Annotated in this window: 455 protein-coding genes, 5 pseudogenes, 3 riboswitches and 1 other annotated feature (1 of these 464 cut by a window edge); of the genes and pseudogenes, 112 read left to right on the top strand and 348 right to left on the bottom strand. The window is 36.6% G+C overall.

Going from position 1 to position 461373, the window contains the following annotated elements; all coding sequences use genetic code 11:
- Positions 1–224 precede the first annotated feature (224 nt).
- Positions 225–491, bottom strand: a complete 267-nt coding sequence (locus tag LG296_RS04985) for an IDEAL domain-containing protein (protein WP_404427587.1) — start codon at positions 489–491, stop codon at positions 225–227.
- Positions 492–778: 287 nt separating this feature from the next.
- Here LG296_RS04985 and LG296_RS04980 point away from each other — a divergent pair, with 287 nt between their 5' ends.
- Entirely contained in the window at positions 779–1354 is a 576-nt protein-coding gene (locus LG296_RS04980) for a competence protein ComK (RefSeq protein WP_251401385.1), read from the top strand.
- Here the strand turns inward: LG296_RS04980 and LG296_RS04975 are convergent.
- From LG296_RS04975 to secA, 3 genes are all read right to left on the bottom strand, one after another.
- Positions 1308–1712, bottom strand: coding sequence for a hypothetical protein (locus LG296_RS04975; protein ID WP_251401386.1), 405 nt, complete (start codon positions 1710–1712; stop codon positions 1308–1310). The genes LG296_RS04980 and LG296_RS04975 overlap by 47 nt on opposite strands.
- Before the next feature lie 257 nt (positions 1713–1969).
- Positions 1970–3074 (bottom strand): peptide chain release factor 2 gene (gene prfB, locus LG296_RS04970; protein WP_404427966.1). Its coding sequence is split into 2 segments (ribosomal slippage): positions 1970–3001 and positions 3003–3074, totalling 1104 coding nucleotides; the frame shifts between segments, so codons are not numbered across the junction.
- A gap of 132 nt (positions 3075–3206) precedes the next feature.
- Entirely contained in the window at positions 3207–5711 is a 2505-nt protein-coding gene (gene secA / locus LG296_RS04965) for a preprotein translocase subunit SecA (protein WP_404427965.1), read from the bottom strand.
- A 241-nt stretch (positions 5712–5952) separates the two neighbouring features.
- On the opposite strand from secA, the gene LG296_RS04960 reads away from it, so the two are divergent.
- Positions 5953–6834 carry a DMT family transporter gene (locus LG296_RS04960; RefSeq protein ID WP_404427586.1) on the top strand — a complete coding sequence of 294 codons (882 nt, stop codon included), beginning with the start codon at positions 5953–5955 and terminating at the stop codon, positions 6832–6834.
- Between the two features lie 944 nt (positions 6835–7778).
- Here the strand turns inward: LG296_RS04960 and LG296_RS04955 are convergent.
- From LG296_RS04955 to LG296_RS04840, 24 genes and pseudogenes are all read right to left on the bottom strand, one after another.
- A complete protein-coding gene (locus tag LG296_RS04955; RefSeq protein WP_404427585.1) occupies positions 7779–8417 on the bottom strand; it encodes a Tad domain-containing protein in 639 nt (212 codons plus the stop codon).
- On the bottom strand, positions 8414–8806 hold the full coding sequence (locus LG296_RS04950; protein ID WP_404427964.1) for a pilus assembly protein: 393 nt from the start codon (positions 8804–8806) through the stop codon (positions 8414–8416). Before LG296_RS04950 ends, LG296_RS04955 begins: the two co-directional genes overlap by 4 nt.
- Positions 8807–8882: 76 nt before the next feature.
- A complete protein-coding gene (locus tag LG296_RS04945; RefSeq protein WP_404427584.1) occupies positions 8883–9473 on the bottom strand; it encodes a hypothetical protein in 591 nt (196 codons plus the stop codon).
- A 4-nt stretch (positions 9474–9477) separates the two neighbouring features.
- Positions 9478–9921: a hypothetical protein gene (locus LG296_RS04940; RefSeq protein WP_404427583.1), complete on the bottom strand. Its 444-nt coding sequence runs from the start codon at positions 9919–9921 to the stop codon at positions 9478–9480.
- Between the two features lie 8 nt (positions 9922–9929).
- Positions 9930–10598 carry a hypothetical protein gene (locus LG296_RS04935; RefSeq protein WP_404427582.1) on the bottom strand — a complete coding sequence of 223 codons (669 nt, stop codon included), beginning with the start codon at positions 10596–10598 and terminating at the stop codon, positions 9930–9932.
- Positions 10595–10969 carry a hypothetical protein gene (locus tag LG296_RS04930; protein ID WP_107932685.1) on the bottom strand — a complete coding sequence of 125 codons (375 nt, stop codon included), beginning with the start codon at positions 10967–10969 and terminating at the stop codon, positions 10595–10597. Before LG296_RS04930 ends, LG296_RS04935 begins: the two co-directional genes overlap by 4 nt.
- A gap of 123 nt (positions 10970–11092) precedes the next feature.
- Positions 11093–12631: a hypothetical protein gene (locus LG296_RS04925; RefSeq protein ID WP_404427581.1), complete on the bottom strand. Its 1539-nt coding sequence runs from the start codon at positions 12629–12631 to the stop codon at positions 11093–11095.
- Positions 12632–12653: 22 nt separating this feature from the next.
- Positions 12654–14066: a VWA domain-containing protein gene (locus LG296_RS04920; RefSeq protein ID WP_404427580.1), complete on the bottom strand. Its 1413-nt coding sequence runs from the start codon at positions 14064–14066 to the stop codon at positions 12654–12656.
- Between the two features lie 99 nt (positions 14067–14165).
- Entirely contained in the window at positions 14166–14372 is a 207-nt protein-coding gene (locus LG296_RS04915; RefSeq protein ID WP_404427579.1) for a hypothetical protein, read from the bottom strand.
- Between the two features lie 15 nt (positions 14373–14387).
- Positions 14388–15320, bottom strand: a complete 933-nt coding sequence (locus LG296_RS04910) for a type II secretion system F family protein (RefSeq protein WP_251401414.1) — start codon at positions 15318–15320, stop codon at positions 14388–14390.
- Positions 15321–15324: 4 nt separating this feature from the next.
- Positions 15325–16251, bottom strand: coding sequence for a type II secretion system F family protein (locus LG296_RS04905; RefSeq protein WP_251401417.1), 927 nt, complete (start codon positions 16249–16251; stop codon positions 15325–15327).
- Complete coding sequence (locus tag LG296_RS04900) at positions 16248–17597, bottom strand: CpaF family protein (protein WP_251401420.1); 1350 nt, start codon at positions 17595–17597, stop codon at positions 16248–16250. The genes LG296_RS04905 and LG296_RS04900 overlap by 4 nt, the downstream gene beginning before the upstream one ends.
- A gap of 12 nt (positions 17598–17609) precedes the next feature.
- A complete protein-coding gene (locus LG296_RS04895) occupies positions 17610–18770 on the bottom strand; it encodes an AAA family ATPase (RefSeq protein ID WP_404427578.1) in 1161 nt (386 codons plus the stop codon).
- A gap of 18 nt (positions 18771–18788) precedes the next feature.
- A complete protein-coding gene (locus LG296_RS04890) occupies positions 18789–19601 on the bottom strand; it encodes an SAF domain-containing protein (protein ID WP_404427577.1) in 813 nt (270 codons plus the stop codon).
- A 457-nt stretch (positions 19602–20058) separates the two neighbouring features.
- Complete coding sequence (locus LG296_RS04885) at positions 20059–20376, bottom strand: hypothetical protein (RefSeq protein WP_404427576.1); 318 nt, start codon at positions 20374–20376, stop codon at positions 20059–20061.
- A gap of 569 nt (positions 20377–20945) precedes the next feature.
- Positions 20946–21611 (bottom strand): DNA-binding response regulator, encoded by a 666-nt coding sequence (locus tag LG296_RS04880; protein WP_404427575.1) that lies wholly within the window; start codon positions 21609–21611, stop codon positions 20946–20948.
- Positions 21612–21876: 265 nt separating this feature from the next.
- Positions 21877–22431, bottom strand: coding sequence for a ribosome hibernation-promoting factor, HPF/YfiA family (gene hpf, locus LG296_RS04875; RefSeq protein WP_404427574.1), 555 nt, complete (start codon positions 22429–22431; stop codon positions 21877–21879).
- A gap of 354 nt (positions 22432–22785) precedes the next feature.
- The gene (locus LG296_RS04870) at positions 22786–23175 is read right to left on the bottom strand and encodes a PilZ domain-containing protein (RefSeq protein ID WP_404427573.1); all 390 of its coding nucleotides are present in this window, start codon (positions 23173–23175) and stop codon (positions 22786–22788) included.
- Positions 23176–23451: 276 nt separating this feature from the next.
- The gene (gene fliS, locus LG296_RS04865) at positions 23452–23856 is read right to left on the bottom strand and encodes a flagellar export chaperone FliS (RefSeq protein WP_404427572.1); all 405 of its coding nucleotides are present in this window, start codon (positions 23854–23856) and stop codon (positions 23452–23454) included.
- Between the two features lie 41 nt (positions 23857–23897).
- Positions 23898–24257: a flagellar protein FliT gene (locus LG296_RS04860; RefSeq protein WP_404427571.1), complete on the bottom strand. Its 360-nt coding sequence runs from the start codon at positions 24255–24257 to the stop codon at positions 23898–23900.
- A gap of 23 nt (positions 24258–24280) precedes the next feature.
- Positions 24281–26680: a flagellar filament capping protein FliD gene (gene fliD / locus LG296_RS04855; protein ID WP_404427570.1), complete on the bottom strand. Its 2400-nt coding sequence runs from the start codon at positions 26678–26680 to the stop codon at positions 24281–24283.
- A 17-nt stretch (positions 26681–26697) separates the two neighbouring features.
- Entirely contained in the window at positions 26698–27039 is a 342-nt protein-coding gene (locus LG296_RS04850) for a flagellar protein FlaG (RefSeq protein ID WP_404427569.1), read from the bottom strand.
- 243 nt (positions 27040–27282) lie between these two features.
- Positions 27283–28009, bottom strand: a pseudogene (gene istB, locus LG296_RS04845) (IS21-like element helper ATPase IstB).
- Positions 27993–29015, bottom strand: a complete 1023-nt coding sequence (locus LG296_RS04840) for an IS21 family transposase (protein WP_404427568.1) — start codon at positions 29013–29015, stop codon at positions 27993–27995. Before LG296_RS04840 ends, istB (LG296_RS04845) begins: the two are co-directional and overlap by 17 nt.
- A 167-nt stretch (positions 29016–29182) precedes the next feature.
- Here LG296_RS04840 and istA (LG296_RS04835) point away from each other — a divergent pair, with 167 nt between their 5' ends.
- A complete protein-coding gene (istA, locus tag LG296_RS04835) occupies positions 29183–30733 on the top strand; it encodes an IS21 family transposase (RefSeq protein WP_181418126.1) in 1551 nt (516 codons plus the stop codon).
- Positions 30730–31476: an IS21-like element helper ATPase IstB gene (gene istB / locus LG296_RS04830; RefSeq protein WP_107937907.1), complete on the top strand. Its 747-nt coding sequence runs from the start codon at positions 30730–30732 to the stop codon at positions 31474–31476. The genes istA (LG296_RS04835) and istB (LG296_RS04830) overlap by 4 nt, the downstream gene beginning before the upstream one ends.
- 80 nt (positions 31477–31556) lie before the next feature.
- Here istB (LG296_RS04830) and istB (LG296_RS04825) read toward each other — a convergent pair whose 3' ends face one another.
- Together istB (LG296_RS04825) and istA (LG296_RS04820) are read right to left on the bottom strand one after the other, a co-directional pair.
- The gene (gene istB / locus LG296_RS04825; protein WP_107937914.1) at positions 31557–32309 is read right to left on the bottom strand and encodes an IS21-like element helper ATPase IstB; all 753 of its coding nucleotides are present in this window, start codon (positions 32307–32309) and stop codon (positions 31557–31559) included.
- Positions 32309–33853: an IS21 family transposase gene (istA, locus tag LG296_RS04820; RefSeq protein WP_146223234.1), complete on the bottom strand. Its 1545-nt coding sequence runs from the start codon at positions 33851–33853 to the stop codon at positions 32309–32311. Before istA (LG296_RS04820) ends, istB (LG296_RS04825) begins: the two co-directional genes overlap by 1 nt.
- Before the next feature lie 120 nt (positions 33854–33973).
- On the opposite strand from istA (LG296_RS04820), the gene LG296_RS04815 reads away from it, so the two are divergent.
- Positions 33974–34297 carry a hypothetical protein gene (locus LG296_RS04815; protein ID WP_070338978.1) on the top strand — a complete coding sequence of 108 codons (324 nt, stop codon included), beginning with the start codon at positions 33974–33976 and terminating at the stop codon, positions 34295–34297.
- A 63-nt stretch (positions 34298–34360) separates the two neighbouring features.
- Here the strand turns inward: LG296_RS04815 and LG296_RS04810 are convergent, their stop codons facing one another.
- The 25 genes from LG296_RS04810 to LG296_RS04690 all read right to left on the bottom strand — a co-directional run bounded on the left by LG296_RS04810 (position 34361) and on the right by LG296_RS04690 (position 55737).
- Complete coding sequence (locus LG296_RS04810) at positions 34361–34528, bottom strand: hypothetical protein (protein ID WP_404427567.1); 168 nt, start codon at positions 34526–34528, stop codon at positions 34361–34363.
- 106 nt (positions 34529–34634) lie between these two features.
- Positions 34635–35354: an IS21-like element helper ATPase IstB gene (gene istB, locus LG296_RS04805; protein WP_404427566.1), complete on the bottom strand. Its 720-nt coding sequence runs from the start codon at positions 35352–35354 to the stop codon at positions 34635–34637.
- Entirely contained in the window at positions 35351–36856 is a 1506-nt protein-coding gene (istA, locus tag LG296_RS04800; protein ID WP_404427565.1) for an IS21 family transposase, read from the bottom strand. Before istA (LG296_RS04800) ends, istB (LG296_RS04805) begins: the two co-directional genes overlap by 4 nt.
- Before the next feature lie 196 nt (positions 36857–37052).
- A complete protein-coding gene (locus LG296_RS04795; RefSeq protein ID WP_404427564.1) occupies positions 37053–37226 on the bottom strand; it encodes a hypothetical protein in 174 nt (57 codons plus the stop codon).
- A gap of 585 nt (positions 37227–37811) precedes the next feature.
- Positions 37812–38174, bottom strand: a complete 363-nt coding sequence (locus tag LG296_RS04790; RefSeq protein ID WP_404427563.1) for a hypothetical protein — start codon at positions 38172–38174, stop codon at positions 37812–37814.
- Between the two features lie 116 nt (positions 38175–38290).
- Positions 38291–38998, bottom strand: coding sequence for a class I SAM-dependent methyltransferase (locus LG296_RS04785; protein ID WP_404427562.1), 708 nt, complete (start codon positions 38996–38998; stop codon positions 38291–38293).
- A gap of 15 nt (positions 38999–39013) precedes the next feature.
- A complete protein-coding gene (locus LG296_RS04780) occupies positions 39014–39748 on the bottom strand; it encodes a sugar phosphate nucleotidyltransferase (protein WP_404427561.1) in 735 nt (244 codons plus the stop codon).
- 8 nt (positions 39749–39756) lie between these two features.
- Positions 39757–40152: a capsular biosynthesis protein gene (locus LG296_RS04775; RefSeq protein WP_404427560.1), complete on the bottom strand. Its 396-nt coding sequence runs from the start codon at positions 40150–40152 to the stop codon at positions 39757–39759.
- Complete coding sequence (locus tag LG296_RS04770) at positions 40149–41798, bottom strand: hypothetical protein (RefSeq protein WP_404427559.1); 1650 nt, start codon at positions 41796–41798, stop codon at positions 40149–40151. The genes LG296_RS04775 and LG296_RS04770 overlap by 4 nt, the downstream gene beginning before the upstream one ends.
- 58 nt (positions 41799–41856) lie before the next feature.
- Positions 41857–43113, bottom strand: a complete 1257-nt coding sequence (locus tag LG296_RS04765) for a WavE lipopolysaccharide synthesis family protein (RefSeq protein ID WP_404427558.1) — start codon at positions 43111–43113, stop codon at positions 41857–41859.
- A gap of 51 nt (positions 43114–43164) precedes the next feature.
- Entirely contained in the window at positions 43165–44001 is an 837-nt protein-coding gene (gene hag / locus LG296_RS04760) for a flagellin Hag (RefSeq protein WP_404427557.1), read from the bottom strand.
- Positions 44002–44336: 335 nt separating this feature from the next.
- Positions 44337–44549, bottom strand: coding sequence for a carbon storage regulator CsrA (gene csrA / locus LG296_RS04755; RefSeq protein WP_404427556.1), 213 nt, complete (start codon positions 44547–44549; stop codon positions 44337–44339).
- A gap of 4 nt (positions 44550–44553) precedes the next feature.
- Positions 44554–44991, bottom strand: a complete 438-nt coding sequence (gene fliW / locus LG296_RS04750; RefSeq protein ID WP_404427555.1) for a flagellar assembly protein FliW — start codon at positions 44989–44991, stop codon at positions 44554–44556.
- Positions 44992–45003: 12 nt separating this feature from the next.
- Entirely contained in the window at positions 45004–45558 is a 555-nt protein-coding gene (locus tag LG296_RS04745) for a DUF6470 family protein (RefSeq protein ID WP_404427554.1), read from the bottom strand.
- Between the two features lie 54 nt (positions 45559–45612).
- Positions 45613–46515 carry a flagellar hook-associated protein FlgL gene (flgL, locus tag LG296_RS04740; protein WP_404427553.1) on the bottom strand — a complete coding sequence of 301 codons (903 nt, stop codon included), beginning with the start codon at positions 46513–46515 and terminating at the stop codon, positions 45613–45615.
- Positions 46516–46531: 16 nt separating this feature from the next.
- Complete coding sequence (gene flgK / locus LG296_RS04735) at positions 46532–48115, bottom strand: flagellar hook-associated protein FlgK (protein WP_404427552.1); 1584 nt, start codon at positions 48113–48115, stop codon at positions 46532–46534.
- Positions 48116–48180: 65 nt separating this feature from the next.
- A complete protein-coding gene (locus LG296_RS04730; RefSeq protein WP_404427551.1) occupies positions 48181–48681 on the bottom strand; it encodes a flagellar protein FlgN in 501 nt (166 codons plus the stop codon).
- Positions 48682–48710: 29 nt separating this feature from the next.
- Entirely contained in the window at positions 48711–48974 is a 264-nt protein-coding gene (gene flgM / locus LG296_RS04725) for a flagellar biosynthesis anti-sigma factor FlgM (protein ID WP_404427550.1), read from the bottom strand.
- Positions 48975–49140: 166 nt separating this feature from the next.
- Positions 49141–49551, bottom strand: coding sequence for a TIGR03826 family flagellar region protein (locus tag LG296_RS04720; protein ID WP_404427549.1), 411 nt, complete (start codon positions 49549–49551; stop codon positions 49141–49143).
- A 114-nt stretch (positions 49552–49665) separates the two neighbouring features.
- On the bottom strand, positions 49666–50271 hold the full coding sequence (locus tag LG296_RS04715; RefSeq protein WP_404427548.1) for a ComF family protein: 606 nt from the start codon (positions 50269–50271) through the stop codon (positions 49666–49668).
- The gene (locus tag LG296_RS04710) at positions 50268–51701 is read right to left on the bottom strand and encodes a DEAD/DEAH box helicase (protein WP_404427547.1); all 1434 of its coding nucleotides are present in this window, start codon (positions 51699–51701) and stop codon (positions 50268–50270) included. The genes LG296_RS04715 and LG296_RS04710 overlap by 4 nt, the downstream gene beginning before the upstream one ends.
- Before the next feature lie 241 nt (positions 51702–51942).
- A complete protein-coding gene (locus tag LG296_RS04705; RefSeq protein WP_404427546.1) occupies positions 51943–52788 on the bottom strand; it encodes a DegV family protein in 846 nt (281 codons plus the stop codon).
- A gap of 233 nt (positions 52789–53021) precedes the next feature.
- On the bottom strand, positions 53022–53561 hold the full coding sequence (locus LG296_RS04700) for a nuclear transport factor 2 family protein (protein WP_404427545.1): 540 nt from the start codon (positions 53559–53561) through the stop codon (positions 53022–53024).
- Positions 53562–53866: 305 nt separating this feature from the next.
- Positions 53867–54541: a response regulator transcription factor gene (locus LG296_RS04695; RefSeq protein WP_107932620.1), complete on the bottom strand. Its 675-nt coding sequence runs from the start codon at positions 54539–54541 to the stop codon at positions 53867–53869.
- Positions 54542–54567: 26 nt separating this feature from the next.
- The gene (locus LG296_RS04690; RefSeq protein WP_404427544.1) at positions 54568–55737 is read right to left on the bottom strand and encodes a sensor histidine kinase; all 1170 of its coding nucleotides are present in this window, start codon (positions 55735–55737) and stop codon (positions 54568–54570) included.
- 362 nt (positions 55738–56099) lie between these two features.
- Between LG296_RS04690 and LG296_RS04685 the strand changes: the two genes are divergently transcribed.
- The gene (locus LG296_RS04685) at positions 56100–56732 is read left to right on the top strand and encodes a YigZ family protein (RefSeq protein WP_404427543.1); all 633 of its coding nucleotides are present in this window, start codon (positions 56100–56102) and stop codon (positions 56730–56732) included.
- A gap of 328 nt (positions 56733–57060) precedes the next feature.
- Positions 57061–58122: an LCP family protein gene (locus tag LG296_RS04680; RefSeq protein ID WP_404427542.1), complete on the top strand. Its 1062-nt coding sequence runs from the start codon at positions 57061–57063 to the stop codon at positions 58120–58122.
- Positions 58123–58333: 211 nt separating this feature from the next.
- Here the strand turns inward: LG296_RS04680 and LG296_RS04675 are convergent, their stop codons facing one another.
- On the bottom strand, positions 58334–59413 hold the full coding sequence (locus tag LG296_RS04675; protein ID WP_107932612.1) for a glycosyltransferase family 4 protein: 1080 nt from the start codon (positions 59411–59413) through the stop codon (positions 58334–58336).
- Between the two features lie 292 nt (positions 59414–59705).
- Here LG296_RS04675 and secA2 point away from each other — a divergent pair, with 292 nt between their 5' ends.
- Together secA2 and LG296_RS04665 are read left to right on the top strand one after the other, a co-directional pair.
- Positions 59706–62066 carry an accessory Sec system translocase SecA2 gene (secA2, locus tag LG296_RS04670; protein WP_107932610.1) on the top strand — a complete coding sequence of 787 codons (2361 nt, stop codon included), beginning with the start codon at positions 59706–59708 and terminating at the stop codon, positions 62064–62066.
- Between the two features lie 2 nt (positions 62067–62068).
- Positions 62069–62971: an accessory Sec system S-layer assembly protein gene (locus LG296_RS04665; RefSeq protein ID WP_404427541.1), complete on the top strand. Its 903-nt coding sequence runs from the start codon at positions 62069–62071 to the stop codon at positions 62969–62971.
- Between the two features lie 236 nt (positions 62972–63207).
- On the opposite strand, the gene LG296_RS04660 is transcribed toward LG296_RS04665, so the two are convergent.
- The 3 genes from LG296_RS04660 to LG296_RS04650 all read right to left on the bottom strand — a co-directional run bounded on the left by LG296_RS04660 (position 63208) and on the right by LG296_RS04650 (position 65036).
- Positions 63208–64464 carry a LysM peptidoglycan-binding domain-containing protein gene (locus LG296_RS04660; protein ID WP_404427540.1) on the bottom strand — a complete coding sequence of 419 codons (1257 nt, stop codon included), beginning with the start codon at positions 64462–64464 and terminating at the stop codon, positions 63208–63210.
- A gap of 261 nt (positions 64465–64725) precedes the next feature.
- A complete protein-coding gene (locus LG296_RS04655) occupies positions 64726–64881 on the bottom strand; it encodes a hypothetical protein (protein ID WP_404427539.1) in 156 nt (51 codons plus the stop codon).
- Positions 64875–65036 (bottom strand): hypothetical protein, encoded by a 162-nt coding sequence (locus LG296_RS04650; protein ID WP_404427538.1) that lies wholly within the window; start codon positions 65034–65036, stop codon positions 64875–64877. The genes LG296_RS04655 and LG296_RS04650 overlap by 7 nt, the downstream gene beginning before the upstream one ends.
- Positions 65037–65340: 304 nt before the next feature.
- On the opposite strand from LG296_RS04650, the gene brnQ reads away from it, so the two are divergent.
- On the top strand, positions 65341–66639 hold the full coding sequence (brnQ, locus tag LG296_RS04645) for a branched-chain amino acid transport system II carrier protein (protein WP_404427537.1): 1299 nt from the start codon (positions 65341–65343) through the stop codon (positions 66637–66639).
- Between the two features lie 135 nt (positions 66640–66774).
- Positions 66775–68142, top strand: a complete 1368-nt coding sequence (locus tag LG296_RS04640; RefSeq protein WP_404427536.1) for a S41 family peptidase — start codon at positions 66775–66777, stop codon at positions 68140–68142.
- Between the two features lie 367 nt (positions 68143–68509).
- On the opposite strand, the gene LG296_RS04635 is transcribed toward LG296_RS04640, so the two are convergent.
- The 5 genes from LG296_RS04635 to LG296_RS04615 all read right to left on the bottom strand — a co-directional run bounded on the left by LG296_RS04635 (position 68510) and on the right by LG296_RS04615 (position 75499).
- Entirely contained in the window at positions 68510–69088 is a 579-nt protein-coding gene (locus LG296_RS04635) for a TetR/AcrR family transcriptional regulator (protein WP_251400703.1), read from the bottom strand.
- 227 nt (positions 69089–69315) lie between these two features.
- The gene (gene murJ / locus LG296_RS04630) at positions 69316–70851 is read right to left on the bottom strand and encodes a murein biosynthesis integral membrane protein MurJ (protein WP_404427535.1); all 1536 of its coding nucleotides are present in this window, start codon (positions 70849–70851) and stop codon (positions 69316–69318) included.
- Positions 70848–71948 carry a glycosyltransferase gene (locus tag LG296_RS04625; protein WP_404427534.1) on the bottom strand — a complete coding sequence of 367 codons (1101 nt, stop codon included), beginning with the start codon at positions 71946–71948 and terminating at the stop codon, positions 70848–70850. The genes murJ and LG296_RS04625 overlap by 4 nt, the downstream gene beginning before the upstream one ends.
- Entirely contained in the window at positions 71945–73090 is a 1146-nt protein-coding gene (locus LG296_RS04620) for a polysaccharide pyruvyl transferase family protein (RefSeq protein ID WP_107932594.1), read from the bottom strand. The genes LG296_RS04625 and LG296_RS04620 overlap by 4 nt, the downstream gene beginning before the upstream one ends.
- 162 nt (positions 73091–73252) lie before the next feature.
- Positions 73253–75499 (bottom strand): S-layer homology domain-containing protein, encoded by a 2247-nt coding sequence (locus tag LG296_RS04615; RefSeq protein ID WP_404427533.1) that lies wholly within the window; start codon positions 75497–75499, stop codon positions 73253–73255.
- Between the two features lie 231 nt (positions 75500–75730).
- Between LG296_RS04615 and LG296_RS04610 the strand changes: the two genes are divergently transcribed.
- Positions 75731–77629: an S-layer homology domain-containing protein gene (locus LG296_RS04610; protein WP_404427532.1), complete on the top strand. Its 1899-nt coding sequence runs from the start codon at positions 75731–75733 to the stop codon at positions 77627–77629.
- An 85-nt stretch (positions 77630–77714) separates the two neighbouring features.
- Here the strand turns inward: LG296_RS04610 and LG296_RS04605 are convergent, their stop codons facing one another.
- From LG296_RS04605 to LG296_RS04590, 4 genes are all read right to left on the bottom strand, one after another.
- Positions 77715–79001, bottom strand: a complete 1287-nt coding sequence (locus LG296_RS04605) for an oligosaccharide repeat unit polymerase (protein WP_404427531.1) — start codon at positions 78999–79001, stop codon at positions 77715–77717.
- Positions 79002–79354: 353 nt separating this feature from the next.
- Positions 79355–80422: an S-layer homology domain-containing protein gene (locus LG296_RS04600; RefSeq protein WP_404427530.1), complete on the bottom strand. Its 1068-nt coding sequence runs from the start codon at positions 80420–80422 to the stop codon at positions 79355–79357.
- A 195-nt stretch (positions 80423–80617) separates the two neighbouring features.
- Positions 80618–82288 (bottom strand): N-acetylmuramoyl-L-alanine amidase, encoded by a 1671-nt coding sequence (locus LG296_RS04595; RefSeq protein WP_404427963.1) that lies wholly within the window; start codon positions 82286–82288, stop codon positions 80618–80620.
- Between the two features lie 364 nt (positions 82289–82652).
- Positions 82653–83105: a hypothetical protein gene (locus tag LG296_RS04590; RefSeq protein ID WP_404427529.1), complete on the bottom strand. Its 453-nt coding sequence runs from the start codon at positions 83103–83105 to the stop codon at positions 82653–82655.
- Between the two features lie 336 nt (positions 83106–83441).
- Between LG296_RS04590 and istA (LG296_RS04585) the strand changes: the two genes are divergently transcribed.
- Together istA (LG296_RS04585) and istB (LG296_RS04580) are read left to right on the top strand one after the other, a co-directional pair.
- Complete coding sequence (istA, locus tag LG296_RS04585; RefSeq protein WP_404427519.1) at positions 83442–84947, top strand: IS21 family transposase; 1506 nt, start codon at positions 83442–83444, stop codon at positions 84945–84947.
- Positions 84944–85663, top strand: a complete 720-nt coding sequence (gene istB / locus LG296_RS04580; RefSeq protein WP_036179323.1) for an IS21-like element helper ATPase IstB — start codon at positions 84944–84946, stop codon at positions 85661–85663. The genes istA (LG296_RS04585) and istB (LG296_RS04580) overlap by 4 nt, the downstream gene beginning before the upstream one ends.
- Positions 85664–85680: 17 nt before the next feature.
- On the opposite strand, the gene LG296_RS04575 is transcribed toward istB (LG296_RS04580), so the two are convergent.
- From LG296_RS04575 to LG296_RS04555, 5 genes are all read right to left on the bottom strand, one after another.
- Positions 85681–86274 (bottom strand): hypothetical protein, encoded by a 594-nt coding sequence (locus tag LG296_RS04575; protein ID WP_404427528.1) that lies wholly within the window; start codon positions 86272–86274, stop codon positions 85681–85683.
- Between the two features lie 272 nt (positions 86275–86546).
- On the bottom strand, positions 86547–87482 hold the full coding sequence (locus LG296_RS04570) for an NlpC/P60 family protein (RefSeq protein ID WP_404427527.1): 936 nt from the start codon (positions 87480–87482) through the stop codon (positions 86547–86549).
- Between the two features lie 300 nt (positions 87483–87782).
- Positions 87783–88448 (bottom strand): S-layer homology domain-containing protein, encoded by a 666-nt coding sequence (locus LG296_RS04565; protein ID WP_404427526.1) that lies wholly within the window; start codon positions 88446–88448, stop codon positions 87783–87785.
- Between the two features lie 171 nt (positions 88449–88619).
- A complete protein-coding gene (locus LG296_RS04560; protein WP_404427525.1) occupies positions 88620–89546 on the bottom strand; it encodes a hypothetical protein in 927 nt (308 codons plus the stop codon).
- 74 nt (positions 89547–89620) lie between these two features.
- A complete protein-coding gene (locus LG296_RS04555) occupies positions 89621–92365 on the bottom strand; it encodes an S-layer homology domain-containing protein (RefSeq protein ID WP_404427524.1) in 2745 nt (914 codons plus the stop codon).
- 498 nt (positions 92366–92863) lie between these two features.
- On the opposite strand from LG296_RS04555, the gene LG296_RS04550 reads away from it, so the two are divergent.
- Together LG296_RS04550 and LG296_RS04545 are read left to right on the top strand one after the other, a co-directional pair.
- Positions 92864–93349 (top strand): hypothetical protein, encoded by a 486-nt coding sequence (locus LG296_RS04550; protein WP_404427523.1) that lies wholly within the window; start codon positions 92864–92866, stop codon positions 93347–93349.
- Between the two features lie 587 nt (positions 93350–93936).
- Entirely contained in the window at positions 93937–95391 is a 1455-nt protein-coding gene (locus LG296_RS04545; RefSeq protein ID WP_404427522.1) for a carbon starvation protein A, read from the top strand.
- A gap of 266 nt (positions 95392–95657) precedes the next feature.
- Here LG296_RS04545 and LG296_RS04540 read toward each other — a convergent pair whose 3' ends face one another.
- Positions 95658–99104 (bottom strand): chitobiase/beta-hexosaminidase C-terminal domain-containing protein, encoded by a 3447-nt coding sequence (locus LG296_RS04540; protein WP_404427521.1) that lies wholly within the window; start codon positions 99102–99104, stop codon positions 95658–95660.
- 373 nt (positions 99105–99477) lie between these two features.
- Entirely contained in the window at positions 99478–101601 is a 2124-nt protein-coding gene (locus LG296_RS04535; protein ID WP_404427520.1) for a choice-of-anchor I family protein, read from the bottom strand.
- Positions 101602–102016: 415 nt separating this feature from the next.
- Here LG296_RS04535 and istA (LG296_RS04530) point away from each other — a divergent pair, with 415 nt between their 5' ends.
- From istA (LG296_RS04530) to istB (LG296_RS04510), 5 genes and pseudogenes are all read left to right on the top strand, one after another.
- Complete coding sequence (istA, locus tag LG296_RS04530; RefSeq protein WP_404427519.1) at positions 102017–103522, top strand: IS21 family transposase; 1506 nt, start codon at positions 102017–102019, stop codon at positions 103520–103522.
- Positions 103519–103642: pseudogene (locus LG296_RS04525) on the top strand (ATP-binding protein); the annotation flags it as partial. The gene istA (LG296_RS04530) and the pseudogene LG296_RS04525, both read left to right, overlap by 4 nt.
- A gap of 148 nt (positions 103643–103790) precedes the next feature.
- A complete protein-coding gene (gene istA / locus LG296_RS04520) occupies positions 103791–105224 on the top strand; it encodes an IS21 family transposase (protein WP_404427518.1) in 1434 nt (477 codons plus the stop codon).
- On the top strand, positions 105208–105933 hold the full coding sequence (gene istB / locus LG296_RS04515; RefSeq protein WP_404427517.1) for an IS21-like element helper ATPase IstB: 726 nt from the start codon (positions 105208–105210) through the stop codon (positions 105931–105933). Before istA (LG296_RS04520) ends, istB (LG296_RS04515) begins: the two co-directional genes overlap by 17 nt.
- A 20-nt stretch (positions 105934–105953) precedes the next feature.
- Positions 105954–106598 (top strand): IS21-like element helper ATPase IstB, encoded by a 645-nt coding sequence (istB, locus tag LG296_RS04510; RefSeq protein ID WP_404427962.1) that lies wholly within the window; start codon positions 105954–105956, stop codon positions 106596–106598.
- Positions 106599–106886: 288 nt separating this feature from the next.
- On the opposite strand, the gene LG296_RS04505 is transcribed toward istB (LG296_RS04510), so the two are convergent.
- The 5 genes from LG296_RS04505 to LG296_RS04485 all read right to left on the bottom strand — a co-directional run bounded on the left by LG296_RS04505 (position 106887) and on the right by LG296_RS04485 (position 114588).
- Positions 106887–107882, bottom strand: a complete 996-nt coding sequence (locus tag LG296_RS04505) for an acyltransferase family protein (protein WP_404427516.1) — start codon at positions 107880–107882, stop codon at positions 106887–106889.
- Positions 107883–108094: 212 nt separating this feature from the next.
- Positions 108095–110818: an S-layer homology domain-containing protein gene (locus LG296_RS04500; RefSeq protein ID WP_404427515.1), complete on the bottom strand. Its 2724-nt coding sequence runs from the start codon at positions 110816–110818 to the stop codon at positions 108095–108097.
- A 784-nt stretch (positions 110819–111602) separates the two neighbouring features.
- Positions 111603–112319 carry a WecB/TagA/CpsF family glycosyltransferase gene (locus tag LG296_RS04495; RefSeq protein WP_404427514.1) on the bottom strand — a complete coding sequence of 239 codons (717 nt, stop codon included), beginning with the start codon at positions 112317–112319 and terminating at the stop codon, positions 111603–111605.
- Between the two features lie 112 nt (positions 112320–112431).
- A complete protein-coding gene (locus tag LG296_RS04490; protein WP_404427513.1) occupies positions 112432–113703 on the bottom strand; it encodes a nucleotide sugar dehydrogenase in 1272 nt (423 codons plus the stop codon).
- Positions 113704–114111: 408 nt separating this feature from the next.
- Complete coding sequence (locus tag LG296_RS04485) at positions 114112–114588, bottom strand: IDEAL domain-containing protein (protein ID WP_107932543.1); 477 nt, start codon at positions 114586–114588, stop codon at positions 114112–114114.
- Between the two features lie 511 nt (positions 114589–115099).
- On the opposite strand from LG296_RS04485, the gene LG296_RS04480 reads away from it, so the two are divergent.
- Together LG296_RS04480 and LG296_RS04475 are read left to right on the top strand one after the other, a co-directional pair.
- A complete protein-coding gene (locus tag LG296_RS04480; protein WP_404427512.1) occupies positions 115100–116686 on the top strand; it encodes a hypothetical protein in 1587 nt (528 codons plus the stop codon).
- Positions 116683–119520 (top strand): DEAD/DEAH box helicase, encoded by a 2838-nt coding sequence (locus LG296_RS04475; protein ID WP_404427511.1) that lies wholly within the window; start codon positions 116683–116685, stop codon positions 119518–119520. Before LG296_RS04480 ends, LG296_RS04475 begins: the two co-directional genes overlap by 4 nt.
- Before the next feature lie 499 nt (positions 119521–120019).
- Here the strand turns inward: LG296_RS04475 and LG296_RS04470 are convergent, their stop codons facing one another.
- Positions 120020–120430, bottom strand: coding sequence for a single-stranded DNA-binding protein (locus LG296_RS04470; RefSeq protein WP_107932538.1), 411 nt, complete (start codon positions 120428–120430; stop codon positions 120020–120022).
- A 259-nt stretch (positions 120431–120689) separates the two neighbouring features.
- Between LG296_RS04470 and LG296_RS04465 the strand changes: the two genes are divergently transcribed.
- The gene (locus LG296_RS04465; RefSeq protein ID WP_107932536.1) at positions 120690–121115 is read left to right on the top strand and encodes a YwpF family protein; all 426 of its coding nucleotides are present in this window, start codon (positions 120690–120692) and stop codon (positions 121113–121115) included.
- A gap of 600 nt (positions 121116–121715) precedes the next feature.
- Here the strand turns inward: LG296_RS04465 and LG296_RS04460 are convergent.
- The 42 genes from LG296_RS04460 to LG296_RS04255 form a co-directional block, all read right to left on the bottom strand.
- A complete protein-coding gene (locus tag LG296_RS04460; RefSeq protein ID WP_251402486.1) occupies positions 121716–122102 on the bottom strand; it encodes a hypothetical protein in 387 nt (128 codons plus the stop codon).
- 143 nt (positions 122103–122245) lie between these two features.
- Positions 122246–122638 (bottom strand): hypothetical protein, encoded by a 393-nt coding sequence (locus LG296_RS04455; RefSeq protein WP_404427510.1) that lies wholly within the window; start codon positions 122636–122638, stop codon positions 122246–122248.
- Between the two features lie 180 nt (positions 122639–122818).
- On the bottom strand, positions 122819–123256 hold the full coding sequence (gene fabZ / locus LG296_RS04450; RefSeq protein ID WP_107932531.1) for a 3-hydroxyacyl-ACP dehydratase FabZ: 438 nt from the start codon (positions 123254–123256) through the stop codon (positions 122819–122821).
- Between the two features lie 130 nt (positions 123257–123386).
- On the bottom strand, positions 123387–123668 hold the full coding sequence (locus tag LG296_RS04445) for a DNA-directed RNA polymerase subunit beta (protein ID WP_404427509.1): 282 nt from the start codon (positions 123666–123668) through the stop codon (positions 123387–123389).
- Positions 123669–123707: 39 nt separating this feature from the next.
- Positions 123708–124547 (bottom strand): flagellar hook-basal body protein, encoded by an 840-nt coding sequence (locus tag LG296_RS04440; RefSeq protein WP_404427508.1) that lies wholly within the window; start codon positions 124545–124547, stop codon positions 123708–123710.
- A gap of 17 nt (positions 124548–124564) precedes the next feature.
- A complete protein-coding gene (locus tag LG296_RS04435; RefSeq protein WP_404427507.1) occupies positions 124565–125401 on the bottom strand; it encodes a flagellar hook-basal body protein in 837 nt (278 codons plus the stop codon).
- 99 nt (positions 125402–125500) lie between these two features.
- The gene (locus tag LG296_RS04430; protein ID WP_251402472.1) at positions 125501–126499 is read right to left on the bottom strand and encodes a rod shape-determining protein; all 999 of its coding nucleotides are present in this window, start codon (positions 126497–126499) and stop codon (positions 125501–125503) included.
- Positions 126500–126737: 238 nt separating this feature from the next.
- The gene (locus LG296_RS04425; protein ID WP_107932522.1) at positions 126738–126992 is read right to left on the bottom strand and encodes a sporulation transcriptional regulator SpoIIID; all 255 of its coding nucleotides are present in this window, start codon (positions 126990–126992) and stop codon (positions 126738–126740) included.
- A gap of 453 nt (positions 126993–127445) precedes the next feature.
- Entirely contained in the window at positions 127446–128108 is a 663-nt protein-coding gene (locus LG296_RS04420) for a peptidoglycan DD-metalloendopeptidase family protein (protein ID WP_404427506.1), read from the bottom strand.
- Positions 128109–128175: 67 nt separating this feature from the next.
- The gene (gene spoIID, locus LG296_RS04415) at positions 128176–129102 is read right to left on the bottom strand and encodes a stage II sporulation protein D (protein ID WP_404427505.1); all 927 of its coding nucleotides are present in this window, start codon (positions 129100–129102) and stop codon (positions 128176–128178) included.
- 1071 nt (positions 129103–130173) lie between these two features.
- Positions 130174–131436, bottom strand: coding sequence for a group II intron reverse transcriptase/maturase (gene ltrA, locus LG296_RS04410; protein ID WP_107937924.1), 1263 nt, complete (start codon positions 131434–131436; stop codon positions 130174–130176).
- A 678-nt stretch (positions 131437–132114) separates the two neighbouring features.
- Positions 132115–133434, bottom strand: a complete 1320-nt coding sequence (gene murA, locus LG296_RS04405) for a UDP-N-acetylglucosamine 1-carboxyvinyltransferase (RefSeq protein WP_404427504.1) — start codon at positions 133432–133434, stop codon at positions 132115–132117.
- Positions 133435–134135: 701 nt separating this feature from the next.
- On the bottom strand, positions 134136–134378 hold the full coding sequence (locus LG296_RS04400) for a DUF1146 family protein (protein ID WP_251402390.1): 243 nt from the start codon (positions 134376–134378) through the stop codon (positions 134136–134138).
- A gap of 121 nt (positions 134379–134499) precedes the next feature.
- Entirely contained in the window at positions 134500–134907 is a 408-nt protein-coding gene (locus tag LG296_RS04395) for a F0F1 ATP synthase subunit epsilon (protein ID WP_251402393.1), read from the bottom strand.
- A gap of 24 nt (positions 134908–134931) precedes the next feature.
- A complete protein-coding gene (atpD, locus tag LG296_RS04390) occupies positions 134932–136347 on the bottom strand; it encodes a F0F1 ATP synthase subunit beta (protein ID WP_251402402.1) in 1416 nt (471 codons plus the stop codon).
- A 115-nt stretch (positions 136348–136462) separates the two neighbouring features.
- Entirely contained in the window at positions 136463–137326 is an 864-nt protein-coding gene (atpG, locus tag LG296_RS04385; RefSeq protein WP_251402404.1) for an ATP synthase F1 subunit gamma, read from the bottom strand.
- 56 nt (positions 137327–137382) lie between these two features.
- Positions 137383–138891, bottom strand: a complete 1509-nt coding sequence (gene atpA / locus LG296_RS04380) for a F0F1 ATP synthase subunit alpha (protein ID WP_107932506.1) — start codon at positions 138889–138891, stop codon at positions 137383–137385.
- A 28-nt stretch (positions 138892–138919) separates the two neighbouring features.
- Positions 138920–139453: a F0F1 ATP synthase subunit delta gene (locus tag LG296_RS04375; protein WP_404427503.1), complete on the bottom strand. Its 534-nt coding sequence runs from the start codon at positions 139451–139453 to the stop codon at positions 138920–138922.
- On the bottom strand, positions 139450–139971 hold the full coding sequence (atpF, locus tag LG296_RS04370; protein WP_251402408.1) for a F0F1 ATP synthase subunit B: 522 nt from the start codon (positions 139969–139971) through the stop codon (positions 139450–139452). The genes LG296_RS04375 and atpF overlap by 4 nt, the downstream gene beginning before the upstream one ends.
- 205 nt (positions 139972–140176) lie before the next feature.
- Positions 140177–140389: a F0F1 ATP synthase subunit C gene (atpE, locus tag LG296_RS04365; protein ID WP_036200106.1), complete on the bottom strand. Its 213-nt coding sequence runs from the start codon at positions 140387–140389 to the stop codon at positions 140177–140179.
- A gap of 76 nt (positions 140390–140465) precedes the next feature.
- Positions 140466–141179 carry a F0F1 ATP synthase subunit A gene (gene atpB, locus LG296_RS04360; protein ID WP_107932500.1) on the bottom strand — a complete coding sequence of 238 codons (714 nt, stop codon included), beginning with the start codon at positions 141177–141179 and terminating at the stop codon, positions 140466–140468.
- Positions 141180–141209: 30 nt separating this feature from the next.
- Positions 141210–141581 carry an ATP synthase subunit I gene (locus tag LG296_RS04355; RefSeq protein WP_251402461.1) on the bottom strand — a complete coding sequence of 124 codons (372 nt, stop codon included), beginning with the start codon at positions 141579–141581 and terminating at the stop codon, positions 141210–141212.
- Positions 141582–142106: 525 nt separating this feature from the next.
- Positions 142107–143228, bottom strand: a complete 1122-nt coding sequence (gene wecB / locus LG296_RS04350; protein WP_285842608.1) for a non-hydrolyzing UDP-N-acetylglucosamine 2-epimerase — start codon at positions 143226–143228, stop codon at positions 142107–142109.
- A 207-nt stretch (positions 143229–143435) separates the two neighbouring features.
- Complete coding sequence (gene upp / locus LG296_RS04345; RefSeq protein WP_107932743.1) at positions 143436–144065, bottom strand: uracil phosphoribosyltransferase; 630 nt, start codon at positions 144063–144065, stop codon at positions 143436–143438.
- Between the two features lie 371 nt (positions 144066–144436).
- Positions 144437–145696 (bottom strand): serine hydroxymethyltransferase, encoded by a 1260-nt coding sequence (gene glyA / locus LG296_RS04340; RefSeq protein WP_107932494.1) that lies wholly within the window; start codon positions 145694–145696, stop codon positions 144437–144439.
- Positions 145697–145801: 105 nt separating this feature from the next.
- On the bottom strand, positions 145802–146350 hold the full coding sequence (locus LG296_RS04335) for a TIGR01440 family protein (RefSeq protein WP_107932493.1): 549 nt from the start codon (positions 146348–146350) through the stop codon (positions 145802–145804).
- 10 nt (positions 146351–146360) lie between these two features.
- Entirely contained in the window at positions 146361–146798 is a 438-nt protein-coding gene (gene rpiB, locus LG296_RS04330) for a ribose 5-phosphate isomerase B (protein WP_107932491.1), read from the bottom strand.
- 374 nt (positions 146799–147172) lie between these two features.
- Positions 147173–148465 carry a methyl-accepting chemotaxis protein gene (locus tag LG296_RS04325; RefSeq protein ID WP_107932489.1) on the bottom strand — a complete coding sequence of 431 codons (1293 nt, stop codon included), beginning with the start codon at positions 148463–148465 and terminating at the stop codon, positions 147173–147175.
- Positions 148465–148914 (bottom strand): low molecular weight protein arginine phosphatase, encoded by a 450-nt coding sequence (locus tag LG296_RS04320; RefSeq protein ID WP_107932487.1) that lies wholly within the window; start codon positions 148912–148914, stop codon positions 148465–148467. Before LG296_RS04320 ends, LG296_RS04325 begins: the two co-directional genes overlap by 1 nt.
- A gap of 22 nt (positions 148915–148936) precedes the next feature.
- Positions 148937–149443, bottom strand: a complete 507-nt coding sequence (locus LG296_RS04315) for a manganese efflux pump (RefSeq protein ID WP_107932486.1) — start codon at positions 149441–149443, stop codon at positions 148937–148939.
- A gap of 285 nt (positions 149444–149728) precedes the next feature.
- Positions 149729–150760 (bottom strand): L-threonylcarbamoyladenylate synthase, encoded by a 1032-nt coding sequence (locus LG296_RS04310; RefSeq protein ID WP_107932485.1) that lies wholly within the window; start codon positions 150758–150760, stop codon positions 149729–149731.
- Between the two features lie 90 nt (positions 150761–150850).
- Positions 150851–151468, bottom strand: a complete 618-nt coding sequence (locus LG296_RS04305; protein ID WP_107932484.1) for a stage II sporulation protein R — start codon at positions 151466–151468, stop codon at positions 150851–150853.
- Between the two features lie 44 nt (positions 151469–151512).
- Positions 151513–152376, bottom strand: coding sequence for a peptide chain release factor N(5)-glutamine methyltransferase (gene prmC, locus LG296_RS04300; protein ID WP_107932482.1), 864 nt, complete (start codon positions 152374–152376; stop codon positions 151513–151515).
- Positions 152363–153439 carry a peptide chain release factor 1 gene (gene prfA / locus LG296_RS04295; protein WP_107932480.1) on the bottom strand — a complete coding sequence of 359 codons (1077 nt, stop codon included), beginning with the start codon at positions 153437–153439 and terminating at the stop codon, positions 152363–152365. Before prfA ends, prmC begins: the two co-directional genes overlap by 14 nt.
- A 169-nt stretch (positions 153440–153608) precedes the next feature.
- Positions 153609–154181, bottom strand: coding sequence for a thymidine kinase (locus LG296_RS04290; protein WP_107932478.1), 573 nt, complete (start codon positions 154179–154181; stop codon positions 153609–153611).
- 585 nt (positions 154182–154766) lie between these two features.
- Positions 154767–154967 (bottom strand): 50S ribosomal protein L31, encoded by a 201-nt coding sequence (rpmE, locus tag LG296_RS04285; protein WP_036200092.1) that lies wholly within the window; start codon positions 154965–154967, stop codon positions 154767–154769.
- 207 nt (positions 154968–155174) lie between these two features.
- The gene (gene rho / locus LG296_RS04280; protein WP_107932476.1) at positions 155175–156458 is read right to left on the bottom strand and encodes a transcription termination factor Rho; all 1284 of its coding nucleotides are present in this window, start codon (positions 156456–156458) and stop codon (positions 155175–155177) included.
- Positions 156459–156740: 282 nt separating this feature from the next.
- Positions 156741–157703, bottom strand: coding sequence for a class II fructose-bisphosphatase (glpX, locus tag LG296_RS04275; RefSeq protein ID WP_107932474.1), 963 nt, complete (start codon positions 157701–157703; stop codon positions 156741–156743).
- 105 nt (positions 157704–157808) lie between these two features.
- A complete protein-coding gene (locus LG296_RS04270) occupies positions 157809–159089 on the bottom strand; it encodes a UDP-N-acetylglucosamine 1-carboxyvinyltransferase (protein ID WP_107932472.1) in 1281 nt (426 codons plus the stop codon).
- Positions 159090–159435: 346 nt separating this feature from the next.
- A complete protein-coding gene (fsa, locus tag LG296_RS04265; RefSeq protein ID WP_107932470.1) occupies positions 159436–160086 on the bottom strand; it encodes a fructose-6-phosphate aldolase in 651 nt (216 codons plus the stop codon).
- Positions 160087–160495: 409 nt separating this feature from the next.
- Positions 160496–161350, bottom strand: coding sequence for a class II fructose-1,6-bisphosphate aldolase (gene fba, locus LG296_RS04260; protein ID WP_107932468.1), 855 nt, complete (start codon positions 161348–161350; stop codon positions 160496–160498).
- 805 nt (positions 161351–162155) lie between these two features.
- Positions 162156–162515, bottom strand: a complete 360-nt coding sequence (locus tag LG296_RS04255) for a response regulator (RefSeq protein ID WP_107932466.1) — start codon at positions 162513–162515, stop codon at positions 162156–162158.
- A 185-nt stretch (positions 162516–162700) separates the two neighbouring features.
- Between LG296_RS04255 and LG296_RS04250 the strand changes: the two genes are divergently transcribed.
- Positions 162701–163234 carry a DUF2529 family protein gene (locus tag LG296_RS04250; RefSeq protein WP_107932464.1) on the top strand — a complete coding sequence of 178 codons (534 nt, stop codon included), beginning with the start codon at positions 162701–162703 and terminating at the stop codon, positions 163232–163234.
- A 163-nt stretch (positions 163235–163397) separates the two neighbouring features.
- Here the strand turns inward: LG296_RS04250 and LG296_RS04245 are convergent, their stop codons facing one another.
- The 19 genes from LG296_RS04245 to speB form a co-directional block, all read right to left on the bottom strand.
- Positions 163398–164996, bottom strand: a complete 1599-nt coding sequence (locus LG296_RS04245) for a CTP synthase (protein ID WP_107932462.1) — start codon at positions 164994–164996, stop codon at positions 163398–163400.
- Between the two features lie 582 nt (positions 164997–165578).
- Entirely contained in the window at positions 165579–166163 is a 585-nt protein-coding gene (rpoE, locus tag LG296_RS04240; RefSeq protein ID WP_181417964.1) for a DNA-directed RNA polymerase subunit delta, read from the bottom strand.
- 772 nt (positions 166164–166935) lie between these two features.
- Positions 166936–170211: a fused isobutyryl-CoA mutase/GTPase IcmF gene (gene icmF / locus LG296_RS04235; protein ID WP_107932458.1), complete on the bottom strand. Its 3276-nt coding sequence runs from the start codon at positions 170209–170211 to the stop codon at positions 166936–166938.
- Between the two features lie 151 nt (positions 170212–170362).
- Entirely contained in the window at positions 170363–171004 is a 642-nt protein-coding gene (locus LG296_RS04230) for a TetR/AcrR family transcriptional regulator (RefSeq protein WP_107932456.1), read from the bottom strand.
- 3 nt (positions 171005–171007) lie between these two features.
- The gene (locus LG296_RS04225; protein ID WP_107932454.1) at positions 171008–172147 is read right to left on the bottom strand and encodes an acyl-CoA dehydrogenase; all 1140 of its coding nucleotides are present in this window, start codon (positions 172145–172147) and stop codon (positions 171008–171010) included.
- A gap of 162 nt (positions 172148–172309) precedes the next feature.
- A complete protein-coding gene (locus LG296_RS04220) occupies positions 172310–173437 on the bottom strand; it encodes an acyl-CoA dehydrogenase (protein WP_107932452.1) in 1128 nt (375 codons plus the stop codon).
- Between the two features lie 12 nt (positions 173438–173449).
- The gene (locus LG296_RS04215; RefSeq protein WP_107932450.1) at positions 173450–174304 is read right to left on the bottom strand and encodes a 3-hydroxybutyryl-CoA dehydrogenase; all 855 of its coding nucleotides are present in this window, start codon (positions 174302–174304) and stop codon (positions 173450–173452) included.
- A 61-nt stretch (positions 174305–174365) separates the two neighbouring features.
- The gene (locus LG296_RS04210) at positions 174366–175559 is read right to left on the bottom strand and encodes an acetyl-CoA C-acetyltransferase (protein ID WP_107932448.1); all 1194 of its coding nucleotides are present in this window, start codon (positions 175557–175559) and stop codon (positions 174366–174368) included.
- A 312-nt stretch (positions 175560–175871) separates the two neighbouring features.
- The gene (locus LG296_RS04205; RefSeq protein WP_107932742.1) at positions 175872–178016 is read right to left on the bottom strand and encodes a (Fe-S)-binding protein; all 2145 of its coding nucleotides are present in this window, start codon (positions 178014–178016) and stop codon (positions 175872–175874) included.
- A 303-nt stretch (positions 178017–178319) separates the two neighbouring features.
- Positions 178320–178880 carry a cob(I)yrinic acid a,c-diamide adenosyltransferase gene (locus LG296_RS04200; RefSeq protein WP_107932446.1) on the bottom strand — a complete coding sequence of 187 codons (561 nt, stop codon included), beginning with the start codon at positions 178878–178880 and terminating at the stop codon, positions 178320–178322.
- A 2-nt stretch (positions 178881–178882) separates the two neighbouring features.
- Positions 178883–180343 carry an adenosylcobinamide amidohydrolase gene (locus tag LG296_RS04195; RefSeq protein ID WP_107932444.1) on the bottom strand — a complete coding sequence of 487 codons (1461 nt, stop codon included), beginning with the start codon at positions 180341–180343 and terminating at the stop codon, positions 178883–178885.
- A 4-nt stretch (positions 180344–180347) separates the two neighbouring features.
- On the bottom strand, positions 180348–181331 hold the full coding sequence (locus LG296_RS04190) for an iron ABC transporter permease (RefSeq protein ID WP_107932740.1): 984 nt from the start codon (positions 181329–181331) through the stop codon (positions 180348–180350).
- Between the two features lie 188 nt (positions 181332–181519).
- Positions 181520–181715, bottom strand: a riboswitch (cobalamin riboswitch).
- An 80-nt stretch (positions 181716–181795) separates the two neighbouring features.
- Positions 181796–182986 carry an acyl-CoA dehydrogenase family protein gene (locus LG296_RS04185; protein WP_181417963.1) on the bottom strand — a complete coding sequence of 397 codons (1191 nt, stop codon included), beginning with the start codon at positions 182984–182986 and terminating at the stop codon, positions 181796–181798.
- 461 nt (positions 182987–183447) lie between these two features.
- A complete protein-coding gene (locus tag LG296_RS04180; protein WP_107932440.1) occupies positions 183448–185115 on the bottom strand; it encodes an acyl-CoA dehydrogenase family protein in 1668 nt (555 codons plus the stop codon).
- Positions 185116–186618, bottom strand: coding sequence for a class I adenylate-forming enzyme family protein (locus tag LG296_RS04175; RefSeq protein ID WP_107932438.1), 1503 nt, complete (start codon positions 186616–186618; stop codon positions 185116–185118).
- On the bottom strand, positions 186611–187000 hold the full coding sequence (locus LG296_RS04170) for a MerR family transcriptional regulator (RefSeq protein ID WP_107932436.1): 390 nt from the start codon (positions 186998–187000) through the stop codon (positions 186611–186613). Before LG296_RS04170 ends, LG296_RS04175 begins: the two co-directional genes overlap by 8 nt.
- 811 nt (positions 187001–187811) lie before the next feature.
- Positions 187812–189479, bottom strand: a complete 1668-nt coding sequence (argS, locus tag LG296_RS04165) for an arginine--tRNA ligase (protein ID WP_107932434.1) — start codon at positions 189477–189479, stop codon at positions 187812–187814.
- Positions 189476–189916 carry a DUF1934 domain-containing protein gene (locus LG296_RS04160; RefSeq protein WP_107932432.1) on the bottom strand — a complete coding sequence of 147 codons (441 nt, stop codon included), beginning with the start codon at positions 189914–189916 and terminating at the stop codon, positions 189476–189478. The genes argS and LG296_RS04160 overlap by 4 nt, the downstream gene beginning before the upstream one ends.
- 200 nt (positions 189917–190116) lie before the next feature.
- Positions 190117–190989 (bottom strand): agmatinase, encoded by an 873-nt coding sequence (speB, locus tag LG296_RS04155; RefSeq protein WP_107932431.1) that lies wholly within the window; start codon positions 190987–190989, stop codon positions 190117–190119.
- A gap of 452 nt (positions 190990–191441) precedes the next feature.
- Between speB and LG296_RS04150 the strand changes: the two genes are divergently transcribed.
- Positions 191442–193505: a transglycosylase domain-containing protein gene (locus LG296_RS04150; protein ID WP_107932429.1), complete on the top strand. Its 2064-nt coding sequence runs from the start codon at positions 191442–191444 to the stop codon at positions 193503–193505.
- 396 nt (positions 193506–193901) lie between these two features.
- On the opposite strand, the gene LG296_RS04145 is transcribed toward LG296_RS04150, so the two are convergent.
- The gene (locus LG296_RS04145) at positions 193902–194423 is read right to left on the bottom strand and encodes a YwhD family protein (RefSeq protein ID WP_107932427.1); all 522 of its coding nucleotides are present in this window, start codon (positions 194421–194423) and stop codon (positions 193902–193904) included.
- 71 nt (positions 194424–194494) lie between these two features.
- Between LG296_RS04145 and LG296_RS04140 the strand changes: the two genes are divergently transcribed.
- A complete protein-coding gene (locus LG296_RS04140) occupies positions 194495–194680 on the top strand; it encodes a 2-hydroxymuconate tautomerase (protein ID WP_107932425.1) in 186 nt (61 codons plus the stop codon).
- Between the two features lie 95 nt (positions 194681–194775).
- Here LG296_RS04140 and LG296_RS04135 read toward each other — a convergent pair whose 3' ends face one another.
- Positions 194776–196020, bottom strand: a complete 1245-nt coding sequence (locus LG296_RS04135) for an HD domain-containing protein (RefSeq protein ID WP_107932423.1) — start codon at positions 196018–196020, stop codon at positions 194776–194778.
- Positions 196021–196530: 510 nt separating this feature from the next.
- Here LG296_RS04135 and LG296_RS04130 point away from each other — a divergent pair.
- Positions 196531–197697, top strand: coding sequence for an IS256 family transposase (locus LG296_RS04130; RefSeq protein WP_107937934.1), 1167 nt, complete (start codon positions 196531–196533; stop codon positions 197695–197697).
- A 678-nt stretch (positions 197698–198375) separates the two neighbouring features.
- Here the strand turns inward: LG296_RS04130 and LG296_RS04125 are convergent.
- Entirely contained in the window at positions 198376–198600 is a 225-nt protein-coding gene (locus LG296_RS04125; RefSeq protein ID WP_107936796.1) for a DUF1450 domain-containing protein, read from the bottom strand.
- 332 nt (positions 198601–198932) lie between these two features.
- On the opposite strand from LG296_RS04125, the gene LG296_RS04120 reads away from it, so the two are divergent.
- Positions 198933–199601 carry an RsfA family transcriptional regulator gene (locus LG296_RS04120; protein WP_107936794.1) on the top strand — a complete coding sequence of 223 codons (669 nt, stop codon included), beginning with the start codon at positions 198933–198935 and terminating at the stop codon, positions 199599–199601.
- A gap of 34 nt (positions 199602–199635) precedes the next feature.
- On the opposite strand, the gene LG296_RS04115 is transcribed toward LG296_RS04120, so the two are convergent.
- A complete protein-coding gene (locus tag LG296_RS04115) occupies positions 199636–200469 on the bottom strand; it encodes a lipoate--protein ligase family protein (protein ID WP_107936792.1) in 834 nt (277 codons plus the stop codon).
- A 273-nt stretch (positions 200470–200742) separates the two neighbouring features.
- Here LG296_RS04115 and hemQ point away from each other — a divergent pair, with 273 nt between their 5' ends.
- The gene (gene hemQ / locus LG296_RS04110) at positions 200743–201495 is read left to right on the top strand and encodes a hydrogen peroxide-dependent heme synthase (protein WP_107936790.1); all 753 of its coding nucleotides are present in this window, start codon (positions 200743–200745) and stop codon (positions 201493–201495) included.
- A gap of 186 nt (positions 201496–201681) precedes the next feature.
- On the opposite strand, the gene LG296_RS04105 is transcribed toward hemQ, so the two are convergent.
- Entirely contained in the window at positions 201682–201864 is a 183-nt protein-coding gene (locus tag LG296_RS04105; RefSeq protein ID WP_107936788.1) for a hypothetical protein, read from the bottom strand.
- 553 nt (positions 201865–202417) lie between these two features.
- On the opposite strand from LG296_RS04105, the gene LG296_RS04100 reads away from it, so the two are divergent.
- Positions 202418–202885, top strand: coding sequence for a spore coat protein GerQ (locus LG296_RS04100; protein WP_235867679.1), 468 nt, complete (start codon positions 202418–202420; stop codon positions 202883–202885).
- A gap of 51 nt (positions 202886–202936) precedes the next feature.
- Here the strand turns inward: LG296_RS04100 and LG296_RS04095 are convergent, their stop codons facing one another.
- From LG296_RS04095 to LG296_RS04075, 5 genes are all read right to left on the bottom strand, one after another.
- On the bottom strand, positions 202937–204133 hold the full coding sequence (locus tag LG296_RS04095) for a M20 family metallopeptidase (protein ID WP_107936786.1): 1197 nt from the start codon (positions 204131–204133) through the stop codon (positions 202937–202939).
- Positions 204134–204334: 201 nt separating this feature from the next.
- Complete coding sequence (locus tag LG296_RS04090) at positions 204335–204712, bottom strand: DUF423 domain-containing protein (RefSeq protein ID WP_107936784.1); 378 nt, start codon at positions 204710–204712, stop codon at positions 204335–204337.
- 71 nt (positions 204713–204783) lie between these two features.
- Positions 204784–205092, bottom strand: a complete 309-nt coding sequence (locus LG296_RS04085) for a DUF5327 family protein (protein WP_107936782.1) — start codon at positions 205090–205092, stop codon at positions 204784–204786.
- Between the two features lie 2 nt (positions 205093–205094).
- Positions 205095–205271 (bottom strand): uracil-DNA glycosylase, encoded by a 177-nt coding sequence (locus LG296_RS04080; RefSeq protein WP_107936780.1) that lies wholly within the window; start codon positions 205269–205271, stop codon positions 205095–205097.
- A 205-nt stretch (positions 205272–205476) separates the two neighbouring features.
- Positions 205477–206157: a uracil-DNA glycosylase gene (locus tag LG296_RS04075; RefSeq protein WP_107936778.1), complete on the bottom strand. Its 681-nt coding sequence runs from the start codon at positions 206155–206157 to the stop codon at positions 205477–205479.
- Positions 206158–206410: 253 nt separating this feature from the next.
- Here LG296_RS04075 and thiD point away from each other — a divergent pair, with 253 nt between their 5' ends.
- The 5 genes from thiD (at position 206411) to ilvA (ending at position 211691) form a co-directional block, all read left to right on the top strand.
- Positions 206411–207244 (top strand): bifunctional hydroxymethylpyrimidine kinase/phosphomethylpyrimidine kinase, encoded by an 834-nt coding sequence (thiD, locus tag LG296_RS04070; protein WP_107936776.1) that lies wholly within the window; start codon positions 206411–206413, stop codon positions 207242–207244.
- A 380-nt stretch (positions 207245–207624) separates the two neighbouring features.
- Positions 207625–207975 carry a YojF family protein gene (locus tag LG296_RS04065; RefSeq protein ID WP_107936774.1) on the top strand — a complete coding sequence of 117 codons (351 nt, stop codon included), beginning with the start codon at positions 207625–207627 and terminating at the stop codon, positions 207973–207975.
- Between the two features lie 14 nt (positions 207976–207989).
- A complete protein-coding gene (gene bshB2 / locus LG296_RS04060; RefSeq protein WP_107936772.1) occupies positions 207990–208670 on the top strand; it encodes a bacillithiol biosynthesis deacetylase BshB2 in 681 nt (226 codons plus the stop codon).
- Positions 208671–208913: 243 nt separating this feature from the next.
- Positions 208914–210266 (top strand): YjiH family protein, encoded by a 1353-nt coding sequence (locus tag LG296_RS04055; protein ID WP_107936770.1) that lies wholly within the window; start codon positions 208914–208916, stop codon positions 210264–210266.
- Between the two features lie 162 nt (positions 210267–210428).
- Complete coding sequence (gene ilvA, locus LG296_RS04050; RefSeq protein ID WP_107936768.1) at positions 210429–211691, top strand: threonine ammonia-lyase IlvA; 1263 nt, start codon at positions 210429–210431, stop codon at positions 211689–211691.
- A 117-nt stretch (positions 211692–211808) separates the two neighbouring features.
- Here the strand turns inward: ilvA and LG296_RS04045 are convergent, their stop codons facing one another.
- From LG296_RS04045 to LG296_RS04025, 5 genes are all read right to left on the bottom strand, one after another.
- Positions 211809–211970 (bottom strand): hypothetical protein, encoded by a 162-nt coding sequence (locus LG296_RS04045; protein WP_181418087.1) that lies wholly within the window; start codon positions 211968–211970, stop codon positions 211809–211811.
- 230 nt (positions 211971–212200) lie between these two features.
- A complete protein-coding gene (locus LG296_RS04040) occupies positions 212201–213160 on the bottom strand; it encodes a nuclease-related domain-containing protein (RefSeq protein ID WP_107936766.1) in 960 nt (319 codons plus the stop codon).
- Between the two features lie 150 nt (positions 213161–213310).
- Positions 213311–214108, bottom strand: coding sequence for an ABC transporter ATP-binding protein (locus tag LG296_RS04035; protein ID WP_107936764.1), 798 nt, complete (start codon positions 214106–214108; stop codon positions 213311–213313).
- Positions 214101–215141, bottom strand: a complete 1041-nt coding sequence (locus LG296_RS04030; RefSeq protein ID WP_107936762.1) for an ABC transporter permease — start codon at positions 215139–215141, stop codon at positions 214101–214103. Before LG296_RS04030 ends, LG296_RS04035 begins: the two co-directional genes overlap by 8 nt.
- A 29-nt stretch (positions 215142–215170) precedes the next feature.
- Positions 215171–216178: an ABC transporter substrate-binding protein gene (locus tag LG296_RS04025; RefSeq protein ID WP_107936760.1), complete on the bottom strand. Its 1008-nt coding sequence runs from the start codon at positions 216176–216178 to the stop codon at positions 215171–215173.
- A 359-nt stretch (positions 216179–216537) separates the two neighbouring features.
- A riboswitch (PreQ1 riboswitch) is annotated at positions 216538–216582 on the top strand.
- A gap of 9 nt (positions 216583–216591) precedes the next feature.
- Between LG296_RS04025 and LG296_RS04020 the strand changes: the two genes are divergently transcribed.
- The 6 genes from LG296_RS04020 to trpA all read left to right on the top strand — a co-directional run bounded on the left by LG296_RS04020 (position 216592) and on the right by trpA (position 222109).
- Entirely contained in the window at positions 216592–217074 is a 483-nt protein-coding gene (locus LG296_RS04020) for a QueT transporter family protein (RefSeq protein WP_107936758.1), read from the top strand.
- Between the two features lie 225 nt (positions 217075–217299).
- Positions 217300–217549 (top strand) — a binding site (T-box leader).
- Positions 217550–217632: 83 nt separating this feature from the next.
- Positions 217633–218670, top strand: coding sequence for an anthranilate phosphoribosyltransferase (trpD, locus tag LG296_RS04015; RefSeq protein ID WP_107936756.1), 1038 nt, complete (start codon positions 217633–217635; stop codon positions 218668–218670).
- Positions 218667–219464 carry an indole-3-glycerol phosphate synthase TrpC gene (trpC, locus tag LG296_RS04010; protein WP_404427502.1) on the top strand — a complete coding sequence of 266 codons (798 nt, stop codon included), beginning with the start codon at positions 218667–218669 and terminating at the stop codon, positions 219462–219464. The genes trpD and trpC overlap by 4 nt, the downstream gene beginning before the upstream one ends.
- A 1-nt stretch (position 219465) precedes the next feature.
- Entirely contained in the window at positions 219466–220086 is a 621-nt protein-coding gene (locus LG296_RS04005; protein ID WP_404427501.1) for a phosphoribosylanthranilate isomerase, read from the top strand.
- 44 nt (positions 220087–220130) lie between these two features.
- Positions 220131–221321 (top strand): tryptophan synthase subunit beta, encoded by a 1191-nt coding sequence (gene trpB / locus LG296_RS04000; protein WP_107936750.1) that lies wholly within the window; start codon positions 220131–220133, stop codon positions 221319–221321.
- Complete coding sequence (gene trpA / locus LG296_RS03995; protein WP_107936748.1) at positions 221318–222109, top strand: tryptophan synthase subunit alpha; 792 nt, start codon at positions 221318–221320, stop codon at positions 222107–222109. Before trpB ends, trpA begins: the two co-directional genes overlap by 4 nt.
- 200 nt (positions 222110–222309) lie before the next feature.
- Here the strand turns inward: trpA and LG296_RS03990 are convergent, their stop codons facing one another.
- From LG296_RS03990 to LG296_RS03950, 9 genes are all read right to left on the bottom strand, one after another.
- Entirely contained in the window at positions 222310–223263 is a 954-nt protein-coding gene (locus LG296_RS03990; protein ID WP_107936746.1) for an L-threonine 3-dehydrogenase, read from the bottom strand.
- A 433-nt stretch (positions 223264–223696) separates the two neighbouring features.
- Positions 223697–224263, bottom strand: a complete 567-nt coding sequence (locus LG296_RS03985; RefSeq protein WP_235867678.1) for an integrase — start codon at positions 224261–224263, stop codon at positions 223697–223699.
- Between the two features lie 268 nt (positions 224264–224531).
- Positions 224532–225008 carry a KGG domain-containing protein gene (locus LG296_RS03980; protein ID WP_107936742.1) on the bottom strand — a complete coding sequence of 159 codons (477 nt, stop codon included), beginning with the start codon at positions 225006–225008 and terminating at the stop codon, positions 224532–224534.
- 194 nt (positions 225009–225202) lie between these two features.
- Positions 225203–225523 carry a YolD-like family protein gene (locus LG296_RS03975; protein ID WP_107936740.1) on the bottom strand — a complete coding sequence of 107 codons (321 nt, stop codon included), beginning with the start codon at positions 225521–225523 and terminating at the stop codon, positions 225203–225205.
- A 26-nt stretch (positions 225524–225549) separates the two neighbouring features.
- Complete coding sequence (locus tag LG296_RS03970; RefSeq protein ID WP_181418086.1) at positions 225550–226842, bottom strand: DNA polymerase thumb domain-containing protein; 1293 nt, start codon at positions 226840–226842, stop codon at positions 225550–225552.
- Between the two features lie 209 nt (positions 226843–227051).
- Complete coding sequence (locus tag LG296_RS03965) at positions 227052–227594, bottom strand: isochorismatase family cysteine hydrolase (protein ID WP_107936738.1); 543 nt, start codon at positions 227592–227594, stop codon at positions 227052–227054.
- Between the two features lie 234 nt (positions 227595–227828).
- Positions 227829–228284 (bottom strand): DUF421 domain-containing protein, encoded by a 456-nt coding sequence (locus LG296_RS03960; protein WP_107936736.1) that lies wholly within the window; start codon positions 228282–228284, stop codon positions 227829–227831.
- A 210-nt stretch (positions 228285–228494) separates the two neighbouring features.
- Entirely contained in the window at positions 228495–229286 is a 792-nt protein-coding gene (locus tag LG296_RS03955) for a carbon-nitrogen family hydrolase (RefSeq protein WP_107936734.1), read from the bottom strand.
- A gap of 192 nt (positions 229287–229478) precedes the next feature.
- The gene (locus LG296_RS03950) at positions 229479–229814 is read right to left on the bottom strand and encodes a hypothetical protein (protein ID WP_107936732.1); all 336 of its coding nucleotides are present in this window, start codon (positions 229812–229814) and stop codon (positions 229479–229481) included.
- Between the two features lie 329 nt (positions 229815–230143).
- Here LG296_RS03950 and LG296_RS03945 point away from each other — a divergent pair, with 329 nt between their 5' ends.
- Entirely contained in the window at positions 230144–231334 is a 1191-nt protein-coding gene (locus LG296_RS03945; RefSeq protein ID WP_107936730.1) for a pyridoxal phosphate-dependent aminotransferase, read from the top strand.
- 115 nt (positions 231335–231449) lie between these two features.
- Here the strand turns inward: LG296_RS03945 and LG296_RS03940 are convergent, their stop codons facing one another.
- The 5 genes from LG296_RS03940 to LG296_RS03920 all read right to left on the bottom strand — a co-directional run bounded on the left by LG296_RS03940 (position 231450) and on the right by LG296_RS03920 (position 236623).
- Positions 231450–232286 carry a MetQ/NlpA family ABC transporter substrate-binding protein gene (locus LG296_RS03940; protein ID WP_107936728.1) on the bottom strand — a complete coding sequence of 279 codons (837 nt, stop codon included), beginning with the start codon at positions 232284–232286 and terminating at the stop codon, positions 231450–231452.
- A gap of 12 nt (positions 232287–232298) precedes the next feature.
- The gene (locus LG296_RS03935) at positions 232299–232967 is read right to left on the bottom strand and encodes a methionine ABC transporter permease (RefSeq protein ID WP_107936726.1); all 669 of its coding nucleotides are present in this window, start codon (positions 232965–232967) and stop codon (positions 232299–232301) included.
- On the bottom strand, positions 232960–233970 hold the full coding sequence (locus LG296_RS03930) for a methionine ABC transporter ATP-binding protein (RefSeq protein ID WP_107936724.1): 1011 nt from the start codon (positions 233968–233970) through the stop codon (positions 232960–232962). Before LG296_RS03930 ends, LG296_RS03935 begins: the two co-directional genes overlap by 8 nt.
- 200 nt (positions 233971–234170) lie before the next feature.
- Entirely contained in the window at positions 234171–235229 is a 1059-nt protein-coding gene (locus LG296_RS03925) for a nucleotide kinase (protein ID WP_404427500.1), read from the bottom strand.
- A gap of 203 nt (positions 235230–235432) precedes the next feature.
- Complete coding sequence (locus tag LG296_RS03920) at positions 235433–236623, bottom strand: glycine C-acetyltransferase (protein WP_404427499.1); 1191 nt, start codon at positions 236621–236623, stop codon at positions 235433–235435.
- Between the two features lie 201 nt (positions 236624–236824).
- On the opposite strand from LG296_RS03920, the gene LG296_RS03915 reads away from it, so the two are divergent.
- The gene (locus LG296_RS03915; protein ID WP_404427498.1) at positions 236825–237031 is read left to right on the top strand and encodes a helix-turn-helix transcriptional regulator; all 207 of its coding nucleotides are present in this window, start codon (positions 236825–236827) and stop codon (positions 237029–237031) included.
- Positions 237028–237489, top strand: coding sequence for a hypothetical protein (locus LG296_RS03910; protein ID WP_404427497.1), 462 nt, complete (start codon positions 237028–237030; stop codon positions 237487–237489). Before LG296_RS03915 ends, LG296_RS03910 begins: the two co-directional genes overlap by 4 nt.
- 35 nt (positions 237490–237524) lie before the next feature.
- Here LG296_RS03910 and LG296_RS03905 read toward each other — a convergent pair whose 3' ends face one another.
- The 5 genes from LG296_RS03905 to topB form a co-directional block, all read right to left on the bottom strand.
- Complete coding sequence (locus LG296_RS03905; RefSeq protein WP_107936716.1) at positions 237525–238193, bottom strand: YitT family protein; 669 nt, start codon at positions 238191–238193, stop codon at positions 237525–237527.
- Between the two features lie 92 nt (positions 238194–238285).
- Entirely contained in the window at positions 238286–238768 is a 483-nt protein-coding gene (gene ybaK / locus LG296_RS03900) for a Cys-tRNA(Pro) deacylase (RefSeq protein ID WP_404427496.1), read from the bottom strand.
- A 211-nt stretch (positions 238769–238979) separates the two neighbouring features.
- Positions 238980–239540, bottom strand: a complete 561-nt coding sequence (locus LG296_RS03895; RefSeq protein ID WP_404427495.1) for a hypothetical protein — start codon at positions 239538–239540, stop codon at positions 238980–238982.
- 171 nt (positions 239541–239711) lie between these two features.
- Positions 239712–241346 carry a Na/Pi cotransporter family protein gene (locus tag LG296_RS03890; protein ID WP_107936710.1) on the bottom strand — a complete coding sequence of 545 codons (1635 nt, stop codon included), beginning with the start codon at positions 241344–241346 and terminating at the stop codon, positions 239712–239714.
- Between the two features lie 325 nt (positions 241347–241671).
- Positions 241672–243333 (bottom strand): DNA topoisomerase III, encoded by a 1662-nt coding sequence (topB, locus tag LG296_RS03885; protein WP_235867680.1) that lies wholly within the window; start codon positions 243331–243333, stop codon positions 241672–241674.
- 70 nt (positions 243334–243403) lie between these two features.
- On the opposite strand from topB, the gene LG296_RS03880 reads away from it, so the two are divergent.
- The 6 genes from LG296_RS03880 to LG296_RS03855 all read left to right on the top strand — a co-directional run bounded on the left by LG296_RS03880 (position 243404) and on the right by LG296_RS03855 (position 249773).
- Entirely contained in the window at positions 243404–244612 is a 1209-nt protein-coding gene (locus LG296_RS03880; protein ID WP_107936708.1) for a site-specific integrase, read from the top strand.
- A gap of 6 nt (positions 244613–244618) precedes the next feature.
- Positions 244619–246046 (top strand): hypothetical protein, encoded by a 1428-nt coding sequence (locus tag LG296_RS03875; RefSeq protein WP_404427494.1) that lies wholly within the window; start codon positions 244619–244621, stop codon positions 246044–246046.
- A gap of 124 nt (positions 246047–246170) precedes the next feature.
- The gene (istA, locus tag LG296_RS03870; RefSeq protein ID WP_181418126.1) at positions 246171–247721 is read left to right on the top strand and encodes an IS21 family transposase; all 1551 of its coding nucleotides are present in this window, start codon (positions 246171–246173) and stop codon (positions 247719–247721) included.
- Positions 247718–248464 carry an IS21-like element helper ATPase IstB gene (gene istB / locus LG296_RS03865; RefSeq protein ID WP_107937907.1) on the top strand — a complete coding sequence of 249 codons (747 nt, stop codon included), beginning with the start codon at positions 247718–247720 and terminating at the stop codon, positions 248462–248464. Before istA (LG296_RS03870) ends, istB (LG296_RS03865) begins: the two co-directional genes overlap by 4 nt.
- Before the next feature lie 206 nt (positions 248465–248670).
- Positions 248671–248823, top strand: coding sequence for a hypothetical protein (locus LG296_RS03860; RefSeq protein WP_181418125.1), 153 nt, complete (start codon positions 248671–248673; stop codon positions 248821–248823).
- A 71-nt stretch (positions 248824–248894) separates the two neighbouring features.
- The gene (locus LG296_RS03855) at positions 248895–249773 is read left to right on the top strand and encodes a hypothetical protein (RefSeq protein ID WP_404427493.1); all 879 of its coding nucleotides are present in this window, start codon (positions 248895–248897) and stop codon (positions 249771–249773) included.
- Here the strand turns inward: LG296_RS03855 and LG296_RS03850 are convergent.
- A protein-coding gene (locus LG296_RS03850; protein WP_404426987.1) for an IS3 family transposase occupies positions 249754–250877 on the bottom strand; the annotation gives its coding sequence in 2 pieces (ribosomal slippage) (positions 249754–250631 and positions 250631–250877; 1125 coding nt in all). The two genes, LG296_RS03855 and LG296_RS03850, sit on opposite strands and share 20 nt — an antisense overlap.
- 166 nt (positions 250878–251043) lie before the next feature.
- On the opposite strand from LG296_RS03850, the gene LG296_RS03845 reads away from it, so the two are divergent.
- The 6 genes from LG296_RS03845 to LG296_RS03820 all read left to right on the top strand — a co-directional run bounded on the left by LG296_RS03845 (position 251044) and on the right by LG296_RS03820 (position 257328).
- The gene (locus LG296_RS03845; protein ID WP_404427492.1) at positions 251044–252504 is read left to right on the top strand and encodes a hypothetical protein; all 1461 of its coding nucleotides are present in this window, start codon (positions 251044–251046) and stop codon (positions 252502–252504) included.
- Between the two features lie 2 nt (positions 252505–252506).
- Positions 252507–254126, top strand: coding sequence for a hypothetical protein (locus LG296_RS03840; protein WP_107937886.1), 1620 nt, complete (start codon positions 252507–252509; stop codon positions 254124–254126).
- Positions 254119–254319: a hypothetical protein gene (locus LG296_RS03835; protein WP_107937887.1), complete on the top strand. Its 201-nt coding sequence runs from the start codon at positions 254119–254121 to the stop codon at positions 254317–254319. Before LG296_RS03840 ends, LG296_RS03835 begins: the two co-directional genes overlap by 8 nt.
- A 69-nt stretch (positions 254320–254388) precedes the next feature.
- Positions 254389–255933 (top strand): IS21 family transposase, encoded by a 1545-nt coding sequence (gene istA / locus LG296_RS03830; RefSeq protein WP_146223234.1) that lies wholly within the window; start codon positions 254389–254391, stop codon positions 255931–255933.
- On the top strand, positions 255933–256685 hold the full coding sequence (gene istB, locus LG296_RS03825; RefSeq protein WP_107937914.1) for an IS21-like element helper ATPase IstB: 753 nt from the start codon (positions 255933–255935) through the stop codon (positions 256683–256685). The genes istA (LG296_RS03830) and istB (LG296_RS03825) overlap by 1 nt, the downstream gene beginning before the upstream one ends.
- Positions 256686–257070: 385 nt before the next feature.
- A complete protein-coding gene (locus tag LG296_RS03820; protein ID WP_107937925.1) occupies positions 257071–257328 on the top strand; it encodes a hypothetical protein in 258 nt (85 codons plus the stop codon).
- A gap of 395 nt (positions 257329–257723) precedes the next feature.
- Here LG296_RS03820 and LG296_RS03815 read toward each other — a convergent pair whose 3' ends face one another.
- The 7 genes and pseudogenes from LG296_RS03815 to LG296_RS03785 form a co-directional block, all read right to left on the bottom strand.
- Complete coding sequence (locus tag LG296_RS03815; protein WP_107937926.1) at positions 257724–258233, bottom strand: hypothetical protein; 510 nt, start codon at positions 258231–258233, stop codon at positions 257724–257726.
- A gap of 210 nt (positions 258234–258443) precedes the next feature.
- On the bottom strand, positions 258444–259163 hold the full coding sequence (istB, locus tag LG296_RS03810; RefSeq protein WP_107937917.1) for an IS21-like element helper ATPase IstB: 720 nt from the start codon (positions 259161–259163) through the stop codon (positions 258444–258446).
- Positions 259163–260641, bottom strand: coding sequence for an IS21 family transposase (gene istA / locus LG296_RS03805; RefSeq protein WP_306460167.1), 1479 nt, complete (start codon positions 260639–260641; stop codon positions 259163–259165). The genes istB (LG296_RS03810) and istA (LG296_RS03805) overlap by 1 nt, the downstream gene beginning before the upstream one ends.
- 179 nt (positions 260642–260820) lie before the next feature.
- On the bottom strand, positions 260821–261300 hold the full coding sequence (locus tag LG296_RS03800) for a hypothetical protein (RefSeq protein WP_107937932.1): 480 nt from the start codon (positions 261298–261300) through the stop codon (positions 260821–260823).
- Positions 261301–261523: 223 nt separating this feature from the next.
- On the bottom strand, positions 261524–261916 hold the full coding sequence (locus tag LG296_RS03795) for a hypothetical protein (protein WP_107937933.1): 393 nt from the start codon (positions 261914–261916) through the stop codon (positions 261524–261526).
- Positions 261917–262067: 151 nt separating this feature from the next.
- Positions 262068–262397 (bottom strand): hypothetical protein, encoded by a 330-nt coding sequence (locus LG296_RS03790; protein WP_107937878.1) that lies wholly within the window; start codon positions 262395–262397, stop codon positions 262068–262070.
- 286 nt (positions 262398–262683) lie between these two features.
- A pseudogene (locus tag LG296_RS03785) lies at positions 262684–263163 on the bottom strand (GyrI-like domain-containing protein); the annotation flags it as partial.
- 352 nt (positions 263164–263515) lie between these two features.
- Between LG296_RS03785 and LG296_RS03780 the strand changes: the two are divergent.
- The 3 genes from LG296_RS03780 to LG296_RS03770 all read left to right on the top strand — a co-directional run bounded on the left by LG296_RS03780 (position 263516) and on the right by LG296_RS03770 (position 265941).
- Complete coding sequence (locus LG296_RS03780) at positions 263516–263716, top strand: helix-turn-helix transcriptional regulator (RefSeq protein ID WP_107937880.1); 201 nt, start codon at positions 263516–263518, stop codon at positions 263714–263716.
- A 3-nt stretch (positions 263717–263719) separates the two neighbouring features.
- Entirely contained in the window at positions 263720–264145 is a 426-nt protein-coding gene (locus LG296_RS03775) for a hypothetical protein (protein ID WP_107937881.1), read from the top strand.
- 299 nt (positions 264146–264444) lie between these two features.
- A complete protein-coding gene (locus tag LG296_RS03770) occupies positions 264445–265941 on the top strand; it encodes a CPBP family intramembrane glutamic endopeptidase (protein WP_404427491.1) in 1497 nt (498 codons plus the stop codon).
- Between the two features lie 791 nt (positions 265942–266732).
- Here LG296_RS03770 and LG296_RS03765 read toward each other — a convergent pair.
- A complete protein-coding gene (locus LG296_RS03765) occupies positions 266733–267860 on the bottom strand; it encodes a hypothetical protein (RefSeq protein ID WP_107935940.1) in 1128 nt (375 codons plus the stop codon).
- Positions 267861–267979: 119 nt separating this feature from the next.
- Between LG296_RS03765 and LG296_RS03760 the strand changes: the two genes are divergently transcribed.
- Positions 267980–268201, top strand: coding sequence for a helix-turn-helix domain-containing protein (locus LG296_RS03760; RefSeq protein ID WP_107935943.1), 222 nt, complete (start codon positions 267980–267982; stop codon positions 268199–268201).
- A 71-nt stretch (positions 268202–268272) separates the two neighbouring features.
- Positions 268273–270462, top strand: coding sequence for a DNA topoisomerase III (locus tag LG296_RS03755; protein WP_107935945.1), 2190 nt, complete (start codon positions 268273–268275; stop codon positions 270460–270462).
- A gap of 121 nt (positions 270463–270583) precedes the next feature.
- Here LG296_RS03755 and LG296_RS03750 read toward each other — a convergent pair whose 3' ends face one another.
- The 10 genes and pseudogenes from LG296_RS03750 to LG296_RS03705 all read right to left on the bottom strand — a co-directional run bounded on the left by LG296_RS03750 (position 270584) and on the right by LG296_RS03705 (position 286054).
- The gene (locus LG296_RS03750; RefSeq protein WP_107935948.1) at positions 270584–275515 is read right to left on the bottom strand and encodes an ATP-binding protein; all 4932 of its coding nucleotides are present in this window, start codon (positions 275513–275515) and stop codon (positions 270584–270586) included.
- Between the two features lie 175 nt (positions 275516–275690).
- A pseudogene (locus LG296_RS03745) lies at positions 275691–276263 on the bottom strand (toprim domain-containing protein); the annotation flags it as partial.
- A 483-nt stretch (positions 276264–276746) separates the two neighbouring features.
- The gene (locus LG296_RS03740) at positions 276747–277628 is read right to left on the bottom strand and encodes an RsiV family protein (RefSeq protein WP_107935950.1); all 882 of its coding nucleotides are present in this window, start codon (positions 277626–277628) and stop codon (positions 276747–276749) included.
- Positions 277621–278184, bottom strand: a complete 564-nt coding sequence (locus LG296_RS03735; RefSeq protein ID WP_202973777.1) for an RNA polymerase sigma factor — start codon at positions 278182–278184, stop codon at positions 277621–277623. The genes LG296_RS03740 and LG296_RS03735 overlap by 8 nt, the downstream gene beginning before the upstream one ends.
- A 107-nt stretch (positions 278185–278291) precedes the next feature.
- A complete protein-coding gene (locus LG296_RS03730) occupies positions 278292–280289 on the bottom strand; it encodes a penicillin-binding transpeptidase domain-containing protein (RefSeq protein ID WP_107935952.1) in 1998 nt (665 codons plus the stop codon).
- Positions 280290–280479: 190 nt separating this feature from the next.
- The gene (locus LG296_RS03725; protein WP_107935954.1) at positions 280480–281685 is read right to left on the bottom strand and encodes a PLP-dependent aminotransferase family protein; all 1206 of its coding nucleotides are present in this window, start codon (positions 281683–281685) and stop codon (positions 280480–280482) included.
- Positions 281686–282054: 369 nt separating this feature from the next.
- Entirely contained in the window at positions 282055–282711 is a 657-nt protein-coding gene (locus LG296_RS03720; protein WP_107935956.1) for a YdhK family protein, read from the bottom strand.
- Positions 282712–282914: 203 nt separating this feature from the next.
- On the bottom strand, positions 282915–285359 hold the full coding sequence (locus LG296_RS03715; RefSeq protein ID WP_107935958.1) for a heavy metal translocating P-type ATPase: 2445 nt from the start codon (positions 285357–285359) through the stop codon (positions 282915–282917).
- 99 nt (positions 285360–285458) lie between these two features.
- Positions 285459–285665 (bottom strand): copper chaperone CopZ, encoded by a 207-nt coding sequence (copZ, locus tag LG296_RS03710; RefSeq protein ID WP_107935960.1) that lies wholly within the window; start codon positions 285663–285665, stop codon positions 285459–285461.
- Between the two features lie 62 nt (positions 285666–285727).
- Positions 285728–286054 carry a metal-sensitive transcriptional regulator gene (locus LG296_RS03705; protein ID WP_107935962.1) on the bottom strand — a complete coding sequence of 109 codons (327 nt, stop codon included), beginning with the start codon at positions 286052–286054 and terminating at the stop codon, positions 285728–285730.
- A gap of 196 nt (positions 286055–286250) precedes the next feature.
- Between LG296_RS03705 and LG296_RS03700 the strand changes: the two genes are divergently transcribed.
- Positions 286251–286721, top strand: coding sequence for a staygreen family protein (locus tag LG296_RS03700; RefSeq protein ID WP_181417928.1), 471 nt, complete (start codon positions 286251–286253; stop codon positions 286719–286721).
- Between the two features lie 118 nt (positions 286722–286839).
- Positions 286840–287655 carry a ZIP family metal transporter gene (locus LG296_RS03695; protein ID WP_107935965.1) on the top strand — a complete coding sequence of 272 codons (816 nt, stop codon included), beginning with the start codon at positions 286840–286842 and terminating at the stop codon, positions 287653–287655.
- 67 nt (positions 287656–287722) lie between these two features.
- Here the strand turns inward: LG296_RS03695 and LG296_RS03690 are convergent, their stop codons facing one another.
- The 5 genes from LG296_RS03690 to LG296_RS03670 form a co-directional block, all read right to left on the bottom strand.
- Positions 287723–288217 carry a DUF2975 domain-containing protein gene (locus tag LG296_RS03690; protein ID WP_107935967.1) on the bottom strand — a complete coding sequence of 165 codons (495 nt, stop codon included), beginning with the start codon at positions 288215–288217 and terminating at the stop codon, positions 287723–287725.
- 152 nt (positions 288218–288369) lie between these two features.
- Positions 288370–288729, bottom strand: a complete 360-nt coding sequence (locus LG296_RS03685) for a hypothetical protein (RefSeq protein WP_107935969.1) — start codon at positions 288727–288729, stop codon at positions 288370–288372.
- Between the two features lie 319 nt (positions 288730–289048).
- Positions 289049–289324 carry a DUF1292 domain-containing protein gene (locus tag LG296_RS03680; protein WP_107935971.1) on the bottom strand — a complete coding sequence of 92 codons (276 nt, stop codon included), beginning with the start codon at positions 289322–289324 and terminating at the stop codon, positions 289049–289051.
- 99 nt (positions 289325–289423) lie between these two features.
- Positions 289424–290899: a YdiU family protein gene (locus LG296_RS03675; RefSeq protein ID WP_404427961.1), complete on the bottom strand. Its 1476-nt coding sequence runs from the start codon at positions 290897–290899 to the stop codon at positions 289424–289426.
- On the bottom strand, positions 290896–291399 hold the full coding sequence (locus tag LG296_RS03670) for a hypothetical protein (RefSeq protein ID WP_146223187.1): 504 nt from the start codon (positions 291397–291399) through the stop codon (positions 290896–290898). The genes LG296_RS03675 and LG296_RS03670 overlap by 4 nt, the downstream gene beginning before the upstream one ends.
- Before the next feature lie 332 nt (positions 291400–291731).
- On the opposite strand from LG296_RS03670, the gene LG296_RS03665 reads away from it, so the two are divergent.
- A complete protein-coding gene (locus LG296_RS03665; RefSeq protein ID WP_107935977.1) occupies positions 291732–293141 on the top strand; it encodes an MATE family efflux transporter in 1410 nt (469 codons plus the stop codon).
- Between the two features lie 47 nt (positions 293142–293188).
- Here the strand turns inward: LG296_RS03665 and LG296_RS03660 are convergent, their stop codons facing one another.
- The 3 genes from LG296_RS03660 to LG296_RS03650 all read right to left on the bottom strand — a co-directional run bounded on the left by LG296_RS03660 (position 293189) and on the right by LG296_RS03650 (position 296672).
- A complete protein-coding gene (locus tag LG296_RS03660; RefSeq protein WP_107935979.1) occupies positions 293189–293731 on the bottom strand; it encodes an NADPH-dependent FMN reductase in 543 nt (180 codons plus the stop codon).
- Positions 293732–293822: 91 nt separating this feature from the next.
- Positions 293823–295661, bottom strand: a complete 1839-nt coding sequence (locus LG296_RS03655) for a sodium:proton antiporter (RefSeq protein ID WP_107935981.1) — start codon at positions 295659–295661, stop codon at positions 293823–293825.
- Between the two features lie 189 nt (positions 295662–295850).
- Positions 295851–296672: an NAD-dependent epimerase/dehydratase family protein gene (locus LG296_RS03650; RefSeq protein WP_235867546.1), complete on the bottom strand. Its 822-nt coding sequence runs from the start codon at positions 296670–296672 to the stop codon at positions 295851–295853.
- 142 nt (positions 296673–296814) lie between these two features.
- Here LG296_RS03650 and LG296_RS03645 point away from each other — a divergent pair, with 142 nt between their 5' ends.
- The 3 genes from LG296_RS03645 to LG296_RS03635 all read left to right on the top strand — a co-directional run bounded on the left by LG296_RS03645 (position 296815) and on the right by LG296_RS03635 (position 299876).
- On the top strand, positions 296815–297864 hold the full coding sequence (locus tag LG296_RS03645) for a PseG/SpsG family protein (protein WP_107935985.1): 1050 nt from the start codon (positions 296815–296817) through the stop codon (positions 297862–297864).
- A 179-nt stretch (positions 297865–298043) separates the two neighbouring features.
- Complete coding sequence (locus LG296_RS03640) at positions 298044–298232, top strand: SE1832 family protein (protein WP_107935987.1); 189 nt, start codon at positions 298044–298046, stop codon at positions 298230–298232.
- A 75-nt stretch (positions 298233–298307) separates the two neighbouring features.
- On the top strand, positions 298308–299876 hold the full coding sequence (locus LG296_RS03635; protein WP_107935990.1) for an ABC-F family ATP-binding cassette domain-containing protein: 1569 nt from the start codon (positions 298308–298310) through the stop codon (positions 299874–299876).
- Between the two features lie 302 nt (positions 299877–300178).
- On the opposite strand, the gene LG296_RS03630 is transcribed toward LG296_RS03635, so the two are convergent.
- Both LG296_RS03630 and LG296_RS03625 read right to left on the bottom strand, forming a co-directional pair.
- Complete coding sequence (locus LG296_RS03630) at positions 300179–300901, bottom strand: nuclease-related domain-containing protein (RefSeq protein WP_107935992.1); 723 nt, start codon at positions 300899–300901, stop codon at positions 300179–300181.
- A gap of 17 nt (positions 300902–300918) precedes the next feature.
- Positions 300919–301182 (bottom strand): hypothetical protein, encoded by a 264-nt coding sequence (locus tag LG296_RS03625; protein WP_107935994.1) that lies wholly within the window; start codon positions 301180–301182, stop codon positions 300919–300921.
- A 340-nt stretch (positions 301183–301522) separates the two neighbouring features.
- On the opposite strand from LG296_RS03625, the gene spx reads away from it, so the two are divergent.
- The gene (gene spx, locus LG296_RS03620) at positions 301523–301927 is read left to right on the top strand and encodes a transcriptional regulator Spx (protein WP_107935996.1); all 405 of its coding nucleotides are present in this window, start codon (positions 301523–301525) and stop codon (positions 301925–301927) included.
- A 77-nt stretch (positions 301928–302004) separates the two neighbouring features.
- The gene (locus LG296_RS03615) at positions 302005–302448 is read left to right on the top strand and encodes a MarR family winged helix-turn-helix transcriptional regulator (RefSeq protein ID WP_107935998.1); all 444 of its coding nucleotides are present in this window, start codon (positions 302005–302007) and stop codon (positions 302446–302448) included.
- 125 nt (positions 302449–302573) lie between these two features.
- On the opposite strand, the gene LG296_RS03610 is transcribed toward LG296_RS03615, so the two are convergent.
- Positions 302574–303119 carry an RNA polymerase sigma factor gene (locus LG296_RS03610; RefSeq protein WP_107936000.1) on the bottom strand — a complete coding sequence of 182 codons (546 nt, stop codon included), beginning with the start codon at positions 303117–303119 and terminating at the stop codon, positions 302574–302576.
- 308 nt (positions 303120–303427) lie between these two features.
- Here LG296_RS03610 and LG296_RS03605 point away from each other — a divergent pair, with 308 nt between their 5' ends.
- Positions 303428–304810 (top strand): dipeptidase, encoded by a 1383-nt coding sequence (locus tag LG296_RS03605; protein WP_107936002.1) that lies wholly within the window; start codon positions 303428–303430, stop codon positions 304808–304810.
- A 196-nt stretch (positions 304811–305006) separates the two neighbouring features.
- Positions 305007–305261, top strand: a complete 255-nt coding sequence (locus LG296_RS03600) for a hypothetical protein (protein WP_404427490.1) — start codon at positions 305007–305009, stop codon at positions 305259–305261.
- 689 nt (positions 305262–305950) lie between these two features.
- Here LG296_RS03600 and cyoE read toward each other — a convergent pair.
- The 5 genes from cyoE to LG296_RS03575 form a co-directional block, all read right to left on the bottom strand.
- Positions 305951–306835: a heme o synthase gene (cyoE, locus tag LG296_RS03595; protein WP_251400358.1), complete on the bottom strand. Its 885-nt coding sequence runs from the start codon at positions 306833–306835 to the stop codon at positions 305951–305953.
- A 197-nt stretch (positions 306836–307032) separates the two neighbouring features.
- Positions 307033–308103: an AbrB family transcriptional regulator gene (locus LG296_RS03590; protein ID WP_404427489.1), complete on the bottom strand. Its 1071-nt coding sequence runs from the start codon at positions 308101–308103 to the stop codon at positions 307033–307035.
- 71 nt (positions 308104–308174) lie between these two features.
- Positions 308175–308612 (bottom strand): aminoglycoside 6'-N-acetyltransferase, encoded by a 438-nt coding sequence (gene aac(6') / locus LG296_RS03585; RefSeq protein ID WP_404427960.1) that lies wholly within the window; start codon positions 308610–308612, stop codon positions 308175–308177.
- 174 nt (positions 308613–308786) lie between these two features.
- Positions 308787–309152, bottom strand: a complete 366-nt coding sequence (locus LG296_RS03580) for a glyoxalase/bleomycin resistance/extradiol dioxygenase family protein (protein WP_251400353.1) — start codon at positions 309150–309152, stop codon at positions 308787–308789.
- Between the two features lie 78 nt (positions 309153–309230).
- Positions 309231–309875 carry an HAD hydrolase-like protein gene (locus LG296_RS03575; RefSeq protein WP_404427488.1) on the bottom strand — a complete coding sequence of 215 codons (645 nt, stop codon included), beginning with the start codon at positions 309873–309875 and terminating at the stop codon, positions 309231–309233.
- Positions 309876–310109: 234 nt separating this feature from the next.
- Between LG296_RS03575 and LG296_RS03570 the strand changes: the two genes are divergently transcribed.
- Complete coding sequence (locus tag LG296_RS03570; protein ID WP_404427487.1) at positions 310110–312101, top strand: methyl-accepting chemotaxis protein; 1992 nt, start codon at positions 310110–310112, stop codon at positions 312099–312101.
- 61 nt (positions 312102–312162) lie between these two features.
- Here LG296_RS03570 and LG296_RS03565 read toward each other — a convergent pair whose 3' ends face one another.
- Positions 312163–312639: a GNAT family N-acetyltransferase gene (locus LG296_RS03565; RefSeq protein ID WP_404427486.1), complete on the bottom strand. Its 477-nt coding sequence runs from the start codon at positions 312637–312639 to the stop codon at positions 312163–312165.
- Between the two features lie 172 nt (positions 312640–312811).
- On the opposite strand from LG296_RS03565, the gene LG296_RS03560 reads away from it, so the two are divergent.
- Positions 312812–313366: a GNAT family N-acetyltransferase gene (locus LG296_RS03560; RefSeq protein WP_404427485.1), complete on the top strand. Its 555-nt coding sequence runs from the start codon at positions 312812–312814 to the stop codon at positions 313364–313366.
- Between the two features lie 62 nt (positions 313367–313428).
- Here LG296_RS03560 and LG296_RS03555 read toward each other — a convergent pair whose 3' ends face one another.
- Positions 313429–313620 (bottom strand): hypothetical protein, encoded by a 192-nt coding sequence (locus LG296_RS03555; protein ID WP_404427484.1) that lies wholly within the window; start codon positions 313618–313620, stop codon positions 313429–313431.
- Between the two features lie 296 nt (positions 313621–313916).
- On the opposite strand from LG296_RS03555, the gene LG296_RS03550 reads away from it, so the two are divergent.
- The 3 genes from LG296_RS03550 to LG296_RS03540 all read left to right on the top strand — a co-directional run bounded on the left by LG296_RS03550 (position 313917) and on the right by LG296_RS03540 (position 314659).
- Positions 313917–314096, top strand: a complete 180-nt coding sequence (locus LG296_RS03550) for a small acid-soluble spore protein H (protein WP_251400341.1) — start codon at positions 313917–313919, stop codon at positions 314094–314096.
- Positions 314097–314260: 164 nt separating this feature from the next.
- Entirely contained in the window at positions 314261–314467 is a 207-nt protein-coding gene (locus LG296_RS03545) for a hypothetical protein (RefSeq protein WP_251400339.1), read from the top strand.
- Between the two features lie 33 nt (positions 314468–314500).
- Positions 314501–314659: a hypothetical protein gene (locus tag LG296_RS03540; RefSeq protein ID WP_404427483.1), complete on the top strand. Its 159-nt coding sequence runs from the start codon at positions 314501–314503 to the stop codon at positions 314657–314659.
- A 60-nt stretch (positions 314660–314719) separates the two neighbouring features.
- Here the strand turns inward: LG296_RS03540 and LG296_RS03535 are convergent, their stop codons facing one another.
- The 11 genes from LG296_RS03535 to LG296_RS03485 form a co-directional block, all read right to left on the bottom strand.
- On the bottom strand, positions 314720–315430 hold the full coding sequence (locus LG296_RS03535) for an AAA family ATPase (protein ID WP_404427482.1): 711 nt from the start codon (positions 315428–315430) through the stop codon (positions 314720–314722).
- A 15-nt stretch (positions 315431–315445) separates the two neighbouring features.
- Positions 315446–315913, bottom strand: coding sequence for a GNAT family N-acetyltransferase (locus LG296_RS03530; protein ID WP_251400333.1), 468 nt, complete (start codon positions 315911–315913; stop codon positions 315446–315448).
- An 81-nt stretch (positions 315914–315994) separates the two neighbouring features.
- Positions 315995–316879, bottom strand: coding sequence for a GNAT family N-acetyltransferase (locus LG296_RS03525; protein WP_404427481.1), 885 nt, complete (start codon positions 316877–316879; stop codon positions 315995–315997).
- 114 nt (positions 316880–316993) lie between these two features.
- On the bottom strand, positions 316994–317866 hold the full coding sequence (locus LG296_RS03520; RefSeq protein ID WP_251400328.1) for a YitT family protein: 873 nt from the start codon (positions 317864–317866) through the stop codon (positions 316994–316996).
- 141 nt (positions 317867–318007) lie between these two features.
- Entirely contained in the window at positions 318008–318664 is a 657-nt protein-coding gene (locus tag LG296_RS03515; RefSeq protein ID WP_251400327.1) for an HAD family hydrolase, read from the bottom strand.
- On the bottom strand, positions 318651–319247 hold the full coding sequence (locus tag LG296_RS03510; RefSeq protein WP_404427480.1) for a nucleotidyltransferase family protein: 597 nt from the start codon (positions 319245–319247) through the stop codon (positions 318651–318653). The genes LG296_RS03515 and LG296_RS03510 overlap by 14 nt, the downstream gene beginning before the upstream one ends.
- Positions 319248–319298: 51 nt before the next feature.
- Entirely contained in the window at positions 319299–320039 is a 741-nt protein-coding gene (locus LG296_RS03505; protein ID WP_404427479.1) for a class I SAM-dependent methyltransferase, read from the bottom strand.
- 18 nt (positions 320040–320057) lie between these two features.
- Positions 320058–320615, bottom strand: a complete 558-nt coding sequence (locus LG296_RS03500) for a cysteine hydrolase family protein (protein WP_404427959.1) — start codon at positions 320613–320615, stop codon at positions 320058–320060.
- Between the two features lie 77 nt (positions 320616–320692).
- Positions 320693–321136 carry a hypothetical protein gene (locus tag LG296_RS03495; RefSeq protein WP_404427478.1) on the bottom strand — a complete coding sequence of 148 codons (444 nt, stop codon included), beginning with the start codon at positions 321134–321136 and terminating at the stop codon, positions 320693–320695.
- A gap of 92 nt (positions 321137–321228) precedes the next feature.
- The gene (locus LG296_RS03490) at positions 321229–321975 is read right to left on the bottom strand and encodes a YqjF family protein (RefSeq protein ID WP_404427477.1); all 747 of its coding nucleotides are present in this window, start codon (positions 321973–321975) and stop codon (positions 321229–321231) included.
- A gap of 49 nt (positions 321976–322024) precedes the next feature.
- Positions 322025–323155 (bottom strand): NADH-dependent flavin oxidoreductase, encoded by a 1131-nt coding sequence (locus LG296_RS03485; protein ID WP_404427476.1) that lies wholly within the window; start codon positions 323153–323155, stop codon positions 322025–322027.
- Positions 323156–323632: 477 nt separating this feature from the next.
- Here LG296_RS03485 and LG296_RS03480 point away from each other — a divergent pair, with 477 nt between their 5' ends.
- The 4 genes from LG296_RS03480 (at position 323633) to LG296_RS03465 (ending at position 329720) form a co-directional block, all read left to right on the top strand.
- Positions 323633–324811 (top strand): beta-ketoacyl synthase N-terminal-like domain-containing protein, encoded by a 1179-nt coding sequence (locus LG296_RS03480; RefSeq protein WP_404427475.1) that lies wholly within the window; start codon positions 323633–323635, stop codon positions 324809–324811.
- A gap of 15 nt (positions 324812–324826) precedes the next feature.
- Complete coding sequence (locus tag LG296_RS03475; RefSeq protein ID WP_404427474.1) at positions 324827–327223, top strand: EAL domain-containing protein; 2397 nt, start codon at positions 324827–324829, stop codon at positions 327221–327223.
- A 235-nt stretch (positions 327224–327458) separates the two neighbouring features.
- Positions 327459–327788: a hypothetical protein gene (locus tag LG296_RS03470; RefSeq protein ID WP_251400309.1), complete on the top strand. Its 330-nt coding sequence runs from the start codon at positions 327459–327461 to the stop codon at positions 327786–327788.
- A gap of 123 nt (positions 327789–327911) precedes the next feature.
- Positions 327912–329720: a S9 family peptidase gene (locus LG296_RS03465; protein ID WP_404427473.1), complete on the top strand. Its 1809-nt coding sequence runs from the start codon at positions 327912–327914 to the stop codon at positions 329718–329720.
- A 51-nt stretch (positions 329721–329771) separates the two neighbouring features.
- Here LG296_RS03465 and LG296_RS03460 read toward each other — a convergent pair whose 3' ends face one another.
- Complete coding sequence (locus LG296_RS03460; RefSeq protein ID WP_404427472.1) at positions 329772–330539, bottom strand: DUF817 domain-containing protein; 768 nt, start codon at positions 330537–330539, stop codon at positions 329772–329774.
- Between the two features lie 225 nt (positions 330540–330764).
- Between LG296_RS03460 and LG296_RS03455 the strand changes: the two genes are divergently transcribed.
- Positions 330765–331295, top strand: coding sequence for a metal-dependent hydrolase (locus LG296_RS03455; RefSeq protein ID WP_404427471.1), 531 nt, complete (start codon positions 330765–330767; stop codon positions 331293–331295).
- Between the two features lie 102 nt (positions 331296–331397).
- On the opposite strand, the gene LG296_RS03450 is transcribed toward LG296_RS03455, so the two are convergent.
- The 10 genes from LG296_RS03450 to LG296_RS03405 all read right to left on the bottom strand — a co-directional run bounded on the left by LG296_RS03450 (position 331398) and on the right by LG296_RS03405 (position 339238).
- On the bottom strand, positions 331398–331850 hold the full coding sequence (locus LG296_RS03450) for an N-acetyltransferase (RefSeq protein ID WP_404427470.1): 453 nt from the start codon (positions 331848–331850) through the stop codon (positions 331398–331400).
- A 155-nt stretch (positions 331851–332005) separates the two neighbouring features.
- Positions 332006–332539, bottom strand: a complete 534-nt coding sequence (locus tag LG296_RS03445) for a hypothetical protein (RefSeq protein WP_404427469.1) — start codon at positions 332537–332539, stop codon at positions 332006–332008.
- Positions 332540–332567: 28 nt separating this feature from the next.
- Positions 332568–333134, bottom strand: coding sequence for a DNA-3-methyladenine glycosylase I (locus LG296_RS03440; RefSeq protein ID WP_404427468.1), 567 nt, complete (start codon positions 333132–333134; stop codon positions 332568–332570).
- Between the two features lie 143 nt (positions 333135–333277).
- Positions 333278–333694, bottom strand: coding sequence for an RDD family protein (locus tag LG296_RS03435; RefSeq protein ID WP_404427467.1), 417 nt, complete (start codon positions 333692–333694; stop codon positions 333278–333280).
- Between the two features lie 289 nt (positions 333695–333983).
- Positions 333984–334481 carry a CarD family transcriptional regulator gene (locus LG296_RS03430; RefSeq protein ID WP_251400294.1) on the bottom strand — a complete coding sequence of 166 codons (498 nt, stop codon included), beginning with the start codon at positions 334479–334481 and terminating at the stop codon, positions 333984–333986.
- A 255-nt stretch (positions 334482–334736) separates the two neighbouring features.
- A complete protein-coding gene (locus LG296_RS03425) occupies positions 334737–335741 on the bottom strand; it encodes an acyltransferase family protein (protein WP_404427466.1) in 1005 nt (334 codons plus the stop codon).
- A 206-nt stretch (positions 335742–335947) separates the two neighbouring features.
- Positions 335948–336499 carry a GNAT family N-acetyltransferase gene (locus LG296_RS03420; RefSeq protein ID WP_251400423.1) on the bottom strand — a complete coding sequence of 184 codons (552 nt, stop codon included), beginning with the start codon at positions 336497–336499 and terminating at the stop codon, positions 335948–335950.
- A gap of 65 nt (positions 336500–336564) precedes the next feature.
- On the bottom strand, positions 336565–337344 hold the full coding sequence (locus LG296_RS03415) for a sulfite exporter TauE/SafE family protein (protein ID WP_404427465.1): 780 nt from the start codon (positions 337342–337344) through the stop codon (positions 336565–336567).
- A 436-nt stretch (positions 337345–337780) separates the two neighbouring features.
- Positions 337781–338170 (bottom strand): hotdog fold thioesterase, encoded by a 390-nt coding sequence (locus LG296_RS03410; RefSeq protein ID WP_251400420.1) that lies wholly within the window; start codon positions 338168–338170, stop codon positions 337781–337783.
- A gap of 78 nt (positions 338171–338248) precedes the next feature.
- Complete coding sequence (locus LG296_RS03405; RefSeq protein ID WP_404427464.1) at positions 338249–339238, bottom strand: acryloyl-CoA reductase; 990 nt, start codon at positions 339236–339238, stop codon at positions 338249–338251.
- Positions 339239–339484: 246 nt separating this feature from the next.
- On the opposite strand from LG296_RS03405, the gene LG296_RS03400 reads away from it, so the two are divergent.
- The gene (locus LG296_RS03400; protein ID WP_404427463.1) at positions 339485–340552 is read left to right on the top strand and encodes a GH25 family lysozyme; all 1068 of its coding nucleotides are present in this window, start codon (positions 339485–339487) and stop codon (positions 340550–340552) included.
- Between the two features lie 66 nt (positions 340553–340618).
- Here LG296_RS03400 and LG296_RS03395 read toward each other — a convergent pair whose 3' ends face one another.
- Together LG296_RS03395 and LG296_RS03390 are read right to left on the bottom strand one after the other, a co-directional pair.
- Positions 340619–340987 (bottom strand): DUF1801 domain-containing protein, encoded by a 369-nt coding sequence (locus LG296_RS03395; RefSeq protein ID WP_404427462.1) that lies wholly within the window; start codon positions 340985–340987, stop codon positions 340619–340621.
- A gap of 108 nt (positions 340988–341095) precedes the next feature.
- The gene (locus LG296_RS03390) at positions 341096–341260 is read right to left on the bottom strand and encodes a hypothetical protein (protein WP_404427461.1); all 165 of its coding nucleotides are present in this window, start codon (positions 341258–341260) and stop codon (positions 341096–341098) included.
- Between the two features lie 172 nt (positions 341261–341432).
- Here LG296_RS03390 and LG296_RS03385 point away from each other — a divergent pair, with 172 nt between their 5' ends.
- The 4 genes from LG296_RS03385 to LG296_RS03370 all read left to right on the top strand — a co-directional run bounded on the left by LG296_RS03385 (position 341433) and on the right by LG296_RS03370 (position 344199).
- A complete protein-coding gene (locus LG296_RS03385) occupies positions 341433–342314 on the top strand; it encodes an SDR family oxidoreductase (RefSeq protein ID WP_404427958.1) in 882 nt (293 codons plus the stop codon).
- Between the two features lie 141 nt (positions 342315–342455).
- Positions 342456–342665, top strand: a complete 210-nt coding sequence (locus LG296_RS03380) for a spore coat protein (RefSeq protein ID WP_107931971.1) — start codon at positions 342456–342458, stop codon at positions 342663–342665.
- A gap of 13 nt (positions 342666–342678) precedes the next feature.
- Positions 342679–343041 carry a spore coat protein gene (locus LG296_RS03375; protein ID WP_107931969.1) on the top strand — a complete coding sequence of 121 codons (363 nt, stop codon included), beginning with the start codon at positions 342679–342681 and terminating at the stop codon, positions 343039–343041.
- A gap of 21 nt (positions 343042–343062) precedes the next feature.
- Positions 343063–344199: a zinc-dependent alcohol dehydrogenase gene (locus LG296_RS03370; RefSeq protein ID WP_251400279.1), complete on the top strand. Its 1137-nt coding sequence runs from the start codon at positions 343063–343065 to the stop codon at positions 344197–344199.
- Between the two features lie 250 nt (positions 344200–344449).
- Here the strand turns inward: LG296_RS03370 and LG296_RS03365 are convergent, their stop codons facing one another.
- Positions 344450–345121, bottom strand: coding sequence for an HAD-IA family hydrolase (locus tag LG296_RS03365; protein WP_404427460.1), 672 nt, complete (start codon positions 345119–345121; stop codon positions 344450–344452).
- A 213-nt stretch (positions 345122–345334) separates the two neighbouring features.
- Between LG296_RS03365 and LG296_RS03360 the strand changes: the two genes are divergently transcribed.
- The gene (locus tag LG296_RS03360) at positions 345335–346336 is read left to right on the top strand and encodes an NAD(P)/FAD-dependent oxidoreductase (RefSeq protein WP_404427459.1); all 1002 of its coding nucleotides are present in this window, start codon (positions 345335–345337) and stop codon (positions 346334–346336) included.
- Between the two features lie 400 nt (positions 346337–346736).
- On the opposite strand, the gene LG296_RS03355 is transcribed toward LG296_RS03360, so the two are convergent.
- The 3 genes from LG296_RS03355 to LG296_RS03345 all read right to left on the bottom strand — a co-directional run bounded on the left by LG296_RS03355 (position 346737) and on the right by LG296_RS03345 (position 348296).
- Complete coding sequence (locus tag LG296_RS03355; protein ID WP_251400274.1) at positions 346737–347228, bottom strand: YndM family protein; 492 nt, start codon at positions 347226–347228, stop codon at positions 346737–346739.
- Between the two features lie 115 nt (positions 347229–347343).
- Positions 347344–347508, bottom strand: coding sequence for a hypothetical protein (locus LG296_RS03350; RefSeq protein WP_251400272.1), 165 nt, complete (start codon positions 347506–347508; stop codon positions 347344–347346).
- 92 nt (positions 347509–347600) lie between these two features.
- Positions 347601–348296, bottom strand: coding sequence for an AIM24 family protein (locus LG296_RS03345; RefSeq protein ID WP_251400416.1), 696 nt, complete (start codon positions 348294–348296; stop codon positions 347601–347603).
- A gap of 291 nt (positions 348297–348587) precedes the next feature.
- Between LG296_RS03345 and LG296_RS03340 the strand changes: the two genes are divergently transcribed.
- From LG296_RS03340 to LG296_RS03330, 3 genes are all read left to right on the top strand, one after another.
- Positions 348588–349151, top strand: coding sequence for a sigma-70 family RNA polymerase sigma factor (locus LG296_RS03340; RefSeq protein WP_251400270.1), 564 nt, complete (start codon positions 348588–348590; stop codon positions 349149–349151).
- On the top strand, positions 349148–350170 hold the full coding sequence (locus tag LG296_RS03335; protein ID WP_404427458.1) for a DUF4179 domain-containing protein: 1023 nt from the start codon (positions 349148–349150) through the stop codon (positions 350168–350170). The genes LG296_RS03340 and LG296_RS03335 overlap by 4 nt, the downstream gene beginning before the upstream one ends.
- A gap of 110 nt (positions 350171–350280) precedes the next feature.
- Positions 350281–350817, top strand: coding sequence for a GNAT family N-acetyltransferase (locus LG296_RS03330; protein ID WP_404427457.1), 537 nt, complete (start codon positions 350281–350283; stop codon positions 350815–350817).
- A 47-nt stretch (positions 350818–350864) separates the two neighbouring features.
- Here the strand turns inward: LG296_RS03330 and LG296_RS03325 are convergent, their stop codons facing one another.
- The 11 genes from LG296_RS03325 to LG296_RS03275 form a co-directional block, all read right to left on the bottom strand.
- Positions 350865–351674, bottom strand: coding sequence for a GNAT family N-acetyltransferase (locus tag LG296_RS03325; RefSeq protein ID WP_404427456.1), 810 nt, complete (start codon positions 351672–351674; stop codon positions 350865–350867).
- A 4-nt stretch (positions 351675–351678) separates the two neighbouring features.
- Complete coding sequence (locus LG296_RS03320) at positions 351679–352215, bottom strand: GNAT family N-acetyltransferase (protein WP_404427455.1); 537 nt, start codon at positions 352213–352215, stop codon at positions 351679–351681.
- A 67-nt stretch (positions 352216–352282) separates the two neighbouring features.
- Positions 352283–352732, bottom strand: a complete 450-nt coding sequence (locus LG296_RS03315) for a hypothetical protein (protein ID WP_404427454.1) — start codon at positions 352730–352732, stop codon at positions 352283–352285.
- A gap of 49 nt (positions 352733–352781) precedes the next feature.
- Positions 352782–354218, bottom strand: coding sequence for a YcdB/YcdC domain-containing protein (locus LG296_RS03310; protein ID WP_404427453.1), 1437 nt, complete (start codon positions 354216–354218; stop codon positions 352782–352784).
- Between the two features lie 111 nt (positions 354219–354329).
- Entirely contained in the window at positions 354330–355208 is an 879-nt protein-coding gene (locus tag LG296_RS03305) for a GyrI-like domain-containing protein (RefSeq protein WP_404427452.1), read from the bottom strand.
- A gap of 106 nt (positions 355209–355314) precedes the next feature.
- Entirely contained in the window at positions 355315–355872 is a 558-nt protein-coding gene (locus LG296_RS03300; protein ID WP_404427451.1) for a GNAT family N-acetyltransferase, read from the bottom strand.
- A 13-nt stretch (positions 355873–355885) separates the two neighbouring features.
- On the bottom strand, positions 355886–356359 hold the full coding sequence (locus tag LG296_RS03295) for a GNAT family N-acetyltransferase (RefSeq protein ID WP_404427450.1): 474 nt from the start codon (positions 356357–356359) through the stop codon (positions 355886–355888).
- Between the two features lie 78 nt (positions 356360–356437).
- On the bottom strand, positions 356438–356818 hold the full coding sequence (locus tag LG296_RS03290; RefSeq protein ID WP_251400257.1) for a hypothetical protein: 381 nt from the start codon (positions 356816–356818) through the stop codon (positions 356438–356440).
- 78 nt (positions 356819–356896) lie between these two features.
- The gene (locus LG296_RS03285; RefSeq protein WP_404427449.1) at positions 356897–357190 is read right to left on the bottom strand and encodes a hypothetical protein; all 294 of its coding nucleotides are present in this window, start codon (positions 357188–357190) and stop codon (positions 356897–356899) included.
- 184 nt (positions 357191–357374) lie between these two features.
- Positions 357375–357926, bottom strand: a complete 552-nt coding sequence (locus LG296_RS03280; protein WP_251400254.1) for a hypothetical protein — start codon at positions 357924–357926, stop codon at positions 357375–357377.
- A gap of 112 nt (positions 357927–358038) precedes the next feature.
- A complete protein-coding gene (locus LG296_RS03275) occupies positions 358039–358248 on the bottom strand; it encodes a hypothetical protein (protein ID WP_251400253.1) in 210 nt (69 codons plus the stop codon).
- A 518-nt stretch (positions 358249–358766) separates the two neighbouring features.
- On the opposite strand from LG296_RS03275, the gene LG296_RS03270 reads away from it, so the two are divergent.
- Positions 358767–360590, top strand: coding sequence for a dihydroorotate dehydrogenase (locus LG296_RS03270; RefSeq protein ID WP_404427448.1), 1824 nt, complete (start codon positions 358767–358769; stop codon positions 360588–360590).
- Between the two features lie 246 nt (positions 360591–360836).
- Here the strand turns inward: LG296_RS03270 and LG296_RS03265 are convergent, their stop codons facing one another.
- A complete protein-coding gene (locus LG296_RS03265; protein WP_404427447.1) occupies positions 360837–361676 on the bottom strand; it encodes an aldo/keto reductase in 840 nt (279 codons plus the stop codon).
- A 21-nt stretch (positions 361677–361697) separates the two neighbouring features.
- A complete protein-coding gene (locus tag LG296_RS03260) occupies positions 361698–362891 on the bottom strand; it encodes an MFS transporter (RefSeq protein WP_404427446.1) in 1194 nt (397 codons plus the stop codon).
- A gap of 192 nt (positions 362892–363083) precedes the next feature.
- On the opposite strand from LG296_RS03260, the gene LG296_RS03255 reads away from it, so the two are divergent.
- From LG296_RS03255 to LG296_RS03245, 3 genes are all read left to right on the top strand, one after another.
- Entirely contained in the window at positions 363084–363446 is a 363-nt protein-coding gene (locus LG296_RS03255; protein ID WP_251400248.1) for a helix-turn-helix domain-containing protein, read from the top strand.
- 211 nt (positions 363447–363657) lie between these two features.
- Complete coding sequence (locus LG296_RS03250; protein ID WP_404427445.1) at positions 363658–364278, top strand: phosphatase PAP2 family protein; 621 nt, start codon at positions 363658–363660, stop codon at positions 364276–364278.
- Positions 364279–364619: 341 nt separating this feature from the next.
- On the top strand, positions 364620–364865 hold the full coding sequence (locus LG296_RS03245) for a YkuS family protein (RefSeq protein ID WP_404427444.1): 246 nt from the start codon (positions 364620–364622) through the stop codon (positions 364863–364865).
- A 58-nt stretch (positions 364866–364923) separates the two neighbouring features.
- Here LG296_RS03245 and LG296_RS03240 read toward each other — a convergent pair whose 3' ends face one another.
- The 9 genes from LG296_RS03240 to LG296_RS03200 all read right to left on the bottom strand — a co-directional run bounded on the left by LG296_RS03240 (position 364924) and on the right by LG296_RS03200 (position 373509).
- On the bottom strand, positions 364924–365826 hold the full coding sequence (locus LG296_RS03240; protein ID WP_404427443.1) for an ABC transporter ATP-binding protein: 903 nt from the start codon (positions 365824–365826) through the stop codon (positions 364924–364926).
- Positions 365827–365844: 18 nt separating this feature from the next.
- Positions 365845–367038 (bottom strand): ABC transporter permease, encoded by a 1194-nt coding sequence (locus tag LG296_RS03235; RefSeq protein WP_404427442.1) that lies wholly within the window; start codon positions 367036–367038, stop codon positions 365845–365847.
- Positions 367039–367048: 10 nt separating this feature from the next.
- On the bottom strand, positions 367049–368167 hold the full coding sequence (locus tag LG296_RS03230; RefSeq protein WP_404427441.1) for an ABC transporter: 1119 nt from the start codon (positions 368165–368167) through the stop codon (positions 367049–367051).
- Positions 368168–368451: 284 nt separating this feature from the next.
- A complete protein-coding gene (ltrA, locus tag LG296_RS03225; RefSeq protein ID WP_107937924.1) occupies positions 368452–369714 on the bottom strand; it encodes a group II intron reverse transcriptase/maturase in 1263 nt (420 codons plus the stop codon).
- Positions 369715–370317: 603 nt separating this feature from the next.
- A complete protein-coding gene (locus tag LG296_RS03220) occupies positions 370318–370824 on the bottom strand; it encodes a GNAT family N-acetyltransferase (RefSeq protein WP_404427440.1) in 507 nt (168 codons plus the stop codon).
- Positions 370825–370933: 109 nt separating this feature from the next.
- Complete coding sequence (locus LG296_RS03215) at positions 370934–371281, bottom strand: hypothetical protein (protein ID WP_404427439.1); 348 nt, start codon at positions 371279–371281, stop codon at positions 370934–370936.
- 98 nt (positions 371282–371379) lie between these two features.
- Positions 371380–371568 (bottom strand): aspartyl-phosphate phosphatase Spo0E family protein, encoded by a 189-nt coding sequence (locus LG296_RS03210; RefSeq protein WP_251399886.1) that lies wholly within the window; start codon positions 371566–371568, stop codon positions 371380–371382.
- A gap of 299 nt (positions 371569–371867) precedes the next feature.
- The gene (locus LG296_RS03205; protein WP_404427438.1) at positions 371868–372245 is read right to left on the bottom strand and encodes an SET domain-containing protein; all 378 of its coding nucleotides are present in this window, start codon (positions 372243–372245) and stop codon (positions 371868–371870) included.
- A gap of 76 nt (positions 372246–372321) precedes the next feature.
- Positions 372322–373509: a diguanylate cyclase domain-containing protein gene (locus tag LG296_RS03200; RefSeq protein WP_404427437.1), complete on the bottom strand. Its 1188-nt coding sequence runs from the start codon at positions 373507–373509 to the stop codon at positions 372322–372324.
- A gap of 252 nt (positions 373510–373761) precedes the next feature.
- Between LG296_RS03200 and LG296_RS03195 the strand changes: the two genes are divergently transcribed.
- On the top strand, positions 373762–374268 hold the full coding sequence (locus LG296_RS03195) for a hypothetical protein (RefSeq protein ID WP_251399880.1): 507 nt from the start codon (positions 373762–373764) through the stop codon (positions 374266–374268).
- 146 nt (positions 374269–374414) lie between these two features.
- Here LG296_RS03195 and LG296_RS03190 read toward each other — a convergent pair whose 3' ends face one another.
- Positions 374415–375182, bottom strand: coding sequence for an SDR family oxidoreductase (locus LG296_RS03190; RefSeq protein WP_404427436.1), 768 nt, complete (start codon positions 375180–375182; stop codon positions 374415–374417).
- A gap of 189 nt (positions 375183–375371) precedes the next feature.
- Between LG296_RS03190 and LG296_RS03185 the strand changes: the two genes are divergently transcribed.
- Complete coding sequence (locus tag LG296_RS03185) at positions 375372–376061, top strand: DUF421 domain-containing protein (protein ID WP_404427435.1); 690 nt, start codon at positions 375372–375374, stop codon at positions 376059–376061.
- Between the two features lie 70 nt (positions 376062–376131).
- Here LG296_RS03185 and LG296_RS03180 read toward each other — a convergent pair whose 3' ends face one another.
- The 9 genes from LG296_RS03180 to LG296_RS03140 form a co-directional block, all read right to left on the bottom strand.
- The gene (locus tag LG296_RS03180; protein WP_404427434.1) at positions 376132–376314 is read right to left on the bottom strand and encodes a hypothetical protein; all 183 of its coding nucleotides are present in this window, start codon (positions 376312–376314) and stop codon (positions 376132–376134) included.
- 182 nt (positions 376315–376496) lie between these two features.
- Entirely contained in the window at positions 376497–377513 is a 1017-nt protein-coding gene (locus LG296_RS03175) for an AI-2E family transporter (protein WP_107931900.1), read from the bottom strand.
- Between the two features lie 421 nt (positions 377514–377934).
- On the bottom strand, positions 377935–378894 hold the full coding sequence (locus LG296_RS03170) for a rhodanese-related sulfurtransferase (protein ID WP_107931898.1): 960 nt from the start codon (positions 378892–378894) through the stop codon (positions 377935–377937).
- A 283-nt stretch (positions 378895–379177) separates the two neighbouring features.
- On the bottom strand, positions 379178–379558 hold the full coding sequence (locus tag LG296_RS03165) for a VOC family protein (protein ID WP_107931896.1): 381 nt from the start codon (positions 379556–379558) through the stop codon (positions 379178–379180).
- A gap of 136 nt (positions 379559–379694) precedes the next feature.
- Positions 379695–380195, bottom strand: coding sequence for a hypothetical protein (locus LG296_RS03160; protein ID WP_107931894.1), 501 nt, complete (start codon positions 380193–380195; stop codon positions 379695–379697).
- A gap of 137 nt (positions 380196–380332) precedes the next feature.
- Positions 380333–380554 carry a hypothetical protein gene (locus LG296_RS03155; protein WP_107931892.1) on the bottom strand — a complete coding sequence of 74 codons (222 nt, stop codon included), beginning with the start codon at positions 380552–380554 and terminating at the stop codon, positions 380333–380335.
- Between the two features lie 43 nt (positions 380555–380597).
- On the bottom strand, positions 380598–381038 hold the full coding sequence (locus LG296_RS03150; RefSeq protein ID WP_107931891.1) for a GyrI-like domain-containing protein: 441 nt from the start codon (positions 381036–381038) through the stop codon (positions 380598–380600).
- Positions 381039–381143: 105 nt separating this feature from the next.
- A complete protein-coding gene (locus LG296_RS03145) occupies positions 381144–383255 on the bottom strand; it encodes an EAL domain-containing protein (RefSeq protein ID WP_146223189.1) in 2112 nt (703 codons plus the stop codon).
- Positions 383256–383308: 53 nt separating this feature from the next.
- On the bottom strand, positions 383309–383713 hold the full coding sequence (locus LG296_RS03140; RefSeq protein WP_107931887.1) for an SLAP domain-containing protein: 405 nt from the start codon (positions 383711–383713) through the stop codon (positions 383309–383311).
- A gap of 192 nt (positions 383714–383905) precedes the next feature.
- Between LG296_RS03140 and LG296_RS03135 the strand changes: the two genes are divergently transcribed.
- On the top strand, positions 383906–384109 hold the full coding sequence (locus tag LG296_RS03135) for a hypothetical protein (RefSeq protein WP_107931885.1): 204 nt from the start codon (positions 383906–383908) through the stop codon (positions 384107–384109).
- A 166-nt stretch (positions 384110–384275) separates the two neighbouring features.
- On the opposite strand, the gene LG296_RS03130 is transcribed toward LG296_RS03135, so the two are convergent.
- The 5 genes from LG296_RS03130 to LG296_RS03110 form a co-directional block, all read right to left on the bottom strand.
- Positions 384276–384746, bottom strand: coding sequence for an NUDIX domain-containing protein (locus LG296_RS03130; RefSeq protein ID WP_107931883.1), 471 nt, complete (start codon positions 384744–384746; stop codon positions 384276–384278).
- Between the two features lie 115 nt (positions 384747–384861).
- Positions 384862–385545: a DUF4956 domain-containing protein gene (locus LG296_RS03125; protein ID WP_107931882.1), complete on the bottom strand. Its 684-nt coding sequence runs from the start codon at positions 385543–385545 to the stop codon at positions 384862–384864.
- Between the two features lie 24 nt (positions 385546–385569).
- On the bottom strand, positions 385570–386268 hold the full coding sequence (locus LG296_RS03120; protein WP_107931880.1) for a polyphosphate polymerase domain-containing protein: 699 nt from the start codon (positions 386266–386268) through the stop codon (positions 385570–385572).
- Between the two features lie 241 nt (positions 386269–386509).
- The gene (locus LG296_RS03115) at positions 386510–387808 is read right to left on the bottom strand and encodes a cell wall metabolism sensor histidine kinase WalK (RefSeq protein WP_107931878.1); all 1299 of its coding nucleotides are present in this window, start codon (positions 387806–387808) and stop codon (positions 386510–386512) included.
- On the bottom strand, positions 387801–388487 hold the full coding sequence (locus tag LG296_RS03110) for a response regulator transcription factor (protein ID WP_107931876.1): 687 nt from the start codon (positions 388485–388487) through the stop codon (positions 387801–387803). Before LG296_RS03110 ends, LG296_RS03115 begins: the two co-directional genes overlap by 8 nt.
- Before the next feature lie 166 nt (positions 388488–388653).
- Here LG296_RS03110 and LG296_RS03105 point away from each other — a divergent pair, with 166 nt between their 5' ends.
- Both LG296_RS03105 and LG296_RS03100 read left to right on the top strand, forming a co-directional pair.
- The gene (locus LG296_RS03105) at positions 388654–390759 is read left to right on the top strand and encodes a carbohydrate-binding domain-containing protein (protein WP_107931874.1); all 2106 of its coding nucleotides are present in this window, start codon (positions 388654–388656) and stop codon (positions 390757–390759) included.
- 112 nt (positions 390760–390871) lie between these two features.
- Entirely contained in the window at positions 390872–391276 is a 405-nt protein-coding gene (locus LG296_RS03100; protein WP_404427433.1) for a hypothetical protein, read from the top strand.
- Positions 391277–391340: 64 nt separating this feature from the next.
- Here the strand turns inward: LG296_RS03100 and LG296_RS03095 are convergent, their stop codons facing one another.
- From LG296_RS03095 to LG296_RS03065, 7 genes and pseudogenes are all read right to left on the bottom strand, one after another.
- Positions 391341–391877, bottom strand: coding sequence for a hypothetical protein (locus LG296_RS03095; RefSeq protein ID WP_107931872.1), 537 nt, complete (start codon positions 391875–391877; stop codon positions 391341–391343).
- Between the two features lie 13 nt (positions 391878–391890).
- Complete coding sequence (locus LG296_RS03090; protein WP_107931870.1) at positions 391891–392421, bottom strand: AAA family ATPase; 531 nt, start codon at positions 392419–392421, stop codon at positions 391891–391893.
- A gap of 12 nt (positions 392422–392433) precedes the next feature.
- Positions 392434–392775 (bottom strand): DUF952 domain-containing protein, encoded by a 342-nt coding sequence (locus tag LG296_RS03085; RefSeq protein ID WP_107931868.1) that lies wholly within the window; start codon positions 392773–392775, stop codon positions 392434–392436.
- A gap of 33 nt (positions 392776–392808) precedes the next feature.
- Positions 392809–393129, bottom strand: a complete 321-nt coding sequence (locus LG296_RS03080; protein ID WP_107931866.1) for a nucleoside triphosphate pyrophosphohydrolase — start codon at positions 393127–393129, stop codon at positions 392809–392811.
- Positions 393130–393145: 16 nt separating this feature from the next.
- On the bottom strand, positions 393146–393787 hold the full coding sequence (locus tag LG296_RS03075; RefSeq protein WP_146223190.1) for a hypothetical protein: 642 nt from the start codon (positions 393785–393787) through the stop codon (positions 393146–393148).
- Between the two features lie 127 nt (positions 393788–393914).
- Complete coding sequence (locus LG296_RS03070; RefSeq protein ID WP_107931862.1) at positions 393915–394574, bottom strand: zf-HC2 domain-containing protein; 660 nt, start codon at positions 394572–394574, stop codon at positions 393915–393917.
- Positions 394561–395054, bottom strand: a pseudogene (locus LG296_RS03065) (RNA polymerase sigma factor). Before LG296_RS03065 ends, LG296_RS03070 begins: the two are co-directional and overlap by 14 nt.
- Before the next feature lie 167 nt (positions 395055–395221).
- Between LG296_RS03065 and LG296_RS03060 the strand changes: the two are divergent.
- Positions 395222–395542, top strand: a complete 321-nt coding sequence (locus tag LG296_RS03060; protein ID WP_107931860.1) for a hypothetical protein — start codon at positions 395222–395224, stop codon at positions 395540–395542.
- Positions 395543–395574: 32 nt separating this feature from the next.
- On the opposite strand, the gene LG296_RS03055 is transcribed toward LG296_RS03060, so the two are convergent.
- From LG296_RS03055 to LG296_RS02970, 18 genes are all read right to left on the bottom strand, one after another.
- The gene (locus LG296_RS03055; protein WP_181417935.1) at positions 395575–395724 is read right to left on the bottom strand and encodes a hypothetical protein; all 150 of its coding nucleotides are present in this window, start codon (positions 395722–395724) and stop codon (positions 395575–395577) included.
- A 950-nt stretch (positions 395725–396674) separates the two neighbouring features.
- The gene (locus LG296_RS03050; protein ID WP_107931859.1) at positions 396675–396983 is read right to left on the bottom strand and encodes a putative quinol monooxygenase; all 309 of its coding nucleotides are present in this window, start codon (positions 396981–396983) and stop codon (positions 396675–396677) included.
- A gap of 117 nt (positions 396984–397100) precedes the next feature.
- Positions 397101–397760, bottom strand: coding sequence for a TrkA family potassium uptake protein (locus LG296_RS03045; protein ID WP_107931857.1), 660 nt, complete (start codon positions 397758–397760; stop codon positions 397101–397103).
- Between the two features lie 24 nt (positions 397761–397784).
- Entirely contained in the window at positions 397785–399125 is a 1341-nt protein-coding gene (locus tag LG296_RS03040) for a TrkH family potassium uptake protein (RefSeq protein WP_107931855.1), read from the bottom strand.
- A gap of 158 nt (positions 399126–399283) precedes the next feature.
- Positions 399284–399424, bottom strand: a riboswitch (cyclic di-AMP (ydaO/yuaA leader).
- Positions 399425–399556: 132 nt separating this feature from the next.
- Entirely contained in the window at positions 399557–399913 is a 357-nt protein-coding gene (locus LG296_RS03035; RefSeq protein ID WP_107931853.1) for a cupin domain-containing protein, read from the bottom strand.
- Positions 399914–399929: 16 nt separating this feature from the next.
- Entirely contained in the window at positions 399930–400499 is a 570-nt protein-coding gene (locus tag LG296_RS03030; protein ID WP_107931851.1) for a histidine phosphatase family protein, read from the bottom strand.
- Positions 400500–400502: 3 nt separating this feature from the next.
- The gene (locus LG296_RS03025) at positions 400503–401414 is read right to left on the bottom strand and encodes a hypothetical protein (protein ID WP_107931849.1); all 912 of its coding nucleotides are present in this window, start codon (positions 401412–401414) and stop codon (positions 400503–400505) included.
- A gap of 98 nt (positions 401415–401512) precedes the next feature.
- Positions 401513–401743 (bottom strand): hypothetical protein, encoded by a 231-nt coding sequence (locus LG296_RS03020; RefSeq protein ID WP_107931847.1) that lies wholly within the window; start codon positions 401741–401743, stop codon positions 401513–401515.
- 97 nt (positions 401744–401840) lie between these two features.
- Positions 401841–402254 carry an NUDIX hydrolase gene (locus LG296_RS03015; RefSeq protein WP_107931846.1) on the bottom strand — a complete coding sequence of 138 codons (414 nt, stop codon included), beginning with the start codon at positions 402252–402254 and terminating at the stop codon, positions 401841–401843.
- Between the two features lie 164 nt (positions 402255–402418).
- A complete protein-coding gene (locus LG296_RS03010; protein ID WP_107931844.1) occupies positions 402419–402799 on the bottom strand; it encodes a hypothetical protein in 381 nt (126 codons plus the stop codon).
- A gap of 17 nt (positions 402800–402816) precedes the next feature.
- Positions 402817–403221 carry a DUF6188 family protein gene (locus LG296_RS03005; RefSeq protein WP_235867551.1) on the bottom strand — a complete coding sequence of 135 codons (405 nt, stop codon included), beginning with the start codon at positions 403219–403221 and terminating at the stop codon, positions 402817–402819.
- A gap of 466 nt (positions 403222–403687) precedes the next feature.
- Positions 403688–404257, bottom strand: coding sequence for a DUF2812 domain-containing protein (locus LG296_RS03000; protein WP_107931842.1), 570 nt, complete (start codon positions 404255–404257; stop codon positions 403688–403690).
- Positions 404244–404561 (bottom strand): PadR family transcriptional regulator, encoded by a 318-nt coding sequence (locus LG296_RS02995; protein WP_107931840.1) that lies wholly within the window; start codon positions 404559–404561, stop codon positions 404244–404246. The genes LG296_RS03000 and LG296_RS02995 overlap by 14 nt, the downstream gene beginning before the upstream one ends.
- Before the next feature lie 230 nt (positions 404562–404791).
- The gene (locus tag LG296_RS02990) at positions 404792–405247 is read right to left on the bottom strand and encodes a hypothetical protein (protein WP_146223191.1); all 456 of its coding nucleotides are present in this window, start codon (positions 405245–405247) and stop codon (positions 404792–404794) included.
- A gap of 401 nt (positions 405248–405648) precedes the next feature.
- Positions 405649–406560: a lipopolysaccharide assembly protein LapB gene (locus tag LG296_RS02985; RefSeq protein WP_107931836.1), complete on the bottom strand. Its 912-nt coding sequence runs from the start codon at positions 406558–406560 to the stop codon at positions 405649–405651.
- Positions 406561–406935: 375 nt separating this feature from the next.
- On the bottom strand, positions 406936–407157 hold the full coding sequence (locus tag LG296_RS02980; RefSeq protein WP_107931834.1) for a hypothetical protein: 222 nt from the start codon (positions 407155–407157) through the stop codon (positions 406936–406938).
- An 812-nt stretch (positions 407158–407969) separates the two neighbouring features.
- Positions 407970–408686, bottom strand: a complete 717-nt coding sequence (locus LG296_RS02975) for a class I SAM-dependent methyltransferase (RefSeq protein WP_107931830.1) — start codon at positions 408684–408686, stop codon at positions 407970–407972.
- A gap of 201 nt (positions 408687–408887) precedes the next feature.
- Complete coding sequence (locus tag LG296_RS02970) at positions 408888–409856, bottom strand: arsenic resistance protein (RefSeq protein WP_107931828.1); 969 nt, start codon at positions 409854–409856, stop codon at positions 408888–408890.
- Positions 409857–410175: 319 nt separating this feature from the next.
- Here LG296_RS02970 and LG296_RS02965 point away from each other — a divergent pair, with 319 nt between their 5' ends.
- Positions 410176–410502, top strand: a complete 327-nt coding sequence (locus LG296_RS02965) for a metalloregulator ArsR/SmtB family transcription factor (RefSeq protein WP_107931826.1) — start codon at positions 410176–410178, stop codon at positions 410500–410502.
- Between the two features lie 55 nt (positions 410503–410557).
- Complete coding sequence (locus LG296_RS02960; protein ID WP_107932001.1) at positions 410558–413086, top strand: heavy metal translocating P-type ATPase; 2529 nt, start codon at positions 410558–410560, stop codon at positions 413084–413086.
- Positions 413087–413180: 94 nt separating this feature from the next.
- Here the strand turns inward: LG296_RS02960 and LG296_RS02955 are convergent, their stop codons facing one another.
- Complete coding sequence (locus LG296_RS02955; RefSeq protein ID WP_107931824.1) at positions 413181–413870, bottom strand: DNA alkylation repair protein; 690 nt, start codon at positions 413868–413870, stop codon at positions 413181–413183.
- 137 nt (positions 413871–414007) lie between these two features.
- Here LG296_RS02955 and LG296_RS02950 point away from each other — a divergent pair, with 137 nt between their 5' ends.
- Positions 414008–414307 carry a DUF2642 domain-containing protein gene (locus LG296_RS02950; protein ID WP_107931822.1) on the top strand — a complete coding sequence of 100 codons (300 nt, stop codon included), beginning with the start codon at positions 414008–414010 and terminating at the stop codon, positions 414305–414307.
- A 71-nt stretch (positions 414308–414378) separates the two neighbouring features.
- Here LG296_RS02950 and LG296_RS02945 read toward each other — a convergent pair whose 3' ends face one another.
- From LG296_RS02945 to LG296_RS02935, 3 genes are all read right to left on the bottom strand, one after another.
- Positions 414379–416145 (bottom strand): methyl-accepting chemotaxis protein, encoded by a 1767-nt coding sequence (locus LG296_RS02945; RefSeq protein WP_107931820.1) that lies wholly within the window; start codon positions 416143–416145, stop codon positions 414379–414381.
- Between the two features lie 212 nt (positions 416146–416357).
- Positions 416358–417191, bottom strand: coding sequence for a DUF2785 domain-containing protein (locus tag LG296_RS02940; RefSeq protein WP_181417936.1), 834 nt, complete (start codon positions 417189–417191; stop codon positions 416358–416360).
- Entirely contained in the window at positions 417188–418048 is an 861-nt protein-coding gene (locus tag LG296_RS02935; protein WP_107931816.1) for a phosphotransferase family protein, read from the bottom strand. Before LG296_RS02935 ends, LG296_RS02940 begins: the two co-directional genes overlap by 4 nt.
- Before the next feature lie 182 nt (positions 418049–418230).
- Here LG296_RS02935 and LG296_RS02930 point away from each other — a divergent pair, with 182 nt between their 5' ends.
- Both LG296_RS02930 and LG296_RS02925 read left to right on the top strand, forming a co-directional pair.
- A complete protein-coding gene (locus LG296_RS02930) occupies positions 418231–418977 on the top strand; it encodes an ABC transporter ATP-binding protein (RefSeq protein WP_107931814.1) in 747 nt (248 codons plus the stop codon).
- Positions 418974–420926, top strand: coding sequence for an ABC transporter permease (locus LG296_RS02925; RefSeq protein ID WP_202973766.1), 1953 nt, complete (start codon positions 418974–418976; stop codon positions 420924–420926). Before LG296_RS02930 ends, LG296_RS02925 begins: the two co-directional genes overlap by 4 nt.
- Here LG296_RS02925 and LG296_RS02920 read toward each other — a convergent pair whose 3' ends face one another.
- From LG296_RS02920 to LG296_RS02895, 6 genes are all read right to left on the bottom strand, one after another.
- Complete coding sequence (locus LG296_RS02920) at positions 420927–421922, bottom strand: HAMP domain-containing sensor histidine kinase (RefSeq protein WP_107931812.1); 996 nt, start codon at positions 421920–421922, stop codon at positions 420927–420929.
- On the bottom strand, positions 421919–422593 hold the full coding sequence (locus tag LG296_RS02915; RefSeq protein ID WP_107931810.1) for a response regulator transcription factor: 675 nt from the start codon (positions 422591–422593) through the stop codon (positions 421919–421921). Before LG296_RS02915 ends, LG296_RS02920 begins: the two co-directional genes overlap by 4 nt.
- 506 nt (positions 422594–423099) lie before the next feature.
- Positions 423100–423546: a GNAT family N-acetyltransferase gene (locus LG296_RS02910; protein WP_107931808.1), complete on the bottom strand. Its 447-nt coding sequence runs from the start codon at positions 423544–423546 to the stop codon at positions 423100–423102.
- A 24-nt stretch (positions 423547–423570) separates the two neighbouring features.
- Positions 423571–424425, bottom strand: coding sequence for a hypothetical protein (locus LG296_RS02905; protein ID WP_107931806.1), 855 nt, complete (start codon positions 424423–424425; stop codon positions 423571–423573).
- A gap of 67 nt (positions 424426–424492) precedes the next feature.
- Positions 424493–424933: a hypothetical protein gene (locus LG296_RS02900; RefSeq protein ID WP_107931804.1), complete on the bottom strand. Its 441-nt coding sequence runs from the start codon at positions 424931–424933 to the stop codon at positions 424493–424495.
- Between the two features lie 268 nt (positions 424934–425201).
- A complete protein-coding gene (locus LG296_RS02895; RefSeq protein WP_107931802.1) occupies positions 425202–425663 on the bottom strand; it encodes an NUDIX hydrolase in 462 nt (153 codons plus the stop codon).
- Positions 425664–425808: 145 nt separating this feature from the next.
- On the opposite strand from LG296_RS02895, the gene LG296_RS02890 reads away from it, so the two are divergent.
- The gene (locus LG296_RS02890) at positions 425809–426468 is read left to right on the top strand and encodes a hypothetical protein (protein ID WP_107931800.1); all 660 of its coding nucleotides are present in this window, start codon (positions 425809–425811) and stop codon (positions 426466–426468) included.
- 56 nt (positions 426469–426524) lie between these two features.
- On the opposite strand, the gene uvsE is transcribed toward LG296_RS02890, so the two are convergent.
- Complete coding sequence (uvsE, locus tag LG296_RS02885; RefSeq protein ID WP_107931798.1) at positions 426525–427490, bottom strand: UV DNA damage repair endonuclease UvsE; 966 nt, start codon at positions 427488–427490, stop codon at positions 426525–426527.
- Positions 427491–427620: 130 nt separating this feature from the next.
- Positions 427621–428064 (bottom strand): SRPBCC domain-containing protein, encoded by a 444-nt coding sequence (locus LG296_RS02880; protein ID WP_107931796.1) that lies wholly within the window; start codon positions 428062–428064, stop codon positions 427621–427623.
- Between the two features lie 158 nt (positions 428065–428222).
- Between LG296_RS02880 and LG296_RS02875 the strand changes: the two genes are divergently transcribed.
- Positions 428223–429470: an erythromycin esterase family protein gene (locus LG296_RS02875; protein ID WP_107931794.1), complete on the top strand. Its 1248-nt coding sequence runs from the start codon at positions 428223–428225 to the stop codon at positions 429468–429470.
- A gap of 41 nt (positions 429471–429511) precedes the next feature.
- On the opposite strand, the gene LG296_RS02870 is transcribed toward LG296_RS02875, so the two are convergent.
- Positions 429512–429829 (bottom strand): MazG-like protein, encoded by a 318-nt coding sequence (locus LG296_RS02870; RefSeq protein WP_107931792.1) that lies wholly within the window; start codon positions 429827–429829, stop codon positions 429512–429514.
- Positions 429830–430069: 240 nt separating this feature from the next.
- On the opposite strand from LG296_RS02870, the gene LG296_RS02865 reads away from it, so the two are divergent.
- On the top strand, positions 430070–430333 hold the full coding sequence (locus LG296_RS02865) for a hypothetical protein (protein WP_107931790.1): 264 nt from the start codon (positions 430070–430072) through the stop codon (positions 430331–430333).
- Positions 430334–430358: 25 nt separating this feature from the next.
- On the opposite strand, the gene LG296_RS02860 is transcribed toward LG296_RS02865, so the two are convergent.
- The 24 genes from LG296_RS02860 to LG296_RS02745 all read right to left on the bottom strand — a co-directional run bounded on the left by LG296_RS02860 (position 430359) and on the right by LG296_RS02745 (position 451194).
- Positions 430359–430754, bottom strand: a complete 396-nt coding sequence (locus LG296_RS02860; protein ID WP_107931788.1) for a hypothetical protein — start codon at positions 430752–430754, stop codon at positions 430359–430361.
- Positions 430755–430780: 26 nt separating this feature from the next.
- On the bottom strand, positions 430781–431257 hold the full coding sequence (locus tag LG296_RS02855) for a GNAT family N-acetyltransferase (RefSeq protein ID WP_107931786.1): 477 nt from the start codon (positions 431255–431257) through the stop codon (positions 430781–430783).
- Positions 431258–431881: 624 nt separating this feature from the next.
- Complete coding sequence (locus tag LG296_RS02850) at positions 431882–432193, bottom strand: hypothetical protein (RefSeq protein ID WP_107931782.1); 312 nt, start codon at positions 432191–432193, stop codon at positions 431882–431884.
- Between the two features lie 87 nt (positions 432194–432280).
- Positions 432281–433045, bottom strand: a complete 765-nt coding sequence (locus LG296_RS02845; protein WP_404427432.1) for a hypothetical protein — start codon at positions 433043–433045, stop codon at positions 432281–432283.
- A 1159-nt stretch (positions 433046–434204) separates the two neighbouring features.
- Complete coding sequence (locus tag LG296_RS02840) at positions 434205–435032, bottom strand: metallophosphoesterase family protein (protein ID WP_404427431.1); 828 nt, start codon at positions 435030–435032, stop codon at positions 434205–434207.
- Positions 434986–435447 (bottom strand): GNAT family N-acetyltransferase, encoded by a 462-nt coding sequence (locus tag LG296_RS02835; RefSeq protein ID WP_404427430.1) that lies wholly within the window; start codon positions 435445–435447, stop codon positions 434986–434988. The genes LG296_RS02840 and LG296_RS02835 overlap by 47 nt, the downstream gene beginning before the upstream one ends.
- Before the next feature lie 153 nt (positions 435448–435600).
- Positions 435601–437052 carry an Msr family ABC-F type ribosomal protection protein gene (locus tag LG296_RS02830; protein ID WP_404427429.1) on the bottom strand — a complete coding sequence of 484 codons (1452 nt, stop codon included), beginning with the start codon at positions 437050–437052 and terminating at the stop codon, positions 435601–435603.
- Between the two features lie 538 nt (positions 437053–437590).
- Entirely contained in the window at positions 437591–437635 is a 45-nt protein-coding gene (locus tag LG296_RS02825; RefSeq protein ID WP_107931997.1) for an erythromycin resistance leader peptide, read from the bottom strand.
- A gap of 97 nt (positions 437636–437732) precedes the next feature.
- Complete coding sequence (locus tag LG296_RS02820) at positions 437733–438281, bottom strand: hypothetical protein (protein ID WP_404427428.1); 549 nt, start codon at positions 438279–438281, stop codon at positions 437733–437735.
- Between the two features lie 728 nt (positions 438282–439009).
- Positions 439010–439606 carry a class I SAM-dependent methyltransferase gene (locus LG296_RS02815; RefSeq protein ID WP_404427427.1) on the bottom strand — a complete coding sequence of 199 codons (597 nt, stop codon included), beginning with the start codon at positions 439604–439606 and terminating at the stop codon, positions 439010–439012.
- Between the two features lie 132 nt (positions 439607–439738).
- On the bottom strand, positions 439739–440068 hold the full coding sequence (locus LG296_RS02810; RefSeq protein WP_404427426.1) for a CHY zinc finger protein: 330 nt from the start codon (positions 440066–440068) through the stop codon (positions 439739–439741).
- Positions 440069–440093: 25 nt separating this feature from the next.
- A complete protein-coding gene (locus LG296_RS02805; protein WP_404427425.1) occupies positions 440094–440678 on the bottom strand; it encodes a biotin transporter BioY in 585 nt (194 codons plus the stop codon).
- A 119-nt stretch (positions 440679–440797) separates the two neighbouring features.
- Entirely contained in the window at positions 440798–441328 is a 531-nt protein-coding gene (locus LG296_RS02800; RefSeq protein ID WP_404427424.1) for an AAA family ATPase, read from the bottom strand.
- Between the two features lie 34 nt (positions 441329–441362).
- Positions 441363–443192 carry a hypothetical protein gene (locus LG296_RS02795; RefSeq protein ID WP_404427423.1) on the bottom strand — a complete coding sequence of 610 codons (1830 nt, stop codon included), beginning with the start codon at positions 443190–443192 and terminating at the stop codon, positions 441363–441365.
- Positions 443193–443241: 49 nt separating this feature from the next.
- Positions 443242–443499, bottom strand: a complete 258-nt coding sequence (locus LG296_RS02790) for a hypothetical protein (protein ID WP_404427422.1) — start codon at positions 443497–443499, stop codon at positions 443242–443244.
- Positions 443500–443540: 41 nt separating this feature from the next.
- On the bottom strand, positions 443541–443978 hold the full coding sequence (locus tag LG296_RS02785) for a DUF4829 domain-containing protein (RefSeq protein ID WP_107931760.1): 438 nt from the start codon (positions 443976–443978) through the stop codon (positions 443541–443543).
- Positions 443979–443998: 20 nt separating this feature from the next.
- On the bottom strand, positions 443999–444337 hold the full coding sequence (locus tag LG296_RS02780; RefSeq protein ID WP_235867552.1) for a hypothetical protein: 339 nt from the start codon (positions 444335–444337) through the stop codon (positions 443999–444001).
- A 140-nt stretch (positions 444338–444477) separates the two neighbouring features.
- Positions 444478–445782 carry a sensor histidine kinase gene (locus tag LG296_RS02775; protein WP_404427421.1) on the bottom strand — a complete coding sequence of 435 codons (1305 nt, stop codon included), beginning with the start codon at positions 445780–445782 and terminating at the stop codon, positions 444478–444480.
- 439 nt (positions 445783–446221) lie between these two features.
- Positions 446222–446845, bottom strand: coding sequence for a nitrite reductase (locus LG296_RS02770; RefSeq protein ID WP_404427420.1), 624 nt, complete (start codon positions 446843–446845; stop codon positions 446222–446224).
- Between the two features lie 79 nt (positions 446846–446924).
- Positions 446925–449363, bottom strand: coding sequence for a heavy metal translocating P-type ATPase (locus LG296_RS02765; RefSeq protein WP_404427419.1), 2439 nt, complete (start codon positions 449361–449363; stop codon positions 446925–446927).
- An 82-nt stretch (positions 449364–449445) separates the two neighbouring features.
- Positions 449446–449652, bottom strand: coding sequence for a copper chaperone CopZ (gene copZ, locus LG296_RS02760; protein ID WP_404427418.1), 207 nt, complete (start codon positions 449650–449652; stop codon positions 449446–449448).
- A gap of 12 nt (positions 449653–449664) precedes the next feature.
- A complete protein-coding gene (locus LG296_RS02755; RefSeq protein ID WP_404427417.1) occupies positions 449665–450009 on the bottom strand; it encodes a metal-sensitive transcriptional regulator in 345 nt (114 codons plus the stop codon).
- A 197-nt stretch (positions 450010–450206) separates the two neighbouring features.
- Entirely contained in the window at positions 450207–450722 is a 516-nt protein-coding gene (locus LG296_RS02750; RefSeq protein WP_404427416.1) for a GNAT family N-acetyltransferase, read from the bottom strand.
- Positions 450723–450741: 19 nt separating this feature from the next.
- The gene (locus LG296_RS02745; RefSeq protein WP_107931745.1) at positions 450742–451194 is read right to left on the bottom strand and encodes a MarR family winged helix-turn-helix transcriptional regulator; all 453 of its coding nucleotides are present in this window, start codon (positions 451192–451194) and stop codon (positions 450742–450744) included.
- 110 nt (positions 451195–451304) lie between these two features.
- Between LG296_RS02745 and LG296_RS02740 the strand changes: the two genes are divergently transcribed.
- The gene (locus LG296_RS02740) at positions 451305–451919 is read left to right on the top strand and encodes a YitT family protein (RefSeq protein ID WP_404427415.1); all 615 of its coding nucleotides are present in this window, start codon (positions 451305–451307) and stop codon (positions 451917–451919) included.
- Between the two features lie 24 nt (positions 451920–451943).
- Here LG296_RS02740 and LG296_RS02735 read toward each other — a convergent pair whose 3' ends face one another.
- The 4 genes from LG296_RS02735 to LG296_RS02720 are packed head-to-tail and all read right to left on the bottom strand — an operon-like array spanning position 451944 to position 455347.
- Positions 451944–453587 (bottom strand): hypothetical protein, encoded by a 1644-nt coding sequence (locus tag LG296_RS02735; protein WP_404427414.1) that lies wholly within the window; start codon positions 453585–453587, stop codon positions 451944–451946.
- Between the two features lie 2 nt (positions 453588–453589).
- Positions 453590–454369, bottom strand: a complete 780-nt coding sequence (locus LG296_RS02730) for an ABC transporter ATP-binding protein (protein WP_404427413.1) — start codon at positions 454367–454369, stop codon at positions 453590–453592.
- Between the two features lie 27 nt (positions 454370–454396).
- Complete coding sequence (locus tag LG296_RS02725) at positions 454397–454882, bottom strand: tetratricopeptide repeat protein (RefSeq protein ID WP_404427412.1); 486 nt, start codon at positions 454880–454882, stop codon at positions 454397–454399.
- Positions 454883–454909: 27 nt separating this feature from the next.
- Positions 454910–455347: a hypothetical protein gene (locus LG296_RS02720; protein WP_404427411.1), complete on the bottom strand. Its 438-nt coding sequence runs from the start codon at positions 455345–455347 to the stop codon at positions 454910–454912.
- Positions 455348–455530: 183 nt separating this feature from the next.
- On the opposite strand from LG296_RS02720, the gene LG296_RS02715 reads away from it, so the two are divergent.
- Positions 455531–455683: a hypothetical protein gene (locus LG296_RS02715; RefSeq protein WP_181417938.1), complete on the top strand. Its 153-nt coding sequence runs from the start codon at positions 455531–455533 to the stop codon at positions 455681–455683.
- Positions 455684–455789: 106 nt separating this feature from the next.
- On the opposite strand, the gene LG296_RS02710 is transcribed toward LG296_RS02715, so the two are convergent.
- Positions 455790–457133 carry a methyl-accepting chemotaxis protein gene (locus LG296_RS02710; RefSeq protein ID WP_404427410.1) on the bottom strand — a complete coding sequence of 448 codons (1344 nt, stop codon included), beginning with the start codon at positions 457131–457133 and terminating at the stop codon, positions 455790–455792.
- Positions 457134–457365: 232 nt separating this feature from the next.
- Positions 457366–458571 carry a multidrug efflux MFS transporter NorA gene (gene norA, locus LG296_RS02705; RefSeq protein WP_404427409.1) on the bottom strand — a complete coding sequence of 402 codons (1206 nt, stop codon included), beginning with the start codon at positions 458569–458571 and terminating at the stop codon, positions 457366–457368.
- A 100-nt stretch (positions 458572–458671) separates the two neighbouring features.
- On the opposite strand from norA, the gene LG296_RS02700 reads away from it, so the two are divergent.
- Positions 458672–459499, top strand: a complete 828-nt coding sequence (locus LG296_RS02700) for a MerR family transcriptional regulator (protein ID WP_404427408.1) — start codon at positions 458672–458674, stop codon at positions 459497–459499.
- A gap of 235 nt (positions 459500–459734) precedes the next feature.
- On the opposite strand, the gene LG296_RS02695 is transcribed toward LG296_RS02700, so the two are convergent.
- Both LG296_RS02695 and LG296_RS02690 read right to left on the bottom strand, forming a co-directional pair.
- Positions 459735–460565, bottom strand: a complete 831-nt coding sequence (locus tag LG296_RS02695; protein ID WP_404427407.1) for a sensor histidine kinase — start codon at positions 460563–460565, stop codon at positions 459735–459737.
- Positions 460566–460836: 271 nt separating this feature from the next.
- Positions 460837–461373, bottom strand: the 3' portion of a protein-coding gene (locus tag LG296_RS02690) for a response regulator transcription factor (protein WP_404427406.1). It continues 150 nt past the right edge of the window; only the last 537 of its 687 coding nucleotides appear in the window; the start codon falls outside the window, past its right edge; it ends in the stop codon at positions 460837–460839.

The following is a 461373-nucleotide window of genomic DNA, read 5'->3' as shown; positions in this document are numbered from 1 at the left end:
TATCCCTTTTTAAATTACGAGAAATATGCGAACGTACGTTTTTAATTTTATTTCTTACTTCTACTATTTTCTAATTTTAATCTTTTAAAACATCTGATGTGGAATTTGTCTATGATTTTATTCTTTTCCATCATTTTCACTACTCTAAACACAAAAAGTCGCCTTCAGTTTCATATCCCTAAGAGGGACTACTGCCAAGGCGACTTTTTAAACATTATTTTCATTTACATTACCGACTCTTGTGTCTCTTCCATTTCTTGAGTTTCTTGTAATTCACTTAGCTCTTTTGTGTACTCATAAAAAGCTTCTTCGTTTCTTTCGTCTAATGCACTATCGATGAGATCTTTCAGCTGTTCAATTCTTTGCAATCTTTGCATTCGGTTCAAAAACAAGTCCAAATAAATGTCATTCAATAACTTTTCAGATTCGTTTGCATGTTGATAGTGTCCAACTGCCTTAAGAAAATCTGTGTATGAATAATATTTATCCATCGATATCACCCCGATTCCCTTTTTTCTATTATAAAAAAACAGATATCAATTTGCAATATTTTCTGAAAAATAGATCTATTTTTTCATGAGCTTAGGGAAAAATTCCTACACTTTGGGATGAATCCTTTATTTTCCACTATATTCCTAGTTAATACAATGAAATTATTATTTAAATATAATTTCACAAAGTTGTCAAAATCTTCTGTTGAATCAGTAAAAAGTTCATATTATGATTTATTTAAATTAGTTATTTAGCATTAAAAAATTATCTAAGGAGGAATTTTTCAATGACAAAGGATATACCTGTTTTAGATTCATACCGGATTAATTTAGATACTTATTTGGTTGCGCCATACAAAGAGGGAGAAAAAATTTATTCTTACATTTTTGATAAAAATGGCGAGTATATTGTAAAGCGTAAGCCGTTTTACATAATTCGTAAGTCTTGCGATTTATTTGGATATAATTATAACGCAGCAATTCGGTTCTCAAAGAATTTCTTTGGTAAAGATAAGCATAAGGTGCCAATCAATCTTCCTCATCTGGAAGCACCAAATATAATGATTCCAATTTATTCTCCTTCGTCACCTAATAATATTTGGATTGGACTTCATGGCATTTCAATCATCAGCGACCCTAAACTTCCTACCGAAATTACTCTGCCTGATGGAAAAGAGCATCCATTACCAGTTAGCTTTACTTCTTTTCAAACACAATATTTACGTGCAATTGAGTTATATAAACATGTCTTTAATCTAAAACAAGAGATTAAACCTGAAAATAAACCTAAGCCAAAACCCCTTAAACCAATTAATCCTATTTATCCGCTAAATCAAGATCAAGATCTAGATCAAGATGATTAGTATGTGAAGCTTTATTTAAGAATTCTTTAAGTAAATCTTCAACATGATTTCTCAATCTAATATTCGAGTATCTTCGAACATCCATGACCTTCTTATAATGAAATTGATATTCTGTAAACATTTCATCTCGTCTACCTTGTACTACTCTTAATTGATGATTTTTCAAATACACCTTAGTGCTTCTTAACTCACTTTCAGCATATTTTCTTGCTTCATCAATTAAATAAATATATGGACGCTTTAATTTAAACTGCCCAGTCTCTATTTGTGCTTGATCATTTTCTAGTACAATCAGGAGCATAGGTAAATATATTGCTGCTTCTAGATATGGGACAGCTTCAATGGGAATATGTGCCATTAAAAACCCTCCTAATAATAGAACATTTGTTCTTATTATTATAATACAACAAATCAGAAATAATGCAATTATGATTTGGAGGTAAATAATGGGGAATTTCATCAACCCTAAAGAGAGTCGAAGAAGAGATAATTTAAGATTGCAATCATTTTTGTTAAAGAACTAAATTTGCTAAATAACTAATTTAAATTACACCTTAGATAAGCATAAAATAAAACCTTTTTAGCATGGAAAAGCTAAAAAGGTTTTTATAATTGTTATTGACCGATACGAGAACGGAGATATGCATTGATAAAATCATCTAAATCGCCATCCATAACACCTTGAACATTACCAGTTTCAAAGTTTGTACGGTGATCTTTTACCATTGAATACGGATGGAAAACATATGAACGAATTTGAGAGCCCCAGCCAATTTCTTTTTGCTCTCCACGAATTGCATCAAGCTCAGCCTGTTGTTTTTCAATTTCAAGCTGATACAACTTCGCTTTTAACATGTTCATTGCTTTTTCACGGTTTTTGATTTGTGAACGTTCTGCCTGGCAGGATACCACAACACCAGTTGGGATATGTGTAATACGAACAGCTGAATCCGTCGTATTAATATGCTGCCCACCAGCACCTGTTGCACGATACGTATCTATTTTTAAATCTTCTGTGCGAATATCAATCTCGATTTCGTTATTGAACTCTGGCATGATATCACAAGAAACAAAGGATGTATGGCGTCTCCCAGCAGAGTCAAACGGTGAAATACGCACTAAACGGTGTACCCCTTTTTCTGCTTTTAGATAGCCATAGGCGTTATGTCCTTGAATTAACAGGGTAACAGATTTAATCCCTGCTTCGTCCCCTGGTAAGTAATCCATTGTCTCAACCTTAAAGCCATGTTTTTCAGCCCAACGCGTATACATACGTAAAAGCATTGAACCCCAGTCCTGTGATTCTGTCCCACCTGCACCTGGGTGAAGCTCTAAGATGGCATTATTTTTATCATATGGCTCACTTAAAAGCATTTGTAGCTCAAAGCCGTCCATTTTACGACCAAAATCTTCAATTTCAGTGCCTAATTCTTCTTGAAGCTCTTCGTCTGGCTCTTCCTTTAAAAGCTCCAATGTCATTTCTAGATTTTCCTGTGTTTCCACAAGGTCGTTAAATTCATTGACAATTGCTTTTAGCCCATTCGCTTCATTGATTACTGTTTGTGCCCCATTTTGGTCATTCCAAAAATCAGGCATAAGCATTAATTCATCTAGCTCCTGAATACGTGCCTCTTTGTTTTCTAAGTCAAAGAGACCCCCTAAAGTCCGCCAATTTTGAGGCTGTAGTTTCTAGCACATTTCTTACTTCTGATAATTCAATCATTTAAAATCCTCCATACTCGTATTTAAAACTGTTAGAACCGTGTCATCGATTCCATAAGAAAAAGATGACTACGGTTCAAGTGTTCGTTCTTAGAATTTATTTGTAGTAAAAGGCTTTTAGTAAACTAAATTACTCAGCACCATGACAGTTTTTATATTTCTTACCACTACCACATGGACATGGATTATTACGACCGACGTTTTCTACTTTACGTACTGGCTGCTTTTTCTTTGGCGCTGTTTCTTCTTTTGGATTCACAGCTTGTCCTTTTGCCACTTCTTCACGCTCTAGATTGTTGCGAATTTGCGCCTTCAATGCATATTTTGTTACATCCTCACGAATAGATGTCAGCATGTCCTCAAACATTGCAAATCCTTCTTGTTCATATTCACGTAATGGATCTGTTTGACCGTAAGCACGTAGGTGAATCCCTTGACGTAATTGATCCATCGCATCGATATGGTCAATCCATTTTGTATCAATCGAACGAAGTAAGATAACCTTTTCAAACTCACGCATACGTTCTGGTGTTAACATTTCTTCTTTTTCGTCGTAGCGTTTTTGTACCTCAGCGTAAATAAAGGAAATAATTTCTTCTGAAGTTTTTCCTTCAAGATCGGTTGCTTTAATGGCACCTTCTTCTAATAAATTCGCTTGGATATAATCTTCTAGCGATTTTAGGTTCCAATCTTTTGACTCGCCCTGTGTATGAACACCAACAATATTTTCAATTGACTGCTGGATCATTGTTTCAACAAGAACACGCATGTTTTCAGTTTCTAATACATCGCGACGTTCTTTATAGATAACCTCACGCTGCTGACGTAGAACATCATCGTATTGTAATAAACGTTTACGAGCATCAAAGTTATTTCCTTCCACACGTTTTTGTGCTGATTCCACCGCTTTTGATACCATACCCGATTGGATTGGTTGATTATCATCCATTCCAAGTCTAGTCATCATCGTTTTCATCTTATCAGAACCAAAGCGACGCATTAGCTCATCTTCAAGAGAAAGGTAGAATTGCGTTAACCCTGGATCCCCTTGACGACCTGAACGACCGCGCAGCTGATTATCAATACGACGTGATTCATGGCGTTCAGTACCAATAACGGCTAAACCACCAAGATCAAGCACACCATCACCAAGCTTAATGTCAGTACCACGACCGGCCATGTTTGTGGCAATTGTTACGGCACCTCGGTTACCCGCATTGGCAATAATTTCTGCTTCCCGTTCATGGTTCTTCGCGTTTAATACATTATGTGGAATTTTATGTTTATTTAATAAATCAGAGATAATTTCTGACGTTTCAATAGCAACCGTACCGACTAAAACAGGCTGACCTTTTTTGTGACGCTCAGCAATTTCAGATGCAACCGCATTAAACTTCCCATTCATCGTAGCGAAGATTAAATCTGGTCTGTCATCCCGAGCAATTGGCTTGTTCGTTGGAATCGCAACGACCTGCATATTATAAATATTACGGAACTCTTCTTCCTCTGTTTTTGCAGTACCTGTCATACCAGATAGCTTTTCGTACATACGGAAGTAGTTTTGGAACGTAATTGTAGCCATTGTCATCGATTCATTTTGAATATCTACGCCTTCTTTTGCTTCAATAGCTTGGTGAAGCCCATCAGAATAGCGGCGGCCCTTCATAAGACGACCAGTGAATCCATCAACGATAATAATTTCGCCCTCTTGCACAACGTAATCAACATCACGATGCATGGAAACATGCGCTTTTAATGATTGGTTTATGGCATGCAATAATCGAACATGTGATAAATCAAATAAATTCTCAATACCAAATGCTTTTTCTGCTTTCCCAATACCGTTATCAGTTAACGTAACACCTTTTGTTGATTCATCATAAGTGTAATCTTCTTCGATTTTTAATCGGCTTACGAACATATTGGCTTGCAGGTAAAGCTGTGCCGTTTTACCAGCTTGTCCCGAAATAATCAGTGGCGTACGTGCTTCATCGACTAAGATCGAGTCAACTTCGTCAATTACTGCATAGTGAAGAGGGCGTTGCACACGCTCTTCCTTATAAACAACCATGTTATCGCGTAGATAGTCGAATCCAAGCTCGTTATTCGTACTATATGTAATATCTGCTGCATAAGCTTCGCGCTTTTCATCCTTAGTCAGGCTGTTTAAATTTAAACCTACTGTTAAGCCAAGGAAATTATAAAGCTCGCCCATCTCTGTAGCATCACGTGTCGCAAGGTATTCATTGACAGTAACAACGTGAACGCCCTTTCCAGTTAATGCATTTAAATACACAGACATCGTAGCAGTTAAAGTTTTACCTTCCCCTGTTTTCATCTCCGCAATATTACCCTCATTTAAAGTTGCTGCACCCATAATTTGCACGCGGAAAGGATACATCCCCAATACACGGCGTGCTGCTTCACGACAAACAGCAAATGCTTCTGGAAGCAGTTGCTCTAAAGTCTCGCCTTTTTGGTAGCGATCTTTAAATTCTGTTGTTTTTTCTTTTAAATCCTCATCGTTCAGTTGTTCCATTTGAGAAGCATACGCCTCTACCTGATCTGCAATTTTCGTTAATTTTTTAACTTCTCTTTTGTTCGGATCAAAAATTTTATTTAAAATGTTTGCCATGGATTTTTTCACTTCCCATATAGTCTCAATTTTCATTTTATCATTTCCTATAGAGTAGGTGCAAATGTCCGTACCATCCACTAAAACAAATTAAAGCATTCCCACATATATTAAGGAGAATTGTTTGGGAATTGTTTGGGTGCCTGGTACACGGAGTATTCTGAATTGTGCTTGAATTGTGTGTGTACCAGGCACACCTTAGAAAGTAGGTTTGCTTGTGGGAAACGAGAGTTCCAAGTTGATGTCGTATACGCTGCTTGTGCTGTTGATTTTGATTTGGGGTGTGAGTTGGCCGATTTATAAGAATGGGGTTAATTTTATGCCTCCGCTTTTATTTGCCGGGGTTCGTGCATTTGTTGGGGGTGCGATTTTAGTAGTAATCGCTTGGAAAAACAGGCACCGTTTACGGTTTAAGAGTAATTGGCGGTACTATTTAATTTCGGCGACTTTAAATATCGTGCTCTATTTAGGTATTCAAACGGTTGGTCTCATTTATTTGCCTGGTGGATTATTCTCAGTTCTTGTTTATTTTCAACCAGTTTTGTTAGGAATCCTCGCTTGGTGGTTTTTAGGTGAAGGGATGACAATCACCAAAATTATTGGCTTAGTCCTTGGTTTTATCGGCATCTTCTTGGTGAGCATGGACGGTCTGACAATCCATGTGTCCGCAATTGGCGTGACGCTTGCTCTTGCGACTGCCTTAGTATGGGCGAGTGGTGTCGTATATGTGAAGAAAAATAAAACACGGGTAGACCCTTATTGGATGGTGGTTATGCAGCTAGTAATCGGTGGAGCCGTTCTATTGTTTGGCGGCTTTGTAACAGAGGATGCAAGCACCATCATTTGGAATATGGGACTCATTTCTAGTTTAATCTGGGGCTCCACAGCTGGTATGGCAATTGCTCAAATTCTTTATTACAAGCTGATAAATGAAGGGGAAGCAAGCAAAGTAGGGGCGTTTACTTTTCTCGTGCCAATACTCTCGGTCATCATTAGTGCAATCTTTTTAGATGAAGCAATCACAGTAAATCTATTCTATGGAATGATTTTCGTTGGACTTAGTATTTATTTAGTAAACTATCAGCGCAAGCGGAAGGGTTTGCCTCAGGAAACTAAAATATAAGTGATAAGAGATGCGCGAGCTGGTAGAGGAGAGCTCGCGTTTTTTAGTGCTGTAGTTTATATATTATTGAAATCTTAGAATTCTTAATGGACTTTCTTTATCGCACTGCCCTTCATCTTCTGTATGAAAGACACTTTTGTTGTTGTTCTTGGCTAAACTGTCTTTCACACTCCTTATCAAAGACGCTTTTGTTGCTGTCCTTCGCTCTACTGTCTTTCATCCCCTTAATGAAAGACACTTTCAACGCTAGACTTCGCTCTACCGTCTTTCATTCCCCTTATGAAAGACACTTTTGTTGCTGTTCTTCACTCTACTGTCTTTCACACCACTTATGAAAGACACTTTCAACGCTAAACTTCGCTCTACCGTCTTTCATTCCCCTTATGAAAGACACTTTTGCTGCTGTCCTTCGCTCTACTGTCTTTCATCCCCCTTATGAAAGACACTTTCAATGCTGTCCTTCGCTCTACTGTCTTTCAATCCCCTTATGAAAGACACTTTTGCTGCTGTCCTTCGCTCTACTGTCTTTCATTCCTCTTATGAAAGACACTTTCAATGCTAGACTTCGCTTTACCGTCTTTCATTCCTCTTATGAAAGACACTTTCAATGCTGACCTTCGCTCTACTGTCTTTCATCCCCTTAATGAAAGACACTTTTGCTGCTGTCCTTCGCTCTACTGTCTTTCATTCCTCTTATGAAAGACACTTTCAATGCTAGACTTCGCTTTACCGTCCTTCATCCCCTTTATGAAAGACACTTTTACTGCTGTCCTTCACTCTACTGTCTTTCATCCCCTTAATGAAAGACACTTTCAACTCTAGACTTCTCTCTACTGTCCTTCATCACAAAAAGCTGATGCCGCCTTGTCCGCAGTCGACTCGTTTTCCCAACCCCAACAAAAAAAAATCACCCCAAAAGAATTCCACCTTCTTCTGGAGCGATCTTAGTTCAGTATATATTGTAAATAGGTTAGTTCGGGGCCGTAGCCGACTTGTGGGATATCTTTGGAGAAGCTGTTGATGTATTCTCCGCTCGCGATGGTCTTATAGGTGGCGTCTGTTTTGACTTCGACTCGGTACTTTTCTTTAGAGATGATGATTTCGAGATGCTCGTCATTGCCTTCGTTTTCTCGGACGACTCTTTGGACGGTAGTATAAATTTTTGTACTGAGGGCTGCATCGGCGCGAAACTTGGCATTGAAAAAGCCTTTAAGAATCTGGTCTCCTAATCTCCCAGGCAGCATTTCATTTAAAGCCTTGATATAAGCCCTTTGCTCCCCGCCCCCATTTGCTAGATAGCTTTTTTTGCGTTCTTCGATTTCATCCCATAAAGCCTCGTATTCTTCGCCTTCTCCAAGTGTCTCTAGCATGGCCTTATCAAAATCCTTGATGGCTTCCTCGGTGGCGAACAAAATCTCACTCGTTGCTGCAAAGGCTCCTAGTTGCGCGGCTGTTGATGCCTGTTGCTTGACGGCATAGACCTTGGCGATATTGACGATGAGAAGTGACAGAACGATAATGACTGTCATGATCCACAGCAGGAATATTGCTGCACTGCCCTTTTCATTTTTTAAATGCTTCATGGGACAAGCACCTTTCCTGTTGCCTTTGAATCGATAGAGATGGAAGCTCGATTGGCAATGCTATCTGGCAGAAATACTAATGGATGGCTGGCTGTAATTTTGATTTCAAATAAATCAGCACTTCCAGAGACATTTTGGATGACAAAATTATGATTTCGCAATAGCGAAGAACCACCGATTGATTGATCAATCACTTCTTTTATTTCATAGTAATCCTCTGATACCGCGTAAACTTGGGCTGCATCAGATGCCACCGCTTTTAAGCTTATTACCGCATAGCCGGAAGCTACCACCTGCCAAAGTAAGAGAAAGAGGAAGAAATATAATGGAAGAATCCCTAAAAACTCAATCGAAAGCGACCCTCTTTCCTCTTTTAGCAACTTTCTCACCTTCAAACAAATCGCCTCCTTCGCTTATCCTCTTATGTACTTCTATCACAAAAAGCAGAATAGCCACGCCCCAATATCACAGCTGTTCTAGCTCCCTTACACGTTTTGGTGTCGATAGCATGGCTGGTGAAACCATCATTAAAAAGATACCTATAAAAAAGAGCATAATGGCAACCGGCATGAATGGGCCAGTTTGTGTCGCAAGCATGTAAGCCCATAACGTACTGCCCGTAATAAATATAACGCCGCAATAGCCAAAGACGATTTTCTTAAACCACGCATCTTGAGGGTTAACAAGCGCTCTCGTAATATCATCACGCTTAAGTAAAAGAAACACTAAAAATCCAATCGTCACGACTAATAAAATCCAGAAAAACATGGATGGGTAAAGACTTCTAAAGGCTGGCGCCATCATATAAAAAGCAACCCCCAGCATCATCACAAAGGAATGTAATGAAAAATACCGCTTACTATCATTCTTATGGTTAATCCATAGAATGTAATTTGTCAGCCCCAGAATAAGTGCCAATAGAATATTGATTTTCATCCACGTGCCTACATTCTCTTCTGGTGCAAAGCTGCTCATTGCTCCTATTACGACATGTAGAAATAATGTGATAAAAACCCGATTTTTCGAAAATGATACAGTTGGTAGTTGCTGCTTCATAACATCATCCCTTTACTAACTGTGATTGGTTCAGTTTAAACTGAATATAGAAAATATGAAAAAATACTAGTAAATAAAAATTCAAAGAAATGCCGTATTCATCCTCTAAGCCTTCTTTTAAACGGAAAATAGAATAATAGAGCAGCCCTATAAAGAAGAAGTTAAAAATCGTTTCATAGGATTGAATATTGTCTATTCCGTATTCACTTAAAATAATCCCGCCAAAAATCTTGATAAATAAAAATACAAAGGAAGCAATCGTAAAGAATCGCCAAAGCCCAAAGTGAATGCCAAGCTTAGTGGGAAACTGCTGAATGGTATCTCTTTGTTTTAAAAACCATACCCCAATATAGGCACCCAATGTTACAAAAGACCATAAAATCATAAGCATCAGATTTGTTTTCCGAAAATCTAATTGGATGTGCTCGTTACTTATTAATTTTTCCATCCGCTTCATCACCATCTTTCGTTCGCTAGTTGGCCGCTTGGCGTTGCTTGATATCTCAGCGTTAAGTAAATATAGAAAAACGGGAATATGAGCATATTTAGCACACTGCGAATGATTAAATAAGCCAATAAATTATTGTCATACTGCTCAAAAAAGAGCATGAGAATCGCCCAAATTCCTAGATTAATACTTAAAATCACAATGAGATCACCAATCAGTGCAAAATTTTCTCTCACAATAGCTCTTACAGATTGGTACAGTACTTCCTTTACACTTCGCTGCTCTGAAAAGAATGGGAAAACTAATAAAAAAATCATCGCCAGCACAGTTGGAATAAACAATAGAAACATGCCCAAATAGGCAATAAAGTAAATAATACTGGTAAAGACGAGGATGATTCCGAATTGCTTGCAGAAAAATCGTATCCCGTCGATCGGCTTAATCGTATCATCTTGTTTATCAATATGAACCATTTTCTTAAATGGTGGTATACAAATCAAAAAATTCAGCAAAAGCGCAAGCCCCGCAAAGTAATGAGGAGCAATTGAATCTTCTGAGCTAATGACATAAACCATACCTAAAAAACTTAGTGTCGTCACAGGAAGAATGATTAAAAAAGACCAAATTAATATTTGACTCCAATTCCGGTTATAAATATCGAAAATATCACGAATCATTGGAGAACACCTTCTCTTCTTGTTCTAATTACTGTATAGATATAGGCAACTAGTAAACTCGTCAGAACAGCAAACGTCAGGCTTCGTGCAATTCCCTCCGGATCTGTAAAAACTAAAATATTAAATACATAATGTGAAAGAAGGAAGCTCGTAACAGCAATGACTAACGCTCCCAAATAAGCTGTTGTGTAGGGAGTTTGTGGATTCCATTTTGCTGCAAAATACCCCATAGCTCCATACGTGAGAAGCAATTGAATAAAAACGAATAAGTTCATGCTGTGTATTGGAATAAAGCCAATGATAAACGAGACGATAATCGTCACTAACAAACTTGCCCCAAGAGCTTGTAAAAATTTGATGGTATTAAACATATAGTTAAAGCCCCCTTTCTTCTGTTGCGGATGCATTGATGCTAGAAATTTTATGTATTCTATTTGCTACTAACCTTTTGGGGATAAAGAGCTGTCCCCTTATAGGAACAACTCTTCTTCCAATCAGCCAAAACCAAATAATTTTTTTGCCCCATTAAATAATCCCTTTGCTCCATCAGCTACCTTACTATAGCCTTGACTTAGCTTTTCACTAACCCATTTCTTCGCACGGCGGCCTGGTTCGGTACCGTTAATAAGGTAGGTAGACAATAATCCAGCACCTAAACCAACGACTGCTCCAACAGCTGTTCCTAAGCCCGGTACAACTGAGCCTGCAACCGCACCAGCAGCTGCACTAGAGAGAGCTGCAGATAAAGCAGTTGTCCCTGCACCAACTGCAACGTCAACTGTTAAATCGGCTGCAAAGTTAGAGGATAACAAGCCTTGATTGGATTTGTTCCCCCAGCCATAATCGTAAACACTCGTAAATGCTGAGGAAATGAGATTTACTGGTCCATTTAGCTTCATGGTGTTTGATAGAGACCAGAATTTTTTCGAAAAGACATTAAAGCCATCATTTAGACTAGACTTCACACTACTCCACGAACTGCTTAATGCACTCGAGACTGAGCTAAAATTCGTGAACTTTTTGCTGTCCAGGAAAGTCGTTACTCGATATGGCTTTGGATTCGACTTCCCAGCAGGCATATAAGCATCTCGGCCGTCTAAGCTATATTTCTTATAGTTATCATAGAAATAATTGAATACCGGATTTTTTATGGAGCTTTTTCCGACAACTTTATAATTTCCCGATTTTAATTGCTGGAAATCAAAGCCTGCATATGCAGCAGTTGCCCCTTCCATAAATGTCTTACCAAAGCTCGTAATATATCGTCTAGTATTTTTTACTATAGCGTGAATATCACCAGCGATTCCTCTATCAACCTCTGCGGAAGAGCCCGCATCAATGGAATTACTGCCTGTAGTTGTACCACCATTCCCAGCATCGCCTCCATCTGTGGCATTTCCACCACTTGGACCTTCGCCACCTTCTGCAGGATCTCCTCCACTTCCGGCATTCCCACCGGTTGGACCTTCGCCACCTTTAGCAGGATCGCCCCCACTTCCGACATTGCCGCTGGTTGGGCCTTCGCCACCTTTAGTAGGATCGCCTCCAGTTATCGAATCACCTGACGTACTGCCTTCTCCACCATTAACAGCTTCCCCGCAAGTTGTTCCTTCTCCACCTTCAGTTGCATTCCCTCCATTAACCGCTTCGCCTCCAGAAGGACCCTCGCCCCCTGTCATAGCTCCACCAGTCAAGATTGGATTATTAATCGGCAAAGTCCCAGCAACATTCGGGATAATCCATTGCCCGTTACTGCTTTGATAAGGTGGAATCAGTGGCTGACCAGAAATTGCGCCGTTCCCACCCTGTAAAACCGGGCCGCCTTGATAGGCATTTCCTCCATCAACTGGATCACCTGGAATGATGAACTGCCCACCAGTAATGGGCTGCCCTCCTGATATTGGGTCTCCCGCATTAATGGCATTACCTGGTGTAATAAAGAAGGCCATCGTTATAGACGGTAAGGCTGACCAGAACAACATAAATGCAATCATAAAAATTGCAATACCTTTTCGTAAGCTGCTGCCTTTCACACTTTCACCTCACTTTCTTCGATTACGGTGTGTTACTTGTGTTTTCAAGATATTTTTCTTCTAAAGCTTTTATTGCTTCTGCGTGATTCATTTCGTTCATCGCCTTTAACTCATCGCGCAGCTTACCATATTCATCTTCAATCCAAGCATGATATTCTTTGTTTTTTTGCTGTAAATAATCATGGGCTTCACTAGACATTTTTTCTCGTTTTTGCAGAAGAAAAGTCAGTGCGAAACCAATCGCTTGCCTTTCATTAACCCATTTTCCAAATTCTTCAGTATGATAGCCGAAAATATCCAGGGAATTATCAACCTTATAATAATTGATCCAGCCCTCTTCAGATGTTTTCCATTGCTTCCATTTCTCTGCGATTTTACTCGCTTCGTTCAGCTGGTCTTGAAGCCCCTGTGCATCCTTAACATTTTGATAAGAACCTTCAGTTGCCGTTGCAATTTCCTGCAATTGCTTTTGCCCTTGTTGGTCTACATTAAATCCGATGATATTCATAATCGGTGTAATATCTGAGTCGAATAAAGATTTAGCAGCACCAATAGGATCATCCTCACAGGTAGAAATTCCATCACTCACTAAGTAAATGATGTTTGTATTGGATTCTCCTTTAAAGGAAGCTAAATCTTTTTTAGCTTCATTAAACGCAAGACCAATAGGTGTCCAGCCAGCAGGGCCAGCCTTAGACAACGCCTGATCAAAATTTCCGGCATTATAAGTACTTAATGGATAGACTAATTCACTGCTACTACAGGACAATGCCTTATCTGTATTTTTCCCTGAACCAAGATGCCCGTAGATACGTAACCCAACATTCGTTCCTTCAGGCAAGCCCTTTACGAATTGGTTAATGGCCTGTTTAGCAGCATCCATACGCGTAACGCTTCCCTCAAAATTTGCCATACTGCCTGAAGCATCCAAAATAACCATTACATTTAAGTTTTCTTTAAATTGATAGCGAGGATCTTCAATCTCTGGACTACCAATCGTTTGGAACTTCATTTGCTCGATTAAATCCCCAGGTCCCTCATAATCCTGCTGATATACGGATAAAATCGCTTCATAATAGCGATCTAATTCTTCATTCGTTGGACTATTCGAGATATCTGGTAGATTTTTTGTCAATTCATCCGTCAGCTGCATTCCCTCTTCTTCAAGCAGACTAATATGCTCTGTATAACCAGAGGGTAACTTTTCAAGCTCCTCAAGGGTCGTTGGAAGAGGCGGACCTACGAGTGTATCCTCATCCTGGACTTCTTTTGGCTCCTCATTGGTGTCGTCCACTTGCTCGATGGCAGGTTCTTCCGTAGCCGTCACATCATTCTGTTCTTCAGCTACAACCTTTTCTTGCACTTCCTTATCACTACAAGCTGCAACAAGGAAAGTAAATACGAAGATTATTAGTAAGCCATAAAACCTTTGCAATCTCGTCAACTCCTACTATTTCAATAGTCACTATTCCTTAAGGTGTGCTATTTGTGTTTTTAAGATGGTTTTTTCTAGTTGTTTTATAGCCGATAATCTCTAACCTACCATTCCACTAATCTTTTGAATGATGTTTCCAATCAATGTTGTAATTGACCCCTCTTGATTACTTACCGCTGTAGAAATAATCCCTAAAACTAAAATCAATAACGCAGCTAAGCCTAGCCATTCCAGCGATTGTGCACCTTTTTCGTTTTTCACCGGCACGAACAAATGTAATAATAATCCTTGCATTTTTTCTCTCATGTTTTTTCTCTCCTTTTATTTGAGTAAATCGAATATCCCACTATTTTGGTTAAACATATTAAGTATCATCAGGCCGCCGATTAGAATGAGGGAGGAAGGTAAAATCAGAAAGGTAGTTACCAGCGTCACTTTCGGTGAGGCTTTTGCAGCTTTTTCCTTGATCATTTCCTTCTTCAGCTTTCTCATTTCCTCGGCCTGCTGTTTAAAGGAGGCTGCAATTGGAACACCTAGCCGCTCCCCCTGAATCAATGATTTTATTAAAATCTGAAACTCTTTTGACTCATTTCGCTCCAGCAATAATCGGTAGGCTTCTACTCTTGGTACTCCTACACTAATTTCTTGAAGAAAACGTTCAAATTCCTCTTTAATAGGTCCCACAAAATAAGGGACGATATCTCTTAAGGCCTGCGTTAAGCCAACCCCTGCCTGTAATGTCACACTCATCGTGTCCAGAAAGTCTGGGAGCTGGTATGAAATCTCTGCCTGACGTGCTTTAGCTTTGGAGCGAATCCATAAAATGGCGCTAGCAAAGCCAGCAATCGGCAAAAGTATGACCATAAACTGTGAGAAAGGAAATCCCAACACTAGCATGATGCCGCCAACCATTACCCCAATGATTAGCAGGAAAACCTTCAAGCCCTGGAAGCGTTCAACCGTAATGCCATATGGATAACCCGCTTGTATGATCCACTTCTTCACATCCCCATTTTCGCTAAAGAAGTTAATGCGCTGTCCAAGGTCTGAAAAATCATCTGCAAAATGCAGCATTTTGGCCAATAATTTACCCCTTCGACTTTCTTTCTTTTGAAAGCCATCAAAAACATATAAGGTGTCAGCCACAGTCGTTTTCAGTTCTCGACGCTTCGTGAGAAAGACATAGACTGCTCGAAGTGATACCCCGATAAAGAAAACAGTAAGTATAATGGTGATCGCTATAATTCCATCCATTTCGTCACACCCTAATGTTTGTAATCTTATTGATAATGAAAAACGTTGCGACAGTTCCTGTTACAAATATCGCAAATAATATTAATCCTATCCCTGTAAATAAAGAATCGAGGAATCCATCCACTACATTGTTCATCATCAGAACAAGAAAAATTGGAATGACCGGCACAATATAAGCAATATATTTATGCTCAGCAGTCATCGTTTTGATTTCCTGCTTAAGTAGCTTACGATCATCGAGGGTTTGACTCATTTCATCCAACACCGCATACAGGTTCCCACCAGCTCGCTTTTGAATGAGTAAGGTCGCAGTAAAGAGATGAAATTCTTTGTTATCAATCCGCTTCTCTAATGCTCGAATCGCACTCCCAAAGTCAATCCCTAAGGACAATTCATGAGCTAAATTTTTGAACTCACTTTTTGCTGGCTCTGCCATTTCCTTTGCCACTAGCTGAATCCCTTGATTTAACGTCATCCCCGACCTTGTTGAGTTGGCAAGTAGACGACAAATATCAGGCAATTGGTCGACCAGAATTTGTCTTCTACGATCTTTTCGTATTTTAAAGAGCATCCTTCTACCTGCTTCAAGGAGCAGAAGGGACAGAACTAACCCAATCAAAGGGGGAACATCGAAAAAATTAACAAGAACGAACAAAATCCCCATATAGGAAACGATTAAAGCCCCGCAAAATTCAGATGGCGTAAAGGGAATATTGGCATCCTGAAGCTTTCCTTCCATTTCCTTTGCCGTTTCGGTTTTGTCGAATTTCGAGCCCCATAAAACGATGACACTTTTCCGCTTTTCCCCTTCCCGGTAAAACTGGTGCGTCTTCTTTCGCCATTCCTTCTTTTCTTTTCGATAGCCTAGTAGATTATAGAATCCAAAGGTGAATAAGAGGACTGCACCAAAAGCAATAGCAGCAGTCGTCATACAATCACCTCCTGAGGCTCCGGTCTAAAGAGAGATTCCGGAACTTCAATGCCAAACATTCGGATTCTTTCTAGACATTGAGGCTTCCTTCCAGTCGGAGTAAAATACCCAATGACATCTCCTTGCTCAGACATTCCAATTCGTTTAAAGGTGAAAATCTCAACGATTTCGGTTGTACCATTCTCATGCTTTTGCACTTCTGAAATGGACACAATTTTACGTGTTCCATCTGTTAATCTCGTTGCTTGAATAATAATATCCAGTGCCCCGACAATGAATTCGCGAATAATGGAGGATGGGAGGTCCATCCCCGCCATGACAACCATGGACTCAACACGTCTTAATGCGTCATCTGGCGTGTTGGCATGGACTGTAGTAATTGAACCCTCATGACCCGTATTCATGGCTTGGAGCATATCGAAGGCTTCCCCACTACGAACCTCCCCGACGATAATACGGTCAGGGCGCATCCGAAGTGCATTTCGCACGAGGTTCCGAATCGTGATTTCCCCTTTTCCCTCCACGTTAGCAGGACGGGCCTCCATTCCTACAACATTCGAACGATTCAAACGAAGCTCCGCAGAATCCTCTATTGTGATCACCCGTTCAAATTTCGGAATCGAGCTTGCCGCAACATTTAATAAAGTTGTTTTCCCCGACCCGGTACCACCGGAAATCAGCATATTCATCTTCGCCTTTACAACACAGTCCAAGAATAAGGCCATATTTTCATCAAGCGAGCTAAATTCGAGCAAATCCTCCATTTGAAATGGCTCTGCGCGGAACTTTCGAATCGAAACGAGCGTCCCATTTAAGCTCACGGGTGGAATCACTGCATTCACACGACTTCCATCAGGCAATCGAGCATCTACCATCGGAGAGCTTTCATCAATTCTTCTGCCAAGCGGTGCAACAATTCGGTCGACAATATGGCGAACATGCTCATCATCGCGGAAGGTGATATTGACCTGCTCAAGCTTCCCCTTCCGCTCAACATGAACCTCGTTATAGCCATTGATAAGAATCTCCGTAATCGTTGGGTCATTAATGAGCGGCTCTAGTGGTCCTAATCCAACTGATTCATCGAGAATCCTTGTAACAAGGAGCTCCTTATCATGACGGGAGATAACTACTCGTTCCTCAGACATAAACTGGGACACATATTGCTCAATTTTCAGTCTCATTTCACCTTGAGAAAGCTGAGTCAATGCTTCTAAATTGGTATCACGCAGTAAACGAGCCTTATAGTGCTCCACAAGCTCATCTACAAGATGGTTATCGTATTGATAGGAAACTGTCTTCTTTTGTGAAGCTAATTCTTTTCTTCTCTCGAAAATAGAAGCCATTACGATACCCCCTTATGATTTTAAAATTTCCCGAGAAAACTTCCGAATGTCCTTAGCAAAAGGAATCAGCTTGCGCTCCTTCACCACTTTTCGAACAGGCTCTCCCTTGTTTACAAAAGGCTGCAATCCCTTAATATCTTTTCTTAGGGTAGCGGCAATTGGATAACGCAGGACGTTTTTTAGATCCTTTTCCTGAACCTCATTTTCTTTGGCAATGAAGTTTAGAATGACCTCCATTTTCCCCATTAAATTTACACCAATTCGCCCGGCAAGTTCTTCATAATGCTTTAAAACACGTAATGCCGGAGTATCTGGAGTTAACACATAAAAAATCTTATCTGACTCCTCCATCGCTGTGATTACTGAACCATTCAGTGAGGAAGGTAAATCGATAATTACGTAATCGAAAGCCCGGCGAGATGTTCTGAGGAGCTTTGCAACAAACTCTTCGCCCAATGTTTCTGCCACTTCTGCATCAATTGGGCTGACGAGGATTTCAAGCTTTGAATGCTGCTCTGTTTTCGATACATTTCGAATATGACTTTCGTTCAACTCTTCAATTACAGGTAGAAGATCTGCTAGCGAGCGATTTGCCTCAATTGAGAACATCGATTCAACGCCACCATATTGACCATTTAAATCAATTAAAATGACCTCAGCAGTCGACTCAAGCTTTAATGTCTGAGCAAGAACTGAGGAAATAACCGATTTTCCACTTCCACCCTTCCCACTATAGAAGGAATAAATTTGCCCTCTTCCTCGACCAAAGGAAATAGAGGATAGCGTTTCTTTTGAGCTTTTCGTAATGGAATAATTTTTAACCGTTGTTGGGAATCGACTTGTAAAGAGAGAGGTTTCCTCTGGGAAGACAAAAAACTCATCCACTCCAGCCCGCATCATATTCCGTAGTAAAACAAAATCTGTTCGCTCAGCTATAAAAATGATTAAAACGGAGCGATTGATCTGCTTCATGGATTGCACTAGGTCAATGGCAATATCCGTTTCAGGCTGTGTCATAATGACTATATCTCTGGTTTCACGATTCATTTCCCGAATGGCATCTGATGTTGAAGCTGCCAGTACATTTTCCTCGGTATTTTCAGCAATCGTTTGAAGCTGCTGACGAAGCACATGATCATCACTCACTACTAATAAATTTAACTTTGACTCCATAATTGCATCCCCCTCCCCTTACGAATTTCCTTCTGAAGATTCAGCGGTCGTATTTGAGGCAGGAGCCTCTTCGGTATTTGTTTCAGTTGCAGGATCTTTTGGTTGTTCAGCTTGAGTTTCGGTTTTTGTTTCTGCTTCGGTTGAGTCAGCTGGCGTTGGAGTTGGCGTTTCTTCTTTAACTTCCTCTGCTGGCTTCTGCTGTTCCTCTGAAATCTCAACATCCTGACCAACATTCGCCTTTAGCACACGTATGTATTCTGCGTAATTTTGCATATGGATTAGCTTCGTGGCAGCCTCCGAAGAAACTTCTACACCAATACCAGCAAAATTCTCACCTGTGCCCTGTGCAAAGGCTACGGCTACATCCTTCATGAAAAGCTCAGTGTTTTTCTTGCCTTCTTCTTCAATTGATACGATGATATCAACACGATCGAGTGCGGCAATTTCTTGATCAAACTGTATTTTGTCTGTTCGATAAAGGGCAACGAGACGATTATTTTCGTTTTGCAGGTTGGAATAATTCTTCAGCATATTGTCTGTTATAATATCGCCTTCCTTTAAAGGAACAACCGATACTTGCCCGAGTATGTCATTTTCATCAGTAATATGAGAGGCTGTTAGGAATTTTTGAGGAATTTCCATTTTCGTTAATTGACTTGAGTGAAGTAATGTACGAGCAGGGATATCTCCATTGGAAACATAAATTTCAACCATTCCGCCTAGCTCTGCATTCAATTGTTTAACCTTTTCTAAGACTAAATAGCCGGCCACCGCCGCTAAGATAAAGGCTAATAAAAGAAAAATGGCTGCACGTCGTTTTGCTTCTAACACAAATTCCCCTACCTTCTAATTCACTATTTTTTTTAAAACTTGGTGTGTAGCTATGCCTTTGTCTACCATAAATAAGAGTGAATCTTATTACGGGCGACCAACAAAACACTTTTTTACAGTTTTTAGTATAAATTAGTAACAAAAGTTGTCAAAGGTGGGCGGAATTTCACATTCATTTTCATAGATACATAGGCATGAGCGGATAGTTTCGATTTCTGAAATACCGATTTAATATTTTCTGTAGAAACAGTAGAATTTTGTCGAATGATTTGGTAAATGGGGGCAGAGGTCACATTCTAAATAAGGGAACTATGAATATAGTACGATTTTCCGGAATTTTTCATTTTTTTAGGTAGTTCGAATTGAAGATATTTGCGTTCGAAATAGTTTGGGATGATTGGAATTTGGTTGGAGGGTTTGGGGATGGATTTGGGTTGAATAAGAGGAAAAATTTAGGTTATAACAGTTGGTGCTGGTTTCTGGGAGGGACATAGGGGAAGAATGTTCGGTTATATGGAGTGGGCTCGGGATGTGGTTCCATTATTTTGAAGGTTGTGCTCGTTTCAGGATTTAAATAAGGGAAGGTTTTTCGGTTATTTTCAGTTTGGTGCTGTTTTAGAGGTAAATAAGGGGAATTTTTTCGGTTATTTTCAGATTGGGGCTGTTTCAGAGGTAAATAAGGGGAATTTTTTCGGTTATCCCATCCAAAATCCCCCATTATCTTGATTTTCAAGTGAATAAGCGGAATTTCTTCCTCTATTTCAGCTATTTTCACTCAAATTTTATAAATAAGCGAAATTTCTCCTGTTATTTACGTGGTGAAGGTTGAATTTGGATTGGACAAGTGATGTTATTACATTTATTTACATCCCCTGCTCGTTTCAGGCTTAAGATAAGGGAAGCTTTTTCGGTTATTTTCAGATTGGGGCTGTTTCAGAGGTAAATAAGGGGAATTTTTTCGGTTATCCCATTCAAATCCCCAATTCTCATGATCTTCAAGTGAATAAGCGGAATTTCTTCCTCCATTTCAGCTATTTTTAATCAAATTTTATTAATAAGCGAAATTTCTCCTGTTATTTACGTGGTGAAGGTTGAATTTGGATTGGACAAGTGATGTGATTACATTTATTTACATACCTTACTCATTTCAGAATTAAGATAAGGGAAGGTTTTTCGGCTATTTTCAGTTTCATGCTGTTTCAGGGGTATATAAGGGGAATTTTTTCGGTTATCCCATCCAGATTCCCCAATTCTCATGATCTTCAAGTGAATAAGCGGAATTTCTTCCTCTATTTCAGCTATTTTTTATCAAATTTTATAAATAAGCGAAATTTCTCCTGTTATTTATTTGATGGGATGCTTGATTTGAACTCCTAATCGATAGGAGCGAACTCTCTTGATTCTCGATGCGGGTATCAGCATCTTTTTTTCTACTAATTGTGAAAGAATATTTCTTACCGTCTTGTCACTTAGCTTCAAATACTTCTCCACTTCTTTAGGGTATATGGCTTCCCCCTTTCGCACCGCTAGCCGAAGTACTTTCTTTTCCACAGTGGACAAGGCTGTCTGGTTCTGTTCATCCCCCAGCCATTGACCAATCACTTGTTGGACAATTTGTTGGCACCGACGAGGCTGTTCTTTCACTTGATCATAAGAAAAGCGAATCACGGTCCAACCGTCAATCACCAATTGATTTTGGCGTTCCAGGTTGTCCGAAAATTGCCACCTGCTTATGCTCTTTAGGTGCGGACCATACCCGTCGACCTCAAAACAAATCCGAATGCCGGGACGAATATAAGCGTAATCCAAATACCTTTTGCCATCCTTAAAATCATCAACTTCATATTCTGGATGCAGGTACTTGGAATTAAAAAATATTGGCCACCACACTTGCTTCAAAAACAACATTTCAGCCTGATTGTGACCTTCTTGCAACCTCCGTAATCGTTCACCGCTTCTTGCCTGCAAGTGAGCATTTATAAACCCTTGATATTCTTCATCAAATCCCATAGATTTCCTCCTATCAATAGTATTAAATTTACTTTCGAAAGTTAAATGAAATAATAGAAATGAATCTTGAGTGACGTGACAAAAAAAGAGATTAAAGTGGTTTAAAATGTAGTAAATAGAAGGTGGACGAGCAAAAATATAGAGGCATGTGGATAGAGCTATTTATAGTTTAATAAAATTCTAAAATTTGTCAATCAGCTATCTTTATCTCTATCACAAAAAAAGACTCTTGCAAGATGCAAGAGCCTGTCAAAAATCATTTAAATTAATTCGTTTCAATTAACCCGTATTTCCCATCACGACGTTTGTAGACAATGTTTGTTAAATCCGATTCAGAATCGGTATAGATGAAGAAGTCATGTCCAAGTAAATTCATTTGAAGAATCGCTTCTTCTTGATCCATTGGTTTTAGGTCAAATTGCTTCGTACGAACGACTGTGAACTCTTCGTCCTCTGCCGCTGTAGTTGCCGCAGTCCCGTTAACTGCTTCTTGTGCAAAGTAAATGCCTGTACCTTCACGGAATTTACGGTTCACTTTCGTTTTGTGCTTTCGAATTTGGCGCTCAAGTTTGTCTACGATTAAATCGATGGCTGCATACATATCATCATGACGTTCCTCTGCACGCAGAGTGACACTCTTTAATGGAATAGTTACTTCAACTTTGTTTTGCTTGCCGTTGTACACTTTCAAGTTCACGTTTGCGTTAGCATCAACGCCTTCACTAAAATAGCGCTCGATTTTTTCAATCTTGTTTTCAACGTACTCGCGTATCGCTGGAGTTACCTCAATGTTTTCACCACGAATGTTAAATTTAATCATGTAAACTCCTCCTTTTGTTCGCGGATAGGAAATGAAAGATTTTAAATGATATCCGCATAAGAAAGACATCATCTCGTCCTATTTGGGTCGAGCTGTGTTTTTCTAACACCTATGTAAATATATATTCGCCATAGGTTCAAAAAATCCTACCACTACTAGAGAATCTTTTTCATCTTTCGACAATTTCATTCACATATTCTTAACAAAGTTGAAAAGATATGTTCACAATTAATCGTTGGAAAGCTGATTAATGTATGTTTACATCGTTATGTTAACTAAATGCAATTATCATAAGCCCTCAAGTAGTTTAAGGTAATAGAAGTATGCCCCAAAATGATGTCGAAAGATTTATTTTTATCGATTTTGTTTTGCTTGCAATACTTCTCTTTTACGACGTAGCTTCATTTCACTAATAATGAGCTCGTCAATATCGGCTTGAGCCTGGAACAAAATCCCGTACTGCTCGCCTCGTCCATAAGGCTTACGCCATACAATTTCGCCAATGGCACGTATGGTCGTCACATCCAAAACAAATTGCAATTCAATTTGTAGATTCGCCTTATTTATGTATTCCCCAAACTTCACCTCTGAAAACATTTTCATGCCACGAGGACTAATATCTAATATCTGACATGGACAGCTATCAAGCGCCTCCACAGCCTGTCCATCAATCAACAATTTAAAGCTTGCATCAATGGGCTCATTAAAAACAAACCGAAACCCTTCTTGTCTTTTAAACTGCATAAGTGTTTCCTCCTTAAAAAAACCGATTTAGCGCCGCTATGCGATAAATCAATGTCTTTTCTCATGCGCATAATCCGCGAAAAATTCTACTTACTCCAAAGTAATCAATCTCAGGTAGTATGTCTACATGACTTTTTACTGTTTCTTTGGTTCGAATTACCATGACTTTTGATAGCAATTTTTCTATTAAAATTATACCCAATTTATAAAACATTACTCTTTTAGGCAAAATGAAAGCCTTACATCAAAGGAAGCTGATGTAAGGCTATAAGATTATTAAACTTGTTGTGCATTACCATATTGTTGTTGACGTGTCATCTGAATCACTTGCTTCCAAGTATCACGGAATTCAGTAGTTAAACCGATTACTTCGTCGATGATGGCTGTGTCATTTTTGATGTTTGCTTCGATTAGGCGACGGTTCATGTAGTCGTATAGTGGAAGCAACTCCTGAGTAATAGGTTGATCTTGCTTTAAAGTAACCATTAACTCATTAATAATTGCTTGTGCCTTTTGGATATTTATATTCTTTTCTTGAACATCGTTTGTCTCAATAGCATTTTTAGCTTTTGTAAGGAATTTTAAGCAACCATTATATAACATTAGCGTTAATTCACCTGGCGAAGCTGTAGTAACACTGTTTTGTTTGTAAGCATTAAATGCTGAGTTATGCGTAACCATCGTTTATTCTCCTTTTAAGTTGAACTTTGAATACGAGTCCACTATTTTTTCTTATCGTAGTACATCCCGTCCATTACGCGAACAGAAGAATAAGGATTTGAGTATTGCTTTTCATTTTTTTTGGCAGTTTGGAGATTTTTCATATCTGCCTTAACCTCTTGCATGATTGCATCAAGTCGTTCACGGATACCTTTATCAAGTTCGATAAGCATCGCGTGAATTTTATTTTCAGAATTCAACTGTATTCTGTCTGCCTTTAATAATTCCAATACCTTCCCACGTTCGTTCAGTTGTCGGTTAATATCTTCAATAAAAGCATCCCGTTCATCGCCCTTTGGAACCGACTCCATAGATTGAAAAAGCTTTGCAGAAAGTTGAAGTAGCAATTGCTGGTTATCCATTATCTTATGCTCCAATCATTTTATTAAGAGAATTGTCCCATTAACATGGCTGATTGGTTATTAGCCTTATTAATCATGGTTTCCATTGCAGTAAATTGTCTCCAATAACGGTCCTCTATAGAGACCAATTTGTCTTGCCACGTTTCAATATTATTATTAACATTTTTCAAATACTTACCAAGTGTATATTGAGTTTCGGTCATAGTAGAGCGCCCTGCTCGCCCTTCTATCTTTACTTTTATTTTTGTCATCTCACCACGGAGCTTTTCTAAAAATCCTCTAGTATCTACTTCTTTTGATACACCATCAACTACAACTGTATCTTTTTCTTTCCCCTCTGAAAATGTGAATAATTTAGTAACAGAATCTGGATCTTCCTCAAGAGCCTTGCGTAATTTATTTTCATCAATCTCAAGTGTCCCACCTGAATTATAATTTTTAGATGTTGTAATTCCAACATTATATAGAGTATTAAATTTTGAATTTGATATTGAAGGATTGGATTGGTAAATTAAAGAGCGCATAGAAGATAATCCATTTTGAATGATGGAATCTCCTCTTAACAATCCACTCTTGGATTTATTTTCCCATAGTTCAATTTCTTTTTCTTCCATATCTTTTCTTTGGGCAGTTGTAAGTGGCTGATAATCACGATATTTTGATTCCTTTGTTAGATCATTTAAATTCTGTATTAAACCATTATAGGTATTTACGAATTCTTTAATTTTCAACATTATTTCTTCTACATTTGTTGTAGAAGTTAGTGTAATTGAATTACCGGAATTAATCGGCATATCTGATTCTGAAATAGCTGTTGCATTTTCATATCCTGTTTCAACACCATTATTTTGTTGTTTATATGCCTCTATAAAATCTGCTTCTGCTTTTTCACGTCTTTGTATTAAAGTATTATACTCATCTTCTTTAGTATTTTTAATAGCAAGTTTAGCATTACTATCGATATATTTTGTGGCAACATCAGACATTTCGTTTAGTTCAGTTGATGAAAGTTGTCTCAAGTTAGATTTTTGAATTGTTGTTAATGCTACTAATTTTTCACCAAGAGCTTTTTCAGTTTCATTTGATGAATTTTTCCAATTATCGATTTGCAAATTAAATTCATCTTCTGAAATTGATCCATTAACGTTATTTAATAATGATTTCTCATCTTGAGACAAGCTATTTAAGAAGGCTTTCCCTAAATTATCGTATATAGCTTGTGTTGATAGACTTTCTAATTTTGCTGAATCTAATGATTTTATAGCATTAAATTGTTCAAAACTAATATTTTCCACTTTTAATTTTGCTTTGAAATCTAAGTTACTTCCGTCATTTAACCATGCTTGGTATTCGCTATCATTGGAAAGAACACTGTTCTGGATTATTGTTAAATCAGAATCAGTTAGATCTCTAACAAGCTGGAGATTATTAATCTTATTAAAGTTAGCTTTGTCAGTATCAGAGATAGCTATAGTGCCAAATAATCCATCTCTTGCAATTGTATAGTCGTCGTTTGCAGTATTATAATTACTTACTGCAGTATCTCTTTCTACAAGTGCATCATCTATTTTCTGCTGATAATCTAAATTATCCACGTTTGTATTTTTCCATTCAGTATAAGCAGCATTATACTTTTCTGCAGTTGTCCTTTCTGAATTGAATATATCCTTCAATGTTATAGAGTAACCAGAAATAGTAAAGGTATTTGTAGAACGTTCAGTCGCGATTCCATTTACTTGAAAAATTGCGTTTGTACCTCCACTTGCTAGATCTCCATTATTTGCAAGACCTAATTTACCAAATACATTTTGTGCATCGTTTGACAATTGAACCTCTGCACCGGCTTTATTATCCCCTGTATTCTTTGCAGAGATTGAAAGTCGGCCGTTTTCAAATAAAGCGTTAACCTCTGCTCCACTATTATTAATTTTTGATATAAAATCAGAAATAGTCATGTTTGAATCATACTCAATTTTAGTTACCTGGGTAGCCATTGTACCATCTTTTTTAATAGCCTTTAATTCAAATGAACCGTTTCCTGAAATACCTATTTCACTTAATTTTGATACACTAGTACCATTTACTTGTGTGCCTACGCTACGTGCAGCTGTAGCTAATTTTGAAACTCCTTCAATAGATAGAGTTCCCACTGCCGATCCTGTAGCTGAAGCTGTAACATATTGAGAATTGGAAGTTGTAGCAGTTTTAGTATTTAAACTTTTTAAAATTAAATTATCCGCAATATAAGTATCCAATGCTTGTAATTTAGTATTAACCTCCCTATATGCATCTCTTTGCCACTCGTATGTTTGCTTTTTTTGTTCGAGTTTATCTAGAGGTGCTCTTTCTGCTTGCATTAGTTTTTCTACAAGACTATCAATATCCATACCCGATGCTAGCCCACCAATTCTCATTGTTGACATATTCTCATCCTCAACTCCTAAATTTTTTCATCTACTATAATACCAATTAGTTTTTGCATTTCGTAAAATACATCTAATAATTTTTTTGAAGGGATTTCCTTTACAACTTCTTCTGTATCAGAATTTACTAACTGAACAAAATACTTTTCCAATCCCTCATGAAAAACAAACTTCAACTCACTATGGGTAACTTCGAAAAATTCATTAATTGAATCAACAGCCTGTTGTAATTTTTCTTTTGAAAAATCTTGTTCATTCTTATTATTTTTATATTCTTTTTCATCTGTTACTAAAATTTCATTTTGAGGTTTCTTCATATTAATTTTATCAATTAAATGTCCTTGTACATCAACACGCATAATTGATCCTCCCAGACTATAGGTATACTATTCTAAATATCGGTCATATTTTAAAATTGTTAACAGTCATTATAGGTAATTAGTTAATACAAAAAATATAAGTTGTAAATTTTCACAACTTTTTAATAATATATAAAAAGTTTAGTAAAGCTCACTCCAATTAATTAAATTCTTATATTTGTATGTAAGAGAAAAGTGCAGAGATTTGCAACGAGAAATGCAGAGTGTTGCCACCCAATATATTTACAATTTTTTTGAAAGTGCGTTCGCTAAACGAAAACTTGATCCTGTGTATGAGATAATATGTGCATGATGAATCAAGCGATCTACTAACGCAGCTGTCAGTAGCGAATCGGAGAAAACACGATTCCACTGGCTAAATTCAAGATTTGATGTGATAATCAAACTTTTTTGTTCATAACACTCTGAGATTATTTGGAAAAGTAGCTCTGCACCATCTTTTCCAAATGGGTGATAACCAATTTCATCTAAAATGATTAAATCAACTTTCTCTAGTTTTTTTTCGAAAGCTTGTTAATCGGCCATTGGTCAGTGCAGATTCTAGTTCCTCTACTAGATGTGACACACGATAAAAACGTACTTCAAATCCTCTTTCACATGCCCGTCTTCCTAAAGCTGAGGCTAAATGTGTTTTCCCTGTACCAGTAGATCCAACCAAAATTACATTTTCTTTTCGTTTAATAAAATCTAAATTCATCAATTCTTCTTTACTCAGATGGTGCGGTAAACTGATATCCTTATGCCATTCATAATTCTCTAAAACTTTATAATCTAGAAAGCGTGCTTTTTTAATATTTCTTGCTGCTCTGGCTTGCTCTCGTCCATCACGTTCCTTTAATAATAATTGGTGGACGAATTCATTTGGCGTTGTAAATGGAACATCTTCAAATCCTTCTGCTATATGAGCTAGACGTAGTTGCTTACATAATTGATCAATGGTTTCCTTCATGATTCTCACCTCCAATGGGTTGTAATGCATCATACTGTGACCACTCGACATCGTAAGGATTTGATACAACTTCATCATTCTTTGAAATCAGTTCGTAGAACTGTTCATTGATTCCTTTCATATCATACTGTACTAATAACGTAATAATTTCATTGATACGTTGTTTTCTTAGAGACAGAGAGGGTGTTAGTAAGTATTCACGTACTCTTGCAGGTAAATACTCACGATAGCGTGAATGTCCGACCACTCGTGGTTTATATACCCAATCTTTTAAGATATCTTTCCAGGGAATTAATCTACGTTTTCTCATATAGGGTCTTGCATCGCTTAATAGTACTTCACCTTCGTTGGTAATAACCTTAAATTCATTCCAAAATGTGATGCAATACAGCTGACTATAGTTCTTTGCTTTCGGTACATGAATAAGATGTTGATCTAATTTGAACTCATTGTATTTATTAAATTTGATTGTCGTTTGTTTAAATACTGAATAATCATTATCTGGTAATTTAAGCAATTGCTTTTGTTCGCATGCCCAAAGGTCTTCGATTATCGCTTCTTTTCGGTAGTGCATTCTCTTTCTATCTATTAAAAACTTTTGATAGAGTTGTTCCGTCAGGTCATCAAAATCCTTGATAACAGGTGGTACACTAAAAAAGTTATACCTTACATAGCCGACTTTTCTTTCGACATTTCCTTTTTCATGGCCACTTCGTGGATTACATACCTGTACTTTAAATCCATAATGATTTTTAAATGCCATGAATTCATCTGTTAATTGTGCCTCGCCTTCAGATCCACGTACCTTTTTAACCGCAGGTGTTAAGTTATCAATTCGAATGCTTAACGGAATACCTCCAGCTTGTTTAAATAGTAGCTTTAGACCACTTAGAAAGCACTCTTGATTTTCAGAGGGAAGAGGTACTACAAAACCGGTATTACTTGCTGGGAATGACATAATTAATGCATGTACATCAACGATTTCACCTTCATGTACAGCCTCCATATTACACCAAAATCCACTTGAGCTTCACCTTTGTAAACGCTAAAATAAAATGGACAGATATCGCTAAATAAGATTGAACACTTTCGCCAAAAATAACCCTTATCCTTTATACTAAATTGGTAGTAGATTGGTAATCGGGGGCATGATGAAAGGTGAAAAAGAAATTGATGTTATATTTAGCAATCCAACAAATGAAAGAACAAAGATTTACTGTAACACAGATTGCAGAACAGCTTAAAATATCTCGAACGACGGTTTATAGCTATTTGGAAATGTCGCCTGAACAGGCTTATGAGTGGGCGAATACATTAAAATCCAGAAAGAAAAAATTAGACCCTTATAAAGATTGGTTAGTCGCTTGGCTCAAAGAACATCCTCATTTAAGTGCTGCACAACTGCATGATTGGTTACTAGAACGTCATCCTAAATTGGTTGTTGGAGAAAGTACGATGCGCATGTATGTCAGTGAGTTACGAGAAGAATATCAAATTGAGAAAACCAAAAAAGTTAGGCAATATGAGGCCATAATCGAACAGCCAATGGGAAAACAAATGCAAGTTGACTGGGGAGAAACTCGTCAAAAAACGAAAGAAAATACTGAAGTGAAACTGTACTGTATTTGTTTTGTATTATCGCACTCTCGGTACAAATATGTAGAATGGCAAGATCGACCATTTACAACACGCGATACGATAAGAAGCCACGAAAATGCTTTTCAGTATTTTGGAGGGATGCCAGAAGAGATTGTCTACGACCAAGATCATTTAATAACAGTCAGTGAAAATGCCGGGGATATTATTTTAACAGGTGAATTTCAATCCTATAAACAACAACGTAAGTTCAGAATATATTTATGTCGTAAAGCAGATCCAGAATCGAAAGGTAAAATTGAAAATGTAGTGAAGTATGTGAAAGGAAATTTCGCAGATAGCCGTATTTTCACTACTATAGATAATTGGAATGAACGATGTATAGAGTGGCTGAAACGTACGGGTAATTACAAAGTACATAACGGTACAAAAAAGAGACCGACAGAAGTGTTTCTCCTCGAAAAGCAACACTTAAAGCCAGTCTCTAACCCACTCTCAATAGAGAGTAACAATACAATTAGTATAACAAGAACCGTTAATAAGGACAACACCATACACTATAAATCTAATCGTTACTCTGTCCCACTGGGAACATATAGACCAAGAGGTCTAAACCTTGTTTCAATTGAAATGGCTGTAGATGAAAGCAATCAGCAGCAACTGGTGATTAAACGAAGTCCTGATGGTGAAGTTCTAGCGAAGCATCGTCTTGAATTAGCCAAAGGAAAATTAGTCAAAAATCGAAATCATGAACGTGATCGTTCAAAAGGTATCCAAGCCTATAAAGAAACAGTGATTCGCCAGTTTAATAATACTGAACTAGCGACTACATATATTAATCAGGTCCTAGCTGAGTATCCTCGATATAAAAGGGACCAGCTGGCCATCATCCATAAAACAACCAATGATTATCCAGATTATATCGATGAAACCCTAATAAAATGTGTTGACGAGCATTTCACAAGTGCCAATGATTTTCATGATATTGCAAAGTATATAAGCAAGATTCAAAGCAAAGAACTACCAGTTCCACCTCTCGAATCGAGTAGGTTAAAAACAAGGAATATCAAAGTAGAAACACGTTCTATCAGCACATACACAGATATTTTAGGGGGTGTCATCTCATGAATGATGGCTTAGAAAATCTACAAAACTATTTTAAACAACTAAGATTAACAGAAACAGCCACTGAGCTGCCTAATATATTAAGAAAAGCGGAACAGTCCACATGGACTTATCGGGAATTTATTAAAGAAATCGTTGAATTCGAATTAACTAAACGTGAAGAAAAGAGTATTGAAAAACGAATGCGTTGGGCGAAGTTTCCTTATATGAAAACGCTGGAACTATTTGATTTATCTGATCAAACCTCTTTAAACGAAAGGCAATTAAACCAACTAAAAGAGCTAAATTGGCTAGAGCAACAATATAACTTAATTCTATTAGGACCGCCTGGTGTTGGTAAAACCCATTTGGCCATAGGATTAGGAATTGAAGCAATTCAAAAAGGATTTAACGTCATGTTTGTGACTATGGGTGAATTAATCAATCTTTTAAAAACCAGAGAATTTACACGGAAATCACAGGTGCAATTAAACCGAATTGAATCTTCTGATTTAGTAATTATTGATGACTTAATGTACATGGCAATGGATTCACGTGAAGCAAATCTATTCTTTCATCTGATAAATCATCTTTATGAGCGTAGCTCAATTATTTTGACTTCTAACAAGAGTCCTGATCAATGGGGCGAATTATTGGGAGATGAAGGTATAACTACAGCTATTTTAGATCGCATTTTACACAGAGTAGAAGTTGTACAGATGAATGATGATAGCTATCGAATGAAGCATCGTCAAGGTATGTTTTAACATTAGCAAATGGGTATAAGGAGATTTCATGTATTTCGCAAGTAAAAATTGAGCCATTTATTAATTAAAAACTGAGCCACTTAAACCTGACTATTTTCCAACCATTCTTTTGTATCTAATATTCGATAAGATGGTCCTACCATGTCCACCATGTATGCTCGATGTGTTAGTCGGTCCGTTAAAGCTGCTGTTAAAACTGGATCATGAAATATTTCTTCCCATCGATCAAATGATAAATTACTCGTAACGATGGTGGATGCTCGTCCTGCCCGAAGGGAAAGATGAGTAAATAATAACTCGGCTCCTTCTTTATCAAAGGAGATATAACCTAATTCATCAATGATTACTAAATCATATTTTTCAAACTTCAGTTCAAATGAACGTAACGTTCTTTCAGAACGGCTTTCTTTTAACTGATTTACAAGGGATGACACCGTTGTAAAATACACCTTATAACCTGCTAAACAAGCTTCAATTCCTAAACCAATTGCTATATGTGTTTTACCTGTACCTGGTGATCCGATTAATAAAACGTTTTGTTTTTCTTGAATAAAGTCTAATTTCTTTAAATGTGGGAGGCGAGAGGCCGCATTTTGCGGTAATCTCTCAAACTCTAATTCAGTTAATAGTTTCTTTTCAGGGAAATTTGCAGATCGAATGCGATTCGCTTTTGCTCGCACTTCTCGATCTTCCATTTCTTGCACTAGTGCGTGATATAAGAAATCTTCTGCTGTCTGATATTGTTTCCACATATCATCTTCTTGAATAAATCCCCGAATGCTTGGTAATCGAAGTTCCTTACACATCTCAATCATTTCTTGTCTCTTATCCATTAGTGAAGCACCCCTGTCTTTTTCGTTTCAAATAACGCCGTTATGGCTGAAAGATTTTCGAGAGATTGGGTGGTGACTTCATTTTTGGAATGTACAGTTTTATGAATATATTCGCCTTGATTAGCTAAGAAAATAATCTTTTCTGTTGTTATTTGAACCATAGGGTTCTTCTCAAGTTGTTCAATCGCTGCTAAGACTTTTTCTAGATTTTTATTTTCTTTTAGATAAATAAGTAACTCTAGAAAATCTCGCTCATTTCCAATATAATAATCTTTGTATAATTTTTTTATTTTTGTTGGTGCTTGACTCAAACATTCACTTTGAGCCAATGCACCTTTTTTCTTTTCAAATGTACGTAAGTAATGATAAATGTCCATAATCCATTGATGGATTTGCCAACTTCGCTTATGTGTCGCGATACAGGCATTTTCACTGAAAATAAGAATTTTTTCCGCACTCGCTTTTACTTTCACCCATTCTCCAACATGTCCTTCTGGAACAGAATAACGATTTTGTCTATAAGTAATCGTGCTATATTTGTCCACTCTAAATTCATACAACTCAGAGGCATCAAATGGAATAATTTCTGTGCTTACATGCCTAGCTATACGCTCTTCTAGCATTAATTCATGGTGCGTTTGGTTTTTCTTATAATGCTTGCGAGAGTTTAATTTCATGATTACTTCTGTTAGATAAGCCTGAGCTTCTTCTAAACTTGCAAAAGTATCTCGATGGGCAAATGCTTTCCGGCGGATGTATTCTACACTTCGCTCCACATGCCCCTTCTGATTTCCTTTTCTCGGTTCACATAGTCGTATTTTAAAATGATAATGCATCGATAGATTTTTCATCCCATCGGTAATCTCACGTTCTGTCCCAATAAAATTCTTTACGACTGTCCGCATATTATCGTACGTAAAAACTTCTGGTACAAAGCCTAAATAGTCAATACATTTTACATGAGCATCTTGTACGCACACCATTGTTTCGGATTCATATAAATATGCAAATCTATCATTACTATATGGTAGGGTAAATACCGCCATTGAAAGAGATCGTAATGTTTGATCAATGAATAATTTTACTTCTCCCCAGTCAAATTCAATCTCATGACCAGCAGTTGCTTTTTGACGAATAAAGACTTCTTTTTGATGTTTCTCCTCACTATTTACAAAATTTCTTACAGTGGTATAACTAATTTCAAAACCTTCATCTAATAACTTTTCATGAATATCAATCATTTTTAGTTGTTGCTTGTGCATCTGATGTTGCCGTTTATAATCATTATCTTTTAACATTTTTCGAATACGTTTCATCACCGTAGGTGTTAAAGCACGTTTATTTCCTTTGCGTTTTTTATACGACGGAGGCGTTACATAGTTATCTGTAATAGGTAATTCTCGAATATCTTGTTTTCTTTTTTCAAGATCCTCTTGGATATACTTTTTTACAGTATTACGAGAAATCCCAAGCTCCTTGGCAATTTGACGTTGACTCTTATTTTCTTGATGAAAGGCAAGTAGTACCTTCTGTTTCTTCTCCAATGAAATCACCTCTATACGCTCCTAACTCTATGAAGTTAGGATTATTTTCATATAAAAGTGGCTCACTTTTCAACTGCGATGGTGGCTCAGTTTTAGCTTATCAAATACAATTTCATTTAAATGAAGATTTTAAATATAAATGAAGTAAGAGAAATCATATTAGAATTAGGTTTAACTTGTGACCATCAAAAAGTTGAGAGCTGGTTATCGGATGGCTCTATAAAAAATATCCAGGATGGCAATCTTTACAAGATTATTGAGCATGATATCGAAGATTTCGTATACGACACTTTGTGGATTGGTTCACCATATGAAAGAGGAATCAATAATGAAACGAAGATCGATAGATTACTTGAGGAAATTGCCTCTTTAAAGGCGAAAGTATCCAAACTTCAAGATGAAAAGCATGAATTAGAACTAGAACTTGGCAAGATGCCATTTTAATAATTCTTTCTCCTACTTCTACAAAGGAGTGGGAGAAGAATCAACGAAATTGTTCAAAATTAATTAGCAAAATGTGTCCAATTCTACTTGACGCTTACAACCTTCTGGATGAGCTAATCGTTCGTATCCTTTCGATTGTTCGTCATCCCTTGCAGCTTTACAATTTGCAATAAAGTCGCAGACTGTTCGATAAGACCCTGGAAACCCTAATGCTACTAGTTCCTCATGCATTTGCTTATTTGTTCGCCTTAGTTTTTTCTTCACCTTCGAATCTGTATTTGGCAAGCAAAAAATGCATAAAACGGCAATCAAAAATGTAACCACTTGCCAACGAAATTTAATTCTGAATAATTGATTCCTTATAACGATAACTATCGCCTTTAAATACAATCAAATGTGAATGATGGATGAGTCGATCAATTACTGCCTCCGTTAATATTGGAACCCCAAAAACGTGATTGCATTGACCGAATTGAAGGTTTGTCGTGATTATGATGCTTTTGGTTTCATAACACATCGAAATAACCTGAAACAATAATTCAGCCCCTTGTTTGTGAAGAGGAATGTAACCTAACTCATCCAAAATCAAAAGATCCAATTTCTCTATTTGCTTAAAAAGCTTATTGAGATTACCTTTTTCATTTGCTTCTAATAATCGATTAACTAATGATGCCGCTGTATAGAATTTAACAGCTTTGCCATACCTTTGTATGGCATTCAATCCAATTAACGTAGCTAAATAGGTTTTACCTGCACCTACACCCCCATAGAAAATTAGATTTTCTTGCTGCTCCATGAATACTCCATTTAATAAGTCTTCACTACTTAGTCCTGCTGTTAGGACAATGTCCTTCCAATCAAAAGGTTTCCCATTGACTTTAGGTAAGCTTGCTTGTGTAAGTAAAAGATTTGTTTTTCGTTCTTCTCGTTGCTCAATTTCTTTTTCAAAAAGCTTCAGTAAATACTCTTCATTTGATGTGGCTTCTATCTCTTGATAATGCTCTCTAATCCAACTTAATTTCAATCGTTTAGCGAATTCTTGAATCTGCGTACTCAATTTATTTCAGCTCCTTTTAGAAGCTGATTATAATGCTGTAGACCTCTAGTAGCCTCCGGCATAATAGGCAATGACTTTTGGAGATGTACTTCTTCGCGTATCCCTCGACCATTAATTAGTTGGTAGAATACTTGTTTAATTGATTCAACCGAAGGATGACCATGCTCTGATGCAATCTTCAGCGCTTCAGTAATTTTACTAAAATCATAATCTTTCATCACTGTACCTAATAACTTCAGGGCCTCTGATTTTTCAGAGGAAGTACATGAATTAAAATATGTTTGCCATTCTTGTGGTAACTGCTCATAGAAACTAGTATATTTAAGTGCCATAGGACGTTTGGCCATTAGATTTAAGTATGGCTGCCAATTAATCGATTTTCTATATTGACCATAGAGTCGAGGATGGCTAACGACTAGTTGATAATCATCTGTAAGAATATCAATTGAATTATATGAAATACGAATTAGAACCTTATTTAAAGCGTATCTTGGTGAAGTAGAATATAGTTTTTTTTCCACTTTAATATAACCGTACTTATCGGCTTTCACTGTTTCGTATCTGATGCATTGGTATTCCTTACTTGGTAAAACCAAAAAGGCTTTCCGATCCTCTTCAAACAGCTGGGAGATGAAAGATTCCTTTTCATAATGTTTTCTCTCACGATCTTTCTCAGCTTTTTCCCACAACGTCTTATTAAGTTCGTCTAAATTCAGTACGTGGAGACCAGGCAATAAATAATTGTTTCTCACATACTTCACCATTGCTTCCACATGACCTTTTTCATTCCCACTATTAGGATTACAAAATTCACTTTCGAACCCATAGTGTAGAACGAAGTTCTGAAATTCCTCTGTTAACTGCCGTTCGCCATTTGGCAATACCTTCTTTACGGCAGCTGAAAGATTATCGAATCTAATTGTTTTTGGAACACCACCCATATGGTGAAAAATACGCTTTAATCCTTCTAAGAAACACTCTTTGTTTTGAGCGGGGAATACCTGAAAATAAAATGAATTACTGTATGGATAAGAAAGAACCAGATAGGGTAGAGTTATCTGTTCCCCTTGATATTTAAACGGAGCTTCTCCAAAATCCACTTGGGCTGACCCGGGTTTGCTCTCTAGCGATAATGCTGCTTGACTCGCTTCATTTAACAATTCTTTTTTTCGTTGGGATATGTAGTTTCTTACTGTTCGATCAGAACCCTTAAAATCAAATTCCTCTTTTAATTGCTCCCAAATTCTCTTTGCAGTTCTACGAAATTTTCTCTTTTGTTTAAAATCTTCTAGTAACCATTCATCTACAATATGTTTAATAGGATCCATCACTGGAGATGGTCTGCCTTGTTTAATTTTTTCTACAGGACTAAAATCATCCTGTTCTGCATATTTCTTAACTGTTCTCGGATCTCTTCCTATTCTTTGTGCAACCTTCGAATAGTTACTGTCTTTTATGTTTACCTCATGTTTGATATAATTAATTTCGGCCACTGCCAACATCTCCTTAATACCTCCTGCGCTTGTTTGTCCCAACAGGAAGTGTATGTGTATTTTGGAATGTTGACAAGTGGTTTTTTAATTTGTGCAGGGCCTACGGCCCTTCTGCACAAATTAAATGCCATACCTTACAGTTTTATGATGCCATAAACACGAATCCTCTTCTAACCAATCTAGAACTATTTCTCCCCAACGTTCTTCATACATCATTCCTTTTTTTTGGAAATGTTTTCTCTTGAGGAAGTTGATCCCCATCCCCATATTTCTTTGCTGTTCTCCAATTTATATCTAATGTATCCGCAATTTGGCTAATAGATAGTCCTTTTTCGTTTCTTAAAGTTTTGATACAATTAACTTCAGACATTGCTAGCATCCTTTCATTCCTCCACTGATGAGATTCGACACCTTTACAGTAGAGTGACTTGGGGTGGATGGCAAGTCTTTTTTTGTGGCACTAAAAAAGTGCTAGACTCTGTACAAATACGTTGCACTAGTCTGCACTTTTATTTTGCAATAAACAATATTTAAATTTGTTGTATCCACACCGACTTTAATAATTCTGTTAAACTAAAACTAATAAGCTTATTAGTTTAGGATTTTTTTAATTTACAATAGAATAATCCTCTAGCGGTTTTCAAATTGGTAAAATATTTACTGTCTCTACAACCTTCTAAACTTTTCATAAGATGTAACACAGAGACCAGAACCTTCTTAAACTAATAAAATATATTACAAGTTTATAACTTAATAAGTAGACAATAAAAAAACAGTCATAAACTGACCCATTATTTTACCAATTGAATAATAAGTTCTATGACTGTCAAATATATGTAATTTTATTATAATTATGAAGAAAAGAAAAAACCCAAATCTAGTAGTATTATTACAATTTCAGCACTAATTTTAAATTTAAATTGCAAAAGTCTCTATCATTCCTTTTTATCAATATTTAATATAACTAACATCTTATATTAATTACAGCAAGATCAAGCTTTTCTCTTAAGTTTAAAAATAAAGGTATAATCTTTAAATTTAGAATATCTTGTAAATTAGCGTATTCCTTGTCCTCATAGTAACTAATAACTAAATTTAAGATTTTTCTTATTTCATCATAGATAGGATTTATATCATTTTTAATTTCATTGAAAATTGACTCTGTTGCATTTTTGATTGTAACAAAGGCAACTAGAACATCTTCAAATAGAAAAAGTGTTTGTTCACCTTTCCCCTGACCTAAAAGTTCTTGAATAAGATCTAAACCCTCTAGAATAGTATCAGTAAGATAGAGTGATTTTTCTACAACTTCAATATAGCTTTCCAACGTTTCCTCTCCTTGTTTAAATAATATTTCCTCTAGGATTTTAGTATATCCAAGATATTTTTTATAATTTCTTTATTAGCCTTTAAAGATTTGAACTCAATTATAAAGATTTTTCGTTAGTCAAATATATTCATGTTAGTTACGAGTGTTAATTTTTGTTTAGTATCAAAAATAATAGGTGTTGTTTTAAATCTTTCTTTTGCAAATTGAATTGCTAAATCAATTGAGGGATTATTAATATTATCATGGAAAAATAAAACCTTTTTTTCATTTTTCATAAGAGATAATGCTGCTACGGTATCATGTAAAGGTTGCATACCATGATGTCCCCCATCAATAAAAGCAAATTCAATTTCGCCATTAACTTCTGTAACATCATCTGGTGACAACCCAATTTTTAAATCCACAGTTTCTTCGAGATTGTAAGATTCTATCATGTTTTTTGCATATACATAACCTATTGGATAAATTCCTTGAGAAATATTCATTTTTATTCTTTCCACTTCAGCATAAATATCTCCATATAGATGATTTTCAAACAATTCCTCAACATATGCATCTATTGAAGTTAATTTTCCACCGACTTCTTTAAATGCATTCCCTAAATACATTGTGCTTACCCCAAAAGCTGTAGCGATTTCGAATCCACTTTTTAATTTGAATTTTTTTATAAAATTATACATAATAATTCCTTCTTCTTCAGTTAAAGAATAAGGTACTGCTTTTTCTATCATTTTATATTGCGTATCTTTTATAGCTGAATTAGGATTTACTACTTCTAACTGACTTAAAAATAAGTGTGGATTAAAATTCAAATTCCCCATAATTTACACATCCCTTTATCCCCTATTATTATCCATGAAATCCTTATCAAATAGTTCTACTTCTTCAGGAGTTCCTAATATATAGACATCGTTAGAGGGGATTATTTTAGTTATAACTTTATCACCTTTTTCTAGAAGGCTTTCGTACAAAGGTGCAATATAAATTTCGTTATATTTATTTTTAACCTTATCCTTATTTAAATTATAAGCATCTTTAAAAATATTCCACTCTTTAAAATAATAAAACCCTATTGTTGCATTATTTGAAATTGGAATTTTTTCCGCAATTTTAGTAACTCTAAATTGATTATCTATTTTCACGAAACTCCATTTATCTCCATGAGCTTTAATAGCTGGGATATATCCAACTACTCCTAAATTAAAATCTTTTTTAAGAATTAAATTCTCTTTAACATAAGTATCTATATTATAGATAATACATTCTTCGTTATCTGTAATATAATTATCTGCATAAAGAGCAGTTGTAGCTTGTCCATCTGTAACTTTGTTAATTAAAATAAATTTATAATTTTTGATTCCCAATAATCTACACTTATTTTTTAAAAATTCTTCATCATAATGCTCTAATCTAATTATAAATAGAAACTCTACATTAAAAAAATCTGATAATGAAAGCATTGACCATTCAAATAATGTTTTTCCTCTTGCAAGAATTTTATATTTAGGTTTATTTATCCCTATTTTAGTAAATCTTGAACCATTTCCAGCCATAGTAATTATTATCTTCATAATTTCACCTATTCATAGCTATCCCTTTTTAAAATATTGTGGATTTCCTCTAAAGAATAGTGTTCAAATTCTTTAGGGCGAATTGCTTTATCGTCTACATAAAATCCATCCTTACCACACCAAGGTTTTCCAAAATGGATTTCATCATAAGGAATATCATGTTTTTCTAACCACTCAAAAAGATTCTTAGCAGTTTTCGCATTAATTTTTCCGATGTTACCTTCATAAGTTCTCATTTGTCTACTTGTAAATAAAATAATATAGTACCCTTTACTATGTAGATCTTTCACTTTTGTTAATAAACTATCATTAGGCTCTACCTCTAAATAATCTTGCCCAACCTGTTTAATTTTACATAAAGTACCATCTACGTCTAAAACAATAACCTTTTCATCTTTAATCATACCAATGTCCTCTCCATTACTTTATCCAATATAGTAATTCCTGTTGATAACATAGCATATTGTCGCTTAGGGTAATCTGAATGTAAAGGTATCATACTTAAAAAAAGTAAAGATTGTATAAATGAAATCTGTTTATAATCGAACTCATATTCCTTTAATACACTTAGAAAAATACTTTCTATTTCTTTATATTTTTCAATGTTATAAAAAGAAAAATTTATCTCATTCCCAACAGTATCTAAGATAAATAAATCTTTTATAATTAAATCATACTTCCCTATAATACTATGCGATAATTTTGCAATATCGTACCTTTGATCACCATAGATATCTTTAGATCCAAAAGTACCTCTTGGGTCAATTAATCTTATTACCTTCGAATTTTTCTCATATAAAATATTAGATAAACAAAAATCACCGTGAATTATTGTGAAATAATCAATATTTTTAAGATTACAATAATCTAAAAAATCAGGAAGATGTTCAACATAATAATTAAGCGAGTTATACTTTTTATTATTTATAATAATTGGTTGATTAAAATCAATTGAAAAGTTACTTTCCTTAAGCTCTGTTAATCGTTCAATTGTTTTGGCCACGTACATCTCAAATAAGGAAGAATGTATTTCTTGTTTAGATAGATTCAATCTATAATTACCCATATCTTCTAAAACAGAAATTAAGCTTAGAAAAATTTTCTTCCATAAATCAGCATCCACATCACCATATATAAACAGATCATGTAAAGTGCTATATCCATAATACTCCATGGAAACGAAAGGATTATTAAAATCTAACGAATAATCAAAGATTCTAGGACAAATATATTGTAAATCTTTTGGAATCTTTAAATACCACTGAATTTCATTAATAAATTTCTTTTTATGCTCACTTTTCTTAGTTAGGATTCCTCTTCTTTTATCTATAGATATACTGTTGAAATATCTTTCTTTTACATCACTCTGGGCATCATTATACATATCAATATGACCTACATCATGCCAATTCTTAGTTTCTATTATCTTTAGAGGTAAACTATTATTATATTCTTTTAATCCATGGTGAAAATTATCCATATCACTACTATTAAAATTTTTTAATAATTGTAATAATAAAGTTGAATTACTAAATACATACAGACCTACAAAAGTATTATATTTATTTAGACTTTCATTATATTCTTTCTCTACAATTTGCAACTCACAATCACTTCTGAAATTAAAAGTAGTCCATCTTGAACAATCATCTGTAACTGCATAAAAAAATACATTATCAATATCCAAATCAATTAGAGCATCATCTACAATTGTATCTCCAAAGTTAATAATTAGTTTTTCGATTTTTCTTAAATCATAATTTCTATTTAGATAATCTAAACCAAATTCAATTGAATAGCCAAGATTCACGATTTGATCAACATAACAAATCTCAACGGCTAAGTTCTTTTGTTTAACATAATCTAGTAATTTTTCCTTTCCTTCATGAACAAGTAAAACTACTTTATCAACAACTGGATTATATTTTTGGAATAAAAAATCTAGTACAGTTCCCTCTTTATAAGGAAGTAATAGACTAGGAATAGCGCCAAAAAGTGATTGAAGTTCATAATTAACTAACTTAGCACTTGGTATCATACAAATTTTCATTTTTTCACCTTTTAACTTTTAGTTTCTCGGTTCATTTATATCCTAAATAAAAAATCACCTAAATTTGCATATCTTCCCAATCAAGTTGATCAATCAACTCAAGCGGATGCCCCTCTTTAAAATTCTGTATTGTTCCGTTAAATAAAGATGGTTTATACCAGAATACATCCCACCATTGAGTATCCCTTATAATAAATAGATTGGAGGCTAAATGAAGCCATTCTTCTAATGTATATTTAAACTCATAATTAAACTTCATCATCATATTTTTAAATAGATAACTTTCAACACTTTCTTCATTTCTATAAAAATCCACAAGGTCACTTTTTTGGATATTTCTATTCTCTACTATTTGATGAAAATTAGGAATTTCTTCCACACTTCGAGCATCAAATGGAGCTTCCCAATAACATAGTAAATCATCGATGTTCCCATACATAAATAAATCAGAAGAGTTATATAAATAATATTTTCTAAAGTACAAATTAGAAGTAATTATTCTATTTTTGAGGTAGCCTATATTATTTGGATATTCTTCTAATAGTAATTTGCATCTATCTATTAGTTTATTTCTAAAAAACATTTGATCCGTTCTTTGTATAAATATTTCTTTGAAATTATCTTTTTTAAGAAATTCTAATGCAGATGTTACACATTGAATTTGATAATTTCTATGCCCTTTCCCCTTATACTCTGGCTTCTTATTTAAAATAATATGATCAGCATAAATATTCTTCAATAGTTTAGAAGGTGTGTCATCCCAAGTCGATAATACTACATAGTGATTAGGATAATTAATGCGAATTTGTTTAAGAACTAGTGGTGTAAAAAATGGATCAAACATCCCTCTTACTACTATTGCAACATCATTTTCAAGTTTCCGGTTATTCTTAGGAGAGGTTGTTTGTATATCTTCAATCTGTTTTGTATATGGTGCCATTGATTGAAATAGATTTAATGGAGCTACTTGATATACACCATATTTATATAAAAAATTTGTAGCAGATTTCCAATATTCTTTAATTAAATTCAGAACAACAAACCTATCTTTATTTTTATTTAAAACAATTTCTTGTGGACCTATTATGGGTATTCCATAAAATTTTTTACCCCATAATTCTTTTTCAACAACTACTATGTAATGAATTTTATTCAATAAAAATTTATATTTTTCCAAAGTTGGTAACGAATTTTTATTTGCCCAGATAACTATTTTTTTACCTAGAAAACCATTGAAATAAAACTCATAATTATTATAATCCACTGCTATCACCTTTTTGATTTTATATATAAAAGAGAGAGGAAGACAATACATGTAACTCCCTCTCTACTCTATATGTTATCTATTTTAATTAATTTATTTTAATTATCTTAATAATTGAAGTACACCTTGTGGTTGTTGATTTGCTTGTGCAAGCATTGCTTGAGCAGCTTGAGAAAGAATTGAGTTTTTAGTTTGATCCATCATTTCTTTAGCCATATCAACATCACGAATACGAGATTCAGCAGAAGTTAAATTCTCAGAAGCTGTATTTAAATTATTAATAGTATGTTCTAAACGATTTTGATAAGCACCTAGGTTAGCTCTTTCATCTGATACGTCTTTAATTGCACTATCAATGTTAGTTAGCGCTGTATCAAAATCTGCTCCTGAAGTGCTAATATCAACAGTTGCTACACCAGAACCTAAATCTGCTGCTTTCATAGAGTTAATAGTAAGTGTTAATGTTTGAGTATCATTTGCACCGATTTGGAATTTAAAAGTACCATCAGAGCTATTACCACCACTACCAGTTAATAATTTAGCTGTGTTAAATTCTGTTTGATCTCCAATTCGGTCGATTTCCTTAATTAACTCATCCATCTCTTTTTGTAGTGCCCCACGGTCATCTCCGTTATTTGTATCGTTACTAGCTTGTACAGTTAGTTCACGCATACGTTGAAGAATTGCATGAGTTTCATTTAATGCACCTTCAGCTGTTTGAATTAAAGAAATACCATCTTGTGCGTTTTTAGAAGCCATATCTAAACCACGGATTTGTCCACGCATTTTCTCAGAAATTGCTAAGCCTGCTGCGTCATCTCCTGCACGGTTGATACGAAGACCTGAAGATAATTTCTCCATTGATTTAGATTGAGCGTTCGCCGCTGTGTTTAATTGACGGTGTGTATTAAGTGCTGCGATATTGTGATTAATTCTCATTTTAATTTTCCTCCTTGGAATGTAAGACTCACGTCCATGTGAGCAATATAGTTTTAGTATTAGTGTAAGGAGTTAACAAGCCGGCCGAACTTGTTTTTCTTGCCTTACACTAATAATATCGGTCGTACTGAATTTTGTTTAATAGTTTTATAGATATTTTTTTAAAATAGTTTTAAACTGTGTAAATTTTATTTAATTATATTTATAGTCTTCAAATTCTAAAACACATTCCGTATAGACAAAATTATTTTAAATTAATAACTTTTAAACCAGCATAGCCTAAAATAAATTACCTACTTATAGTGTACCCAGGGATGGGGGGATTGCTTTTTATTCTATTCTTGATTTTTCAGTAGCTCAAAACTTTTAACCACTGCATCTGCATTAGAATTAGACACATCCAGCCTTATTTCCCCACGAACAACCTCAATACTTCTAGGAGCTCGAATTCCAATTTTCACTTGATCACCCTTAACTTCAGAAATTACAATTTCTACATCTTCACCAATCCAAATTGTCTCGCCAGCTTTTCGTGATAATACTAGCATTACGTCACCCCTTTTTACTTTCCGTAGAAAGTTTATGGCGGATAGAAAATTTCCCGTTATCTAAAATTACTTGTTTTGCCTGTCTATTTGTTGTATTAAGTATTATAGGGGCTTTCAGGTTAACTGTTGAATTTGCTAATGTATCTTTTAATGAAACGATTGTAAACACGGCAACATCATTTTCATTGTCTATTTTCAATGCTTTAATCGTTGCTTCATCCAAGTCGAAATTATAGTCAGCTATAATTTCGAAAGGAGTAGTTAAGATAAAGGCTAAACCTTCTGTTTTAACGGATTGAAGAATTTGAAACATACTCTTTTCTTCTATAGGTAAAAGCACAAAGTTTGTTTCCTCTTCAAAACCTGGTATTCCATGGGTAAATGTGATAATTTCAGATGATTGAACTTCAATTTCACCCAAATATGCAGTTTTAATATTCATATTTCCTCTCCTTTAAATTAACCAATCGATTTTTAAAGATGGTAGTTGTAACATATCAATATTTACTTTACCAGGAGTGTAATTGTGAATTGGTTTATTTGTCGTTGTATTATTAATTACTTGTTGTGGCTCCACCTTAATATCAACTGATCCAGGTTGAAAATCAATCTTCACACTATTAGCTTGTGGTATAAATTTAATATTTAAACTTGAATATGGCTGCGGTCCTCTCGTTTTTGCTTGATTAGCAATTGGATTTCCTCCATTTTCAATTCTCATTAATTCATTACCCTCTTGTGCTCTTCTTGATGTCCCTTCCAATGCATCTTGTATGCTCTTCTGAGAAATTTCTCTGGTACGACTCATAGACGACTTGTAATCAGCACTCTCCCTAGCACCAGTCGAGTCTATTGACAACTTGGATTTAGTTGTTTGCATAGTTATTTCCGCAGCTGGTTGTTGAATATCAAGCGTGGCTTTTGGTTGCTCAATTTCCTGTACAGGTTTTTGAATATCAATACCAATCTGTGCTCTTGTTGATTGAATTTGTAATTTGGGGATATTCATGAGATGTTTCTCCCTTCAAAGAAAGCGTTTGGAGGCTAATCCAAACGCTAGTTGTTATCTTAGAAAATCAGTTAATGTTGGTTGAATGATTCGTCCACCTACTGAAAGAGCAGCACGGTGAATCGATTCTTGTGTTGTCATCTCTACTATTGCTTTTTCATAATCAATATCTTCGTTTTCTGACATTTGTTTTGTTGCAATAATCTCTTGCGATTGAAGTCGAGCATCCATTAACTCGATACGATTTTGACGAGCTCCTATATCAGCACGTGTTGTTAGTAATTCATTCATACTTCCATCAATTGCAGTGATATGTGATGAAAGTACCGAGGAATTTTCAGCATTAGCAATATCCGTTCCAATTTGTTCGAACATCTTATCAATTTTGTTAAACAACTCAATTGGTGATGTATTAATTTTCAACTTTATCCCATCAAACACTTCGATTTCAACTGACTTATTGAAAGCAGGATCAGTTGTATCTGGATTATCACCGGTTACATATTTCTTATTAGCCTCATCGAAAGGAGGAGTTGTAGTTTTCGTTCCACTGAAAATATATCGATTACCAATTTTCGTATTAGCTAGGTTTTGAATATGTTCTCTTAACTGTTGCATTTCACTATTAATTTTCTCACGGTCTTCTGGAGTTGAAGTATCGCTTGAAGCTTGTACCATTAATTCATTAGCACGTTGTAATGTTGATCCGATTTTATCAAAGGTATCGTCAGTTGTGTCTAACCAGTTGTATGCCTCTCCAATATTTCGAGAATATTGTTCAACATTATTAAGTGTAGTTCGATAGTTAATGCCCTTCATTGCTACAACGGGATCATCAGAAGGACGATTTACCTTTTTCCCTGTGTTAATTTGCTCTTGTAGTTGACCCATTTTACCATAACTATTTGAAAGATTACGAAGTAGGTTACCCGATAGCATTGATTGTGTTACACGCATTTATATTCCCCTCCTACTATAATCCTGCACGGCCCATTCCGTTAATTATTTTATCTAAAGTTTCATCGATTACGGAAATCATACGAGCATTTGCGTTATATGCTTGCTGGAATGTAATCATATTTGTCATTTCTTCATCTAAAGAAACCGAACTAACCGACGCACGACGTTCAGTTACAGCCTGCTGTAGTGTTAATGAATTATATTGCAAACGAGCTGCTTGTTGTCCATCTACACCAAGTTGACCAATAAGACCTTCAAAGTAAGTTTGAACACTTACTCCGCTTAAGTCAGATAGAGTATTGAATTTCATGTTAGCTAACTTTAGCGCCTGATTTCCGTTTCCTGGTTCTGCACTTCCAGCTGTTGAATCTGATGCGGCAATAAGATTTGGGTTGTCAATTATACTTTGTGCAACATAAATATTTCCTGCTGTTATACTAGACTCAGTACCTCTCTTAACAAAGAAAGCTTGCCCACTTGTGCCTGTTAGGTCTGTACCGCTCTCATGTATACTATTAAATTCTTTGGCAAATGCTTGAGCCATTAAGTCCAATTTATTTAACATATCAGGCAGTAAACCTTTTTCTGATCCACCATCAGAATAGCCATAAGAATCTACTAGTGATTTGAATTTTCCTAAATCACTAAAATTATTAATACTAATCCCTGTTGAACTAGAAGTTGACCAATCATTACTAACAGTTGTTTCTGAACCATCACTATTAACTTTTACGATATGAAGCCCCGTTACCATACTTGTAGGTGTTTGACCATCTGATTCACTACTACCTGAATTTCGTAGCTGTACAAAGTCCTTGCCCTCTACTAATTTTACTGTTGATCCATCTTTTAGTTTTAGCGAAACTGTTATTGATCCCTCTGCAATAGGTAATGAGTTTCCACCAGATGGTACTTTAGACGTTTCAATTGGGAAATATGTAGATAGTTGATCTAATAAATTGTCACGTGCATCATATAAATCATTTGGCATGTAACCATTAGGCTCAATAGATTTAATTTGCTGATTAAGACTTGCGATTTGATTCAAAATGGAGTTTGCATCTTTTAGAACAATTCCAATTTCTTTTCCAGCATTCTCCTTCACTTGTGTAAGTGAGTTATGCATATAGTTAAAGGAATCCGCAACAGCAATTCCACGTTGAACAACTACCGCACGAGCCCCTCCGTCATCTGGATTTACATTTAAATCTTGTAATGAATTCCAAAATTGATTTAAAGACTGAGCTAAACCATAATCCGAAGGTTCATTCATAATATCTTCAATTTGAGTGATAGAATTAGATTTTGCTTCCCAGTATCCTAATTTATTTGATTCTTGACGGAATTGTTTATCTGTAAAATCATCACGAATTCGTTGCACAGAAGTAGCTTGTACTCCAGTACCAATGAAACCACCAGTTGTTGGTGCATTCAACCCTACCCCGGGGTAGCCTAAAGTAGGCGTCATATTAACTTTTTGGCGTGAATAACCTACTGTATTTGCATTTGATATATTATGACCTGTCGTATATAAAGCACTTTGTTGTGTAAATAAACCGCGCTTACTTGCTTCTAAACCCATAAATGTGGAGCGCATGAAGTCTCCTCCTTATTTAAATTGAATAATAGATTTTATGATATTGATTATTTCGAGTCGGAATTTTAAGCTTGTGAATCAAAAATAGATTTCTTCGCAGCATTATTTTGATCAGCTGCCTGATTTCCAGAGTAATTGATTTGCTCTGGCTGCGGTCTCATCATATCTAATGACATATTGACAAATTTTAGAGATTGAAAAACAAGCTGCTGATTTAACTCATTTTGCTTTTTTAGATTAGCAATTACACTTATTAATTGATTGCTTACTTCATTTAATTGATTGCGTTCTTCTTCAGTTTCAGCAGCTTCGATTACATGAGCTACAGTTGGCGTGTCGACAAGAGCAATTCCTTTTGCTCGGAGGTAATCCGTTACCATTTGCAGACGCTGTTTCTCAAGTACTTCGATCGCTGCTACGTGTGATTGCTCATTTTTAATAATTGTATCGAGACCCTCCATGTCGCCCTTTTTTACTAGCTCTGTTTTAGCAAGGCTTAGTTCAAGCAAGCTTTTATGCATTTTTTCTAGCTTCTCTAAAATAGAGACAATCGGTTGGACTGACATAGTTGTAATCTCCTTTTGTTAAAAATTAATTATTTACGGTAGTAGTTCAGCATATCCTCGGCGACTTTTCTAGAGTCAACCTGATAATTTCCAGAGTGGATTTCTTCTTTTAATTGTTGAATTTTTTGCGCTCGTTCAGTGTTGTATGTTGATGATGCAGACATTTCTTTTGCAGCAGACGAGATTTCGATTTTATCAGTTGCTGCAACGCTTTTACTTTCAGCAGCCTTTAAGCTTCTTTGTTGTTTATTATATGGGTTAACTGAATTTACACCAAAAGATGTTATTTTCATAGTAATCCCTCCTTGCAGTTTTCTGTATATAGTTAATTTCGGTTAAATATCAAAAATATTAACGTTTTAAATGAAAAAACTCACATATTCTGCTTTTTCCCTATAAATTGTTTACTAGTATAACAATTTATAGGCATCAAGAATTTATGTGAGCCAAACTATTTTCTTATTTTTTATCAGAAAGATAAGTACCTTTATCACTATTAGCAATAGTTTCTCTAAATTCTTTCGCCGCTTCAAATGTACGCAATTCAGACTTCAAGTCATCCTGGCAGCTTTGACAAAGTTTTCCCTGCTTCGTAATACTCCCACAATTATCACAAGGATAGCCCAAATTCGGGAACATTGCTGGCTGCAGGCGGTTTTTGCGGACCCATTTGTATAATAGTTCTTCTTTTACACCTGTTGCTTCTACGATACGTTCTACTGTTGCTGCGCGGTTTTCGCGTTTGCGTAAAAAGCTATAGACTACTTGATATTGTTCTTCTTCACTTTGAACACATTTATGGCATACATCTCTAACACCTGTGAAGTTGAAAAATTCTCCACATGTTGGGCAATTTCGTAATTCTCCCATTCTGGTTTCCTCCGTTACATAGCGCGTAATTCAATTTATAGGTAAATAGTTTCTCTTACATAACTCATCGGCAGATTTTGAGATTTGTTAACCGTTTTCACAAAATGTTAATAATTACCCTCGAATCAATGTAAAGGTTGTGACAGATTTGGCACCTGCCTCTAGTAAAATGCTTTTTGCATGATTAAGGGTGGTTCCAGTTGTATAGATGTCATCGACTAATATGAAGGCTTTGTTCTGGTAATCCTGATTGGCTTTTAATGCGAAAATTGGTGGGGCGTTAAGTCTTTCCTCTCTTGTTTTTTCTGCCTGCGATTCTGTTGTGATTTTTTCAAGCAGACTTTGATAGCTGATGTTGGCTGCATTTAATAATTCGTCCACATGGCAAAATGTCCTCTCTTTCTGCTTTTCGGGATGCATTGGGATGGAGACGATGATTTCCTTTTTCTTTGCAAGGTGCTGGCGAATTTGGTGCCTGAATACCTTAGCGAGGAGAACGTCATGCATGAACTTATAACGATGCAAGAAATCCTTCATCTGCTCATTATATTTATAAAGAGACATGCTGCCGGCATCAGTGTTTTCGTAGTGCTCGAACTTTTCTTCACAATGCAAACAAATTGTTCGTGGAAAATGATTCATTAAAAGCGTTTTCCACGTTGCCGGATCATCCAGTGGGCTATTGCATAGCAGACAATTAGATACTTCATAGCGCTTCATTTTTTACCAAACCCTTCTTTATTGAGTCGAAGTATTTCATTGCGTGCTTCATCCATTTCAGCTGTAATGCCATGGTGAAAAAATACGATGTCCCCGTTTGAATAGTCAGCATTTCGACCGACACGACCGCTAATTTGAATCAGTGCACTGGAGGTGAAAATTTTCGATTCCGCCCCTATAACAGCTACCTGGACATTTTTGATGGTAATTCCCCTTTCAAGAATTGTGCTTGTAAGAAGACCTGGGATTTCCTCGTTTCGAAGCTTGATGACCTTTCCCTTCCGCTCTGCATCCTCTGCGTGTACACTTAAGATATTTTCGTTTATTTGTTGAAATAACGGGGTAGCTAGTTCCATTAGGTGGATGGTTGGAAAAAATATTAGAAATGGTTCATTGTTTGATAGCTTTGTTTTGGTCCAATCGATTAGCTTTCGAGGAATCTTCTCCTTTTGAATGGCTTTATCATACGACCAAAGGGGTTTGTAAACAGGAACTGGCAAAGGGTGATTGTGATATCGCTTTGGAATGAAGGAGCTGCCCCAGTTTTCCTTTTTCGTTCTGTTCAGTATTTTGGGAGATGGCGTGGCGGTGACAAGAGTGATTGGAGCATTCTGTTTTTTAACCTTATGAACAGCTTTTTGTAATGCTTCGTCAAAGGTATAAGGAAATGCGTCTGCCTCATCAACAATAACTACATCAAAAGCATTCTCAAATCGAAAGAGCTGGTGAGTTGTGGCAAGAATCAGCTGGGGGAAGCCAGATTGTTTTGGTGAATTCCCGTACAAAGCATGCAGAGTGGTTTTCGGAAAAACCTTTTGGAAACGAGGGAAAAGCTCAAGCACCACATCCGTTCGAGGTGTGGCAATACATACTCTTAGCCCCTGGTTTAATGCATGGAGAACACCGGGAAACAGCATCTCCGTTTTCCCCGCCCCACACACAGCAACCGCGAGATGACTGCGCTTGAGTTTGATACTTGTCTTGATTTCATTAGCTGCTTCTTTTTGAGCTTCTGTGTAGATACCACTCCAATCGAGTACATGTTTTTTATGTTTAAGTGGCTTTGGTCCATTCCATGTGATTAAAACCGTGCAGCTCGTCACCCTCCCCATATTGATGCAATGTCTGCAATAAACGCATTCTTTTTCGCATTTCGAGCATTGATAGTGGACGAATTCCTGTTGGTTTTCGTTTTTGCATCGGTTACAGGTGAAATGGGGGCGTTGGAAGAAAATCGTATTTGATTTTTTCGTGATACCGGGTTTTGTTGTGAAATAGTTGTGGTGAATGTAGTTGTCGATTTTTGCTTGTGGGAACGGTGTGTTAGTGCGTGTCCAAATGCGTCCTGTGAAGAAGTCGCGGATGGCGGGCTCGGTGATGATTCCTTTGTAGAATCCAGGTTTGTTTTGTTTAGAGAGTTTTATTTTCATTGATTGGCTCCTTTTGCTTTGAATTGTGAAATGTTCAATAAAATCAGAAATGTGTCCAATAAACGACCGCACAAGCTGCAGCATAATTTAAGCCTTGGCATCGCGAAATGTCCAGTAAATTTTAAAAATCGAGCAATGTGTCTGGTAAATCAAAAAATCTGTCCGGTACTCGCCCTCCATACCACCACAAAAAAACAGCCCCCACAAATTTCGCAGAGGCTGTTCATACTCTTAACATTTTCTAAATCTTCTTCACCCAACCAAGTCCTAACGAGCCTTCACCAAGGTGTGTGCCAATAACCGGACCAAAGTAGCTTAGGTTAAATTCTACGTTTGGATAGTTCTCGGCTAGCTGATTCATCCATTCACGGCCGTCTTCTTCGCAATTGGCGTGGATGACTGTGGCGATGTATTTGTCGCCCTTCATGGCATCCTCGGCCAACAGGTCTTCTACACGGCGCAGTGCTTTTTTCTTTGTACGGATTTTCTCGAAGGGCACGATTACTTTTTCTTCGAAGCACAGGACTGGTTTTACTTGCAGTAGACCGCCTACTAGTGCTGCGGCTGCCGATAGTCTCCCCCCGCGCTGTAGATGAGCTAGGTCGTCTACGATGAAATAAGCATGCATTAGGCGTTTCATTTCCTCTAGGGTGCTCAGGATTTGATCGCTTGTTGCATCCTGTGCCGCCATTTCAGCTGCTTTCAACACAAAATAACCCTGTGGCGAGCATGAAATTTCGCTATCAAAGGCATGTACCTTTATGCCCTCTACCATTTGACCAGCCTGGATAGCCCCTTGATATGTACCGCTGATTCCACTTGAAAGATGAATACAAATGACCTCATCATAGTCCTTTGCAAGCTCTTCAAATAACTCTACAAATTTTCCTACTGGTGGCTGTGTTGTTTTTGGGAAGGTCTTTGTTGTACGAACTTTATCATAAAACTCGGAAGAAGTTATTTCGACTTCTTCTTCATAGCTACCATCTTCTAAGTTAACACTAAGAGGAATCATTCGAATGTTGTAGCGTTCTCTTTCCTCTACGCTTAAATATGCTGTACTGTCTGTAACGACTGCAATACTCATGAATACCCCACTCTCCTATTGACCATATTTTACCGTAATTCCTGCTGTCTGTGAATGTCTTACCTTACAAATGCCTAAAAATAAATATTTGGCGCATTGGATTTCCGATGAAAAACCTGTTTAAAACAAAAAAGCGCTTCGCATACATTAAGTTAATTGTACACGAAACACTTCAGCTTTTAGGAAACTTTCGTAAGACAAAATCCTACATTCCCAAAATAGTATAGATTTTATTATTGAGCGGATTCGCTTCCAATATAGTAAACGCTTGTTACCTTCCAAGTGCCCTCTTCTTTAACAAAGACTGTTACTTGGCGTCCACTGCTTGCTAGCTCCGCATTTGTTTCGATTTCAGTCATTTCGATTGTCATATTGGCGTAGACCTGAGCTTCGTCTTCGCTATACTTTACAATCGTTGTGTCTGCAGGTGTTCTTTTGACATTGTACTCTGCAAATACTTGCTTAGCTGTATTTACATCATCCTCAAATTCAAAGCCCTTTGGATTTTTTGAGAGGGTTTCCACATAGCGATCGATGTCTTTTGCATTGAATGATGCAATGTATTCATCAAAGGCAGCAAGGATTGCGTCTTGCTCTTCCTGTGGGATATCTGTCGCCTCTTCTATTTCATCACCTAAAACCTCAAAGCCAACCTCAGTTTCACTTTCCTCAGTGACTGCCATAAGGTCTTCAGTATTCTTACTATCATTATCTGTATTGTTACAAGCAGTTAGGCAAAATAGCGCCATTGCCAGCATTAACCATTTTTTCATAACTTAATACCTCCCGCGTAAATATTGTAGCATGGTTGTCAAACTATGGCTAATTTCGTAAAATTTTCACGAAAATGTAATTATATTTTATTATTTATTACTTTACCGATTGTATGACGCCGTTCACAATCAATTAGTTTCCTGCTTCGTTCACACGCGACCCCTCAGCTATTTTAGTCTTCTGTTTTTTCCTATTATAACCATACCCTTACTTAGAGAAACATAACGCACGTATACTTCTGACATTCCTAAAACTAAAAAAATCCTAATCAACGAAATTATCGTCAATTAGGATTTCTCTTATTTTATCGAACTTCAACCCAACCGTTTTTGATGGCAGTTACTACTGCTTGTGTACGGTCGTTTACGTTCATTTTTTGTAAAATACTTGATACGTGGTTTTTGACTGTTTTTTCTGAGATGAATAATGTTTCACCGATTGTACGGTTAGATTGTCCATCTGTTAATAATTGAAGAACCTCGCACTCACGCTTTGTAAGTAAGTGGAATGGACGGCGAATTTCTGTTTGGTGGAAATTGCCCTTGTTTTCGTGCTCACTTAAGCGGCGGAATTCCGCAACTAGGTTTTTTGTTACCTTTGGATGTAAATAAGATCCGCCGTTTGCTACGACTTTAATCGCTTCAACGATTTCGTCTGCGTCCATCTCTTTAAGCATGTAGCCTAGAGCACCAGATCTTAGAGCATGCGTTACGTATGACTCATCATCATGAATTGAAAGCATGATAACCTTTGCATCCGGGAATTCTGCTATTAACTCAGAAGTTGCTTCTACACCATTTTTAGCCGGCATATTAATATCCATTAGAACAACATCTGGTAAAGTGTTGCGGTATAGGTTTACTACATCTCCGCCGTCGTCACCTTCAGCAACAACTTCAAATGTATCTTCAAAATCTAAAATACGCTTTACTCCTTCGCGGAATAATTGGTGGTCATCAATAATAATAATTTTCGTCATAAATCCTATTCCCCCTACAGTGGCCTCTATTTACTCTCGATAGTTAGTATATTTTCAGGTAAAGGCACCTTAAATAAAATGCTTGTACCATTCCCTGGACTACTTTGAATTTCCATCGTTCCTTTTAGTAAATCGACTCTTTCCTTCATGCCGATAATACCAAAGGACTGTTCTCTAGCAATTTGTTTATTAAACCCAATTCCATTATCCTTGACTAAAATGCTAATTTGCTTGCTTAGCCACTCTATCTTTACCCAAATATCAGGAGATTTACCATGTTTTATGGAATTATTTACACTTTCTTGAACTAAACGGAAAATAGACACCTCATAATCAGACGGAAGCCTTTTTTCATCGCTAAATGTTTGGAAGTGTACCTGAATTCCTGGGTTATACTCCATGATTGTAGAGAGATATTTTTTTAAGGTTGGAACGATTCCTAAATCATCCAATGCCATCGGACGCAAATCGTAAATAATACGACGCACCTCTGACAAGGCATTTCTTACAGTCTTTTTCAGCTCTGTAATTTCCTTCATAGCAGGCTCCATGCCTTTTTCTCGATACGTTCTTTCTATTAAATCGGAACGCATGAGAACATTTGCCATCATTTGAGCAGGTCCATCGTGAATTTCACGGGACAAGCGTTTTCTTTCCTTTTCTTGTGCTGCAATAATTTTAATGCCAAAATCTTGCTTGATTTTCGCATTTTCTAAGGCAAGACTTACATTTTTAAGATCTGTCGTTAAATAATTTAAAACAACATTTACTTGATCTACAATATGTTCAGCACGTTCTATTGTATCGTATAATGTTCTTAAGCGGCGCTCTAAATCATCTCTTTTTTCACGAAGCCTTTTTTCCTCAGAACGTGTAAGTGATAAACGAATTTGTAGATCATTTGCTGTTTCGTATGCCTCACGAACCTGTTCTTCAGTGTATTGGTTGAAATACTTACTCACCTCTACAAGACGTAACTTGGCGAGTTTGGTTCTTTTCTCTAAATCATCACTTTCATCTATGATTAGTTTGATTTTTTCCTTGATGTATTCTAACTCTTCCTTTAGCTCTTCAAAGCTGCTACGACTTTGTTCACTAATAATGAATATATCACTTTTTGAATTCGTTATAGTTTCAATCATACGATTAAAAATCACATCAAGTGAGCCAATATCAACTTTTTCGTTTGAAAACATACCTTTACCCTAACCCCAATCCTTATTGGTGCTCCTATTATAACAATTTTTTCTATAAAACGATGTTTCGATGAGATTTCAGAAGTGTGATAAACGTGTTACACTTTTATTTCAAATCACTCGACTACTATAATTTACTCTTATTTTTTACATTTCTCTATTATAATAATAGAAATTATAAAAAAAAGAATGACTTCTTGCCCATTAGTGGATTTGAAATGCGATAAGAAATATTGAGTAGTTAATAAGAAAAACCAGGAACTGTAATTGTTAATTATTATTATAACATTTTAAAATTAAATTTTAAGTAAATATCTTACTATAGAAACTTTCAATTTTTGTAATAAAAAGGAGATAGAATAATGCGAAATGACTATAAAACTGTAAAAGGCATGGGAGAGCGAGAAATTGTTATTTCAAAATCTCGATTTATTGCTTATGTAAATAGAGCAGAAACAGAAGAGGAGGCGATTGCGTTTATCGACAGCATTAAAAAACTAAATTCTGGCGCAACTCATAATTGCTCCTGCTACATGATTGGGGAGCATGACCAAATCCAAAAAGCCAATGACGATGGGGAACCTAGCGGCACTGCAGGCGTCCCTATGCTAGAAGTGTTAAAAAAACAAGGGTTAAAGGATACTGTTGTGGTGGTAACCCGATATTTCGGTGGCATCAAGCTCGGTGGCGGCGGTTTAATCCGTGCATACGGCAAAGCAACAACTGAAGGAATTGATGCTGCACAGGTAGTAGAACGTAAATCGCATCACGTAATGAAAATCTCGATAGATTATACATGGTTAGGGAAAGTTGAAAACGAAATACGCAGCTCGCAATATACATTGAATGAGATCCAATATGCAGAAAATGTCGAGGTACTTGTAGATGTATTAAAGGATGATGAGGAAAACTTCACGAACTGGATAACGGAGCTTACAAACGGTCAATCTTCTATTAATTGCATCGATAAGAAATTTGTTGAATTCGTAATTTAACCTCTAGCTGCAAAGGGTTTTCTACAATTTAGAAAATCCTTAGCCACTTCCCCCCCTTGCGAATAATTAGGACAATTACATACATATTTTATACTATTAATCTTATAATCTACCTAAGCATTTAATAATGAAAATAAAATCTATTTTACTGTAATTCGACATCATAGTATAATTAATCGTATTGGTTTAGTTGTCGATACCCTTCTATATAACGAAAGTTTTACCATTGATATTTAACTTTCACGATTGACATACTAAAAAAAATCACAATGAAATGATGCACAACAATTTACGATAAAATGAATTCCTACATATGAGGAGAGTTTAGATGAAAAGATCAGAACGGAATGTTCCTACAAAGAAGTCAAGAGTATCTCTTGTACTTAAAGTACTTTTATTATTGTCGGCATCGGTTTTATTATGCGTAACCGCATACGGAGTCTATATAACAAAGAAAGCAGAAACAGCTGCAAATCAGTCCTTTGAAAAAGTGGATCGCGAAATTTCAGAAAAACGACAGGCAAAGGTTGAGCCTGTAGAAGACAATGTATCGATTCTTTTTATCGGTGTAGATGATAGTGAGCAAAGAGGTCAAGGTTCAGACCACTCTCGCTCGGATGCATTGGTGTTAGCTACATTAAATAACAAAGCCAAAACGGTTAAATTAGTAAGTATTCCTCGTGATTCCTATGTATATATCCCTTATAAGGATAGAGAAGACAAAATTACCCATGCTCATGCAGCTGGTGGTACACTTGCTACAATTGAAACAGTCGAGGAATTATTTGATATTCCTGTAGATTATTATGTACGTATGAACTTTAATGCATTCATCGAGGTTGTAGATGCCTTTGGCGGAATCGAAGTAGATGTCGATCTTCCTTATGCCTTTTATGAAAAAGATGAAAATGATCAAAAAACAGTTTATTTAGAGCCAGGCCTGCAAGAGCTAAATGGTCGTGAAGCATTATCATTAGCCCGTACTCGTTATGTAGATAGTGACATCATGCGTGGTAAACGCCAACAGGACATCATTAAGGCGATCGCCAAAAAAGCAACAAACGTAACTTCTATTACCAAATACGGCGATGTAATCGAAGCCATTGGCGATAACATGAAAACAGATATGACCTTCGATGAAATGAAGTCCTTCTTTAGTTATTTAACACAAGGAATTCCACAGATTGATTCCTTAACATTAGATGGGGCCGACGATATGTCGACAGGAATTTACTATTACATGTTGGATGAAGAATCCTTAGAGGAAACAGAGCATATCCTTAAAAGCCATTTAGAGTTAATTCCCGATACATCGAATATTTCAGGTACTGAAGAGTCGAACGAAAAAGCATCTGAAAGCACAAATTCCGAAGATATGTCAACTCGATAATTCTACTACACGATGCCCATGATGGAGATTCCCTTCCTTCATGGGTTTCTTTTTGTCTTTAAAAGCTTCTGCCCTATAAAATCTCCATTAGCCACTACAAAATTATACCCACATAATAAAAATCTTAATCAGCATGCTTCTATTTCGACATAAAAAAAGCTATTACTTCATCTCGCTCAGATAAGAACGGAAGTAATAGCTCATTTATTTTCTACTTATTAAATATTCTTGCCAGGTTAATCAACGGTCGATAGTTCTTTCCTGCAAGTCCAATCACTTCAACGAACAATTCAATTGCCACAAGGATTACTGTAATCAGTAATATTGCACCCCAAAGCTTTGCCATCGAGAAGATGATTGCTGCTAAACCGAACATTGCTGCAATTCCATAAATGATCAATACAGCTTGACGATGTGAGAAACCAACATCAATTAGTCGGTGATGTAAATGAGATTTGTCTGGATCTGACCACTTTTGTCCATTACGGATACGGCGAACAATTGCAAAGAATGTATCAGAAATTGGAACGCCAAGCATAATAACAGGGATAATAAACGAAAAGATTGTTACCCCTTTAAAGCCTAGCAGGGACAAAACAGCAATCATAAATCCTAAGAATAAAGCTCCAGTATCACCCATAAAGATTTTCGCTGGGTGGAAATTGTAAAATAAAAATCCGATTGTACTGCAAGCTAAAATTGCTGCAGTAGCAACTACGAACATATTGCCCATTATTAAGGCCATACAAGCTAATGTTATTAAAGCGATTGTTGAAACACCGGCTGCTAGTCCATCAAGTCCATCTATTAGGTTAATGGCGTTTGTAATCCCAACAATCCATAAAATTGTAAATGGAATACTTAAAAATCCAAACTCTAGCTCTCCACCAAATGGCAGGTTAATGAACTCGATTTGAATACCACCAAAGAAGACGATGATACATGCTGCAACTAACTGACCGATCATTTTTGCTTTCGCTGAAATTTCATACATGTCATCTAAAACACCCGTAATGACAATAACTGTTGCGGCTAACACCATTGCTAACGGTATGATAAATGGGTTTTCGCCTGATTGAACCAATGGAGCGGTCGGAACAGGTCTTAATATAACTAGTCCAATTAAAAACGAAATAAATATAGCTAAACCACCCAATCGAGGCATAATACGCGAATGTACTTTTCGATAGTTTGGTGCATCTACCGCACCTATTCGGAATGCTAATCGTTTGACAAGTGGAGTGATTAAAATGGCACCAACAAATGCCACGATTAAAGACACGTAAAGCATGTCTCTCCTCCTCAAAAAAATATAATATACACGATAAAATCTCATTCATTATAGCATGAACGCTATTTAAAAATATAGCCTTTATCGTTTACAAAAAAAGAACAAATACTACAAAATCATTAAATTTGTAAATCGATGAATAAAAGTAGCAAACTTAAGAAAGATGGGAATAATAGTTACAGCCCATTTACATTAGTTTCTCCTTATCGTAAGTGGTCATACCTTGTAAAGTTTGATAGAATAACTAAGTGTCTACTATATATGTAGCCGATTTTTAAAGGAGCGTAAAAAAATGTTCTCAATTTTTAATCGAAACAAGGAAAAAACAAGTTCTCGAGAATTAAAAAAATACTATAAAACCGTCGATCAAATTAACCAGCTTGAAGCTACTTATTCATCAATGACAGATGATGAACTAAAAAGTATGACGTTTCAATTTAAGGAAAGGTTACAAAAAGGCGAAAATATTTCTACTATTATCCCGGATGCATTTGCAGTAGTTCGCGAAGCTTCAAAGCGCGTACTGAATATGCGTCACTTTGATGTGCAGTTAATCGGTGGGCTTGTATTAACTGAAGGGAATATTTCAGAAATGCCAACAGGTGAAGGGAAAACTTTAGTTGCTTCCCTGCCCTCTTATGTGCGTGCACTTGAAGGTAAAGGCGTACACGTTATTACAGTGAATGATTATTTAGCAAAGCGCGACTTTGAGCTAATTGGTCAAATTCATCAATTCCTGGGCTTAACAGTTGGCTTAAATGTACCGATGATGGAGCCGCATCACAAAAAAGAAGCCTATAATGCTGATATTACATATGGTGTTGGGACAGAATTCGGATTTGATTACTTACGTGACAATATGGCGCACACAATTGCCGATAAAGTACAGCGTCCATATCACTTCGCTATTATCGATGAAGTCGACTCAGTTTTAATCGATGAAGCCAAAACGCCGTTGATTATTGCAGGCAAAATGAGTGCAAACGAGGAATTACACCGCATTGCCTCCGTACTGGCAAAACGCTTCAAAAAAGATGAAGACTACGATTTCGATGATGAAACAAAAGCAACTTCTCTTACAGATCGTGGGATTGAAAAAGTAGAAGCTGCATTTGGTGTTGATAATTTATATGATTTAGATCACCAAACGCTATACCACTATGTCATTCAAGCAGTTAGAGCCCATGTAATGTTCGAGCGTGATGTTGATTACATAGTTAAGGATGACAAGATTCAGTTAGTCGATATGTTTACTGGTCGTATTATGGAGGGTCGTTCACTGTCAGACGGCTTACACCAAGCGATCGAGGCGAAAGAAGACGTAACAATTACCGAAGAGAACAAATCTCAGGCTCAAATTACGATTCAAAACTACTTCCGTATGTATCCCAAATTAGCAGGTATGACGGGTACTGGGAAAACACAGGAACAGGAATTTAGAGAGGTTTACGGAATGAGTGTTATTCAGGTTCCAACAAACCGACCTCGCATCCGTATTGACCAGCCCGACATTGTGTACGAAAAAGCAGATCAAAAATATGACCGTGTCGCACAGGAAGCATTAGCAAGACATGAAAAAGGACAGCCAATTCTAATTGGGACGACTTCGATTCTTCAGTCTGAAAAGGTTGCAAGCTATTTAGATCAATTAGGTCTACAATATCAGCTGCTTAATGCAAAAACTGTAGAGCAGGAAGTGGAGTTAATTTCACAAGCTGGTCAAAAGGGGCGTATTACAGTTGCAACAAACATGGCTGGACGTGGAACGGACATCGTTCTTGGTGAAGGCGTTGCAGAGCTAGGTGGTCTTTATGTAATCGGTACTGAAAAGCATGAAAGTCGTCGTGTCGACAACCAATTGCGAGGCCGTTCAGGACGTCAGGGTGACCCAGGTGAAAGTCAGTTCATCGTTTCGCTGGAGGACGATATGTTCCGACGCTATGCAAAAGAGGATGTTGAAAAGTTCCAGAAGAAATTAGTAGCTGATGATACTGGTCGTGTTCAAAATAAAGAGGTTTTAGAACTAGTTGACCGAACACAGCGCATAGTTGAAGGCTCTCATTTCTCCATGCGTGAATATAACCTAAAGCTAGATGATGTTATTAATGATCAACGCCGTGTCATTTATAACTTACGCGACAATGTGTTAAAGCAAGAGGATTTAATTGGCCAGCTAAAAACGATGTTAAATGAAACAGTCGATTTTGCTGTGCGCGATAATGCTCCAGAAGAGCTGAGTCCAATTGATTGGGATTTCGACAAAATGGAGTCTACAGTAAATTCACTGTTCTTGACGCCAGTTCGTATTGACCGTGAAGAAACAAAGGTGAAGAATATTTTACAGTCGATTCAGCCATCAGTGGATGAATTACTGCAAACGATTGAAGGCTTTGAGCAAAACGAGCAGGTGATGCAGATCATTCCTCGTGTCATGCTAGCGTTCATCGACTCTATGTGGGTTCGTCATCTAGAGCAAATGAGTCATTTAAAAGAAGGTATCGGTTTACGTCAATACCAACAAGAAGACCCGATGCGTATTTATCAAAGAGAAGGATTGGAGCTATTCGGTAAAAATTATCAAGAGCTTCGTCGTTCCATCGTTGAAGAAATCGTCGCATTTATGAAGTCGCTAAGTAATACAGAGGAGGAATAACATTGGGTTTATTTTCATTTTTTAAAAAGACAGACAAGGTCGGAGCAGACAGTGCCATCGATTCTAAGGACTTAGGTCAAAACGGAAAACAAGGTGCAGATGCTAATAACGTTGAAACTAAGCTTTCATTTCATCCGGACTGGCATGTGCCACAGGAACAACGCTATATTTTCAATTTCTTAGCAAATGATTTACAGCCATTAAAGCCAAACCAATTATCACTAGCTGCCATTAATATTGAAGTAGATCCAAACACAAAGGCTTGGAACGTAAAAGCCTTTGTACGCTCTTCTTTAGAACAGTCGATCCAGCTAGGTGAAATTGAATTACTTTTATTAGATAAAAATGACCAACAAATCGGTGCTAAAAGCTTTAACTTTGCTGAACTAGGTGCCCTTCCTGGTAAAAGTGCCCGCCCTTGGGTATTTACATTTGAGAAAGGCACATTGTCAGCTGAGGAAGTACCAGAGGATGGCTGGAAAATCGCTTTCAATCTTGTATCACTACGAGGTCATCAGCTGGATTTAGACGAAACTTGGAAAACACAGCTTCCACAGGATCAGCAAGAAGCATTAGTGAAAATTGTAGAAAAATTACCAAAGCTAGGTAAGAACGAAGTGAATTTCACTGGCCTACAAGCTAAAATCCAGGACGATAAAAGCTTAGTAGCATCTATCTTTATAAGAAATGGCAATAACAAAGCCATCAATATCGAACAGCTTCCATTAGAAATTGTCGATGCTGAAGGAAAGCTTGTTGCAAAGGGTGCATTTAGACTAGATCCAGTGATATCAGTTCAACCAAACTCAACAAAACCATGGACATTCATCTTCCCTGAAGAACTAGTTTCAGAGGGTGAATTCGACATGTCCCGCTGGAGTGCAAGAGTAACACAAAACAAGTAAAGAGCATTATTGAAGGTGACCCGAAGGAATTGTTGCAGGACGATTCTTTTGGGTCATTTTTTTGAAGGTGTGGGGGGTGCCGGGATGCGAATATCCGCCAGTTCAGGTGGTTTATCCGCCGGTTTTAGTGATATATCCGCCAAAATTTATAAAATATCCGCCAACAATAAAAAAACGCAAGAATGCTAGCAAATAACTCTCAACATTCTTGCGTCTCTATATTAATAATCCCGAACTTACTTTACCTGATTAAATCGCTTGAATGCGACAAATTTGGACGCCCAATATTCGTAAGATAGCTTAGTGACTTGCACCCCACTGCTACCCGCGTGAATAAATTCACCGTTCCCTATGTAAATACCCATGTGAGAAATTCCCTCGATATACGTATTTTTAAAGAAGATGATATCCCCTGGAATCGGGTTTTCGACTTTAGTTGTATCATTCATGAAGTAATCATTACTGCTTTTTCTAGCAATATCCACGCCGGCATTTGCAAAGACATACTTCACAAACCCACTGCAATCAAACCCAGCAGGAGTATTTCCAGCAAATAAATACGGCGTACCAGTTAAAGATTGAGCAATTTTAAGCACATTCGCATAAACTGCTTGTCCATTCGCAGACACGTTATTTTTAATCGCAATCTCTTTTGCTAATTTAGCGTCAATCGCTAAATCCGATTGAATGACTTCCTTTGGATTTAAGACTGCTTCCGGCTCCCCTTCAGTTGTAGAAGAAACATTTAGCTTCAACACTTGTCCAATGTAAATCAAATCAGAATTTAATTGGTTCACCTTTTTTAAATCTGCGACAGTTACACTAAATTTAGAAGCAATTTTTGATAAGGAATCGCCCTTCACTACCTCATAGTTTAGTACATTTGTATTTTGATTAGGCGCCGTTACCGGAGTGCTTGCTGGTAAATCCTTGTTTGGTGTTGGTGCAGGAGTTGTTGGCTTTGATGGCGTTGGCGTTGTGGTAGTTTTCACTTCACCAACCTTAAGCTGCTGCCCTACATAAATCGCATCGCTCTTTAGCCCGTTCCACTTCTTAATATCGGCAACTGTTACTTTTAAAGCAGTAGCAATTTTTGATAGAGTATCACCTTTAACTACTTTATAAGTGCCCACACTACTAGCTGCGGCCGGTTTTGTAGTTTGCTGGGTACTCGTTTCGGGCTTTTGATTGGATGCTGCTGGTTGTGAGCTTGTTGTCGTTTGCTTCGCATTCGTAACAATAAGCTTTTGTCCAACATAAATATTATCATTCTTCAAATTATTCCATTGCTTCAGTTGTGCCACTGTCGTCTTGTTAGCTGTAGCAATTTTCGTTAAGTTGTCACCCTTACTTACAGTGTAACTAGATGCTTCTGCCATCGGTGCACTAATAGCCGCTGTCGTAATTAAAGCAGTACTTAGGAATAACAATTTCTTTTTCTGTAACATTCTCGCCCCATCCTTTCTAGTAAATTCTCTCTCTATTTCCATCATAACTATTTTTATGACAATTTTCTATTGGGTTTTACAAAAAAACTCGGTTTGGGGCAAGTCTATGGATATATGTAGTATGAGTAGCGATCAATTTCTATTTGGCACTTCAATTTTAGTTGTTTACTAGTGATATCTCTCGGAGTCTGGGTGATAGAAGTTTTTAAGGGCAGTGACTGTTCTCTCTTCTCCATAATCTCCATTTCTAGCTTTTTGGGGCACTGACAACCCTTCTCTCTTCCCCATAACTGCCACTGCTAGCTTTTACGGGCTTTGATAACCCTTCTCTGTTCCCCATAACTGCCATTTCCAGCATTTAGGAGCACTGACAACTCTTCTCTTTTCCCCATAACTGCCACTGCTAGCATTTAGGGGCACTGACAACCCTTCTCTCTTCCCCATAACGGCCATTTCTAGCATTTAGGGGCACTGACAACTCTTCTCTTTTCTCCATAAAAGCCATTTCTAGCATTTAGGGGCACTGACAACACTTCTCTTTCCCCATAACGGTCACCTCCAGCTTTTACGGGCACTGACAACCCTTCTCTTTTCCCCATAACTGCCATTTCTAGCATTTAGGAGCACTGACAACCTTTCTCTCTCCCCCAGAACGGCCACCTCTAGCCTTTACGGACACTGACAGTTTCATCTCGCTTTCCCTATAAAACAATTCTATCTATAAACTGCAACCTACCTCGTTTCGGATAAAAAATCTAAGAATTTTAGAAAAATTTCAATATTTAAATAAATAAATATTAAGATTATGAAAATGCTATTTTATTCGGCTAAAGTGTGTGCTATAATTCAACCTTGTGATGTCGAATTTTGCGATAAATTTTTTGAAAGTTTTTTCTTTTCAATCAGAAAGGATTTTGTTTTATGAAGTTCATTAAAGAGAATCTTGCCGTTGGGTTTATGCTTTTTGCATTATTCCTGGGTGCAGGTAATATTATTTTCCCGCCGGAGCTGGGACAAAATGCCGGAACAGCCTTTATTCCGTCAATTATTGGATTCCTTATTACAGGTGTCGGATTGCCGTTGATAGGGATTATTGCTGTAGCAAAAAATGGTGGAGATTTGCAGATGGTTGCGAATCGAATTCATCCATTATTTAGTATTCTATTTACAGGTGTCGTTTATTTATCTATCGGACCATTATTTGCCATTCCACGTACTGGGGCCGTTACATATGAAATCGGGATTGCTCCGTTTCTATCGGAATCAGCAAAAGCAAGTGGTTTACTGATTACAACGATTATTTTCTTTGCGATTGTTCTGTATCTATCATTGAATCCTTCTAAAATGGTAGACCGAATTGGGAAAGTGTTAACACCCGCTTTATTGTTCGTCATTGCTTTACTTGCTGTTAAAGCATTTATTACACCAATGGGCGAATTTGGTGAACCACATGGTGTGTATGCTACAAACGCATTTTCTGAAAGCTTTATCCAAGGCTATTTAACAATGGATGTACTTGCCTCTCTTGTGTTCGGGATAGTAATTGTACAAGCTTTACAAGCAAAAGGAATTACAGATCGCGCGAAACAGGTTAAAACAACTATTTTTGCAGGGATTGTTGCTGCAGTTGGACTTGCCTTTGTTTATATTTCTCTAGAATATATTGGCGCAACGAGTGTTGATTCTATTGGTTACCTTGGAGATGGCGGTAGTATTATCGCTCAATCTGCTAAAGCTCTTTATGGCAGCTTCGGAAATATCATTTTGTCAGTAGTTATAATATTAGCTTGTATCACAACAGCTGTAGGATTAGTTTCAGCGAACGCTACATTCTTTAATAAGCTGTTCCCTAAGCTTTCTTATAAAACGTTAGCTGTTATCTTTACAATTTTTAGTTTCGTTATTTCAAACTTTGGCTTATCAAAGCTAATTTCAATTACGTTACCGGTATTGATGTTCATTTATCCAATTGCGATTGTTTTAATGTTCTTAGTATTGTTCGATCAGATGTTCAACCGCGCACCAATTGTATATAGCTTAGCTTTATTTGCAACAGCACTTGTAAGCTTATACGATGGTATTAAAACGGCGGGCTATTCTATCGGCTGGTATGAAAATATCTTAACTCTATTACCACTTTATGATCAAAGTATCGGTTGGCTGGTACCGGCTATTGTTGGACTAGTGATTGGCTGGATCATTCATTTATTTACGAAATAAGGACCATGCCTCTTTTACGAATCATTATGTAAAAGAGGCATTTTTTATAGCTTTATTTTCTAAAAATTACTATCTAGTAAATTCGTAGTAATTAGCTATAATTAAATTATCAAAAGAATTAAGGGAGTTATACCTATGAAAAAATATCTATCGTTGCTTTTAAGCATAATGCTCCTATTGCTTCTTCCGCTCCAGACATTTGCAGCTACTCTTGATGAGGTTAAAACGATTATACGTAATGATTACGTAGGCAATATTAACGGCAATCTTGAATCTGCAAAAACGATCGAAGAGGCTATTAATATGCTAGACCCTTATTCCGACTATTTTTCAAAGGATGAATATGATTCGTATATGAATACCATCAACAACTCATCTTCGGGGCTCGGAATTGTGATACAAAAGCACGAAAAAGGTATTTTAGTGACCGAGCTAGTGAATGCAAATAGCTCAACTAAATCTAACTTCCAGGTTGGCGATATTATCACAGAAGTAAATGGCCTTTCCACTACTGCCATGAGTGTTGAAGAGGTACAGGCTTTATTTTTAAATGAAGAAAATACGATGGTCGAATTGAAAATCCTAAAGAGTAATGGGGCAACAGTTACACAGACTGTTCAATTACGTTCTTCAACTCTTCCAAATGTAAATACGAAGCTTCTTTATGAAAATGTTGGATATATTTCTTTAAATTCTTTCTCAGAGGACGGAGCACAGCTAGTGGCGAATGCTTATACCAAGCTGTTAAATCAAGGTGCGACCTCTTTCATTGTCGACCTGCAAAATAACGGCGGGGGCTATGTATTGACTGCCGAAAGACTGATCGGTATGTTCCCTGGTGCTCTGTATGCTTATAAAATGCAATCATCTACTTCAAACGTACTTGTAAATGCAAAACAGCAAGGAATACTATTTCCTTCTAGAACGCGACTTTTAGTGAATCGTTATAGCGCAAGTGCATCTGAAATGACTGCCGCTGCACTATTAGACCAGCAAGCTGCGATTCTTTACGGGGAGCAAACCTATGGTAAAGGGACAATGCAATCCTTCTACTACTTCCCAGATGGGAGCGTCCTTAAGCTAACAATTGCTGAATTTTTTGGTCCAAAAGGTACTGTTGTAAAGGATACTGGGATTAAACCAAACATCGTAACAGCTACGAATCCTTTATATACAGCGCATTACGATCAAATTGCAGAAAATCTAGACACTTATAAACAATTACCTAGCTTAAACAATGTCCCTACAACAAAAACCTTTACGATTAATTTCAATAAAGAGATTGCTAGTCAGCTAGAATCAAAGGATGTAGAAATCGTACAGCTTGGTGGTACAGCTATTTCTGCCTCCACTGAGGTGACAGGCAAACAATTAATGATTAAGCCAACTTCACCACTCCAAAAAGGTCGCGAATATATGGTCATCATCAAGCCAACTATAAAAGATAAGAACGGTAAGCCTATGATCAAGGGCTATTACTTAAAGGTAACCGTACAAAAATAAAAGAATCCCCACTAAGGAAGCAAGCGCTCTTTAGTGGGGATTCTTTATATTAGGCTCAGTTATAATTGAATTCTGATTTTACTCTGAATGAGAAATAAACGGAAAAATTTCGCTTATTTTGGTGATTGTAGTTATTTTCTTGAAAATAGAGGAAGTTTTTCCTATTATTGTGGCTAAATCATTGAATTACGGCTAATTTTAAGCAGATAACAGGAATTTTTCCTCTTATTTACACTTTTAAAAGGCTCTCTCGCTAATTAGCGGTAAATTCTCCTCTTATATATCAAGCACAAAAAACTCTCTCAATATTTAACGGAGATTTCCCTTCTTATTACCCCAACAAAATCAATATTCATATAACCTTTTATTATGAAGTGACCAATGCTGGTTCTTTTTTGAAGTAAATCGAGAATAAATCCTCGGCAAGCTCCTTTGCTGACTTTTGATTAGTCAGTAAAAAAGCATTTGTAAGACGTAAAATTGAGCCCAATAAGCTTTGTGAAACAACTTGTATATCATTGTGTAGCAGGTTTGGATTATTTCTAGCTTGTCCCTCTAGAATTTCTTCAAACTTTTTCACTAGCTTTTCCTTTACAAGATGCGATTCTTCAGACTGATAGAGTCCGATTTTTGTAAGCATTGGGTTTGCAATAAAGTATTGCAGTAAATTTTCAACTACTTTAAGAAACTGAATATCCTGTTTGTCAAATTGTTCATCTAGGATATTGAAAAGATCTTGTTGAAATTGCTGATGTAAATCGTTAAATAACGAATCTTTACTTTCAAAATATAAATAAAAAGTTGGCTGCGTAACCTGCGCCGCTTTTACAATATCACTAATTTTAGTCTGATAATAGCCGTTAGTTGAGAATAATTCGATTGCTTTTTCACGCAGTAATTGTTTACTTTTTTCACCGTTTGAGTTGACTTTTCTTCCACGTGCCATAATACTTTTCCACCTTATCCTTTTTATTACTAACTTTAGTTTTCACTATCACTATGTTAATAACATTATAATACATTTTTTTAATTTAATAAAGACTTTAGTCTCACTTATTGTATAGAAAATGTGAAAATACAGTGACTTTCAATGACTTCTGCAACATTTAATAGTAGTCCTTTAAACCTAATTAAAGTAAAAAAAATGAGCACCTTTTGAAAGGTGCTCTAGTTTCAGGAAGTTTTAAAAATTTTATTTTTGATGGTGAATAAATAGTCTTTCACTTCTTTTATTCCGAATAGTAAATATGACCCTAAAGTAATAAAAGTGAAAACAAGTAAACCAACTACAAAAGTAATCCATTTATTAGCAAACTCTAAATAAATACTTGAGAAGTACATTACTATAGCGATTAGTAAGAAGGCTACAATTGTTTTGAATATATCTGTACGTTTCTTATTTGAGCTTAGCTTTAAATCATATTTAAATCGTGCATAGACGATTAGCATAATTGTATTGATAATTGAGCTAATCAGTGTCCCCCAGGCGATTGCATTTACACCTGTAGAGTCTGCCATCAAATACATTACTAAGATATTAATAACAAAAACATTGATAAGACTGAACACTACAGGTGACATCGAATCTGCTTTTGCATAATAGAAACGTGTAATATAAGTATTTGCTGCTAAGAAGAACATTGATAAGACAAAGATTTGAAATACCGGTGTTGTAATCATAGTTCCCTCAGCTGTAAATTTTCCTCTTTCAAAAACTACCTGAATTATATTTTCTGCGTAGAAAAACGAATAAATTGATACTGGAATCAATAATAGCAGTAAATAATGCAAGCCCTTGCTATATAAGTTCTTGATGGATTCATAATCATTCTCTGCCTCTTTTTTGCTCAAAATCGGATAGATGACCGTAGTAACAGCCGTGATTAGAATAGCTTGTGGAAACTGCGTCAAGCGCGATGCATAGTTGACCGCGGAAATCGCACTTTCTCCTAATCCTAAAAACATTACGAAAAAACGCTGAAGCATAGCATATATTTGTAATGTTCCCCCACCAAGGGCAATCGGTACAACCATTAACCATAATTGCTTAGTCGTTTTATCATGCTTAAACGAGAATCCCACAGGATGTGAATTTAGCTTACGATAACCAGCCACAAGGAAATACATCATAATAACTGCACTTGCTAATGCACTTATCCCATATGCAATTGGACCAACCACAAAGGATAGAGCAACAGCAATGATTAAAAAGAATACATTATAAATTAGTATCGAAATACTTGATAAATGAAATTTATCATTAATATTTAAAAGTCCACTATACCAAGAGGCAAGACATAAAAGAATCGAAGAAGGCATCATCCAGTAGAATAGATGCTTTGCCAAGTCGAATTCTGCAGGGCTTATATTATAATTCTGGTTGTATATCAAATTTAAGATCGATGTTGTGAAGCAAAGAACAATGATTGTCATTATTGATACAGAAATTAAAACAATGGTAAAGGATTGTTTTATGAATAATGCTTGGTCAGTTGTCTTTTTATTATAAAGTGAAATCACTGCAGTTGTAAAAGCACCGCCAATTACTAAATAAAGAAAATTTGGTAGTGTGTAAGCAGTAAATATAGCATCTGCTTTATAAGACACACCATATTGATACCCAATGGCCATTTCTCTAAAGAAACCGAAAAGCCTTGCAACAATATTAATAATAGCAACAGCGCCGACAACTTTCATAAACTTATTCATAGGCTAGAACCACCTTTAACGGCAGATTCGTATAGACTAATGACACGCTTCGTAATTTCGTTTGCATCATGAATGTGTAAAATTTCATCAGCAGCCTGCTTTTGATAATATTGTTCTTTCGGTGTATTTAAAGCATTCAGCATTTCATTGGCCAAAGCTTCCGAATTTTGCGGTTCTACGAGATGACCTGCTCCATTTTCAAGTAAAGAAACAAGCCCACCTACCCTCGAGGCTATTACTGGCGTTCCTGTAGCAATCGCTTCAAGAGCAACTAAACCAAAGCCTTCGATATGGGAAGGTAAAACAAATACATCACTGGCCTGGAACCATTTTACAAGGTCCATTTGTTCGAGTGGGTCAATAAGCTTCACTGAGCTATCGACTAAAGGCTCAATCGTATTTATAAAGCTTTGATCTCTTCTTGAACCGACAATAACCAATTTCACTTTTTGATCTGTACTTTTCTGAACCTGTTTAAAGGCATGCAATAATTCCTCTACACCCTTTTGTTTAATCACATTTCCGACAAATAAATAGATGTAATCCTCTTCCTCGATCCCTAATTGCTTGCGAGCTTGCTTTTGGTCAGTTTGATGGAAGACTTCTCTATTTACACCCATACTGCAGATCAGTATCTTTTCTTTAGGAATATTAAAATCTTTCTCGATTTGCTCTGCTAATACAGGACCAACAGCGATAACATGACTGCTTTCCTTGAGAATTTTTTGCGTCCAATTTCGTATTTTGGCGCTTTTCTTCGCCATGCGTTCAATATCTCCACCATGTGCTGTTACGATGTATGGAATATTGAATGCCTTCTTTAGCACATAGGAAAAGACCCCAGATGGAAAGACGTAATGTGCATGTGTAATAGAAATTAGCTTTCGTTCCTTTATCGCCTTACTAAATACACTTAAAGCCCATTTACTATATTTTAATATCGTATTCTTTTTACCTGTTGCTGGATTATTATTCGCAGCGACAATGACATCTATCTGCTCTTTTTTCAGTGCGTCGACTTGATTTTTTACAAAGATTCCAAATGACAGATGCTCGCTGGAAGGATACATATTGCTAATTACGAGTACTTTTTTCATTTGCCCTTCACTGCCTTTACCATCAATTGTTTTCCGCTCATGGCTTCTGAATATAATCTTTCAGATATATCCTTTGTATCTTCAATGATTTCTTCCCAATTGGATTGTATATGAGCAACTGCCTCAGCAATTACATTTGGGTTTTGTTGAATTTCCTCTATAGATATACAACGATTTTGCGCATTAATAAGCTTCATATAATTACTTACTTTTTGATGATATGAAAGCGCGATGATAGGTGTTTGTGTATTTGTCGCTAATATCAAGGAATGTAGACGTGTTCCGATGACGATATCGAACTCTTTTGTTACCTCTAGCAAACGCTCGGGCTTTAAGTTTTCATCAATAATTTTAGTACTGCTTCCAAATTGCATTTTCTTTTGGATATCCTTTGTTACAGATACATCCTGTGGAAATTTTGTCGCGAAAAATGTAAGTTGGACATTATGGTTTTTTATTAAGTTATCAAGGTTAGCAGCCATACCTTTTACATAATTGTCATACTTTTCAATATCGCCAGATGGCCAATAATTCGCATTATATATTGGAACAGCCGACAATCCAATTTGAGTTGGCTTTTTTACATGTTCATTCTTTGGATTATGTAAAGTAAATGCAGGATCTCCAATTACTTTTATATCTTTCTTTACTCCAATTTGCTGCAATAGAGCTTTTGATTCTGGATCTCGTACAGATACATTTTCTGCATGCTTACAAAGTAACCGAATCATTAATTTACCTGTTAATGTGTCTAGTGGTCCCGCTCCAGCACCGTAAACGATGTAAGGTACTTTTGAATTTGCGGCCATTAACCCATATGTTCCAAAAAGATGCGCTTCACGACGGTAAAAGTCCATCAGAATACCGCCTCCACCTATAATGAGTAAATCAAATTCAGCTACATATTTTTGATTTGACTTATAAGTATGAAAGAAAGTTTTATATAGATTTCCCTTTTTATAATAGAGTGGATAGCTTATTACTCCATATTGTTCTGAAGTTTGCTGTGTATTGTTACTAAAGACGGTTATATCTTCTCTAGTTATAGAAAATACTTGTTCAACCTGCGTAATGATACTAAGTAAAATTGCTTCATCCCCGTTATTATCATTACCGTAATTTCCTACGATCCCGATTTTCATTAACCTACATCCTTTTACATTTTATATTGAACAATTATACCATATTTTAAATAATCCCTCTTTTGAACTTAATATTCAAATTTTGATATAGCATATAAGTTTTTTGTAATTTAAAAAGGCGTGTCTTTCTAGTAGACACGCCTTGATTAAAATCTATGAAATTCACATAAATGGTAGCGATTTATAAACGAAAACACTAAAATGAGCACGATTTATAAACTCATGTGGCTTAAATGTTCCATCGGGATAGCCAGTTGTAATATTATTCTTCGCTAATGTTAGAATTTGATTATATCCCCAATAATCCTTTGTTACATCCTTAAATTGAGTCGGAGCTGTACCAGTAAGATTAAATGCACTAGTAATGATTGCTGCCATTTGACCTCTTGTCAAAAATCCATTCGGATCAAAGGACCCATCACCTTTCCCATTCATAATTCCTGCATTTTGTACTGCTGCGATTTCTTTATAGTATGGATGAGATGTTGGTACATCAGTAAAATTAGGATTTTTAACATTACCTAATTCTAGCTTTAATACCCTACTGATTATTAAAGCACTATGAGCACGTGATAACTGATTTGTTGGTTTAAAACTACCATCTGGGTATCCTGTTATATACCCTTTATCAGTTAAATGCTTAATTTGTTCATAATATGGATACACAGTAGAAACATCTGTGAAAATACTTTTTTCAGGTACTTCAATTGGATAAGAAACTGTTTTAGTTCCTAGCTTCGCTACAATGCTTCCTTTACCAGGTTTCGTTGCTGTAAATTTCCCACCTGTTGTGATTGTTCCTATATTCCCTTGAACGGACCACTGTAGTTGACTCGCATTGTATATTAAATTTTTCCCACTAGCATCTAAAGCTTTAACAGTATATGTAGAACTGCTTCCTGTTGAAACTTTATTACTACCACTAATACTCATTGAAGCTGGTGCGTCTACAATTGTAACTGGGAATGACTGTACAGCCTTTCCATTATGATTAATATAAACATAATCAGAGCCAGCTTTTGTAGTAATAAAAGTTGTTCCATTAATCGTTAATGTTCCTTCTACTGATTTCAAAGTAACTTCTCCCTTTGAAATTGAAAGAGGATTATAATATTGATCTAAAACATATTGAACCGAAATTGTAGAGCTTGTCCCTTTTAACATTGTACCTACGTTTGTTCTAGTATATTTCATCGTTTTTGCTACACCAGTTGGAGCTGTACTAACAGCTTCTAGTATTGCATTCACTCTACGTTCAGAACCATCTGATGGTTTGTTAGCTAAAACAACATTATTACTGCCATATTTACGAATACCCATAGCTGTCGAACCGCCACCATCTAGATTAATAGCTGTATCAACACCTAGTTCAACTAAATAGTTTGCTAGTTGTACCATATTCATTCCTTTACTGTGACTTTGACGTCCGTCTACAGTAATATAATGAACTGTTTTTTTATCTGCACTAGAAGCGACAACAGTTCTTGGAGCAATTTCCTTCGCGCGACTACTTGAAGTACTCATCATGATATAAGGCTTTCCATCACGAACAAGCATTGGACCCGAAGCTAGAATAAATTGAGACTTGTCCCACTTTTTATCAACTGAAAAGGAAACATCAATTTTTTCTCCTACTTTGACGTCAGAAAAAGCAGTGTTTGATCCACCCTGTATAGAAATGACAAATCCATTAGTAGGAATATTGTGTTTTGATTCTCCGTATGGTGCAATTGCTTTAACTGTTCCACTAATTGTATCTCCAAAAGCAATATTTGCTATATTGGAGCTTCCCTCTACAATTATCTCATAACCAAATTCATTGGTATCTGTATGTCCTTTATAAAAGAGAGGTGTATATACGATTACTTCCCCAGCATTACGAACACGATCCATCCCTGAAAGTTCATATGTCTTTCCATTGCGTGATAAATTGATATCAAAATCAAAGTAATCGATTATTCCTTGGCCATTTTGGTTAATCCCGAAGGCTGTTGGAACATTCATATATTGATCTGCTCCCTCTGTTACAATGCCGCCATTAATAATTTGATTATTTTTAGCGATTAAAAACAAAGGATTTCCTTCACTTGTATCAAAAAACGCAGCGTTTATCGCTCCTACCACTCTATTACCCTCTACTGAATGTTTAGTAGCAAGTGATGTTACGCGATCTCTCGAATTATATGTAGAAGGTAAACCTAAATCTACTTTTGTATATGGATCATTTAAATTTATTGATAAATGATTAATAACATTTGTTGATGAATTTTTATATGTATACTGACTATATTTAACCCCACTCGACACCGGATACTGTTCATTTACTGTTTGAGCTGCATGAGCAGGTACTCCGATTACTCCAAAGACCAACATTAAGACTAAAAATCCAACTGTGCTTCTCTTTTGCATAATTTTGTGCTCGCTTCTTGAGCTGTCACTTCCTTTCCTCTATTATCCATTTAAACATATTAATCTACCAAATTAAATACTTTCTAGTAAAATAACATCTTTTATGCAATAAAAACATTACTATTTACCTTGTAAGTTCTTAATTTTTATACAAGATACTAGAAATGACCTCTTATTTTTTTATTAATAATTTGATAGTATTAAAGAGAAGGAAAAGGAGGCGAACTATATTTGAAGAAGATTACTATATTCTTACTAGCATTTGCAGTAATGTTTTCTATTTTTTGTACTACTAATAAAGCGAGTGCTGCAGATGATGTGACAGGAAGCTATCATGAGCCAGGAATGCGCTATTTAATGGAAAAAGGTGCATATAAACCTGATGTAAATGGAAAATATAATCCATACAGCACAGTTACTCGTGGTCAATTTGCTAGTTTTATCTCGAAAGCTTTAAATTTACCAACTAATACTAATAAATCCTTCACTGATGTTTCAACAAAGCATACTTACTATCAAGACATTAAAAATGCAGCTGGTGCTGGAATCGTACGTGGTTATGAAGATGGCACATTCAAACCAGATGAATTTATAACACGTACTCATATGGCAGTAATGCTAAATAATGCATTAATTCATCTGAAAAAGGATAAAGTTAGTAGTTATCCACTAGATTTTGTCGATACAAATCAAATCTTTGTGGAGTATCGTCCTGCTGTTGCACTTGGTGTAGAGCTTGGAATCATTCAAGGGACTCCAGTTGGAAATGTAAAGTATTTTTACCCAAGTAAAAATACTCCAATTTCGCAGGCTTCAACTTTCATCCTACGTTTAATGCAATATGCAGGAGACACTGTAGCTATTAATGCAGGTCCATATAAGTTAAAAGAAATTTCTGGTGGGAAATTAATCGACAGTGGAAAAGTTTCTTATGATTTTGAGGAAGTTTTAAGCGCAAAAACAAAAAACACACAAGTAATCGTTCAAGGTGACCATGACAAAATTGTCTATATGCATCCTGGAACTGGTTATGTATTCTCTGACGTTTATACTACATTCTATTCACAAACTATTTCAGACAGCATCGGTACTTCTGCTGGTACTGATATGCAATATTTAGGTGCAGATGGCAAAACTGTTAAAGTAGATTTGGCAGGTCAAGTAGGGTCTGCTAATAAATACAATTTAACTTTAATTCCTTTCTCCCTTTCAAAAGGTCGTTCATACTATATGAATGTTAATGGAGAGATTACTCACTTTTTAGTAAATAAAAATGGTACTGTTACTGCTAACTATTTTTATGGTAAGGCACCTGCAGAAATGAAAACAGGTATAAAATATTATAGTTGGAATGGAATCAACTTTACAGGTGACGGTTCTTCATTTACATACTACAATTATTACCAATTTCTACCAGTTCATTCTAAGACACAATATACAGCTGAAGAATTAAATAAGTATATTGATTACGTACTTTCAACAAGAACAAACGGTGCTAATAGTAAACTAAAGAACCTTGGACCTGTTTTAAAGAAAATTGAAGCAGAATCTAATGTAAATGCCCTAATGATATTATCACTAGCTATGCATGAAAGTGCTTACGGTTTAAGTGATAATGCATTAAAGCTTAACAATCTATTCGGTTTATATGTTTACGATACAGGCTCACTTAATAAAAACTTTACTTCCATTGAGGCAAACATCAAGGAATTGTTAAACGCTTTCTGGTTGAAAAACTATATTCCAGCAAATGCTACCTATGCTCACGGTTCTGTATTTGGTACAAAACGTATCGGCTTTAATGTTAAGTATGCTTCTGATCCGTATTGGGGTGCAAAAGCTGCTGGTCATTACTATCGTGCAGATAAGTATCTAGGCTTTAAGGATGCAAATAACGCCTATAAAGTTGGAATAACGAATACTGGTGGTTTAAATGTACGGGTTGCACCATCAAATCTAAATACGGGTTTAATCTATCAATACAAACGTACACTAATGCCAGTAATTATTACTGATACAGTTAACCAAAATGAAGCTCTTCCTTGGTATAAGGTAGTTCCAGATAGTCTGACTGTAAAAACTGGTTATATCCGCAGTGATTTAATCAATGTGCTAAATACTACTAAATAATGTTCAAAAAGATTGTCTCCAATTGCGAGACAATCTTTTTTATAAAAAACACCTCTCATATCACTTAGATATGGAGGTGTATTTCTTATATCTTTAGCTGTCTCTTTTCACTTTTTATAATAGCCGAAGCCAAAATTACAAAGCCGAGCATTAAGATAAAAATCAGATCGAGTAATCCCGTATGCATTGAAACCGTAAATAATGTAACAGTAAATGCATAAGCAACAGAATGGAAGCTCTTTACTCCAGCTTGCTTTACTTTATTGTAGATAAGAGAAACAATAGCACCATATAATAAGAAACCAATCGCTACTAACAAATATCCACCATCTAAGAATAATTGTCCAATGAAAGTTGGCGTAGTCGTACGATTAGGTCTTGTGATATACTTCCCTTCCTCCACACTTAAGGAGTTTACAACCTCTGTTACTTTCATACGCGGGGAAGTTTGCTCACCAGGTAGCATTGTGCTTACAATACCTGTATGCATTTCTCCACCTAAATAACCTTCTTCTTCTGTATATTCAATAATTTTACTTAATACAATATGGCCAGTTACCATCTCTCCATTTAGCGCACGCATCCATTTAGGAGTTAGATTAACCTTTTGTTCAACGGAAATAAGCTGCTCTTTTTCTTCTTCCCCTAAGTGACTAATATCAGGCTGTTCACGGTTATTAAATTCCTTAGATGTGTCCTCTGATACTACGCGTAAGAATCCAAATAAAGCAAATGCAATACCAACTACTGCTAAAAATGTTAAGAACCAAGTTAGCTTAACCCGCTTTACTACATAGTGGAAAATGATTAAACCAGTAAATAACATAATAGCTAAAGGTGTTCGATATCCCATTAATAGGAAAAGAACCATGACAACTGCAAAAATAACAAAATAAACTATTGCTTTTTTGAATGTCATTTTTTCTTCACGAATCATTTTGTAAGAAAGGAGTAATAAAACACCAAACCATAAAAGGGAACTTAAGAAATTCAATTTCGGGTCTAAATTTCTTCTAACCGACTCATCAGAAAGCCCAACACTTCCTTGGACAATCATTAATATATAAGAAATTAACCCAATTGCCGTTAAGAGGATAATGAAATGTACAACATACTTCCCTAGCTTAGATAATCCAAATGTAGGAAATGTCCATTGTAATTTATCTATGGCATAAACACCAATATAATAACAAACTATTGATAAAATAACTACAGGCCAAATCGATACTGTTACATTAAATAATTCAAATCGGTGAAAATCGAATAGACTAATGAAAAAATACAGAATTAAAATAAACGGTAAGAAGAAATACGGTGAAAATGTATCAATTCTGTTAATATTATTTATGAAACTTTTACTTTTATCCTTCATATTATTATGACATCACCAATGGAAGGTGATGCTCTCATTTCCCTCTCTTTACTTTAAAATTTTCTCTTCTTTTTAAGCGTAACAAGCACAAAGATAGTGTTTATTATATCATATAATACTGTCATCAATCTCTATCATATGACAAGAAAATATATATATTTTTAAGCACTATTAACAATTGACGTATTTTTCAATATTAAGTTGCGAATAATGTCTCACCGACTTTTCATAACATACTTTTTATTTGTATTTGAATGAATTAAAATGAAAAATCTGTCCATAAACAGTTATTAGTAAAATAACCGATAGACAGATTTTTAATGCTACTGTATGAATTATTGTGTAATCTCAGCCTAAGTACTTGAAAACAGTTGAACCCAATAATATTTCCCATCTTTTCCTTTAATACAGGAAACACCTATATTGGTATAAGTGTTTTTCAATATATTTTCTCTATGTTTCGTTGATTTTAACCACGCATCTACTACACTATTTGAGGATGTGAAATTTTTAGCAATATTCTCCCCAAAGCTTGTAAATGAATAATCAAAGATACCTGCCATATCCCATGGATAACCATATAAAGGAGATTGATGGTCAAAATACCCATTTTGAATCATATCATTAGCCTTTACAACAGCGATTTGCCCTAGCCTCTTATCATACACTAATGGTTTAAGTCCCTGCTTTTTTCGTTCAGCATTTACTAACGTAACCACTTCATTAATCCATTTTTGATTTTGGTTTACCGTTGGAATATAGTCCTTTTGTAAAAAATCATAGATAATTTCATAATTTGTTAATTGTTCTTTAAAATCTAATATTCGCCCTAAAATTGCTGACATTTGTACACGTGTTACATTACGATGAGGTGAAAAATAATTGCTCCCTGTTCCCTTTAGCACTCCAATATCAGCTAGAGATTCAATATAATGTTTTGCCCAATTGGAGGAAGTAACATCGGTGAATTTTACCTTGTTTTTTTGATCGTCCTCTACTTGAAAGGCTATAGAAATCATTTTCGCTAACTGTGCACGTGTTAAATATCCATCAGGATTAAACTTTTTTGATTTCTGAATTGCCCCTATCTCAGACAATGCATTAATAGCCTCTTTATAAGTAGCGTTTTTAGGAACATCTTCAAATGTACTTACTTCTGCTACCATTGGCTTTTTATCCATAGCATTATAAATATACTGTACTGCTTCTGCTCTTGTAATCGGCTTCTCTGGATAGAATTTACCGTCAGGCTGGCCCATTATTATACCATTTTCTTTCATTGTTGCTACATACTCATACGCCCAATGAGAAGAACTGAAATCACTATACAGCTTCGGCATATTGTCGTTAGCCTGTACAGATACATTCATTATAAAGAAAATAGTGACACTTATAGTCAACAGTTGAATTAGTTTTTTCATTATTAGTAACAGTGTCCCCCTTTTCAATCTTCAATTCTAATTTAGTATATTCTTTTCCCTATAAAATTATTATACATCTTTTTCATCTATACTTTCCAAATTCTATCATACTATTTTTTATTCCATCCAAATTTTCATTTTCTTATAAATAGTAAAAAATCAGTAGTGCAAAAAGACACTACTGATTTTTTTGAATTAATTACTATAGTATTGAAGAATCCCTTTGTAAATTGAATCTCCAAATATTTCAGCATACTTATCGTCTACTAATTTAGCTCTATCTTCACTATTAGAAATGAATCCTAACTCTACTAATACTGAAGGGAAAACAGAGTTTCTAACAACATACCAATCTTCTCTCTTAACGCCTCTATTAGTCATAGATGCATTATTTACAATCTGTGAATTAATATTAGAAGCTAATTGATAATCTTCTTTCTCATTAGCGTTTGCAGAGATACTATAGTAAGTTTCAGTTCCCTTTGCAGAAGAATTAGTAGCAGAGTTTACATGAATACTTACAAAAACCTCAGCAAAATTAGCTTGAGCGAATGACACACGCTGCTCAAGTGAAGGGAAAACATCACTTGTACGAGTCATTTTAACAGTTGCTCCAGCGTTTTCTAATTTTTGCTTTACAATATTGGCAACTTTAAAAACAACTGCTTTTTCTGTATAATTGCCACTTACAGCACCTGGATCTTTACCACCGTGCCCTGGGTCTAGAACAATGATTCTTCCTTTTAAAGCTGAGCCTGTTTTATTGATCAATTTAAGGTAGGATTTATGTGCATATGCTTCCTGTCCTTTATAATTAATTTTTGCCCAGAACCCGCTGATTGATAAAACTGCTACCTCATCACCACGATTTAAAATTCCAACCGATTTTGATGAAGAAGAAGCACTCGCACGTACATTTAGTCCATCTACAGTGGCACGTCCGATTAAATTAGAACTAACTTCATTATTTCCTGTGTTACTGTCATTTGAACCGCCACTTTCAACAACCATTTTAGCATAGCTAGAAGATACATATGCATATTTGTTATCAAAAGCAACTTTATACCAACCGTTTTCTAAGCCATAAGTATACAATTTGTCTCCATTATGTATTTGGCCAACTACAGTGGAGCTAGTTGAAGCAGATGAACGTACATTAAGATTGTTGGTTGTTGAGACAATTTGACCTTTTGCATCTGCAATATTAGGAACCGTAACACCTTGTACAGGAATATCTAAACGATACTTTTCACTACTTCCTCTAGCAACGAATAAAGCAAATTGTGAACGTGTTAAATTATTATTTGGTTTGTAGTTTCCTCGGTCTCCTTGTGTAAGACCACTATAGTATATCGCATTAATATATTTGTAGTATTTGTTACTCGTAGAAATATCACTAAATGGATTTGAGTAAGAAGCATACTTATTAATATCCAAATTAAATGATAGAGCTAATACTTTACTCATTTCACCACGAGTTAATACTTGACTGGCATTAAACCTTGTACCATTAATTTCATCAAAAAAACCTTTTTGTACTGCTCTTTCCACATATCCTGAAAGTTCTGTTCCTGCTGGGATATCAGAAAATGATGATTTTGAAACCACCAGTGGACTTAAACCTGAAGCAATTACTACCATTTTAGCAGCTTGTCCTCTTGTCACTGAGTTAGACGGCTTATAGTATGTTTTACCATTCTCTGTGTAACCTTTAATTACACCATTGTTTACTAGATAATTAATTTCTTCAGATGCTTCATGTGTTGAAGGAACATCTACAAATTGTTGGGTTGCATAAACTTGTGGGCTATAGACTCCAAGAATTGTAATCATTGTAATTACGACAAATAGAGTCATTTTTTTCATATCCAATTTATACAATCCTCCTTTCTCGTTTTTTCTAACTTAATTCTACCAAATCTCTTATAATTCTACATGAAACTTTTCTACCTAATTATACATTTATATCTAAATAGTGTTATTTTTAAGTTTGAACATATATTTTACTTCCAATATGTTTATAAGTCGTTACACATATAAAGATTACTTTAATGCCTATAATTGAAATGTATTAATGAGTAGGCTAATCTCGAAGATGAATTGTTTTGAGGAGAAAAACTTTTTCCATTATAAAGGCCTGTGAAATTTTTCTTTTGAAAAATTTCACAGGCTCTTTGTTTTTATTAATCGGTTGTATACTCCAATTTACTGTGTGTATATCAGTATTTTGTCAATAATAATCACGTAATTCGAAAAGTAAATTTTTATTAGAATCTACAGCTTTAACTAGTCCATAGCCTGGTGCAAAATAGTAATGTGTAGTAACTGATTTAGCGAAGTATTTCACTTCAACATGGACAACGTTACTAAATTTACCTGCTGGGGTTGTTATTGTACCATTTATTGTGCGCAAAAATGCATTCCCAGTTTGAGTTTTTCCAATATCATAATTATCAAAATTATAGATTGGTGTTGGCTTATTTTGTACCAATGGGGTTTCGATTCTTGCCCAAACCCAATCACTTGATGGCATTCCTATAGCAAATTGATTTGCTGAAAATGCCATATAAGGTGGAAATCCAGTTGATCCTCCGTTATCAATTTCGTAGCCATAATAATTATCATAGTTATAGCTATCAAGCAATCCAGAATAAACACCTTTTTCTTTTACAATGATCCCCAAATAATATTCCATCCAAGATATATTTGTTGGACGTAAGTGTGTAAATGTTTTAAGTGTTTGCGGCTGTTCTATAACTCTGGACGTTGATAATTGGCTGGCGGGAACATATCCTTTAAGAGATCCACTTGTAATATATGCCCATCCTGCAATATGAGAATGTACATAAACTTCGGAATTTTTCTTGAGTGTTTATGGCATCATAAAAATGTAAGGTATGGCATTTAATTTGTGCAGAAGGGCCGTAGGCCCTGCACAAATTAAAAAACCACTTGTCAACATTCCAAAATACACATACACTTCCTGTTGGGACAAACAAGCGCAGGAGGTATTAAGGAGATGTTGGCAGTGGCCGAAATTAATTATATCAGACATGAGGTAAACATAAAAGACAGTAACTATTCGGAGGTTGCACAAAGAATAGGAAGAGATCCGAGAACAGTTAAGAAATATGCAGAACAGGATGATTTTAGTCCTGTAGAAAAAATTAAACAAGGCAGACCATCTCCAGTGATGGATCCTATTAAACATATTGTAGATGAATGGTTACTAGAAGATTTTAAACAAAAGAGAAAATTTCGTAGAACTGCAAAGAGAATTTGGGAGCAATTAAAAGAGGAATTTGATTTTAAGGGTTCTGATCGAACAGTAAGAAACTACATATCCCAACGAAAAAAAGAATTGTTAAATGAAGCGAGTCAAGCAGCATTATCGCTAGAGAGCAAACCCGGGTCAGCCCAAGTGGATTTTGGAGAAGCTCCGTTTAAATATCAAGGGGAACAGATAACTCTACCCTATCTGGTTCTTTCTTATCCATACAGTAATTCATTTTATTTTCAGGTATTCCCCGCTCAAAACAAAGAGTGTTTCTTAGAAGGATTAAAGCGTATTTTTCACCATATGGGTGGTGTTCCAAAAACAATTAGATTCGATAATCTTTCAGCTGCCGTAAAGAAGGTATTGCCAAATGGCGAACGGCAGTTAACAGAGGAATTTCAGAACTTCGTTCTACACTATGGGTTCGAAAGTGAATTTTGTAATCCTAATAGTGGGAATGAAAAAGGTCATGTGGAAGCAATGGTGAAGTATGTGAGAAACAATTATTTATTGCCTGGTCTCCACGTACTGAATTTAGACGAACTTAATAAGACGTTGTGGGAAAAAGCTGAGAAAGATCGTGAGAGAAAACATTATGAAAAGGAATCTTTCATCTCCCAGCTGTTTGAAGAGGATCGGAAAGCCTTTTTGGTTTTACCAAGTAAGGAATACCAATGCATCAGATACGAAACAGTGAAAGCCGATAAGTACGGTTATATTAAAGTGGAAAAAAAACTATATTCTACTTCACCAAGATACGCTTTAAATAAGGTTCTAATTCGTATTTCATATAATTCAATTGATATTCTTACAGATGATTATCAACTAGTCGTTAGCCATCCTCGACTCTATGGTCAATATAGAAAATCGATTAATTGGCAGCCATACTTAAATCTAATGGCCAAACGTCCTATGGCACTTAAATATACTAGTTTCTATGAGCAGTTACCACAAGAATGGCAAACATATTTTAATTCATGTACTTCCTCTGAAAAATCAGAGGCCCTGAAGTTATTAGGTACAGTGATGAAAGATTATGATTTTAGTAAAATTACTGAAGCGCTGAAGATTGCATCAGAGCATGGTCATCCTTCGGTTGAATCAATTAAACAAGTATTCTACCAACTAATTAATGGTCGAGGGATACGCGAAGAAGTACATCTCCAAAAGTCATTGCCTATTATGCCGGAGGCTACTAGAGGTCTACAGCATTATAATCAGCTTCTAAAAGGAGCTGAAATAAATTGAGTACGCAGATTCAAGAATTCGCTAAACGATTGAAATTAAGTTGGATTAGAGAGCATTATCAAGAGATAGAAGCCACATCAAATGAAGAGTATTTACTGAAGCTTTTTGAAAAAGAAATTGAGCAACGAGAAGAACGAAAAACAAATCTTTTACTTACACAAGCAAGCTTACCTAAAGTCAATGGGAAACCTTTTGATTGGAAGGACATTGTCCTAACAGCAGGACTAAGTAGTGAAGACTTATTAAATGGAGTATTCATGGAGCAGCAAGAAAATCTAATTTTCTATGGGGGTGTAGGTGCAGGTAAAACCTATTTAGCTACGTTAATTGGATTGAATGCCATACAAAGGTATGGCAAAGCTGTTAAATTCTATACAGCGGCATCATTAGTTAATCGATTATTAGAAGCAAATGAAAAAGGTAATCTCAATAAGCTTTTTAAGCAAATAGAGAAATTGGATCTTTTGATTTTGGATGAGTTAGGTTACATTCCTCTTCACAAACAAGGGGCTGAATTATTGTTTCAGGTTATTTCGATGTGTTATGAAACCAAAAGCATCATAATCACGACAAACCTTCAATTCGGTCAATGGAATCACGTTTTTGGGGATCCAATATTAACGGAGGCAGTAATTGATCGACTCATCCATCATTCACATTTGATTGTATTTAAAGGCGATAGTTATCGTTATAAGGAATCAATTATTCAGAATTAAATTTCGTTGGCAAGTGGTTACATTTTTGATTGCCGTTTTATGCATTTTTTGCTTGCCAAATACATCTTGAGAGAACCTATCGTTTTTCCACTTTGACTGGCTATATTACGCAATGAAACATCTATATTTGTATACTTTTTAGTAGATGATGTTGTACCAATAAATTTAGAGTTTACATAACCTGTAACATTACCGTATTGAACAAAGGACCATCCACCACCAACAGCCCCAAAATCCTCTACAACCATATTATATTTAAGTGTTGCTACAGTATTTGATTTTGTAGTGGCCGTTTCTTTTACAACAACACCGCTTTTCGAACTCGCAATTTTAATAGTACTTTTTGGAGTTATTAAGGAGTTTGTAAGAACATATCCTTTTTTATTGTTTGCTTGCACATATGACCAACCATCAGAATTATTACTGAACTGAGTCACTAAGGTTCCTTTAGGTAAAGTTGTAATACTAACTGCATTTGTATTAGAAGATTTACGAAGTTCTGTAGCTAACTGAACTTGCTTTACTTCACGAAATGTTGAAGCTTTTGCTTCAGTTGTAAAAATTGGCATTAGAATTAAAATCACCAAGATATAACAAAAAAATTTCTTCAAGTTTTCCCACCTACTATGCTGTATTTTATTACCATACAATATAATAAAGGTAAAATTTGGAATTGTACATATAAGATGGCTTAAATGATACATAAGTAGGATTTGTAATCACTATAAAACTACTTTTCATTATGTAGTTAATATCCCAGAGAGATCTTTCATATAGTAAAATAACACAAAAAAGAGACTAGCTATATAACTAGTCTCTTGGTAGTAGGATGTTATTATCCTATATCTTTATAATTAGATTCGAAGCGGGAACAACTTATCTATTATAGATTTTCAGCACGTTCAATAAAAGTTTTTAATTGTTTTAATGTTACATGATCATTTGGACCATATAACCCTTCAGCTTTACCAATAGTTACTTTGTTTGAAGCTAAATTTGTGATATAGTCATTTGCCCAATCACTTTTTGCTACATCATTAAATTTAAGCGTATTAACCGCTTGTACCTCTAAGTCAAATGCTTCAACTAATACCTTTGCTATTTGTGCACGTGTGATTGGAGAGTTCGGATTAAACTTTCCGGCGTCACCAGTGAAGATTTTCGCATCTTGCAACGCAGCTACTGCACCAGCATATTTATCAGTTGGTTTTACATCTGAAAAGTTAGCACTTTTATCAGTAGTATCTACTCCAAGTGCTTCGGCTAACTGCATTGCAACTTCAGCACGTGAAGCATATACCGTAAAATCAATTGCAGCTGGTTTTACTTCTTGTTTTGCAACTGGCTCAGCCACTTTAGCTGGAGCTTCCGTAAATTCAGCGATGCGTTTTGCACCGATATAACGAGTAGCCCAATAAGATTCACTCAATTTTGAAGTAGTTATCCCCTTACTAGAAGAAGCGTGTGTGAATGAATTATTCCCTACATAAATTCCAACATGAGATACCCCACGTCCAGATGTATTAAAGAATACTAGATCACCAACTTCTAAATTGCTCTTTGATACTGAAGTACCTTGAGCATATTGAGATGAAGTCGTTCTTGTTAAACTAATTCCTAGTTCAGAGAAAACCTTTTGTGTAAATCCTGAACAATCGAATCCACTTGCTGTAGTTCCTCCATATCGGTATGGAGTTCCAATATATTTAGAAGCAGTTGCAGTTACCTCATTGGGTGTTGCTGCTTCGACATTTTGTGCGATTGGTGCTGCTAATAACATAAATGTTGCAAATATAGGTAATAACATTCTCTTTTTCACGTTTCAAGTTGCTCCCTTCGAATCGAAATGTGCCTTTTCTTGTTCTAATAAAAGATTAACATAAATAGTAGAATTATAATTTTTCATTTGTGTAACGTTTCATAGTAAATAGGTTTAAAAATCTGATAACCGGGAATATGATAAACACTGTCTTTTTAAGCTGTTTTTGGTTTCCAAATTGCCTTTTGTAATATTTCTGTAATATAATCGCAACATTTATGTCGAATAACAATTTCGAATATTACAATTTTCTTCAAAATATAAAGGCCAGAGCGTATTTAAATGCTCTGGCCTTTGATTCTATTCAACATTGAGTACTTCTAATCTATCCCCACTTTGCTGTAAAGTTCTGTAAATAAAGGTTGCTAGCTGTCCGCGTAACAGATTAGCATACGGTGAAAAAGTATTTGTTGTCGTTCCTGTTGTAATCTTGTAATCAATTAAAGTTTGAATATAAAGTCTTGACTCACTATCAGGCATTTTTTTCACATCATTAAAGTTCGTTTTTAATGATATTGACTTTGATAATTCAAAACCTAATGTAAGCATTTTGGCCATTTGAGAACGTGTTAATGGGTTTTCTGGCTTAAATGTACGATCAGAATACCCTTTTACAACTCCTATTTGAACTAACGCAGCTATTGCCCCATAATATTTACTTGTTATAGGAACATCTTTGAAATTCGGATTTTTTACATTCTTAGTATCTAACTCTAATGCATTCGCAATAAATAATGCCGTTTCTCCTCGAGTAGCATGACTAAACGGTTGATATTTTGTAGATGATTTACCATAAATAATCCCTTCATTATATAAGTAAACAATTGACTCATAATGTGTATTCAACTTATCAACATCTGTAAAAGGAATTGAACCAGCTTTAGTATGTAATGTAGTACCTAAAAATAGGATGGTAACCAACAATACAGTAACAGCTTTTAAAGCTAAAGATCGATTATTCACCATGCTTGCCCTCCAAAAATGAACTTCTTATATTAGTAATCTTACAATATTAAGTTATAACTTTGTTTAAATTTATTTGAATTTAACAATCCAAAATATAGAAATGACAAAAAACTGGAGGTCTCATCTAAAATTGAGACTCCCAGTTCTAAGTTTAGTATGCTTAAGTAGGATTTAATTAAAAGTAAGAACTTCTGCATATTCTTTTTCAGAAGAAGTGACTTTTTCAAAAAAGTTGATGATAGGCTCATCATTCTTATCTTCTTTTCTAGAAAGCTGCATTACAAATACAGCGCTCCATTTAAATAAATCATTGTAGTTAATCAATTCTTTCTGTTTAGCATAAATAGCTTCAGCAGCTTTAATTTGGACTTCAAGATTTTGGCGGTTATAAGAAATCATTTCTAGATTAGACAAATATTTCCGTACTTCCTGAATAGAATTCGCTGTTTTAAATTCAGAAAAACGTTCTTCTAAAAAGCGATTTCTTTCATGAAGAAGATCCACTATCTCATCTTCGCTTTTAAACTTTTCATTTATAAAGATAATATTTTTCAACCAGTATTCTTTAACCAATGAAATTTTCTCTCTATATGAATGATCCATACGAGTCTCTATTTTCTTCAAGAAATCAAAGCCTGAAATACCTTCTATAAATGAATAAGGCAATGGTTCATTAAGATTAATTTCCTCAAAAGAAGCATAACTGTATTGTTTCTTTAGCTGGTTTATTTCATTTTGGAAATACTCTTTCAACTTAGGCAAGGAACAACGCTCTACAGCTGTCTGGGCAAGTGTAATTTCATCTGTCGACCAATTTTGTTGTAAGTTAATGCGTTTTTTTATGGATAACATCTCTTTCATAGAATTCAAATAGATTGAAGCCTGAGAAGCCCATGCATTTAAATCAATAATTTGTTGAAGCTTAAATTGTAGTTGATTCAGCAAATCATCTGTTAATACCGATCCATGAACTCGCTCACATACTGTTGCCAATTTAGCCAATTCTACTTCAGCTTTATTTTCAGTAAATGTAATATCCATTTCACTCAAAAGTTGTTCGTCAGTATTTATGAAAATACCAATTGTACCCGTTGTCATCCATAATTCCCTACTTCCATAATTAGTAGAAAAGTAGCCAGTAAACTGACTACTTTTCTTTTAGTATTTAAAATTTATTGGTTAACTACTAATTTTAAAAGCTCATTGTATACTGCTTCTTCAGATGCAAATCCTGCGTGTGCTTTAATTACTTCTAGAGCTGTAATTTTTTGATTATTATTAAACCCGTTATAAACTAGGTTAATATCATTATTGTTAAGCGCTAGTAATGCTTTTTCAATTTCAGCTACAGAAGTTTGAGTATTTAAATTACCCAGTTCAGATGCATTAACTTCATTTACCATAGCTTGTACATCTGCCGCTGTTGTGTATGCTTTTTCATCTTTAGCTGCTTCTACATCAGCTTTGATTGCTTCTAGGTATAAACCAGCATTTTTAGTAACTACATTTAATTTGTTAGTTTTCTCATCCAAAGTGAAACCAAGTGTTTCTACTTTTAAATTTGAAACTACATCTGTTGTTGTAACTGAATCAACTAATGCTTGAATAGCTGATTCTAACGTCACTGCTTCATCAACTTTTTTAATTGTTACTAAAAGTGAAGTTACTGTAGCAGCTTTGTTTTGCTCTGTTGAGTATGCATTGAAAGCAGTTAAATATTTCTCTACATTTGCTCCATTAAATTCTAAAGTTGAATCTAAAGCTTTTAAATCGTTTAATGCAGTTGTTAAAGTGATATTATCTGTAGCAGTTAATACTTCTTGAATTGCATTTGGAATTGCTGGATCAGCAACAATATTTACACTTACTGATTCTGATGCGATTGTGCGAACATCAGCATTTTCACCTGTACCGGCTGATACTACAGTATTAAATTTAACATTGTAGTTTCCTGCCACTAGCGTAGTTGATTCAAAAGGAACTGTTACTTTTACGTTAAATGAATCTCCACTTTGACTAGCTAGAGTCGGTGCATTAGCATTAATTACATCTAATAATGAGAATGTAATTGTAGTGTCACCTTCTTTAGCTGTTGGAACTGTGTAGTCAAAAGTACCTTCTATAAGCTCAAATTTCAACACTGCTCCTGCAAATGCCGCTGGAACTGTAATTTCAGAGTAAGCAGTGTATTCCGATACAAGTGCTTGTTGCTCAGCAGATACTACTGGGTAAGAAATATTGAAATTGAATGATTGATCAACTTGATCTACTTTAACAGTTTGTACGAATGCATTGATTGCACCTGTTAATTCAGCAGCTTGTAAACGTAACTCGAATGATCCAACAGTTTTTCCTGCTGCTTTAGTATCGAATACATCACCATTTGCTACATATACTGACTCTATGGTAGAAATGATATTACGTGCTGCAGAAATATCTTCTGTTTTTAGTGATTTTTCAGCTAACGCTACTGCTTTTTCAGCTTTTGTATTGTTTACTTCTTCGATAACTTTTTGTACAGCAACTAAGTCTGCAGGATTTTTAGCAGCGATTGCATTTTTATATGCTTCTAAATCTGCTGAAGTTGTTGAAACATGTACAAATGTTACAGGGTAATCTTTGTTCGCTTCTACTTTATCTAAATTGAAAGCAATTCTCATTTCATTAACACCATTTGCCGCTTTAACTGCTGCTAATTGTTTAGCTTTTGCTGCTTCAAGTGCAAGACGTTGTTGTTCATTTACATGGTTAATGATTGCTTGGATTTCTTCAACAGAATCGACTTGTGAAGCAAATGCATCAGCCATAGCTGTTTGATATTCTTCTACTAATGAGTCTTCAATATTTTGAAGGTTTAATACTGGTACTAGTAAAGCAGCTTTGAATGCAGTTAAATCAGTTGCATTTAAGTCTGCCTGAGTTTTAACAGCTTTTACTGCTGCATCAAAATCTTCTTGAGAAACGATTGTTACTGATACTTTAACTGTTTCTCCACCTACAGGGATTACTACCTTTTTGTTAGGAGCAGTTAAAGTTCCTACGAATTCATAGTTACCTTCTTTAGTATTATCGAATGATTCAGGAGCTTTCCAAGAAGCATTTAAGTTTACTTCTGGAGCTACTTTACCTTCAGCAGCTTTTAAAGTTGCTTCAATAGTAGTTGGTAATTTTGAAAGAACATCAGTACCTTCTACTAAAGTTAATGCTTTCACATTGCTAATTTTTTCTACTTCTCCTACTTGGTTTGCAAAGTAGTTAAGTGAGTTGTTTAAGAAAATTGCAAATTGACCACGGTTTAATGATTGTGCTGGTCTAAAATCTTTTACAGTTGTAATACCAGCAAAGTCTAGTGCTTCGATTTGATCTTTATAAACATTCCCTTTAATATCAATAATTTCTGATTTAAAGTTTGCAGCTTTTGCTTTTTCCATTAAGTCCACACCGTAGATTTCTTTTAAAGCTTGGACTAAAACTTTAGCTGTCTGGTGACGAGTGATTGCGATAGATGGTCTTAAAGTTCCATCTTCATAACCTGTAAATACTCCAGCTTCTTTTACTAATGCTGCATATTGTACTAATTCTTTATCAGATGTTGCATTTAAGTCTTTGAATGGGAATCCTTTTGCGATTACGTCTTCATATGTCGGTAGTTTTTCGCCTTGTGCTACTAAGTATTTACCTAAAAACTTAACAACTCCAGAACGATTAACGATATTTGTTGGTTTGAATGTGCCGTCATCATATCCAGATACAATGTTTAAACCTGCGATTGAATTGACAGCTACTTCATATGTAGTGCCTTTAACATCTTCGAATTTCGTTTCATTTGCACTTGCTGATACTACAGGAACGATTGCTGATGCTACTAATGTTGCTGTTGCTGCTGTTGCTACGAACTTTTTATATTGGTTACCCATTAAAATAAATCCCCCTAGGATGTTATCATATTTTTGTTATTTTTGTTTTGTGGTCGTTTATGTCTCAACCACACTTCGAAGTATATTACTATATTACAATTCTGTCAAATTACTATTATTTATTACCTTAAAATGATAATTACATCCTTTTTTTATCAAAATTAAAGATATAATTATGAAGTTCAGTATTATTTTAGTAAATTTCGCACCATATTTTTAATACAATATAAAAATATGTAAATATTATTTATACTAAATTATTGATTATTATAACAACCCTCACTTATTTCTCCATTTCTAGTATTAATAGCTTTAATACTTTATAGTAATTTGCTAGTTTAACTAAAAATTACCCGAATAAACCTTTCTAAATCTTCCCTGAAAACAATTTGTGCAAAAGACTTTTGGATTTCACATATAAATTTAGAATGACAACATATATTATGGATGGATTCCTCAACTGAAATAGTTAGAGGTAAATCACGAGGAGGTGTGAAGTTGTATAATTCGTATCAAAGTGATTACGATGCAGCATTGTTTGGTGGTTTTCTAGTCACATTTTTTATCATTATGCTTGTGATTGGCGTAGTTGGCTATGTGATTACTGCTCTTATTTATTATTACACAACTAAAACAAACGGCTTAGGTGAGATTTCCTTCTGGTCATGGATTCCTTTACTCAATGTGTATGCCCTATTCGCACTAGGCTCTACTAAAACTTCCATTGAGGAAATTAAAAAGGATGCCCTCAAGTTTTTACTGATTTATATCGGACTAACGATTATTTCAATCATTCCATTTATCGGTATCCTAAGTTCCATCGCCATGATTGTCATTGGCGTGTATTTCATGTATCGCCTATTCTTCCGCTGGACAGGAGAATCGGGCACGGCCATTCTTTTTGTTGTGGTGACTATTATTACAGGTAGTATCTTCTATTATGTGTATGGCTTGATTAAGATGAAGAAGCCGTTTGTGGTTTAGTAGGTAAGGTTGGGTTCGTAGATTAATCAGTTAAGTTAATTGGTTATTATACTTGGTTGATTGACTGGTCTGTTAGTTTGTTAATTAGTTGGTTAGTGAATTTCAAAAAGCTGGAATAACTCTGCATGGTGGAGGGGTTCTGGCTTTTTTGTGTAAGTATGGAGAGAATGAACTTGGTTAGATTAGGAGCTATGGTTGAAAGCTTGGTGATGAAACCGGATTCATGGAGCGGGCTGTGGGTATCCGTTACGGGGAATCTCGGGGTTCTAGTTAATGGGTTAAATTCTTATGAAATAGTCATTTGAGTTTCTCAATTTATTATAGCGGGTATTTTGGTCATATATATTGTTGATGAATCATAAATCCCGAAGAATTACGAAAGTGGCACACTCTGGTTATAGCTTTTTTATCAAGAAAGATTTCGCTTCTTTTTGGTTTAGAGAGTTATAAAATCACACAAAGAAATTATATTGAAAAACTGTTATATAATTTTAGAAAAATAATATTGCTGTTATATAACATTGTGTGCTACTATCGAATTATAGATAAAATATTAAGAATATTTAAAAAGGGATGGGGGATCTCAGATGATTACGTTTTTAGTATGTATTGCAATCTTAATCGTTGGTTATTTTACTTATGGCAAATACGTCGAGAAAGTTTTTGGGGAAAAATCAGAACGACCAACACCTGCCTATGTAAATGCTGACGGTGTCGACTATGTTCCTATGACAACGCCAAAGAACTCTTTAATTCAATTATTGAATATTGCCGGCACTGGTCCTGTATTTGGTCCAATTGCTGGGGCGCTTTATGGTCCTGTGGCATTCATTTGGATTGTTGTTGGGTGTATTTTCGCAGGGGCTGTACATGATTACTTGACTGGTATGATTTCGATTCGAAACAAAGGGGCACATTTACCAGAGCTTGTATCTAAGTTTTTAGGAAAGTTTATGAAGCATGTTGTAAACGTTTTCGCACTTTTACTTCTATTATTAGTAGGTACTGTATTCGTATCTTCACCAGCAATGCTAATCAACAACTTAATGGATGGTAAAGTGGCATTAGCACTTATTGTGGGCGTAATTTTCTTCTATTATATTCTTGCTACACTTTTACCTGTTGATAAGATTATTGGTCGCTTGTATCCTTACTTTGGTGCCCTATTAGTTGTTTCGGCACTTGGTGTAGGAATTGGAATGGTTGTTACAGGAGCACCGATTCCTGAGCTTTCTTTCCAAAATATGCATCCTGGGAATTTACCGATTTTCCCATTGATCTTCTTTACGATTACTTGTGGTGCATTATCTGGTTTCCATGCAACACAAACGCCGATTATTTCTCGTACAACTCAAAATGAGAAGCAAGGCCGTAAAATTTTCTACGGTATGATGATTGCAGAAGGTATTATCGCGATGATCTGGGCAGCCGCTTCTATGAGCTTGTTCGGTGGCTATGGTGGTTTAAATGAAGTTATTGCAGCTGGTGGTCCTGCTGCTGTAGTTAGTGAAGTTTCCTTATTAATGCTAGGTTCAATCGGTGGTACTTTAGCTGTTTTAGGTGTTATCATATTACCTATCACATCTGGAGATACAGCATTCCGCGCAGCTCGTATGATTATTGCAGAATACTTCAAATTCGGGCAAGCAAAAATTGCAAGCCGTTTATGGATCGCGATTCCATTATTCGTCATTTCTTATGCCTTAACAAAAATTGATTTCAATATTTTATGGCGCTATTTCTCTTGGGCAAACCAAGTTACCGCGGTAATTGCTCTTTGGGTGGGTGCTATGTACCTATTCTTGGCAAAGAAGAATCACTGGATTGCGACTGTTCCAGCAAGCTTTATGACTTACATGGTTGTAGTATACATCCTGTACGAACCAACAATGGGCTTCGGTATTCCACTAAACGCATCATTCATCGGTGGACTAATTGCAGCTGCCATGCTTGTCGGCATATTCTTCGTTGCTGCACACAAAAAACGCGGCACATCCTTCCTACTGGATGAAGACGTATCAACTTTCCGAGTGAATAATTAATAAGCTTAACCTTCAAGCACCCTTTAGTTGCTTGGAGGTTTTTTGGGGAGAATAAATATGGACTATCGCTTACCATTTCTGCTGCCTTTCCGGAGAGTTCCTACGTTCTCTTGTCGCTTTGCCCAGCTCTACTTTCACATTTAATCACTTTCTTACTTCAATTCAAACAGTCATATACATAACTTCTAATCACGCTCCCCCCATCATTCTATAATGAAAAAGGCAATCCCAAAATAGGATTGCCTTTTAAAACTCTGAATTTAAACTTAATCAAACTTAATGTTTTCTTTTTTAGCACCATTGATGTATTCGAAAATTTGGCCTTGTTTTGCACCGCGAATTTCGCTTACGTTTTTGCCGTCAATGATGACCTTTTTAACATTTGTTTCGTTTAATTCTAAGATGGCACCCGCTTTTTTCGGTTCAAATTTTATAGTTGTAAATTGGAAGCCTTCACCTTGCACATCTACATATTGACCTTTAAACCATGCTTCATTCACTTTTGATGTTTCATCTAATTGAATCCACACTTTCCCCTGTGGAATAACTAATTGTTTCTTCGATAGTCCTTTATAGTCATATACTTTATCGAATTCAATTACCTCTAGCTCTGGTTGTGGCTCACTCTTATTTAAGTCAATTTGTACAATTACTGGGTCGTGGTCGCTTGCACGGCCGTGTTCTTCCATGAAGCCCGAGTTGATGTGAACAATGTCAACCTCAGTTTTAGATGCTAGTTTATTATTAACTAAAATATGGTCTAATACTTGAGCGTTACCTTGGTAAGAATACGAGTAGCGTTCTTCTGCTGGTACTTGCTCGATCATGTTTGTAAGCTCGTTGCCTTTAAGTGCCTTCAGTGGGTTCGAGAATTCGAAATCGTTGAAGTCCCCTGTTAACACTACATTTGCTTTTGGATCTTTTGCTAATACCTCTTTAACAAAACCATTTACAATCGCTGCAATTTGCATACGCTGTACTTCACTACCTAATACTGCTGGCTGATTTTTACCGTAAAGTGGTTGGTCGCCACCTTTTGAGTTAAAGTGATTTGCTACAACGATAACCTTTTCACCTTTAAAATCAAATTGAGCAGCTAATGGTTTTCGACTACTATTAAAGGCAGTGTTTGTTGGGTCAATACGACCTGGATTTAAAGTTAACTCGCCATCTTCATACCCTACCGCTTCATTTGCTGTACCTTTAGTTCCTTCTACTAATGAAACTCTTTCAGGATTATAAAGGAATCCAACGCGAATATTTCCACCAGGTGCCCCACCATCTTTGTTATTTTCTGGTGCTACATCTGTGTAAACGTATTCCGGTCCGCCCAGTTCTACGATTTTATTGATTAAAGTCTGAGCACTTTGACTTGCATCAACTGTTCCGCTATCTGTTTCACCATCATTATCTTGTACTTCAGTTAGACCGATGATGTCTGGAGTTTTCATATTAGCAACAATCGCTTCTGCTAATTTTGTTACCTTTTCATCCTTAGCTTTTGGTGAGAAGTTTTCGACATTATACGAAGCAACTGTTAATTTATCTTCAACTGGTGTAATTGAAGTTGTTTCACGTTGATTTCCTCCATCAATTAAAGCAGGAAGATTTTCTTTATTGCTTAAAACTTGATAATAGCTATAGCCATAGCTCATAACACCTTGGATATTTCCTTCGAAATAGTCGCCCATTTTCGCTAGGTATTTTTCATCATCGATATTAATCGTGATTCTTTCAGGGTTATAATCATTTTCGCTAATACGCAAGCCGCCCGCTGTTGTGTTTGTTTCCATGTTTCCTGGAATAACTGTTAGCTCACCATATTTTTGTAATGCCACAACCTTTGGATTATTTACTTGAACAAGCATACCTTCAACACTTTCAAATAAATCGATTCCATCCTCTTCAGGGTCAAATACCGTTAATCCATCATTATCAATTACTTCTGTTGGAAGCGCTACATCTTCCCCTAGAACGATTGCTTTTGGAAGCTCACCAGTACCGATAACATCAATTGTTGTTGCTGCTAATTCGGTTACAGAAAGGTCTGTATCAAAACGCTCTGCATATCCTGGCATCATATATTCTTTAACAGTTCCATCAACTGAAATGATGTCACCAACTTTAACGCCATGAGAAGCTTTATATACTAAAATACCCTCTGAAGTTTTGCTGTTATTATCAGGCTGTAAATCTTGTAAATAGAATTCATTTCCATTTACATACGTAACAATCCCTTCAACGTCCGTTACATTAAAACCATCATACTTAGAATAATGACCTTCCCCTTGGATATCGTGAATGCGGATATCTTCAAGCTGGATAATATAGTCAAATACTACTACATCACTAGCCTTTAAGCCTTCTTTAACTGCAATGGCTTTTACTGTTGTGTCTTCAGTAATAGTGATTGCACCCGTATAGATTGGGCTTTCAAGAGTCGGTTCACTGCCATCTGTTGTGTAATGGATCGTTGCCGCATCTGTTCTCGTCGATAGAGTCACTTCAGAGCCTTCCTTGATTAAGCCTTGTCCAGGCGTTGCAACAACTGGTTTAACAATTGAAGAATCCTCAACTATATCATCAATGCTTCGTGGGATTAACTGATAAATATTATTATATGAGCCTAAAACTCCTGAAATCGCTTCATAGGTAGTGCCTACACTTAATAATGATGAGCTTGTTGGTCGTAATTCAAAAGTGTTTCCTTCTCCGTCAACAGCCTGGTAGTTACCGCTTTTTACAGATTCGATTTTTACATTTTGAACTGTTACAAGTTTCCCTTCACGCTCTTCCTGTAATTGTGCCCCTGTAACGACTTCCGGTTCTGGAACTTCTGTATTTCCTATTACTTCAACACTTTGTGGAGTAACATTTATTTCTATTAAAGTATTATATTCAGTAAGCTCTCCTGTCGCACGAACAATGTCACCTGGTTTAACGTTTAAGTTATTCCCATATAATACAATCCCAGAGTTTTCATCTTGGATATAAGTTGTTGAGCCCATCACAGCAGTTACTGTACCTGTTGTGATAACAGTGCTACCTTTTGGAAGAGCTCTAACTTCAGTAATTGTTCCTTCAACAGGCGTTACGATTTGTTCACCTAAAACATGTGAGCCAAGGTGCGTGAATGTATCTTTAGGATAAGCTGTCCATTGTACAGCAGGGTCGAATTCGTCGGATGGATTCGTATCTCCGGTTAAGATGGAGCCTTTTCGCACTAGGGTCATATCCATTGATTTTGCATCCGTTCCCCAGTTTGTTCCTGGATCCACACCGACTTGTCCAAATGAATCAATGATTTCATCATTTTTCTTTAATACGATTGCATCATCACCGTTGAAATTTATAGCCGATGAGTTTTCTAAATTTCCTTTTGCTTTAATATCCGCTGCCGATTGCCCGTGATAAAGGATATATGTTGCTCCCTGTTCTAATGTGCCAGATAGGGATACTGTTTGAGACGGCGCTGAACCACCGTTGAAATAAACTTCAACCTTATACTGGCTTAAATCTACTGCTGCTCCAGTTCCATTGTAAATTTCAATAGCTTTGTTATAACTACTTCCTTCAAGATATTCTGAAATAATTAAATCTGTGGCAACGGTTTCTGCTGATACTGTCGAAGGTACCATAGGAACTGCTACACTTGCTGTTAAGGTTGTTGCTAAAAATACATTCAAAGACTTTTTCAAATTGCGCTTATCCATACTTTTTCTACACCTCATAAGATTATTTATTTACAATGAATCGAAACTGGAATCTAGTAAATCATTAGATTTCACTCTCTGTTTCTATTATTCTAAAAAAATGGAATTTTCGCCTCTTTCAAATTATCCATTTAAATACATTCCATTTTCTATCAATTTTCCTATAATTGCATAAATTGAAAACTACCAGGACCTATTTAAATACCAAAAAAACCAAGCCCCATAATTCCGAATTAACTAAGGATTATAGAGACTTGGCTATTCTCAATTAAATTGTGTGAGAATTGTTTGTGTACCTGGCACACGGAGTATTTTGAATTGTTTTAGAATTGTGTGTGTACCTGGTACACACACAATTCTGTTCATAAATATATTAGTCTATTAGTTTTGCGAGGACTGTTGCTGCGTGGGCGCGTGTTAGGGGTTGGTTGGGGTTGAAGTTCCCGTTGCTTCCTGTCATTAGACCTGCTTGTTGTAGTGCGTATACTGCTTGTTTTGCGTTGTTATTGATTTTTCCATCGTCTTTGTATGTGGATTTGTTGCTAGCGTCTAAATTAATGCCTTCATAGGCTAGATAATTGTATATTGCTAGAGCAAATTCTTCTCTTGTAATTGGTTGATTTGGAGCAAAGGTTGTTGCATTTTTGCCACTCATGATTTTGTTTTCTGTTGCCCATGCAATATCGTTTGCAATTAGAGAAGAAGCCCCTACATCCTTAAACGAAGGAACGGTTGTTGCTTTTTCATCATAAGCTAAGCTGTTTAGTACAATTGCTGTTTGTCCTCGTGTTAGGCTTTTATTTGGTGCAAATGTAGATTCATTGACACCACTAAATAACCCCGCTTTTGTCACTGCGATAATTTGATTTTTTGCCCAATGATTTTCAATGTCCTTAAAGCCAACCTTATTTTCTACATGCTTTTCTAGTAAATTTAAAACCGTTACTGTACCACTTACCTCGTGGCCGACAATCAGCTGTGGAGTCTTTTCATCTGACACAAAAGCCAAACCTTCTGGTGACACATCTCCAGCAATATCCTTACTAAAATCACGTAAATTAATATAGTCTACAAATTCTGCATTTGCCGGATCTGTAATGTTGTACATCATAATGCCTCCGATACGCTCTAGTCCAATAAAGGCAAAGGTCTCATCGCCAATTTTACCGATTTTAACGTCTTCTGGTTCAGGTCCCTTTTTCCCACTTCGATTATCAAGCTTTACCTTATCGTTACTTGCATTGAAATTCTCAGGAAATTTTTCGGCTGTAATACGCTCAAAATCACTACCACTATCATAAACAACTTCCATAGTATCCGCATCAATAATGGAGAATGAACGTCCTCCAAAGATGTACTCTTTTTCTTCAGCAAATCCTTCATACTCGGCTGTATCGTAGAAGGCAATTTCATTGCCATCCACTTCTTTTTCAGCTTCATTTAGGTGGAAGCTTTCTGTGTCCTCTTCACCCCATTCTCGGGCGTCTCCTTCATTTGCAGTAACGATGTAATTTTTACCGTTAACGCTATATGTCGCCATCCCGTCAGGCATATAGATTCCAAAATAATTTTCATTTTGGAGCTTGATTTGATCGTCTTTACGTAAGTCGATTTCATTTCCTTTCACACTAAAGTCTTTAAAGCGCATTCCTTCAATAGAAACTACCTCACTCGAAGTAAGATCAAGCTTTGCAATTGCATTGTTTTCTTGTAGGGCAACGTAAGCAAACTTACTATCCTCACTTACAGTAATGTATTCAGGCTCTAAATCTAGTGAAGGCTTTGTTTCTTTCTTTAAAATTACTTGGGATGCAAGCAGCTCCTCGCGCTTTTCGCTTGAATCATATGCCTCAAATGTAATAGTTTTAGCAACTGTGTTTTCAAAACCTTTTGTTAAATCCATCATTGAAATAGAACCCTGAGGATCGATAATCCCTTCGCCATATCCCTCGCGAGGCTCCCCTTCATTAGCCGTTAAAGCTTTCGTTCCATCTGGTGAGAAGGTAATGTTATCTGGCTGTGGCTCGACCTTCACTGCATTTAACAGCTTCCCTTCCCCTGTTAAGAAAACAGCATAGCCATAGTCATTAAATCCTTCAGCTTGAACGGATGCAACAATGACATTTTCTTTCGGATGTACAGCAATACTTGTTAAATCCCCATATTGGAATTTAGAGTCTACCTTCTTTAAAAGCTCGGCAATATCGATTGAAAGGAACGGTTTCAATGAAAGAGCATCAGCCTTTTGATAGTTAAGAGAAAGAGCCTCCACCTTTTTCGTTTTCCCGTTCACTACATATGTAGAGTGATTATGCTTGTTATAAGCAACGATTTCCGTCGTTCCACCATCCGGGTTCTGAACACCAGAATCATAGCGCGCATCTAATGAAAGCTTGTACTTATTCTCAGCCGCATCCGCCGACATTGACGGAGCCACGACAATCGCCGCTGCCATACTCAAAGTGAAAATTGTTTTAGAAGAAAGAAATTTAGACATCAAATACTACCATCCTTTACCTATTTTCTTTTAAGTGTAAAGGTGATTTGTTAAGGGGATGTTAATAGAATTAAGGAGATTGTAAAATTTCTCTTGCTAAGGGATTTGGAGGAAGAATTTAAATTGTATGTAAGCGGTATTGTATATATAAAATTTTTCAATCATTGTATAAAATAACCTAATTAGGCGGACAATTTGATTACTATAATTCAATAAAAAGGATGATCATTAGTGAAAGCAATTTTTTACTTTTCATTAGTATTCTTGTTTATGGCATCATAAAAATGTAAGGTATGGCATTTAATTTGTGCAGAAGGGCCGTAGGCCCTGCACAAATTAAAAAACCACTTGTCAACATTCCAAAATACACATACACTTCCTGTTGGGACAAACAAGCGCAGGAGGTATTAAGGAGATGTTGGCAGTGGCCGAAATTAATTATATCAGACATGAGGTAAACATAAAAGACAGTAACTATTCGGAGGTTGCACAAAGAATAGGAAGAGATCCGAGAACAGTTAAGAAATATGCAGAACAGGATGATTTTAGTCCTGTAGAAAAAATTAAACAAGGCAGACCATCTCCAGTGATGGATCCTATTAAACATATTGTAGATGAATGGTTACTAGAAGATTTTAAACAAAAGAGAAAATTTCGTAGAACTGCAAAGAGAATTTGGGAGCAATTAAAAGAGGAATTTGATTTTAAGGGTTCTGATCGAACAGTAAGAAACTACATATCCCAACGAAAAAAAGAATTGTTAAATGAAGCGAGTCAAGCAGCATTATCGCTAGAGAGCAAACCCGGGTCAGCCCAAGTGGATTTTGGAGAAGCTCCGTTTAAATATCAAGGGGAACAGATAACTCTACCCTATCTGGTTCTTTCTTATCCATACAGTAATTCATTTTATTTTCAGGTATTCCCCGCTCAAAACAAAGAGTGTTTCTTAGAAGGATTAAAGCGTATTTTTCACCATATGGGTGGTGTTCCAAAAACAATTAGATTCGATAATCTTTCAGCTGCCGTAAAGAAGGTATTGCCAAATGGCGAACGGCAGTTAACAGAGGAATTTCAGAACTTCGTTCTACACTATGGGTTCGAAAGTGAATTTTGTAATCCTAATAGTGGGAATGAAAAAGGTCATGTGGAAGCAATGGTGAAGTATGTGAGAAACAATTATTTATTGCCTGGTCTCCACGTACTGAATTTAGACGAACTTAATAAGACGTTGTGGGAAAAAGCTGAGAAAGATCGTGAGAGAAAACATTATGAAAAGGAATCTTTCATCTCCCAGCTGTTTGAAGAGGATCGGAAAGCCTTTTTGGTTTTACCAAGTAAGGAATACCAATGCATCAGATACGAAACAGTGAAAGCCGATAAGTACGGTTATATTAAAGTGGAAAAAAAACTATATTCTACTTCACCAAGATACGCTTTAAATAAGGTTCTAATTCGTATTTCATATAATTCAATTGATATTCTTACAGATGATTATCAACTAGTCGTTAGCCATCCTCGACTCTATGGTCAATATAGAAAATCGATTAATTGGCAGCCATACTTAAATCTAATGGCCAAACGTCCTATGGCACTTAAATATACTAGTTTCTATGAGCAGTTACCACAAGAATGGCAAACATATTTTAATTCATGTACTTCCTCTGAAAAATCAGAGGCCCTGAAGTTATTAGGTACAGTGATGAAAGATTATGATTTTAGTAAAATTACTGAAGCGCTGAAGATTGCATCAGAGCATGGTCATCCTTCGGTTGAATCAATTAAACAAGTATTCTACCAACTAATTAATGGTCGAGGGATACGCGAAGAAGTACATCTCCAAAAGTCATTGCCTATTATGCCGGAGGCTACTAGAGGTCTACAGCATTATAATCAGCTTCTAAAAGGAGCTGAAATAAATTGAGTACGCAGATTCAAGAATTCGCTAAACGATTGAAATTAAGTTGGATTAGAGCATTATCAAGAGATAGAAGCCACATCAAATGAAGAGTATTTACTGAAGCTTTTTGAAAAAGAAATTGAGCTGTTTATTGCAAAATAAAAGTGCAGACTAGTGCAACGTATTTGTACAGAGTCTAGCACTTTTTTAGTGCCACAAAAAAAGACTTGCCAGCCACCCCAAGTCACTCTACTGTAAAGGTGTCGAATCTCATCAGTGGAGGAATGAAAGGATGCTAACAATGTCTGAAGTTAATTGTATCAAAACTTTAAGAAACGAAAAAGGACTATCTATTAGCCAAATTGCGGATACATTAGATATAAATTGGAGAACAGCAAAGAAATATGGGGATGGAGATCAACTTCCTCAAGAGAAAACAATTCTAAAAAAAGGAATGATGTATGAAGAACGTTGGGGAGAAATAGTTCTAGATTGGTTAGAAGAAGATTCGAAGGTGAAGAAAAAACTAAGGCGAACAAATAAGCAAATGCATGAGGAACTAGTAGCACTAGGGTTTCCAGGGTCTTATCGAACAGTCTGCGACTTTATTGCAAATTGTAAAGCTGCAAGGGATGACGAACAATCGAAAGGATATGAACGATTAGCTCATCCAGAGGGTGAAGCTCAAGTGGATTTTGGTGTAATGGAGGCTGTACATGAAGGTGAAATCGTTGATGTACATGCATTAATTATGTCATTCCCGGCAAGTAATACCGGTTTTGTAGTACCTCTTCCCTCTGAAAATCAAGAGTGCTTTCTAAGTGGTCTAAAGCTACTATTTAAACAAGCTGGAGGTGTTCCGTTAAGCATTCGGATTGATAACTTAACACCTGCGGTTAAAAAGGTACGTGGATCTCAAGGCGAGGCACAATTAACAGATGAATTCATGGCATTTAAAAATCATTATGGATTTAAAGTACAGGTATGTAATCCGCGAAGTGGCCATGAAAAAGGGAATGTCGAAAGAAAAGTCGGCTATGTACGGTATAACTTTTTTAGTGTACCACCTGTTATCAAGGATTTTGATGACCTGACGGAAAAACTCTATCAAAAGTTTTTAATAGATAGAAAGAGAATGCACTACCGAAAAGAAGAGATAATCGAAGACCTTTGGGCATGCGAACAAAAGCAATTGCTTAAATTACCAGATAATGATTATTCAGTATTTAAACAAACGACAGTCAAATTTAATAAATACAATGAGTTCAAATTAGATCAACATCTTATTCATGTACCAAAAGCAAAGAACTATAGTCAGCTGTATTGCATCACATTTTGGAATGAATTTAAGGTTATTACCAACGAAGGTGAAGTACTATTAAGCGATGCAAGACCCTATATGAGAAAACGTAGATTAATTCCCTGGAAAGATATCTTAAAAGATTGGCTATATAAACCACGAGTGGTCGGACATTCACGCTATCGTGAGTATTTACCTGCAAGAGTACGTGAATACTTACTAACACCCTCTCTGTCTCTAAGAAAACAACGTATCAATGAAATTATTACGTTATTAGTACAGTATGATATGAAAGGAATCAATGAACAGTTCTACGAACTGATTTCAAAGAATGATGAAGTTGTATCAAATCCTTACGATGTCGAGTGGTCGCAGTATGATGCATTACAACCGATTGGAGGTGATAATCATGAAGGAAACCATTGATCAGTTATGTAAGCAACTACGTCTAGCTCACATAGCGGACGGATTTGAAGATGTTCCCTTTACAACGCCAGATGAATTCGTCCACCAATTATTATTAAAGGAACGTGATGGACGAGAGCAAGCCAGAGCAGCAAGAAATATTAAAAAAGCACGCTTTCTAGATTATAAAGTTTTAGAGAATTATGAATGGCATAAGGATATCAGTTTACCGCACCATCTGAGTAAAGAAGAATTGATGAATTTAGATTTTATTAAACGAAAAGAAAATGTAATTTTGGTTGGATCTCCTGGTACAGGGAAAACACATTTAGCCTCAGCTTTAGGAAGACGAGCATGTGAAAGAGGATTTGAAGTACGTTTTTATCGTGTGTCTCATCTAGTAGAGGAACTAGAATCTGCACTGGCCAATGGCCGATTAACAAGCTTTCGAAAAAAACTAGAGAAAGTTGATTTAATCATTTTAGATGAAATGGGTTATCTCCCATTTGGAAAAGATGGTGCAGAGCTACTTTTCCAAATAATCTCAGAGTGTTATGAACAAAAAAGTTTGATTATCACATCAAATCTTGAATTTAGCCAGTGGAATCGTGTTTTCTCCGATTCGCGACTGACAGCTGCGTTAGTAGATCGCTTGATTCATCATGCACATATTATCTCATACACAGGATCAAGTTTTCGATTAGCGAACGCACTTTCAAAAAAATTGTAAATATATTGGGTGGCAACACTCTGCATTTCTCGTTGCAAATCTCTGCACTTTTCTCTTGCAAAATACATGAGCAACGAGAAGAACGAAAAACAAATCTTTTACTTACACAAGCAAGCTTACCTAAAGTCAATGGGAAACCTTTTGATTGGAAGGACATTGTCCTAACAGCAGGACTAAGTAGTGAAGACTTATTAAATGGAGTATTCATGGAGCAGCAAGAAAATCTAATTTTCTATGGGGGTGTAGGTGCAGGTAAAACCTATTTAGCTACGTTAATTGGATTGAATGCCATACAAAGGTATGGCAAAGCTGTTAAATTCTATACAGCGGCATCATTAGTTAATCGATTATTAGAAGCAAATGAAAAAGGTAATCTTAATAAGCTTTTTAAGCAAATAGAGAAATTGGATCTTTTGATTTTGGATGAGTTAGGTTACATTCCTCTTCACAAACAAGGGGCTGAATTATTGTTTCAGGTTATTTCGATGTGTTATGAAACCAAAAGCATCATAATCACGACAAACCTTCAATTCGGTCAATGGAATCACGTTTTTGGGAATCCAATATTAACGGAGGCAGTAATTGATCGACTCATCCATCATTCACATTTGATTGTATTTAAAGGCGATAGTTATCGTTATAAGGAATCAATTATTCAGAATTAAATTTCGTTGGCAAGTGGTTACATTTTTGATTGCCGTTTTATGCATTTTTTGCTTGCCAAATACAGTATTCTTAATTATGATTTTTGCTACCTACGATAGGCCTTTTCAATTATTTCTATCCCGATTTTTCAAGTCGATAAATCCATTATTTAATTTTATTACAAAAACTACTAAGCATTATCTAGCTTCAACCATTAAATAAATCAATATTATGTACTTGGCTAATTTAATACCAGGTACATTTCTATACATAAAAAAACCACATTCACCGAAGTGAACATGGTTGGACTATCTAATTTTACCGACTATCCACTTTCCAAATGGCAAGTAAGAAATTAATTTAGCGATGAAAATAGACATTGCTAATGTAAAAACAAACATAACAATAATTCGGATAGAGCTTGTTGGAATATATTCAACAAAGTATTTAGAGGTCAGATTCAATAGATTCCAGTGAATTAAATAGACCATAAAAGCATATTTACTTATTATGCGTGTTATTTTAAAGTGAGGAATAACTTGACCATAAGCAAGAATCATACTGGTAAGTCCAAGAACAAAAGGTACTAAATCCAGTCTTCTAGAATGGATATCCGTTTGCCCTTGCTGAAAATTAATCCAAACATAGAAGCCCGCCAATGCTGTAAATACAATTGTACCGATTCGATATTTCTTTAGTATAGGGCGTAATTTATCATAGTGCGTACCTATTAAGATGGCAATTGCAAAATATGCTAACCACGCGGTTCCGTACAGTTTTTGGAATATGAAATTCTCTTGAAAAAACTCATAAGGTAAGGAAAACAATTGATGATGAAGGAAATAGAGCAGTACAGAAAATGGCAAAACAATAAACTGCGACCATTTAAACTTCAACATACACCAGAATATTAAGTAAAGCTGTAGGATTACTAAAACAAACCATCCAACAAATCCACCAGTAAATATATTAGATAAGATTGAGTCATACAGTGCATCATTTTGATACATCCACTCTAAAATAAGTGCATCAGTAATTCCCCAAAATATGTAGGGCAAAACTAAGAATTGTAAACGAGAAGACCAAAACTTTGCTGGTACATCCTCCTTATATCGAGCTGCCAAAATGATTATAGATAACAATATAAACGTCGGTGTTGCATAGCATAGAAGTATGCGTGCAAAGTGAACGAAGGTCGAATTTTCAGTTACTCCCCTAAATAAATTATTAAAAGTTGTTGTATGTAAAAGTAAAATCGATAAACAAGCAACAACACGAAGTAAATCCCATTCTTTTATTCTCAAGGGTTACAACTCCTAGGATAATTAAAATAGTTTTTACTATTATAACATTAAATATACATAAAACTTAGTATAAACTAATATTACTAGTAGTTAATACTTCACAAAAAATTTAATGATAATCATTATAATTTTTAAACACATACAATTATCCAGCATAGATAAAAGGCTATCTAAAATTAGATAGCCTTTTACTTATTAGGTTATATTTAAAATTACTTAACTAGAGTAACGTTAATAGAAACTGGCGCAGATAATAAGTCGCCATTTTCTTCAGTTACGATTGTAGGAATTACAATTGTTAAAGTACCAGCTTTAGTATCGTCAGTTAATGACAATGTTCCATCAACATTAGTAACATTATTTAAGTTAGTAACTACCGCTGTTGAAGCATCAACTTCCACACCATTTGTTAATGTGTTTAAACCAGGAACTTCTAAATCATAACCCATAACCTTAGCAAATTGATCTTGGACTGATACTACTGGGTTTACAATATAATTCGTACCAGCAGTGTTTAATTTACCGAAGATTAATTCATCTAAAGTAATAGTTGTTCCTCCTAATACTGATAAATCATAAGTTTTGCTTGTAGTATTTACCACAGCTTTCGTAGCAACAGAATCAGTGTTAGTGTAGTTAACATTTAATGTATCTACAGCTACTCCACCTTTAGTTGCAGTTAATTTAACTGTACCAGACTTTACAAGTTTTAATAGTGCATCTTCAGTTAAAGCTACAGTTGCAACACCATCAGCATAACTCACGTCTTCTAAGAAAACTTGATCAGTAGTGTTAGAAGTAGTGGCAGTTAATGCAACTCCATCTCCTTCAAATTCTTCTTGTCCAATGATATTACCATTTTTGTCAAGTTTGTTAAGAACTACTTCAACTGAATCATCATTGTCAGCACCAGTTTCGTTAGCATCATTGTCTGCATCTAACGCAGTGTTTGCAGAAATGATTTCAAGGTCATAACTAGCAACAGCTGAATCAAAATCAGTTGATGTAACTGAAATTGTTTTATTGAAAACAACTGTACCACTAGCATTTTTGTATTCAACAGTTACAGTTGCTGAACCTTTAACATGGTTTGTTTCTGGTCGTGCAACAGTAATTTTTCCATCAGCATCAACTGATGCAGTTGCTACACGTACGTTACTAGATTTCACAGTTAATTTACTGTTATCATCATATGTTAATACTGTTGCAGTATCGTTATCTACATTTACATTTGCAAGTGATGTATAAGCTTCACCGTATTGATCTTTGAAAGCTACAGTAATTTCTTTTTCACTTGATAAATCGTTAGAAGATGAATCTAACTTCGCAGTTGTAGAAGATAATGTTGCATCAGCAACCTTTTCGTTTGCAAGAACATCAAATGAAACAGTGTACTCAATGTTATCTACTTTAATTTTTGCTGAAGCTTTGCCTGTTGATACTGTGTTAATTACAAATTCACCATCAACGATAGCAACATTAGCAACTGTTGGGTTTAAGTTTGTAATAGTAGTACCTTCAGTAGGAGTAATATAAACAATATTTCCTTCAACATCTTTAGCAAATAAGTTTAAAGTTTCTCCAGACTCGTTTACTTTTAATTTAGTATCTAATTCTCCAGCTTTTTTAGCAGAAGTATAATCTGTTACTTCAGAAGCAGGTGTTAAATCCCCAATGTGGATTCCTTCAAGACCAGCAATTTCTAGTGATGGTAATACATCAACTTTAACTGCACCAGTTGTAGCAAGTACTGTAGAACCATTTTTAACTTTAACTTCTACGTAGAATGATTCAGCAGCATCTGCAGAAACTACTCCAGTTGTAGTGTCAACAGTAGCACTAGTTGAAGAAAGTTCGATAGATAAATCTTCATTGTTTAATGTAAGTCCATTTGCATCTTTAACTACAACAGCATCAAGAATGTTGTCTCCATTATAGAATTTTGTTTTTGATAATGAAATTGTAGCAACTTCTGCAATTTCATATTTAAATTCTACTGTAGATGCTTCTTTCATTGCTGCACCAGCTTCAGATTTAACACCATCAACAGTTACTTTATAAGTTGTTAAGTCAACTAATGGCTTGTTGAAAGTAATTTTAACTTGTTTTTTATTATTAGGATTAACTTCAGCTTTAATTACAGAAACATTGTTATCTACTGTAAAGTTAGCTTCAGAAACATCACCAATATTTGTTTCGAAATTAACATAAGCAGTTGTATCATTAATTGCTGTTACAGATGATACAGTTGGTGCTAATGTAGCTGCATAGTCAATTGTACGGCTTAAGAAGTTAGCAAATTGACCACGGTTTAAAGTACGAGTAGGGTCAAATTTCTCAACAACTGTAAGACCAGCAAATTCTAATCCTACGATTGCAGCTTCATTTGAAACGCCTTTAATATCAGTGATTTTAGAAGCAAAGTTAGCTTTTTTAGCTTCTTCAGCAACATCAACACCGTAGATAGCTTCGATTGCATTTACTAATACAGCCGCCATTTGGTAACGTGGGATTTCTAATGTTGGTTTTAGAGAACCATCTTGATATCCGTTGAATACTTCTTCTTTTTTAACTAAAGCAGCATATTGTACTAACTCTTTATCAGAAGCAGCATTTAAGTCTGTGAATGGGAATCCATTAGCAGTTGCTTCTTCGTAAGTTGGTAATTTTTTACCTTGTGCAACTAAGTATTTACCTAAGAATTTAACCACACCAGCACGGTTTACTGTGTTTAATGGTTTGAAAGTACCATCTTCATATCCTTTAACGATTCCAAGATCAGCGATTGCATTAATTGCTTCGTCGTATCCTGTTCCCGCGATGTCTGGGAATGATGGTGTTGCTGCAGACGCAACTGGTACGATTGCAGATGCTACTAAAGTAGCTGTAGCAGCTGTTGCTACGAATTTTTTGTATTTCTTTGGTTGGTTAGCCATAAGAAAGATTTCCTCCTCTAATTCAATTAAAATTTTTTCTAGTTATCTTCAACTATATATAGGTACAGATAAACTATTACACATAAAAGTTTAGTAGTATCTAAATGTTATGTCAATCCTTTTTTGGTACCTTCTTGAAAATTGTCGAGGTATGTAGATTAACATAATTTTAATAGTCTTGATAACTTAAAATCTTTTTAATTATGACATAAAACTTCTATAATTCCAACAAAATCTTTCATATACAAACATATCATTATTTGGTAATAATATTCATGTTATAGTTTTCGTTGTTATTATAGGGATTTTTCCAATGTTTCGGTTGGTTAACATTTTCTTTTACTGTCATAACAATCTTATTATCGGGCGTATGAAGCAAAGTTTAATAGTTTTTTAATATTTTTTTCATATGTGCTTAATCTTTTTTTCTCTTTTACTATAAATATAGTATTTTGACTAAAATAATATTGCCTCCGTAGGCTTATTTACTTGGCTTTCTAGTTCTTCCTTAACCCTCGATAAGTATATTAGATGGTTCAGTAGAATATGCATCATCTAATAGATTAAACATAAAAAGAAAGCCTACACATATAAAATGTGTAGGCTTTCCTTTTTTGGCTACCAACCGTTTTTTTCCTTGCAGGGAAAAGTTAAAGCTATATCATAGAGAAAATCTTACTATAGACACAGTGTATCACCAAAATTAGAAAAGGACAATCAGTAATTACAAAGTTTGCATATTTATTTTCCATTTTCTTTAATTGGTTAGATTTACTATATATGACTACTTCTTCGAGCTCCGCGCAACCTCTACTAAGAATAAAGGCAATGCCAATTGACGTTTAAATCGTTTTGGTTCCTTAATTAAACGATAGAACCATTCTAGCCCTAGCTTTTGGAAGGCTTCTGGTGCGCGTTTAACTGTTCCAGCTAATACGTCAAAGGAGCCACCCACGCCCTGGTAGATTGTTGGGTGTAATTCCTCGCGATTTGCATTGATCCAGTTTTCTTGCTTTGGACTTCCCATTGCAACGAATAAAATATCCGGCTTTGCTTCATTAATCTTTGCTTTAACAATTTCGTTATCCTTTTCATAACCATCTAGTGTACCGGCAACGATGATTCCAGGGTACAGCTCTTTAAGTTTAACTGCTGCTGTGTCTGCTACGCCTGGCTTTCCTCCATATAAAAAGACAGGCTTCTGGTGCTTGGCTGCTTCTTCGCATAGGCGCATCATCATTTCAACGCCAGTAACACGCTCGGTAATCTGCCCTTTTTGGATTTTGGATGCGATGATAACCCCAACCCCATCCGGAATTTGAATCTCAGCTTCATTAAGTAATTTCTTCAATGAAGGATCTTCTTTTGCTTTCATGATTTTTTCGGGATTGATCGCTACGATGAGTGATTTTTCTTTTCGTTCAATTCGCTGGAAGATTTCCTTTAGTAGGTTATCGTAGTTTTCCGTATTTACTTGAATTCCAAGTACAGTTTCTTTCATGACTTTTCATCCGTCCTTTTATAGTAGAAACTCATATTAATTTAAAAAGGCAGCATGCTGTTAAGTGCACACTGCCTTAAATAGTAGATATTTATTTTTTTGTGCAGTTTACTTATTTATTTTTTGCATCGCCTAATAGGTGGTATTGGAAGCCAGCTTCCTGCCATGCATCACGACTTAAGCAGTTTTTCGTATCGAAAACGATTTTATGCTTCGCCGAGATTTGTAATGGGTTATAGGCTTTGAACTCATTATGATCTGTTAAGAATAGAAGAATGTCCGCATCCTTAGTTGCTTCTTCTAGGCTTTGTGTTTGTGTTTCGTGCTTGTTTTCTTTGATATGTGGGTCATAAGAAATAACCTCTAATCCTAGGTGCTGAAGCTCTTCAATCACTTCAGTTGATGGGCTTTCACGCATATCATCAACGTTTCCTTTGAATGCTAAACCAAGAACTGCGACTTTCCCGCCAGCTACTTTGTTTCTATTTAAAATAGCCTGTGTTTTTTGTGCAGTGAATGCTGGCATACTGTCATTCGTGTTACGAGACATATTAATGATTTGAGCACTTTCCCCACCTAGCTCTACTAGGAACCATGGATCTACTGCGATACAGTGACCACCAACACCAGGTCCTGGGAAGTGAACGTTCACGCGTGGGTGATAGTTCGCAAATTTGATGGCTTCCCAAATATTCACGTCTAGCATATCAGCCATTTTTGCAAGCTCGTTCGCAAAGGCAATATTCACGTCGCGGTATGTGTTCTCCATAACTTTAACAAGCTCTGCAGTAGTTGCATCCGTTAAGTGAATTTGACCTTTTACGAAAGTTTCGTAAAGCTCTTTTGTCAGCTCAGATGATTTCTTGTTGATACCACCAACAATACGATCGTTGTTTACTAGCTCTTCAAAAATACGACCAGGAATAACACGTTCTGGTGAGTGAGATACGTAAATGTCTGTCCCAATTTCAAGTCCTGTTTTGATCAGCTCAGGAATCATGATACGCTCTACCGTTTTTGGTGGTACTGTTGATTCTAGAATAACTAGGTTGCCTTTTTTAACAAAAGGAACGATCGAAGCAGTAGCTTGTCTCACATACTCAAGGTTTGCTGTTTTATCTGCATTAATTGGTGAAGGAACAGCTACGATAAAGATATCCGCTTCTTGTGGCGTAGTTGAAGCTGTTAAAAAGCCTTCATCTACTGCTTTGTTTAAGCGCTCTTGCAGTCCGTTTTCTTCAATGTGTAAAGTTTTTTCCTGGATGCTTTTCACAGCTGCTGGATTCACGTCAACTCCGTGAACCTTCACGCCATGGTTTGCAAACATAACTGCTGTTGGTAACCCGATATATCCTAACCCAACAACACAAATTGATTTTGTCATAAGATTCGTTACTTCCTTTCAAATTTCGAGAACGAGTGTATATGTCATTTCGGTCATTTTCTTTTAAAATGCCCACGAAAGCTGGATTTATGCTCATTCTTAAGCTTCATAAATTGCTTGTTTCGAAAATCCTTTTAATAATGTTACCGCATTTGCCTTCTTAGTACCGCAAACACTATGTAATCCCGCAATATAGTATACAACTTTCCATTCCATTTTGTGAAATTAAATTTGTATTACAGTGGGGTATTTTGTAATTTAATGTCACAATGAAGGATTTTTAACCTTTTAAATGAGAACGTATCTGTCATTTGAAAAGTTGCATATCTAGGTTCCGCAATCAAATCCTCAATATAAAAAGCACCTCCGATTCAAATAACAAATCGAGGTGCCTTGCAGTTTCTATTGTTAAGCTTGGGCGCCATATAGTTTGGCTTTTTCGGATGCTAGCTCATGGAAGCGTTTTTCGTCACGGTTTTCTAGAGCTTGGTCGATTAAGCGTTCTAGGTTTTGCTCCTCTAGCTCGCGAATCATTTTTTGCATTTCAGATTGAGATTCCTCTTTCGGTATAACGTTTAATGTATCGTCACTTGTCGTTGCTTTGGCCAATATAGGAGTTAAATGATCATGCACATTTGAAATTAAAAGCAGCTGATATAATGGTAAACGAATAAATCGGTTTCCACGTTGGAATACGAAAATCTCTGACAGATTTTCAATTTGCTTCGTTTCTAGGTCAATAATCATTTCCTTCCCTTCAACGGGTACAAAATGATATAACTCATCATCCTTCACAATCGAAAAATACTGATAAGCAAAAACTAAGCGCAGTGTCTTTCCGCTTACTTTTGTATAAAAAGGCTTCATAAACTGTACTTGAATCATACTATCCCCTCCTAATTTGGAAGTTTTCTGATTTTTCTAATTATAACACATTTTCATTCTTTAGTAAATGAAAGCGATTTCAGCTTTAGGTTGTAACTTAAGCCAAATTCATATGTATTTTCTGGGCTATAAGGCCGGTGTCACCTTGAAAGCCGTTATTGTATCATACGAATTTTGTATCTCGTTAATGCTATATTCTCCATACTTTTCGCTTTTCAAACTAGCAGAATCTTACTAATTTTATCGATATTTGTAAATAAAATGGAAATGTGTTACCCCACTGGACTAATTACAAGCTAATGTTAAATTCTTATACCCTGTATTCTTGAAGACAAACCAATTATCAACCAAATTACAGAAGACTTTTTCCTAAACTTTCCGTTTTACTTATCAATCCTGCATTTTAAAGTTATAATGGAAAGACAGACTTTTTTTAGTTAGAAATGAGAAAATTACTATAAGTAAAAGAAAAAGCACTGATCTTACATGTTTTTTTAAGGAGCGTATGACTATGGGGATATCGATTTCAGCACTTGCATGGGAACAAGCAGCATTCATTCGAAATCAACTAGAAAATATAGAGCAAGCATTACATCCTTCTGTCACTGAAGATGAGGAACTTATACGCCGCGCACTTTTTGCTGTACGTAACAAATCAGTTAACCTAGAGCGCTATGTTCCTGCTACCACAACACTTTATGCATCGGTTCAGGATGTCCGACTGACCAATGTGACCGTCAACTTCCGAAGCGGTGAAATACATTGTGATTGTCCTCAAGAGCCATGGTGCCGCCATAAGGTTAGTGTTATCTTGGCTTTATTCCAATATATTGATTCGGTACAGGATTGGGCAGCTAAATGGCGAACGAAGAAAAGCTTGAATTTACACATGCTGGCTTCCACTCGCACTCCTGAAAATTGGCTGGCTATGGTGAACGAAGTAATGGCCCATCTTGTACCAGAGGGGCGTTTAATCGAAAAACACCTTCTTGCAAGCACAGTAGATAACATCCATGGCAAGCTTAGAAAGCACCTCCCCTTCGAACGGGAATGGCAGCCTATCTATAATTTATTTATGGAAATCGCTATTTTAAATAAACTTTGGCCACATGTGAATTTTGAACGCGGTGGAAATAGCTTTGGTACGGATTATTTTGAGTACTTTTTTGACCGTCGATTTGAACTGATCCAAAATACTATTCATGAACTGTCCGGGAAATCTCGTCTTTTTGCAACGGATCCATTTTTTGATGCACTACAAGTTTTAGTACGCGAGTTTTTACTGGAAAAGGAACGTTATATCGGTCGAAGATTAAATATTTATTTATTATTCTGGGATACCGTTTTTATCGAAAAAAGACGCGCTGAAGAGGAATTAGCAATCCTGCAAGGCTATGAGCAGTCAGAGATTAGTGAGGATGTGCCACTCTCTACTGTCTTTAATCTTTTCCACATTTTGTTAAAGGATTTTGATTCCTTAAAACAAAATTTAGAAAACATCGCACCCGATCAAATGAATGTTTACTTTGGATTGGCTAAATTCGCATATTCACGTAACGATGAAATTGCGACTGATGCGATTTTAAAAGCTATGCTACCACTGTTAAATGAGTATATTAATGAATATTTGGTTCCATCTCAACGACAAATGTATGTGAGAAGGATTCACCAGCTCTATGATAATATTCCGCTTACAGAGCATGAAGAGATGATGCTCTACTCTGCATTTGGAAGCTATGGTGTGCAGCCTTATTCTCATTATTTACTGAAGGCAAAGCGATACGGCGAATGGGTAGCTCTCCACCAATTATATCCTTCCTCTATTTCTTATTTAGAAACCTGCGGATTAAAGGAAGTAATTGATGAGGCACCAGAAATGACCTTGCCACTTTACCATTACTATGCACTTGAAGAAGTAAATCAAAAATCGAGAATGAATTATAAGCAGGCTGTGCGAATTTGGAAAATGATGAAGTCTGCCTCGAAAAAATGTGGAAAAACTAACTTTTGGGCTGATTATATTCAGACTGTACGTGAACAATATAAACGGCTACGCGCCTTACAAGAAGAATTAGAGAAAGGAAACCTACTGGTATGACAGAAATTCAACAAACACCTTTTACGAAAATAGTTCGATTATCCATAGAAGAACTGCAACCAGCTTTCTTTTCTGTAACAGCCTACAAGGAAGATAACACACCTATGTCGCCTATTAATTGGACAAGGCAGTTATTTTTCCGTTATGAACCGAACTTCTTTGGTTTGACTGCCAATGTTAGCGACACAGATCTTCGTTTACCGACTGTGGAGCTAGTCGATTTGCTATCGCCTTCTTATAAACATCCTTTTATACAGCTAAAGGGCGCTGATGAGCATTCCGAAAAGCTCCTTTCATCCATGAAGGCAATACAGCTCCTTTGGAATAATAGTGCTTTATGGGATTACGTGGTAACGGAAGAAAAAGAAAATGGAGATTTCTCATTTTCCTTTCAGCTACCCGAGAGCTTTTTAGAGGATGAGTTTGTACATCAATATACTCGAGAGAAAAATATTACATTGAACGAATTGGAATCACTCCTTAAATCGGCTGCTTATCAAAAATTAGCCTTTGCAAGCTTGCATCCGAGAGATTTACAGACCTTGCTTCCTTTCTTCAAAAATGGAGGCTGGCCGTTAATTAAAGATCGTAATATCGGAAACCTAAAAGTGGCGATACGTTTAAGTGAACCAGATGAAGGTTCCTCGGAATGGCTTTTAGAAACGGTGCTTAGCTCACCTAAAACTACTAAGCTTTGGACACCAGCGATTCGTAAAAGACATTTACCGATTGAAAAGGCACTCCCTGAAAAATGGTTAGAATTTGCAGATGAAATCGTTAACCAGCAAGCGCAGATGTTTGAGCTGATGGATTTACGTGCATATCATGTGTTCCCTGATAAGTTTATACATACCCCTATAGATGACGGGGATGTTCGTAAATTACTGAGAGATGACTTTGCTAAATTGAGTGCACTAGGCTTTGAGGTTGTTTTACCAGCATGGCTACGAGAATTAAAGCAGACGAAAATGCGGATCCGTGTAAGTGCGAGCAACCAATCTCAAAAATCAGTCGCTGGGTTAGATGATATTTTAGCATTCAAATGGCAGCTTTCTGTCAATGGCGAGGAAATCAATGCCGAGGAATTCCGCAAAATTGTTGAGGAAAACCGAGAATTTGTCCGAATTGGCGATGAATGGTTCCGTATGGATGTTAATTGGATGAATGAAATTAGAGAGCTGATGGATAAGGCTGAGGAAGAAAACTGGACAGTTCGCGAGCTATTATTCCGCGAATTACCAAATGAGTTGGCTGCTCCACTTGAAGAAGAGGATTCCGAAACGGATGATCCACTTTTTGCATTCGAAATGCAGCGTTCCCTTCAGGATTATATTGAACAGCTGACAACCAAGAAGGGGCTTCCCCCTATTCCAAAGCCTACAGGATTGCAGGCAGAATTGCGTCCTTATCAGCAGGAAGGCTTCGAATGGCTTACATTTATGCGTGAGCAAAAATTTGGTGCCGTATTGGCAGATGATATGGGACTTGGGAAAACTGTACAATTAATCACTTATCTTTTATATACAAACGAGAATCTAGGGGAAACCGACCCTACATTAATCATTTGCCCTACTTCAGTTTTAGGAAACTGGCAAAAAGAGCTGGATCGATTTGCTCCATCCTTAAAGGTGATGACACATTACGGTTCAAATCGTATTAAGGATGATAGCTTTAAAAGCGTGCTACAAAGTGAAAAACCAAATGTTGTGCTGTCTTCCTATGGTACGATTTCTCAGGATATTGAGTTTTTAGAGCACATAAATTGGGCTACTGTAGCATTAGATGAGGCTCAAAATATTAAAAATATGCAGACCTTACAATCTCGTGCAATTCGTCGATTGAATGGAAAGCATCATATCGCTTTAACTGGTACTCCAATCGAGAACCGACTTTCTGAGCTATGGGCAATTTTCGACTTTATTCACAAAGGGTATTTAGGAAGCTTCGGGAAATTCCAGGAGCAATTCATAGTACCTATTGAGCGTGAGGAATCGGATCGTCATAAAGAAATCTTGCGTACAAAGATTCGTCCATTCCTGATGCGTCGTACAAAAAATGACCCGGATTTAATGCTGAATCTTCCAGAGAAGCAGGAGACGAAGGAATTCTGCGCCTTAACAAGTGAACAAGCCGCGCTTTATGAAGGTTATATTGAGGATACACTGGCACAGCTTGAAGTAATGACAGCTTTCGAGAAAAAGGGCCGTATACTACAAATGCTAAGTAAACTAAAGCAGTTATGTAATCATCCAGCTTTGTATTTAAAGGAGCCTTATGATGATGCAAAAGCTTTGTTAAATCGTTCTATTAAGCTAAAAAGAATTGTTGAGCTAGCAGCAGATATCGTGGACAACGGGGAGCAATGCTTAATCTTCACCCAATATATTGGTATGGGTCAGCTATTACAGCATTGTTTTTCAGAGCTATACAATATCGATATTCCCTTCTTAACTGGTAGTATGCCAAAGCAGCAACGAGATAATTTGGTGGATAGCTTCCAGGCTGGCGAATTCCCTATTTTCCTTCTGTCTTTAAAGGCTGGTGGGACAGGTCTAAACCTGACTGCAGCTAATCATGTATTACATGCCGATCGCTGGTGGAATCCGGCAGTAGAAAATCAAGCAACGGACCGTGCCTACCGAATCGGACAAACACAATTTGTGCAGGTTCATAAATTCATAACCATTGGCACTATCGAAGAAAAAATCGATAAAATGATTGAAATTAAATCTGCCCTATCTGAAGAATTGATTCAATCGAGCAATTGGTTAACAGAGCTTCAAGAGGATGAATTAATGGATTTACTGATGCTAGATACTCATGCATTGAGATAATTTTAAGGTGTAGAGTCGAGTATTGTAGTACTCGACTCTATTTTTGCCTCTCGTTATTCAATTTGCGTTTAATCCATATTCAATTGTTTGTTCTCTACTATGTAGAGTTTAGGACATTTTTTGTCACTACTGTGCGGTCAGCAGTAGTGATTTTTTTATCACCTCCTTTCAAGCTATTTGTGAATCGAGGATGGATTTATGAATTGGCTTTTAGTTGGAAGGGAGTTTTCTGATTTATAATTTCTATAGTTTAGGACACATATAAAAGAGAGATTTTTAGATTAAATTGAGATTAGGTATTAGTTGAGTCTTTGATTTTGTTGTTTTGATTCTAGGAGAGTTTTTAAATTACATTGTACAGGAGAGAAAATTTTATGTTGTTCTAAGGAGAGTTGGTTTTAGTTTTTAGTGAAAGTTAAAGGTTTTTGCGAAATCTTTTTGTTACCTCTACAACATTTCGAGTTCAGCTAGTTTTGGTCACTCCCAGACTGCCCAAGTCTTATGGAGTTGGAGTGTTGGCCACCTGTTCAGGAAGAACAAAATCCGATGACACATCTTGATTGTTTCTGGTAGCTCCACCCTTATTTTCGGGTGTCTTTAAGATTAAGAATCGGACATCATCTACAATGACTTCTGTTGTATAGATTTTTACATTTTCCTTATTTGTAAATGATCTAGTTTGTAAGCGACCGTTTATGCCTACCAATGACCCTTTTCCACAATAGTTGACAATTCGTTCTGCTAGCCTTCCCCATGCTACGCAGGCAACGAAATCGGCTTCCACATTTCCATGGTTGTTTCGGTAGTTTCGATTAATCGCTATAACAAAATTGGTTTGTACCCGATTCTCTGAAAATGTCTTGAGAAATGGGTCTTTTGTAAATCTCCCAACTAGTCCGACTTGGTTCATGCCGTTCACCTCCTTTCTTGTGAGTCCATCATAAACCGAGCTCACTAATTTCGGCAAATTCCGAAAATATAGGTTTTCCTTCGTTTTTGAGCTGAAAAATCATTTTTCGACATAGCGATAAATTTGTCGATTTTTGACAAGTCCATGCGGCTGTAAGAATATGGAGTTGAAGTGACACAAAATTGTAAGGGCCAAAATTTAATTTTCGCAGTTTTTCTATGTTATACTAAAATTATCTAAAAATATTGGGGGATTGCTGATGAAGACGTTTAAAATGCTTTCGTTTGACCTTATCAACGAAGACGGCGGGCAAAACATTCCCATTATCGACGGAATCGTAATCAATCAAGAAAACAGTCGCAAATCCTGGATTCTTGAATTATTCCTTTCCAAAGAACACAAAACAACCTTCGAAAACCTCAAGGCTTCCAATGAAGTCTTTGAAGTACATGTCATCATTTCTTTTCCAGATAACGAGCCTGCACCATTCAAGGTTTTGGTAAGTGACATCCGCGAAATCGGTGAAAAAATCACCGTTTTATTAAAAGGAACCATCAAAACTCGAAGAAGCAAGTATGCAGAGGCATTATTAAACTCACTATTAACTGAGGAATTATCAAGCGAAGAGCTTATGACCCGCTTCAAAAAAGGAATGCGTGAACGCCCACGCATAAAAGAATCTTAAACTGATTAGGTATGGATAAACATGCCTAATCTTTTTTATTTTGTAGGATTGGAGGTGGATTTGAGGGATGTGTCGTGGATAGTTAGGGTTGTGTGCGCTTAGCACAATTGGGTGTGGTTACTTAGCTTTGTATAAATATCTACACAATTATTATAAACAATTCCGCTTGTGTAAGGATGTACACAAGTGCTTTCTCCCATATTCAAGCAATGTCCAGCTCTCTCTTCCCTTAAACTAACTATTCTCTAGCTTTTGGGCAATGAGCAGTTTTCTCTCTTACCCTAAACTTACTATTCTCCAACTTTCGGACATTGACCGACTTTCTCTCTTCCCCTAAACTAACTATTCTCCAACTTTCGGACATTGACTGGCTTTCTCTCTTCCCCTAAACTAACTATTCTTCGGATTTCGGGTAGTGAGCTGCTTTCACTTTACATGCGCATAGTCGACTTTGTGTGCGAATAGCCACATTTGCTTGCACATCCGCCGCTTTGCGTGCAGAAAACCCAATCCTCATTCGTATACACATTTTTACCAACACAAAAAAACCGCCCCAAGTTAATGGGGCGATCCATGGTAGCATCCAAAATCGGGGATGTATTATTGATTTTCTGTATCGTTATCGACGCGTTCGTCGTTATTATTGACATTCCCGTTTATATTTTGGCCGGCACCATCACTGTTTGAAACACCGTTTTCGTCTACAGTATTATCGTTATTATTAAGGGTACCCGTGTCACCGTTTAGGTCATCCCCTAAATCAGAAGTGCCCGTGTTTTCATTCACTTCGTTATTTAGGTTGTCCGAGGAATCATCTTGTAGTAAATCCTCTGCACCCTCTTGGACGTCGTTTACACCCTCATTGATATCCTGGCCGACGTTTTCTCCAACATCTTCCACGTCATTAACAGCCTCATCGTCTGCATTATTACAACCGACTAATAAAGCTGATCCAAGTACGACCGCAAAGACAGGTTTTTTCCACATAAAAAAAGCTCCCTCCTTTCAAGTTTTACTCCATCACATAAGGAATGCGACTAATCATAGAGTACCCGAGAAGGAAGGAACTATCCTAAAAAAGAAGTAACGCATTTTAGCTCAATTTCTAAATCGTTACACATCGTGCAAAGTTAGTCTTCTTTTTTAAGTTGTTCTTTAAGTTGTTGTTCTACATATGCAGCTTCTGCTTTACATTCGTACGTAAAGTTTGTCCCAAGTGCTTTTTGCATTTTTTCAATTGAATCAATTTGCTTTTTCGTTGGTTTTTCACTTAAAATTTTGGCAATAACTTCGTCAATTCGTTGTGCCAGCTCCTCGTGAAATTCTGGGCTAAGTAATACATCTTGAGGAACTTTGTCATACCAAGCTGCATTTTCTGTAAAATACTTTTGCCAGTTTGCCACAAATTCGTCCATCGAAAATTTGTCCTCATTCCAACCGATGCTTGCTAAATATGATTCAAATGACGTTGAGATAGACCTAGTAATGCTTATCTTTACGCCTGAAGACAACTGTTTATACATTTATTTAAAAACCTCCTACAGTTCAAAAGCACAATCTTTGATATTACTCTAACCACCATACCATTCTACCTACTTATTTTAATGCTTTAGAAAGTGAGATGCAAAATACATGTCCAAAAATACCTAATTTGTATTCTTTACCCAATTTCGCATTAAAATATGCACTTAAAACGGAGTAGATTATTTCGGTTGAACTGGGCCGATTGCAAATAGGATGTCTGTTTCACATACAAGTTCACCATCAACTGTTGCTACTGCATGACCTTTTCCCATAGCTCCGCGTAGTTTTACAAATTCAACCTCTAATTTTAATTGATCTCCTGGAACGACTTGACGTTTAAAGCGGCAATTATCGATTCCTGTTAAAAACGCTAGGCGCCCCTTGAATTCCTCTGATTTTAACAAAGCAACTCCACCTACTTGTGCTAATGCTTCAACAATTAAAACACCCGGCATTACTGGATATCCTGGAAAATGCCCGTTAAAAAAGTCTTCATTGATGGATACATTTTTAATACCTACTGCACGTTTACCCTCTTCGATTTCTAAGATTCGATCCACTAATAAAAACGGATAGCGGTGTGGTAAAATTTCTTGAATTTGTTCTGCTGTTAACATTTAAAAATCCCCCTTTAATCCCTTATGTATATTAAATTATAGCCTGAATAACGCATAAGCACAAAAAAGGAGAATAGAAAAAATACTACAAGCCAAATCTAAGAGCAATTCGCATTGTAGTTATTATTCTCTATTCTTGCCCATTTATGATATCTAACATGTGCTGCCAAGTTTCCTGTTTTAATACATCCAATGGCTCACCACTACCAATTACGCCAAAGCCGAGCATTAAACCAGCGGCTCCAGCAATAATTAGTAGGGCGATGACAAGAATGATTCTAAGCCAAATCGGAAAAAGTCGGAAGTTGTACCAACGAATTGGCTTATCTATCTGTTTGTCACTTCTTTTTTCTTTTTTTTCTTTTTTAGGAACTTTCGGCTGGGTAGATTCACTATTTAATTCGTTTGTCATGCTCGATCACCCTTACCCTTAAAAAATTTAAACACTATGTTATCTAATTCCATTAATCAGACCTAACATCTGATCGGCGATAGAAATTGCACGGGAACTAAATTGATAGTTTCGTTGTGCAGTAATCAAATTTGTCATTTCAGTCGATAGATTTACATTTGATAGCTCTAATGAACCGCTTGTTATGCCCACTTCAGTTCGAGCTGCACCTTGTAAATCTATAAGAATATCTGCCTGATTATAGCCTAATTCGTTCAGGTTAGCTGGTAATCCGATGTAAGTATCCGAAATATGCTCCATTACTTGAGAGGTTTGGATTTCTGTAATACCTAATTCAAAAGTTAATGAGTCACCATCTGGATAGTTAACACCTAATGTGCAATCCTTCGATAAGCTAAAATTGCTTACATTATCAGGGAAGTAAATCGCATCTCCATTAGAGTCAGCTACTGCGTAACCATCACCATTAACTAGCATAACTTGTCCATTATCAACAGGCGTTACATAGAAATCACCTTGTCGAGAATACACTGTTCTTTGCCCATTATCGCCATCTGGCATTAGGATATTAAAATATTGTTTTTCTTTCGTGAAAGCTAAGTCTAAATCTCGATCAGTTGCTTGTAGACCACCTTGTCCAAAGTTCGTTTGAATTTGTCCAAGATGCGCACCAACACCATAGCGAATACCGACTGGTGAATTACGAACAGTTGGATCTAATTTATCATTGTTAAATTGTTGGTATAGAAGTTCAGAAAAAGTGGCTTCTTTAGCTTTATAACCGGCTGTATTACTGTTTGCAATGTTATTACTGATTGTATCAATTTGACTTTGCAACTGTCCTAGAGTGTTTGTTGCTGTAATCATTGTACGAAGCATAATTAATCCTCCCTATTCTATACTCTTCCAATTTCATTTACTGCTTTTTCCATGCTCTTATCATAGGCCTGTAAAACTTTTTGGTTTGCTTCAAAGGCACGGTAAGCAGTTAATAGATCTGTCATCGATTGAGCTGAATCAACATTTGAGCCTTCAAGATAACTTTGCTGCATGGAGAAAGTTACGCCCTCTTGTCCAAAAGCAGTTGGCAGATTTTCGCCATCGACTGTACGATATAAACCATTGTCTTGTTTCATTAACGTGTTAGGATTTGCTGAAAAAGATACACCAAGTGATGCTGCAAGCTGATCATCTACAAAAATATTTCCTTCTTGTGTCAGGTTGTACTGATCATTAGGAAGTTGAATTCGTTCACCCTCAGCAGAAAGTACATATAATCCCTGAGCATTAACTAGGTAACCTTGACCATCTAATGTAAAGTTCCCGTTACGAGTGTATGCTTCTCCACCTTCTGGATGCTCCAGACGGAAAAAGATTGAGCCTACTTGACCAGAATCTTCATCAGTCGGCATTGTACCGTTGATTAAAGCAACATCTGTTTTTTGACTAGTTTCATATATTGAACCTTGGGTATAGTTAGCTAGAGTTTCTTGTAAGTAAACACCTGTATTTACGGACCCGATTTGCTGAATATTTGCCATGCTTAATTGTTTATCAGTTGGAAGATTTGTATTTCCTACAGCTGATAACAGCATATCTGGAAATGAACGAATAGTTGATTGATCCGACTTAAAACCAGGTGTATTGGCATTTGCCATATTGTTCGTAATTATTTCTGTTTTTCTTTGTTGAGACACCATTCCAGTTGCGACAGTATAAAATCCTTTAAACAATGTAATTCACCTCTAAATTTATTTTTGTATTAAGTCAGATGTTAAATCAACTTGACTCATTTTTCTTTCCACACTAAAGCAGGGAATCAGTAATGGTTGTTAAATACGAGAACCCGGAGAGCGGTCGATGTTATCTAACATTAAGCCTGTACCAACAGCAACACAATCCATTGGGTTTTCGGCTACAAACACAGGAACCTTTAACTCTTGTATTAGCAATTGGTCCATCCCATGTAATAAAGCACCACCACCTGTAATGCATACTCCACGGTCGATAATATCCGCTGATAGCTCTGGCGGCGTTTTTTCTAGAACATTTTTTGCTGATTGAACGATTAATGAAACCGATTCATGTAAGGCTTTTTCGATTTCAGAAGAATGAATCTCAATCGTTCTTGGTAAACCAGTTACCATATCACGTCCGCGAATTTCCATCGATTCATCACGGCTACCTGGATAAACTGTTCCAATAGTGATTTTAATGGACTCGGCAGTACGTTCACCAATTAATAATTTGTATTGTCTCTTTATGTATTGCAAAATATCGTTATCAAAAACATCTCCAGCTACTTTGATTGACTCACTTGTCACGATATCGCCCATTGATAGAACTGCAACATCAGTAGTACCACCACCGATATCAACAACCATGTTGCCGCTAGGCTGGAAAATATCCATACCCGCCCCGATTGCTGCTACTTTTGGTTCTTCCTCTAAGTAAACTTTTTTGCCGCCTGATTTCTCAGCAGCTTCTCTTATTGCTTTTTGTTCTACACTAGTGATGTTTGTTGGACAGCAAATAAGAATACGTGGCTTGGAGAAGAATCCTTTCACGTCTAACTTATTTATAAAATATTTTAACATAGCTTCGGTCACATCGAAATCCGCAATTACACCATCTTTTAATGGGCGAATTGCCACAATATTCCCTGGCGTACGTCCTACCATTTGACGAGCTTCTTCACCAACAGCTAATACTTTTTTCGTGTTCTTATCGATTGCAACAACTGATGGCTCATTTAAGACGATTCCTTTTCCCTTTACATAGATGAGTACATTTGCCGTTCCTAAATCAATCCCAATATCTTTAGAAAACATTTAATAATTTCTCCTTCCTGCCATTCCACCATAAAAAAATCACGTGCTTATTCCTATACTTTATCTAGATTATTTTAACATAATCACATACCAATTACATCTTTATTTATATTGGTTATATGTGGTTACATGTACCTGGTACATAAACGATTCTGAATATTCACGATTGTGTGTGTACCAGGTACACCATAGTAAAAAAGCACTTAGTTGACTTGTGAAAGCCAAACTAAATGCTTTTTCAATCGTTTCGAGTCTGCCATTTCTTACGTGTTGCTTCGCCTCCTCGTAAATGACGAATTGATTTGTGATAGGCTAAGATTTCTTTCACTTCGTTTGCTAATTGTTCATTGACTAAGAATAATCGTTCAGTTAGGTCTTTATGCACAGTACTTTTCGAATAACCCGTCATTTTCGCGAGGACACGAACCGTTTCACCTGTTTCAATCAGCAGCTCTCCAAGCCGAACGCAGCGATGCCTAATGTGCTCGTGCACGTTCTCTTCCTTTCTATCGGATATAAGAATGTGCCGTTTTGCTAACGAGAGGTGTTTTTTTCGACGTGTTTATATTGCGAGTGTTTCATTGACGTTTGCAACTAGCGATTTAACGTTTATTCACAATATGTGGTTTTTTGAAATTTCAGAACTATTTTTCGCAATAAAACTCATAGAAAAACACAAAACGCCCCATAATCTCTTTTAGACGTTAAAAAATTATCGTCTTAGAGAGAGTATTGGACGTTCATCATTGCTTGTACAATTTATTGATCTTTAACTTCAATACAAGAGCTCATTGCCTGAACCTTTGAGCAACAAGCCTTGCTTTTAGTTAGGAAGATAAGAGGGTTAACTTAACTTCTTCTTATCTAAGTCACGAGAAAATGGGCAACAAAACATTTTTAGACCGTGGCACTCTTCGTTATTTAGAGTACTTTAGGCTGTCATTCATTAGAAAGCTAGGAAACCTCTTGGGTTAACGTGTTCTCCGTCTTGCAATACCTCAAAATGTAGATGGATTCCAGCTGTTGGATTCCATTCGTTTTCGATTGTAGTTGCTAAAGGTTGTCCTTGATTTACTGTATCACCTTGTTTTACTAGAATATCAGTAACTGAGCTGTAACGTGTTTCCATACCGTTTGGATGTGTTAACACGACTTCATTTCCAGTAAATTCGTCAAGTTTTACTTCAGTAACCTCACCGCTCATTGCTGCAAGTACTTCAAATGGCTCGTTATTCACTGACAAAGATACTCCTGATGAAGTAGAGAAAGTTTGATTAAACACTAAAAGTGCTTTTTCTCTAGTCTCTGCATCAGCTGTAACATCGTAAAAGTCTTGTAAAACTTCTACATTGTCTAGTGCTTCTTCATTGAAAGGATATTTCAAAGTTTCAGTACGAGCATTTGTTTCAATTACTGCAGATGGATCTTCAGAAGCTGGGTCATTTTGTACCACTTCTGATTCTTTCTCATCACCGATTAGCGCATTATAACTGAAAATTAGACCGATTAAAACTACAGCAACTGCTGCATAAATTGACGGCCAAAACCATGGCTTTTTTTGCCAACTGTTTTTATTAGGAGAGACCTTAATTTGTTTTTCTTCTCTCATGTTCATCACCTCTAATGGAAGTGTGAACAAAATTTTACATTTCTAATCACATTTTGGAAAAAAATCCTTATTTTTTACAATTTATTTTTTCAACACTTGTATTTTTATAGTAATGTTCAATTATTTTAAGTGCTGTTAAGCCGTTATCAGCCAATGCATCAGCTCCATATTGACTCATCCCAACCCCATGCCCATAGCCTTCTGTCGTAATAACTACTTGTCCATCCTGAGTTTTTATTTGGAAATCAGTAGAACGTAAGTCTAAAAGAGTTCTGAAATCACGGCCTGTCCATTCGTGATCCTTCATAGTAACTGTTTCTACCCTCCCAGTATTATTTTTTTGTAAGCGAATTTGACTAATATCTTCTATTGTAGAATTAATATTTAATTTGCTATTCCATTCTTCAATTGTGAGTGAAGTAGTAGTTTCATAATTATCGGCATATTGAAAATCTGAGCTGGCTACTGATTGTAAATACGGAAGCTCCGTCCCACTATAGTTTGCAGAACTCTCTGTCATCCCGTTACTCATCGAATGGAACATCGCCGTAATCAATTCACCATTGTATTCAATTACCTCACCACGAGTACTTTCAACAGCTTCTCGAACTTTCGATTCATATTCTTCATATGAATCGTTCCAGTTATCTTTCCTTGAATCTTCATCATAAAAAACCTGTTTAGCAACTGTTGGTTCAATTGGGGTTTGTCCATAGTTGGTTGACTTCAACACATAGGTTCTTGCCGCAATGGCTTGAGCCTTTAATGCCTCCAAATTAAAACCAGCAGGCATCTCAGCCGCCACAACCCCTATGACATACTCTTCTAAATCAAGTGGAATGTCACTGCCACTTACCGTTATTGTCAGCGCACAGGCATTTTCAGCAGTTTTAGGAATGCTTTGTGGTGCCGCCTCCGAATTTGATTCAGACTTTAAGAAAATAAATGGAAAGAAAAAAAGTGCGATCACAAAACCTATGACTGATACGACCATTATTGGGTTTCTATAATTTTTTATTTTTTTCATACATATTACTTATGATAGGAATGAAGAAAATATATCTGTTTGGAGAGGAAAATTTTATTTTTGGAATGAATGGGTGCGTGTTGAGAGTTAGATTTTATTTGAGAGACAGTTAATGAGGTAAAAGGATTGATGGTTGTTGAATTAGATTGAGATATTCTAGCGTTGGAGCTTGTGGATGTACTTGTTTGTCGTATAGTTTGGTTTAATGCTACCGTGTGAGCTCCTGCTTGCTTGCTTTTGTAGTAATATCAACGGCTTTATGCTACCTTTCTAGCTTGTGCCCGCTCCTGATCGTCGCAATCACTGGCTTTTTTCTACCGTTCTAGCTCTTGCCCACTCTCAATCGTCGCAATCACCAGTTTTATGCTACCTTTCTTGCTCATGCTCGCTCCCGATAGTCGCAATCAACAGTTTTATTCTACCGTTCTAGCTTGTGCCCGCTCCTGATCGTCGCAATGACTAGCTTTTTTCTACCGTTCTAGCTCATGCCCAATCTCAATCGTCGCAATCTCCACTTTTATGCTACCTTTCTTGCTCATGCTCGCTCTCAATCGTCGCAATCTCCAGCTTTTTTCTATCGTTCTAGCTCATACCCTCTCTCAATCGTCGCAATCAACAGCTTTATTCTACCGTTCTAGCTTGTGCCCGCTCCCAATCGTTGCAATGACTGGCTTTTCTCTACCGCTCTAGCTCATACCCTCTCTCAATCGTCGCAATCTCCAGCTTTATTCTACCGTTCTAGCTTGTGCCCGCTCCCAATCGTCGCAATCACCAGCTTTATTCTACCGTTCTAGCTCATGCCCGCTCCCAATCGTCGCAATCACCACTTTTATTCTACCGCTCTAGCTCATACCCGCTCCCGATTGTAGCAAATCACTAGCTTTATTCTACCGCTCTAGCTCATACCCGCTCCCGATTGTAGCAAATCACTAGCTTTATGCTCTCATCCAGTTCCCCCATCTCAATCGAGTAGGAGGGAGTGATTAACTCCCGACCTCTCACACCACCGTACGTACGGTTCCGTATACGGCGGTTCAATTAAGATGAATAACGCAAAGTTTCGTAACGAACTTGCAGACTTTTCAGCCCTTGGCTTTCCCAATAGGAATTGCCGAGGGTTCTGTGTAATATGGGGCTATTAGAAATGCGCCAGTACCCTTTCCGGGTGTTTCCCCACTCGTATGCTTTTCCAAAAGGAACTTTCAATCGAGTAAGATTTCTGACTCTTGTTCGAGGTTTCTTCCAATTCTTCCATAGACACATCCTTAATCTTCTTTTAATCCAGCTATCTAGTGATTTGAATGTGGAACTTGTATCTGCTAATGCAAAATAACCACACCACCCCATTAGATACTGGTTTAACTTCTCGATTCTGTATTCCATGGAATATGGCATCTTTCTTGAGGTAATCTCTCGTATTTTCATCTTCATTCGGACTAGACTTGTTTTCGCAAGACGAACTTTTGGTTCTTTGTGATTCGTGAAACTAAAACCTAAGAACTTTCGGTTCCAAGGACGATCTACTGCTGATTTCTTTTGGTTTACTTTTAAACGAAGTTTTCCCTCAATAAATCTTTGTACACTCGCCATTACTCTTAACCCCGCACGTTCCGTTTTCACATAAATATTGCAATCATCTGCGTATCGAACGAATTTATGTCCACGTTCCTCCAACTCTTTATCAAGTTCATCTAGAACTACGTTTGAAAGTAGAGGACTTAAAGGTCCACCTTGTGGTGTTCCTTCTTCTGTACTTGAAACCACTCCATTTATCATGACACCGGCTTGGAGGTATTTACGAATAAGTTTTAATAAAGGTTTATCTGAAATTCGTTTCGTTAATGTTGCCATTAGTCGGTCATGATTAACCTTATCGAAGAATTTCTCTAAATCCATGTCAATTACCCATCGATAACCTTCCTTTAAATAACCCTTTGCTTTCCGAACGGCGTCATGGGCGCTCCGATTTGGACGGAATCCATAACTGTGGTCCGAAAATGTTTCGTCATATTCCTTCGATAAAATCTGCGAGATAGCTTGTTGAATCAAACGGTCTGTCACGGTTGGGATACCTAGTAAACGCACACCACCATCTGGTTTCGGGATTTCGACTCGACGTACTGGTTGCGGTTCATAGGTTCCATTCAAAATCTGCGATTTAATGGTTTCCCAATTTTCGAGCATGTGCTGTCGTAAGGTTTGTACGGGCATCATGTCTACTCCATGGCTTCCTTTATTCGCTTCAACTCGCTTTAGCGCTTGTATCATATTTTGCCGTTCAAGAATTTGATTCAACATCACCATTTCGTTCCTTTCCGTGATTAGCTTATCTTCTTATGCCCATCTGAACTCCACCCTCCGCAAATACCCTCGTGGGATTCACCACTACTTTCTAAGCGTGAGGTTTCTCTGTTTTCTGTGCTCATTCATTCTAGATGGAAAGCCAAGGGCTAATCTCTCTTAATTGTTCAGTCCTTCCGACTGGTTCTAGACCCAATCGTACTATGACCTCTGCTGACTTCTGATGATTCAGCTACTTGTCACCAAGTAGGTTATGAAGGGTACTTCATGTTTCCATCAGACCTCCCCGGGTAAGCACATGCACTTTCACACCATCTATCCGCCTCATTTACTAGGTATGACCTTCGACAGAAAGGACTTTGTTTTGTCTTGCAAACTCATCCAGTCGTAACTAGCCTTGTATGAGATTCGTGTTCCTCGGACCGGTGTTTTGCCTCCAGCTTCCTTCAGATTCCGCGTCGCCACGGACACCCTTGCTCTTGGCTAACCTCTACTTCTGTCTTCGGGGTTCGGGACTTACACCCTATAGTTCATGCGCATGCCGGGCGCACAAGAAAAACGACAAAATCCTTATAAAAGAATTTTGTCGTTAAAAATTTGATTATTTTTGTTCTAATTTTCATTTCATCCACGTATGTTTGATTAAAATGAAAATGTATTTAAGTTTTTAAAGATTGGTTAAATTTCTACAACCTGTTCTTTTGATTGGACAGTTTGCTCTTCTTCTGACATTTCATCATCTACACGTTCGATGATTGCACCTAGAGATGCTAATTTTTTATGGAAATCAACGTATCCACGATCTAAGTGAGTTAACTTCGTTACACGTGTTACCCCTTCAGAAACTAGACCAGCTAGGATTAAAGCTGCTGCTGCACGTAGGTCTGTTGCAGAAACTTCAGCACCTTGTAATTTCACAGGTCCTTCAATAAATACCGTACGTCCTTCAATTTTAGCCAAGGCGTTCATACGACGGAATTCTTCTACATGCATGAAACGATTTTCAAATACAGTTTCAGTAATAATACTTGTTCCTTCAGCAGTTAGAAGAAGTGCCATCATTTGTGCTTGCATATCTGTTGGGAATCCAGGATGAGGCATTGTTTTTAAATCAACAGCTTTTAATGGTTGATTTGCACGAACTCTTAGCCCTTCGCCTTCTTCAAGTACTTCTACACCCATTTCACGTAACTTGGCGATTAAAGCAGACATATGCTCTGGTACTGCATTTTCAATGAAGACATCTCCACGAGTGATTGCTGCTGCAACCATAAACGTACCTGCTTCAATGCGATCTGGAATAATGTGATGAGTTGTACCATGTAATTCTGCTACACCTTCAATACGGATTGTATCTGTCCCTGCACCGATTACACGGCCACCCATGCCATTAATAAAGTTAGCAAGGTCAACAATTTCAGGCTCTTTTGCAGCATTCTCAATGATTGTTGTTCCTTTTGCTAACGCTGCTGCTGTCATAATGTTTTCTGTAGCGCCTACACTTGGGAAGTCTAAGTAGATCTCAGCACCCTTTAGACCATCCACAGTTTTTGCTTCTACATATCCATGACCAAATGAAATTTTGGCACCCATTGCTTCAAAGCCTTTTAAATGTAATTCAATTGGACGTGATCCAATCGCACAGCCACCAGGTAAAGCAACACGAGCATAGCCGTTACGCGCTAATAAAGATCCCATCACTAAGATAGAAGCGCGCATTTTACTTACATATTCAAATTGTGCTTCACTCGATAATTGTTTTTCAGCATTTATGTGAATTTCATTTTTCTCTACGTTGTAAGCTACATCAGCATTTAGGCTTTTTAATACTTCATTTATTGTATTAACGTCCGCTAAATCCGGAACGTCTTTAATGATATTCACTTTTTTAGAAGCTAATAATGAAGCTGCTAGGATAGGTAGTACGGCGTTTTTGGCTCCTTCAACTTTTACGATACCTCGTAACTTTTGGCCTCCCGTAACAATAATTTTCTCCACAATTCGTCCCTCCGAATTCAATTGTCCATAACTGTCGAACCTTGATGAATGGTTATAAATCAAATCGTCTTGGCGTAAATTTATTCAGATCTTATCTTAGTTCCTTCGATAATTTCTGCTAAAAATTTTCATGATTCGCCAGAGACTTTAACCTCATTCAAGTTAATTTAAATTTTCTAAATTTAATCATTAATATTTGAAATACTTATTTTTGTCATTAGAGTAAAACTGAATGAAGTTATTAATCACAAAAACTATCAATATAGTACTGCTAATTAAATAGTATAACAAGCATCCAAATCACTATTTTACAGGAAATATCAATAATTTTCTACATTTTATATTACGCTCGATTAAACATATTTGTGAATTTAATACATCCAATTATTGTGTAAAAAATTAACAGTGAATTATTGGATATATACCCAAAATGAAGGTTACAAAACAATTTCCAACAATATTGCCGAGGAAATATTATAAAACTTAGCTTTTCGCCAAGATTTGATTAATTAGACAAAAAATTGCAAAGCTACCGGTAGAAAACGCTCGAAATTTCATATCCGTTCAAAAATCCCTTGAAACTAAGTATGTAGCAGGTAATAGAACTCTTATATATATTATGTAACGAAAAACGAATTGTCATTTGTCCTTACAGGATATATAAATTGCCCCATTTTAGTAATACAGCCATTTCACTACTATTAAGAGAAAATATATGGTAATTGTCTAGACCAATTTGAAAAATCAATTAGGAAATTAGATACTGAAGAACCAATTGCAATACTTAATAATATGTAAATTAACTGAATTTGAAAAACCTTTCCTTTTTTAAACAGCTGCTCTGCTCTGAAAGCTTGAAGCGCAAAGAAAGTGATTGCAATAAAAAAGATATGGGAAACTAATCCGATGATGGCTTGAAAACCTAAAGTTTGATAAACCTCCATTTAAATATCCTCCTTAAAAATAATTAAAAAACACAACTCGACCAAAGTCAGTCGAGTTGATGTTTTATATACTTACTCAGTAAAAAAGCGGACAGTTGCCCGTCCGCTTTTATTAGTTGAATTAGTTATTACCCTCATGAACGCTGATACGATTAATCGCACGATTTAAAGCTAGCTCAGCGCGTTTGAAATCGATGTCATCCTGTTTCTTTTGAAGACGTTGTTCTGCACGTGCAAGTGATTCTTTAGCACGGTTAACGTCAATATTAGCTGCTAACTCTGCAGAAGGAGCTAATATTGAAATTTGGTCAGGACGCACTTCTATGAAACCACCACTAACGGCTACAAGTTCTTGTGAACCGTCTTCTTTTTTAAGTGTTACAGTACCGATTGCAAGTGGGGCAACTGTAGGAATATGTCCTGGAAGAACCCCAATTTCACCTGAAACTGTTTTAGCGATAACCATTGCGACTTCTGAATCGTATACTGGGCCGTCGGGAGTGACAATATTGACTTTAACTGTCTTCATATTTTTGCTCCTTTCGTCCGCAGATTATACCTCTACGCCCATGCTTTTCGCTTTTTCTACTACCTCTTCAATGCTACCAACTAAACGGAAAGCATCTTCTGGTAAGTGATCGTATTTACCTTCAAGGATTTCCTTGAATGAACGAACAGTATCTTTTACGTGTACAAAAGAACCTTTTTGACCAGTAAATTGCTCCGCTACGTGGAAGTTTTGAGATAAGAAGAACTGAATACGACGAGCACGTTCAACTGTTTGCTTATCTTCGTCAGATAACTCATCCATACCTAAGATGGCGATGATATCTTGTAATTCGTTATAACGTTGTAACGTCATTTGAACGCCACGAGCAATACCGTAGTGTTCTTCACCAACGATTTCAGGTGATAAAGCACGAGAAGTTGAAGCTAATGGATCCACCGCAGGGTAGATACCCATCTCAGATAATTTACGCTCTAAGTTAGTTGTTGCATCTAAGTGAGCGAAAGTTGTAGCTGGGGCTGGGTCAGTATAGTCATCGGCAGGTACATAGATCGCTTGGATCGATGTAACAGAACCTTTGTTTGTTGAAGTAATACGTTCTTGTAAGTTACCCATTTCAGTAGCAAGTGTTGGTTGGTAACCTACCGCAGAAGGCATACGACCTAATAGGGCAGATACTTCCGAACCTGCTTGTGTGAAACGGAAAATGTTATCGATGAATAAAAGAACGTCTTGTCCTTGCTCATCACGGAAGAATTCAGCCATTGTAAGACCAGTTAATGCTACACGCATACGTGCACCAGGTGGCTCATTCATTTGACCGAATACCATTGATGTTTTGCTAATAACGCCAGAGTCACTCATCTCGTGGAATAAGTCGTTCCCTTCACGAGTACGCTCACCTACACCAGCGAATACAGAGATACCACCGTGACCTTGTGCGATGTTGTTGATAAGTTCTTGAATTAATACAGTTTTACCTACACCGGCACCACCGAATAAACCGATTTTACCACCTTTGATGTAAGGTGCTAATAAGTCTACTACTTTGATACCTGTTTCAAGGATTTGTACTTCTGTAGATAATTCATCAAATTTTGGAGCTTCACGGTGAATTGAATCACGACGAGCTTCTGCCCCAATTTCTTCTCCTAAGTCGATAACTTCACCTAGTACGTTGAATACACGTCCTAAAGTTACATCACCAACTGGTACAGAGATTGCTTTTCCTAAATCTGTTACTTCTGCTCCACGTTGTAAGCCGTCAGTAGATGACATGGCAATAGTACGAACAGAATCGTCACCTAGGTGAAGAGCAACTTCAAGAGTTAAAGTTTCACTTTCGCCATTTCGACGATCAATCTTAACAGTTAAGGCGTTATAGATTGCTGGTAATTGACCGTTGCTGAATTTTACGTCAACAACCGGACCCATTACTTGAATAACGTGTCCTAAGTTCATTCTTGTGTACCTCCTATCGAGTTGGGTGTCCGAGCGGTCCGAATTGACTAACTATGTAGGGCAATTGAATTTCCCGCTTTTCTTCCTTTTATAAACGCACGCTGGAAAGTGCAGCCTATTCTAAGGCTGCAGCTCCACCAACGATTTCTGTAATTTCTTGTGTAATCGCCGCTTGACGCGCACGGTTATATACAAGTGATAAATCTCTAACAATGTCGTTAGCATTATCAGTTGCTGTTTTCATCGCTGTCATACGAGCAGCATGTTCACTAGCTTTACCATCTAATAAAGCACCATAAATTAAGCTTTCAGCGTATTGTGGAAGTAATACTTCTAGAATTGCATCACCAGATGGTTCGAATTCATATGAAGCCGATACGCCTTCGCTTGCTGGAGCTAAATCAGTGATAGGTAATACCTTTTTCTCAGTAACTTCTTGTGAAATAACACTGACAAAGTGGTTATAGTACATATAAAGTTCATCATATGTACCATCAGCGAACATACCAACAGCTTTACGAGCGATTTGTTTCACGTCAGAGAATGAAGGTTGGTCTGGTAAACCAACAACACTATCTAATACGTTGAATTCACGTTTTACAAAATAGTCACGAGCAACACGTCCGACTGCAAAAATCACGTATTCATCTTGTGATTTATGACGTTCTTTTAACGTGCGTTCTAATTGACGTAAGATACTTGAGTTATAAGCCCCTGCAAGACCACGGTCAGAACCAATTACAAGATAAGCTGTTTTCTTAACTGGACGAGACACTAACATTGGATGCGATGCATCAGTTGCACCTGAAGCGATTGCAGCAACCACGTCTTGTACTTTTTCCATATAAGGAACATATTTCTTTGCATTTGACTCTGCACGTTTACTTTTAGAAGCCGAAACCATTTGCATGGCTTTCGTCATTTGACTCGTTTTCTTTGTTGAAGTAATACGAGTTTTTATTTCACGTAAATTTGCCACTGGTATTTCACCACCTTTTAGTTTTTAATCACAAAACACATTGAACTTGTTTAAACTTATTCTGATTTAGCAAAAGTCTTTTTGAATTCGTTAAGAGCAGCTGCCATTTCAGCATCTGATGCAAGTTCTTTTGTAGTGCGAATATGATCTAAAACGTTTGTGTGGTTTACATCTAACCAGCTGTATAATTCAGCTTCGAAACGTACGATATCTTGTACAGGAATATCATCTAAGAAACCACGAGTTAATGCATAAAGAATTGTTACTTGCTTTTCAACTTTGATTGGTTTGTTAAGGTCTTGTTTAAGAACTTCAACCGTACGTTTACCACGCTCAAGTTTAGCAAGAGTAGCTTTATCTAAATCAGATCCAAATTGTGCGAATGATTCAAGCTCACGGAATGCAGCTAAGTCAAGACGTAGCGTACCAGCAACTTTTTTCATCGCTTTAATTTGAGCAGATCCACCTACACGTGATACTGAAAGACCAGCGTTGATCGCTGGACGTACACCTGAGTGGAATAGGTCAGCTTGTAAGAAGATTTGTCCATCAGTGATTGAGATAACGTTAGTTGGGATGTATGCAGAGATATCCCCAGCTTGAGTCTCAACGAATGGAAGTGCTGTAATCGAACCATTTTGATATGTTTCGTTTAACTTAGCAGCACGCTCTAATAAACGACTGTGTAAGTAGAATACGTCACCTGGGTAAGCTTCGCGACCTGGAGGACGACGTAATAATAATGAAAGCTCACGGTAAGCTGCAGCTTGTTTAGATAAATCATCATATACGATTAATACGTGTTTACCTTGTAACATGAACTCTTCAGCCATAGATACACCAGCATAAGGTGCTAAGTATAATAATGGAGCTGGTTGAGAAGCAGATGCAGTTACAACGATTGTGTAGTCTAAAGCACCGTTTTTACGAAGTGTTTCAACAACACCACGTACTGTAGATTCTTTTTGACCAATTGCAACATAGATACAAATCATATCTTGGTCTGCTTGGTTAAGAATTGTGTCAATTGCAATTGAAGTTTTACCAATTTGACGGTCACCGATGATTAACTCACGTTGACCACGACCGATTGGTACAAGAGCGTCAATCGCTTTGATACCTGTTTGTAATGGTTCGTGTACAGATTTACGAGCCATTACACCGAAAGCTGGGCTTTCGATTGGACGAGTTTTAGTTGTATTGATTGGGCCCTGTCCATCCACTGGTTGACCAAGTGGGTTTACAACGCGACCAATTAGTTCTTCACCAACTGGTACTTCCATAATACGGCCAGTTCGACGTACTTCATCGCCTTCTTTAATGCCTAGGTAGTTACCTAAGATAACGATACCAACGTTACCTTCTTCAAGGTTTTGAGCCATACCCATAACACCGTTAGAGAACTCTAATAATTCTCCGGCCATGCAGTTGTCGAGGCCATGAGCACGAGCAATACCGTCACCAACTGTGATTACAGTACCAACTTCGCTTACTTCTAGATCAGATTGATAGTTTTCAATCTGCTTTTTTATCAGCACGCTGATTTCTTCAGCCTTGATGCCCATGAATGTCACCTCTCACATTTCTTTATAATTAACCAACTAACGTACGTTTAAGATTATCTAGCTTACTAGCTACTGTGTTATCAAAAATGTAGTTACCGATTTGAACACGAACGCCACCAAGAATTGATGGTTCGATTACGTTTGTAATAGTAAGTTTTTCTTTACCAACTAATTTACCGAAAGAAGAAGAGATTTCATCTTTTTCTGAATCAGTAAGTGCGCGAGTAGAGTAAACTGTTGCTTCAGCAGAACCTTGTGCTTCTGCTGCAAGCTTTTTGAAGCTTTTTGCCAAGTTTCCAATTTCGTTAACACGCTTTTTATCAATAAGAAGTTCAAGCATATTTACTACCATTGGATTAGCTGTAGCAAAAACTTCAGCTGCAATTTGTTTTTTACGTTCGATTGAGAATTTTGGTGTAGCAAGTAGTGAAACTAACTCAGGAGTTGTTTCAATTACTTTCACTAATTCTTCTAAATCTACATTAACTTCTGCAACAACTTGTTTTTCTAAAGCAAGTTGAAACAAAGCTTGTGCATAACGATTAGCTATTGTCGAACTCATTTCGCTTCGCCTGCCTTCGCAATCGTTTCTTTAATTAATGCGCTATTGTCCTCTTCAGAAATTTCTTTCCCAAGAACTTTAGATGCAGCAAGAACTGATAATGAAACGACTTCATCACGAACCGCAGCGATTGCTTTTTCTTTCTCAGTTTCGATTTCACGAACAGCTGAGTCTTTTAAGCGATTAGCTTCAGTACGAGCCGCAGTGATGATTTCATCACGTTGAACTTCGCCTTGTTTTTTAGCACTTTCAATAATTGCTTGTGCTTCCGTGCGAGCTTCTTTTAAAAGAGCTTTTTGCTCTTCTAAAGCTTTAGCAGATTCGATGCGAGCGTTTTCAGCTGCTTCGATTTCTCCAGATACTAACTCTTCACGTTGTTGCATAATGCCCATTAATGGACCCCAAGCGAATTTTTTTAGAAGTAACATTAAAACTAGGAAGATAATAAGTGTAGCTAAAACGTCACCACCATTAAAGGCATGACCGCCAGCACCTAGTACTAGGTAATCCAAATTCACGATTGTTTCACTCCCTTCAAGAGCTATCAAAAATTATATAGTTCCGTATAAGTTCGTCTAATAAGACCGTTCGAAACATTTCATAAAATCTATGTTTTGTACTTCTTTACATTCAATTTTAAAAAAGACTTACATTTTAAACAAAAGGAATGGCGAAGTTTCTTCTTGTGGAATCATCTTCGCCACATGTGTTTTGAACCAATGATTATCGGTTCATTACGATGAATGCTACTACTACTGCGATGATCGGTAGGGCCTCAACTAATGCTACCCCGATGAACATTGTAGTTTGAAGAACGCCACGTGCCTCTGGTTGACGAGCGATACCTTCTACTGTACGTGAAACGATAAGACCGTTACCAATACCTGCACCAAGTGCACCTAAACCGATTGCGATTGCTGCTGCTAATAAACCCATTGAATATTTCCTCCTTGGAATTGTATATTATTTTTTTTGTTTTAAGCGTCTAATGTTTTACACTAAAAGCTTTATATTAATGGTCTGCACTCACTTTGTGAGATAAGTAAACCATTGTTAACATTGTGAAGATGAAGGCCTGGATAAAGCCAATGAAGATTGAGAATCCTATCCATGCTAATCCTGGGATTAAACCACCGAAGAATCCTAAAATACTTGTTCCGGCAATACCTGCTATTAAAGTAAGTAAAATCTCACCGGCGTAGATGTTACCGTAAAGACGAAGACCTAACGTTAATGTGTTAGCAAACTCCTCGATAATCTTTAGCGGTAGTAAAAATGACATTGGTTGGACGAATGTCCCGAAGTAATGCTTTGTACCACGCATTTTAATACCATAGTAAGTAGCTAATACCGTAACCATTGATGCTAGCGTTAATGTAACTGTTGGGTCAGCTGTTGGCGACTTCCACCATAGGTCTCCATGAATTACAATACCGCCAAGTGGTAAACCAAGCAAGTTTGCAACGGCGATAAACATAATAAGGGTAATACCTAAAATGTGGAATCGACCACCCGTTTTCCAATCCATGTTGTTTTTGATGATTCCTTTAACGAAATCCATCACCCACTCCATGAAGTTTTGCATACCAGTTGGTTTAAGTTTTAAATTGCGTGTAGCAACAAACGCGATTAAAAATACGATAATTGCTGTAACTAAAAGTGTTAAGACTGTGGCTAAGTTGAAAGTTAAAAAGCCTATCGTTAGTTCTGGAGCTCCATGATCCATTCTTGCATTCACCTCACTTTCTTTGTTACGTTATTTGTTTCTTACCGACGATACGATTACTCCTATAAATAGGAAAACGTATGGAACCATTAGCCCTATCACTGTGCTAATTAGATGGAAATATTGTGGCAACGTAATTGCGATAGCGACTGCTGCAATACCTGATCCATAGCGCAAAGCTGAACCGAGTGATACTGTTTTCTTCCCTTCACTTATGGAACGATCAAACTTGTCCATTCGTCGACCAAGAATCCAAAAGTTATATGTACCAAAGCAAGCACCGACGGCAATACCAGCAAAAACTGTAGGGTATGAGGTAAATCCCCATCCTAATGCACAAAGAGCGAGCAAAAAAAATAACGCTTTCTTCTGCATAGCGAAAATGTGATGCAAATCTAGCATTGGCAATTTATCTCCCAAATCTTTTTCGAGTAAAAGTTCAAATCGTTCTCTACTTAAGGAATCCAGCGAAGCATTTGCTTTACAAGCGTTTCCAACAAATGTCGAAAAAAGAAATGAAAATAGTAAAAAATCCTCGTTTGAATAAGAATTTTCTATCATACTTAGATTTCTTTGCTGTAAATACATAAATTCCAGCGCTTTGAAAACGTTGCAAATTGACGTTGATAAGTTTCAACTGTCAATCTAGTAGAAACTTGATATAACAAGCGTTTCGGGGTCAAATGTTGACTTGAAACCCTTATCATTCTTACCCTTTGTAAGCATACAATAGGGGTAAAATGATGTCAATTAGTTCAGGTGAAAAACTTCACAACAACTGAAATATTGTCAAATTCTTGACAAATTTGTGTAAGAAGTAGAAATAAAAAGATAACAATCTCACCTTTCACTAAATAGAAATAGACTATTTATCAAGTTTTTACCAGAAATATTGATTTTTTAATAAAAATTCTATAATGGAACTTATTATTTACTTTTTTCAAAGAAACTAATCAATGCTTCGACAATCCGTTTAGAAGCATGGCCATCACCATAAGGATTTGAAGCCTGTGCCATCTTCTCATAAGCCGCACTGTCTTCTAATAACTCTTTTGCAAGCTTATAGATTGTTTCTTCTTCTGTACCTGCTAGCTTTAATGTACCAGCTGCAATTCCTTCTGGGCGCTCTGTTGTATCACGTAAAACTAAAACAGGCTTTCCAAGTGAAGGCGCCTCTTCTTGAACACCACCAGAATCCGTTAAAATCATAAAGGAACGGGCAGCAAAGTTATGGAAGTCAAAAACCTCTAAAGGTTCAATTAAATGAATACGAGAATCATTTCCTAGAATCTCATCAGCTACTTCTCGAACAGCCGGATTTAAATGTACAGGATACACAACCTGCACATCATCATGCTCAGATAATAACCTTTTAATAGCCTTGAACATGTTACGCATTGGTTGACCAAGATTCTCTCTGCGGTGTGCTGTTAGAAGAATCATACGGTCATCTCCTATTTTTTCTAAAACCGGATGGCTATAGTTTTCACCAACAGTTGTTTTTAATGCATCAATTGCCGTATTTCCTGTAACAAAGATATCTTGCTCTTGTTTATTTTCTTTTAATAGATTTTCTTTTGACACTTCAGTAGGAGCGAAATGCAAATCTGCCATCACACCAGTAAGCTGGCGATTCATTTCTTCAGGGTATGGTGAATATTTGTTCCCCGTACGTAACCCAGCCTCCACATGACCGATTGCAATTTGGTTATAAAACGCAGCCAAGCTTCCAACAAAAGTAGTCGTTGTATCTCCATGCACTAACACAATATCCGGCTTAGCTTCCTTCATAACACGATCTAAACCCTGAAGTGCATTCGTTGTAACATCAATCAATGTTTGACGATCCTTCATAATATTCAAATCGTAGTTAGGCGTAATATTGAACGTTTCTAATACCTGGTCCAGCATTTGACGATGTTGAGCAGTTACTGTCACAATCGACTCAATTTGTTCAGGATACTTTTGTAATTCTAAAACAAGCGGCGCCATCTTAATGGCCTCAGGTCTCGTTCCAAAAATCGTCATTACCTTCCATTTTTTACTCAATTGACTTGCACCGTCCTTAAATTTTTTAAACGACCTCCCTATCGAGAAGGAGGTCGTATATTAATGTAATAATTGTATTGTATTTAGGATTTGCTAAAAGAATAATTTGTTTGAAGAGGCCGCAACGGTTTATCCGCCAAGTTTAGCGATTTATCCGCCAAATCTAATATGATATCCGCCAGCGAGTACCCTTTATCCGCCAAAAAATTATTTAGTTCCGAATAGACGGTCTCCCGCATCTCCAAGACCTGGAACGATATAGCCGTGGTCATTTAATTTTTCATCTAGCGCTGCGATATAGATATCCACATCTGGATGTGTCTCCTGGATAGCTTGTACACCTTCTGGAGCTGCAATTAAGCACATGAATTTAATGTTTTTAGCACCACGTGTTTTTAAAGAATTAATCGCTTCTACTGCCGAACCGCCTGTAGCAAGCATTGGATCCACGATGATGAAATCACGTTCCTCCACATCAGCTGGAAGCTTTGCGTAATATTCAACTGGCTTTAAAGTTTCTGGATCGCGGTATAACCCGATATGCCCCACTTTTGCAGCTGGGATTAGCTTTAAAACTCCGTCAACCATACCAATTCCCGCACGTAAGATTGGAACGATCGCGATTTTTTTACCAGAAAGAACCTTTGTTTTTGCCGTTGTTACTGGTGTTTCAACATCAATTTCCTCTAATGGCATATCACGCGTAATTTCAAATGCCATTAATGTCGCTACCTCGTCAACAAGCTCACGAAATTCCTTTGTTCCCGTGTTTTTATCACGAATATAAGTTAACTTATGTTGGATTAATGGGTGATCAAATACATATACTTTGCTCAATTGATTTCGCTCCTTTTTGTAACCTGGCATTTAGTGAGATTTCCCCCAACTAAATGTAGTTTCCCTTTATCTAGGCTAGTATATCAAAAAAAGTCATAACATAAAACAATATGTCGAATGGGTTTATGGAAAATTCTATGTCATTTGCAAATATGATGCATGTCAATTGAGTGATGGGGTCTAAAAGGGAGTTTTCTGGTTACTTAAAAGGAGTTATGTGATTTTAAGATGTGTTGTCCGCTCATAAACTTTGCCATGTGAACACAAGCGGCGTTTTCCGCTCATAAAATCTGCTTTGTGCTCATAATACGGGCTATATAATCACAATTGAAAAGGCTAGCGAGGAAATCCTTCTCGCTAGCCTTTTAAAATTACATATTTGTAACTAATTCTTCGTAGATTGGATATTTGTCAGTTAAGACTTTTACGCGATTTGTTGCTTCTTTTTGAACTGCTTCGTCTTCTGGATTTTTAAGAAGTTTGGCGATGATTAAGCCTACCTCTTTTAAATCCTCTTCCTTGAAGCCACGGCTTGTTACTGCCGCTGTACCAAGACGGATACCAGAAGTTACGAATGGTTTTTCTTCATCGTACGGGATTGTGTTTTTGTTAGTTGTAAGTCCTACTTCATCAAGTACTTTTTCTGCAACTTTACCAGTTAGACCAACTGATTTTACGTTTACTAAAAGTAAGTGGTTATCAGTTCCACCAGAAACTAATTCTAAGCCTTCAGCAACTAAAGTTTCAGCAAGTGCTTTCGCGTTTGCTTTAATTTGCTTAGCGTATTCTTTGAATTCTGGCTGTAATGCTTCACCGAATGCTACAGCTTTTGCAGCGATAACGTGCATTAATGGACCACCTTGTATTCCTGGGAACACAGACTTATCAATCTTTTTGCCCCATTCTTCAGAAGTTAAGATTAAGCCGCCACGTGGGCCTCGTAATGTTTTATGTGTTGTAGAAGTAACGAAATCTGCATAAGGTACTGGAGATTGGTGTTCACCAGTAGCTACTAGACCAGCGATATGCGCCATATCTACCATGAAATAAGCGCCTACTTCATCAGCAATCTCACGGAATTTTTTGAAGTCGATTTCACGTGGATATGCAGAAGCACCAGCAACGATTAACTTTGGCTTATGTTCTAAAGCTTTTGCACGTACATCCTCATAGTCAATAACATGCGTTTCTTTTGATACACCGTATTCTACAAATTTATATTGAATACCAGAGAAGTTTACAGGAGAACCATGTGTTAAATGCCCACCATGTGAAAGGTTCATACCAAGCACAGTATCGCCTGGTTCAAGAACTGTGAAGTATACAGCCATATTAGCTTGTGCACCAGAGTGCGGTTGAACGTTTGCATATTCAGCACCGAAGATTTGTTTCACTCGATCACGTGCGATATCTTCCACAACGTCTACATGCTCACAGCCACCATAGTAGCGTTTACCTGGGTAACCTTCAGCATATTTGTTAGTTAATACTGAACCTTGTGCTTCCATAACTGCCTCAGAGACAATATTTTCTGATGCGATTAACTCGATGTTCGCTTGTTGACGTTTTTTCTCTGCTAAAATACCATCTAATACCGCTTTATCTTGTGCTGCTAATTTTTCATAAGCCATTGTCTAAATCCCCCTAAAATTCTTTCATTTTTTTATTAATGAAAAATCCTATTATCGGATTTTTATCCCAAATTCATTTAACCTTTATAAACTTCTCTGATGCTTTTATCTAATATAGACTGCTCTTTCGCCACCGATTAATTTTGGACGAGTTGTTGCTATTGTAACAATTGCTTCCCCAATTTGCCGTACCGACGTTCGCAACGGAATCGCAACTTCTTTTAAATGCATTCCAATAATCGTTTGTCCGATATCAATCCCACCATGGGCACGAACATGCTCCACAACAACCGGATTTTCAAATTTTGAATACGCATAGGCAGACATGGAACCACCTGCATGTTTAACAGGAACTACTGTGACAGGCTCCAATGAATACATTTGAGCAGCCTCAGCCTCCATTGTTAGAGCGCGGTTTATGTGCTCACAGCCTTGGAAAACTAAATATAGACTGTGTTTTTGGGCAAATTTCGAAAATTCATCAAACAGTACTTCAGCTATCTCAATGGCACCAGAAGTTCCAATTCGAGAGCCTGCAATTTCAGATGTCGAGCAGCCGATAACATAAAGCTGCTTTGGCTGAAACTTTACTTGTTGTTCTAACTCACTTAGCAACTGCGACAATTGTGATTGAATCTGCTGTAATGAAGTCAAGATTCGTCACTTACCCTTCAAGCTCAGTAATTTTTTCGATTCGGCGAGAATGACGACCGCCTTCAAACTCGGTACCTAACCAAGCTTTTACGATTTCAAGCGCTAAACCAGGTCCGATAACACGTTCCCCCATAGCTAGAATATTAGAATCGTTGTGGCAACGAGTTGCTTTTGCACTGAACACATCATGAACAAGTGCACAACGAATACCTTTTACCTTATTTGCAGCAATTGACATACCGATGCCAGTTCCACAAACTAAAATTCCACGTTCGAATTCACCACTAGCTACACCATCAGCTACTGGTTTCGCATAATCTGGATAATCAACCGAATCACTAGATTGCGGACCAAAATCCTGATAGCTAATGTTAAGTTCATCTAATAGTGACATAATTTCTTTTCGTAAGTTATTCCCACCGTGGTCTGAAGAAATTGCAATTTTCACTACGTTACCTCCTAGCGTATATTGTCATGTACAGTTTACCACTAATTGAGAAATAATTACATGTATTTTATAAACATTCACATAATCTTTTAACTTAAATACGAATAATAGCGTGCATGTACTCAATTTCGTTCAGATTTAAACTACTTTCCGGTTCGAAACTCCAAATATAATTCGTGAATAGGCAGAAATTGTGTGTGTACCAGGTACACACACAATTTCTGTACAATTCAGAATCTTTTCGGTGCCAGGTACACAAACAACTCCCATACAATTCAGAATTCTCCATGTACCAGGCACACAAACAATTCTCACACAATTCAATTCTAGACAGAGAAAAGCCTCATGCGTTAGGTGGGCATGAGGCTTTTCTGTTAGTTGTTTCGATCGAATTGTTGGATCATTTTGTATAGCTGTTCGGATTGGCGTTTTAAATCCTTTGATAGGTTTTCGACTTGTTCGATAGCGTAGGCTTGTTCTTCTGTTGAGCCACGTACTTCTTGGGCTCCTGCAGAGGTTTGCTGAGCGATGGCCGCTACTTCTTGAGATTGACGTGCTGTTGTTTCGATATTGACCATTTGTTTTTCGACTAACTCTGAAATCTTTACAACTGCATCTGCCATTTCACGCACACTTGAAGCCATTCCTTCAACTGTTTCGGTTGTTTCAGAAACCTTCGAGGACTCCTTCACAGCAAAGGTTACTTGTTCGTTCATTTGTTTTACGACCACTGATACATTCTCTTGCATTGTTTGAATCAGGCTTGTGATTCCCTGAACTGCTTTTGCACTTTCGTCTGCTAAGCTACGAACCTCTTCTGCAACTACAGCAAAGCCTTTACCATGCTCCCCAGCTCGTGCCGCTTCAATAGAAGCATTCAATGCTAATAGGTTGGTTTGTGCTGCAATATCCCCTACTAAGCTGATGATTCGTTCAATTTGTTCGGCATTTTTCTCAAGCTGATGTATGTTTCCAAGGGCTTTTTCATTCCCCTGTGCAATTTGTTGAATACTTGTCACTAATCCTTGGATCGAATCTGTTGTTGTTTCTAGACTATGAATGATTTCCTTAGATTGATTTGCTGAATTAAGGGCACGCGTATTTACCTCTGATGCCAATTGGCGTACATCCTCAATTGCTTCAGCCGTCTCCTGTACAGCAACAGCAGAACCTTCTGCACCTTGAGAAATCTGGCTAACCGTTTGTGCAATTCCCTCCGCTTTAAGTGAAGCAGCTGAAGTTTGCTCCGATAATTCAATAATGACCTCGTTCGTTTTATTGAAATTTCCTTCAATACTTTCTACCATTTGGCGAAGGTTTGTTACCATTAGCTGGAATGCTTCAGCAACAGAAGCAATTTCGTCACGGGATTTTGGTACATTTACGTCCTGTCCAATTTTCCCTTCTGCTACTAATGTTGCAGATTTTTCAAGCTGCTGTAATGGCTTCACTAAAATGACACTGAAAATGCCAGCTAATATACATGACCAAGTGATCCCTAATACATATGTAAGAAGCTCAAAGACTCTTTGATTTTCGATAAACTGTGAGAAGAACATTGGGTGAAGATAATGTATAAATACAAAACTTGTTGAATACGTAACGAACGCTAAAATACCTACAAATAAAACTAATTTTTTGCGTAAGCTGAATGTTTTATTTTTCATTATTTAGTGCTACCTCCAGAAAATTTCATAAGTAATTCGTCTATTAGTCGATTTAGTTCTAGATAAGTCTGTTTATACGTTGCAATATCTCCACCAAATGGGTCAGATACATCCTTTGAGCTAAAAGGAACTACATATTCTTTTAATGTAAAGGTTTTCCCCTGAGCATTTGGGAAAGAAAGCAAAATCATATTTTTGTGAGCTAAAGTCATTGTTAAAATTAAATCTGCCCACTCAATATCCTCCTGCTTTACTTGTGATGTAATATGACTAAAGGATATTTGTTCTTGTTCGAGTACAGCTTTTGCATTCTCTGAAATTTCTCCTCCTTCCATTGCATATATACCAGCTGATTTAACCTGTACTTCCTCAAGGTTTTTACTTCGCAATATAGCTTCTGCCATAGGACTTCTACATGTATTTCCCGTACAAATGAAATAAATATTCACGAGCGTCCACTCTTTCTTTATGTTATTCGATGTTTAAAATAAATGAATAGATACTAATGCCAACTAGTGCAAGTCCTGCTATCCATTTCAAAGCATCACCTTTGATTCTCAAACGACTTTTTGCAATGTATAAGGATATATAGGATAGAACAAAAGTCCAAATTCCTGCACTGATAATAAATAAATACTTTTGTAAATTTAGCATACCAAAAGAAATGCTTACTGAAAAGGTGTCTAAACTTGCAGTTATTGCTAAAATTGCGATTGGAATAGCAATTGTTTGTCGATTTTTTGTCGAAAGTATTAATTGTAGACCAATTGAAAACAGTAAGATGCTCGAAACTAGATTAGACCATTGTAATAGGATATGTACCATCCAACTCCCTAAAGTAAAACCAATAATTGGAAATACCATATGTAGAAGGGCTGTCCAAAACGAAAGGAGGAAACGCTGTTTAACATCTGGTAGTAGCAGGTAAAGCGCTACTACATCTAATGCTACAATAAGTCCCGTTATTATTTCCTGCAATATAGTCCTCTTTCCTTCATAAGTTTTCTACTATCTTATGCCTGTCGTTCCTCTAATATCAATGGATTCTCGTCACTACTCGATTAGGTGCTAAAAGCCTATTTATTCTAATGAAGTAACATTTCGCTACTAAGCCTCTTAGACTATTAAAGTGATTACTTGTTAAGCTGCTAATTTAGCATTTATTTGAGCGAACGAAGTATTCGAAGCTGCAGAACCAACTTATTATCTCCACAAAAAAAACTTCACTTCTGACCCTAAGGACAAAAGCAAAGCTTCAGTTTACTATTTATACCAATTCCCACCCGCGGCTTTTTCTAGGCGATTCATGATGGCAGCGCCTACTCCTTGAATTGAAGTTGTTGTAGCAAGGATGATTGTGGCCTGTGTTTTATCACATGCTCTTAAATCATCGTACAACTTAGAGCTCATCATCTCTTGATCTCCCTCTTCTCCATATGGAAAGAAAAAGTCGGCACCTAAGTTTTCAAAGGATAACGGTGCAAGCAGGGCAATTTTTTCGCCTTTATTACTCAGCTTACTAATCGCTTCACTTACAGTCATTTGATCACTTTCGATTAAATACACTGGTGCGTTTGGCGCGTAATGCGTGTATTTCATGCCTGGTGCTTTGGGAGTTGAATCTAGCTTTTCCTGTAATTTAGTCGGTTGGATTACTTCACCTATTACTTCCTCAAGCATTTCCTTAGTAACACCACCTGGACGCAGAATGACTGGTGGATTTACCGTTATATCCAGTACCGTTGATTCGATTCCGATGCCTGTTGCTCCTCCATCTAAAATCAATGGAATTCGGCCCTTTAAATCTTCTTCCACATGTTCAGCTTTTGTAGGGCTTGGCTTCCCACTTCGATTGGCACTCGGTGCTGCAACTGGTTTTTTTAGCTTTCTTAGTAGGTCCAGTGCTACTTCATGATCAGGCATGCGCATTCCTACTGTTGTTAGCCCTGCTGTAACACTTGGCGCGAGTATGCCTGGTTTAGCCTTCATGATTAACGTCAATGGTCCTGGCCAAAAAGTATCCATTAGCTTTAACGCATTTTCGGGAATTTCTTCTATGAAATTTGCAACTTCTTCTATTGTTCCAATATGTACAATTAATGGGTTATCTGACGGACGGCCCTTTGCTTCGAAAATCTTTTTTACGCCCCTGTCGTTCGTTGCAACTGCTCCCAGCCCGTAAACCGTTTCAGTTGGAAATGCAACAACTTCCCCATTATTTAACAAATCCACAGCTTGTGTATAACTTTTCTCACTATTCGAATTATTATCCACAAGTAATCGAATCGTTTCCATTTTACCCCTCCTTTTCTATAGGCGCCTAAGAGGATTATGTGGATATGTGCAGGTTAATGTGCATAACTTTCAGAATATTGTTAATAACTTTTAAGCAAAAAGCTTTTTCACCCATTCCCACACAATAAATGTTACCTTTGCTTCTTCCTCTTCTTCATCAGCCTTCTTCGCTTCTTCCTTCTCCGAATCTTTGTCTGCCTTACGCTCACAAACATTCGCGAAGATGGTACACCACCAGTTATCCCCACGTCCCTCACCAATTGTTAACACAAGTGAGTTATAGTGATATTGTGGATAAAACATATTGGATTCTAATTTAGGTGGTATTAGGTTATCCCCAACATTGATTTTTACATCCTGATCTGCATAATTTTTTTCCACAAAAGTAGCTAATTCAGCATAAACCTCATCATTATCAAGTTGTGCCTGTTCATTTTGTTGAATCTGTGTTAAGAAAGGTGTTAGGTTTTCCACCATTTCCGTCTTCAACTGCTGATCGGCATCTGTATTACTATTTGCTACCACTCGAATTTTCAAACTATCATCAACTAAGTTACTTCTAGTTTCATAGACTTCATCAACCATATTCGGTACTAAAATAATAGAACACATAATTGCAACTGCAAAGGCAACTAATTTTAAAAGGCTTATAATTGGATGAATCTCATTTTTATTATCAACACTTGTAATCTCGTAATCATTTAACATTTTAAATCCCTCCCTGACATCATAATTGTCAGATTGAGAGATTTTTATACATCAATTTCACAAAAAACTATACGATTTTTTTTGTTAATATCTTTTACGATTTCAATTTTACCCTGTGGAAAACTAGATTTGAAGAAATTCGCTACAGCTTCGCCCTGTGTATAACCTATCTCAACACCGATTAAAGCTCGTTTTTTTACTAGATTCGGTAATTGCTCAGCTAGTTTCCTATAGAGTATCAATCCTTCCTCCTCCGCAAAAAGTGCAGAGTGGGGTTCATGCTCTAAAACCACCTCTGACATTTCCTTTGCCTCTTCAAATGCAATATAAGGAGGATTCGATAAAATAACATCCCACTTTTCGTTTTCTATAGGAGCCGTTAAATCTCCTAAACGGAAATCAATATCTGCATCAAGGTTTTGCGCATTGATTTTTGCGGTTTCAAGAGCCACCTCTGATATATCAGTCGCGACCACCTCAGCAGCTTGCCATTCTTTTTTCATAGTAATGGCAATAGCGCCACTACCCGTTCCAATATCAGCGAGTTTCAACTCAGCTTGATCACCGAAAAGCTTTTTCATCCGTTCTTTTGTTCCTAAAATTAACTCCTCTGTTTCTGGACGAGGAATTAGCACCGATTCATCTACCGTAAAGGTTCTACCATAGAACTCTTCCACACCTGTAATATATTGAACTGGACGACCAGTAGCGTGTTCCTCAACGTCTTTTTGAAATTGGTGCCATTTTTCTTCATCGATTCTATCGTGCATTCGCATCATTAATCCCGAATAATTTGTTTCATAAAGATGCTGCATAAGAAGTCTAGCAGCATTTTCGTCACGACCTTTGTCCACTAAAAAAGAAGAAGCCCAATTAAGGGCCTCAAAAATTGTTTTATGCTTCATCATTTAAGTGGGAAAGCTTTGAAGCTTGCTCTTCTAGCATTAATGCTTCAATGATTTCATCAAGCTTACCTTCCATGATAATATCAAGTTTTTGAAGAGTTAAGCCGATGCGGTGGTCAGTGACACGATTTTGTGGATAATTGTATGTGCGAATACGTTCTGAACGATCTCCTGTACCAACTGCTGATTTACGAGTAGCATCAATTTCCTTTTGAGCTTCCTGCATATACTTATCAGCAACACGAGCACGCAAGATTTTCATAGCCTTCTCACGGTTTTTAATTTGAGAACGCTCATCCTGCATCGATACAACCACACCTGTTGGAAGATGGGTCATACGAACAGCTGACATCGTTGTATTTACGGATTGCCCACCCGCACCAGATGATGCAAATGTATCAACACGGATATCTTTTTCATGAATGTCAACATCCACTTCTTCTACTTCTGGTAAACAAGCTACTGTTGCAGTTGAAGTATGGATACGACCTTGTGACTCCGTTGCTGGAACACGTTGAACACGGTGAGCACCGTTTTCATATTTGAACTTCGAATAAGCTCCTTGACCGTTAATCATGAAGATTACTTCTTTATAACCGCCCATTGGATTTGGTGTAGCTTCCATAATATCAATTTTCCAGCCTTGTGTTTCTGCATAACGCGTATACATACGGAATAGGTCGCCTGCAAAAATATTCGCTTCATCTCCACCTGCAGCACCACGAATCTCCATGATAACGTTTTTATCATCATTCGGGTCTTTCGGTATAAGCAGAATACGAAGACGATCTTCTAGACCAGGAATACGACTATTTAATTCATTAAACTCTTCTTTTACCATATCATGCATATCTGGATCTTTTTCGTTATCTAGCATTTCTTTTGTGTCTGCTAGTTGTTGTTTAACATCTTTATATTCACGATATACTTCTACCATCTCTTGAATATCCGATTGTTCTTTTGAATACTCACGAAGCTTTTTACTATCGCTAACGATAGCTGGATCGCTTAGGAGTTCATTTAATCTTTCATAACGGTCTTCAACCGCCTGTAATCGATCAAACATGGGTTCACCTCTAATTTATTAGTATCAATATTTTTAGCATATTCCCTTTAAGGTAAGATGCAATAATCTTTTAATCGTTTATAATGCCACATTATATGCGCATTTGTTTTCCATAATAAATTATATATGTCAAATGATTAAAATCCAAGTTTTTACTTAAGTGTTGTTTTTATAGTGGCGGATTTGCATGACACTCACGGCATACAGGATAATATGTATCATTGCCACCAATGTGAATTTGCTCACCAGTGTATACTGGCTTTCGGTTTTCATCCACACGTAAATTCATGGTTGCTTTTTTATGACAGAACCAACAGATTGTTTTCATTTCTTCAATTTTGTCAGCATAAATCAGCATATAGCGACTGCCTTCAAACAGTTCATTTTGGAAGTCATTTTTTAAACCAAAGCCCATCACTGGAATTTTTAAATGATCTACGATTTTGGCTAATTGTAGTACATGATCTTTTGATAAAAATTGCACTTCGTCCACTAAAATACAGTATAGTTCTTGTGGATAGTTTTTAACATAGCCAAATAAATCAGTGTCATCAAATACTGGTATCGCCTGGCGCTTGAGTCCAATACGGCTAGATACATATCCTACTTCATCTCGCGTATCGATTCCTGAAGTAAATATTAATACCGGCTTATCTTGTTCTTCATAGTTATGTGCAACTTTAAGAATTTCAATAGACTTTCCGCTGTTCATTGCTCCATGTTTAAAAAATAATTGCGCCATTCCAACAAACCTCTTTCTAAGTTGTTCTCCATAAACATTATCAATACATGAAAAAGTGCCTTGAGATGGTGACTCAAGGCATACTTATTTGAAATATCCTTTATATACATAGTATATCGCATAACCTACTGTTTCTACAATTATTCCTTGAAAGTCTGACAATTTGAGCTTGTGGTTGTATCTATGAGGAGTTTAATAATAATAATAATAATAGAAATTTTCTTATACGGGGTTTATTTCAAAATATATGTACTTTCTTAATTTGCCAAATAAAAGGAATAATTCTGCTTAAATTGTTAAATATCCATTTATTCTTGAAAATAAAGGAAGTTTTTATCATTATATTGGCTAAATCTTTGAATTTCGGCTTATTTTAAGCAATTAACGGGAAATCTTTCGCTTATATTGCTTATTAAGTGCTCTATATCTAAAATAACCAAAATTTCTTCTCTTATCAGTTCTCTCGAAAATCAATAATGTATAAGTGAAGAGAGACGGTACAATAAACGAGCAGATCCACAAATACTTACCTTAAAACAAAAAACACCTGCTCCAGTAAAATACTGGGCAGGCGTTTTATAGGTCTTACTTGATTCCGTATTTTTTGTTGAAACGATCAACACGGCCGTCAGCAGAAGCAAACTTTTGACGTCCAGTATAGAATGGGTGACATTCGTTACAGAATTCTACAGTAATTTTTTCTTTTACTGAACCTGTTTCGAATGAGTTACCGCAAGAGCATGTTACTGTTGCAGTTTTGTAATCTGGATGAATTCCTTGTTTCATATTCGTTACTCCTCTCGCCCTGAACCATCTGGAACAGAGTTGTTATTCGAACTGTACCTTACGTAACCCGAATATGCCAGTCACATATGTACACGTTTCATACTTAAAAGATTATAGCAAGAAATATTATTGAACGCAACAAAAAGATAATTGGTAAAATTTAATCGTTAATTCGAGGTCAAAAAATAGATTTTTTGAAACTCGGAATTAAAGCAATCCTTTACCCTTAGTTGCTTTTTTCATGTCATTATCAAGCTTTTCAAAGAATTCTTCGTTGGATTTAGATGTACGTATTTTTCTTAAGAAACGCTCTGCAAAGTCTGGTGCATCTGAAAACGTTTTACGAATTGCCCATAATTTTTCTAATTGCTCAGAAGGAATAAGCAATTCTTCTTTACGTGTTCCTGAACGACGAATATCAAGTGCTGGGAAGATACGACGTTCCGCTAAATGACGGTCTAAGTGAAGCTCTAAGTTCCCTGTTCCTTTGAATTCCTCATAGATTACTTCATCCATACGTGATCCAGTATCAACCAGTGCAGTTGCTAAAATTGTTAAACTGCCGCCTTCTTCAATATTACGTGCAGAACCGAAGAAACGCTTTGGTCTGTGGAACGCAGCCGGATCAATACCACCAGATAGAGTTCGTCCACTTGGAGGAATTACCAAGTTATACGCACGAGCTAAACGTGTGATGGAATCCATTAAAATAATAACATCACGCTTATGCTCAACCAGACGACGAGCACGTTCTAAAACTAGCTCTGCTACTTTCACGTGATTTTCTGGTACTTCATCGAATGTAGAGCTTACGACATCTGCTTTTACTGAACGCTCGATATCCGTTACTTCCTCTGGACGTTCATCAATCAACAGTACGATTAACTCAGCTTCAGGGTAGTTCGTTGTAATTGCATTCGCAACTTCTTTTAAAAGTGATGTCTTCCCTGCTTTTGGCGGGGCTACGATCAATCCACGTTGTCCAAATCCAACAGGTGCAACTAAGTCCATAATTCGAGTAGACAATTTATTAGGCTCTGTCTCTAATTTTATATGGCGATCAGGATATAGTGGTGTTAATGCTGGGAAGTGAACTCGTTCTTTTGCGACTTCTGGGTCTTCTCCATTCACTGCATCCACTTGAAGCAATCCAAAATAGCGTTCATTTTCTTTGGGTGGACGAACCTTACCTGATACCTTGTCCCCATTTCGAAGATCGAAGCGACGAATTTGGGAAGCAGAAATATAAATATCCTCTTTCGATGGAGAATAGTTGATAGGTCTTAGGAATCCAAAGCCTTCTTGGTTTACAATTTCAAGTACACCTTCCATGAAGAAGAAGCCTTCTTGTTCAGAGCGTGATTTTAAAATTGAAAAGATTAACTCTTTTTTTGTTAATTTACTATAATAAGAAACCTTGTAATCACGTGCAAGAGAATATAACTCTTTTAAGGTCATATTTTCTAATTGCGATATAGTTAAAGTCGACATAGCATATCTCCAGTTCTTTTAAATTTCCATCTATTTTTATACACAAAAAGCAAGTGTAGTTGATGAATATCTGCACAAGAAAAATATCGATTTAGTGCATTTGGAGCCACCTATCGCATTTTTCTATCATTTTAAGTTGTATTTCAGTAGGGTTTTTATAGTAAGAAAGAATAGTAGGAAGATGCCTGATTTTAGAAGTGGAGATTTAATGTGGATAGATGTGGTTATCCATAAGAACATCCGGTTTGTGATCAGGCATCATTTGTTTGAAGTAATTTATTTTTATTTTACATAGCTAGGCTTTTTGTCGATGTTGTGGCGTCCTTCAACAAAACGGACAGTTCCTGTTTTCGCACGCATTACTAAAGAGTTTGTTAAACAGTATGAACCTTTATATTGAACACCCATCATCAATTCGCTATCAGTAACAGCTGTTGCTGCAAAAATCGCATCGTCACCTTTTACTAAATCCTCTAGGTATAATACTTTGTTTACGTCAATTCCCATTTTTTCGCAACGTGTAGCTTGAGCATCGTCTTCTGGAAGTAATCTTGCTTGGAAATCTCCGCCTAAGCATTTTAATGCAACAGCTGAGATAACTCCCTCTGGAGCTCCGCCAGTACCGAACATAATATCAATACCAGTTTCGTCAAATGCAGTATTGATAGCTGCACTTACATCACCGTCTTGAATAAATTTAATACGAGCACCTGCTGCACGAATTTCCTCAACGATATGCTGGTGACGAGGGCGATCTAATAATACTGCCACTACATCTGCAATTTCTTTGTTTTTTGCTTTTGCAACTGCATGAAGGTTTTCAGTAACTGAAGCTGTAATATCTACTTTACCCGCTGCTTCAGGACCTACTGCTAGTTTTTCCATATACATATCTGGTGCGTTTAATAGGTTTCCACGATCTGCAATTGCCAGAACCGTCATTGCGCCATTTGTACCTTTTGCAACGATGTTTGTTCCTTCAAGAGGGTCAACCGCAATGTCTACTTGTGGACCGCCATTGCGAAGGCCAAGTTCTTCACCAATATAAAGCATTGGTGCTTCATCCATTTCACCTTCTCCAATTACCACGGTACCATACATTGGGATTGTATCAAATAATGCTCGCATTGCAGTTGTCGCTGCTTCGTCTGCTTCCTCTTTTAAACCGCGTCCCATCCATTTTGCAGAAGCGATTGCTGCTGCTTCAGTTACGCGTACAACTTCCATCGTTAAACTACGTTCCATTCTACATTTGCCTCCCGATTTCGGCCTTAGTCAAAATTGCCGAACTATATGTTACCACTATTGTAACATATTTTGTTAATTCATTACGGATGAATTCTATTTATATTATTTTGCTCGTTTAATTGCGCTTGTTGTTATTGTTTCTCGACGTATATCTGCACCAATTTCACAAAGCTTTTCTATTAGTGAGCTATATCCACGTTCAATATGATGGATATCCTGGATTTCAGTCTCGCCTTCAGCGATTAAGCCTGCCAGAACAAGTGCAGCTCCTGCACGTAAATCTGTAGCTGTCACTGTAGAACCATGAAGCTTCGATGGCCCTTGAATGATTGCTGAATTCCCTTCAACTCTTGCGATTGCATTCATACGACGTAATTCATCGATATGTTTAAAACGCGCTGAATAGATTGTATCTGTTACCTTAGATGCCCCGTTTGCTTGAGTCATTAACACTGAAAGGGGTTGCTGTACATCCGTTGGAAAACCAGGATAAACAAGCGTTTTCACATCACATGCTTGAAGAATGTCTGAACGATGAATATACATACTTTCTTCGCCTTCTTCAATTTTCACGCCCATTTCACGCAGCTTTGCCGTTACGGCTTCAAGGTGGAAAGGAATAACATTATCTACCGTTACCCCATCTCCAATCGCTGCAGCCATAATCATAAATGTTGCTGCTTCGATGCGGTCAGGAATAATTGTATGATTTGTTCCATGTAATTCATCTACGCCATCAATACGAATAACACTCGTACCTGCCCCTTTGATATTAGCCCCCATATTTGTTAAGAGAGTTGCAACATCAATGATTTCAGGCTCTTTTGCAGCATTTTCGATAATTGTACGCCCTTTTGCACGGACTGCCGCTAGCATAATGTTAATTGTGGCACCAACACTTGCTACATCCAAATAGATTTTGGCACCGATTAACTCATCAGCACGAAGATAAATCGCACCATGCTCATTTGTAACTTTTGCACCGAGTGCTTCAAAGCCTTTTATATGCTGATCAATTGGGCGAGGACCTAAGAAGCATCCACCTGGCAATCCGATCACTGCTTTTTTGAAACGACCTAGCATTGCCCCCATTAAATAATAGGAAGCACGAAGCTTTTTCACATTACCATTTGGTAAAGGAATTGCCTGCATTTCAGTTGGGTCAATAACCATCTGTCCATCTTTAAAAGTAACTTCGCCACCAATTTCTTCTAACAATGCTTTTAGCGTCCAAGCATCAGAAATTTCAGGTATACCGCCAATAGTGACTGAAGAATTAGCTAAGATAGATGCAGGGATTAATGCAACAGCACTATTTTTTGCTCCACTGACTTTTACTGTTCCTCTTAGACGATTTCCGCCATTAATTTTATAAACATCCATATCCGTTCTCCCTTATGATTGGAAAGTTTCACTTATGATAGTCTAACTTGTTTGCTAATCGTTCACTTTCTATCAAATACACCTTTAACACAGTAAACTGAGTAAGGAATTTATATTTGCAGCAGTCGGCAATTTTGGGCCTTCTGCTGCTTCACGATACTTTTGCTACAATGAAATTTTTTAGTATTATTGTTTATTATTTACCAATTTCACAATTTAAAGCTTAAATTTATAAACAATTCTAAATTTTTTCTATTCTCTATAGTATTTCAGTTTTTTATTATGTTGATTGTTAGGGCTTGGTTACTTAGGTAATTGACTAAATTATTCTGCCTAGACGTTGAAATTACTTGCTTTGTCGTTTTTCCCAGTCTGCTAAAAATCCTTCGATTCCTTTATCTGTTAAAGGATGGTGGAATAATTGCTTTAACACTTTAAATGGTGTCGTTGCAATATCCGCTCCAGCTAGAGCTACCTCTGTAATATGTTGTGGATGACGGATTGAAGCAGCAATAATTTCTGTTTCGATTCCGTGGATTGCAAACAAATCAGAAATTGTTGCGATTAAGTCCACTCCGCTTTGTCCAATATCATCTAAACGTCCTACAAATGGTGATACATATGTTGCACCAGCACGAGCTGCCATAAGAGCTTGATTTGCACTAAAAATTAACGTTACATTAGTTTTAATGCCTTTTTCAGAAAAGAATTTACATGCTTTAAGTCCTTCTGGCGTCATTGGTAGCTTAACTGTAATATTTGGTGCAATTGCTGCAAGCTCTAAGCCTTCCTTAATCATTCCTTCAGCATCAAGTGAAATAACCTCGCCACTAACAGAACCATTTACTAGCTCTGAGATTTCACGTAAACGCTCATGAAACGAAACATTTGCTTCTTTTGCTACTAATGATGGATTTGTTGTAACGCCTGATAAAATCCCCCAAGCATGTGCTTCTTTAATTTCCTCAAAGTTTGCTGTATCGATAAAAAATTTCATTATATTTTCCTCCAAATAATTCAAATTTGTGTCTATAAAAAACTAAGAGAAGGCCGATTGAAAACAATCAAACACTTCTCCTGCAAATCAATATTATATCAAATATGCCTTGGCTGGCTGTTTATGTTGTATGTGGATGCTCCGTATTTTAGATTATCCCTTTTGATTGGACGCGTAATAAGCAGTTAGGTTTCAGTCCTACTTCAATGCTTAACGTCTCCAAATACTAGCCAAGACTTTATCTCCACGATGAATCAAGTACATTTCACCCTTGAAATGAAGACAAAATAGAAAAGCAGTTCATCTTATTATTTACATGAGTAGTTTACATTTTCTAAGTAAAATAAACAATTCTGCTTCCTTACAATTAGTTGTGTTGGCTAATACAATCTTCTTGGCTCATTAAAAATTAAGCTTTTTGTGAGCTGCCGAATACACGCATTTTGCCGATAACTGTTTCTTTAATAGCATCACGAGCTGGTCCTAAATATTTACGTGGATCGTAAACAGTTTTGTTTGACTCGAAGATTTCACGAATTACATTTGTTGCTGCGATTTGATTTTCAGTATTTACGTTGATTTTAGCAGTACCCAATGAAACAGCACGCTTGATTTGCTCGTCTGGAATACCAGTACCGCCATGAAGTACTAATGGCATATTAGTTTCTTCACCAATTTGTTTCATTTCATCAAAGCCTAATTTTGGTTCACCTTTGTAAGGACCGTGAACAGAGCCTAATGCAGGTGCTAGGCAATCAATGTTTGTAGCCTCAACAAGCGCCTTACATTCAGCAGGATCAGCGTACATAATACCACCAATAACGCCATCCTCTTCGCCACCAACTGTCCCTAGCTCTGCCTCAACAGAAACTCCTTTGGCATGAGCATACTCAACAACCTCATTTGTAATTCTCACATTTTCATCAAATGAGTGATGTGAAGCATCAATCATTACAGAAGTAAAACCAGCATCTACCGCTTCCTTACATTTATCAAAACTTGAACCATGATCCAAATGAATTGCAACAGGTACAGTAATTTTATAACTTTCCATTAATCCTTTAACCATGTGCACAACAGCAATGAAACCACCCATATATTTCCCCGCACCTTCAGAAACGCCAAGGATTACAGGAGACTGCTCTTCTTGTGCAGCAAGTAAAATCGCTTGAGTAAATTCAAGGTTATTAATATTAAATTGCCCTACAGCATAACCCTCATTTTTCGCTTTAATCAACATTTCTTTCATAGATACTAATGGCATATACGAAAATCCTCCTCGGACAGCTAAGTAAATTAATAAGATAATTATTCCAGGTTTAATCATAGCAAAAACCATCCCGTCTCTCAAGTTCTAAGAGACGGGATGGTTTTCTGCGCCGAAAGCTTGCGACAGGCGCAAAATCTCTAAACTTTTCGCTAAGCATCCTTCCAAAGCACCTGAGCTCGCGAAAGGTGCTAACTCCTTAAACTCATTCAATGAACAATACCCTTCTGCACCTTGAGCTCGCGAAAGGTGCAAAATCCCTTACAGAAGTCGTTTCTTTTCCGTCTCTCAAGTTCTAAGAGACGGGATGGTTTTCTGCGCCGAAAGCTTACGACATGCGCACAATCTCTAAACTTCTTCGCTAAGCATCCTTCCAAAGCACCTGAGCTTGCGATAGGTGCTAGCTCTTTAAACTAATTCAGTGAGCATATCCTTCTGCACCTTGAGCTCGCGAAAGATAAATCCCTTATAAAACTAAATCCCTTACAGAAGTCGTTTCTTTTCCGTCTCTCAAGTTCTAAGAGACGGTATGGTTTTCTGCGCCGAAAGCTTACGACAGGAGCGAAAATCTCTAAACTATTTCGTTAACCATCCTATTATCGACCTGAGCCTGCGATAGGTGCATCCCTCAAACTCATCCAGTGAGCATACCCTTCCGCACCTTGAAAGGTGCAAAAATCTCTAAACTTTTTCGCGAAGCATCCTTCTATCTCACCTATGCTTGCGATAGGTGCTCCGGTCTCTAATCTCAACAAGGAATGGCTTTTTACTATTAAATAATTTTCACGCTAAGAAAAAACAATTAATCGTTCAATAAGGCATTCACTTCGTCTCTTACATCCAATATATTAAATGGTTTTCTAAAATACTTTGTCATGCCCCACTGCGTTGCTTCAGTAAGAATCTCTTCTTCTTCAAAGGCAGTCATCATAAACACTGGCATTTGATGTTTTTTCTCACGTATTCTCTTTAGAATTTCTATTCCGTTCATGCCAGGGATTTTCATGTCTAACATGACACAGTTTATCTCTTCATTATCAACAATATTAAGCGCTTCCACTCCATTTGAGGCTTGATAAACCTTATACCCTTCTCTTGAGAATACTTCATTTAATAAAAGGCGAATTCCTTTTTGATCATCTACGATTAATATTTTTTTCACAGCAACTTCCCCTTAACGTGATATAATTTTAGATGTAATATTATTCCATGAATTCCATTCCCTACATTAGCCTCTTTTAAACATACTTTTCGATTATTTTTGTAAAAAATCCTTTAATCCTTCACAAAATCTTCATGTTTTATTTTTTCTCAATAAAAATTTATAATACATGTAGAGGTGAAATTATGTCTAAGATACTTTCTACTCAAATGAGTGGATTATTTCAAAGAATTATACAAAGTGAAGAAGAAGCAATTGAAGAAACTTCACGTTTATTGGCCCAAGCAAGTATTGGCCAAGGAAAAATCTATTTTGCTTGTTTTGGTGAGTTACAAGCAATTGAACTGAATGCATTACATGGAGCCGAACCATTTACTAACCTGAAAAGCTGGTCTCCCTCAATTTCTTTAACTGAATCAGATCGAGTTTGCATCTTTACAGCAAATAGTGAAAACCCTGAAGCTTTAAGTCTAGCAAAGGAATTATATGATAGCTTTATTCCATTTTCTGTAGTCTCAAGTGAACCAAAAAGTGATTCAAATGAATTAAGTGAACTTGCCTATACGTATGTATCCATGAAAGTGCGAGGTGGAATCTTGCCGCACCCGACTAGATTGGGTGAACGTGTCGTAATTCCCTATCTCATGGCTGGGCTTTTTGTTTATGAAGCGATCAAATTAAATTATGACGAAATGATTTCTGATGACGACGAATTATAATTTTTTCTTAACCTCTTTTCCACTATGAAAAGAGGTTATACTATACTTAAATATTATAATACTAAATTTATATAAAAATACTAGATTTGTAATATTTTTCTTACATAATTATTTAAAAAAGACTTCTTTCTATAAATAAGTAATAGAAAGAAGTCTTTTAATATTAACGGTTATTGAATGCTGCACCAACAAATTCACGGAATAGTGGTTGTGGACGTTGAGGACGAGAGATTAGCTCTGGGTGGAATTGACATGCCACAAAGAATTTTTTCTCTGGTAATTCAATGATCTCCACTAGCTTGTTATCAGGGCTTGTCCCTGAGAATACAAGACCTTCAGCTTCCATTGCTTCACGGAACTCATTGTTGAACTCATAACGGTGGCGATGACGTTCATAAACTAACTCATCATCATAAGCTTGTGCTGCACGTGAGCCTTCAACTAGCTTACATGGATATAAACCTAAGCGTAATGTTCCACCTAAATCCACCTCATCACTTTGGTCTGGTAAGAAGTCGATAATTGGATAAGCTGTTTCTTTATTTAGCTCAGTAGAATGTGCACCCTCTAAACCAAGTACATGACGAGCAAATTCAATTGTAGCTAATTGCATTCCTAAACAAATTCCTAGGAATGGGATATCATTTTCACGTGCAAATTTGATAGCAGAGATTTTCCCTTCAATTCCACGGTCACCGAATCCACCAGGCACTAAAATTCCATCTGCATCTTTTAATAATTCATGAACGTTTTCTGCATTTACATGCTCCGCGTTAATCCAGTCCACTTCAATATCAGAATCATATACATATCCAGCATGCTTTAATGCTTCTACGACAGAAATGTAAGCATCTTGAAGCTCTACATACTTACCAACTAAAGCAATACGCGTTTTTTGTGAAAGATTTTTCACTTTCGTTACAAGCTCTTTCCAATCCGCCATATCAGCTTCAGGTGCTTCGATACCAAAATGTTCAAGAACGATATCATCGAAATCTTGAGCATGCAGGTTTAATGGAATATCATATAACGTTTCTGCATCGCGAGATTCAATAATATCACGTGGTTTTACGTCACAGAATAAAGCTAGCTTGTCTTTCATTTCATCCGATACAGCTTGTTCTGTACGAACGACAATTATATTTGGTTGAATCCCTAGTGAACGCAATTCTTTTACAGAGTGCTGAGTTGGCTTCGTTTTTAACTCACCAGCTGCTGCAATGTAAGGAATTAATGTACAGTGAACATACATTACATTGTGGTGACCTAGGTCAGTTTTCATTTGACGGATTGCTTCAAGGAATGGAAGAGATTCAATATCCCCTACTGTTCCACCCACTTCAGTAATTACGATATCCGCGCTTGTTTCACGACCTGCACGCTGAATACGATCTTTTATTTCATTTGTAACATGAGGAATTACTTGAACAGTTTTACCGTTGTAGTCGCCACGACGTTCTTTCGCAAGCACCGATTGATATACACGGCCAGAAGTAACTGTCGAGTGTTTACCTAAATTAATATCGATGAAACGTTCATAGTGACCTAAGTCTAAGTCAGCTTCAGCACCATCGTCTGTTACGAAAACCTCACCGTGCTGATATGGACTCATTGTACCTGGATCAATATTTAAATATGGGTCAAATTTTTGGATTGTAACCTGTAACCCACGATTTTTTAATAGACGTCCTAATGATGATGCTACGATCCCTTTACCAAGTGAAGAAACTACCCCACCTGTTACAAAAATATACTTCGTCATTGCTAATTCCTCCTCATACTACTATTGCTATTTATTAGAAAACTCGGCTAATCGAAAAGGTCTACAGCGATTAGACATAGTTGCACTTATGCGAATAAGAAAGTTTCATACTTTCTTAACCGCTAAATAAGAAAGCTTGAACACTCTAAATTAATCTTTACATAATCATTCATTCCCAATTTCTCAATTTCAAGTCTAGAATTTGAAACTTTGAATAGGTTTCCTCAATGATTTGTCTAAAGGCTGTTTAAAGTTTTCAAACTAAATATGGAGAGTTTTTCGTATTTACTACAGACCTAGAAAAAACAAAAAAACGCTCCTCCTGCATGATTGCAGAGGGAGCGTGATTGGTTCACGGTCATTCTCCATCTTGAATGGAGCCCAAGTAAAAGATTATATGGAACACCAAAAGAAGTCAAGTGCTTTAATAAAGATAAGTATTTTTCGAATAATTTAAGCAAATGGATGATTGTTCTATGGTCAAGCTTATATATCCACCTTTAGCTCTCACACCCATCAAACAAAAAAGCGCAGATAGTGGCAATTTTTCTGCCCTATCTACGCTTTCTAGGAAGCACTATATTATTTTTCTAGCTCTTCGTCTAAATCTTCTTCTTCTTCTTCTTCTTCAGCTTCTTCTTCGTCATCAATGATGAAGCCGTCTTCTTCTTCGATTAGATCGTCATCAATGTCAGCGTCTACTTCATCAATGCTGTCGATTTCTTCTGCAACGAAGTCTAAATCTTCTTCTTCCTCTTCGTCTTCTTCAACCTCTTCATCAACAAACTCTTCGAAATCTTCTTCAAATACTAAGTCGTCCTCATCAACGATTAAATCTTCCTCATCGTCTGCAGACGCTTTAGATTTACGTTTGCGCGCTTTAACAGTTGGCGCTGTTTCTTCTTCGATTGTTTCAACTTTGTACCATTCACGTAGTCCCCAGCCATTTTCATGGTTTAAAAGGAAACGTCCATCGATATTCATATCTGTATAAAATTGTACTAGTCTATCTTGAATTTCAGCATCAGACATACCATTTAAATTTTGAATTTCTTTTAATAAGTCTTGGAATGCAAGTGGTGATTTTCTCTCTTCTAAAATTGCATAGGCTAAGTCAATTAACGATTCTTCTGCTAATTGTTCTTTTGTCATTTCACGAATATCCAAATCGTGCACGTCCTTTCTATTAGTACAATTAAGTAGCACTATTTTGTTCAAAACACATTTGTAGTAAGCGATAGACTTTTCTCTATCACTATTTCAATTGTTGTAGTTATCTACATTAGAAAACTTTGCTTTTTCACTAAAGCTATTGAAGCTCTAACGACACTGTTACGGATAAAATGGTAATATCCCCTTTTTGTGAACAAAGATAATACATATCTTAAACATAATATCCATTATATACAAAGTGCTATACACTATGCTAGTTTCATTTACTCTTTTTTATTTTATATATTTCTTTAATTCCTAAATAAAATAAAAAAACTGATAATATCAATAGTGGAACGGATCCTAATTGCTTATCATACAAGAAGAAGGTGCCAATCAGACACGCCAAAATGATTATGTAATGTAAGTACTGTTTCAGCAATCGTAATCCTTCCCTTCTGTCCCATCTATTATAGCTAATTTCAAAAAAATAGTACTACTTTTCTCACCCATAATTAGCACTATTTTTTCCCTAAATTAACTAATTAATAAAATTATCTCATATTTAATGGTCGGATACCTCCTAAATGTAACCACTTTTTTCACATTTTTATTCAAATTAGAGACCAATAACTGATTTCTTGAAAGGAAGGAAATTAAAGACGCATTTATGTATGAATATTAAACGCTTTAATGAAACGCCCTCTACAATAGCCTTTCCCTTACACATCCCATTAAATAAACACGCCTACTTTTGATATCTCTACCAAAAGCAAGCGCGTTTAGCTTACATATTTCTTCTGTATTGCCCGCCAACCTCGTATAAAGCTTTTGTGATTTGGCCAAGGCTTGCTACTCGGACTGTCTCCATTAGCTGCTCGAAAATATTGTCTCCCGAAAGAGCTACTTCCTTCAGCTTATTTAAGGAAGCCTCACAGTCAGTTTGATGGCTTGTTTGGAATGCTTGTAAATTATGAATCTGCAGTTCCTTTTCTTCTTTTGAAGCACGAGCAATCTGCATGCTATTAATGCTGTCGGCTGTAGGTGGATTTGGGTTTAAATAGGTATTCACTCCGATGATTGGCAGCTCGCCTGAATGCTTAAGGTGCTCATAATACATCGATTCTTCTTGAATTTTCCCGCGTTGATATTGTGTTTCCATCGCACCTAGAACTCCCCCACGATCATTCATACGCTCAAATTCCTCAAGGACAGCATTTTCAACCAAATCCGTTAACTCCTCCACGATAAACGCGCCTTGCAAAGGGTTTTCATTTTTTGATAAACCATGCTCTTTTGTAATAATCATCTGAATCGCCATCGCACGTCGAACAGATTCTTCTGTAGGTGTTGTAATCGCCTCATCATAAGCATTTGTATGAAGAGAGTTACAATTATCCTGAAGAGCCATTAACGCCTGTAACGTAGTACGAATATCGTTAAAATCAATTTCCTGTGCATGTAATGAACGGCCCGAAGTTTGTACATGGTACTTCAGCTTTTGTGAGCGTTCATTTGCATTGTATTTATCACGCATAACAATGGACCAAATTCTGCGAGCCACTCGGCCAATTACTGTATACTCAGGATCTAGCCCGTTCGAGAAGAAGAATGATAGATTCGGTGCAAAATCATCGATATTCATGCCTCTACTTAAATAATATTCAACATAGGTAAAGCCGTTAGCTAAAGTAAAGGCTAGCTGTGAAATTGGATTGGCTCCAGCTTCTGCAATATGATAGCCCGAAATTGAAACTGAATAATAGTTGCGTACCTTGTGATCAATGAAATAGGCCTGTATATCACCCATCATACGAAGAGCAAATTCTGTTGAAAAGATGCATGTGTTTTGCCCCTGATCTTCCTTCAAAATATCCGCCTGCACTGTACCGCGAACAACCTGCAATGTTTTTTCACGCACCTCTGTAAATTCTTCCACAGTAAGCTGTCGACCTAGCTCTTCTTCTGTCTTTCTCACCTGCTGATCGATAGCTGTATTCATAAACATCGCTAAAATAATCGGTGCTGGACCATTGATTGTCATGGAAACCGATGTGGAAGGTGCGCATAAATCAAAGCCAGCGTATAGCTTTTTCATATCCTCCAAGGTACATACGCTTACGCCCGACTCTCCGACCTTACCATATATATCAGGACGATAATCTGGGTCTTCACCATATAAAGTAACCGAATCAAACGCTGTAGAAAGGCGCTTTGCATCATCATCCTTCGATAAATAATGGAATCGTTTATTAGTACGTTCTGGTGTTCCCTCTCCAGCAAATTGACGTTTTGGATCCTCGCCCTCTCGTTTAAATGGGAATACTCCAGCAGTATAAGGGAAATAACCAGGAACATTCTCAGCGTAAACCCAACGTAAAATCTCCCCATAATCCTTAAATTTTGGTAAGGCAACCTTTGGAATTTTAGTCCCTGATAAGGATGTCGTTTTTAATAGTGTACGGATTTCTTTATCCCGAACCTTAGTGACAAATTCATCGCCTGCATAGGATTCCTTGAGCTTCTCCCAGTTTGCAAGAATTCGTTTCGATTCTGCAGTTAATTCAGCTTGCACACCCTCCACCAAAGACTCAAGCGATTTGACTAATGCATCGACTGGTGATTTTTCGAGTAATTGATGAATTGTTCCTTCCAGTTGATAAAGCTTTCTTGCCAAATCAACCTGCTGTGCAGAAGTTTTATGGTAGTTGCGAACCGTATCGGCAATCTCTCTTAAATAATAGCGGCGATTATTAGGAATAATTACATCTTGTTTTTGAGTTTTCACAAATAACTCGTAGGATGTTTTCCAGTCAAAGCTAAACTTTTCATTGATTTTCGTTACAAGAGCGGCAAATAGAGAGTTCGTTCCTTTATCGTTGAATTGACTGGCAATCGTGCCGTAGACTGGCATTTTATCTAACTCTTCGGTCCATAGCTCATGAGAACGCTGGTATTGCTTCTGAACCTGACGAAGTGCATCCTCAGAGCCCTTGCGTTCAAACTTATTGATGACGATTAAATCAGCATAATCGATCATATCAATTTTCTCTAATTGTGTTGGTGCACCAAACTCGCTCGTCATTACATACATCGAAAGATCCGTATATTTTGTAATTTCAGCATCACCTTGCCCAATCCCGCTTGTTTCAACAATAATAAGATCAAAACCGGCAGCCTTTACAATATCAAGCACATCTCCAATAGATGCAGATAGCTCTGTTCTTGAGCCACGCGTAGCTAGACTGCGCATATAAACACGGTTATCGAAAATGGCGTTCATGCGAATTCGGTCTCCAAGAAGAGCTCCTCCCGTTTTTTGCTTTGTAGGATCGACAGAGATAATGGCAATTTTCTTCTCTGGAAATTCGCGTAAAAAGCGGCGAATTAATTCATCAGTTAGCGAAGATTTCCCTGCTCCACCTGTCCCCGTAATCCCTAATACTGGAGTATTCTTAGATTTTTTCCTCGCTTCTTCAACAAGGTGAACCGTTTGCCCATCTCCACCTAATTCTGCGGATGTAATCAAGTTTGCAAGTAATTCCGGTCGATCTGTTGAAAGCTTATCTAGCAGCACTATATTATTCCCTTTCAAGGTTGAAAAGTCTGCTTCCTCGATTTGTTTATTAATCATCCCTTGCAAGCCAAGCTTCATTCCATCCTCTGGAGAGAAGATACCAGCAATGCCATATTCGTGAAGCTCCTCGATTTCCTTCGGTAGAATGACTCCACCGCCGCCACCATAGATTTTGATATGCGGCGCACCTTTTTCGTGCAATAAATCATGCATATATTTAAAGTATTCCATATGCCCACCCTGATAAGAGGAAATGGCAACTGCCTGTGCATCCTCTTGAATAGCAGCATTGACTACCTCTTCAACTGAACGGTTATGTCCAAGGTGAATTACTTCTACACCACTTGCCTGTAATATACGGCGCATAATGTTAACCGAAACATCATGACCGTCAAATAAACTCGATGCCGTTACAAAACGTACATGGTGCTTCGGACGATAGACACCCTTTTTATCTGTATCGTTAGCTTGTTTTATATTTACCATATTTAGTACCCCTTTCAAGAACGTGATTACTTTTTAAAAGCGTGATTTGCGAAGCTTCCATCCCCATTTCGCCTTCGCATACACTTTATGCCTATAAAAAAAACCGCTTCTTTGCAACGTACATACGTATGCTTTTGGCGGTGTTTGAGCTTCATGATTCTTCAAAATGTAAAATTCCAGATAAGCACATCTTTGTTTGGGCAGCTGTATAGTCCTTAATGGTAAAGTGCTTATGTAAGGCCCATTTTCGAAATGCCCAAGCTTGCCCTTGTACAACGATATGATTTGCTGCTAAAAAAACCTCCTTGTCTGATACCTTCAATTGCCCCGATTGTACACAGGCTTTCAGGATTTTTTCAAAAAGTGCAACCATCTCTAATTCCTTCTTTAAAACATAGCTTTGCGCATCCTTTGGCAAGGTCTTCGTTTCTTGATACATAATGGTAAATTCATCTACCATACTATCGATCAACAAAAAGTATTGTTTTATCGCTTCTGTCAACTCTTCAATAGTTCCAGAGCTTGTAGAAATATGAGATAATCGCTGAATCACTTGATGATAAATATTGTCGCAGACTAAATAAAGGACATCCTCCTTTGTACGAATGTATTCATACAAAGTTCCGATGCTAAATCCGGCAGCTTTGGCAATTTCTCTTGTTGTGGCACGATGAAATCCTTTTTCTTTAAATAATTTCAACGCTCCATCAACGATTTGTTTTCTTCGAATTTCAATGAGACCCTCATCCTTAACAGATGATTTAACTAAGATTTTCTCATTTTGTTCTGTCATTGATTATTTTGTCAGCATACGAGAGATAACTAGTCGTTGAATCTCTTGTGTACCTTCATAAATTTGAGTAATTTTCGCATCACGCATATAGCGCTCTACTGGGTAATCTTTTGTATAGCCATAGCCACCAAATACTTGTACTGCCTCTGTTGTAACAGACATTGCAGTATCTCCTGCCATAAGCTTCGCCATTGCTGACATTTTCCCATAAGGCAAATTATTCGATTCTAGCCAAGCTGCATTATAAGTTAATAGTCTTGAAGCTTCGATAGACGTTGCCATGTCTGCAAGCTTAAAGGATACTCCTTGGTTTGCAGAGATTGGTTTTCCAAATTGAACACGCTCTTTTGCATAAACTGTTGCTGCATCTAAGGCCCCTTGTGCAATCCCAACCGCTTGAGCCGCAATTCCATTTCTTCCTCCATCTAAAGTTTGCATGGCAATGATAAAGCCCTCTCCTTCATTTCCAAGAAGGTTTTCCTTCGGGACACGACAGTTGTCAAAGATGATTTCCGTTGTTGGTGATGAACGAATCCCCATTTTCTTTTCTTTTTTCCCTACGCCAAACCCTAGGAAGCTAGATTCTACGATAAATGCACTAGTGCCTTTATGCTTTGAATCAGGATCTGTTACGGCAAACACTACATAAGTGTCAGCAATCCCACCGTTTGTAATGAAGATCTTCGAGCCATTTAATACATACTCGTCACCATCAAGCTTCGCATTTGTTTTCATGCCGCCCGCGTCACTTCCAGAACCAGCCTCCGTTAAACAGTAAGCACCGATTTTTTTCCCCTCTGCCATAGGTCGAAGGTATTTTTGTTTTTGCTCTTCATTACCGAACTTGTAAATCGGCCAGCCTGCTAAAGACGTATGTGCAGATAGCGTAACCCCTGTAGACGCACAAACTCGCGACAGTTCCTCAACTGCAATCGCATAGGCCAAGAAATCGAAACCAGCGCCACCATACTCTTCAGGCCAAGGAATTCCCGTTAACCCAAGCTCCGCCATCTTATTCCAGATTTCAATATCAAAACGCTCCTCCTCATCACGCTCTGCCGCAGAAGGTGCCACCTCATTCAACGCAAACTCCCGAATCATCTCACGTAACTGCTCATGCTCCTCTGACAACTGAAAATTCATCTTCCATTCCCCCATTAATTGTTTTGGATCAGAATTGTTTATGTACCAGGTACATAAACAATTCTGGTTTAATTCTGAATATTTTGTGTGCCAGGTACGCGAACAACTTCATAACAACTCCGAATATTCTAAATTATTCATGTACCTGGCACCCATTCAATTTTAGTGTTTGCTGATTACGATTTTTTGGATTTCGCTTGTGCCTTCGTAGATTTCGGTTACTTTGGCGTCGCGGAAGTATCGTTCTACTGGATAGTCCTCGGTGTAGCCGTAGCCGCCAAAGACCTGGATTGCTTCTGTTGTAACCTGTACTGCTGTTTTAGAAGCGAACAGCTTTGCCATTGATGCTTCTTTTGTACATTTCAATCCTAGTGACTGATAATTTGCTGCTCTATAAACTAGTAATTTCGCTGATTCTACCGCTGTTGCCATATCTGCTAATTTGAAACCGATCCCTTGGTTTGCAGCAATTGGCTTTCCAAACTGAACTCGCTCTTTCGCATAGTTTGTTGCTGCCTCCAATGCCGCTTCAGCAATTCCTAAGCTTTGTGAGGCAATACCGATTCGACCGATATTCAAGTTGGCCATGGCGATTTTAAAGCCCTCGTTTTCATTGCCTAATAGGTTTTCTGCAGGTACTTTCATATTTTCAAAGGTTAGCTGCACCGTTCGAGAGCCATGGAGCCCCATTTTCTTCTCATCTTTTCCAACGATGAACCCTGGTGTATCCTTTTCTACTATGAAAGCAGAGATGCCGCGGGACCCTCGTGTTGGATTTGTTGAGGCAAACACAATATATACATCTGCCTCACCGCCATTTGTGATAAAGACCTTCGAGCCATTCAACACATAGTAGTCATCCTGTTTTACGGCTTTCGTTTTTAAAGCACCTGCATCAGATCCCGCTTCTGGCTCTGTTAAGCAGAACGCTCCTAAATACTCTCCGCTCGCTAATTTCGGCACATATTTTTTCTTTTGTTCTTCTGTTCCAAAATATAGAATTGGATTTGTTCCAACCGAAGTATGCACGGAAAGAATCACTCCAACCACTGCACTTACTTTAGATAGCTCGTTGATGGCTAAAATATAGGAGGTAAAGTCCATTCCTGCCCCGCCATACTCTTCAGGAACTGTAATGCCCATCAGACCAAGCTCTCCCATTTTTTTCAGGATGTCATGAGGGAATTCTCCCTGCTCCATTTTGTCGATGAATGGAGTAATTTCACTTTCCGCAAACTGACGCACCATTTCTCGCATCATCATTTGCTCTTCTGTAAACACTAGATGCATCTGAAACCCTCCTTAGTCTTCGTAAACGTAGAACCCTCGACCTGTTTTTCTTCCAAGCCAGCCTGCAGCCACATATTTACGAAGAAGTGGACATGGTCGATATTTGCTGTCTCCTAATCCATCATGCAGAATTTCCATAATTGATAGACATGTATCTAAGCCGATAAAATCAGCTAGAGTCAATGGTCCCATTGGATGATTCATACCAAGCTTCATAACATCATCAATAGCTTCCTTTGTGGCAACCCCTTCATACAATGCATAGATTGCTTCATTGATCATCGGTAACAAAATTCGATTTGAGATAAATCCTGGAAAATCATTCACCTCAACTGGCGTCTTGGATAATTTACGAGTCATTTCTTCTACTGCCTCGTATACCTCATCAGCAGTTGCCAGACCACGAATAATTTCAACAAGCTTCATTACTGGCACTGGATTCATAAAATGCATCCCAATAACCTGCTCTGGTCGCTGTGTTACAGCAGCAATTTCCGTAATTGGTAAAGATGAAGTATTCGTTGCCAAAATCGCATGCTTTGGTGCAATACCATCCAGCTCTCTAAAAATCGACTGTTTAATCTCCATATTTTCTGTTGCTGCTTCAATCACGATGTCTACATCACAGGCATCCTTCAAATCAAGAGACATGGAGATTCGACTAAGTACAGCCTCTTTTTCTTCTTCAGTTTTTCTTCCTTTTGCTACATCTCTTGCTAGATTTTTTGTTATAACCCCTATGCCTCGTTCGAAAAACTCTTGCTTCATATCATTCAGTTTCACGTCAAGACCAGCCTGTGCACAAACCTGCGCAATCCCTGATCCCATTTGTCCGGCACCAACCACCATTACTTTTTGAATCGTCACTACTCTCTCATCCCCTGTCAATTGTTGAAGTATCTGACTTATTTTCGAAAATGGCACTAAATTATTGTTTAGGTACCTCGATCATAATGGCATCGCCTTGACCACCGCCCGAACAGATCGCTGCGATACCAATGCCACCTCCACGACGTTTTAGCTCGTATGCTAATGTTAAAATGATTCTTGCTCCAGATGCTCCAATTGGATGCCCTAGTGCTACTGCTCCACCATTAACATTGACTTTTTCTGAATCGATTCCTGCAATTTGATTGCTAACTAAAGCCACTGCTGAGAATGCTTCATTAATTTCGATAAGGTCGATTTCTTCTATGGATTTATTTGTCTTCTTTAATAATTCATTGATGACAATTCCAGGTGTCTGTGGAAAATCCTTAGGCTCTACGCCAACCTCTGCATGCCCTAAAACATATGCTAATGGTTTGCGCCCCTCTTCGTTTGCTCTTTCTTCACTCATTAACACCATTGCACAGGCGCCATCATTTACACCTGGGGCATTCCCAGCAGTAATTGTTCCATCCTTATCAAAAGCAGATCTAAGCTTTGATAACGCTTCCATCGAAGTGTTTTTACGAGGCGCTTCATCCTCATGAACTGTCGTGATATCACCTTTACGACCTTTAATTTCAATCGGTGTAATTTCTTCAGCAAATTTCCCATCTTCCATCGCTTTAATGGCTAATTGGTGACTTCTAACTGCCCACTCATCCTGCGTTTCTCTTGCAATTTCGAATGTATTTGCAGTTTCATTCCCGTAAGTTCCCATGTGTACATTATTTGGATGGAAGGCACATGATAGACCATCGTACACCATGCCATCTACTAATTTTGCATCGCCCATTCGAAGACCCCAGCGTCCATTTGGCAAGTAGTAAGGTGCATTGGACATCGATTCCATCCCACCAGCAACAATTACCTCTTCGTCGCCTAAGCGAATTAGCTGATCTGCTAGTGTGACACTACGCATACCTGAGGCACAGACTTTGTTAATCGTTTCAGTTTTTACTGAGTAAGGAATGCCTGCTTTTGTTGCTGCTTGGCGTGAAGGGATCTGCCCTTGCCCAGCCTGGAGTACAGTGCCCATAATGACTTCGTTTACTGTATCCGTCGCTACATTTGCTCTTTCTAAAGCTGCTTTAATAGCATTTCCACCTAAATCACTTGCAGAAAGTGGAGAAAGTCCTCCCCCAAACTTTCCAAATGGTGTTCTTGCTCCTTCTAAAATCACTGTTCTACTCAAATCTACATCCCCTTTGTCTATCGAGTTTTTTTACAGCTGGGCTTTAATATTAATGAAAAACAATCCCCTTGTTCTTAAAACACACTTTACGCCCAACATAATCGAGAAACTCCTACCTGACTGAACGCTCGCTCAATTTATGTTTAATAAAAAAGGGAGCCATTTAGAACTCCCTTTTCGCATTTATCTATATTTTATAAAATATGAAACTAATAATCAATTTTAATTTTTCAGATATCTACATTTTATTCTCTTTTATGATTAAATACCTTAGAAAAATCAACATTTTCATCAAATCATATTAATTTCGAATTAAACTTCAACAGCCTCTTCTTCTACCACTTCAACGATTTTTTCACCGAATACAGAACGTTCTAATAGCTCTGCGATATCATAAGTGCCAACTGATTCCTCAACCTCTTTTGCTTTCGTTCCATCTGAAAGCATTGTTAAGCAGTACGGACAGCCAGAAGAAATAATCGATGCTTCTGTTGCTAATGCCTGTTCTGTTCGCGCCACATTGACACGATTTCCTACGTGCTCCTCCATCCACATTAGACCACCACCAGCTCCACAGCACATTGCCGTTTCACGGTTACGCTCCATTTCAACAAGGTTTACACCCGGGATAGCTTTTAGAATTTCACGCGGTGCATCATATACATCATTGTAACGACCTAAGTAACATGAATCATGGAACACAATCGTTTCATCTACTCGATGATTTAATGTCAGCTTCCCTTCATTAACTAAATCGAATAGTAGCTCAGTATGATGGTATACTTCCCCTTCCCAGCCAAAATCCTTGTACTCATTTTTAAAGATATTGTAGGCATGCGGGTCGATTGTAACAATTTTCGTCACATCATTTTTCACGAATTCGTCGATATTAGCTGTAGCTAACTCTTGGAATAAAAACTCATTTCCTAAACGGCGAGGTGTATCCCCTGAGTTTTTCTCTTTGTTTCCTAATATCGCAAATTTCACGCCAGCTTCGTTCATTAAACGAGCGAAGGATAGAGCGATTTTTTGTGAACGGCTATCGAATGATCCCATTGATCCAACCCAGAATAAATACTCAAAGCCTTCACCAGATTTTTTCGCTTCTTTTACAGTTGGAATCGAAATAGTTGAATCAAGCTCTCGCCAGTTTTCTTTTTCTTTACGGTTAAGACCCCAAGGATTTCCTTGACGCTCGATATTATTCATAGCGCGTTGTGCATCAGAATTTACTTTACCTTCAGTCATTGTTAAGTAACGGCGAAGGTCAATAATTTTATCGACATGCTCGTTCATTACCGGACATTGGTCCTCACAGTTACGGCAAGTTGTACATGCCCAAATTTCTTCTTCTGTGATAACATCCCCAATTAATGATGGGCTATAAATATCTTCAATAACAGCACCCTCAGCTCCAGCCGCCATAGCAAGCTGATTTCCTTGCGTATTATTAAATGCAAATGCTGGTACCCAAGGCTTTTGCTTCGTAGTTACTGCCCCAGTAAATGTTAAGTGATCTCGAAGCTTCACGATTAAGTCCATAGGAGAAAGCATTTTACCTGTTCCTGTTGCTGGACACATATTCGTACAGCGACCACATTCCACACATGCATATAAATCTAGCATTTGCTTTTGAGTAAAGTCAGTAATTTTACCGACGCCAAGTGCTGGCATTTCTGCCTCATCCTCTGCTTCTTCAAGTGCAGCAAAGTCAATAGGGCGTAGTGTCCCGATACGATCTTGGCGGTTTACTACAGCATTGATTGTACCTGTAATTAAGTGGAAATGCTTTCCTTGTGGAATATATACAAGGAAGGCAAGAAGTGCTATTAAATGTGCCCACCACATTACGAAGAATACAACAGCAGCTGCCGTTGGTGACATCCATTGGAAAGCCCAAGCGATGCTAGATGCAACTGGTTCTGCTAAAGTTAAAGCATGTCCGTGCCAAATAAGTGCCATCCCGTTACCGATTAGAGTAGCGAACATTAGAACACTTAAAAACAAATACACTAAACCGTTTTTAAAGCCTCTTTTAAGACGAACAAGCTTTTCCATATAACGGCGGTAAAACGCTACCGCTACAGCAATTAAAATAGTTAATACTACAATTTCCTGGAAGAAGGTAAATACAGGATATAATCCACCAAGCGGTAAATGTGAATCCGGTGCTAGTCCCTTCCAAATTAAATCTATTGCCCCTAATTGAACTAATAAGAATCCGTAGAAGAAGGCAACGTGGACTAAGCCCATTTTTTTATCTTTCAAAAGCTTGGATTGTCCAAATACCTTTTCAGCTAAATCCCCAATACGTTCCTTTAGCTTTAACTCAAACTCTTCTTTTCTACCAAGTTGAATGAACTCATAGCGTGATTTAACTAGATAGAAGAATAGTCCTAATGCGTATAATACAACCGCTGCAAACATCACCCAATTTGCAATTAGTAATCCATTCATGTCTTCTCCCCCTTTTTGCCTTTTCCCCTTTGTCCAAAATAACTTTTCCTGAGTAGCCTTAAAATAATCTATAATATTAGTTAATTCAAAACCTCTCATTTTTATGTCTCTATTGTAAAATATGAATGAGCATTCAGTCAATCTATTGTTCGAAAATTTCTAATAATATATTGATACTTTGTTAAATATACATCTTTTTTCTATGCTATAGTATTATTCTCACTATAATAACAGTGATTAAATAAGCCCTCTAAGCTAATAAAAAAACAATCCCGTTTAAGAAGGATTGTTTTCTCACTCAAATTATTTAAATACATCTCCACTACGAATATACTCAATATCTTTTACATTCGAACGGAAGTTTACAACACGTGCAGCGGCAAAGAAGTAATCCGATAAACGATTTAGATATCTCTGGATAATAGCAGGCGCATCCTCTACTTCATTTAAAAGTGTTACTACTTGTCTTTCTGCTCTACGTGTCACTGTTCTTACAATATGAAGTGTTGCAGCTGCCGGTGTGCCACCAGGTAAGATAAATCTCTTTAAAGGCGGCGCTTCATCAGATAGGGCATCAATTCTTTTTTCCAATACCTCAATAGATGCTTCCTGCAATGTTATTTTTCGTTCCTTCATGACATTTGCTAAATCACCACCACAGTCAAATAGCTCATGCTGAATTGTTTCAAGGTCTTCTAGTAAATCTTTAAAAACTGTTGAATCTAATTCCGTTACGGCCTTGCCAATAAACGAGTTTAGCTCATCGATTGTGCCATAGGCTTCTACACGCAGATCATCCTTATTAACGCGTCCACCTATTAAACTTGTTTTTCCTTTATCCCCTGTTTTTGTGTAAAGCTTCATAATTATCTATCCCCTTTTCGATAAGATTGAACTGCCTCTACGGTTGCTTCGAACACACCTTTACCTATTACCTGACCGACTTCAGTAATCGGACCCCCATATTGCATTAACTCTCCTGCCTGTGTTGAGGCAATCAATAAGCTATCTGTTGGCGTACCTGTCGCAATGGTATTCGAAACTGAATCGTAAACCTCTTCATGCTGCAACGCTTTTGATTTTGCTTCGGTTGCTGTCATCATTGCCTGCACAAAGGCCTCATCCGATAATTTTCCGTTAATAAGCACCCATGTGTTAATGGTACCAACACGAAAGAAATCGTTACGTTTATAGCTTTGGGAGACATCAATGGCATTTCCAACTCCCGCTGTAACTACTACAATTACTTCACCAAATGGCATGCTATAGTTTTTAACTACTGCCTTTTTTGTATCAACAGCAGTCATCATACCAACTGTATTTGTCGGGGAAAAGTCTTTATCAACTAAGTATTGATAATATTCTTCCTTCACATTATCAATATCATAATTGGGGGCTACGGTGCGATTTACAAAATTCGCAAACCAACCCATACCCGCATTATGTACAGCAGATGATAGCACCTTTAAAGGAAAAGGAGATTTAAATTCAACATATTCATTGGTGATGTTTAAATGCTCGACTGTAATTACTTTTTCAAGGGTGTCCTGCAAATCAGGTAAAATCGTCATTTGTGGCTTCGGCTGCTCTGGATGTGCTTGGATTGAAATCCTTGTATCGTAAACAGCCATAACCTTTTCCTCAAGCAAGACCTCATGAGGGGCACCATATGCTCTCACTTTTCCCTTTTCCATTAAAAGTATTTCATCACAGTAGAGTGATGCCAGGTTAATGTCATGGAAAACGGACACAACGGTTAAATCATTTTCAGTTACTTCCTTTCGAATCATATCCAATATTTGCTTTTGATGTGCAATATCCAAATGATTCGTTGGCTCATCAAGCAGCAGTAAACTAGATGCCTGGGCTAAAGCCTGGGCTATAAAAACTCGTTGCTGCTCCCCACCCGATAAAAACTCTAAATAATGATTTTCATATTTCTCAATATCCGTTTGCTGCATCGCCTTTTTTACGGCACTTTCATCTTCAGCTCTCCAGCTTGAAAAGAAGCCTGATTGATGGGGATATCGACCAATGGAAACTGTCTCCCGTACCGTACTTGAAAATGCAGTTGCGTGTAATTGCGGTAAAATCGTCATCTTTTTAGCTAACTCACGTGTTGAGTATTGATCTATCTCCTTGCCATCTATGAAGACATTTCCAAAAGTAGGACTCATTATGCCGCTGATTACCTTCAATAGCGTTGACTTCCCACACCCGTTCGGACCAAGTATGCCTATCATTTTTCCCTTTTCAACTTGAAATGAAATTTCTGATAGAATAGGAGCCGCTCCGTAACCGCCAGAAATATTATGAACCTTTAGCATAGTTTCACCCCCTACTTCTTCGTTGCTTAAAGAAGATATATGAAAAGACTGGCGCGCCGATAAAGGCTGTAATAACACCAATCGGCAGTTCAGATGGTGTGATAATCGTTCGAGAAACAAGATCACAAATTATCAATAGACTTGCTCCATTTAAAAATGACAGCGTTAGTAAATGACGATGATCAGTACCCCAAAGCATACGCGTCATATGTGGAACGACTAATCCTACAAAGCCAATAGTACCTGAAACCGAAACAGCCGCCCCTGTTAGCATCGAACCTCCTGCCAGAATTAAATACTTTCTCAACTTCACATTAACTCCTAAAGCTTGTGCTCGTTCATCACCATACATCATGGCATTTAATTCTCGACGATTTAACCACAATAAAATAACACCAATTACAACAAAAGGTAGAATCATTTGCACATATGGCCATCCACGCATAGACACACTACCCAGTAACCAGCTTGTAATTTCACGGAGCTGTTGGCCTGTAAGTGCAATCATTAATGAAATACAGGATCCTAAAAAGGAGCTGAATATGACCCCTGTTAAAATAAGTGTTTCCATTTTCATAGAACGGTCGATTAGTCTTGCAAAGGATAGGACAAGAATCATTGAAAGAAATGCACCGACCATCCCGAATAACGGCAGAGTGTAAGACCCGAGTACCGGTATTGAAAGACTGAAGAAAATCGTTGCCACTGCTCCAACAGAAGCACCGGAGGAAATACCAAGTGTATATGGATCTGCCAAAGGATTTTTAAGTAATCCTTGAAAGGCTGCCCCTGCAATGGCAAGTGACGACCCGACAAGTCCAGCTAAAATTACACGAGGCATTCGAATACCCCATAATATACTATAAGCACTTGGATTGGTCTCGTTATCCCATAATGTTGAAAGAGGTATATCTGCAGAGCCAATCGAAACCCCAAGCCAAATGCTAACGAATAAAATTAAGATAGATGAACTATAAGCAAATACCATTTTCTTTTTCACAACACGACCCCAACACTATTCTTTACAATATTATATTTTTTAGTAGAAATTGAATTGTATTTCATTGCTTCACCTTTGTTTTCATAAAAATAAAAAGCCTCCCTAGCCAAGTCAAAAGGGAGACTTTTGTAATTAATAGAATTACAATCGCAGTACTCCCCCTATCCTCGTAAGGTTTGAATCGTTATCATAAAGGCAGGTCTCCTGGCTTATGTTCATCATGCTCCCCTCCTTCCCATTACGAGCCTTTCGTAACAGTGGACTTTAGGGGCACTCCCATTTACAGTTGCGGGACAGCGTTGGACTTTCACCAACTTCCCTTTTACTCTTTTTGCAAAGCTTTGCAAAAAGACCTTTACTAGCTATGAAATTATTTCTCTCTATTATACTTTATTTATGGAAAAGAATGTATAAAACTTTTCGAGTATCATTGATCCATTAAACTTGTTTTATTATGCTTTTTCGTTCAGTACCATTTCAGCTAATTTTTTTATCGTTAAATCATCCATTGGTGGATTATGGAGTCCCGCACGCACATCACGGTAATAACGTTGTAGCGGGTTTGAGCGCTGTAGGCTTTTTGCTCCAACTACTCGCATCGCTTTATCGACTACAGTAATGGCAGCATTAGTGACAACATGCTTTGCTACATTTACTGCATTAACAATAACCAAGCCTTCCTGTTCTGTTAGCGTTTTACCCTTTTGTTCTTTCGCTTTCAATTCCACATAGCTTTGTGCAGCACCATATAATGCAAATCGGGCTTGGGCTAATTCCAATTCGATTTCACCAAGCAATGCTTGAACATTCGGTAACGTAGCTATTGTCCCTTGAATGCTGTTCGGTGAATGAGTTTTGGCAAATTGTATTGCATAGTCACGTGCTGCTTGTGCAATTCCTAGGTATGTTGCGGGAATCATGAGCAGCCATCCATTCAATTTGAAGCCTGTCGTATAGTTAGGGACTTCTACCAAATCAGATGCATCCAATTTCACGGCATTCAACACTAAATCATGGCTCCCTGTTCCACGCATTGCAATAACGTCCCAGGTCTCCTCTATAGAAATCCCTGGTGTATCTTTATGTATTAAAAAGAAGCCGATTTTCTCCTCGTCCTCAATCCATGCAGAGGTTAAAAAGTAGTCTAACTCAGGTGAGCCAGTCGTATAGCTTTTTCGCCCATTAATAATCCAGTTGTCCACATCACGTTTTGCCGTCGTGCCAGGGCGCCCTCCACGAATCGGACTGCCAGTTGCCGCTTCACTTACAGCCCTGTTAATAATTGCTCCTTTTTCTACCTCTTTAGCAAAGGCCGCTAGCTTCGCAGGCTCCCAATATTTATTCTCAAATAATTCACCCACCGTTAATACCGTCCAGCCTATTGAAAGCGCTGTGCTTCCATCGTAGCTCGCTAGGGTTTCCTGTAACAAAATAGCATCATAAATAGTAAAACCGTCGCCACCTAATTCTTTCGGTAAGGTAATTTTCGTATACCCGATATCACGTAGCTTTTGAATATGCTCGCGAGGAAAGATTGATTGTTCATCAATTTGTTGGGCATTAACTTTGAATTCTGCTTCTAGGGTTGCTAGCTTTTTTAACCATTTTCGTTGTTCTTCAGTCTTAATAAATAAACCTTTCAAATTCGCCATCTCCTTATCAGACTAAATCCGCTCTCTATCTTATAAGTCTATTTTACTTTTAGCTTCTTTCATCCGTCAAATTCTTAGTAACTTAATATGGATTGTAAGCTGGTGAGTCTCTTAAAATGGATTGCGGTTTTGGAGTGGTTAAGGGTTGAAGAATAACCGAAAAATTTCCTTCTAAATTGAAATATAGTGATATTTTCATTGAATTAAAGGAAGTTTTTCCGCTTATTTTGCCAAAACCCGTGAATTTCGGCTTATTATATAGAGATTAACAGGAAAATCTTCTCTTATTTCTGCTTGTTAGGCCTCTATTTGAACCATTAACCGAAAATTTTCCGCTTAAATAAAAAGCATGGCGAACTCGATTACGATCGCCATGCTTTTTCACAAATTGTATTTACACTTTTCACTTCAGAAGAGCACCCTTTCTTTTTTTAAGCACTCTCCCATCACTATTAGATTATTTCATGGAAATACTGAACAGTTTTCATTGGGTCACCTACTTTACGCAGCTCCCAGGTTTCTTCTAAATAGATTTCCGCTAACTTTTCATATTTATCTCCAAATTGAGCTGCCCATTCTATAGCGATGACACTTTCATAAATAAGGGCCATTTTTTCTGTAATTGCCTTTGCATCATAAGTTTGTGTGGCATCATCTAAGGAAACAAATAGCTGTAGCTGCTTATCGATTACATTTAATTGAACTTCGACGATTTCTTTCAACTTTGATGTTGGAATTGCTAGTAATCGCTTATTCATTTCTTCAATAAATAAATTATGTGCATCATACTTTTTAAATAATCGAATGACCTCAAGGGCTAAAATGTTCGCCGTACCTTCCCACACCGTCAGAACCTGTGCATCCCGTAATAATCGCGGTGTGACAAAGTCTTCGATATAGCCATTTCCTCCATGAAGTTCGATGGCTTCACTTGCAAATTTGACTGCATGCTCTGCCGTTTCCTTCTTCATAATAGCGATGTACAATCGATTCAAAACCGTTTCTCTCGTAGTTCCCTTCCCATTCGTAACAAGATCATATTGCTGAATCAAATCAAATGTAGCAGCTACTTCCACATGTAGTTTTGCTGCTAATTTCCCTAAAGAATCCTGAATCATCGGGTAGTTCGTCAAGCTTTGCCCGAATGCCTCACGATTGGAAACATAGTGCTTCGCTTCTAGAAACGCACGTCGCATAATCCCTACTGAAGCTACAGCATTACAAATCCTAGAGAGATTTAGAGCTTCAAGCATATAGTATATGCCCTTACTTGGGTCCCCAACAACATAGGCACGCGCACCATCAAACTCTATTTCTCCAGACGGCACTGCACGAACGCCTAATTTATCCTTTAGCCGGCGAATTCTTAGCCCGTTGACTGAGCCATCTTCATTTTTCCACGGTACTGCAAAAAGCGTCAGCCCCTTTGACCCTGCTGGTGCGTTAGGGATACGTGCCAATACCATGGCAACTCCGCACATTCCTGCATTTGAAGCAAAATATTTTTCGCCATATAACCGGTAGCCTTCTCCATCAAAACGTGCCTTAACCACGTTTGCACCTACATCGGATCCACCTTGTCGTTCCGTTAAAAAGGTAGCTCCTTCAAATAATTCCACTTCCCCTGTTGAACAAACATAGGGAAGAAATCGTGCCTTCAATTCCTCACTTGCATAATGATCCAGTAAATAGGCTGTTGCCATCGTTAACGTCACTGGACAATAAAAGCCTGGTTCGGCATGAGAAAGCAGATAGCCCTGTGCAAAGCTATAAACATAGTTCCCCTTTTTCCCTAACTGTGGAATTTCTTTATGGACATAGCCCACGATTCCAGTATTATAGGATTGCTGAATTGTCTGTTTGTAGCCTTCATTGACCCATACCTCTGAAGTTTCCTCACCGTATTTATTGTATCGTTTTAGTCGAGGCTCTCCCTCCCTATCAGTATGCTTTGCCCGTTCATCAATTTCACCGGCAACTAGCTCCCCAAAATCCTGCAATTCTCGTTTTGCATATTCTAAGAGCTTCGGTTCCAGCATTTGTTCTAGTATTTTGTGAAGCGTCTCATCATTTTCAAAAAAGTTTGATTCTCTTTTACTAGAAGATTGCAAAACCTTCATTTAGTTCACCACCTGTTGCTTCAATTGTTGTTTTAGAATTTTCCCTGAAGCATTTCTTGGTAGCGCTTCCACTTGTTCAAATACCCTTGGCACTTTATATTTCGCTAGATGCTCAGTTAAATAGGCTTTAAGCTTCTCTTCATCGATCGGCGTTTTCGTCGCATATACTGCTTTTACCGTCTCGCCCCATTCTTCATGAGGAATACCAATAACTGCTACTTCAAAAATACCCTCAAATTGAAGCATACGATCCTCGATTTCCTTTGGATAAATATTGACCCCACCTGAAATAATAACGTCCTTCTTTCGGTCCACTATCCAAATAAAGCCGTCTTCATCAAATCGAGCTAAATCACCCGTCCTTACCCAGCCATTTATAAAGGCTGCTTTTGTTGCCTCAGCATCTCGATAATAACCGACCATATTACCCTCGCCGTATAAAACCACTTCACCGATTTCACCTTCAGCAACATCTTCCCCATCTTCGTTGATAATTCTAAGCTCTGTCCCGAACGGTGCACGCTTGCCGACGCTCCCAGCCTTTTGTTCATGTTCATCATTAAACAATAATGCCCCACTTGGACCTGCCTCAGTTAATCCGTAAACACATAATAGGTTATCCGTCTTAAAGGCTTGCTGAACTAAGCGAATTTCTTTTTCAGAAAGCGGTGCTCCTCCATAAACCCACCATTTCATCGAGGAAAGATCGGCTGTTTGAAGTCTTGGATTCGAAGCTGTTACCAAATATGCCACAGGTGCCCCAAAGAAGTGCGTCGTTTTTTCATTTTCTACCGAGTCGATTAATAAATCCGGCGTGAAGGTTGGTGTTAAAACAATTGTTGAACCTACTAAAACACCAGACATTAAAAATAAATGTAGTGGCGCGGAATGAGTTAATGGCATCATTAAAAGAAGTCGGCTTTCTGGCTTCACTTCCATTTCGATAGCTATCATTTGCGAAACGGCTAAGACATTGCGATAACTAAAAAGAACCCCTTTTGGTTTTCCCGTTGTTCCAGATGTATATAGAATTGTAGAAAGGTCGTCTTCTGTTAACTGGCAGTCAATTGGTGTAGTTTCGCTTTCTGTTAAAAGCTCTGTGTAGCTCAACCATCCATCAGTTGGTGCTCCTGTTTTGATTTTTAATGGGATAGCCGAGATTTTTTCAACAGCTGCAAAAATAGCTTCATGTGCTAGAATTGCCTTTGCCTCCGAGTGTTCAGCCACATATTCAACTTCTGATAGAGTGAATTTCGCATTCACTGGTACCACGATTCCCCCAATTCGCTGTACGGCAAAATAGCTAACCACAAATTCCAATACATTTGGCATAAAAAGAATCACTTTGTCTTCTTGTTTGATTCCTTGAGCTAATAAGGCATTGCTTAATCGTGTTACTTGTTCATCCAATTCTTTATAGGATACTCTTCTTCCATGACAGATTACTGCTTCATTATTTGAATATTTTCGGGCATTTCTTGCTAACAAATTTGAACTATTCATCAACCATCTCTCCCTTTAAATTCATCAATTTTTCATAGAATTTTGTGTGCAGCTCCTGTAGCTCAATTTTCATTTGAACAAGCTCTTCAATTTTGGAGTCAATTTCTTTCATCTTTTGCTCGCCATATTCAACAGTTCGTTCAAGCTGTTGCACGCCTGTTCGGTCGAAATCAAATAGAAGCACCATCTCCTTTATTTCATCGAGTGAGAATCCATATTTCTTCCCCCGAAAGATGAGTTTCAGCTTAGCAAGCTCCTTCTTTGAAAAGGTGCGCTGATTCGAAACAGAACGACTTGGACGAAGCAACCCAATCTCTTCATAGTATCGTAGCGTTCTAGTTGAAACATTGAATTCTTTCGCAACCTCCTGAATCGTTTTCATCTGCCTTCTCACCCCTCTTTTCCCAAATTATAGCATTGACGTTAACGTAAACTTCAATAGAATTTATGCAATTAATAGAATTTTATATTTGTTATGTAGAAATTTGGTGTGGGTGTGGGTGTGGGTTCGGGTTCTCTTTGACCAATTACCCTCGCTACAGCGTTTTCGAGGAATTGACGACTCTTCTCTTTGACCGATTAACCATGCTCCCCCGTTTTCGAAGAACTGACGACTCTTCTCTTTTACCGGTTAACCTCGCTACAGCTTTTTTGGGGCACTGACTACTCTTCTGTTTTACCGATTAACCTTACTACAGCGTTTTCGGGGAACTGACGATGCTTCTCTTTTACCGATTAACCTTGCTCCAACGTTTTTGGGGAACTGATGACTGCTCTCTTTTACCGATTAACCTTGTTCCAGCGTTTTCGGGGAACTGAAGACTGCTCTCTTTTACCGATTAACCTCGCTCCACCGTTTTCGGGGAACTGACGACTCTTCTCTTTTACCGATTAACCTCGCTCCACCGTTTTCGGGGAACTGACGACTCTTCTCTTTTACCGATTAACCTTGCTACAGCTTTTTTGGGGAACTGATGCCTCTTCTCTTTTACCGATTAACCTCGCTCCAGCGTTTTTGGGGAACTGACGACTGCTCTCTTTTACCGGTTAACCTCGCTCCACCGTTTTTGGGGCACTGATCCCGCTCCTCACTAAACCGTTAGCTGCCCCTCCCCCCAGCTCTAAACAAAAAAATGACCCACCGAGCGTTCAACTGAAACGCCCAAATGGGTCACTTTACTATAAATGTTAAATTACATTTTTTCCGGAGCTGCTACACCGATTAAACGTAGTGCGTTTGCTAGCGTTACACGGACTGCGTTGATTAGTGCTAGGCGTGCTTCAGTTAACTCTTTGTTATCTGGGTTAAGCACTTTTTCTGCATTGTAGAAGCTGTGGAATGCAGCTGCCAGGTCTTGGATATAGTTTGCAACACGGTGAGGTGTGCGGTGTTTTGCAGCATCGGCTACTACTTGAGGGAAGGCACCTACTTTTTTCAGTACATCCTCTTCTTTTTCTGCTGTTAACAGATTTAAATTCTCTAATGAAGTTTTGTAGCCTTGCTCATCAGCCGAACGGATAATTGAGCAAATACGTGCGTGTGCATATTGAGCATAGTAAACTGGATTTTCATTTGATTGTGAAACAGCTAAATCTAAGTCGAAGTCCATATGTGAATCACATGCAGTTTTCACGAAGTAGTAACGTACCGCATCTAAGCCTACTTCTTCAACTAGGTCACGCATTGTTACAGCATTCCCTGTTCGCTTACTCATTTTATATTTTTCGCCGTTTTTATATAGCTGAACCATTTGGATTACTTCAACTTCTAGCTTATCACGGTCATAGCCAAGTGCTTGAATTGCTGCCTTCATACGTGGGATATAACCATGGTGGTCTGCACCCCAGATGTTGATTAGCTTTTCAAAGCCACGTTGAATTTTATCTTCGTGATAGGCGATATCTGGCGTTAAGTATGTGAATGAACCCTCGGATTTGATTAAAACTCGATCTTTATCATCACCGAATGTAGTTGAACGGAACCAAGTAGCTCCTTCTTCTTCAAATACATGGCCGTTTTCTTTTAATTTGTTTAAAGCTACTTCGATTTTGCCGTTTTTGTATAATGAAGTTTCAGAATACCAAACGTCAAAGTTCACACGGAAGTTTGCTAGGTCATTTTTTAATTTATCTAACTCAAGCTTCAAGCCATGCTCACGGAAAAATTCAAAGCGTTCTTCGTCTGATTTTTCTAGAATTGCCGCACCGAATTCCTCAGCCAATTTTCCAGCAATCGTGATAATATCTTGACCGTGGTAGCCGTCCTCCGGCATTGCTGCATCCATTCCTAAAGCTTGCTTGTAACGAGCTTCTAGTGAATGCGCTAGATTGTTGATTTGATTACCAGCATCGTTAATATAATATTCGCGAGATACATCGAACCCAGCAAAGTCTAATACATTACATAATGAGTCACCGAATGCAGCTCCACGTGCATGTCCTAAATGTAGGTCACCTGTTGGATTCGCTGATACGAACTCAACCTGTACCTTTTCACCATTTCCAGCTGCAGAGCGACCATAGTTTTCGCCTTGCTCATTTACTGATTTTACAACATCAGCCAGGAATGCTTTACGGACTGTGATGTTAATGAAACCAGGGCCCGCTATTTCTAATTTTTCAATCTCTGTGCCTTTTGTTTCAAGGTTTTCTAAAATACTTTCAGCAATTGCACGTGGCGGTTTTTTTGCTAATTTTGTTAATTGCATTGCCAGGTTTGTTGCAAAGTCACCATTTACTTTATCCTTTGGTGTTTCTAAATGGATATTTAATTCTGTCCCGGCTTCAACTAGGCCAGCTTTTTCTACCGCTGCTTGTAAGGCGTCTTTGATTGCTTGCTGCAATTGTTCTACTGCATTCATTTTTGTACCTCCGAATATTGTATTTCTAATGTATATTTTCCAACGGATTGACCGCTAATGATGAGATCATACTGGACATTAAATTTCCCGCTCAATTGATTATCTTCATTATAATCATAGGATAGATGCTTGGTTTTTGTTATGATTGGCATCGATCCAAATTGTGTCTCGTATTCTCCAATTTCCTCTTTTATTGTGTTGAATGGCAGGCGCATTTTCACTCCTCCACCACGTAATATAAAGGCATCTTCATTTCCCATTTTGACGGTTGTGCGGATTTCTTTTTCTTCAAGTTGCTCTACATAACGCAGATAGGACTTCCCAGACTTTTTCACTACTGACCCATCTAACCACATTTCGTAGTTTTCTTTTTCTCCATCTATCGGTAAAATCGTGGAATTTAATTTTATTTTTACTTTTGTTTCTTCCATACTCATTGCTTAGGGACCGCTCCTTGGCTACCATTACTATATATAACCTTAATATTATAGGATAAATTGGTGAATTTTATCAAGGTAGAACTATGTAAGGGGTAATTAAATACTATAAGAAATTCCTAAACACTACACTGAAAACAATTAAAAAGGTATGGACACTTTATAGTAATGGTCCATACCTTTATGAATTAATCTTCTAATTATTTAACCCAACCAAGAATCATTTCACGTAATAGCTTAGCCGCTGTATTTACGGTCATTTCAGAATGATCATAAATAGGTGCTACTTCTACTAGGTCGAAGCCTACTACGTTTACGCCGCTACGTGCGATTTCGTGGATGGATGCTAGTAATTCTTTTGATGTGATTCCACCACAGTCTACTGTTCCAGTTCCTGGAGCATGTGCTGGATCTAATACGTCGATATCAATCGTTACGTAGACATTGCGTCCTTCTAAAGTTGGTAAAACCTTTTTAAGAGGCTCTAATACTTCAAATGGTGAAATGTGCATGCCATTTTCTTTAGCCCATTCAAATTCCTCTTTTAAGCCAGAACGGATACCAAATGAATACACATTTTTTGGTCCAATATGGTCGGCAATTTTACGAATTGGTGTCGCGTGTGAATACGGCTCGCCCTCGTAATCAGTGCGTAGGTCAGTATGTGCATCAAAATGAATAATAGCTAAATCGTTATACTTTTCATATACCGCTTCCATTACAGGTAGAGAAACTAAATGCTCTCCTCCCATACCGATTGGCACTTTACCAGCAGCTACTACTTTTCGAACAAAATCTTTAATTTCTTTTAATGACTTTTCTGGATTTCCAAAAGGAAGTGGGATATCTCCCGCATCAAAGAATTTCACATCGTCTAATTCACGATCTAAGTATAAGCTGTACTCCTCCAGTCCAATCGAAACCTCGCGAATTCGAGCTGGGCCAAAACGAGAACCCGGACGATAGCTTACTGTCCAGTCCATCGGCATTCCGTAAAGAACTGCCTTTGATTCCTCATAATTTGGGTGGCTTTTTATAAATACATTTCCTGCATACGTTTCATCAAATCTCATTTATTTCACCTTCACTTCTTATTTTCAAACAAACCCTGCATGTGTTTCTTAAACTCCAGCTTCAATTGGAGCCAATTGCTTTTCACTTTATCATATTTTGTCGATTATTTGTTTAACTCAAACTGATAATTAACAAGTTTTTTCATACCTATCAGCTTATATATAACAATTACAGACCAAATCTCACGGTTCAACTCGTATATATCGCGTCAAAATTGCAATAGATAGGTCTTTTGAAACTTTTTTCGACTTTATTCGTATATGATATATGGATGGTTATTATAAATATCGAATAGCCTTCACTTAGAAAAACTACAACATACAGCTACTTGAAAAAATTATAGATAATTTTAGACAAGTTGCAACAGTTTTTTTACGTATAATTTCGATTAAAGGTTACTTTTTGAGTCTATACTATGGACAGTATAAAAATGATGTGGGGTGAGATGCGGATGAAACGAGAAAGCTATAGACGACAGAGAAAAAGAAAAAAATGGTTAAAGTACACAACTTTTACTGCAGTAGCTGCTGTATTTGCGATTGTAGCTGGGCTAATTGCTTTGCGTGTATATGCTCAAATAGCTGGTGCTCCGCCTTTAACCGTGCCAAAAGCATCTGTATTTTTAGATAATAATGGAAATCGAATTGGTGATTATTATTCTGCAGAAAGACGCTATTGGGTTGAATTAGACGAAATTTCTCCTTATTTAATAGATGCAACAGTTGCTGTTGAAGATAAAGATTTCTATGAGCATAACGGCTTTGATTATTCACGTATCGCCAGTGCAGTTTTGACAGATTTAAAAACACAAAGCATGGCAGAGGGTGCAAGTACAATTAGTATGCAATTAGCTCGTAACCTCTACTTAACATTTGATAAAACCTGGGCAAGAAAAATTCAGGAGGCTTTATATGCCTATCGATTAGAAGTTTTTTACAGTAAGGAAGAAATTTTAGAGGGTTATTTAAATACCGTTAACTATGGGCACGGAATGTATGGAATTGAAGCAGGAAGCCGTTATTATTTCGGCAAATCAGCAAGCGAATTAACTTTAGCTGAGTCAGCTTTGTTAGCAGGAATTCCAAAAGGACCGAGTATTTATTCGCCTATTAATAATTATGAAAAAGCGATGAATCGCCAAGCAGTTATCCTGGGATTAATGGACAAGCAAAAATACATTTCAGCTGAAGAAAAAAGTCGTGCTAACTCTGAAGAAATCGTCTTAAAAAATGAGCAATGGACTGCGACAAAATCAATTTCCCCTTATTTCCTAGATGTTGCGTGGCAGGAAGCTACAAAGATTTTAGAAAAAGAGAATCTGAACATCCGAGAAGGCGGCTGGTCCATTAAAACTACTTTAAACCAAGCACACCAAATAGCTGTTGACGATGCTATCGAGAAAAACATGCCTGACAGTGATTTGCAGGTCGGCTTTGTTAGTATGGATGTGGAAACAGGACAGGTTACAGCACTAGTTGGTGGACGAGATTATGAAGGTAGCTCGTTTAACCGCGTGACGCAAGCAGTACGGCAGCCTGGATCCTCTATCAAGCCATTTCTATACGCGGCTGCTTTAGAGAAGGGATTTTCACCACTGACATTTTTAGATGTCGGCGAAACAATTTTCACCTATGATAACGGGCGAGCAACTTATAAGCCACAAAATGTTAACGGGCAATTTGCAGATAGCCAGATGTCACTTGCTCAGGCTATTGCAATATCTGATAACATCTATGCTGTCAAAACATTAGAGGAAATTGGCTATGATTCCTACCGAGATGTTTTAGAACGATTTAACCTAAACTTCTCCGACGCGAATAATCCATCAATCGCTCTTGGGACAACAGAAAATTCACTATTCGATTTAACAAAAGCATATAATACGATTGCTAATGGCGGGAAAGAAACAAAACCAACAACAATCCTTGAAATCAAAAATGCAGATGGCGAGGTTGTTTACGAATACAAAAAACCTAAGACTGAGCAAGTCATCTCTGAAGAAAATGCTTTTTTACTAACAGATATGATGACAGGAATTTTCGATCCAGTGTTTAGCGATTACTCCCCTGCTACCGGTGTTTCACTGCGCCCACGCATGACACATACGTATGCCGCTAAATCTGGTACAACAGTAAGCGACCAATGGTTAGTTGGTTACACACCTAGCGTTACTGCAGGTGTTTGGAATGGCTATGACCAAGGGAAAACCCTTTCCGTACAGCAAGACATGGCTGCTTCTAAGCAAGTATGGATTGACTTTATGGAGGCCATCAACAAAGGAAAGCCAAACGAAACCTTTGAGCCTCCAAAAGGTGTAGAAAAGGTATTAATCGATATTGAAACTGGAAAGCTCGCAACGGAGTCTTGTCCTAAACAGAGAATGGTTTATGTAAAAGCTGAAGATATTCCAAAGGAAAAATGTTCATCCTTTGAGTTCTTTGATGAAGATTCCTGGAAGGATTTCTTAGATTTATTCCCATTTGAAGCTTTCAAAGGTATGTTTAATAATAACTAATTAAAAAAGCTCTTTCTTGTTCGGTATTATACCCGCCAGCAAGAAAGAGCTTTTATTATTTATCGGTAAAAATTGGTATATCAATATAAAAAAATATCGATTTTTTCTCGAGGAAAAATCGATTTTTATGGCAAACGAAAGTATGAGATTCATGGGGCATCCGGCTTGGGAGTTTCAAATGCCGCATAAGTCTCAAACATTTCGTTCAGCCAAGTGTCCTAGCTTACTATTTAAGCTAGTTTCAGTGTACTTTTTTTCAAACATAGTTTCAACAACGGATTAATTCTTAAATTAAACTGTCACATTTTGTTCAAATTTAAGAATGTTTTTTCCGCAAAAACTATTGACTAGATACTATTTTTAAAACATATTTTCTATTTATTAGTCGTAAAAGTATTATTTTTGGACTTCTAAATCCTTGTGAAGCTGTTCGTCGCTTCTTTCCCACATTTCTAAATTATGAGATTTTAAGAAGTCTGTTAGCACTTCTTTTGATACATCATCCATATAGTCAACCATAATTTTACGCTTCATGGATTTGTCCATTCTGTTGACATGGTCAGCTAAAATTTTATAGCCACGACGTTTTTCTTTGTTCACAACCATTTCACAGGCAGTTACTCCAGCAAAATAAGGTCCATCCTCTTTGAAATCGATTGTAACCCATACTAGCCAATACGGTTTTCCACCTTCTGAGTCCTCACGATTCGTCGTAAATTTAACACGACGCTCCACTTCACTCTTTGCATGCATCGCACCAATATCAATAAATGCGTTTTTTTCCTGTATATCAATAAAAACTGGCGATACATTTTCTAAAGATAATGAACCGATACCAAAGCCTTTATGGCCATCTGTTGGATCATTTTTTATAATGGTAAAGCCCATCTTTTGTTTTGGTTTTTCTTCATTTGCCATATTGTCAATCCCTCCATCTAAGCCTATTATAAAGAATATACACTAATTTTATCCACTTGGGAGGATGTAAAATGCCAATCGTAACAGTAAAAATGTTAGAAGGTCGTACAGACGAACAGAAAAAAGCTCTAGTTGAAAAAGTAACAGCTGCAGTTGTAGAAACAGTAAATGCACCACCAGAAGCAGTAACTATCGTTATTGAAGAAATGGCAAAAAACCATTATGCAAACGCTGGGGTTCGCGCTTCCGATAAATAAGCTTGTCCAAGAATCTAATGCACTTGTTCATAAACTTGAACTTTGCTTATAGATTCTTTTTTATTTGGAGCAGTTTTTCTGTGTTCGTCTATTCCCTATCCCCCGATTTCTTTCGGGTAATATACCTTATAATCAGTTTTAATCTTAGTGGCAATTGCAGCAACAATATGCGACTGGTCAGCTAGCTCCCGAATCTCCCCTGTAGGCATCTCTAAATAAATTGGACTTTTCGATGAGATACCTGGACGATATAAATCGTAAGGCAAATCTGATGTAGAATCAGGTCTAATATAATATTCTGGGTCTAAGCCAATAGCCTTTACTTGCTCCACAAGCCATGCATAACGCTCTGGCTCTTCCTCTGGGTTTAAGTCAACGTGCTCAAACAAATCACGATTCACAAAGCGTCTACACAGGTCACTTAGAATAGCATCGTTCTCCTCCAGCCAAAATTGGAAGTAGGTCAGCATAATACTTTCATCTAAATCTAAATATTGCTTTAATGTATTATTATTTTCAAAAAATGGTTTGAAATGAACTGGCTCAAATTTAAACGAATAGCCCTCTTCACTTAATCGTTTCGCACGCTTTAAAATATTATATAAGATAGTTTCTGCACTACGTGATACTGGGTGGAAGTAGATTTGTAAATACATTTGATAGCGAGACATTATATAATCCTCTACTGCATGCATCCCACTTGCTTTAATGACAATAATATCCTTTCGCGGGCGCATCACGCGTAAAATCCGCTCCATATCAAAATGGCCATAGCTAACCCCTGTGTAATAGGCATCACGCTGTAAATAATCCATTCGATCCGCATCGATCTGACTGGAGATTAAACTGACTACTTGTTGATTCGTATAGTTTTTATCGATCACTTGTGCAATTCTTTCAGGGAAATCCTTTGATACACGGGCTAAAACCTCATGAATCTCTGTATCCCCTAATAGCACCATTCTCGTATATTCTTCATGATTTGTGCCAAATACATTTTCAAAGGCATGTGAAAACGGACCATGTCCAACATCATGCAACAGTGCAGCACATAAAGCTAACAGTCGTTCATCATTATCCCATTCAGGTCGACCCTGGAAAATATCGTCCACTATGCGCCGTACAATTTCATAGACACCTAGTGAATGATTAAATCGACTATGCTCTGCCCCATGAAATACTAGAAAAGTAGTTCCTAATTGTCGAATTCTCCGTAATCTTTGGAACTCTTTCGTAGCGATTAAATCCCAAATCACTTGGTCTCGCACATGAACATAGCCATGCACTGGATCCTTAAACACTTTCTCTTCAACTAACTTAGCACTCGCATAATCCTCCATAAGTCCGCACCTCACTCTCAATTACTTACCTCTTATTATATGGGACTTTTCAGCGAATTACATCAAACACCTTCTAAAATACTAGAAAAATGAAGCAATTTTATTTATTACTTTACTTTATTGGTAAAATTTTGATAATGAAGTAGTGGTTTTTCCACTCTATGGATTTGCTACCTATCATGCTTCAGGCGACTCCCTATCGTCACATTCACCTGCTCTTTGCTACCTTTCTAGCTTAGGCTTAGCCTCTATCGTCTCATTCTCCCGCTCTTTGCTACCTTTCATGCTTCGGCTGAGCCCCTATCGTCGCATTCTCCTGCTCTTTGCTACCTTTCATGCTTCGGCTGACTCTCTATCGTCGTATTCGTTGGCTCTTTGCTACCTTTCATGCTTCAGGCGACTCCCTATCGGATAAAGTCCATATAATTGTGTAAAAAGAAAAAGAGTCATTTTATTCTCTCTTGGATACAATGTTTTCAGCGACGATAAACATGAAAAGAGGGAATAATAATGACTCAATTACAGTTTAACTTAGATATGGACTTTTTAAAAGATTCTGTTCTAAATTCTGATTTAAATACTGTTGTAAAATCTGCTTTAGTACTAGTTCTAAATGAATTCATGGAAAAAGAAAGAGACGAATATTTAAATGCAGCGGCTTATGAACGTTCGAGCGATCGAATTGATTATCGAAATGGCTACTACGAGCGTGAAATTGTTATGAGTGTTGGAAAATTAACTTTAAAAGTTCCTAGAACTCGAAATGGCGAATTTTCTACCAGTGTGTTTGAAAAGTACGCTAGACATGATCAAGCATTGATTCTATCGATGATAGAAATGGTTGTAAATGGTGTCTCTACAAGAAAGGTAACTCAAATTGTGGAGCAGCTTTGTGGTGAAACTGTATCGAAATCACTGGTGTCTTCACTGACACAAAAACTAGATCCCATTATTAACACTTGGGCGAACAGACCTTTAAACACTACTTACTATCCTTATATTTTTCTGGATGCAATGTATATTAAAGTGCGTGAACATCACCAAGTTGTATCAAAAGCTGTCTATATTGCAACGGCTATTACCGAAGAGAATAAACGTGAGATTCTTGGTTTAAGCGTGGACCATGTAGAGAGTTATGAAAGTTGGAGTCGCTTTCTACAACACTTAAAATCGCGAGGAATTCAATCCCCAAAGTTAGTTATATCTGATGCTCACCAAGGTTTACGAAAGGCCATCCAACGGGAATTCATCGGAACTACATGGCAAAGATGTAACGTACACTTTAAACGTAATATTATTGAAAAGCTGCCGAAAAAGGATTCAGGAGATTTCCGTCTCATGATTAGACGCATCTTTGATGCAGTTACCCTTGAGGATATGCGCAAATTTAAAGATGAGTTAATGAATCAGTATGCAGAAGATCGCAGATATGAAAAAGCACTTACAGTACTAGATGAAGGTTTCGAAGATACCATTCAATATATGAATTTTCCCAAAGGAATACGTGTTAATATTCGAAGTACGAATTCTCTGGAACGATTAAATCAAGAAGTACGTAGAAGGGAGACCGTAATCCGTATCTTCCCTAATACCCAATCTGCCTTCAGATTAGTTGGTGCTGTGTTAATGCATTATCAAGAAAACGATTATTCAAAAAGAAAAGGACTTTCTAGATAGTACCTTGTTTTACATCTTCAACTCCCATTAATGGAGTATTCCACATTCAGTAAAGGCAGTCAAAGTGAAAAGAGCCTTTGACAGCCTTTACTGAATATGGAGTTAATAAGCCATGGGAGTTAAGGATGAAAAATGTAGTGGGGGTTGGTTTACATGCCCACAAAATATAGTTGAAAACATCTGTATTGAATTTACACAATAACTAGGACTTGACTCCCTATCGTCGCATTCGCACGCTCTTTGCTACCTTTCATGCTTCGGCTGAGTCCCAATCGTCGCATTCGCACGTTCTTTGCTACCTTTCCTGCTTCGACTGAGCCCCCATCGTCGCATTCCTCCGATCTTTGCTACCTTTCCTGCTTCGGCTGAGCTCCAATCGTCACATTCGCACGTTCTTTGCTACCTTTCCTGCTTCGACTGAGCCCCCATCGTCGCATTCCTACAATCTTTGCTCCCTTTCATGCTTCAGGCGACTCCCTATCGTCTCATTCCCCTGCTCTTTGCTACCTTTCAAGCACTTGAGCCAAGCAATTCGTCGCATTATCTCTATCTATATTAGCTTTCCCATGCCAGCTAACTGCAAATCATCCACTAAAACGCTTCACCACAATTACTATCTTTATAGTATCTAAAAAAAGCCACCTTCTCTCAATTTAGAAGGTAGCCTTTTGCAGATTATTATTTTTTCAGCTTTGCTATTACTTTTTCCATTAACTCTTCTTCTGTTAATGCATTTACTGGTCTTCCATTTACAAATGTAAATGTTTTTTTGCGTCCTGGACCACAATATGAATGACAGCCAATTTCAATCGTTGCTTCTGGATCTAATTCTTTTAACTTAGGAATTAACGTTTTTAAATTAACGGCCTGACATTCATCGCAAACTTTAAATTCGTTTGCCATTTTGCCAACAACCCTTTCTATAGATAATCTTCTTATTTTTTATATTATATTTTGAAAACTATTTTACCGAAATACTTTTTAAATCTAACAGATATTTTAGCCTATGAAAACAGTCCTCTTCAAGTAAAAACAATATTTATCAGTCAAAGGTCTGAAAGTCCATGCCAAGCCTACACCTCTCTATAAAAATCTCTATTTACTTTTTCACTTAAAAGAATTAAAAAAAGACGAATTTAATATAAAGCTTGAAAAATTTTGAATAAAATTGGAACTTCTTGGACACTATAGGTTTTGAGGAAACAAAACTATGAACTTTACAGGAGGTTAAAAAAATGGTCAAAGTAAGACAAGATGCTTGGTTAAAAGAAAACGATGAATTATTAGCAGAAGCCGTGATTAGACATGTCAAAGAAGGAAGTACTCAGTTAAATGCCTTTGAGGAAGCAGGTGATGCTTTAAATCGAACTGCTGCTGCTTGTGGTTTTAGATGGAATGCTGTCGTACGTCGTTTATATGAAAAAGATTTAGCTGAAGCTAAAAAAGAAAGAAAAGAAAGAATGAGAGTATTAGGCATGAATGGTAGACGCCGCACACAGGGGGTTTATTTACTACCTAATTCAAACACTCAAACAACTGAAGAAACAAAATCTATTCCATTATCAGCTCTTAATCTAGATATTGTAATTGCATACTTACTACGCCTGCAGCATCAAGGTGGAAACGATATGGAAGCAACAAAATGGCGTCATATTGCAAATACATCTACAGAAAAACTAAAAGAATTAGAGCTTCAATTACAACGACTAGAACAAGAGAATAAAGAAATTCGCGAAGATTACGAGCAATTTGTGCAAATTATGAACCGCGCTCGTAGATTAGTAACCCTAGACGAGGATGAAAGTCGTGTCGCACCAGTATTTAAGATGGAGAAAAACGGTAACCTAGTAGCCAACTATTCAAGTGGTGTTAGCGAAAAAGAAAACGTGGATGTGCCGCATTAAGCGCATTCACGTTTTTTTCTTTTTCATATGAATCTTATTTCTTACTAAGCATCTTTTCATTTCGTTCCAGAACACGCTTCAGATAGAAAGCATAAAGTTCTAATTCTTCTTGATTTAATGCTTGAACAGTATTTTGATTGCTTAATTGCTTCAGAACAGCTTGTAATCTGAAAACTGTATCCTGAACTGTAAGAGACGTATTCAATAATTCACTCAGACTAGCCATTACCTTAGGCTGAATATTAGGATACTCAAATTTCGTTTCTTCCTCTTTTAAGCTAATGCTATAAAAATCCTTTACTAGCTTCGCCCGTTCACTCCCACTGCCTTCAATACAAAGATAAATTTGAACAGCAATCCCCTGTCTTATTCGTCTCTGCGAAATGCCAGCAAATTTTTTCCCACCAATACTTAAATCGTAGGATCCCGGACAATAGGAGCCGATAATTTCATAAGCTTCTATTTTTTCACCAGCTTCAGGGAATAACAGCTTAATAAGGTCAAGCATCACATCATAGCCCTCGTTTATGTTAATAGCTCCCTGTTGCTCCGATAGAATAATCGAAATGTTTAATACCCCACTATCTAAAACTACCGCTAGTCCCCCAGAATTTCGAACAATAGCTTGATAGCCTCTTTCGTTTAATAATTGAATTCCTTCTTGTACAAAGGGCAGTCGATGATCTTGAATCCCCAGCACAACGGTATCGTCATGAACCCAAGTTCGAACCGTACTATGTGATTGTAACTGCCCTACTAACTGACAAAGAGTGTCGTCCATTGCAAAGGATTCAAGAGGCGATTTGTTTTTCATAGTAATTGATTGGTCTATAAAACGCCATGTATCTTGCTGTAATAATGAATGCATACTTGTTGCTCCTACCCATTAAAAAATATGTACCTTAAGCATACACGAAAAGCGTTTATTCCATCAAACTGTTATAGTTGCATTGTTTTATATAAGAAACTACTTAAAGTGAATTAAGTCCATGAAATATGGAATACTGATTTTGGAATTAAAAAATTCCACACTCTTGTCAAATTAGTGAATTTCGACAGAATGTGCTGTTTCTCACAAGGAATTATTTTGATTTTATGCTAAGATACTTGTGAATGATTATCAATTAAGGAGTGTTATCAAATGAATGAAGCAGCAATTACATTAGATGGCTGGTACTGTTTACATGATTTCAGAGCAATCGACTGGACTTCTTGGAAATTAGTTTCTCAAGAAGAGCGTACAAATGCAGTTGATGAGTTCGTACAATACTTAGAAAAAATAAATGAATCACACGTTGCAAAAACTGGTTCCCATGCGTTTTACTCCATTATCGGTCAAAAAGCTGATTTTATGCTTATGATCCTTCGTGAAACACCAGAAGAGCTACAAGAATTAGAAGCTGAATTTAATAAATTAGCGATCGCTGATTTCACAGTACCAACATATTCTTATGTTTCTGTAGTTGAGCTTTCAAACTACCTAGCAAAAGGTTCTGATGAAGATCCTTACCAAAACCCACATATTCGTGCAAGACTATACCCAGAGCTGCCTCGCACAAAATACGTTTGCTTCTATCCAATGGACAAGCGTCGTGAAGGTAATGACAACTGGTATATGCTTGATATGGAAGAACGCCGTAAGCTAATGCATTCTCACGGCTTAATCGGTCGCAGCTATGCTGGTAAGATTAAACAAATTATTACTGGTTCAGTTGGATTAGATGATCATGAGTGGGGCGTAACTTTATTCTCTGAGGATATGCTTCAATTCAAAAAAATCGTTTACGAAATGCGCTTTGATGAAGTATCTGCTCGATACGGCGAATTTGGTGAGTTCTTAGTTGGGAACTTATTAGATAACGATAAATTAGCTAATTTCTTAACAGTAAAATAGAAAAGTGAACGGTGCTCGCCCAGCTCCGACAACAACTGGAAGATTCTACAAAAGGACGCTTTTTGTCCATGCAAGGGATTCTAGTTGCACGAGGAGCTAGCACCAGCAACTAGACATAGAAACGTGACGGTGCTTGCATCCCTTGCCTTAATATATAAAAACGAGACGTAATCGAAAAAATCGATTTCACGTCTCGTTTTTTTCTTGCTCCTCTTTCGTTCTCAATATAATCATGACGGTATTTATAAAAAAGCCTATAAATACGATTAATACAAACAAATACCAATGCAATGGTTGCTCGAACAATTTAGCGATCCCAAATGAAATAATCGCACTGATGACTATTGAAATCCAAATACCAAGCTGCATACAGATCAACCCCTACTGTTTTTTCTAGATGACCGATTCCCCTTTTACCTTTGTATAGCTCATAAAAACTTTGCCTAAAGCTTACTCTAGTTTCATTTTATTAATCATTCGATATTTTTATACAAAATTCACGAACTATTTACCCCTTTGTACATACATTAAAAACATGGGCGAAAATTTATAATTTTTTATTCTGAAATGATAGCAAATGCATAAAGTGTTATGAGGAGGTATGCCATATAGCTGTTTTAGCAACCAATAACGCTCCAGGTTCCTTAATATTGTGCTCTTTAGACTTCAGGAGTTGGAAAATTTGGCATGTTGCAAAGGGAGGCCATGTTGGTGTTAATCGTGCATAAGGCATTGCTTGGATTTCAAGTGTTCGAAGCTTGAGAAAAAAGTTTTCTAGCTCCAGGCGCCTTTTTAAGCAACTCGAACTCGGGTAAAGCTGTTTCGATCTTAAATTACATTGTTTCTTATCGCCTACAACATGACTGTACAAACGTTTAGCTTCTATCTAATCCGAAAATAAAAAAATGAAAGGGTGTTTTTTTTGACATATTATAATTGGGGTCAAACAAGTCAAACAGGTCAACCAGTGCAACAAGCAGTGCAAGCAGGTCAACAGCAATTTCCAACTACACAGTTCCCTGCTGGTCAGTTCCCAACAGGTCAGTTTGGATATGCTCAATTTCCAGCAGGGCAAGTTACTCCTCCAGCTCTAAGTACAGTAGCTCCTGCAGTAAGACGTGAAGAATCTTATATTGAAAATATTTTAAGATTAAACCGTGGAAAAATCGGAACTTTTTACTTCACGATTCCATCAGGTGAAGTAGGAGAAACACAAGGTGGAAGTACGCGCGTTGTTCGTGGAGTAATCGTAGAGGCTGGCCGCGACCATGCTATTATTGCTGAGGTTGATACAACTCATCATTACTTATTCCCAATGATTTACTTCGATTTCGCAGAGTTTGATGAGCCATTAACATATTTGCCTGGTTCACCACTACCACTTAGATAAAATTAAAAGACAAAGCCGATTATTGACTTTGCCTATACATGTCATCCACTTCTAAATTGAAGTGGATATTTTTTTATTTTGCTTTAAATACTTTAAAGTTGCTAAGCCCATTGTTTTAGCTGCTATTAGCATCGCTCTTTCATCAAAGTTAAACTGTGCATGGTGATGAGGATAAGCCTCTTCCCAGGCAGGATCCTTTGCCCCAGTGATGAAAAATGTCCCTGGCACCTTCTCTAAATAATAAGCAAAATCCTCTCCTACCATTAGGGGTGCACATTCAACCACATTTTTCACTTCGGAAATCTGGCAAGCAACATCTGCTATAAATTGCGTTTCCTTTTTATGATTCACAACTGGAGGATATCCTCTAGTAAATGCGTATTCATAGCTTGCATGGAAACCGTCACAAACGGATTTCAGTAATAGCTCAATTTCCTGTTCAATCTGAGTACGTACCTGCTCATCAAAAGTTCGAACTGTCCCTTTCAACTCAACCTTTTCGGCAATCACATTAAAAGGATTGATTGCTTCAAAATGACCTATTGAAACAACAGCTGACTTCAAAGGGTCGATTCTTCTAGATACAACCGTTTGGAGCTGTGTGATAAATTGCGATGCAACCACGATTGAGTCAATGGAGTTATGTGGTTCAGCACCGTGTCCCCCCTTACCTTGAATGGTAATTTCTAAGCGATCTGCCGCAGCCATAATAGCGCCATTACGAACCTGTATTTCTCCAAGTGGTGTAGGTGCCCAAAGATGTGTGCCAAATATGACATCCACCCCATCTAAGCAGCCATCATCAATCATCGGCTTTGCCCCACCTGGTGCAATTTCCTCTGCAAATTGGTGAATGAAAACGATATTTCCTTGGAGCTCATCTTTAATTTCAACAAAGGCCTTAGCGAGAACTAAAAGCGTGGCTGTATGACCATCATGCCCACATGCATGCATCACACCATCGATTTTAGATTTATATGGAATTTCGTTTTGCTCCTGAATAGCAAGGGCATCAAAATCAGCGCGTAACGCTACTGTTTTCCCAGGCTTTGCTCCTCTTAACGTTGCAACGACACCACGGCCACCAACTCCCTCTCGTACTTCAAGACCAAGTTTTCGATGATAATCCGCGATAAAAATTGGTGTTTGCACTTCTTGAAAAGATAGCTCAGGATTCTCATGTAAATGACGTCTGATTGATACCATTTCTTCAATATGGTTTTCTAATATAGCAAATAATTTTTCCATGGTAATAGAAGCTCCCCTCGCATTTATGTAGTTTCAACAATATATGTTGTTTTCCATAATTTACTCTTGTTATGAATAACTTTATCATGTTTTGACAGGTTTAAATATGAAATTTGTTTGTAAATTCAAAAAATTAAACCTAGTATTTAAGGGATTAAAAAAGAATTACAAGATTTTTTCTCTCGTAATTCCTTCTGAGTACTATTTATTTTTTAGTGTTGTAACTATTATTAGAATCCAGCCTACCAAGAACAGCACACCACCGATTGGCGTAATTGCTCCTAAAATACTGATTCCTGATAGTGCTAAAATATATAGACTTCCCGAAAAGAAGACGATACCTAAATTCATACAGATGGCTGCGATTTTCAGCAGTTTAATCGAACCAAATAGCTTTGGACTCATTAAAATACCAATCGCTACAATCGCCAATGCGTGGAACATTTGGTATTGAACTGCCGTTTCCCAAATTCCTGTACTATAATCATCTAATACACTTTCAAGAGCATGTGCCCCGAACGCACCTAATGCAACTACTAAAAAACCGTGAATTGCACCTGAAATAATTGAACCTTTCATCTTATAACCTCACTTTGTATGTATGACTTTGAAGAACCACTAAAAATTCGGCGATATTAATCTTCCAAGCTTTAGAAGTCGAAAATCGAATCTCCATTCGCATCTTCTTCTTTGATTTTCCCACCGTTTAGCGAGCTTGAATTTTGAATAACGCTTTGTGACTGCGTAGATATCGGGTTTGATTGTATTGGCTGAGCTGCCATATTTGTCATAAAACCATGTGCTTGTGTTGATGCGTTTTTATGTCCGTTAGCTAAGCCAACATTGCATAATGCTCGAATGGCACTTAATTGCTCACGGATGTGCTGCTCATTGGTACTATTTTTACTATTGGCTACAAGCTGCTCAATTTCTATTAACAATGCATGGTAAGAAATCATTTCTACCGCTCCCCCGCTGTTTGTTTAGGTATAAACTGCATACAATCCAGACCCGAGGATTGCTTCACTACTACAGAAGGAAGTTGCTTTGTTTTAAAATTATATGCTGTGCATGATCGAGGGTTTCGCTGATCCCACGTCACCCGAAAATACTGGCATTTAAAACAATTAACCTTCATTACGACTTCCCTACTTTCTATATCAATTTAACAGATTTCAAATACTGTGAAAAGCTATGTGGTATTGAAGCTTGTTTGATTAGTTAAAGCGATCGTGGATGTTCGTTCACTTTAGGTGCGAGTTTGGTGACTTTACGTGCGACTTTTGATTGCTTACGTGCGTCTCTCATCACTTTACGTGCGAGCCGCTCGCCATAACTACCCTCTAATCCTCCAAACACCAATCAATAGGCTTATAACCCCACTCTATTAACTTACTATTAATCTTGGAGAATGGTTTGCTGCCAAAAAATCCGCGATGGGCACTTAATGGACTTGGGTGTGGTGCCTGTAATATAAAATGATGGTTCCCATGCTTTTCAATAATTGCTCGCTTCGTTTGCGCGGGTTTTCCCCATAAAACAAAAATAACAGGATCTTCTCGTTTAGCTAAGCTTTCGATAACAGCATCCGTAAAATGTTCCCAGCCCTGCCCTTTATGCGAATTGGCTTCCCCCTGCCGAACAGTCAACACTGTATTCAATAGGAAAACTCCTTGCTCTGCCCATTTCATTAAATACCCGTTTTTGGGTGTTGGACAGCCTATATCACTCTCCAGCTCTTTAAAAATATTGCGTAAGCTTGGTGGATGCGGAACTCCTTTTTTCACTGAAAAACTCATTCCATGAGCTTGACCTGGACCGTGATATGGATCTTGACCTAAAATGACAACCTTCACATCTTTATGAGCAACTGTGTAAAAGGCACTCATGACTTCTTCCTTAGGTGGATAAACTGTTGTTAGACTATATTGTTCTGCTATAAATTTTCTTAGCTCTAAATAATAGGATTTTTCGAATTCGGGGACTAATATTGCTTCCCAATCGTTATCAAATGTTTTCTTCATCAAAACACCTCTCTTATTAAAACTACTTTATCGTGATAGCTGTTTCAATAGGAGATTCTATTCGAAATCTACCAAATTTGTGAAAACTCTATGCTAGCTAGTGCTTTCAGATTAATTATTTAATATCGATTTGTACTGTACTTGAATTATACTGACCTTATATTTTTTAGAGAAACTGGCTATTTTTATAAAGTCAGAATTATTATATACTTTAGGACATTAATTTCATTATGTAGATGAAGGAGAAACGATTATGGCATTGAAAAAGACATTAACTATAGCAGGTTCCGACGCTTCAGGTGGAGCTGGATTAGAAGCAGATTTAAAGGCTTTTGAAGAGCATGACACTTACGGGATGGCGGCAGTTACAGTGATCGCTACAATGGATCCTGATAACAACTGGAACCACGGTGTATATACTTTACCAATCGATGTCCTACAAGCCCAACTAAAAACGGCATTCTCTACTGGAATCGACGCTTTAAAAACTGGGATGTTATCAACTGAAGAAGTAATCCAAACGACTGGTGAAGCAATCAGTGCAGCTGGTGTTAAAAATGTTGTTATTGACCCAGTTATGGTATGTAAAGGTGAAGATGAAGTATTAAATCCTGGTACTGTAGATGCCATGATTCAATACCTATTACCAAATGCACTTGTCACAACGCCTAACCTTTTCGAGGCAGGTCAGCTTGCACGAACAGGCACTCCTAAAACAATCGAAGAAATGAAAGTAGCCGCTGAGAAAATCAAAGCTCTAGGGGCAAAAAACGTCATTATTAAAGGTGGACGTGCACTAGATACTGAAAAGGCTGTTGATTTATTCTACGATGGTGAAAAATTCTATTTACTTGAAACACCAAAAGTTGAAACAACATATAACCATGGTGCTGGCTGTACTTTTGCAGCAAGTGTAACTGCAAACCTTGCAAATGGATTATCTGTAAAGGATTCAGTATTTGAAGCAAAAGAATTCGTAGCTGCAGGCATTAAGCACGGCTGGAAACTAAACGAATTCGTTGGTCCTGTATACCACGGAGCAAAACCTCGTCTTGGCGCACCAGAAGTAACAATTACAGAAGTCTAAATTTTTTATGTACCAGGAATTTTTTATGTACCAGGTACACAAACGATTCGAAATATTCGAAATCGTTTGTGTACCTGGCACTTTTTATTTAAGCATTTTCTTTTCATAAAGTTGCTAACTTTACTATAATAATTAGTAATGTAGAAATATTGTGGGTGGAGCTTAGGTTTCCTTCACTTGTTTTCGAAATACCTCGACCATGAGCCATATTTCATAGCTCTAAAAGCAGGTTCATTAACAGGTTGGATGTCGATGTTACCAACCTAAGTATATATTTTAACTTTAACTCCCACTTCAGCTTGCTTGTTACTTCCCTTGCTTAAAGGGATATATACACAACGCTCTAGCGCGGAATAATTAGATGTGAAAGGAGAATTAAGATGAAGGAAGTACAAATTAACGAGCTCCAAGAATTGCTTAATTCTTTTGCTAACAAGGATGTTTATATTCATCTAGAAACTACAAATGGAGCGTATGCCTCCCATTTTGATGAAAGAGTATTTAATGCGGGAGCATTTATCCGTAATGCTAAAATTCGTTTCGAATTAGCGAAAATTATCGCTGATCCCCCTCATCGTGTTGGTTTAAAAATGGACCACGGCTGGGTTTATGCACAAGGTATTACCCATTTTGAATTAGATGAAAAAGGCCGATTATTAATGGCTGGATTAGACTTTACAGGGAAACTTGCTGTTGCACTAGAAATTAGTGAAACACCATTTTCTTATTAAGGAGTGGAATTTACATGTCATTACAACCGCAACGTCAAATTTTAGTAATCTTCCCCCATCCTGACGATGAAGCTTTCTCATCTGCCGGAACGATTAGAATGTACCGAAATATGGGTGTCCCAGTTACATACGCATGCTTAACTTTAGGTGAAATGGGACGAAATCTTGGTAACCCGCCATTTGCTACAAGAGAATCATTGCCTGAAATACGCCGTGAAGAGCTAATAGCTGCTTGCGAAGTAATGGGCATTAATGATTTACGAATGATGGGATTACGCGACAAAACCGTTGAATTCGAGGATGATGAGAAAATGGTCAGCCTTGTGAAAGGCTTGATTGATGAGCTTAACCCTTCATTAATTATTACCTTCCTGCCTGGCTACGCAGTACACCCAGATCATGAAGCAACAGCACGAGCAGTATTCGAAACAGTTCGTCGTATGCCAACTGAGGATCGCCCTACGATTTATGCAGTAGGCTTTGCAAACAATACAATTGCCGAAAAAGGTGAACCAACTCTTCAAATCGATGTAAGCAGTGTGAAACTTGAGAAAGTAAAAGCATTACAAGCCCATGCTTCTCAAACAGCGTGGATGATTGAAGAAAATGCAAAACGCGTGGATGATGGCCGCCCGATGAGTGATAGTTGGCTACAATACGAGCGATTTTACGTTATTAACCAGGATATTTTGTAATTTTTATGGAGTAGGATATAATTTCCTACTCCCTTTTTTATGCATTCTATAGTATACTCTTTTTTAGGATCCGAATTTTCAGAAAGTGGTAAAAAATTAGCAAAAACCTTATATTTTCAGGTATATTTCACGTTACATTTTCAGAATAATGCAACTTTTATTAAAGATATTTACACATGTATATAAAGTATATATAGTGTATAAATATACAAAACACATTACATTAGAAAAGGAACATATAATATGACTAAAAAATTCTCTGCATATACATGGTTTCTATTCATCTTTCTTTCATTAGCTGGGATATTCTTATTCATCACGCCCGTTAATACTGGAGATGGTCTAAAGGTACCAATTGCTCTAATGGCAAATGCAATTTCTGCCTATAGCGCTAGCTTCATTCATTGGTTCGCATACATAGTGTTCATAATTGCGGCAGTCGGTGCATTAATTATTAAATTCATTCCAGAAACAGAGGAAAGAACTTTAGTAGATTCTTTATTCCGCGTTAACTGGTTCTGGACAACTATGCGTATTCTAGCTGTAATTTTTGCAAGTATGTTTTTATTCCAGTTCGGCCCTGAAAGCTTTACAAGCGAATACACTGCTGGATTATTAATAACTCCAGAAGGCGGTTTAGTAACAATGATGTTCTCATTGTTCTTGTTTGCAGGCTTACTATTACCTTTACTAACTGATTTTGGTTTACTAGAATTCTTCGGTTCCATGATGGTAAAAATCATGCGTCCACTATTTAAAATTCCTGGACGATCTGCTATCGACTGTTTAGCTTCTTTCGTAGGAGATGGAACAATTGGTGTTTTATTAACAAGTAGACAATATGAGCAAGGCAACTATACGGCTCGCGAAGCTGCAACTATCGCAACAACATTCTCAGTAGTTTCAATTACCTTCTGTTTTGTTGTACTTGATACTGTTAGCTTAAACAATTATTTCTTACAGTTTTATGGCTCTGTTATTTTAGTTTCCATTATTTTGGCATTGATTATGCCACGAATTTTCCCATTAAGTCGAAAGCCTGATACAAATATCGATGGTTCAACTCCGGGTGAGCGTAGTGAAGATGTGCCAGAAGGGTTCAATTCGTTCTCATTTGGTTTACACAGCGCGTTAGCTAAAGCTGAAGATAATAAAAACCTAGGAAAAGTAGTTGGCTCTGGCTTTAAAAACGTTCTAGAAATGTGGTTTGCAATCACACCTGTTATTATGGCATTTGGAACAATTGCTTTAGTTCTTGCTGAATACACAAGCGTCTTCAAAATTTTAGGTATGCCGTTTGAGCCAATCCTAGCTTTACTGCAAATCCCATTTGCTGATCAAGCAGCTCAAACGATGATTGTTGGTTTCGCCGATATGCTACTCCCTTCTATTCTTGGAGCCGGTATTGAATCTGAGTTAACACGCTTCTTCATTGCGACAGTATCTGTAACTCAATTAATTTACATGTCAGAGGTTGGTGGATTGATTTTAGGAACAAAGCTACCACTTAAAATTTGGGATCTATTCTTAATTTTCTTAATCCGTACGCTTATCTCAATTCCAATCATCGCACTTCTTGCACATTTAATCTTTTAATCATGAAGGGCTGGCACCGTTGCCGGTCCTTTTTTTGTTGTTTTGTTAGCAATCAACTTAATTGGTCCAGAATTTTTAGAATTAAAAAATAATTCATAAAAAATGGTTGATTTTATGCTAAAATGAGTCAATGGTTGATTTGAAAACGGAGGTAACAAAACGATGGAAGTTGTCAATTCAAATAGTATTGCTGTGGAAAACGTATTAATCGCACACCAACATTTAAAGGATGTCGTGCTACATACCCCACTCCAAAAGAATGAGTATTTATCTGAAAAGTACAATGCCAATATTTACATCAAACGTGAGGATCTGCAATATGTCCGCTCCTTCAAGCTTCGCGGTGCATTCTATAAAATTAAGAAAATCGAAGAAGAAGCACGTAATAGTGGCGTTGTTTGTGCAAGTGCCGGTAACCATGCACAGGGCGTGGCGTTTGCCTGTGCCCACTTAAATATCAAAGGGACAATTTTTATGCCTTTAACAACACCAAAGCAAAAAATTGACCAGGTTCGCATGTTCGGTCGCAACAATATCGAAATCATTTTAGAAGGCGATACTTTCGATGATTCCGCGAGTGCCGCAAAGGATTATAGCGCTGAGCATGACATGATTTTCATTCATCCATTCGATGATTTAGACATCATTGCTGGACAAGGCACTGTAGCAGTCGAGGTTTTAAACGATATCGAGGAGCCTCTGGATTATATTTTCGGTGGAATTGGCGGCGGTGGTTTAATGGCCGGCATTTCTTCCTATATAAAGAACATCTCCCCCAACACTAAGGTAATCGGCGTTGAGCCTTCTGGTGCAGCTAGCATGAAAGCTGCCTTTGAAAACGGCGGTCCTACTGCACTTGCTAAAATCGATAAATTCTGTGACGGCACAGCAGTTAAATGCGTCGGTACCAAAACTTACGAAATTTGCAGCAAATATTTAGACGATATCGTACTCGTTCCGGAGGGCAAAGTCAGTACAACAATTTTGGATCTATACAATAAACATGCAATCGTCGCCGAGCCTTCTGGTGCACTTCCCGTTTCAGCACTAGATTTCTATGCTGAAGAAATCGTAGGAAAGTCTGTCGTAGTAGTCATCACTGGTGGCAACAACGACATCAGCCGCATGCAAGAAATTAAAGAAAAATCTTTACTGTATGAGGGGCTACTTTATTACTTTATCGTCAACTTCCCTCAACGTGCAGGCGCCCTACGCCAATTCCTAACAGTCGTGCTAGGGCCAAACGATGACATTACAACCTTCGAATACACGAAGAAAAACAACAAAGAAAGCGGTCCAGCTCTAGTCGGCATCGAAGTCGCACATCCCGAAGACTACCAGGGCCTTATCAACCGCCTACGCTTCAACGGCTTCGAATTCACCGAGGTGAATAAAGATAGCCAATTGTTTGGGTTGTTAGTTTAATAGAGATTTGTGGCGGATTTAAACACTCGGAATTTTGATTTCGGGTGTTTTTTTGTTGCGGAGGGGTTTCTCTTTTTATATGCGACTTTTGTTTGTTTACGTGCGAGTTCTCCCTCTTTACTTGCTACTCCCACTTTTACGTGCGACTTTTGTTTGTTTACGTGCGAGTTCTTCCTCTTTAGATGCGACTTTCTTCACTTTACGTGCGACTTCTACTTTTACGCGCACTTTTATTCGTTTACGTGCGAGTTCTCCCTCTTTAGGTGCGACTTTCTTCACTTTACGTGCGACTCCTACTTTTACGTGCGACTTTTATTCGTTTACGTGCGAGTTCTTCCTCTTTAGGTGCGACTTTCTTCACTTTACGTGCGACTCCTACTTTTACGTGCGACTTTTATTCGTTTACGTGCGACTTTCTTCACTTTACGTGCGACTTCTCCCTCTTCACGTGCGACCTCCCCCTTTTACGTGCGCTTCTCATTTTTACATACGTCTCTCTCTATTTCTCGCTATTCAATAAAATCAGGTATCCTATATTTTCTATTTCTATAAGTACCTTGATGCTCTAAGTTTAAATCTTTAATTAACCGAGTTACGGCAAACCGAGACTCTATCCCCAAATACTCCCGTAACTCTCGATTCGAGATCCACTCGCTAATTAAATAGCGATAGTCGGTTAATGCTTCCAAATGCGCTTCTTTACTTTTCATGCCACATTTCGCACATTTGAAGCTGCCGTATTCAAAGAACATTCTACTTTTATATTCACAGTTTTTGCATAGGACGCCTTTTCGTAATTTAGCTTCATTTACTTTGGCTTTCCATTCTTTTCGCTGATGCTGATGCATTAGTTCGGTTTTGAGTTTTTCAAAGAGATTTAGAGGTATTCTTCGTTCTCGATAGTTATTGAATAGTTTATCGAGTTCTGTTTGTAGACCGCTTGCGTGGAAAATTGAATGACCTTTTGGAATAGATCCGATGATTGTGTAATCACTTACGATGATTACAGAAGATTCAACAGGTAAATTTATGTTCATCCCTCGTAACTTCCGAGAAATAAATTCTGTATGGCGTTTGATTTGGTTTAAGGGGTTTCTGAAGGATTCTATTGTTCCTTCTTGGTTTGTTCGGATCAATCGATGTTTCGACTCATCGATATCCAGCCGGCCACCGATGTTCTTTATTTCGATTATCCAAATAAAATGTGGGGTTAAAACAATTGTATCGATTTGATGGGAGTAACCTGCGTGATTATTAGTTTCGTAGCTATGTAGAAGATAATATGGGCTCTGGATAGTTAACTCGCTCCACAGCCTATCTACATGAACTTCTCCGTCATGTCCTTTCTTTTGTGCCATATATTGTTCCTTATAAAAACTATATTCTCTGGCTTCATTTTCTGGGTGCCTTCTCAATACAGCCTCTAAATTTAACAGCTTCCAGGATTTTTGTCTTTTGAGTATTTCCATTCACTTCCCTCCTATCAAACCATTTTATACGCAAAAGTACAATCTAGCAAAAGAGCCTAAATAATCAATTAACCCCAAAACCCCTTTTTTCTGATTAAAAAAGAGATGAAAATTCGACTTTCACGAATTTTCATCTCTCATAAAATTATTTTAGCTCCCTAACAACGCCCTATCGGAGTTCATTTTTTCGCCGCGAATTTTTTCGAACTCGGTCATTAAGTCTGGAATTGTTAAAGTTGGTTTTTTTGCATCATCGATTGATAAAATGATTTGTCCTTTATCCATCATGATTAAACGGTTACCTAAATCGATTGCTTGCTGCATATTGTGGGTAACCATTAAGGTAGTTAGGTTTCCTTCTTCAACCAGCTGCTTAGTCAATCGCGTGATTAGCTCTGCACGTGATGGATCAAGAGCCGCTGTATGTTCATCCAGCAATAAAATCGAAGGCCTTGTAAATGTTGCCATCAAAAGTGACAATGCTTGGCGTTCTCCACCAGACAACATGCCGACTTTTGCATTAAATCGATCTTCAAGCCCTAGACCCAATTTTTCCAAGGATGTTCGGAAGAAATCACGACGTCCACGGCTTACACCGATACGTAACCCTCTTTTTGCATTACGTGAATAGGCAATAGCCAGATTCTCCTCAATCGTCATTGATGGAGCCGTTCCTGCCATAGGATCCTGGAAGACACGCCCGATAAACTGAGAACGTTTGTATTCGGGTAATCTCGTTACCTCTTTGCCGTCAATCGTTACTGCGCCAAAGTCAGGTGTTAGTGCTCCGGAAATCATATTCATCATCGTGGACTTTCCGGCACCGTTACTTCCGATGATTGTTACAAAATCGCCTGGTGCTAAATGTAGATTAATATTATCCAAGGCGATTTTTTCATCAGGTGTTGCTTCATTAAAAATCTTATTTATGCCCTCTAATTTAAGCAAGGTTCTTCCCTCCCTGCAGTCGCGTTATTTCTCTATGCTGCTCTAGTCGTTCCATCTGTCTTTTCTCTTTACGTTTCTTCTCGCGACGCTTATCTACTAGCTGTGGAATGACTAATGCCAAAATTACAATAATCGCGGTAATTAGCTTCATGTCGGATGTATCTAACCAATCGATACGTAAAGCGACCGCATAAATAATTCGATAAATAATTGCCCCTGCAACAACTGCTAGCGTCGTGCGGAAAATCGTCTTTGTGCCGAAAATGGCTTCTCCGATAATTACCGAGGCAAGACCGATTACTATCATCCCAATTCCCATGTTGGCATCGGCAAATTTTGCATATTGAGCGATTAAAGCTCCAGAAAATGCAACTAGGGCATTTGAAAGACCTAGCCCTAATACGATTAAACCATCCGTGTTAGCAGAAAAGCTGCGAATCATTCTCTTATTGTCGCCTGTTGCACGAATCGCCAATCCTACCTCCGTTTTTAAGAACCAATCTGCAATAAACTTGATGATAAGTGTAATGATTAACACTACTAAAATGGTCCCCCAAGTGGATGGTGCTGGACTAATCCCTAACGTATTCTTGATAAAGCTTGTTAGAGCAGCATCGATCCCCAAATTACTCCAAAACACTTGAAACTGTGAAAAAATTGTATCAGCGTTCATCAATGGAATATTAGGTTTCACAATTGCATTTTCTGCAGATAATCCCATAATACGAAGATTGATGGAATACAAAGCAATCATCATTAAAATCCCTGACAGTAATGGATTTATCTTTCCTTTTGTGTGTAGAAGACCTGTCATACATCCTGCAATAAATCCAGCAACTATTGCCAATAATGTAGCTAGTATCGGGTGGTAGCCGAGCGCAATCATCATTGCTGCAGTAGCTGCCCCGGTTACGAAGCTTCCATCGACCGTTAAATCCGGAAAATCTAACACCCGGAATGTTAGATACACTCCGAGTGCCATAATTGCATAGATGATTCCTTGCTCAACCGAACCGAACAATGCTGTAAACATATTGAATCATCTCCTAATTTACTTTTTATTTATTCGTAGATTTCTGCATTCCAAGACTCTTGAATTTCAAGACCTAAGCCTTCAGCAGTTCCTTTATTGATAAGTAATTTTAAGTTAGCTGGGTAAGCAGCTGGAATTTCTGAAGGAGTTGCTTCTCCATTAAGGATTTTCACTGCCATTTGTCCCGCTTCAAAACCGATATCATAGTACTCGAAGCCATAAGCACCTAACCCGCCACGTTCTACAGAATCTAACTCACCCACCATTAGTGGAAGCTCGTTAGCATTTGCCACATCGACAACGGATTCTAGTGCTGATACTACTGTGTTATCAGTGATAATATATAGAGAATCAACCTTACCGATTAGTGATTCAGTTGCTTGTTTCACCTCAGCTGAAGTAGAAACGGCTGCTTCCTCTAATTCGATACCAGCTTCTCCTAATAAAGTTTTTACTTGTTCAATTTGTGCTACAGAGTTTTGTTCACCCGTGTTGTAAACTGTCCCTACTTTTTTCGCACCTAATTCATCCTTTAAAAAGGCTACAGTGTTTGCAATTGTATCAGGGTGTAAATCGATTGTACCTGTTACATTTCCTCCTGGTGCTTCCATTGACTCGATTAACTCGGAGCCTACTGCATCTGTCACCGATGTGAAAATAAGAGGAATATCTGAAGTTGCCCCTTTAACGGCTTGAGCTGAAGGTGTTGAATTCGCGAAAATTAAATCTACGCCTTCATTTACTAAGTTTTGAGCAATTGTCATGTTCATGCTTTGATCGTTTTGTGCGTTCTCTTCAACAAATTCTACATTTAAGCCAGCCTCTTCTAATGCTGCTTTGAAACCTTCCGTGGCTGCATCTAATGATGGATGCTCCACAATTTGTGTGATTCCTACTTTAAATGTTTTTCCTTCTTCGCTTGTTCCAGTACTAGAATCTGCTGTGGAATCAGTAGATGTTTCGCTACTACCACAAGCTGCCAATAAAAGCCCCAATCCAGCTAATAAGAACGAAAGCTTTTTCGTACTATTTTTCATGATATTTCCCCCTAATTCTTCTCTGTATCTAACCTGACTCTTTTTGAATAAATATCCTATTCTATTTTTCATTATTCAAAAAATTATAGTTTGTCGATTATATTACAGCGAACCATTTTAATAGTCAATAACATTTAGAATGTTCTGAATTCTACATTCATCAAATACTTCTTCCAACAAAGTAATTTGTCGCTTTAAACCGCTAAAGTACACCTTTTAACCGTTAATTTTATTATTTCAATAAAACAAAAATCCTGTGACATTTTTTCGACAATTCTCAGTTCTTGTCAGTTCCCCCTTTTTCCTCATGTTAATTTGACATTTATACAAAACTATAATATTATATCTCTCTGTGCTCTTTTCACGTGGTTCGAGAACCTCCCACGAAAAAAAACTAAGGAGAAATGATATAGATGAAAGTAAAATTTTTAGCAACGACAGGGATTATTGCAGCTCTTTATATTGCTGTTACCATGTTAGTTGCACCATTTGGATTTACGGAAATTCAATTCCGAGTTTCTGAAATGTTTAATCACCTAGTAGCGTTTAACCCACGCTTTTCTATTGGGATTATTCTTGGCGTATTTATCGCCAACCTTTTCTCACCACTAGGCGTTTACGATTTAGTGTTCGGTGTAGGTCACTCAATTATTACACTTGCAATCTTTATCTTGATTTGTAAGTTTGTAAAAAATATCATGCTGCGACTAATCATTAACACGTTCCTATTTACGTTTACAATGTTTATCATCGCATTCGAGCTAAACCTTGCATTAGAGCTACCTTTCCTTTGGACATGGTTAACTTGTGCAATCGGTGAATTCGCCGTGCTAGCAATTGGTGTGCCAATTATGCATCTATTAAATAAACGATTAAACTTTAAAGATTTGATTTAATGATAAAACCGAGAGCGAAAAGCATCGATTATTATAAGGAGAGTTTCCTATAATAACAGCCTGCTTCTTTGCTCTCGTTTTTTATTTTGTCTATTTGTCAGAAAACATTGACAAAGCAATCGATTACCTCTACAATTCTATTTAATTAATTGTTCGGATACGGTAGCAGGTTGCGAGAGCGCGACCACCGTTTGAGCAAAGCAGAGCTTAGATGAGAATAGCAGAGACAAATTGATGAATAAGAATAGTAGCGGTTTTAGAGCGCTTTAGAGAGCTAGTGGTTGGTGGAAACTAGTGCGGGCGAAATCGTGAATGGGCCTTATGAGAGTAGCTAGCATTTGTTAGCTGACGTATTTCCTACGTTACAAGGAAGTGTTTTTACATTATTTGGTTCGCTCTCTATGTAAAAACACGCCAAGTGGAAGTATGCAAGTACTTCAACAGAGGTGGCAACGCGGTATCGATCGTCCTCTACGAAAGGGATTTCCTTTTGTAGAGGACTTTTTTATTGTCCAATTCTAGCCTGCTAATTCCAAATTTTTAGGAGGATGAAACAAAATGACAATCTACTCTTTCACAAGTCAGGTAAAGGAAAATCAGAGCTTATCCTACGACGAAATGCTTCAAGCCGCAGAATTAATTTTTAATGAGAAAACGCCAAAAGAAGCGATTGCCGAATTTTTAATTGCTTTAAGCAATAAAAAAGAGACTACTGAAGAAATTGCAGCTCTTGCAACGGTTATGAAATCCTATGCACTTTCCCTCAATCTCGCTGCTGGCAACTATCTTGATAATTGCGGCACGGGTGGCGACGGTCTACAGAGCTTCAATATTAGTACAACATCCGCCTTTGTAATAGCAGCGAATGACGTGTCCGTTGTTAAGCATGGTAACCGTAAAATTTCCAGTGCTTCTGGAAGCTCCGATGTTTTACAGGCTCTTGGGATTTATACAGATTTTACGATGGAGGATTCGATCGATTTATTAAATAAAACAGGCATCACCTTCCTTCACGCTCCAAACGTTCATCCAAAGCTTAAACGTATTGGTGAGGTACGCCGTTCAATTGGAAAACCTACTATTTTTAATCTAGTTGGACCTTTAACAAACCCGGCTAATTTAACAACTCAGCTTGTTGGGATTAATCGACCTGAATTCGTTCACGATTATGCGAGGGTACTTAAGCTTTTAGGGCGCAAACGAGCAATAGTGGTTTCTGGTACTCAAGGGATGGATGAAGCTTCTCTTGATTCTGACAATACTCTTGCCCTTCTTGAAAATGGCGAGGTTAAATCACTAAATATCGATATTGAAGAGCTAGGCATAGCCCCTGCCCCAGTAACTGCATTACGCGGCGGTACACCTGAAGAAAATGCGATTATTTTAAGAGAGTTATTGAATGGGAAACAGAGTGCCTATTTTGATGCCGTTTTATTGAACACCGGCTTAGCCTTATTTGCAAACGGTAAGGTGAGTTCTGTTTTAGATGGCATTGAATTAGCCCGAGATAGTATTTTAACTGGGAAAGCATTAGCTAAATTAGAGTCAGTAGTTGAATACAGTCAAAGCTATTTAAAGGAGCGTGCAGTGCAATGACTATTTTGCAAAGAATTTTAGACCATAAAGCCACACTCATTCCTTCTCTTTTAGAGAATTCGCCCTTTTTCTCGGTGGAGCCAAAATCGCGCCCTTCTTTATATGAAGTTTTACAAAAAGCCGACACATTACAAGTAATCTCGGAAATGAAACGCGCCTCTCCTTCTAAGGGGCTTATTAACGAAGGAGCAAGCCCTATAGAGCAGGCTAAAAAATATGAGCAAGCTGGTGCAGCCTGTATCTCAGTTTTAACAGAAGATAAATTTTTCAAGGGCTCCTATCAGGATTTAGTGGACGTCGCTAATAATGTGGACATCCCGGTTTTAAATAAAGATTTCATTATTCACGAGGTGCAAATCGATTATGCAAAGGCAGCTGGTGCCTCTGTAATTTTACTGATTGTTGCTGCTTTATCAGATGAAAAATTAAATGCATTTTACACCTACGCAAGTGTATTAGGACTGGATGTTTTAGTTGAAGTGCACAACGAAAAGGAAGTGGGTCGTGCGTTAGCCATTCGACCTAAAATTATCGGCGTGAATAATCGCGATTTAAAAACCTTCCACTTAGATTTAGCTCAAACTGAAAAATTGGCAAATATCATCAACGAACATGAGGATATTGCCTTTATCAGCGAAAGTGGCATTTGGACTGCTACCGATGCACAGCGCGTTGCTAAAGCTGGTGCACAGGGTGTTTTAGTTGGGGAATCCCTTATGGTAAGCGGAAACGTAGAGGAAGCTCTCACTGCATTGCAGGTTCCCCTTCCCTCGCTTCTAAAGGAAGTGAAGTAATATGGTGAAGGTGAAAATTTGTGGACTTATGGAAGAGAAACATCTTCAGGCAGCTGTAGACGCTGGTGCTACTTGGATAGGATTTATGTTCGCAAAAAGTAAGCGTCAAATTTCTATTGAACGAGCTAGTAAGCTGGCTAAGCTGATTCCCTCCCATGTACAAAAAGTTGGTGTTTTCGTGAATCCAGCTGAAGAAGAGGTTCACAATGCAGTCGAAGCTGTCGGACTAGATTACATTCAATATCACGGATGCGAGGGTCCTTCATTTATCAATAATCTAGGCTACCCTGCTATCAAGGCTATTTCTATTCGTAGCTACGAGGACGTTGAAAAAGCGAGTCACTATGATGTCGATTACTACCTATTTGATGCACCAGGTACAAATTATGCAGGTGGAAGTGGTCATGTGTTTGATTGGTCGTTACTAGATGAACTTTCGATCCCTAAGAACCGTGTCATCTTAGCAGGTGGACTTAATAGCGAGAACGTCAGTCGTGCCATCTCCCAAGTGGAACCTTTCGGCGTTGATGTCTCAAGCGGTGTTGAGAAGGATGGGAGCAAGGATAGCGATTTAATTAAACGATTTATAGAAACAGCAACAACTACAAGTGTATTGAAATAAAAATGCGACCCGCTTTTAAAGCAGGCGTTAAGGAGTGAATTGGGATGACAACTGGAGTAAAAGGACGTTTCGGTCGTTTCGGTGGACAATTTGTTCCAGAAACATTAATGACCGCTTTACAAGAATTAGATGAGGCCTATGACAAGGTAAAGAATGATGAAGCCTTTCAGGAAGAGCTTCACTACTACTTAAAAAATTATGTCGGCCGAGAAACACCTCTTTATTTTGCTGAACGTTTAACAAAGGAATGTGGCGGAGCAAAAATCTATTTAAAACGTGAAGATCTGAACCATACAGGTGCACATAAAATCAATAATGCTTTAGGGCAAGCACTCCTTGCCAAGCGAATGGGGAAGAAAAAAATCGTTGCTGAGACTGGGGCTGGTCAGCACGGTGTTGCCACTGCGACAGCCTGTGCGCTTCTCAATCTAGAATGTATCGTTTACATGGGTGCTGAGGATGTAAAACGCCAGGCTCTAAACGTTTTTCGCATGGAGCTTCTTGGAACAAAAGTGGTTGCAGTGGAAAAAGGCTCTGCTACTTTAAAGGATGCTGTAAACGAAGCCTTACGTCACTGGGTAACAAATATAGATGATACGCATTATATTTTAGGATCCGCAATGGGCCCTCACCCCTTCCCTACGATTGTTCGTGATTTCCAGCGTGTCATTGGTGATGAAACACGTGCTCAAATTTTAGAGACTGAAAATCGCTTACCAGATGCCATCGTTGCGTGTATTGGTGGAGGAAGTAACTCGATTGGTATGTTCTACCCATTTGTTGAAGATAAAGATGTTGCATTGCATGGGGTAGAGGCTGCGGGTAAGGGCATTGAGACGGGTAAACATGCCGCCGCTATTTACAGTGGGCAAACTGGTGTATTACATGGGGCTTTTATGTATCTATTACAGGATGAAGATGGCTTTGTACAAGAAGCCCATTCCATTTCTGCCGGGCTAGATTATCCAGGTGTCGGTCCGGAGCACTGTCATCTGCATGATATTGGTCGCGCAACCTATGGCAACGTTACTGATGAAGAAGCACTTGAAGGCTTGAAGCTACTTTGCCGAACTGAAGGTATTCTTCCTGCTCTTGAGAGTGCCCATGCCGTCTATTATGCTTCAAAGCTAGTAAAAACAATGGCTCCAGATGATATCTTAGTCATTTGCTTATCTGGCCGCGGTGACAAAGATGTCCACACAATTTCAGAAGCACTTGGAGGTGACCTAGCATGAGTCAATTAAAGGATGCAATTTTATCGGTTACGGCTTCAGGTGATAAGGCATTTATTCCATATATTATGGCTGGTGATGGCGGCTTAGAGAAATTAAAGCCGATCATTCTGAGACTTCAAGAGCTTGGTGTGACTGCAATCGAGGTTGGCATACCATTTACTGATCCTGTCGCAGATGGTCCAACTATTGAAAGAGCTGGCGAACGTGCTTTAGCAAGCGGTACTACTTTACGCAAAGTAATTGAAACCCTAACTAGCTTTGCAGATGAAATCACAGTTCCACTTGTTGCCATGACTTATTTAAATCCGATTTTAGCTTATGGCGTGGAACAGTTTGCTGCTGACGCGAGTGTGGCAGGTATTCGTGGTTTAATAATCCCAGACATGCCCTTAGAGGAAAGTGAAGTCGTCCATCCTGCCCTAACTGCTGCTGAAATTTCTCTTGTACAGCTCGTTTCTTTAACTAGCACACCCGAACGCATGGAACGTTTAACGAAAGCAAGTGAAGGCTTTATCTACGCAGTTACTGTAAATGGTATTACTGGTGCACGTTCAAGCTTTGCTAATGAACTAGAGGCGCATTTTAAAAAAATTCAATCCTACACTGACACTCCTGTGTTAGCTGGCTTTGGGATTTCAACAGCAACTCACGTAAAAGACTTTGGCTCGTTTTGCAGCGGTGTGATTGTCGGAAGTAAAATTGTTGATAGCCTAGTTGCCGAGGATTGGGAGGCGATTGAGGAATTAGTTAAAGCCTCTAAGTTGGCTGCAAATGAAGTTGGAATTTAAAATATTGGATTTAGTGTAAGGCTAATTCTGAGTTGTCGGGATTTTGGAGTGAAGTGTCGGAATTATCCTCAAAAGTATCAGTATTCACGCTGAAACTGTCGGAATTCCTGTCCAAACTGTCGGAATCCAAGCTCCCTCAATCTCAAATTCAAAAAAGTGTGTGACCTAGTTTTTTTTCTAACTAAGTCTCACACTTTTATTTATGAAATGGCTTTTTGATTTAATTTTACTTTTAATTTTTCTAGCATATCGATTGTCATTTTTTCTAAATCGAAGTCTGCTTTGAAGCCCCACTCTTCTACTGCTGCTGAAGAGTCGATGGCGTTTGGCCAGCTGTCTGCAATTGCTTGGCGGACAGGGTCTACGGTGTAATCCATTTTAAAGGATGGGATGTGCTTTTTAATTTCAGCCGCGATTTGCGAAGGCTCAAAGCTCATTGCTGAAATATTAAAGGCATTTCGATGCTTCAATTTCGAGCCATCTGCCTCCATTAAATTCACAATTGCTTGCAGGGCATCCGGCATATACATCATATCCATGTAAGTTCCCTCTGCAATATATGATGTGTAACGCCCTTGCTCTACCGCTTTATAATAAATATCTACTGCATAATCCGTAGTACCACCACCAGGAGGGGTAGCATATGAAATTAACCCTGGGAAACGGACGCCGCGCGTATCTACGCCAAAACGATTAAAATAGTAATCACATAATAGCTCTCCCGCTACCTTGTTGACACCATACATCGTAGTTGGACGTTGCAGCGTATCTTGAGGTGTGTTGTCCTTAGGTGTTGATGGACCAAATGCACCGATTGAGCTTGGCGTAAAGAACTGTAAATCTAACTCACGTGACACTTCAAGTGCGTTCATTAACCCACCCATATTCAAATTCCATGCAAATAGTGGATTCTTTTCGGCTGTTGCTGATAATAACGCAGCCATATGAATCATTGTATCTGCCTCAAAATCCTTCGATAGCTCATACATTTTCTTCGCGTCCGTTACATCCAATAATTCAAACGGTCCACAAATGTCTTCTGGTTTACGAATATCTGTAGCTAGGACATTATCCTCACCATATATATCACGCAATTTCACAGTCAGTTCTGACCCAATTTGTCCTAAAGCACCCGTGACAATAATTTTTTTCATGTCGCACCCTCCCTTGATGTTAAAAAAGCTTTTTTGTCTATTTAACTTTCATTTTTCAAATTTTCAAAACTCTTATCTACACAAACAAATGTACATTCCAAAAATACAACTAAACACTGTTATATCAACGTTTATAGCGATTTTTATTATACTTCGTTCTTTTATAAAAGACAATATATAATTTTTAGTCTTTTCTATTAACTACCCCTTCTATCATATGCAACTCGTTAAAATTGGGTATTTAACATAAGCGGCACCCTACTATTTACACTTAAAATTTCATTTATTTACCCTTATTACAGAACAAAAAAAGCACCATGATTGTTTGTGCATAAACAATCATTGATGCATCAATTTATAAGGTGGTTTCACTCTTGCTAAAATGGGAATAAACATTAAAAAGAGCCCGCTCATGGCATCTACTACCCGAAATTTATACGGATTGCAGACTTTTTTCCTTGACTAGGCTGTAAATAGATAAATCTTCTTTATATAGGTTTTTATATGTAGCCAGACTTTGATTTTTAATCAGTTCGAATGTTACTTCATCAATCATTTGTACTGCTTCATTTAGTTGCTTTGCATTTTGCCAAGCAGTCTCTTCAAAGACGATGTTCATTTCATGCTCTTCTAAAATGATACCTAGGAGATGCTCATTTGTATAAAGCTCCACATCCGAATGATTCTTTTTTATTTCCATAATCTCTAATGTTCGATCAAGGGATTTCTGTAATGCCTCTCGATCTATCGCATGCCCAAGCTCGTGCATAGTTAACGCTCTTACATATTGCTCGAATGGAATAGCTGCTTCTATTTCCTGCCATGCCTCCACTAAACGTTCCGCATCAAACCCCACACAGTTACTAATAAAATTATATGTCATATTGATTCCAGATTCATCCTGCTTTAACTCATTCGTCATTCCTACAGCCAGAATCGTAGAAGCAATTAAATTATAAAGATAATTGTCATTGTAGTAGTCTTGCATATTGTTTCTCATTTCCCCTTTATAAGTCGGATTCCCAAAACATTCGCCATCACAGCATCAACGAGATTCAATATATCTTAATCGTAGGTAAGTTTCAAGCAACCAATTTAGCAAAATTTTGAAATTATAGCTTGTTTCAGCCTTGATTTAAAGGGATTTTCATTTTATAAAAATAAAAAAAGGGATATTCGAAAGCCTATTTCAGCTTCCAAATATCCCTTTTCGTAAGTGGTTATTTCTAAATATTAGGTAATAGTGGGATTACTAGTTTAGTAATAGTTTATTTATCATTCTTTTTACTGCTACGGCTGCGTCTACTGGCCTCGCCGCCTTTTCGACCCGCTTCTTCACGGCTCATTTTGCTGTTGTTGTCATTGTCTCGATTGCTTCTCGTATTGTTATCATTATCGCGGTTAGTGTTGTTGTTATTTTGAGTGGCTTCTCCGCCTTTACGGCCGATTTCTTCATAGAATTCCTCACCGTGGTTTTCGGAAGTAGCCTCGCCGCCCTTACGACCAATTTCTTGGAAGAATTCTTTGCCATGAGTTTCTGCAGTAGTTTCTCCACCCTTACGACCGATTTCTTCATAGAACTCTCTGCCGTGGTTTTCTGCAGTCGCTTCCCCGCCTTTTCGACCGATTTCTTCATAGAATTCTCGATCGTGATTTTTGGAGGTAGCTTCTCCACCCAAGCGTCCCGCTTCTTGAACAGTCATTTTTCCATTCTTGTTATCGTTCTTATTGCGTTTGTTAGCCATTTCTAATTCCTCCTAAAAATTTTATTTGCTTATTGGGATAAGCTTATTGGATATATTCCCAGGAGGTATAGAGATAAACATGTCCACAACATTTTCTTACCAAATTCATGTTAATATTACACCGGAAAACCTGTAATTGTGAGGACTTTCGATTGATTATTACAATTTCTTTGCACTTTCATATCAAAAACAAGCTATTCGTACTTGGTTAAACCTACGATAAATTGAAAAGGAAATCTACGGCCGTCCTCCAAATAGAGCATTCTTTTTATGTCATCGAGCTTAGAGATAATACCTGTTGCCGTAAAGATATGTGCGGCTTCCCAAATCTTCAGCTCCACTTGCATATGATCCCTGCATGCAATTTGTAATTGCTCACTAAGCTCTTGAAGTGCCCATTCATCTAACTCGGGTTTTTCAACATCCTCGTTCCTTTCCTGCCACTCTCGAAGCAATTTTACATGCTCAGGTAACATCATCGCATTCCATTTAATATTTCCACGATCCCGAATCACTTTCATCACCTCTTCCTATATAATGGCTAGATTTTATGTCCCCCTAGAAGCTGGGCACGCTTAATAGCCGTTCCCGCTTCCGTATAAGAAACAGCACGTAAAACCGCTGCTGAACCATATCTTGTTCGCAAATAATCCATTGTCGCGCCGAGCTTTCGCCTTTTCCATTTTTTATTGTCAAACAGACTAAGCTGTATGGAGCGTTCCGATTCTAATTTCGAGATACTAATTGAAATTTGCCTTGCTGGTCGCTCTGCGTAATGCTCATCAAATAACTCCTTACATACTTTAAAAATCTTCATCGTATCATTTGTCGGTTCATCGATGGTGCGAGCACGATTAAAGCCTCCACCAAAGGCGTCCTTACTATAGCTAAGACCAAGCGTAATCGTTCTCCCGGCTTGCCCGGCTTCTCTCGCTCTCCTTGCGACATCTTCACACATCTCCAGAATGACGGCTAGAATCTCATTTCGATTGCGATAATCACGCATCAATACCTGCCCTTTCCCAAAGCTAATTTGCCCTTGTGCAAGCGGTGCACCAAGTGGAGATAGATCAATTCCCCATGCATGATGATAAAGCTGATTTCCCATAATACCAAAGTGATCTTCTAAGGTTTTTAGGTCTGCCTGAGCTAAATCCCCAACCGTAAAAATCCCCATATTGTTCAGGGAAAGCTCTGTTCTCCGGCCAATTCCCCACATTTCTGACAGGGGCGAGATCGACCAAAGCTTTTTCGGCACATCTTCATATGTCCATTTTGCAAAACCCGTCTTTTTCGCATCTAAATCAAGGGCAAGCTTTGCCATAAGCATATTTGGACCCATTCCGACCGCGCTTGGAATTTGAAATTGTCGAAGAATGCTATCCTGAATAACCTTAGCCGTCTCTTCGGGAGGTCCCCATAGCTTCTCAGTTCCAGTGAGATCAACAAAGCTCTCATCTATGCTGTAAACGTGGATGGCTTCTTTTGGGACAAACTGATTAATTAAATCGGTAATTTCCATTGACATACGTACAAAAAACTCCATTTTCGGCTCGAATAAACGGATATCAGGATGCTTAGGGATTTCAAAAAGACGCGAGCCCGTTTTGATGCCAAAGCGTTGTTTCATAGGTGGTGACGCAGCAAGTACAATACTCCCCTTTTGCTGGAAATTCCCTACAACCGCAATCGGCACTTCAAGCGGATTAATATTTTCTAGCATTGCCATACAGCTTGCAAAAAAGCAGCGCATATCAATACACATAATTGAACGATTCGGCGCCTGTTCGTAAATTTTAAAAGCATCTGCAGTAGTAGCACGATAATCATCCATCCTCAGAGCATTTCCACACATCTTCTCCACCTCTCAATTCGTACGAACAGTATATGCGAACGTTTGTTCTTTTATTCATTCTAAAATGAGACCATTGAGACGGCAAGAGGAATTATTTGGAGAATTTTGTTGAACCTAAACAACTTTGCCAAAATGAATAAAAAAGAGTTCACTCAAAGCAAGATTGCCTTAAGAGAACTCTACCTACTTTATTCAATAATTTCAGTAAAAAAACAAGTTTTCATATGATTAACAAACGTGTCGCCTAAATCGGTAAAGGTTGCTACACCACGTTTATGAATTACCGTTTTAAACCCTTCTGCATCTGCTCCAGCCACCGTTAAAAAGTCACAAATGTCTGTACAAACACCTACCACATGCACCTTTTCAACACCTAGAGCCTTTAATTTCTCTGCTAAATTTGTTTTAAAGAAAGCATTATAATTTGTTTTCGGTTGATAAATCACATGAGGATTCGATTCATGCTCCTTAAACCAAGTTAACAAATCATCATAAAGCTCCTGCCCCTTTGTCCCAACGACATTATGCGCTGGCCACAATTCAAAATGGGCATCGTTTTCTTCATGTGCATCCATTGCCACCACAACAACCTGGTCCTTACTCAAAAACTCATTTGCTTGCTCAATAATATAAGGCACAACCTCCTGCGCCGGCTTCCCTGCAGTCAAGCTCCCATTATCCGCAACGAAGTCGTTGCTCATGTCTACGATGATTAAGGCTTTAGTTGGCATATATATTCCCCCAATACACTGATTTTTCTATATTATAAACTTTCTTGCATTTAATAGTATGTATATTACTGTTTAAATTACTATTTTCTCATCTGACTCCCTTAACTTATCAATAACAAAAACTCCCCAAAGCCATGACAGCCCCAGAGAGTCGAAACTATAGTATGTGAAGCATTTAATTTGTTGCAGGATTATTAGTTAAGAAAATGTAAAAATGATTAGGTAGGCTCCTAATCACTCCTCCTTCGAGAGATCGACTGAAATACTTCCATCAATTTCGAGGATGCCGAGTCTTACTTTATCGATATTAAAAACGCCTTGCTTTCTGAGCTGTGTATTTAGCTCCTGCATCGTTATGTGCTGTTTTTTCATTAGCTGCTGATTTACAATTCCGTTCTCAATGATAACTTCAGGTTTTCCATCGATCCAACGCTCGAAGGCTTTCTTCTGGGCAAGCTTTTCAGCACCCCACATAAAGAATCCCCAAAGTGCAATGCTAAAAATTATATGAGGAATTTTGAAATCCTTTTCGTGAATCATCCCCCCAACAATATCTGCTAGGATGAGCATAAATACTAAATCGGTTGGCGTGGTTTGCGCTAATTCCTTTTGACCGATGAGGCGAATAACCACAACTATACAAACAATGGAGACAAAAAATTTAGTTGCTACACTAATATACAATTCCAAGTGTATCCCCCCTGTTGACACCAAACTTTAAGCCATAAATAAAAGCTTGGTGGGTAATCATCTATTCCTCTTTCTTGACCAAGATAAACAACCAAGCTTCCAAAACGTGCAAAACAAAAAAACATACTAATCATTTAATAGCACAATTCCCTTTGATAAAGGATGCTGCATAATGTTAGTATGTTTATAGTTTTTGAGGATTACACTTTTTTACTTTTCCACTACTCCACCGTAAAGACCTGGACGGCGGTCGTCGTAAACTGGGATGCGACTGCGGATTTCTTCTACTTTTGAGAAATCGACATCAATGACAGCTAGCTCTTCTGTTTCAGAGCCTGTCCAAAGCACCTCGCCCCACGGCTCAATAATCATGGATTGACCATTGAAGTTTTCGACTTTGCGAGAAATACGGTTAACAGCAATTACGAAGCATTGGTTTTCGATAGCACGCGCTTGAAGTAAGGTTTTCCAGTGATCGATACGTGGTGTTGGCCATTGTGCAGAGACAAACAGCACATTTGCTCCAGCTAATGCGTGTGCTCGAAGCCATTCTGGGAATCGAATATCGTAGCATATCACCCCACCAGCCTCCACATCTCCTAAAGCAAAGCGATTCATTTCATTGCCTGATTCTAAGTATTGATCTTCATTCATTAATCTAAATAAATGAACCTTACTGTACTCGCTAACTAGCTCACCTTCGTTATTATATACATACATCGTATTGTAGAATTTGCCGTCCTTTTCTGTTGCAACAGACCCGCCGACAATATGAATGCCTAGTTCAGTAGATAAGCCCTGCAGAAATTCTTTGGAACGAACCCCATCTTTATCCGCAAGCTCCCCTAGCTTTTCAAGTGCATAGCCGGTATTCCACATCTCCGGTAAGACAACAAGTTCAGCCCCTTGGCTAACTGCTTCTCGAATCAATTCCTCTGCATGCGTGAAGTTTTCATCTACTTTACCGAATCCCACATTCATTTGAATACATCCGATTTTCATGTCCACATACCCCCTAGACTTTTTCTTGTAAAAGTACCCTTATCCTACTAATTAAACCATAACAAAAAATAAACTAAGATTCCATTTATCAACGCTTTCAACGTTCTTTATCTAATTACAGCTTAAATCAAATAGTAAAGACATAAAATAAAACGACCAAGGTTTGTTCTTGGTCGTTTAATCATCCTTCTTCTAATTCTTTTTCCTTTTCTTTCGCTTTAATGTGATTAAATTTACTGTTTCCATTAAAGTTTTCCCTTTATAATTTACACCGAAAAACTTAGCAAAATAGACAATCATCAATTTGTAATCTGTGTTGTTTTGGGTTAAAAAACGTGTATAAGCTTTCTGTGTAACTTCGGCATCATATGAACTTTTTACGGTGGTCTCATACCGATGAAATACAGTTTCAAGTTGTTTATCTTCTGGGTGTTTTTCATCAAAATGCACAGCCTCAAAGATTAAAGAGTTACCATCATAATTACTTCGAACAAAATACATATCTCTAACTTCAGCTTTTACTTTCAAAATTTACTCCTATTCTTTAATATTTATTAATTAAATCAACCTTTTGTAAGTATATTATTTCCAAAATTAGGATTACTAATCTATTTTTCTATTTAAATACCTTTATACAACCATATTTCTTTTTAAGTTATGTAGGAATCTCATAAAATAATCTCAACCTTTTGCCTTCACAATATTGATATTGCAGGCTTTCCTTCGATGTAGTAGTATTATTCCTAAACATTAAATTGCAACTATATTCTGAAATCTATACAAAGTATAGAGTTCAGTTTCTTCCCTGGCCTAATGGTAAGTAAACTTATAAATTTTAGTGAAAAAGAGGTATTAACATGAAACTATCAAATAAATCACAAAATCTACCAATTCAATTCTTTGCTGCTCTTGTTCAAAAAGTAAATGCTGCGATTGCCGAAGGACGCGATGTGATTAACTTAGGGCAGGGAAATCCAGATCGTCCGACACCTCCGCATATTATAAAAGCAATGCAAGAAGCTACTACAAATCCACAAACGCATAAATATTCACCCTTTCGTGGAATTCATGAATTAAAAGAAGCAGCTGCCGCCTTCTACAAACGGGAGTATAGTGTAGACATTGATCCAGATACAGAGGTAGCGATTATGGGAGGGTCAAAGATCGGTTTGGTTGAGCTGCCAATGGCCATTTTGGATTCAGGTGATTCCATGCTTCTTCCTGACCCGGGTTATCCTGATTACTTGTCTGGAGTAGTACTTGGGGATGTCCATTTTGATACAATGCCGCTACTTGAAGAAAATGAATTTTTGCCAGATTATGAGGCTTTATCAGAAGAAGTGAAGAACCGCGCAAAGTTAATGTATTTAAACTATCCCAACAATCCTACAGGAGGTACTGCAACATTAGAGTTTTTCGAAAACACAGTACAGCTTGCAAAGGAAAATGACATAACGGTGGTACATGATTTTGCTTATGGTGCATTAGGATTCGATGGAAAGCAGCCTGTTAGCTTCCTCCAAGCTGATGGTGCAAAAGAAGTTGGTATTGAGCTATATACCTTGTCCAAAACCTATAATATGGCAGGCTGGCGAATTGGCTTTGCTGTTGGTAATGCCGAGATTATTGAAGCGATTAATGTTATTCAGGATCATCTTTTCTGTAGTGTCTTCCCTGCAATTCAACATGCAGCAGTCGCGGCTTTAAATGGCAACCAAGACTGTGTGGAAGAACAACGTGCGATTTATGAAAGCAGACGTAATGTTTTAATAGAAGAAGCTTATCGAATCGGCTGGGATATAAAGGCGCCGAGTGGATCATTCTTTGCGTGGTTAAAGGTACCAGAAGGCTATACAAGTGAGGAGTTTTCAGACTTACTGTTAGATAAAGCAAACGTCGCTGTTGCATCTGGAAACGGCTTTGGTGAATATGGCGAAGGCTACATTCGCGTGGGATTACTAGTTAGTGAAGAGCGGTTAATAGAAGCAATAGCTCGTATTGAAAAACTTGAGTTATTTAAAGATAAGGCGGTTTCAATAACTAAATAATTTAGAAGGAGGGTTCTTATTGCATATCTTCTTGCATTAAGAACCCTTTTTTATAAGTTATAGCCTACCATCTCCCTAAAAGAAAAGCCTCCACAAATGTGGAAGCTTACTGCTATTAGCGATTTGCCATCCATTCGGGTTTACTAAATCCTTGAAATTCTGAATCAATGACTTCTTCATATTTAGCAGATTCAACGATTTCGATTAAATCATTTGCTAGTTGGCTATCTTTATTTTCTGATTTTACAGCTACAACGTTACGATAGTTTTCATTCATATCTTCTAGGAAAACTGCATCCATTAAATTTAAGCCCGCTGCCAGTGCAAAGTTACCTGGTACTGCAGCAAGATCAGCGTTTTCAATTTGACGTGGTAAAGAGCCAGCTTCTACTGGTTGGAAAACTAAGTTTTTGTTGTTTGTAACGACATCTTTTTCTGAAGCAGTTAATTCATCAGCATCTGGATTGATTTCAATTAAACCTTGCCCTTGTAAAGTTATTAGCGTACGTGCTGCATTTGCTGGATCATTTGCAATTGCTACAGTTGCACCTTCTTCAATATCCTCAACAGAAGTAAATTTTTCTGAGAAGAAGCCCATTGGAGCTGTTGGTACTGTGAGTAAAGCTTCTAAATCCATGTTATTTTGTTCTTCAAAAGTTTCTAAATAAATTGTATGTTGGAACAAGTTTGCATCGATATCCCCATTATCTAATGCGTTATTTGGTTGAACGTAATCACTAAACTCAACTAACTCTACTGTGTAACCTTTTTCCTCTAATTGTGGAATGATTGCTTTTTTTAGCATGTCACTATATGGACCAGCAGTTGCACCTAATTTAATTTCTTTACTTTCTTCTGTTGATGAAGTTTTTTCCTTTTCATCACTCCCAGAACATGCTGCTAACACAACAGCTAATGCTAATGTAAGAAATGTTAATAAATATTTTTTCACTTTTTCTCTCTCCTATCGTTTATCTAGTGATTTTGCAAACTGTTCCCCAATTAATTGAATCAATTGTACAAAGATTATTAAAATGACAACAGTTGAAATCATAATTGTATTATCATAACGGTAATAGCCAAAGCGAATCGCTAAATCTCCAATACCTCCCCCGCCTATTGTACCTGCCATGGCAGAGTATGCGACCAAACTGATAACCGTTAGAGTAATCCCTCGAATAATTGTTGATTTTGCCTCTGGTAGCAACACATCTTTGATAATCATCCAAGGTGTGGCACCAACAGCAATTGTTGCCTCAATGACACCTTTATCGATGTCTCTTAATGATGATTCTACTAGTCTTGCAAAATAAGGAATCGCAGCAACTGAAAGCGAAACACTTGCAGCGATGGGACCTATTGTTGTGCCAACCAGTATTTTAGTTAACGGGAATAATGCAACGAGTAAAATGATAAACGGAATCGAACGAACTAAATTCACTGCAAAACCAAAGATATTTTTCACAAATCGATTTTCCCAAAATAAACCTTTATCTGTCACAAATAGCAGTACACCAAATGGTAGACCGATAATGATGGAGATGGATAATGCAATTCCAATCATAACGACCGTTTCTTTAAAAGCCTCCCAAATATCAGGTAGCATGGTTATGAAATATGGAAAATCAAACATGTTTAACCACCTCCACTAGCGCGCCACGTTGTTCCATATATTTTTTTGCTTCATTCACTGCGTTTTTTTCACCTTGCAACTCCATTATGAAAATGCCAAGTGGACGTTCTTGAATATATTCAATCGTGCCATGCAAGAAATTACCTTTAACATCAAACTGCTGAATTGTATCTGAGATAAGACCTTCTCCAGCCACTTCACCTTTAAATAACAGTTTAATGACTTGTCCTTTTACATCCTTTAAGATTTCACTAGGAATCTCAAAAGATACAACACTATTAATAAATTCCTGGGTTAATGGCTTAATCGGTTGTGCGAAGATATCATATACTGCTCCTTCTTCAATCACTTTTCCATCTTGCATAATTGCCATCCGATTACAAATTTCTTTTACAACATTCATCTCATGAGTAATTAAAACAATCGTAATACCGAGCTTTTCGTTAATTTGTTTTAATAACTTTAAAATCGATAGAGTTGTTTTTGGATCAAGTGCTGAGGTTGCCTCATCACAAAGTAAGATAGATGGATTGTTTGCAAGAGCACGTGCAATCCCAACGCGTTGTTTTTGTCCCCCACTAAGCTGGGCTGGAAACACATCTTTTTTATCCGTTAAACCCACCATTTCAAGTAACTCTTTGACACGTTCATTAATTTTATTTTTAGGTGTTTTTGCTGCACGCAAAGCAAAAGCGATATTTTCTCCAACTGTCTTTTGACTAATTAGATAAAAATGTTGAAAAATCATTCCAATTTTCAATCGTGCAGTTCGTAGAGAACCACTCGAAAGTTGTGTTAAATCAACTCCATCAATAAGCACTTTTCCGCTAGACGGTCTTTCTAGTAAATTGACACAACGAAGCAACGAACTTTTCCCCGCTCCTGAATAACCAACTATTCCAAAAATGTCACCTTTATTAATTTTTAAGGAGACATCATCAACGCCTACTACTTGTTTCTTTTTAGATTCATATATTTTTGTAATATTTCGAAACTCTAGCATATACTTCTCCTAACTAATATGATAAAAACAACTATTCCAACCAAATATGTATGATTAAATCAGATTACACACAATAATCACAATTGTCAATATTAAACGTAAATTCAAACAAAAATGCTACCATTCGACTGAGTGAGTAGCATTTAATTCTAAATTGTTCTTGAATTGTGTGTGTACCTGGTACACACACAATTCTTCATTCAATCCACAAACAGTTTAGCCATCTTTTCTTCGAGTTTCTCTGGGATGATGGCATTGTCAAACAGTTGGCGTATTGTTCTTTCTGTTTCTGCGTATAGGTTTGCATAAGCGACTGCATCATACATGGTCGAGCGATAGTTGGCTACTATTGCTTTAATATTAGCTTCCTCGACCTCAGTTGGATGGCAAAGGCTTGCGATATCGAAGATTTCATCCCCTTCTCTTTCGGGAAAATATTGATGGGGCTCGGTACTGTCAAAGATACATAGCTTCAATTCAGGTAAAATAACCATATCCACAGAATTTGAATCCAGCCCGCACCACACCATTCGAGTGTCAAACCCGCGTTCCATTGCCGTATCAACTAGTTTTTTCATCAGCGAAGACTTGCCTGTTCCCGGGTAGCCCTTGATAAATAGGCGTTTTTCGAGGTTTTGCGTAATACTTTGAACAGTATCACGAGCACCAGCAGGGGTTAGTGTACCTAATAACCTATGTGTTTTTTGTCCATTTTTTTCGAGCTTTTTCTTACCAATCACCTTCCTCAACAGCTCTTCGGTTTTATCGTCTAATCCCTTCCAATCCATATACCGACGAGTTTCCACTTCCCAATCATCATGAATTTTTAGAGCGGTCGATAGTGCATTAAAGCATTTCTCATAATAATCATCCTTCTTATTCGATAGATTGAGAAAATCCTGTTGTTTTTCAACAACCTGCTGTTTATCTACACAATCCTCTAAGGAAATCTCCTGAACATGCGAGCCTACCGAATCAAATGTAAGATTGGTCGCTTCAAGGAATAGAATATTGTGTGGCTCTTTAACAAAAAGTGCCTCAATCGTATTTTCAAAGAATGGATCGTGGAAATATTCTATAGCCGCTCCTTTATTGCCATAAAATATCCCGAGCTTACTTAAATAATCCGCCACTTTAAAACCCTGTGCCCCTTTTAATAAATACACAGTTTTCGCTTCGTTCATAATCTCTTGATAGACATTCTTTATCCCTTGCCCTGTTAACGCTTGCCCGAAAAAATGCGTTATTGTTGTACCCAAACTGACGCCATCCTTCCATAGGTTTGTTAACATATCTTTATGACAACGGCCTAAAATATGTACCTCGTACACCCGAATTGTTTGGGAATTGTTTATGTACCTGGCACCCAAACGATTCTGAATTGTGTCCTAATTGTTTATGTACCTGGCACCCAAACAATTCAAAAAAAACCCGAATGCATGTGCATTCGGGTTGGTTGGTTTTATTGGATTACGCCTAGTTCGCGGCCTACTTTTTCGTAGATGGCTAGGGCGTTGTCTAGCATTTCTTTTGTGTGGGCTGCAGTTGGCATGTTGCGGACACGCCCTGTTCCTTTTTGTACTGTTGGGAAAACGATTGCTTTTGCGTAAACCCCTTCTTCTACAAGGCGTTTTGAGAAGGTTTGTGTTAGCTTTTCGTCTCCAATGATACATGGAGTAATTGGTGTTTCTGACGCACCGATGTCAAATCCAAGCTTTTTCAAGCCAGCTTTTAAGTAATCACCGTTTTCCCATAATTTATCGTGCAGCTGTGTTGAATCCATAATCATTTGAATTGCTCGTGTGATTGCTGCTACGTCACCTGGTGTAACCGCTGTTGAGAATAAGAATGGACGAGAACGCACCTTTAACCAGTCGATTAAGTTTTTCTTCCCGGCTACATAACCACCTACTACACCGATTGCTTTTGAAAGTGTTCCGATTTGGAAGTCGATTTCTTTTTCAAGTCCGAAATGCTTCACAGTTCCTTTCCCTTTACCAGTAACCCCTGAACCATGGGCATCATCTACATAAGTAATCAAGTCAAATTCTTTAGCGATTTCTACGATTTCAGGTAGCTTTGCAATATCTCCATCCATTGAGAAAACGCCGTCAGTAATGACCATTACTTTATTGTATAAGCCAGACTCTGTTGCTTCCTTCGCTTTTGCACGTAAATCTTCCATATCTGAGTGATTGTAAGCAATAATTTTTGCTTTAGATAAACGGCAGCCATCAATGATTGAAGCATGATTTAATTGATCTGAAAGAATCGCATCGTTTTTATCCATTACAGCTGAAATCGCAGCCATGTTACAGTTAAAACCTGATTGATAAGAAATTGCTGCTTCTGTACCTTTGAACTCAGCCAGCTTTTCCTCTAATTTCACATGCAGATCCATCGTTCCGTTAATAGTACGAACCGCTCCAGCACCAACACCGTATTTATCGATTGCATCCTTTGCAATTTGTTTTAGCTCATCATTTGTCGCTAAGCCTAAATAGTTATTTGAAGATAAGTTGATTAGTTGCTTACCATTTACTTGAATGACTGGACCATTTGCCCCTTCTACTGCATCAATTTCATTGTATAGCCCTTGATCACGTAGAACCTCTAAATTTTCGTTTAGGAATGTATCTAAAATTTTAGACATGATTTCAGCTCCCTTTGCATCTAGTTATTTAGATTTTAGCATAATCACGGGATTTTTCGATATGCGAGAATTGTCTGAAAACTAAACAATCTAAATTGTTAGAAATTATTGACAAAATGTTAAGTAAACATTACAATCAAATCAGCATATGTTAAGTAAACATAACATTTTGTTTGGTATGTTTAACAAGGAGGCTATATCTTGCTGAAAAATCGAGTTAAAGAGCTTCGAGCAAGAAATAATTATACGCAAAGTGACCTAGGAAAGCTTGTTGGGGTTACAAGGCAAACCATTGCCTTTATTGAGAAGGGTGAATTCTCACCTTCAATCACTCTTGCATTGAAGCTTTCAAAGGAATTAAAGGAGCCGTTGGAACTAATATTTTGGCTTGAGGAGGAGATAAGATGAACATTCGTATGTTTTATCCTATTTTAAATATTTTGAGCTGTATTATTCTTTTGTTTGTGGGCTGGGGCTTTACACGCAGCAATGTCATAATAACTGAAAATTTTATAGAGTATACAATCCATCCAGTAGGCATTTTTGCTTGGTTAGTTTTAGTAGTATTCGTTTTCATGCTTCTTTTCATTATCAAAAGATACAATAAGCAAAATCCAGACAAGAAAATAAAAGCCTTTTCTATTAAACCACCAGAATATAATGAAGACGATGAGATGTATCAATATGCCACAATGAATGCAACCAAAAAGGTCTATACCTTCTTAACCTGGGCATTACCTATGATACTCGCCTTATTGCTGTTGCCTATTCCCTTCAGCAAATTCAGCATTTTCGTGATCGTTGTATGTATTATTATCGTTCAAAATCTCATTTTCTACTTTGAAATGAAGAAATTCAAAGAGTGACAGATTCATTTCCAAATAAAAAAATCTCGCAAAAGCTAAATTTCTTTTGCGAGATGATCGATATCTTGATTTGTCAGGTTATTTGTTCGACCTTCATTATTAATTCTACCTTTAAGCATCCTTTCGAAATACGGTAGCGAAAACTGTACGATATAGCCAGTGAAGAACGCAATAATGATTGTTCCTACACCAATTGGACCTCCAAGCGACCAACCAACTAGGGCGATTAAGGCTTCCATTGCTAAACGTGCATTCCCAATAGAGCAGCCGAATTTCTTAGCAAAAAGAATCATCAGCGTATCGCGAGGACCCGCTCCGAGCCTTGGTGAAATATACAAGGCACAGCCTACACCTAATACAATTACACCTGCTAGAAAATAAAATACGTCAAAAACTAGCCCTGAAGAGTTTGGTAATAGCCAGTTAAAAAAGTCGATAAACATACCACATAGAATCATATTGAGGCATGTGGCAAGCTTTGGCCATTCTCTCAATAGCAATGATGTTGACCCGACAATAATTACCCCAGTAATGACAGCCCAAGAGCCGATAGATAATCCGATACGTTCAAATAATGCTATATGTAGCACATCCCAGGGGCCGACCCCTAGTGCTTTTCCTTCAACAATCATGGAAACGCCAAATGACATTACTGCTAGCCCGACAAAGAAGAATAGCCATTTCCATTTTAGTTCTCTTTTCAACTTTAAAGCCTTCTTTCTAATTAATTACATCAGCTTATATATTCGCCTTCGCAATCAAACTTACAAAATATTATTCTAATAAACCTTTACTATCATACAGTTAACTTTACAAATTTTCCACCTGTTACTTGAATTAAATCATGAGGATTTAGCTGGATTTGCATCCCAATTTTTCCTGCACTAACGACCATGTAGTCTAAATCCTTGGCCGAACCGTCTATAAAAGTCGGAAAAAGCTTTTTCATACCAATGGGTGAACAGCCTCCACGAATGTAACCTGTAGTAGGCAATAAGTCTTTAAGATGGAGCATCTCAATTTTCTTTTCCCCTGCTGCTTTTGCACAAACCTTTAAATTTAACTCTTCAGAAACAGGGATAACAAACACAAAAAATTTGCCGACACCCGCCGTTGCCACTAATGTTTTAAATACATGTGTCACCGGATGTCCAACCTTATTTGCTACCGTAACGCCATCCACTTTATCTTCAACTGTATATTCGATTAAATTGTAATGCAGATTTTGTTGGTCCAATAAACGTACAGCATTTGTTTTCGTCACTTTTTGCTTTGCCATTACTAGCACGGCTCCTAACCTTATTATCTTTATCCAATCATATCATAAAGACCTCTTAGGACTTGCTTCTAGAAACTAAAAACGCCTATCTGCACAATAAATGTCACAAGTGGAAGTTTGATACAATTTTATCGAACCTTTTCTAAAAGACGAACGAGCTGACCATATAAATCAAAAAAAGTCGCCTCAACAAATGTGAGACAACTCCTTCTTACGCTATATGTGAAAACTTTGGCTGCACTAATTGGAAGCCATTTTGTGCCATTAGCATTTGATTTGTATAGCTTGATATTGCCTTCGTATACATTTTATCTAAAATCAAAGTTTCGAAGCTTTTGTTTAGAGGGTTGAACGGCTCTGCTGGTCCTGTCGTATTAGTTAACCGTTCTGGAGAAAGGAACTGATCAATATCAATAGATGAAAGCCTATTTATATTTTTTTCTTCGTCACTAGCTACTTCTGTTTCTGCTTGTAGCATCGTTTCTGTAGGGATTTCAGCTTCTGCTTGAAATTCAGTCGCTTCAATATCTTCCTTCATATCAATTGGTGCAGTATTTTCATCGCCCTCATTTAATAAAACATTGTTGTTTTTAAAAAGCTCTTTTTCAGTTTTACCAGATAATAAATCCTCAAGAATTTTGAGCATAGGGTTCTTTTTGGCTTGTGTGTAAATTGCATTCTTTTTGTAAGCATCATTTGCCTCTTTACGCTGTATAGCGCGTTTACGCTCCTCAAAATTACCATTATTTAGTGAAAAACATGATACTCTCATCAAAAATCACCCCACTTATAGGAAAATAATCACATTCTAACTTTTATTTTAGTTTAAAATGTTATTTTTTACAATTAGTTTGATTAATATTTCACATTACAAATATCTACAATGTTCGCAACAAAAAAAGCGTACAAGAATCTAAATAACCGATCCTTGTACACTTCATGATTAAATTTGAGGATGATTTTCTTCTAAAATCGTTTCAGCAACGTTTACTGCATGGTCCCCTACACGCTCTAAATTACTAATAATATCGGCGTAGATAATACCTGCTTGTCCAGAACATTCACCTTTGTTTAGACGAAGGATATGGCGTTTGCGTAAAACTCTTTCTAATTCATCAATGCGATCTTCTTTACTTAACACTTCTCTTGCAAAGTCCTTACTTTGTTTATCTAAAGCAAGTACCGCTAAGCTTACTGTATCTAATACTAATTCATACATTTCTTTTAGTTCCTGAGTTGCCTCATCACTAAATTTAACACGGTTCGAATCCTTTGCTTGAATTAACTCGACAAGGTTTTCGAAGTGGTCCCCTACTCGTTCTATATCACGGATATTTTGGAATAGTGAATGATGTAATTTGGAGTCATTCTCGGATAAGGATTCCTTCGATAATTCAACTAAATAATCAGTAGTTACTCGGTCTAAATTATTGATGGCTTCCTCTAGCTGAACCGTCATATTGGCATGCTTGTTATCACCCGTGAATAAGTAATCCATTGACTCTTGAATACCTTTTACCGAGAATTCTCCCATACGAACAACTTCTTCTTTTGCTTGTCCCAGTGCAATTGAAGGAGATTGCCCAATTAACGTTTTGTCTAGATATTTTGCGCCATATTCAACGGTTGCATCTTCACCAGGTACTAATTTCGTTACTATAAGCGCAATCAAACCAACAAATGGTAATTGTATTAATGTGTTAATAACGTTGAACGTACCATGTGCAAAGGCAATTTGCATCTTATCTTCTAAATTTAAGATACCTGATATCCAATCAACATAATTTACGAATAACGGTAGGATAAGCAAGAAAATGATTGTTCCTAGAACGTTAAATATTACGTGTGCTGCCGCTGCACGACGAGCTGCTACAGATGCTGCTAATGCTGCTAATACTGCCGTAATCGTTGTCCCAATATTATCACCAAATAAGACTGGTAAGGCTCCACCTAATGGAATTAGACCTTCTGCATAAAGCCCTTGTAAGATCCCCACGGTAGCTGAAGATGATTGAACGATTAACGTGAAGACAGTTCCTGCAACTACGCCTAAAATTGGGTGATCACTAAAGCTTACAGTTAAGTCCACAAATGCTTCCAAGTCTCGTAAAGGCTTCATTCCATCGCCCATCATTTCCAGACCGATGAAAAGCCCTGCAAAACCGAATAAAATCTGACCAATATTTTGGATACGATCCTTTTTGAAGAAGAATAATAACACAGCACCAAGTGCCATAATTGGATAAGCATATGTACCAACATCAAATCCAATAATAAATGCCGTTACAGTTGTACCAATATTAGCCCCCATGATAACACCAATTGCTTGGCGTAGTGTCATGAAACCAGCACTCACAAGACCAACCGTAATAACTGTTGTACCTGAGCTGGATTGAATTAATATCGTAACAAGAATACCAACTAACACACCCATTATTGGGTTTGTCGTAAATCTATCTAAAATTTCGCGGAGTCTGTCTCCGGCTGCTTTTTGCAGACCGTCCCCCATGTACTTGATTGCAAATAAGAATAAACCTAGACCTCCAAGAAATTGGAAAATCATCGTTTGCCATTCCATCTATTTGTTTCACCCTTTCGATGTCGTCGACACTATTATTCATAATTCAACACGAGATGTAAAGATTCTTACGAAAATGAAATATAAAATTTACAATACCTTTACAATTGAATAACAAAACGTTCACAAAATTTATGCTTGCAAAATATTGCCGTATTATAATTATATAATTTACCTGTCAACTTCCCTCATCTATTATCTCCAAACTTTAATATTTCACTCTAAAAATTATAGATAGCGCCCTAATTTTGGACATAAAAAAAGTATCCAAAATGATTTAAAATAATGGATACTTTTTCATCTAATACTAGTATTTTATAATGAATTATTCATCAAACTTCATGCCTTTTAATAAGTCTGCAAAGGCGTTATTGATTGGTTCGGCTTCTTTATCTTGTTGCTTCATGTATTTTTGGACACTTCGCTTATCTACTTTGCCTCCACCTTCTTTTTTACGGCGGGCTTCAAATGCAGATAGTTTTTCACGATAACCACATTTACAAACGAAGATTTGCCCTTCACCCTCACCTCGTAGCTCAAGCTTTTTCTTACATTGAGGACAACGCGCATTTGTTACACGCGAGACATTTTTACGGTGACCACAATCACGATCCTGGCAAACAAGCATTTTACCCTTTTTACCATTTACCTCAAGCATCGGCTTCCCACAATCTGGGCAAGTTTTTGTTGAGATATTATCATGCTTATATTTTTTATCGCTTCCTTTAATTTCTGAAACGATTTCCTTTGTATGCTCTTTCATTTCATTTATAAATACTTCTTTTTTCAACTTCCCATTAGCAATCAGTTCAAGCTTTTGTTCCCACTCAGCAGTTGTTGCAGGTGAGCGCAATTCTTCCGGAACTAAATCAAGTAGCTGACGACCTTTAGAAGTAATATAAATTTCTTTACCGCCACGTTTTTCGATTAAGAATGTATTAAATAACTTTTCGATAATATCTGCTCGTGTTGCAACTGTACCTAGTCCACCAGTCGATTTTAATGTATCAGCAAGCTTTTTATCGCCAGTTTCTAAATACTTCGTTGGATTCTCCATCGCTGAAAGCAAGGCTGCCTCTGTAAAGCGTGCTGGAGGTTTTGTTTGACCAGACGTTTGAACAATTAGCTTAGTCTTAAGCTCGTCTCCTTTTTCAATACGCGGTAGAAGCTGCTCCTTTACATCCTCCGATGCGTCATCATCATCAAAGCGATTTTCATAAACTTCCTTCCATCCCGCTTGAAGTACAGTCTTTCCTTTAGCAATAAACTTTTCTCCAGCTATTTCGGATTGTACTGTCAATTGCTCGTATTCATGTGCTGGGAAAAGTACTGCTAAGAAACGCTTAACAACTAAGTCATAGATTTTTCGTTCTTTGTCCGAGAAAGCAGAATAGTTTACATAACCTTCAGTTGGGATAATCGCATGGTGATCACTTACCTTACTATCATCCACAAATGCTTTCGTAGGCTTAATCGGTTTTGTTAACACCTTATTAGTAAGTGATCGGTATTCCCCGATTCCGCAAGCTTTTAAACGTTCTGGTATTGTGCTCACAATATCAGAAGATAAAAATCTAGAATCCGTTCGAGGATATGTTAACACCTTATGCTGCTCATAAAGCTTTTGCATTAGATTTAACGTTTCCTTTGCAGAATAGCCAAAGAATTTATTGGCATCACGCTGTAATTCCGTTAAATCATAAAGTGCTGGTGCAAAGGATTTTTTTGCTTTTCGATCAATTGAAACTACTTTAGCATTTTGGTGACCAAGTGCTTTTACAATCGTATCAATTTTCTCTTTATTGAAGCTTCGGCTATTGCCATTTGCATCCTGCCACGTTAATTTTACAGAGTCCGTTTGAGCTTCAATACCATAGTAGGTTTGTGGTTTGAAGTTTTTAATTTCATCCTCACGTGCAGCAATCATTGCTAATGTAGGTGTCTGAACTTGTATACTTAAATTTGGGTGCAAATATACAAATCCTATTACACCATAGTATAATGCATTTAATTACACCCAATCGACTTTTTTTATGGGAGAATAAAGGAGTACATTTATGAGATTCGTAGTAAGAGAATTTGAAGTACCTATTATAAACTCAAAAAGAACTGAAAAAACAATAGGTATAGGATTAAACTATAAAGGTTTAATCTTTCCCTCTCCATTATCAAATTTTATAAAAAAAGAATACAGGAGGTATGGAAATTCATTAAAAAGCCAAGAAAATGCAGCTAGAACTATTACTAGATTTTTAAATTTTCATTTTGAGAAAAACAAAGACGAACTACAGATCAAGGGATTAAGTGCCTTATCTTTACAAGATGCTGCAGATTATCTGAGTCACCGCTCTCTCTTACAGAAGAATAGCGAGCTTTCAATGGAAACTGTATTACAAGATTTATTATATCTTAATAAGTTTTATAAATGGCTTATAACTAGTAATTTAATAGTAGATAATGGTTTAGAAAGTCCTGATGAGCAAGAAATTAGAAAATTGCGTAAGGTTATTGAAGCTAATGGAGATTTATTTAAAGAAATAGATTTAGAAATAGAATTTCCTAGTAGGAACAAGTCTTTAAGACATCTCCATGATTTTGGAGATAAAAGAGTGGAATTAATGACACGTTTTATTATAGTAGCTATTGAAGTTGATCCCTTTATAGCATTAGGAATAGTACTTCAATTTTTTGGAGGATTACGGAGATCAGAAGTTATCAATATGACAACTAATTCTTTTAAGCAGATTAACAGGAATTTAGTTGCAAAAATAAGAGATAACCAATCCCTACTATTCCCTCACGCTACAAACACTACTGATGTCCAAGTAAAAAAACCACGTGATCAAGTGATTTGGAATACAAGAATTGTAGAAGTATTATACCAACGTCATCAAGAACTACGATCTAGATATAATTTAAAACATGAAGCTCTATTTTTTTCACCTTACAATAAACAACCATTACGAGGTAAATCATATACTGATAGATTTAATAATGTAAAAGAGGTTTTTCTAAAACAGATTTTAGAGGAAGGTTTAGTAGATGAATATTTAATGTTAACAAACAATAAATGGTCAACACATATAGGTAGAGGACTTTTCACAAATCTTTTAGTAAGTTATAAATTAAGTCCGACACAGATTCAATTAGCACGTGGCGATAACCAAGTCAACTCTTCACAGACCTATGTTGATGAAGCAACATTTATTTCTGCAATAAATATAGCTATTAATGATTTTAAACAATTAGAAATATTGATTAGATAGATATGGGTGATTAACGTGAACTATTTGACCGAGCAAGGAATGAGAGAATTATTTCACTGCGGTAAAGATAAGCTTACCGCGATTTGTAAAAATTATAATCTGCAGGCTCAATATATAAATAGAAAAAAAAGCTTTCTCAAAGATGAAATTGAAAGAGCCTATTCACTTATAAAAAATGAAATTACTAATTTAAAAAAAGAGTATTATTCACTTACAGAATGTAAAGAATTGGGTATTACGGATCATGATTTATATAAAAAGCTTTCCCCTAGAATAATTCCATCTTATTTAAAAGTATTTGAATTAAATAATGAAACAAACTTGTATTTAAAGACTAAAGTTGATGAACTAATAAAACTTAAAAATAATTCACAGATTTTAACAATAACAGAAGCGTTAAAGCACCTCCCTTTTGGAAAAAGCTACGGAAAAAAAAATTTAGTACAAATAATGGACGAGTATAAGTTTAAAGAAGTTCAAGGACCTATTAAATGTCATAAATATTATTTTAAAGAAGATATTTTGAAATTAAAGGAAATAATTAACGAGAGGTATAAATTTAATAAATTTAATCGAATATCTATAAAGGACTTTGAAGATTCTAATCTACCAGATCATTATTTAAAAGATATAAGAAAATATACTCCAGAAGCAATTGATTTAGTTTATGAGTTTAAGAGTTTATTAAAACTTTATTCTAGAGAAGATTTCATCAAAGCAATTGAGAAGTTTAATAGTTTGCATAAGATTTTGGAAGAGACAATTTGTGAAAAAGATGTTATGGAAAAGTTAGGATTTGCTAATCCTAAAAAGCTTGAAACTGTCGCTGTAGAATATAATATTAATCATCTACCTAGAACAAATAAATACGAAAAGAAATTATACACAATTGAAGATTTCAAAAGGCTCGAAGATATTATTATTGATAATTATAAATTTAATATTAAATATCGGTATACTTCCCACCAAATTAAAGAGTTAGGTGGTACTAATCATGATATTAATATGATTCCATCAATAAAATTAAAGCCTATAGATCAAGTATTTCACTTTCAATCATCTGTAATTTTTTATGATAAAACAGATGTACATTTTAGACTTAATAAACCAACTCTTAAAGAAATAGATATTAAAGAAATAAAAGATCACTCGGGTTCACTTTTCAATTTTTACAGAGAAAATTATTACACGTTTAAAGAAATTGAAGATATTTATGATATGCATTCTATTAAAGTTTATAATGCTATAAAAAAATTTGAGTATCCACTTTCAATTATAGATATACCATATAATCTTAGAAAAAAGTTTCCTCATTCTAAGAAATTAATCTTAAAAAATGAAATGGATGATTTATTTCAATTAATAATTAAAAATGCAGAAGTTGGCGCTAAAGAAAAAGAATTAGCCTTGCAAGAAAGGCTCTGTAAACGCTAAAATAAAATGGACAGATATCGCTAAATAAGATTGAACACTTTCGCCAAAAATAACCCTTATCCTTTATACTAAATTGGTAGTAGATTGGTAATCGGGGGCATGATGAAAGGTGAAAAAGAAATTGATGTTATATTTAGCAATCCAACAAATGAAAGAACAAAGATTTACTGTAACACAGATTGCAGAACAGCTTAAAATATCTCGAACGACGGTTTATAGCTATTTGGAAATGTCGCCTGAACAGGCTTATGAGTGGGCGAATACATTAAAATCCAGAAAGAAAAAATTAGACCCTTATAAAGATTGGTTAGTCGCTTGGCTCAAAGAACATCCTCATTTAAGTGCTGCACAACTGCATGATTGGTTACTAGAACGTCATCCTAAATTGGTTGTTGGAGAAAGTACGATGCGCATGTATGTCAGTGAGTTACGAGAAGAATATCAAATTGAGAAAACCAAAAAAGTTAGGCAATATGAGGCCATAATCGAACAGCCAATGGGAAAACAAATGCAAGTTGACTGGGGAGAAACTCGTCAAAAAACGAAAGAAAATACTGAAGTGAAACTGTACTGTATTTGTTTTGTATTATCGCACTCTCGGTACAAATATGTAGAATGGCAAGATCGACCATTTACAACACGCGATACGATAAGAAGCCACGAAAATGCTTTTCAGTATTTTGGAGGGATGCCAGAAGAGATTGTCTACGACCAAGATCATTTAATAACAGTCAGTGAAAATGCCGGGGATATTATTTTAACAGGTGAATTTCAATCCTATAAACAACAACGTAAGTTCAGAATATATTTATGTCGTAAAGCAGATCCAGAATCGAAAGGTAAAATTGAAAATGTAGTGAAGTATGTGAAAGGAAATTTCGCAGATAGCCGTATTTTCACTACTATAGATAATTGGAATGAACGATGTATAGAGTGGCTGAAACGTACGGGTAATTACAAAGTACATAACGGTACAAAAAAGAGACCGACAGAAGTGTTTCTCCTCGAAAAGCAACACTTAAAGCCAGTCTCTAACCCACTCTCAATAGAGAGTAACAATACAATTAGTATAACAAGAACCGTTAATAAGGACAACACCATACACTATAAATCTAATCGTTACTCTGTCCCACTGGGAACATATAGACCAAGAGGTCTAAACCTTGTTTCAATTGAAATGGCTGTAGATGAAAGCAATCAGCAGCAACTGGTGATTAAACGAAGTCCTGATGGTGAAGTTCTAGCGAAGCATCGTCTTGAATTAGCCAAAGGAAAATTAGTCAAAAATCGAAATCATGAACGTGATCGTTCAAAAGGTATCCAAGCCTATAAAGAAACAGTGATTCGCCAGTTTAATAATACTGAACTAGCGACTACATATATTAATCAGGTCCTAGCTGAGTATCCTCGATATAAAAGGGACCAGCTGGCCATCATCCATAAAACAACCAATGATTATCCAGATTATATCGATGAAACCCTAATAAAATGTGTTGACGAGCATTTCACAAGTGCCAATGATTTTCATGATATTGCAAAGTATATAAGCAAGATTCAAAGCAAAGAACTACCAGTTCCACCTCTCGAATCGAGTAGGTTAAAAACAAGGAATATCAAAGTAGAAACACGTTCTATCAGCACATACACAGATATTTTAGGGGGTGTCATCTCATGAATGATGGCTTAGAAAATCTACAAAACTATTTTAAACAACTAAGATTAACAGAAACAGCCACTGAGCTGCCTAATATATTAAGAAAAGCGGAACAGTCCACATGGACTTATCGGGAATTTATTAAAGAAATCGTTGAATTCGAATTAACTAAACGTGAAGAAAAGAGTATTGAAAAACGAATGCGTTGGGCGAAGTTTCCTTATATGAAAACGCTGGAACTATTTGATTTATCTGATCAAACCTCTTTAAACGAAAGGCAATTAAACCAACTAAAAGAGCTAAATTGGCTAGAGCAACAATATAACTTAATTCTATTAGGACCGCCTGGTGTTGGTAAAACCCATTTGGCCATAGGATTAGGAATTGAAGCAATTCAAAAAGGATTTAACGTCATGTTTGTGACTATGGGTGAATTAATCAATCTTTTAAAAACCAGAGAATTTACACGGAAATCACAGGTGCAATTAAACCGAATTGAATCTTCTGATTTAGTAATTATTGATGACTTAATGTACATGGCAATGGATTCACGTGAAGCAAATCTATTCTTTCATCTGATAAATCATCTTTATGAGCGTAGCTCAATTATTTTGACTTCTAACAAGAGTCCTGATCAATGGGGCGAATTATTGGGAGATGAAGGTATAACTACAGCTATTTTAGATCGCATTTTACACAGAGTAGAAGTTGTACAGATGAATGATGATAGCTATCGAATGAAGCATCGTCAAGGTATGTTTTAACATTAGCAAATGGGTATAAGGAGATTTCATTTAAATGAAGATTTTAAATATAAATGAAGTAAGAGAAATCATATTAGAATTAGGTTTAATCTTGTGACCATCAAAAAGTTGAGAGCTGGTTATCGGATGGCTCTATAAAAAATATCCAGGATGGCAATCTTTACAAGATTATTGAGCATGATATCGAAGATTTCATATACGACACTTTGTGGATTGGTTCACCATATGAAAGAGGAATCAATAATGAAACGAAGATCGATAGATTACTTGAGGAAATTGCCTCTTTAAAGGCGAAAGTATCCAAACTTCAAGATGAAAAGCATGAATTAGAACTAGAACTTGGCAAGATGCCATTTTAATAATTCTTTCTCCTACTTCTACAAAGGAGTGGGAGAAGAATCAACGAAATTGTTCAAAATTAATTAGCAAAATGTGTCCAATTCTACTTGACGCTTACAGGCTCCTACAAAAGCAGAAAGAAGTTGAATTAAAAATAAAAGGCAAAGTAAAACAAATAGCCCAACAAAATGTACTTCAAGTTATTAATTCAAAGAGCGAAGAAAATATTCAGCAAAAACCAAGAACTATAATTAAAGAACAGAAAGAAAGAAATATTAATTTTTTAAGTTTAATGCTAGAAGAAAAACTAAATATTGAAAATCCAACTAGTCAATTAGAAATCATTAATGAAACCTTCCAGAATAAAAGCTGTAAATATTTAATTAAAAAGGCTGAAGCTAAGCAACTTTATCGAATTGGAGAAACAGCTTTACAGAGAATTATAGCTGAATATAAGATTCCCAATTTTGATTATAAAAGAGTATTTTATATATCTAGTAAACATTTAAAGGAAGTACTAACTAAATTAGAACTTTCCCAAAATCAAATACTAATAGAGTACGAAGGAAATATATCTCTTACTTCAAAAGTCAAATCAATCTATAATAAGCGATTTTCCCCCGAGCGCCTTAATACCATTCTACAATTTGGTCAACTTTTCGAAGTTGGTTGGATATATAAAAAGGAAATATGTGATTCAATTGTAAAAGAAATTGAGCTAGCGGAAAAAATTGAATTATACAAAAAAGAAATTCAAAACAACCTAATAATTGATAAATTATATCTAAAAGCTTTAAAAGATTTAGGGATTATTAATGCTAGGGACATTGAAGAAAAAACTTATTTAAAATATTGGCTTAAGTTCACCTCAAAAAAATTAAAATCAACTACAGGTAATATAAAGACACTTGAAAAGAAGTTTGGAATGTCAACACTAAACTGGACAATCTTTATAAGGACCTGTTCTTGAATTCCACTGGCGATAAATAACCTAGTGTTCCGTGAATTCGAATGTTATTGAACCAATGAACATAATCATTAAGTTCAAGAGCGAGCTGTTCAAGAGAAGCGAAGTGTGCTCCGTTTGCGAATTCGGTTTTAAATACTTTGAACATCGCTTCGGCCACGGCGTTATCATAGGGACAACCCTTCATACTTAATGATCTTTGAATCCCAAATGTTTCTAGTGCCTCTGAAATTAGTTTGTTATCAAACTCTTTTCCACGGTCTGTATGGAACATCTTGATGTTATGTAAATTCCCTTTAATGCTGGCTAATGCTTGATACACAAGGGCTGCTGTCTTATTAGGACCGGCACTGTGACCAATAATTTCACGGTTGAAAAGGTCGACAAATAAGCATACATAGTGCCATTTTTTCTCAACACGGACGTATGTTAAATCACTTACAACTACAGCTAATTGCTCTTCTTGTTTAAACTGACGATGTAACTCATTTTTGATGGGTGCTTCATTACAGGTTTGTTTATACGGCTTGTATTGTGCCACGGTATACTTTGATACCAGTCCTAATTGTTTCATGATTCGACCGATTCGACGTCTAGAAACTACCATCTTCTGCTTCTTTAATTCTACTTTTAGTTTACGAGTACCATAGTTACTACGGCTTTCTTTAAAGAGTCGTTCAATCTCGTTGGAAAGTTCTACTTCCTCTGTGTTATGTGCTTCTTTTTCACTCAAATTGGCATGATAATAGTATGTGCTTTTGGCGATGTTGAGGACGTTACACATTGCTGATATTGAATATTTGTGAGCGTTATTTCGAATCACATCTATTTTCGTCCCATGATCAGCGCTGCTTGCTTTAAAATGTCATTCTCCATCATTAAACGTTGATTTTCTTTACGTAATTTTATTAACTCATTTTCTTCATCAGTACGGTTCTCTTTCGCAGTGAAGGCCCCAGTTTCTTGATGGTTTTTAATCCAGCGATCTAATGCAGATGGCGTGATTTCATATTCTCTACAGATATCTGCACGAGACTTTCCATTTTCATAAAGCTTGACTAATTGAAGTTTAAATTCTGGTGTAAAAGTTCGACGTTGACGTGACATAGTAGCACGCTCCCTTAGGTTAGTATGTTAAGTCTACTAGCCCTTATAGTATCTGTCCAACTTAGTGTAGCCGATTCAGTTTGTACGATTTATAAGTATAACGAATCTCTTAATTTCGAGAGATACATTTGATAAATTAGCTAAATTAAGTTCAAAGGAAATAAATTTGCTTTATCTAAATGATAATACTGAATCTACGTACAAAGAAATTATCTATCAATATATATGTTTTATAGCAGATGAACTAGAAGTGAAATATAATAAAAATCATTTGAGGAATCCATACAAAGAAAAAAATGCTAGGACTTCAGCTAATACTGAAATATATTCAATTAACGAATATTTAGAATTGGTTTCCTATGTATCGGATGTGGATTATCATAAAAAACGATGTTATAAAGAGTTTAAACGCCCCCTCAATAACACTGAAAAATATAAATCTTATGAATCAGTTTGGTTATATATAATTTTGCATCTTAATAATGATTGGAGAAGCCATGATGTTGTTACAAAGGTACCTAGGATAACTCTTCCAGAATCAATTACCGATTTCGATGACTTTTTAAGCAGAAAATTAACTATAGAAGAAAAGGATAAAATTATCGCTGAAATAACTTCTAAATACTTTACTATAAAAAGTTCAAAAAAAGATAAAGATGGACATTTTTTTTGTTCAGAAGAATTACAATATCCATTAGCAAATGCATTAATAGCTTGTACCTTGAATCAAAATCATAAAAATAATCCTTATTTAATTGAATTTAATTCTTCAAACGAATTACCCAATTCATTGAATAAGAGGTTCTTTCAAGAATTCTCAAATACTCAGTTTCTTTTTAAATCAAAAAAAATGAATACAACGCTATCGACTTTCACTTATGAATATATTAAACACTGCACTAACTTAGATCCTATGCAAATTACGAAAATGCTTCGTCCCCATTCATCATTTAATACTACAAAAAAATATATAAAATTATCTCAGTTTGAACTAGACAGACTGTCAAGAAATTTATTTGATGATGGAAATTTTGGATATACCTACGATTATCTTCATAGAATAGTATTTGGTAATTCTTTGAGTGAAGACAAAATTATTCTTCAGGAAAGGAAGAGATATCTTAAAACTTTGTTTGGAGATTCTACAAAATTAGAGAATCTATCTACACAATTAATAAGCATAGAAAGAGACTTTAACTCGTTAACTGAATATTTAAGTTCATTAGATAATACGGAATTGCAAAAAAAATTAATGTTAATCAATTTGAGGCAGCTTCCCGCTAAAAACGAACATTGGCAATGCCTATTGGGAGATTGTTTATTTCTAGATCGAGACTGTGAAAAATGCCCTTTCTCTATTCCTCATTTCTATACACTGGTGAATGTAATTAGCAACCTAGAAAAGATTGTTAATGATATGAAAGTAAACTTCTTAACATCTCTAGAAACAGAAAAAAGATTTAAAGCCAACATTCTTTATCGATACTTATTCTTATTAAGTACTGCCAAGAAGAAGTTCGGTGCAAGTTTTTTAAATGAATTTTCAAATGGTAGATATGATGTCATTTTAGAGAGGGTTAGAAATTTACCCAATATAAAAAAGTACATTACATTACAAGAGGTGTAACAATGGAGATTTCAGAGGAACTTTTTGATTCTACGTATTTTATAGATAATATGCTTTCTGATATGGAAGAAAGGTTTACAGGTCAAAATGAATATATAATAAACGAATCTTATATGGATAATGAATGGATATTATTCGACTATTATTTCAAATCTAAAAGTTATATTTATTTTGACTCAATAGATGAAGAATTACAGATAATATTAAAATCATGGATACTTAATCTTTTTGAAAACAAGTTATCACCTAATCATATCCGGCACATAGCTAATATTGTCATTAAAGCAATGAGGTTCACTAATAACTTCAGTCCGGAATATGAAGATGAATTTAATGATTTCTTTAATAATAATAGAGATACAAACATTTTTAAAGCAAAGAAAATATTAACCTTTCTAGAATATGCAGGTTTCGAAGTTTCTTTGAATTACTATGAGATATTAATTGAATATACAAGCTCTGAACGTCTTCTTACTATGTATGAAATTCCTTCAAGTAAAGATGTACTTAAATTTGATTTAATTATAAAGGATTTTTTTAATTCACACTTATCTACACAAAGTTTTTTAGTCTTCTTTCCTGTGTATTTTTGGTGGTGTTTAACTAATATTATACCTTTGCGTATTAGTGAGTTTTGTTTTATAAAACTAGATTGTCTTTCTCAAAGTAATGAAGGTTATATTTTATCTCTTCCCCGTAGTAAAACACGATTCACTAGGGAACTTAAGTACGATAAAATTTTAATTTCAAATGAGCTTGCTGAAAATATTTTAAGATATAAAGAATTAACTAAGGATTTCGATTTTCGAGAAACACTTATATCATATCAAGTTCAACAAAATAGTTATTTATCTAAAAATACTTCTAATAGTAGTTCCTATCCTTATTCATACTATTATGGACTATTTGATACAATCTTAAATAAATTTTACAAAGAAGTAGTACAAGGTATTTATAACTTCAGAATATTAGATCTTAGTGATACATTAGAAATTACTAATGATAATAAGACAATTAAAAGAATCCGTCCTAATGATACTAGATATTTTGCGTTCTTAAATATGATGCTTCAGGGTTATCATCCTATCGAAATGGCAGCTTTGGGAGGACATACTTCTATATATTCACAATTAACATATTACAATCATTTGGAGTATTGGGTTGATTCTGATTTATTAGATTTAGCAAATTTAAATTATCACCATTTTACAGAACTGCAAAGTTCCTTTGATGAGTATTTTATTATAAAATCCAAAATTATTCCTGAAGTATTAATAAACTCTACTGATACTATTCCCTTAGAGATCGGTTATTGTACCGATAACAATCAAAATTGCCCTGTAGATAGTCATTACATTTGTCCTTATTGGAGAATAAGCTCTAAAGAATATACTATCCATAAAAAAACAATTGCAAAAGAACTGCAAAATCGAAAGTCATCAGTTTCACTCCTCTTTAAGAACTTAATTGGGCTTTATAATACTGCTATTTTTAACCTTAAAGATGAAAGATATGATAATAAAAATTCTAGCTTTAATTTTAAGTTAAGAAATAATGCAAAAATTGTTCAGGATGCCCTTTACAAACTTTATACATTTAAGGAGAAAATCAACTATGAGTAGAGGTAGAAAACAAGATTTAGTAGAAGAATCCTTGTTAAAAGAGTTAGCTAGGGGTTTTTTAGAAAAAGATCCACTCGTTACCATAATTAAACCCCGTCCAATTTTTGAATACTCGTTAGAATTATATAAAAATGGTAAGTTCCCTAAAAAGCTTGTATTTGATAAGCTAAAACTGAGCCACCATCGCAGTTGAAAAGTGAGCCACTTTTATATGAAAATAATCCTAACTTCATAGAGTTAGGAGCGTATAGAGGTGATTTCATTGGAGAAGAAACAGAAGGTACTACTTGCCTTTCATCAAGAAAATAAGAGTCAACGTCAAATTGCCAAGGAGCTTGGGATTTCTCGTAATACTGTAAAAAAGTATATCCAAGAGGATCTTGAAAAAAGAAAACAAGATATTCGAGAATTACCTATTACAGATAACTATGTAACGCCTCCGTCGTATAAAAAACGCAAAGGAAATAAACGTGCTTTAACACCTACGGTGATGAAACGTATTCGAAAAATGTTAAAAGATAATGATTATAAACGGCAACATCAGATGCACAAGCAACAACTAAAAATGATTGATATTCATGAAAAGTTATTAGATGAAGGTTTTGAAATTAGTTATACCACTGTAAGAAATTTTGTAAATAGTGAGGAGAAACATCAAAAAGAAGTCTTTATTCGTCAAAAAGCAACTGCTGGTCATGAGATTGAATTTGACTGGGGAGAAGTAAAATTATTCATTGATCAAACATTACGATCTCTTTCAATGGCGGTATTTACCCTACCATATAGTAATGATAGATTTGCATATTTATATGAATCCGAAACAATGGTGTGCGTACAAGATGCTCATGTAAAATGTATTGACTATTTAGGCTTTGTACCAGAAGTTTTTACGTACGATAATATGCGGACAGTCGTAAAGAATTTTATTGGGACAGAACGTGAGATTACCGATGGGATGAAAAATCTATCGATGCATTATCATTTTAAAATACGACTATGTGAACCGAGAAAAGGAAATCAGAAGGGGCATGTGGAGCGAAGTGTAGAATACATCCGCCGGAAAGCATTTGCCCATCGAGATACTTTTGCAAGTTTAGAAGAAGCTCAGGCTTATCTAACAGAAGTAATCATGAAATTAAACTCTCGCAAGCATTATAAGAAAAACCAAACGCACCATGAATTAATGCTAGAAGAGCGTATAGCTAGGCATGTAAGCACAGAAATTATTCCATTTGATGCCTCTGAGTTGTATGAATTTAGAGTGGACAAATATAGCACGATTACTTATAGACAAAATCGTTATTCTGTTCCAGAAGGACATGTTGGAGAATGGGTGAAAGTAAAAGCGAGTGCGGAAAAAATTCTTATTTTCAGTGAAAATGCCTGTATCGCGACACATAAGCGAAGTTGGCAAATCCATCAATGGATTATGGACATTTATCATTACTTACGTACATTTGAAAAGAAAAAAGGTGCATTGGCTCAAAGTGAATGTTTGAGTCAAGCACCAACAAAAATAAAAAAATTATACAAAGATTATTATATTGGAAATGAGCGAGATTTTCTAGAGTTACTTATTTATCTAAAAGAAAATAAAAATCTAGAAAAAGTCTTAGCAGCGATTGAACAACTTGAGAAGAACCCTATGGTTCAAATAACAACAGAAAAGATTATTTTCTTAGCTAATCAAGGCGAATATATTCATAAAACTGTACATTCCAAAAATGAAGTCACCACCCAATCTCTCGAAAATCTTTCAGCCATAACGGCGTTATTTGAAACGAAAAAGACAGGGGTGCTTCACTAATGGATAAGAGACAAGAAATGATTGAGATGTGTAAGGAACTTCGATTACCAAGCATTCGGGGATTTATTCAAGAAGATGATATGTGGAAACAATATCAGACAGCAGAAGATTTCTTATATCACGCACTAGTGCAAGAAATGGAAGATCGAGAAGTGCGAGCAAAAGCGAATCGCATTCGATCTGCAAATTTCCCTGAAAAGAAACTATTAACTGAATTAGAGTTTGAGAGATTACCGCAAAATGCGGCCTCTCGCCTCCCACATTTAAAGAAATTAGACTTTATTCAAGAAAAACAAAACGTTTTATTAATCGGATCACCAGGTACAGGTAAAACACATATAGCAATTGGTTTAGGAATTGAAGCTTGTTTAGCAGGTTATAAGGTGTATTTTACAACGGTGTCATCCCTTGTAAATCAGTTAAAAGAAAGCCGTTCTGAAAGAACGTTACGTTCATTTGAACTGAAGTTTGAAAAATATGATTTAGTAATCATTGATGAATTAGGTTATATCTCCTTTGATAAAGAAGGAGCCGAGTTATTATTTACTCATCTTTCCCTTCGGGCAGGACGAGCATCCACCATCGTTACGAGTAATTTATCATTTGATCGATGGGAAGAAATATTTCATGATCCAGTTTTAACAGCAGCTTTAACGGACCGACTAACACATCGAGCATACATGGTGGACATGGTAGGACCATCTTATCGAATATTAGATACAAAAGAATGGTTGGAAAATAGTCAGGTTTAAGTGGCTCAGTTTTTAATTAATAAATGGCTCAATTTTTACTTGCGAAATACAAAAGCTTAGCTATGATTTTTGGAGAAAGTCTGAAAGGCAAGGGAAAGTCTTCATTGATAAAATTAATTCTCAACGTTCTATTCAATTTAATTCTTTAGATACCAATTTTCCTACCGTATCAACAAGAGATATAATAACTAGTTATTTATCTAATTTAAGTACTAGAGAAAAACAACTTATAATAAATAAATTACAAGTTAATGAGGTAGGTTTAACAAAAGCAAATAGCAAAATAGAAAATTATACGAAACAGATTCAAAAACTTACAGCCGAATTAGAAAGAGTAAAAATAATAAATGAAGAACTAAAAGAAAAAACAGGTGTTTATGAACAGGTGTTATTTCAATGGGCAGATATATCTTCTAAACAAAATATAGATTTAATAGATACAATAACTACTGGTAAACGTAGAAATGAAATAGTTAACCAGTTATTTAATGATATGTTTTCAGACAATCCTCATGCAGCATATCTAAATATTAATAGACAAGAAAAAAATAAAATTAATAATATAATAGATTTCCCCCCTTCAGATTCAAGGGATATATTAGATGAGTTAGATTTATTAGATAATTCAGACCCCTCTGATTAATTTTCTATTATATTAAAAATTCCGGTATGACTTAGATAGAAAATGCGATTCTTAAAAGAACTGAAAAGATTGAAATTAAGTTTAGATAAAAAATTATTAGTAACTACATTCCATTTCTGTAAAATTTCCATTTAGAGAGAAATTTTGAAATTGATAATTAGAGGATAAATGTAGATTTCTAATATATTTTGATTTTGATTAAACATACCTCGAAAGCCCAGATTTAGTGTAAATTAAAAGCATCCATTCTGAAAAAAAGATTGGTCAGAATAGATGCTTTTCTGCAGTTTAAAAGTTTGTTTTTATAATAAAGTTGATCATTTCCTAAACGTGTTGCTCCACAATAGCGCCCGATTGTTGAGTAGCTAATTTACTTTACGAATTCTTATACTCAGCTAGTCAATAGAATTTGCAACCTTTATCAATACTTCTGATGGTTTATCAGAAACATCTTCATCCAGTGAAAGGATATACTGCCATTCATTCATCTCAAATACAAGATTATTACGTTTTTCAAACATTGTAGTGCTGTAAATCGCACGAATACCGTTATTCAACTTTAATTCCTTATCAATCATTTCTTCCCTTATTAGAAGTTTATAATCGATATGTCGCACTTCAACTTTATAATCATTGTCTCCTGATTTTTCATCTACATATCGAACTTCCAGCTTATCATTCCAATCACCTTCTGGATTAGAGAACCTAGCAAAACTATGTGTAAAGGTAATTGGAATTTCATTAGGTAAAACAATCTCTTTTTTAAAATGCTGTTTACTTTCAGCAAGAGCTTCATCAACTTCTTTGTATCCTAACTTTGAAAAGTTTCTATCAAATTTATCCTCGTTTGCATAAACAGATGCAGCTAAAAAGATAGAAGAAAATAATAATAAGTGATTTTTCATAACATTCCTCACCTCATTAATATTATGAGAAGAAAATATATTATTATTAATGGTTATTATTATTAAACTAAAGACACATTTACTTTAATTGAATTTCAGTATGATGTTATAGCAATAAAAAGAAGCACAACTCCTCTTGTGTTTTGCAAGATAAAAGTGCAGAAGAATGCAAAGAAAAATACACAAGCTTGCCAGCCTTCATCTGAGTATTCATTTTTGTCTTGATAATGCGTTTGTCACCCTAAAACTATCCCCTGTAAAGTTCAAAATATGGGCATGGTGTATAACCCGATCCACCAATGCTGCAGTCAATCTAGAATCACTGAAAACGCGATTCCATTGACTGAATTCCAAGTTCGACGTGATGATCAAGCTTTTTTGTTCATACCAGTCGGAGATGAGTTGGAAGAGGAGCTCAGCCCCTTCCTTGTTAAAAGGCACGTACCCCATTTCATCCAATATGATTAGATCCACACTCTTAAAACGATTCCGAAGCTGTGATAGCTTGCCTTCGCTCCATGCTCTCTCCAATACATCGGCTAAGTCTGAAACTCTATAAAACCGAACTTCAAGCCCCTGTTTACATGCCTCGTATCCAATACCCGTAGCTAAATGAGTCTTTCCGGTGCCGGGGGCACCTGTTAAAATTAGATTCTCTTTACGGGCGATAAAATTTATTGTACATAATTCTTTATAGTCGATATGTGTTGGAAAGTGAATATGTTCACTCCATTGAAACGACGAAAGTGACTTCTTCTGTAAAAATCGTGCCTTCTTAACCAATCGTTCAGCTTTTGCTTCCTCCCGTAGCTGTAGTTCTTTTTGAAACAGAGCTTCTAAAAACTGGGTTGGATCATCACATGGTATATCTGAATAAATATCACTCACATGCGCCAGCCTCAACGTTTTGCACATCTCTTTTAGATTCATTATCGCTGCACCTCGTTTCCTGTCTGTGAGATGCTTTGAAGCTGATCATACTTTCTCCAATCAATGTCGTAAGGATGGTCCTCAGGCTCTTTTAATGTGTCTGATTGCCCGCCAAGTAAATCATAAAATCGATCATTGATTTCATTCATATCATGATTAGCTAGTAATCCGATGATCCACTTCAAACGTTCCTTACGAATCGTAAGATTCGAGATATTGATGTATTCATATATGCGGCCTGGGAGATAGGCTGAAAAGCGGGAATAGGTTGCAGAACGCGGTTTAGCTAACCAAGCCTTCATGATAGATTGCCATGGAATCTCACGATTTTTGTGCATATATGGTCTATGATCCTCATACAAGATTTCACCATGAGGAGATAGTACCTTGAAACGATCCCAATACTTAACGACAGATAGTTTTGTATAATTATAGGCTCGTGGAACATAAACCTTTGCTTTGTCTAAAGTGATTTCTCCATACTTGTTTGCCTTCGCTTCTTCTTGTTTAAAAACTGGATATTCTTCTTGGGGCAGCTCCAATAGATACTGGTGCTCTTCCTCCAATAACTCCTGTAAGGAAACATGTTTTTTATAATGAATGCGTTGTCGGTCTTCCGTTAGCTGCTGTTCAAGTATTTGGCTAAAGTGATCTAAATCTTTTATGACAGGTGCAGGAGTTATAAAATTGTAGCGAACGTAGCCGACTTTATTTTCCACATTTCCTTTTTCATTTCCTGAATAGGGATTGCACGCTTGTGGTTCAAATCCGTAATGATTTGCAAATTGAAGGAATTCGTTTGTAAAGACAGCCTCTTCATGCTTATTTCTTGGCTTGACGACAGCGGTCTTCATATTGTCGATACGAATCTTCTTAGGAACTCCGCCCAACTGCTTGAAAATCACCTTCATTCCATGCAAAAGACATTCTTGATTTTCACCTGGTAAAGGAATTGCAAATGCGCTATTACTAAAAGGAAGGGTCATAACTAAACAATGAATATCTACATACATTCCATCTTTAACGGCCCCCATTAATCCAAAATCCAATTGTGCTTCCGAGGGAGGATGGATTAAACGCTCATAGTTTTTATCCTTTGTTGCATCTTCAATGTCTTCTCTTCCTTCTCGCCATTCTTTAATGAAATAAGAGACGGTCCGATAGGACCCTTTGAAGCCCATCTTCTGAAGTGCAGAAAATATCCCCTTGTTTGTCCTTCTATCTTTCTTCTTTAGTTTAAGATCTTCCCAAAGCCAATCTCCTACAATTTCTCCCCATTGCTCGTCGTACATCATTCCAGACTTTTTCTTTTTACTTTCTTCGGGGAGTTGATCTCCATCGGCATACTTTTTTGCTGTTCTCCAATTAATCCCTAGCGTTTTTGATATTTTATTTATGGATAAGGATTTCTGATTCCTCATTAATTTGATACAATTGATTTCAGGCATTGCCAGCATTCCTTTCAACCTCCACTGCATTGATTCGACACCAATTACAGTAGAGAAGTATTGTGAGGCTGGCAAGCCTTTTTTTGTTGAAACTTGAGTTGCAACGTTATGTACTTTTCCTTTTCAAAACTCTGTACTTCTATTTTGCACTAAACACCTCTTCAAGAATTGCGCCCGATTGTTGAAGAATGTAATTATTTTAAAACTTCTTATTTTGTATAAAATTCTATATCTACTCCCAGATTTGCAACCGAAGAAAATTTTTTAAAATCGCTTAACAGTTTTAATATGAATTCTGAGTCGATTTTAAATCCTCCGATTAATGTATTCCTCAAACATATATCACTATTATATTTAATATTTGTAAGTGAATAGTTAACAATTAAATCTCCCTTTTTATTATAGTTCTCAATAGTAATATTAAAATCATGTGGTGTCATTGCACTTAAAGTAACTGTCCCTTGTCTCTTTATTTCTAAATCTTCTAACTCCGTAATGAAGGACATTAATTTATCTAATTCAAACCAAACATTGATATTCCAACCTATAAATTTATTATCTACTACTTCAATTGTACAAGATAAACTGGGTAAATGTTCATGTATATATTCTTCAAGGACAAATGTTATATGTGATGTCTTATCATTAGAATATATTCTGAAATCATATTCAGATAATGGTTTATACATTTTTCTCACCTCATTGACTATTTCCAAGAAATGTTAATATTTACTAATCATTTTTAAACTATCCTGCTTTGTTACTTTAAGTACATTATTTTATTATCTTACCTAAATTCATATATAAAGATTACAATTTATAATAACTTCTTATTCAACAATCTGGCCCTATTATTGAAGAAAGACCCTTTCCTTATTCAAGGAATGCGCCCTTAATGGAATAATATAAAAGTTAGGAGTTTGAGGTTAATGTAATAGTTTCTGGATTCTCACCATCAATTTCAAGGAAAATTGTAGATGTTGTTGGTGTTTTAGAGTCCACTTTGGCCACTTCTCCACTGTTAAAATTGCCATGTGCATCTAATTCGATTTCATTTATTCCCCATCCTAAGAAATCTGAACACTCTACAAATACATTAGTTTCTTTCAATTGTTTGGGATTCTCACCAATATAATTAATTTTAAGAGTATGAATCTCTTCTCCCCAAAGGTTATGACTTGCGACCAATTCACCGTTCCAGTTTTCTCCCTTTCCCTTAAAGACAACTTGACTATTTCCGTTATTGCAAGCTACCAATATCAAAAGACACATAAAAAATATAGTGCTTAAAAAGGCTTTTTTCAACTTATGAACCTCCTTACTTTTTCTTATTTGATATAAGAATTCGATATATAATCATTAAATCCTTCTTCCACAATCTGGCCCTTTTCATGAACAAAGACGCATTTCTTATTAAAGAAACGCGCCCGATTGTTGAATATTGTTATTTCTATTTTTAAGGATTAGCTTTTTCTATAGTGATTTCAAATGAATTAAAGTTATTTTCTTTTATGACTTCATCAATTATTGCTGTAATTTTATTCGTCATTTCCTTGTTTTTTAAATCAATATCATACATAGGAATTGTAAGCAATTGTTTATTAGCTGAATAAATTGTATATGCAGCTCCTCCGTGAGGAGAGTATCCCCTCTCTTTTAGTTCATTTACGATTTTTTCGATTAATTCTGTCTCAGTTATTTTTTTATTAATTTCACTAACTTCTGAATTTTTTTTACCAATAACATATTCAGAGGAGGCAGAACCCTTATAGAAAGTAAAATACATTCCAGAACAAAGAAATAGTACTATCGCAAAAAAGCAAATACTTTTTTTTATTATATTTCTCCTTCCGTGCTTTTAATAAATCGTATGCTTTAATTATTAAAAATAAGATAAATCATTTACACATTCATACATATTTTCCACTATAAATAAAGCATGGTCATTTTCATGAAGAAAGACGCGTTTTTTATTAAATAAACGCGCCCGATTGTGGAATAGGAGTTTTTATAATTATTGAACGGTTTCTTGTTTATTCAACATTATGATGATTATAACCTCAGAAAAAGATTTATTTATGAATTACAGGAACCCAAAGTTCATTTCTAGGTTTATGCTTTGGTGGATAATAACATTCGATACAAGGTATATTAGCAAGTTGATATTCAGAATTAGGAAGCCACTCTGTGTATAATTGTTGCCAAGCATTACTAATCCCTGGAAAAACAGCCCAAGTACTATGAGTAATAGAGAAGGTTTCCATTTCACTTGGGACCTCTCCATCATATCGGACACCCATAAAGTAAGTAAATTCATTGTCCATTATAGCAGCCTCTTTTCCACAAACGCCCAATAGACCTTCAAGTGTGCATTTTGGTTCTTCCCATGACAGATCAATTAATTGTTGCAAAAATCCTTCTTTTTTGGCACTACTCCAAAGCGTAGGAATTGTTTTAAAGGCTCTACTTGTTTTGACAACTTTACCTTTTCCTATAACTTTTAAATCAAAATCAAGACTTTCAATTCGATACTCCATTTCGGTTCCCCTTTTGTAGAAGTTTATTTGGATTTACTTTAATATCTAAAGTTTTTTTGAATATTTCTCTCTATTTTTTTCAACCTTTACTCAATATTAACATAAATACCCAATTTTTTTTTTATTCTTTATTCAATTAAATGTCCCGATTGTGTAAAGAATTCCGAAAGACTTCTAATACAAGAATAAAACGAAGCCTTCTGCAATTAAGTGGAAGGCTTTTGATTATTTATTAAAATACATCTTTAGGTTATTAAAATTGCGAAAGAAAAAGTTAACTTTTTTTTACAAAATGACAACTAAAGTTTACATTTTATAATTAAAAGTTTACAATATTGATGAAATATATAAGGAGAGATAGTAGACCATGTTAAAAAATTCTGTGCGCGAATTACGGGCAAGGTACCGATTGACTCAACAAGATTTAGCCGAAAAGATTGAAGTTTCAAGGCAAACTATCGGGTTAATCGAAAAAGGGGACTACGCTCCGTCAATTACTCTTGCGTTAAAAATGGCAAAAGTATTTCAGGTACCCGTAGAACAAATATTTTATCTAGAAGGAGAATAAATCATGTTAAAAAAAGTTTACCAATCTCCCTTATTCAATGCTGCACTCATTCTCGGATTAGGGGTTATTATGCTGGGAAATCATTATTCTGAAGATGTTCCAAACTGGATGAATATTGATCCTTTAGTATTGGGTATTCCAATTCTAGTGTTACTCTTAGCAATACCAATTAACAACTTAAAGAATCCAAAAGATAAGGTGAAGCCTACATTAATCCCAATGGAGTTTAAAGAGGAAGACGAGGGACTTCAATGGATAACGTATAAAGCAACTAGGAAAGTATATATTTTTTTTGCATCATCTCTTCCTTTTGCAATAGCTTTAACTGCTTATTTTAATCATATACCTTACTTCCCTATTATTCTTTTAACAGGAATGGGGATTATCCAATACATTCTTTTTTGGTTTGAGCATAAAAAGCATAAGTAGGGAGCATTTCTGTTAGAAAGATTTTTGAAGATTTGAAAACAAAAGAGCCCTTCTGTATGATGCTTGAGTTCAACGGTCATGACTCATACATCTACAGAGAGGACTCCATTCCAATGAATTTTAATCGATGAGAAAATTAATCAGGTTTCTGAAAATACTCTAGTTATCGGTATCGACATTGCTATACATAAACATTATGCTTGCGCAATTGATAATCGAGGTCGATTGCTCCAAAAAATATCAACATTTATAGAGGGAGGGATATAATGGATAAGCAGATGATAGTGTCCTTAATAATTTTGTTAACTTTATTAGAGGTCTTTGTAGCCTATCTATTTGTTAAGTATAAACAGGGTAAGATTGATCATAACCCGATTATTACGATTATCTTAAAGGAATGGAAAATTCTATTTTATGCTTTTTTTCGATGGAAAAGAAACAAGGTGAGCAGTGAAAATTCATTTTCTCTACATAAGAATTCCTCCTATTTTTGGTTGTTTATCGCTCTTTTACACGAACAGATTATAGAAATGATAGTATTCCATATTTATTTTAAAAAAGTAGAACCTTCATATGCTTACGTTTTTTCAGGACTCCATTTATACAGCATCCTTTATATGTTGGGTGATTACAATTGGGTAAGAAACACACCTGTTTGTATAAAAAATAACGTAGTTGAAATGAAGATAGGGGCAAGAAGAGAAATTTCTTTTCATATACGAGATATAAGGCTAATTAGAAAAGCAGAGATTGCCTATAGTAAAAATGGTGCAATCATACATGAGAAAGACGTATTTCATTTAACTGTTTTTCCAAGAGTATTAACTAGAATTTTTGGAATCACAGAAGAGCTAAAACATGAAATTGTTTTTAAAGAACCTATTTCATATAAAGGTTATTTCGGATTGAAGAAAAAAGTAAGTAAAGTATTAATCTATATTGAAGACTCTAATCAATTAGTAAATATACTGGAAAAGAAAATGGAAGATCTAGAGGAAGAAGATGAAAGTATTCAAGAAGATAAGGTAGTTACCAATAAAAAGTCTCCACTCATTCAGTGGGAAATTTATCTTACCTTAGTATTCTTGAATGTTTTAGGTGCGTTAGCGATGGCTCCTTATGCAATTGCTAGAGAAGGTTACCATAAGGAAATGGGTATCTCTGAATGGCTCTTTACCCTGATATTCTCTGGACAAATGTTACTGGAAGCAGCTATCTTATTATTTCTAGCTTTATTAATGGGAAAAAGCGTAAAGATAAAGATGCCTATTTTAGAAACAATATTTAGCAAAAAAAATGTAGAAAGGCAACTTTTAAAGAAAGTTGGAATGTCAGTTATATATGGAATTATGACTTCAATCGTCATTATGATTGTCAGCTATTTTATTTCATATTCTCTTGGGATTGATAATTCGTCCATTAATGAGCCTGTGTGGTGGCTAGGTACGTTAGGTTCCTTTGGAGCAGGTATAACTGAAGAAACCATCTTTAGGCTTTTTCTTGTTACAGCTATTATCTGGTTACTTACAAAAGCGGGTAAAGGAAAAATCCCAATAGGTTTCTCTATTTGGACAGCAATAATTTTTGCAGCCCTTATCTTCGGTCTATTACATTATGGAGTAGCTGCTTCAACTTATGAAATGACTTTAGGCTTATTTTTAGGAATGCTTCTTATTAATGGAATCGGTGGGATTGTTTTTGGGGCTTTATTTGTCTATATAGGAATAGAGTTTGCAATGATTGCTCATTTTATAGCTGATATAATAATTCATGTAGTAGCACCACTGTTTATTTAAGTTCTTTTCTTTTAAGCAGCCGTAAGTTGAAGTGGAAGGTTTCACAATTTCTTATCAGCTTTAAAGTGACTTAATTCATAAAATGTACTTTTTTAGTGAAAAAAAATGTTAAAAGACAACGGACAAATAAAGTCGTCCAAAACTCATCCTGATAGATCAATCCTCTCCCCCAAAAATAAAAATTTGGGACGCACAAAAAAGAGACGACAAACGTTATTAAATCGATGTTTGCCTCTTTTTTTATGGAACATTGTTTATACGATATTTTTTGCAAGTCTCCTAAACCGTTGATATAAAGGCTTTTATGCTTGCTAGGCATGATCTTTAATTTGCATAAAAACTTGTATTGCGATTCTTTTATCGTTGTAAAACTGCATCTTTTTATCACACTCCCCAAAAAAATGTTGCTCCACAATATGGCCCGATTGTTGAATAACCAAAACTCTAAATACACAGCACTTTATAAACTTTGTTCTAAATGATTAATCTTCTTTATAAAACTACATGTATTTAGGGATTTAGTTAGTAATTTAATTATTGCTGTACGCTTTTTTAATATATAATAAATAAGTGATATTTTATTGACTGAATATGCAGTTTTACGAATATCATTAAGGGTACTATTGGTTGCACATGCAGCTTGTGGTACCCTTTCATTTTAATATAATTTCCTTATGAGCAACTCCTTCTTCTTTTGATTACATTGGTAGCAATATGTAGAAGCAAAGAAAAAACGGCTTGTAACTAGGCCGTTTTTGAGAAGATATATAATAAAAATTCAGCAAAAATATCTATTTTAGAAATTCAATATTTAACTTTTTATTGAACCCATTATTATTACTAACTTGAATTATATCATTGAAAAATATATTACTCATTACACTTATAGGCATCTCATAAGGTCTATTATAATTAGCTAATTCCCAATTTTGGGTAATAGCACGATTTGCAAATTGCTCACAATTAATACATATTTTTTCATCAAACTTTTCAAAGGTTACCTTATCTTTTAATCTTTCACCAGTAAATGAAATTGCTTTTGATATAATTCCCCAAATTTGAGCAATAGAAAACTGCCTCAATAAATATTTAAAAGTAGAATGATTAGTTGTTGTAATATAGGCTTTATATCCAATCTTTTTTAGACTAAAAAAATAATATTGAAATACTTCTTGCAAAGCTAATTCATGCCATAAACTCATCTTTTCAAATACATGAAAATCCTTTTGTTCCACTAAAAACTTTGAATAATTTAATAAACTGTAAAGTGAAGATTCATAATCATATTTAGGACTGAAAACCGATGATAATATATAACTCTGTTCATTGTTATATGAGTCTCCTCTTTCATCATCTTTTATTAAAATTCCCTTCATTTTCAATTCATTTATAATAAATTCTCCGTAACCTTTATTAGGAAAAATCTTCTCAATAAAGAACTCTAAATTATATATCCTCATTCTTTGGTAATCAAAACATAATTTCAAAATCGCAGACAAAGCCACAAAATCTCTTAATGTCAAAGGATTCTTCTCTTCTCCAATAATATCGTTCTGTAGTTCTTGTTTAGCTAGCATACTTATATCTAATTTTTCATCAATTAATGAGTATCGTTTATTTTTACATTTTGGACAGTTAAGCACATGACCTTGATGATTTGTTCGACTTTCCCAAATAACGGTATAAGGTATTTCACAATTAGTACATGAAATAGTTGATATTAATTCAGGAAGTTCTTTATTAAATTTTCCAACGATTTTTGTTATATCGTACGCCCTTTTAATATCTAATATTTTGAGGTTTGAATCGTAATATTTAATTATCAACTCTTTTAACTCTTTTTGTGATAAATGGGACATATTTTTATTTTTTATTTTAAGAACCTTTAAAATCTCAAATAATTGTTTGGTTGTTATCATTGTTATCACCTTAAATTTTTAATACTTTTAATCAAATATTAACATTTTTCACTTAAGATGACTATAGTCTGTCGAAAGAAGTTATCACCTCTTAGTTAATAAGACTAGAGGTGATTAAGATGAATGTAACAGATGCGTTTGGAGTCGTATTGAAAAAATATCGAAAATTAGCAAACTTATCACAAGAACAGTTAGCTTTACAGTGTAATCTAGACCGTACATATATTGGAATGCTTGAACGAGGACAAAGACAACCTACTATTACAACGTTGTTTACAATCGCCGACACATTAAGTATTGAACCTAATAAACTTGTTAAAGAAATAGAAGCATTATTATAAAGAAACAAAACTGAATAAACTTTTTTCTTATGCTATATTAAAAACATGTATTATGAGAGGATGTTTAATCTATGGCAAAAAGTTTAGTACTCGCCGAAAAACCTTCAGTAGCACGCGATATTGCAAACGTACTGAAGTGTCATAAAAAGGGAAATGGATTTTTAGAAGGCGACAAATATATCGTAACATGGGCATTGGGTCATTTAGTTACACTCGCTGACCCAGAGAGTTATGACGAAAAATATAAAAAATGGAACTTAGAAGATTTACCGATGCTACCGGAGCGTTTAAAGTTAACAACTATAAAACAAACAAGTAAGCAATATAACGCTGTAAAATCTCAGCTGACACGTAATGATGTGAATGAAATCATTATCGCAACAGATGCAGGTCGTGAAGGTGAACTCGTAGCACGTTGGATTATCGAGCGTGCGAAAGTGAATAAGCCAATTAAACGTTTATGGATTTCATCGGTTACTGATAAAGCTATTAAAGATGGCTTCAAAAGCTTAAAACCTGGTAAAGCGTATGAAAACCTATACCAAGCAGCGGTTGCACGTAGTGAGGCAGATTGGTTTTTGGGTTTGAATTCTAGTCGTGCCCTATCTACAAAGTATAATGCACAATTAAATACAGGTCGTGTTCAAACTCCTGTTGTAGCCATGGTCGCAGCACGGGAAGATGAAATTAAGCACTTCAAACCTCAAATGTATTATGGTATTGAAGCTCAAACAAAAGAACTAAAGCTTACATGGCAGGATTCAAATGGAAATTCACGTAGCTTTAATAAAGAAAAAATTGATAAGATTGTTAACGTATTAGGTAAACAGGATGCAAAGGTCATCGATATCGAACGTAAACCGAAGAAATCTTTTGCACCAGGACTATACGACTTGACAGAATTGCAACGAGATGCCAATAAGATGTTTGGCTACTCGGCTAAAGAAACTTTAAATATAATGCAAAAACTTTACGAATCACACAAAGTGTTAACATATCCTCGTACAGATTCAAGATATTTATCTTCTGACATCGTCAGCACCCTTCCAGAGCGTTTAAGAGCATGTGGTATAGGCGAATACCGTTCATTGGCGAATAAAGTGTTAACGAAGCAAATTAAGACCTCTAAATCGTTTGTAGATGACAGTAAGGTAAGTGATCACCATGCCATTATTCCGACTGAGGAATATGTAAACTTTGCTAACTTTACCGATAAAGAGCGAAAAATTTATGATTTAGTTGTAAAGCGTTTCTTAGCAGTTCTCTTCCCTCCTCATGAGTTTGAGCAATTAACTGTACGGGCAAATATCGGTAATGAAAAATTTGTGGCACATGGTAAAACAGTATTGAATCTAGGATGGAAAGAAGTTTATTCGAATAGTTTTGATGATGATGAGTCAAATGATGATGTGAAAGATCAACTACTTCCTCGTCTTGAAAAGGGTCAAATATTACAAACGAATTTAATCGTTCAAACGTCTGGTCAAACAAAGCCACCTGCACGCTTTACAGAGGCGACTTTGTTAACAGCAATGGAAAACCCTACAAAGTACATGGATACGCAAAATAAACAGCTTTCAGATACATTAAAATCGACTGGTGGACTTGGTACGGTTGCAACACGTGCAGATATCATCGATAAATTATTTAACTCATTCTTGATCGAAAAACGTGGTAAGGATATTCATATCACTTCCAAAGGGCGTCAGCTTTTAGATTTGGTACCAAATGAATTGAAATCCCCCATTACAACAGCCGAGTGGGAACAGAAATTAGAGCTAATCGCTAAAGGTAAACTGAAAAAAGAAGTATTTATTAATGAGATGAAGCAACATACGAAGAATATTGTTACAGATATTAAAAATAGTGATAAGAAATTTAAGCACGATAACATTTCAACAAAGACGTGCCCTGATTGTGGCAAACCAATGCTTGAAGTAAACGGAAAAAAAGGAAAAATGCTCGTGTGTCAGGACCGTGAATGTGGTCATCGTAAAAACGTCGCACGTTTGACAAATGCTCGCTGCCCACAATGTAAGAAAAAACTAGAGCTCCGTGGCGAAGGTGATGGCCAAATCTTCGTATGTAAATGCGGGTATCGCGAGAAGCTATCTGCTTTTGAAGCACGTCGCAAAAAAGAAGGTGGCGGTAAAATAGATAAACGTAGTGTACAGAAGTATATGAAACAACAAGAAAAAGAGGCTGAACCAATTAATAATGCGTTTGCAGAATTATTAAAAGGCATTAAATTGGATGATTAAGAATGGAAGAACCAACAGAATTAATCTGTTGGTTCTTGTTTGTCTTTTATACAGCTCTAAGTTTGGATATTTTTATACAGCCTGTATCCTTCCAGTACTCTTATAACCTTTTTTATTTAATCTACTCTAGATAAAATCTATGTGTACTAATAGGTAAATTATTATGGATTTTTGGAGGAGCATTTAAAGTTCTAAAAATCACATTATTTTTAATATCGTTTACTTCCTCCTCAGTTAATTCGGATATTTTATAATCCTTTTTATTCAATCCATTAAAAGAAGTTGTTAATTGTAATCCGATTCTATCCCCTATAATGTATCTATCATGCATGGGTGTAACACCATCCTTCGATGTAAGAATAGCAAAATTAATAAATGGTGGAGATTGATCACTAATATTTGTCCATGCATCTTTATACATTTGTTTAAGAGAAACCCTATCAATTTCAGTGTGGGAGCAAATGACTGTTATATTCTCCTTTAAGTGGATTTGTAAGAACATATCCATTTCATTGTACGAGAAATATGGGTCATAAATCATCAAAGATTCCCTAGCATATTCATTTATCCAATTAATTATATAACTTTTTGCTTTTTGTCCTTCTCCAGGAACAAAATTATCACTAAAATCATTATTGAAAAGAGAGTATAACTTCCTAACAGTCGGATTTGAATCACTGTTTTTAATCACAAAAGTATCTAAACCAAATATAAAGTCTATAACTTCTTGGACAAGATAAAACTGATTGTTTAGAGCAGAAGTTTTGGAATGCATTGTAGTACTTCTTGTTGAATTTTCTATATACCAATCTAGTCCTAAAAAAACTAGTTCTAAATCTAAAATACCCATTTTACCGATTGTTTCCATCACTAGATGTTCGGTTTGTATATGTCCTCTTCCAGCATTAAGGGCTTTCAATGTTTTTACATAAAAAGATTTTAAAGCATTCTTAGAAATTTTCTTAGATGACTCTTTAATTTTCGATGGTGTAGTAAAGTAATTCATTGCTTGTAAAGTTCTCTTTACTTCAATAGTCTCGTGAGGTGAATCTAAATTTTTACTTAGACTCTGAGCAAATTCAGGATTGATTTGATAAGCTAACTCAATAATATTGTCAAAGTTGTTACTAGAATTAATATTATTTGAGTTTTGAATTTTAATCATATCAAAGATTTTGTTAATAATATGTTGTGCTGCATTTTTGTTCCCTATCTTTAAATAGCTATCTGCAATTAATTCTGAGCGTTCAATTTTATCTACATAATTCGATATTTTTACCAATTCCTCTTGAGCATTATCTAATATGCTCTCAGCTAGTTGTAGATTTTCTTTGAAAGTATAATTAGCAATATAGCAGTATACAAATATCCTATCAGAAATGTTAATGATACTCTTAGCATTTTCGTATAGTTCTTCCGGAGAAGGTAGACCTCGAGTTACAGTTGAATTTTTTAATACTCTGAATTTACTAAACAAAGATTTACTTAATATTATATAACCTTCGTGTTGAATATTTATTGAGTCAGGAAGTATTTCATCTAAATACCGCAAAATATCCTTATAGAAATTCAATGCTTCTATTTCTCTAATTGAATATTCTCTTCTTACTATAGAATTTTCTAATACTTGTACAAATATTTTTAATGCTACGCTTACATTAGCATCAACTTTTAATAACTTTATCAAGTTAACTATTCTTTTAGCTCTTTCAAGATTAAAAATAAGCCCTAAGTTTTCTAGATCAATTAATTCTCCAACAGGTTTTTGCGTGGCTAGATAAGTAATAGTATTTAATATACAGTTTTCTTTAATTTCTCTATAATCCAACTTCTCAAGTAACTCAAAGTAATAATTTTCATTTTTTAAATATAGTAAGGTTCCACTATCCTTTAAAATCTCGCTTAAAATTGAAAAATTATCTTCAGATATATTAAATATCTCGATATATTTTGAAATAAAGTCATCAAGATAATGATTGTGATTAATTTCAATTAGTTTTAATCCAAGTTCATTATATAAACTTACTTGTTTAAGAATTGAATTACAACGAGCGACATTTGAACAGATTGTTTTAATATAAAATTGAAATTCACTGTTCTTTTTAACCTCTGGTAACATTTTTATTAATAAAGAAATTAAATGTACATGTATAGTATCCAATCGGTCATCTAATAAAGACCTTTGCTGTTCTTCATTTTTTATTAAGTTATAGATTTCATTAGCTAGGTCAGAATCTTTTTTACTGATATTTTGGATAGTATAGTATGCAATTTTCTTTTTATTCTCGTAGAGTCCAAGATCAGCTAGGTGTTGTTTAATTCTATCGTAGATGTCTATCGAAATATCGTTAATCTCATATGAGAGTTTAAATAAAAATGAATATGAAATAATTTTGGATTGAAGTGATTTAATTTGCATTATCGAAGATTTTAATCTCAACAATTCTTGTCCGTTTAGTAAATAATTGTTATCTGCTAAGAGATGTACTAACCTAAATATTAAATAATCTTTATAACCTTTATCACTAAACAATCTGAATGTTAAAGGGATTAAGTCAATAGAAAACTGGGTTGTTTCTATTCTTGCTTTCAATATTTGTTGGAAAATTCTAAATCTGTTCTTTTCTGTATTTATTTTATTAAAGAAAATCATAGCTAATTCAAATTCTACTTTTGCTAGTTCGAAAAATATATCTTGTGAAACTGCATAATGATCCGCCGATTCCAGTAAAAGTTTGTTAAACTGACTATTAAATTTTTGCTTCACTTCATCATAGTAATCCTCATAATCTTCTTTCATGATAGTCTTTACATCTTGAATTAAATAAATAAGACCTAAACATTTAATATCCAATTCATTTATTGAATCGATAAATATTAATAAGTCTAAAAATCTATTTTGTCCTAATTCTGGATTAATACTAGACTCCAGCTTAGCAATAGCTAATTCTAGTTTAATATATTCTTTCTTTAGTCCGAAGTTTAAACTTTCTTTAACTTTTTCTATTTTAATAATTAATTCATTAATCTTCTCATAGTCACTTCTTTTTTCTAATGTTTCTACAAGAAATCTTAAATCTCTTAAAGTAAGAGAATGATCTACGTTATTTGTGAAGATTTCCAATGTGTATTCTACTGCATCAAATAATTGCTTATGTGTTTCATGATTAATACACCAATTAATTAAATAAAACATTTTAGCAGAAGGATCATTTATTAAATCTAGTTTTTCTAAAACAATTGAAAAATCCTCAACATTTGTAGTAGTTGCTACATTAATAATGTCTTTTAATTCACTATCATCAATAGATGCTGTAATTTCCTCTATGCCACTATTTTCAGCACTTTCATCACCTAATTTTAAAAATAGTTTTAATAACATATAGTCCATTAATTTTTCTTTTGAGATATCAACAGAACTTTTCTCCACTATTTTCCTTATCATATCAAGGGCTAATTGCATGTCAGCAGAAAATATATTAGTACTAATTATTACTAGTTTATCTATTAACTCTTCACTTAAATCAGAAGAGATACTAGTTTTATCTACAAAGTTGTTAATATCTTCAGTAATAGATAATGGTATTGATTCACCGTTCTTAGCTAAAGCTCTACAAATAATGGAAAGTAAAAAAGCACGATCATCTTCTAATGAACACATGTAAGTTAGTTTAATTGCTTCTTCAAACTTCCTTAAAGTACATAATATTTTAATTTCACTTTCTAAAGCTGGGGGTGTTTGCTTAATTTCTAGTAATATTCCTCCTGTTAGTATTGATTTTTGATAAGTTGCCCAATCTTCTTCATAAAAGCTCATCTTTGAAAGTAGGTCCAAATTTTTCCTTATAGTTATTGTTTCATTTAATTGTTCTAAGTTTAAGTTGATAGTTTTTAATGACATCAACTCTCTAAGTTTAGAGTAGTTATTATTTTCCACATATAATTCCGATAAAAAGGTAACTGTTTTAGAATCAGTTAAACTTTGATTTTCATAGAGTTTAATTAGAAATTGTGTTGCATAAGTCTTTCTATGAGAAAGTTTTGTTTTTAGAAAATCTGTATATATTTGAGGAATAAAAATCTCATCGCTTTTATTTCTAATAAATTCATTATTTTTTATAGCATTTAAAATTTCATAAGGCTCCACATTAAAAGCATGCGCACATTCATTTAAATTAATTTTTTCAGGTGCATAAAGTAATACTGAAAGAACATCTATCTCGAAATTATCTCCTTTATTTAGTAATTGAGACCAAAGACTTTCTATGTATTTAGAATAATTTTCTGGCAGGGAGGTGAAAAACTCGCTATGGACTAAATCTGGATCTTCACTGATTTTAATGCTCAAATCATTTATATATGCTGGTAGGCCATTACAAAACTTATGAATATCACCTATAAGTTTTGTATCGTATACATTTTCTTGTAAAATGTATTGGGTTTCAGCTAGAGAAAAGTTAAATACATTAAGTGGAATATAATCATAATTTATCTCTAAATTAGATTTAGAATTTATGCTTAAAATTAAAAATACTCCGTTAGAATCTCCAGGGGGTAATAAGTTTAATATCTCGTTTGCTACATCTTCTTGGAGTTTATCAAGCCCGTCAAATATAATATAAAAAATCTTTTTGTCTCTTTTTGCCTGCGAACATAAATCGTGATAAATCTTCGAGAATACATCTAATATTCGTTCAGTATTTAAATCGTCTAAATCTTGCATATCTATTTTATTTCGTACTTTTAGAGAACACATTCTTAATAATTGTTTACAGATATCGCTAAATATGAAATCAATTCTGTCTTTATATCTATCACCTTGAACAAAATAGACTGCAGTATGAAAGTTATACTCTTGATAGAATTGCTTAAGTATTGTAGTTTTTCCTGTAAATTTGTCACCGAGTAGAACAACCATTTTGTTTTTTTCATTTAAATTAGATTTGATACTATTAATAACACTGTCTCGTTTAAATTCATTTTTAATTTCTCTTGGTAATGTTAATGGTTCATCAATTGTTAAATTTTCTAATACTAATACTTCAGATTGCAAATCTTTCACCCCATTTTACAAATTATTACTTTTAATTATAAATATAATTAATATAATATCCATAATTTTCTTCCAACACTCTATATTTTCCCAACAAAAAATGGGCGAAATTCATACAACCTAGATAGAATCTAGATTAACAAATTTCACCCATACTATTGACAGGATACAACATAACACGCCCACAATTTAGCTGTGCATTAAAACGTGTTGTTAATGCACGCGTTGCATTTAACCCGATATACCAGTCTGCTTCTGAACGGGCCACCGCAGCATGGTAGAGATTTTCATATTGCTTACCCGGCTTTAGATTTTGGAAGCCGTCCTTAATAGCCTTGTCCGTTACAGAGGAAATCCAAAGTCGTTTAACCGGCTTCTTCACTTTTGCTTTATCGATAATCCATCGAGCAACAAGCTCCCCTTCACGACCAGCATCTGTAGCAATAATAATTTCGTTGACATCCGCTCTGTTTAGTTGTGATTTTACTGTATTAAATTGCTTACCAGATTGTTTAATGACCGTTAGCTTTAAACGGTCCGGAAGCATCGGTAAATCTTCTAAATTCCATGTTTTATATTTCACATCATAGCTTTCTGGATCAGCAAGTGTTACCAGATGCCCTAAAGCCCAGGTCACAATATATTGAGAGCCCTCTAAAAAGCCATTTCCTTTTTTATCACACTTCAATACACGTGCTATATCACGTGCTACTGATGGTTTTTCGGCGAGAACCAAACTTTTTGCCATTTTTAAAAACATCCTTTCATTCAAATCCCTTTGTTTACTATAGCATATAGCGATTAGGTTCATCATTTTATTGGGCTCTGGGACATTGCGAATGCCGTTTTTGCGAAATGAGGTTATTGGATGCAGTTCATCTGAGTTATGAAGTGCAGTTCTTGGAAAATCTGATCCCCTTATGCAGTTCATCCACCCGATGAAATGCATCCCACTCCAAATTCAATCCACTTATGCAGTTCATCCCACCTATGAACTGCATCTCACTCCAAATCCACTCTCCTCATGCACTTCATCCTCCCGATGAACTGCACCACACTCCAATTTCAATCCCCTCATGCAGTTCATCTACTCTATGAACTTCATCCCACTCCATATCCTCTCCCCTCATGCACTTCATCCCACTTATGAATCACAACTCCCATCACCCGCACTCCCCACACCATATTCAAAAAGCCCGAAATCCACAATGGGATTTCGGGCCACACTCATTTATTTAATATACTCATCACTCACAAGAATGCTTTGAATGGCTTCGGTTGGTATGATAAACTCGACTGTTCCCATATAACCTGGTGCGACATCGAATTCGTTAAATGCAATTACTAATTTATGATCGGCATTTATATAGAAGTTTTGATGTTCAGCAATTGTTTTGAACCCATCAGATACTGGTGCGTCAGGCGAATCGATAAAATACATTTTAGATGGATCGTCGTTCATTTGCTGTTCCATTTGTTCGATTAGATTGCTATTAATTACTTCAATATAGCTATTGTCTTTAAATAGACTTGGTAACGTAATTAGCATCTCATTTTGCTTATCGATTGTATCGTAGTGAATCGTTGTCATCGAAGAGCCTGCAGTTTCCTCAATAAAACGACCTACTGACAATAATTGATCGGTATCAACTTTGATCTCGTAGCCGCTAGTAACGCTTAGATGACCATCTTCGTTAAAGGCCTGCTGCTGCTCCATTTCACTCATAAATTTTGTGTAAAGCTGCTGCCCTTCCTCTAAATACTTTGCATTCATCATTTGCTCCAAAGTTTTATTTTCTAACTCTTGAACTGCCGGAACAGCGATATCTGCTTGATAGTTTCCTTCATCAACCTTGTATTCTTTTATTGTAATTACGTCAACAACACTACCGATTACTGGCACACCCTCTAACGACTTAGCTAAGGCTGGACTCAAGTTTACACTTGTTGTGAAAATAACAGTTGCCGCCGCTACTCCCGCTATCCATTTCGTTGTTGTTCTCCTAGGCTTTTTGTTTACAATCAAAGCCTTTTCTACTATCTCATCTAGCTCCTGAGGAATCGGGATATCCTTATATTGCTCTACTAATTTATCCATTTTGTTATTATCCATTTTGTTTTGCCTCCTCAAAATTAAGGTCTTCCATTTGAATTCTTAATAATTTCAAGCCTTTATAAATTCTCGTTTTAATCGTACTAATATTTAGCTCGAGGATTTCTGCTACTTCCTCTATTTTCAAATCCTCAAAATATCTAAGAACAATGACACTTCGATAATCCGGAGACAGTTCATTTATGGCTCGGTGTAAATCAATATCTTCATAATAATCACTAACCCCTTGTGAGTGTAGCTGAAGGGTTGTGTCATCAACGACCGTTAGCTTTTTTCTTTTGCGCAGAAAATCTAAAGATGTATTGACAATGATTTTATAAAACCAACTCTTTATCGCTTTATCGTCTTTCAGGGTTTTAGATAGCATTGCTTTTTGTATTGAGTCTTGGACAATATCAAGTGCATCTTCCTGATTTTGGACATAGCTATAAGCAAGCCGGTAAAAATTCTCTTTGTTCTCCATAACATACTCTGCGATTTTTTGTTCCCACGTAGGCTCCCTTTTTAACACCAAACAACTCTCCTTAATTCTTCGGTAATAACGCGCGTTATTCATAAAATAGACGCGTCAGATATGTAAAAAAGTTTGAAGTCTAAAATAAATATTTAAAATGGCTGTTCAAAAGTCCTCTACTAGACTTTGAACAGCCATTTTGCGTTCTTTTATTGAGTTAACAGTTCAAGATACTGTATAACTGGTTTAATTAGCTCTGTTGCTGTTTTTCCAACCTTACGATGGTCTTCCACAACGGAAACGGCTAAGTATCCTGAATCATTCGCATCAAAAACAGTAACCAAGCTATTTTCTACTCCACGTTCTCCTTGAGCTTTCTTTAACTCAGCTGTTCCTGTTTTAGCAGCAATATCGCCTACACCATTTAGGTCATGTGCTGTCCCTTCAGTCGAAGTAACCACTTCTACTAACATCGGTTTAAGCGTATCGATAGTTTCTTTTTTAAATACTTCCTTGGTTTTAGTTTCTGAATCGGTTATAAGCTTTGGATATGTTAGTACGCCTTCATTAGCAAGAAGCGAAAAAGTTGTCGCCATTTGTATCGGTGACATTAATAACTGCCCCTGCCCATAAGACGTATCTGCCAATAAAATCTCTGAACCGAACGTTTCATCATTTGAAATTTGGGCTGGCTCCATCGTTAATGGTAAGCCATAATTTTCTCCAAAGGTAAGCTTATTTAAGCCCTCTGTGAAAGTCTCCTCTCCCATTTCTAAAGCTTCCTGGGCGAAATAAATATTATCGGACTTTACTAGAGCCGTTCTTAAATTTACACTTGCCGTTTCTGACACCCGTGAAATTCGATAATTCCCCCAAGTATCGTCCTTTTGCCATTGTAAGCCTGCGATCTGATGGACCTCATCTACAGTTGTAGCGCCCGATTCGAGTCCAATGGCAGCAGTAATCGGCTTGAAGGTTGAACCTGGTGCGTAACGCGTCGTAATTCGGCTAATGAAGGGTTTATCTTCATCATTACTGTAGGCATCATACTGACTTTGTGAAATTCCTACAACAAATTGATTTGGGTTATACGATGGTTTACTTACGAGAGCAAGTAAATTTCCTGTTTTAGGCTCCATTACAACAGTAGAACCTGCCGCGTTTTCGAGTGCATCAAAAGCGGTTTGCTGTAGGTTTGCATCAATGGTTACTTCGATTGTTTTTCCGTCCTGCTTTTCAATCTTTTGAATGGTCGCTCTTCTATCCCCATTTGCTGTTTCTATATAGATTTCTCCACCATTTTGTCCGCGTAATTCCTTCTCAAAGGCAAGCTCTAATCCAGTACGACCAATCACATCTCCAGCTTGTAAGGTTGGATCCTTCTCGATATCCTCTGCATTCACTTCACCAACATAGCCCGTTAAATGAGCAGCAGCCTCACGTAATGGGTAAGCGCGAGTGCCTACTTGCTGATACTGAACACCCTCAATTTTTGGTGTGTCTGCTCCGTAAGGCAATGTTTTTAAAGGAACAAAATGCTCGTCCTGTACCCAGCCCTGTCCCAATTGCCCTTCGATAAATTCAACTGTAATCCCGAGCTGCTTTGCAATATTGTCAAGCTTGGTTGTTCTTGCTTCCCCTTCACCTAAATCCTTTGGAACTACCCCAGCCTGATAAGTAATTGTATTCAATGCTAATTCTGTACCATTTCGATCCACGATTTCGCCTCGACTTGCTTCATCTACTGTATAGCGAATTTTATCGTCTGAAAGCATGCTAGGGAAAATTAGCTCTGCAGTCCAGCTCACTTTATATTCCTCGCCACTTTCAACCAGCTTCGTTTTATAATGGATATCTGATATCGTTCCTAAAACCGTATCAAAGGTAGCGATATATTCCAATGTGTCTTCTTCATCGATTTCATAGTCAATCTCCATATTAGAAACGCCAATACCACCGAAAATAGCCTTGTATTTCTCTACGATGGATTCCTTTGTATAGCCAGCTTTTTCTAAGGATTCTGCAGTCACAAGCTCCGCAATTTTATCAAAGCCCTGCTCCTTTAACGCTGTGACCCATTCCTTTGCAGCCAATTCTTTTCTTTCTTGGATTTTCGCTTCATTCCATTGCTGAAAGCCAAATACCGAACCCACAGCTACCAACAAAACCGCAACAGCAGCAATTATTATTATCGTTTTTTTCTTCATATGAACCTCCCCCTTTTCCAGTTTCCCTTATTATGTATTAATAGTATAGATCAGTATGGCCATAATAAAAAAGAATTGAGTTTCTTTTAGAGTGACTCAATTACAAAATTTAATAACTTTATTTTCTACAAGGAAGCAATGAAAAAGGCAATCCAGATATACCACTCTCTGAATTGCCTTGCTTTTCTTTTTAGTTTGCTACCCTATCTGCCTCTTGAGCTGATAGGGAATATAGGATTTTTCCTAATCGTTTAATCCCCTCTTCAATGATTTCTGGTGAAGAGTTGGTATAGTTTAAGCGTAGAGTATTGACATGCGTTTTATCCGTATAGAATGGGTCACCAGGTACGAAGGCTACCTTTTCCTCCATCGCTTTATCGAAGAATTCAAGAGCTGACGTTCCTTCTTCTAACGTTACCCAAATAAACATGCCCCCATCTGGCTTTGTATACTTCACTGTGGATGGGAAGTATTTAGCGATTGCATTTAACATGGCGTTAGCCTGTGTTTCATATAGGTTTATAATTTTACTTACATGAGATTGTAAATCATTACTTGTTAGGTAATCATGAATAATCATTTGCGAGAAAATATTTGTGTGTAAGTCTGTTGCTTGTTTGACTGTATTGATATGATGCATTAGCTCCTTATTTTTCGTTATCACGAAACCAAGTCGCATACCTGGTGTCACAATTTTTGAGAACGAACCAAGAAGAACGGAATTTTCTAACCTTCCTGCACCAATATAAGGCAATTTCTCGCCATTCCAACGCAATTCACCATAAGGGTCATCCTCGATTAATACCACATCATATTTCTTTACCACTTCATAGAGTTCTTCACGTTTTTCTCGTGAATAGGTAATCCCTGTTGGGTTGTGGAAGTTTGGCACCGTATAGATAAATTTAATATTGTCATTATTAGCAAGTGTTTGCTCAAGCTGTTCAGCGTTTAAGCCATCCTCTTCTAGGGTTACCGAGTAAAATTCGGGCTCAGCCAAAGAGAATGCTTGAATAGCCCCTAAATAACCCGGTTCCTCCATAACAATGCCTTCCCCTTTATTGAGGAGAACTTGTGAAATCAGCTGTAAGGCTTGCTGAGAGCCCGTAGTGATTAAAATATCTTGAGGATCGAAGTCTAGTCCGTAATCTTTTTTATATTTGTCTGCAATATATTGTCGTAAAGGTAAATAACCTTCTGTCGTTGAGTATTGAAATAATTTTGCCCCATTTTCTGCGATGGCATGATTGATCGAGCTTTGTAATTCTTCAATTGGAAAAGAGATTGGATTTGGTAATCCTCCAGCAAACGAAATGACGTCAGGTGCATCAGTCACCTTTAAAATATTTCGGATAAATGATGATGGAGTTTTTTGGATTTTATCAGAGTACTTCATAGTAATTCCCTCTTTTTTAGATAGTCGCTGAGCCGTTTAAACCAACTAATAACCGAGCTTTAGATTTAAAATGAATCAGTGTTACACGATTTTATCAGACTATTTTAAAAATTACAAAATAAATTTTTATCTAATTTAATAAATAGTTAAATTCTCCAATTCAAAATCTAAAAATTTGCTCGAACTCCCTTCCTTTGCGTACAGTAATGAAGGAAAAATGCTAATTTTTGATTTTTAGGCAAATGACGTGAATTTGTCAGCTTTGATTATTGGGGATTTAGTTTTTTTGTTTCCTTTTTCTCTGGCAACGCTATCAACTTCGTCCGTTAAAAAAAGCCCAGCTCATATTTGAACTGGGCTCATCACTTTTTATTGGGAATCTGAATTTCCATCGTCTGAATCAGTATCATAATCAGACTCTTCTTCAGTTTCAAGCTCACTTTCCTTTAGCCATAGGTGATCTGTAACAGTTTCACCAAGAGCATTCGTGTAATCTACAACATAAACAGTTGTTTCTTCGACAGTGTCAATCGCTCCTTCTGCCCCTAACATGCCATCAATATGGTTAACATGGATAATGACATCTGCATCTTGAACCAATTCCTGATTTCCAACCGGTGTAATCTCTCCCTCTACAAACCATTTATGATTTTCTTCAAATGGATCTCCATTTGTAGGGGTATAGGAAACCGAATATACCGTTGTATCATATGCAGCTTTAATAGTTGCCATGGCGCCCTCCATGCCATCAGTATGACTTGCATTTACAACAGCATTACTTCCAACTGGGAATTTGGGGTTTTCGGATTCCTTTAAGCCTGCTGTTATATCCTCAAGGGATAGAGCTGTTTCCTCGATAGCTTCAGTTTCTTCCTCACCAGACAGCTTATCTGACCCATCAAGATTATTTGTAATATCGGCTCCAGCTTCGGCAGGCTCTTCTTCCTCTTTATCTCCCCAACCACAAGCTGATAAAAGTAAAACCGAAAGCAGCGTCATCGTAACTAATAGCAATTTACTATCCATTTCATAATCCTCCTAAATTCTCATCTCAAGACTTTCCACTAACTAAAGGATTGAACTTTCCACCGAATTCTATTCACAAAAATGGTAAGACTTTACGAACAAACAAAATTGTTCGAGAATTGTTTGTGTACCTGGCACTCGTACTATTCTGAATTGTTTCTGTACCCGGTACACAAACAATTCAAACCTAAAAACCGAGCTGCTCAGTTAGCAACTCGGTTTTTGATGGATTTATGATTTAGTTCAACTTTTTGTAGGCGTAATGCGTTTAGGACGACGGATACGGAGCTGAATGCCATGGCGGCGCCTGCTAGCCATGGTGCTAGGAGGCCAGCTGCTGCAATTGGAATGCCCAATGAGTTATAACCAAATGCCCAAAATAGGTTTTGTCTAATGTTGGTCATCGTTTTATGACTCATAATTATTGCATCAGCTATGCTATTTAAATCTCCTCGAATCAGCGTAATATCTGCAGCTTCCATCGCTACATCTGTTCCTGTTCCTATAGCCATTCCGATATCGGCAACTGCCAGGGCTGGAGCGTCATTTATTCCATCACCGACCATAGCGACTTTTTTACCTAATGCCTGCAGTTTTTTTACTTCATCTGCTTTTCCTTCAGGTAAAACCTCGGCAATAACACGTTTAATGCCTACTTGCTCTGCAATCGCATGGGCTGTTCGCTCATTGTCCCCTGTCATCATAATTACTTCTATTCCCATATCATGAAGCCGTTCAATGGCTTGTTGAGAAGTATCTTTTATAGTGTCTGCTACTGCAACCATCCCAGCATATTCACCATCAATACTAGCAATCATAGCTGTTTTACCTTCTGCTTCAAGCTTTTCCATCGTTCCTAATACATGTGAAATGTCAATTTGGTATTTATCCATTAATTTCTTAGTGCCTACCAAAATCGCCCGCTGATTGACCGTTGCTTTCACACCATACCCCGGTAAGGCTTCAAAATCACGCACTTCACGCAGTTTAATGCATTCCTGTTCTATCCCTTTAATGATGGACTCTGCAAGGGGATGCTCAGATTGCTTTTCAGCCGAGCCTATAAATGAAAGCAGCACACGAACATTCATCCCATCCGCCACAATCACATCTGTTAACACAGGCTTTCCATTTGTTACTGTCCCTGTTTTATCTACAACGACCGTATTGATATGATGAGTTTGTTCTAGGTGTTCTCCACCTTTAAAAAGAATACCTAATTCTGCAGCACGACCCGAGCCTGCCATAATAGAAGTCGGTGTTGCAAGCCCAAGTGCACAAGGACAAGCAATCACAAGTACCGCTATCATACTTTCAAGTGCCGGTCCAAATTCACCCGGCGTTATAAAAACTAACCAGATGATATACGTAATAATCGCAATCGCAATTACAATGGGAACGAAAATTCCAGATATTTTATCTGCTAAACGTTGGATTGGCGCTTTAGAGCCTTGCGCATCCTCAACCACTTTAATAATTTGCGAGAGCGCTGTATCGCGGCCTACTTTTGTCGCCTGTATTTTAATAAAACCATTTTTATTGATGGTAGAGCCAAATACAATTGAACCCGCTTCTTTATCGATCGGTAAGCTTTCACCCGTCAGCATCGACTCGTCTACTGCCGTATTTCCTTCAACAATCTCCCCATCGACAGGAATTTTTTCTCCTGGCTTTACTAAAATTGTATCGCCCTCTACAACTTCCTCTATCGGGATCTCTTTTTCGATTCCATTTCGAACAACTAATGCCGTTTTCGCCTGTAGCCCCATTAGTTTCTTAATGGCTTCAGAGGAACGACCTTTTGCTTTTGCTTCAAATAATTTACCTAGCAATATAAGTGTAATTAATACAGCACTTGTTTCAAAATAAAGCTGAGCATGGTGATGGGCACCAATTGTAATGATGGTTTGATAAACGCTATAAAAATATGCAGCTGATGTCCCCATAACAACAAGAACATCCATATTAGCACTTTGATCACGCAACGCCTTGAAGGCCCTAACATAAAACTGCCAGCCAATTATAAATTGAACAGGTGTAGCAAGAGCCATTTGCACCCATGGATTCATTAAAATATCAGGTACGTAAAGAAACGAGGTAAAGGAAAAGTGACCAACCATCGTCCATAAAAGCGGTAATGAAAGAATCGCAGAGATTATAAATTTTCTCTGCTGTTTTCGTATCGCTTCTTCACGATAATCTAACCCATTCTGTTCATTTTCTTTAAAATGTGCACCGTAGCCCAATTTTTCAACTCGGCTTATAATATCTGACATTGACACTTGATGTGGGTTAAATTCTACTACTGCATTTTCAAGTGCCAAATTGACATTTGCTAGCGTTACGCCCTCCATCTTATTCAGGCCTTTTTCAATTCGCGTCGCACAAGCTGCACAGGTCATTCCTGTTATTGCAAATTCCCTTTTATCCTTCACAACACCATAGCCTAATGCTTCGATTTTCTTTTCAAATTCCTGTTCATTTACCTTATCTGGGTGGAACTTTATCGTAGACTTTTCTAGAGCTAAATTGACGTTTGCTACTTCTACTCCGTCGAGCTTGTTTAAGCCCTTCTCTATTCGCGTCGCGCAAGCCGCACAGGTCATTCCTGTTATTTGCAAGCTTGTTTCTTTAAGCTCGTTCGTCATTATGCTTCACCTGCCTCTATACCAATACCAATTAGGGGTATATTTTTAAGCTAAAAAGAGAGTGCTTAACTTATGAGCACTCCAATGAAATTCGTTCAATTATTCAACATCGTAGCCTTGATCATCAATCGCTTCTTTGATTTGAGAAAGAGAAACCTTTTGATCATTATATGCAACGTTTACTTTACCAGCTTCTAGATTTACATCCACCTGCTCAACGCCTGCTAATGCACCAACGCTTCCCTCTACTGCTTTTACGCAATGCCCACAAGACATACCTTTAACATTTAATGTTACGTTTTCCATTTTTCATTTCTCCTTTTCCTATACGATATAGGGGTATATTTTTAATAAAAAAATATTAAGTTTTACTTTCTCATTAGTTTTTGAATTGTAACCAAAAGCTCATCTAAAACCGCTTCGTCGCCTTCAGTAATGCGATCAACTACACAGCCCTTTATATGCCCCTGTAACAGAACCTTGGCGACACTGTTTAATGCTGATTGAGTTGCAGAAAGCTGGGTAATTATATCATCACAATATACATCTCTTTCAACCATGCCTTTGATACCACGGATTTGACCTTCAATTCGATTAAGTCGATTTGTTAAGTCTTTCTTTATATGGTCTGGATGGTGACTTTTTCGGCATTCTTGCGCATCCGTCAATTCTTCACTCACTTTATCCAGTTTCATCAACTCCGTTCTCATTACAATTGTAAGGTACCCCAATAGGGTATGTCAATTATCGTTTGATAATTCAATCCATTTAATATATGCATCTTTTCATCTTACATGACTGCTTTAGCAATTTACTAACCTTCTAAGTAATTTGACCATATATTAGTCAGGATATTAATTTTTTCGCACGTTTAATATAGGAGGCAAAATGATGACAGATTTCAATCCCCAAAAGCTAAAAGTGAGATTTATCTTACCAGCAAGTCCAATTGAGCCGTTAAAGGGTAGAAAATATACCCTTACCCACTCAGATGATAATGGACAGCTAATCTTGGATATTGGAACGGATTTTAACAATGATGTGATTAATGAAAAGTTGAATGATGGATTCATTGCAGAATGGCAAACAGATTGGGAATATCGTTTAGTGGGTAGAGTTCATGTAGCCCTTGAGAATTTTACAGAGCAAGAAGCACAAAAAAGATACGAATATCTTACAAAGCTAACAAAGAATGCGCTTCATGGAATTGCTTTTGGAGATCGTTTATTTTTATCCAGCTATCCATTACTCCTTGATGCACCCATTTATATTTTATTTGAGTCTACTAATCCACAATTAAGGAAAATCTATAATTTTGGTTCACTAAAACACTATCTGAATCAGTTTCAATATGAAATTTGACGATTCACTAGTTTTATAGTCTAGTTTCTGATTCCTCCCATTGATTTTCCAGATTGTTCCGCTTAAAATTTTCTCTAAGGAAACATTTAGTATGAAAGCATGCAAAGGGGTTAGGGCCATGATGGACTTTATTTTAGAGCTTGATCCACTCCTTCAGGTAACACTGGCCACATTGTTTACTTGGGGAATGACGGCATTAGGTGCTGCTTTAGTGTTTACAACCAAAACATTTAATCAGAAATTTTTGGATAGTATGCTTGGCTTTGCAGGTGGCGTTATGATTGCCGCAAGCTTTTGGTCTCTATTATCCCCCGCTTTAGAAATGGCTGAAGGAGGAAGTTTACCTGCATGGGTTCCAGTAGCCATTGGATTTTTACTAGGTGGAGAGTTTATTTACTTAATAGATAAGCTACTTCCCCACCTTCACCCGAATGCACCATTAAACAGTGCCGAGGGAATTCATCCGAAAAAGAGAAAGAGAAGCACCTTGCTCGTACTAGCAATAACACTTCATAATATCCCTGAAGGTCTGGCAATTGGTGTTTCTTTCGGTGCCGTTGCACTCGGCTCACCATCTGCATCCCTTGCAGGAGCCATGGCTTTAGCTATCGGAATTGGTATTCAAAATATCCCTGAAGGTGCTGCGGTTTCAATGCCGTTACTAAGGGATGGGCTATCGAGGAAGAAAAGCTTTCTATTTGGTCAGTTTTCAGGAATGGTGGAGCCCATTTCAGCAATTATCGGTTTCCTGGCCGTGGCCTTTATCGAACCGTTATTGCCCTTCGCCCTTGCATTTGCAGCAGGTGCCATGATATTCGTGGTGGCCGAAGAGGTTATTCCAAGCTCTCAGGAAGAAGGAAATAAAGACTTAGCCGTAATGACTTTAATGATCGGCTTTACCTTGATGATGATTTTAGATGTGTCATTGGGTTGATGAAAAACATAAAAACGCTTGGTATTTTTATGGATACCCAAGCGTTTTTTATTTCGATGTTTTTAACTCATACCACTAAATCATTTTCAGATTTTATATTGATAGCTTCTTGTAAAAGTCTTTGAAGTACGGCCGCAAAGGTTGCAATTATACAAGATGCGAAAATACTTAATAATGCCAGCATGATAATACCTGTAATATCCTCTTTGCCATTGAATAAAACAATAGCTGTAATAATTCCAATTAAAATTAAAATTACAATCGTAATTGCACAGCGCTTTATAAAGCGTAATGCTCGAACAGAAATATTGGAAAATGCTTCGTTTTTATCAATATAGCTTAATATTTTTAAAGCTTGGTATAATGCGCCAAAAATCGGAGTGCATAATATATACACATATCCTAAAAAGAAAAATTTCAAGTAAGCTGAATCTGGGTGCTTCGCTGCATCTCTACTAGCTAAAACAGGCAGCCCAAATAGACACACAGCTAGTACCACTATGCCTATCAGAATAAGAACCGCTTTCAAGAAAATTGTGGAACTGCGTTTTTGAAGTAACATATAAGCCCTCTCCTAATTTATAATAATTGAATTTATTTTAACAAAACATTTATCGAAACACAATAAATAATTAACGTTAAATAGAATGTAATTATTGTTTTATATTTTCGAATAAAAAAAGCATTCCTCTGACAAGAAATGCTCCAAACATATTATTTACTTTTACTGAATAATTCATAAACGCCCGGTTTGACTTCAGCTAGAAGATGATATGGGTAGCTTTTTACTGAATAAAGTTTCGTTCCTTCTTCCAAGTAATTTGATTCGAAGCTTTTATAGGGATATAACTCAGGAGAAAGCTTCATTTTAACTTCACCAATTTGCTTTTCGATTTGATAGGTTTCCATCTCTACACTATTTCCTCCCAAGTATTCATCCCCATTTACATTCAGTAGAGCCTGATAAGAAGTAGTGCTCTCAACAGTTACTTGCTTTGGCTCGTTCTTATTATCTGCACACCCAGATAGCATAAAAATCACAATTGGGATATAGATTAAAAGCGAGAACTTCATGTAATTCTCTCCCCTTTGAGTTAAATGGTCATTTTATCCATTATACTAAAGCAGACGCACTAAGATCTGAATAGTTACATTAGAAGTTTTTTAGGGAAATGCTGTTGAAATTTCATCTGATGAAACAATTTTCGAGCTAAAAACACCTGAGGATGCATTTAATTCTTCCGATGAAACGCATTACGAGCTCATTCTCTCTTGCTGATGCACATCAACTGCTTCACACACCCCACTTCACCTTCATTTCCCTCCCCAAGAAGTTCTCCGCAAAATAAAAAAACGCCTCCAACCCAAATTGGAGACGCCTTTGACAACACTATTATGCTTCCTCTTCTTCGTCCATGATTTCGTCGAAGGCAGCAGATACTTTTTCGAATTCTTCATCGCTTTCGATTGCGCTAAAGTCATCATCTTCGTCTACTTTTAGGAAGAATACATCGATGTCTTCTTCTGTTTCTTCTCGAATATCCTCTACAAAACCGACTGCTACGTATTCTGTTCCTTCAAGATTGATGGAAGCAAGGACTTCTACCTCTAGCTCCTCATCGTTGTCATCCGTAATCGTAAAGATTTCTCCAACCTCGTGTTTTTCCATGTGCGTATCCTCCTTTGATTTCTTGCTTTAATTTTTCCAATGTAGGGTCAAGTCCTTCAACCTTGCTAAACAATACCCTACCCCACAGCTATTATACCTTTAAGTGCCACAAAATGTACGATATGGGCGATTGGAGCTTGGTGGCAATGAGCAAAACTTTTCTTCGGTTGCTGAATAATCAAATGGATCTTCAAGAGCCGATAACAAGCGCTCCATCACACTTAAGTCCCCATCATTTACGGCTGCATTTAGTGCCTCTTCCACCAGATGGTTACGAGGAATCACCGATGGATTACTATTTTTCATTAACTCCGTCGATTCTTCAATGGATTGATCCTGTCTTCCGCGTCTTTGCTCCCATTTCTGAAGCCATCCATCGAACTCTTCCTTGCCATGAAGCGGTGAATTCTCAAGTTTACCTATTGTTAAAGATCGGAATGTATCTGTGTAATCTGCTCTATATTTTTGCATCATGTTGAGCAATTCATCTGCTAGCTCTCTATCTTGCTCTTCTTCATTAAACAACCCTAATTTTGCGCGCATGCCTTCAAGCCAATTTTTCTCGAACATGTCCATATATTGTGAGATTTGACTTTGTGCAATTTCGATGGCTTTTTCTTCATCATCGTCAAGTAGTGGAACAAGGGTTTCAGCAAATCGTGCTAAATTCCATAAGCCCATTTTCGGTTGATTGCCATATGCATAACGCCCCTGTCTATCAATTGAGCTAAATACTGTTTCCGGGTTATAGGTATCCATGAATGCACATGGGCCAAAGTCGATGGATTCCCCGCTAATCGCCATATTATCTGTATTCATAACCCCGTGAATGAAGCCTACAAGCTGCCATTTCGCAATTAACTCAGCTTGTTTTTTAATAACCTCTTGGAGTAAATATAAATATTGATTGTCACTATTCGGGATATCTGTATAATGGCGAATGATTGTATAGCTCGCCAATGATTGCAGATCCTCGTAAGACCCCCAGTTGGCAACGAATTGGAATGTCCCCACACGAATATGACTTGAGGCAATCCGAGTTAAAATCGCACCTGGCAAATCCATTTCTCGCATAATTTTCTCACCGGTTGAAACAACGGCTAAGCTTCGTGTTGTTGGAATCCCTAATCCATGCATGGCTTCACTTATTATATATTCTCGAAGCATTGGTCCAAGTGCTGCCCGACCATCTCCACCACGGGAAAATGGTGTTCTTCCTGCACCCTTTAGCTGGATATCAAAACGCTCGTTCTCAGGTGTCATTTGCTCTCCATACAGAACTGCTCGTCCATCTCCAAGCATGGTAAAATGACCAAACTGATGTCCCGCATAGGCTTGAGCCATTGGAAATGACCCTTCTGGTGCTTTATTTCCAGCTAGAATTTGCACTCCTTCTTCCCCTTGAAGTGCCGCACTTTCTAAGCCCAGCTCTCTTGCTAGTGGCTCATTAAATATTACAATTTCCGGATTACTCACCGGATGCAAGCCAACACTTGCATAAAAGGTGTCCGAAAGTCTGGCATAGCTATTATCAAAATTCCATCCAAATTCCATAGTATCCTCTTCTCTTTTTATTGACTATTTTTAACCTCAGCTGTTGAATTATACTTTTCATTAGATTTATGCATACTTGAAAAACCTGTGATCACAAAGCAAGTAATCCATGCAATGACCGTAGTAATACCTGCAAGCGTTAAACCAAGAGCCCTCATGAAAGTATCCTCTCCTGGATAATATGGCTCAATACTCATATACCTATAGACAAATAATATCGTTAAAACGAAATAAAAACTGCTCCCGATACCTGCAATAACGATTCGCCCTCTATTTGAACCATTCCAAGCTTTATTAACAATAATCCATGACCCTATACTTAGTACTACAGCTACAAGCATTACAAAGAAATGAACATAAAGCCCAAAGTAAATCATTAATGCATTTAGAATTCCCAAGCTTCCAAAAAACAAAACTGCATTCACTAAAAGTAACATAATTCCAGCCAAATAACTTTTTTGAAACCAGCTAACCCTTTGAATACTTTTTACAAATTTATTATTTTCATTAATACTCCCCATTATTGCCTCCCGGAAGAATAATAGGAAAAAGACAAGGATTAGAGCACCTGTAAAGAAGAATATAATCAACCTAATAACCTCCCTATTAAGGATTTAAACGTATATTAAAAATGGAGGTTTCAACCAATATGCAATTTGTAATTTTTCTATTTCTCTTAAGAAACGATACCTTTTACTCATATAAAACGTTTACATAAATTAAATAATAATTTTTCACTTTTTTTATCATCTATGTGATAAGATATTGCTCGATGTTAGAAAAATACAATTCGACCAAAATAATCGGACTGAAGTTTTTCTAGGCAGATCTATCAAAAGAAAGAGGAAAATGAATGAGTGAAACACTTAAAAAACCTGTTGAAAAACTCAGTTTATTCCATTTGACTTGGCCAATTTTTTTAGAAGTTTTCTTATTTATGTTAATGGGGCTTGCCGATACCTTTATGTTAAGTGCCGTCTCAGATGATGCGGTTTCAGGGGTAGGTACAGCCAATCAATATATACACATAGCTATTTTAATTTTAGAAGTAGTCGGAAATGGTGCTGCGATTGTTGTCTCCCAGTATCTTGGCTCACGTCGATATTTTGAAGCAGCTAAAATTTCAGCACTAGCGGTTACTTTAAACCTATGCGTCGGACTTGTTATGTCGGTCGTTTTTATTTTGTCATCAAATCGATTAATGGAAATGATGAATTTACAAGGTGCAGTGCTTGAGCATGCACAAAGCTATTTAATCATTGTAGGTGGAGGAATTTTCCTTCAAGCCATCATTAATTCACTAGCAGCAATCATCCGCGTACACGGATGGACGAAGCAAACAATGTACGTTTCTTTAGGAATGAATGTATTCCACGTAGCCGCGAACTATGTATTAATTTTTGGGAACTTTGGCGCACCAGAGCTTGGTGTCCAAGGAGCTGCGATTTCTTCTGTAGTTAGCCGTTTACTTGCAATGTTCGTTTTCCTATGGCTACTATATCAAGCACTAGAGATAAAAATAAAATTCGAATACTATATCACCTTTTCCAAGGACTATGTGAAAAAAATCTTAGCAATTGGGATTCCAAGTGCCCTTGAGCAAATCCTATATCAGCTATGTCAAATTATCTTCTTATATTATGTGACATATCTAGGAGCAGAAGCCTTGGCTGCTAGACAGTATGCAAATAACATCTCTATGTTCACTTATTTGTTTGCTCTAGCAATCGGAATCGGAACTTCGATAATCACAGGTCGCTTTGTTGGCTCAGGCGAAAAAGATGCTGCTTACAAACAGCTTTGGTTTAGTGTAAAGGCTGCACTAATTGTTACCACTGTAGTGGCAACACTTGTAACAATATTCCGTGTACCTTTGATGGGCTTATTCACTGATAATCCAGAGGTCATTAAATTTGGTGTTTCTGTATTATTATTAAGCCTTCTTTTAGAAACAGGTCGAACGATTAATATTACAGTCATTAACTCGTTACGTGCTTCCGGAGATGCTAGATTCCCTGTGAAAATTGGGTTCTTGTCAATGGTATGTATGAGTGTTCCACTAGGCTATTTATTAGTTTTCGTATTTGATTTAGGCTTAGTTGGCGTGTGGCTTGCAATCACAGCAGATGAATGGACACGTGCCATTGTCATGTTATTTAGATGGAAGAGCCGTAAATGGGAGCAGCATGCGCTTGTTTCTCCACCTTCTCCTGAAGAGGATAAGATTGAAATTGAATTTAAAGAAACACCCGCTCTACCATAGTCTACAAAACAAAAATGGATCTCCTACTATTGAGGGATCCATTTTCTTTATTTATTATCCGGCAAGGTTTCACTTAATTTGCAATATTGTACAAATACATAAGCTAATTCACGTAGGCGAGTGTGGATTGACTCATCAATAATATTGTCATTTTCATCGAAATCGGAAGCATGTGTATATACGTAATTTGGAGTAACTAGGCATCGGAAGTAATCTAAGATCGGTCTTAGTTGATTTTCCACTACTAAATGATGCTGATAAGTTCCACCATTAGCTACCATCGAAACAGGTTTATAACGCATAGCCTTTGGATCAAGCATATCAAAAGCATTTTTCAATACACCAGGAATGGATGCTTGATAAATTGGTGTCGAAATAATATAGCCATCTGCTTCTTCAAATTTCTGAATCATCATTTTCATATCCTCGTTAAGAGGACTACCATCTAAAATTTGATGCTTCAAATCAGCAAAATATAAAATTTCAAGCTCTAAATCGCTATTATATTCTGTAATATATTGTTCAATTTGTCTCAAAATCGCACCCGTCTTCGTTCCAAATACAGTGCCATCAACGAGTAATATTTTCATTTTTTTATTTCCTCCACCTTTTTATTTCCATCCGTTATTTTAACAGATGCAGTTGAAGTGGAATAGGGAACCGATTTGTATTAATTAAAATTCAGTCTTTTGGCGGAATCTCTTGATGCGATACCTTCTCCATTGCCTTTTCCATCATGCGTGTTGGCGAGGTTAAACTTACGATTGTTGTCCCTACATCGAAGGATCGTTTTTTGGCATTTGCCAAAAACACCAGGTTATTCTCACTGTCCACCGCAAATAATGGAATGGTTTTATGGTCAGTATCATTTATATAATCTCCTAATGTATATTGTTCCGTTAAATGCGTTCTTCTTATTAAATACCCTTCTTCAATTAACCGATTTAACGCATGTATATCGTATTCCTCATCAAAGAGGTATTTTCCACCGATTGATTTGCTGTAACCACTTGGATCTCCAGTATGAATAGGCGTCTGGAAAATTTGTTCGCGTCCTAATTCAGGTACAAAGTGTTGGCATATCAACGCATTATAAGCATCATCTTCTGTTGCAGCTATTAAAGTCTCATAAGGAGTTAAATCAACATGATATTCCGTATTTTCGCTTAAAATATCCCCCACCTCAGTTCGTAAGCCTAATTGGCGAGCTCTATTTAATAAACCCCAAGAACGGTCGATGATTAATACCGGCTTATTAAAGCTTTGGATTGCTTCCCCAAGCACAGAACTAAATGCACTTCCTCCAGCAATCATCACACCAGCCTCTTCAGTCGCTCTAAGACCTAGCTTTCTTGCTAGCCAGCTAATAGAAAAGCCATGCGCCAATACTGTTGCAAAAACAAGAGCAAGGGTTAGAGCAGTAATGATATCCGCATCCTCAAAGCCTTCATCCCGCAGAACACCTGCAAAGAATCCAGAAACAGTAAGAGCAACAATTCCCCTTGGTGCAATCCAACCAATTAAAGTTCGTTCTTGTTTTGTTAAATCTACACCAATTGTTGATAACCAAATAGATATTGGACGAACGATAAATAGCATCGCCAATACAAATATCAGCATATTCCAGTTTAAGATATCCCGTAGCGTATCAGGTGATAACGAAGCAGTTAACATAATGAAGAGCCCAGAAATCATGATAACCGATATATTCTCTTTAAAATGCAATAGATCCCTTAAAGATGTAAGGTGCATATTGGCCATGACAATCCCCATCGCTGTAACTGCAAGTAATCCAGTTTCATGCATTATGGTGTCAGATAACACAAATACCAGAAGTACACTCATCAATACTATGGGTGATTTTAAAAACTCAGGAATGTAACCATGCTCTAATAACCTGCCCAGTACAAATCCAATTACTACTCCTAGGATGGCAGATAGAATCGATGCACCAAAGAACAATAACAGGGAATTTCCAGTGATCTTATCACTTGTCCATAGCACTACCTGCAATGCAAATAAAGCAACCAGTGCACCAAATGGGTCTACAACAATTCCTTCCCATTTTAGAATAGTTGCTGGCCGTTCCTTTAACTTTGCCTGCCGCAGTAATGGCATAATTACGGTAGGTCCTGTCACGATAAAAATACCACCAACGATAAAAGCAACATCTAGTGAAATGCCAGCTAAATAGTGAGCTGCAAAGGATCCACCAATCCAGGCTAATAAGGAACCAATTGTGGATATCCTAAAGATGGCACGTCTGGAATCCTTCATTTCTCGGATATCTAAGCTTAAGCTTCCTTCAAATAGAATAATCGCAACCGCCAAAGAAACAATCGGATTAAACAGTTCACCAAAGCTCTCTTTTGGATTAAACAAGCCCAGGAATGGCCCAACGATTAATCCAACCACCGACATTACTACTATGCCCGGAAGTCTAAAACGCCAAGCAAACCATTGTGATATTATTCCGAGTCCGACAATAGCAACCATCTGAAATAGTATTGAATCAAGCATTGTACTTCCCCTTTTAAAACAATTTAGTAATAACAAAAACAGTATTTAACATGTCCCGAAATTGGATAGTCAACTCATTTTTGATTAGAATACTTAAAAAGCCTTAGTTGTATTTAAGCTAAAAAAGTCCTCCGCATAAATGTAGTATTTGCGGAGGACGTGCTTTCATTCCCTACTTAAGTTTGTTTTTTATTGTTGGCTTTCATTTTTCACTTGCATTGCCTGGAGCTTATTCCGGTTAAACACCACTTCATCATCGATTGGGTCCAACTCTTCTTCTTTGAATTTATCCCAGTTAAAAAGTTCTTCTCGTGATACTGGCGGTTCTTCTTTTTTTACAGGCATTTTTAAGCCCGCAAGCTGGGCAGAATCATAAATCGTAACAGGGGCTTTTTTACCAAATAAAGCAATCACCTTCATAGCCATGGCAAGCTGTACTGCCTCTATGGAACGGTATTTTTTCATGGGTCCAATTAGCAAAGGATTAACGCCCTTTAACACCAACTCTCCCATCTTCTCGCCAAATCGAAACTCTTTGCGCTCCCCTACTAATAAAGACGGTCTTACAATCGACAGCTGAGGAAGCTCTAAAGCCATTAATTCCTTTTCAAGCTTGCCTTTTACTTGGTTATAGTAAACTTTCGATTTTTCGTTTGCCCCCATTGCTGAAATGATGATGAAATGCATAGCGCACTTTTTAGCCAACGAAGCTATCTGCAATGGATATTCTACATCTACTTTTTCAAATTCAGCTTTCGACCCTGCCTTTTTACGTGTCGTCCCAAGACAGCAAAAGATTTCATGGGCAAACTCAATATCCTTTTCCTCTAACTCATTAAAAGAGCGAATCTTTACAGTTAGCTTTGGATGATCAAACTCTAGTTTTCTACGAGCGATAACAGTTACAGATACGTATTCCTCACTATTACATAGTACGTTTACTAGGTTTGAACCTACTAATCCGGTTCCACCCACCACAATTGCAGAACGCATTCCCATTTTTTCTTTCACTTCCTATCATCTTTGTCCATAAACTAGCATAAACTTGAAAATCTAGTAACCTCTTAAGCGAAAACTCTATAGTTTAATTTTCACACATACTTTCTAATTTTTCACCATAATTTAATTAATAGCTGGGAAAGGATGGGATTTTATGCAGAATGAACTAAGTGTACCTTCATTAAAAAAGAAAATAGTCTTTATCGTTGAGCATAGTACAGTAAAGGGATTTTATCCACTTGAACGTGTAGCAACAGTAGCAAAGCTTTTAAAGGATGAAGAGAGTGTCTATATTTTTTTAAAACAGGATGGACAAGAAGCTATCGAGATTTTCACGGACGAGCAGCTTTCTCCTATTCTATTTGATAATTATACTGAGCTAAAAACACAGATTCGTAGTCTTGAACCTGATTTAATCGTTCAGGAGGGCAAGGATTCATTAGTTGAGCAAATTGAGCAACTAAGACCCTTCTGCAAAACAATCGTTCATTTTGATGACTTTGGCGAAGGCGCCCTATTAGCCGATTGCAATATTGTTGCTCTTTTTGAGGAGGTAAGGGAAAATACTGCTCAAAATATTTTATCAGGAAGCTTTGCCTTTGCTGTTAAGGAATCTCTTAAAACCATTGCCAACGAACGCGTTTCAAACGAACTGTCTAGCCCACCACATATAGTTGTTTCCTATGAGGATGGGGACGAAAATAATTTAACTTATCGAACACTGCGCCATTTAACCCAATTACAAATCCCTTTACGCGTGACGGTTGCGATTGACCGGGAGTACAAGCATTCGGTTGAGGATTTGCAGATGATGGTGCTAAGCCGCCGTAATACAAGGATTTTAAAGGATGACCATGCACTAGAAAAGCTTTTACCTGAAGCCGATATTGTCATTTGTAATGCAAACTATACCCCATATAAAGTGGCGACTGTTGGTATTCCTTGCATTACAGCTGCACAAAACGAACGTGAGCTAAACAATGCTTTCCCTAGAGAGCATAATGGTTTTATTCACCTCGGTTTAGGTCGCAAAATGAAACAATCCAATATTCAGAATGCCGTTATGGAAATGTTGCTACATGAAGCAAGGCGTGAACGTGCGGTACGCAAGCAATTTGAGCTTGAGCTACAAGATAATAATGACGTGATTAAATCACTTCTTCTAGACTTTGCTTATGAGCGCCATAATATGGTGTCATTGTAGGCTACCTAGGGCTACAAGCACTTTGGACGAGCTCGATTCGTCTGAAGTGCTTTTTCTTATGTCCAATGTGGAATTTTAGTAAAAGCTGGATTTTCATTATTAATGAAAAATTACGTCCTACTATGATACAATGTTCATAAGTTTTTGTACTTATAGAATAAGGATAAGGAGCGACTATCATGACTACAAAATCAGAGCTTCAACAACAAATTGCAGAGTTAAAAATGGACTATATCAATCTTCAGGGTGATATCGAAAAGCTTGAAAGCACAGGTCATGCTGATTCAGTTACAAAAGCAGAAGAGCGCCTTTCCAACATGGAAAAACAACTTGCCCAACTGAACAAACAGCTCGCGGAGTTGTCGTAGCCCGCGAGTTTTTTTGCGGGATTAGACGGTTACAAATTTGGCACTAACTTAAATTAATTATCGGAGGAATTTGGTATGGCAATATTAACAGTTGAAAATTTAGGTCATTCCTTTGGTGATCGCACCCTTTTTAAGGATGTTTCGTTCCGCCTAGTTGAAGGCGATCATATAGGCTTAGTTGGTGCAAATGGTGTAGGAAAATCTACATTAATGGGTATCATTACTGGTCAAACAATTCATGATGAAGGTCGTGTAGAATGGCTGCCAGGCACTCACTATGGCTACTTGGACCAGCACACAGTTTTAACAGCAGGCCGCACAATGCGTGATGCATTACGCGATGCCTTCCTTCCTCTTTATAAAAAAGAAGAAGAGTTAAATGAAATCGCAAATAAAATGGGTGAAGCAACACCCGAAGAGCTAGAAGAATTACTAGAGCAAATGGCTGAAGTACAAGATGCCTTAGATGCTGGGGATTTTTATTCTTTAGATATCAAAATTGAAGAGGTAGCACGCGGTCTTGGATTAGATGCAATCGGCCTAGAGCGAGATGTAGCTGCACTTTCTGGTGGTCAGCGTACGAAGGTTTTACTTGCTAAGCTATTATTAGAAAAGCCAAAAGTATTGTTACTGGATGAGCCTACGAACTATTTAGATGAAGAGCATGTAACTTGGTTAAAAAACTATCTTAAAAACTATCCACATGCCTTTTTACTAATTTCCCATGATACAGAGTTTATGAATGAAACAGTGGATGTTATCTTCCAGCTTGAGTTCTCTAAACTAACACGTTACACAGCAACTTATGAGAAGTTTTTAGAGCTAGCTGAAATCAATAAACGTCAGCATATCGACGCATATGAAAAACAGCAGGAATTTATCAAAAAACAAGAGGACTTCATTGCAAAAAACAAAGCACGTTACTCAACAACTGGTCGTGCGAAATCTCGTGCAAAGCAGCTTGACCGTTTAGAACGAATCGATCGTCCTGAATCAGCTGTAAAACCTGAGTTCAGCTTTAAAGAAGCCCGCACACCAAGTCGCTATGTGGTAGAAGCAGAAAATCTAGTAATCGGGTATGATAAGGAAAAACCATTACTTCCCCCACTTACATTTATGATTGAACGCGGAGAAAAAATAGCTCTTGTCGGCATGAACGGTGTGGGTAAATCCACACTTCTTAAGACAATGCTCGGAAAAGTAAGACCACTAGACGGTAAAGTAATCCTTGGTGACTATTTAGAGCCTTCTTACTTCGAACAAGAGGTAAAAGCCGATAAAATCACGCCAATCGATGACGTCTGGAACGCCTTCCCTTCTATGGAACAGGCACAGGTTCGCGCAGCTTTAGCACGTGCAGGTCTGAAAACAGATCACATCACACGTCCATTAAACTCTCTATCAGGTGGCGAGCAAGCAAAAGTTCGTCTATGTAAACTGATGATGGACGAAACAAACTGGCTAATCTTTGACGAGCCAACAAACCACTTAGACGTAGACGCAAAAGCAGAACTAAAGCGTGCCATGCAGGATTTCAAAGGCACAATCGTCCTTGTATCCCATGAGCCAGAATTCTACGATGGCCTAGCAACAAAAGTATGGAACGTACAGGACTGGTTTACAACAGGAGAAACAGATTTATAGGATTGTAGTTAGTTAGTGGATTGAGCCTGAAATTTGGGCTCAGTCCGTTTTTTGTGTTTGGTGGATTGGGGTATAGAGTTAAATGCAGTGTGTATTAGTAAAAATATGATATTTTGTATAAATAGATTTTGAGACTAAAACATGCTGAAAAAATTAATTTGGCAGTTTTTGAATTTGAGTCAAAAAGTTGTTGGGAGTTAGTGAAGATTTGATATTTTAATTTGATTGTTTCCCTAGCTTCTGGATTTATTGGACAACTTTTGAATTTTATTGGACACTTTTTATTTTTTATTGGACACTTTTTATTTTTTATTGGACATTTGCTTTATATTGGGAGGAATCTTATACTTTCTGTTCCGATTGGCACCAACTGTTTCTAATTTTAGACCTGTTAACAACCTATATGCGGTTTTCTTTGATTCAATCCTAGTAAACTCACAGAATTCACTTTTTGAAATCTCCTCCCCCCACAGCAACCGATAATCATACAGCGCTTCATAAAAAGCCCTGTCATCCTTATTCCCACACCGCGGGCAAAACCAGCTACCATAACGATATTCCATGCGCGAGCGATGGTGGCAGTGTCTGCACAAGACACCAACTCTCAATTTACTTTTATCGTATTTAGGCCTCCATGAATCTAGCTTCCTGCGGGCAATGAATTTATCTGCTATAAACAGCAACTGCTCCTCCGTAATAACTGGTTGCTGGAACTGTGAATACAGCTGATCCAGCTTATATCGTAAACCGGTTATCTGAAAAACTAGCACATCGCGAGCATTCACTTTCCCAATGATAGAATTCGCATTACAAAAGACCACTCCGCACACAACGGGCAACGCTACACCTAGCTCGTGCAGGAACCCGCTGACAAATCTACCATGTCGCCTCACCTGATCGACCGGATTTGTAAATCCTTCTGCCCTTCCATCGACTCTTGTTCGAATGCATTGACTGGTTTCATCAATAATATCAATGCCACCAGAGAGATTCTTTGCCTCCAGCCAAGGATAAAATTCCGACATATAAACAAAGCATCCACTTAGTGCGTAAACCCAGTTTCATTTTCAAATTTTAGCCCGTTCAACAAGAAATAATGCCCCTGTATCTGAAAATCCAGCCATTCTCGATCTAATCGCTGTTCCCCGTAAAATCCAGACTTTTCGAGCCCTAATTTCTCTCCAAAATAATCCGCTTCATCTAAATGTAATCTCCTCAACAATGCCTCTAATAACAGAATTGACTCTGGAACCTGCCTTTCCCACTTAACCACTGCACTTTTGCTGCTCGACCGATCAACTTCCACTCACTTCACCTCACATCTTTCAATCTCCCCCTTGTATTTTACTAATCTCCTCAAACTCTATCAAAATACGAAAAACTACTTTTTCATAGGGTTTTTCATTCAAACTCATATTTTCAAATCACATTTACTTTTGAATAAATGCAAAAAAATGAAACTTTTCTTCTTGAAAGACGTATATATTTATAGGAAAACGGTTATTAATTTAATGTAATAAGCTTACTTAACGAAAGCAAAATCGCTATTGACTTACAATTAACTTACTAGTAAGATATTAATATAAGCAAAACATCTTACCAGTAAATATTTAAAACTTTAAAATATATGAAAGCGGGGAGATTTTATGACAGTTACAATTTACACACAATCTAGCTGTTCTTCTTCACGAAAAGCTATTAAATGGTTAAAAGAAAACGAAATCAATTTCAATGAGAAACGCATTACATCTCAACCTTTAACATTAGCAGAATTTAAAAATATTTTAAGAATGACTGAAGATGGTACTGACGAAATCATTGCTACAAACTCAAATGACTTTAAAAACTTAAACATCGACATTGATCAATTATCAATTCAAGATCTATATAACTTAATTCAACAATACCCACGTATGCTGCGTAGTCCGATTTTACTTGATGAAAAACGTATTCAAGTTGGCTACAACGAAATGGATATTCGTCGTTTTATCCCACGAAAAGTTCGTGCTTACGAGTTAAATGCTATGCAACAAGTCGCAGCACAAGGTTAAACAAATCGGCCTGCGAAAGTGAATTTCGTATAAGTACAAGACCTGCGAAATGAATTATGTAAGTGGAGCTGAACATTATGGATAACCAACGGCATGAATCCCTTTCCTCTCTTTTTGAAGTCGTATCTTCACTAGAGCGTAAATGGGCTAATGAGTGGAACCAACAAAATATTTTAGGATTTTCTAAATCTCATATATTACTTTTAGATTTATTGGCGAAAGAGGGTCCAAAACGCCCTTCTGCGATTGCTGAACGCTTAAAAGTGACGACGGGTGGAGTTACTGTTTTAACAACAAAGCTTATTAATGGCGGCTTTATTGAAAAAACGCAGAGTAACGCTGACCGTCGAGCTTCCCAAATCGCTATTACTATCGAAGGCGAAAAGATATTAAAGGAATCTCGAGCGCAAGTATCAACAATGGTTAACACTATGTTTGGCATGCTCTCAAATGACGAAATTAAAACATTACATACCATTTTTGAAAAGTGTCTTGTGAATGGTAGTGGACTAAATAAATAAAGAGAAGATGAATGAAGGCACGAGAAAAACGCCCCATTCAAAACGGCGAGCAGGATGCAATTTTAACGCATCCTGCTTTTTTAGTGCCCACAAAAAAAGACTCCCCATAAAGGAAAGTCTTTCTTTTATGCCATCACAACATCCTGCAGGGATGAGTCAGCAATTAATATTTCTTTTAATCTAGCTTTAGCACGGAATAAACGTGATTTCACTGTTCCGATTGATACCTTCATTAACGTTGAAATTTCAGCTAGTGAATATTGATCAACATAGAAATACCATAATGTTTTTTGATAGATTCCGTCTAATTCCTGCATTTTCTCTTGAACGATTTTCGTTACAACCTCTTTTTCTACTTTTTCTTCAGTAGAAATTTCATTATTGGGAACCAAATCTAAAATCGGTACGTCTAATGTTTCAGGTTGACTCATCATGTACTTGCTTCTTCTTACATTTTTGCGATAGCGGTCGCGGAATGTATTCATTGTAATTGTAGTAAGCCATGCTTTCACGTGGTCAACCTTCTCTACCTGCTCTTCATTACGTACAACTTTAACCCAAACCTCTTGCATTAAATCCTCAGCTTCAGCTGTGTTGCGAGTTAATTTTAAACATAAATGATATATGTAACGATTATATTCCTCGTAAATTCCATTTAAACAACTAATCATAGTTTGTTTCCTCCAATATCGTACTACCTTCTGTATACATTTTCCCAAAAAATTGTATTACACTCTATCGGATTTGCTTTCAATTACATTACATTCCTGTAAGCTTCAAATCTATCCCTTGTAATTTTCGTAAATTGTGTGGGAATTGTGTTTGAATTGTTTGTGTACCTGGCACACGAACTATTCTGAATTGTTCTCGAATTGTTTGTGTACCTGGCACCCAAACTATTCTGAATTGTTTTGGGACCAGGCACGCGTATGCTATACTATTTCTATTATCTAAATAATTTTGGAAATGAGGGTTTATGTTGAGTCAATCACAAATTTTAGATGCTTATTTTACAGAAAACCGAGAAAAGCATTTGGAGGAACTTAGTGAGTTTCTTCGTATTCCAAGTATCAGTTCCCTTTCTGAGCACAAACAAGACATTCAAACAGCAGCAGAGTGGTTAGCGGACAAGCTTCGCGCGCTAAACATTGAAAACGTATCAGTAGATCAAACTGCAGGTCACCCAGTTGTTTATGGTGAATGGCTGCATGCAGAAGGCAAACCAACGATATTATTTTATGGTCACTATGATGTACAACCAGTGGATCCCCTTCACTTATGGGAATCTGAACCTTTCAATCCTGTAATTCGCGACAATAAATTATTTGCTCGTGGTGCTTCTGATGACAAAGGTCAAGTTTACATGCATTTAAAAATGCTTGAAGCATTGTTTGCAACAGAGGGTACCCTTCCAGTAAACGTGAAATTCATCTACGAGGGCGAAGAAGAAATCGGTAGCCCTAACCTACCTGCTTATGTAGAAGAACATAAAGAAAAGCTTGCAGCAGATTTAATCTTAATCTCTGATACTGGTCTTTATGCTCCTGGTAAACCAGCTGTATGCTATGGCTTACGTGGACTTACTGGTGTTCAAATTGATGTGCGTGGTGCAAAGGGTGATCTTCACTCTGGCCTTTATGGTGGCGGTGTTCAGAATGCTATCCATGCATTAGCTGATATTTTAGCTTCATTCCGTGATGAGCATGGAACAATCCAAGTAGAAGGCTTCTATGATAATGTTCGTCCCTTATCTGAAGAAGAGCGCCAAGCATATCGTGAGCTAAATTTTGATGAAGCAGCATTAAAGCAAGAAGTTGGTGTAACTGAATTATTCGGTGAAGAAGGCTACTCTTATTTAGAACAAACGTGGGCTCGTCCAACATTAGAAATTAACGGTGTATTTGGTGGGTTCTCTGGCGAAGGTATTAAAACCGTTTTACCTGCTGAAGCTGGAGCAAAAATCACTTGCCGTCTAGTACCAGACCAAGATCCAAATGAAATTGTTCAATTGCTTAAGGCCCATATTGAAAAGCATAAGCCAAAGGGCGTTGAAGTTACTGTATCTGAATTTGACAAAGGTGCTCCTTTCTTAACACCATTTGATCATCCATTAATCCAAGCAGCTGGTCGTTCTTATGAGCGCGTTTATAATGTACCAACTGCCTTCACACGTGGTGGTGGCTCAATTCCTATCGTAGCTGCATTTGACGAAATTCTGGCATTACCTGTCGTGTTAATGGGATTCGGCCTAAATAGCGAAAACTTCCATGCACCAAATGAGCATTTCCACTTAGAAAACTTCGACAAAGGACTTCGCGTACTAGGCGATTACTTACATGAGGTTTCCAATTTGAAATTCTAATACTACTCAAACCTAAAAGTTCATCTTTGAGCTTTTAGGTTTTTTATTGCCAATTTTATATAAATCAAATGTATTAAATATTTCTTTTTTGTAACAAAAAGGAATTTTCTAAATATTTGTAGAATTAATTTAATATATACAATTTATATGCTAATTTCTAGCAACATGTATCTTTTCAAACAGGAGTGTGATTTGTATGGAGAATAAATGGAGTCTGGTAGTCTTAATGCAGCCCGTAGTGGGACTGTTACTTGTGTTGATTGGAGTATATACGTTCGCTGTTGGGAGCCCAAATCTACTACCATGGGCATATATGATAATGGGTCCCCTCTTTTTAGCTATGGGACAATATGAGTTGAAAAGAGAAAATAAGAAAAATAATAGTATCTTCTATTACTCATTGGCCGCTGTTTCATTTTTATTTGGTGTCTATTCATTTATCGCCTTCTAATTGAACATTAAAATATGCTTTTAGCCGATGATATATTTCATCGGTTTTTTCATTTTAAACACAAAAACAGCACTACGCCAAAAAGCACAGTGCTGTTTCAAGTTTAACCTTTAGAAAGCGTTTTATATATAAACATAGGGGAGGTTATATATCTTGTCGATCAAGCTTTTACAAAGGTTCATATGAGCTTACTTACCACTTTTTTACTAAAGAGCGATTTTCAAAAAAGGACTTATAATTATCCTCTTTTTGATGTTTTTATCATATCATTTTCCACTAACGATTGTGGATACGATATCACCATATGTCACATTTTTATCACAATATCGTTCACAATTTCGATAAATTTTGTTATATAACAACTTATCCATTCAATGCATTCCCCCCTGAAACTCTAACCACTTCTCTTTCACAAGCTATCCCCATCCTGATATGCAACAGATTATCCACAAGATAATTTTTATTAAAGTATACTGTTGGAAATCTAAGTCCACTATCAGCATAAAGTTATCCACAAAATAGCAATACCTATTCGTTTTCAAACTTTTTTATACCCACATATCCACTGTTTCATCGATTTTTGTCCACATTATCCACAAATAATTAGAATTTTAAGAATTATCTTAAAAAGTTATCCACAAATCCTTTGAAGACGCAAAAAGGCGCCCTAGAAAGGACACCTTTTCACCTTATTGAAGTATCATACCCACACTTGAATAGATAATTACTGTAGCAAATACGGCCATCATATAAATTAAAGAGTACGCAAACATTTTATTTGCCCATTTTTTCTCGTCCATTTGGCGATAGCCCACAATACTAATCCAAAGCCAAATCCCACCCAAGATAAGTGAAGTAAGCGTTAGGCCCCAGCTTAAAGGGACAAATAAGAAGCTTGTTAGCATCATAATGACTAAATAAATATTTGTCTGCACATACGTTCTTCTCATACTCTTTTTAACTGGTAGCATCGGAATATTCGCTGCGGCATAGTCATCTTTTTTACGAATAGCAATTGCATAGAAATGTGGCATTTGCCAGATGACCATGATGATAAATAATGCCCAAGCTGCCGGGTACCAAATATCTGGTGCAACTGTTGCCCAACCGATTAACGGCGGCATAGCCCCGGAGATACTTCCCACTTCTGTATTCCAAATCGTTCTTCTTTTTGTCCACATAGTATATGGAATTACATAAAAGAACACACCAAGGAATCCAAGAAATGCAGCAAGCCAAGTAGTTAAAGAGAGAATCGCCAGTCCAGCAATTAATAGAATAATACCAACAATCAATATCGTACGTGCATTTAACGTACCTGTTACAGTAGGTCTTAATTGAGTACGTTTCATAATCGCATCTATATCGCGATCATATAGGTTATTAAAGATACCGGAGGCTCCGATTATGAAAGCTGAACCTACAACAGCAAATATGATGTGTGGTATATGGTCAATAAAATTTAGTTTATAAGTATATAAAGCGAGCATAAGTGCAGCAATCATGGGAATTAAATTAGATTTAATAATCCCTGTCTTAACCGTCTTAGCCCAGAGATCAAGATAGTTTTGCATAGTATGTCTTTTCCCCTCATTATTAGGCATCCTTCTGGAGAAGCACTATATTCTATCATACCACTGAACTATATATTTCAACAATGACATAGCTTTATTTAATATGAAAATTCAATGACAGATTGACATAAAGTTATGTAGAATTTCCTATTAATTTCCTAAAGTTCTAATTAAATTAAAAAATAAAAAGGTGTCCGTTACGGAAGCACCTTCTCCTTATGATTTTCTTTCGCTTGTTTTTGATCAATGTAAGAGCAAGCCATCTTCAATAATGGTAAAACAAATAAAAAGACAAATAGGAGTCTAAAAATTTGAAATACCGTTACAGCAGAAACCTCTGCACCGACTGCCGTAGCAATTAAGCTCATTTGATCGAGTCCACCTGCTGCTGTACTTAAGAAGCTTGTAGATAAAGAATAACCTAAAAAATGAACCAATAAGAGACCCTGTCCAAAGGTTATAACAATTAATAGTAAAGCACTTCCTACTCCTAATAGGATTACCCTTTTTCCAAGTCTAAGCATTTTCGGTTTGAGTAAAAGACCGATATAAGCTCCCATAAATATTTGTGCAATATGTAACAAAATTTCTGGTACATGAGGTGTCTCAACAGAAAATAAAGTAAGTACGATGATAAACAAAATTGGTGTAAGAAAATATGGAACCGGTAATTTAATCCTTCTCCCTATCCACACCGTTGCCCAAGAGGCCAGTAGTAATATGACAACTGGAAGCCATTGTATTTCTAAAAGGTTTTCTCCACTCCCTGATTGAACAACATGGCCTGATAAAATAAAAGGAATTACCATCACGATACTTATTACTCGAACCACGTGAAAATATGTAACTACTGCTAAGTTGATATCCTTTTCCTCTTCAGCAAACACCACAATTTGCCCTAAACCACCTGGAACGGTAGAGGTTAGTGCTGTCTTCAAGGAAACCTTACCGAATTTTTGTACACCCAATGCCATCCCAATACTTATGATTACTAGAACAATATTTATAAGAAACATAAGAAAAATCAGCCAGCCCATTCCAGAGAAAACATTTAACTGAAAGGTTTGACCAATGGAAACGCCAATTACAACTAATCCGATATTACGAAAATGGACCGGCCAAAAAAGCTCATACTTAATAAAAAATTGGCTTAGTAAGACCGCAAATAATGGACCTAGCATCCAAGGAACCGGCAGCCCCAGCACATCAAATAACCCTGCACCAATTACGCTAATTATTAAAACTATAATAATCGATTTTATATGCAACGAGGAACCCTCATTTCTATTTCGTGTTCCTAAATAGATTACCATAAAATAAATTATTTTGAGCTAGCTATTTAATTAATTTTCTTAGCAAAGCAAATAATACGATTTACTTCTTGGAAACCCAATTTTAAATGGACAGCTAAACTTTCTTCATTATGTAATTCACAATCACTTGCAAATTCCGTACATCCTTTACTTTTTGACCATTGCTCACAACACTCGACAAGATGCTTGGCATACCCTTTTTTGCGGTAATCTGACTTTACAAATAACCCTTCTAAATATCCAACTACATTTGAATTCGTTCCCTCCACATAATCCGTTCGAAGCTGGCATTGGGCAAAGCCTATTGCCTCCCCCTGCTCATACGCAATAAAAACTGCTGTACGATCAGAAGCTAGCAATTCTTCCATATCTAGCAGGAGATCTTCAATTGTATTATCTGGCCACAGTAATAGAGCTAATTCCGAAGCTGTTCGCACTTCATTTAAAGTCGCTTGCTGAATCATCAACCGTTCCCCTCCCTATCAGTCACTTTAATGTAAATTATCCACCAAATTCCAATTTAATACAATTATAAAAACCGATTTCCTCTAGGGGAAACCGGCTTTTATATAGAAGGATGATTCAGTTGTGTTCTGACCCTTCTTAGCATGTACAGAAGGGTTATAATTATGCTCGATTTATTTTTGATAATTCAAAAGCCAGCCTACTCCAAACTGGTCAACCAAATTGGCATGTAGTGCACCCCAAAAGGTTTCTTGTAGCTCGACTGTCACAATTCCAGATACACTTAAATCATTATAAATCCTCGTAATTTCCTCTTCACTTTCACATTCGAGGCTCACTCGCACATTATCACCCTGCTTCGTTTTTCCAAAGTCATCGGAAAAGTGAATAATACTATCTCCCACAACAAGTTCAGCATGCAAACACTTGCCATCCTCAGTCTGTTGAACATTTCTAATTTCACCATTTAATATATTCCGATAATATTCTATAATTTCTACACAATTTTCTACAAATATATAGGGATTTGCACTTCTCAATGTAATTCCTCCAGCTCTATTCATAAATCATTTTTCCTTATTATCTCCAAAAGGTTGTGAGAAAATAATAGGGTTTCCTTAGCGAATATGTGTCATTAATTCCTTCATCTCGTTGATAACGATGTCAGCTTGATTTAATTCCTCTAGTTGAGCAAAATCAAAATTTACCCCTATTGACACTAATCCATTTTCTTTAGCCGCCATAATATCAGACAATCGATCTCCTACTACCCAAGCGTTCGTTATTTTATTTTCTTCTAAAACACTCTTTACTAATTCCGATTTGTTACCTGAAGCTATCGATTGAATACTATAAATTTTTCGAAACAATTGATTCAATTCATATGTATCAATAATCGCCTGTAAATACTCCCACTCACCATTACTCGCTACAAAAAGTGGATATTTGTTACTTAGTGATTGGAGCGTCTCTACTACATTAGAATATAACTCCCCTTTGCGAAGACAAATCATCTCAATTAGCTTTTTCTGAAACAACTCGTTACTTTTTTCTCTAACTTCTTCAGAATGATCTGGACAAAGAGTTTCCCAAACAACTGGTAATGGCACTCCCATAATTTCTCGGTATTTGCTGATAGGCGTTTCGTCAAACCATAACTGATTCTCTCTTAAAACATCGAATGTAGCAGCCAATGCTGGTTCTAATATCATATTTGTCTGAAATAAAGTTCCATCCATATCAAAAATTATTGCTTGTTTCATATTTTACCTCCTCTTTACTTACGATTGATTATCATTACGCCTCTTTCATTATGTAAGATTACCTTACTTATATTTCAATTAGAGGAAATTTCCTTCAAAAAATTATATTTTAGATAATATTATATATTTATAATAGTCGAAAAATACTAAATATATCATTTTTTTAACATACTCAAAAATAATTTTTTGTTATTATAGTAACATTCTTATTTTACTATATCGGGAGGAGATTTTATGAAATTATCTATTAAATGGCGAGTACTTGCTATAGTGTTAATAATTATTGTTTTAGGCTTAGGGACTCTAGGAACAGTCAGCTCTCTTTTAATCACTTCGAAAACAGAGGATAACGTGATAGAACAGAGTAAGGTAGTAGTAAATGGCCTTTCAGATAATATCTCAACATTTTTATCTACTTACGAGAAAAGTATATTAAAATTAGCTGCATCGTCAGATATACAAAATTTCCATTTAAATTCATCTACATATAATGATGAAGCAGATCAGCTATATCGCTTTGATTTAGCAGAATACTTATCCATTTACGATGCTTCCTCAGGCATTTACTTTACTGATGGTGAATACACAATTATTGAACCACATTTTGAAGGGATTAATGATTTAGATATAAAATCTCGTCCTTGGTATACAAATGCAATTCAAAATCCAGATCAGTTTGTATGGTCATCTCCTTACCTGGATAGCGTTACTGGTGAATATGCAATAACAGGATCACTAGCGGTAAAAGATGGTAACACGGTCATTGGAGTTTTAGGCGTAGATATTTTATTAGCAGAGCTTACAGATATGCTCTCTTCTACTGATTTAGGCTATGAAGGATATCCAGTTGTATTAGACAGTAACGGCGTAGCTATTGTGCATCCTTCCCAAATGGGTGAAGACCTTAGTACAGATCGATTTGTACAAGCAATGCAGGTTGATGATAAAAGCATCAACAATATAAAATCAACTATTAACAATGAGGAATCAGTTATTGTTTATAAAAAGGTTCCAGACTTAAATTGGACAGTATCTGCTGTGTACCAAGTTGATAATTTACACGGTTTAGCTAAGGATATCCAGCAAGTAATAGCTTTAATTGCAGTTGCGATTATTGCAGTAACATTCATCGTTTTATATTTATTTATCACGAGCGTTTTAAAACCGATTAATAAACTTGGTGTCTTAATGGAAGAGGTTTCTCAAGGTGATTTATCAGTTAATATCAAGGTGAAATCTCAGGATGAAATCGGCAAGCTTGCTGAGCATTTCAACTCAATGCTTTCGAATATGAAAAATATCATTACTGTTGTTCAAGATTCATCCAATAATGTAGAGCAACGTTCCCACCATTTAAGTGCACTTGCAGAAGAAACAAGTGCTGCAAGTATCGAAGTTTCCAATGCTGTGAATGATATTGCGATCGGTGCAACCACTTCATCTGAAAATGCAGATATTGTCACAGAAACTACAGGACAGCTTGGCGAAAGAATCAATGACATGAAGGTTCAAACAGCATCGTTACACGACATTACAATCGAGACTGATAAGTTAAATATCATGGGGCATGAGAAGATGAATAATTTGCTAGGCTCCTTCACTCATTCAAAGCATGAATTAATGAATATGGCAGACGCAATAAATGGGCTTGAAATTAAAGTAGGCGCAATTGATACTGTAATGAACACAATCTCTGAAATTTCAGCTCAAACAAATTTACTTGCACTAAACGCTAGTATAGAAGCAGCGCGTGCAGGTGAGCATGGAAAAGGCTTCGCGGTAGTTGCGGATGAAGTAAGAAAGCTTGCAGAACAATCAGCAAAAGCAACTGAACAAGTAAAAACAACAATTCAGGAATTACAATCAGAGTCACAACAAGTCACAAATCGAATGACAGAGATGCAAAATACATTCCAAAATCAAGGACTTGTCGTTGAAGATACGAGTTCCCTATTCACAAATCTCTCAACATTGATTGAGAACATGGAGAGTACATTTAAAAATGTAATCTCTCAAATCGAAGGAATAGTAATTTATAAAGATCAAGTAGTTCAAACAATTGAAGAAATGTCCCTAACAGCACAATCTACAGCGGCTGCCTGCGAAGAAGTCAGTGCATCTAGTGATGAACAGCTAACAGCAATTCAATCTGTAGCTGAAGCATCTGAAGAACTAAATAATTTGAGTACAGAATTAGCGATTGCAATTAGTAAATTCAAAATATAAGAATTTTTATTGAAAGTGGTCCCAAAGGATTTTAGTACCCTTTGGGACACTTTAATATTAATTATTCCCTTCTTCTCACCATCGTCATAAATTCTGCTCTCTCAGTTTCGAATTCATGTTCTTCTACAAACCCTAGTTTTCCATATAAATGAATAGCTCTATTGTTAAATTTAGCAACTGTTAAACGTATAGGCGTGTTTTGAAATTTTTCTTCAACTAGTTTAATTATTAATAGGCAAAACTCAGTTCCTCTACCCTCTCCTACGAGCATTGGATTCATGCCAAGTCCCATATCAATAAATTTTTCTTCGTAAACTCCCATGGCATGTCCAGCTGGAACCTGGGCTGATTTTCCAGTACAAAAAAATCCAAATAATTCATTTTCCATATCTACTAAAGCATAGTATGAACTATCAAGTAATTCTTCAAGAGCTTCTTCTGAGTACTCATTATTATAAAAATCATATGGAGGTTTATATTTCCAATTTAGTATTTGAATAGCGAATTGATTATTCATGTTGTACACATTCAGTTTCATATTTACACTCACCCAACTATTCTTTTCGCTAAATATCTTGAAAAACCTTTATATGAATCTGTGATTATGATTACTTTTTACAAGGCATGCGAATAATTTTATTTTAGAGGACTTTTATATTTCTTATAGAATTCAACTATCTTTAAAGACATGTATTTCAGGAGGGATTTCAATGATTGCGAGTTTAATTGGCCATAGCGTTACTTTAAGAGAAATGTTAGAAACGGATTGGATGGATGTACATGCCTATGCTTCGCTTCCAACAGTTAGCAGGTTTCAGCCTTGGGGACCAAATTCAGAGGATGATTCATTAGAGTTCGTTCAGCAAGTGGTTTCCGATAGCAATGAAGTTCCTAGATCCCGCTTTGTCTTCGCAGTCATCGTAGAGAATAAACTAATCGGTTCTGGAGAAATCAATATTCAAGATTTCATCGATAGAAAAGGTGAAATTGGATATGTTGTACATCCAGATTATTGGGGATTGGGTTACGCTACAGAGGTGGCAAAGATGCTTATCGAATTTGGCTTTACACAGTTAAATCTGCACCGTATTTCTGCAACCTGTGACCCTCGAAATATCGGCTCTGTAAAGGTTCTAGAAAAGGTCGGCATGGTAAGAGAAGGAACAATTCGCGACGACTTTTTAATTCACAATGGCTGGCGAGACTCTCACCTCTACGGAATATTGGAGCATGAGTGGTTAGAACAAACAACTTCCAAAAAATAAAACAGTTATACTGAACCCTGTCCCAAACTCACCTCGCCCCTCGAGGTGAGTTTTTTAAATGTCTATAATCCATCACAAGTAAAAGACCAATTAGAAACTAGACCTTCTTTATGTACAATAGGATTCCCATTCAAATTATTACATGCGTTAGTTGCGTCCATAATTTCTTTATGCGTTAAATACATATCAATCGATAATCCAATTGCAATCATAATGGCAAGGGAGGAAATAATAATTACAACTTGTCTTTTCAAGTTAAAGCTCACTTTTATCTTTACACTCCTTATTTAACAGCAACAGTAATGATATATGAATAATGCAATTGGTAAATGACAATTTATTGCATCAAATTCGACTTGCTTTTATTAATATACGAAAAAGGAAGTGCGAATGTTTCATTTTTTCAGAAAAATACTTTTCTATATACCGTCATACAGTTTTATCCAAGGAAGGAAACAATATTGTGCTGATTCGATCGTTATATTTAGCAAAGGATTGTAAATAATTAAATGGCAGTACGATAGTGAATTTTCAAAAGGAGGATTTCAGAATGAATGCACAAAGAGCTCAAGAAATTTCAGAATCACCAGTCATTGCAAAGGTCCTGTATAACGGAGAAAAGGTCTATATTCAACATGTAAATGCAGACGCTGGAACAGCAAGAATCTATCCCCTCGATGATCCACAGAAAGAACAAGAGGTCTCATTATCAAATTTAACGGAACATTAATAATTAAAAATAGTTTAAGCGACAACTTGTTTGACTTTCAAATACAAAATAAAAATTTATTTAAATCCACCTTCTTTATTACCATTTAATGCTTTTCTAAGTAGTTTTTATTTATAGAATAAATCCGCTTTCCAAGAGCAAATTAGTATCTAGGAGGTGAATCCATGGGTAACAAAAACAGCAAGGAAACAATGAACACGAGAACCCACAACCCTTTTGAAACCTACGCGCATTTGCATAGGAATACTACAAGCCACCAAGATAACCCAGAAGATAATACTGCTGAAATAGCAGAAGAATTCGACTCAAAGGTTAAGAACAAAAATAATGCCACAAATCATGATAAAAATATGCAATCAAACAAACGATAAATTTAATCTATAAAATATTGGAGGAATTCACAAATGAGTAGAAAAAACAAAGCACAAAAAAATAACAACGATCAAAATAATCAAAAAAAGAATAAGCAAAATAACAACGCTGAGTATGCTCAAGAGTTTGATGTTCAAGAAAATAACAACAATAACTACAGCAAGCAAAACAATAACAACAATAATAATTAGTTAATAATAGATGCACTAAAAGTATTTATCGCGATACTTTTGGTGCATTTATTTTTGTCCTCAATCATCCAAAAGAGTCTTTAAAAATCTCTCTCGATTTTCTAAAAAGTACCTTGTAATCTGGTAATGACTAGTTTGTTCGTACTCAACCTCTTGTATAGTTTCTTCATCAAAACTATAGATAGTAGCATTAGGATACCCTAAAAGAATTGGAGAATGTGTGGCAATAATAAATTGACTATCCCCGTCATGTACTAAATCATTTATAATTCTTAAAAATGCAAGCTGTCTCTGAGGAGATAAGGCTGCTTCTGGCTCATCCAATATATAAATAGCATTGCCATTAAAACGGTTTGAGAATAAAGACATGAAGGATTCACCGTGAGATTGCTCGTGCAAGGACTTGCCTCCATATGCATTAAATGCTTTTACATCATCTATATGGGATGCAAAATTATAAAAAGATTCTGCTCTCAGAAAGAAGCCATTTGACATTTTTGGCCACCATGAAAGACTAATAAATTTACCTAATGCAGATTCGGAACGGTGGACATCGTAATAATTATTCCTTCCTCCACCAGCAGTATTAAATCCACATTTTTCAGCAATGGCTTCCAGGAGCGTTGATTTACCGGAACCATTTTCGCCAACAAAAAATGTTACTGGACCTTGAAACTCTAGATAGTCTAGTTCCTTTATTCCCGGAATCGAAAATGGGTATTCAGTAAAAGAAGAAATTAATTCTCGTTGGAGCTCAATTCTCTTTAACATTCTTCATCACCCGCTTTACAAATAATAACTCATAATGATAAGTTCACCTTTTTTGCCCATTCTACGTTCCCCTTCATCAACGTACCCACTTTTCTTATACAAGCTTTGCGCTACATCATTTTGAACATTCACAGCTAATACGATTTCGTTTATATTAATAAAGTTTTGCTTCACAAAAGAAGGCAATAGCTCTAATGCTTGCTTTGCATAGCCCTTCCCTAAATAGCGATAGTCCGTTGAAAATGTCCTTAATAAAATGGCATGACTATTAGTAGAATATGGCTTTACCCCAGCATTTTCATGTAGATTGAAGAAAGTAACAAGCTTCCCTTCCTCTATGGCTAATATGGCATAACGGTCTAAGTCTTCTTTTACCAGTTCCATACTATCAGTCGGTGAACCCGTATAGCGAAGCTGTTCTTCAGTTAATTGATATTGTTTAATCGCTTTTTCATATTGCTCTCCATAAAAACAAAGCTCCAATTTTCACACCTCGCAATAGAACGTTTGTTCCTATTTTATAATTATTCTAACGATTTTACAACCATATTTTTCAAAATATCTCTACTTCATTCCATTACTACGATTAAATTTATAGCTATATAATAAATCTCTCTCTACAAATCCAGCTTTAATATAAACATGATTTGCTTTGTCATTTTTAGCTTCAACACATAATTTCATCTCGTTTATTTCTCTGAAATTAAATATTTCTGTTACAACTTCCTTCAACAGCAGAGTGCCATATCCTCGATTTTGAGCAGTTGGTGCAATCGCAAAATAGTGTAAGTCTGCCTCATTCCTGTCCAAATCTACCTCGTAATAGGCATACCCAAGCATTTCTCCTGCTTCAGACTTGAGGATTTTTAATATATGCTCTTCATTTAATCGGCTTACAATTGTTTGAGCTCTATAATATGTATTCGGAAAAGCTGCTGAGTGCAGAGCTTCAAAAGCTTGAAAATCGTTTTGAATAAAGTCTGTACTCTTTATATCTTTAACCCTTACAAAATTTCTCTTCTCCAACCCTAAAATAAGGTGCTCTCCCGTTTTAGTTGCTTGGATCATATTCATAAAATCCTGTTGCTTTATATTTTCTTTATTTAAAAAGAAAGAAAAATTCCTAAGTGTTGGATACTCCTGCATTAGCTGCTCCCACAGTTGATTTTGTACAGTTAAGGTAGCATTTATATTAAATGGCCCCCAGACTTCTGCTGTTTCCTCGTCTATATCCACCCCGATAGCAGCCTCAATTTCCCCATAGCTATTCCTAGCAACCAGAAACGCAATTTTGCCATCATCCCCTACAAAATCTTCTTCTAAGGTTTCGTAGATTTCATCAGCTAGAAGTCCACAATAACCAATATGAAAGGCTTTTTGATTATTTAATTCAGCTAAAAAGTGCGCTAACTCTTTAAAATCTTGCGAAATCCCGATAGTACCTGTCATAAATACTCCTCACATTTCTTTTTCCTTCTAACTAAAAATTCGGTATCTCTGAAATTAATCCTTTTAAAAAAAGAAAAAAACGTCTCCTTTTACAGAAACGCTTTCTATTACATATTAGTGAATATCTTTTTTTCTAAAGTTTCCGCCCTTTACTTCTGCTACATCATAAACTGTAACAAATGCACCTGGGTCGATTTCTTGTATAATTACTTTCATTTTGCTTTCCTCTAATCGGTTGATGACACAAGTAATTTCCTTGAACATTTCATGTGAATAACCACCATAGACATCATTATAGGTTGCGCTACGACCTAATCGATCACGAATCGTTTCTACCATTACCTCAGGCTCAGCAGTAATAATTTTAAAGGTTTTTGAACCGCTTAAGCCTTCTTCCACAATATGGATTACCTTCGAAGCAATGAAGTATGCAATCCCCGAAAGAATGGCTCCTTGTAAACCAAATACAGTCGAAACAACGATGAAGACAAAGAGGTTTAAAAATAAAATCAAGTCACTTGTCCCAAAAGGCAATTTTTTAGATAGTAATACAGCTAACATATCAATACCATCTAACGCACCACCATTACGTAAGGCCAGACCCATCCCAAACCCGAGGATTATCCCACCAACAACAGTGATTAATAGCGTATCTCCTTCGATAATGGCTGGTATATGGTGCATCCATACTGTACCTACCGCTAAAGACACAATTCCAACTACTGAATATATGGCAAAGCTTTTACCGATTTGCTTATAGCCTAACCAAACAAACGGGATATTGAGGATAGAAATTAAAACCCCTAGAGGTAAATCGAAAAGCTGCGACCCGACGATACTTAAACCGGTTACTCCACCATCCGATACATTATTGGGAATCAATACGGCCTCTAATCCATATGCCGCGATTAACCCACCAAGGATAATCATGATCGTTTTTCCAAAAATTTTAGCTATATTTGGCTTTCTCTTTATAACCCTGTTCATCTCTTCTCCTACTTTCAAACTCACTTATATGTATGTATTTATGCCTTACTTCCTATTTAATTATAAGTTAGCTTGTCCAAAACTCAAAACACCTGCTCTAAGAATTTATATATGCAAATATCTTTTATTAAAATATTTTTCTTAAGCTCCTACTAGCAATGCCGTTAATTCCTCCACAGATTCAACTATTTGCGTAGGCTCACTTTCCGTCAGCTCTTCGATAGAACCGTAGCCATACTTTACTGCAATCGAATCAACCCCGGTTTCATTTGCCCCTATCACATCGTACTTTCTGTCACCAATCATTACGAACTCATCTTTTGGAAATTCTTGATATCCTGCTAAGATATACTGAATGATTTCTCCCTTTGCCGATCTTGTACCATCAAAGTTACTACCAACAATTTTGTCAAAGTACTCGTCCAGCTGAAAATACTTTATGATTTGCTCAGCAAAAGCAGTTACCTTTGAGGTTGCAACAACTAATATATACTGCTGCTCTTTTAATGCTTTTAATAACGGTACCATCCCATCATATAATACATTTTCATAAATCCCTTTTTCCTTAAATCGTTCTCGATAATGTTTTACAGCTAATAGAGTTTGTTCTTCTGTGAAACTATAAAATTCAGCAAATGAAACATGTAAAGGAGGTCCTATAAAGCAAGTCAGCTTCTCAAGGTTTGGTTCCTCGATATCCATTTTCCTAAGTGCATATTGAACCGACTTTGTAATCCCAACCACTGGATCCGTTAAGGTACCATCTAAGTCAAATAATATTACTTTATATTTTCCCATTAAAAACATCTCCTTTATTTGTAATATGTTTTATTTCTATCTGCCCCCAAGTTGCTTTCCAATTCTTTTTAGCAACGCGCTCTTCGTAAATAAATGCCCGTTTTTTATCTACTAAAATAAACGGTGTTGGTTGGACTATCATGTTAACAACATCGTAAATTCCACAAGGCGCAGTTAAAATTAGATTGTCCTCTGCATCCAGCTTCACTCCTAAAGCTGTTGCCGTTTCAGGAAACTTGGAAATTGCATCTGTAGAGGATTGATAGGGTTCACAATTATTGCGAAGGTGCATCCTTGCTTCATTTTTCACAGACCAAGGAGTGCTGGGCGAATATGATTTCAATGCTTCTTCATAAGCCTTTTCTTTTGCCTCATCAAGATTGGATGGGTCAAAATAAATCACATCCACATCTTCAATCTCCGTTCTAATATTGAAGCCATGTAATGTATCCCAAATCTTAGACCTTACAAATCCAGCACATATCCACCAATCCGGTAAGTTTAGTGCTTTAGCAGTTTTTAAGATTCCCATCATCCACAAGTCTTCTTGAATAATGGTTAATATTTTTTCTTCATCCAACAAATACTTAGGCCTCCACATGCTAAAAAAACTGCCGATTGGGGCAGCTGCAGCTTATTTTTTCTTTGCCTTAATGACGATAAAGGAAGGTCGTCGTTCCTCATCAATCAATTTTGGCCTTAGCTCTATTCCACCTGAAATTGATGTAGGCTCAATAATTCTTTCTAGAGTTAAACCTTTTTCAATCAACGTATTAATGAGAGTAGAAACAGTTCGATGGTACTTTACCACTCCATTTACATACCAATAGCCTTCCCGCTTACCTTCTTGTTTATAATGATCGACAGCCCAGTGCAGCTTGTTCCCTTCACTGTCCCTTACCCAGTTAGATATTACTTCTTTTCGGGCTGTTACTAGTGGATGCTCGGTGGAAAAGACAAATTCTCCATTAGCGATTAGCAGGCTCTTAATTTTATCTATTAGCTTCGGGTAGTCTTCAATATAATGAATGGCTAGGGAGCTTACGATGATATCGAAGGTTTGGTTATGTAAGTCTAGCTCTTCTATCGGAGAGCAGAGATAGTCGATTTTTTCATGAAGATTCTCCTTTCTAGCCTTTTCAATCATATTTTTAGAAATATCCACAGCAACCACCTTAGCTGCCCCTTTTTCTACGCAATACTTTGCAAAAGCACCAGCACCACACCCTAAGTCTAGAACCTTTTTCCCTTCTATTGCTGTCAGAAGTGATTTTATGGCGGGCTGCTCCACAAAATCATTGGCCGTAACACCACTATCTCTTAAAGCCGTATACTGTTTAAAAAAGACTTGGTTATCATAAATGTTTTGCTTCAAATTATCTCCTCCAATTTCCTATCGATAATTATCATGTAGTGGGGTAAACAAATCTTCATCAGAATTTCGAACCATTGAAAAGTTATCCACATTATAATGCCCATGCAAAATTCGATTGTGATGCTGAATGATTTGTTGACCAGATAGTGTATCTGAATCTGAAGTAGAATGTGCGTCGCCTACCAGAGTGACATCAAACCCATTGACCGTTGCACTCCTTACAGCCGTATCAATGCAATACTCTGTTTTACAGCCCATCATGACAAGATGCTCAACTTTATGTTCTTTTAAATAATCCTTTAAAGGAGTCCCATAAAACGAATTGGTTGCTGCTTTATTAAAAGTAACCGCACTCGCTGGCACTTTAATTTCATCGTGCACCTGAAAGCCTGTTCCCTCACCCTTAGATACATCTACATCCCTAATAAAAACTATCGGAATCTCTTTTTCTACTGCTTTTTGAATAACCAAGTTTATATTTTTTACTAGGCTTTCTTTTTCAATGACCCCTTTTTCGACTTCGTCTCCATCAATTAGTGCCTGCTGTGCATCGATAACTAATAAGGCTTGGTTCAAACCATTCGCCTCCTCTTTGGTAATTTTCATCTTCTTTGTATTCTTTAATTTCCCTTGGAAATCCTTCTTCAACACTACTATTTATTTTTTTGAAATCTCACCTTTCGCAAAAGCCAGAAAGCAATTATTAGTAATACTATTAAAATAGCAAAAGGCAATCCATCTGCAAGAAGGTTCATCCAGTGAAACGGTGCTTTTTGAGCATAGACTGCCTTCAACCACTTATTCCCTTCCTCTTCTACTGCAATTGCTTCCTTTGTTGTAATCCCCTTTATTTCAAAGTATTTTGTTCCTTCTGTATACGCATTCGATGCGTCGCCAAAATAACTGCCTGTCATCTCATTGGGTCTTCTTTTTACTTCTCCAATTTTCTTGCCTATTTTTTCTTCCAGCACTTCTTCCTCTGTCACCTCATAGACATCCCCCTTCCAAACTACAAAAGGATATGCCCAGCTTAATGCTTGAACAGAGGTGGAGGTTATGGAAAAACTCACAAGAACCATTAGCAGTATTTTCTTCATCCAAACACTCCTTTTACTCTGTAATCTACCACTTACTTCCCTATTCGATAAAAAAAGAACGATTACCTTTTAATAAAAGTAATCGCTCCATTTTATTTAATCCTGGTTATTGGCCAAAAACGAACAATACGCTTTTTAGCATAATGTAAAATCGGCTTTTCGTTTTCCGTCTCGATGCCGATACTCGAGAGTAATGTATTTTGTTGGAATTCAGCTTCTGCTTTTTCGATTAGCCAAGGCTCATGTAAAATGTCTGCTCTTAGTGGAACACCTTTTTTACTCACGTTATATAAGCAGTATCTTTCCAACAGCCATTCCTCTAAAGAGCCGCGGTTTGTCGGTGAAGCTTCCGATACTGACCTATAATTGCAACTTAGCTCTAAACCTGCTTTCTCTTCACTTTCAAAAACGATTAAATTCTTCTCCTGCTTCATGTTCATATCCATTTGCAGATATGGGAGCTGAAAAAAGGTTTTTGCAGATAAAGCAGCAAGATGCTTTGCAGCTGTTAACCGAAAAAAGTAAACACCTGGTTTTCCATTCATGGTTACATAAGTACGAATATTAAAGCCCGGATAGGTAGATATCCCTGGAACAGGAGGCACACCCCTCAAATGCATAGAGCTTGTTAAGTATGGCACAATGCTAATCCACCCGGTTTGGTAAAACGTATCCACTGTCAACTGACTTGGAACAATTTCCTCTAAAACCTTACGTGACACAGGATAATGGGCAAATAAGACATCCTTCCAGGTCTGCTTCATAATCCAGGGCAAGTTAGTAGTTAGCTTTTGCCTCTCATTTAAGTTGCTATTTTCAACAAACGTTCGCTCTTTCATTTCCTTAGAGTCACCGCCTTTAGTTAATGTCGATAAACCCTAGTATTAACTAAACTCCTGGTACCCAACCCGGTCTATTTATAATCATTTTCCATAATTGATCTGGAATCACTAATTCTTCTTGTTTTTCTTTATCAAGCTTCGTTACAATTTCAGCTTCTTTTCCATCTATAACTTTTTGAACCCAGTCAGGATCAATTAGTAATTCTCGTCCTAAAGCAAGTAGAGGGATTCCCGTTTCAAAGGCCTTACGAGCGTCCTCAGCACTATAAATTGAACCAACACCAATTAGTGGCACACGATTATTTATTTTCTCAAGTAAATATTCAACTCGTGTTTTTGTTAAATCATCTACACCTCTATGAACAGTTGAGAAGAAATCACCTAATGAAACATGTAAATAATCTAGACCTTTATCAGCTAAAGCATCTACTAATTCCAGCGTATCTGCCATTGTAATTCCTTTTTCCTCTGGCTCTTCCGGTGAAAAGCGATGACCAACGATGAAGGAAGAATCTCCATACTTTTCTACAACATTCTTCACCTTATCAACTACAGCTAACGGGAATGCCATACGTTTTTCTAAAGTACCGCCAAAACGGTCCTCACGACGATTTGAGTGACCAGAGAAAAATTGCTGAATTAAATAACCATTGGCACCATGAATTTCAACCCCATCATAACCAGCTTCAATCGCACGACGAGTTGCTTCTCCATAAGCATTGATAATTTCTTCAATTTCACCTTCTGTTAAAGGTCTTGGTGTCTTTCCTGGTACACCATTTTGTTCTGCCGGAATATCACTTGCACTTACGATTTCACCATTTGGTACTAATTCAGGTGGCGACATTTTTCCACCATGGTAAATTTGTAAAACAGCTTTAGCTCCCTGCTCTTTAATAGCGTCGGCTACACGTTTCAAGTCTGGAATAAATTCATCATTGTAGGCTGCAAATTGCCCATGGAAGCCCTGCCCGTTCGCAGTTACGTGTGTACAAGCAGTAATCACCATGCTCACTCCATTTGAGCGACGTGAATAGTACTTAATTTCAGCATCTGTCACCGTACCATCCACATTCGAAGACCAGTGAGTCATTGGAGCCATCACAATACGGTTTTTCAATTCTATTCCATTAGGTAAAGTAAATGATGCAAATAAATCTTTATATTTTTCATTCATGTTTATATTCCTCCCCATCTTCTTTTGACAGAGTCTATTAAAAATCACAGGATTTCTATACTTAATAACGATGCCCATGACCCTTGAGATATAGACCCTATTTATATACTAAACCTACAAACTACATTTTATTAAGTGATATGCACTTTAAAAATACGCATCCTAAATTTTGGGTAATTTGACCCTCTAAATCCCAAAATTTATTCAGAGATAATTATATGGACATAGATTTGTAGCACAATTTCAAATTTTTAGAGAAGATTTTACATATAAATATCCTAGGCAAGATATCACTTTTGCACTATTTTTATCATATAAATCCATATTATATCAAATTCTTATCTTCATGCCGCAAAAGTCCAATGCACTAGACACTCTATTTTAATATTACACATAAACTTAAGTCCTATAGAATATAGACTATATCAAAATTTGGTGTATATAATAGAAAAAAGTCGAAATTTAGGGTGAAATCAATTGGACGATATCGTAATTACAGGCTATGGCATTAAAGCACCTGGCGTTTTAGATAAATTTAGTTTTTTAAATGTACTAGAAAAAGGAATTTGTACTCAGAGCATATTAAAAAATGCAGACCCGTCTCAAAGTGATTTCGTTGCAGGTATTATTGACGAAAGCTTTCTCGAGATTAGTCAAAGAAATTATCAACGCTATCCCCGCTCGGTAAGAATTGCGGTTGCAGCAGCATTAGATGCTTGTGAAATGTCAAATCTAAATTATTTCGAGCCCTCTCGAGTTGCTGTAATAATAGGTACTGCCGCTGGAGCGATTCTTGAAATTGAACAACACTCTGCTGATGCATTTGATTTTAAAAAATTCCCCATCCAAGGGGTTTCAATAGTTGATACGCATACACTATCAAGTTCAGTAGCTGAAGCAATCGGTCTAAGTGGCCCAGCCTTTACATTAACAACAGGCTGTACAGCAAGTTTAGATGCAGTATCATTTGGAAAACTTCTTCTTGAGAGTGGAAGTGTAGACGCTTGTATAGTAGGTGGATCTGATGCTCCATTAGGCCAGTGGACCATCCATGGCTTCAAAAAAATTAGAGCCCTTTCAACTGATTCCACTATTGAAAGTGCTGGTATTCCATTCTCTACAGAACATCGCGGTTTTGTTTTAGCTGAGGGTGCCGGGGTAATTACCATGGAAAGAAGAGAAACAGCAATCAAGCGAAATCAGAAGATTTACGGCAAGATTGAAAAAGTCGTTTCAAGAAATGAAGGACAAAAGATACTAAACTTTGATAAAACCGGAAAACATATGCTTAAAGTATTCCAAGACACAGTTGAAGATACGGTACCCAGCTATGTAAATAGCCAAGCACTTGGCATGGATGCAAACGACCAAATAGAGCGCTTTGTTCTAAAAGAGACATTTGGTACAGAAGTGCCAATCACGTCCATAAAGGGAATGCTCGGTCACACATTTGGTGCTATGGGGGCAATGCAAATAATTTCGTCCTTACTATCAATGGAATACGGCTTTATCCCTCCGACCACTAAAACAAAAGGAATCGGGTTTGAGGATATCCCTATTGTTTTTAACACAAGGCAACAAGATATTGAGTCAGTGTGCATAACTACCCATGGGAGTAGTGGAAATAATGCTTATCTATTACTGACACATACATAGGAGGCCCATTCTTACATGTTTTTAATTTTTTTAATTATTTTAGCTTTAATTCCTATTTGCGTTGGTATTACGCTCTTAGTTTTATTTAATAAAAATAAACTCTCAAAGGTTATTTTACTATTCTTACTGCTTGCAACCCTGTGGCAGCTAGATGTTGCCTTTTTATATTCGCATGAGTTATTTAAAGAAGAAACCATCACTTTCTTTTTCAAGCTTTTCAGATTCGGCCCAATTATGGTCACACCGACACTTTTCTATATTGGCTATATAATGGTTCAAGAAACATTATCAAATGATTTGCAAAAAAAGTGGCGATTCCTTGTTAATCGAACAACCGTTATTATCTCATATGTATTAGCTTTTATAGTGTACCTGATTGGATGGACTTCAAGTGGAGTAAAAGATTTACAGCTTATACAGGAAGGTATGAATATATTTTACTTCCCTATCTACGGCGAGCTCCATTGGGTATTTCAAGGCAATATTGTACTTTTCTTTGCTAGTACTGCTCTCTGTTTCTTGGTTAGTCTCAAAGTACAAAATAAGAGTGAACGTTCATTTCTAATTTATTTTATAATCTTCTCGACTATCGGGTATTTAATAGGTACTTTGAATATGTTTTCAACTACAAGATTGTATCCAAGCTCGATCGCCGTGCTTGTATTTGCAGTTTCGTTATTAATACTAGCGAGCAGAATGCATATCAAAATTGTAAATAATATGAACAAGAAGCTAAATGAGCAAAAGAAGTTCTTATTTCAAGTAATTGATTTAAATCCTAACTATATTTATGCACAGGACAAATTTGGTCGTTATACACTTTTAAATCAATCCTATGCTCAGTTAATGGGAATGGATATACTAGCGATGATTGGAAAATCTGACGCTGAACTACAAATTAATCAGAACGAGAAGAAGCAAAATTTGACCCTAGAAATTGATAAATCCAATTCACAAAGTAAACTCTTCATTAGAGAAGAATCTCTTACTGCCGCAACAGGCGAGAAAATTTGGGTACAGACTGCAAAAGTACCTATTAATTTTAATGAGAGTTCTGCATCACTTGCCGTATCAACAGACATTACAGAACGAAAGCAGTATGAGGATGAAATCAAATTCCAGGCAAATCATGATGCTTTAACTGGATTACCAAATCGCCGTATGTTCAATGAGGACCTTACAGACCTTTTAGAAAAAGCGAAAATAGAAAAAAGTCAAAGTGCTATTATGTTTCTTGATTTAGATCGTTTTAAATACATTAATGATACCCTAGGACATGATTGGGGAGATCTTTTATTGGTTGAGGTTTCGAGACGTATGGAAACCTTACTAAAAAAACAACACCGCTCTGCCAAAATTTATAGACTCGGTGGCGATGAGTTTACGGTTATCCTTCCCTACTACAATTCAACCGAAAGTGGAAAATTTGCTAACGAATTACTGGAGCTGTTTAAAAATGGCTTTATCATTGCCGATAGCGAGTACTTTATTACACCAAGCATAGGTATCAGTATTTATCCAAATGATGGAGAAGATGCAAATACGCTTATTAAACACGCTGACACTGCCATGTACTATGTAAAGGAAAAAGGAAAGAATAACTATCAATTATTCAATTCAGATATGCAAAGTAATTTCTATAGAAAAATGATGATAGAAAAGCAATTGCGTACAGGTCTAGATAATAAAGAATTCGAGCTTTACTACCAGCCGATAATTGATTTAAAAACTAATGAAATTATTGCAATGGAGTCACTTTTAAGATGGAATAATCCAATTCTTGGACTAGTTTCTCCAGATGAATTCATATCAATTGCAGAAGAAACTGGAATGATTATTCCCATCGGTAAGTGGGTATTAAATACCGCCCTAAAACAAAATATTCAATGGCAGAACGAAGGCTACATTCCCTTAAAAACAAGTGTTAATGTTTCTGTTCGACAACTACTTGATTCAAACTTTGTAGCTGATGTGAAAAAAGTGGTAGAAGATGTAGGAATTAATGCAGACCTTGTTGTGTTAGAAATAACTGAGAGCATTGCCATGTATGCTGATTCTATGATTGCAAAGCTCAATACATTAAAAGATCTTGGTATCAGTCTCTCGATGGATGACTTTGGAACAGGCTATTCATCCTTAAGCTATCTGAATAAGTATCCACTCGATTCGTTGAAAATCGATAAATCCTTTGTTATGGGCATGAATCAAGACGATGAGAACAAGGCGATTGTAAAAACGATTATTGCAATTGCACAGCAGCTTGATTTAAGTGTTATTGCTGAAGGAGTTGAGGGCCAGGAAGAAGCTCATGTTTTAAATTCGATGGGCTGTGATTTTGCTCAGGGCTATTACTACAGCCGTCCACTACCAGCAAATGAAATCAAGAAAAAGTGGCTAATGACTAGGGACTAAAACAAGAAAATATACTTAAAAAGCCTATCCTCTGAGAAATCTAGGATAGGCTTCTATTTATTTCGTTTTCTTTAGCCTATGATTAATAATTTACGAAGAATGCCGCTATATCAGCATTTCCAAAAACCTTCTGCTACACATATCCCCTCAGTTCTATCTAATAGGTATTCTCTCCTATAATTACCAACCTTCTAATCACTCTTTCTATATTATTATTGATAGTGAGGTGAAGACATTGATAAAAATATATAAATACCCAGTGATTTTTGCAGTAGAGGATAATGAAACAGATGAAGGTGATTTCCCAGTTTACATTAGAATACCTGACCTAGTTGACGCAGGGTTTTCATTTGCTTCATCAGCTGGACATACAGAAGATGATATTTTAGCAATAGCAAGAGATTGTATGAAAATGTCTATTGAAGACGGGCTTCGTCGTGACTTACAGGCTCCTGTAGCATCCAAGCTTCGTGAAATAGATTTAAAAAAACATCTTTCTCGATATGACGAGGAACTAATTGATTTAAAAAGTATAGCTGTAGAATGGATTAAAGCTGAGGTGTAAGCCTCAGTTTTTTTCTATTAAAAATAGATACTATATCCCCCCTCCAGTTTAGATATTCACTATTTTAAAAATACTGAAAATTATGGTAACATGGTGGTATCTTAATAGAATTGGAGAGGTGTTATGATTAACTTTGATAAACCAGGTGTAGAACAATTTTTTCAAACATTAACGGTTTCTAATTTTACTGTCAGCCCCGATGAGAAACAGGTTGTTTTTAGTACAAACCTAAATGGTTACTCGAACCTTTGGGCAATGGATCTTCCAAATCAATTCCCCTACCCTCTAACTTTTAATAATCAAGGTGCAGCATTTCTTTCCTACGCGAAAACAGGTGAATTTATCATTGCCGGCTTTGACCATGATGGGGATGAAAACACTCAAATCTATGCGGTATCTCCAAAAGGCGGTAAATTCGCCCCTCTTCGTACACAAGAAGGCGAACGTCATTTCTTCTCGTATTTAAGTGAAGATGGAAAGCGTCTTTACTATCCAAGTACTGTTGGAAATGCTACTTATTTTAATAACTATGTTTATAATCTTGAAACTGGCGAAGAAAAGCTATTACTTGAAGGAACAGAAGCCCCAACAGCAATCGAGGCTGTTAGTCCAAGTGAAAATTCTTTTGTCTCTATCAAGCAATTTGGCAACACGCATTCTCTAGCTTTCGTACACGTTGGAGAAGAGAAGTTTTTATTGACTCCAGAAACAACTGAACAGCACACAGTAAGTGAAATCGTCTATACATCAGAGTCAGATATCTATTTCTTAACTGAATTTAATGATGATTTATCTTATCTTGCTAAATTCGATTTAACTTCGAAAGAATTTTCAAAGGTTTTACAGCTAGAAAAAGAAGATTTCTCTAGCTTAACTTACTCTAAAAAGAATAACTCTCTTTATTTAGTAGGTTCATATGGTGTAGAAGATCGACTTTACGAATATTCTCTAGCAGATGGCAAATTAACAACTTTAAACACACCAACAAGCGTAGTAGATAAGCTAGTCGTGATGGCCAGTGGTAATCTTTACATCCAAGGACGTACTGCAATAACACCTGGTAATCTATTCGTTTCCAAGGATGGTGGAGCGAATTGGACTGAGTTAACACATTATCGTGTACCTGGTGTAAGCGTTGAGGATCTAGTGGAGCCAGAGGTTTTAACATACCCATCATTTGATGGGATGGAGATTGAGGCACTGTTCTTTAAGGCAAAGGAAGAAAATTCAAATGGACATGTAATTCTTTGGCCACATGGTGGACCACAAGCGCTTGAACGCAAAACCTTCCGCTCTATGTTCCAATCACTTATTTATAGTGGGTACTCAATCTTCGCCCCGAACTTCCGTGGTTCAACAAACTATGGATTAAAGTATTCTAAATTGGTCGAGGGTGACTGGGGTCATGGCCCACGTTTAGATAATATCCAAGGCTTAGAATGGCTAATCGAAAATGGCTATGCGGATAGAGAAAAGATTTTACTATTAGGCGGAAGCTATGGCGGCTATATGGCCCTTCTACTTCATGGTAGACATGCAGAGTACTTCAAATCAGTAGTGGATATTTTTGGTCCAAGTGATCTCTTCTCCTTCATAGAGTCTGTTCCTGAGTTCTGGAAGCCATTCATGGAGCAATGGGTTGGAGATCCTGTAAAAGATAAAGAAAGATTAACAAAGGATTCTCCTATTACTTATTTAGATGGCATGACAAAGCCTATGCTTGTTATTCAAGGAGCAAACGACCCCCGTGTTGTTCAAAGGGAATCCGACCAAATTGTCGCAGCACTAAAGGAAAAAGGTCGCGACGTTGAATACATCGTGTTAGAAGATGAAGGTCATGGCTTCTCCAAAAAACAAAACGAAATCCTCGTATACGGAAAAATCATTGAATTCTTCAATGAAACTATTAAAGAAGCAAATCCAGTAGTATAAATAATAGCCCCTCAAGTTAGAGTTACTCTATCAATTGAGGGGCTTTTGGCTTCAATTTGGCATTCTTTTTTTAGCCTGCTTTAACGTGGCAACTATAAGAAAGCTTACAATCACTAATAAAAGCCAGGAACTAACCTTGCCTAAATGCACAATACTCCATGTGTCAGCTTGGTTTGGGTATTGCCAAGCTCCGAAGAATGTTGCGATATTTTCTGCTATCCATATAAAAAATCCAATGAGTACAAATGACAATGTGATTGGCATCCGGTAGCTTTTGTCATTCACTTCATATCGTACCCATGACCTCCAAAACACGATTACTACTAGTCCAGATAGCCACCAACGTACATCAATCCAATAATGATGCGTAAAAAAATTTAAATATATGGCAGCCGCTAATGGAACTACAACTAAAAATGGAGGCCAGCTCTCAAGCTCTACATTTAGCCTTCTCCACGCCTGGCAAAGATAACTCGCGACACTTGCGTACATAAACCCACTATACAAGGGTACTCCAAAAATTTTAGTATAACCCTCCTCTGGATACGACCAGGAGCCCATATGCACCTTAAAAAGCTCCAGTGCCAGACCAATTAGGTGAAATAATGTAATCACCTTTAATTCATCTCCTGTTTCAAGCCCCGAACGCACCATCCACCACTGCATTAGTAGACAAATGATTAGCAACCAATCATACCTCGGCAGAAATGGCATAGGAAAAATTTGAGTTAAGGCCAAAGAAGCAAAGATAACGACTGGAAACAAACAGGATTGTGCTTGCTCAATCCCAAATCGTACAAGCTGTTTTAACGCTCTCATAAGCAGCCCCCTTAGAAATTTCAACTAACCGGTATTTATTGTTTATCAATACTTTATTATCGAATAATAAGACTTATTTATCCCTTAAAGGTTCCTTCAGGAAAAAATCAAAATTTCCCTGTCTCCTTCTTTTAAATTCTCAATTTTAGAAATATGGTAAAAGTTATTTCAAAGTATGTTTTTTCTACTAAAATAAGAGACAATCGTTTTTTAGGAGGCAGGAATATGAATAAAGCCGCACATTTAATGGGTGGTGTAGCAGCAGGAATAGCAGCAGCAAAATATATAGCCCCCACCGTTCCATATAGCGGATTAGTCGATGGAATTGTAGGTTCTGGAGTGGTATTCTGCGGTGCTCTATTAGGTTCTCTTCTACCGGATATCGATCATCGTCATAGCTATATCGGTCGAAAGCTTAAAATTGCTTCCTTCATTATCAGTAAGACGCTTGGACATCGAAGTGTGGTACATACTCCACTGATTATCTTTGCATTTACAGCACTTCTTTTTTTCTTATCAAATGAATTTACCGATGAAGTACAAGCTTTATCAAAATCCTTTGTTATTGGACTAAGTGCTGGTATGTGGAGCCATCTATTATTAGACTTGATGACAAAAAGAGGGATTCCCCTTCTCTACCCCTTTACTAAGAAGAGCTTTCGCATTGCAAACTTTAAGGGCGGTGGTATTGGTGACAGCCTAACAACTACAGGCTGTACTATTTTAATAGTATTAATGCTTTTAGATTTTCTTTAATAAATATGCATGCAAAAAAGAGAGTACCTTACATCACCAAATGTAAAGTACTCCCTACTAAATTGAATCCTCTTCCATTTATTCCTTCGAATTGTTGACCTGTTAAACATATTTTACCATTGCAATCTCGCTACAGTTATCAATTTTGGGGCAATTTCTGCAATCAATCCAAACTTTTTCTGGAAGTGTTTCTTTACTGACAATATGAAATCCACATTTTTCAAAAAAATTCACTTCATATGTTAAAGATATTAATCTCTTAACTCCTAATTTGATGCTTTCTTCTACAATGTAATCTACTAAAATACGGCCGATACCCTTACCTTGGTAATTAGGGGATACTACCAATGATCGAACCTCCCCCAAATCCTTTCCCAAAATATGCAGCCCTGCCACACCAACCACTGTTTCTTGATCCTTTACTACATATAAACATTGCAGACTCTGATAAAGCGATAACAATGAACGTGGCAGAACTATCTGTTCCTTTACATAAATTTCAATCAACTCATATATAGACTCTACATCTGCCGTAGTCGCGTTATAAACCTTCATTCCAAATCCCCTTTTCAATGAAAATATACATTTTTCATAAGACAGTCCCATATCTTTATTTTATTATAAATATACATTTATTAGAATAAAAATACAATAAATTATTTAAAAAATACTCAATTCTTCTTATAGCTTAAGAGAATGAGTATTTAAAGCTAGTGTTGGTAATCTTTTATTATTCTGAGTGCTAAGGAGTCCTCTATAAGCTCGTACTGTGAACACTCCGATTGTGTGCCTGCACACATAAAATAATAAATATCTTCATCATTTTTTATCCGTATTTCAATTACATATCCTGTATTTTGTTCAAAGTCCCCTCTTTTGGGTGCCCCATGAAATGTTATTGAATCAATATCAGCATTATCCTTTATTCCTAACTGTTGATATTGTGGTGAATTTCCCAAAATCGTTGCAAGCTCCATTTGCCGATTTATCTTGTAGTCTGGAACTTCCTCTATTGCTACATAAGATTTAACCCCAGTCATAACAACCACCAGTACCAGTGCAAGCATAGTCGGTATCTTAGGGCTTCCTTTTCGAAGAAGCCATATTAAGAGAATGGTTATAATACAAGCGCAAAGGTATAGAATACTAAACTCAATCACTACCTCACTAGGCTCAATTCCATTTTCAAATAAGACAATGGAATAAATCACAAGCATAAATGTGACCAAAACTCCCCACCACATAAAGTTTGCTCCTCTCGATTACTTTAATCTACTTGCTAGAATGAGTTGGATGACAGAAGCATTCTAGAGTGTGATCGTTCACCATTCCAACAGCTTGCATATATGAATAACAAATCGTACCTCCAACAAATTTGAAGCCATACTTCTTCAGCTTTTTGCTCATACGATCACTAATCTCGGTCGTGACAGGTACTTCTTTAATAGACTTCCATTCATTGATAATAGGCTTGTGGTCAACAAAACTCCAAATGTAATTTGAGAATGAGCCATACTCCTTTTGAATACGAAGAAAGCTTTGTGCATTTGTGACCACACTTTGTATCTTCAACTTATTCCGTACGATTCCAGGATTCTCCTTTAAGGCTTGTAATTTTTCCTCTGTATATTGAGCTATTTTTTCGACATCAAACTGATCAAAGGCTTCACGATAGTTTTCTCTTTTTTGCAAAATTGTCCACCAGCTCAATCCAGCCTGTGCCCCTTCTAAGCAAAGCATTTCGAATAATTTTTTATCATCATATACTTGAACGCCCCACTCCTTGTCGTGATATTCAATATATAAAGGTTCTTTTGTTACCCAGTCACATCGATTCATCCTTTTAGCTCCTTAACTTAAATATATTTAGTTTATCTTTATTGTACACGTCTAAGCACAATTAAGATATTTCTTGGAAATCACTAAAAAACCACCTATGCCTATATGCATTAGGTGGCTGTCGATTATATATCTATATTCTTTTATAATTCATCCCTGAATACATGTGTCCCAGCAATAAAATCGTGAATAGCCCTTTTATCCTCTCGAGTCCCTACCATGAAAGCGCTCAAAATGGGAGCAATACCTAAAGACACATAAGCTAATAGCTGCTTTCCGATAACTTCTCGTTTTATCATTGTCCAAAAATTAATAGGTTTTTCATCTATTCTCTCAATATGAATTTTCATAACTCTTTTACCTATTATATACCCCTTCCAATAGATTGGAAGCAACGTGGCATAAATCACATATAAACCACTTGTAATATTATTTATTATATCCGAAGAATAATCAAAGCCAAAAATTAAATCAAAGACAATCCAAATTAGACCTATAACAATAACTATGTCCAATATATCTGCCCCAAGCCTTCTCCAAAAACCCGCTAAATTTTGCATTAATCATCCCCCCTATAATATGCCCACATAACATTTATCCAAATTATACCATAATAATTTCTGTAAGATAGTTACAATTTTTGGGATTTTTAAATGTGAGAACAGGAAAATAGCGCGTATACATTATTAGGTCCACCAAAGTATTTTTCCACAGAGGCTGCCGTGGTCAGTCGTCTAAAGTAGATGTAGATGAAAAGCTTTGTATAGAAAATGGTAGCCTGCATTATAAGCTAATATTAAAACGAGCAATTCTTCATCATGAAGAATTGCTCGTTCTATACTTATCAATTTAGTTCGCTAAAATAATTTCCTCTACCTTTTTCATCACTTGCTTTGCCGATATATTAAAGCTCAAAGCTAATTCCTCAGAAAATAGTGACGTTACTTGCTCTAGCATGAGCAAATCTTGGTTTGGAAGAGTTTTGTCCTCTTTTTCCAACTCAAACTTTTTTCTTAAAATGGTATTAATCATTTGGGCAATCTTTACATGATTCTTTGACTCAATTACTTTTTGATAATGCTGCGTCCGTTCGTTCATACGGCTAGGCCAATCATCTGGTGGATTTTTAAAAGTCTCCAAAATCACTTGTGCTGCTTCTTTTGAAGTGATTGGTGATAGTTTAGAATCCTTCGCTTCAACAGGATGATATAACTTGATAGATACATCATGGAAAGAATGTAAAATATAATAATTTTTTTGTCGCCCTGAAAATGTTAATTTTTGTATATCTTGAATTATACATACACCATGTGCACCATAAAAGACTTTATCCCCAATTGAGAACATCGTTTTCCCCCTTGTTAATACCATTTTTAATGTGTGCCCTTCCTTTCAAACACCGACAGCTACAAAATTGTTCTATACGTTAAGTTCATCAAATAGCCCCTCCATTAGTTAGTATATTCGCCGACTAGCTCAATTACGTCTAAATTTGAATGGTTCCTACTAATTTACTATTAACCTTCTACCTTAATGGAAAAACTCTTAAAGAAAAAAAGTGTTAAACCGTTACCGGCTAACACTTTTTCAAAAATATATAAGCTATACTGAATCTCTTGCCTTAAGCTTTTTTGGTAAATTTATGATATTTCCCGTTATTAATGGCGAGGTAATGTCCCAAACCCACTTCCTCGATAATAGGTACACAACAAAAAATGCGAGTCCGAATAAGATAATATAGTTTCCTGTTTCTTCAATCCAATCATAGAAAATAGTTGCCTTAAACGCTCGCACGACAAATAAGTGTAATAGATAGATAGCTAATGTTTTAGCTCCAATATCTGTATACCATTGTTGATTTTGAGGAACTAATGATAAGAATATATAGGTTGCTACAAGCATTGCAACATATACTACTAATCTACTTAATGCACCGATTTCAACGATGCCATAGCTGATATCCTCGTACGGAATTCTCCCAAAGAACCATTCCTTCCACCGAACATCTGCATATGCATTAACAAAGAATACAAGACCTGTCCCAATAATACTTGCTATTCCAATATTCCATTTGTTTTTTAGCTTCACAAAATTTTCTCGGTTTAAGTAATAGCCTAGTAAAAAGAATGGGAAGAAGAAAAATGTTCTTGCTAATGATAACCATTCATTGATTTCACTGATGTATCCTACCACTAATGATAAGGCAATGGACACTAATACCATGATTTTATGGCTACCAAAAGCCCATAATAGGAATTTCCAAATTGCCATACTTAGTAAAAACCATAACGCATACCGAGGCTCAAAAATCTCGAATACTACGCTATCTCCAAAAACATTTTTGTAATACAAGGTGTATAGCAGTTGAAAAATAATATATGGCAGCAATAAGGTTTTCCCTATTTTCACTAAATCCTGCTTACTCTTAATGGTTCTAGAAAAGTGTCCAGAAATTAAAATAAATGCCGGCATATGAAACAAATAGATAACCAAATATAAAGTATCGATATACTGGTTTTCCAACAGATAGCCTGACATTAAGTGTCCTAAGACGACTAAGTAAATTAAAATTGCTTTTGCGTTATCAAAATATGCACTTCTATTCATGTTGCCTTCCTTTCAAGCAATTATTTTAACATAGAATTATATGATTATAGATGCCAATTTTTACATTCCCTAAACACCCTGACATGAAACGTTTCTATCGCCCTATCTTTTTAAATAGTGCTTAAGGAATGTTGCTTGAAGAGATAGTAATTCTGAATTAAGTACTTTAAAACGCAAAAGAGTATTAATCAATTAAGATCAATACTCTATTTATTAGTATTATATTCTTCCTTTAATAACCCGTACATGTATAGGTCATCAAATTTCCCACAAGTGTACTCGTATTTCCTTAACAAGCCTTCTCGAGTAAAACCAGCTTTTTCGACCATTCTTTGTGATGCTTGATTTAACGGTTCAATTAATGCTTGAATACGTTGGATAGTTGTATGTTCAAAAGCATAACGAATAATTTCGTTCATAGCCTCACTTGCAATACCCTGCCCCCAAAAATCCTTACTTAGTTCAAATCCAATATCTGTTCGATAATGGCTTGAAACTGTGTTTAAAAAACCGCAGCTTCCAATGACTTTATCCTCATTCTTTAACGTAATTCCCCATCGGATGCCTGTTTTTTCTTCTAAAATGGAGTTATACCAAGCGATTTCTTCTAACGCCTCATTTTCAGACCCAAACGGCTCTAATCCATAATATTTCATAACCTCAGAATCTGATAAGTATTCATAAATACTACTCGCATCACTCTCAGTAATTTTCCTCAATACTAATCGCTCTGTTACAAGCACTGGGAATTCAGTAATTGATATCATTTAATTACTCCTTTCTTTGGACAATTATTTAATTAATTTGCTATTTTGGGTTCCCATTATAGAAGAATATCCACCCAAATTTTCACTGCTGTTCCTAGGATAAGAATCGCTAGGATGTTTTCTAACATTTTAGTGTTTAGCTTCGTGCTTACTTTTGCTCCAATTGGTGCTGCCATGAGACCCGCAATAACGATGATTAGTGTAGGAAGGTACTCAACTTGTCCAGTTGTAATTTTCCCTATCGAGCCTGCAACAGCAGAAATGAAGGTAATGGCTAAACTTGAAGCAATTGCCATTCTTGTTGGGATACGCAATATTAAGAGCATAATTGGAATAAGTAAGAATCCCCCACCTGCACCAACTATTCCTGAACCAATTCCTACAAGAAATGCTAAAAATGCTGCGAGGGGTTTATTAAATGTTACATGCTCTATTTGACACTCGTCAATTTGCTTTTTCGGTATGAACATCATAATAGCAGCAAGTAAAGCTAAAATACCATATACTATATTCACTTGAATCTCAGTTAAGTATTCTGAGTCAAAGCTGCCTATTAACGATCCTATTAAAACTGAACTCCCCATAACGATGATTAAGGATTTATTTAAATACCCGCCACTTCTGTAGCCGAGCACTCCTGCAATGGAAACAAATAATACATCTAATGCACTGATGCCTGATACCTCATGAGCTGTAAAGGCTTCAAACCCGAATACTGGCGGAATCATTAGCAGCATTGGATATTTAACAATCGCACCGCCAATACCAAGCATTCCAGATAAAAATGACCCTATAAAGCCGAGCGTGAAAAGGAGTACCACATAATAAAACTCCATGTTGTTTCCTTCTTTCTATGTAAATCTAGTAGCAGTCTAATCCTACTAAAGATAGATGTGCATTACAACTCACCTTTCGTTAAACCTACTATAAGAAATCGTAAACAATAATTTCATCTTACTTAGTCCGAGACCCTCACCAAAGCTTGTTTAACTGTGAATTATGAGTTATGGATAATTTTTAAGTAAAACTAATTGAAGTGGGATTAGTATGAAGGATACTTATTGAGCAAAATCCTTCTTTTTTGTCCTTCATTGCCCAGTTGATGGACACTTTTGGGGATGCACTATATTTTTTTGTTCTTCATACCCCGAATGATAGACACTTTTGGGATACACTCTTCTTTTTTGTCCTTCATACCCAGACTCTACTCATAAAACTGAAATAAGTGGAGAAAACAGATATGCTTTCTCCACTTATTTCTAGTAACATATATTATTTTTTAGCGATAACTGCCATTGTGCAGCGAGAGACGCAAATTAACTTCTCGGCTTCATCTACAATTTTAATTTCCCAAATCATCGTTGTACGCCCTTTATGTAAAGGCGTTGCTATTGCTGTAACAATACCGTCCTGCTTACTACGGATATGATTTGCGTTAATTTCTAGTCCTACTGGGTTAAATTTTGTTAAATCTACATTGATGGCCGTCGCGATACTTGCTGCAGTTTCTGCTAGAGCAACAGATGCTCCACCATGTAAAATTCCCGCTGGCTGCCTGGTTTTCGGACCAACAGGCATTGTCATTACAACACGATCCAATGATAATTCAACATATTGTATATCCAATGCTTCAATTAGCGTATTGGTTGCATTTTTTTGCATTTGGTCAATAAACGCAGTTTCATCCTTTGCACCAAATCGATCTAACACATCTTGTGAAACAACCATTTTCATAGCCCCCTATAAATTAACTAGTATTCTGCCACGTGCCTGTCCTTTTAGTAATGTCGGAAGGACTCCCGGTAATTCATTTAATGTAACCTCTTGCTGGATAATGTCTTCTAAATTATCTAGCTTAAAGTCTGAGCCAAGTCGATTCCATACCTTTAAGCGAGTTTCCATATCACAGTATACTGAGTCAATTCCTAGTAAATTCACGCCTCTAAGAATAAATGGGAAAACACTAGTTGGTACACTTGTACCTGCTGTCAATCCACTTACAGCTACAGACCCACCATATTGAATTTGACTCAATAGGGATGCAAGGGGTTCTCCTCCAACTGGGTCGACTGCTGCAGCCCACTTTTGTTTACCTAAAGCACGTACATTCCCATCGTATACCTCTTCACGCGAAACAATCGATGCTGCACCTAGATTCCTTAAATACTCTGCTTCCGATTCTTTTCCTGTACTCGCTTCTACCTCATAACCTAATTTTGAAAGAATAGAAACAGCAAAGCTACCAACCCCACCAGTTGCTCCTGCTACTAGTACTTTCCCCTTTTCAGGTGTTACACCATTATCCTCTAGACGTAAAACAGATAGTGCAGCTGTGAAGCCAGCTGTTCCAATTGTCATCGCTTCTTTTAAAGTAAGACCTTTAGGTAACGGTACAATCCATTTGGCTGGGATTCTAGCATATTGGCTATACCCTCCAAAATGTGTTACTCCGATTTCATAGCTTGTTGCGATTACCTCGTCTCCCTCTTTAAAACGTGAATCCTCAGAAGACACAACTACTCCCGCTATATCAATTCCCGGTACAAAGGGATAATTTTTCACGATATTCCCATTTGGAATAGCAGCTAGACTATCTTTATAATTTACGCCCGAATATTGTACGCGAATTAATACCTCACCCTCTGGCAAATCCGCTATCGTTAACTTTTGAATCTCTACAGAAAATTGCTCTTCTTGTTTATTTACTACTAATGCCTCGAATGCTTGCATCACAAAACTCCCTTTCCCTTTATCTTTCTCCCAATTTAAAACTTCCACAAAAAGCCATTAAATCCTTCTTACTAATATAATAGCTATGGATGGATATTCTAATCTATCTCTATATTAACTTATCAAAACAGTGATTTAAAATAATGAAACTCAGGATTCATTTTTCACAAAACCATTACATCCGCTCAGGTAACTCTTTCAAGCTCGCATATTTTGTATATGAGCTACTAGATTGGAGGTGATATGGTGAAAAAACTAGGACAAATATTTATAGCACTTCTTTTTGTTGGTACTCTAACATTTGCAAATAGCGCATTTGCGGTAGAACCAGAGAGCTCTTCCGAATACGAAGGAATAGACGTGAGTAGATATCAGGAGAACATTGACTGGGAAGCAGTAGCTAACGCTGGAATGGAAGTGGCGATTATTAAATCCAGTGAAGGCGTTGACTATACGGATCCTAACTTTGAAGTCAATTATGAAGGCGCAAAAGCGGCTGGTTTAAAAGTTGGTTTTTATCACTTTTTAACTGCTACAACTGTTGAACAGGCTCGTGAAGAGGCAAGCTTTTTCGCATCCATAATTAGCGGCAAAGACATAGATGTTAAGCCTGTAATGGATTTTGAGGAGCTGGATGGTCTATCTGTTGAAGATATCAATGCAATTGCACTTGCCTTCGCTGAAGAGGTTGAAAGTCAAACTAGCTACCCAGTAATGGTGTATAGTAACGCAGACAATGCTACGAATGTCTTCGGAGAATCATTAACAAAGTATTCCTTATGGCTAGCCCAGTATGATGGTAACCAGCCTTCTAATGACGTTATCTGGGAAACTTGGGCAGGATGGCAATATACGGACACAGGCTCTATTGATGGCGTTACCGGAGATGTCGATTTAAATATATTCAATGATGGGATTTTCATAGAGGCTACATCATCCGAGGAGGAACCAGAAGAGCAGCCGGAACAATCTGAGGAGCAGCCTACAGAGCCTTCTACACCAGAATCAGGTGAAAATTCAACTGCAACTACGTATGTTGTAAAGGCTGGAGATACGCTATACAGCATTGCGAAAATGCATGACACAACAGTTTCAGCTATTCTAGCAAACAACAATCTAGCAAATCCGAATCTTATTCACCCTGGTGTTGAGCTAACAATCTCGAATATCTCTTCTTATTTAATCAATTGGGGAGATACACTCTGGTCACTATCGAAAAAATTTGGAACAACTGTTGAAGCACTGGCTTCTGAAAACAATATCGAAAATCCAGATCTTATCTACGCTGGCGATACGTTGAATATTCCACAATAACAAGTGTAATGTGAGGGCTAATCGAATCGATTAGCCCTCTTTAATTTTTAATGATCTATCATATACCTAAACCTCATTCAATTCCATCGCTGCAAGAATGAGCTTAGTATAGACTTCTGGCTGAAGGTCTTCCTTCTTTTTAAGCGTGATATATTTCATCGTTTTTCCCGTTCCCTCTAAGATTTCCTTCCCTACTCCCTCTTGAAGTAGATTGCCTTTATGAAAGCCTAGCTTCACATGTTTTTTAGCTGTTTGCAGGTAACAGACTAATCCCTTGTACGAATAATTCGGCATGGACCATTTATATTCTTCGAGTAACAAAGGTGAAGCATCGAGGATGATATTGCGTAATGCTTCTGTTATTTCTTGGATTTCTTCTGGCAAATTTCCAATAAAATGTTCGACCTCTACAACTGTTCTCTTTTCACTATTCATAAGCTCTTCCCCTTTTTATGTAACAATCTTTCCTCATTATCTACTATTCCTACCTATTTCAACAACGAAGAAGCCATCTCCTCTATTCGAGATGGCTCTTTCAGCTAACTAAATCAATGGATAATATGCTTCATACCGCGGATGGATATAGTAAGGTGGTCTTGGTCCGATTTTAGGCACCTTTATGTTGAGCGATTGATATTGCATAGTTTCCTTTTCCTTCGACTGATTGATCAATAAATATTTCACTTCCGGATTGTAATAATATTTCATCCTTTTAAGCCTCCTATTAATAAGAGTTTCCCCCTATGTTATTCGAGCATTTAACAATATGTCCATAGAATCGGGATGCACACCCAACTCCAGCCTTGCATATCGTAAGCAGAAAATCGTTTTTGGAGGTTGAAAAACGTTGACTAAGGAACCGAACAATCAAAATTACCCGATGCACCCGAATTTCGGAAAAATTACTCAATACGAGGAAGTTGCCTTAACAGTCCCCGAGCAACGTCAATACCGTCACCCTGGAATAGAAGGTCTTATGGTACCCAAGCCGATTATTGAAAATCCAAATTATAAAGGAAGCGACAAGCTTAAAGGAAAGGTTGTCCTAATAACTGGTGGTGATAGTGGAATGGGGGCTGCTGCTGCAATTGCCTTTGCAAAAGAAGGCGCAGAAGTAGCAATTGCCTATTTAGATGAGCATGAGGATGCGATTCGAACAAAAAATAGAATTGAAGAGCTTGGACAGCGTTGTCTTCTTTTACCGGGTGATTTAAAAGAGAAGCAACAATGTGTAGATATCGTTGAAAAAACCGTTGAAGCTTTTGGGAGACTAGATATTTTATGCAATCATGTTGGAGTTCAATTTCAACAATTAGAGCTAACTGATATTACAGATGAACAGTTCGATGATACTTTTAAAGTGAATATCTACTCTCACTTTTATACAACTCGTGCTGCATTAAAGCATTTAAAAGCCGGAAGCTCCATTATCAATACAGCCTCTGTTGTTGCTTATGATGGCAATGATCAGCTAATGGACTATACGGCAACAAAGGCCGCCAATGTTGGATTTACGCGGGCTTTAGCTAAAAATTTAGTTCGCAAAGGAATTCGTGTAAATGCTATAGCACCAGGGAAGTTTTGGACACCTCTAATTCCTGCAAGCTTTTCTGCTGACCAGGTTCCACTTGCAGGTAACCCGATGGATCGCCAAGGTCAACCTTTTGAAATAGCGCCAGCTTTTGTTTACCTTGCCTCAGATGATTCTCGATTCGTGACAGGTCAGGTTATGCATGTTAATGGGGGGCAAATATTCGGATGATTTAGGTTTGCGTTCTGCAAGAGTCATTTTCTTGCAGAGCTTTTTATTTTCAATACTTTTTCTAAATACAAGGTGAAATTGAATAAATCACTTTCCGACAGGGAAGCCTTTTTAAAGGAAAATTCAGGAGGTGCGGTTTACATGTTCGAAAAGAAATTAGCCCTTCATGAAACAATGGAATTTCATGAGGTCATTAATTTTATGACAACTAGTCTACTTAAATCAAAACTTAGTCAAGGTGTTGTTTTTGATGATGATTTACGTGCTTTACTCGACAAAAATGTAAAGTTATCTACCCCAGCTCTGCAAGCCATGATTAAGCTCTATTCTAAATCGGAATTAGAATATTAGGAGGACATCATATATGGAAGACTATTTAGATCCTATTAACTCAGTTGGAATGCCTGAACTTACAGATTCGGGAGTTGCGTTAGAGTTTTTGCTAACAACCAAAACAGGGATTCGAAACCTATCAATTGCCCTAACAGAAACTGCCTCCCCTGCTCTTCAAAAAATTATGCAAACTCAGCTTAATGTCATGATTGACTTGTATTTCGAGATATCCGAATTGATGTTAAAGAAAGAATGGCTAAAACCATATGATCTTGAAGGTCAAAAAGAATTGGATATTAAATCGGCTGAAAACGCGATTAGCATTGCACAGTTAGACTTATTCCCTAAAAGCATGAATCGCAAAGGAATGTTCCCTACTCCACCGAAAAAATAATAGAAAACGAGGGATTTTTTTATGAAAGCTGTTACTTTTCAAGGAATCAAAAACGTTGAGGTAAAGGAAGTAAAGGACCCTAAAATTAAAAAAAATGATGATATAATAGTTCGATTAACGACAACGGCTATTTGTGGTTCGGATTTACACTTACTTCACGGGATGATACCGAATCTTGGACAAGACTATGTCATCGGGCATGAACCAATGGGCATTGTTGAAGAGGTTGGCAAAGGTGTAACAAAGGTTAAAAAAGGAGATCGAGTTGTCATTCCTTTTAATATCGCCTGTGGAGAATGCTGGTATTGCAATCATGACCTCGAGAGCCAATGTGACAATGCCAATGACAATGGCGAGATGGGTGCTTACTTCGGTTACTCTGATACAACTGGAGGATTTCCTGGAGGTCAAGCAGAATATATGCGCGTTCCTTATGGTAATTTCATTCCCTTCAAAATCCCCGAGAAATCTGAAGTTCCGGATGAAAGTCTGGTTCTCCTTGCAGATGCAGCAACTACAGCCTTCTGGAGTGTAGAAAATGCAGGAGTAAAAAAAGGCGATACAGTTGTTATTCTTGGCTGCGGACCTATTGGATTATTAGCGCAAAAATTCACGTGGTTAAAGGGAGCTGAAAGAGTTATTGCAGTAGACTATGTTGGCTATCGATTAAAGCATGCAAAGAAAACAAATAATGTTGAAATCGTTAATTTTGAAGACCATGAAAATTGCGGCGAATATTTAAAGGAAATCACTAAAGGTGGCGCTGATGTTGTAATTGATTGCGTCGGGATGAGCGGAAAAATGACGCCTTTGGAGTTCCTTGCAAGTGGTCTAAAACTACAAAGTGGAGCAATGGGTGCCATAGTCACAGCAAGCCAAGCCGTAAGAAAAGGCGGAACGATTCAACTAACAGGTGTTTATGGTGGACGCTATAACGCCTTCCCTCTCGGAGATATTTTCCAAAGGAATGTAACGATTCGTACAGGACAAGCCCCGGTTGTCCACATTATGCCTCATGTCTATAATATAATAGAAGATGGCAAAATCAATGCTGGGGATATCGTTACCCATGTCCTTCCTCTTAGCAAGGCAAAGCATGGCTATGAGATTTTTGATACTAAAACAGAGGATTGCATAAAGGTTGTTTTAAAGCCTTAATATTGAAGGTGCTTTAGATTTTTCAAATTGCCTTTAATGCTTTTTATATACTAAATAACCCCATATTAAACACTTATATGACTTCCTGCCATTAATATTGCATTGAGCAAAAGCGCGAATCTAGCTATGATGAAGTTAAGTTAATAATTTGAACGGTTATTAACTTAGCCATTTCACTATAATTTAAGTGAAAATATGAGTAGAGTTATTTTTGCCCAACCATTTTAATTAATGGTTGGGATTTTTTAATTTATATCATATTTTCTTTTTCTCCATTACTTGGATTACTGGAAATAAGTTGGGGCAGCAAAGTCGAAATTATGCCTTGAGGTGTATGAACAACATACTTTGGCTTTTCCTTCTCTACAAGATCCAAACCGTCCAATCCCCAACTAACCCACATAAATGGCAGTCCTACCTTATTGCAGGCAATAATATCTCGCACTTCGTCTCCAACATATAGCACATTTTCAGGTATGAGCTGATGCTTATTTATAAATTTCTTCAATACTGCATCCTTCCCAAATAATTTGCTGGATGTAAGTACCTGGGATACAGTATGAATTTGTTCCTGCTTTAACAGCATTTCAATATTTTCCTGGGCATTTGATGACAGAATTATAATCTTATAACCATTTTGAGAGAGTATATCAAGCATTTCTTTAATGCCTTCAAAAACCTTAACTTCCAAAATATGATTCTTAAAGTAGCTATAAATTTTCGGCAATATAATCGGCAGTTTGTGCATTGGAAAATTGAACAGCTTTGCTCTTTGATGCAAATTTAAATTTCTTGTAGCAATAATGTCTTCACTCTTAACGGAATAATACTTAAAGGTTTCTGCATATGTATTCCACGCATCCATAAAAACAGTGCTTGAATCAGCTAAAGTTCCATCAAAATCAAAAATAATATATCTCATTTTAAGTAACCCCTCATTTTTATTGGTTATTTCCCATTTTAAGGTATGCTCCTATCCATTAGCAAAATTTTATAGGTCGTTAAAAACCTACTACAACTCACCTACTAAACTTAAAGTACGAAAAATTGTCATATTCAAGCCTAATAAATCCTATCATTTAGGGAATACTCCACATAAATATGTTAATAACAAAAAAGAAAATGAGTGAGTAAAATGAAAACTGATGAAAAAATTTATGATGTGACAATCGTTGGTGGCGGTCCTGTAGGTCTGTTTACCGCTTTCTATGCAGGTATGCGTAACTTGTCTGTCAAAATAATCGAGAGTCTCCCCCAGCTTGGAGGTCGCCCTTCTGTTATTTATCCCGAAAAATATATCTATGATGTTGCAGCCTTCCCTAAGGTACGAGCAAAACAACTAATCGACAATTTAGTGGAGCAGCTAGGACTATTTGAACAAACATTTGTCCTTGAGCAAACGATTCAAGGCTATGGAAAACTAAAAAATGGTGTGTTGAAGCTCACAACCGACAAAGAAATTCATATGACAAAAACCCTAATTATCGCCGCTGGTTTAGGTGCATTCCAGCCAAGAAAACTATCTATTGATAATGCTGAAAACTTCGAAGGAAAGTCCCTGCATTACTTTATCAATGATATGAGCTTGTTCAAAGGAAAGAAGGTCATTGTTTTAGGTGGTGGTGATTCAGCAGTAGATTGGGCGTTAATGCTGGAGCCTATTGCGGAAAGTGTAACGATTATTCATAGACGTGATAAGTTCACCGCCCATGAGCACAGTGTCGAGCAATTAAAAAAATCATCCGTACAAATTAAAACGCCGCTTGTTCCTACAGAGTTATTGGGTGAGGATGGAAAATTGCAAAAAGTCATCTTTAAAAACGGTGAGACTGGTGAATTCGAAACACTAGAAGCAAATGAGCTGGTTGTAAATTATGGCTTCACGTCCTCACTAGGTGCCCTAAATGACTGGGGATTAGATATGAGCAAAATTTCCATTAATGTAAGCTCTAAAATGGAGACAAATCTTGAAGGGATTTATGCAGTTGGCGATGTTTGTGACTATGAAGGAAAAGTAAAGCTAATCGCCACAGGCTTTGGTGAAGCAACAATTGCCATCAATGCTGCCAAACATTATATCGACCCCACAACTCGTGCCCATGTACCGCACAGCTCTGATATGTTTAATGGTAAATAAAGAACAAAACGTGAAAATCTAAGCTATTGGATTCATAATTTGAAATGAACTGAACCCAATTGGGAGATACAAGCTAACATTCGATGGTGCAGTTCAATAAAGGAGTTTCACCATTCTTCCTACTTTAGAGCGAAGCATGCAATAGAAGGGAAATTTCCTGTTATTTTGTATTTTGGAGCTTAAAAAGCTGAAATAAGGGGAAATATTTCGCTTAACTGCTCATAAGGAGACAGAATTAAAGGATTCTAGCAATTTAATTGGAAATATTACCGTTATTTCAAGGAAAATGGGCGTATTTTTTAATTTAACCGGAATTTCCCCTCTTATTTTTTCAACACTCAGAACAGCGGCAGAGCAAAAAAGGAGATGTAAAATTCACATCCCCCTTTTTTTAGTACTTTTATTTCACAGGACCTTCATCTTCACTATTAGTGATATCGTTGTTTGATTTCTTATCTAAGCCTTCATCAAAGTCCTCTGAAAACTCAGTTTGTAAATTTGAAGCTGTATAATTTCTGCCGTAGGAAGCTGGCTTTGGGTCATCGACAACTCCCATTACGTGATCTCTATAATAACGGTGAAAATATAGTTCTCCGACAGCTACAAAAAGGGCTGATAAAAAAGCAGCTGAGAGAACTGCGATACTTTCACCAAATAGAATCGTACCCAATGCCCAAACACCAAAAAAGGCAAGAACTAAGTCCCCTGCTGCTGCCATAAAATTACCAACATTAGGTAGTATGAATACATCTCCTACAAAAGCAACAATTGTAAGTATTGTACCAATAAGAAGTATATTTCCAAAGGAAGCGCCAAAAAATAATCCTAAAACTATCCACAAGACCACTAACGTCATGGCTAGCTTAATAAAAAACGCTTTCGTATACTTCAATATAAACTTCCTCCCTTCTTTATTTCTTAAGGTTTAGACTATCCTGTTCTAAACCCTTCATACGTCAAGAAATAAAGCAATAGAGGAAAAAATACCTAATACGTTTTTATAAATATTATCTTCTTTTTTCTTCTTTTACGGATAAAATTAGAGGTTCTGATCCATATTTTATTCGAATGGTTTTTCGTGCTTCTACCGGCGTTTTAGCTATGATTGGACTCGTTTGAATTTCACCATTGACCTCGTATTCAACCAAAAAGCACTTTGATCCACATCTCATGAAAACCCTCCTTAAATCAAAGAACCCTTCCAGGAATTGAAAGGGCTGTTATCTGAGAAAATTATAATGTTAAATGAATTTTATTGCTAAGATTACTGACCTCCAGCCTGCATGTTCACTTCTTCATAAGGCTGAACAATCACAAAGCCATCCCCTTCAAAACGCATTTGGATTGATTCTCCACTGCCTCTTCCGACAAAGGTTTTTAGTGAAATATCCGTCTGGAACTCTGGCATCAAATTTCCTGACCAAGCAACTGTAGCGTTAGGATCTGTAATAACTGGATTGCCAGGCGTAACACGTAATGTCAGTGGCTCGTAATGCGTAGTAATCGCAACCATTCCTGTTCCTTCACAGCGAACATTAAATAGTCCACCTGCCATCATTCCCGCTACTTTTCTCATCAGCTTAATATTGTGCTTAATGGATGGCTCGAATGCCAACAGATCATTGCCATTTACATGGATAGCTTCATTTTGCAATTTTAAAATAATTATTTTTTTACCCATATCAGCCAAATACAATTTCCCTTTTCCATTCGCCTTCATAAGGGTAGCACCTTCACCTGTGAATGCTTTTTTAAATAAATGACCAATTCCGTTTTCTAAAATTCCTTCACGCTCGAATTTAATCTTGCCATTATAAGAAATCATTGCCCCCGACTTTGCCCACACTAGCCCATCAAGATTCACCTCTAAAATACGAGGTGTTTCTAATTCAAATAACCCTTCTCCCTTATCTACCTGCTCTGTATTTTTTATGAATTCTTCAATCGAATATCGATTCACCATACGATCCCCTCCATTATTTAACATATACGTTAAACATTCTGATTTAGTTTCATGACTTCCATTCTTTTTATGAACCAAATCGATTTTATTAATTAGCCTTACAGTTTATTCCTACTTAGTCACAAGTATCATTCGTTATAAAGTAAAATGAGTACAAACAGGCTTCGTTTATTATAGGTTTTACAACTTACAAACTTTTTATCTTTTGAATTATTTTTTTGAGAATATCTTATCTAACTGTTCGTTGTACATTATGAAAAGTTTTTCACTACATAAGGAGCGATGTGAATGAAGTGTTCATCGACAAATTTTATAAGCCGATTAAAGAAACAAAAAGAAGACGCCCTTGACTATATAATCGAAGCTTATTTGCCCCTAGTAAAAACGATAGCAACAAAAATTTTACACAATATGAAGCACCCTGATATCGAAGAATGTGTAAACGACGTCTTTCTTACAGTTTGGCAAAATGCCCATCAATTTAATGGCGAGGCAGACGACTTTAAAAAATGGATTGGTATGATTGCAAAGTACAAAGCCATCGATCGGTATCGACAGGCTGAAAAGCTAATGTCAATCGAACAATCTTATGAACCCCTTGAACAGAAAGCTAGCAAGATACAAACAGACCAAACTGTTCTAAAACGAGAAGCTAAAAATGAAATATTATTTGCTGTTAGTCAACTAGAAGTAATCGACCGCGACATTTTTATAATGAAATACTTTTTGGAGCTCTCAAATTTAGAAATAGCAAACCAGCTTGGTTTATCAAAGGCGGCTGTTGATAATCGGCTATATAGAGGTAAGAAAGTTTTAGCCAAAAATGAAAAGTTAAAGGAGCGATTTGTATGACAGAGAAAGAATGGCTCGATTTAGATATTGATCAGCTGGAGTTACTAGATGTAACAGAGTTCGAAAAAACTCGTGTTAAGCAGTACGTTGTAAAAAAACGAAAAAAAACATCCCTTTTACGTAATATTGCTGTTGCTTCTATTATCATTATCAGTGCAACTACTGCATCAGGATTCGCCTTCCCTTCGCTTGCATCACAGCTTCCTTTTATGAACAACGTCATCCAACTTTTCAATGATGAAGAGCATCGATATGAGGCTTTTGAGGACTTCTCTACAGATTTCAATCTTACACAATCGAGCAATGGTATTACTATCATGATTGATGACGCAGTATATGATGGTACTAATATTACAGTGACTTACGCAATTGAGACAGAACATGATTTTGGCGAGACGATGCAGGAAAAAGCGCCGAATTGGTTTGATGTGACTGGTTCACACGCCCTTGATGGAACAGAGGAAATTAAACGAATTAGTGATACAAGCTATATAGGAATATCCACCTTCACCCCTAGTTTTGAAAATGATGTCTATCCAGAAAAAGTGGAAGTAACTTGGACCCCAAAAGCTTTTATAAGTTTAGCGAATGATCTGGAGGTTAAAGGTGACTGGTCATTCTCCTTCTCATTAGAGCGTTTAAAAGGCAATTTACAGCATGTTAATCAAACGGTCGGACAAGAAGGGATTAACTTTACATTGCAAACTATTGAATTTACAGATGTTTCAACAGTTATTACCTACGAACAAGTCGTGACTGATGAACTGGTTTCTAAATGGCCAATGGTAACACCCACTTTCCGAATTAAAGATAATTTAGGGCATGTATATGTGGATGGTACAAACGGAGGCGGTGTATCTAGGGAAAACGGCAAGCTCTATAATGGCACGACCGGGTTTGGTAAAATTCAAGATGGTGCTAGTCAGCTCATCATCACCCCAATCGAAATCGCGAGTGAGATGTCAGGGTTAGCTCATACCGAAATTGAACTTGAACCAATCGTAATTGATTTAAAATAAAAATGTGTGCCTTTATATGGAACCAGTTTCCTTCTATAGAGGCATTTCATTTTGATATCTAAAGGAATTTCCACATATTTATAGAAATAGTTATCTATGGAGGTGTTGGAATGCAAGTACGAAAAGCGGTTATGGCGGATGCTGCTGGAATTGCAAAGGTTCATGTAGACAGCTGGCGGACGACCTATAAAGGGATTATCCCGGATGATTTTTTAAATAAGTTATCCTATGAGCAAAGAACTGAGCTTTGGAATCGGAACCTCGCAGAAGAAGATAATTATGTGGCTGTGGCAGAGGATGAAGAAGGCAAAATCATTGGCTTTGCTAGTGCTTCAAAAAGAGAAGAAAATTCGACGCCAAATTCAAGCGACTTAACATCTATCTACTTGCTTGAAGAATATCAAGGCCAAGGAATCGGAAAGAACATCCTTCAGCACATATTCTTGCACTTTAAAAGCTTGGGTCTTCAAAAGATATTTGTTGATGTTTTAGCAGAGAATAAAACACGCCATTTTTATGAATATTATGGCGCCAAGTTATATTCAACCACTCAAATTAAAATTGGCGGAAAAGTTCTGAATGAACTCATTTATGAATGGGATAGTGTGGATGAAGTGTTAGAAAGGTTAAAAAAGGTAGCTCATTAGACGAAGCAAATTTGGCGTTAATCACTGGACTAACGCCTTTTTTATATTTACTTTTCTGTCCAAATTGCTTTCGTATAGGCAACCTGCAATCCTGCTCTTTCCATATTATTTTGACTGACAAATCCATATTTTGCTTGCCCCACTATTAAGCTACAGTCTTTATCAATCGCCTCGTTGATACGGTGGTTGATTAATGCACTTTGGATACCTCTATTTCTTAAGGAAGTAATAGTTGCTGCCGCAGCAAGAGTAGCAATGTCATCCTTTATGAATAAAACACCTATCCCTGCAGGTACATTTTCATACGTAGCAAGATAAAATGTCCAGCCCTCAATATCATAGAGAATTTTATTATTCTGAGCGACGCCGTTTTTAAGAAAATCTGGCATCCCAAATCCTTTTACGTAAATATCAGCAAAGGTATCAAATTCGTCCCTGTCCAGCTTGCGAATCCTGATGTTAGATTGAATTTCGATTTTAGTTTTCTTTGAGAGCGTCCCGTACAAAGCTGTATGAAAATCGTGATGATAATAGCCCGCCCTACTAAGGCAAGTAAGTAATTCTGAAGAGGTGTTAGCTGGTGCTAGTTCAAATCGAGCCGGTATTTCTTTTTGCTTGTAAAAATTCCGAATCTCTTCAATACAGGGTTCATCCCCTGTCTTTAATCCCTTTACTGTATTGAAGGAGGGACCTGGGATATTTCGTACTGAAAAGGTAGTTGCATAACCAAACTTTTGAATTTCGACCCCCATTGGATTCCCTTGAAGCTGCTGAATCGCTGATAATCTAGATTCCAAGCAATCTATTTCAGACTGCTCCAACCTTTGTGCCAATTCATGGTTTAAAACTACTGTCACTGTGTCACCTTCTCTCATTTTTCAGGATCGAATAGACATTTGTATCATGAGAAGCCCCATTATGATATATATTCTCCCGTAAAACTCCCTCTTTTTTAAAGCCTAGTTTGATAAGTAAATTATTAGAAGCTTCATTCTCTATGAAAACAATCGCCCCTATTCGTGATAAGCCCATCACATCAAACCCATAAGGGAGAACCTTTGATAAGGCTTCTGTTGTATAGCCCTTTCTCCAGTAGTCAGGATGAATTTCATAACCGATTTCAGCTTTTCTATGCTTTGGAGACCAACCATTAAAGCCGATTGTACCAATAATCCCTTTTGTCCTTTTTACCTCAATACCCCAACGAATACCCCGTTTTGCTTCGAAGCTTTTTGCAAAGAAATCAACAAATTTCTCGGCTTGCTCGATTTGCTGTAGTGTCTCTTCACCATAATACCTAGTGACTGCCTCATTTGAGAAACAAGCAAAAATTCCTTCTGCGTCCTCTTTTGTTATTTCTCTTAAGCGTAGTCTTTCGGTTTCTAATACTGGGAACATAAAACCTCTCCTAACTCAATTTGAATTACCTAAGCCCAAATCCAAATAGATTAATTTCCTAATTGTCTTAGAGATTATGCAAACGAACTTGTTTCTTCTGAAAGTAATCTATAATGCCCCATACAACCAAGTAAAAGATTATTGTCATTAATGAAAACATCTCGTAGCTTGTGTCTAAAAGAAGGTTCATGCCGAATAACGGCACAATAAAAATTAAATAGACTGGATATTGGATAGAGGCTATGACGTCGAAAATACTACTTCCCGAAATGTAGTAGGTCTCCAACTCTGAAATAAAGAAGATCACTATGCCCGCATACGTTCCTCCAATTATAAATTTTTTCAATTTTTGACTTCCTGTTTTAAGGCAGATTACTATGAAAGCCATAAAAACTAAGGATACAAGGAAATTGAGCATAGCAATTTGCAGATCCGGATACTTTATGGCAGGCATTAAGTTTATTGAAAATGCTAATAGATACGACACTATTAACAAGATTAAGAGTTTTTTATTCATAAAATTTTCCTTCCTTACTGATTAAATTGCCTATTAAGTTCACTAGTAGTTATTCTTTTTCGAGAATTATTGACCCTGTCATCGCATCAATATATCGAATCACTCTTTTTGTATGACGGTCACATGCTCGATAGATGAGTGAGTATTCCTCGTTCTCTCCATCTTCATCTCCATAGTTTTTATCCCACGCTAATTCAAAATCTAAAGATTTCAGAAAAATTTTGTGCGCTTCTTCCTTTGAAATAACCGGGTCAGAAGGAATACTTTCTAGTTGGTCAAAGTCAAAGCTAGGGCCACTATAATAATCGATTAAACCTGTATGTCGATTTACTGACACTATTACCAATTCTAAAAAAATTTGTATTCCCTGTTTGCTCTGCACTCGAAAACTAAAGGTTTCTTTTGCTCCAGGCTCTTCAAAGTCGTCATCGTTATCATGTACCTTTAATTGCAAATATTGATAGAAATTTGGCGTAAGCATTTGTAAAAAATCGAGGGCCTTTTCATAGCATTCCTCACGTTCAAGACAAAGGTCACCATTTCTTTCCTTAAACCAGACAAAACCTCTAACCTTCTCTGAATCTTTTGAAATGAAAGCCTTTACGGTATCTTCATTGTGACTCTGTAAAAAGCTATCTACCGATAAATCTTTTTTATTTTGTTTCCATCCACGTTCTCGCCAAACAATCCCTACCTCTTTTCCCAACTCTACTTTACGAACGACTTCCATCTCGGCAGGAATACCGATGACTTCTTCAATAGAAGCTGCTTCTATTGCTACTGTATTGGCTTTAGGCAGTGGAACATATTGGCTCGGCGAATCCTCATCATGAATAATAGTTAAAGTCGACTGGACAGCATCTGCTTTGTAGTTCATGAGAAGGTCAATATCATAAACAAGATGCAGTCCTTCTTCCCTAACATCATGAATCGCAGAATTTAAGTTCGCTATTAAAGGCTGCAAATCAAGCTGTGTTTGGACATACTGAAACAATTTTTCTTTTTCTATCAATGTCTCAGGAATAGATGGCTCATCTTTAATTCCAAAATATTTAAATCCGATAACTCCTCCACTTGGTTCAACATCTATATAGAATCCAGTTCGAGGTAACGGTAGGCCCATCACTATTTGTTCATAGTTAAAGCGGTAGGCACCCTCTATTTCTGGGGTAGTAAATAGAGTTAGCTTTTGTAAAGCATCTGGATAATGGCTGCTTAAAAACTGCTCCGCCTTTCCTTTAAGTTGTGTCTCGTTTAGTGAAAACACCCCGTTAGTTGGTTCATTTCGTTCAATTGATAAACTAGTTAAATTCCCATTCGAATCGAGGCTTACCGAAATCCCTTCCTCTTGTTGCTCATCAGCCCACGTAAACATTGCTTGCCCTTCGCCATTCTCATCCTCAGCCACTTCTTCTATTAATAGATTAAGATGATCAGGCAGCTCGACTAAGGATAATGCTCGTTCCTTTAACTGATCTTTATTCAACGTAAAGCACCTCCTACGTTATTGAAATACTGTTAATAACAATATTAACATATATATCCAAAATAAAAATCACCTCCCCTCTTACAAATTCTTTGAGGAGAGATGATTTTTTTATAAATTATTTTTCTGAACAGGAAGCCAAATTTCGCATTCTACCATTGAAGACGTTAAATCTTTCGTTTTAATCGACAGGATTTCTGGACCTTGCGCTACTTGGTAACTGGAGGATGGAAACCACTCAGAATAAATCCTTCCCCATGTTTCCTGTAGTGTGCTCGGAAATGGACCTGAGGATTCGAATATTGCCCACGTTGACGCAGGTACTTCAAGCTTTGAATAGTCTTCGGGGCAGATTTTCGTTGTTGCTACTCCTATATACTGATCAAGCTCCCCCTTTTCTTCCATGCGTCCTTCCGAAAAGTTTGTCGATGCTTGAATTATTCCTGTCGGTTCAACGTTAGAGAGACTTTTTAGTTGCGTTATTTTCTCCATAGTCAAAGATTTCCACATCGCTGTAATTTCCGGGTTTTCCCCTTCAAAAATAATCGGAACTCTTTTCATAATACCAACTATGTTAAATGCCTCTTTTTCTTCAATTCGATAATTCATCTCATTTCCTCCTTTAATGGATAATTGAAAGGTCATTAGAGGATAGGCTTTTAGTGGCTTGCCATTAGCTCTTGCTTCCGAAGGGGTTATACCATGCAAATTTTGAAAAGCTCTAGTAAAAGAGTCCGGTGAATTGTATCCATATTTGATGGCAACATCAATTATCTTCATGCTACTACTGTTTAACTCCAATGCTGCCAAACTAAGTCTTCTACGTCGGATGTATTCCGAGAGCGGGATACCTGCAAGGAATGAAAACATCCTTTTAAAATGATATTCCGAGCAGTGCGCTATTCTTGCCACCACCTTGAAGTCTATTTCATTCATAAGGTTCTCTTCGATATACTTCATGGCATCATTCATACTTTTTAGCGAATCCATTATATGACCTCCTTTCATCTATACAATAGCAGGAGCTGAGTGTATCCATCCGACATTTCGTGCACCATTATGTAGGGGGATCAACTGAACTTCAGGAAATAATTTACTATTCAGTTTGCACCTTTGCATAAATACATGTGTCTGTCAGTTTACTGCCATCTGCGGACAAATCTTCATTTTTCAAAATACCTTCCAACTCAAAACCTAGCTTTTCAGGAATGGCACGACTTTTTATATTTGTAGATTCACACCTAATCTCGATTCGATTAAATTGAATTTTGTTCAAGCCCAGATTTGTTAATGCCTCTACTGCTTCTTTCATATAACCGTTCCCATTATATTTGGTATTTATCCAATACCCAATTTGAGTTTTAGGGATATCCCAGCTGACACCTTCAAAGCTCGTTACCCCAATAAACTCATTACATTCTTTACGGAATATAAGATACCGCATACTTTCTCTATTGAAAAAACGAGCGGATGCTTCTCTTAGATTTAATTCTGTTTCTTCCATAGTTGGGGTTGTTTGTGCAAATGGTAACCACAATTTCAATTCATTTATTGATTCTCTAATTGCTTTGTTTACGATACTACCGTCCCCAATTCTCGGAGCTCGCAATGTTAATCTTTCTGTTTCAAATTCTGTTGGTATATCTATATTCAATTTCATTTCTCCTCTACAAGTTCATTTCCATCCTCCTGCTCACACTCTTCATTCCAAATCGCTCATAGAATGAAATTGCCTTCTGATTGAATTCCCAGACGTTCAGTTCTAATGAAGTAGCACCTTTATCTTTAGACCATTCCTTACATGCTTTGAACAATTCAGAACCAATTCCCTCTCTTTGATAGCTACTTTTGATGCCGAAATCATTCATATATGCATATATCCTTGGAGTCATCGTTTCATAAGGGGGAGCTTCATTTATTTCCATCACTGCAAACCCAACTATTTCTTCATTTATTCTAGCTATCAAAATATCACAATTAGCAGCTGCCAAAAGTTCATGATAATAAGGTTCTGGTATTGCCTGTTCAACCTTCATAAAAATATGAGGGAGTGCCTCGGAATGCTCAGCTTGCCCTTCCTTAACAATTGCATTTACTCCTTGATAATCTGCAATTTTCGCCGTAGTTATTTGTATCCTCAACTCAATCCCCCCTTATCACTTTCGTAATTTATTCAACAAAAAAAAACTTAATCCTTCTTGATCAAGGCCATAGCTCTATTACTTTGTTATCGCAAGCTCCTTATAAGTTCTTCTCAAAACTAACAAAAGATATAACAAAATCGTATATATGCAAGTACCAATCATGTAATAAATTGCGTGTTCCTTTGGGTTAACAATTGTAAAACCATCTTCGCCATGAATGGTCTGATATACTTGAATTGACCCATAAAATTGCCAGAAGTAATATAGAGTCACCACTAGCATTACTAGGGCCAGGAAAGCTTTTTTGTGAAAAATAAGTTTGATGGAATTTCTTTTGAAGGCCTGTGAAAATGCAATATTCGGCATTACTTGTAGCTCTAAATTGAATGGCGTTAGGAAATAAATCATTAATCCTCCCCAAATCAAACCGACCACAATAATTTCTAGTAAATTCATGATTGCCTCCTTAAAAAGCAAATTATAAATAGAAATGAAGGAAAATAATAATCCCCTCCAGTTTATTCAAATTATACATTAATTACCATATATAAACCCATATATTTCCTTGATCGAACTACTAGAAAGAGTACAAATCGTATGCGTATCCTTCGTATTCATAACGGCCCCTGCCCCATCTGAAATCCATAGAAAATAGGACTCAATAGCAATAGAAAATTGAAACTCCGGATTTGCCATATTTACAATGACTGAGTCTTTTATCGAATCTTTTACAGCTCTTTCGAAAATGACTACCTCTTCTTTATTTAATTCTAAATTTATAGTGCCATGGTTCTCTTTAGGTGTAATTGCAATATCTAATTTACTCACAGTTTTTTCAACTACCTACCCGCTCTTCTTGAGAGCATCCAGCCAATACCATTCCTATCAGGCTCAAAAAAATAAGTACTATTTTCAAATTCATCACCTCTTTTATTAGACATTCTTTTTATAAGATAAGATACAACAAAAAAAGCGCTTATCCTTATGAATAAACGCCCTGTATTACACTATCTTATTCGATAACTTCAAAATAGATTTCTGCTTTTAGTGAGTAACGCGGTTCTTCGTCGACGATGTGGAAATCTGTAACTCCTTCTATTTTATATTTACCTGGCGGGAAGCTCATGGAGGCCATTTTTTCATATTCCTCCTCTGAATAGGGATTTCCACCATTCCCTTCAAAATAAGAACCTCCAGAGAATTGATATTGCTCTTCTATTGGTTCATTTGGTTTCATGGCTGTCACGATATAAGGTTGAATCATAACTCCCTCGAATTCATAGCCTTTGGTAACGTTTGTTGTGTTAAGGAAAATCCATGATCCAGCATGCCCAATCTCAATGTCTTCTTCTCCTGTATATGTTAAGCTCGCAGTAATCTTCAATTCTTCCCCAACTTTATACTGAGATTTTTCGCTTTTTAGCTCGAGCTTGAAATTGTCCTGAATCTCTACAGTTTGGCTATTTTCATCGACATTACTTGCACTATTTGAAGCATCTTCACTATTTCCTGCCCCACATGCAGTAAGGAGCAATGACATTAATAACAATATGAAATATCTCATTAAATCCCTCCTATTCCTGTTATTCCATTAGACCTTATTAGTTATGAAAAGTTACAAAAAATGCAAAAAAAGCGCCGAATTCTATCAATTAGAATTGGCACTTCATAAACGTTTAGCGTGACTCTTTTGGCGGTTGGCAAACGTCACATTTTCGTTGATTATTATTTTTAAATTTCGTAAAAGTTTTTTCGAAATTTGTCCCACAAGAACATTTAAAAAGTAATTTTTGAGAGAAGCCGTGATATTCTGTCGTTAGTAGCTTACTTTCAGAGTTTTTCTCAACGAATTCTTTTATCTTCCCGATAGTCCAGCGTTTATTCATACTTACACCTCTATTTTTTCTTTCATAAGTTCTTCATTATACCATGAGCTTTTGTTTAAAGGTTCTTTTCTTTATGGATTAATTTTATTTCGTACATATTAGCACAGCTATTGCAATTAATTCCTCTAAATTTGTATCCTTCATGCAAAAATACATTGCTTTATCATAAAATTTCCCTATTTGCCAAGCGATAATTAATGCTATGATGGCTGGGATAGGAAATTTATGGGGTGGTTCACCAAATTGATGGATTACAACGGTTCTTATAAACAAAATTAAAAAACCGACAGAGAGTAAACTAATAATCCTCCCCCTGTAACCGAGCGTATTATTAGTTCTCAATTTCATAGTTTTCACAACCTTAGATTGATAATCTATGCTAAATTTTCCCCATAAACCGAACATAAAATTATAATAACCAACCAGAAGAGATTAAAACATGAAAACCATGGATTTTCACAATTTGAAAAAATTTGCAAACTATCGAATGCTAATTTAATCGTTAGAAGGTGTCATTAATGCCAGATTGGTCATATCATCCATTAAAAGAAGTTTTATTAGATAAAGTTAGTGCAAGGGTAGGCCGCGAGTTTATTCATCAATCGATGAGTACTGTTGCTAAAGTTCCTGGTGGCCGAAGCTTTATTGGATTTTTGGGACATATGAATCCTCCTCACCAACTTCAGAAAGACATTTTCCAAACGCGATTTTCTACTTCGGTTGGGTTAAGTGGTGTAATTGACCCGAAATTATCAGGATTACGAGCTTTTCAAGAGCTCGGTTTTGGATTCGTTGAAATTGGTCCAATTGTTATAAATGAACCTCACGAGCAAAAAGAGCCATTACGTGAAAATAGACAAATCCTTTTTGCTAATCAGCCAGAGAAGGTACCACTTAAACTTGTAATACAAAAACTTACGCTACTAAATATTCGAATCCCAGTATTGGCAAAGATAGATGCACAGGTTAATAGTCAAGAACTGATAAGCGTAGTCCAGCATTTAACGCCATTTGTTGCGGGCTTCATTGGCACAAGTGAGCAACTTCATTTCATAGATCAAGATTTAGCTCGCCCTTTTTATGTCTCCTTTACAGCTGAGGAGTTTAATGAAAATATACTAGATGAGCTCGTGGTGCGGTCTTGTTTTGCTGGCGTAGTCCTCACTGCCCCTCGGCAAATTGCAGATAATTATTGGCTTGAGACTGCTAATGCAAACGAAAGCCTTGTAAAAATAGTAAAACAGGCTAAGGAAGTCAATCCTGAATTGAATATCATCACTTCAGGGGGAGTAGAGACACCAAATGAAGCCTACCGTTTAGTCGAGGCGGGCTCTGATTTGGTCATGCTTACGAGTGGCTATGTGAGGGCAGGTCCCGGCTTACCTAAAAGAATTAATGAACGGATTTTGTTTGAAGAGCGACCTCTTCAAAAACCTAGATGGGCTTGGTCGCTCCTATTTGGGCTCTCCATTTTAATGGGTGGATTAATCGCTCTCTATTTTGCATTAACGAGCATTATCCTTCCCTACGATGAATCATTCATCGGGTTAACTAAGGAAGAAATCTTACTAGTCAATCCACGCATTTTAGCATTTATGTCCCATGATCGAATGGCGTTAGCTGGAACGATGATTTCTGCAGGCATTTTATATATCCAGCTTGCACGGCACGGCATTAAGCTCGGTATGCATTGGGCAAAAATCACGTTTCATAGTGCAGCGATTATAGGTTTTCTTGGCATCCTTTTGTTCATCGGCTACGGTTATTTTGATTGGCTACATGGTCTTTTTTGGCTAATATTATTGCCAATCTATTTCTTTAGCTTTAAGGAAGGAAAAAGAGTTACTGGCTCTCCCTTCTCAAGTCACGGAGAAAATAATACAGCCTGGAGGATTGGCCTTTACGGTCAGCTATTGTTTATCATTCTTGGATTTTCGATACTAGTCGGTGGGATAGTGATTTCTACAATTGGTGTATCGGCCGTTTTTGTATCAACTGACATCAGCTTCCTATGCATGTCCCCTGAAATGTTAGACAATATTAGCAGCAAGCTAATCCCTGTGATTGCTCATGACCGCGCTGGATTTGGAAGTGCCCTAGTCAGTGTTGGGCTTCTTGTTTTAATGCTTTCTTTGTGGGGCTTTCGCCAGGGTGAAAGTTGGGTTTGGAATACGTTAGCAATTGGGGCATTACCGGCTTTTGCTGCCGGAATCGGAACGCATTTCTATATTGGCTACACAAACTTTTTGCATTTGCTACCTGTCTACTTTTTAGTTGTTTTGTATTTGGTTGGATTGGGTTTATCTTATGGTTTCTTAAAGAGTAAAAATGAGTTTAATTAAATAAATAAAACGCACAAATGCTGTTGCTCAACATTTGTGCGTTTTTTGATTGTTAATTGTGCAAGTGCAATAAATATAACTAAGGTTTCTCTTAGTAATGTAGTTATTTTGCTTGTGAAAATCGTATCTGTATCAATATGGCTTTCTAACGCGTTTCATAGAGGTTATGAACATCGTTTCAATATCGATTCCCCGCTCCAACGCGTTTCATCAATTTCATCCATCCCATCTTACAAACCCAACCGATTAGAAATCAAAGTTATCTGGATCTGGGCCGACGCGGTGGTTTTGGTTTAAGCCATCGATTTGTTTCATATCTTCGTTTGTTAGCTCAAAATCAAATACATCTGCATTTTCAATAATACGGTGTTCTTTTGTTGATTTTGGAATTGTGACTACACCGTTTTGCAGATCCCAGCGAAGGATGATTTGGGCTACGGATTTATTATGCTTACCCGCAATTTCTTGAAGTGTCTCGTTATCAAGTAATTGCCCTTGCATTAATGGCGACCATGCTTCAAGCTGAATTCCATTCTCCTTACAGAATGCTTGGACTTCTTTTTGAGTCAGTCTTGGATGGTACTCTACTTGGTTGATCATCGGTTTTATCTCAGCATCCTTCATTAAATCCTCAAGATGGTGAATTTGGAAGTTACTTACGCCAATCGCTTTAATGCGACTTTCTTTATAAAGTGTTTCTAATGCTCTCCAAGCATCCTTGTATTTCCCCTCCACCGGCCAGTGAATTAAATACAAATCTAAATACTCTAAATCCAGCTTCGCTAAGCTTGTTTCGAAGGCTGCTAAAGTTGATTCGTAGCCTAAGTCAGCGTTCCATACTTTTGATGTTACAAATAGTTCTTCTCTTGAAATTCCAGCTTCCTGTAAGCCTTCTTTAATACCTTTTCCTACCCCTTCTTCATTTCCATAAATCGCTGCTGTATCAATACTTCTGTAGCCATTTTTAATAGCTGCCTTTACAGCGTTTACTAGCTCAGGACCTTCTTCTACTTTAAAAACCCCTAAACCAAACCAAGGCATTTTTACACCGTTATGCAAAGTTGTTGTAGCTTGTAAATTTTTCATTATTTTATTCCTCCATTTTTTCTAGTTATTTTGTGATTGATCTTTACGCTCCATCGCTCTACTGAACCAAGTTAGTACTACTGCCGCTAACACCATTAGTGCACCTATCCACGATGTATGAATAAGCCCAATAGAGTCTGTGACAATCCCACCTATAAATGATCCAATTGCTATGCCTGCATTGAATGCTGCAATATTAATAGCCGATGCTACATCGACTGCACTTGGTACAAAGCGTTCCGCAAGCATTACGACATAAACCTGTAGACCTGGTACATTCATAAAAGCAAAGAGACCCATGAAGAGTATTGTAATTAAACCAACTATTTTATACGGTGCAGTAAACAGCAAAACAAATAGAATCACGGCTTGTACTATAAACATATAGAACAATGCATTGATAGGATTTCGGTTAGATAACTTTCCACCAATCGTATTACCTATTGCAATGGCAATTCCATAAACCAATAAAATCACTGCAACTGTTTCTGCTTTATAGCCTGATATATCCTGAAGTAACGGTGATAGATAAGTAAATACTACAAACGTTCCCCCGTAGCCTAATGCTGTAATGATGAACACTAGAAGTAAGCGTCCATTTGTTATGAGCTTGAACTGATCTCGAAAAGTTGTTTTGTTCCCTTTACGTAATGTAGTTGGAATTAGGAAGCTTGTTGCAATTAACGCAACGATACCTATCGCGACAATTATTAGAAATGCCGCTCTCCAACCGACCTGTTGTCCAATATATGTTCCAAACGGTACCCCTGTAACTGTTGCAACAGTAAGCCCCGTAAACATAATAGAAATCGCACTAGCTCTTCGATTTTCTGGTACCAAATCAGCTGCAATTGTTGACCCGATTGACATAAAAATACCATGAGACAATGCTGAGATGATGCGAGCGATTAGTAATATCTGAATCGAGTTAGCAAAAGCTGCCAAACTATTTCCTACTATGAAAATAATCATAATCCATAGCAAGAGTGTCTTCCTTGGTATTCTAGATGTTAAAGAGGTTAAAACAGGCGCCCCTAAAGTAACCCCTAATGCATATAAAGAAACCGTTAACCCTGCAGTTGTTACCGGTATACTTAAATCCTCAGCTATCAGTGGCAGTAACCCCACACTGATAAATTCGGTTGTACCTATAGCAAAGGCACTTACTGCTAAAGCGAGTAACGCCAATGTACTTTGCTTTTTATTTAAAGCCATTTCTCTCTCCTCCTCTAGATGGCAAATCAACTAAAACTACTTATGAACTTAAAGAAAGCCTAGTAAAAATAAACCGGCAAATGTTATTATGAGATATACGAAACAAAAATAGAAGTACGCACTTTTAAGTGATATAAGCACTAAAAAGTAATATAGGCACTTTAAAGTACCTATAGAATGGAGTAGTTGAATATGCAGAAAAAGAAATACAATATATCAGTCGAAGCTACTTTGGAGGTTATCGGAGGTAAGTGGAAATGTGTTATCCTTTGTCATCTTACTCACGGAAAGAAACGCACAAGCGAACTAAAACGCCTGATGCCAAGCATTACACAAAAAATGCTTACACAACAGCTTCGTGAGCTTGAAGAGGATGGCGTTATTAACCGCATCGTGTATAACCAAGTACCTCCAAAGGTAGAGTACGAGCTTAGTGAATATGGCAAAAGCTTAGAAGGAATTTTAAATGCTCTATGTAATTGGGGAGATACTCACATTACGCGAGTTTATGGGGACAAATCAGAGGTTTTAGAGGAAAGTATTTTAAATAATTAGTTGCCCTACTAGTTAGGACTTTTTCAGCCATAAATGTAGACCGTCTCTATTTTAATAGCGACGGTCTTGCTTTTTTAGGTTATCTTACTGTTTTAACTTACTTTTAAAGGGAATATCCAAATTATACATACAGCTTGAAGTTGCCTTTGCTTTTTAATATATGGTACGTTTTATTTTCAAATATGAATTTGTTAACCAAAGGAATGAGACTATGAGAAAATTTCATTATATCTTTGCAGTTTTTACCTTTGTTGTGTTTTGTATTTTATGGATGACTTTTGAGACCCCTGCTATCCTTTCCTTTGACAAGAAAGCAGCCGATTTAATGTATGGGATTGATTTTATTACATGGTTTCATAATCTAGGTGAAACGAATGTTATATTTGGTGTTTCACTGGTTGTTCTTATTATTATCTGGTTTCGTCTTCGTGATTATAAATTAATGTTTTTTACCTTTTTAACAATTGGTGTTGGTTTTGGGCTGTATCAATTTTTAAAACGAGTGGTTGAAAGACCCCGTCCTGAGATTGTCGATCAATATACTACCTTTAGCTTCCCATCTGGCCATGCCACTCATGGAATATTGTTTTTATTAACACTCGCCTTTGTTTTTAGCCGATTGGTTAAATCAAAAAAAGCTTCACAAATTGGCTGGATTTTAGCCATTATAATTTTTATGTTAATTGGCCTGTCCCGAGTAACAGAAGCACGTCATTATGCATCTGATGTATTAGCTGGATGGTCTCTTGGTTATACTTGGTTTACCATATGCTCTTGGTGGTATCGGACTAGCAATCGCATTCATTTACAAAAGACAAACTCAAATGAATAGCTACTATATGTTTATGTAAAGACAGGTGAAAAATAATGAGCTTAACAAACAAAGAATTAGCGGACCTTTATATGAAATACAAGAAGGAAAAAAAATTATATAAACAGAAAAAGAGAAACTCTCTATATGATTTAAATCATTATTTTGAATGTAAAAAAGCCTTATCCCTTATTAAAGTCGAAATGCTTCGACGTGGTTTAAAGAAAAAGCATGCCAAGAGGCTCAGCAGCTTTTAGCATGAAAACTTCCTACTACACTTGAATGGTGTAGTATTTTTTTATTTAATTTTATGAATAATTTGCCTCCACTTTTGACAAATTACAATGTGGGAGGTGGGAATTATGGCAAATACAATTGGAGTAGAACAATCATTATCAAATGTGGAAGCAGCTTTAAAGGCAAAAGGCTATCAGGTCGTTCAACTACGTAGTGAAGCAGATGCAAAAAACTGTGACGTTTGTGTTATTACTGGTCAAGACGATAATGTAATGGGCATTAGCGACACTACTGTTAAAGGACCTGTTATTGATGCTACTGGTCTTTCTGCTGATGAGGTTTTAGATCGCGTCGAAAAACTATTCCATTAAATTATGAAAAAGGTGCTATTCTTTCGTCTTTCGGACTTTTGAATAGCACCTTTTGTTATTAGTGATAATACTTTGAATAAAGATCACCCAGCGTCATTTTCCCTACGCTAAACTCTGGCTTGTTATTGTCGCTTAAGAAGGTTGAAATACTTTCCAATCTGCCTGCTTCATTTTTAGGGAAATCGATTAGCGTTACGCCGCTCGCAAGTAATTGGATTTTGAGCTCAGGAAATGCTTTTGCCAGCTTATCTTTTAACTGCTCAGTTCCCTCTTTTACTCGAATCACCATATTTCCATTAACCCCTAAATCTTGGTAGATATCCTCGATTAAATCCAGGCTCCCATTTTTTACAAAGAAAATTCGATCTGCGTATTTCTCTAAATTTTCTAGTAGGTGGGACGCAATAATTATGGTTTTTCCCTCTGCTTTTTTCTTTACGAGAACTTGTGAAATAATCTCCACCTGTGTAGGATCTAGTCCATTCATCACTTCATCCATTAGCATAATTTGCGTATCTGAAACAATTTGCATAGCAAAGCAAAGTCTTTGACGCATCCCCAATGAGTAGGTGCCCGTTTTCTTATTTACATAGGACTCCATTCCAAGTGCTTTAATAGTACTATCAATCAATTCAGGATTACTATTCCACATAGAACAATAAATTTTAAGATGCTGCCTTCCTGAAAGATGGTTATATAAGTCACTTTGATCTGGCATCATCGAAACAAGCTGGTGAATTTTCACTTCATTCTTTTTCGAAGTGTATTCTAACCCATTATTAAAAATGACTTTCCCACTGTTTGGTCGAAGATAGTTCATGATGACATTCATCAATGTCGATTTCCCTGTGCCATTTGGTGCGACTAAACCGATGATTTCCCCAGGCTGGAAGGTGATTGAAATCTCTTTTAAAATATCTCTACCTGAAAAATTCACACCTATATTTTTTAGTTCAATCATTTAATTTCCTCCTGTTCATCAAAGTAGCTTATACCTTCTATGATTACTAATTATAAAAGTAATGAGTAAGCAAATAACTATACATAGCGCCATAACGAGAAGACCGTTTTTTAATGTTAGTGCTACAGAATTATTGAGATACTCACGATAGCCTGAAATAATTTGTCCTACTTGAACATAGCTAGACGGATACCAATGTATATCCTTTACATATCCAAGTCCTCTAACATAATAGTAATATTCCGCAAACACAACGACACAGCCAACTACTAAATTAGCAAACTCATTTTTTAGAATGACACTTACTAGCAGTAGCATTGAAATCAACAATAAAAACCAAAATAAGATTAATAAAGCATTTTGGAATAGATACTCACCCATCGTGATAGCGGTAAAGTCCTTTGTCTCATAGCTAAAAATCGGAACGGGTAAATTTAAACCTCCAAGCCCATTTTTTATCGCTATAATCACAAAGCCTACTGCCAGCGGAATAACCGTTAGGATACTTCCAATTAAAGCTACTACTCCTTTAACTAGTAGGCTTCTCCAAACAGATATCGGGAAGCCCTTTACCAAGCTTGGATTTTTTTTATCCTTTAACACGATATCTGCTGTAAAGAGAATACAGCTAATCAGTAGAATTAATGGCAAATAGGAATGCAGCAGTCTTTGTAACGTTTGCAGGGCTGTTCGCTCCTCAAAAACATTAATGGATAGATTAGAATCCCCCTTAGCATAGCCATTAAAACGGCTTGCAGAGTACATGTAAGCATAGTGCCCATCCTCTGTTGCATAAAGATTTCCTGCTGTATAGTAACGAGAATTATAATAAAGTAAGTCCTTCCCATTTCTAAAAATCATATTGTCCGAATATACATACCACTTATAAGTTGCCTCTGTATACTTTTTCATATCACCTGCAGCTAATGCGTCTAATCTCTGTTTATCATATTCGTTCCATTCAGGGTAAATCGCAGCAGCAAATCTTGTTAAAGGGTACGTATTTTCATCCAGTACAACATTATTCAGAAAATCCTCTCTTGTTAGGTACCTTGCTTCGATTTCCTCTCTATCAACCTTCTCAATTGGGTCATAGGATGGAGCGATTTTTAATGCATAGAAGCAGGCGAAAAACAGCAGGATGACATAGATCGCAATATTTTTCTTATTGAACATAAATTGAATAAATTCAAACTTAAAATAGGCTCGCATTGTTCTCCTCCTATACCTTTTTTAGTTTTCCAGTAGTAAAGAATAGCTTTACTGCAGCCAACATTAGAATAATACTTATCCCAATGTAGATGAGTCCATGGACGAGCTCTAACCCAATCGGCTTTGCTAAATCAAGACTTTGACCATTTAATAGATTCGTAAAGTTCATATAGTTGAATGGATTAAATGGAACAAGACTTACTAGTACTGGAAACAAAGAAGGAGCAATAAACAGCAGCAGCTGCACAAATAATGTTAAGTACATATTTTTTAATAGTACATTTAAAATAACAGACAAAAGAATGGTAAAAATCGCTATAAAAATCATATAAATTAAAGCAATTCCTATGTATTCAAGGGTTGTGATTACTTTATAGCTACCATCAAATATCGCAATCGGATAATTGGCGTCCCCTACTCCATAAAAGTAAATGAAGGGTAAACTACAAATAAAGATTTCTGCTATAAAAATAAAGATAATCAGCATTGCAGAAGTCGATTTTGCTAGGACGTATTTATCAAAGGAAACCGGATAGCCTTTTATTAATGAGATATGACGAAACTCTTCAATGAGAATTCCACTTGAAAAGATGCTGATGAAGATAAACCAAAAAGAACCTAGCATCATAAATACACTTAAGAGAAATGGGAAAAAGGATAAGGAATCCTGGGATACAACAATCCCCGCTTTGTCCATGAATTGGTAAAGGATGGCATCTAGATGATTCTCTGTTTTGGTAGGTAGATTCGTAGCAACCTTTTCATAGCCCTCTAATTCAAAGGCATTTGCCCTTAACTCAGCTAGCTTGAGGCCAGTATCCAAATATAACTGAGGCCGGTCTATTTTAAGAGCCATACTTTGATTCACAACATATTGTTTTTGCTGGAGCAGGTTATAATATAATTCGTTCCCTGTACCATCATCCATAGCATCTGGCGGCTGGAACTTAGTCAGAGCAGCTGCTACTGATTGATATTCACTCCCCTTTTCATCAATCAGCTTTTGAGAATTTTCAAGCTTCTCATAGGAAAACAGGCCAAAAACGAAGAGTGCAACTACAAGAAAAGCAATAATGTTTTTCTTATTTGACTTTTCAATGATTAAATCATTCTTTAAAAGCTTCCACATAACGACCTCCATATTAGGTTTTCTTTCTAACAAAATTCTTTTTTCCAAAGAAATGGAATCCTTCATCAGTATATCAAATTTTCCGAATATTATATAGATATTAAATATTAAGATAATAATAGAGAAAAGACTTTTAACCATGAAATTTTGGCAGCTTATTTGGATTTGCATCTGGCATCTGACCAGCTATCTTACAGGTTCGATGCTCAAATCGAGTAGGAGGGAGTGATTAACTCCCGACCTCTCACACCACCGTACGTACGGTTCCGTATACGGCGGTTCAATTAAGATGAATAACGCAAAGTTTCGTAACGAACTTGCAGACTTTTCAGCCCTTGGCTTTCCCAATAGGAATTGCCGAGGGTTCTGTGTAATATGGGGCTATTAGAAATGCGCCAGTACCCTTTCCGGGTGTTTCCCCACTCGTATGCTTTTCCAAAAGGAACTTTCAATCGAGTAAGATTTCTGACTCTTGTTCGAGGTTTCTTCCAATTCTTCCATAGACACATCCTTAATCTTCTTTTAATCCAGCTATCTAGTGATTTGAATGTGGAACTTGTATCTGCTAATGCAAAATAACCACACCACCCCATTAGATACTGGTTTAACTTCTCGATTCTGTATTCCATGGAATATGGCATCTTTCTTGAGGTAATCTCTCGTATTTTCATCTTCATTCGGACTAGACTTGTTTTCGCAAGACGAACTTTTGGTTCTTTGTGATTCGTGAAACTAAAACCTAAGAACTTTCGGTTCCAAGGACGATCTACTGCTGATTTCTTTTGGTTTACTTTTAAACGAAGTTTTCCCTCAATAAATCTTTGTACACTCGCCATTACTCTTAACCCCGCACGTTCCGTTTTCACATAAATATTGCAATCATCTGCGTATCGAACGAATTTATGTCCACGTTCCTCCAACTCTTTATCAAGTTCATCTAGAACTACGTTTGAAAGTAGAGGACTTAAAGGTCCACCTTGTGGTGTTCCTTCTTCTGTACTTGAAACCACTCCATTTATCATGACACCGGCTTGGAGGTATTTACGAATAAGTTTTAATAAAGGTTTATCTGAAATTCGTTTCGTTAATGTTGCCATTAGTCGGTCATGATTAACCTTATCGAAGAATTTCTCTAAATCCATGTCAATTACCCATCGATAACCTTCCTTTAAATAACCCTTTGCTTTCCGAACGGCGTCATGGGCGCTCCGATTTGGACGGAATCCATAACTGTGGTCCGAAAATGTTTCGTCATATTCCTTCGATAAAATCTGCGAGATAGCTTGTTGAATCAAACGGTCTGTCACGGTTGGGATACCTAGTAAACGCACACCACCATCTGGTTTCGGGATTTCGACTCGACGTACTGGTTGCGGTTCATAGGTTCCATTCAAAATCTGCGATTTAATGGTTTCCCAATTTTCGAGCATGTGCTGTCGTAAGGTTTGTACGGGCATCATGTCTACTCCATGGCTTCCTTTATTCGCTTCAACTCGCTTTAGCGCTTGTATCATATTTTGCCGTTCAAGAATTTGATTCAACATCACCATTTCGTTCCTTTCCGTGATTAGCTTATCTTCTTATGCCCATCTGAACTCCACCCTCCGCAAATACCCTCGTGGGATTCACCACTACTTTCTAAGCGTGAGGTTTCTCTGTTTTCTGTGCTCATTCATTCTAGATGGAAAGCCAAGGGCTAATCTCTCTTAATTGTTCAGTCCTTCCGACTGGTTCTAGACCCAATCGTACTATGACCTCTGCTGACTTCTGATGATTCAGCTACTTGTCACCAAGTAGGTTATGAAGGGTACTTCATGTTTCCATCAGACCTCCCCGGGTAAGCACATGCACTTTCACACCATCTATCCGCCTCATTTACTAGGTATGACCTTCGACAGAAAGGACTTTGTTTTGTCTTGCAAACTCATCCAGTCGTAACTAGCCTTGTATGAGATTCGTGTTCCTCGGACCGGTGTTTTGCCTCCAGCTTCCTTCAGATTCCGCGTCGCCACGGACACCCTTGCTCTTGGCTAACCTCTACTTCTGTCTTCGGGGTTCGGGACTTACACCCTATAGTTCATGCGCATGCCGGGCGCACAAGCACAAAAAACCAAGTCGACCTGACTCGGTTTTTGCGTTTGAATATCTAGTTAAAAAAGCTTCTTCCCTAAAATAATTAGATCTCTTTTTATTCCATCTAAAGAGGCTACCTCTGGGAGATTCGCCCATTGTTCAAAGCCAAACTTTTCAAATAAGCGCAGGCTTGGCTGGTTGTGGCCAAAGATGAAGCCTAATAAAGTATCCACTTTACAGCTTGGTGCAGCTTCAATCACTTTGGCTAAGACTGTTTTCCCAAGACCGTGCCCTCTAAAGCTCTCATCTAAATAAATACTTACCTCTGCTGTTGCTTGATAGGCAACTCTACCATAAAAATCCTGGAGGCTCACCCACCCACAGATTTCTCCCGCTGCTGTTTCTACTACCCAAAGTGGTCTTTTCGATGGGTTATGCTCATGGTACCATTTTAATCGGTCTTCCACTGTTACTGGTTCAGTGTCTGCCGTAACCATTCTGCCAGGAATCGTTGAATTATAAATCTCTACAATTCTCGGTAAATCTTCTAGTGTCGCATCGCGAAATGTAATTTCTAGTCCCATCAAAACACCTCATATTTAAATTTTATATTTATGTTAATTCTATTTACATCGGAATACAATAAAATCTTTACGCACAAAAAATAAAAGTGCTCCTACCTAGTAGAAACACTTATCTTTTCATTCTCTTAAAAATCCCCAAATATACAAGGATAAATCCGATTACTTCCAGTAAGACGAAGCTATAGATCATCACAGTAAATCCGATAAATCCGTCCCCTTCATCCATCCCAAATGAAATTCCCGCAATCCATGAGACTAATGGTGCTATGGCCACAATTGTTGTAATTCCCCAAACTAAAAGCTTTTTTTTCCTTGGGTTGTTCCTGCTCATATAAACTGCCAATACAATGGCGAGTAATAAGATTATGATAGCTATTGGCAAATTATTTTCTCTCCTACTATTAATACTATTGAAAATTTTTATTATATTAATTATAACAAAAACTTTCTTCCTCATGTAATAAACTCTATACCTGGAACCTAAAAATAGGAAGGCCTCAAAAGTTAAACTAAACCTTTGAGACTTTCCCCTTATCATTTATATTAAATAATAATTTACTGTACATATGTGCTTTGATGAGAGTTCATTTGTTGGAAGTAATTTAGGACAACATCTAATTCTTGACTACATTTTACGGTATCTGGATGAGTTAAACCTTTAGATAATCCAATATCAATCATACGATTCTTAAGTGTTACAATTTCATCCTCCAAATTTAATAAAGAAGTAGCTACTTTACCCATATATATATTCCCTCCAACTTAATATATTTTTTTCATCCCTCAGCATTCGGAAATTACTTAAATGAATTATTTCTAGATTAATTATCTATCTAATTCTTCCAATTGAATATCACCATACATTCTTATTTTTATACTTTGTGGGGGTGAAGAAATAGGAAGCTCTTCTCATTAAATCTAGTACAGCTCCTATTAATAGAATAGTACCCTGATAGATTTCCAATAAACTCCGGTTACTGATTTGTAATAAATGAAAAAAATGCGTAATCCAATTTGGATTAACGCATTTTATATTCTCTATCTTATTCCTTATTGAACCAAAGTGGCCCTGTATCATCGACTTCACCATTATAGTTAATGAAGATTTCTTCTCCAGCCTTGATATCCTTGTAAGCAAAGAAGTCAAAGGTATGATTATCAAAGTTAATCTCGTAAATGGCATTTGGCTCATAGGAATGGTTGAACAACATGCCGTAACCGAGAAGTATCGCCGTATGATTGATGCCATACTCAAAAGCGTAGTCAGCTAGTAACGTTTTCTCGATATGTTCATGCTGCTCGTTTGGATAAGAAATGACTGGTGCTTCATGAAAAAGCTCACCCTTTTTAATATCCTGTTTCGCGAATATGCCTCTGTTAAATTCTCCATCACTAATTGGAGAGGTTTTTACCTCAATCATATTGTTCTCCTACTCATCTTAAAAATTTTCTTTCTAACTGTAACATGATTTTAACCATTGGTGCTCATTTTATTGCTTATTTGAAAGGGCTTTGTAAAACTTCCATCCATTTTTTAAAGATTCCTTTGTCATTGATCTCTACATCATTTAAATCATTCGTATAAATTTGATAATTATTCTTCCCATTATTCTTTGCAGAATACATTGCTTTATCAGCTGCTTTTATCAAAGTATCCTTGTCTTCCCCATCATCAGGATACATACTAATTCCTATACTTAGAGATATGCATGCACTTTCATCATTGATTGTATAAGGTTCTCCAACATACTCAATAATTCGTTTAGCAATTTGTTCGATTTCATCCTTACCTGTTTCTTCAAACATGACGATAAATTCATCGCCACCAATACGTGAAATCACGTCTTCTTCTCGTATGCAGTTATTTATTCTTGATACTACATCTATTAATAGCTGATCTCCTGCATCGTGACCGAGTGTATCATTTACCTTCTTAAAATCATCCAGGTCGATAAACATGATGGAGAAATTATGCCGATGACGCTTCGAACGAACAAGGGCTTTTTGAATTTGTCTATCTAGCATTTTTCGATTTGGGATATCTGTTAACTCATCGAAATAGGCCATACGCTTCAATTCTATTTCTAATTCCTTCTGTCTTGTTATATCCTCAAACTGGCCATATACTTTTTCTAATAACCCTTCACTATTTTTAAATGGTTGGGCTTTAAATAGCACCCATTTCTCTCCATGCTCGGGATGGACGATTTTCACTTCACTTCTAATTTTATTCCCCATCGTCAAAGTTCTTTGAATTTCATATAACAAAGTGACATTCTCTTTATGAATGATTTGTTTTAAAATCGTCTCCCTATTATTAAATTCAGATTGAGTAAATCCTAGTAGCTTTTCAACCCCTTTTGAAAAGCTGTACTGAAGACTCGCATAATTATAAGAAAAAAAGATGGCTTCATCAAAACTAGCAAAGAACTGTTCATAGTCGTCATATTTTTGGGCTAAGTCCAATTTTTCTTTTGTTAATTTTTCATTTTCAGCCTTTAAAAGCTCATATCGTTTAATAGTTTTATGGTGTTGTATTGAAAAGAACCCTGAAACGATTATTAATAGTAAACTTAGGAGCAAACTCTGCATATGTACGGAGTTAGTAATGTAATAAACAGATAGTATATTGACAAGAGTGATGACGGATATTGAAATGATGATGCTTTTCCCTGATATTTTCATGGATTTTATCCTTCTTTGTTATGCTTCGCTTTATTTCACTCAAAATTACTAGTTCTTGAGTACGTTCAGATAATACATGATGCTTAGAAACTTGTAAATAAATATTTCTCTAAAAAAAGCTTGATAATTTTAAAGTCTAATCTAGACAGTCAATGAGAAGATGCACCACCCTTGTCACTCACCTATATCTAAAGAAATATTATCCATACTCTAATGATAGTTACTTGTATGAATTTACTAGGAGGTGTCATTTTGCATTACTATTATCAGCCCCACTACTACCACACACCATATAATCATACTACCTATCAGCCTGCTGTTAGAGCTCCATTAAGTAATCATCGTCCTATGCATCAACCAGCTCAGCATGCTCAGCCGAACCTTATGCGTTATGTAGCGCAGCGAAACATCGCACCAGCTCAGCGAAACCAAAATCCCCAATCCTCTAATGGATCCCCATCGCCATATCCTGCTGTGGATCCAGAGCTTTTGTACGAATCTGCAAATGAATCGAATAAGCTCATGAAAGAAGCGAGTCTAGTACTCGATAAATTGGCTTCATCTAAGGAATTTGGTGCTAGATTAATGGATGTTGCACAGCATTCCAATACTCAAGAGGTAGAACGTTTAATTCATTCAGTTGGTATTACATCAGACGTTGACATTAAATACAACCCAGATGGTCTAGAGCTTGAGTTTAAGTCAAAGGTTCAAAATTTAGATTGCTGTAAATTGTCCATTTCCTTACGCTGGCGTTAGACTTATGCCAGATGTTAGTTAACTAAGACACAGATGTTTCTCGAGAGCTTTGCTTCCATAGCAAAAACAAAGCATTTCGAAGTGGAAGTGCTTTGTTTTTAATTCGTCAAAAAGGATAGCCGAGAAAGATATCCTTGATATTAGATTTATTTAAGAAATTCCGGATTATTTTTCAAATAATTTTGCCACGCGTTTTTCATGCCTTGCTCGATTTCTTCTTTAGTGGCAGTGAGTCTCTTTTCCGTTCCTCCGTAGCCAATTTCCAGCTTTTCATTTCTTAGGCCATCAAAAATACCGGAGATAAACTCATTCAGTGGTGCACCAAATGTATGGAGACCTGCCCCACCTAAATCCGTATTTACTGCTGGAGGTAATACTTCCACAACTTCAACATTTGTATTGGCTAGCTGTTCACGTAAAGTGAGTGTAAAGGAGTGCATTGCCGCTTTTGTCGCACTGTAAATTGGCACCCAAGTTCCAGGCTGTACCGCAAGACCGGATGTTATATTAATAATCGTCGCTTCCTTTTGCTTTATAAACTGCTCAATCAACAGCATTGATAAGTGAATTGGCCCCTCTACATTAATAGCAATCTCGTTTTGATAATATTTCCAGTCATTTGATGCATTCAGTAGATTTACTCTTTGCTGGATGCCCGCATTATTGACTAAAACATTTAACTGAGGAAATTCCTTAATAACCCATTCAGCCAATTGAATACGTTCGTCTTCCTTTGACACATCACATGCTCTAGTATGTAGCTGCGGGTATTTTTTCTTTGCTTCAGCTAGTTTTTCTTCCCCACGCCCTACTATGATTACTTCGTTTTCTTCCTTCAAGAATTGTTCGGCAAAGGCTAGTCCAATTCCTGATGCCCCACCTGTTATCAAAATTGTGTTACCTGATAATTTCATAATCCACACTCCAGTTTTAGAATTTAGATTCCGCTTTTAAGCTCGCATAATCATTCTCCTCTTAAAGCTATTCCTTTAAAACAAATTCTTCAACAAATGCGAACTACATTTTGTTCTAATAATTAAGGATTTCTAAAGCTTTTGTTGGCTATACTCGTGAGGAATGCTATATATAAAGGTGGGCCGAATGTGGTGAATTTAGGACAAACAACTATCGAGCTAATATTTGGATTTATAGCACTATTAATTGCTGCCAAAATATTAGGTAAGACACAGATTTCCCAGCTTACTCCCTTTGATTTTATTTCTGCTATGGTACTGGGGGAACTTGTGGGAAACAGTGTTTACGACCCTGAAGTAAAAATTTGGTCGATTCTATATGCATTAATTTTATGGACGGCTTTAATATTCACAGTTGAAAAGCTAACACAGAAATTCCGAGGCTTACGGAGAACCTTTGAAGGCAATCCCTCCATTATCATTAGACAAGGCAAAATTGATAGAGATCAGCTAAAACAAAATCATCTCGATATTGACCAATTGCAGCAAATGCTAAGACAGCAAAAGGATATTTTCTCTATTCGAGAGGTTGAATATATGATTTTAGAGCCCAATGGACAAATCAGTGTCATGAAAAAGCCAAAATATGAATCCCCTACTTTGGAGGATTTAAGCTTGAAACAAAAGCCGGCTTACTTACCAATTACCTTAATTAGTGATGGGATGGTTGTTAAAGATAACTTAAGAGAATCTGGACATGATGAGGAGTGGCTTCTGAATCAGCTAAAAAAGAGGAATGTCACCAAGTTTGAAGATGCCTTGTATGCAGAATGGGTAGAGGATGAAGGGTTTTTCTGCTTAAAAATGAATGGGCAGTAAAGAGAGTTAAAGTCGGTTTCTTTGTTTTGAAGAGCCGACTTATTTTCTGTGTTTATATATATGGTGATAACTATACTAAAAAATTCATGAGAAGCATGCCTAGAATCCAGCCTACAATGCCTCCGACAACACCGGAAACGATTAATGCTAACCCTTGTGATTCGGCTTCGTAATCACGTCTTAACACTACACCAATACATATAGGGATAAACATAAGCAACGGTGCCATTAAGTGACATGTTAATAAGACCACCGATATCCACCCTACCGTTGCGAGAATCTTCTTACCGTTCTTTTGTTCAGCTTCCAACCTTATCAGCTCCTAAAATATGTATAACACTATTCTACCATTTAATTACAAACATTATGATAACCGTTTAGTAATCTCCAAAAATAGAAAAAGACGTCAATCCAATTAGATTAACGTCCCTATATTTATTTCTTTAATATCGGTTTTAAATCCGTTGAGCCTTTAATCATTTCTACAATAAAGACAAACAATGGAATCCCTATAACTAATCCCCATGCACCAAATAATAATTCACCAACCATCAATACCATAAACGTAAAGAAGATAGGTAATTTCATTGTAATGGAGTAGAGTTTTGGATTTAAAATGTAAGATTCAATCGCATGGATAATCATGATGATAACAAAGATGTAAAACACATACATGACGCCCCCGATTTGGAAAGCAATTATCGTCAGTGGAATTAAAGAAATTACCACACCAATAACCGGCATTAACCCTAAGAAGAAGATCATAATTGCTAGCCCTAATATATTGGGGAATCCTAGGATTAATAAGCCAATTACCGTCAAAACAGTGTTTACTGTTGAAATCATTATTTGTACTTTAATAGCTAATCCAAACGTATTTAAAAAGCTATTTCCGAAAAGAACAACCTGGTTAAATACTTTTTCGGTTTGGTTCGTTTTAAAGGACTTACAAAAGATTTTTATCTTATCAATCTCTAAAATAAAGAAGAAGCTTAACAACAGAGCCATAAACGCTTCCAGTAAAAACGTGCTGACATCTCCTATTTTGTCTAGAATCGTGCTGCCAATATCCTTTAAGATTCCTTCCATATCAAGATTTAAGATAAAAGCATATATCTTTTCGGGAATCATATCTCGATATTGCTCAATATGGAATGACGAGCTTTGGACAATAATAGCTGATAATTGACTTATAGCAGATGGGAGATACCGATAACCAGTAGTTCCCACGATAGCTAAAATCAGCAAATACATGAGTACCAAAAGAATCTTCGGACGTTTTAAAGGCTCAGGCAAGATATGTAGCACCTTTACAAATATGGTATAGGCCAAATATGTAATAATAAATGTTAATAATAAAAAGTTTAATGCATTTGCAAAAAAGTACAGGAGACCGATAATGAAAATCATAATGATCCACTTTAAATTTACTTTATCCCTTAACCAACTCATTTTCTATCCCCTTTAATTCACAAATAAATCCTTAAAAAAAGCCTTATTTTAAATCAAAATAAGCGAATCTATTTTTTCAAGAGAAATTTCGTTCATCCTCTAAAATTTCATCGATTTTTTAACAGCGTAGCATGAATAGACCCGTAGAAACAATACTAAAACCTTGCTTTTCGACAAGAATTGCGATTTTTCATAAAATAGACATGATTCTAAAATAACATTTTGATTCCACGATACTTTTGGTAGTTAACAATAGAGGAAAATAGGACTCATGGCTTCTGTTAAAAGCTTTCTTAGTGAGGATAGTTTTTATTTAGTTTATGTTGGAGGTAAGGAGTAGAGAATTAGATTTTGAGGAAGCTGCTGTGTTTTAAACCATATATAGAAAGGAATATGAATACATGATTCATACTCCTCAATTTTAGATATGCTGTTGGTTCTTTTCCAATTCGGCGATTACAGCTGCTACGTGCTCTTCTGTTAAGCCGTGCTTTTCAATGTAGCGATTACGTGGATGCTTTGTGCATTCAAGTGTACAGCCGCCAAGGTGTTTGGCTTCATTTTCCTCTGAGGCTAGAATATGCTTGTTGCATTCAGGGTTGGCACACTTTACGTAGCGCTCACAAGGAGTCCCATCATAGTAATCCTTCCCTACAACAACATGCTCGACTCGGTTGATAGGTACAGTGATTCGCTCGTCAAATACATACATTTGACCATCCCAAAGCTGCCCCTTTGCCACTGGATCTTTACTATATGTTGCAATTCCACCATGTAACTGGCCTACATCCTCGCCAATTCCTTCAGCCTTTAACCAGCCAGAGAACTTTTCGCAACGAATCCCGCCTGTACAATATGTCAACACACGTTTCCCCTCGAAAATTTCTTTGTTCGCTCGCACCCATGCTGGTGTATCTCGGAAGTTCTCTACTTCTGGACGGATTGCGCCACGGAAGTGACCAACATCGTATTCGTATGTGTTTCGCACATCAAGAACCACTGTATCTTCACGCTGCATTTCTTCCATAAATTCAGAGGGAGATAAATAACGCCCTGTACTTTCATGGGGATTAATATCCTCTTCCAAGCCTAAATTCACAAGCTCTGGTCGTGGACGTACACGCATTCTTTTGAAGGCATGCCCCTCTGCCTCATCAATTTTGAAAACAATCCCCTCAAACAAAGGATGATTTTTCATCATATCCATATAGGCATTCGTTTGTTCAACTGTACCTGAAACAGTGCCATTTATTCCTTCATGGGCAACAATAATTCTTCCCATTAAGTCGATGTCCTTACATGCTTGTAAATGCTCTGTCGCAAAAGCCTCGGGATCTTCAATAGTTGTGTAATGATAATATAATAAAATTCGATAATCCATGTTAGTTCCACCTATCATTTATATTTGCAGGATATCCCTGATAGCAAGAAAAGCGCCTCATTCTTACTCAGGCACCAATAAGTTATGTCCTTTTAAGAAATTCATTTTGTTTTCTACATAAGTAAAACAAAATAATCCGAGAGTCTGACCGCTGTAGCTAGACACTTTCAAAAGTATATTTAAATAATATATGAATTGGAGAGAATTCTCTACCGTAAAAAAATACTTGTGTTAAGCTCGGAAGCAAAACACAAGTAAGATAGTTGAAAAATCAATTGTCTATTTAGTTTTTTTCCATCACTGCAAAGTAATTCTCTTCATTATCTGCAAAGTTAAATACTCTGCCAGATGGCATATTAACTATTTCTCCAACTGTAATATTCTTATTTAAAAAGTCATTGTATAGTTGCTCTAGATTCTCTGAAAAAAACATTAAAGATGGGGTACCCAGATTTAATTCTGGAGAAAATTTAGCAATTAATTCCTTATTATGAAGAATAATGCGTGTTTCAGAATCCTTTTGTGGTGAAATTTCAATCCATCGCATTCCTTGACCATTATTCTCTTCTGAAATTACAGTAAATCCTAATTGCTCTGTCCAAAATTTCACAGCCTCATCTTGGTTATTAACATACAACATAATTTGACCAACTTTACTTAACATAAGTGTCCACTCTCTTTCACTTTTTCTCTTCTACTAGCTTTTATTACATTCGAGAAAAGAAAGAGAAATCCTTTTTAAAAACCATTTATTAAACATCAATATTAATATATTTTCCTTACTTTTGGAAAACTTATTATTAGTTTATATACTCTACTTGCCTAGCCTGTCTTGCGTGCATTTTTTTCATAGCAAATCTCGCTATTGGCTGAGCAATCAATAGCTCAATCCAAAATGCTACCCCAAAATTTCTAAACCAGCTGTGAAAGAAATTTTGAAAAGGCTCAAGGCTAATTTGTTTCGTGCCTACCATAGGTCCGATAATTGTAAGAAGAATAGATAATACCGTAACGTTCAATAGAATATTCAATAATACGCGAGCGTTAAATCCATCTGTTTGTCCCATAAACTTCGGCATTACTTTACCCACTACCGGCCCAGCTACTAATCTTACTAATAGAACGACGATAATCCACATAAATGGAATTATCTTAAGTGTTGCTAAATAATTTTCTTTACTAAAACCAAGCTCCAACCCCATAATAATCGGGGCGATAGTGTTTACTGATATGATTGAAATAATTAACATAAATACTATGCCCTCTTTTGAATTATGAGGAAGACGATCTTCCTTATACATATTTTCCCCTCCGAAAATAAAAAATTTCAGATGGTAGACGTATCTTGCGACATATATTTTTGGTTAATAAATTTTCAACCAATATCTCTACACACTGTTTCAACAGTATAACAAGCTTATATGTAATCATGTAAGTTCTAATTTTTATTATTTGTCCTGAATTTATTATTTAGAATCGCACGCCTTAAATCAAAGTAGCCTATCGTTCCACAAATTAATGCGCCAAGTGAAAAGAAAATGGTCCAAAACCAATTTTCTCCCCAATATTGGACTACATTATATAAAAGACCCAATGCAACTACTATTCCAGCATATTTTGCACGCCCACCTTCAAGCCTTGAAGGTTTTCCCTTCTCCATACTCCACCATCCTTTATTACTATGCTTGCATTGACTTTATGCTTTAAAAAATCGGTAAATAAATCTGCACTTCTTCTCCGTCTTCTACGGGGTGATAGGTCTCTATAATATAGGACTCTAGGTTTCTCTTATAGCCTTGCTCTTCTCCCCAATTAATTAGATTAGCATGCAGCGCCCCTATACTAGAGATTTTTCCTCTTGCGGTCATAAATCTTTCATCTACTTCTATAAAATGCATTCCAGCAGGTACATCCTGCAAACGCTCATTTACTATTAACCCTACTAAATACTCTCCTATTTTATGAGCCTGATTTCTTTTAGGCTCAAATAACGCTATTTCTACACCCGTATGGCTCTCGATTTCATCTGACCGACTTAATAATTGTTTGGCGAGCGCCGGTACTTCCTTATCGAAATTTCCAAAGTCTCCTCTACTTTTTAAGCTCACTACTTTAAAATTTTTATTAATAATTTTAAAATCCACTATAATCCTCCCTTTAAAGCATCTATGCTTAAAATTTCTCTTTAAACCTTAAAAAATCCTCCATCAAAAAAAGACAACTGCCTCATTACAAGCAATCGCCTTTTCTTATTTATGGATTTCTTTATTTAATAAATTCGGGATTTCTTCAAAAGGTACAGGCTTACTGTAGAGATAGCCCTGGAAATGCTGGCAACCGAGATTTTTCAAATATTCTAGTTGTCCCACCTCTTCGACACCTTCAGCAATTATTCCTTTTTCTAAGCTTTCTGCCATCAAGATAATCGTTCGTACAATCGCTTCTTGCGCCGAATCATTGATATTTTGTACAAATGATTGGTCGATTTTCAAAGTATTAATAGGAAGTACGCCGAGATAGCTTAAAGAAGAATAGCCTGTTCCAAAATCATCAAGAAATACACCAATTCCTGATGCTCTTAATTGATTTAGCTTTTCAATTATCTTCTCTACATCCTTCATCATAATGCTTTCCGTTAACTCTATTTTGAGATTTTCAGGATTAAAATTCGTTTCCTCTAAAATCTTTTTAAGCTTACTTACGCAGTGATCCTGTTCAAATTGCTTTGTGGATACATTCACAGATAGATATGGCATGTATTCACTATTCTTATATAGTTCGTTAAAAGCTGTGCATGCTGTTCGAACCACCCATTCACCAAGTGGAATAATCAGTCCCGACTCTTCAGCAATAGGGATAAATTCTGCAGGAGAAAGGAATCCTAAAGTCGGATCATTCCATCTTAAAAGTGCTTCGAAGCCAACTATTTTTTTATCATCTACAATCGGCTGATAGTGTAATGTTAACGACTCATTATTCTTAATAGCCTGTCGTAGTGCCTGTAATATATCCAATTTCCTGACAATATCCTCTGAAAAGTCAGTCTGATATATTTTATAAGTGTTTTTTCCATCCTTTTTCGCAGCATTCAACGCCTGATCTGCAAAAGTTATTAGCTTCTCTGGATCTCTTGTATCGTCTGGGTAGATGCTTATTCCAATACTGGCAGTAAGGACGTAGCTTCTTTCCCCTAAAATAATAGGCTGAACAATTTCATCTATTAAGGTTTGGGCTTTGTCTTCAACCAACTCTATAGATGACACATCCTGCAAAAGAATAATAAATTCGTCTCCACCTACTCTTGAAACTATACCTTCTTCACCAACGATATCCTGTAACCTCTCAGCTATTTTCTTTAATACCTTATCTCCATTTGTATGTCCAAGCGTATCATTAATCCATTTAAATTGATCTAAGTCAAAGAAGAGAATCCCAAGTTTTGTACTAGCTTCATCGGCTTTCAAAACGGACTCTTTTAATAGCTGTTCAAGTCGTCTACGATTAGGCAGCTGTGTTAGTTCATCGGTGAATGCCATAAAGACTAATTTCTCTTCGGTTACCCGCTGTTGCTGAATATCTGCAACCATCCCGTTTAGTCGAATAACCTGCCCCGACTCATCAAAAATAGGCGTTGTATAGCTAGATAGCCACTTAACATTGCCATATGCATCAATTATGCGATATTCAAGATTGATTGTATGTCCTTCTGCTAATTTAGATTGCATTGCCAACACTTGGTCACGGTCCTCAGGGTGAATTAATCCCTTCCAGAGTTGAGGGTTTTTTTTAAATTCCTCTTGTGAGTAGCCATAAATCTTTTCACAAGCGGAAGAAACCTGGAAAACTTGCTTATAATCAAAATCACTGGACCATACACAGACATCAATATTATTAAATACACTTTCTAATTCGAGCTTCGTTCTTTCAAGCTCTCTTTGAATTTGTATTTTCTCTGTTATATCTCTTACGATTCCCGCAACTCCTAAAATCTCACCGCCTACAACAATAGGCACTGATGTTACGTATAATTCAATTCTTTTACCTGTTTTATGATTAACCGCTACTTCAAAACTTTTTCTTGTACCATTTTTTAAAACGTCGATGAACGTTCCATTTATGTGTTCTCTATATTCTTCCGCCACTATATCTGAAAAGTAAAGTTTAGAAAATTCCTCGTGAGTATATCCTGTTATGTCCATCGCTCTTTTATTAATGATGATAAATTTCCCACTTTGATCTAATGCATAGCATGGATCAGGGTTAGATTCAAAAAGGGATTTATAGATTGAAAATAAAGCGTCTGAATCTTCATAGATGGGATGCATCTGTACTGCCTCACTTTTAATAATTAGTAGTAACAAAAGAATATATTAGTTCTTATGAATATTCAATTTATTTCTTACGGGAACTCTGTTTAGTAGAGTAAATCAGCTCTTTCACTGTTTAAAATCTCCAATTCCCCATATTTATAAGTTAATTCCTGTTTATAACTGCCCTTCGGAAAGATAAACGTCCAGGGCATGCTTGCTTTTGGTGGAATTGTAAGGGCTGGTAGATTGAAAATCTCTTCTGCAATAGTCTTTCCCTGTATTCTATAAAGTAATCTTGTATTCTCAAAGATGAGTGGATAGTCCATAAAATTATGCACTAACACGGTCACAAGTAATGCTTCTTTATGGTTGATCGCTTCTCTTATAGGCGCACAATAATGTGCAGAATGATTTAAACTTTTTGTCTCATGAAATATTCTTTCTATATTTTGCCGATCATTGGGTGCTAAAGCTTTTTCCCAAGATGCCTCGAATAATAATTGCTGCATATCGTACATCACCTCTTGATTGAAGTGTAACATAAAGAGGTGAGAATTCAGAAACCCTATCTATAGACAAAAGAGCGATAACTATTCTCGTAATCGCTCTATCAAGTGATATTCAAATTTATAATATTTACGTGGTTTGGAGCATAGATAATAGAAAATAGGACGATTAGGATGATAGGAGTTGAATATTAATTGGCACTAGCTTTTTTAGAAAACGTAAAAGAGGTCACTACATTAATACTCTTTATTTCGTGTGTTATTTATCGCAGGCAGCTGAAGCTTACAAAATGGAAAAGGAAGCTGACTAAAGGCGAGATGGCCATGTATTTAATCACTTCCATTACGATTCCGATATATGCCCTTGCTTATTTGATGATTATGTTTGGGGTAGAGTGAAGCTAGGTTTTGAGTAATGGGTGGGACGGCTTCGCTGAGGAATCTAGCCAGTTTTGTGATTTTTCTAGCCACTTTTGGCGATAATCTAGCCACTTTCCCCACTAATCTAGCCACTTTGAAAATCTGATAGCTTCGATAGAAAATATTTTTTAAATCTCAACTTAATTTAGTTTCTTACTGCAAGAAGATGCTCTTCAACAAATTCCATCTTATGTCTTTGAACATACGCTAAAATTTGATCTTCTATCTTCGGAAAAAGTAGAATTTCATCCAGTTCATTTAAAGGAATCCATTTAACTCCGATTTGGTGGGGATCAGGAGTCTTTGGCAGTTTAGGTACTGTCCCATTTTGAATTTTGCACTCAAAAATCATATGCAAAGAAGGCGTCTCACCATAGTTATTATCATTCAAATGTGGCGCATACTCGTAAACTAAAGCTAACTGACCTACTTCAACATCGATTGAGGCCTCCTCCTTCGCCTCTCTTTTTACAGCCTCCACCACGGATTCGTTCTGCTCAACGCCACCTGCTGGCAGGTTATAATGCACCCCTCGATGATCCTCAAATTCAACTAATAAAATCTTTTCATCCTCAATAATGAGTGCACATGCTCGAACTCTGATTGGATATGTCACTAATGATCCCTCGCTCTCTTAAGGTTTTATAAATTACATTTTATTACATTTCCTATTTTTTAAACAGTAAAAAATCCCCACTATAATTAAAAAGTGAGGATTCTCAAATTGCGTTCTATGCTGTAAAGTTGCCATCATAGCTCAACATAATAGCTGATTTTACGCCTTCTATGTTGGAAATATTATTGATAAAGCTCATATCATTTTCTTTAACACGAATCTCATATGTTACCTCAAAATCATCACCAGGCATAATGGACTTTGATTTTACTGAATGTTTTTTTACATGCTTTGAAATAATGTGTTCCATCGATTTTTCAATAGAGGTTTCATCATAGCGAACTACTAGTAGATAAGGATTTTCTACTCGAATTCGGCTGCCAAAAAGAATTAAAACCCCACCGATTAAAATTGAACCAATAATAACTAAGGGAATAAATCCAGCCCCACATAATATACCCGAAACGATTGCCCAGAATAGATACACGATATCCATCGGGTCTTTTATAGGTGTTCTAAAACGCACAATTGATAATGCTCCTACCATTCCTAGGGACAGCATGACATTAGATGAGATACCAATAATGATTAGGGCCGTTGCCATAGACATGATTATTAAAGAAATATTGAACGTATGGGAGTAAATGACCCCTGAAAAAGTTTTCTTATATACATAGTAAATTAATAAACCTATTATAAAGGCTGCTAATAATCCTATCACTGAATCTACAATTGAAAAGCTGCTTGTTTTTTCTAAAATACTTGATTTAAAAATATCATCAAAATTTACAGTATCCATTTTAATTCCTCCAATTTTATATACTTAACCAAACATTCTGCTGACTTGATATTTTGAATAGGTGCCTTTTTTTCTGTTGCCAAGCTGCAGTAAATACTTAATGACGTCTGGCAGAAACTCGTCATACTTCACTTCAAGAATGACAACTTCTGGGTTTGTGTCAATCATTGCTAAATCAGGATTTAACAAATCTGGATTTCGAAAGCTTGTCTTAATATTACTGTCAAAGGTTACTCTGACATTCCCTTGATCATAGATAAATACTTCCCTTTCATAGTCAACTACCGTTACAGGCTTTATTTGAAACAGGTTCATTTGTAGATATAAACCCTGAATAAGCGATCTCGAATCTTTCTCCATCCAAGCAATATTACCAACTGCTATTTTTTCGTATTCCTCTGCAGTTATGGAGCATTTTTGCTTGTAAGTAAGATTATTTCTTTTACTTTTTTTCTCTAAATTTAAGAAATTCATATTGTAGTCATAGAGTCTTACGCGAAACTTATCCCGTTGATAAAACCCTTCTTTTTTCTCAGTAAGGACTTTGTTATCGAAATTATCAAAGTACACACTACGAATTAAATATTTGCCATCTTTCTTGGCGTGGGGATCCACCCTCATAAAATGCTTTAATTTATTTCTAAGAAGATAGCAATCCATTTTGGAAATTTCATGCTTCAGCTCCGTTCGCCCCATTACCCCGTTTAAGCGTCTTCCTTCCATTTGCCTTACTCCTTTGCTCTGTTCTATGTTTTACATTATTGAGGACAAACCTTAAACAAACCTTAAAAGAAAATGAAGCTAGGAAAATAAATAGAATTTATGGATTTTGGATAGGTTTTGGTTCATCCACTACTTGAAACGCGTTGTCTGCCTACATCCCACTCACAACACGTTTCATCCCCTCTGCTTCCGCTCATCTCAAGCTCGCCACAAAAAAAAGAGACTGCATTTCTGCAATCTCCTACTTTGGTAGTTTGATGATAAAGTTTGTTCCTTTGTTTTCGTTTTTTGTTACTTTGATGGCGCCTCTGTGTTTTTCTACGATCCACTGGGCGATGGATAATCCTAAGCCAACGCCGCCAGTTTCTCTGGATCTTGCTCTGTCTTCACGATAGAAACGTTCAAAAATATACTGCATATTTTCTTCTTTAATGCCAATACCGGTGTCGCTTACTTCAATGACTACTCGATGGTCTTCGATGTAAGTTTTTACGCCAATACTGTCGTTATCACCTGTGTATTTAAGTGCATTATCAAGCAAAATTACAAACAGCTGATGTAATCGGGTTTCGTCTGCTGTTATGGACACAAGACAATTTAAATTTAGCCACAAATGCTTTTGCTGTGACTCGGCAATTTCCTGATATGGCGCACAAACCTTTTGAACAAACTCATCGAATTCAAACGTATTGAATATTAGCTCTGTTTCAGCAGAGTCTGCTCTCGCCAATGTCAATAAATCAGAGGTAAGCTTAGATAATCGGCGTGTTTCAGAAAGACTCAAGGCGATGTTTTCAAATTTGTCGGCAATTCTTTCTTGAGGAGCTCTAAGTAGTAACTCCAATTTATTTTGAATGATCGTTAACGGCGTTCTCAGCTCATGTGAAGCATTTTCAACAAATTCAGCTTGTTTATTCCAGGACTGAATTATTGGCTTCATCATTTTTTTCGATAAAAGGAAGCTCGCTGATATAGATAGAATGATGAAAATTACCGAGCAAATCGTTACAAGCTTTACGAAGTTAGCGATAATAATTTGTTCAGCATCTACATTGATTAGTAGCTGCGTATAAGCTACACCATCCTGATTATTTGGATTTTCAAAAAGAAGATATCTAAAATGATATAATTCATCAATGGATGTCATCGTAATTTCGTCTATTTTGGTTTTATCTAGCTGATAGTCCGAAAGATAATTATCATAAAATAGTGATCCCATATCCCCTTCATTCACCATATTTCCAGCCTCATCCCAATGGATAACCACGATTCTAGGGTTAGGATTATTTCTATTTTGATCGGTTAAAGGAGGGTCCTGATTTCCCTTTCCAGGCTGGGGCCTCATATCTGTTCCCACATTCACATCATCAGTAAGTTTTTCTTTAAATAATTTCAGCTCCTCATCTGCATGAGAATATAGCGTATTTTGAACCTGTCCAAAAATGATGAAACTGAAAATCGTGAAAATGACCGTAAAGGCTAGTAAGTTAAGGAGCATAAACTTAAATTGCTGCTTACCGAAAATTGTTTTATTAAACATTTTCTTCACCACTGTCGCTTAGCATATAGCCCAATCCTCGAAACGTTTTAATGTATTGGTCGTAGCCATACTTCTTTAAATTTTTACGCAAATTGCTCGCATACACTTCCACCACTGTTGTTGAGGTGTCGGACTCAAATCCCCAGATTCGGTCGAAAATTTGCTCCTTTGTTAAAATCGCATTTTTATTATTAAGTAAGTACTCTAATAAATCGAATTGCTTGCCGTTTAGCTTCAGCATTTCCCCGTTTATTTCTGCGGTTTTATTTTTAATGTTTAGTTTCAGCTCCTTAAAGGTAATTACATTTTCCTTTAATAATCCGCCGCTTCTTCTCACCATTGCCTCAAGTCGCAGCAACAGCTCTTCTCGGTGGAAGGGCTTAACTAAATAGTCGTCCGCGCCAACTTTGAACCCTTGAATTTTGTCATCGATGCCATCCTTGGCAGTTAGCATAATTACCGGGGTCATGATATTTTGCTTACGCAAGCTCTGCAGTACCTCATAACCGTTCATAGAGGGAAGCATGATATCTAAGATAATGACATCAAATATATTTTGTTCCGCAAGAAATAACCCTTCTTCCCCATCAAATGCCTGCTCTGCCTGAAACATTTCCTTTACCGTTTCACATATAGAGTCAGAGAGGTTTTTGTCATCTTCAATGATTAGTAGCTTCATATCCCTGTTCCCCCTTTTCTTCATTAAATTTCTACGTTTGATTATATGTCCAATTTCTAGAAATGCAAATTTTATTTTTTTAAGGTTGCTTTAAGGTTGGTCATTAATAATAGCCTCATACCCAACAATAGCTTTCAAAATTCGAAATGAAAAGGAGTTAAATTTTATGAAGAATTCTAAACTTATAAAAGTGGCAACACCTTTTATGATGTGTAGTGCGTTATTATTTGCTTGCAGCGATAATACAGAGGAGGTCAAAACTACGAGTGATCCAGCTGTTGCCGAGGCAGAGAGCTTAAGTACTATTGGTAATCAGGAAATTATTAGTGTGATTAACGAGAAGGTTTCTTATTCAGATGATGATTTTTATAGCGAGTGGAAAAATGCCACTTCTATTAAATTGAATGGCGATAGTGCGAGCTTTGATGGCAACGGAGGCGTAGTCATTGATGGAAGTACGATTACAATTCGAACTTCTGGTGTTTATGAAATCAGCGGAAAATTGAATGATGGTCAAATTATTGTGAATGCAGAGGATGAAGGAACTGTTCGGCTGATTCTTAATGGTGTGGAAATCAGTTCATCGACTAGTGCGCCTATTTTTGTAGAAAAGGCAGAAAAAACGGTTGTTTCATTGGAAGATGGAACTGAAAATATTTTAAGTGATGGCGAAAATTATGTTTATGAAAATTCAGATGATGATGAGCCAAATGCAGCCCTATTCAGTAAGGATGACCTTACAATAAACGGGGATGGCACTTTAATCGTGAATGGCAATTACAATAACGGAATTGCCTCTAAGGATGAATTAAGAATTACTAGTGGGACAATCCAAATTGAAGCAGTAGATGATGGGTTAATGGGACGAGACCTCGTTGCTGTTAAGGATGGAGAGATAAGTATTACAGCTGGTGGAGATGGCATTAAATCTACAAACGATAAGGATGCTTCAAAGGCTATTATTGCTATTGAGGGTGGTAGCTTTGACATAGAGGCTGCCAATGATGGGATTCAAGCTGAAACCTCTCTACTAATTGCTGATGGAGATTTCACTATTACAGCTGGTGGTGGTAGCCCTGAAACGGTTGAGACGAATGAAAATAATAGAATGCCTGGCATGCCGGGTGAAACGAATACAACTACTACGAGTACAAGCACGGATTCCGAAAGTACGAAGGGGTTAAAAGCAACTGTGGAAGTGGCTATCGGTGGTGGTAGCTTTACAATTGATTCCTTGGATGATGCTGTACACAGTAATAATTCAATTACCATTACTGGTGGAGAGCTAAATTTAGCTACTGGTGATGATGGAATTCATGCCGATACATCCATTTTAACTAAGGGTGGAATCATCGATGTTACAAAGAGCTATGAAGGAATTGAAAGTAAAAGCATTACCATTGCAGATGGTGAAATTCATGTAAATGCAACGGATGACGGCATTAACATAGGCGGTGGAAATGATGGGTCAGGTCGTGATTTTGCCGCTACTGAAAATGCAGAAGAGAATGTCCTATCTATTAATGGTGGATACATCTATGTCAATGCTATGGGAGATGGACTTGATTCGAACGGTTCGATTTCCATGACAGACGGAACGGTTATTGTCAGCGGTCCTTCCAATAATAACAACGGGGCACTAGACTATGATCAAAGCTTCGAAATTAGCGGTGGGCTACTTATTGCTTCAGGCAGTTCAGGTATGGCTATGGCGACTTCTGAAGAGTCCGCGCAAAGCTCGATTCTAATGACATTTACCGAAACACAAGCAGCAGGAACCGTGCTTCAGCTTGAAGATAGCAACGAGAATTCCATCGTGACATTTGCTCCGGACAAAGACTATCAATCTGTGTTAATCAGTTCCCCACAGCTTACGAAGGATGGGTCTTATAAGCTTATCTCAGGTGGAACGTCTACAGGCTCTGAAACTGATGGATTATTTACTGATGGAACAATCCAAGGAGGGTCAAATGAAGTCGAGTTTACGGTTTCTGATACAGTTACATGGTTAAATGAATCAGGTTTAACAGAGCAAGGTGCTAATGGTTTTGGTGGTATGGGAGGACCTGGTAATGCAGAAGGAAATCCAGGTGGAAGCCGTGGCGATATGTTTGCAGACTTAGATGAGGAAACTAGACAAAAAGTCCAAAGCATTATGGACCAACAAAGAAACGGCACGATTAGTCAGGAAGAAGCCCAAGAGCAACTTTCCGAACTAGGTGTGGAGCTTCCATTTGGAGGACAAATGAAAGAACCTGGTCAACCAGAATAGGATTTAAAGAAGTCAAATTTAGCCCAAGTTACTCAATGAATTTCGTTGAGTTGCTTGGGTTTTTTTATGTATTTTCCCTTTCCTCAAGAATTCTCTAAACCGTTTTTAATTTATGCTATACTTTAGCAAAGGGGGTAATATTATCAAATATTTCAAAACTTTTGACTCGTTATTTATTGTAGCAATTACTCTTTTATTCATTTATGATTACTTTCCTACTGTTCCCTTTGCTAGTGCGATTCCAATGGGCGTAGTGATTTTTCTTATTTTGGGTTCACTCCTATTTAACTTTGTGCTAAAAAAATACAATGAGACAGATTTAAAAACTGAGGTAATATGGAAGATTATTATAATTTTATATGTACTCTTTCTTCTTTGGCTGTTCCCACTGCTAGGTGGCCAATCTGTTTCAGGCATTAGCTTTAGTGATGGCGGTTTATATATCATCATCTTAATTTCCTTATTCGATATTTATTCCAAATGGAAGAAGCTAAAAGTTAATCATTCTGAAGCTTAACAAACATATATAAAAGCGTATTCGGTAAATTAAACGAATACGCTTTTTCGATTAGAATGACCTATCATTTTTGTACCTCAAATACTAATCTGCTTTTTCCTATAGCCGTACCGTCTTCCCAAACAAACAGCAACTCGTAAATTTTATCGTAAGCTATGTCTGTAATCACTAATTGAAAATTCTTTTGTTCATCTGGAAGCATTTCGGTTTCCCCAACCTGATTAAAATCGGTTGTGTATACTCTTACTTCCACGCTGTTTGGAGCAGGAATCATATGATCCCACTTCACATTAAATCTATCACCGATTTTATCCTTTATGTTTTTATCAAATCGACCATTTAATTTATCCTCTTCGGTACACTCATTCCAACAAACCTCTTGATAAAAGGAATCAAAGCCGACCCCATCATTTAGCGAGATTATGGGATGTGCAATCGATTCAAAAGAAGGAAGCTGCACCTTCTCCTCTATCGATATACTTTCTATCGGTTGTGGTTTTGGCTGCTCTTGAATTTCTGCTGTCTCTTCCTGAATCTCTTTTTCATTTGTACAGCCTGTTAAAGCAAGTAAGATTATTAGTGCTCCTATTAGTTTTTGCATGAGGTTCCCCTTATCAACGGTTATGGCCAATATATTGCATGACATTTTCTATATATGTATCTACCGGTTTACTAGTATCCACTACTAAATAGGGATCATCCTCCGACTTTTTACTATTTTCAATTGTGTTTTGAAAAGCTTCCATCGATTTCACTTCTTTTATTTGGCTTAGCTTACTTTCACGATTTTTAAGTCGGAAATTTACCTCGTCAAAGTCATTTAAATAACATTCAACATATTTATATTTTACATTGTATTTCTTCGCTAACGTTGTTCCATTCCTCACCATTTCATCATATAAACATGGACTATCAAAAATCACGCTTTTCCCCTGTGAGAGATAGAATTCTATTAAGGCCCAATCAACCTTGTATGAAATCTTTCCCAAAAGATTTTCTTCAAGCTTTGTTTCCGCTACATTTTCCAATAGTGCCGTTTTTGAAATATCATGGTCAACGATGATAGCATCTACTCTTTTTGCAATTTCACGAGCTAATGTAGATTTTCCCGAACCAGGGAAACCAGACATTTGTAAAAAAAACATTGGAACCCCCCACTATATCTCATCAAAATTATAAATAAACTCTCCCTGATAATCCTTTAGCAAAGGCGTTACTTTAACAAGAGCATTTAAATTTAACTCACCGTAAATATGTGGATAGGTGCGACCGTAATTACCGTCATCCTCCCATTTAATCTCGGCCTCTACCTTATTAGTGTCTATAAATAAAAGAACTACTGGCTCTAAAACATCTTTAAAGTTAGGTGCTACTCTCCAAAAATTTTCAATAGACGAGCAATGTATATACCCAAATGCCTCAATTGATTCCCTGCCATAATATACATTATCCTTCGCTTTCTCCCAAGTGCTCTCTTTGAGACAATGTAAAATAATCATTTGAGCTCCTCCTCTCACTTCTAGATTTGCGATTTATTCCTTACTAACCAAAAAGCATCGTCCTTCAAAGCCGCCCCGTTCTTCATACTTTTTCTGGCGTACTTGTTCAACCTGGTCAATCGTTACTTGATGTGTCTTAGCTAAGGAATGAATAACCTCCAAAATATCTGCAAGCTCCTCAGTTGCAGCTTCTTTAGTGGATGAAGCCAAATACTCGTTAACCTCTTCCAGGAGCTTTTTCTTCAGCTCTCTGATAAACGTCTTTTCATCTAATATCGTAAACTGGCTTTTTTCACCACTAGCTTCTATGATACTAGGGATTTTATCTCGAACTAATTTATTAAAGGTAAGCATTGTTTTCTCCTGCTCTCTAGAATCTCGCCTTACCATTCAAGAGCTGCTGACGAGAATATTTATCTAATCGAATATAGTCTTTTGTTTTTGATATTAGGATGGAATGTCTGTCAGTAAATTCATCTAATTCTAAACATACATTTTTAGGTTCAAAGTTAATAATTCGTAATGGTAATCCTTTTTTTAATTTAATGATTGCACTCTTTTGTGCCCATCCAGTTCGAATAAATTTCACATGTTTAATGTCCTCAGGGTATATTATTCTTTTATATAGCTGGATTGTAAAAAAATTAATTTCAAAAGTGAGCGTGTTTTCTTCGATGTAAAACTTATATTTTATAAAGGCTAACGAAAAAAATATAGCTAGAATAGCTATTTGTAAAATTAATATCTCTCTTTCTCGCCCCTCAACATTGATTGTTGTGTTTAACACCATGACAAAAGTCAGAGAAATCAGGGGTCCATTTGGTAGTGAAGCTGTGAAAAGAAATTTAGACTCTTTTTTCCTTCTTCCTTTTATCTCCTGAGCACTTATCAAAATCATTGAAGAGACCAAGCTAAAAATTGACACTATGTAAATATATTCCCAATCGTATTTTAACTCGAACCAAGAACTCATTAACAGCTGGATCAATAGCGCAGGCAATAATAAAATCATTAAAATGTTTGAAATATGTTTAATCAAGGACACCTCACTTTAACATTATTTTACTATTTTACCATTAATGGATAAGGGAATGGGATAGCTATTTTGGATAATTCTATTTGTTTCATACATAAAGTTATCATTCTCTCTTCCAAATCAATTGCCCGCGCTCAATTACCGATTCCCAAGAATCCTTTTCAAGGAAAACTTCATTGGCATCAAACTCAACATAATACACGGCATCGATTTTCTCACTCTCAGGAAGCCCGAAGATATAGTCATATTCATCTTGACCATTATTTTCATCCAAAAGGTTCCTTGTAGGTGAATGGGCAATGGTTTTTGTATAATAAATAAAACTCACATTCTTTTTCTCGCCATCCACTACAACTGAAATCGGATGCGTTCCATAAACACCAGCATGGCTTTTTCCTAAATAATGAGAAACCAATTGATCATTTTGAGTTTCGATTTTAATCAGATTCTCTGAATATGGAATAACTGTTTTATAATAAAAGACATAGTTAAAAGCACCGAATAAAATTATAGCCGTTCCTAAAATGGAACCCATGGCAATCATAAACTTTTTATTGCGCCACTTTTTCTTAATGGCTTTCAGAAGAGATTCTTTGTTTTCAACAGGAATGTAGAGCTCCTGTTTCATCGACTCATATTCCTTTCGACAGTTCTCACAATCCTGTAAATGCTTGTCTACCATTTCTGTTGTATCCTGACTCACTACTCCATCAATATAGAGAGGTAAAATATCTTGGATGATTGTACACTTAATCTCTTTCATGATTGATCGCCTCCATATGCTCAATTATTTGTTTCCGCGCTCTGTAAAATGTCACCCTAGCCCACCCCGCACTTTTTCCAAAGAGTCTTCCAATTTTCTCAAAGGGCAGTTCTCCAAAGGCTCGCAGTGAAAACACTTCCTTATAAGGCTCTGCCATCGTATGGAGAAACTCGTGAATCGCAAAGGCCCCTTCTTCATTCATCAAATGACTTACAAATTGAACTCCTGTATCTACTACTTCATCAATATCTAACTCTATTTGTCTATTATTTCTTTTGTAGTATGAGAAATATGTATTTTTGGCAATCGTATAAAGCCAAGCTCTAATGTCCTTAGAACCATCGAATTTGTCGATAGCTTTTAACGCTTTAAAAAATGCTTCTTGGGTAATTTCTTCAGCTATTTTTCATCTCGGCTTAAAGAAATGTTGTACAAATAAACCTCTTTAAAATATTTACGATAGATTTCCTCGAAGTTCATAGCCATGCCTTTTTCACCCCTTTCACTTATATAACTTCGGATATAAAGAAACGTTACAAAAAAATGAGAATTTTTTATTTCAATTCTATTCCAGGATTGGCTTTTGGACTTACTAAGTTTGTTATTGGGCATAATAAGTTTAAATTTCAAATTTAGGAGCTTATACTATGCCGCGAAAGTCATCCCAAACAAATGAAGAATCAGAAACTGTAGAAATAGAAGAAGTTGATAAAGCATCAAATAATCTACAAAATGAAATCGACAACCTCTCACGAATGCTAGCTGCCGTACTGGATTATTTAGCTGATGAGGAAAATGAAGAAATCGACATCGAATACCTTTTCGATAAAACTGAGGGTCTACGAGAATGGCGCAAGCAATACCAAGAAAAAAATCGAAAGCTAATCGAGGATGAAATCAAGAAGTCCCTAGGTAATTTATCATTCGAGGAATTGCAACGAATACGGGAGCAGATAAAAGAGAAATAAGTATATGGAGGATGTTGCTGGTTTCATTGGCTTTATGAAGGGGGAATTTTAGATTTTGGCTCGGCTTTTTGTCTTTCATTCGATTGATGAAGGATAATTTTCAGATGCTGGCTCGGCTTTTGTCTTTCATTCGCTTGATGACAGACATTTTTCAGATACTCGCTTTCGGTTTTGTCTTTCATTCGCCTGAGGACAGACGTTTTTCAGATGCTTGCTTTCGGTTTTGTCTTTCATTCGCCTGAGGACAGACATTTTTCAGATGCTTCCTTTGGATTTTGTCTTTCATTCGCTTGATGACAGACATTTTTCAAATGCTTGCTTTCGGTTTTGTCTTTCATTCGCTTGATGACAGACATTTTTCAAATGCTTGCTTTGGATTTCGTCTTTCATTCGCTTGATGACAGACATTTTTCAGATGCTTCCTTGGCTTTTTGTCTTTCATTCGCTTGATGACAGACATTTTTCAGATGCTTCCTTGGCTTTTTGTCTTTCATTACCAGCATGAATGCCACTTTTCAAATTCCGCTCAATATTTTTGGCGTTCATCACCCTTATGAATGCCACTTTTCAAATCCAGCTAAATATTTTTGGCGTTCATCTCCTTCATGAATGGCACTTTTACAATCCAGCTAAATATTTTTGGCGTTCATCACCCTCATGAATGCCACTTTTCAAATTCCGCTCAATATTTTTGGCGTTCATCTCCTTCATGAATGCCACTTTTCAAATCCAGCTAAATATTTTTGGCGTTCATCAACCTCATGAACGCCACTTTTACAATCCCTCTCAACCTTTTTGGTGTTCATCACCCTCATGAACGCCACTTTTACAATCCCTCTCAACCTTTTTGGTGTTCATCTCCCTCATGAACGCCACTTCTCAATCTCCCGCTCAACCAGTTTGGCGTTCATCACCCTCATGAATGCCACTTTTCAAATCCAGCTCAACCAGTTTGGCGTTCATCTCCTTCATGAACGCCACTTCTCAAATCCCGCTCAATCTTTTTGGCGTTCATTACCCTCACGAACGCTACTTTTCAAATCTCGCTAAGCAATATTAGTCTTCATTACCTTCATTAACCACGCTTCGTCTATGTTTCCGCTTGTTCATTCACCTGATTCCAGAATCACCTCTACGAAACTCCTTTTCCACCCTTTGTTTTAAGAGTACTGATTCTTTCCATGCCGGTTATGATTGGTTTGGCTCGTTGAATTAGCTTTTGGGTAGCTTCAAGAGTAAGGGATGCTTGGTGTGCTTCTTCGTTACTCCATACTTCATAGACAAACACCGAATTTGGCTCGTCTGGTGAAATATTAATAAGGTAAACCTCACATTCTATTAGATCAGCCATTGATTCTGCGGCTTCTAGTAAAATCTCTACCAGTGTGTCACGTTCACCGTCCTGTACCGTAAACTTGCCAAACAAACTGAATTTGTTCATTTCGTCCTCCATGATTTTGACTTATGAGTATTATTTCTACATAGTCACTCTTTTAACCTCTTACTAAAAGAGGCCTCATTCTAAATTGATGAGGCCCCGTCGCATTCTTTCAATCTTCTATTCTAAACTCGCAAACTTAGCTAAATCGTTACGATTTCCTATTGTTACTAGAATATCGTCAGGTTGAAGTAATTCGTCCGGCGATGGGGAAACGATAATATCGATGCTGCTTCTTAAAATCGCGATAACACTTACTCTAAATTTTGCGCGTATATCAAGCTCCTTCAAGCTTTTCCCGATCATTTTCTTAGGTAATAAAACTTCTTCAATATTATATTCCTTAGACAGTTCTATATAGTTCAGCATGTTGGGTGAGAGTAGCTGATTTGCAACGCGTTCGCCCATATCTCGTTCAGGATAGATAACCCAGTTTACCCCGATTGTTTCTAAAACCTGCCCATGACGTTTACTTGTTGCCTTGGCGATAATTTTTTCGATGCCCAGATTTTTGAGAAGCATCGCTGTGAGAATACTGGATTGGATATCATCGCCAATAGCTACAATGACACAATCAAAATTCGTGATTCCTAAAGCAGTAAGTGCCTTCTCTTCACTAGCATCTGCTATAGCGCTATCTGTTACATAAGGCTCCGCACTCTCAACTCGTTCCTCACTAATATCAATTCCTAACACCTCTTGCCCAGCTTCATGTAATCTTCTTGCGATGCTTGTGCCGAATCTTCCTAAACCGATTACTGCATATTGGTTTCTAGCCATTTTTTAACTCTCCCTATTTTGAAATTATCCAATCATCATATTTCCTTTTGGTCGTTTAAAAGCTTCTTTTGTTTGTCTTTTTGTAATAGCAAAGCCTAAAGTTAACGGTCCTAGCCTGCCAATAAACATTGTAATCACAATCAAGATTCGTCCGATTGGCGACAATTCTGGTGTTAAACCCATTGAAAGGCCTACCGTACCAAATGCAGAGGTTGCTTCAAACAAATACATCATAAAATCATGGCCATGCTCCGTAATGCTAAGCAAAAACGTAACCAGAATTACAATCATCATCCCACTTACCGCAACTGTAAGAGATTTTAAAATTGTCTCTTCGACAATACGTCTTTTAAATAAAACGACATCTTCTTTCCCCTTTAGCTGCGCCATTACCGTAGCCATTAACACTGCAAAAGTAGTTACTTTAATACCACCGGCTGTAGATCCTGAGCCCCCGCCGATAAACATAAGGAAAATCGTCAAGAACAAGGTTGCATATGTCAAATCTGCCATCGACAAAGTATTGGCGCCTGCTGTTCTAGGCGATATCCCATGGAAAATAGCTCCCAATATTTTCCCTTCCATATTCAAAGGACCTAGCGTTCTCACATTTCCATACTCAAATAAGAAGATTAAGATGGACGCCCCTACAATCAGAATAGCTGTTGTCGTTAATACAACCTTAGTATGGAGTGAAAGCTGCTGTGTTTCACGATACTCATACAATTCATTGATAACAACAAAACCAAGTCCACCGATAACGATAAGTCCACAGATTGTTAGCACTACAAACGGATCATCTACATAGCTTGTTAAACTGCTGAAATCCCCAAAAATATCAAACCCTGCATTATTAAAAATAGAAACACTATGGAAAATCCCAAAGTAAACTGCCTCTCCATACGGCATATCAAACGCAAAACGCATAGCTAATAAAAAGGCACCGATTCCTTCTACAATCACTGTAAAGAGCAAAATTCGTTTCACTAACTTCACCATTCCAGCAGTAGAAGTCGCATTATAGGCTTCCTTGAGAAGAATTCTTTCCTTAAGCGAGATTTTTTTCCCTAGCAATGTAAATAGAAACGTCGCAAAGGTCATAAACCCTAACCCGCCAATTTGAATCAGTACCAAAATGACGATTTCACCAAACTTCGAAAAGGTATCTCCTGTATCAACCACGACAAGTCCTGTTACACAGGTAGCGGAAGTGGCAGTGAATAATGCATCTAGGAATGATAAGCTAACACCATTAACCGTTGCTATAGGAAGCGTCAGTAAAAATGCTCCAACTAAAATCACCAATGCAAAGCCTAGCACTAATATTTTAGAAGGATTAAGACCCTCTAAAAGTATATTTTTCATGTTTCTTCTCCTCGATTTCAAAGTAAAAATGACTACTAAAATTAGCTTCTTCTCTTAAACTACTTGTTTTTTGGCATAATAAAAGACCGCATTTAATACAAGTCGCTTATCTGTTGGATTTACCAACAAATTGGCACCTTGAATTAGGCGGTCGTATAGACCTCCTTCGCTTTAGCCGACGAAGTTAGCTGACGGGTAGGATGGCGAAGAAGCTAGAATCATCCTTTCTGCAATTTGCAGAATTAACCCCAAAAGATCGGGTCCTCCGTTCTCATTTAGAGATTTGGCCATTTATTATTCACTTGATTTCGGATTCATTCTACTCCTCGAATTGTCACTTGTAAATATGAAAATAATTACAAATTTACGCATAAAAAAAGAACCATTTTGTTTATGGCCCCTTTAACATTTGCTTATTTAAACTACCACTTTTATCTCTTTAAAGACATATATGCAGATGGATCTAATGCTTCGCTCTCGATAACAATTGCCGTTAACCCAGTATCAGTCTTTGTTTCATGCCATTCATCTCTCCCCCAAAACACGGCATCGCCTGTCTGGACAGTAATGTATTCTTCCTTATCCCCACGGACATATCCTTCTCCATTTAAGACAAGAAAAAGCTGAGGAACAACTGCTTGGTGAAAGCCAACAATACCATTTGGAGCTAAATACATACACCCAATATTTGCTTTCCTATCTGTTTGAATAACGCGCGCCATTACAAAATCTGAATTGAATTGTGCGATTTGCTTTCCGTCTTCCTTACCAAATCTATAAAATTTCATGGATATATATCTCCTTTTATATATTTTCCGTTCTATTCCAAATTCTCTTAACCTCTTTCAATTCCTGGTATTCAAAGGTTAGTTTATAAATGTCTGGCATATCGAGGGTTTTCCAGAAATTAAAGTCATAGTTTTTATCGAAATGGTTCAGAATAAGCGTCATCAAATTACCATGGGTTCCGATAACAACATTTTTTCCTTCGCAGGTAGTTAACAGATTTTTTAACGCCTTTACCCCCCTTTTTTGAGCGTCCATATTGGATTCTCCACCTGACCAGGAAAATGTAGGCTCGACCCATACCTTTGTAATAGCGGCTTCAAAATCCTCCACAGCTCCTATGGATAAAGTGCGTTCTTTAAAATTTTCTTCTAATAAAACGACCTTTTCTCTAAAATTTGCAATTCCTTCTACAGTTTGAATGGCTCGTTTATAGGGACTCGAAATGATAATATCAATCTCTTCATTTTCAAATAGCTTCTTTATTTTTTCTGCATCAATAAACCCGCGTTGAGATAGTGGTCTCCCTAACTCATCCGGAGAATATGTAGAGTAGGCATGACGTACAAGGTACAAATTAGTTAGCAAGCTTCACACTTCCTTCAATGTTTTTTGATATGTAATTAGTGTTGGTGCTGGTAAAAATGAAAAGTATTTTAACATCTTTAAAGCAGCAGAGTCCGATGTATCAATTTCGGCTTCGATAAACTGCACGCCCTTTTCAAAGGCATAGTTTATTTGCTTAGCTGTTAGCATCAGTAGAATTCGAGAATCTGCATCATCTCTGGTTCCTCTCCATCCAAATTCAAATTGGTTTGGGTGGTTAGAATGGTGCAACAGAGCGTATGCGTGGACTACATTATCCTTCAGTAAAATAAAACTTCCATCTAGAATGGTATCTTCATCGAAAATCAACTCTTCCCATTTCTCTAAACTGTGCTCACCTACCGGATTTGCTTGATGTGTTTTTGCATAGTTATCTTTAACAAGTTGTGTGAGTTCTTCCTTCAATTCTGGATTATTCACTACGCTATTTAAGTCTTTTAAGTGTAAGCACTGTATGTGAAGGTTCCCATAATCTAGCTTAGAGGTTTTCAGCAAAGGTGAGTATGTCCGCCTTACCTCTTTGAACCCATTATCCTCGTAAAAGTTTTTTAATTTATATGAAGTTTCCCAGATGGAGGTTTGTAGCGGCGATTGTATATCTTCTAACTGATACAACGAGCCAATCAAAGCAGCTTCGATTTCATAATCTAGGTGCGATTTTGAAACTATTGAGAAATATGTACAATGTGGATGAAATACTGATTTCCATGCCGTTAGTAAGCCTACTAATTGATTATTTTCTAATGCTTCTATAGTGACCAAATTTGTATTTATATGTAAGCCCCGTAAAAAGTAATCACGTGTGAAATCATCTCCTGCCCAAGTCGTTACCAGTTCCTTAATGAGTTCAATATCTGGAGAATTATTGTTTTGAATAGTGAAATCTCCTGTAGTCATTTTATCCCTCCCTAACCCTTTATCGAAAAAAAGGAAAGGACATTAGCTTTTTATGACTAATGCCCTTGTTACTATAACTATTCGATTGATTGTATATATTATCCTCTAAATTTCGATTTTGTATTGTAGTAGATGAGCATGAGCGAGAAGATGATTAATAATATATACCCTACAAATGACAGAATGTCTGCGACTAGCACGATAAACTCTTCAAGAGCTCCCCCTCCATTGAATACGCCCACTAAGGCAGATCCAAGTAACGTGCTATTTAGCATTGCCAGGACAAAGCTTCCTAATAAGCAGTAAAGTAATTTCGCATTTTTAGTCAATGTGAAAACACCTCCTTATGCTATTTTATTAGAGAACAGCACAGAAGGTTACACCCCTTAGATAAACGCTAAGCTTTGACAATAGACTGCATCACTTTCACACAATGTTCACAAGGTACTCCCTTAATACATTTCGATCCTCAGGGAAAGTAAGCTCCAGCTCATGTATTTCATCTAGAGATTTCCAGTCAATCTCATAAATCAGGTTGTCAGGATCTTGGATAGTTTTTGTCCCACCAACTAGCTCGACTAAAAAATAATGCACCTCAATGGAGATATTGGCTTCCTCATAGCTTCCCTTTTTTACCTGAAGCTCCTTAACAATCTTGACCTTGTACCCTGTTTCCTCTTCAATTTCTCGAATACAGCATTCCTCAAAGGACTCATTGTTTTCTCTTCCCCCAGAGGGTATTGACCAAGTTTTCTTTTCATCAGGCTTCCCTTGCAGTACCATCAAAAGCTGGCCCTTTTCATTAATGCAAACACCTGAAGCACCCTGCCATTCTTGCATATTGATTCAGCTCCTTAATACAGCCTATTTACTTAAGGATTCTTCTTTCAAAATGGAAATTCCTTTTTACCATATAGAACCTAAGGATGCTATTTTGTTTCACTCATTGCATTTACCTTGAGAGAATTTATAGTAAAATAAATAGCCACCTGTTTCCCAAGCGGCTACTCTAGCTCCATCCGAGCATATTCATGTAATTTACCATCTTCTAGCGTATATTGATAGCTCACATTCGGATCGTTTTCAAAGATAACCTCTACTGCAAAATCATATGGAAAACTATAGAGATTTATATCTTTGTTCATCGTCCATTTCTGATTTGGATACTGTTCATTCAGCTTATTTTCAACTTTAATTAAAAAAGATTCATAGTTATGCGCTCGAATCATTGGGGCCGTTATTTCAACGGCTGCATACGCGATCAGTAAAGCAAGGATCGCTATATAGCTCCATTTACGCCAATTCTTTTTTAATAATAAGGCAACGATAAATAAAGCGATTAACGCAATGATAAAAACGATAAGCCGAAAAGCATTGAATTCCATATTTTTACTCCTTAACGCTAATCCGAATAAGACCCTCCCGGTAAAGTGAATAAGTACAATCCGTTATCTCCTCGTAACTGCCATCCTTCAAAATAGCTACTGTCATGGAATACTTCCAGATAGATATCGTCTTCAAATTCAACGACCAAATCCGATATCTCTTCATAATGCCAGATATTCGAGATGCTCTTCCCCATAAGAATCTTTTCAACATTTTTATGCGAATATTCTCCTGGTGCCAAAAGACAATCTGAATAACCCACGACCACGTCTCTAGAAACTCTTAATCTCCAAGGGCATTCCACGGTTAAATTTCCATTTTCAAAGGAAAATCCCAGTGGTTGTTTTTTATCTGTGTTTACCTCTGTAACCCTCTGACCTATAAAATATTTAAAATCTATATCACTTAGCTTTTTATACATGCTTCTTCCTCCCTAGGATTTTCTTTGGATGAAAAATACTATTCAATCACAATCGCCACCTGGACTATCTGGTGAGATATCGTACTTCTTTTTAGCGCTCGCATTATAATTACGCCGTCTTTGCTGTCTGATTTTTTCATATTTCCGTTCAATTGGATTCATGCGCTGCCATCTAATCCAGTGGTACACTTTTGTAATCACTTTTATAAGTAGCATATAACCAAAGCAAGTAGCAAAATAAGTAGCAATACACCACCGACACTTTTAAATAAGGCTTCCATCCAATCAAATCCTTTCTTCTCAATCCCCTTCATTTTATTTAAAATAAAGGAGAAACCTCGGGAGAATTTCCATTTCCGTCCACTTTATTATTACATACGGGGCTTTTATCTAGAAAGATTCAAATGGAATTTTTTTACTTATCCACATCATTGTATGAGGGGTTTCTTTTTGTTCATACTTAACATTATTTTTCTGCCAACATTGAATACTTTCGATAAGCTTTATAGTAGCTGCCCCCATAAAAAACAACCATAATAACCGGAAACAATCTTAAAAGAGCAAATGGAGTTTCAAAAATGAAGGCTTTCCAAAATAAGCTTCCCTCCATACTCCAAAGACCATCAGTTAAATATAAACCTGAATCCTTGTAGAGCATATAAGAAAATAGCAAAAACAGCATTCCAAGACCAGATGAATAGCTCATCAATCTTTTATAATAATTACGCTTTGATTGGCGATCCGAGAAAATTTCATTTTGATGATCATCTTCTTTTTGCCAATATTGAATTGAACCCATCGAGGAGCCTTTAATAAAAGTCCACCCAAAGTCTTCATAAATCCCTTTGTAATCCCTGAATTTCTCCTTCGCTAAATAATCTTGATAATCCAGTTTCATCACGTATCTCTTGTCGGTTTTTTCGAAAGTATATATCCCTAATCCACTAATATTTGTACAACGATAGCCTTTTTGTAATTGGTCGTTCAGCCATTGCTCCTCTTTTTCAATATCAAAAAACATCTTAACTTTCCTCATTGGATTCACTTCCTTCGTACAAGGATAAAATATGCAATAACCTGCTTTGTTCCATTTTCAAAATAGCATTTCCTTCATCAGTAATCATATAGACTTTTCTCCGCCCAGACTCTCCAACCGGTTCAATCCATCCATGCTTATTCAGGTTTTCTATCGCACCGTATAATGTACCAGCCGCCAAAATAACCGTACCGTTACTCAACTTTTCTATCTTCTGCATGGCAGCATAGCCATGAAGCGGCTCACGCAAGGCCAACAAAATATAATGCATCGTTTCAGACAGCGGTAATAATTTGTGCTTCATCTTCTCAACTCCTATTCAGTCCGACTATATAGTTCAACTTAATAAAAATATAATACAGTTCAACTGAATAGTCAATGATAATTCCAAAATTAGTAAAGGATACTTAAGGGAAAAGAACAATAAAAAACCGCTTCCCCTACGTAGGGAAAGCGACTCTTAGATAGACTTATTCAAATTTAAGGGTCTTTCACATGCAAAAGACGCTTAACAAAACGCATATTATTAATTGATTATTTCTTCCGTTTATCTAAATAGAAAGATACTATAGCAGAAATACATAGTGCCGCTATCAACGTCCATGCATTGAAAAACAAATGATTTGAATAGGGATTAAGATACCCAATTTCATCTTCAAAATAGGGTTGCGCCGTTAAATTGAAATCGATTACTCGATATGCAGTGTAACTAACTAGAATTATAGATAAAAATGTGTAACCCATAATAAAATGTTTTCTATTGACCTTGTATTTACTATGAATAGATTCGAATACAAAGATCATTGCAAATAAAAAATAAGCAATAATCGGCATTGGAAAAACTATAAAAAATAAAGCCGGATTCCCATTGCTCCACATTGCATTACTACCGTCTGGATTGAAATTGAATGTATATAGCTGTACAGTCTGAATTGCCAAGATTGTGATTATGCCTGAGAATAGGACACTCCCATTGAATATCAAAAGCATAATTTTGCCTCCATCAATTTTTTCTGTCCAAATTTTACTTATCAGGTGAATGCCATTGTTTTCCATGTTGTTTCGGCAATAGTTTTCTCCATAATTAGTTCAGCAAGATAAGAGCATATTTATTCCAGAAAGACAGCCTCCCACCTCAGTGTTCCAAGTAATTAGCTAGATTAATATAAGCGAAGATTTTTCGGTTAAACAAAGAAAAATCCCCAATTTTCACGTTTTTTAAGGCAATAGACGGAATTTCTCCTTCTATTTTTGATATTTTTCACCTTATTTTCTAATTAAGCGGAAATTTTCCTGTTATTTTACTGATAGGGCACTTACCTGAACGTCAATCGTTTAGAGCGCACTTCCAGATCTTCATTTTCGCGCTATTTGCTGATTCTACAAGTCTTTTAAACTCTTTTTTTAGAATCCCCTCTATAAAACGGATGATTATGTTGGCTACAACCGAATAAATAGCAGCCTCCTTCAACGTAAATATCGATTTCATATGGTGGTACATAGCCTTTTTTCAGGTTCTTGAGCAGGCCTGTTACTTCCTCGCGCCATTCCTCTAATTTTTGGATTTGTTCATTTTTATCTTCTTCTGACCAGTCAATTTCTTTTTGTACCTCTTCCACCTCTTGCTCAATATTAGCCAATGTATGCTTTTGGATTTTCATAAGTTCTTCTTCTTTTCCTAATCGATACAACACGTAACTATAACGTTTCACTATATAAGGGGATGGAAAAGTTATACCCCATTCTTTTTCAAAACCTTCTTTAGCGTTTGTGAACTCACCCAGCTCAATCCATAAATCAGCAGCTTCACTCCACCCGATAAAATCATCCTGACTTTCATCCCATTGAAGTAATATGTCCTTAGCTTTTATATCATTTGCTTGAATACGACAATGAATTTCCATTATTTGGATGTAACTTGACATTTTAGCACTTTCTTGAAAATAATTAGCCGCCTCTGTCCATTGTCTTTTCTTGGCATACAGTACACCAAGATTATGAATAATGGATGGAATACGATGTTTCTCTAATACTTTATGTAAGTGTACTTCCGCACGAGGTAAATCGTTTTTCCTTAAGTAAATTTCAGCAAGTAGCGCGTGAGGAAAATGATGATTAGGCCCTAATTCCACAGCTTCTTCGGCTAATTTTTGTCCCATATTTAAATCTTCTTCTTCATTTAAATAGAGCCATGCTAAATTGTGTAGATTTTCAACTGAACGCTCCTGTTCAACTAATTGTTTCATCCGCTTAAAAGCTTGTTTATACTCATTTCCTTCAAAATAGGCTAAAGCTTGTATCATAACTATCTCCCCTCTTCTCAAAGTGCAATCATATCTCTCCTGCACTTTCAGCTTTTTTAGATTTAATTATGACTAAGTTTTTTCACGTTAGAGAATAGAAAATAAATAAATTCTGCAATTGCATAGAACGTAATAAACGTTATAAATATATTTAAATTCTCCCCAAAGGAAATAGCCCATAACCATCCCGGCCATCCAACCTATTAGTACCGTAGCAATATGTTTTATTCTGTTCTGAAAATAAGTCAAAAAAATACCCCTTTTCATTTTTACTTACATCAATTATCAATAAACTGTAAAATCCAACGCTCGCCCGTTACAGAAAAAGGCACAATTCATTTCAAGAATTGCGCCATAAGGAACCTTTCAGTATCATTACCACCTGTTATTATTCTTATAATTTTTTGTATGAAGGTACACTCTATTATCGATTGATGCTCGTGTACCTATGAAGCTCATAATCGCCACTAAAATTCCAAAGAAAACAAACGCAGTTCGATAATAACCTTGGAACATGGCAACAAAGGACGCTACCATCAAAAAAATCATAATCCCGATTATTATTAACTGTCTTTTTCCCCTTTTCTTTTCTTCCATGTCTCAACCCCCAATCCCTCGGTAATATTGCACTTTTTTTATATGTATTATTTTACCATAAACCAATAAGAACACTACTACTCAACGAGAAAGTCTTATATGTACTGGATTTTGGTTGATTGTATCCTTTAAGAAATACTCCGTAAATATTTCTCAATTTTCATTGTTATATTTTCTTCGCTCATTTCTCCCAAAAACTATTTAAAGAAGTTTTTTATTGCATCCATGCGGATTTTAGATTCGCATGCTTCGCAACGAAAAATCTTATTTGTTCGCTCCTTGAATAGTTTATATTTTAGCGTACCCTCACTTAGTCTGAATGTTCTTCTACAACTACTGCACACGATTTCATAGTAAAACATAGTTCTCCTCCTAGTGACACTTTACTTTTTAGTTGAACTCTCAAATTGTAACCAGTTCGTTAGAATATTTCTGAAGTCCTTTTCCTCTTACATTACTTTTTTTAAATGCATTCGTATCCTAAATTAAGCATCTTTCTAGGAGTAAAATAAGCGGAGATTTTTCGGTTATTTGCAGAATTGAGCTGGAATGAGGCTAAATAAGGGAAGATTTTCCGCTTATTCAAAGGAAAATCCCCAATTTTCATGTTTTTTGAGAGGATAAGCGGAATTTCTCCTTTTATTTTTATCATTATTCACCTTATTTTCTAATTAAGCGGAAAATTTCCTGTTATTGATAATTACTTTTGATTTTAAATAAAGAATGAACGCAATTTACTTTAAAATCGCGCCCAATCGGTGAATCTTACGAAATGCATTTTCTGGCTTATAACAATTTATTTTCCTCGAACCTTATTTGACACTGTGAAAAACAAATGATTTATTTTCTAAAGTAGCTTGTTCAAACTCCCAATCTCCATAGACTTTGATTTGTGAAAAGCCTACTTTTTGTAAGGATTCATAAATGGTCTCTTGCGTCCGAAACTTTAGCTGCATTTTTTCGCGAATGACTACTTCACCTGTATGTACTTTTTTCACAGTTTCATAGAACGTATAAACATCATCTACGAACCCCTCGTATTCAGTCCAAATCTCAAGCGATTCGCCGCTCGCCTGATCAGTTGCAAAATCAGGTGTTTTATCCTTTTCCCACTCTTCCCATACTTTTGCTGCTGGGTTTCGTGTGTCAAAAATAAAATGACCCCCCGGTTCTAAAGCTCCATAGACATCTAATATGACCTGCTGCCAGCTTTCATCAGTTAGAAAGACTTGGGCAACATTCGCTGTCATGATAACGGCGTCAAATTCATTTGCTTGTAAATTTGAGCTATCACCAACAATCCATGTCACTTCACCCGGATACTCCTTGTTTTTCGCATACGCAATTGCTTCTTCATTCGGGTCAATAGCTATAATGTGATAGCCTGCTTTAGCAAAGTGCTTTGTCAATCTTCCTGTGCCACAACCCAAGTCGGCTATTTTTTTAACATTTAACTTCTTTAACAATGCCATAAAGAATTCATCATCTTTTGCCCATCTATTAACCTGGTCATATACTAATGGAATCATATATTCGCCTACTTTCAAATACTTCAGTACCTATCAAATGTTATTTGTTTAGCCTCTAAAACTAGCTGTATTTACTTTTTATTAAATTCGGCTACCACATAAAAATTTCCTGCAAATCATGACTAGATGGTTAGCGTAATCATTACTTCACGACCGGCGACTTCAATCTAAAATATGCCACATGTCAAATATTTTACTACCTTATTTTGCTTTCAATATCAAATTAGGGACTGCCTTTATATAGATCAGCTCTCCAATTAACTCCATTATCGTTTGCGTTACAATTACAGCAGCTGCTATCGTTGCCCAAGACTCGGGTAAAGCTAATGCCAATGGAAGAACAACAAGGGAGTTCCTTGTCCCAGTACTAAAAATTAGCGCTCTGCCTGCATCAACATCCAGTTTGAAGGTCATTACGATAACTCGAGAAACTATGGGAGTAATGACTAAAAACAAAATATATATAGGAATTACGCGTACAATTACATCAAAGTCACTATATACCTTACCAATTTGTGACGCGACTACAGCTATTAATACTAATGCCATAAACGGCACTGGCAGCCATGCTGTATACTCTAAAACTCTATCTCCTATTGCCTTCTTTTTAGCCCACAATTGCGTAATCACAGCCACTATTAATGGTACAACTATTAATAATAGAAATGCTTCTAAAAATGGCTCTATATGAACGATTCCCACCATATCTTTCCCTATAAATAACCACAGGTATAGTGGCAGCAAAATCATTTGCAGGGCGAACAAAATTGGTGTAAAAGCTAGCATTAGTTTCTCATTTCCCTTACCTAATTGCGTAAAGACAATTACATAATCTATACAGGGAGTTAGCAAAACTAGATAAACACCCAGTAATACAGGTGTAGACTGAGGAAATATCATGGTCAAAATCCAAACAATGATAGGTACGGCTATAAAATTTCCGATTAGTAATGCTGACATGAATCTAAGATTTGTCATTGCTTCTCGTAGTTTTAAGAATGGAATTTGAGCGAACATTCCATACATGAGCACGGCAATAAGTGGTGAGATAGCCCACTCTAAACTGGCTCCTATTTTCTCATTTGATAGACCTATTATTAAGCCAAGAATTATAGAAAATACATAGATCCAAATCTGCTGATTTTCTAAATTTACCCTAGTGATTTTCACTTCTTAACCCTCCCTAACTTATGAGGTTTTTAAATCATGTAGAAAATACTTTTCCTCAGGTTATTAATACACGATGAATACTTTTCACAGTATAACATGGCCGTTTTCTTTCTCTTAAAAATCACATTATTGATAGATATGGATTTGCTTTACTCAACCAGCTTTCCATTTTCAATCCCACTATTTACCTCTCCTCTCTCATGTTCGATAAAATCAAAAATGTTTGATTTTCACTAAATTGTTGACACACATATTAGTAAATACTAATATGATAGTATGAAAACATATTAGTTTCAGCTAATATGAAAGGAGTCAAACCATGCAAAATCAAACATCCAATTTTGATATGAAGATGAAACTAATTCACGGTTTTTCTAATAAAACAAGAATTCAAATTCTGGAATGTATTAAAGAAGAAGAAAAAACTGTTAATCAAATTGTTGAAGAAATAAAAGGAAGTCAATCGAACATTTCACAGCATCTTGCGTGTTTAAAAGGCTGTGGAATTATTGTCGGTAGAAATGAAGGCAGATACATGTATTATAGTTTGCGAAATCAGCATATACGAGATTTATTATCTATGTTTGATGTAGTACTAGAAGATGTAGAAAACGACGTTGCTTGCTGTGATCGTCACATAGATTAGGGAGGACAATTCATTGGCAGAAAAATGTTGTAGTTCAAATATAGAAGTTAAACCTATTGAAAATAGCTGCTGTACTTCTACTGTAAAGTCTGAGAAATCAAGTTGCTGTTCCGAAAACAAAAATTCAGGAAATAATTCGATATCCACTTTAGATGGAGAAAACTCAAGCGGTTGCAGCAGTAGTAACTCAAAGAAAGAATCAGAAGAAGAAACCAGTTGCTGTAGTAGTAAAGAACAAGCACCAATCAATACATTTACGAATTCAATCTCTTCAGTTGAAAATGTGACATATCGAGTGAATGGAATGGATTGTTCATCATGTGCAGTAACAATTGAAAAAGGTTTAAGTAGACTGAAAGATATCATAGAAGTAAAGGTAAATTTCAGTTCAGGCAAAATGCAAGTAGTTGCAAGTAACACTAATGCGCTGATACCCATTGAAACGGAGATTCAAAAACTTGGATATTCCGCTAACCCTATAACTCAGAATAAAAAACTGAAAACATATAACATCGAAGGAATGGACTGTGGTAGTTGTGCCAAGAGTATTGAAAATCATTTAAATACCCTCCCCTCCGTTAAAAATGTTAGTGTCAATTTCTCTACTGGAAAAATGAAAATTGAACATGATAGTAGTGTGGATGATATTATCTCAGAAGTCTCCAAGATCGGTTATAAAGCTTCCTTACTGGCTAAGAAGCATTCTAATCAATCTCTACAAAAACCTAGAAAAGAGTTTAATTTAGTCATTTTTTCTGGAGTATTAATTGCATTTGGTTTTGTTGGATCATTGATTAATATTTTTCCAATGCTTTCCACAATTCTCTATGCTATTGCTATAGTGATGAGTGGTTATAAACCAGCTAAGAGTGCATTCTATGCAATCAAAAGTCGATCACTTGATATGAATGTACTTATGTCAGCTGCAGCAATTGGTGCTGCTCTAATTGGAGAATGGTTAGAAGGTGCAACTGTCGTTTGGTTATTCGCAGTCGGTACTTACCTTCAAAATAAATCAATCGAACGCACAAGGGATTCCATACGTAATCTGATGGATCTGGCACCTCCTGAAGCATGGGTTAAGATTGGCACTGAAATTATTAAAAAACCAGTTGAAGAAATAAATGTTGGTGAGACAATCGTTGTTAAACCGGGTGAAAAGATTCCTCTAGATGGGGTAATCATTCTTGGAGAAACAAGTATTAATCAGGCGCCAATCACTGGAGAATCCATTCCTGTGGATAAAACGATTGACGATTCTGTCTATGCAGGTACAATCAATGAGCACGGTTCAATTGATATCAAGGTTACTAAGTTAGTTGAAGATACAACGATTTCAAAAATTATTAACCTTGTTGAAGAAGCTCAAGAACAAAAAGCACCCACAGAAGCGTTTGTCGATAAATTCGCTAGCATATATACTCCAATTGTCTTTATCTTAGCATTGGGCATTATGGTACTACCTCCCCTACTTGGCTTTGGAACATGGGGAGAATGGTTTTATAAAGGATTAGAATTACTTGTTGTTGCTTGTCCTTGTGCTTTAGTTATTTCTACTCCAGTTGCTATTGTGTCAGCGATAGGTAACGCTGCAAAAAATGGTGTCTTAATAAAGGGCGGTACATTTTTAGAAAAAGCTGGTACCATAACTGCCATTGCATTCGACAAAACTGGTACTTTAACTGAAGGAAAGCCTAAAGTAACTGAAATAAAATCGGTAAATGGGTCAGAAGAAGAGTTATTATCAATTGCATTTACTCTGGAAGAATACTCCACACATCCTATTGCAAGTGCGATCGTTGACTATGCAAATCGAAATGGGATAAAGCGATACAATGGAGATTCATTCAAAAACATTGTAGGTAAAGGCGTTCAAGCTACCATTCAGGATGAAATTTACTATGCTGGTAATCCAAAGTTATTTGAAATGCTACCTATTTCATTAGCAGATATAAAAAAACATGTTCAAGAGCTACAAACTAAAGGAAAATCTGTCGTAATAATTGGAACACAAAATAAAGTCATAGGAATTATTGCAGTTTCTGATACAATACGTGAAACCTCAGCTTCTGCATTACAAAATTTAATACAAAATGGCGTTAAGCAAACCGTCATGTTAACAGGGGATAATGAAGGAACAGCTAAGCTAATTTCTTCAGAAGCAAATGTTAATAGATATTTCGCAGAATTATTACCAGAGGATAAAGTAGATGCCATCAAGAAATTACAAAATGAAGGCCATAAGGTGGCAATGGTTGGGGACGGTATCAATGATGCTCCTGCACTCGCGACAGCAGATTTAGGTATCGCTATGGGTGGTGCAGGTACAGATACAGCAATGGAGACAGCAGACATTGTATTGATGGCTGATAATTTAGAAAAGCTTCCTCATACTATGAAATTAAGTAAAAAAGCATTAAGGATTATTAAACAAAATATTTGGTTCTCCATTTTTATAAAAGTTGTGGCACTAGTATTAATTTTCCCTGGATACCTTACACTTTGGATGGCCGTATTAAGTGATACAGGTGCTGCATTAATCGTTATTTTAAACTCAATCAGACTGCTAAAATTCAAAGAATAATTATTGTGTGAGATGTTTCTTTATATTAGAAACATCTCATTTTTCACTTACTCTCTTTGACCCTTTTAAATAGTAAATTTGTGGATTTTACAATTTATAAGTTCTTCAACGCTTCACGTTTACTAAGCGGCTTTAAATCGTTTGAGGCAACAAACTCTTTAACTAATAAGGGGTTCGTTTTTGCGTATTCTCTCAATGCCCATCCAATCGCTTTTTGAATAAAAAACTCCTTACTATCTGCTCTATAGAGAATATATTGAAACAGTCGGTCTTCATCTGTTCCCTTCTTATATTTCAATTGATAGAGTATGGCCGTTCTTTGTAGCCAAAAGTTCTCATCCTTAATCCAGCAATCTGCATATTGCGAAAGTAGCTCTGGATAAGCTTTAAACATATGCCCCATTATTTGTGGAGACAGCTCATCCACTGTATCCCACCAAGATTTGTTCTCTATTAAAGAGCTTAACCATTCCATATCCTCAGGAATGAGCGTCTTTTTTACTTGTGAAAGTATATCGAGAGCTGCTTTTTGATACTCTCTTTCTGGAAGCTCCCATAATGCAAAAATTACATCTGGCAGATTTTCTTTTGACGGGCTACCAAACTCCTTTAAAAACTGTTTTGTTAGCTTTCTACGTATAGGTGTGCGAATCCCTAAAAAGTCAAATTGATTTCTCATATAATTTTCCGACCAACTAGCATAGACCGGATCAATATGCTCGGAATACAGCTTTTTAAGCTCCTCTACATACTGTTGATTGTTAAGATTTATGTTGTTCCTCATCATTTTCTTCTCCCATGCTACTATAAATAACTTCTTCATTAAGCCTTATCATAATCTAAACTGAATATCCTTGTAAAAGGTACCTTCCCAAAACTCCTCTCATAAACTAGTAAGCAAACAAAGGAGTGAATACCATTATGCATAGTCCACGTAATCAGAATCACAATTTAGCGGTACCCCCTGGTCAATATAAGTATTCTAATCATTTCCCTCAAGTCATGCAGCAGTTATCGCCTACTTATACAGTGGCTACAGAACCCGTTTTCTTTGACCATTTACTTATGAATGTAGGAAAATCCATTCGTGTCGTAACATTAAATGATACTTTGGAAGGAACACTTTCAGGAGTAGCAATCGATCATATACAGCTTACAATCGGTGAAGAGCACTATCACATTCGCATTCAACATATTAGTTATTTTGTTGGGAAGCCTTAAGCCAGCTATTCAAGTAAAAAGGATACTACAGCTGTAAATACGAGCCATAGTATCCTTATAAATTATTTAAATTAAGATAGCTTGAATTGTTGTATTAGGCTGTTTAATTCCATCGCTAATTTTGCAAGCTCTTCTGAACTAGCTGCAACTTCTTCCATTGCGCTGCTAGTTTGTTGTGTTGAAGCGGATGTTTGCTCGACACCTGCAGCTGATTCTTCTGAAATTGAAGCAATCTCCTCGATTGATGAATTCATCTCTTGGCTAGTGGATTTAATGCTGATTAAGCTATCGCTAACCGTTTGGATTCTTTCTACCATCACTTTGACAGAGTCACTAATTTTTTCAAATGTCTCGCCTGTTGTTTTCAGCTGTGATGCGCCCTTTTCAACTTCTGTATAGCCCGTTTGTAAAGCGTTTGCCACCTCTGAAGAATCTGTTTGTATTCTTCCAACGATTTGCGTGATATCCGATACGGATCTTGCGACTTGTTCAGCAAGCTTTTTTACTTCCTCTGCCACCACTGCAAAGCCACGTCCATGCTCTCCAGCACGTGCTGCCTCTATTGCTGCATTCAGAGCTAATAGATTTGTCTGTTCAGCTACTTCTCTTATTACAGTAACTAACTGTGTGATTTCGTTTGTTTGCACATCTAATTGCTTTACTTTTTGCACAGAGCTATGAACAATTCGGTCAATATTCGTCATTTGCTCAATTGATTGCAGCATTAACTGTGAACCGCCTTCTGTTAGCTGTAATACTTCGTTAGATGTCTGATGGATTCGTTCACCATTTTCGTTTGCTTCTTCTACCTTTTCCACATACGTCCCCATTGAAGAAGAAAGATCTGATGCGTGACTTGCCTGAGATTCAGTGCCTGAAGCAATTTCCTCCATTGTTCTTGCAACTTGCTCTGCACCTTCTTTTACTTCATTTGCTGATTGTGTTAGTTCCTCACTGTGCCCAGTAATCAGCTGTGAGGCCTGAGAAATATTTTGGATCATCTCTTTTAACTTCATTTGCAGGCTATTTAAGCCGTTTGCCAGCTGGCCAGTCTCATCCTTAGATGTAATCTCGAGTTCACTTAGAGTTAAATCCCCGTCAGCGATATAGGCCATTTGTTCTGTCACTTTCTTTATAGGTCTTGATACGTGATTTGCAAAAAACCAAATAATGAGAATGCCAATTACTAAAGTAACTCCGATGATAATCAGGTTTAACTGAAGTATTTCATTTGCTGGCTGGTTAAAATCAACAATATAAGTACCTGCAACAACTACCCAGCCCCACTTAGGGAAGGCTTTTGAGTACGTTACTTTTTCTTCAACCTGCTCTTGGTTACCTGGAAGCGGGAAATGGTAATAGGTAAAGCCTCCACCATTCAAACCATTTTCGATGAATTCCTGCGCATAATTGTTGCCATTAACATCCTGCTTATCCCAAAGATTTGTTCCTTCACTGTTTGGATGAGCAATCATATTTCCCTCGTTATCAGAGATAAATACATATCCATTTTCACCTAGGTCCAGGTTTTTGTTTATCGGTCTTGTGTTATCTGCCTGCATCTCACCAAGGATAGCTACCTTCACTTTTTCCTTCGCTTCATCTAGTGAAAGGTCACCATTTTCAACTTGTTCGTTTAGAACGTTCATCAATTCAATGGTATATTCAACACTATTTTTTAGATTCGTTTCACCCAATTCACTTAAACTACTACTACTCTTCTGATAGCTGAAGAGTCCTAGGATAATCAACGGAATCGTTAATAGTAAAATAGAAACAGTAAGAAGCTTTTTCTTTATAGATTGCTGGGTAAATAAAGATTTAATATTGGATTTCATTTAGAAACATCCTCATCACTTTTATTAGTTCTTCTTCATATTCGACATTTTATAACAAAATTTTCTCTCTCGTACAATTCCAGATTATATTCCTACTAGACTAAAAACACAATAACTATATTAATGGAAAATAATATTTTTCATTATAAAAGAACCCCTCCTTCAGTCTTGGATAGATTGAAGGAGGGGTTCTCTCAAAGGTTTTATTCTATTTAACCATACATCTTATGGTGGAGCTGCTTTAACTCTCTATTAATCAATTCTCGAATACTCGAATGCTCGTTTTTAAAGCCGATTATAAAATACAAAGATTTTAGGAAGTTGGTTATGTTAAACTTAGTTCGAAAATATCGATTTGAGAAGCCTTCGTTAGAGTAAATCGCTTCAAGATCATTTAAAATTTCATGAATCCATTGCAGCAATATACTTTCATCCACATTCTTTTCAAATAATGCCTCGATGATGAAAACTAGCCGTTCATCTTCTTCATTAATATATGTAGCGTTCTTTAGTAAGCAGTTTTGGATTGCCTTTAAAATCCTTTTAGATTCATCTATTTTAAAGTTGGGGTGCTTCACTACTGCAACTAATAAGTCAGCACCGTGAGCTATGCTATGAGCCCACCCTTTCACTTCTACAAAACCTCTTGTATCTAGTTCACTTTCTAAGTAAGCTACACTCCTACTCAATACATATCTAAATTTTTCATCGGTTAATAGCTTTAGGTCCCTATCTTTATAAAGGAGTCCCACCAGAACTAAAGCGGAAAACGATCTTGTAAAGACCGAGTCTGTGTTTTCCTCACCAATCTTATAAAATAAATGATTGTCATCTAGACAAGAGTCAAAGAGATAATGAACTTGTTTAGGAGTTAGTAATTCTTCATCAATCATCTTCATAAATGTTGGATAAATGAGAGCATCTCTTAACTCTGCATCACCAGAGCCAATATGCTTTAACATAGCCTCAAGCATTAAATCCACATCATCTATTTTTGATTCCTTAAGCCGTACTTTTAGTCTTGAAATTTCTTCACGAACGATCATAAAAATTCCTTTAACCTCTCTAAATTCTCCTCTAGAAATACTGCATTCTTTTCTATCCCGCGGCGTTTGCACCATCCTACACTGTTGAAGGCGTCAGTGAATAAATAAAATGGCAAGACGACATCTAAATCGATGAGTGGCCTGATTGTTTGATAGCCTTCCTTAAAGGCTTGATACAGAGACGGGTCAAAGCTTAAAAAATCACGATACAACTTAGTGAAGTCGATTTCTGTGGAGCCAAATCGGACACTCTCAAAATCAATCATGCCTGCAACCTTATCACCATCAACAATAATATTGGCTGGTCTAAAATCCATATGTACAAAGCTTGGACCATCTGGAGCTGGAATTTGCTGCTTCATCTCTTCATATTTCTTTATGGATTGCTTGTAAATCCCCTCATCTACTACCTCTTTTACATCCTCAGCAAAGCTATAAAATTGCTTTTCTATAAACTGAGACCAGTTTAAAAATTCGTTTTGTATACCCGTTAACTCTTTTCCAGCTGGCGGCTCGATTGTATGCATCGTAGCTTGAAGAACGCCAACTTGATACGAAGCAGCTGGTGATACATCAGTTGTTAGTGGCTTCCCCTTTAGCTCAGACAATAACAAGGCACCGGGACACTCTTCATCCCCAGACCAATAATCTAGTAATTCAGGAATGGCAACTCGCCCTTTTAATATTTCGTACGCTTCAAGCTCTCGCTGATACTTCAATCTTGTGTAAGGTATTTTTAAAAAGAGATTTTGACCATTCAGTAAAGTAATTTTATAGACTGTGGAGCTATGAGAATCCTCCACCTCACTCATAGAAGAAAACTGCAAACCAAATTGTTCAACGACACGATTTAGCAACGAACATACCTCCTTTTTCGAATCTGCTCTTTTCTTGCTTCGATATATATTCAACAAAAAATTCACTAGTCCTGCACAAGCATCCTCAACATGACAAAAATGTCACTTTACATGCTCTTACATCACTGGTTGATGGGCAGATTAGTATATATAGTAAATAAAGGCGAAGGAGGACGAAGCAAATGACTACAATTATACAAACAAAAAATTTATCCAAGGCTTATGGTGAAACTGAGGTCTTAAAAAGTATCGATTTAACAATTGAACAAGGTGAATTCACTGCGATTATGGGTCCTTCCGGCTCAGGGAAAACAACCTTGATGAATACTCTCTCCACAATTGATAGCTTTACCGGTGGCGAAGTATGGATTGAAGGAAATTCACTTTTAGATATGAAAAAGAAATCTTTACGAGAATTTCGTCAAAAGCGAATGGGCTTCGTTTTTCAGGACTACAACCTGCTTGATACCTTGACGGTGAAAGAGAATATTTTATTACCTCTTTCATTGCAAAAAACACCTGTTGCTGAGATGGAAGAAAGACTAGGGAGACTAGTTGAAGCGTTAAATATTGAAGACATTTTAAACAAATATCCTTCTGAAATTTCTGGAGGGCAAAAGCAAAGGACTGCAGCAGCAAGAGCGATTATCACCAATCCAGCGATTGTCTTTGCAGATGAACCAACAGGTGCTCTTGATTCCCGCTCTGCTACACAATTACTCGAGCAAATCCAATTCTTAAATAATCTGTTTAAGACTACAGTATTAATGATTACTCATGACCCATATGCAGCAAGCTATTGCCGTCGTGTTGTATTCCTTCGTGATGGAAAAATTGTGAATGAGATGTTCAAGGGAGAGCAATCTGAAAAAGAATTCTTTGACCACATCCTAACGATCCAAAGTGCCCTAGGTGGTGAAAGACGTTGAGCTTGATTGATTTATCTTGGCGAAATATGAAACGGAACTTCCGTTTATATACGATTTACTTTATCTCCATGCTTGTTGGAGTAGTGATTTACTTCACCTTTTCAGGGTTAATGTATAACAAGGATGTTGTAGCAGCGATTCAAAATAAAGAAAACTACCAAACGGTTATTTTAATTGCTTCTATTATCGTTTTTCTATTTATTGTTTTCTTCATCTTGTATGCAAACTCTTTTTTCATGAAGCAAAGAAAAAAAGAATTTGGTATGTATTTACTTTATGGAATGAAGGAACGTCAAGTTGCTACGATGGTATTCTTTGAAACATTATTCTTGAGTGCATTTGCTGTTGCCGGTGGTATCTTAATCGGTGGACTACTTTCTAAATTTTTCGGAATGGTTTTAATGAATTTAATGCACTACAATGACGACATTTCATTTGCTTTTCCACTGAAGGCAATTCTTTCAACTATCCTGATATTCGTTTTATTAATTGTGATTATTACGATTCAAAGCTATTTTAATGTTCGTCGTGTACAGCTAGTTGAATTATTTCATGCAAAGGAGAAAATGGACAAGCCGTTTAAATTTTCATTTATCCTAGCGATTCTTTCAATCCTGTTAATTGCAGGGTCCTATTATACAATCACTCTATCTGGACACACAGAGTTATGGTCAGAGCATTTTAATCTAGTTTTAATCGCAACAACTGCGGCATTGATTATCGGAACGTATTTATTTTTCCGCCAGTTTTCAGGTTGGCTATTGCAAAAAATGAGCGAAAGGAAAAATTACTTATTTGGCAACAAAATGCTGTGGATTTCCTCCCTTCGTTTTTCGATTCGAGGAAATACTATCAACTTTACGTTCAATTCACTCATTAGTGCAGTGGTTATTTTCGGGGTTGGTTTTATCGCGGTAGACTACGCTGTGAAAGCTGATGTCGTAAAAAAAGAATTCCCTAATCATTTTGTTTTTTCAACACCAAATGAAAATGCTCTTACAGAAGTTGAAGAGATAATGAATGATGCCCATCCGATTCTTGCACATGAAACGATTACTGGTATTCAAACAGAAAAATTTACAGATAGAACACCCTTCTATAGTTATCCTGAATATTACACAGAGGAGTTTTACCTTTTCCCTGAATCTCAACTAAATGCGATTGTGGATTTACGTGGAGTAGGCGATAAAGTAAATATGCAGGAAAACGAGTCGATTCTATTAACAAGAGGCATTGATGATCCTACTAAATATTCGGACCTTACAATTACAGTTTTAGAAAATCAAGAATTTGAGGTAACGGAAAAAATACGTTATCCATTGTTAAGTATTCCGACGAATCCTGGAGGAGATACAGGGCCTCAACCGTCTGTACTTGTTATTTCAGACGAGGTATTTGATTCTTTAAAGGAAAATAATGTTCTTTCCTCTTATGAAGTCTATCAAATCGAGGATCCGAATACATCTAATGAAGAATCTCGTAAAATACACAAGATTATAACTGGAACTGAGGGAGCTTATTATTCAGCTTATGTAGATGAATATTCAACAAATACAGAATCATCCTCATTAGTTCTGTTCTCTGTTGCCTTTTTTGCAGTCATTGCCTTGTTTGCTTTAGGAAGTGTTATTTACTTCAAACAGCTCCGAGAAGCAACAGAAGAAAAAGAACATTATGCCATTCTACGAAAAATGGGTGTTGAAGACAAAGAGCTAAAAAAGATAATCCGTAAACAATTACTGTTCGTATTCTTACCACCATTACTGCTTGGATTGGCCCATAGCTGGTTCCTTTTATACTATACGGTAATTCAAGTAATACAGGATTTACCTTCCCTCACGACTATTATTTTCTCTGTCATGGGCTTATATGTTTTAACGTATTTTATCTTTTATATTTCATCAGCATCGATTTACTACAAAATTATCAACGAAAAGAACACGCGATGACTACTCATCGCGTGTTTTTTGTCTTATTAAATATGGATCATGATTTTTCGGAAAGTGAATTGTGAATTCTGTGTAGGAGCCCATCTCAGATGTACAAGTGATAAAAGCTCCGATTTTGTTCGATAAAGCTTGCGCTAAATATAGTCCCATCCCCGTTGACTTGGAATGAGTGCGCCCGATTTCTCCAGTAAATCCACGGTTAAAAATTCGTGGGAGGTCCTTCTGGCTAATCCCGATTCCATTATCTCTTATTAGTAGCTGCTTCTCCTTGGCGGTTTCATTTACTGTTATCGTAATCTCTCCACCATTACCGGTATACTTTAAGCTATTTGTTAGTAATTGATTGAGTATAAATTGCAGCCATTTTGCATCACTTTGAACCTTTAGAGATTCAGCCTTCAGTTGAATTCGAATTTTTTTAGCAAAAAAGGTTTTTGAATGGGATTTAATAAGCTCTTTTGCAATCTGGATAACGTCACAATTATGAATATCATAATCCTGATTAAAGCTATCCAGCTTCGCATAGTAGAGAGCCTGATCGACATAGTTTTCTATCTTTCCAATTTCTTCTCTTAAGCTATCTCGATCCATATCCGTTTGCTGTAAGAGACGTAGAACCGCAATTGGTGTCTTAATCTCATGAAACCAAGAAACGATAAAATCATAGTGATCCTCTTGCTTATTCAAAATCTCATTCTTGGCACGAATATGCTCTCTTTTCAACTCATCGATATATTGTTTGGCGAAGTCCCCTTCTAGTGAAAGTGGTTCGTAGTCATCAATCTTCATTTGCCGAATTACACGTACATTTTGTTGGTAGCGTAATAACAAGAAGCCTATTAGTAGAAGGCAAGAAAGAAGGAAAGCATAGAAAAAGGTTCCCCATTTCCAACCATCATCATTAGCAGCACTATATACCGCAGATGGAATTAAGGTCCCTAAAAAGTACAAGTAGATATACGGCTTTTCATAGGAAAGAAAACGAAGGATACTCATTCGATTAAATACCCCATTCCCTTCCGAGTAACGATGAAATCCTCAAGACCAAAAGTGGCAATCTTTCTGCGTAATCGATTCACATTGACCGTTAAAGTATTATCATCAACAAATTGGTCTTCATTCCACAGAGCCTGCATCATATCCTCTCGCGACACGATTTTCCCTATGTTCCGCATCATTAACTGTAAAAGGATAAATTCATTGCGGCTCAGCTCTGTCATTTGACCCTCATACTCAATCGTTGAATTCGTGACGTTTAACTTCAAGCCTCGATGGATGAAACGAACATTTGCATCCTCCTGATAGGTATATTTTCGACGCAGCAATGCACTAATTTTAGCAACCAGAATTCCTAAATCAAATGGCTTCTGGATGAAATCGTCGCCACCCATATTTATAGCCATGATGACATCCATATTTTGATTTCTCGACGAAAGGAAAAGTATCGGCACCTTCGAAACATTACGTATTTGCTGGCACCAGTAAAACCCATCAAAGACAGGGAGATTAATATCTAATAAAACAAGATGGGGCGCTGTTTTCTCAAATTCTGATAGGATGTTGTCAAATTGCGTCACTTCCACCACATCATACTGCCACTTTTTTAAGGTATCTGCGACGATGCTTCTGATCTTTTCGTCGTCTTCTATCAACATGATTTTGTACATGAAATCCCTCGTTAACTAAATAGTTTGTGCTTTTATTTTAGCATAAGTCACACTCGGGATACTTTCAGCTGGCATTGAAGGTAGTAAAATCAGGCATTAACAAAAAGAACGTCAATTCATTCCGAATTAACGCCCTTCCCCAATTTAATTTCAATTTCATTCGTTTAGTAGTACGCGCTTTTTGCTGACGATGATTTATCAATAAAATGATGCCAGCTTGAATAGTCATGGATAATACAAGAAGGATAAAATGCGTAGATCCAAGACCAACCCATGAGAAAATAAGAAAGCCGGCGCAGCCGAAAGATACGAGATATATTGGTTTTTAGCTGCTATATAAACGATTGTTGAAACACATGTCGTTACCAATAGAACCTCTAATACCCTTCTTATAAAATAGAAATCAATCGATAATCAATAGGGTACTTCATTTCATTTAGTATCGTCATTATTCTTATTCCCTTTCCGATATGTAAATAGTTTGTTTTTCTAGTAGTCTCTGAATGCTATTTCGTTAAATCCAATTCATAATGATAGAATTCTCCATCCCTTTCATATCCCTGCTTTTCATATAAACGTTGAGCAGTGAAATTGTCTGCAGCTGTACTTAGACTCAAGCTTTTTGCGCCTGTTTCAAGGGAAAATTCCTTTGCTTTGTTTAATAGCTTCTCACCTACACCTTGCCCCCTTGCCTCTGCCTCGACATATAGATCATTTAAAATCCATGCTCTTTTCATAGAAATTGACGAAAACGTTGGATACAGCTGCGTAAACCCGAGCATTTTTTCATCATCCTTAGCCACAAATATGACAGAATCCTTGTATTTAAGACGATCGTTTATGTAAGCCATAGCACCTTCTAAGTCTGACTCCTGCTTGTAAAACATTCGATATAAGTTAAACAAATGTGCTGTTTCCACTAAATCTTCAATTGTTGCTTGGTATAGCTTCATTAGAATCCTCCTTAAAATTAGCTCTTAGTTTTCAGCAATTTTATAGCTTTTTAACCACTCATCAATAACTTCGAAGTACCGCTCATTCTTCCACAATAATAATGTATCTAGTTCACTGGTTTGCTTGATAGAGTATTGAAAGAAACAATCTGCTATAAAATAAGCAAGTCTTGAATAACCAAATGTAACGCCACCATTGATGGAAAACCATTCTTTAAAAATTTCTATACTTGTTTTTCCATTATCTATATCATTTGCAAAGCATCTTATAATTTTCTCTCGGTTAGCCTTCGCAAATCCTAGCCATTCGTCTCCCTCATTATCGTAAGAGAAATAGATAGATTCCTTTAGATCAGGGATAATCTGTCTTGAAAAATGGGTAGCTGCTCCTTCTTGCAATAACGTGATAAAGGGATGCGTCCATTGTATATTTTTCCACTCTATTTGATGGGCATCCGAAATTATGTTATGTGCTGCATGACCAAATTCGTGTGCAATTATCACCCGCAATGGATTTTCCTCAAAAGAAAGCCGCTCCATCGCAAAAGTTAAATCGGGAATGATTTCTCGATGTGTATAAGCATTAGATCCATATGCGCCAATTATTAAATTGACCGAGACCGGGAACTCTATTTGATATTTCTCTTTATAGTGCCCTACTACTTCCTCTATTAAATCTTTGATAGAATGGTGTACCTTTTCAATGGACTCCCAATCATCAGCGTATTTCTCAATGGCTTTGTTTAACCGCTCATCTGTATCCTTGCAATGATATAAAAAATAGGTGTTAAATATTTGAGGGTACTTAGCGTAATATTGCCTTAGCAGATCTAAGCTTAATTCTTCTGGGAAGGCCGAGAATGTGTCAATGATTTTCAAAACTTATTCCTCCTCGTGAAAGCCAGTACTTAAATAACTTCCACATTAAGTGCGTGAATCCTTCCTGTCATTTATGAGCTCTAGATTTGGTTGCGCCGTTAAAAATGCTCAAAATTAACGAACTACCGGCAATAATTCCAAATAGATTCGAAGTGTACATTCGATTCAACCAGGTATAGATTGTGATGGCTAAATTATTGGACGGTATCTCGATTTTTAGTACAAAACTCCATAATGGTACGGCAAAAGCAAGGACAATATTAGGAATGAATACACACCAAAAGAGTGATGGATTCAGATTAATCGTCCATTTTCTAACTAAAATAAGTGAAATATACAATCCATAAAGCAGAGCAATTATCGGTTTCGACCAATACATATACGTAGCATCAAAAGTGTCAGCTACATGTCGTTGAATTTGGTTTTCAATATTAAAAACAATGATTGTCAAGATGATTAACCCCACAAGCCAACCAAGCTTCCACAAATAACCAGACCATTTTCTCACTATAACTTCCCCCTCATAACACATTAGCTGTACAGGCATAATTGTATTACGTTTAAAATTACAAAAAGTTCCAAATTTTTGGTATAAATTGAAATTTTAATGTTTGGAGCAGGAGGAGTTTATAGATTAGATACTGGAATTGGCAATGTGTCTGGTAAATTTGCGAAGGTGTCCGGTAAAACGAGAATGTCCAATAAATTTGTGAAAGTGTCCAATAAACTAATAGATGTTGTCTATAAGAATTAAAAAAGCATTGATTCATCTGCAATCAATGCTTTTCATTAATATTCTGTATGTAATCATTTATAATCGGTAAATCAGGCGGACTTATATTAGGAGGGAGTTCATTCAAAATAAAGAATTTCAATTCCTGGACTTCACTTTCATCGATTGTTAATTCACCATGAAAATCCTTGCATATATATGCTGCAACAACACCGTATACCTCGTCACCGTGAGGATATTTATAGTAGAACTGTTCTCCTGAATACATATTAAATAATTCAAGTGCGTTAGCAACTAAACCTGTTTCTTCAAACAATTCTCTTTTGGCTACCTGTTCCAAAGTCTCCCCTAATTCTAATGAGCCTCCAGCTAAACCCCAGCATTTATTATCCTGACGAAGCTGTAATAATATCCTATTTTCTTGATCTAATAAAATGACACAAGCTCCAACCATTATTAGCGGCCTGCTTCCAACTAACTTTCTTAACTCCATTATGTAGCCCAAAATATATCCCCTCCCAATAGCTCTATACTTCTTACACTATTCACTCCCTTCAATCCCCCTCCAACAAGAATCAATATTGGTAATTTTTCCATTCAATCGTTGTATTTGCATGTAAATAGGGAACACTAGAAATAGGAGTGATTCTATGAACACAATTATTTACTTCCTTTTAGCTTTCGGATATTTTGTTCTTTTGATTTGGGGGTTAGCCCTTTCAAAAAATAACCTGTGGAATTTAACAAACGTACTTTTACTCGTTATTGTCGGACTCGTTTATGATAATTTAATTATTGCATTAGGCAAATTTATTGGCGAAGGAGAGCTACTTAAAGGATTAAGCTACCCAAGATTCTGGTTACACGCCCTCTTTACGCCAACGCTCATTCTTTTTGCTTGGAGCATTTGTAATAAACTTGATTTACCATGGGCTAAGAAGACGCATTGGAAAGTCATCTTCGGTTTCCTAACGATTGGGTTAATTCTTTATGAACTCCTTACTTCTGTTATGAATCTTGAATTAAAAGCTAACCATGAAAACGGTGTTTTAAACTATGAGAGTATTGAATCCACTAGTCCAGTAATGGTTATCTTCGTTACGCTAGTACTCCTCATTGTCGGTATCATTTTATTAAAAAAGTTCCACTTCCCTTGGCTATTAATCGGAACCATTATTATGATATTAGGTAGTTTATTAGCGATATGGATGAAGACCTTCCCAATCATGAATATATTGGAGATTCTTTTGATTACCTCATTAGTTTTGACAAAACAGCTTCAAGTGAAGGAGTCCAAAATAGTAGGTTAACATCCTAGAAAAGAATCGTCTAAATTTAGAGGATTCTTTTTTAATTGGATTTATATCTACTTTATATTGAATGTAGATCCATCAATTACTTCAATATCGTCACGTTTTTTTATTTCATTCATTAAAGTAAATAGAGCTTCATCCTTCTTTTTTGCTTCAATCATACAATCGATTTGTGGAACTGTTCCTTTGATTTCTTTTAAAAACCTAAAAAACATATCAACATCTACATAATCTGAGTGATGTCGAAATTCAGCAAGACTTTTAGGACTAGAAATATGCATTTTGATGGGCAAAGGTGAATACTTCCAAGTTGCTATAACACGCTCCCAATTCTCTTCCCATTGTTCGTTATAATGGTGAGCAAGATGGTGATGATAATCAAATACAAGTGGAATTCCTAGCTTCTCACATAAATACAGCGTATCATCCAACGTAAATGATTTATCATCATTTTCAAGCATAATCATCTCTTGGATGCCCCTAGGTACATCCATCCAATTATCAACAAAACGCTCTAACGATTTCTCTGTTTCCTGATATCTTCCGCCAACATGGAGTACACAACGATGAGTAGGATTAATTCCCATACCATTTAATAATGATTTGTGTAGTTTCAAATTTTTAACTGAATTAATAAACACTTCTTTTTTGTCAGAGTTCAGAACAACAAAATGGTCGGGGTGAAAATCTATTCGTATCCCTTTATTTGTTGCGTATTCACCTACTTCTCGAAGCCTATCTTTAATTGGGGTGATGTAATCCCAATCAAGTAATGCTTCATGAGTAGCTAACGGAATTAGACGAGAAGTTAAACGATAAAAGTGAATTTCATGAAAAACATTATGCTTAAGTAGCCTGAGCGTGTTCTCTAAATTCGTTAGTGCAATTTGTTCTAATTTTCGAATTGCCGCTTCACGATCATCAATTTTTTGAAAATTGGTAAAGGTCATCGTTTTAGAAGGCGAAGCATTCTTAAGTTCCATACTCATGGCAACATAGCCTAATCGTATAATTGTCATCTTTCCACCTCTAACATAGTATGGAGGTTTAAGATTGGTGGTAACCATTTTTAAAATAGGAAATCAGAACTAAATATGTGTAAGCAACAGGCTTTACTTATCAGCTAACTGTATATTTGATGACGTTGAACTAATGAATTAATGACGCTCTCAAACCTGTTATTTCGTTTTCCAAATAAGCCTTTAAACAAGTTAATGTATATACCCAACCTTCTTTTTGTCCTAACATTTTGTTCACTACTTCTGGGTCACTTTCTTTAAGTCCCGTTTCTTTTACTTCAATCACTGTAGTTTCCGGATTTACCTCATTTAATGTTATGGTCACAATTGTCCCTTCTCCTGCTTCTTCCCCCCATGAGAAAGTGATTTTCTTGTTCTCTTCTATTTCCAATATATTAATGACGCCTTCTGCTTCGTATTCAACATAGCATAATGTAATTGCCTTGCCTTCTTCCCATCTTTCCGAGCTCGATGAAAACCAGTAATTTCCGATTTTCATCGGATCAACGATAGCCTCAAAAACCTCGCCAGCAGATTTACGTATTTCAAGTTTCGTTGTTATTTGAGTATCCACGAATCAATCATCTCTCTTTTTAATTGTATTTTTTCCGTACCTTTTATATTTCAATTACAAAGTCCATATTCCTTCAAAATCGACTCAAAAGAAAATATGAGTTCAGTGTTTTTGAAGCTTCAGCTTGGGTAAGCTAAATTGAAAGGAGTGAACAGAAGATGCCAAGAAAACTGATTAACGCTATTAAAGAGCAATCCCTCCCTTTGAACGACCAAAGCTTGGACAACATCATTGAGACAATAGGAAATGCCCGTATTGTAATGATTGGTGAAGCATCCCATGGGACATCTGAGTTTTACACAACTCGAGCCGAGCTTTCTAAAAAGCTGATTGAGCAAAAAGGTTTCCATGTCATAGCAGTTGAAGGAGATTGGCCTTCAGTACAAACAGTGAACCAATATGTAAAAGGCTTTGGTGATGAAGGCGCCTCGGCTAAAGAAGTCCTTATAAAATCTTTTAATCGTTGGCCAACCTGGATGTGGGCAAATGAAGAGGTCGAAGAGTTTACAGAATGGCTTAAGGAGAAAAATAAAGCATTAGAGAATAAGGTAGGCTTTTACGGAATTGACCTCTACAGCCTCTATGAATCTATTGATGAAGTACTGAAATTTTTATCGAAAAATCCTGAGTACAAAGTTGATTTGGAGCACGCTAAAAAAGCCTTCACCTGCTTCGAGCCCTATAACAGAATGCCTGAGCACTATGCCCTTTCCACCGCGCATTTTACAGGTGAATGTATTAGCGAGGTTTCCAGTTTACTTAAATCCTTACGAAACAATGAAGAAAAGTATTCCGAAGAGCACGAAGAGGATTTAAATGTAATCATGAATGCGCTTGTAGCCAAAAATGCAGAAGCCTATTATCGTGCAATGATGCAGGATGCAAAATCGTGGAATACTCGTGATTCTCACATGGTCGAGGCGATTAATGAACTAATTAAGTATCATGGTGAAGACGCCAAGATTATCATTTGGGAGCATAACACCCACATTGGGGATGCTTCTGAAACAGATATGAAGGACGATGGCTTAATCAATGTTGGCCAACTTATGAGAGAGCAATATGGCAAGGACAACACATTTGCCATTGGATTCGGAACTTATCAAGGAAAAGTTATTGCTGCTGACAGCTGGGGCGATCCTTTAGAAGCTATTGATGTACCGCCTTCGAAACTCAGTACGTGGGAAGGACAGCTCCATGCAGCTGGTGCAGAAGATAAGGTACTGCTTTTTAATGATGAAAATCGCGACATCTTCAACGATTGGATTGGTCACCGTGCAATTGGCGTCGTTTATAACCCTGAATTTGAAGCCTATGGAAATTATGTCCCTTCCCGGGTAGGTAGCCGTTACGATGCTTTCATTTATATTGAAGAATCAAATGCGTTAAAACCATTGAAGGAGTGAGCCGTGCGATTTTTCGTACGGTTTGTTTATTGGCATTTTTTTCACTCTTTCAATTTTGCTTCAGTTTTAGTTAGAAATTTTTCCAACGCTTCACCACTATCAATATCCATACGTTCAGCCAAAACTATCAACCACCACATGCATTCACCGATTTTATGCTCAAGATTAGTTTCACTGCCGCCACTAATTGGCCAACGCTTTTGTTGTGACATTGTAAGACGACCTACTAATCCAGCATCTGTTAAGAATGCCAAAGCATCCTCTTCTACTGTCCATTCACTTTCATGATACTGTCTTTCTAAACGATGGTAGGCTTTTCTTAATTGTATGGAGCGTTCAGCTATGTCGCTAAAATTCATATTAATTTTACCTCACTTGTATTAAAATTTTTTCTTCTTCTCTCGACAAACAAGGAACGTATGTTCTCATTTCAATTATAACCTTTATTAAACTAAAGTACAAGGAATATATTACCTTAAAGCTACTACCTTTACTGTACACCCACTAAGGAGAAAAAAATCCGTGCATATATTAGATTTCCCCTATCTTGATGAAGGATTATGGATATATTATAGAAAATAACCATATGGAGGTACGAAATGGAATTTTTAATCTATATCTCATTATTTATTTCAGCCGTTTCATTTATGCTGGGAATCGCCAAATTATCATGGTGCTACCTGCTTGTTAGCACCATTACATGCATCCCATTGTCTTACTATTTTCTCGGAACAAACAATGCTTGGAAATATGTAGGCTTTATTCCGTGGTTCGTACTATTTTTATTAGCCGTAGCATTTGCGATTATTAAAAGGAAAAACGTTGATGTGAAAAATTTAGGTGAGTTTCTCAGACGTATTTGAAGAGATGAACTTTGTTCTGTCCCCCCTATTCGTCAATTGAATCTGAGAACTCTAGAAAATAGCTGCGTATTTCTTCTGGCAGCTCTTCAACAGCAAGAACCTTAAGTTTTGATTTTCCAGGACTTGTCAAAATGAGATAGGTTCTGTCTTCAAACTCAAACAGCGTAAATTGGTTCACACTTTTAGCTACTGTTTCAGGCTTACTTATGTAATCGAAATCCTCTTTTTTAAAATTCCTCTCATATCCCGTTAAACTTAGCTTTTGAGCCTCTTCAAAATCCTTTGCAAAGGAAATAGACTGGTATAGCTCAAGTGAATTCTTGGGTTTGAAGAAGAGTATGAAATAGCTTGATGCAGCTATTGCTACGATTGCGATTATACAAAATGAGAGAATTTCTTTTAAGGTTAATTTCTTTTTCACATACTCTCTCCGTTCCTAAATAAATTTTAATTAGTAGATTTTTCCATCAAAATGAAGGACACCGGATGGCCAAAGAAGCCCCCTTGGTTTTCTTTGATTCTCTTAAACCCTTCTTTTTCATAAAACGAAATATTAGGATTACCTTCATATACTGTTAAGGCGACAGTTGTAGCGTTCGGAAAATTGGAAATTGCCGATTGTAATAGTTTCTTCCCTATCCCTCTTCCTTGGTAATTCGGGTGAATATATAGAGATTCTACAAATAGCTTGTTATCGGATTTCACATATAGAAAAGCATAACCCATCACCACTCCATTTTCTTCTGCTACCAAATTTAAAGAGGATTTAAAGCGACTAGCCATCTCTTTACTAGAGTAAGCCTCTGCTAAAACTTTATCCTGAATTTCTTCAGGAATAAAGCTACTATAAGTCGCCCTCCAAGCATCTCTCGCAATCAACCTAACCGTTTCAATATCCACAGACTTCATATCTCTAATTATCATAAAATGCCCTCCAGTGTACGATGTTTTATAGTGCCGATTATTTCAAATTATGAAATCTCATAGTGTTTTTATAATCATTACTGACTCTCATGTAGGTATGAAAACTAATAAGAAGAGAAATTTCCGTTAATGTTAAAATTGAGCATTTTAACGGCAAAATAAGCGAAAATATTCCGGTTAACTCCTCTAAATTCGGCAAAATCCAAAGAATTAACCACAATAAGCGAAAAAACTTCCTTTATTTTCAATAAAATCTGGGTATTTTTCAATATAAGCGAAATTTTTCCCTTTATCTTCTTCACATAAAGCAAATGAGCTTCGCCTTCATATACTAGCTTGAAGTTTGTTGTTCCAGTTAACTAACTTTCCCTTTACTCTACTAACATCTATATTTTTTTAACCTTTAAAAGTACTTGTTCAATCCAGCATTCCACTTTTGACTTTCGTTGCTCGTAGCTTAGTTGATAATCTAGAGTTAAATACTGTAGTTCGGATGGTAAGCGATGTATATGTGGACGGATATACTGGTTTGCTTCTGCTTCCTCATCTAGAAAAAGATCATTTTTTCATTGTTTAAAGTTATTAGGGTACGTACAGAGTATTCAACTTTATCAATGACCACCTCTAAATGACCCCTTGCGTTAAGTGACAACGGCTAAAAATGCCTTTATTTAAATTGAAAAGAGAGGACTCAAAAGTACTTAATTGCTCCTCGTTAATTATGTAATGATGAAAATAGATGTCTTCGCTTTTTCGATTCATTTCCATATTCATATCGTAAACATCCATTTGGAACAAAATATTTCCTTCTTCATTCTTATTTTCAGGGATATCGCCCCACTCTACCTCAAATTTACTTAATCTATCTTTTACTAAATAATGAATATTAGAATAATCAAGATTACAGCCGTAAATGGCAAGTAAGATTCCTTTCAAGGCTACGCTACCCTCCAAAGTGAAAGTGTTCATTGTATGAAGTATTTTCGACAAAAAGAGCGATAATCCTTTTTCTGGGATTATCGCTTAGTCATAGTTCATGGAGTTAGCAATTTTAAGGTAATCTCCAGCCTCGAAGGTTTGTTCCTCTTCCTCGCCACCTTCTAAATGAATGGAGTAAATCAGGTTATTATCCTGCAATAAAAATTGTTCTGAACCTGGTTTGTAAAGAGCTTTTAAGCCATTACTTAATGTGTAAATTTGATCGTTCGCAGCTTGAAAATCTTCTAACGCTGTAGCGTTTTGCTCTACCGCTATTTGTAGTGAAGCCTCGGTTTCTGTATTTCTATAATTTAATTCAAGACGTCCATTATCTATATTCCCATCAACCTGCTGTACCACAAAATGATGTTCTGTGACGGTAAGAATGTTGGTTTTACTCTGACTTTCAAATTCATTAACAAGATTCATCTCGTTTATGAATGGATTTGAACCATCGTACACCACACGAATGTCCGTGATTTTCTCATCTTCTACTGTTAGCTCCCAAATAAATGCAATTCGCCCACTTCTTCTGGAAATTCTTTCGTCCTCGAAATAACTGATGACCACACTTACATCTTCATCTGGCGAGGGATAGCCTGTTACTCTGTTAATCGGTGTGTTCTCATTGACTTCTGGAATCGTTACGTTTTCAGCAAGATAGGTTCTTGCTTGTTCTTGATTATTCTCTATAAAATAAACAATGACAAATTCACTTGCATTTGTTACAATGGTTGATACTGCCTTAGCCGGCTGAAAGTGTATGATAACAAGGGTCAAAGCCAAAAATACAGTAACTATTTTCTTCATTTTTCATCACCAATATTAGATTGTCCTTGATATGTTATTTTATCCTTTGATGACTACGGAAAGTATATTTTATAAATCGAGTATAAGAACTGACAATCCATCCATACTATTAGAGATTTCACTTCTAATCCAGTGACTTAGGAGGGTTAACCCGATGAGTGCGATTGATCGTTTTCTCTAGGAAGAACCATCTAACTGAATAGCTAAGCAGTAAAATGCGAAAGCGAGGCAGCGTGTCGTGGATACAATAATGTAGTGCAATCAGACCCGGAATTTATTCCGGGTTTTTCTTTTTTTCAAAATTCCATGTATGAGATTTAAAAAACCATCCATACTATTAAAGATTTCACTTTAACTCCAATGAATTGGGAGGGTTAACCCGATGAGTGCGAATGATCGTTTTCTCTAAGGCAATCTAACTAAATCGTGGGACATGTGTAATCAGACCCGGAATTTATTCCGGGTTTTTCTTTTTTTCAAAATTTCATGTATGAGATTTAAAAAACCATCCATACTATTAGAGATTTCACTTTAACTCCAATGAATTGGGAGGGTTAACCCGATGAGTGCGAATGATCGTTTTCTCTAAGGCAATCTAACTAAATCGTGGAATACGTGTAATCAGACCCGGGATTTTTTCTGGGTTTTTATTTTTTTAAAATTTTATGTATGACATTTTTAAATCCATCCATACTATTAGAGATTTCACTTCTAATCCAATGATCTGGGAGGGTTAACCCGATGAGTGCGAATGATCGTTTTCTCTAGGTAAAACCATCTAACTGAATATGCTTGAGCGATATTATCTTAGGTCAAACTTAAGGTTAAAAAGCGAAAGCGAGGCAGTGTGTCGTGGATACAAATATGTAGTGTAAATCAGACCCGGAATTTATTCCGGGTTTTAATTTTGCTTAAATATCAATAGGCGGATCTTGTAAAATAAGTCACCACCACCATTAAATAAAAGAAAAAGTTCCCCCAAATTAAACAGACCAAAAACCTATAATCTACAAAAAAGACGTTTATTAATACTGTGAAAAAAATAGCTAAGGCGATTGCGTAAAATAGTTTCCCATGTTTGCAAAATAAACTTTGTATGACTGCAAAAACAATCGTTAAAAGAATTGGAAAGTAAAAACTCATCGGCTCACCTCTGCTTCTATCGAAAATGCTGATTTCCATGAAAAACCTTTAAAATAAAATCCTTAGCAGGTACATTTAACTGCTCGTAGGCAAGTAAAAATTCTTTATTGTCATATGGCACCTCTATAAATGAAACATCAATTTGCCCTGAATTCCCCACCTTCAATGTTGCATAGGGAGCTAATGGAGAATGATTACAGCCTAAAGAACCCGGATTGATATAAAGTCTCTTCTTCGATTTAAAATGATGCACGATGTGATGGTGACCAAAACATACGACATCTATATTTGAATCTCCATAAAGAGTATCTAATTCTAAAGCAGTAGGTCGTTCATCAATCGGTAGAAATTTCTCTTCAACGTTCAAATGATAATGTACAAAGAGAAAGTTTTTACCGTTTATGGTTTCGTATCTTGTCATCGGAATACTGGCTAAGGCTGGTAGAAATTCCCGCTCAATTCTCGAAGCAATCCAATCATGATGCTCGATTTTGTTTTGAATACCTGTGGACTCTTGCCCCGCCAGAGTATTTAATATATCCTCATCATGATTTCCCTTTACAAAAGAAATATCTTTTCTCGAAAACAGCATCTCAAGCACTTCGTTTGTTTCATGGCCTATCGCTATTAAATCCCCAAGGCAATAAATATGTTTTATGTCAGTATCCTGATCAATATGATTTAAAACAGCCTTAAGAGCTGAACTATTCCCATGAATATCTGTAATAATTGCAATTTTGTCCCGCATTGTTTTCACATCCAAATTGCTTATTAAAAGAAATGATTGTTGAAGCTTTTCAACTCGGATAATACTCCATTGCTTCCTTACAATGAACGTATCCATTCTTTTGGTAATATGAAATGGCCTCATCACTTGGCCAGACGATGACAAACTCATAGTTATTTTCTTTAATCCAAGCGTTTATGGAGCTAAGTAATTTACTTCCAACGCCCATATTTCTATATTCCGGTACTGTATAGACGTTCGTCATGTATGCAAATGGTTGTGTGACTCTACCGGGACGTGGCACCTTTTGTATTAATTCTATGTATATATGGGAGACAATTTTCTCAGCTTCTTCTACAACCCAAACAAACCATTGACCACTAGTGAATGCCTTTTCAAAAAATGATTTACACTCTCTTTCAAAATGAAAAAAGGACGCATTTTTCTTGCTTTCATCGTGCTCGATCGTAAAATCCCATCGCATTCTAATTAATTGATTGACGTCTTTTGCTTCAGCTAACCTAATAATCAAGTTAGTTCCTCCCTTGTTTTAGAATCTAAAAAGCTCGTTATTATAATAGTTCAACAAAAAAAGAGCAAATCCTTGTTGGAAATGCTCTTTTATATACAATAAATCCCAATATTTTGTTCAATAGTTAACTATTTGTAAAAAGCTATGTTGCTGTTACATTTGAATCAGCTTATTATCTGCAATATGAAATTGTCCATCTGCGACATTGGCAATGAACTGCTTATCATGTGAGATAAATAGAATCGTTCCTTTGTAGGCTTTAATAAAGGTTTCTAATGCTTGAATAGCTTGGATATCTAAGAAATTAGTAGGTTCATCCAATAATAATATATTATATTGCCCTAGAAACAGTTGGCAAAGTTGAAGACGAATCGCTTCTCCTCCACTTAACGTTTTGACTCTTTTTTGCAGGTCTGTTCCAACAAATCTCATGGAATGCAGCACACTCCGCAGAAATCCTTCATCGTATGAAGAGCGATTTTTTAGAAATTGCAGAATTGTTTCATCGCTACTAAATTGATAGCTCATTTGTTGAAAGACTCCTATTTTTACTTTAGGAGATATGGTGATACCTTGCTCTTGATTCACAATATAATGAAAAAGAGTACTTTTCCCACTACCATTGTTCCCTGTTATGGCGATTTTTTTACCAAGCGGAATTTGGAAGCTTATGTCCTCTAATAAAGTTTTGTCCTCTACACCAATCGTTACACAGTCTGCCATTATCGGAAACTTGTTGTGCAATTCGAGGGTACTCGATTGATGGAATACAATTGGTCGCTCCTCTTGAATTGCATCCACTGCATGAAGCTTTTCTATACGCTGCTCGATTGCTTTTGCCGAACGCTGTATTGCTTTTTGACTTGTGCTTTTCGATTTCGTTTCGAACATTCGATTTGCTTTGGCTTTCGATTCCTTTGACATAGCCGTAGCTTTTGCGATTTTGTCTGCTGCCTTCATTTTTTCTGCAGCAGCTTTTTCAAGACGACTCTTTTCTTTTAGGTATTGTTCATGAGCTAGTATTTGTTGCTCCTGCTCGAGCTGTTTCTGAGCGATATATTCACTGTAGTTTCCAGCATAGACATTGACCTTACCGGCTTGAATTTCCCATATTGTTGTAACCAACTCATCAAGAACAGCTCGGTCATGACTTATTAAAACAAGCGCTCCATAATAATAACGCAACTCATCTAGAAGATATGAAATTCCCTCCTGATCTAAGTGTGTCGTGGGCTCATCTATTAAGAGACACTCATAATAATGAGAAAACAGCTGAGCAAGCTTTAGTCTCGTTTGCTCTCCTCCACTTAAGGAAACCTGCTGTTTCGGCACGTGTAATTTCCCCAATAACTTAGGGTCCACTTCCTTAGCATCTGGTGGTTCAACTTGTTCAAAATAAGCAAAGTCTACATGGCGATTCACCTTGCCTAGTGAAGGCCGAATCTCACCTGCCAGAAGCTTTAATAACGTACTTTTCCCAGCACCATTTTTCCCTACAATACCGATGCGATCAAATTGATGTACAGCCAAACGGTCAATCTTTAATATCTCTTTATCTAAATAATTTATCTCTATATTTTCTAATTCAAAACAAATTTGTTCCATTTTCGCTACCTCCGAAATTTTGAAATTCCGTATCGATAGCTATAATCTAGAATCGATACGAGCTTCTAAATCAAGCTCGTATTAAAAGAATAATAACCACATATGGTGTCCTCCTAGTTTTCTGTTTGATAAAGCTCTATATGCGACTAAATTGGATGGGGTGAAAGACATTCTTTTTGAAATCTGAAGGTTTTTGTCCTTCATCCACCCTATGAAAGACATTTTTTCTGAAATCTGAAGGTTTTTTGTCCTTCATCCACCTGATGAAAGACATTCTTTTTGAAATCTGAAGTTTTTTAGTCCTTCATCAACATAATATTAATCATCAATACATAGGAGACTCAAAAACAAAAAATCACAGACTGCACGCCTGTGATTTAGAGTAAAAAGGAGTATCCCTTCTTTTAACTTAAATTGAAAACAATAAAGAAAGACAGAAAACCTACCTTTCTCCCCAAAAATACCTGAAGATTATTAAAAAAGGACAGACTAACCCCATTTACTCTGCTAGACAAACAGAGCCTTTGACCATATTCAATTACTGGTTCAAAGCTAGAAAACGTAGTCTCATAGAATGCGTCATTTTTTAATAATCCTCCTTAAAGTGTAATACAGTATCATTATATATTTTGAATTGTAACAAAGTCAAATACCCTATTTAGATAAGTAATCTCTAAACTTTAGTTAACATGTTTTTTTTTTGCGATAGAGATTTTCTCTACCTCACAGCGCAATTTATAAAAATATTGAACTATCTCATGGTCCCCTAAAACGGATTCTCTAATATTACGTAAAGTCCGCTTTCCCACTCGGCGATCTAGTAAACAGAGAATTTTAGTTAGGCTATCTGGGGATTTTAAAGATTCTTCAATTGATGAATTGAAGTAGTTCTCTAAAGCCGTAAAGAAATCGTATTGAGCATAGACTCCTTCTTTTTTCAATTGTTGATGCGCTTGATCTTGTATATCCCTATTAAATTCAACATTGTCAAAATCAAAATTATTCAAATCTCTTCTTATCTCTTTTTCTCTGTAATACTCTTCTCTTTCAGCTGTAATTGTACACATATTTACTTTTTCAAGTTTATCGACTGTAATAACCGCTCTTCCTAACTGATCGTGAGCTCTACGATAATTAATGACCTGAAAATCAACTCTTGAACGCAAAGGTTCACAAATAAAACTCATTAGCTGTTTCTTCGCTTTACTCCATTTTGGCTGAAATAACACTAAACTACTTCCTCCTTTGGAATTTACCCCTTGTGATGCAGGTCACTTTTAGGTTTCGGGGCTCCTGTTATGCCTTTCTTTCTGATGATGCATGCACTTTTACGATTTTGGCTCACGTTTATGGCGTTCATCCCGGTTGTGAATGCCACTTTCAGAGTGCTGCCTCTCGATTTTGGCTTTCATCACACTTATGAATGCCACTTTCAGGTTGCTGCTGCCTCATTTTTGGCTTTCATCACACTTATGAACGCCACTTTCAGGTTGCTGCTGCCTCATTTTTGGCTTTCATCACACTTATGAACGCCACTTTCAGAATGTTGCCTCTCGGATTTGGCTTTCATCACACTTATGAATGCCACTTTCAAAGTGCTGCCTCTCGTTTTTGGCTTTCATTACACTTATGAATGCCACTTTTAGGTTGCTGCTGCCTCATTTTTGGCATTCATCACAATGATGAATGCCACTTTCAGGTTGTTGCCTCTCGGATTTGGCTTTCATCACACTTATGAATGCCACTTTTAGGTTGCTGCCTCTCGATTTTGGCTTTCATCACACTTATGAATGCCACTTTCAGAGTGCTACCTCTCGATTTTGGCTTTCATCACACTTATGAATGCCACTTTCAGGTTGCTGTCTTTCATTTTTGGCTTTCATCCCGTTGATGAATGCCACTTTCAAGTTGCTGCCTCATATTTTTGGCTTTCACTCTGATTATGAACTACCCTACATCACTTCTCACTACTCGCCAAAAACATCGAGGCATCTTGGTTCATGAAGATATGACTACCATGGTGGAAGGTATTCATTTCAATTGATTTAAATCCAACTTCAGATAAAGTTTTTTTCAGCTCTGCATGAGAAAAACCATTGTGCACTTTTGGATGATTGATTTTCTCGTTTTTATCAAAATCAACGATAATCAGCTTGCCACCATCATTTAAAATCCTATATAATTCCTGCAGTATATTTTTTGTATCTGGAATATGAAGTAGCACGAGCGACATGAATACAATGTCTGCTTTTAGTTCAGGAGTGGCTTGAGTAAAATCTGAATAGAGCACTTTTGCATTGCTAATTCCTTTATGAGAAATTTTAGCTTCTGCAACCTCCAGCATTTGCTTTGAGGAATCCACCAACAAAACTGTCTCGACTAAGTCTGTAAGCTCTAGACTGACTAGACCTGTACCACTTCCATAGTCTATTAAAGCTTTGGATTTACTGTTCTGTAATTCTCCTCTTACTTCATTAACTATAACTTTCGCTAATTCAATTCTGTCTTCTGTATCATATCTTTTGGCCATTTCTTCAAAAACGTTACTTTCCATATTCTACTCCCCCTGAATTAAAGCTTCTTGGTGGTCATTATAGCAAAAATCTAACCTTAAGGCTTTGTTCATAGCTCAAAAAGCACCGAGCAGGTAAAACTACGCTCAATGCTTAATAATTATTCTTGTTATTCACACTTCAAAATACAAATGCTTATGAAGGCTACAGCCTGGGTTAAAGGAGCTCTCGCAGGATGGACAGGTTGAATGGCAGCTTAGATATTCATTGATGGTTAGTTCATGTCCACAGGCACCGCATAATATGGCCTTTTGATGAAATTGCTCCTTTGGCCAAACCTGTGGGTTACTGCAGCCTTCTTCTTCGTGACAGGAAAAGCAAGGATAATAGGTATCGCAGCAATAGAATTTGATGGCGATTCGATCAACCTCTGAATGATAATGTCCACAGCGTGTTTCGTTGTCCACATTATTTCCCTTCACTTGATGTCCATGTATCAGCATTTAACTCACTCCTAGGCAGTAACTCTTACTTTTTGAACCTTTGTACAATCGGCTTAAGTCGATAGCCAAAGATTCCGGCGAAAATAGCCAAGATGATGTCCTTTGGTAGTGGGACAACCATCCATGCCCACGCCATTTGATAGGTAAAGCCTTCTGGTGCAGCAAACCAAAACTTATAGGCTGCATACATCCAATTTGTTCCGATAACATAATTGATAGCCGTTCCTACCAAAGCCGCTATGATAAAACCCTTTACTGATGGGAATTTGCAAACGATTTCCCCTACAATGTAAGCCACGAAAAAATATGAAACTATAAATCCGAAAGTTGGTGATATAAGTGAATCAATTCCTCCTGAAAACTGTGCGAAAACAGGTAGCCCAGCTAGTCCAATAAATGCATAAAATAGCATCGCAATTAAACCTGTACGACTGCCTAATATCATTCCTGCTAGGATTGCGAAAAACGTTTGTAGTGTGATGGGAACCCCACCGATAACTAAGAAGGAAGAAATGTTAGCACCAATCATCATTAATACTGAAAACATTGCAATTTGAACCATTTGTAGCGTGCGTGAATAATTCGTTGTTTTTTCAACTGTAGTAGTCATCATATACCTCCCAAAAATCCAATATTAGGAATAGTATATTTAAGTCTCTATTATGAGTCAACCTTTTTTTATTTAGGTTAACGTAAATTTGCACTAGAATTACAGAAGTCATTTCAAATTCAAGATAGCTTCAGCTTTTCTTTTATTCTTTCAATAATATGCGTAACGCTAGTATTTTCAGTATCTATAAATTCTCCAAAGGCAACTTCTTTATAGGCTTCCAAGCATTTTTCAGTTTGCTGGAAACACCAATTTCCTTCTTCCTCGCCCCGTTCTCTTAGCCGCTCGTAAATTGTTTCTTTACTTGCTGTCAAACAAAAGTGGAAGCTTTGTTCATCAATTTGCTTGAAGCCCTCTAGAATATATTGAAGGTACTCTGATTTTCGAATAGTCATGGGTACGATAAGGTGCATTTTATATTTAGCCACAATACTTTCCGCTACTTTAACAGTTAACTCTCTCCACAGGTGTAAATCCTGAAAATCTCCGGTTTCAGCTTCACTCTTTTTTATCTCCTCTGGTATAACATTTCTTAACATAAAACCAATCTCTTCAGGATCATAGATCATGCTGTTTCCGAGCTGCTTTTGAAGCTCACCTGCAACCGTTGTTTTCCCTACACCAAAGGCTCCATTAATCATTATAATCATCTTGCTCCCCCTCTTATTGGATTTTCCTGCTTTATTACGCTATCAATCTCTTAGCTAATTCACTGATTTCTTTATCCTTTGTCTTGCTGGCAATATTTTGGATGATTTCGATGAGCTCTGGATTTTGCCAATGCTTTTTATCTTGCGCTTCTAATGTATTTAAGGCAAAGTATTGACAATTTAGTTCACCTGAACGCAAGCATTTTCCAACGAAATGAAGTCCCGTTCCTTCAAACTCTTTTAATGCTTCTAATAAAGAAATAATCTTATATTGTTCCATATCAGATAAATTTTCAAATGAGTCGAGGTGTTCCATAGAGTTCACTAAAGCTTCTATTACCTTTTGCTCCTTTGTTGCAACAAGGGCTATATGATATTCTAAATTATCTGGCTCGCTTTTAAGCTTCTCAAATAATAGCTCTGTGATGTTTAATTTAAAATAGAGTGCAATGGCTAATGCCTTTGTATTGTTCTGATTTTCTGATTGGAGAATGTCCATTGCTTGTTGTACCCAGATTGGTTTTTTTGCAATTTCTTCAATCATCTCATTTACTGCATTCCGTTCGTGAGGCTTCCAATTCTCTGCAAATCGCTGCTCCCAAGTCTCCAGGCTTTCGTTCATATAATCTGCAATACGTGTTAGAATATAAAATTCCTCGAGATTTCTACAATGCAATTTTGAATGATATATAAAACGCATAAGCACCTGTCCCGCGTATTCATATTCATCAATGGCTTGATGAGGCACATCTCCCAGTAACCCTAAAATTATTTCTCCTGCACCGTGATATAGCTCTTTTGAGATTTCCGGTTCATGTAGCATAATATCAAGCTTGCCTTTTACAGCACATGCAAGAGACGAATAACCGTTCATTACATCATTAATCGTGCCTTCCGTTAATAACCAATGCTGAATCTCTTCTGTACTGGCTTCTAAAAAGTCAATCGCTTCGATTTTCCCCCACCCATTTACAGACTTGGCTATTTGGTAGATTGTTTCATTGGCATTTCTTGTTCCATTCTTCAGCGCAAATAGAGCAACACCTGTAAATTCTTCGTGTAAGGCAAGCATTTGCAGGCGTTCTTTTATACTTTCACAATTTGTGCAGCCGAGAATAATTAATGCAAATTTTACTACCTCTCGGTGAGCTGCATGCTCCAATAACCAGATTGCCTCCTGCTGTACCTTCTGCTCGTCTTTTTCCTCTTGGGCAAAAAGCTCAATTAGCTCCTGGAAATAGCTGATTACCTTCTCATCCTTAATCTTCTCATAGGTTGCTTTACGTGTTTGATTTGTTGGGTTTTCAACTTGCTCCATAAATAATTTAAGGAGCCTTTTTGTATAAAATGGAGTTACACCCTCAGAAACTAGCTGATCTGATAAGCCAGGTGCTAGCTTTGGATGGTTTTCATCTACTAAAAAGGCATCGTCTGGTAAGGCAGTATTTATAATCTTTTGATGCTCTACTATTTGCTGTTCAAGATACGGGACAATATATTCTTTATTTGCCCATGGTAAGAACTCCAGCTTCATGGCTTCCTTTAATATAACTTGGCCATTTACTTTCACCGTAATATTTAAACGGACAAATCCACCTATCTTCACAAATACTTTATGACGCTTGCCGTCCCTTGATTGAAATGTCCCTGACAAGTTTGTAAAAGGAATTATGTGAGACCAAATAGACTGCCTGATGTTACTTGCAATAATATGTCCATCAACTAGTAAACTTTCTTCCATCATTTTATTGTGAATCTCTATTTTATGCCCCTTAAAATCGATTGCCCAGTACTTGTCGACCTCTTTTGCCGCATCATTTTTAGCATTACGCATCTCTCGTTTAAACTCTTCTTTAAATCCCATTTAGTATCTCCTTTTCTTCTATCTACTATATTACTCTCTTTATTAATTCTTAGACTTCGTTATTATGTAAATATTTAGTAAAATAGGCGCCTAAAATCAACAGCACTATTGTAATTGACCAACTTAAGACGCCCAAGAAATCAAGCCAGTATGCAAGTAGATTGGTGATCGAAATTAGATATAAACAAATAGAAGATAAAAAGGGTTTGATTCCCTTAACACCTGTTTTTTTCCTCTTTTGAAGCATCATTATTACAGAATAAGCAAGAGCAATTACCAGCAGTATTGATAAAATAATAGGTAGCATTTTAGTTCATCCTTTCACTTAATAGTTAAATTGCTCGACACTCAATATCCCCAATCCTTAACATGCCATTTTCCGTTTTCACTATTTCGTATTAATACCCAGCGCCACTCAGTATAAGTTGAATTTGGCTCTAAGCTTCCGTCACCACCAGAAGAGTCCACCTTAAAATTTGAAAGTAAGCCAATCACGTTATCTTTGTCTATATTCTTCTCCGAGCCATCACCATAGTTTAAATAGTCTTCAGCAATTTTATCGGACTCAGCTTCTGTGTACCAAATTTCAGTAAGCTCACATCCTCGAAATCCCCAAAACTTCCTCTTCACCTTGGACACGGCCTCATTGATTTCTACTTCAGAGAACTTAGTAGATTCACCTATACTCACCTGAGCATTATTGCTTTTTCCAAGCTGATTCATTAACAGAATCGCTGTTCCACCAACCACCGCTACTACTATTATGAAACGCAGTAAGTTCTTCATTTGAAATCTCCTTAAATTTTTCATTCACTTAACATATAACCAACCACTTCTTTGGTAATAGGATCTACTAGAATAGAAGGTGTTCCGACTACAGCATCCTCCTTATCTTGAAAAGAAACACTCAGCACTTCTTTACCTTCAAAACTCGGGTCCAATAATTCATAGTTTTCATCCACAACTATTTCTATGACAGTCGTATTTTGCCACTCTTCCTTCGCCATCTGATTCCAACCTTTTTCGTTAACAAACTCCCAAGCAACAGCCTTAACCTCTCCGAAATCATCTGCTACCTGTTGGTTAGAACAACCAATGATTATTAATATCGGAAATACGGTTAGGGTTAATATCTTAAATTTCAATTTACTCCCCCTATAATTAGTCGAAATTCATTTATTTTAGTTTCACAGATTATTCGTTTTTTGTAAAATAATTGAAATAATTTATAACTCAATGTTTCCTGTAAATAGAGAAAAGACTGATTTGAAAACCAAGGTTCAAATCAGTCTTTTAAATTGATGGATTGCATTTTCATTTCAACTTCAAGTTTTTGAATGAACAAACCATTTTCAACATTCGTATTTAACATGACGTCAGGATACTGGTTGATAATACTTTGAACTGTACTAAGTCCTTTTCCGCGATTCTCTCCTTTTGTTGAGAATCCTTCCTTAAAGATTTGCTCCAATAAGATGGACTCCTCTTGAACAGTATTTTCAATAATGATGATGATTGAATCCTTCATACTCTTCATTATTGCTATATTTATTTCTTTTCCATTTTCTACATGGCTAGTAGCTTCGATTGCATTATCTAAAAAGATGCCCAATATTCTTGAAATATCAATTACATTCATTGCAATCTCTTCTATTTCTCCTGGTATTTCAATATCTACTTCAATTCCCTCTTTTTCTGCCTGCAAAGCTTTCGTTAGTAACAACCCTTTAATACCTGTAATATGTAAATTTGATAGGTTAGCAAGTCGTTGATTTCTCTTTAATGTATCTCCTTCAGCAGACATAATATGTTGCTTGAAATAGTTCTTCAGTCCCTCCAAATCATTTATCTCCATATAACCTTGCATTGTAGATAAGATATTGGCATAGTCATGACGGAACTTTTGCATATCATGATTGATCAATTCCAATGAATGCATATAATCTGTGAACTGTTCTGTTTCAATCTCTATCTCTCGAAAATGATTTTCTTTCTTTAGATTTATAATTGTTATATAAAGAACAATGCACATAAACCCAAAATACGTTAGCTGGGAAAAGATATTAAATTTTAAAATAGTATCTTGGGAGAAGTAATCTGTTAAGTATAAATTGATATAAAATGTACACATCGTGATGAAGACAATAGAAAGAATAAAAACATATGCTGTTTTTGTCAGACCTAATAACTGGTATATCTTCTTAGAAACTAATTTATAAATGACAGCACAAGAAATAAATATAATTATAAAAATGATGTATTGCTCCAAAATTCCCGGCAGAACATCATAGGGATATACCACCATCGTAAATTGAGCTAGATTATCTGCTATTATTCCGATAATAACAACAAAACAAATATGTATTAGTGTAGAAAATCCTCTTGCTAACCAATAGAAATATGTAAATGAACTAACAATGAAATAGATAATGCCTAGCCACTGACCAAAAATTACAAAATTTAATGCGGTAGGACAAATTACTACTAAAATAAATGCTAATACCCGTTTAATCGTGATTTTTATATTAGTTAAAAATGTAATGGCCCAAAATATTAAGCTAAACTCAATTATTAAAAATAACAGCTCCATCCTGTTCTCCAAATCTTAATATTTTTTGTACAAACGGTAATTCTTTATAACTATTATTGTAGAAAAACTTTATACGAATACAAACTTCTTTTTAGTTAGGAATGGTGCTAGTACTAAACGTTATATCTAAATTCCCACCTTTATTCAGTACATATCATCCAACCCTTGTTAAATAAGCCATAAGTCTCCATTCTAGCACAACTTATATTATTATCCCCTCTGTTTTTTCAATAATCATATAAAACTATCAATAATATATTTTAATTATAGAAAGTAGAGAGGCATGGACACAACATAAAATATCAAATTTCTCACTGAGAAATTTGATATTTTTTCGCTTATGCTAAATTAATTTCCAATGCGGAGATGCTTTGCTAGGGCACGGCTCGAGCCTGTAGTGACTCGTATCTATTAATAATATTCGGTTAATTTATAGTTTTCATGTATAACTTATTATTTGATCTCTACCAATTCGTTTTAAAAATTTATGGAACGTCTCTCGTTTCTTCCCGGTTTGTGAATATAAAGCGATTATTTTCTCAACTGATTCGTACAATTCCTCTGGTGATAGATTCTCCAATAACAACGAACCCACTTCAGCATCTTTTCCTTTTGCTTTTCCACCTACATATAAATTGTAATGCTCTCTTATTTTCATAATTCCTATGTCGCTAACCATTGGTTCACCGCACCCAATTGGACAACCTGTATAAGCAACCTTAAGGGTAAATGGAACAGGCTTTCCTGCTATACGTTGATTTAATTCTTTTGCTACAGGCATCCCTTCCTCTAGTTCCCCTTTGCAAAAATTACAGGTTCTCAAGCTCTTTACGAAGTTTCCAACTGGATAACAGACTAATCCAACACTTTGAAATTCTACAATGATTTCTTCTTTTTTATCTTCTGGTATTTCTATATAGAGTTGCTGAAATGTCGTTAACTCAAGTTCCTCATCTTCATCCATATATTTTGAGATTGTTTGAAGCTGTTTTGAATTAAGTTTTGCCCCGAAACCGATTCCTCCATTGATGGCAATTTTAACTTTTTTAACATCGTTCCCCATATTCATTTCTCACCTCGATTTTCCAACTTATTACTCCATGCATACCTATACATGGTATATATGGAGCAGTGAGTAACCATTATTTTTCTAATTTCACCCTTTGTAGACGTAAAGCGTTTAATACCACCGATACAGAACTAAATGCCATAGCAGCACCTGCTACCCAGGGTGCAAGGAATCCTGCTGCAGCAATCGGAATCCCAATTATGTTATAAGCAAATGCCCAGAATAAGTTTTGTTTAATATTACGCATTGTTTTGCGACTCATTATGATTGCATCTGCAATACTATTTAAGTCCCCTCTTATTAACGTAATATCTGCTGCTTCCATAGCGACATCTGTACCTGTTCCAATCGCCATACCAATATTGGCTGTTGCAAGTGCTGGTGCGTCATTAATGCCATCGCCAACCATTGCAACCTTTTTACCTTTCTGTTGTAGCTTCTTCACTTCCTGTGCTTTACCTTCAGGAAGAACTTCTGCAATAACTGCATCAACGCCTACTTCTTTTCCAATTGCATGTGCAGTCCGTTCGTTATCCCCTGTCATCATAATGACTTCGATTCCCATAGCTTTTAGACGCAATACAGCTTCTTTGGACGTTTCTTTAATTGTATCTGCTACGGCCACTAGACCTGCGTATTGCCCATTTATTGCAGCTAACATTGCTGTTTTCCCTTCACTTTCAAGCTCCTCCATCATCGGAAGGACAACTTGAATATCGATACCATATTGCTGCATTAATTTTCGGGTACCTATGATAATACCTTGACCAGAAACTGTTGCCTGTATCCCGTAGCCTGGAATTGCTTCAAAGAACTGAACATTCCCAAGTTCGATTCCCTTTTCCTGAATACCTTGAACGATTGCTTGTGCCAATGGATGTTCGGATTGTTTTTCTGCTGCACCAATTAGTGATAAAAAGCTCTCTTCTTCTTGACCAGTTGCTGTATAAACATCCGTTAATACTGGCTTACCATGTGTGACAGTGCCTGTTTTATCGACCACAACGGTATTAATGCCTTGTGTTTGTTCTAAATGCTCTCCACCTTTGAACAAAATACCAAATTCTGCTGCACGACCAGATCCAGCCATAATCGAAGTCGGTGTAGCTAAACCTAGTGCACAAGGACAAGCAATAACAAGGACTGCGATTAACACTTCAAGTGCTTGTGTAAAATTCCCTGGTTCAACCAAGAAGAGCCAGACTAAAAATGTCAGGATCGCAATACCGATTACAATCGGAACGAATACACCAGAGATTTTATCCGCTAATCGTTGAATTGGCGCTTTTGTTCCCTGTGCATCTTCTACTACTTTAATAATTTGAGCTAGAGCTGTATCACGACCAACTTTTGTAGCCTTCATTTTGATAAAACCATTCTTGTTGATAGTTGCTCCGTATAAAACATCACTTACCTTTTTATCTACAGGTAGACTTTCCCCGGTTAACATCGATTCATCAACAGCCGTTGTACCTTCAACAACTTCACCATCAACTGGAATTTTCTCACCGGGTTTCACTAGAATTATATCAGCGATCATTACTTCTTCCAGCGGCACTTCCTTTTCAATACCCTCACGAATTACTATGGCTGTTTTTGCCTGAAGCCCCATTAATTTCTTAATCGCTTCCGACGAACGCCCTTTAGCTTTTACTTCGAATAATTTACCTAAAAGTATAAGCGTAATTAATACCGCACTTGTTTCAAAATATAAATGTGGGACGTGGTGTGTACCCGTTGCAACAATAGCTTGATAAACACTATAAAAATAAGCAGCTGAAGTACCCATTACCACAAGTACATCCATGTTAGCACTACCATTGCGTAGCGATTTATATGCACCTACATAAAACTGTTTGCCAATAATAAATTGCACAGGTGTTGCTAACATCATCTGAACCCATGGATTCATTAAAAACTCTGGTACATAAAGAAATGAAGTAAATGAAAAGTGACCAACCATCGTCCAGAGTAAAGGTAATGAAAGAATGGCAGAAATTAAAAATTTTCTTTTCTGGTCTTTAATTGCTTTTTCACGATAATCAACTTGTTCTTTTTCATCTTGTTTTTGATGTGCACCATAGCCAAGTTTTTCAACCTTTGTAATAATGTCTGTAACGGAAACTTCGGATGGATTAAATTCGATTGTTGCTTTTTCTAGTGCTAAATTGACGTTTGCAGAAGCTATACCATCGATTTTATTTAAGCCTTTTTCAATTCGAGTAGCACAAGCTGCACAAGTCATACCAGTAATATCAAACTCAGCTTTTTGTTTTACAACGCCGTATCCAAGAGATTCAATTTTCTTTTCAAAATCTTCCTCACTCAGTATAGAAGAATCATATTTAATCGATGTCTTTTCTAACGCTAAATTTACAGTGGCTATTTCAACACCTTCTATTTTATTTAAACCTTTTTCAATTCGAGTAGCACAAGCTGCACACGTCATACCCGTAATTTGAAGGCTTGCTTCTTTAGGTTTTCTTATATCCTCATTTGATGCTGTCGTCATTCACTTTCACCTCTCATACCCGTTAGGGGTATAATTTCCTGTAAGAATTAGAGTGCCTATAAAAGCACTCTTGAAAAATTCACTATTCAACTTCATAGCCTTGATCATCAATAGTTTCTTTAATCTTTTCTAGTGTAACAAGACCATTATCGAATGATACAGTTACTTGACCATCCTCAAGGTTGACTATTACTTGGTCTACACCTTGTAATTCGCCGACACTACCTTCAACTGACTTTACACAATGTCCACAAGACATACCCTTAACAATTAAAGTTACATTTTCCATATTATCTACTCCCTATTTTTTCATTAATTTTTGGATTGTAATAAGCACTTCATCTAGAACTTCTAAATCCCCTTCTTGTATGCGCTCTGCCACACACTCTTTCATATGGGTTTCTAGAAGCATTTTAGCTACGCCATTTAAAGCTGCTTGTGCTGCAGATATTTGCGTAATGACATCATCACAATAAGTGTCTTTTTCAATTAAGCCTTTTATGCCGCGGATTTGCCCTTCAACACGATTTAACCTTGTGATAAGATTTTTCTTTGTTTCATCTGAGTGATGACTTTTCCGCTCACTAGAACTTGAACAGCAGCTATCTTCATTTATTTGAACTTCGTTATTTAATTCATGTTTCATTTATTTACCTCTCCTTAGTTCAGGAATTGCATACCCCTATACCCTATACAAGAAATATAACATACCCCCACACCCTATGTAAAGATTATTCCTCAATTATTATTTACCCACAACAGGCCTTTTAGTATACTGCATGATTAAAACTCTATTTAAAAAGCGTATATCCGTTTAGGACACACGCTACTTGTTTACTTATTTTAAAGTGTTTTTGTCATTATAAAGTCCAGTTGTTCTTCGTCACCCATATAAAACGAGTGTGTTCCTGTTTGGACAAACCCCATTTTCTTATAGAAGGCAATGGCATTTTCATTTTCTTCCCATACACCAAGCCAAACCTTCTTTTTATCTAGGTCTGTTGCTATCTCAATGGCTTTATTTAGCAGCACTTTACCTAGTCCATGTTTTTGAAATTTTGTCTTGAGATAAATACGCTCAACTTCTAGTGATTCATCCCCCATTTCTTCTGACTGCGCTTCATTGATATTAATCTTTAAATAGCCCGCAACCTCATTACTAAAATGAATTAAAAAGAATTGAGAAGAAATATTGGATATCTCTAGCTCTAACTTTTCTAAGTTAAAAGCTTTCTCCAAATAAGCTTCCATACTTTCAGGTGAATTTTGCTCCTTAAATGCCTCGTAAAATGTCTCGATACTTACTTCTTGTAGCGTCTGTAAATCTTCAAGGTTACACTTTGTTATTTCTATAGACATATATATTACTCCCTTACCATTAGTAATCTCGCTTATTTCCCTTTTTTACATACTCCCAGTCTTTCTCCACGTTTTTTCTTACTTTTTGAAGAAGGGTGAAAATGGTTTCTGCTTCTGTTTCGGAGAATCCCTCTAACGCTACTAAATTAGAATAATCATTTTCTCTTTTTATAAATGGATATGTGTTTTTCCCTTTTTCTGTAGGATAGAGCTTTTTTATTTTTTTGTTGTTTTTATCATCTTTCTTTTCTATAAAACCATTACTCTCTAGTTTTTTTATAGCCCGAGCTGCTGTTGTACGATCTACCTTGATCATTTCAGCTAGTTTTTCCTGAATGATTCCTGGATTTTCACATATTCGAACAAGATACAAATACTGTCCCTTCGTAAGATCGATTTCTTTAAACTCTATATTACTGATAGAATCTAGTGCCCTTGCTATCATTCCAATTTCTCGGAGAATCTCCTTCATAACTGACTCCTTATTCTTTTTGTTGCAAATACAACAAAAAATAGTATATATTTAATTTAATCCAAAATTGTTGTAAATGCAACAAAATAACAATTTATGAGGTCGATAAAGTGAAATATGTTTTTTATGTTTTGGGAATTCTAGTATTAACCCTTGGTATTACTTTCACTATTCAATCAGACCTTGGAACTTCACCTTTTGATGCACTTTTAGTAGGGTTGTTCATAAATTTAGGGCTAACTGTTGGAAGCTGGGAAGTAATTATCGCTTTACTATTAATAGGTTGTAATTCAATTTTGAAAAGACAAAAACCGGAATTTTTGGGTTTGGTAACAGCTTTTATAACGGGGATAGGAATTGATTTATGGCTATATTTATTACATAATTTTTTATCACCTGAATTCTGGTTAGGAAAAGCGATATGCTTTGCATTAGGTCTAGTTTTAATAGGATTAGGTACAGCAATCTATTTACAGACTAATTTCGCCCCCATTCCCGTTGACCGTTTAACACTCATCATCCAAGAAATAATGAAGAAAAGTATATTTTTTTCAAGAACACTTATTTATATCGTATTTTTAGTTATGGCAATCATTTTCAATGGTCCTATAGGTATTGGAACTCTATTAACAGTTTGTTTAGGTGGGCTAATACTCAATTACTTTATGCCACTCACTAAAAGATTTATAGACCGTTACACCCTAAATAAAAACGAACGCTGTTGAAATGGATATCAACAGCGTTTCATTTTACTCATAAATCTTTTCCCACGTTATATTAAATGCTAGCTTCCACAGAATCATTAAGACGATAAGTAGTATTCCAATATAGTAGTATGTTCCAAAAGTGAACCATGTACTTATATAGTGCAGCCCTGTCAGCAATAAAACTATCAGTGTTAAGCCTATCAATATAAATGCGTTGCTGTTTTGATTGTACTCATCAAAGGACTGTGAAAATGGAATGTATTTCTTAAGGAGCATGAAGCAAATTACTGCGAAGCTGCATGCATGCAAAAATACTAAAATCAAATCTGGCAAAATTCTAACACCAAATAGGAAAATAAATATAATACTAAGCAGCAAGTAAATCGGTAAATATAAATTCACTATAAATGCCTTGATGGTTCCACTGAACATGGGTGCCAATCTTTCTAAAGGTGCTGCCTTGTAAATCCATGCCCCTTTATATTTACCCGAGAACTTAAGTACAATCATAACTGTTGGGATAACAATTAAGCTAAAGTAAATCGACAAATACGAATTGCTGCTAGCTAAATCATTTAAGTCTGTTCTAAATACTCCAAAGATGAATAGCAAAGGAATGACAATAGAAAAACCTAATGATGGATAGACCTTCAGCTTAAATTCACGCTCATTTTTCATCATCATCGTTGCAAATCTAAAAAATGCTCGCTCCTCTTTTGAGCGACAAAGGAAATTCACAAGCATTTTTCTAAGCTTACTTCTTCTTTGTTCCTTTGCTTTTCCGTGATACGAAAGCTTTTGAAGATTGTGCTCAAAAGCTGGCGTAACTTTCATATAAATCCAGATTGCTAGTATAGGCATAAGTAAGCTTAATACTGAAAATAGGATAATTGCTGGCTCAAAATTTTGATTCAAGAGCAGGTCAGTATTCGCCCCGTACCATAATAGGAAAACAAACACCTGCCACCACTCGAGATTAAAACGTACCGTTAAATCAAAGAGCTCAAAGGAACGACCAAGCAATTGATAGCCAATCATAATAGCAAAGGATAGTCCGATTTGAACGTAATTAATAATATCCTTCAGCTTCTCCCCATCAAAGAACCGTAAAATCAGGAAGTAGATGAGCGCTGTAAAGACAACAATCAATAGATCCAACAAAATGATATTCAATACCATGACAAGGAAAAATAGAATACCCTTCGTAAAAAGCCCTACAATCAAAGGGATTCCGGCTAATGCAAGTGTTAGGTAGGATAAATAAATAATGACATGCATTAGCTTTGCCGTACTAATCGTTTTCCGATCCACCGGCTTTGGATAGAGTATGTTTCGGTCGCGAATATCAAGTAGTACTGACGAAAAATCCGAAATCAATGAGGTCATTATAAAAAAGGTAAAGATTCCATAAACAATACTCATTTGGAACAGTAAGTTGTTACCCATAAACATAAACGGAAGCAAAAACAGACTAAATAAAACGTAGATCCATAGTGATTTGATATATTGGTTGGTAGGTTCTTGGTCTTTCTTTTTTGCGTTTTGGGAGAAAATCGTTGGTACACGGCGACCATCCATTGTTAGCTTTACTTGAAGAGTTTTTCGCATTACCCTGTAGTCAATACCAAGCCCTCTAAAGACCTTTTCAAAACGGTCTAATAGTTTCAGAGTGAAATAGTCCTGCATCGTTACATCTCCCCTACTACGGAGACAAATCTTACCCCAATTTCTTTATGCTCACTAAACCCTGTCAGCTCGTTGAAAATCTGCTCGAGTGAACCTTCCTTATTCGTATCCTTTAGCTCTTCAAAGGTACCATCTGCTGCTATTTTTCCGTCATGCAGAAGGATAATTCGGCTGCTTATTTTTTCAACCACGTCCATTATGTGAGAGGAGTAAAAAATTGTTTTTCCCTGAGCCGCAAGCTGTGTCATAATTTCCTTAAAAATCATCACACTGTTTGCATCCAAACCATTGATCGGTTCATCGAAAAATAGAATTTCTGGATTATGTAAAAGGCTTGAAATAATTAATATTTTTTGGCGCATTCCTTTTGAATAAGAGGCAATACGAGAATGATAGACCTCCCCAATTCCGAAAAGATCCATCAACCGCTTTGCCTTAAAATCAGCAAAATCAGAATCTAGACCATATAATTCACCGATAAAAGTAAGATACTCATACCCCGTTAAATTATCGTAAAGCTCAGCGATTTCTGGAACATAGCCAATCTTCCTCTTATACTCCATATTTTCAGTGGAAATATCCTGTCCGAAGATTTTCACTTCCCCAGAATAGTCACTTTCAATGCCCAGCAGGATTTTAATAGTTGTGCTTTTCCCAGCGCCATTCGGACCGATATAACCAATAATTTCTCCCCTTTTTACTTCTAGGGATACACCATTTAAAACTGTTTTAGAGCCATAATTTTTTCTTAAATCCTTGATTGATAATAATATCTTATCCATTGTGTAAACCCCTTTCCTTTGGGATAATTACTCCCAGGTTTGATCTAATTTATCAGCATAAAAAGTAAGTGCTTTTTTATATTCAAGTATATTGGAATCGTTTGTTGTTTCGATGAGACAGTTTAGTAACAGCTCCATCGCTTGGCTATGCTCATTTAAATTGTAAAGTGTCATGGCATAGAAGGTTTGGATTGCCCGATTAGCTGGGAATGCTTCCACTGCTTTTAGGAAAACACTTTTAGATTTTTCGTATTCACCTAGAGCTCGATAAGTGCTCCCTAAGCCGATAAAAGCTCCTTCTAGTTCCTCATGGGGTAGCCCCAACTGTATGGCCTTTTCATAATAAGAAACTGCCCTTGCTTCCTCTCCCAATAGGTCAAAGCTCCAGGCACATTGATAGTTGATAGCCGCATCGTTCGGGAATTCTTTTACTAATGCGGTGAGGATTGCATTGGATTCCTTGATGCTTCCACTTTTTCTTAAAGTAATGGCTTTTTCTAAATTAAGTTCCAAGGTGTTCACCTCCAATGAACGCTGTTATTATTTCGCTATATCTATTAAATCCTCGATTGAAGGACCATCTACAAGCTTATATTCCCTGCCATGAATGTTCAGTAGCCCATCAGAAGTTATTAAAATGTCATAGGGATTAATGGGTTTTTCTATATTTGAAAGGTTTATTCGATACATATCTTGAGAGGAATCCTGTTTACTAAAAAGTGTCCTCTTCACTTCCCATTCATTTAATGCAGCAATTACTTCTTCATACTTTTCCTCGCTAGAATTGAAGGTAGCTAGCGTTTGGACAGTTCCATTGCCTCCCTCTCCCCAAATCGTAACCCCGTTTACTTTGTCTGCTAATTCTTCAGGATCTGAAAGAAATGCGTGTACAAAGTTCACCGTTCTAAATTCCGAATAGAAAATAAGTGCACCTAACAAAAGCAAGAACGCTACTAATGATAAAATAACCTTTTTCATGTCAATCGCTCCGTTTCTATTCATTATAATTTATTTACGTTAGAAATTTCCAAAAGTTTCAATAATTACATTTTTATACAATAATATTAAAATTTTCTTTGGAAATTAGGCATTCATCTGTTATATATCAGTTTCAATTTAAATATACTGTTATATACCAAATAAAATGTAAGGGGTGGTAAAATGATTACGGAGAAAGAAAGACAAAACATGATGCAATTTCTAATCAGATACTTTGGTGTGGATCCAAAACAGCTCGTTAACATTAGCGATCGCATGCTTGAAGCTACTTATGATTTTGCCTACAGAAGAACTGAAATGGAATGTGATTTTTAAGCAAACTATAAAAAAATGAAGAAGGAGTCGATTCAACTATTGAACCGACTCCATTATTAATGAGACAACGATCTTGGTTTTTATCGACTAATGATGAACTGCCCCCCTATCTTACTTTGAATTTATTAATCTGTTCATTTAATTTAATTGCTAAGCTACCCAACTCTTTAGCAGAGTTTGCAATGCTTTCAGTAGAAGCTAACTGTTCTTGTCCTGTTGCTGATATTTCTTCTGTGCTTGCTGCAAAGTCTTCTGCTTGTGATGTCAAATCCTGAATTTGGCTAGATACCGTTTTAGAATTTCCGTTCACAGTTCCCATAGCTGTGGCTGTTTGTTTTAGTCCTTCTACAATCCCTTCATACGTGCTTTTTATCTTATTAAAAGCTTGTTCTGTAATTCTTAATCCATCTCTTTGTTCATCTACTAATTTATTTGAATGCGCAATATTAGAAACAGCTAAGTCAGTCGTTACTGAAGTCTTTTCAATAATAGTTGTTATTTCTTTTGCGGAATTAGAAGTCTCTTCTGCAAGCTTCCTAATTTCATCTGCTACCACGGCAAATCCTTTACCAGCTTCACCAGCTCTAGCTGCTTCGATAGAGGCATTTAAGGCCAATAGATTTGTTTGACCTGCAATAGATGTAATAATACCAACAAACCCAGTAACTTGATTAATCATTCCTTTTAGTTCATTTATGGAGTGATTAACGTCATTAGATACACGGAGGGTTTCATCCATTTTCTTCGTCTGCATATCAACACTTGTTTGACCTTCATTTATTGATTCTAAAGATTGATAAGCTTGCACTGAACTGGAAGAAGTATTAGTAGCTATCTCATCTATTAACGAAACAACATCTGACAATGTATTACTAATTCCACTCATCGTCTCGGCTTGTTCAGCGTTACCCACAGCCATTTCATCTATAGTTGTTACCACTTGTGTTATTGCATTTAAATTTTCACCTGTATTTTTTGTAAGGTTTTCCGATTGATTGGTTACAGTTAAAGACACCATTTGTAAGTCAGAAGCTATGACTTTTAATTGTTTTCTTGTTTCATATAATGCCCTTGCCATATCACCTGTTTGATCTTTTATATTGATCAGTTTTTCTAATTCATCATCTGTATCAGCTAAATTTAATTCCGCTGTTTTTTCAGCAAACTCCGTCACTTTAACAATTGGCTTTTCAATCGCTTTTCCTAAAAAATAAGATAAAAGAACTCCTATAATTAAAGATATAATCAACCCCCACAATACCGGTGTGGGTATCATAAAACCTGTTTGCATTTGTTGTACCGCTTCTAAATTTGAATTAGTTGCAGTTGCAGCTGCAGCTGCATCACTGCCATCACTTCGCATAATCAATGATGCAGCTACGTTTATAACTGCTACCAATACTGAGTTTAATAATGATAAAAGGATAATCTTAGTAGATATTTTTTTCATTTGATTCTGGCCACCCATAAATTTTTTAGTTTATTAACATTCAACAAGTATATTGTCCGTCGTTTATAGTAGCGACTCAACATACTTAACTTGATTTTAATTATCAATGATGTACCTTAAAAAAACCTTAAAAGTTATTAGTTTTATACCTCCTCCGTATGTACAAATGAAATGTATTACCTCTATAAAAAAAAGCGTTAATCCTTTTTTGGATTAACGCTCTGTTTGTATATTATAGTTCTGTTGTTCTAGCCTTCAATTTAGTAGAATAATCATTTATCGGCTTCTTCCAGAACATTGTTAAAACTATGCCTAATGCTAGTATTACTGTAGCAAAATAGTAAGGGTAGTTAATATCCACATCAAATAACATCCCCCCTATAATTGGCCCACTTATGTTCGCTAGACTCGTAAACATCGAGTTCATTCCCCCAACGAAGCCTTGTTCGTTACCAGCTATATTAGATAGATAGGATGTCACAGCTGGTCTGAATAAATCAAATCCCACAAAAACAATAAAAGTAACAAGTAAAATAGAGAAATACGTGTGAACAACGGTCATTAAAAAAACAAGTAATGCTGATATTATCAAGCTGTATCGAATAAGTTTAATTTCTCCCCATATTCGAGTTAGCCTTTCAAATAGTAGCACTTGTGCAATTGCACCAAAAATTGCTCCTCCTGTAATCACAATCGCGATATCAGAGGGTTTAAACCCAAACTTATGATCGACAAATAAACTAAAGAAGGACTCAAAAGCTGCCAAACCAAACGAGGCAATAAAAATTAAGATAAACGCAATAAGATACTTTGGAGCGGTAATACGTTTGATGCCAACCTTACCATCTTTGTCCTGTTCGTAAGTCTCTTCTGTACGATTTGGCTCTCTTAATAAAAGAATCGATAGTATCCCTGCAATGATACCAAGACCACCAGCGAAGAAGAACGGGATTCGTGTTCCAAATTCAGCAAGAAACCCACCTATGCCTGGCCCGATAATAAATCCTGTGCTAATTGCTGCTGACATGTAACCAAGTGCTTTTGCGCGATTATTTAGATTCGTAATATCAGCAATAAAAGCTGTAACAGCTGGCATAATGAATCCCGCACTAATTCCACCTAGAATACGCGAGATGAATAACACTTCGATTTCCTTGCCGAGCCCAAATAATAATTCGGATATACCGAAAATAAATAAACCAATAACAATCATAATTTTTCTACCAAATCTATCTGCTGCTTTCCCCGCAAAGGGTGAAACAATTAATTGTGCAATAGCAAAGCTAGCTGTCAAATAGCCAACTATTGTTCCCGTTATACCTAACTCAGTCATTAATGTAGGTAAAACTGGGATTACTAAGCCAATCCCCAAAAAGGCGATGAATAAATTCAACAATAATAATCCCAAGGTAATTTTCTGTGTCTTCATCTTCTTCATACTCCTTAACAAAACAAGCAAATTAGATTTGTTTTGTTTATTTACAAGTCTAATCCTAGTGTATATAGTAACTATATAGTCAAGGGTGGTGGTGTAGAAAATGAGTAAAAAAGAAGGAAAATATCTAACAACTGGTGAATTTGCGAAGCTTTGTAAGGTAAACAAACAGACCCTCTTTTATTACGATCAAATTGGGCTTTTGACTCCGGTATTGAAAAGAGAAAATGGGTACCGTTACTATTCTATTAACCAACTAGAATTATTCTTTGTAATTGATTTATTAAAGGATCTTGGGATGTCGCTTAACGATATTCAACAATATATGCAAAATAAATCGCCCGAAAGATTTTTATCATTAATGTATCAAAAAAAAGAAGAGATTGTGAAAAAGCGCCAGGAAATTGAAACGAAGGAAAAAATGATTGAGGCAAAAATAGCATTAATGGAAGAAGCTTCAAATCTAGTTTTTAGTCAAATTACCCTTGAACAATTACCAGAGGCAATACTTTATTTGAGTAGAAAAATTCAAAATATGACTGATGAAGAGTTTGTAGAAGTCACATCAGACTTTATCGAAGAATTGAATATATCGCATCTTGACTCTGGATACCCGATTGGGAGTATTACGGAACGGGAGCAAGTATTAAACGGAGAATTCTCTAATTATAGCTATTTATATATTGAGCAACCAAATCCAAAGGAGGGGCATCCCTATTTTAAAGCAGTAAAGGGGGATTTTCTCATTGGTTATCATATTGGGGATGAAAAAACCGTACGCAATACTTACATGCGATTTTTTACAGAGATGGAACGGTTAAATTTGACCCTGGGGGATTATGTTTTTGAAGAGTATATTTATGACACGGTTGTTAGGAACCATAAGGAAGAATACGTTACTAAAATCATGATGCAAGTCAATAAAAAGTAGTCTTTGAATTTCTTCATAACGATGTTAAACATCGATATACATATACTTAGAAAGAGAGCGCATCAATAAGCAATAATGATTAGAACCAATTCAACAAAAATTGCTTCATTCGTCTGGGTCACCCCGGGTTCAATTTTAAAGCGACTGCACTACTTATGCAGTCGCTCATTAAAACTAATTCATCATTACACTATTTATATACCCGTATTAATCTTTTTGAGCCTATTTTGATTAGCTAATACTTCTTTAATAGCTTTATTGTAAAAGCGGTTCTTCCCGGTGTGCTCATTACATAAATTTCACCTTCATGGAGGTCAATAATACTTTTGGTTATCGTTAGCCCTAACCCTGAGCCCCCGGTGAAATGTGAACGTGATTTTTCAACACGGTAAAATCGTTCAAAGATATGCGGAAGATCCGAAGGTGGGATTGCTTGCTGTCCATAGTTGGCAATTTCAATCTCGACCGTTTTTTCAGTTTCGCTTAGATAAACGTCAAGATACTTACCGTCACTACCATATCGAATGGCATTTTGGATGAGATTCTCGAATACTCGTGCTAGTTTCCCCCCATCTCCTAAAACAATTGGGTTTGTCGCTGAAGTAAATAGGCGGAACTCCATTTTAACTTCATCTAACTGGACTCTAGATACAACAGCTAGTTGATTAAGCATTTCTTCAATATTAACAAAGTCCTTTTGAATGTTGACATGCCGATTTTGCATATAAGTATACTCAAAGATATCATTGATTAACGTATGCAAGCTTCCTGCCTTCTCATGAATCACTTGAATATAATAACGAAGCTCTACCTCGTCACGATAGCGATCATTGTTAATAAGTTCTAAATAACCAATAATTGAAGTTAGTGGTGACCTAAGATCGTGTGCAACATTGGTAACAAGATCGTTCTTTAATTGTTCCGCCATTTTGACTTCTCCAATTGCTTCTTCTGATTTAGCAATAATATTTTGAATTCCCTCAAGTAATGATTGAAATTCAGGTGGAACTGACATATCCAATGACGTATATTTTCCTTCTGCTATCCGGTGGACTCGCTCCGTCATTTTATTTAGATAAAAAGCAAGATATCGTTTACGCTCGAATTGATAAATGACTACCAGGTATAGTCCCGTAGTTAAAATATAAAAACTAAAGACTATTAATTTAGGAAAATAAGATAATACGTAAAGTAAGCTCTTAAAAAATCTGGAAGTATCCTCTAAATACTCTAAAGCCGGCAACAGAATGAATCCTGTCACAGCAGTTAAAATAAGAGAAGTTATAATATATAGTATAACTTTCCATTTCGGCAGAAACTTTAGGAGATTTACTACATTACTTATCAATTTTATATCCCACTCCCCAGACGGTTTGGATGATGGTTTCACCTGGAATGGCTGCCTCCAGTTTATCTCGGAGATTGCTGATATGAACCATCACTGTTGGGTTTGAACCCTCTCCCGGTGCATTCCACACCCTTTCAAAAATATCTTCGGATCCAAACACTCGTCCACTATGCTTAGCAAGTAAATATAATATCTCAAATTCCCGTGCAGTTAGCTTAATTACATTTCCTTCTACAGAAACTGTATGACTTAGTTTATCAATATCAAGTAATCCAACACGAATTACATCCTCATCCTTCTCATGAAGCTTATAATTAGCCCTCCGAAGCAATGCTTTCACTCTTGCGGTTAACTCCAAAGGATTAAACGGCTTGATTATATAATCATCTCCACCCGTCATTAAACCGATGATTTTATCCATATCCCCTATTTTGGCACTAACCATTAGAATCGGTATCTGACTGTTTTTACGCACTTTTTTGCAAAACTCAAGCCCATCCATGTTAGGCATCATAATATCTAATAC

It is taken from the genome of Ureibacillus chungkukjangi, from assembly GCF_044795995.1.
Classification (GTDB): domain Bacteria; phylum Bacillota; class Bacilli; order Bacillales_A; family Planococcaceae; genus Ureibacillus; species Ureibacillus chungkukjangi.
This window is presented reverse-complemented; position numbering and strand designations above follow the sequence as displayed.

Bases quoted from the DNA above. Each gene is read 5' to 3' on its own strand.
- LG296_RS04985 (WP_404427587.1), bottom strand. From the start codon at position 491: ATGGATAAATATTATTCATACACAGATTTTCTTAAGGCAGTTGGACAC.
- LG296_RS04980 (WP_251401385.1), top strand. From the start codon at position 779: ATGACAAAGGATATACCTGTTTTAGATTCATACCGGATTAATTTAGAT.
- LG296_RS04975 (WP_251401386.1), bottom strand. From the start codon at position 1,712: ATGGCACATATTCCCATTGAAGCTGTCCCATATCTAGAAGCAGCAATA.
- secA (WP_404427965.1), bottom strand. From the start codon at position 5,711: ATGGCAAACATTTTAAATAAAATTTTTGATCCGAACAAAAGAGAAGTT.
- LG296_RS04960 (WP_404427586.1), top strand. From the start codon at position 5,953: ATGTCGTATACGCTGCTTGTGCTGTTGATTTTGATTTGGGGTGTGAGT.
- LG296_RS04955 (WP_404427585.1), bottom strand. From the start codon at position 8,417: ATGAAGCATTTAAAAAATGAAAAGGGCAGTGCAGCAATATTCCTGCTG.
- LG296_RS04945 (WP_404427584.1), bottom strand. From the start codon at position 9,473: ATGAAGCAGCAACTACCAACTGTATCATTTTCGAAAAATCGGGTTTTT.
- LG296_RS04940 (WP_404427583.1), bottom strand. From the start codon at position 9,921: ATGGAAAAATTAATAAGTAACGAGCACATCCAATTAGATTTTCGGAAA.
- LG296_RS04935 (WP_404427582.1), bottom strand. From the start codon at position 10,598: ATGATTCGTGATATTTTCGATATTTATAACCGGAATTGGAGTCAAATA.
- LG296_RS04930 (WP_107932685.1), bottom strand. From the start codon at position 10,969: ATGTTTAATACCATCAAATTTTTACAAGCTCTTGGGGCAAGTTTGTTA.
- LG296_RS04915 (WP_404427579.1), bottom strand. From the start codon at position 14,372: ATGAGAGAAAAAATGCAAGGATTATTATTACATTTGTTCGTGCCGGTG.
- LG296_RS04910 (WP_251401414.1), bottom strand. From the start codon at position 15,320: ATGGATGGAATTATAGCGATCACCATTATACTTACTGTTTTCTTTATC.
- LG296_RS04905 (WP_251401417.1), bottom strand. From the start codon at position 16,251: ATGACGACTGCTGCTATTGCTTTTGGTGCAGTCCTCTTATTCACCTTT.
- LG296_RS04900 (WP_251401420.1), bottom strand. From the start codon at position 17,597: ATGGCTTCTATTTTCGAGAGAAGAAAAGAATTAGCTTCACAAAAGAAG.
- LG296_RS04895 (WP_404427578.1), bottom strand. From the start codon at position 18,770: ATGGAGTCAAAGTTAAATTTATTAGTAGTGAGTGATGATCATGTGCTT.
- LG296_RS04880 (WP_404427575.1), bottom strand. From the start codon at position 21,611: ATGGGATTTGATGAAGAATATCAAGGGTTTATAAATGCTCACTTGCAG.
- hpf (WP_404427574.1), bottom strand. From the start codon at position 22,431: ATGATTAAATTTAACATTCGTGGTGAAAACATTGAGGTAACTCCAGCG.
- LG296_RS04870 (WP_404427573.1), bottom strand. From the start codon at position 23,175: ATGCAGTTTAAAAGACAAGAAGGGTTTCGGTTTGTTTTTAATGAGCCC.
- fliS (WP_404427572.1), bottom strand. From the start codon at position 23,856: ATGGTTACGCATAACTCAGCATTTAATGCTTACAAACAAAACAGTGTT.
- LG296_RS04860 (WP_404427571.1), bottom strand. From the start codon at position 24,257: ATGGATAACCAGCAATTGCTACTTCAACTTTCTGCAAAGCTTTTTCAA.
- fliD (WP_404427570.1), bottom strand. From the start codon at position 26,680: ATGTCAACAATGAGAATTGGTGGGCTAGCATCGGGTATGGATATTGAT.
- LG296_RS04850 (WP_404427569.1), bottom strand. From the start codon at position 27,039: ATGCGTGTTGATGTACAAGGACATTTAATTGATAAAATTAATATGAAG.
- LG296_RS04840 (WP_404427568.1), bottom strand. From the start codon at position 29,015: ATGGAGGCTGTACATGAAGGTGAAATCGTTGATGTACATGCATTAATT.
- istA (WP_181418126.1), top strand. From the start codon at position 29,183: ATGTTATATTTAGCAATCCAACAAATGAAAGAACAAAGATTTACTGTA.
- istB (WP_107937907.1), top strand. From the start codon at position 30,730: ATGAATGATGGCTTAGAAAATCTACAAAACTATTTTAAACAACTAAGA.
- istB (WP_107937914.1), bottom strand. From the start codon at position 32,309: ATGGATAAGAGACAAGAAATGATTGAGATGTGTAAGGAACTTCGATTA.
- LG296_RS04815 (WP_070338978.1), top strand. From the start codon at position 33,974: ATGAAGATTTTAAATATAAATGAAGTAAGAGAAATCATATTAGAATTA.
- LG296_RS04810 (WP_404427567.1), bottom strand. From the start codon at position 34,528: ATGCATGAGGAACTAGTAGCATTAGGGTTTCCAGGGTCTTATCGAACA.
- istA (WP_404427565.1), bottom strand. From the start codon at position 36,856: ATGTTGGCAGTGGCCGAAATTAATTATATCAAACATGAGGTAAACATA.
- LG296_RS04795 (WP_404427564.1), bottom strand. From the start codon at position 37,226: ATGCTAGCAATGTCTGAAGTTAATTGTATCAAAACTTTAAGAAACGAA.
- LG296_RS04785 (WP_404427562.1), bottom strand. From the start codon at position 38,998: ATGGGGAATTTGAATTTTAATCCACACTTATTTTTAAGTCAGTTAGAA.
- LG296_RS04780 (WP_404427561.1), bottom strand. From the start codon at position 39,748: ATGAAGATAATAATTACTATGGCTGGAAATGGTTCAAGATTTACTAAA.
- LG296_RS04775 (WP_404427560.1), bottom strand. From the start codon at position 40,152: ATGATTAAAGATGAAAAGGTTATTGTTTTAGACGTAGATGGTACTTTA.
- LG296_RS04770 (WP_404427559.1), bottom strand. From the start codon at position 41,798: ATGAAAATTTGTATGATACCAAGTGCTAAGTTAGTTAATTATGAACTT.
- LG296_RS04765 (WP_404427558.1), bottom strand. From the start codon at position 43,113: ATGTATTGTCTTCCTCTCTCTTTTATATATAAAATCAAAAAGGTGATA.
- hag (WP_404427557.1), bottom strand. From the start codon at position 44,001: ATGAGAATTAATCACAATATCGCAGCACTTAATACACACCGTCAATTA.
- csrA (WP_404427556.1), bottom strand. From the start codon at position 44,549: ATGCTAGTATTATCACGAAAAGCTGGCGAGACAATTTGGATTGGTGAA.
- fliW (WP_404427555.1), bottom strand. From the start codon at position 44,991: ATGAATATTAAAACTGCATATTTGGGTGAAATTGAAGTTCAATCATCT.
- LG296_RS04745 (WP_404427554.1), bottom strand. From the start codon at position 45,558: ATGAATATCCCCAAATTACAAATTCAATCAACAAGAGCACAGATTGGT.
- flgL (WP_404427553.1), bottom strand. From the start codon at position 46,515: ATGCGTGTAACACAATCAATGCTATCGGGTAACCTACTTCGTAATCTT.
- flgK (WP_404427552.1), bottom strand. From the start codon at position 48,115: ATGCGCTCCACATTTATGGGTTTAGAAGCAAGTAAGCGCGGTTTATTT.
- LG296_RS04730 (WP_404427551.1), bottom strand. From the start codon at position 48,681: ATGTCAGTCCAACCGATTGTCTCTATTTTAGAGAAGCTAGAAAAAATG.
- flgM (WP_404427550.1), bottom strand. From the start codon at position 48,974: ATGAAAATAACATCTTTTGGTGTAAATTCAGTTAACCCATATAATAAA.
- LG296_RS04720 (WP_404427549.1), bottom strand. From the start codon at position 49,551: ATGGGAGAATTACGAAATTGCCCAACATGTGGAGAATTTTTCAACTTC.
- LG296_RS04715 (WP_404427548.1), bottom strand. From the start codon at position 50,271: ATGAAGCGCTATGAAGTATCTAATTGTCTGCTATGCAATAGCCCACTG.
- LG296_RS04710 (WP_404427547.1), bottom strand. From the start codon at position 51,701: ATGAAAATAAAACTCTCTAAACAAAACAAACCTGGATTCTACAAAGGA.
- LG296_RS04705 (WP_404427546.1), bottom strand. From the start codon at position 52,788: ATGAGTATTGCAGTCGTTACAGACAGTACAGCATATTTAAGCGTAGAG.
- LG296_RS04700 (WP_404427545.1), bottom strand. From the start codon at position 53,561: ATGAAAAAATGGTTAATGCTGGCAATGGCGCTATTTTGCCTAACTGCT.
- LG296_RS04695 (WP_107932620.1), bottom strand. From the start codon at position 54,541: ATGACGAAAATTATTATTATTGATGACCACCAATTATTCCGCGAAGGA.
- LG296_RS04690 (WP_404427544.1), bottom strand. From the start codon at position 55,737: ATGTTTTCAAACGAAAAAGTTGATATTGGCTCACTTGATGTGATTTTT.
- LG296_RS04685 (WP_404427543.1), top strand. From the start codon at position 56,100: ATGCGAAATGACTATAAAACTGTAAAAGGCATGGGAGAGCGAGAAATT.
- LG296_RS04680 (WP_404427542.1), top strand. From the start codon at position 57,061: ATGAAAAGATCAGAACGGAATGTTCCTACAAAGAAGTCAAGAGTATCT.
- LG296_RS04675 (WP_107932612.1), bottom strand. From the start codon at position 59,413: ATGCTTTACGTGTCTTTAATCGTGGCATTTGTTGGTGCCATTTTAATC.
- secA2 (WP_107932610.1), top strand. From the start codon at position 59,706: ATGTTCTCAATTTTTAATCGAAACAAGGAAAAAACAAGTTCTCGAGAA.
- LG296_RS04660 (WP_404427540.1), bottom strand. From the start codon at position 64,464: ATGATGGAAATAGAGAGAGAATTTACTAGAAAGGATGGGGCGAGAATG.
- LG296_RS04655 (WP_404427539.1), bottom strand. From the start codon at position 64,881: ATGCTAGAAATGGCCGTTATGGGGAAGAGAGAAGGGTTGTCAGTGCCC.
- LG296_RS04650 (WP_404427538.1), bottom strand. From the start codon at position 65,036: ATGCTAGAAATGGCAGTTATGGGGAAAAGAGAAGGGTTGTCAGTGCCC.
- brnQ (WP_404427537.1), top strand. From the start codon at position 65,341: ATGAAGTTCATTAAAGAGAATCTTGCCGTTGGGTTTATGCTTTTTGCA.
- LG296_RS04640 (WP_404427536.1), top strand. From the start codon at position 66,775: ATGAAAAAATATCTATCGTTGCTTTTAAGCATAATGCTCCTATTGCTT.
- LG296_RS04635 (WP_251400703.1), bottom strand. From the start codon at position 69,088: ATGGCACGTGGAAGAAAAGTCAACTCAAACGGTGAAAAAAGTAAACAA.
- murJ (WP_404427535.1), bottom strand. From the start codon at position 70,851: ATGAATAAGTTTATGAAAGTTGTCGGCGCTGTTGCTATTATTAATATT.
- LG296_RS04625 (WP_404427534.1), bottom strand. From the start codon at position 71,948: ATGAAAAAAGTACTCGTAATTAGCAATATGTATCCTTCCAGCGAGCAT.
- LG296_RS04620 (WP_107932594.1), bottom strand. From the start codon at position 73,090: ATGAAAATCGGGATCGTAGGAAATTACGGTAATGATAATAACGGGGAT.
- LG296_RS04615 (WP_404427533.1), bottom strand. From the start codon at position 75,499: ATGCAAAAGAGAAGCACAGTTGGATTTTTAGTCTTAATGTTGGTCTTT.
- LG296_RS04605 (WP_404427531.1), bottom strand. From the start codon at position 79,001: ATGAAGGATAAAAGTAAAAGTTTCATAAATAATATTAACAGAATTGAT.
- LG296_RS04600 (WP_404427530.1), bottom strand. From the start codon at position 80,422: ATGAAAAAACTAATTCAACTGTTGACTATAAGTGTCACTATTTTCTTT.
- LG296_RS04595 (WP_404427963.1), bottom strand. From the start codon at position 82,288: ATGAAAAAAATGACTCTATTTGTCGTAATTACAATGATTACAATTCTT.
- istA (WP_404427519.1), top strand. From the start codon at position 83,442: ATGTTGGCAGTGGCCGAAATTAATTATATCAGACATGAGGTAAACATA.
- LG296_RS04565 (WP_404427526.1), bottom strand. From the start codon at position 88,448: ATGGTGAATAATCGATCTTTAGCTTTAAAAGCTGTTACTGTATTGTTG.
- LG296_RS04560 (WP_404427525.1), bottom strand. From the start codon at position 89,546: ATGACAACGGGTACAATTGGTATTTTCATAAATACTGACGAACAACTT.
- LG296_RS04555 (WP_404427524.1), bottom strand. From the start codon at position 92,365: ATGGGTAACCAATATAAAAAGTTCGTAGCAACAGCAGCAACAGCAACA.
- LG296_RS04545 (WP_404427522.1), top strand. From the start codon at position 93,937: ATGATTACGTTTTTAGTATGTATTGCAATCTTAATCGTTGGTTATTTT.
- LG296_RS04540 (WP_404427521.1), bottom strand. From the start codon at position 99,104: ATGGATAAGCGCAATTTGAAAAAGTCTTTGAATGTATTTTTAGCAACA.
- LG296_RS04535 (WP_404427520.1), bottom strand. From the start codon at position 101,601: ATGTCTAAATTTCTTTCTTCTAAAACAATTTTCACTTTGAGTATGGCA.
- istA (WP_404427519.1), top strand. From the start codon at position 102,017: ATGTTGGCAGTGGCCGAAATTAATTATATCAGACATGAGGTAAACATA.
- istA (WP_404427518.1), top strand. From the start codon at position 103,791: ATGCTAACAATGTCTGAAGTTAATTGTATCAAAACTTTAAGAAACGAA.
- istB (WP_404427517.1), top strand. From the start codon at position 105,208: ATGAAGGAAACCATTGATCAGTTATGTAAGCAACTACGTCTAGCTCAC.
- LG296_RS04500 (WP_404427515.1), bottom strand. From the start codon at position 110,818: ATGGCTAACCAACCAAAGAAATACAAAAAATTCGTAGCAACAGCTGCT.
- LG296_RS04495 (WP_404427514.1), bottom strand. From the start codon at position 112,319: ATGAAAGAAACTGTACTTGGAATTCAAGTAAATACGGAAAACTACGAT.
- LG296_RS04490 (WP_404427513.1), bottom strand. From the start codon at position 113,703: ATGACAAAATCAATTTGTGTTGTTGGGTTAGGATATATCGGGTTACCA.
- LG296_RS04485 (WP_107932543.1), bottom strand. From the start codon at position 114,588: ATGATTCAAGTACAGTTTATGAAGCCTTTTTATACAAAAGTAAGCGGA.
- LG296_RS04480 (WP_404427512.1), top strand. From the start codon at position 115,100: ATGGGGATATCGATTTCAGCACTTGCATGGGAACAAGCAGCATTCATT.
- LG296_RS04475 (WP_404427511.1), top strand. From the start codon at position 116,683: ATGACAGAAATTCAACAAACACCTTTTACGAAAATAGTTCGATTATCC.
- LG296_RS04470 (WP_107932538.1), bottom strand. From the start codon at position 120,430: ATGAACCAAGTCGGACTAGTTGGGAGATTTACAAAAGACCCATTTCTC.
- LG296_RS04465 (WP_107932536.1), top strand. From the start codon at position 120,690: ATGAAGACGTTTAAAATGCTTTCGTTTGACCTTATCAACGAAGACGGC.
- LG296_RS04460 (WP_251402486.1), bottom strand. From the start codon at position 122,102: ATGTGGAAAAAACCTGTCTTTGCGGTCGTACTTGGATCAGCTTTATTA.
- LG296_RS04455 (WP_404427510.1), bottom strand. From the start codon at position 122,638: ATGTATAAACAGTTGTCTTCAGGCGTAAAGATAAGCATTACTAGGTCT.
- fabZ (WP_107932531.1), bottom strand. From the start codon at position 123,256: ATGTTAACAGCAGAACAAATTCAAGAAATTTTACCACACCGCTATCCG.
- LG296_RS04445 (WP_404427509.1), bottom strand. From the start codon at position 123,668: ATGACAAACGAATTAAATAGTGAATCTACCCAGCCGAAAGTTCCTAAA.
- LG296_RS04440 (WP_404427508.1), bottom strand. From the start codon at position 124,547: ATGCTTCGTACAATGATTACAGCAACAAACACTCTAGGACAGTTGCAA.
- LG296_RS04430 (WP_251402472.1), bottom strand. From the start codon at position 126,499: ATGTTTTCTAAAGATATTGGGATTGATTTAGGAACGGCAAATGTACTC.
- LG296_RS04420 (WP_404427506.1), bottom strand. From the start codon at position 128,108: ATGAGAGAAGAAAAACAAATTAAGGTCTCTCCTAATAAAAACAGTTGG.
- spoIID (WP_404427505.1), bottom strand. From the start codon at position 129,102: ATGGTCGTATCAGTCATAGGTTTTGTGATCGCACTTTTTTTCTTTCCA.
- LG296_RS04400 (WP_251402390.1), bottom strand. From the start codon at position 134,378: ATGGAGGTTTATCAAACTTTAGGTTTTCAAGCCATCATCGGATTAGTT.
- LG296_RS04395 (WP_251402393.1), bottom strand. From the start codon at position 134,907: ATGAAGACAGTTAAAGTCAATATTGTCACTCCCGACGGCCCAGTATAC.
- atpD (WP_251402402.1), bottom strand. From the start codon at position 136,347: ATGAACTTAGGACACGTTATTCAAGTAATGGGTCCGGTTGTTGACGTA.
- atpA (WP_107932506.1), bottom strand. From the start codon at position 138,891: ATGGGCATCAAGGCTGAAGAAATCAGCGTGCTGATAAAAAAGCAGATT.
- LG296_RS04375 (WP_404427503.1), bottom strand. From the start codon at position 139,453: ATGAGTTCGACAATAGCTAATCGTTATGCACAAGCTTTGTTTCAACTT.
- atpE (WP_036200106.1), bottom strand. From the start codon at position 140,389: ATGGGTTTATTAGCAGCAGCAATCGCAATCGGTTTAGGTGCACTTGGT.
- atpB (WP_107932500.1), bottom strand. From the start codon at position 141,179: ATGGATCATGGAGCTCCAGAACTAACGATAGGCTTTTTAACTTTCAAC.
- LG296_RS04355 (WP_251402461.1), bottom strand. From the start codon at position 141,581: ATGCTAGATTTGCATCACATTTTCGCTATGCAGAAGAAAGCGTTATTT.
- glyA (WP_107932494.1), bottom strand. From the start codon at position 145,696: ATGGCTTATGAAAAATTAGCAGCACAAGATAAAGCGGTATTAGATGGT.
- LG296_RS04325 (WP_107932489.1), bottom strand. From the start codon at position 148,465: ATGAAAAATAAAACATTCAGCTTACGCAAAAAATTAGTTTTATTTGTA.
- LG296_RS04310 (WP_107932485.1), bottom strand. From the start codon at position 150,760: ATGGAAACGATTCGATTACTTGTGGATAATAATTCGAATAGTGAGAAA.
- LG296_RS04305 (WP_107932484.1), bottom strand. From the start codon at position 151,468: ATGTTAAATGATTACGAGATTACAAGTGTTGATAATAAAAATGAGATT.
- prmC (WP_107932482.1), bottom strand. From the start codon at position 152,376: ATGATGAAGCATAAAACAATTTTTGAGGCCCTTAATTGGGCTTCTTCT.
- prfA (WP_107932480.1), bottom strand. From the start codon at position 153,439: ATGTTTGATCGATTACAGGCGGTTGAAGACCGTTATGAAAGATTAAAT.
- LG296_RS04290 (WP_107932478.1), bottom strand. From the start codon at position 154,181: ATGGCGCAATTATTTTTTAAACATGGAGCAATGAACAGCGGAAAGTCT.
- rpmE (WP_036200092.1), bottom strand. From the start codon at position 154,967: ATGAAACAAGGAATTCATCCAGATTACAAAACTGCAACAGTAACATGC.
- rho (WP_107932476.1), bottom strand. From the start codon at position 156,458: ATGTCGACTTTAACTATATCGCAATTAGAAAATATGACCTTAAAAGAG.
- glpX (WP_107932474.1), bottom strand. From the start codon at position 157,703: ATGGAACGTAGTTTAACGATGGAAGTTGTACGCGTAACTGAAGCAGCA.
- LG296_RS04270 (WP_107932472.1), bottom strand. From the start codon at position 159,089: ATGGATGTTTATAAAATTAATGGCGGAAATCGTCTAAGAGGAACAGTA.
- fsa (WP_107932470.1), bottom strand. From the start codon at position 160,086: ATGAAATTTTTTATCGATACAGCAAACTTTGAGGAAATTAAAGAAGCA.
- fba (WP_107932468.1), bottom strand. From the start codon at position 161,350: ATGCCATTAGTATCTATGAAAGAAATGTTGATTAAAGCGAAAAATGAG.
- LG296_RS04250 (WP_107932464.1), top strand. From the start codon at position 162,701: ATGTCTAAGATACTTTCTACTCAAATGAGTGGATTATTTCAAAGAATT.
- LG296_RS04245 (WP_107932462.1), bottom strand. From the start codon at position 164,996: ATGACGAAGTATATTTTTGTAACAGGTGGGGTAGTTTCTTCACTTGGT.
- icmF (WP_107932458.1), bottom strand. From the start codon at position 170,211: ATGGTAAATATAAAACAAGCTAACGATACAGATAAAAAGGGTGTCTAT.
- LG296_RS04230 (WP_107932456.1), bottom strand. From the start codon at position 171,004: ATGACAGAACAAAATGAGAAAATCTTAGTTAAATCATCTGTTAAGGAT.
- LG296_RS04225 (WP_107932454.1), bottom strand. From the start codon at position 172,147: ATGAATTTTCAGTTGTCAGAGGAGCATGAGCAGTTACGTGAGATGATT.
- LG296_RS04220 (WP_107932452.1), bottom strand. From the start codon at position 173,437: ATGCATCTAGTGTTTACAGAAGAGCAAATGATGATGCGAGAAATGGTG.
- LG296_RS04205 (WP_107932742.1), bottom strand. From the start codon at position 178,016: ATGAATGGATTACTAATTGCAAATTGGGTGATGTTTGCAGCGGTTGTA.
- LG296_RS04200 (WP_107932446.1), bottom strand. From the start codon at position 178,880: ATGAAGCTTTACACAAAAACAGGGGATAAAGGAAAAACAAGTTTAATA.
- LG296_RS04195 (WP_107932444.1), bottom strand. From the start codon at position 180,343: ATGCTAAAGGTTCATAATATTTCTGGCGGTTACGGAGCGGCTCCTATT.
- LG296_RS04190 (WP_107932740.1), bottom strand. From the start codon at position 181,331: ATGGTATTTGCTTATAGTTCATCTATCTTAATTTTATTCGTTAGCATT.
- LG296_RS04180 (WP_107932440.1), bottom strand. From the start codon at position 185,115: ATGAAGGTTTTGCAATCTTCTAGTAAAAGAGAATCAAACTTTTTTGAA.
- LG296_RS04175 (WP_107932438.1), bottom strand. From the start codon at position 186,618: ATGAATAGTTCAAATTTGTTAGCAAGAAATGCCCGAAAATATTCAAAT.
- LG296_RS04170 (WP_107932436.1), bottom strand. From the start codon at position 187,000: ATGAAAACGATTCAGGAGGTTGCGAAAGAATTCAATGTTTCAACTAGA.
- argS (WP_107932434.1), bottom strand. From the start codon at position 189,479: ATGAATGCAGTAGAACAATTGCAGCAAGCAATCAAAGACGCCTTACAA.
- LG296_RS04160 (WP_107932432.1), bottom strand. From the start codon at position 189,916: ATGAGTATGGAAGAAACAAAAGTAAAAATAAAATTAAATTCCACGATT.
- speB (WP_107932431.1), bottom strand. From the start codon at position 190,989: ATGAGATTTGATGAAACGTATGCAGGAAATGTATTTATAAAAAGCCAC.
- LG296_RS04150 (WP_107932429.1), top strand. From the start codon at position 191,442: ATGAAACGAGAAAGCTATAGACGACAGAGAAAAAGAAAAAAATGGTTA.
- LG296_RS04145 (WP_107932427.1), bottom strand. From the start codon at position 194,423: ATGGCAAATGAAGAAAAACCAAAACAAAAGATGGGCTTTACCATTATA.
- LG296_RS04140 (WP_107932425.1), top strand. From the start codon at position 194,495: ATGCCAATCGTAACAGTAAAAATGTTAGAAGGTCGTACAGACGAACAG.
- LG296_RS04135 (WP_107932423.1), bottom strand. From the start codon at position 196,020: ATGGAGGATTATGCGAGTGCTAAGTTAGTTGAAGAGAAAGTGTTTAAG.
- LG296_RS04130 (WP_107937934.1), top strand. From the start codon at position 196,531: ATGACTCAATTACAGTTTAACTTAGATATGGACTTTTTAAAAGATTCT.
- LG296_RS04125 (WP_107936796.1), bottom strand. From the start codon at position 198,600: ATGGCAAACGAATTTAAAGTTTGCGATGAATGTCAGGCCGTTAATTTA.
- LG296_RS04120 (WP_107936794.1), top strand. From the start codon at position 198,933: ATGGTCAAAGTAAGACAAGATGCTTGGTTAAAAGAAAACGATGAATTA.
- LG296_RS04115 (WP_107936792.1), bottom strand. From the start codon at position 200,469: ATGCATTCATTATTACAGCAAGATACATGGCGTTTTATAGACCAATCA.
- hemQ (WP_107936790.1), top strand. From the start codon at position 200,743: ATGAATGAAGCAGCAATTACATTAGATGGCTGGTACTGTTTACATGAT.
- LG296_RS04105 (WP_107936788.1), bottom strand. From the start codon at position 201,864: ATGCAGCTTGGTATTTGGATTTCAATAGTCATCAGTGCGATTATTTCA.
- LG296_RS04095 (WP_107936786.1), bottom strand. From the start codon at position 204,133: ATGGAAAAATTATTTGCTATATTAGAAAACCATATTGAAGAAATGGTA.
- LG296_RS04090 (WP_107936784.1), bottom strand. From the start codon at position 204,712: ATGAAAGGTTCAATTATTTCAGGTGCAATTCACGGTTTTTTAGTAGTT.
- LG296_RS04085 (WP_107936782.1), bottom strand. From the start codon at position 205,092: ATGATTTCTTACCATGCATTGTTAATAGAAATTGAGCAGCTTGTAGCC.
- LG296_RS04080 (WP_107936780.1), bottom strand. From the start codon at position 205,271: ATGAAGGTTAATTGTTTTAAATGCCAGTATTTTCGGGTGACGTGGGAT.
- LG296_RS04075 (WP_107936778.1), bottom strand. From the start codon at position 206,157: ATGAAGAAAACATTTGATAACGATTGGGAAGCAATATTAGTCCCCGAA.
- thiD (WP_107936776.1), top strand. From the start codon at position 206,411: ATGGCATTGAAAAAGACATTAACTATAGCAGGTTCCGACGCTTCAGGT.
- LG296_RS04065 (WP_107936774.1), top strand. From the start codon at position 207,625: ATGAAGGAAGTACAAATTAACGAGCTCCAAGAATTGCTTAATTCTTTT.
- bshB2 (WP_107936772.1), top strand. From the start codon at position 207,990: ATGTCATTACAACCGCAACGTCAAATTTTAGTAATCTTCCCCCATCCT.
- LG296_RS04055 (WP_107936770.1), top strand. From the start codon at position 208,914: ATGACTAAAAAATTCTCTGCATATACATGGTTTCTATTCATCTTTCTT.
- ilvA (WP_107936768.1), top strand. From the start codon at position 210,429: ATGGAAGTTGTCAATTCAAATAGTATTGCTGTGGAAAACGTATTAATC.
- LG296_RS04040 (WP_107936766.1), bottom strand. From the start codon at position 213,160: ATGGAAATACTCAAAAGACAAAAATCCTGGAAGCTGTTAAATTTAGAG.
- LG296_RS04030 (WP_107936762.1), bottom strand. From the start codon at position 215,141: ATGTTTACAGCATTGTTCGGTTCGGTTGAGCAAGGAATCATCTATGCA.
- LG296_RS04025 (WP_107936760.1), bottom strand. From the start codon at position 216,178: ATGAAAAATAGTACGAAAAAGCTTTCGTTCTTATTAGCTGGATTGGGG.
- LG296_RS04020 (WP_107936758.1), top strand. From the start codon at position 216,592: ATGAAAGTAAAATTTTTAGCAACGACAGGGATTATTGCAGCTCTTTAT.
- trpD (WP_107936756.1), top strand. From the start codon at position 217,633: ATGACAATCTACTCTTTCACAAGTCAGGTAAAGGAAAATCAGAGCTTA.
- trpC (WP_404427502.1), top strand. From the start codon at position 218,667: ATGACTATTTTGCAAAGAATTTTAGACCATAAAGCCACACTCATTCCT.
- LG296_RS04005 (WP_404427501.1), top strand. From the start codon at position 219,466: ATGGTGAAGGTGAAAATTTGTGGACTTATGGAAGAGAAACATCTTCAG.
- trpB (WP_107936750.1), top strand. From the start codon at position 220,131: ATGACAACTGGAGTAAAAGGACGTTTCGGTCGTTTCGGTGGACAATTT.
- trpA (WP_107936748.1), top strand. From the start codon at position 221,318: ATGAGTCAATTAAAGGATGCAATTTTATCGGTTACGGCTTCAGGTGAT.
- LG296_RS03990 (WP_107936746.1), bottom strand. From the start codon at position 223,263: ATGAAAAAAATTATTGTCACGGGTGCTTTAGGACAAATTGGGTCAGAA.
- LG296_RS03985 (WP_235867678.1), bottom strand. From the start codon at position 224,263: ATGAGAAACAATATGCAAGACTACTACAATGACAATTATCTTTATAAT.
- LG296_RS03980 (WP_107936742.1), bottom strand. From the start codon at position 225,008: ATGGCTAACAAACGCAATAAGAACGATAACAAGAATGGAAAAATGACT.
- LG296_RS03970 (WP_181418086.1), bottom strand. From the start codon at position 226,842: ATGGATGATTATCGTGCTACTACTGCAGATGCTTTTAAAATTTACGAA.
- LG296_RS03965 (WP_107936738.1), bottom strand. From the start codon at position 227,594: ATGCCAACTAAAGCCTTAATCATCGTAGACATGAGCAACGACTTCGTT.
- LG296_RS03955 (WP_107936734.1), bottom strand. From the start codon at position 229,286: ATGAAAATCGGATGTATTCAAATGAATGTGGGATTCGGTAAAGTAGAT.
- LG296_RS03945 (WP_107936730.1), top strand. From the start codon at position 230,144: ATGAAACTATCAAATAAATCACAAAATCTACCAATTCAATTCTTTGCT.
- LG296_RS03935 (WP_107936726.1), bottom strand. From the start codon at position 232,967: ATGTTTGATTTTCCATATTTCATAACCATGCTACCTGATATTTGGGAG.
- LG296_RS03930 (WP_107936724.1), bottom strand. From the start codon at position 233,970: ATGCTAGAGTTTCGAAATATTACAAAAATATATGAATCTAAAAAGAAA.
- LG296_RS03920 (WP_404427499.1), bottom strand. From the start codon at position 236,623: ATGTCTAAAATTTTAGATACATTCCTAAACGAAAATTTAGAGGTTCTA.
- LG296_RS03910 (WP_404427497.1), top strand. From the start codon at position 237,028: ATGAACATTCGTATGTTTTATCCTATTTTAAATATTTTGAGCTGTATT.
- ybaK (WP_404427496.1), bottom strand. From the start codon at position 238,768: ATGGCAAAGCAAAAAGTGACGAAAACAAATGCTGTACGTTTATTGGAC.
- LG296_RS03895 (WP_404427495.1), bottom strand. From the start codon at position 239,540: ATGAGAGTATCATGTTTTTCACTAAATAATGGTAATTTTGAGGAGCGT.
- LG296_RS03890 (WP_107936710.1), bottom strand. From the start codon at position 241,346: ATGGAATGGCAAACGATGATTTTCCAATTTCTTGGAGGTCTAGGTTTA.
- LG296_RS03880 (WP_107936708.1), top strand. From the start codon at position 243,404: ATGAGATTCGTAGTAAGAGAATTTGAAGTACCTATTATAAACTCAAAA.
- istA (WP_181418126.1), top strand. From the start codon at position 246,171: ATGTTATATTTAGCAATCCAACAAATGAAAGAACAAAGATTTACTGTA.
- istB (WP_107937907.1), top strand. From the start codon at position 247,718: ATGAATGATGGCTTAGAAAATCTACAAAACTATTTTAAACAACTAAGA.
- LG296_RS03855 (WP_404427493.1), top strand. From the start codon at position 248,895: ATGTGTCCAATTCTACTTGACGCTTACAGGCTCCTACAAAAGCAGAAA.
- LG296_RS03840 (WP_107937886.1), top strand. From the start codon at position 252,507: ATGGAGATTTCAGAGGAACTTTTTGATTCTACGTATTTTATAGATAAT.
- LG296_RS03835 (WP_107937887.1), top strand. From the start codon at position 254,119: ATGAGTAGAGGTAGAAAACAAGATTTAGTAGAAGAATCCTTGTTAAAA.
- istB (WP_107937914.1), top strand. From the start codon at position 255,933: ATGGATAAGAGACAAGAAATGATTGAGATGTGTAAGGAACTTCGATTA.
- LG296_RS03815 (WP_107937926.1), bottom strand. From the start codon at position 258,233: ATGAAAAATCACTTATTATTATTTTCTTCTATCTTTTTAGCTGCATCT.
- istB (WP_107937917.1), bottom strand. From the start codon at position 259,163: ATGAATCTAAAAGAGATGTGCAAAACGTTGAGGCTGGCGCATGTGAGT.
- istA (WP_306460167.1), bottom strand. From the start codon at position 260,641: ATGCAGTGGAGGTTGAAAGGAATGCTGGCAATGCCTGAAATCAATTGT.
- LG296_RS03800 (WP_107937932.1), bottom strand. From the start codon at position 261,300: ATGTATAAACCATTATCTGAATATGATTTCAGAATATATTCTAATGAT.
- LG296_RS03790 (WP_107937878.1), bottom strand. From the start codon at position 262,397: ATGTATTTTACTTTCTATAAGGGTTCTGCCTCCTCTGAATATGTTATT.
- LG296_RS03780 (WP_107937880.1), top strand. From the start codon at position 263,516: ATGTTAAAAAATTCTGTGCGCGAATTACGGGCAAGGTACCGATTGACT.
- LG296_RS03775 (WP_107937881.1), top strand. From the start codon at position 263,720: ATGTTAAAAAAAGTTTACCAATCTCCCTTATTCAATGCTGCACTCATT.
- LG296_RS03765 (WP_107935940.1), bottom strand. From the start codon at position 267,860: ATGATAACAACCAAACAATTATTTGAGATTTTAAAGGTTCTTAAAATA.
- LG296_RS03760 (WP_107935943.1), top strand. From the start codon at position 267,980: ATGAATGTAACAGATGCGTTTGGAGTCGTATTGAAAAAATATCGAAAA.
- LG296_RS03755 (WP_107935945.1), top strand. From the start codon at position 268,273: ATGGCAAAAAGTTTAGTACTCGCCGAAAAACCTTCAGTAGCACGCGAT.
- LG296_RS03740 (WP_107935950.1), bottom strand. From the start codon at position 277,628: ATGGATAATAACAAAATGGATAAATTAGTAGAGCAATATAAGGATATC.
- LG296_RS03735 (WP_202973777.1), bottom strand. From the start codon at position 278,184: ATGAATAACGCGCGTTATTACCGAAGAATTAAGGAGAGTTGTTTGGTG.
- LG296_RS03730 (WP_107935952.1), bottom strand. From the start codon at position 280,289: ATGAAGAAAAAAACGATAATAATAATTGCTGCTGTTGCGGTTTTGTTG.
- LG296_RS03725 (WP_107935954.1), bottom strand. From the start codon at position 281,685: ATGAAGTACTCTGATAAAATCCAAAAAACTCCATCATCATTTATCCGA.
- LG296_RS03720 (WP_107935956.1), bottom strand. From the start codon at position 282,711: ATGGATAGTAAATTGCTATTAGTTACGATGACGCTGCTTTCGGTTTTA.
- LG296_RS03715 (WP_107935958.1), bottom strand. From the start codon at position 285,359: ATGACGAACGAGCTTAAAGAAACAAGCTTGCAAATAACAGGAATGACC.
- copZ (WP_107935960.1), bottom strand. From the start codon at position 285,665: ATGGAAAACGTAACATTAAATGTTAAAGGTATGTCTTGTGGGCATTGC.
- LG296_RS03705 (WP_107935962.1), bottom strand. From the start codon at position 286,054: ATGAAACTGGATAAAGTGAGTGAAGAATTGACGGATGCGCAAGAATGC.
- LG296_RS03700 (WP_181417928.1), top strand. From the start codon at position 286,251: ATGACAGATTTCAATCCCCAAAAGCTAAAAGTGAGATTTATCTTACCA.
- LG296_RS03695 (WP_107935965.1), top strand. From the start codon at position 286,840: ATGATGGACTTTATTTTAGAGCTTGATCCACTCCTTCAGGTAACACTG.
- LG296_RS03690 (WP_107935967.1), bottom strand. From the start codon at position 288,217: ATGTTACTTCAAAAACGCAGTTCCACAATTTTCTTGAAAGCGGTTCTT.
- LG296_RS03685 (WP_107935969.1), bottom strand. From the start codon at position 288,729: ATGAAGTTCTCGCTTTTAATCTATATCCCAATTGTGATTTTTATGCTA.
- LG296_RS03680 (WP_107935971.1), bottom strand. From the start codon at position 289,324: ATGGAAAAACACGAGGTTGGAGAAATCTTTACGATTACGGATGACAAC.
- LG296_RS03670 (WP_146223187.1), bottom strand. From the start codon at position 291,399: ATGGGGAGTATTAATGAAAATAATAAATTTGTAAAAAGTATTCAAAGG.
- LG296_RS03665 (WP_107935977.1), top strand. From the start codon at position 291,732: ATGAGTGAAACACTTAAAAAACCTGTTGAAAAACTCAGTTTATTCCAT.
- LG296_RS03660 (WP_107935979.1), bottom strand. From the start codon at position 293,731: ATGAAAATATTACTCGTTGATGGCACTGTATTTGGAACGAAGACGGGT.
- LG296_RS03655 (WP_107935981.1), bottom strand. From the start codon at position 295,661: ATGCTTGATTCAATACTATTTCAGATGGTTGCTATTGTCGGACTCGGA.
- LG296_RS03645 (WP_107935985.1), top strand. From the start codon at position 296,815: ATGCAGAATGAACTAAGTGTACCTTCATTAAAAAAGAAAATAGTCTTT.
- LG296_RS03640 (WP_107935987.1), top strand. From the start codon at position 298,044: ATGACTACAAAATCAGAGCTTCAACAACAAATTGCAGAGTTAAAAATG.
- LG296_RS03635 (WP_107935990.1), top strand. From the start codon at position 298,308: ATGGCAATATTAACAGTTGAAAATTTAGGTCATTCCTTTGGTGATCGC.
- LG296_RS03630 (WP_107935992.1), bottom strand. From the start codon at position 300,901: ATGTCGGAATTTTATCCTTGGCTGGAGGCAAAGAATCTCTCTGGTGGC.
- spx (WP_107935996.1), top strand. From the start codon at position 301,523: ATGACAGTTACAATTTACACACAATCTAGCTGTTCTTCTTCACGAAAA.
- LG296_RS03615 (WP_107935998.1), top strand. From the start codon at position 302,005: ATGGATAACCAACGGCATGAATCCCTTTCCTCTCTTTTTGAAGTCGTA.
- LG296_RS03610 (WP_107936000.1), bottom strand. From the start codon at position 303,119: ATGATTAGTTGTTTAAATGGAATTTACGAGGAATATAATCGTTACATA.
- LG296_RS03600 (WP_404427490.1), top strand. From the start codon at position 305,007: ATGGAGAATAAATGGAGTCTGGTAGTCTTAATGCAGCCCGTAGTGGGA.
- cyoE (WP_251400358.1), bottom strand. From the start codon at position 306,835: ATGCAAAACTATCTTGATCTCTGGGCTAAGACGGTTAAGACAGGGATT.
- LG296_RS03575 (WP_404427488.1), bottom strand. From the start codon at position 309,875: ATGAAACAAGCAATAATTTTTGATATGGATGGAACTTTATTTCAGACA.
- LG296_RS03570 (WP_404427487.1), top strand. From the start codon at position 310,110: ATGAAATTATCTATTAAATGGCGAGTACTTGCTATAGTGTTAATAATT.
- LG296_RS03565 (WP_404427486.1), bottom strand. From the start codon at position 312,639: ATGAAACTGAATGTGTACAACATGAATAATCAATTCGCTATTCAAATA.
- LG296_RS03560 (WP_404427485.1), top strand. From the start codon at position 312,812: ATGATTGCGAGTTTAATTGGCCATAGCGTTACTTTAAGAGAAATGTTA.
- LG296_RS03550 (WP_251400341.1), top strand. From the start codon at position 313,917: ATGAATGCACAAAGAGCTCAAGAAATTTCAGAATCACCAGTCATTGCA.
- LG296_RS03545 (WP_251400339.1), top strand. From the start codon at position 314,261: ATGGGTAACAAAAACAGCAAGGAAACAATGAACACGAGAACCCACAAC.
- LG296_RS03540 (WP_404427483.1), top strand. From the start codon at position 314,501: ATGAGTAGAAAAAACAAAGCACAAAAAAATAACAACGATCAAAATAAT.
- LG296_RS03535 (WP_404427482.1), bottom strand. From the start codon at position 315,430: ATGTTAAAGAGAATTGAGCTCCAACGAGAATTAATTTCTTCTTTTACT.
- LG296_RS03525 (WP_404427481.1), bottom strand. From the start codon at position 316,879: ATGACAGGTACTATCGGGATTTCGCAAGATTTTAAAGAGTTAGCGCAC.
- LG296_RS03520 (WP_251400328.1), bottom strand. From the start codon at position 317,866: ATGAACAGGGTTATAAAGAGAAAGCCAAATATAGCTAAAATTTTTGGA.
- LG296_RS03515 (WP_251400327.1), bottom strand. From the start codon at position 318,664: ATGGGAAAATATAAAGTAATATTATTTGACTTAGATGGTACCTTAACG.
- LG296_RS03495 (WP_404427478.1), bottom strand. From the start codon at position 321,136: ATGAAGAAAATACTGCTAATGGTTCTTGTGAGTTTTTCCATAACCTCC.
- LG296_RS03490 (WP_404427477.1), bottom strand. From the start codon at position 321,975: ATGAAAGAGCGAACGTTTGTTGAAAATAGCAACTTAAATGAGAGGCAA.
- LG296_RS03485 (WP_404427476.1), bottom strand. From the start codon at position 323,155: ATGAATGAAAAATATAAAGATTTATTTGCATCATTTACTTTACCTAAT.
- LG296_RS03475 (WP_404427474.1), top strand. From the start codon at position 324,827: ATGTTTTTAATTTTTTTAATTATTTTAGCTTTAATTCCTATTTGCGTT.
- LG296_RS03465 (WP_404427473.1), top strand. From the start codon at position 327,912: ATGATTAACTTTGATAAACCAGGTGTAGAACAATTTTTTCAAACATTA.
- LG296_RS03460 (WP_404427472.1), bottom strand. From the start codon at position 330,539: ATGAGAGCGTTAAAACAGCTTGTACGATTTGGGATTGAGCAAGCACAA.
- LG296_RS03455 (WP_404427471.1), top strand. From the start codon at position 330,765: ATGAATAAAGCCGCACATTTAATGGGTGGTGTAGCAGCAGGAATAGCA.
- LG296_RS03450 (WP_404427470.1), bottom strand. From the start codon at position 331,850: ATGAAGGTTTATAACGCGACTACGGCAGATGTAGAGTCTATATATGAG.
- LG296_RS03445 (WP_404427469.1), bottom strand. From the start codon at position 332,539: ATGTGGTGGGGAGTTTTGGTCACATTTATGCTTGTGATTTATTCCATT.
- LG296_RS03440 (WP_404427468.1), bottom strand. From the start codon at position 333,134: ATGAATCGATGTGACTGGGTAACAAAAGAACCTTTATATATTGAATAT.
- LG296_RS03435 (WP_404427467.1), bottom strand. From the start codon at position 333,694: ATGCAAAATTTAGCGGGTTTTTGGAGAAGGCTTGGGGCAGATATATTG.
- LG296_RS03430 (WP_251400294.1), bottom strand. From the start codon at position 334,481: ATGTTCTCAATTGGGGATAAAGTCTTTTATGGTGCACATGGTGTATGT.
- LG296_RS03425 (WP_404427466.1), bottom strand. From the start codon at position 335,741: ATGAATAGAAGTGCATATTTTGATAACGCAAAAGCAATTTTAATTTAC.
- LG296_RS03415 (WP_404427465.1), bottom strand. From the start codon at position 337,344: ATGGAGTTTTATTATGTGGTACTCCTTTTCACGCTCGGCTTTATAGGG.
- LG296_RS03410 (WP_251400420.1), bottom strand. From the start codon at position 338,170: ATGCAAAAAAATGCAACCAATACGCTAATTGAAGCATTGGATATACAA.
- LG296_RS03405 (WP_404427464.1), bottom strand. From the start codon at position 339,238: ATGCAAGCATTCGAGGCATTAGTAGTAAATAAACAAGAAGAGCAATTT.
- LG296_RS03395 (WP_404427462.1), bottom strand. From the start codon at position 340,987: ATGAATAGTGAAAAGAGAACAGTTGTAGAGGTCGAACATTTTATTGGA.
- LG296_RS03390 (WP_404427461.1), bottom strand. From the start codon at position 341,260: ATGAAATATTATTACAATCCGGAAGTGAAATATTTATTGATCAATCAG.
- LG296_RS03385 (WP_404427958.1), top strand. From the start codon at position 341,433: ATGCACCCGAATTTCGGAAAAATTACTCAATACGAGGAAGTTGCCTTA.
- LG296_RS03380 (WP_107931971.1), top strand. From the start codon at position 342,456: ATGTTCGAAAAGAAATTAGCCCTTCATGAAACAATGGAATTTCATGAG.
- LG296_RS03375 (WP_107931969.1), top strand. From the start codon at position 342,679: ATGGAAGACTATTTAGATCCTATTAACTCAGTTGGAATGCCTGAACTT.
- LG296_RS03370 (WP_251400279.1), top strand. From the start codon at position 343,063: ATGAAAGCTGTTACTTTTCAAGGAATCAAAAACGTTGAGGTAAAGGAA.
- LG296_RS03365 (WP_404427460.1), bottom strand. From the start codon at position 345,121: ATGAGATATATTATTTTTGATTTTGATGGAACTTTAGCTGATTCAAGC.
- LG296_RS03360 (WP_404427459.1), top strand. From the start codon at position 345,335: ATGAAAACTGATGAAAAAATTTATGATGTGACAATCGTTGGTGGCGGT.
- LG296_RS03350 (WP_251400272.1), bottom strand. From the start codon at position 347,508: ATGAGATGTGGATCAAAGTGCTTTTTGGTTGAATACGAGGTCAATGGT.
- LG296_RS03340 (WP_251400270.1), top strand. From the start codon at position 348,588: ATGAAGTGTTCATCGACAAATTTTATAAGCCGATTAAAGAAACAAAAA.
- LG296_RS03335 (WP_404427458.1), top strand. From the start codon at position 349,148: ATGACAGAGAAAGAATGGCTCGATTTAGATATTGATCAGCTGGAGTTA.
- LG296_RS03330 (WP_404427457.1), top strand. From the start codon at position 350,281: ATGCAAGTACGAAAAGCGGTTATGGCGGATGCTGCTGGAATTGCAAAG.
- LG296_RS03320 (WP_404427455.1), bottom strand. From the start codon at position 352,215: ATGTTCCCAGTATTAGAAACCGAAAGACTACGCTTAAGAGAAATAACA.
- LG296_RS03315 (WP_404427454.1), bottom strand. From the start codon at position 352,732: ATGAATAAAAAACTCTTAATCTTGTTAATAGTGTCGTATCTATTAGCA.
- LG296_RS03305 (WP_404427452.1), bottom strand. From the start codon at position 355,208: ATGGATTCGCTAAAAAGTATGAATGATGCCATGAAGTATATCGAAGAG.
- LG296_RS03290 (WP_251400257.1), bottom strand. From the start codon at position 356,818: ATGAATTTACTAGAAATTATTGTGGTCGGTTTGATTTGGGGAGGATTA.
- LG296_RS03280 (WP_251400254.1), bottom strand. From the start codon at position 357,926: ATGAGATATTTCATATTGTTATTAATGTCATTGCTCCTTACTGCATGT.
- LG296_RS03275 (WP_251400253.1), bottom strand. From the start codon at position 358,248: ATGAATAAACGCTGGACTATCGGGAAGATAAAAGAATTCGTTGAGAAA.
- LG296_RS03270 (WP_404427448.1), top strand. From the start codon at position 358,767: ATGCCAGATTGGTCATATCATCCATTAAAAGAAGTTTTATTAGATAAA.
- LG296_RS03265 (WP_404427447.1), bottom strand. From the start codon at position 361,676: ATGAAAAATTTACAAGCTACAACAACTTTGCATAACGGTGTAAAAATG.
- LG296_RS03260 (WP_404427446.1), bottom strand. From the start codon at position 362,891: ATGGCTTTAAATAAAAAGCAAAGTACATTGGCGTTACTCGCTTTAGCA.
- LG296_RS03255 (WP_251400248.1), top strand. From the start codon at position 363,084: ATGCAGAAAAAGAAATACAATATATCAGTCGAAGCTACTTTGGAGGTT.
- LG296_RS03250 (WP_404427445.1), top strand. From the start codon at position 363,658: ATGAGAAAATTTCATTATATCTTTGCAGTTTTTACCTTTGTTGTGTTT.
- LG296_RS03245 (WP_404427444.1), top strand. From the start codon at position 364,620: ATGGCAAATACAATTGGAGTAGAACAATCATTATCAAATGTGGAAGCA.
- LG296_RS03240 (WP_404427443.1), bottom strand. From the start codon at position 365,826: ATGATTGAACTAAAAAATATAGGTGTGAATTTTTCAGGTAGAGATATT.
- LG296_RS03235 (WP_404427442.1), bottom strand. From the start codon at position 367,038: ATGCGAGCCTATTTTAAGTTTGAATTTATTCAATTTATGTTCAATAAG.
- LG296_RS03230 (WP_404427441.1), bottom strand. From the start codon at position 368,167: ATGTGGAAGCTTTTAAAGAATGATTTAATCATTGAAAAGTCAAATAAG.
- LG296_RS03220 (WP_404427440.1), bottom strand. From the start codon at position 370,824: ATGGGACTAGAAATTACATTTCGCGATGCGACACTAGAAGATTTACCG.
- LG296_RS03215 (WP_404427439.1), bottom strand. From the start codon at position 371,281: ATGAGGAAGAAAGTTTTTGTTATAATTAATATAATAAAAATTTTCAAT.
- LG296_RS03210 (WP_251399886.1), bottom strand. From the start codon at position 371,568: ATGGGTAAAGTAGCTACTTCTTTATTAAATTTGGAGGATGAAATTGTA.
- LG296_RS03205 (WP_404427438.1), bottom strand. From the start codon at position 372,245: ATGATTGAGGTAAAAACCTCTCCAATTAGTGATGGAGAATTTAACAGA.
- LG296_RS03200 (WP_404427437.1), bottom strand. From the start codon at position 373,509: ATGAAAATATCAGGGAAAAGCATCATCATTTCAATATCCGTCATCACT.
- LG296_RS03190 (WP_404427436.1), bottom strand. From the start codon at position 375,182: ATGAAATTATCAGGTAACACAATTTTGATAACAGGTGGGGCATCAGGA.
- LG296_RS03175 (WP_107931900.1), bottom strand. From the start codon at position 377,513: ATGAGTTGGTTAAGGGATAAAGTAAATTTAAAGTGGATCATTATGATT.
- LG296_RS03170 (WP_107931898.1), bottom strand. From the start codon at position 378,894: ATGGATTATCGAATTTTATTATATTATCATTACACAACTATTGAAGAT.
- LG296_RS03165 (WP_107931896.1), bottom strand. From the start codon at position 379,558: ATGTTAAGTAAAGTTGGTCAAATTATGTTGTATGTTAATAACCAAGAT.
- LG296_RS03160 (WP_107931894.1), bottom strand. From the start codon at position 380,195: ATGTATAAGGAAGATCGTCTTCCTCATAATTCAAAAGAGGGCATAGTA.
- LG296_RS03155 (WP_107931892.1), bottom strand. From the start codon at position 380,554: ATGGAGAAGGGAAAACCTTCAAGGCTTGAAGGTGGGCGTGCAAAATAT.
- LG296_RS03140 (WP_107931887.1), bottom strand. From the start codon at position 383,713: ATGCAGCAATTATTATTCGAGGCATCTTGGGAAAAAGCTTTAGCACCC.
- LG296_RS03125 (WP_107931882.1), bottom strand. From the start codon at position 385,545: ATGGATACTGTAAATTTTGATGATATTTTTAAATCAAGTATTTTAGAA.
- LG296_RS03120 (WP_107931880.1), bottom strand. From the start codon at position 386,268: ATGGAAGGAAGACGCTTAAACGGGGTAATGGGGCGAACGGAGCTGAAG.
- LG296_RS03115 (WP_107931878.1), bottom strand. From the start codon at position 387,808: ATGTTTAATAAAACAATTTTCGGTAAGCAGCAATTTAAGTTTATGCTC.
- LG296_RS03110 (WP_107931876.1), bottom strand. From the start codon at position 388,487: ATGAAGCTACTAATCATTGAAGATGACAAAAACCTCTCTGACTCTATA.
- LG296_RS03105 (WP_107931874.1), top strand. From the start codon at position 388,654: ATGAAGAATTCTAAACTTATAAAAGTGGCAACACCTTTTATGATGTGT.
- LG296_RS03100 (WP_404427433.1), top strand. From the start codon at position 390,872: ATGCTATACTTTAGCAAAGGGGGTAATATTATCAAATATTTCAAAACT.
- LG296_RS03095 (WP_107931872.1), bottom strand. From the start codon at position 391,877: ATGCAAAAACTAATAGGAGCACTAATAATCTTACTTGCTTTAACAGGC.
- LG296_RS03090 (WP_107931870.1), bottom strand. From the start codon at position 392,421: ATGTTTTTTTTACAAATGTCTGGTTTCCCTGGTTCGGGAAAATCTACA.
- LG296_RS03085 (WP_107931868.1), bottom strand. From the start codon at position 392,775: ATGATTATTTTACATTGTCTCAAAGAGAGCACTTGGGAGAAAGCGAAG.
- LG296_RS03080 (WP_107931866.1), bottom strand. From the start codon at position 393,129: ATGCTTACCTTTAATAAATTAGTTCGAGATAAAATCCCTAGTATCATA.
- LG296_RS03075 (WP_146223190.1), bottom strand. From the start codon at position 393,787: ATGATTTTATTATTGCCTGCGCTATTGATCCAGCTGTTAATGAGTTCT.
- LG296_RS03070 (WP_107931862.1), bottom strand. From the start codon at position 394,574: ATGAAAGAGATTAAGTGTACAATCATCCAAGATATTTTACCTCTCTAT.
- LG296_RS03060 (WP_107931860.1), top strand. From the start codon at position 395,222: ATGCCGCGAAAGTCATCCCAAACAAATGAAGAATCAGAAACTGTAGAA.
- LG296_RS03055 (WP_181417935.1), bottom strand. From the start codon at position 395,724: ATGAAAGACAAAACCGAAAGCGAGTATCTGAAAAATGTCTGTCATCAA.
- LG296_RS03050 (WP_107931859.1), bottom strand. From the start codon at position 396,983: ATGAACAAATTCAGTTTGTTTGGCAAGTTTACGGTACAGGACGGTGAA.
- LG296_RS03045 (WP_107931857.1), bottom strand. From the start codon at position 397,760: ATGGCTAGAAACCAATATGCAGTAATCGGTTTAGGAAGATTCGGCACA.
- LG296_RS03040 (WP_107931855.1), bottom strand. From the start codon at position 399,125: ATGAAAAATATACTTTTAGAGGGTCTTAATCCTTCTAAAATATTAGTG.
- LG296_RS03035 (WP_107931853.1), bottom strand. From the start codon at position 399,913: ATGAAATTTTATAGATTTGGTAAGGAAGACGGAAAGCAAATCGCACAA.
- LG296_RS03025 (WP_107931849.1), bottom strand. From the start codon at position 401,414: ATGACTACAGGAGATTTCACTATTCAAAACAATAATTCTCCAGATATT.
- LG296_RS03015 (WP_107931846.1), bottom strand. From the start codon at position 402,254: ATGCAAGAATGGCAGGGTGCTTCAGGTGTTTGCATTAATGAAAAGGGC.
- LG296_RS03010 (WP_107931844.1), bottom strand. From the start codon at position 402,799: ATGGAATTCAATGCTTTTCGGCTTATCGTTTTTATCATTGCGTTAATC.
- LG296_RS03005 (WP_235867551.1), bottom strand. From the start codon at position 403,221: ATGTATAAAAAGCTAAGTGATATAGATTTTAAATATTTTATAGGTCAG.
- LG296_RS03000 (WP_107931842.1), bottom strand. From the start codon at position 404,257: ATGAGGAAAGTTAAGATGTTTTTTGATATTGAAAAAGAGGAGCAATGG.
- LG296_RS02995 (WP_107931840.1), bottom strand. From the start codon at position 404,561: ATGAAGCACAAATTATTACCGCTGTCTGAAACGATGCATTATATTTTG.
- LG296_RS02990 (WP_146223191.1), bottom strand. From the start codon at position 405,247: ATGCTTTTGATATTCAATGGGAGTGTCCTATTCTCAGGCATAATCACA.
- LG296_RS02985 (WP_107931836.1), bottom strand. From the start codon at position 406,560: ATGATACAAGCTTTAGCCTATTTTGAAGGAAATGAGTATAAACAAGCT.
- LG296_RS02980 (WP_107931834.1), bottom strand. From the start codon at position 407,157: ATGGAAGAAAAGAAAAGGGGAAAAAGACAGTTAATAATAATCGGGATT.
- LG296_RS02975 (WP_107931830.1), bottom strand. From the start codon at position 408,686: ATGATTCCATTAGTATATGACCAGGTTAATAGATGGGCAAAAGATGAT.
- LG296_RS02965 (WP_107931826.1), top strand. From the start codon at position 410,176: ATGCAAAATCAAACATCCAATTTTGATATGAAGATGAAACTAATTCAC.
- LG296_RS02955 (WP_107931824.1), bottom strand. From the start codon at position 413,870: ATGAGGAACAACATAAATCTTAACAATCAACAGTATGTAGAGGAGCTT.
- LG296_RS02950 (WP_107931822.1), top strand. From the start codon at position 414,008: ATGCATAGTCCACGTAATCAGAATCACAATTTAGCGGTACCCCCTGGT.
- LG296_RS02945 (WP_107931820.1), bottom strand. From the start codon at position 416,145: ATGAAATCCAATATTAAATCTTTATTTACCCAGCAATCTATAAAGAAA.
- LG296_RS02940 (WP_181417936.1), bottom strand. From the start codon at position 417,191: ATGATCGTTCGTGAAGAAATTTCAAGACTAAAAGTACGGCTTAAGGAA.
- LG296_RS02930 (WP_107931814.1), top strand. From the start codon at position 418,231: ATGACTACAATTATACAAACAAAAAATTTATCCAAGGCTTATGGTGAA.
- LG296_RS02920 (WP_107931812.1), bottom strand. From the start codon at position 421,922: ATGAGTATCCTTCGTTTTCTTTCCTATGAAAAGCCGTATATCTACTTG.
- LG296_RS02915 (WP_107931810.1), bottom strand. From the start codon at position 422,593: ATGTACAAAATCATGTTGATAGAAGACGACGAAAAGATCAGAAGCATC.
- LG296_RS02910 (WP_107931808.1), bottom strand. From the start codon at position 423,546: ATGAAGCTATACCAAGCAACAATTGAAGATTTAGTGGAAACAGCACAT.
- LG296_RS02890 (WP_107931800.1), top strand. From the start codon at position 425,809: ATGAACACAATTATTTACTTCCTTTTAGCTTTCGGATATTTTGTTCTT.
- uvsE (WP_107931798.1), bottom strand. From the start codon at position 427,490: ATGACAATTATACGATTAGGCTATGTTGCCATGAGTATGGAACTTAAG.
- LG296_RS02875 (WP_107931794.1), top strand. From the start codon at position 428,223: ATGCCAAGAAAACTGATTAACGCTATTAAAGAGCAATCCCTCCCTTTG.
- LG296_RS02870 (WP_107931792.1), bottom strand. From the start codon at position 429,829: ATGAATTTTAGCGACATAGCTGAACGCTCCATACAATTAAGAAAAGCC.
- LG296_RS02865 (WP_107931790.1), top strand. From the start codon at position 430,070: ATGGAATTTTTAATCTATATCTCATTATTTATTTCAGCCGTTTCATTT.
- LG296_RS02855 (WP_107931786.1), bottom strand. From the start codon at position 431,257: ATGATAATTAGAGATATGAAGTCTGTGGATATTGAAACGGTTAGGTTG.
- LG296_RS02845 (WP_404427432.1), bottom strand. From the start codon at position 433,045: ATGAAGAAAATAGTTACTGTATTTTTGGCTTTGACCCTTGTTATCATA.
- LG296_RS02840 (WP_404427431.1), bottom strand. From the start codon at position 435,032: ATGGATACGTTCATTGTAAGGAAGCAATGGAGTATTATCCGAGTTGAA.
- LG296_RS02830 (WP_404427429.1), bottom strand. From the start codon at position 437,052: ATGGAACAAATTTGTTTTGAATTAGAAAATATAGAGATAAATTATTTA.
- LG296_RS02815 (WP_404427427.1), bottom strand. From the start codon at position 439,606: ATGGAAAGTAACGTTTTTGAAGAAATGGCCAAAAGATATGATACAGAA.
- LG296_RS02810 (WP_404427426.1), bottom strand. From the start codon at position 440,068: ATGCTGATACATGGACATCAAGTGAAGGGAAATAATGTGGACAACGAA.
- LG296_RS02805 (WP_404427425.1), bottom strand. From the start codon at position 440,678: ATGACTACTACAGTTGAAAAAACAACGAATTATTCACGCACGCTACAA.
- LG296_RS02800 (WP_404427424.1), bottom strand. From the start codon at position 441,328: ATGATTATAATGATTAATGGAGCCTTTGGTGTAGGGAAAACAACGGTT.
- LG296_RS02795 (WP_404427423.1), bottom strand. From the start codon at position 443,192: ATGGGATTTAAAGAAGAGTTTAAACGAGAGATGCGTAATGCTAAAAAT.
- LG296_RS02790 (WP_404427422.1), bottom strand. From the start codon at position 443,499: ATGCTACCTATTATTTTATCAATACTGCTGGTAATTGCTCTTGCTTAT.
- LG296_RS02785 (WP_107931760.1), bottom strand. From the start codon at position 443,978: ATGAAGAACTTACTGCGTTTCATAATAGTAGTAGCGGTGGTTGGTGGA.
- LG296_RS02775 (WP_404427421.1), bottom strand. From the start codon at position 445,782: ATGGAGCTGTTATTTTTAATAATTGAGTTTAGCTTAATATTTTGGGCC.
- LG296_RS02770 (WP_404427420.1), bottom strand. From the start codon at position 446,845: ATGGGGAACGATGTTAAAAAAGTTAAAATTGCCATCAATGGAGGAATC.
- LG296_RS02765 (WP_404427419.1), bottom strand. From the start codon at position 449,363: ATGACGACAGCATCAAATGAGGATATAAGAAAACCTAAAGAAGCAAGC.
- copZ (WP_404427418.1), bottom strand. From the start codon at position 449,652: ATGGAAAATGTAACTTTAATTGTTAAGGGTATGTCTTGTGGACATTGT.
- LG296_RS02755 (WP_404427417.1), bottom strand. From the start codon at position 450,009: ATGAAACATGAATTAAATAACGAAGTTCAAATAAATGAAGATAGCTGC.
- LG296_RS02750 (WP_404427416.1), bottom strand. From the start codon at position 450,722: ATGTCTATAGAAATAACAAAGTGTAACCTTGAAGATTTACAGACGCTA.
- LG296_RS02745 (WP_107931745.1), bottom strand. From the start codon at position 451,194: ATGAAGGAGATTCTCCGAGAAATTGGAATGATAGCAAGGGCACTAGAT.
- LG296_RS02735 (WP_404427414.1), bottom strand. From the start codon at position 453,587: ATGCAGGACTATTTCACTCTGAAACTATTAGACCGTTTTGAAAAGGTC.
- LG296_RS02730 (WP_404427413.1), bottom strand. From the start codon at position 454,369: ATGGATAAGATATTATTATCAATCAAGGATTTAAGAAAAAATTATGGC.
- LG296_RS02720 (WP_404427411.1), bottom strand. From the start codon at position 455,347: ATGAAAAAGGTTATTTTATCATTAGTAGCGTTCTTGCTTTTGTTAGGT.
- LG296_RS02715 (WP_181417938.1), top strand. From the start codon at position 455,531: ATGATTACGGAGAAAGAAAGACAAAACATGATGCAATTTCTAATCAGA.
- LG296_RS02710 (WP_404427410.1), bottom strand. From the start codon at position 457,133: ATGAAAAAAATATCTACTAAGATTATCCTTTTATCATTATTAAACTCA.
- norA (WP_404427409.1), bottom strand. From the start codon at position 458,571: ATGAAGAAGATGAAGACACAGAAAATTACCTTGGGATTATTATTGTTG.
- LG296_RS02700 (WP_404427408.1), top strand. From the start codon at position 458,672: ATGAGTAAAAAAGAAGGAAAATATCTAACAACTGGTGAATTTGCGAAG.
- LG296_RS02695 (WP_404427407.1), bottom strand. From the start codon at position 460,565: ATGACGGAGCGAGTCCACCGGATAGCAGAAGGAAAATATACGTCATTG.